The sequence below is a fragment of the Urbifossiella limnaea genome, from assembly GCF_007747215.1.
Classification (GTDB): domain Bacteria; phylum Planctomycetota; class Planctomycetia; order Gemmatales; family Gemmataceae; genus Urbifossiella; species Urbifossiella limnaea.
In genome coordinates this window covers 1-460,170 of the sequence record NZ_CP036273.1, presented here as the reverse complement: position 1 = coordinate 460,170, position 460,170 = coordinate 1, and the positions used below count along the sequence as shown (strand labels likewise).

The window sequence follows — 460,170 nt, the reverse complement described above, 5'->3', positions numbered from 1 at the left end:
CGGGGTGGGGTCACTTCAAGTTCATGCACACGAGCTTGGTCCCGTCGCGGGCGAACAGCCGGCCGTCGCTGAGGGCGGGGGCGGCCCGCGTCGGCGTGCCCAGCACGGCCGCCCGGCCGCGCTCGACGTACCCCGCCGGGCTGGCGTCGAACCGCACCAGCTCGCCGCCGGCCGTCAGCGCGAACAGGCCGCCGTCGGCGGCGATCAGGCTGGCCGGGCCGAACCGCGGCCGCGCCCACTTCACGGCGCCGGTCTTCCACTCGACGCACCGCAACTCCGGCGGCGCGCCGTCGGCCCGGCCGTGGGCGCCGTACAGGAACTCGCCGACGCGCACGGGCGTGTTGTACTGGCACGACAGCGACCGGTCGTTGGCCCACACCTCCTCCACGGCCGCGCCCGTCGGCCGCAGTAGCGCCGCGCCGAGGCCGTACGACACGGTGAGGAACACGTCGCCGTTCCACACCAGCGGCGTGGCGGCGTTCACGCTCTCGCGGATGCGCGGCTTGTACGGGTGCGTGAACCGCACGGCGCCGGTGGCCGGGTCGAGGCCGACGAGGCCGTCGCGCGTCAGCACCACGGCCGTGGCCTTGCCGTCGAGCGTGGCCAGCACCGGCGACGAGTACCCGGCCGCGTCGTCAGTCGCCTTCCACACCTCCTTGCCGGTGGCGGCGTCGAACGCGACCACGCCGGCGCCCTTCGCCCCGACGTTCACGATCACCCGGCCGTCGGCGACGAGCGGCGACCCGGCGACGCCGAAGAAGCCCTTGTCGGCGCCGTAGTCGGCGAGGAGCGCGCGGTGCCAGCGGGCCTTGCCGGTGGCGAGGTCCACGGCGTGCAGGTCGCCGTTGGCGCCGAGCGTGACGACGGCGCCGCCGGCGACGGTGGGCGTGGCGCGCGGCCCCTCGTCCATCCCGAAGTCGTCGCGGTAGCGGGTGCGGTAGGCGAACGCCCACAGCCCCTTGCCGGTAGCGGGCTCGAGCGCTTCGAGCTTCTCCTCGTCGCCGACGCGGTGGAAGACGAGGAGCTTGCCGCCGGCGACGACCGGCCCGGCCCAGCCCTGGCCGACGGCCTTCGTCCACAGCACGGGCGGGCCGGCGGCGGGCCACTCCTTGGCGAGGCCGGTCTCGGCGGAGTGGTTGTCGCGGCCGGGGCCGTGGAACTGCGGCCAGTCGGCGGCGCCGAGCGGGACGGCGAGCGCGAGCGTGAGGAGGAACGTGAGGCGCATCGGCGCTCCTGATCGATCACGAAAGCAATTTAGACAGGATAACAGGATGAACGGGATGCCGAACCGGGCTGATTGCCTTGGTTCGGCATCCCGTTCATCCTGTTATCCTGTCCATTATTCCGGTCCTCGAATCACCTCGTCCGCGGCGCGGGCGCCGTGGTGCAGCGCCTCCTCGAAGATCGGCACGCCGCCGAGGTCGGCGCCCGCGAAGTGGACGCGCCCCAGCGGCTCCGCCGCCCGCCGCCGGTCCGGCCCCCACACGAACCCCGGAACCGGCCGCACCATCGCGTGGCCCCAGCGCATCACGTCGAGCCGCGTCACCAGCCGCCGCAGGTCCGGGTGCGCCATCGCCAGGTCGGCCAGCACCGCCTCGGCCCAGCCGTCGCGGCCGGTGCCCAGCAGCCGCAGCCGCGCGTCGCGCGGGTCGGCGTCGGTGAACGGCCGGTAGTACGTCCACACCGTCGGGCCGTGGTCGGCGCCGCGCTGGTGCGTGTTCACGACGTAGCCGAGCGACGGGCTTTCGTAAAGCACGTTGTCCCACGCGAGCGGCACGCCGAGGCCCGTCGGCCGGTCGCGCAGGTGGAGGTTGGCGACGAGCCACGCCCCGTATGTGAACGCCGCCCGCCACGGCTGCTCGCGCAGCCCGCGCACCAGTTGCCGCGTCACGAACTGCGGCGTCGCCACGATCACGCGCCGCGCCCGCAGCCCGCGCACCCGGCCGTCGGCGGACACCGCCACCACCTCCACGCCATCGCCGGCGGGCCGCACGTCGGCGGCGGCCCAGCCGGGCTGCACCTGCTCCTTCGCGCTGTCGGCGAGGTGGCGAATGAGGCGGGCGTTCCCCTCGGGCCACGTCATCAGCGGCTGCGCCTCGGCCCCCGGCCCCTTCACCCGCGACGCGAAGTAAAAGAGGCCGGCCCACGCGCTCGCCTGCTCGGCGGTCAGGCCATAATCGTCGCGGCAGGCGTAGTCGGCGAGCCAGCGGAGGCGCGGCGACGTGAACCCGTTCGCGGTCAGCCAGTCGGCGAAGGGCTGTCGGTCGAGCGCGACCACGACCGCGTCGTCGGAGCCGGTGGCGACGGGGATGGCGAACGCCCGCCGCCCCGCGCCGTCGCGCCAGCCGGCCCAGCGGCCGACCTCGGCGGTGAAGCGCCGCAGCTGCTCCACGTCCCCCGGCTCTTCGCCGGCGTGGAGGAAGAGGCCGTCGTACCAGCGGCCGCGGAAGAACAGCCGCTCCTGCGGGTCGCGGCACAGCACGCCCTCGGCGACGACCGGCGAGCCGTCGGGGTTCATCGCCTCGACGGCGCCCATCTCGCGGAGCAGTTCGACGAGGAGCGGGTTGCCGGCGAGCGGCGCGGGGACGTAGTGCGCCCCCCACGGGTACGGCCCGGCCGCGGACGTGCCGCCGCGCGCGGTGCCGCCGAGTTCCGGTTCGAGTTCCAGCAGCGCGAAGTCGGAAACGCCCTTGCGGCGCAGCCGCCACGCCGCCGCGAGCCCCGCGGCGCCGCCGCCGACGATCACGACGCGGTGCGCGGTCCAGGCGTCGGGTTCGGGGCGCCAGCCGTCGCGGAGGCGGTGGCCGAGCGAATCGGACGGGCCGACGAGGTCGCCGGGCGGGAGCGGCGCGGGGTCGGAGTGACACCCGGCTGTCACGGCGAGCGGGGCGGCGGCGAGGAGGTCGCGGCGGGTCGGCTTCACGGGGGACGTTATACCACGGCGTTGGCCCGAAGCCCCGAAGGGGCGGCAGCCAACAGCCCAGGGCGCAAGCCCTGGGAGCGTGGGCGATGACCCGGGGGCGTGACGGACTCGCGCCAACGGCGCGGCCCCTCCGAACGTAACACCAGCGTTGCACCGCCGGCCGCGGCCGGATACGCTATTCTAACGATCACTCGCCGACCGCCCCCGGCCCCGGAGGACGCCATGGCCACCGCCGACACCATCGCCATCAAGTGCCCGGGGTGCCAGGCCGGATTCGACGTTCCCACCAGCCTCGCCGGCAAGACCATCCGCTGCACGTCGTGCAAGACGCAGCTGCCCGTCCCCGCCGGCCGCGCCAAGTCGGCCGGCGACGCCCTCCCCACCGCGAAGACGGCGCCGTCCCGTGGCTCGAACGGCCCGCCCGCCAAGTCCGCCGCGGACATGCTCCCGAAGGGGAAGCCGAGCCGCCGGCGCGACGACGACGAGGACGACGACGAGGATGACGACGACGACCGCCCGCGGCGGAAGGGGAAGAAGAAGGCGGCGAGCGGCGGCGGGTCGGCGATGCCGCTGATCCTGGCGGTGGTCGGCGTCGTGGTGCTGGCGGGCGGCGGCATCGGGGCGTACTTCGCGTTCAAGACGGACACGCCGGTCGCGTCGTCGGGCGGCACGACGACGCCGGCGGAGGGCGGCTCGAAGGGCGGCCCGCCGCGCGGCATGACCCCGCCGGGCGGCGGCGAGGCGGCCTGGCAGCCCTTCATGGGCGACGGGTTCACCGTCGAGATGCCCGGCACGCCGAACAAGAACGAGACCCAGAGCGACGGCGGCACGACGACGAAGATGAACGGGCTCCTGTCCGCGGACGAGACCAGCGCGTTCGTCGTGGTGGCCGCGACGCTGCCGCCCGAGGCCCGGACGGTCCCGCCGCGGATGATGCTCGACCTGATGCTGACCGGGCTGGAGAAGAGTTCCCAGAAGCAGACCCGCGGCAGCCCGTTCCGGTTCGGCCGGCAGAAGACCGAGCGGAAGCTGAAGGTCGCCGGTAAGCGGGAGACGACCGTGGACGGGAACCCCGCCTACGACGTGGACTTCGCCTTCGACCCACCCGGCGGGGTGGCCGTCGGGAAGCTGGTGGCGGCCGGCGGGAAGCTCATCGTCCTCATCGCCGGTCACGAGACGGACGCGTCGTTCGCGCCGCAGGGCAAGCGGTTCATCGACTCCCTGAAGTTCACCGCCGGCAGCGGCGGCGAGAACGTCGCCGCGAACACGCCGAACGGCCCCGAGGCCGGCGGGACCGGCAAGCCGACCCCCCGCGGCGGTGGCGTCGACGGGCAGGTGACCTCCGGCGGCCCGCCCCCCGGCATGACGTTGCCCGGCGGCGGCCCGCCCGCGGGCATGGGCATCCCCGGCCCCGGCGGCCCGCCCCCGGGTATGACGTTCCCTGGCGCCGGCGGCCCGCCGCCCGGCATGGGCATCCCCGGCGCCGGCGGCCCGCCCCCCGGCATGGGCATCCCCGGCCGTGGCGGCCCGCCTCCGGGTATGGGCATCCCCGGCCGTGGCGGCCCGCCTCCGGGTATGGGCATCCCCGGCGGCCCGCCGCCCGGTATGGGCATTCAGGGTCCGGGCGCGGTGCCCCCGCCGCCCGGCGCGCCGCCCGGCATGGGCTTCCCGATGCAAGGGCCCGGCACCCCCGGGTTCGGCGGCGGCACCCCCGGGTTCGGCGGCAGCTCCGGCGCCGGCTACATCACCCCCGCCCTCGCCGTGCAGATCGACCCGTTCTTCGCCATCGCCTTCGACGTGGACAAGTCGGAGGTGTTCACGGTGACCATGCAGGCCGTCTCGGCCTCCAAGGCGACGTACAAGCTGAACCGCTATTCCTACCCCGACTTCGCGCCCAAGGGCGACTGGAAGATCAGCCAGCTCGGCGTCCGCGCCGCCCTCGACACCGCCGGCGGCAAGCTGTACCTGGCCACCGCCCCGCTCAGCCCCGCCACGCTGGCCCAGAAGGGCGACCGCGTCACCGGCGCCGGCGACATCCTCGTGTACGACCTGGCCGGCATCCGGGAGAAGAAGGTGGCCGAGCGGACCGAGCTGAAGTCGGTCGCCACCATCGCCACCGGCGCCCCGGTCCGCGGGCTCGACGTGTCGCCCGACGGCAAGGTGCTGACGGTGCTCACGTCGCGCGCCCCGGTCGGCGGCAAGGGGAAGGCGATGCTCCGCCAGTACGACACCGCCGACCGCAAGGTGATCAAGGACAAGGAGCTGCCCAACGCAGCGTGGAACCTGTCCCGCACGGCCGACGGCAAGGGCCTGCTGGTGACCGAGGACCCGCGGGTCGCCAGCCAGGCGCTGCTGGTGTGCGACCCCGTGACGCTGGAGCCGCGGCCGCTGTCGCTGCCGCGCGGCACCACCGACGTGGCCGTGGGGCCGGACGGCAAGATGGTGGCCGCCGCCGGCGCGTCCGGCGGGCAGGCCGGCGACCTGGTCCTCATCGACGCCGCCGCCGCCCCGAAGAAGCTGCTGGCGACGGCCGCCCGGAAGAACCAGAACGGCTACGCCCGGTTCACCCCGGACGGCAAGAAGCTGCTGGTGGCGTCGCACGGGATGGAGCAGCAGAACTTCGCCCCCGGCATGGACGTGTACGAGGTGACGGACCCGGCCGACCCGACGAGCTACAAGAAGGCCGGCACCATCCGCAGCGCCGGGATGCAGTACGTGGGCGGCTACTTCCACGTGTCGCCGGACGGCGAGCGGGTGGTGATCCAGCTGACCGGCGCCGTCCTGGAAACGGCAAAGCTGACGGAGCACGTCGGCGGCCCCGAGCCCGCGGGTCTGGACGGCAACGGGGGTCAGCCCGGCCCGGGTCAGCCCGGCGTGGCCGGCCCGGGTCAACCCGGCCCCGGTCGCGGCGGGTTTGCCCCCCCCGGTCAGCCCGGCCCGGGTCAGCCGGGTCCGCCGCCCGCCCCCGGCCAGCTCGGGCCGGGCCAGCCCGGCCCGGGGCGAGCCCCGGCGCCCGGCGAACTCGGGCCGGGTCAGCCCGGCCCGGGGCGGCCGGCCCCTGGCCAGCTCGGGCCGGGTCAGCCCGGCCCCGGCCAGCCGAACCCGGGTGTGCCGGCGGCGCCGGGCGCGCCGGGCCTGGACGGCCCCGGCGGCCGGCGCGGCCCCGCCCCGCCCGCACCCTGACCCGCGCGATCGGCAGGATTCCCGCCCCCGGCTGAAGCGGGGGTTTGCGTCGTGCCGATAATCCCCGTGGTGTCGGTCGTCGGGGCGCCTTGGGGGGGTCGGATGTTACTGCCCGGACGGGCCGCCGTGTGCTGGGTCGCGGCCGCCGGGCTGCTCGCCGTTCCCGCGTGCGCCAGCTTCCGCCCCCCCGATACCGTCTCCGCCCCGCCGACCGCCGCCCCGGAGGCGGGCGCCGGCGCGCTGCCGATCACCCTTCCCGCCGCGCTCGCCCTCACCGGCGCCAACGCCCTCGACATCCAGATCGCCGACGAGCGCACCCGTGCCGCCGCGGCCCGGCTCGACCGGGCGAACGCCCTGTGGCTGCCGAACGTCAACGTCGGCGTCGACTACTTCCGCCACGACGGGCAGATCCAGGACATCGTCGGCACCGTGTTCACGACGAGCCGGTCGTCGCTTCTGCTGGGCGTGGGGCCGCAGGCGGTGGTGTCCACGGCCGACGCCGTGTTCGGCCCCCTCGCCGCGCGGCAACTGGTGCGTGCCGCCGAGGCCGACGCCCGCGCCGCCCGCAACGACACCACGCTGGCCGTGGCCGTGGCCTACTTCAACGTGCAGCAGGCGCGCGGCGAGGTGGCCGGCGCCGCCGACGCGCTGCGGCGGGCCGAAGACCTTGTGGCCCGGACCGAGAAGCTCGCCCCCGACCTGGCGCCGGACCTGGAGGTGAACCGCGCCAGGGCCGAGGCGGCGCACCGCCGGCAGGCCGTGGAGGCGGCGTACGAGCGGTGGCAGCTTTCCAGCTCCGAGCTGACGCGCCTCCTGCGGCTGCGGCCGGGCACGCTCGTCGAGCCGGCCGAGGAGCCGTCGTTGACGGTGGCGCTGGTCGAGCCCGGGCAGCCCGTCGAGGAGCTGATCGCCGTCGGGCTGACGCACCGGCCGGAACTGGCGGCGTACCAGGCGGTGGTGCAGGCGGCGCTGACGCGGGCGCGGCAGGAGGGTAAGCGGCCGCTGTACCCCACGGTCGCGGTGCGCGGCGTCGGCTCGAACACGCCGGGCCTGGCCGGCGGCTACTTCGGCGGCGGCATCAACGACGACGTGCAGGACTTCGGCCCGCGCTTCAGCGTGGACATCCAGGCCGTGTGGGAGCTGCAAGGGCTCGGGTTCGGCAACCGCGCCGCGACCCGGGAGCGCGCCGCCGACAGCCGGCGGGCGGTGCTCGAGCTGCTGCGCACGCAGGACGCCGTGGCCGCCGAGGTGACGCAGGCGCACGCGCAGCTGGAGCGCTCGGCGCGGCGGCTGGCCGCGGCCGGCGACGGGGTGCGGAACGCGGTGGCGACGGCGGAGAAGAACCTGCAGGGGCTGGGCCAGACGCGGCGGGCCGGCGAGCAACTGGTGCTGGTGTTCCGGCCGCAGGAGGCGGTGGCCGCGGTGGCGGCGCTGGACCAGGCGTACCGCGACTTCTACCAGGCCGTCGGCGACCACAACCGGGCGCAGTTCCGGCTGTACCGGGCGCTCGGCCACCCGGCCGAGGCGCTCGCGGCGCTGGCGGGGCCGCGGTGATCGGGGCGTGCGGGGCGGCGGCGCGGTACAATCCCGGTGGCCCGTTCGCCCCACCTCTCCCGGAGCCGGCCATGCCCGCACCCGACCGCCGCGCGTTCCTGTCCGCGTCGGCCCTCGCGTTCCTCGACGGCCTCCCCGCCGTGCGCGCCGACGAGGCCCGCGTCGTCCGCCTCGACGCCGACGCCGAACCCCTCGTGAGGCTCATCGAAGACACGCCGCGGCCGCGGCTGCTCGAAGAAGTCGGCGCCCGGGTGAAGGCCGGGCTGCCGTACCGCGACGTGCTGGCGGCGCTGTTCCTGGCCGGCGTGCGGAACGTGCGGCCGCGGCCGAGCGTCGGGTTCAAGTTCCACGCCGTGCTGGTCGTGAACTCCGCGCACCTCGCCAGCCTCGCCGGCCCCGACCGGGAGCGGTGGCTGCCGCTGTTCTGGGCGCTCGACTCGTTCAAGGGGGCGCAGGCCGACAACCAGCGCGAGTCCGGCTGGCGCATGGGGCCGGTGGACGAGGCGAAGGTGCCGCCGCCGCACCGCGCCGCCGAGGCACTCGCCGCGGCCCTCGACGCCTGGGACGTGGACGCCGCCGACGCCGCCGCGGCCGGCGTGGCGCGCGGGGTCGGCGCGGCCGAGGCGTTCGAGCTGTTCGCCCGCTTCGGCTGCCGCGACTTCCGCGACATCGGCCACAAGGCCATCTTCGTCGCCAACGCCTTCCGCACGCTGCAAACGATCGGCTGGCCGCACGCCGAGCCGGTGCTGCGGTCGCTGGCGTTCGCGCTCCTGGCCCACGAGGGCACCAACCCGGCCAAGCGCGACGGCGACCCGGACCGCCCCGGCCGCCGCAACCGCGAGCAGGTGGCGAAGATTCGCCCCGAGTGGCTCGGCGGCCGCGCCGACCCCGCGGCCGGGGCCGACGTGCTCGCCGCGGTGCGCGCGGCGACGGCCGACGAGCTGAGCGACAAGGTGGTGTCGCTGCTGAACGGCGGCGTCGGCCCGGCGGCGGTGTGGGACGGGCTGTTCGCCGGCGCCGGCGAGCTGCTGATGCGCCAGCCCGGCATCGTGGGGCTGCACACGCTCACGACGCTGAACGCCCTCCGCTACGCCTACCAGGCCAGCGGCGTGGACGCCACGCGGCGGCTGCTGCTCCTCCAGGCGGCGGCGTTCCTGCCGCTGTTCCGCACCGCGATGGTGAGCCGCGGCAAGGTGGGCGTCGCCCGCATCGACGCGCTCGAGCCGGTGGCCGGCGGCGACGTGGCGGCGGTGTTCGAGACGCTGTCGAAGGACCGGGCGGCGGCGGCGGGGCTGGCGCTCGGGCTGCTCCGCGCCGACCCGGCGAACGCCCGCCGGCTGACCGACGCCGGCCGCCGGCTGGTGTTCCTGAAGGGGACCGACTCGCACGACTACAAGTTCAGCTCGGCGGTGCTGGAGGACCACGCCGCCCTCGGGCCGGCGTGGCGCGACCGGTTCCTGGCGGCGAGCCTGTTCTGGCTGAAGGGCTCGGCCGGGCCCGACGCGCCGGTGGTGGCCCGGGCGCGGGCGGCGCTGGCGTAGCGCCGCCCGCGGCGGCGCGCCGCCGGGGCCTCACTGCTTCGGCGGCGTCACGCCCGACTGGTTGATGATCTGGCGGATGCCCTCGGCGTTCTCGGCCTCGCTCGGCGGGCCGCGGAGGATCAGGTTCGGGTTCGCCGCCGCCTTCAGCTGCGCGAACAGCGCCGCCACCTCCTGCCCCTGCTTCCGCGCCAGCACCTCCTTCTCCAGCGCCGGCCGCACGGCGGCGAAGTCCACGGCCTGCGCCGGCGGGATCACGCCGGTACACTTCACGCACACGATGCCGGCGGGCGTCTGGAACAGCTGGCTCAGCTCGCCCTCCTTCAGCTCGAACACCACCTTCTCGATGAGCGGGTTCGGGGCGTCGCCGTGCCGGCCGATCGGCCGCACCTGCCCGGCCGCGGCCGCCAGGTTCGGGTCGTTCTGCCCCCGGGCCACGGAGTCGAACTGCGCGTCGCCCTGGCGGGCCAGGTCCCAGTCCTTCTGGGCCTGGCGGAACTGGCCGGCCGGCCACATGATGATCTTCGCCGTCCGCTTCTCGCCGTAGTGGCGCTCGAACGCCTTCTTCAGCTCCTCCTCCGTCGCCTGCACCTTCCCCTTGCACATCTTCTCGAGCAGCACCCGCGGGCGGACCTCGTCCTCCAGGTACTCGGGGAGCGTCTTCTTCGCCTTCGGCAGCAGCTTCGACACGAAGTCGGCCTTCTCCACGCCGACGGCCTTGAGGTCGTCCGCGAGCGCCGCCTCGACCTCCTCGGGGCTGGCGGTGACGCCGCGCTTCGCGGCCTCGGTGGTCACGATCTTCACGTTGATGAGCGGCTCCAGCCGCTCGAACCCGCCGCGGGCGATGAGGAACTCGCCGAGGTCGCCGCGGGTGACGGGGACGGTGCCGAACACGACCGCCAGCACCTTCGGGTCCGGGTGTTGCGCCCGCGGGGCCGGCTTGGCGTTCGGCTCGGCCGGCCGCTCGGGCACGTGCTGCGTCAGCTGCGGGTTCGCGGCGGTGCGGATCTTCAGGAACACCTCCGGCATCAGCCGGCTGAGCTTGCGGTCGAACACGTCCTTCTCGATCGCGGCCTTCGCCTGCTCGAACGTCACGGCGTCCGGCGGCACGACGCGGATGAGGCGGAGGCACGTGCTCGTCGTCTCGGTCTCGACCCACACCGCGTCGCCGGGGTTCTTCAGCTCGAACAGCGCCTTCTCGACGCGCGGGTCTTCGCCGTCGATGTGCCGGCCGATGGGGGCGATGCGGCCGCCGTTCTCCTTCAGGTCGTTCGGCTGCTGCGTGGCCAGCTTCTCGAACTGCTGCTGGTCGCTGACGGCGAGCTTCTTCACGTCGTCGGGGAGCGGCGTCGGCTGCCTCGGCCACTTGATGACGAACGCCTCGCGCCGCTCGCCGTGCTTGGCCTCGAACGCCTTGCGCACCTCGTCCTCGGTCACCTTCACCTGGTCGCGGGTCATCTTGCCGAGCAGCAGCCGCTGGCGGACCACGTCGTTTTCCCACTCGTACAGGCTCTTGCCGTACCGCGGCAGGACGGCCCGCACGAAGTCGTCGCGGCTGAGGCCGGACGCCTGCAAGTCCTCGTTGAACCCGGCGGCGACCTCGAGCGCGGTGACGCTGACGCCGCGGCGGGCGGCCTCGATCTCCACGATCTTGCGGTTCACCAGCAGGTCGATCTTGTCCATGCCGCCGCGGGCGATGAGGTACTCGCCGAGCTCCTCGCGGGTGACCGCCGTGGTGCCGTGGATGAACGCGGCGACGCGCTTCCCCACGTCCGGGGCCTGCGCCGGCGGCTGGGCGGCCGCGGCCGTCGCCACCAGTACCGCCGGGATGACCCCGCCCCACCGCCAGACCGCCGCGCGGGTGCCCATACGTGCTCCTCCGAGGTTCGCCGCGGGATACCCACCCCCCGGCCGCGGGGCAAGAGAACTTGAGCCGAATTCCGGGCCGCCCCGCCGACTGGGTGCGTTTGCGGATTCCGGCCCGCCGTTAGGCCGGGGCGCAAGCCCCGTTGTGGTCCCGACACCCGCCGGGGCTTGCGCCCCGGCCTAACGGCTGTCGCCCCGGTCCACAGGCACGCCGCGCGGACTGCGCTTGGCAAGGGCGGGGGTTCTGGGTAATTCACTCCCGGCCCTGCCGCGGGAGGAACCGGACCCCATGCGCCACGCCCTCGCCCTGATCTTCCTGACGGCCTCGCCCGCACTGGCTGTCGAGCCCGCGGACGTCGTCGTGGTGGCGAACAAGACCGTCCCCGAGTCCGTGCGCGTGGCCGAGCACTACCTCGCGAAGCGGAAGGTGCCCGCGGCGAACCTCGTGCTGCTCGACCTGCCGGCGGCCGAGGACATCAGCCGCGCCGACTACGACTCCCGCCTCGCCGGCCCGCTGCGGAAGGCGCTCGCGGAGCGGAAGGACGCCGTGAAGGTGATCCTGACCGTGTACGGCGTGCCGCTGCGCGTCGGCCGGCAGGACCCCGGCGCCGACGAGAAGGCCGCGCTGGCGAAGCTGGCCCCCGAGCTCGACGCCGCCCGCAAGGCCGTCGAGGCGCTGGAGAAGGACAAGGCCGACCCGAAGGACGTGGCCGCCGCGCGGGAGAAGCGCGACGCGCTCGACCGCAAGCGCCGCAACCTGTCGCACGACGAGAGCCACGCCGCCGTGGACAGCGAGCTGATGCTGCTGTGGTGGGACCGCTACCCGCTCGACCGGTGGGTGCCGAACCCGCTGTACTTCCAGGGGAGCGAGCGCTACCGGAAGGCGTCGCCGCCGGCGGTGATGACGTGCCGCCTCGACGGGCCGACGCCGCAGACGGCGACGCGGCTCGTGGACGACGCGCTGGCCGTCGAGGAGAAGGGGCTGACCGGCCGCGTGGTGATCGACGCCCGCGGCATCCGCTTCGACCCGAAGGGGAAGGACACGGGCCACGGCTACGCCGGGTACGACGAGTCGATGCGCGAGACGGCGACGCTGTTCGGCAAGACGCCGCTGCCGGTGACACTCGACGACAAGGAGCCGGTGCTGCCGGCGGGCGCGGCGAAGGGCGTGGCGCTGTACTGCGGGTGGTACTCGCACGCCAACTTCGTGGACTGCTGCGGGTACGAGCGCGGCGCGATCGCGTGGCACCTGGCGAGCTCGGAGGCGACGACGCTGCGGCGGCCGGACAGCAAGGTGTGGTGCCCGAACCTGCTGAAGAAGGGCGTGGCCGCGACGCTGGGGCCGGTGGCGGAGCCGTACACGGTGGGCTTCCCGAAGCCCGCCGAGTTCTTCGGCTTCCTGGCGGCCGGCGACACCCTGATCGAGGCGTACGCGCGGTCGGCACTGTTCTGCAGCTGGATGACGGTGCTGGTCGGCGACCCGCTGTACCGGCCGTTCGGGCAGGCGCCGCTGCTGGCGCCGGCGGACGTGCGACCGAGCCCGGCCGGCGGGCAGAACCGGAGCCCGTAGCGCGGCTCCGGTGGCGGAGAGTTTTGCCCCGAGATGGTGACTTCTGCCGCGCCGCCGGGTTCAATGCCCGTGCCGCCCCGCGCCGCCGGAACCCGCGATGAACATTGTCACGTCCGCCCTGTCGCGCCCGGTCACCGTGCTCGTGCTCGCCGCCGGCGTCGCGCTGGCCGGCGCCCTCGCCCTCGGCCGCATGAAGGCCGACATCTTCCCCGCCCTCAACCTGCCGGTCATCTACGTGTGCCAGCCGTACGGCGGCATGGACCCGCAGCAGATGGAGGGGCTGATCGCCAACTACTACGAGTACCACTTCCTGTACGTGAACGGCATCCACCACGTCGAGTCGAAGAACGTCCAGGGCATGTCCCTGATGAAGCTGTACTTCCACCCCGGCACCGACATGGCGCAGGCCATGGGCGAGACGGTCGGCTACGTCAACCGCAGCCGGGCGTTCATGCCGCCGGGCACCGTCAACCCGTTCATCATGCGGTTCGACACCGGCAGCGTGCCCGTGGGCTACCTCGTGCTGTCCAGCGAGACGCGCTCGGTCGGCGAGATCCAGGACAAGGCGCTGTTCCGCGTCCGCCCGATGTTCGCCGCCATCGAGGGCGTCAGCGCCCCGCCGCCGTTCGGCGGGTCGCAGCGCACCGTCGTCGTCCGCGCCGACCCCGAGCGCCTCCAGGCCTACGGCCTCTCCGCCGACGACGTGGTGAAGAAGCTGACGGAAGGCAACACCATCGCCCCGTCCGGCCAGATCCGCGACGAGACGCGGATGCCGCTCGTGCCCAGCAACGCGATGGTGGTGCGGCCCGACGAGCTCGGCACGATCGAGGTGAAGCCCGGCGTCTTCCTGCAGGACGTGGTCCGCCGCGACCCCGTGACCGGCCGCCCGCTCATCGACGACGCCAGCGACGTCCCCACCGGCTACGCCCTCGTCAACGGCAAGCGCGCCGTCTACATCCTGGTGACGAAGCGGGCCAGCGCCAGCACGCTCGACGTGGTGCGGAACGTGCGCGCGAACCTGCCGCAGATGCAGGCCGAGCTGCCCGACGACATCCGCGTCAGCTTCGAGCTGGACCAGTCGCCGGTCGTCACCGCGTCGATGAAGGCCGTCGCCTACGAGGGGCTGCTCGCGGCCGGCCTCGTGGGGCTGATGGTGCTCCTGTTCCTGCGCGACTGGCGGAGCGTGGTCGTCGTCGTGCTGAACATCCCGTTCGCGCTCGTCGCCGCGGTCGTGGCCCTGTGGCTGACCGGCCAGACGCTCAACCTGATGACCCTCGGCGGCCTGGCGCTCGCCGTCGGCGTGCTCGTGGACGAGTCCACGGTGGCCGTCGAGAACGTCCACGTGCAGATGACGCGCACGCCGTCGGTGGCGCTGGCCGCGTGGCGCGGCGTCACGGAGACGGCGGTGCCGCGGCTCCTGGCGATGCTGTGCGTCCTGGCCGTGTTCATCCCGGCGTTCGTGATGGAGGGCGCGGCCCGCGGCCTGTTCCTGCCGCTGGCGCTGGCCGTCGGCTTCGCCATGATCGCCAGCTACGTCCTGTCCGGCACGCTCGTGCCGGTGCTGTGCGTGTGGCTGCTGAAGAGCAAGCACACCGCGGCGGCGGAGCGGCCGCCGGGGTGGTACGGCCGCGCCGTCGGCGGGCTGGTCGCGGGGCGGTGGGTACTCGTGCCGGCGTACCTCGTACTCGCCGGGGGCGCGCTCGCGCTGCTGGTGCCGCAGGTGGGAACGGACATCTTCCCGCGCGTGGACGCCGGCGCGTTTCAGCTCCGCCTCCGCGCCCCCACCGGCACCCGCATCGAGCAGACCGAAGCGATCACGCAGGAGGCGCTGCGCTACATCGGCGAGGAGGCGAAGGCCGCGGGCGGCGAGGTGGACATCACCCTCGGCTACGTCGGCGTGGTGGCGTCGAGCTACCCCATCAACGCGGTGTACCTGTGGATGGGCGGCCCGCACGAGTCGGCGGTTCGCGTCGCGCTCAAGCCCGGCTCCGTTCGCGTGGACGACCTGACGGCGCGGCTGCGCGAGAAGCTGCCGGCGCACCTCGAGGCGTGGACGGCGGCGCGGTGGAAGGCGCAGGGCGTGCCCGCCGACGTGGCGGAGCGGCGGGCGAAGGAGATTCGGCTGTCGTTCGAGCCGGCCGACATCGTGAACGAGGTGATGAGCTTCGGCTCGCCGACGCCGGTCGAGGTGCAGGTGGCGGGGGCCAACATGGCCGCGAGCCGGGCGTACGCCGAGAAGCTGGCCGCCGAGCTGGGCAAGGTGCCGGCGCTGAAGGACGTGCAGTTCGCGCAGCCGCTCGACTACCCGACGGTGGAAGTGACCGTGGACCGGCGCAAGCTGGCGGCGAGCGGCAGCACGGCGGCCGACGTGGCGCGGGCGGTGACGCCGTACACGTCGTCGAGCCGGTTCACCGTGCCGAACTTCTGGCGCGACCCGGCCAGCGGCATCGGCTACCAGGTGCAGGTGGAGGTGCCGTTCGCGCTGGTGAAGTCCGGGAAGGACCTGGAGGTGGTGCCCGTATCCGGCGCCGTGCTGCTGCGCGACGTCGGCAGCGTGAAGGACGGCGTGATGCCGGGCGAGATCGACCGGTACAACATGAAGCGCGTCGTCAGCCTGACGGCGAACGTGCAGGGCGCCGACCTGGGCACAGTGGCGAAGGACGTGGACGCGGCCGTGAAGGCGGCCGGCGACGCGCCGAAGGGCGTGGCCGTGGACGTGCGCGGGCAGATCACGCCGTTCCGCGAGCTGTTCCGCGGCCTCGGCTTCGGGCTCGCCGTGGCGGTCGTCGCCGTCGGGCTGATGCTCGTGGCGTACTACCAGTCGCTGCGGCTGGCGCTGGTGGCGGTGGCGCCGGTGCCGGCGGTGCTGGCCGGCGTCGCGGCGGCGCTGCTGCTGACGGGTTCGACGCTGAACCTGCAATCGTTCACCGGCGCGATCATGGCCGTGGGCGTGGCGACGGCGAACGCCATCCTGCTGGTGACGTTCGCCGAGCGCCGCCGCGCCGGGGGGTTGCCCGGCCCCGAGGCCGGCGCCGCGGCGGCGCGGGAGCGGGCGCGGCCGATCCTGATGACGGCCGCGGCGATGACCGCCGGTATGATCCCGATGGCGCTCGGCGGCGACCAGACGGCGCCGCTCGGGCGCGCCGTCGTCGGCGGGCTGGTGGCGGGTACGCTGACGACGCTGTTCGTGCTGCCGGCGGCGTTCGGGCTGGCGATGGGCCGGCGGCCGGCGCGGTCGGCGTCGCGGAACCCGTTCGACCCGGCGAGCCCCGTATACGTTCCCGGTGTGCAGGAGCCTGGCCATGCGACTTGACCGTGCCGTCGCCCTCGTCGCGCTCCTCGCGGCCGGCTGCTCGCGGCCCCCGGCCGGCCCCGGCGCCGCCGCGCCCGCGGCCGCGCCGCCGGTCACCGTCGTGAAGGTCGAGAAGCGCCCCGTCAAGCGCGTCGTGGAGCAGCCGGGCGCCGTCCACCCGTTCGAGGAGACGGTGCTGCACGCCCGCGTCGGCGGCTACGTCCAGAAGCTCGACGCCGACATCGGCACCCGCGTCACCCGCGACCAGGTGCTCGCCGAGCTCGCGGTGCCGGAGTTGGAGGAGGAGTTCAAGCAGAAGGAAGCCCTCGTTCGGCAGGCCGACGCCGAGGTAACGCAGGCCAAGAAGGCGCTCGCGGCGTCGGCCGCGGGGGTGGCCGCGGCCAAGGCGCACGTCGTCGAGGCCGAGGCCGGGCTCGGCCGCGCCCAGGCGGTGTACGTCCGCTGGCAGTCGGAGGCGGAGCGGATCGGGCGGCTCGTCGCCGGCGGCGTCATCGACACGCAGACCCGCGACGAGACGCTCAACCAGCTGAAGTCGGCCGAGGCCGGGAGGGCGGAGGCGACGGCAAAAGTGACGTCGGCCGGGGCCGCGGTGGCGAAGGCCGACGCCGACCGCGACAAGGCCGCCGCCGACGTGGCCGCCGCCGACGCCCGGCTCGACGTGGCCCGCGCCGGCGTCCGCCGCACGGACGCGCTGCGCGCCTACACCCGCATCAAGGCGCCGTTCGACGGCGTCGTCACCCGCCGCACCGCGAACACCGGCGACTTCGTCGCCGCCGACGGCCGGCACGGCCTGTTCGCCGTGGCGCGGCTCGACCCGGTCCGCGTCGTGGTAAACGTTCCGGAGGCGGATGCCGGGCTGGTCGACGCCGGCACCGCCGTGTCGGTCGCCCTGCCGACCGCGGGCGCGCCGGTGAGCGGGAAGGTGGTCCGCACGTCGTGGGCGCTCGACCCCGGCTCGCGCACGCTGCGGACGGAGATCGACCTGCCGAACCCGGGCGGGAAGGTGCGGCCCGGGATGTACGTGGTGGCGAAGTTGACGGCCGAGCTGCCGGCCGAGTGGGCGGTGCCGGCGGCCGCGGTCGGCAAGGCGAACGACGAGCCGGTCGTGTTCCTGGCCGAGGGCGGCAAGGCGGTGCGCGTGGCGGTGCAGTTCCACCGCGGCGACGCGCAGCACACGCAGGTCCGCCGCTACCGCCGCCCCGGCACCGCCGACTGGACCGACTTCACCGGCGCCGAGTCGGTCGCCGCCCCGGCCGCCGCCGTGACGGACGGCCAAGCGCTGCCGTAGCGGCCGTATCATGCCTGGTATGGGAGAACCCCCGATCGCGCGCCGGGTGCTCGCCCTCGCCCTGCCGGCGCTCGCGCAACAGTACCTGCACCTCGTCGTCAGCCTGTCCGACCAGTACCTCGCCGACCGGTTCGACCTGCCCGACCCGGCCGCCCGGAAGGCGTACCTCGCGGCCCTCACCACCGCCGGCTACCTCTACTGGGTCGTGTCCAGCTACACCGTGCTCGTCAGCGTCGGCAGCACGGCGCTGGTGGCGCGGTTCGTCGGGGCCGGCGACTGGGGCGGGGCGAGGCGGGCCACCGCACAGGCGGTGCTGCTGGCGCTCGCGTTCGGCGTCGCGGGAACGGTCGCGGCCCTGCTCGGGCTGCCGGCGCTCGTCGCCGCGCTCGGCCTCACCGGCGACGCGGCCGCGTACTGCCTTTCGTTCCTGTTCCCGCTGGCGCTGCTGCTGCCGTTCCAGATCACCGAGTCGGCGTGCGTCGCGTGCCTGGCCGGCGCCGGCGACACCCGCACCGGCCTGAAGGTGCTCGGCGGCGTCGCCGTGCTGAACGTGCCGCTCGCGTGGGGGCTGTGCTTCGGCGTCGGGCCGCTGGAGGGCCTCGGCTTCCGCGGCATCGCGCTCGGCACCGGCCTGAGCCACCTCACCGGCTGTGTCATCGTGCTGTCACTGCTGGCCCGCGGCCGCTCCGGCTTGAAGATCACGCTGCCCGCCCTGAAGCCGGACGGCGCGCTGCTGTACCGCGTGCTCCGCGTCAGCGTGCCGGCGGGCGTGGACAGCCTGAGCGTGGCGGCGTGCCAGCTGTGGTTCCTCGGCATCGTCAACGGCCTCGGCGACGTGGCCGCGGCGGCGCACGGCATCACGCTGAAGTGGGAGGCGCTCGGGTTCCTGGCCGGCGGCGCGTTCGGCACCGCGGCGATGTCGCTCGTGAGCCAGAGCCTCGGCGCCAACGACCCCGGCCGCGCCGCGAAGGCGGGCTGGACGGCGTTCGGCGTCGCGTGCGGCGTGATGACCGCGATGGGCGTGCTGTTCGCGGTGCTGGCCCGGCCGATGTTCCTCGTCTTCTGCCACGCCGCCGACGAGGAGCCGATCGTCGAGGCCGGCGTGCCGACGCTCCGGCTGATCGCGCTGGCGATGCCGGCGCTGGCGAGCCAGATCGTGTTCACGGCGGCGCTCCGCGGGGCCGGCGACGCGCGGGTGCCGGTGCTGTTCAGCTGGCTCGGCTTCCTCGGCGTGCGCATCCCGCTGGCGTACCTGCTGACCGGCCCGGCCGGCCTCGGGCTGTACGGCGCGTGGGTGGCGATGGTCGCCGACATCTGGGTCCGCGGGGCGTTCTTCGCGCTGCGGTTCGCCGGCGGCCGGTGGAAGCGGGCCGTGGTGTAACCGCCGCGCCCGATTCCGGTACAATCACCCCGACGCACCCACCCCCGAGGGCACCCCGTGACGCCGCTCCAATCGCTCGTCGCCGCCGGCACCAAGCTGTACCTCGACTCCGTCGACCCCGTCGAGATCGCCACCAATCGGGCGAACGGGGCGACCGGGGCCACGTCCAACCCGATCATCATCTCGGACCTCATCAAGACCGGGAAGTTCGACGGCGACATGAAGGCGTTCTTCGCCCAGGGGCTCGACGACGAGGCCGTGGCGTGGGCCATGACCGACAAGCTGGTGAAGGACGCGCAGGCGGTGTTCCTCCCGGTGTGGGAGGAGACGAAGGGCGACGAGGGGTGGGTGAGCTTCGAGCTCGACCCGCTCCTCGAAGACACCGCCAACACGATGCCGGCGGCGGAGCGGTCGAAGAAGTACATCGAGCTCGGCAAGAAGTGGTCGGCCGGGCACACGAACCGGATGATCAAGGTGCCGGCGACCCCGGGCGGGCTCGGCGCGCTCGAGGAGCTCATGGCCGCCGGGGTGGCGCTGAACGTCACCCTCATCTTCAGCGAGCGGCAGTACAAGGCGGCCCGCGACGCCTGCTGGCGCGGCGCCCAGCGGCGGAGCGACAAGGCGAATGTGAAGTCGGTGTACAGCATCTTCGTGAGCCGGGTGGACGTGTACACCGAGAAGGCCGTTCCGAGCCTGTCGCCCGCCGCCCAGGGCCAGGTCGGCATCGTGAACGCCAAGCGGATCTGGAAGATGAACAAGGACTACTGGGCCGACAAGGGGCTGGCCCGGTCGCAGGAGATGATCTTCGCCAGCACCGGCACGAAGAAGATGATGGACGGCACCACGCCGCCGGCCTGGATGTACGTCGAGGCGTTCGCCGGCAGCGACATCGAGACGAACCCGCCGGCCACGAACAAGGCCGTGCAGGAGTGTGGGCGGACGTTCACCTCCCACATCAACGAGCTGCCGCCGGCCGACGTGCTCGCCGAGATCGACGCGAAGGTGGACATGCAGAAGCTGGAAGAGACGCTGATGCGGGAGGGCTTGGAGAAGTTCGCCGACCCGCAGAAGGCGCTCCTCGCGCTGATCACCAAGAAGCGCGCCGAGCTCAAGTAGGGGGCGTGGGTAGTACCGTGCAACAAAGCCGGGGGATCTTCACCCGGCTTTCTTTCGATCCACGTCCCACGGCCCCCGGCTCGTAGAGACGCCGGCGGGAGTCGAACCCACGCGGGCCGGGTTGCAGCCGGCCGGCCGACCCGTCGGTCGGCGTCAGTATCCCCGCCTGGAGTCGAACCAGGCCTACGACTTTCGTAGAGTCGCGTGCCTCCGCCACACCCCGGGGACGCGAGAAGGGACACGGTTGGTCGGGGCAGGTTCGCGCGAGAGGCGAGCCGGGAGCGTGAGCGACCGGAGTGGCACGCGCATGTGTGGCGTGCCACTCCGGTCGCTCACGCACCCGGCTCGCCGAATGGTTACTTCGCCGGCTCGGCCTTCGTGGCGAACCGCGTCAGGTCGCCGCCCTTGAGCGCCGCCTCGACCAGTTCCGGCAGCCGGGCCGGCGTGCACGCGAAGCACGGAATCCCCAGCGCCGCCAGCTTCCGCGCCAGCCGCTCGTCGTAGCACGGGGCGCCGCCGTCCGCCAGCGCCAGCAGGCAGATCGCCTTCACCCCCGCCGCCTTCATCTCGCCCATCCGCCGCACCAGCTGCGCCTCGTTGCCGCCCTCGTACAGGTCCGTCAGCAGGATGAACAGCGTCTTCTTCGGATCGGTGATGAACTGCTCGCAGTACGCCACACTCTTGTTGATGTCGGTGCCGCCGCCGAGCTGCACGCCGAAGATCATGCCGACCGGGTCGTTGCCGCACTTCTCCGTCAGGTCCACGACCTCGGTGTCGAACGCCACGACGCGCGTGTTCAGCGCCGGGATGCTGGCGAAGATCGACCCGCACACGGCGCCGTACACGACCGAGTCGGCCATGCTGCCGGACTGGTCCATGTCCACGATCACGGTGTAGGCGTTCGACCGCTGCGCCCGGCTGAAGAAGGACACCCGCTCCGGCACGATGGTGCCGAGGTCGGGCTGGTAGTTCTTCAGGTTCCGGCCGATCGTCCGCTTGAAGTCGATGGACGTGGCGCTGGGGATGGGCGAGTGTTCGCGCCGGTTCAGCGCCCCGGTCACGGCCTGGCGAATCTGCTGCTCCAGCTTCTTCTTGATCTCGTCCACGACGGCCGCAACGACCATGCGGGCGGTGTCCTTGGTGCGCTCCGGGATGCGGCCGGAGAGCGACATCAGGGTGCCGACGAGCTGCACGTTCGGCTGCACCGACTTGAGCGTCTCCGGCTCGAACAGCAGCTGCTTGAGCCCCTTCCGCTCGATGGCGTCGGTCTGGATGACGGAGACGACGTCTTCCTTGAAGTACGTGCGCACGTCGCCGAGCCACTTGGCGAGCCGCGGGGCGGAGGCGCCGAGCCCGGCCGAGCGCTTCTTGGGGGTGTCCTCGTCCTCGGGGATGTCGTCGTAGATGGCGCCGAGGGCGGCGTCGATTTCGGACTCGGCGGCGCTAAGGGCGCAGCCGCCCATGCCGCCGAGGGCCGGTTGCGCGTCCTGGCCGAGGATGAGGCGCCAGCGGCGGAGTTGCGTGGCGTCGGGGGTAGCAGTGGGCATGGGACGCTCCGAACTGAATGGCCGCAAAAAGGCACAAAACGCACAAAATGAAAGTCAGAAAGCGAGTCACCACACGTCATGTTTTGTGCTTTTTGTGCCTTTTTGCGGCCATTCTCTCACTTAAATGTCGTCGAAGTTGAACTCGCTCAGCTCCGCAACCTTCTTCTGCTCCGTCTCCGTCAGCTCGGCGCTCAGCACCTCCGACGCCTGCTCGGCGCTCACGCCCCAGTGCTCGGCCAGGTTCTCGCAGATCTGTCGCTTCTGGTGTGGGGTGAAGCCGCCGAACGCCCGCCGCAGGAACACGATCGCCCGGCGGAACTGGTCGTCGTCCAGCGCCGCGACGTAGTCCGCCAGCTCCGCCCACAGCGGCTGCCGCGCCAGCAACGCGCCGCGGTTCCGCCGCGACAGCCCCTCGAACCATCCGGCGCCGAGGTCGGCCGGGATGCCCGGCGACAGCCGCCGCGACACCTCCCGCGCCAGCGCGTCCGTTTCCATCACGCCGCGCTCCAGCAGCACGGCGCAGGCGTAGCCCGACAGCAGCGGGTTGCGGTCGTCGGCGTCGGACAGCTTCCGCAGCTCGCGCAGCCACATCTCGATGTCCACCCGCTCGTGGTGCTCGTCGCTCACGCGGTTCAGCTGGTCGATCGCCTCGACGTAGGTCGCGGCCGCCTGGTTGTCGCAGTTGGCGGCACCGAACAGGGCAAGCGAGCCCTGCACGAACAGCTCGTCGATCAGCGGCAGGAGCGGCACCGGGTCGAACTTGCGCACGTCGCCGTAGCGCACGACCTGGCTCAGCCGCGCCGCCGCGTGGGCGACCGCCGCCAGGTCGGAACTGACCGCGGCGAGTTCCTGGAGCCGCTTCCGGGCCGCGTCCGTGGAGCGACCCAGGCCGCACAGGCACGAGTCCATCACCACGTCGGCCGCGTCCGCGATGGTCACCGCAGCTTCGAGCCGCTGCTTGAACTTGTACCCGGCCGCGAGCTCGACCGTCTCGCCGAGCAGCACCGCCTCGACGAGCGCGATCTCGTGCTCCGGCGTCCACTGCAGCTTCCAGCGCTCGTACCACGTCCCCTGGTCGGTGCCGCCCTTCAGCGGCTTGGCGAAGCCGATGTCCAGCACGCGCAGGCGGTGGAAGAACGACGACCGCCGCAGGTCCGTGAACGCCGACTCAGCCGTCTTGGCGCGGCGGTCCTCGCGCACGTCCAGCTCCAGCTCCACGGCCACGGTCGTCTTGTACTTCTCCAGCCGCAGCCGGCTCATCTGCCGGTCGAAGTCCTCCTGGATGGACGTGCGCGCCACGCCCTGCGGCAGCGCGCCGATGGCGGTGCCCACGTCCACGCTCGCCAGCGCCTCGGCGATCGTGCTCACGTCGCCGTGGCCCATCAGCGTCACGGCCGCGTCGTGCAGGTCGGCGAGGGTGGGGGCGGTGCCGTCGTGCAGCGCCGCGAGCGTGCACGCCAGGCGGACGCCCTCGATGACCTCGGCGGTGCTGCGGTGCGTGCCGGCGGCGCGCTGGTGGCGGACGACCTCGCTCAGGTAGCGGTGCGGCAGCTCGGCGAGGCCGCCGGCCTGGATCATCTCCCAGCACAGGTGGAAGTACGCCGGCGCCCGGTTCCCCGCCCCGTACCCCGACTGGCTCGACAGCTTGAAGTACGAGTACGGCATCAGCGTCAGCTTGCCGGGCCGGCGCCGCAGCGACGCGAGTTCGGCGTCGGTCATCGCCGGCAGCTCGGGGCCGAGCACCGGCGCGTGGAAGGCGCCGACGACCGCGACGACCTGTTCGGGCTTCACGCCGTCGTCGAGCACCTCGCGGATGCGGCGGCGCATGTACGCCTCGCGGACGAGGTTCTCGGCGCGCCACACGGGCTCGTCGGCCTCGGCGCGCAACTCGCGCCCGAGCTCGAACGCCGCGCGCTGGTACGAAGCGTCGTTCAGGTTGTGCTCGAAGCGGCGCTCCCAGTAGCTGTCGTAGTCCGGCTCGCCCTCGCGGTCGGCGATGCGCTCGTAGATCGACTCCCCGCGCTCGGGCCGCCACGCGGCGTCCTTCTCGGCCTCGCCGTCGTCCGCGTCCTTGGCGGCGCCGCGCGTCAGCCGCTCGATCTCCACGTCCTGCAACCCGAGGAACACGTCCGACGGCAGGTCGATGAACTCGACGCGGGCGCCGTGCTCCTTCGCCCACACGACGGCCTGGAACTCCGGGCTGTACGCCGCGAGCGGGTACACGAGCGTGCGCACCGGCATGCTGTCCGTGTACGCCAGGATGGCGACCGGCGGCTTCGTCCCCTTCTTTTGCAGGTGGTGCACCATCGGCCCGGCGTCGGCCAACCCCTCGACGCAGATCACCTTCGGCTTCACGCGGTCGAGCAGGGCGCGGAGGTGCCACGCGCCGCCGGGCGACAGGTGGCGCACGCCGAAGACGTGGACCGTACCGGGGGCGGTCACGAGTTCGCCTCCGCGCACGCGGTGAACAGCGGCCGCCAGTCGGCGCCGCGCTTCTTCAGCACGTTCGCCAGGTACTCGCCCCACACCACCTTGTCCTTCTCCTCGTCCTTCACGACGGCGCCCTGTAACCCCGCCGCCAGGTCGATCGGGCTGACCTCGCCCGTGCCGAAGTGACCGGCCAGCGCCATGCCGTTCGTCAGCACCGAGATCGCCTCGGCGGTCGAGAGCACGCCGGTCGGCGTCTTGATCTTGGCCTTGCCGTCGAGCGTCTGGCCGCCGCGCAGTTCGCGGAAGATGGTAACGACCTGCGTCGCGGCGTCCTCCGACGGCGGCGCCGCCTTCAGCTCCAGGTGCGCCCCCAGCTCGGCGACGCGCTTGCGGACGATATCCACCTCCGTTTCGAGCGTCGCCGGGCTCGGCAGCACGACGGTGTTGAAGCGCCGCTTCAGCGCCGCGGACATGTCGTTGACGCCGCGGTCGCGGGTGTTCGCGGTGGCGATGATGGAGAAGCCCTTCGCCGCGGGAATCTCGGTCGCCAGTTCCGGCACCGCGAGCCGCTTCTCGGACAGGAGCGAGATGAGCGCGTCCTGCACCTCGGCGGCGCAGCGGGTGATTTCCTCGAAGCGGGCGAGGGTGCCGGATTCCATGGCGCGGAACACCGGCGACTTGATGAGCGCCTCCGGGCTCGGCCCGCGGGCGATCAGCATGGCGTAGTTCCACGTGTAGCGGATCTGCTCCTCCGTGGTGCCGGCGGTGCCCTGCACCACCTTCGTGCTGTCGCCGTTGATCGCCGCCGCGAGGTGTTCGCTGAGCCACGACTTCGCCGTGCCGGGCTCACCGATCAGCAGCAGCGCGCGGTCGGTGACGAGCGTCGAGATGGCGATCTCGACGAGGCGGCGGTGGCCGATGTATTTGGGCGTGACGGCGAGGGTGCCGGCCTTGCCGCCGCAGATGTACGTGGCGACGGCCCGCGGCGACATCCGCCAGCCGGGCGGCTTCGGGTGCGTGTCGGTCTTGATGAGCTGTTCCAGCTCGGCGGCGAACATCTCTTCGGCGGGGGCGCGGAGGACGGTGGACGCGGTGCCGTTCGCGGCGGCGGGGGCGTCGTCGGGTTTCTTCTTGGCCATGACCGGGGCTCGGGGGTGAGGTGTATTGGGTTTGCCGCTTGCGGCGTAGCGGCGTTGACGCCGCTACGCCGCAAGCGGAGGGAATCAGGGCGCCGCGCCCTTCGCCTTCAGCTTGTCGATCGCCTTCTGCCAGTCCTCGCCGACGTGCTCGGCGACGTCCTTCGGGAAGCCGGCCAGCGCCTCCTCCAGCCGCGGCACCGCCGACAGCGGCAGCCGCGGGATCATGTTCGCGTACCAGTAGAACTGGTAGAAGTGCACCTTCTTCGGCCGCCGCGCCAGCCCCGCGAAGAAGGCGTCGGCCGCGTCCGGGTGCGCGACCCGGAGCAGGGTGGTCATCTCGTTCTGCACGTCGGACGGGTGCTTGGCCTTCTTCAGGGCCGCGTCGAACTCGCTCTTGGCGAACGCCAGCGCCCCCGCGTGACCCGGCCGGGCGAGGGCCTGAATCGCCCCGGTGTGCTTCGCCGCCACCGCCAGGTCGAGCCACCGCGGGTCGTACGGCTGCGGCTCCGGCCGCTCGCGCTCCGGCTCGTCCAGCTCCGAATCGTCGTCGTCATCGTCGTCGGGGTTGAGCCACTGGTACGGGTAGAAGTCGCTGTCGATCGCGTCCAGGACCGCCTCCCGCCGTTCCCACTCGGGGTCCTTCCCCCGCTTCTTCCCCCGGCCGGCCGTGGCCGCGATGTAGGGGGCGAAGCTGTCGTACAGCTCGGCCGGCGTGAGGTACGGCCGGCCGGCCTCGAACGCCTGCTGGAGTTGGTCGGGCTCCAGCTCGGCGTGCGCCGCCACCAGCGCCCGCCGCACCGCCTCGGAGCCGTCGGCCATCTGCGAGACGACCGACTCCACCACGTCGGTGCCGGAGTAGGTCGAACCTTTCACCTTCGCCAGCTCGGCCCGGCGGGCGAACAGGTCGAGCAGCAGTGCGTCGAGCTCGGCGGACTTGGCGTCGGGCAGGGCGTTGAGCAGGTCGGTGATGCGGTCGGCGGCCTCGGACGCCTTCTTCTTGTCCTTCAGCTTCAGGAACGCGTCCACCGACGTGCGGATCTCCGCGGCCAGCACCGCAGCCAGCTTCGGGTTCTTGCTGTCGACGATGGCGTGGGCGGCGAGGTGCAGGTCCTTCCCCTGGACGGCCTTCGCCAGCACGGCGACCGCGGCCGGGTGGTCGAGCTTGGCGAGCGCCTGGTACGCCGCTCCGCGCACGTCCTGCGTCTTGGACGCGGCCTGGTCGATGAGGTAGTCGCGGTCCTCGGGCTCGGCCCCGAGGCACGAGATCGCCGCGACCTTCACCTCCTTCGAGCCCTTGTCCAGCGCCTCCTTCACCAGCTCGCGGGCGCCGGCGGCGTCGATCTGGTGCATCAGCTTGAGGCGGCGCGGGTGCCCCTTCGTCCCCTTCGGGTCGTACTTCGCCCGCAGTTCCTCCAGCACCGCGGTCCCGTACTGCGGTAGCACCTTGTCGGCGATCAGGTCGGCCACGTCGGCGTAGCCGTCGTCGATGGCGGCGAGGGCGGGGCGGATCAGGCGCAGGTCGCGGAAGTGGCCCTTGTCCACCGCCTCCTTGATGGGGGCGAAGCGGCCGCCGCCCTTGCCCGTGAGCGCTTCGAGGAGCGGCTTCAACTCGCGGGCGGGGATTTGCAGCGTGCTCCCGCCGAGGCTGCTGCTCTCGACCGGTTCGAGCGGGCCGGCGATGCCGGTCTCGCCCTGGGTGTAGAGGACGGCGCTGGCGAGCGCCGCGAGTTCGAGCAGCGCCTCGGCGGAGTTCGCCTCGGGGCCGTCGACGACGGCGCGGGCGGCTTCCGCGACCTTGGCGAACACGGGAGCCTGCGCCCCGGCCTGCTCCAGCGGCGGCAGGAGCTTGCGGAGGCGGAAGTCGCCCTTGGCGACCACGCTGCCCGCGACCGCGAGCCGGCGGGCCTCGGCGTACACCTGGGAGAGGACGGCGATGCTCATTTTTGGGACTGGGGGACAGGGTTTCGGATTTCAGCCCGAAGGGCTGAGAGCCCTCAGCCCAGGGCAAAGGCCGAAGGCCCGCCGCCCTGGGTACGCACATCCAACCAACGTCCAGGCTGAAGGCCTGGGAGCCGGCTCGCAGGCCTTCAGCCTGCACGACCCTTCCCACCCCGTACCCAGGGCGGCGGTGCTGCGCACCTTGCCCTGGGCTGAGGGCTGTCAGGCCTTCGGCCTGAAATCGACCCGACCCAACACTTACAGCGTCAGCCGAATTACCTCGTGCTCCGTCACCAGGCTCAGCGGCTTCACGCGCAACTGCCGCGTGTCCAGGTCGTGCCGGAAGCGGGCGATCATCGTCTGCCCGGCGAACACCGCCCGCGGCAGCAGCGGCAGCATCCCCAGGCTCGGCGGCTCCTCCGACATGCCCACGTCGGTCAGCACCAGCCGGTTCCCCGCGGCGTCCTCGATCACGTACTCGCCGCCCACCTTGCCGAGCGTCTTGTAGTTCAGCGCCAGGATCGGCGTGCGGTCGGCCAGCGGCGCCTTCAGCGCCGTCTTCACGTCCTTCACCGCCGCGGCGAAGTCGGAGCGGCCGTGGCCGCGGACCTTCAGCAGGTCGGCGGCCTCCAGCGGCCGCGTCGTCGCGGCGTCCCAGCGGACGCGCGGGTTCACGCTGCCGGGGTACACGCACAGTTCCTTCACCCGCACGACGCCGTACACGCTGTCCTCGGCCTTGATGAACTTCAGCGCCTTGTACGGCCGCAGCGTGTTCGTCACGCGGACGGCCCCGTTGCCGAGCGTCATCCACACGCCGGTATCGACCAGCTCCTGCCGCGCCGGGTCGTCGTGCGAGTTAAACGCCAGTTGCACCAGTTCGGCGTCCGCCTCGACGAGGCCGCGGGCCTTCAGCTCGGCGAGCTGCCAGGCGTGGCCGAGCCAGGCGGCGATGGCGCTGTCGGTCGGCACCGCGAGGTCGGGGTCGTCGAGGCGCTTCGTCAGGTACGCCCGCCCCTGCTTGATGACGGCGTGGAGCCGGGCCAGCTGGTCGAGTGCCTCGGTGTGCGTCCGCTCGGTCGCCGCGGCGCTCGGCTTCTTGGACGAGAACTTGCCCCCGTCGTCGGCGAACAGGTTCGTGTAGCCGTGGAGCGCCATCCGGGCGCCGGGCAGGTACGCGTCGCCGAGCTTCTTCGCCTGCTCCTCCATCTGCTTGGCGAGTTTCGCGGTCATGTTGCCGACGCCGAGGCGGACCGCGTCGTGGACCAGCTTCTCCAGCACGCCGATGCCGTCGAGCTGGGCCTTCACCTTCTTGGCGAGCGCGGCCGTGTCCACCTTCTTCGGCTTCGCCGGGGTCGCGGCCACCTCGGCCTGCTTCTCCTTGCGGGCGGTCAGCTTCTCGCGCTTGGCTTGCAGGTCGGCGGGGACCACCGCCGTCGTGAACGGCTTCTTCTGGGCGTAGGCGTAGAGCAGGCCGAGGCAGTGCTTGCACGGCGTCTGCCGGCTTGGGCACGAGCAGCGGAACGTCGGCTGCTCGGGCCGCACGAAGTCGACCGAGCACTGGTACGGGTCTTTGCCGCTCCCCTGGCACTCGCCGAAGAGCAGGTCGTCGTCGGCCGTGTGGAGCTTGTTGAACTTCTTCTTGGCGACGAGCGCCTTGCCGTTCTTGGCGGCGTCGGTGTTGGTGGCGAGGGAGTCGACGGCGGCTTCGTCGAGGGTGATCATCGTGTCGCCCGGGGAGGGTGTGGGTGGGAATATAACGGCGCGTGCGGCCGCACGCAAACGGCGTAGTTCGGAAATGAAGAAAGCTCACGCAGAGGCGCAGAGACGCAGAGAAAACAAGAACAGAGTTCGGTTTGAATCTCGCCGGTCTTCTCTGCGCCTCTGCGTGAGAATCGTCTTTTCGTCGTGACGCGCCACACGCCCACCGGGCACTACCACGGCGGAGGGGGCGACGATGTCCGCGACCCGGCCGGGGGCGATCCTCCGGCAGCTGCACCCGGCCGACCCGGACGACGCGCCGCTGCTGGCCCAGTTCGCCGGCCGCCGCGACCCGGCCGCGTTCGCCGCCCTCGTCCGCCGGCACGGGCGATGGTCCTCGCCGTGTGCCGCCCGCGGCGCCGCGAGCGGCGGTAAGATGCCCCCATGACCCCCTGGCACGACCCCGCGCTGCTCGCCCGCCTGGCCCGCGTCCGCGCCCCGTGGGACGCCCTCACCGCCCGCGTCGTCCGCGCCGCCGTGGCGCGCTTCGTTCCCCCGGGGCTGCTCGTCGAAGTCGGCGCCGGCGGCGGCCAGCTGCGCGCGTGGCTGCCGCCCGACCGCGCCGCCGACACCACCCACACCGACACGTCCGCCCCGTTCCTCGACGTGCTGCGGGCCGACTACCCCGACGCCGCCGTGGCGCTCGCCCCCGTCACGGCGCTGCCGTTTGCCGACGGCGCGCTCGCCGGCGTGCTCGGGCTGTGCGTCCTCGACGCGCTGCCGGACGCGGCCGCGGCGCGCGACGAGTTCCGCCGCGTGCTGCGGCCCGGCGGCGTCGTGCTCCACGTCCTCGACCTGGCGACGAGCCCCGGCGGCGCGTTCGCCGAGCTGATCGCCCGCGGCGAGTTCCCGCTGCCGAACTTCGCCCGCGACCCCGGCGTGCTCGAAGCCCTCACCGACGCGCAACGCGCGCTGCTGCCGGCGGCCGACGACTTCGACGAGGTGCTGGCGGTGCCGTGGGCGGCGTACTCGCGGTTCGCGGGGATGTGGGCGGCGGCGCGGCACCCGCTCGCGGCCGACGTGCTGGCGTACGCCGACCCGGCCGACGCCGCGGCCCTCGACCCGGACGCGCTGGCGCAGCGGTTCATGCACTTCCGCAACAACCCGGACCGCCTCCGCGTGCTGTACCGCGCCCTGCTCGGGCTGACGCTGACGGCCCGCCAGCTCGGCCGCGACTGGCCGCTGCGCGGGCTGTCGCTGCGGGCGCACCTCCGCGACCGGCTGACGCGCACGTTCGCCGGCGGCTTCGAGGTGGTGTTCGCCGGCCCGGTGCTGGCGCGGGAGCCGGCCGCCGGCGAGAACGTGCTGCGGCACGCGGGGAAGACGGTGCCCGGCGCCGCGGCGCTGCCGGCGGCGACGGCGGTGGACGAATGGGACGGACCGGCCGCGCCGCCGACCGGGGCGTGGCGCGCGACGACGGTGGAGGTGTTCGCGGCGCGGCGGGCGTGAGGGCGGGTCGCCGGCCGTTCGGGCCGCGGCTCGACTGGCGGCTCGCACCCGATTCGGCTATACCGGGCGCCCACGCACTGCGGACGCGCCCATGACCCCAACCGACCTCTCCGGCGTCACCTTCGTCACCGCCCCCGGCCGCTTCCCGCGCCGGCCGTTCGCCCTCGTCCGGGACGCCGGCTTCGTCCCCGAGTCGCTCGGCTTCATCCGCCCGTTCGCCCCCGACGTCCCCTACCACGGCACCGTCCCGGCCGACGCGCCGCTCCAGACCGTCCCCGCCGCCGCGGACCTGGTCGTGTCGTCGGACCACTGGTACGACGCCGTCACCGACCTGCTCGCCCGCGGCGTGCCGCCCGGCCGCATCACGGTGCTGCTGAACCCGTTCAACGACGAGGTCGGTTACCTCGAAATCGCCCGCACCTGCCCCGACCACGTCGCCGAGCTGGTGGACCCGGCCGTGCCCGTGGCGCGGAAGATCGCCCTCCTGCGGCCGCACCTGCTCCGCTTCGGCGCGGCCAGGCGGTTCGACGGCGACGCCGTCGTGTGGGACCCCGAGCACTACTTCTTGCCGTACCAGCAGCTCGTGCGCGACAACGCGGCCGCCGTCCACGACGTCACCGCCGCGCTGGCCGACCCCGCCAGCCGCGAGGCGTACCAGACGGTGCTGTACGGCCGGCCCGAGGAGCTGCTCACGCACTTCCTCGGCCGCGTGTTCCACGAGCAGCAGTACGTCGAGGTGCCGAGCCTGAAGCCCGGCGACGTGATCGTCAACGCCGGCATCGCCACCGGGTGGGACGTGCCGTACCTGGTGGCCGGCACCCGCGGCGTCGGCCGGCACATCCTCCTCGACCCGCTCCCGGCGCTGACCGCCGAGGACGGCCCGTGCGGGCGGCTCGTGAAGCGGCTCGGCCTCGAATACGTCGGCTGCGGGTTGTGGGACCAGACCGACGAGCTGACCTTCCAGGCCGACGAGTACGGCATGCTGCACACCGGGACCAACACGCTCCCCGCCGGCGCGCCGGTCCACCGGGCCCAGCTGCGGCGGCTCGACGACCTGGCCGGCGAGTGGAAGCTGGACCGGCTCGACCTGCTGAAGATGGACATCGAGGGCGCCGACCTGCGTGCCCTGTCGGGGATGCGCGCCACGCTGACGCGGCTCCGCCCCCAGATCGCCGTGTGCATCTACCACTCGCCGGACCACATGTGGCTCATGCCCCGGCTGCTGATGGACCTGCTGCCGAACTACCGGTTCTACGTGCGGCACTACAGCTACACGCGGTTCGAGTGCCTGCTGTACGGCATCCCCGAGGAGCGGCTGCCGGCCGCGCCGCCGGACCGCTCCGGGGGGTTCGACGAGGCGCTACGCGCGGCCACGTGCGAGAAGTTGATGCCGGGCGAGCCGCGCGCCGCGGAGGCGGCGCTGGACGCGGCGTTCGCGCGGAGCGACATCGGCCAGCCGACGCCGACGGTGGAGATCGAGGTCGGGCGCGAGCGCTTCCTGGGGACGGGCTGGGGCGTGGCGTGTCAGAGCCGCACGCAGACGTGGCGGTGGGTGGGGCCGGACGGCGAGGCGGGCGTGTACCTGACGCTCGACCCGACGAAGGACCACCTGTGCCGCTTCTACTTCCACCACGTCGAGACGCAGGCCGGGTTCGACGCGGCCCGGCTGGAGGTAAACGGGATGCGGGCGGCGGGCCGCGAGATCGGCAAGAGCGGCGACTACCACTACGCCCAGTGGCGGATTCCCGCGGCGGCGGCGGTGCGGACGGGCGGCCGGTGCCGGCTGCGGTTCACGACGGCGCCGGGGCCGCGGCAGGTGGCGGTGTCGGCGGTCCACTGCTGGCAGGCGGGGTGAGCGAGTGTTTCCGTAGATCGGGTCGAGTCTTCGAGACCTGACGGCGAGTCTATCGGCGTGCCGGAACCCCGGCGGAAGCGCCGGGCCTACGCCGCCGCCCGCGGGCGGTCGGCCGGCCGCGCGGCGGCCGCCTTCTCCTCCCGCACCTTCATCCGTAGCAGCAGGTCGTTCTGCGCCAGCAGTTGCCGCTGCACGTCGATCAGGTCCGCCAGGTGGTGCTCGATCCGCTCCAGCCGGGCGTGGTGCAGCGGCCGCGAGAAGCGGTCCAGGGTGCGCATGACCTTCGCCGCCGCCCGCCGCGCCCGCGACTTCCAGAACGGCAGCGCCGGCGTCGCCTTGCGGATCGCCACCCGCGCCTTGGCCGCGGCCGCGCGGACCACGGGCTCGGGGTCGTGTCGCTTCACGCCGCCGAGCTGGTCGTAGTGGCGGAAGGCGTCGCCGGCGTACCGCGCCAGCATCGCCGCGAGGCCGGCCCGCACGTCGGCCTCGGGCTCGCGCAGCACGTTGGAGGCGTGCGCCAGCGTCGTCACGCGGAGCGGCGGCAGCAGCTCGTCGGGCAGGTCCGGGTAGGTCGCCGCGGCGCGGACCAGCTCGGGGCCGAACTGGCGGAAGATGCCGCTGGCGGTGAAGCCCCACAGCACGTCGCGGTACTCGGCCGACGCGACGCGGGCCAGCAGCGTGTGCAGCACCTCGCGCTGGGTCTTCTTCCGCTTCGAGTTCTGCGAGTACGACTCGGGCACCTCGCGGACCACCGAGCAGCGCTCGGGGATGAACCCGACGCCGTAGCGGAAGGCGATGACCTGCAGCGGGAACCAGTCGCCGTGCCAGCGGAGGTCGGCGTGGTAGCCGCCGGCCTCGAGGAACGCGGCCTTGCGCCACACCACCGGGCCGGGCACGCCGCACGCGGTCATCCGCGGGGCGACCTCCTGCGGCGTCATGACGCACGTCTCGTCGGCCCAGACGCCGGGGGAGATGACGCGGAGGCGGTCGTCGTCGTCGAGGCACTCGGCGAGGCCGACGACGACGCCGGCGTCGGGCTTCGCCGCGAACAGGCCCATCGCCTTCTCGAAGTAGCCCGGCAGCACGTAGTCGTCGGACGCGGCGCCGAACACGTAGTCGGCGCGGCTCAGGTCGAGCGCGCGGTTGAGGGTGGCGATGACGCCGCGGTTCTCGGGGTTCTGGTAGAAGCGGACGCGGGGGTCGCGGCGGGCGTAGTCGGCGAGGATGTCGCGGCTGTTGTCGGTGGAGGCGTCGTCGATCACGACGAGCTCCAGGTCGCGGAACGACTGGCCGAGGATGGCCTCGACGCACCGCGGCAGGTAGGCCGCGTGGTTGTAGTTCGGCAGGATGACCGACAGCTTCGGCGCCGGCATGTCGTACCCGGTAGAGGTGCGGCCGGGGGACCGGCGGCCGGGGGGTGATACCACACCCCGCCGGGGCGGGACAACCCCAACGGGGAAAGCTGGGCGGGCTGCGCGTCACGCCGCGGCGCGGCGCAGCTCGGACAGCCGCCGGGCGCCCTCGTCGGCCCGGTACGTGATCGTCACCTCGATGCTCACCCGGCACGTCGTCCCCACGTTCAGCGCCCCGCCGTGCAGCAGCGCGTCGTGGAACATCACCAGCTCGCCGGGGGCCAGCGGCAGCAGCTCCATGCCGATCTCCTCCGGCGACTCGTCCAGCACCGGCTTCATCTTCCCGTGCTTGAACTCGAAGTGGTGCTTCCACCGGTCCGACGTGTGCGAGTGGCCCTTCACCGTCAGCCCGTTCTTGCCCGGCTCGGTGAACACCGCGATCCACACCTTCAGCCGCTCCTGGTCGGCGGCGATGCTGCCGTTGCCGGCGTCCCAGAACCACTTGTCGGCGTGAACCGGCCCGACGTCCGACGCCGCGTTCGGCCGCACGACGCGCCACATCAGGTCGTCGGCGTACACGGCCGCGGACGGCAGCACGGCCCGGATGCGGCGGAAGAAGCCGAGCCGCTCGAACACCGGCACGGCGCTGGCGGGCGGCACGCGCTTCTCCTTCGCCCAGAACGAGCCGTGGTCGAACGGGATCGGCAGCGTGTGGTAGTTCTGGATGCCGACGGCGGCGGCCTGCTCGGCCAGCTCCGGGGCGGCGCCGCGGATGTGGCCGAGGTACTGGTCGGTGATGACGCCGCGGACCTCGGCCAGCTCGGCCGGGGTGAGGGCGTCCAGGGCGTACCCGCGGCCGTCGTTGACCTCGGTCCAGAAGCTCATCGCCGCGTCCTCGGGGGGGTGGGGGGACGGCGCCGTTTACCCCCGCGGGCGCGGCCGTGTCAACCCCGGCCGAGTGGGGTTGACGGCGCGGCGGCGGCGGCCGATAAGCACGGCCCCCGGCGCCTTGAGGTGTGGTGCATGGTCCCGACGACGCGGCCGCGGCTGGAAGCGCTCACCGGCCTGCGGTACATCGCCGCCGTGTGCGTGCTGCTGGCCCACATGAGCCACAACCTCCCGGCCGGGTTCGGGAAGTCGTGGCTCGGCGCGCTGTCCAGCATCGGCATGCCGCTGTTCTTCTGCCTCAGCGGCTTCCTGATGGCGTACAACTACTCGCTCCCGTTCCGCCAGAAGTTCGGCCGCACGCTCTGGACGTACTACGTCGCCCGGTTCGCCCGCATCTACCCGGTGTACGTCGCCTGCCTGCTCCTCAGCTTCTCGTTCATGGGCAACTTCTTCCACGACCTGCGGGACCACCGGGAGGACACGCTCAAGACCCTGGCCTACCAGGGGACGCTCACCCACAGCTGGGTCCACGTGCCGGTGTTCCAGGACGACCACAAGCCGCGGACCGTCTGCCAGGGCTACCTCGGCGTCGCGTGGAGCGTCAGCACGGAGGCGTTCTTCTACCTCGTGTTCCCGCTGTTCGCGCTGCCGCTGGCGAAGTTCGTGAGCGGCCGCGGGCGGATGCTCGCCGGCACCGCGGTCGTCTACGCCGTCTACCTCCTCGCCGTGTACCTCGTGTACCGCCGTGTTGCGCCCGAGGCGTTCGGCGCCGGCAACTTCAACATGAGCCGGGCGTGGTGGAAGCTGTACCTGAGCCCGTACATGCGGTTCGGCGAGTTCCTCATCGGCGCGCTCGCCGGGCAGTACTTCCTCCTCCGCGCCGGGGAGCGGCCGGCGACCGGCTCGCGGTGGTGGGCCGGCGCCGGCCTGCTGGCCGGGGCGGCGGCGCTGCTGCTGGTGCTGAACTTCGTCGTCCACCGGCCCGACAAGTTCGGGTGGACGACGCGGCCGCGGCTGCTGGAGCTGATGGCGTACAGCGTGCTGTTCGCGCCCCTGTGTACGGTCATCATCTACCAGTTGGCGGCGCTGCCGTCGCTGGCCCAGCGGGCGCTCGGGTGCCGGCCGATGGTGGTGCTCGGCGAGATGAGCTACTGCCTGTACCTGCTCCACCCGCTCGGGCAGAGCCTGTTCTACCCGCGCGCCGCCGGCGAGGGGCCGATGACCGACAAGTACGTGGTGCTTTACAACAACCTGGCGATGGTGGTGGGCCTCCACCTGATGTGCCTCGGCATGTACCGCTACTGGGAGGTGCCGGCGCGGGAGTGGCTGCGGGCCAAGCTCGACCCGAAGCCGAAGGCGCCGGCGCTGACCGTGGTGCCGGCCGAGCGGCGCGCCGCGTAACCGGAGGTGCGTCGCATGGTCCCGTCGTCCCGCCCGCGGCTGGAGGCGCTCACCGGGCTCCGGTACGTCGCGGCGCTGACCGTGCTGTTGGCCCACATGGGGCACAACCTGCCGGCCGCGCTGGGGGGGCCGCAGCTGAGCGTCCTGTCCGCCGTCGGCATGCCGCTGTTCTTCACGCTCAGCGGCTTCCTGATGGCGTACAACTACTCGGCCCCGTTCCGGGAGCGGTTCGGCCGCACGCTGTGGGGCTACGCCGTCGCCCGGTTCGCCCGCATCTACCCGGTCTACATCGTCTGCCTCCTCGTCAGCTTCTCGTTCTGCGGCACGTTCTTCAACGAGCTGCTGCTCTTCCCGGCGGACACGCTCACCACCCTGGCCTACCAGGGGACGCTGACGCACAGCTGGGTCCACGTCCCCGTCTTCCCGACCGGCAACCCGCGGACGGTGTGCCAGGGGTACCTCGGGGTGTCGTGGAGCGTCAGCACGGAGGCGTTCTTCTACCTCGTGTTCCCGCTATTCGCGCTGCCCCTGGCGAAGTTCGTCACCGGCCGGGGGCGGATGCTGGCCGGCGTCGCGGCGGTGTACGCGGCGTACCTCGTCGCCGGGTACCTCGTCTACCGCCGCGTCCCGCCCGAGGCGTTCGGGTACGCCGACTTCAACATGAGCCGGGCGTGGTGGAAGCTGTACCTGTGCCCGTACATGCGGTTCGGCGAGTTCCTCATCGGCGCCCTGGCCGGGCAATACTTCCTCCTCCGCGCCGGCCGGCCGCCGGCGACCGGGGCGCGGTGGTGGGCCGGGGCCGCGCTGCTGACGGCCGCGGCCGTGGCGCTCGTCGGCGGGAACTTCCGCCTGCTCCTGCCGCAGGAGTTCGGCGCCGGCCCGACCCCGAAGTGGCTGTTCTTCCCGTCGCAGAACGTGCTGTACGCGCCGCTGTGCGCCGTCATCATCTACCAGCTGGCGGCGCTGCCGTCGCTGGCCCAGCGGGCGCTCGGGTGCCGGCCGATGGTCGTGCTCGGCGAGATGAGCTACTGCCTGTACCTGCTCCACCCGCTGGCGCAGAGCCTGTACCACCCGCGGACCTTCGGCGAGGGGCCGCTCCAGGCGCTGCACGTGGTGGCGTACAACAACCTCGGCATGGTGGTGGTGCTCCACTTCCTGTGCCTGGGGGTGTACCGCTACTGGGAGGTGCCGGCGCGGGAGTGGCTGCGGGCCAAGCTCGACCCGAAGCCGAAGGCGCCGGCGCTGAGCGTGGTGCCGGCCGAGCGGCGCGCGGCGTAGGTCAGAACACGCCCGGCACCAGCCGCCGCCGGACGCGGCGGGCGTAGTCGGCGTAGCCCGGCAGCTCCGCGACCAGCATCCGGTCTTCGAGCACCGCCCGCCGCACGAACAGCGCCACGAACCCCAGCGCCGGTAGCAGCGCCACCCACGACCCGAGCGCCAGCCCGCCGGCGAGCGCGGCGAGGATGGTCGCCGTGTACCCGGGGTGGCGCACCACCCGGTACGGGCCGGCGTCGGCGACCTGCTGCCCGCGGTCGGCCTGCACCCGCACCGCCGACGAGTAGAACCGGTTGACGCGCACCGCCCACAGGTTCACGCACAGGGCCGCCGCGTACCCCGCGAGCCCGGCGGCCCGCAGTTCCCACGGGACGGGGCTCCACCCGAGCCGGGCGTCGAGGCCGGCCAGCAGCCAGTGCGAGCCGAGGAACACCGCCGCCAGCGGCCGCGTGAGGCGGTCGCGGTTCGGCCCGCCGGGGGCCACCCGCTCGCGCACCAGGCCGGGGTCGGCGGTCCACACCAGGATCACGTAGAAGCCGACGAGGGTGGCGAGGAGCCCCCACACGAACGGCAGGTCGAGCCGCCCCGCGGCGGCGAACACGACCCCGCCGACGACCGCGGCGAACGCGACGGCGCGGGCGACGGCGGCCATCGGCTACCCCCCACGAATCGTTGGTCGGCACCGGTGCATCGGAAGTGTAGGGGCGAACCAGGGGGCGGGCGATGAGCGGCAAGCGGGCGGGCGTGCTGGAGCGGATGTCGGGCTGGGCCACCAAGTGGACCGGGAGTTCCTACGCCTTCGCGCTGGCCGTCGGCATCATCGTGGTGTGGGGGCTCACCGGCCCCCTGTTCGGCTTCACCGACACCTGGCAGCTGGTCATCAACACCGGCACCACGATCGTCACGTTCCTGATGGTGTTCCTGATCCAGCGCGGGCAGAACAAGGACAACCAGGCCATCCAGCTGAAGCTGAACGAGCTGGTGGCCGCGGTGAAGGGGGCGAGCAACCGCCTCATCAACGTCGAGGACCTGACGGAGGAGGAGGTGCGGGTGCTGCACGAGCACTACGGCAAGCTGGTGGAGCTGGCCAAGCGGGACACGAAGCTGACGGTGTCGCACTCGATCGAGGACGCCGAGCAGGACCACGCCGAGAAGCTCGCCGGCCGCCGCAAGGGCGGCGGGGTGAAGCCGGCGTGACCCGGCGGCCCGGCCGTCACCCCGCCCACAGCTTGCGGTCGAGGGTGCGGTAGCCGATCGCCTCGGCCAGGTGGTCCGGCGTCACCGCGGCGCTGCCGGCCAGGTCGGCGACCGTCCGCGCCACCCGCAGGATGCGGTCGTGGGCGCGGGCCGACAGCCCCAGGTCGTCCATCGCCGCCTTCAGCATCGCCTCGCCGTCCGCGTCCAGCGCGCAGTGCTTGCGGATCAGCCGGCCCGTCATGCGGCCGTTCACCGCCGAGCCGTCGCCGCCGAACCGCGCCCGCTGCCGGTCGCGCGCCGCCAGCACCTGCTCGCGCATCCCGGCGCTGGGCGTGCCGTCCGCCTTCGCCGTCAGCTCCGCGAACGGCACCGCGGGCACCTCGACGTGCAGGTCGATGCGGTCCAGGACGTGGACCAGTCTGCACATTGCCCATCCCCTTCACCGTCCATGTCGTCCCCCAGCTCAACAAGCACATCTGCCCCGAAGTGCGGGCGAGAGTCATCGCCTTGCACCAACAGGGGTTGCTGCCACGCCAGATAGGCCACCAGACCGGCCTCAACCGCAAGCAGGTCGCCCGCGTGCTCGCAGCCGAGGGCATTCACAGACTGCCATACGCTTCAGCCACATCGGTACTGTCTCAGATTCTCGAACTCCGTGAGCAGGGACTGCCCATCGGCGAAATCAGTGCGAGGGTGGGCTTCTCTAAAGGCGCAGTCGGCCGTGCGCTACGTCGCAGGAGGTCGAAGTAGTTGAGGTTTCCGCCGGTCAGGCTCGTGGTCCCGAGGGCCTTGGCCTGGGTGAGCAGGGAGGCAGGCGGGCGCTCATCGACGTGCTCGCGCAGCGAGACGCCGGCCTGCCGAAGAGCAGTCGCCAGAGCGAGCACCGCCCACCGAGGAACCGGCCGCGGCGACCCCTCCGACACGGCCGCGACGACCGCGGCCAGCGACCCGGCGGCGTTCCAGAGGATGTTGAAGTCGGCATCGTCTACCACGGTCATGCCGGCCGCTCGACGAGGCGCCGCAGGAGCTCGGCTTGCGCCCGCCGCTCCTTCTCCCACCGCGGCCCGTCGGTGTCCCCCGCCGCAGCAATCGCCGCCGACCGGGCCGTCAGCTGCGCCGCCTCGACCGGGTCGTGGAACCACGCCACCGTCGCCGCGAGGTACGCCCCCCGCGGCCCGGGTTCCGCACCCTGGACCCGGTGGTAGCCGGCCTGGAGGGCCTCCAGCGCCGCGTCCGCCTCCGGTGCGGCGGCGGGGTCCTCGGCGGCGCACTCGACGGCCTCCACGGCCCGGCGGCAGTCGTCCTCGGGCATCAGGCCCCAGACGCGGCGGCAGCAGGCCGCAGCGAACAAGCGGAGGGGCCGCTCGGGCGTGTCGGCTGGGAGGGCGGCAATCAGCGCCGCCGGGTCCTCACAGGTGCGCCACTCGTCGTCCGACACGCCCGTCCTCTGTCTGGTGTATGTCGGCTGCATCCGGTTGTGGGCCTGGGGCCCCTGTCAACGGTCCGACGGCTCCCTTCCCACCTTCCGCCGCATTGACGCCACCGAGGCGTAGCTCCTACCCGTCCGTTTCGCCACCTCGGCGTCTGGCAGTTCACCCAGCAGCGCGAGCTCCCACTCGGCCCACTCCTTGCGTGGCGCCCGCGGCTTCCCCTTCTTGGCCTCCGACAGCTTCCGCCGCGTCTCGTCCGACGCCGTTGCGCCGAGTCGCGCCTGCCGCATCGCGTCGATGACGTGGTCAGGACGCGGCTTCCCGAGCTTCGCCTCCCGAATCTTGCGGACCCGCTCGGGGTCACGGGCCTTCGCCCACCCCCGCTCCCGCGCGGCCGCCATCGCCTCCGACTCGCGCAGCGCCTCGGACTTCAGCAGGGCGGTGCCCTGGGTCATCTGGCCGACGCCGAGCGCCTTCCGCCACTTCGACACCGTCTGAGCGGTGACGCCCCAGTAGAAACAGACGGCCGCGGACGACTCCCGCCGGACGGCCGCGGCCAGCCCGGCGTACACCACCAGCGCCCGCCCCTGGCTCGCCGGCCGCTTCCCCACCGGCCAGGGGATGCGGGCGCACGTGAGGCCCGTGATGAGCACTTCCCCTCGTACCTCGCACATGACGGCGTCGCCGTACTTGAAGGCCGGGGTAGAGTAGGTGCCGAGGAGGCGTGGCGGGTCGTCTGGCATGGGGGTCACGCGGCAGGGGCTATGCACGCAGGGGAGTCGTTCTGGACCTTGTTCACGGCGGGGCCGACACGGACGACTTCCAACAGCCCAGCAGGGAGTGGCCGTAGTTCGGCCAGGAGTTCCTGCTGGGTCGTCTCGAAGCCCTCCGCTGGAGGGCTGCTCCGGTGGGATGACGGCGGGCAACCGAAATCCCCGACAAAATTTGGGCGGGGAGCCCGGTGACGGCCAGGGCGCGAGCCGGTAGAGCGCTCTGCCGATGTCGGATGCCACACCTTACGGGCGACCGGCATCGCGAACCACATCCAGAACGGCGGGACGCAGTAGAAGGCCCAGCAGCTCGCGAACCTCGAGTCGGCCCGCACTACATGGACTTACGACCGTCGAGACGATAAGCTCTCGCTCAATGAGGTCGAGAAGATTTCCATCTGGCCCAGCTCGCGGGTGCCGCCGTGCCGACCCGTCCGCCCTTTCTCGCCGTGGTGGCGGAACGAGTCGCCGAGGTTGAGCGGCACGTGTGGGGCTGCCTTGAACAGCGGCTTCGGCCGCTGTGGGCGTTCGATGGCCCCCCCAGCGACTCCGGCTACACGCCGCTATTCCACTACGTCAAGCGAATGACCCCAGCCGTCTTCGCAGGGCTCGGGGACTGCCGTCCGTTCTTCGAGGAGATGTTCGGCCTCCCCTCTGGCTCACTCGTACCCCACCACAAGGAGCCGAATGAAGAAGCCGGGGGTCTCGCGGAACGGCTTCTCGATTTCACGATGCGGAGCTGGGAACCAGCCATCGAACGACTCGATTTCGAGCCGCTGGCGGTACCAAAACCCTACGGCATCGCTCTCGCCGCCGAATCAGAATGGGGGAAGTACAACAGCCCCGAGACCACCTTCCGAATGGTACTCGATGACTTCCTGAAACTCCTTGATGTCCAGGCCCCGGTGAAAGTCGTCGTTTACGGCTGCTTTCTGGATAGCGAGCGGGGGAATGCCGAGAGCGTCCGAGCTCGCTTCGAGTACGTGCTCAGGACGCTCAGCGGGTACACCCCCGGCGAGGTGTGGCTTTTCGCGGGATTCCCGTGGTGGGGTAACGATACATGGGCCGTTCGGGTGCACGTCGCCCGTGCCGGCTCAGACGGCCTACGGGTGACGGTGCCCGAATGGTGGCCCGGCCCTGATGAGGGCTAGGGGGACAGTCAAGCACTTCAGCCGCCCAGACGATATGCTCTCGCTCGGCGAGGTCGAGCGGATTACCATCTGACCAAGGAACGCCCTGCCGGACTGAGGGCGGTAGATTCAGGATGACCGAATCGCACGACTGTGCAAGCAACCCGTCGAGTGACGCGATGGCCGCCCAAACGCTCACAGCCGATTCGTTCATCTCCCGGTGGGAGAAATCGGGTGCGGCCGAGCGAGCGAACTACGCCCTGTTCTTGAGCGAGTTGTGCGACCTCCTCGAAGTAACCCGCCCCGAACCTGCCCAAGCGGACAGTACCCAGAACAGTTACGTGTTCGAGCATCCCGTTCTCTTCGACGACGGGCTGGGCAACACGACCACAAAGTTCATCGACCTGTACAAGCGAGACTGCTTCGTTCTCGAAGCGAAACAGGGAAGTGACAAGGCCGAGGCAGCGAAGGCTGACGCCACCAGCCCCCCAAAAAAGGGGCGGAAGGGAACTGCCGTGCGGGGAACGCACGGCTGGGATGATGCCATGCTCGCAGCCAAGGGGCAGGCAGAGTTGTACGCCAAGGCGCTCCCGGCCTCGGACGGATGGCCTCCCTTTCTTGTCGTCGTCGACGTCGGACACAGCATTGAGCTCTACGCAGACTTCGCCCGCACGGGCAAGACTTACGTGGCGTTCCCGGACTCGCGTTCCCACCGGATTCCGCTCCGTAACCTGACCAAGTCCGAAATCAAGGAGAGGCTCAAGAAGCTTTGGACCGACCCGCTGTCACTCGACCCAAGCCGGTACAGCGCGAAAGTAACCCGAGAAGTAGCGGTCCAGCTCGCAGAGCTTGCAAAATCGCTCGAACGTTCCAAGCATCCGCCGGAGCTCGTTGCCAGCTTCCTGATGCGATGTCTCTTCACGATGTTCGCGGAAGATGTGGGCTTGCTCCCGAAGGAGAGCTTCAAAACCTTCCTGAAGAGTCGGCGGGGAAAGGTCGACTCGTTCCCGGCCATGACCCGCTCGCTGTGGGAGGCGATGGACCGGGGTGACTTTTCGCCGATTCTGGAGAAAAAGCTCCTCCGGTTCAACGGCCAGCTCTTCCACAACGCCGAGGCGCTCCCCCTCACCGACGCACAGCTCGAACTGCTCATCACCGCGGCAAGCTCGGATTGGCGCGAAGTCGAGCCGGCCATCTTCGGCACGTTGCTTGAGCGAGCGCTTGACCCGGGCGAGCGACACAAGCTGGGAGCGCACTATACGCCACGTGAATACGTCGAGCGCCTCGTCATCCCGACAATCGTCGAGCCGCTGCGAGAGGAGTGGGAGGCGGCGAAGGCGGCGGCCGTCACGCGCGCCAAGGCCGGTAAACTCGATGACGCTCGGGGCGAGGTCCAGGAATTCATTAACCGCCTTCAGAAGGTGACCGTTCTGGACCCCGCATGCGGAAGCGGGAACTTCCTGTACGTGACCCTTGAGCACCTGAAACGCATCGAGGGCGAAGCCCGGGACATGCTTTCGAGCCTCGGCGGAGTTCTCTCGTTCGAGGCCGTCGGCTTCACCGTCGACCCGCACCAGTTGCTCGGAATCGAGGTCAATCCCCGGGCGGCCGCTATCGCGGAACTAGTCCTCTGGATTGGATACCTGCAATGGCACTTCCGGACGTTCGGTAATACCCAACCCGCCGAGCCGGTCATCAAGGCATTCCGGAACATCGAGTGCCGCGACGGGGTCCTGAGCTTCGAGCGGAAGGACGTCCTGCGCGACGACAGCGGCAACCCCGTCACTCGATGGGACGGGAAGACGATGAAGACCCACCCCGTCACCGGGGAGCAAGTGCCGGACGACACCGCGCGCGAGCCATGCTCTCGGTACGAGGACCCGAAAGAGGCCGTTTGGCCGGCGGCCGACTTCGTTATCGGAAATCCGCCGTTCATCGGGGTCCGTGACGTTCGGCTCGCCCTCGGGGACGGCTACGTCGACGCGCTCTGGAAGGCATACCCCGACATGCCGAGAACGGCCGACTACGTGATGTACTGGTGGCACAAAGCGGCGAAGCTGGTTCGTGAGGGTAAGGCCCGCCGCTTCGGGCTCATCACCACGAACAGCATCACCCAGACCTTCAACGGCCAGGTCGTGCAGACCCACCTTGCCGACGAGGAGAACTTCTCTCTTGCGTTTGCCATCGCCGACCACCCGTGGACCGACGCCAGCGACGGCGCTGCCGTCCGCATCGGAATGACCGTCGGTTTGCGCGGGGCACTGCCCGGGGTTCTCGGCGTGGTCGAAAACGAATCGGACACCGTTACCCTCGGCTACTGCAAGGGGCGAATCAATTCGGACCTGACGGTCGGGGTGGACGTCCGCGCCGCAAAGCCGTTGCGGAGTAACGAGAATCTGGGCCTCCAGGGCTGCAAGCTCGTGGGCGACCGCAAACTCGACGGCGGGGGGTTCTTCGTCCAGCCGAGCGAACGGCAGGGACTTCTGGTCGGTCGGGCTGAACTCTCGCGGTTCCTCCCCCGCTACGTCGTCGGGAATCACATCGTCAAGCAACCCCGGGAGGTGTACGCCATCGACTTCTTCGGCCTCAGCCAGGAGCAGGCCCGCGAACAGTTTCCGGAAGCTCTTCAACTCCTCTACGACCGGGTCAAGCCGGCTCGCGACCAGAACCGCCGCGAATCGCGGAAGCGGAACTGGTGGCTGTTCGGAGAGAACGCCCCGAAGCTCCGCCGCGCGTGTCAGGGGCTGACTCGCTTCATCGCCACGACCGAGGTTGCCAAACACCGCGTCTTCGTTTTTGTTCCCCTCCCTGGCACGCTGGCCGACGGCTCCATCGTCGCGATAGCTCACGAGGATGCCTTCGTGTTGGGTGTTCTATCCAGTCGGATTCACGTAACGTGGGCCCTGGCTGCTGGTGGTCGGATGGGGTTCGGCAATGACCCGCGGTACCAAAACGGGCCCTGCTTCTCACGATTTCCGTTCCCTGTCTGCTCGGACGAGCAGAAGGCGAAGATTCGTAACGTGGCCGAACGGCTCGACGCTCACCGCAAGCGGCAGCAGGCGATGCACGCGAGTCTCACGCTCACGGATGCCTACAACGTGTTTGCAAAGCTGCGAGCCGGAGAGGCACTGAGCACGGACGAGAAAGGCACGCACGACAAGGGCCTAGTTTCCCTCCTGAAGGACTTGCACGACGAGCTCGACCGGGCCGTTTTTGAGGCCTACGACTGGCCGACATCGCTCGGCGAGCAGCAGATTCTTGAACGGGTAGTCGCACTTAACGCCGTTCGTGTCTCCGAAGAAAACCGGGATGAAGTCCGATGGCTCCGGCCCGATTTCCAGAAGCCCGCAGGGGACGCGGGTACTCAATCGCCGCTCCCCCTAACGGAAGAGGAAGAGACGGTCTCCACTGCGAAGACGGTCGCGGCCCGCACCCCGTGGCCGAAAGCACTAGCGGCTCAGGCTCAGGCGGTCCGCGTCGCGCTCACGGCCCAATCCGGTCCCATAACGGCGGAGCGGCTTGCGAAGACCTTCCTGAGGGCTCGCGTCGACAAGGTGGCCGAGTTGCTTGAGACGCTTGCCTCCCTCGGGCAGGCCATCGAGATTTCGGAGGGCAGATACGTGAGCGCAGCTCAGCGGGGGGGAAGGCAGCGCCAACCGATGGCGAGTACTTCTGCCCCGTAGCTCTTCTGCTCCTCGCCCTACGGCCGCTGACCGACACGTAAGGTGGGCGGAGCGGCTGACCCCGGCGGGGACGGCGCCACCGTCGAACCAGAGGAAGTAGGTCACGGGGCCACCGCCGCGACCGCCGCCGTCGGCTCGGCGCGCCACCGCCGCTTTTGCGCGATGTCATGGATGGCCGAGAGGCTCACCCCGAGCTCCTGCGCGATGGCCTTACGCGCCACGCCCATCTGAAGCGCGAACCGCACCCCGACAACATTTTCAGCGGTCAGTTTCGCGTTCGGATGATTCTCGCCGTAGCGGGCGGTTCCGTGGCGCCGGGCGTCGGCGGCGTTCGCCTGGTGAGTCCCGTACTCCAATGAAGAAGGCCGGTTGACGAGCTTGTCGCCGTCAACGTGCCGGACGACCTGGCCAGGCGGGCGCGGGCCCAGAAATGCCTCGGCCACGAGGACGTGGACGTTCCGAATCGAGTCCTTCACGCAGACTCGTACGGACACCGCCAGGTAACCGTTCTTTAGGACCCGCTCCTTCAACAGCTGGACGACGCCGTCTCGCTCGGCCCAGATGTGGCCTTCGTCGTCGGCGTAGTGCGCGGGCTCGGGCAGAGAGGGGATGCGGCGGAGTTCGGTGGGCATGGGTCGGTAGGGGTGCGGGTGGGCTTCCGGTCTATCAGGATTTACACCGGCAAGCCCACCGACCCGTTCCAGATTCTTGGACATCGCGCAGGACAGCGGCAGTGGAGAGTCCGCCATCGGCGGTCGCTATGTACCTCAACAAGCAGGCGACTTTTTGCTCGGTCGGTCGCGTCGCACCTGATACGCTTCTGACACACCCTCTGCTTCACGCCGCGGCGGCTCGCCCATGACCTACTGGCTCGACCTGTTCACCGGCACGACCTGGGAGGAGTTCCGGAAGGCGGGGGCGAAGGTGACCGGGTTCCGGGAGCACCAGTGGGCCCGCGCCCAGGCCATCGAGCCGGGCGACGTCTTCCTGTGCTACCTGGTCGGGGTGAAGCGGTGGGTCGGGGCCCTCAAGGCGACCAGCAAGCGGTACAAGAGCGACGAGAAGATTTGGAAGGAAGAGTCGTTCCCGGTCCGGTTCGACGTCGAACCGCTCGTCATGCTGCCGCCCGAGCACGGGGTGCCGATGGAGCAGTTCGAGGGGAAGCTCTCGTTCTTCCCGGCCGGGGGGACAGCCAAGCAGTGGTCGGGGTTCCTCCGCAGCTCGCCCACCCGGTACAAGCCCGCGGACGGCGACGGCATCCTCCAGGTCCTCCAGGACACGAAGGCCAAGCCGGTGTCCCGGCCGGTCGACAAAAAGAAGCTGTTGCGGTCCGCGAATCTGTACAAGACCAAGCTCCGCCAGGGCGGCGAGGAAATCGACGCGGTCGTCGGCGTCCCGGTCGCCGAGGTCGATGCCGAGCCGGACGCGCCGCTCCAGACCGGCGGCCCGACCCACACCGAGATTCAGTACCGGCTTCTCGACCTTGGGTCCCAGATGGGCTTGAAGGTCTGGGCGCCGAAGTCCGACCGTGGAAAAACATGGAACGGGGCGGCGGTCGGGTCGGTACCTCGATTGCTGGGGTCGCTCCCGACGAACTTCGACGACGTGACCAACAGCATCGTCGAGAACATCGACGTCATCTGGTTCAGCGAGGAGAACGCCATCGTGGCGGCGTTCGAGGTGGAGCACACGACGGCCGTCTACTCGGGGCTGCTGCGGATGTCGGACCTCATCACGATGCAGCCGAACATCAACATTCGGCTGTACCTGGTCGGGCCGGACGAGCGATACACGAAGTTCAAGAAGGAGATTCCGCGGCCGACGTTCGCGTACCGGAAGACCCCGCTCCACCGCATCTGCGGGTTCCTGCCGTACTCGAAGCTGTGCGCCCGGCTCGACCTGCTCAAGGACATGGTCAAGCACGTAAAGCCGGAGTTCTTGGAAGACGTCGCCGAGTTCTACGACCCGGCCGACGAGCTGGAAGCGTAGTAACCTGGCGACACGGCGTGCAGACCCTGTCGCGTTGGCCCCGAGGGCTTCTCGGATGCCGTTGATGTTCAACACCCTCCTCAAGCAGGAGGGCCTGTCCCTGGCCGAGGTCCGACTGCTCCGGCACAAGGACCGCAGCGCGGCCAAGGGGCGTTCGCCCTACGAGCTGTGGCGGGACCACCCCGAAAAGTTCCACAGCTACCAGTCGAGCCAGTCACTCGACAACGAACCGCGGCTGACCGGGGCGTACTGGGCGGCGTTCGTCGTCTCCCCGACCGACGAGACCCTGTTCGCCGGCCTCTACAGTGTTGCTGGGAAGAAGGTGCTGGACCAGGACCTGCCGATGCCCCACAAGGACGGTGTGGACCAGGCCGGGTCGTGCCACTGGTACGACCTCACTCTGACCGACCACCTGAAGGACCTCGCAGGCCGGCTTGTCGTAGCCTGGGGAGGCGGCTACCTGAGCTGGATTCAGCGGGCGGACACCCAGGACAAGGTGGTCCTCGAACTCCGGGCGGCGTTCACCGAGCCCGCGTTCCCCGGTTACCTGAACTTCATCCGGCCCCTATCCGGGCTGGACAGCCTCCACACCGGGTGGGTGGCGGCCCTCCGTGCGGTGAAGGGGGTCTACGTGCTGACGTGCCCCAAGACGCAGGAGCAGTACGTCGGGTCGGCGTCCGGCGCAGACGGGTTCTGGGGCCGGTGGCAGGACTACGTCCAAAATGGTCACGGCGGCAACGTGGGCCTGAAAAGCCGTGACCCGAGCGACTACCAGGTGGCCATCCTTGAGGTGGCAGGGACGGCCGCGACGCCAGACGATGTGCTGAAGATGGAGGCCCTCTGGAAAGCGAAGTTGCGGACCAAGGAGATGGGGCTCTGCAAGAACTGATTGCCCCCCCTGCGATAGATGCGGCGCCCGCAACCCGGCCACGCCGACCCATAGCCCCGCAGCGCCTCCACTTCGGCGGGGTGGGCGAGTGCTTTGTGCAAGAGGGCGAGTGTGGTACGATTCAATTTGGAGAGCAATCGTCGGAACACCCACATGAAGGGGCACCTGATGGGCGGAACGGCAGTCAAGGTTAAGCCATTCAAGCGGGGCTGCCCCCCGGCCAAGATGCCCGAACCTGTCGTCTGTGGGGAGCGCCGGGCGTGCGGCCCTGACGACGCCGAGCCCGTCCAGCCGTTTCCGACCGAAGGCGTGTTGTTCGACAACATGGACCTCCGCATGCCCGAGTTGCAAAGCCGCATCGGGGGGCGGCCGGGGAAGGTCCGGTCCTACAAGATGATTTCGGTCTACGTGGACGACCAGGGGCGTCTTGAGCACTACGGGTCGGGACCCAATTTCCAGGGCGGCTGCCTGACGCTCTGCACCTGCGCCCACCAAATCCGCACGGAGAAGCACGCCGCCGACTGGGAGGGCTGCTGGCTGGCCGGTTTCACCAGCCCCCGGCTGTGCGACCGGACCTGGTTGTTCTACCTGGCTCAGGTCGGCGCAGGCTACCCAACGGCGGCCGGCATGTGGACTGCCCTTCCCGCTCTCCAGGGGGCGAAGTCCACTCGACAGCATCGGCTAGGGGATATGTTTGAGCCGAGGCTCACTTCGTCCTTCTCGAACCCGTGCAAGTCCACGTCCTACTACCCGCCGATGGTCGGACACAGCCACCGCAGGACGGCCGCGACCGACGACTGGAAGAAGGACATCGAGTTCAGCAACGCGCAGTTCGGCCGACACGCTGCGTACCTCGTCGCCGACCCGGCGTTCACCTTCCTGTGGCAGACGCCGGCGCTGTTCCTGGAGCACCACGCGAGGAACCAGGGCTGGGAGAGCGTGGACGTGTTGTTACAGCGGCTGATTGCAGTCCATTGAGACCGAGGTCCAAGCATGAAGTACTGGTGCGCCAACTTCGGGCAAGAAGATTGCCTCCGGCATGGTATAGCCGGGATGTTCTGGCTCATGCACTACCAGTACGCGGAAGGGGATACTGGCAATAGGCGAAACCGGATTGCTGTGAACTATTCGCGGCTCCGGGAGGTCCGAGAAGGGCACATGCTGGTGGCCTATCTTCCGACGAACACGTTCTTCGCGTACGGCGAGGTAATCGCCCCCAGGCTTCGGGCAACCACTCCTGGCGTCCTTGACAAAATCAAGGATTACGTCACTCAGTACCAAGCCTACGAGAGCGGAGTTGTGTACTTCGACGACGCCATCGCCTACGAGAATCACACGAGTCCGTGGCGAGCGCCGGAGGGGACGAGTTACCCGGTGCGGATTGACGTGGACGCATGGCAGAACTACGAGCCGGATGGTGTCGTGGTAAACGTGGTGAACGAAGTGCCCATCAACGAGCGTATCTTCGCTCTCTTTGAGCTAACTCAGGAGCAGTTTGAGCGCATCGTGGCACGGTTGCGGTCGTGCTGAACACGACGCAGGCGAGGTCCCCGCCGAACCGCCGCCGCGACGAGTCCAGCGGCGACGCGGCGAGGGTGATGCCGGGCTTGTCCTCGGGTTGTGAGGATGGTTACCATCCGGGCCGTCACCGAGGCGAGGAGTGCGAGATGCGGACCTGCGTGCTTGCCGCCGTGGCCGTCGTGGTGGTTGCCGGCGCCGCCAGGGCCGACGACGGGAAGGACGTTCGCGACCTGGCCGCGCTCTACGCCAAGGCCGCCAAGGACAAAGACCGGGCCGGGCTGGAACGCCTGCTCCGCCCGGATTACCACGGGGCCCGGGTGCCGGTCGGGGAAGTCGAGGGCAAGCGCGAGCTGACGCGCGCCGAGGCCGTCGCCCTGTGGACCGGCCTGGGGCAGAAGCACGCGGGCCTGTCGTTCACGACCGCGAGGGTCAGGCTGTACGGGGCGACCGCGGTCGAGACCGGTTCGTTGACGGTCACCATAGGGCAGCGGGGCGGCCCGTCCGCCCACATCTTCAACGACGTGGGCTACACCCGAGTCTGGGTGAAGGGCGACGCCGGCTGGCAGCTCGCGCACGAGTCGTACTGACGAAGCGCCTTCCGCAGGACAGGCAATCACCTGCACGACCAGCCGTGCGAGTCTCGGCGGCGGCGACGCGGCCGAGACGGCTCGGGGCGGCCTGCCGTTTAAAGCCTGCCCGTCACCGCGACACGGTGCGTGACGAGCATGAAGCGGAACAGCCCCTCGGTCCGGTTCTTCATGTCCCGCAGTTGCTCATCCGAGAACTGCGGATTGACGCCGTGCGTGCCCTTCTGAAACACCCCGATGAACTCTAAGACCGCGTCGACATCGGCGTTCAAGAACCCGCCGAACGAGTCCTTGAGGTCGCGGGTGAGGAACTGCACTCGCGCCCGCCGCGTCGGCTTGTTCCTGTCGTAGTGCTTCGGGTCCTTCGTCCATTTTTTCAACTCGTCGTCCGGCGCAAGCGCGTGAAGAAGATGGGTGAACAGCTCGCGGTAGGAAGTCACGAAGTGGCGAATGTAGTCGGTGTGGCGGGACGCGAACGCTTCCCGCGCGCCCTTCAGGAGTTGCACGAGTTCGGGGTCTAGTTCGGCCACCAGACCGGTGAGCAAGTCGGTGGTCTCCGCCGCCAGTTCGTCCGCCACCGCCCGTTCGACCAGGACAGCCTCAGCATCCTCCTCCGTCTCGGAGGTCGAGACCACCAGGGCGGCCTGGTTCACGAGCTCGGCGGCGGGGAGCTCGGTGAGCTGGGCGGGAAGCTCCAGAACCCCGAGGTCAGAAGCGGCAACCTCATCGAAGTAGGAGCGAAAGCCCGCCTGTAACTCGCCCTGAGACTCTGTGAGCCCCGCACGGTCGTGTTCGGCAAGGCCCAGCCTGGAGCCGAGCGAGCCCTCCTTCACCCGTGAGAAGGCCCCGTCCGCGAGAGCAGAGCGCTCGAACAGCACCGACAAGTGCGCCTGGAGCGGCAGGGCGAAGCCAGCCTCCACCGCGGAGATGCCTCTGAAAATGGCCTTCCAATCAGCGAGGGCGCTGAGCCTCGCGGCGTCGAACGCGGAGCTCATCCTCTGGGTTTCGTCGCTAAGTAATGCTCGAACCGTAGCGTTAACTCGCACAGAATCAAGCATCGAGGCGATGGTGCTGGTCGCGCTGAGCGACACGCCCGGGAGCGGGACCAGCAGCGTCTTCAAGTCAGGGAAGATGGCCTTCTGAAGGGCGAGCTGGGACCCAACCATCGCCATGAGGCTCGGTTGGGCGCGTAGCTGGGCGAGGATGCCGCCCTCCAAGGCGAGCGCGGGGTTGAACATCTTCTTATGCAGCCCCTCCAGCTCCATCGCCCGGCGCAGTGGGTCGTTCAGGTCCACCATCGGGCCCTCAAGTAGTACTGCGCGGACTTCGTGCAGGGACGCCCCAGTCCCGCACCCAGGTTGATGGATACTACTGTACAGGCAGGGGTTCGCTCACTCCAAGCCTCGCGCCTCGCTTCGCGTGCTGCGGCGAGCCAGGAGGCAGTGTCACGCAGGCGAGGCTAGGGCGGCCGTAGCAGAAGCGCCCTCCCCAGCCGTCATTAGGTCCGCGAGCCACGCCGCGACGTCCGCGGCCGGCATCCTCGTCACTCCCCAAACCCCCTTGACGAGTTGGCCGGCCCGCTCGGTCTCAACCGGCCGTGCCGGTGGAACTAGGACGACCGGTCGTGTCGGTCGGGACGGCGCGGCCGGCGAGTGACCCCTTCACGGCACAACCGCAGGGTACAGTCGTCCACCACCCCCGGCCGATGGAGGACGGCCGCACGGCGGCGCGTTCCACCACGAGGACAGCGGGCATGGGGTTCTTCACCGGCCGGGTCTCGTTCCTCCGGTTCGCCGTCCAGGGCGACGCCCCGCGGGCGTTCGGCGACGAGCACCTGGATAAGCTCCGGGAGCACGCCGCCGGCAAGCAGGCGGTGGCCGCGGCGGACGGGGTAGAGGCCGGGTGGGCGGCCGGGAAGTCCGTCCTCGACGTCGCCTTCGACCTCGAAAAGAACGTCGTCAACGACTGCCTGACGTTCGACCTCCGGGTGGACTCGGAGAAGCTCCCCGGCGACCTGCTCAAGGCGTACTACGAGGCAGACCTGGCCGCCCTCGCCCGCGAGAACCCGAGCGGGCTCGCCTCGGCCAAGCAGAAGAAGGAGGCGAAGGAGAGTGCCCGCGAGCGGCTGGAGCACGAGGCCCGGGATGGGCGGTACAAGAAGCGGAAGTGCTCCCAGGTGCTCTGGGACCGGTTCTCGAATGAGGTGTTGTTCGGGGCCACCTCGTCGTCCCTGGCGGACCGCCTGAGCCACCTGTTCGGCTCGACGTTCGGGGCCGGGCTGGAATTGGTCACCGCCGGCCGCCGGGCCGAGCTGCTCGCGGCCCAGCTAGGGCTCACGGGGTCGGCCGACGCCCCGTCCGGGTTCGTGGCCGGGGCCGGGGACGAGGTCGCCTGGGTGCCCGGGGGCGGGCCGCCCGACTTCCTCGGCAACGAGTTCCTCCTGTGGCTGTGGTTCCTCACGGACCGGGACGCGGACTCGGTCCAATTGGCCGACGGGAGCGAGGTGACGCTGATGCCGGCCCGGACGCTCACCCTCCAGTGCCCGCGGGGGGTGACCGGGACCGGGACCCTTGCCAGCGACGGCCCGACCCGTCTGCCCGAGGCCCGGCGGGCGGCCCAGGCCGGGAAGCTGCCCCGGAAGATGGGGCTGACCCTGGTCCGCCACGACCAGCAGTACGAACTGACCCTGCACGCCGAGACCCTGGCGGTGGGGTCGTGCAAGATGCCGGACCTGCCGGAGGACGTGACCAACGCCCGGGCGAAGCTGGACGAGCGCGCGTCCCAGTTGCGGGAGCTGGTGGAGACGCTCGACCTGATGTACGGCCGGTTCCTGGCGGTCCGGCTGTCGGCCGACTGGGCCGGCGAGCTGGAGCGGGTGCGGCGGTGGCTCACCCACACCGACAGGCAGGCGGCCTAGACGGCAAAGGCGTCTCGAACGCCGTGCAAGGCGAGGTCAGGCAAGAGAGGGCGTGCAGTGGCGCCCTCCCCACCTCGTCCGCCCCTCCGCTCCAGCCGCCGCCCCGAGCCTCGGGGCTTCGGCGGGCCGGGCGAGGCGGCGTCACGCGGCCAGGGCCTTCGGGTCGGCCTGCGGACGCACCCCCCAGACCGCGTCGAACTCGTCCAGAAGCGCGCGGCGGACGGGCTCGACGTACCGCTCGGTCGTCACCAAACAGTCGTGGATGGTCAGCAGCGGGGCGTCGGGCAGCTCCTCCGCGAGCCGCCCACACGTCCGCCAGATGACCAGCCAGGACTCGACCGTCTGCATGTAGCACGGCAGCGGGGCGTGGTTGCCGCGCTTCAGGGCGTCCAGCACCACCCACAGCCCGGGGAATTCCTGACGGAACGCCGTGACCACGTCCGACTCCACGCCCCCGGCGCCGGGCGGCCGGTCGTAGAGGGTGGCCAGGAACCGCTTCTTCACCTGGTCCCGACTCAGCCCGGTCCGGGAGACGAATCGGGAGTACAGGTCACCCTTCAGGCAGACGTCGACGAAGCATCGGGTGTCGCTAAGACATTCGGATGAACAGTCTGCAAGATACGGTATACGGTCTGCGACCGCCATTCCTCCCTCTCCGCCCACCCTCTCCGCCCATTCCCTCTCCATCTGCCTGGAGTAGTCCCTCAAGTCCTCATTCCTCAAGACCTTCACCCAGTTCAGCACGGCGAGCCCGAGGAGGAGTGGCTGGGAGGTCTTGACGTCGACCCCGACGAGGGGCTCGCCCACGCTGTCCAGCGTCAGGTGGTAGCGGTACTCCCGGCGGAGGTTGGTGAGGTTGGAGTGAACCCGCCCGTAGCGGCACGGCCAGAACCGCCGGTGGCCTTCCGCCCACGCCCGTAGCGGGAGCACGTCGGCCGGGTAGCTCGGGGCGACACTCAACCGGTCGAACCACCTCGCCAGGTGGCGGTGGACGGGGGCGGACAGGTGGGCATGGGTAGTCCCGCCCGCCGGGGGGGACGCGAGCCGCTTGACGAACTCGTGGTGGGTGAAGGGGACTACCCGGAACTGGGCCTGGCGGTACGCCGGGGCGAGCCGGTACGACCTGCTGTACCCGCACTGACCCTTCCAGCCGGTGGAGTACGACGAGTCCTCCTCGATGACGCCGTGTTCGAGCAGGGGGTCGATGACCTCCCGGCGGTAGTCGGAGCCGAGTTGAGCCTTGAGCAGGGGCGAGTACATCGCCTGGAACTCGTCCGGGTCCCTGCCGGCGACGTGCTGGCCGAGGTACAGCCGGCCGACGAAGTAGGCCGCCGCGTCGCGTCGGCCGGCCGCGATGAACGAGAGGTCGAGGTTCTCGGGCAGGTAGGTGTGTACGGGGCAGTCGTGGCCGACTCTTGCGCCATCGGAGCGGGGTATCATCCTGTGTGGCGACTCCATAAATGGGAAATCGGGGCGGCAACCCCGAGTCTCGAACGGCTACCCGGCGGGGCGGCCCTCTCGCTTGGCGGCGGGGGAACCGTCCCGTCGGCGTTTAGCCCAGCGCCCGGCGGACGACCGCCGCCAGGTCGTCGAGGCGGAACCGGACCACGCCGCCGATGGCCGCCCCCTTGAGCAGGCCGCGCTTCCGCCACCGGTCTATCGTGCGGACCGTCACCTTGAACTTGTCAGCAGCTTGTTTCCGGGTCACGAGCTGGTCGTCTGCGTTCGTCATCTGCGTACCTCCCTCTTCCGGGATTTACACCGGGCGTCGTCGGGGAGGCACTTTCTTGAGGCGTGAGGGCATCCAGCAGGGACGGGGATGGCCTGCTTCCTGCCGGGTGATGCTCAGCGCGGACACGTTTCCCCGCGAAGACCGGATGGACGCCGCCCGCGCAGGCGCGTCCGAATAGCCCTTCACACAGCCCCTGTTGCACCTTCAGCCGGCGCGGCGCCGGTCACGGTGTGCCGAATCGGCCTCCGTTGTCAGCACAAGTGTCTGGGCGGGTTGCACCCGACCTCGGGGGGCGCGAGAACACACGCGGATGTCGCCGCGGAACCCGCTCACCCGCAGGACGGGGTAAATCCTGGGGGAGGAAATCGCGATGGACGACCTGGTGTCGAGCGGGCTGAAGCTCCCCGCCGCCGAATTGACCGAACTGCGGCAACTGGCCCTGCTGAGGTCCATCCGAAGCGGGGAACGGGTGACCGTCCCGGACCTCGTCCGCCCGCTCATCACCACCTTCCTGCTGGCCAACGTCGGGGAGGTCCGAGAAGCGATGGAAATGTTAGGCGGCTGAGCCTTGCGTGGGCGCGGACTGACCCACCAAGAGAGTAGACGAGCGAGAGGGCTCGTTCTAACTGGTCTGCGCGGACCCCCTCCAGCTCAAATAATCTCATCAAGAGACTGGGAGGCAGCCCAGCAGGGGGGCCTCACTGCGATTCCCTGCTGGGGATGCCTGGCCGGTCGAACCAGGTCGGCCCCTCACCTCTGCACGTCGACCCTCCTCACCACACGTTTCCCAACGAGGCTCCTTGACGGCTACCCGCCCGGCGCGGCCAGCCGAGAGGTTCGGGTGTGCAACCCCTCGACTTCGAGCCCCCCGTTGCGCGTGAACGCCGTCGCCCGCCGCCGCGTGTTTTGGGCTCACCCCGGCTGAACAGAAAACCCCCCGGGGGGGCGGGCGGTTCACCCACGGGGTGGGGGCGGGCGGAGTTTTTGTGTTCTTGGGTGAACCCGACGGTTGTCGGGGGCCACATCCGCTCACCGGGCCGGGCGCTTCCCAAGGGTTGCGCCTCCGGGGGGCTTGTCCGACCCGCGGGCCGGGGGCACTTCGCCCCCCGTCGGGCGTGGCGGACGAACGGGGGGCAATCCCCCCACGATGAGGACACGCGCATGGCGACCGCTACCCGCAACGGCGACACGTCCGCCCGCATCACCGACCCCGCGCCCGCCCCGGTTCGCGCCACCGTCCCGAACCGCGCGCTCGCCTTCGCCCGCAAGCTGCGGGCCGGGTGGAGCATCCCGAAGACGGTCGACGGGTTCCCCATCCTCACCCGCATCCCGCTGGCGCCGTCCGAGCTGACGGTCGGGGGCATCCGCTCCGCCATCGCGGAAAAGGGGGAAGCGACGTTCACCGTCTCGGCCCCGAAGGACGGCGCCGCCCCGGACGGCTTCGACGCGGGCGGCAAGAGCACCCCCGTCAAGGCCACGGGCGCGGACGCGCTCGCCCGGTTCGACGAACTCGTGAGCTTGTAACCCGCCCCCGCAGAGGGGACGGCTAGCGGTCGCCGGTAGGCGGCCGCCGGCCGTCTAATGCCCGGGCGCGTCCCAAGGCGCGCCGGGCGGGTCGTCCTTTCGGAGTACCCGTCATGCCGCTTGCATTTCGCGGGGGCGCCCCGCGGGCGGAAGCCCGGGCGCCGGCCGTCGCACCCCGGGGGAACCCGGTCGCCCGGCCGGCCAACCTGAGAATCGGCTCGTTCGACAACCTGGTTGTCCGGGCGCCGGTGTGGGTCGTGTACGTCCTACCCAACCGGAAGGCGCACGACCGTTTCGCCTACGAATGCCGCAAGGCGGGCGCGCCCGCCGAACCCGTTCGGGACGAATCCGGCGCCGTCGTTCTCGCGCAGCCGGATGGCTCGTTCCATCGGGGGACGGGGGCGCCGCTGCGCGCCGACGGCTACCCGGTGGCGTACGAGGTGAGCGCAACCGGCGACGCGCTCGCCCGCATCCGAGGGTTGTCGGTCGTGACCCGCACCCACCCGCTCATCAAGCTCTCCCGGTTGGGGAACGGGTCGGGGGCGGGTGAGTTGACCGACCGGACGCGGCGCATCCTGCGCGCGGAACGTCACGAGCGCGGTTACCGGGCGGGCGAAATCGTCCGCGGGGGCATCCGCGAGAATGCGGCCGCACCGGCCGCGCCCGCGGGCGCCGCCTTCCGCATCCCGGACGCATCCGAGCTCGTTCCCGCTTCCGCCGTCGCGGACGGGTGGCGGGTCGTCGGCGCCAAGCAGGACGGGGCCGAGTTGGCCGTTACGCTTCGCCTCTCGGATACGGCGCAGCGTATCACCGTGAGGGTTCCGCTTGAACCCGTGACCGACGGGACGGCGCAAGCCGCTGCCGAGCGGCGCCGGGCGGACGAACTGGCCCGCCTCTCGCCCCCCGCGACGGAAGCGGAAACGCTCCGGGCGTTCGGGATGGCACGGGCGCCCCGCGATTAGCCGAACACCAACCCGACACACCAACCCGGCGGGGGCAACCCCGTCCGGGTTCGGCATCGTTGCGCGCCGCGCACGCATGACGTGCGTTCCCGTTCGCGCGCACCTGTGCCGCCCCATTCGGTACGGGACGAAGCCCCTTGGACCGCGAGCGCCGGGGCCATTGGGATTCGATTCCTCCCCCGGGTGCACGGGGGTTCCGCAACAGTGCCTTTTGTGAGTTCGCCTTCGAGCGGGCGCCCGCCCGCCGGGTGTCCCTACGCACTTCGTGCGTGACCAGCAGGGGAGGCAGTCTTCATGTTCGTCGTCACCGCCCGGAACGTCGCCCTGGGGCTCTACCCGGACATGGCGGCCGCCGTCGCGAGCATCACCGCCCTCACCGACCCGGGGGCGCGGGCCCTGGGTGGCGGAGCGTGTCACGCTGTGTATTGGTCCCCGCGGCACCACACCACGTTCACGGTCGTCGAGGTGAATCCGTCGACCGGACCGTCGCCGCTGCTCCGGGAGTGAAGGGGCGGCGGGGGCGAGACCAGCAGGGGAGTCCTGATGACGCCCGTCGTCCCGATTCGAGCGGGTCCGCTCGCCCGTGCGCGCACCCAGCCCCTTTGTCCTCACACCCACTAGAAGAGCAGGTCCGAGGGCATTGCGATTACAGTCCGTCCGCCGTCGTTCGTCGTACCGGCCCGTCAGCTCACGAGCAGCGCTCGCCTGGGCTGAACTCCGGTGTGGGTTGTCGACGCTCGGCCCGTGGTGTGGGCGTGAGGTCGGGATGACGGGGTTTGGTCAGAGCCCGAATTTTCTGGCCTCGCGTCGACCGCTCGCGCCCGCCCCCTGGGGAGGGCGGTTTCCTCGACGGGGTAGGTCCCCGATGCGCTCCCGGCCAGCCGGTAGGGGCTGGCTCGCGGTCACCCCGGCGGAAAGCCGACTTCGGCAAACCGTGGGGCCCACTTGCCCCTTGATATTTATGGTCGGCGTTTTTCGGGTGACCGAACGACGGCTCACCAAGTACTACCCCGCCGGCCGCCGAAACCCGGCGTCGGCGCCGCGGGGTCGGCCGTTTTCCTCCAGACCTACCCCCGGCCGGTACTGACCCGGTCAGGGGGTGAGCGTGCTCCTCTCGCTCCGACCGCCCGGCGTGTTGGCCGAGCGCTTCCGCCCGCCCGCACCGCTTCATCCCGTTCGCGTCGCCCGGTCGCCGACCGGCGCGCCCGCTTCCGCCCAGCAGGAAGGTGAGGGGTGCCGGTCCGGCGGAGAGAGCTTCACGCCGGCGGCCCGACGGGGCCCGCTGATTGTGCCCATCCCTGCTGGTCGCCCGCCCCGCCCCCGGCCACCCCGGGGGCTTTTTCGTGCCCTCATCCCATTCAGGAGGAATGACCGTGGCCCGCCACCCGCTCAAGTTCGGCCAGGGGAACGGCAAGCTCCCCCCGACGGTGACCACGTTCAGCCTCGCGGCCGGCTGGAGCTGCCCGTTCGCGTCCGCCTGCCTGAGCCGCGCGAACCGGCGCACCGGCCGAATCCGCGACGGCCGGCACACGCAGTTCCGGTGCTACGCCGCGTCGATGGAGGCCCGCCGCCCGAGCGTACGACGCGCCCGGTGGCACAACCTCCAGGCTCTTCGAGCCTGTCGGACGGCCGAGCAGATGACCAGCCTCCTGCTGGACTCCCTCTCGCCCTTCGCGCGGCTGGTTCGCGTCCACGACAGCGGAGATTTCTTCTCCCAGGACTATTTCGACGCTTGGCTGGCCGTCGCCCGGGCGCGTCCGCAATCGACCCTGTACGCCTATACCAAAGCGGCTCCCCTGTGGGTCGCCCGACTCGACCAGGTCGGGAACGGGCACACGCCCGGCCCCGTCCCGAACCTCGTGCTGACCGCCTCGCGTGGCGGCACCCACGACGACCTCATCGACGAGTACGGACTGCGGTCGGCGCGGGTCGTGTTCTCCGAGCAGGAAGCCGACGACCTCGGCCTCGACGTCGACCACGACGATTCTCACGCGATGGCCCACGGGCCGGACTTCGCCCTCCTGCTGCATGGCACCCAGCCGCCCGGAACGCCGGCCGCCCGGGCCGTCGCCGCACTCCGCCGCAGCGGGTTCTACGGGTACGGCCCCTCAACCCGCCTGCCCCTCCGACTGGTCGCCGGCTGACCGCCGGCTCCCTTTCGCCCGTCCTACTGTGGGGCGGGCTCCTTCCCCTGTTCCTGCTGGAGTTCATCATGGCCGCAGAGCTGGAGTACCGCGCCGACGGCACCGCCAACCTGTTTTTCGCCGCCTCCGGCGGCACCCCGTGGCACCGCGAGGGCATCCCCCTCACCGCCGCCCAGCAGTTCGACTTCGACGGGGCCCTCGACCGGCTCGACTACCCGTTGGAGAAACGCCACTACTTCGTCCCGGAGGACCCCGACGCCGAGCCCGACCGCCGCGTCTACGTCCAGGGCCAGGGCGCCTACTACGTCTGGCGGCCGGACACGAAGAGGGTGCTCGGGCCCGTCGGCTCCGCATACGAGATTGTCACCAACCGGCAGGCGTTCGAGGTGCTCAAGCCGCTGGTGGAGGAGCGGGTGGCGGCGCTGGAGACGGGCGGCGTCCTGCGGGACGGGGCCGACGCGTGGCTGCTGGTGCGGTGGAACCTGGAGCGGTTCGGGCCGCACGCGCGGGACGTCTTCGCCCGGGATGGCGGGCTCCTCCCGTACGCGACGGTGATGGCCAACCACTCGGGGCGGCGCGGGGTGATGCTCGGCCACACCGCCATCCGCGTCGTCTGCGCGAACACGCTCGGTGCCGCCGAGACGGAAGCCGCTGGCGCCGGGTCGGCCCAGTGGGTGACGGTCTCGCACAAGGCCGACGCAAGGTCGAAGCTGGTGGAGGCGGCCGAGACGATGTTCGCCGGGGTAGTCGAGAGGTTCGAGGTCATCGCCCGCCAGTACCGGCTGCTGATGGGCGCCCGCCTGACCGACGAGGCGTTCGACCGGCTGGTGCTCGACGTGGTCGCACCCGACCCCCGGTTCGACCCGCGGTTCAACCCCGAGGCGAAGTTGGCCGAGGTCGTGGTCGAGCGGGCCATGCGCAAGAGGGCCGAAGTCCGGCGGCTCTGGCTGGAGGGCAAGGGGCATGATGGCGAGCCGACCGCCTGGTACGCCTACAACGGAGCCGCGGAGGCCCTGGACCACAACCGGAGCCTGTGGCCCACGAGGGCGGGGTCGTGGAGGACGGCGTCCTTGCTCGACGGCGAGCTCGGGCGCATGAAGAACCGGGTCCTGGACAATCTCGTCGGGTACGCCGTCGCGCTCGCGGTCTGAACGTGATGGCCAACGCGGTCGGCATTACACGTCTGCCGGCCGCTTCCTCTGCTTCACCTTCACCACGCCCGCTGGTCCGGCCCGCCCACCCCTCTTGCAAGGGAGGCGGGCTCCTCGCGGACGCACCTACCGGAGTACACGATGTCCTCCTTCACCGACCTCCCGCCCACCTGCCCCTTCTGCGACTCCCTCAGCCGCCCCGTCGGCACTCGGCACCGCCGCGACCACTGGCTCTGCGCGGCATGCGGCTGCGCTTCGAGACGCCCTGGAACCGCGACCCGACGGAGTGGAGCGACGGATTCGAGTTGTGAGGGCGTCGAGGGGGTTGGGGGTGCTTGCGGACCACTACTTTGTCGACTTTTTCGCCGCCAAGTGGCCTTGTTGCAACTTCCGCTGGCGTTCGACCGGATGAGTTTACGTGCTACAGTGTTGAGGGTGGCAGGTGACCTGCAACTCAAAGAAGCACGGACAATACCCCCGAAACGCCTTGAAAACCGGGGGTGTCCAGGAGTTTTGTCCGGGCCTGTAAGGGCAGAGCGGCCACCGACCGGACTATCTGTAGCCCACCCCGCTATTCTGCATCTGCTCCATGACGGCTCTCCACGCCTTGTCAAAGTTCTCTCTCTTGGATGAGAAAAGGCCGCCCAGGAAGCCTCCCCAGTGCTTCCCCTGCTGCTCGACCTCAGCCAAGAGGTCGTTGACCGCGTTTTTCGGCATGCCCTGGTTGTGCTGATACCAAAACCGGCTAGGCGAAAAAATCTTGCTCCCCTCCGACTCCACCAAGGTCCGCAGTAACTCATACCGGTCGAACAGTTGGTCGTAAGCGCCGTCAGTCGCCATATAGGGTCTCACGGCGGGTTTGAGCACGCGATGCAGCCACTCGTTAACAGGCGTGTGCTTTCGTTCCGGCATCCAGTAGGCATCGCCCACATCCTTGTGGACCACCTTGTACGGGTCGAGGGCCAGGGTAACGGGTAGCACCTCCCGGCCGGCTAGGTCCAGCCTGACATCGTAAAGCAGTGCGCGAAGCACCGTGTACTTCTTCGCTGCGAGAGCCCCGAGGCCGCACGCGTACCAGCCGAGTAAGGCTGGGAGAAGTCTCAGACCTTCCCACGATGGGTACGAGAAGCCCGGCGTCGGCACCACGGCCCCGGAGAGCCGTTCGATGGCATCGACCCACAACCCCACCTGCTCGGGGGCACCCCAATAGCCACCCGCTGCCAGAAGGTGCACGACGGTCTCCGACCGTGAGCCGACAACCTCCGCCCGAGCCGCTGCCGCAGGGAACGTCAGACGGTCCTGCGGAGGGACATGCGTCTCTCGCATGTATTGTGTGACGCTGTTTGCCTCCGTGGCTACCAACTCGGCAAGACGGATGCGGTGGACAGGCTCTGGGATGTACCGCTTGAGAGCGGACACGGCCGCTGCTGTGCTGAGGGGGTGCGGACGCGAATAGTCCTCAAGCGCCTTCACCTTCTCGGCCAGCCGGGTGAAGAACGTGTCGGCGTCGAGGTTCGGGACGACCTGCGCGGCACGCAGCCTGACGAGTTCCGCTCCCCTCCCAGTCGGCTCCCGGAAGGCATTCCAGTAGGTCGCGTACCGCCGGTTCGGGCACCGCTCGATGGCCGCACGCAGGGCCGTGTCCCACTCCCCCGACCACCCGCTCACTACCATGCCGTACTCGTCCAGCACACGGTCGAGTAGGCGGTTCGTGTGGGTGTCGTACGTCTCCAACTCCTCGATGGTGTTCTTGATGCGGGCGTCCAGGTAATCGCCGTGCAGCTTGATGACGGTCACCGGACCATGCGGCAGCGGGGTCATGCCGGCGACAGCGTCCGGCGAGGCGATGACCTGCGGTGTGACGCCGGCCCCCTCAAGGGCCGACTCCATCAGCCGGTCAAAGTTGGTGGTCAGGATGACCTTGACGTGCCCGCCGGCGGCCAACTCGGCGATGCCGCGGTGGGCCCGCGTCGGCGCCTTCCGGCCGGCCTCTCGGTCCTCCTCGGTCGGCTCAATGTACCCCTTCAGGACCGCCTGGCGTTCGGCGCCGGTCTTCCCGAGTTTGTCGAGAAGGACGCTGTAGCTCGGCGCCTCCCCGAAGGTCGTCACGAACCACTTCTCGGGGTCGGGCTCAGGGTCGGCCCCTTGGAGCTTGGCCAGCTTGCGGACCAGGTCGAGGATGATGTCCCAGCCCGTCGGGATACTGGCCGACCGAGACACCCCGGACCCCAGTAGCAGGGCGTAGACTCCCTTGGACGTGCTCATCGAGAACGCGAGGGCGTCGAGCGGGTCAACCATGCGGCGACTCCAGGGAGACGTACCCAATCCGTTACAGGCTATTCGCCTGGCGGGCTAGAAGATTCATACCAACCCGACTGGCCGGGTTGGGGCACCCGACGGCCGACTACACCTTGCCCAAGACTGCGTCGATGACGTGACAGCCCTTCACGTGGTCCCCCGGCTCTCGGCAGTGCTTCAACAGCTCGGCCGAGTCGCACTCGCTGTCCTCCAGCGCGTCCGCCAGGACGCTCATCCGGTCCCAGGCCCCCTCCTCGTAGATGCCCCGCGTCAGCGACACCACCGCCTTGGTGCGCTACTCGGGCAAGCAGGTGATGGGTGCGAAGGGGTCGCCGAAGATGTCACGCAGGAGGGCGGCCACTGCGGCGAAGCCGGCGGCTACCTCGTCCTCGGCCCCCGACCGGGGATAGGCCGTCCACCCGGCGACGGCCCCGAAGGCGTTGGCGAGGTGGTCCTCGGCCGGGGGGTTCTGGGACAGGGCGGCGCACAGGAAGGACACGGCCCGGGCCGCCAGCCACCGGTCGAGTCGCACCGCCGAGGGGACCGAGTGGTCGTTCATCAGGTGGACCTCCGCCAGGATGGCGCCCTCCCGGGCGGCCCAGAGGTCGTCCCTGCCCGCATCCCCGTCGGCGACCCGCTCCACGACCACGACGGCCTGCCGGCTGCGGGGGTCCACTAGCCGGTCCCAGGCCCGGCGGCAGCAGGCGGCGGACAGGAGGGTGAGCTTCCGCTCGCTCAACGGCCCCCGCTCCCGCAGGAACGACAGCATCTCCTGCGGGTCGGTCGAGGCGGCCCAGTCTGCCGACGTCATACCCACCTCCTGCCCGACCGGCGCATCCGGCACGAACCGCCCCGGCCCCCGAGAATCCGGAAGCTGTACCACCTGGACGGATTGTCGCGGCACGGGGATGGGTGGACAATGGTCTTACGGATACGCCGCTCGGCACCTACGCCCCGCCACCTCCTCGCCCCGGAGTCTACACGCACATGGCCACCGCGCCAGCCCCCACCGTCTGGACCGTCGTCCGCGAAATCCTGTCCGCCAACATGAATCTCACCACCGACGATGTCCTCGCCAAGGCCAAGGCCAAGGGGGTGAAGGCCCCGGACGAGGTAATTCGCCGGACGGCCTACGACGTCCGCAAGGAGCTTAAGAAGAAGGCCGCCCGGCTGGCGGCGACCGCCCCGGCCGCGAAGCCCGCACCTACGCCGACCCCCGCCCAGAAGGTGGCGCAACCCCCGAAGGCGACGGTGGCGCAAAAGCTGAAGTTGAGCCCGCAACCGGCCCCGGTCGCGCCCCGAAAGACGGCCGTCCCGACCACCTCGTCCGTCGTGCGGTCCATCCTGTCGGGCGACCTGAAGCTGTCGGCAGACCAGGTCGTCGCCAAGGCGAGGGCCCGGGGCCTGAAGGCCGCCGAGTCGTCCATCCGGGCACTCGTCTACAACATCCGGGGCGAGCTGAAGCGGGCCACGGCGAAGGTCCCCCGGGTCGTCGCGTCCGCCGCGCAGAAGACGGCCGCACCGGCGCCGGCTCCTGCCCCGGTGGCGCCGACGCCGGTTGCCGCAGCCCCAGCCGGCCTGACCCAGGTCCTGTCGAACGTGGCGCAGGTGAACGCCGCCGTGGCCGCCGCCGGCGGTGTTGAGGCTGCCCGGCAAGTGGCGGAAGCGGTCCGTGCCTGTGGCGGGCCAGAAGCCTTCGCTCAGTACCTCGACCTGGTGGCCGGCATCCGGACTGACGCGCCGGCCGCGAAGTGACTCCGAAGGGGGTGCGGTCAGCCGTCCCCGAACGGCGCCCACCCCTTCCTGCTCGACCTCCACGTCCACCTGGAACCGGCGGCTCGTCGCCTCGCGGGACGCTCGCACCGTCAGGCCCTCGTCCTGGGCGGCCACCTGGGCGGCGCTTGACCCAGTCGTGGCGAACTTCTGGGCTACTGCATCCGCCGACGCATCGTGCTAGAGACGTCGAGCGTTAAGGCAGGTCAGCAGGCGGGGAGGAACACTAGCAGGGAAGTAAACATCCCAGGCCGCCGACCCTTGTCTCTCCCCCTCCACCTGGGTTCTTCAGGGGATGATGGTTCTACCCGTGGCACACCCCTGTAGCTCCAGTAGGTGCTCTGTCCCCTCCCTGCTGGAACAGGAGGTGCCAGCTCGAAGGGCTAGAAGCTAAGTCTCGTGCTACTCGCTTACTGGAAGGTCGCAGCCCCTCGTCGGTGGATTCGGGCCGACGGATAGCTCCATCATTCAATTGGGAACGGAGCTAATAGAGTTGACCACAGCCGAGATATTACTCGCTGTAAATCAGTTTGTGTGAGAAAAGTGGATTGTGTAAATGTCGACGAAGAGAGACTGCCCACCGGTAACGGAACCCTAAGGCACCATTTGGCCCGGATGAGCCATAGGCGGCGGGCCGAGCGCACTCGCATCGGCTGATTCCGACGCCCGCCCCCCGCCAGTCCGGGGGGAAGACAAGAGGTTCACCACCGCTGCGGTGCCTCATGAATATCGGGGCCGCACCTTCCGGTGCTTGCCAATTCCGAATTCATAGTCCCCAACACATTTTCGTGCCGGTCGATTCATAGACTATGCAGTCGTCGGCAGCCTGTCAAGTGATTCCAGAGATTTTCACTGGAGGGCCAAACGCCTCCCTCGTACGAGCTGCGCAACAAGCACAGGCCACACCTCGGCTCAGTGCCCCCCTGGGGGGGCTATGGCTGTACCCGACACTCCCGCTTGTGGGGTGTGAGGTCCGGCCCGTGCATCGCCTCTCTGCTGGACCAAGCGATTCTTTTCGCAGGCACCCCATTGACAGTTTTCCTCCCGGCATGGTAAAATCGGGTTAATGGGATTGAATCCCACTCCCACGTTTTCGGTCCTCTATCCCTCCGGTTCCTCACTAACTACTGGCGTGACAATTACTTAACGCTGCCTCCAAGTCGGTAATCCCTCTTACCGCGGCGCACCCATCACCTCATGCGCCTCCCTCCCGACCATACAGCATCGTTCGCGGACTGAGGCGTCGCCCTCGGTACATGTTCACAACTCTTTACTGGAGAGCACTTTAGTGATTGCTGATTTCGTGCCGGCTGATGGCACGGGCACTGGCGGCGGGACGATAGCTGCCGCCGCGAGATGCTACCACTTGACTGCCGAGCACGGCACCCTGTTCGTAGAGCTGGCTGAACTCCGTGCAAGCGAGCCCCATGCACCGCGGTAGGGGTGAGTTGGTCGTTTCCACCGAGGGTCGTCTGACCGACGCAGCCATTACCGCCTTGGCCCGCCTCCTGCTGATGACCGAGTTGCCCAGCCAGGCCGCACACCCCAGTTACTTGGCCCCCTACTTCGCCCCCGTCGGAGACCTCGCGTGCCACGAGCCGCCGTCTACATCCGCATGAGCACCGACGACCAGACCGGGTCGCCGGAACGCCAGCGCTCACAGGTTCTGCCTTACTGTCAGCGGAAGGGGTACGAGGTCGTCGAGGTCTACCAAGACCTGGGGATGCGGGGCTCGGACTCGTCCCGCCCTCAGTTCCAGCGGCTATTGCAGGATGCCCAGAAGGGGAAGTTCGACCTCATCGTCGTGGACGAACAATCTCGGCTCTCCCGGGACGACACGGTCGAGTACATGGCGACCGTCGTCCACCCCCTCCGGAAGGTCGGGGTGTTCGTCGAGGTAGTGGACACCGGGCGGCGTCTGACCTGGGACCGTGATGACCTCGGGGGCCAGCTCCTTGCGTTCCTCGGCCAGTACAAGGCGGCGGACGAGTCCCACACCTTGGGGCGGCGGACGGCCACCGGCATGGCACGAAAGGCGTGCGAGGGCAAACTGTTCGTCGGCCGCGCCGCCTACGGGTACAGGTACAAGCTCGATGCTGGTGGAAATCGGGTCGGCCTTGAGCCCGACGCGGACGCACCTGGGAAGGTTGAGGTCGTCCGTCGCATCTTCGACGGCTACGCTAACCGCGACCTCAGCCTCATGGCGGTCGTCGCCGAGCTGAACGCGTTCGGCGTGCCATCCCCGCACGGTCGCCAGCAGTGGGGTAAGAACACCGTCCACAACATCCTGACCAACCACGTCTACGCGGGCTCCTACGTTTGGGGGAAGGTGAAGCAGGGGAAGTTCTTCAGGTCGGACGGCGGGGAGATTCGGCCGACACAAAAGAAGGCCAACAAGTCAGAGCGCACCTCGTCCGAGTCCTGGCTTGTCATCCCCGGCCAGCATGAGCCTCTGGTCCTACCCGAGCTCTTCGACCTGGTGCAGCAGAAGCTCGCCTCCAACCGCTCCCGCACGTCCCCGAGCCGGAAGAAGGCCAGCTACCCGCTCTCCCAGCTGCTCCGCTGCGCACACTGTGGCGTGCCCATGTACGGCACCAAGCAGATGAGCGGGGGAGTCAAGCAGGCCATCTACCGCTGCGGCAGCTACTTCACCCAGGGGAGGTGCGGCCCGCGGACCGTCAACGAGCGGGTCGTCATCGAGCAAATTGCGCAAGTGCTCCAGTCGCGCTTGCTCGTCCCGGCCGAACGTGAGCGCCTTGAGGCGGAAGTTCGGCGGCAGGCCGAGCAGCGCTCTGGGCCAGACGAGCAAACGGTGAAGGGGCTGCGGATGAAGCAGGCCAAGCTGGACGCGAACATCGCCAAGGCGACGGACAACCTCCTGCTAATGGACGCCGACCTCATCCCCACCATGCAGGCGAAGATTCGGCAGTGGAAGCAGGAGCGGGCAACTGCCCAGGAGGAACTCGACCGAGCCACTCGCCAGTCACCGGCGGGGTCGGTCGCTCACGTCGTCGGCAAGGTCGAGCAGCTGGTGGAGGTGATGAAGGCCGGCGACCCGGCACTCGTCCGCACTGTGGTGCGCGAGGCCATCGAGCGGATTGACCTGCGTTTCGAGGCAGTGAAGAAGGCAAAGCTGACGCGCTATCCGCTGTCGGGCGGGGTGGTCCATCTCAGGGCATCGGCATCTGAAGACTCGTCCCGTTCCGGTCGAGCAGCGGCCCGCTGATGCGGCCGAGGTACTTTTCCACGACCATCGGGTTGCACTTGCACGGGCGTCGGGGGTCGCCGAGGTAGCCGCACGGGCACGGGTTCATCGCCGCCACCAGGATGAACCGCGCGGGAAAGGTGGTGCTGCCGGTCGCCCGCGCGATCGTGACGCAGCCTTCTTCGAGGGGCTGCCGCAGCACTTCGAGGCTCTTGCGGTTGAACTCCGGCAGCTCGTCCAGGAACAGGACGCCGTGGTGCGCCATGCTGATCTCGCCCGGCTGCGGCACGTGCCCGCCGCCGACCATGCCGGCGTCCGAGATGGTGTGGTGCGGGTTGCGGTACGGCCGCGTCGCCAGCAGCGCCTCGCCGGGCGGCAGCTGGCCGACGGCCGAATAGATGCGCGTGGTGTCGAGGCTCTCGGTGGCGGTGAGCGGCGGCAGGATGGTCGGCAGCCGCTTGGCGAGCATCGACTTGCCCGACCCCGGGGCGCCGAGCATGAGGATGTTGTGCCCGCCGGCCGCGGCCACCACCATCGCCCGCTTGGCCGACTCCTGCCCGCGCACCTCGGCGAAGTCGATGTCGTAGCGGTTCAGGTGCCCGGCCACCTCCTCGGGCCGGTACGCTACCGGGTCCACGTCCACCTGCCCAGTCACCAGCCCGACGGCCTCGGCCAGCGACGTGACGGCGAAGACCTGGAGTTCTTCCACGACGGCGGCTTCGCGGGCGTTCTCGGCGGGGACCAGCAACCGCTTCAGCCCCTGGTCGCGCGCCGCCATCGCCACCGACAGCGCGCCCTTCACCGGCCGCACGGCGCCGTCGAGCGCCAGCTCGCCGACGGCGGCCAGGTCGGCGATCTGGTCGGGCTTCACCTGCCCGGTGGCGACGAGGACGCCGAGCGCGATCGGCAGGTCGAACGCGCCGGCGTCCTTGCGCAGGTCGGCGGGGGCCAGGTTGATGATGGTGCGGCCGGTGGGGCGGAAGTACCCCAGGTTGGCGAGCGCCCGTTCGATGCGGTGGACGCTCTCGCGGACGGCGAGCTCGGGGAGGCCGACGAGGACGGTCTTGGGGGTGCCGGCCGCGGCGTCCACCTCGACCTCGACCGGGACCGCGTCGATCCCGGCGAGGGCGAACGTCCGCAGCTTGGCGAGCATGGGGCGCCGGGGGACAGGGGGCAGGAAACAGGAGACAGGATACAGGAGCCGGCGGCCGGACAGAAGAAGCTTGTCTCCCGTCTCCTGCCTCCTGTCTCCTGCCCCCCGTCCCCTACTTCTTCACCCGCTCCTCCGGCTTGTAGTTCTTCACCAGCCGGCGGAACGCGAACACGCCCAGCGGCAGGATGAGCATCAGCGAGAAGGCGATCACGATCGCCACGAACGCCCCCGGCTTCACCCACATCTTCTTGTTCCCGAGGATGTCCTTCTCGTCCTGCTCCAGGAAGCTCCCCTGCAGCCAGTCGCTCATGTTGATCCAGCAGACCACGTCCAGCACGACCAGCCCGATGCAGATCAGCAGCGCGATGATGCCCGGGGCCAGGTGCGCGGCCCAGTCGCCGGCGGTGGCCTCGATCACCTTCTTCGTCTCGGCCTTGATGCGGGTGACGTTGTTGAACCCGCACCGGTAGCACACCACCGCGTCCGGCGGGTCCAGGTCCACGGTGCAGTGCGGGCACCGCGGCACGTCCGACTCCTTCACCACGCCCATCGCCTTCACCCGGCCCTGCTCGTCCAGCTCGTCGTCGTCGTCGAGGAACGGGCTCTTCGGCTTCTCGGGCTCGGGGGCCGCCGCCTGGTGCGCGGCGGGCTTGGCGGCCGCCTTCGGCGCCGGCTTCGCGGCCTTCGGGGCGGCGACCGCGAACGCGGTGTCGCACCCCTTGCACTTCACCTTCTTGCCCGCGAGCGCGGCCGGCACCTTCAGCGCCTTGCCGCACGTCGGGCACTTGATGTCCAGGGTGTCTGCCATGAGTGAGCCTCGCCGCAGTCGAAAATGCCGGCCCCGCGGGCATAACGCGGACAGGACGGGATCGGTACAGTAGAAAATACCGGATTCCCCGCCCCGCGTACAAGAAGGTGCCGGACGTGCCCGCCGAGACCGCCTCCCCGGCCGCCGAACCCCGCCTGCTGGTGTCGCTCGCCACCTACAACGAAGCCGGCAACGTCGCCGCCCTCATCGCCGACATCCACAAGGTCGTCCCGCAGGCCCACATCCTCGTGATCGACGACAACTCCCCCGACGGCACCGGCCGCATCGTGGACGAGCTGGCGACGACCGACCCCCGCATCCACGCCCTCCACCGCCCCGGCAAGCTCGGCCTCGGCACCGCCACGCTCGCCGCCATGCGCTACGCGATGGAGCACGACTACGACCTGCTGCAGAACATGGACGCCGACTTCAGCCACCCGCCGCGCTACCTGCCGGGCATTCTGGCGGGGATGAGCAAGTACGACGTGATGATCGGCTCGCGGTACGTGGCCGGCGGCGCGACGGAGAACTGGCCGGTGGCGCGGAAGGTGATGTCGCGGAGCGTGAACACGCTGGTGCGGTTCCTGTTCCGGATGCCGGTGAAGGACGCGAGCGGGGCGTACCGGTGCTACCGGGTGTCGAAGCTGCGCGAGGTGGACCTGGGGGCGGTGCGGTCGCGCGGGTACTCGTTCCAGCAGGAGGTCTTGTTCCGCTGTTACAAGGCGGGGTGCAAGATCGGCGAGTACCCGATCCTGTTCGAGAACCGGCGGGCCGGGTCGAGCAAGGTGAACCGCCAGGAGGCGATGCGGTCGATCGGCATGATCCTGCTGCTGGGCCTGCGGAACTTCTTCGGCCTGGAGCGCCGCCGGTAGTGGCCGGGGGCGGCGTCGTGGTCCACTTCGTGCTGGTGTTCTGCGTGTTCGTGGTGGCGGCGACGGTGGTGTCGTTGGTGTGGAACTTCCTGGTGCGGCCGGTGCTGTACACGACCGGGTGGGTGCGGACGACGGCGCACGACCTGGAGGTGGCGGGCTGGCAGGCGGAGTGCGACGCCGACATCCCGACGGCGCTGCGGAAGTACGCCGAGTCACTGAACCTGGAGCCGCGGAACGCGGCGCTGCTGGCGAAGGTGGAGGCGCTACTGGAGGCGCACCCGTGGGTGCGGTTCGAGTGGCCCGACGCGCCGGGCGGCGGGCGTTGACGGCTACATGGCTCGGTCGGCGGCCCAGGGGAAGCGGCGGCCGGCGAGGAACTCCTTGTACTCGGCGGCGGTCGGCTCGTGGACGGTGGCGGGGTCGAAGGCGGCGTTGACCAGGCGCAACAGCGGCACCACGTCGGCGTCGGGGTAACCGAGGCCGCGGACCTCGAAGGCGTCCTTGTTCACGTCGATGACCTGGAGCCGGTCGGCCCACGCGCGGACCATCCACAGCTCGCGCAGCTCCCAGCGCGTGCGGCGGAGGAAGTGGTCGGCGGCCTCCAGGCCGCCGGGGGTGTAGTCGTGGGTGGCGAGTGGGGTCATGCGCGAAGCCGCAAGCGGCGGATCAGGGGTAGCGGCCCGCCGCGCGGAGCCGCTTGACGTAGGGCGAGTTGGGGCTGTGCCCCGCGTGCAGCGGCCAGTCGTCGTAGGGGACGACGAACGGCCAGCGCTGCACGGGGAGACGGAGCGACAACGGGTTTCGTTCGATGTAGCCGATGGTGCGGCGCACGTCCTCGGGGTGCTCCAGAAACCCGCGCCAGCCGACACCCGCCGTCCACGTCGGATGTGCCGGGTCGCGGCAGCCGGCTTCGACGAGGCCCGCCCGGCTCGCCGCGGCCAGGGTCGTCACCATCTCCTCGGCGGTGTGGCGGTGCTTGCGGACCAGCAGGTGGACGTGGTCGGGCATGACGGCGCAGGCGTAGCAGGTGTACCGCTCGGCCGCAACGACTTCGCCAAGCGCCGCCCCGACGATCGCCCTCGCGGCTTTGTCGAGGTCGAGGACCGGGTGCTTCAACAGGTCGGCGGCGTGGTCGTAGAACTCGCGCACCTCGCGGCGCGGCGGCTGGACCCGCTTGCGGCCGAGGTGGATGTCGCCGAGGTCGGCGAGCGGGTCGAAGCGGACCGTTCGCGACCCGCTGCCGCGTGGGTCGTTCGGGAGCCACGACCCGTACACGGTCCAGACGAGGTGGTACGCGATGACGAGCGGGTGGCTCATGGGATGTGCTTTTGACTTTGTTCTGCCGCTTGCGGCGTAGCGGACCCTGGGCCCGCTACGCCGCAAGCGGCAAGACGGAAAACACCCGCGCGCTACCGGAGCCCCGCCAAATCTTGTAGCACGTGCCAGTTCTCGAGCCGGTCCTGCTTCGCGGCCAGCAGCGTCGGCGAGGGGTTGCCGTCCTTGTCGAAGTGCTTCACGAACCGCCCCTCGCTCCGGGCGAAGTCCACGAACGTCACCTCCTGGTTCGTCTTCGGGTGGACGTACCAGTCGCCCTTCATGTTCGGGTTCCCCGCCAGCGACATGCGGCTCTTGATCGTGTCGCCGGCGCGGGGGTCGTAGATGATGAGCGGGAACGCCCGCGTGTCCACCGCCAGCCGGGCCTGCTCGCCGGCCATGTTGTCGGCCACGCCGTGCTCCGGCTGGCACGTCGTGTAGCAGCACACGATCGCCGGGCCGTCGAACTCCAGGGCGCCCAGCACCGCCTTGTAGAAGTGGTTGACGTGGGCGCACGTCGTCTGCGCCACGTAGGTGCGCGGGTGCATCATGGCGATCTGCGCCATCTCCTTCCGCCGCTCCTGCTTGCCGCCGAACACGCTGCCGTGGACGCTCATCTTCGTGTTCTGGCCGGTGAACGTGGCCGTGCTCGCCTGCCCGCCGGTGTTCGAGTACACCTGCGTGTCGAGCACGAACACCTTCACGTTCATGCCGCTGGCGAACATGCGCGACAGCGCCTGGAAGCCGATGTCGTACATGGCCCCGTCGCCGCCGATCACCCACAGCGGCTTCTTGCCCCAGCCCATCTGGTCCCACTTCATCCTCACGCCGATGGCGTAGGTCGGGGCGTTCTCGAACAGCGAGTTCGTCCACGGCACCAGGTACGGGTTGTACGGGTACGTGGACGTGTACACCGTGTTGCACCCCGTGGCCGCGACGATGCCCCAGTCCTCGCCGTACTTGCTGCCGGTGGCGGCGCACATCATGCGGAGCGCGGTCCCCTCGCCGCACCCGGCGCACGAGCCGGCCCCGCCGGTGTAGATGTGCGTCTGCTCCTTCAGCATCATGTCGATGAGGAGGTTGCCGCTGATGAACTTCTCGTTGCTCGGGCCGATGTTCTTGAAGTAGCGGTGGCTCTTGCGCGCCTTCACCATCACCTCGTCGGTCTTCGCCATCATCTTCAGCGCGTCGTCGTCGCACACCGTCACGCACTCGGCGCACCCCTTGCACTTGGAGGGGTCGATGATGATGTTGAACATCCCGCCGACGCCCTGCTTCTTCTTGCCGCCGTCGTAGTACTTCTTGGTGCGCGACCACTGGGCTTTGAACATCTCGCGGTCGCCCTCGGGGATGGTCAGGAGCTTCTGCTCCCACTCGTCCTCGCCGAGCACCTTGCCGAGGATCGCCGTGTCCGGGCACTCGGTCACGCAGTCCATGCAGCCGGTGCAGTTCGACGGGATGTACTCGGGAATCTCCGGCGCGATGTAGCTGAAGTCGCGCAGCGACGCCGTCCCCGCGGGGATGAGCGAGCGCGCCAGCGTGAGGTCGGCGGGCAGTTCCTTCTCGCCGTACCCCTCCTCGTAGCCGCGGATGATGCGGTCGTTGAAGTCGGCCACGTCGAGCACGGTGAGGTTCAGCGCCGAGCGGAGGTTCACCGGCTTGTAGTCGCGGTCGGTGAGGGTGCCGTAGCAGTTGTTGTTGAACGGGTCCTTGTCGCTCGCCGCGTTCATCGACGGCGCGGGGACGGTGCTTGCGGACATGACTCGGGTTCCTGGTTAAGAATGACGAATGACGAATGACCCACCAATGACGAAGGGAAGCCCCGAGCCGGGGCACCGCTGTCCGTCTTCTTTCGTCATTGGTGGGTCATTCGTCATTCGTCATTCGGGGTGTGTAGGGCGTGGACGTTACTGAGCGAACATGACCTCCGCGGGAATCTCGCGCGTCTCGTCGCGGCCGCGGTTGATGCACTTCATGTTGTCGCGGATCACCTGCTCGCCGCGCTTCCCGAAGTACTTGCGCAGCGCCTTCTCCACCCCCGCCTCCACCTGCGCGTCCGTCATCTCGCCCTCGCGGGCGTACGGCGTCAGCTTCAGGAACGCCCCCAGCAGCACGATCCCCTGCATCCGCATCTGCAGGTCGGCCTCGTTCGCCTCCTCGCGGGCGATCCGCACCATGTCGCAGTAGTACACCCGAATCTTCTTCTCGCGGATGGTGTGCTTGTTCGCCGGCGGGATGCGCGCCCACACGTCCGCCGGGTCGGCGTACGGCGACTGCATGAACACGGCCCCGCCCGGCACCAGCCCCTTCAGCGTCAGCGGGCTCAGCATCGCCGTGGGGTCGTTCACGCACAACAACTCCACCTTCTCCAGCTCGCTGTGCGTGTAGATGTGGGAGTCGGCGACGGTGAGGTAGTACGTCGTCGGCAGCCCCTTCTTCTCGGAGCCGTACTTCGGGTACGCCTGCACGTCCTTGCCGAACACGTTGCCGGCGATGGTGGCGATGATCTTGTTCGTCGTCACGCTGCCGAACCCGCCGACCGAGTGCCCGCGCATCGAGAACCCGCCGCGCGGCCGCAGGTCCGGGTCCTCCTTGCGGACCAGGGCGCTCTTGTGGTCGATCCCCACGGAGAAGAAGTGCGGGCCGTCCATCATCATGTTGTGGAACGCGGCGATGACGTCGCCCGGCCGCACGTCGCGGCTGCCGAGCCCCGCCGCCCCGTGGTACACCTTCGGCGCCGGGTCGGTCAGCCGCTCGTGGCCGTTCTGGCCGACGACCGCGTCGTAGTACGCCGCCTTGATCTCGCGGGTGAGGTGGTTCCCGGTCGTGGACAGCGGGTCGTCCATCCGCTCGAACACCGTCACCGCCTGGCACCCCTTCAGGGCGTTCACGACCTCCACGGCGGGGAACGGGCGGAAGGCGAACACGCTCAGGCACCCGGCCTTGATGTTCTTCACGTCGCGCAGGTAGTCGATCGTGACCTTCGCCGTCTCCATGTAGCTGCCCATGCCCACCAACACGTACTCGGCGTCCTCGCACCGGTGCGCCTCGACCATGCCGTAGCGGCGGCCCGTCTTCTGCGCGAACTCGTCGAACGCCTCCTGCAGCTTGTCCGGCACCTGGTCGTAGTACCAGCGCTGGGCGATCTTCCCCTTCATGTACGAGTCCTGGTTCTGCACCACCCCCGACATCATCGGGTTGGCGGTGTCCATCATGTTCGTCAGGCGCTCCTTCGGGTCGCCGACGAACTCCTTCATGAACTCCGGCTCGATGAGCCGCACCGTCTCGACGGTGTGGGTGGTGAGAAACCCGTCCTGCACGTTGAAGAACGGCGTCTGCGTGGCCTCGGCCACCTTGCGGGCGATGAGGCAGAAGTCGCCGGCCTCCTGCGCGTTGCGGGCGAACAGCATCCCCCAGCCCACGTCGGCCACGCTCATCACGTCGTCGTGCCCGGCGTGGACGTTGAGCCCCTGGCTCGTGAGGGCGCGGGCGCCGATGTTCATCACCACCGGGAGCCGCTTGCCGCTGATCGTGTACAGCACCTCCTTCATCAGCACGAGCCCCTGCCCGCTGGTGAAGTTGGTGACGCGCCCGCCGGCGACGGCGAAGCCCTCGCACACGGCGGCGGCGCTGTGCTCGCTCTCCGGCTCGAAGAACACGAGGGTGTCGCCCCACAGGTTCGTGCCGCCGTTCATGACGCTGGCGTTGAACCCGCCGCCCATCGTGGTGGAGCTGGTGATCGGGTACGCCCCCGCGGCCTGGCTGATGCGAATCTCGACGTGGACGACGGCCTCGGCCCCGTCGCACGTGGTGGGGATGCCGGGGTACTCGTAGGCGGTGTCCACGGGTTCCCGGAGCGTGTCCGGGGCGCGGGCGGGGCGGTCGGCGACGGCAGCGGTCATGGAGGAATCCCTTTCATGGGGCGGAACGTGGACCCGAAAGATGACCGACGTTACTTGCGCCGGGCGGCGCGGCGGAACACGAGCGACAGGTAGCGGGAGTCGTCGACGTCGGGGAACCGCGACGGCCGCTTCCCGGAGCGCGGCCGGCCGGGGCACCACCGCAGCACGCCGCCGTCGAGCTGGTACAGGCACGGCGACGTGCCGCGGTGGTCGGCCGGGCCTTCCTCGACGTGCATGTCGAGCTGCCCGGCGGGGCCGAGGTCGAAGGTGCCGATGTAGATGTCGCCGCCGCTGAACTCGAAGCAGAACTTGCGGCCGGCGACGAGGAGCCGGGCCTGGCGGGTGCCGGCGACGGACTCCCACGCCCCCTGCAGGGCGTCGAGGTCGGAGCGGACGCTCGGAGCGGCGGGCGCGGGCGCGCGGGCGGCCATGACACGTCTCCTGAACGGACACGCGGGGAGAGGCGACAACCGCACCGGGACGTGCGACCTGAACGGGGAGAACGTCCGCGGCCGGGTGAAGCGATTACGCGGAATATACACCCGCGCCCGGCCGGCACGCAACGAAATCCCGCGGGTCGGCTTCAAGACGTGTCGGGCCTCACACCCCCGCGGTGACCGGCACCCCCGGACGGGCGCGACACTCGCCCCGCACTTCGAGCCGCCGGCGGAAGCGGAGGTGCCGCCACCGCGACGCCTCCAGCAGCGGCCGCCACGCCCAGTGCGTCAGCCGGCGGCGGATGAGCAGCGGCCACAGCCAGTTCGACCGCTTGTACAGGTACGCCATCAGCAGGTACGCCGGCACCGCCCGCCAGTCGCCAGGCCGCCGCCGCCAGATGCAGCGGTGCGAGAACGTCCGCCGGTAGCAGTACTCGTACCCCGCCGCCAGCTCCTCCACGCTCAGGTGCCGCGGCCGGAACACCACGTGCGCCGTGTCGTAGAGCGTCCAGTCGCGGTGCAGCAGCCGGCCCTCGGATTCCATCTGCCGGAACAGCGGCGTGCCCGGGTATGGCGTCAGGATGTGGTACGTCGCCGACTCCATCCGCACCCCCTCGATCCAGTCCACGAGTTCTTCGAAGCAGCCGCTGCGGTCCTGGTCGAAGCCGAGGACGAAGCTGCCGTTCACCTGGATGCCGTGGTCGTGGAAGACGCCGACGCGGCGGGCGTACTCCGCGGCCCGCGGCGTCTTCTTCTTCGCGGCCGCCAGGTTCTCGTCCGTCAGCGACTCGAACCCCACGAACACGCCGGTACACCCGGCCAGCGCCATCTCGCGCACGAGGGAGGCGTCGTCGGTCACGTCGAGGGTGACGGCGGCGCTCCAGATGATGCCGAGCGGCCGCAACGCCAGGCACAGGTCCCGCAGGTAGTCCGGCCGCGAGCCGAGGTTGTTGTCGGTGAACACGCAGTACGGCTGGCCGTCGGCGGCGATCTCGGCGGCGACCTGCTCGGGGTCGCGGCACTGGTACGGCACCTTCAGACCGTCGGTGCTGAGGTAGCAGAAGCCGCAGCGGTTGTGGCACCCGCGCGTGGCGTTGACGCTGGTCGTGGTCAGGAACGCGCGGCGGTCCAGCAGGTCGCGCCGCGGCGGCGGGTCGGCGGTGTACGGCCGCTGGTACGACCCGTCGTAGCGGGGCCGCAGCTGCCCCGCTTCGATGTCGCGGAGGATGACGGGCCACAGCTGCGCCCCCTCGCCGAAGGCCAGCGCGTCGGCGTGCGGGGCGCACTCGTCGGGGCACGAGAGGACGTGCAGCCCGCCGAGGACCACCGTCGCGCCGCGGTCGCGGTACCAGCGCGCCAGCTCGAACGCCCGCCGCGCGAACGTCAGGTGGACGGTGATGCCGACGACCCGCGGGAACGGGTCGCTCGGCGGGTGGCCCTGGAGGAGGTTCTCGTCCCAGTAGCGGACGCTCCACCCGGCCGGCGTGGCGCCGGCGATCGCGGTGAGGGCGAGGGTGGGCGTGAGGACATGCTTGCCGAAGCTGGCGTGCGGGTCCTTGGGGTAGAACGGGTTGACGAGCAGCGCCGTGCGCGGGCTCGGCGGCGCGGTGCGGCGGCGGGCGTCGAGCGGCGGCGGCTCGCGGAGGGCGCGGGGGACGGTCGGCACGGCGGGGCGCTCCTGAATTTGCAAATAACTTGGGATTGCAAAGTTAAAGACCTGAAAGAAGGGCGGGGTGGTCCCCGCCCGTTCGCGGCTCCTGGTCTTGCCGCTCGCGGCGTAGCGGCGCACACGCCGCTACGCCGCGAGCGGCGGACGCTACGCCCCCGCCAGGCCCGGCCGCGCCGCCGGGTCCGCCGCCGCGGCCGCGTCGCGCACCACCTGCTCCAGCTCGGCGATGTACGCCCGGAACCGCTTCCGCCCGGCCGCGGTCAGCACGCACGTCGTCAGCGGGCGGCGGCCGGCGAACGCCTTCGTCACCTTCACCAGCCCGTCGGCCGCGAGCACGTCCAGGTGGCGGCTCAGGTTCCCGTCGGTGAGCGCGCACAGCCGGGCGAGGTCGCCGAACGACAGGCCGCCGGGCCGCGGCACCAGCGCCGTCAGGATGCCGAGCCGGGCCTTCTCGTGCAGCACCCGGTCGAGCCCGTCGTAGGCGTACCGGCCGTCGTCTTCACTCATGGCATTCCTCCCGCCGACCGCGCAGCGCCACTGCCGTCGCCAGATGCCCCACCCCGAACACGCCGCCGACAGCCCACCCGGACGGCTCCGCGTCGGCCGTGGCCATCAGCGCCGCCCCGACCGCGACGTAGCCGGCGCCGACGAACCACACCGCCGCCGGCAGGTGCGGCCGGGCCGCGACGACCCCGAGGCCGAACAACAGCGCCCACAGCCCCGGCAGCAGCTGCACCGCGTCGGCCCGGGCGACGCCGACGGTGACGGCACCGCCGGCCAGCAGGCACGGCAGGAACTGCGCCATGACGCGGCGGGTGCGGCGGCGTTCGAGGTCGTCTTCTTCGTGGGCGTACGAGCGGGCCGCCGCCGCGAAGCCGATCACGCCTCCGACGCCGGCGACGCCGAGCCAGTAGGCGACGAACCCGACGGGCGCGAGCGGCTGCGCGGCCGCGGCGAGGAGGCCGAGGGCGCCGACGAGCGCGACCGCGGGCGGCCGGAAGCCGGGGTACACCTCGGCGCGGGCGAGCTGGTCGTGGATCAGGCCGAGCCGGTCGATGGCGTCCTGCGCCCGCATCGGGGCTTCCTCCGTGGTGCGGAGGCAGTGTACTTTGCAAGGCCAAGTTGTGTCAAGGAGGAAAGTGCGCCGAGTGCGATGCGGGGGGCGGCCGGTGGGCCGTTAGGCCGGGGCGCAAGCCCCGTCGGGATTGAGAAGCCAACGGGGCTTGCGCCCCGGCCTAACAGGGCTCTACGCCAGCACGCGCGTCAGCACCTCGCCGGCCACGTCGGTCAGGCGGTACGAGCGGCCGTTGTGGAAGTACGTCAGCCGCTTGTGGTCCACGCCCAAAAGGTGCAGCATCGTCGCGTGCAGGTCGTGAACGGTCGTGCGGTCGGTCACGGCCCGGTGGCCGAACTCGTCCGTCTCGCCGTGGCTGGCGCCGCCCTTGATGCCGGCGCCGGCCATCCAGCACAGGAACCCGTGCGGGTTGTGGTCGCGGCCGCCGTTCCCCTGCGACACCGGCATCCGCCCGAACTCGCCGCCCCAGATCACCAGCGTCGAATCGAGCAGCCCGCGCCGCTTCAGGTCCGTCAGCAGGCCGTCGATCGGCACGTCGGTCGCGGCGCAGTGGTTCGTGTGGTTGCCGCGCAGGTCCGAGTGCGCGTCCCACTCGCCGTCCGAGTACACCTGCACGAACCGCACGCCGCGCTCGATCAGGCGCCGGGCGTGCAAACACTTCGTGCCGAACGACCGGCTGCGCTGGTCGTCGAGGCCGTACATCGTGCGCGTCGCCGCGGGCTCCTTCGACAGGTCGAGCAGGTCGGCGGCCTCGGCCTGCATCCGGTACGCCAGCTCGAACGACTCGATCCGCGCCGTCAGGTCCGGCTCGCCGGGCCGGGCGCGGAGGTGGTCGGCGTTCAGCCGGGCCATCAGGTCGAGCTGCGCCCGCTGGTCCGCGGCGGTCACGCCGGCCGTGCGCCGCAGGTTCAGCACGGGGTTCCCCTCGGGGCGGAACAGCGTCCCCTGGTGCGCCGACGGCAGGAACCCCGCGGACCAGTTGATCGGCCCGCCCTTCACGCCCGCGCTGTTGCCGAGCACCACGAACCCGGGGAGGTTCTGGTTCTCGCTGCCGAGGCCGTACGTGACCCACGACCCGGCCGACGGGAAGCCCGGCCGACCGATGCCGGTGTTGATCTGGTACAGCGCGGGGACGTGATCGTTCGACTCGGAGTACAGCGACTTCACGAACGCGAACTCGTCCACGTGCTTGGCGACGTTCGGGTAGCGGTCGCACACCCACGCCCCGCTCTGGCCGTACCGGCGGAAGGTGAACGGCGACTTCATCAGCGGGCCGGGGCTGCCGTTGAACACGTCGATGGGGATGCGCTTGCCGTCGTTGCGGTCGAGGGCGGGCTTGGGGTCGAACAGGTCGACGCCGCTCGGGGCGCCCTCCATGAACAGCCAGATGACGGCCTTCGCCTTCGCGGGGAAGTGCGCCGGCCGCGGCGCCAGCGGGCCGGCGGGCGGCGCCTGCGCGCGGAGCAGGTCGGCGAGGGCGACGAGGCCGAACCCGGCCCCGGCGGCGCGGAGGAGTTGGCGGCGGTCGATGGGGGTCACGGCGGCCTCGGGTCAGTCGACGTAGATGAACTCGTTCAGCCCGAACAGCACCTGGCAGTAGTCCGCCAGCGCGTCGCGCTTCGGGTCGCCGCGGCCGGCGCGGTCGCGCTCCCGCCGCGCCAGGAACGCCACCCCCGCCTCGCGTTCGGCGGTGGTCGGCGGCCGCGCGAACGCCAGCCGGTACGCCCGCCCCACGGGGTCGGCGTCGCGCATCAAGCGGTCGGCGAAGTCGGCGGCGCGGGCGCGGACGAACGGGTCGTTCAGCACCGCCAGCGCCTGCGGCACCACCGTGGTGATGTTCCGCTTCCCGCTGCACTGCTGCGCGTCCGGGGCGTCGAACGCCTGGAACAGCGGGTACGGGATGACGCGCTTGTGGAACAGGTACACGCTCCGCCGCCACACCGCGGGGCCGTCGGCGACGTTCTTCGGGTACGGGTTCTTCAGGTTCCGCGCCACCATCGCGTCGGCCGGGATCGGCGGCTTGAACGCCGGGCCGTACATCTCCGGGTTCAGCTTGCCGCTCACCGCCAGCATCGCGTCCCGCAGCGCCTCGGCCTCCAGCCGCTTCGGCCGGACGCGCCACAGCAGCCGGTTGTCGGGATCGACCTTCGCCTTGTCGGCGTCGAACGCCGTGCCCTGGCGGTAGGTGTCGCTCAACACGATGGTGCGGTGCAGGCGCTTCAGCTTCCAGCCGTTGCCGACGAGGTCTGCGGCCAGCCACTCGAACAGCTCCGGGTGCGAAGGCCGGTCGCCGCGGGCGCCGAAGTCGTTCGGCGTGCGCACCAGCCCCTCGCCGAAGTGGCCCTGCCACACGCGGTTGACCATCACCCGCGCCAGCAGCGGGCCGGCGCCGCGGTCGGCGTCGGTGATCCAGTCGGCGAGCGCCCGCCGCTGGTAGGTAGTGTCTGTGCGATCGCCGGCGGCTCGGGCCGCCTTCCAGTAGTCGGCGGGGTCCTTGCCGCGGCTCAGCACGGTGACGAAGCCGAGCTCGACCGGCGAGCTCCTGTCGTGGAAGTCGCCGCGGCCGAACAGCCAGCTCGGCGCCGCCTTGCCGCCGGAATCGCGGTACGCCAGCGCCGCCGGCAGCGCCTTCGGCTCGCGGCGCTTCACGGCCGCGACCTCGGCCGCGAGCGCGTCCCATCGCGCCCGCCCCGCGTCGTCCAGCGCCGCGCGGAGGTCGGCGTCGCCCTTCCCGAGCGCCTTCTTCCGGCCGTCGAGCCACTGCTTCAACTCCGCCTCCGCCGCCTTCTTCTGCCCGTCCCACGCGGCCCGCACCCGGCGGTTCGCCTCGACCTCGGCGCGGGTGCCGAGTGGCACCTCGGCGCGGTCGCCGGAGTGGAGCGCCGCCGTCAGCCGGTAGTAGTCGCGCGTGGGGATGGGGTCGAACTTGTGGTCGTGGCAGCGGGCGCAGCCGAGCGACAGCCCGAGCAGCGCCGAGCCGGTGGTCGAAACCATGTCGTCGAGGTCGATGTAGCGCTGGCGGGTGCGCTCCTCTTCGAGCAGCCGCACGGGCAGCTCCGGGCTCGGGCCGACGGCCAGGAAGCCGGTGGCGGCCACGGCGCGGGGGTCGTCGGGGGCGTACTCGTCGCCGGCGAGCTGGCGGCGGACGAACTCGTCGAACGGCAGGTCGTCGTTGAGCGCCCGGATGACGAAGTCGCGGTAGTGGAACGCCGTCGGCCGGTCGACGTCGCCCTCGTAGCCCCCGCTGTCGGCGTACCGCGCTACGTCGAGCCAGTGCCGGCCCCAGCGCTCGCCGTACTGCGGCGACGCCAGCAGCCGATCGACCAGCGCGGCATAAGCGGCGTCGCGGTCCGCGGCTGCGGCGAACGCTTCCACGTCGGCGGGCGGCGGCGGCAGGCCGGTGAGGTCGAACGTGACGCGGCGGATCAGCGCCCGCGGGTCGGCCGCCGGCGACGGCGTCAGCCCCTTCGCGGCAAGTGCGGCACGGACGAAGCGGTCCACCGGGTTGCCGGCGCCGGCGGGCGGGGTGATCTGCGCCAGCGGCCGGTACGCCCAGTGCTTGCGGTCCTCGTCGGTGACCACGAGCTCCGCCTTCGCGGTCGCGGCCGGGGCGACGGTGCCGGGCCACTTCGCGCCGCCGTCGATCCAGCGGCGCAGCGCCGCCACCTGTGCCGGTGTCAGCGGGGTGTCACCGGGCGGCATCCGCAGCGCGGCGTCCTTTTCCGTCACGCGGCGGATCAACTCGCTGTCGGCGGCCTTGCCCGGCACGACGGCGGGCGAGCCGGAGTCGGCCTTGGCGGTGGCGGCGGCGAGGGAGTCGAGGCGGAGGCCGCCCTTCTGCCGCGTCGGGCCGTGGCACTTCACGCAGGTGGCGGTGAGGACGGCGCGCGCCTCGGCGTCCGCGTCCGGCGCCGCGGCGGGCTGCGCCGGGCCGTGGGGGCCGGTGGCGAGCGCGGCCGCGCAGACGACGGCGACCGCGAGGAGGCGGGGGAGAGACGGCATGACAACAAGGATACCCCGGCGCCCGGGGCGGATCAACGACGGGCGGGGGGCCGGCCTCAGCCGCGGGCCGCGATGAGGGCGTTGACCTCCGCGTCCGCCGGCCGCACCTCGAACGGGCCGAACGCCACGCCGGGGTGCTTCGACATCAGCTCGACGGCGTGGGCCAGGTCGCGCGCCTCCAGCAGCAGGATGCCGCCGAGCTGCTCCTTCGTCTCGGCGTAGGGGCCTTCCGTGACGACCACCTTGCCGCCGCTCGGCCGCACGGTCCTGGCCTCCTCCGGCGGCCGCAGCGCCTCGCCGCCGAGGAAGTGACCGCCGCGGCGGAGCTCGTCGTCGTAGGCCATGCACTCCTCCATCTTCGCGGCCATCTCCGCCGGGCTGAACTGCTGGAACAGCTTCATGTCGGCGTACCCGAGGCAGACGAACTTCATGGCGCACTCCCGGAAGCGGACACGGTTTGCAATGTTGTCGAACGGCGGGGGCGGGAATCGACAAGTCTGCGGCGGAATTCGCGCCCGCGGCTGCCAGCCCGGGAACCGACCTTGCGGCCCGCCCGGCCGCGGTCTACCCTCCACACCTTCGTTCACCCAACCGTGCGTCCTTCTTCCGGGTGCCAGTCATGTTGCGAGCCGTCGCCGCCGTCGTGGTCGGGTACGTGGTCATGTTCGCCACCATCTTCCTCACCTTCAGCGCGCTCTACCTGCTGCTCGGGCAGGAGCGCTCGTTCCAGCCCGGGAGCTACGAGCCGTCGCTACTGTGGAACGCCGTCAGCTTCGCACTCGGCATCGGCGCGGCGGTCCTCGGCGGGGTGGTGTGCGCGTCGATCGCACGGGCGGCGAAGCCGCCGAAGGTGCTGGCCGGCTTCGTGTTGATCCTCGGGCTGCTGTCCGCGGTGCCGGTACTCATGGCGGCGGCGACGCCGGCGGAGGAGCGGACGGGCGACGCCGGGAACCTGGACGCGATGATGAAGGCGAAGCAGCCCGCGTGGGTGGCGCTGGCCAACCCGTTCGTCGGGTTCGTGGGCGTGCTGCTCGGCGCCCGCCTACGGCGAACCGGGGCGTGAGCCGGTCACGGCCCGGCGCCACCGCTCGATCACCTCGAACCCGGCCAGCGGCAGCAGCCAGCTGGCCCACGCCGCCCCAACATACGCCGCCTCCGGGCTCGCCACGCCAATCAGCCCCGCCGCCCCGGACATCAGCCGCAGCGCCACCGCCGAGCACAGCAGCACGTAGCAGCGCGTCATCCAGGCGCGGTGCCGGTCGAACCGGCCGCCGCGGGCGTGGACGACGCCGACCACCGCACACGCTCCGGTCACCACCGACAGCAGGAGGAAGCTCACTCCCGCCGCGGCGCCGCCGAAGGCGTGCCGGGCCATCACCGCGCCGCTCGGCAGCACCACCCCCAGCAGCACGCCGACGTGGACGCGGCCCAGCACCCGGTGCAGCCGGCGCCGCCGTAGTACGGCCCGGCTCATCAGCAGCAGGCCGGTCACGAGCACGACCGGGGCGGTGACGACGTGGGCGTAGAAGGCGATGCGGTAGGCGCCGGCGAACGTCGCCTCGCGGCCCTGGAGGAACAGCGCGTCGAAGTCGGGCGGGAAGTAGTCGGGGTAGTTCGCCAGCGTCGCGGCCAGCACGCGCAGCACGAGCAGCGCCGCGAGCCACCGGAGCGCCGCCGGCAGGAGGCGGTGCCTCACTCCAGGTCCACCCGTTCGCGGCCGCCGACCGTCACCGCGGCCGCGAAGGCACGCGGGTCCACCGTGTCGCGGACGAACCGCACCGAGCCGTCGAGCATCGCCACGTTGAAGCCGCGCTCGTGGACGCCGAACGGCCGGCCGGGGCCGCTCACCGGCGCGTCGGCGGGGTCGAACCCGCGAAGCGTCGCGGTGCCCCCCCGTGCCCACGGGCCGACGCCGGACGCCGTTTCCGCCAGGCCGATGGTGTTCGAGGCGCCGTCCGCGATTTCCGCCAGCGTGATCGTGCGGTCGTAGCCCATCGCGCCGATCCCGACGGCGCCCGCCGGCCGTGCCGCGGCGTCGAGCCCGACCCCGGCCAGGGCCACGTAGTTCGTCGTCGCCGCGTTCCCGGGCAGCGCCGACGGGCAGACGAACCGGTTCACTTCGACTGCGGCCGGCCCGGCGTTTCCGGCGTAGCCTGTGCCGGCGTCGAAGCGGTTGAACAGGTTCCCCTGCTCGATGTACGGCAGCACCGGCACTGTCCAGCCGAGCCGCTCCTCGGGCGTTGCCCCGGGGCCGTAGCAGCCCGGCGGCAGGCCGCGCGGCGTATCGGGGGAATCGGGTATGCCGACATCCTGGTACAGGTGCAGGCCGAGCATCAGCTGCTTGAGGTTGTTCTGGCACTTCGCCCGCGCTGCCGGCTCGCGGACGCGCCGGGTGGCCGGCAGGAGCAGGCCGATCAGGATGGCGATGACCGCGATCACGGTCAGGACTTCGGCCAGCGTCATGCCGCGGCGGGTGGTCCGAGTCACGGCCGGTCCTCCGAGACGGGGGCTGCCCGATCGACGTTCCCCGCCGGCGGCGATTTCACGGCCGGGTTGCCGCGGCGGATACACTGCCCCCGCCCGCCCGGAGGTTCGCCATGCGACTGTGCGGAATCGCGCTCGTGCTGCTGTGCGGGGTCGCCGCCCCCGGAGTCGCTCAGAACAGGCCGACCGGGCTCCTCGTGCCGGCGTACTTCTACCCGGCAGGCGGGGCGAAGGACGCTCGCTGGCAGCAGCTCGCCGACGCGGCCAAGAATGGCGTGCCGCTGACGGTCATCGTCAACCCGGCGAGCGGGCCGGGGAAGGTGACCGACCCGAACTACACGGCCGTGATCGACGGCGTGCAGAAGGCCGGCGTCACGACCGTCGGCTACGTCTCGACCAGCTACGCCAGGCGGCCCGCGGCGGACGTGCTGGCCGACGTGAAGACGTGGCTGAAGCTGTACCCGACGACGCAAGGAATCTTCCTCGACGAGCAGCCGTCGGGCGCGGCCGAGGTGGCGGCGTACCTGGAGCTGTGCGAGTCGATCCGCAGGCTGAACCCGAAGCTGACGATCCTCTCCAACCCCGGCACGGTGTGCGACGCCGGCTACTTCGGGACGGGCGGCCCGGACGTGGTCTGCGTCCACGAGAACGAGGGGTCGTTCCGGAAGTACGCCCGGCCGGCGAAGGCGTACCCCCCGGGCCGCACCGCGGGGCTGGTCCACACGACGCCTCAAGGCGCCAACCCGGCCGCCGAGGTGGCGCTCGCCCGGGGGCACGGCTTCGGGATGGTGTTCGTGACGGACGCCCGGATGCCGAACCCGTGGGACCGGCTGCCGACGTACTGGGACGACCTGCTGACGGCCGTGGCGCCGCCGACGGCGGGGGGCAAGAAGAACTGAGGTCGCCGGCCGGGCGGCGCGGTCACCCCAGCCGCGCCGCCACCGCCACCCACACGTCGCCGATCACCTTCTCGGCCGTCGCCTGGAGCAGCCCCTTCGGCACCATCTTCAGCAGGCCCGTCACCTCGGCCAGCTCGCCCGTCCACGCCACCCGGGTGCCGCCGTCGGCGTCGTGGAACGCCAGCCGGATAGTCACCGTGCTCGTCGCGCCGACGGCCTTCGTGACCACCCGGAAGCCGACCACCTCGCCGTGCCGGTGCTCGGTGCGGTGCATCGTCGTGTCGAGGTGGCCGGCCATGAAGGCGAGCTTCGGCTTCATCCGCCACGCGGCGTGGTCCGGGGCCGCGGTCGTCACCTGCACGTCGGGGAGCGTGGCGACCAGCCAGGCCACGTCCGCCAGCGCCTCGGCGACGGCCGAAACCGGCTGCGGGAACTGGCGGTCGCCGGCAAACGCGATCACGGGTGCATCCTTTCGGGTGCGGGTCCTATCATTGTAGGTAGCCCGCCGGCGGAGCCCGGTCGGCCGGGGCGGGCGGATTTCGGCGAGAAATCCGCCCCCGGTGTCCTATTTTAACCGTACCCCACCGATGGCCGTCAGGAGTCGCACCATTTCGACCGCCTCACTCCCCCGGGTTTCGATGCCGTCGGTGCCCAGCGTCTCCGAGTCCACCCGCAAGGCGGTGTGGCGGCGACTCCGCGGCCTGCCGTTCATCCTGATCCACGTCGCCGCGCTGGTCGGCGCGTGCCTGGTGACGCCGACGTGGGAGGCCGCGGCCCTCGGCGTGGCCCTCTACGTGGTCCGCATGTTCGGCATCACCGGGGTGTACCACCGGTACTTCGCCCACCGGGCGTACAAGACGAGCCGGTGGTTCCAGTTCGTGCTGGCCTGGGTCGGCTGCACCGCGATGCAGAAGGGGCCGCTGTGGTGGGCCGTCCACCACCGCCACCACCACAAGTATTCCGACCAGGACGAGGACCCGCACTCGCCGATCAAGCGGAGCGTGTGGTGGTCGCACGCCGGGTGGGTGATGTCGGGCCTGTTCCGCTTCCCGAACTACGACGAGATCAAGGACTTCGCCAAGTACCCCGAACTGCGGGTGATGAACAAGCTGTACTGGACGCCGGGCATCCTGCTGGCCGCCGGGTGCTACCTGTGGATGGGCCTGCCGGGGTTCGTGTGGGGCTTCCTGGTGTCCACCGTGTGCCTGTACCACGGCACGTTCCTCATCAACTCGGCGTGCCACCTGTGGGGCTACCGCCGGTACGAGACGACGGACCAGAGCAAGAACCTGTGGTGGGCGGCGATCCTGACGCTCGGCGAGGGGTGGCACAACAACCACCACCACTACCAGAGCTGCGCCCGGCAGGGCTTCGTGTGGTGGGAGATCGACATCAGCTACTACGTGCTGCGGGGGCTGGCCGCGGTCGGGCTGATCTGGGACGTCCGCGAGCCGACGCCGAAGGCGCTGGCGGCGAAGCTCATCGCGAAGCCGCAGCCGGTGGCGTGAGCCGGGAGACGTGAGGCGGGAGACGTGAGCGCGACAAAGCCCACCCGACGTATCGGGTGGGCTTTTCTATTTGATCCTACCCCAGCACCTTCACGAGCCGCGCCACCTGGTCGGCGCCGATGCGCGTCACCAGAGCGCGGACGGCTTCCAGGTCGTCGATCCGCACCGTCTCGCCGGTCGCGGCGGCCTTCGGCGGGCGGCCCGGGCCGCGGCGGCCGGGGAGCAGCCCCTTCTTCTTCATCGTGGACTTGTAGTTGGAGATGATCCCCTTCGTGACCTCGCGGCCGAACTTCTCCTTGATGAAGTCGTAGATGGCCTTCGGCTTGGCCTTCGGCCCCAGCTCGGCGAGCGCCGCCCGCACCATGTCCGCCTGCGTCGGGCCGCCCGCCGCCTCGCCGTCCGCCTTCGGCCGTGCCATCGTGTGCCCCGGGTGTGAGTCTGGGTGTGAGGGGACGCGCCCCCCTGTATGAGGTGATGTATCACACCCCGCGCCGGGTGTGAAGATGGGAACGTGAGATAAGCGTGGGAATTTTTACCGGTCGGGTGTGAGATTCGGACCACACCGGTCGCGCCGGCTACCGCCCCGCCACGGCCGGCACCGGGGCCGCGGTCCGGGCCGCCTTCACCAGCGGCTCGGGCCAGACGCCGAACACCAGCGTGGCCGCAGCCAGCGCGGCCGCCGCCACGAACGTGGGCACCGCCCGCAGCTTCGGGGCCGGCCGCAGCGACGTCCGCAGGTACATCACGCCCAGCACCCGCAGGTAGTACACCGCCGCGACCGCCGAGTTCACCGCGGCGATCACCGCCAGCAGCACGTACAGGTTCCGCATCGTCGGCGTGTCGGCCGGGGCGGTGAACGCGCCGACGAACAGCATCAACTTCCCGGCGAAGCCCGCCGTCAGCGGCAGGCCGATGAGGCTGAGCAGGAACACCGCCATCGCCGCCGCCGACAGCGGGTGCGACTGGCCGGCCCCCGCGAGGTCGTCGATCGCGTCGATCGGCCGGTCGGGCGTGCTCAGGTACAGCACCACGGCGAACGCCCCAACTGTCATCATGCCGTAGGCCGCGAGGTACACCAGCAGCGCCTCGATGCCGCCGACCGCCGGCGTGCCCGTCGCCTCCGGCAGCGAGCTGGCCACCACGAGGCCGATGAGCATGTAGCCGCCGTGGGCCACGCCGGAGTACGCGAGCATCCGCCGCACGTTGTCCTGCAGCAGGGCCATCACGTTGCCGACGGTCATCGTCACCACGGCGATGATCCACAGGAGCAGCGGCAGCTGCGTGGCCGCGTCGAACGGCAGGTGCCGCGGGTCGGCGCCGACCAGGCCCAGGACGCGGGCCAGCGCCACGAACCCGGCGACCTTCGGCAGGAACGCCAGCTGCGCGACGACGCCGGCGGGGGCGCCCTCGTACACGTCCGGGGCGTAGAAGTGGAACGGCACCGCCGTCACGCGGAAGCCGATCGCCGCGATCACCATCACCGCCGCGACGAGCGCCAGCGGCGAGTGCGCGGCCCCGCCCTGGTGCGCCTTCGTGAGGGCGTCCACGATCGCGGTGATGTTGGTGGTGCCGGTCAGGCCGTACAGGTAGCTGAAGCCGAACAGCAGCACCGCGGACGACATCACGCTCAGCAGGAAGTATTTGACCGCCGCCTCCTGCCCCGTGCGCCCCTGGGCGGGCAGGTAGAGCAGGATGTAGGTGGGGATCGAGATCAGTTCGAGCGCCAGGAACAGCGTGACGAGGTCGTTGGCGCGCCCCGTCAGCGACACGCCCGCGGCGGCGACGAGGAGGCAGCCGTAGTACTCGGCGGCGTTGGTGCCGGTCACCTCGGGCCACGACACGAGTACGAACACGACCGCGGCGACGAGCGCGACCCAGCGGACGAACTCGGCGGGGCCGTCCGGCAGGATCGCGGCCGCGGCGGGGACCTCGGGCACGGCCACCTTCACGACGCCGGCGACGACCATGGCGGCGGTGAGGCCCAGGAGCGACGCGACGAACCACAGGCAGCGGCGGTTGGCGAACGGGCCGGCGAGGAACGCCAGGCAGGCGGTGCCGACGAGGACGATCTCGGGGAGGACGGCCGGGAACACGCCGGTGAAGGCGGCCGGCACGCCGGGGTCGGTCAGCACGGTCACGGGGGAACGTCCTCGGTCGTCGGTGATTCGTGTCGCGGCCTCGGGGCGGTGCCGCTTGCGGCTTAGCGCTTGGCAGCGCTAAGCCGCAAGCGGCGGAACCCGCACCTACTCTTCGCCCTTCATCGGCGGGCCGCCCTTGCCCCCGCCCTTCTTGCCGCCACCGCCCTTGCCGCCGCCGCCCTTCTTCTCGCCGCCGGCGGCCTTGTTCATCTCCTTCGGCGCGCCGACCGGGGCCGGCGGCGGGGGCGGCAGCTCCTCGAACGTCGGCTTCGTGCCCGCCACCCGGCCGCGGGCGAACTCGCCGATCGTCGTCAGCACGCGGACGTCGGCCTTCATCGGGTCGAGCAGGAACTGCGGGAACAGGCCCAGCGCCAGGCACAGCGCCGCCAGCCCGCCCAGCGCGAACACCTCGCGCCGGTTCAGGTCGCCCGCCGGCTCCACGCCCGTCGCCGGCGGCTCGCGCAGCGGCTCGAAGAACACCCGCCGCAGCATCGTCAGCGTGTACCACGCGCTCAGGAACACGCCCGCCGCCGCGACCGCCGCGAACCCGTACCCGGTCACGCCCGGCGTCTTCAGGTTGAACAACCCCGACAGCATCAGCATCTCGCTGCAGAAGTTGTTCAGCCCCGGCAGGCCGACGCTCGCCAGGGCCAGCACGAACGTCACGAAGGCGAACTTCGGGAACCGGCCTGTCAGGCCGCCGAACTGGCTCATGCTCGTGGTGCGGTAGCGGTCCACGAGGAACGCCAGCGCCGCGAACAGCGCCCCGGTGCTGACGCCGTGGTTCACCATGTGCAGGACCGCGCCGGACAGCCCCTCGGCGTTCAGGGCGAACAGCCCGAGCACGAGGAAGCCGAGGTGCGACACGGAGCTGTACGCCACCAGCAGCTTGATCTCGCGCTGGCCGTACGCGCACAGCGCCCCGTACACGATGCCGAACGCCGCTAGGGTGCCGACCACCGGCAGGCCGTACTGCACGGCCGCGTCGGGCGTCAGCGGGATGACGAACCGCAGGATGCCGAACGTGCCGAGCTTCGCCAGCAGGGCGGAGAGCAACACGGTGACGCCGACGGGCGCCTCGTTGTACGCCGCCGGCAGCCAGGTGTGGAACGGCACGATCGGCGTCTTGACCGCGAACCCGGCCATGAGCGCCAGGAACAGCCAGAACTGCACCGCCTGCTTCGCCGCCAGCGCCTCGGGCTTCCCGTCGAGGGCGTCCTGGGCCGGCTGCACCAGGTTCTGCTGCACGCTCGCCATCAGCTCGGGGAGGGCGAACGTGTACGTGGTGAAGTTGCCGGCCGGGGTGACGTGCGTGATCGGGTTCGTCAGCACGACGCCGATCACGCCGACGAGCGTGAGCAGGCTCCCCGCCAGGGTGTAGAGGAAGAACTTGCGGGCCGCGTCGCGGCGGCCGGAGCCGTTGCCCCACCGGCCGATCAGGAAGAACGCCGGCACCAGCGTCAGCTCGAAGAAGGCGTAGAAGAGGATCACGTCGAACGACAGGAACGCCCCGACCGCGCCCGCTTGCAACACGAACAGCCAGGCGTAGTACCCGCCAACCTTCTCGCGGATGCCGCTCCAGCTCACCAGGATGGCCGGCAGCATCATGACGCTGCACAGGGCGACGAGCCAGACGTTGAGGCCGTCGGTGCCGAGGTACAGCTGCACGCGCGGCCCGGCGAGTTCCTCCGGGATGTCGGCGAGGCTGAGGAGGGTGAGCCGGGTGGTGCCGGAGCTGACCTCGTCACTGCCGCGGAGGCCGGGGTCGCCGGGGACGAACTCGGGGTGGAACCGCTGGTGGCTGTAGTCGACGCCGGCGGTGATCGCCTCGTTGCGGACCTCGACGGCCATGAGAGTGCCGGCGACGACGGCGGCGGTGAGGCCGACGTGGATCAGCGCCAGCCACAGCGCCACCCGCCGGGCGGCCCGCTGCGGCAGGGCGCACACGACCAGCGCCGACAGCAGCGGGAACGCGACCAGCAGCAGAACGATGATCCGGAAGGCGGGGTACATTTTCACCCTGACGGGGAATCCGGTGGTTCGGTTGCCGCTTGCGGCTTCGCGCTGGGCGACGCGAAGCCGCAAGCGGCGGGGCTTAACGGCCGGCCCGGAACACCACGAAACTCAGGAACACGGCTAACCCTAACGCCATCGACAGGGCGTAGAACTGCACGAGCCCGTTCTGGATCGGCCGCACCGCCACGCCGACCAGCCGCGGCACGGCGGCGATCACGCGGGACACGGAGTCCAGGAGCAGGTCGAACACCCGCGCCATCACGGCCAGCCACTCGGCGGGCTTCACGAACGCGCCCTCGTACACCTCGTCCACGTACAGCTTGTTCCGCGACAGCGCGAACACCCCCGCCAGCGGCACCGGCACCCGCTCCGGGCCGCCGGCGCCGTAGGCCATGTACGCCAGCGCCACGCCGCCCACCGCCAGCAGCGTGCTCACGCCGGCGATGCCCCAGTTGAAGTGGTGCGCCACCTCGGCCGCGCCCGCCAGCTTCGCCGCCAGCCCGATCGACGGCGTGCGGCCGACGAAGCCGCTGAACCAGTGCGTGAACGGCTCCGCCACGATCCCCACGAACAGCGCCCCGGCGGCGAGCACGATCAGCGGCACCGTCATCACCGACGGCGACTCGTGGGCGTGGTGCCCGGCTTCCTCCGGGACCACCGTCGGCCCCCAGAAGGTGAGGAAGTACGCGCGGAAGGTGTAGAACGCCGTCAGCCCCGCGGTCAGCATCGCCACCAGCATCAGCAGGTAGAACGAGCCCGCGTGCGGGTGGCCGCTGTGCGCCCCGAACTGGAGCGACTCCAGCACCAGGTCCTTGCTCCAGAAGCCCGACAGCAGCGGCAGCCCCGCCAGCGCCGCGGCCCCGCACAGGAACGTGAGGTGCGTCGTCGGCATGACCGTCCGCAGGCCGCCGAACCGGCGCATGTCGATGACGTTCCCCATCGCGTGCATCACCGAGCCGGACGCGAGGAACAGCAGCGCCTTGAAGAAGGCGTGCGTGAACAGGTGGAACATCGCCGCGACCACGGCGAACACCGGGCTCACCGCGCCGAGCGTGCCGAGCGCCAGGAACATGAACCCGAGCTGGCTCACCGTGCTGTACGCCAGCACGCGCTTCAGGTCCGTCTGCGCCAGCGCGATGAACGCCGCCAGGAGCGCCGTGATGCCGCCGGCCCACGCCACCACCGCCTGCGCGTCCGGCGCCAGCGCGAACAGCGGCGCACAGCGGGCGACGAGGTACACGCCGGCCGTCACCATCGTCGCCGCGTGGATGAGGGCCGACACCGGGGTCGGGCCTTCCATCGCGTCGGGGAGCCACACGTACAGCGGGAACTGGGCGCTCTTGCCGACGGCGCCGCAGAACAGCAGCAGGCACGCGGCCGTGATCTGCTCCGTCGGCGGCGGGTTCTTGGCGATGTGGTCGAACAGCGCCGTCAGGTCGGTGTGCCAGCCGCCGAGCTTCCACAGCAGCATGATGCCGAGGAGGAAGCCGGTGTCGCCGAGCCGCGTGACGAGGAACGCCTTGCGGGCCGCGGCGGCGGCCGACGGCTTGTCGTAGTAGTACCCGACCAGCAGGTACGAGCAGAGGCCGACGCCCTCCCAGAAGCCGACGAGCAGCAGGAAGTTGTTCGCCAGCACGAGGCCGCACATGCAGAACACGAACAGGCTCATCACCGCGAAGTAGCGCACGTACCCGGCGTCGGGCTCGCCGTGCTCGCCGCGCATGTAGCCGCTGCTGAAGACGGCGATGAACGTGGCGATGAACGTGATCATCGCCAGCATCATGGCCGACAGCGGGTCCACGGCGATGGTGAAGTTCGCGGCGAACTTCCCGGCCGCGAACCACGTGACCGGCGCCGAGACGAACTGCGGCGTGTCCGCGCCGGCGACCTTCGACACGAGGAAGATCGCCAGCAGCGCGGAGAGGCCGCACGCGATGACGAGCGGGACGTGGGCGACCGACGTCAGCGCCTTCGCGCCGCTGAACAGGGCCGTCAGCACCGCCGCCCCGAGGAGCAGCGCCAGCACCGTGAGGGCGAACGTGACCGGGTCAGACACGGGCGGGCTCCTCGGCAACCGGAACGGGCCGGGCGCCGGCCGGGGTCAGCGTCGGGTCCGGCTCGGCGTGGACGACCGGCAGCGACTCCAGATCGACCGCCGCCGGCACGCCGAGCTCGCGCAGGTCGTGCCACCGCGACACGTCCAGCGACCGGCCGCGGCGGTACAGCATCAGGATCAGGGCCAGCGCCACGCCCGCCTCGCACGCCGCCACCGCCAGCAGGAACAGCACGAACACCTGCCCGTGCAGGTTGCCGTGGAACCGGGCGAAGGCGACGAAGTTGATCGCCACGCCCTGCAGCATCAGTTCCGCGGACAGGAACATGGTGATGAGGTTGCGCCGGGTCAGGAACCCGACCAGCCCCAGGCCGAACAGCGCGGCCGCGACCGCGAGGTAGTGCCAGAGGGTAATCACGCGGCGGTCCCCCGGCGGTGGGCGATGGCGACGGTGCCGATGGTGGCCACCAGCAGCAGCGTGCCGGCCAGCTCGACCGCGAGCAGGTGGTCGGCGTACAGCAGCACGCCCAGGTTGGCGACGTTCCGCGCCGGCAGCTCGCCGACGCCGGCCAGCAGCAGCAGCTGTTCGCGGAGCTTCGTCGCCTCGGCCTTCGCCTCCGCCGGCCGGCCGCGGGCGGGGTCGAGGACGGCGGTCTCGGCGTAGCGGAAGGCGAGCGCCGCCTGGTCCCGCGCCGCGGCGACGCGGGCCCGCACGCCCTGCGCGTGCAGGTCGGAGCGGACCGCCAGCCGGGCCGCGACCGGGCCGTCGCGGAGGGTGCCGTCCTCCTTGCGGAACGACACGCCGACCACGTCCTCGATGGCCGCCTCGGTGCGGCTCAGCTTGTCGGCCCGCTCCTTGCGCGGCGTCGGGCCGGTGTAGAAGTCGTCGTCCTCCAGCGCCTTCAGCTGGTCGGCCGCGGCCCGCAAGCTGGCTTGTTCCGCCGGCGTGATCGCCTGGGCGGGAAGGGCGGATTCCGCGGCGTGACCCTGGCCGAGGGCGAACAGGATGAGCCCGACGAAGGCGAAGCCGGCGAGGCTGCCGAGGAGCGGCTCGCGGGTGCGGTCGTTCTCGTCCGAGGGGCCGTCGTTCTGCGACAGCATCAGCACGAACAGGAACGTCACGATGATGGCGCCGGCGTAGATGATGACCGTCGCGGCCATCAGGAACGGGGCCGCCAGCAGCAGGAACAGCCCGCACACGCTGAGGATGACGAACGCGAACGCGATCGCCCCGCGGGCCGGGTTCGCGTTCGTGACGAGCACCGCGCCGAAGCCGACGGCCCCCGCCGCGAACAGGGCGAACAGCACCGTCTCGACGTAGTTGGTAACCGGCCCGCCGAACGTGGTCAGCACCCACGCCACGGCGACGGCCAGGCCGGCGACGAGCCCCGCGACGCCGCCGGCGACGGAGCGCAGGCCGGGCTTCGGCAGCAGCAGGAACGCGCCGCCCGCGGCGAGGACGGCGGCCAGCGCGAGCTGCCCGGCGGCCGACGGGGGTTGCACGGCGAGGAGGGTCATGCGGGGCTCGTGCAGTTTTTCACAAGCGGTCGGGGTTCTTATACGGAGGGCACGGGTCGCGTCACCCCAGTGCAACGCCGCAAGCGGCGGAACCAGTTATTGGGGCGGCGGTTCCGACGCCGCGCCGAGCTTCCCGGCGCGGCTGCGCACGGGGTCGGTGCCGGCCTTCGTCGTCTGGTCGAAGACGCTCAGCAGCTTCTCCTTGTCGAACACCATCTGCTCGCGGCTCGCCCCCGTCAGGTCGTACAGGGTGGTCAGCTCGATGGCGTCCACCGGGCACGCCTCCTCGCACATGCCGCAGTAGATGCACCGCAGCTCGTCGATGACGAACGTCTCGGGGTACTTCTCGCGGTCCTTCCACTCGGTCGGGGCGGGAGCGGCGACGATGTCGATGCAGTGGGCGGGGCAGGCGGTGGCGCACATGTAGCACGCCACGCACTTCACCCGCCCGGCCTCGTCGCGGTTGAGCCGGTGGACGCCGCGGTAGTTCGGCGGCAGCGTCGGCTCCTGCTCCGGGTACTGCTCGGTGATCTTCTTCGAGAACATGTGGCCGAGCGTCGTCTTGAGCCCGTCGACCATCGCGGGGAGGTACAGCTGGTCCCAGAAGCCCAACTTGGGAGCTTCGACCCAGCGCACGTCGGTTTCCGTCAACGGCATAGCACGGGCCTCGTCAAATCCGAGTTTTGACAGGATAACAGGATGAAGCAGGATGCCGAATCAAGGCCGGGTTTTGAATCCTGCTTCATCCTGTTATCCTGTCTAATATTCTTGCTCCGCTCATCGACCCGCGTACGTAACACCCACCGGCATCCCCGGCGGCAGCTTCCGCACCGCGCGCTTGGGGTTCGTGATCGACCCGGCCGCCCGCACCGCGATGCACCCGGCGACGAGGAACAGCCCCGCCGACGCGGCCGTCAGCACCCACAGCGGGGCGCCGAACTGGAGGGCGACCACCACGCACACCACGTTCGCCAGCCCGAGCGGGATCATCACCTTCCACGCCAGGTTCATCAGCTGGTCGAACCGGAACCGCGGGATCGTCCAGCGCACGATCAGCGCGAACACGCAGTACAGGAACATCTTCGTGAGCAGGATGCCCGCCTTCAGCACCGCGGTCACCGTCGGGTCGGCGGAGACGTTCTCCAGCCCGAACAGCGACCACCCGCCGAGAAACAGGATCGACATCATGAACCCGGCCGTGATGAGGTGGATGAACTCCGTCATCAGCAGCAGGCCGAGCTTCATGCTCGAGTACTCGGTGTGGAACCCGCCCACGAGTTCCTGTTCGGCTTCGGGCAGGTCGAACGGCAGGCGGCTCCCCTCGGCGTAGGCCGAGATCATGAACAAGAGCGCCGCCAGCGGCTGGAAGAACACCAGCCACCACGTGTGCGTTTCCTGCCACGCCGCGATCCGCTCCAGGTTCAGCGACCCCACGATGAGGAACACGCCGAGCACCGCCATGCCGAGCGGAATCTCGTAGCTGATGATTTGCGCCGAGCTCCGCATCGCGCCGAGCAGCGAATACTTGTTGTTGGCGCTCCACCCGGCGAGGATCACGCCGTACACGGCGAGCGACCCGAGGGCGAACACGTACAGCACGCCCACGTCGATGCCGGGGGCGATGACGAGGTTCAGCTTCGAGCGGTAGTCGGCCTGCGCCTGGTCGAACGCGGCGACGGTGGGGGCCGGGTCGGGCGGCGGGGTGGCGCCGCCGACGGGCACCACTGCCAGCGCCAGCAGCGCCGTAATCACGCCCACGGCCGGCGCGAGGACGTAGAAGATGCGGTCGACGTGGGCGGGGATCACTTCCTCCTTGAGGAAGAATTTGCCGCCGTCCGCGAGCGGTTGCAGCAGCCCGAAGGGGCCGACGCGGTTGGGGCCGACGCGGTCCTGAATCCAGGCGCTCACCTTCCGCTCGCCGAGCGTCAGGTACGCGACGAGGCCCAGCCCGCCGCCCATGACGGCGACGATGAGGATCAGCGCGGTTACCAGGTCGAACTGCGGCATCGGTCCCTCTCTGGTCCGCCGCTCGCGGCGTAGCGGCGTAGACGCCGCTACGCCGCGAGCGGCGAAATCAATCACCCAACTTCACACCGTTCGCCGGCACCTCGCCGCCCAGCGGCGCGAGCCACGATACGGCCCCGGCAACTTCCGCGCGAACAACCGCCGCCTGCGCCAGCCCGCGGCGGCCGAGCAGGTCGTAGCCCAGCTGCAACTCCGTCCGCGCCTCGACCGGCGGCCGCGCGGCGCGCCCGAACGACTGCGCCAGCCCGGCGTGGTTCACGAACGTCCCCTCCTTCTCGAAGGAGGACGTGCCCGGCAGCACGTACTTCGCCGCGGCCGTCACCAGCGACGGGAACAGGTCCTGCGCCACCAGCAGCGCCGGCGCCTTCCAGTCGCTCGGGATGCCGGCTTCCGCGTAGCCGGGCTCGGGGTAGCCGCCGGCGAACCACAGCGCGTCCAGCGCCTCCCGCGCCACGTCCGCGAACGGGATCACCGCCCCCTGTAAGTGGGTCAGCACCGCCTCGACGCCGCGGCGGTTCGGGCACTTCTCGGCGCGGATGACGAACTTCGTCGGCTCGACGGCGTTGCCGCGCACGTCCTTCGGGTAGCGGTCGTCCTCGCCGACCACCGGCACCGGCCCGAGCGTCAATCGCACGTCCGCGGACAGCCCCTTGAAGTAGCTGCCGAGCAGGAATGCTTCCTCGACGGTGAGATAAGGCGACAGCACGGCCACGACGCCGCGGGCGTTCGCCTGCACCGCGGCCGAAAGCTCCTGCTTCAGCTGCGGCGTGACCTGCGCCCACGGGGCCGGCTGGAAGCGGCCGTCGCGCTTCACCTGCGGCCGCACGAACCGCTCGGCGCTGTTGGCGAAGTGGTAGCCGTAGCGGCCCTCGTCGCACATGAAGTGGCCCTGCGCCAGCGGGTTCTCCCGCGCCCGCAGGCGGTACACGATGTCCTTGTTGCTGTCGACGTGCGTGCTGCACCCGGTGCTGCAGCGCGAACAGACCTGATCGACGGTCTTGAGGTACCACACGCGCTGCTTGTACAGGAAGTCCTTGCTGCCGAGGGCACCCACGGGGCACAGATCGACCACGTTCCCGGCCAGCTTGTTCTCCAGCGGCCGGCCGGGGAAGGTGTCGATCTCCTCGTGGTGGCCGCGGCCGTTCACCATCAGCTCGGCGGTGCCGCTGATCTCGCGGGTGAACCGCACGCACCGCGTACACATGATGCAGCGGTCGGTGAACAGCGTGATCTTGCTCGACAGCCCCGGCTTGTTCGGCGGCTGGTTCTTCTCGTCGACCATGCGACTTTCGGAGCGGCCGTAGTCGTAGCTGTAGTCTTGCAGCTTGCACTCGCCGGCCTTGTCGCAGACGGGGCAGTCGAGCGGGTGGTTCAGCAGCAGCCCTTCGAGCGTGTCGGCCTGCGCCCGCTTGGCCCGGTCGCCGGGCTGGCCGCCCTTCACGTAGTCGGCGGGGTAGGCCAGCGCCGCCTGCGTCTGGTCGCGCTTGGCGTAGTCGCCGGTGACGACGACGGTGCCGTCCTTCACGGGCGTCTGGCAGCCGGGGAGCACCTTCGGCTGCATGACGACGGTGCCGTCCGGCTTGCGCTCGCCGACCTCGACGAGGCACATCCGGCACGACGCCACGACCGAGAGCGCCTCGTGGTAGCAGTAGTGCGGGACGAACGTGTCCGCGAGCCCGGCGGCCTGCACGCAGTTCAGGCGGGCGGTGCCGATCTCGACCGGCTTGTCGTTCACGTACACGGTCGGCATGTCTGACGTACCCGGTGGGTCGGTCCTGTCACAGAGGTCCGCGGGCGGTTGCCGCGGAACACGGTTTTCAGGCCGAAGGCCTGACAGCCCTCAGCCCAGGGCAAGGGTGCGCAGCACCCGTCGCCCTGGGTTCGCACATCCAACCACCCCGCAGGCTGAAGGCCTGCGAGCCGGCTCGCAGGCCTTCAGCCTGCAAATCCACACGACGCCGTACCCAGGGCGGCGGGCCTTCGGCCCTTGCCCTGGGCTGAGGGCTGTCAGGCCTTCGGCCTGAAAACCGAAGCCCGAGGCCGCTGACCTCTGGCCTCACCGCCCCAGCCGGCGGGCGAACTCGGCGGGGGTCACGGTCTCGGTCCCGTTCGCGCCGGCGATGAGGCCGCCGCTGTTCGCGGCCGCCGTCTCGTAGGCCCACACGCCCTCGCGGGTGGTGGCGCCGGTCAGCGTGATGGCCCCGCGCTGCACCAGCCCGAACGCCGGCGTGCCGCTCATCTGCAACGCCGCCCGCGTCTCCGCTTGCGTCGGCATGCGGCCGCCCGCCCCGGAGAAGTTGTCGATGAAGATTCGCACGTCCTCCATGTCCTTCTGCCCGACCGGGATTCGCTGCCCGGCCGGCTGCGGCGGCATCGGGCGGTTGTCGATCTTTCCCATCGGCTGCGGCGCCGGCTGCCGGGGCGGCTGCTGCGGCTGCTGCGGCTGAAGCACCGACGGCGGGAGCGCCAGGAGGTACGGCCGCAACTCCTCCGGCGTGGAGCGGGTGGCGCGGCCGCCGATGACGGCGATGCCCGGCTGCTTGTCCGCGTCCACCTCGAAGGCGTACAGCCCGCCCGCTTCCGTCGTTCCGGTCAGCACGTACGCGCCTTCGGAGACCCCGGTCAACAGTTGCGGCGTCCGCTTCAGCTCCTCCAGGATCTGCGGCACCGTCGGCATGCGGCCGGTCTCGATCTGCATGGCGAAGATGATCTCGCCGATGTTCTTCAGCTCGTTGAGCGCCTGCGTACGGCGGGCGGCCTTGCGGACGGCCATCGCCGCCCCGCCGCCGCCCCCGCCGCCGAGCGCCTGCACCGGGTTCACGACGCCGATGCCCCCGCCCGCGGCGATGATGCCGCCGCCGCCCCCACCGCCACCGCCCGACGGCGCCGGCCCTTCTTGCGGCAGGCCGTCTTTCTTCAGGCCCGGCGCCGGCTCGGGCTCGGCCGGGGCCGGCTTCGGCTTCTTCTTGCACCCGGCCAGCGCCAGGACGCATACCGCGAGCAGAGCGAACCGCCGCATGACACCACCCTCCCGGGCCAGTGATCCATCGTCAGCGGAACCCGCCCGGGGCCGCGCCCCGGGCCGAACCATCACAACCCCTTGAGCCACCAAACTTTCAGCCTGTTCACGCCGTCCGAATCGCTCCAACATTCATTTGTGGCATCGACTCAATTCGTGCCTCGACCCCCCGGGGGGGAGCCGTACACACAATGAACCCGGCCCGAACGACCGGCCGGCGTCAGTGGGCCATCGCCAGCGCCTTCGCGTACTTGCTCTTCTCGCCGCTCTTGATCGCCGCCTCGAACTCGGCGCGGAACTTCCGCACGGCCGTCTTCACCGGCCACCCGGCGCCGTCGGCCAGGCCGCAGATCGTCGTGCCGGGCATGATGCCGATGCGGTCCGCGACTTCGACCAGGATGTCGAGGTCTTCCTTGCGACCGAGCCCGCGGCGGAGGCGGTCGGTGATTTTGAGCATCCAGCCGGTCCCCTCGCGGCACGGGGTACACTGGCCGCAGCTCTCGTGGGCGAAGAACTGGCAGGTGTTGTGGAGCACGTCGACCATGCTGGTCTGGTCGTCGACCACGGTCACGGCCGCGGTGCCGAGGCCGAGGCAGCCGACCCTGCCGGGGCCGTTGAAGTCCAGCGGGATGTCGTACTCCGTCTTGCCGTCGCCGCCCTTGAGCGGGGCGTTCACGTCGACGTAGCCCATGCTGAGGCCGCCGGGGTTGACGGCCTTCGCCTTGCGCCCCTTCCAGACGCCGCCGCCGTGAACTTCCACGAGTTCGCGGAGCGTCACGCCCATCGGCAGCTCGACGCACACCGGCTTGTTGACGTGCCCGGCGAGGGTGTACAGCTTGGGGCCGTAGCTGCCGGCGTCGCGGGGGTTGTTGGGGTCGGGCGGGACGCCGAGGCTCTTGAACCAGTCGATGCCGCGCTTCATCACCTGCGTGACGCACGCCAGCGTCTCGACGTTGTTGACGATGGTGGGCTTGCGGAAGGCGCCTTCGATGGCCGGGAACGGCGGCTTGATCCGCGGCCACGCCCGCTTCCCTTCGAGGCTCTCGATGAGGCCGGTTTCCTCGCCGCAGATGTACGCCCCGGCGCCGCGGTGAACCACGATGTCGAGGTCGAACCCGGCGCCGAAGATGTTGGTGCCGAGGAGCCCGGCGGCGTACAGCTCGTCAACGGCCCCTTGGACGGCGCGGAAGGCGTCGCCGTACTCGTAGCGGACGTAGAAGAACGCCTTCTTCGACTTGATGGCGAAGCAGGCGAGCATGATCCCTTCGAGCACCTGGTGGGGGTCCTTCTCCATCAGGATGCGGTTGTTGTACGTGCACGGCTCCGACTCGTCGGCGTTGACGCACAGGTAGATGGGGCCGGGGTGGTCCTTGGGGAGGAAGGTCCACTTGAGGCCGCAGGGGAAGCCGGCGCCGCCGCGGCCGCGGAGGCCCGAGTCCTTGACCTGCGCGACGACCTGCTCGGGCTTCAGCTCCTTGACGGCGCGCTCGGCCGTGGCGTAGCCGCCGTCGGCGCGGTAGCCCTCGAGCGCGGCGCTGCCGGGCTTGCCGACGCGGGCCAGGAGGATGGGTTCGTACGGCATCCGAATCTACCCGTGCGGTGAATCTGTCGTCGGGCTCGCGTCGCCTCGTCCTACTCCGTCGTCCGGTCTCGCAGGCGACCGGATGACACGCTCTTCGCCACCCGGCCCGGTGAACATCCCAATCACGTCCCGGTCCCAGGGTAGGGCTTGCTTGATGGCGTCCAGCAAGCCCTCGAACGTCGCCCGGCTGTACTCCGCTCCGGTCATCACGAGCAGCGGGTCTGTGTACCGCTGGCCCACCTTCTCGTCACGACCTTCAGCCACGATCACGACGGCCCGGTCGAACGGCCCGGTACCGGTTTTCGGGTCGCATTCCACGACCGGCGGAAGGAAGTCCGAGTACGGATCCCCCTCCGGGTAGCAACTCGGGTGGCCGATGTGCGCGGGCACGGCCTGCGCGTACACCTCGATCCACTCCGTGTCGAAGGCGTGGGCCTTGGGGAGCTTCATCGCCCAGAGCGTCGCGTAGATGCTCACGGCCCGGCCCCCACTCCTACGCCCGCCGCAACTCCTCGATCAGCGCGTCGGCCTTCTCGGGCGTCACGTCCATGACGTGAACGTCCTCCCGCAGGCACGCCGGGGCGCCGTCGCAGGCGCCGATGCACTCGGCGAATTCCAGCGTGATGCGGCCGTCGCCCGTCGTCTCGCCGCAGTGGACGCCGAGCTTGTGCTCGCAGTGCTCGATCAGCTCGTAGGCGCCGCGGAGCATGCACGCCAGCCCGCGGCACACCCACAGCCGCGTCGCGCCGTTCTTCTGCCCCTCGCCCTTGAAGAAGGCGTAGAAGGTCATCGTGTCCTGCACCTCGCTCGGGTGCAGGTCGAGAATCTCCGCGATCTCGACGATGGCGTCGTTCGAGACGGTGCGGTTCTCGTCGTGGACGAGGTGCAGCGCCGGGAGCGTGGCGGCCTGCTTGCGCGGGTACTTCTCGACGTACCCGCGGATGCGGCGCTTCTGGTCTTCGGTGAGAACGCCCATGCTAGCCCGCCCCCTCCGCGGAACCCCACGACCACACGCCCCACCCCGCGACCGCCAACTGCAACAGCCCCGCCCCCGCCAGCAGCACGGCGAACGGCCACCACTCGCCGACGCCCTCCAGCCAGTCGTCGGGCGGGTCGGCGTCGCCCGCGACGACCCACGGCAGCGCGACCGCGAACCACAGGCACAGGCAGCCGCCGGCGGCGACGCACGCCACGCACAGCAGCCGGACCCCCGGGCCGTGGACCACGCGGCCGCGGCGTCTCACCGGTCCAGCTCCGCGGCGATGATGTTCAAACTCCCCAGCACCGCCGGCACGTCCGAAATCTGGTGCCCTTCCATCATCGACGGGAACGCCGCGAAGTGGATGAACGACGGCGGCCGGGTGCGGGCCCGCCACGCCCGCGGGCCGCCGTCCGACACCAGGTAGAAGCCGAGCTCGCCGTTCGCGGTTTCGGTCGCGCCGTACACCTCGTTCACCGGCGGCGCCCACTGCCGGTTCCACATGAACAGCTCGAAGTGTTGAATCAGCCCCTCGATGCTGCGGTACGTCGCCGTCTTGTCCGGGATCGTCACCTTGTCGTTGAGCGCGACGTTCACCGGCCCGCTCGGGATGTTCTCCACCGCCGCCTTGATGATGTTCACCGACTCCACGATCTCTTCCATCCGCACGTGGTAGCGGGCGTAACAATCGCCGCCGGTCGAGCACACCACCTTGAACGCCGATTGCAGCTCGGGGTACGCCAGGTACGGCTCGTCCTTCCGCAGGTCGCGCACGACGCCGGACGCCCGCGCCACCGGCCCCGAGCAGCTGAAGCTGATCGCGTCGGCCTTCGACAGCACGCCGATGCCCTTGGTGCGGTCCACGAAGATGCGGTTGCGGTTCAGCAGCCGGACCACGTCGGCGTGCGCCTTCGGGAACGTGGCGAGGAAGTCGCGGATGAGCCTGGCCACGTCGTCGGTGATGTCGTTCATCAGCCCGCCGACGCGGCTGAACCCGGGGTGGAAGCGCTGCCCCGACGCGGCCTCGAAGATGTTGTAAATCTTCTCGCGCTCGTTGAAGGCGTAGAGGAACGCCGTGAGCGCCCCCAGGTCGAGCGCCGCCGCACCCACACATAACAGGTGGTCGTTGATGCGGGCCAGTTCGGCGAGAATCACACGCAGGTACTTGCAGCGCGGCGTGACCTCGATGCCGAGGAGCTTCTCGACGGTGTGGTGCCAGCTCACCTCGTTGGCGAACGGGCTGATGTAGTTCATCCGGTCGACGACGGTGACGTACTGGTTGAAGTCGAGGTCTTCGCCGAGCTTCTCGAACCCGCTGTGGAGGTAGCCGATGTCGGGGACGGCCTTGACGATGGTCTCGCCGTCGAGGGTGAGGACGAGGCGCAGCGTGGTGTGCGTGGCCGGGTGCTGCGGGCCGAAATTGAGGGTGTACAGGAACTCCTGGTCCGCACCCGCTTCGTCGGCGATCGGCAGCACGTCAACCGGCATCTCAGCACCCGATTATTTGACAGGACAACAGGATGAAACAGGATAAGAATCAGATCAAAATCAGTCTTGGCCTTTCATCCTGCTTCATCCTGTTATCCTGTCAAAACTCTGCTTCGGTTCCTAACTTTCGGCCCGCGTGATGGTCGGGAAGTTGTGCCGCTCGCCGAGGCCGCGCAGCGGATAATCCTTCCGCAGCGGGTAGCTCGTGAACTCGCTCGGCATCAGGATGCGGCGCAGGTCCGGGTGGCCGCGGAAGACGACGCCGAACATGTCGTACACCTCCCGCTCCATCCACTCGGCCCCCTTCCACAGCGGCACCGCCGACGGCAGCTCCGGGTCGGGGTCGTTGGCGAACGCCTTCACGAACACCCGCTGCGCCGTGGCCGTGTTCGCCAGTGCGTACACCACGGCGTAGCGGTCCGCGGCCCCGGGGTAGTTCAAATAATCGATGCCGGCCACGTCCGCGAGGAAGTCGAACCCGCACTCGTCCTTCAGGCACTTCAGCAGGTCGAACAACACGGCCGGTGCCGTCTCGGCGGCGAGCTCGACCCGGGCGTTGTCCTTGAACGCCGAGACGGTGAACGCCCCGGGGAACTTCGTCGTCAGCGTGTCGATGGTGGCGGGCATGGCGTCGCCTCAGTTCAACGGCGTGCGGAGGCGCGTCGCGGTGCGGTAGTCGCCGGGGGCCACGATGGCCTCCTCCGCCCCCAGCTCGCGGGCCAGCGCCGTCGGCCCCTCGTAGGCCGACCGCGCGGCGAACTCGCGGGCGTCGATCGTGCCGGTCCGCTGCACCTTCTCCTGGATGTCGAGCACGGCGCGGATCAACTGCTCCGGCCGCGGCGGGCAGCCGGGCACGTACACGTCCACCGGCAGGAAGCGGTCGATGCCCTGCACCGTGGCGTAAGCGTCGAACACACCGCCCGAGCTGGCGCACGCGCCCATGCTGATGCACCACTTCGGCTCCGGCATCTGCAGCCAGATGCGCTGCATCACCGGCACCATCTTCATCACCACGCGGCCGGCGACGATCATCAGGTCGCACTGCCGCGGGCTGAACCGCATGGCCTCGCTGCCGAACCGGGCGATGTCGTACCGGCTGCTCGCCGTCGCCATCAGCTCGATGCCGCAGCAGGCGGTGGCGAACGGCATCGGCCACAGCGAGTGCTTCCGCACCATGCTGGCGACGTAGTCGAGCTTCGTGACCAAGAAGTCGGGCAGGTAGCCGGTCATCGCCACTGGAACACCCCCTTCCGCCAGGCGTACACGTAGGCGATGGCGAGCGTCGCCAGGAACACCAGGATTTCGACGAACACGACGGTGCCGAACGCCTCGCGCCACGCCGGGCTGCCACCGTCGCCGTAGGCGAGCACGGCCCACGGGTAGAGGAACAGCAGTTCCACGTCGAAGACGAGGAACAGGATGGCGATGAGGTAGAACTTGATGTCGAACTGCATCCGCGCCGAGCCGACCGGGTCCATGCCGGACTCGTAGGGCATCTGCTTGACGCGGGTGGGCTTACGGGGCTTGAACGGGAACACGTGCGTGGCGAGCAACGAGCCGAGGGCGAACGCAGCGGCGGCGCCGGCGAACAGAAGGATCGGGTAGTAGGCCGACAGGTCGAACGCGGGTTCGACCCCCGCCGCAGTCGGCACCGGCACCGGCGTCACCACGCACCGCCCTCCGTGCGAGCCCAGGCCCATTGTAGCGGGGCTTGTGAAGTTTTTCACAAGCCGGGCCAAAAAACATCCCGGACCGCGGGGCGGGCCGGGCTGCGTGTGCGGGATCAGTCTAGAGAGGGGGGTAGGGGCGGCAAGCGGTTCCCCTTGACGGCCCCCCACGCCGGCGCGGCACAATGCCGCGCCCGCCCCCCGGCATGGAGGCCGACCCCGTGGCCCGTCCGTTCTGGCTCACCCGGCTGCTCGTTCGCACCGGCGTCGCCCGCTTCCTGCCGTCCGCCCGCCGCCTCACCGACGGCCACCCTCACGCCGTCCGCTACTTCTCCGACAAGGTGCTCGCCGCCCCCGCCGACGAACTCCTCGACCCCGCCTACCTCCCCGGCCCGCTGCCGCCCGACGTGCTCGACCTGAACCTCCCCGCGCCGCGCACCGACTCGCCCGTCGGCCCCGGCCGGCCCACGCCCGACCGCCGCGGCACCCCGCCGCCGTGGGGCACGCCCGACCTGAAGAACGCACTCGCCGACCACTACGTCCGCCGCGACGGCCGGGACGTGGACCCCGAGCACGAACTGTTCGTCACCCACGGCGCCACCGCCGCCTACGCCGCGGCGCTGGATGCGTTCGTGAACCCCGGCGACCGTGTCGTCCTGTTCGACCCGTGCTCGCCGCTGTTCGACCTCGGGGCGAAGTCGCGCCGCGCCCGCGTCCGCCGCGTGCCCACCTGGAACGACGACGGCCGCTGCCGGTTCCTGGAGCGCGACTTCGAGCGCGCCGTCCGCGGGGCGAAGCTGCTGGTGCTGGCCGACCCCGCCAACCCGACCGGGGCGTGCTTCGCGCCGGAAGACCTGGAATACCTGCTGTGGATCGCCGCCGGCTCGGACGCGCTGGTGTACGCCGACGAGTCGTTCGGCCGGTTCCGCTACGACGGCCGCGGCAAGTCGCTGGGGGCGCTGCCGGGCGCCGAGAAGCGCGTCCTCACGGCCGGCTCCGTGACGCCGGGGTGGGGGCTCGGTTCGGTGCGCGTCGGCTGGCTGGCGGGGCCGCGGCCGCTGGTCCGGGCGTGCGCCCTGACGGCGAGCCTGAGCGCCCCCTACGTGCCGACGGTGTGCCAGCAGGCGGCGGCGCAGGCCGTCGCGGAAGCCGACACCGACTTCGCCCCGACGCTGGCCCGTTTCCGCGACCGCCGGCGGTACGTGATCGACCGGCTCCGCGGCCTGGGCCTGGAACCGGAGTGGCCGGCGGGCGGGTACTTCGTGTGGCTGCCCGTGAGCAGCCTGGGTCTGGACGGTCGGGTGTTCGCGGAGCGGCTGCTGCGCGAGCGGCGGGTGCTGGTGGGGCCGGGCTGCGCCTTCGGGCCGTCGGGGGCGGGGCACGTGCGGCTGAGCTTCGCGGCGGACGACGGCCGGCTGCGCGAGGGGCTGTCGCGGCTGGCGGCGTTCGTGGCGGAGTTGCGGAACCCCGGGGCGCCGCCGCCGCCCGCGGAGCCGGCCGAGCCGACGGAGTTGGCCCAACCGGCGTTCAGCCGGGTGTAGCCGCGGCGGAATGATTCTTCCGGCCGGGGGGGGTCGATCCCCGGAATCATGTCACCGACTCATAAAAAAGTTGGTTCGATCCAGCTGCGGCTCCGGCGATCGGAGCAGGTCGTTGACCCGCAATAGTTTGCGGCGCGCGATCCGAGAAGCCGGGGCCGACGCCCCAACTCGCCGCCCGCCACCGCCCCGTGGTACACTGCCACGGGAGGTGCGGATGACGCCGCGGCGCTGGCTCCTGCTCGTCCCCGCCGTGCCGGTCGCACTCCTCGTCGCGGTCGTGCTCGCCGGCGACTGGGCGCTCGGCGTCCGGGTCGTCCGCCCCGAACCGACCACCGAACCGCCGCCGCCGGCCGCCGCCCCCGACGCCGCGCCCGACCCCGCCGTCGTGCGGGCGCTGGACGCGCTCACCACCACCGCCCGTACCGACCCCGCCGCCGCGGTCGCGCTGCTGGACGCCGAGCGGTTCCACGCCGCCGTCGCCCGCTCCGACACGTTCCGCGCCGCCGGCGTCGCCGCCGACCCCGTCGGCGGCCCGGTCCGGGCCCGCTTCGCGCTCGCCGCCGCCGTCCGCGCCGGCGGCCTCGCCTTCGCCCCCGCGTCGGTCGAGGTGCGGCGCGTCGGGCCGGGCGTCGAGGCCGACGAGCTGGTGGTGGCGGCGCGGCACCGCGGTGGCGGCCGGGCCGCGACGTACCGGTGGTGGCTCGTCCGGTCCGCCGCCGGGTGGAAGGCGTTCGACCTGGAGGACGTGCGGACCGGCGTCCGCCTGAGCCGGCAGGCCGCGGGCCAGCTCGGCCGCGACGGACTCTCGGCGGAGGTGAAGGCCGGGTTGGCGGCGCTCGGGCCGGCGGCGGAGAAGCTCGGCGGCGGCGACGCCGCGGGGGCGGCCGCGGCGCTGGCCCCGGCGCGGGCGGCGGCGCTGCCGCGCGACGGGTACGCGGTGCGCTGCCTGATCGAGGGCGGGGTGGCGGCGATGACGGGGAACGCGGCGGAGGCGCGGGCGTGGGCCGACCGCGCGGCGGCGGCGGTGCCGGGGATGCCGGCCGCGGACTACCTGCGGGCGGCGGCGGCGGCCGCGGCCGGCGACTGGGCCGCGGTGGTGGAGCCGGCCCGGGCGTACCTCGACGCGGTCGGCCCGGACGCGCCGGCGGCCCGGCTGCTGGGGACGGCGCTGCGCGAACTCGGCCGCCCGGCGGAGGCGGCGGAGGCGTTCGAGTCGGGCCTGCGCGACGACCCGGGGCGGGCCGACCTGCGCGCCGCCCGCGACCAGGCACGGGCGCTCGCGGCGGGGCGGTAGCGTTGGTGCCGGCGACGCCCCTTCCGACTGACCCGCGGGTTGCCGGGGGTGCGTTGCCGCCGTCGTGTTTCCCCGCAGGTGGTTAACCCCCTCACCCCGCACGATGAAGCCCACCACCCGCCTCACGCAACCCGGACAACCGACGGGTCAGTACCCGCACACCGGGGCGCGGTCGGCGGCGCGCAGGCGGACCAGCCACGCCCGCACCGCCGCGGCGCGCTCGCGGGCGGCGGCCTCGGCCTCCTCCCACGTCACCAGTCGGAAGCGGACGCGGTCGCCGGGCCGCAGCTGCGCCAGGCGGTCGAGGTCGGCGCGGATCACGTGCGCCACCTTCGGGTAGCCGCCGATCGTCTGGCCGTCCACGCCGAGCACGATCGGCAGGCCGTCGTTGGCGACCTGCACCGCCCCCGGGCCGACCGCTTCGGACACCAGCTCGCCGGGCCGGCGGGTCAGCGGCTCGCCGGCGAGGCGGACGCCCATGCGGTTGCTGGCCGGCGTCACCGTGTACTCACGGCCGAAGAAGGCGTCGGCGGCGAACCAGTCGCGCTGCGGGCCGGGGAGGGCGCGGAGGGTGTACGGCTCCGCGTCCGGCAGCGCCGCGAACCCCAGCCCCCGCGGTTCGCCGCGGCTCGGCCGGCACGGCAGGACGGCGTCGGCCGTCAGCGGGTCGAGCGCCGAGCGGCTGCCGAGTACGAGCGGCCCGTCGAACCCGCCGGCGACGCACAGGTAGCCGCGGGCGCCGGCCGGCGTGGCGCCGATCGTCAGCGTGTCGCCCGGTTCGAGCTGGAACGTCGTGCCCGGGGTGATAATCGTGCCACGTGCCAACACCGCGAACGGCGCCCCGAACACGACCGCGGCCGTCGGGTGCTCGGCCACCAGCGTCGGGCCGGCGAGCGTGAGTTCCAGCGCGGCCGCGTCCGGCGCGTTCCCCACGAGCGCGTTCCCGATCGCCAGCGCGGCGCGGTCGGCGGCCCCGCCGACGGGCACGCCGAGGGCGCGGCTGCGCGGCCGACCCGCATCAACCAGCAGCGACAGCATGCCGGGGCGCTTGACGCACAGACTCATGCGGCGAACGCCCTCAGCTCGAACCCGCGGGCCAGGAGCCCGGCGCGGACGGCCGTCGTGAACGCCACCGCCTCCGGGTTGTCGCCGTGGACGCAGACGGTGCGGACGCCGCGCTCCCGCACCAGCCGTTCGATCTGCGCCACCGCCTCGGCCGGGTCGTGGACGAAGGCGTCCGCCTCGGTCCGCGGCACGAGCGACCCGTCGGGCCGGTAGTGGCGGTCGGCGAAGCCCTCGGCCACGAACGGCACGTTCAGCAGGGCGCACATCCTCTCGACTTCCGACCCCGGCAGGCCGACGACGGGCAAGTCCCACCCGGCGACCGCGGAGCAGAGGACGTTGGCGAACGCGGCGTCGGCGGCGGCCTGGTTGTACAGCGCCCCGTGCGGCTTGACGTACCGCACCGCCACGCCGGCCCGCGCGGCCGCGGCGACGAACCCGGCGAGCTGGTGGACGAGCTGCGCGTACAGGGTGTTCGACGGCGTCGGCAGGTTGCGGCGGCCGAAGTGCTCGCGGTCGGGGTAGCCGGGGTGGGCGCCGACGGCGACGCCGTGGGCGCGGGCCAGCGCGAGGGTGGCGGCGGTCTCGTCCGGGCCGCCGGCGTGCGCCCCGCAGCAGACGTTCGCGGACGTGACCAGCGGCATCAGCGCGGCGTCGAACCCGGCGGCTTCCCCGAGGTCGGCGTTCAGGTCGAGGAGCATGAGGGAAGGATAGCAGCCGGGCGGCCGACGGCCGTTGCCTTGAGGCCCGAAGGGGTGGCAGCCAATAGCCCGGGGTGTAAATCCTGGGTAGGCGGCGGCGAAGTCCGAACCGCGTGACCCCTCGTGACACCGCCGACGCTGCCCAGGGCTTGCGCCCCGGGCTATTGGCTGCCGCCCCTTCGGGGCTCCGAACCGGGAACTCGTATCACATCCGCACCACGTCCGTTACCCGAGGCCGCCCATGCCGCGCCGCCTTCTCTGCCTCGTCGCACTCGCGGTCGCCGCCGTCGCCCCCGCGGCCCCGCCCACCGACGCCGACATGACCGGCGCGTTCCCCCACCCCAAGGGCTACGTCGCCCCGCGGCTCGCCGAGCCCGTCGTCATCGACGGCGACCTCGCCGACAAGGCCTGGGCCACGGTGCCGTGGTCGGACGCGTTCGCGGACATCGAGGGCGACCGCCGGCCGGCGCCGCGGCACCGCACCCGCGTCAAGATGGCGTGGGACGACGAGGCGCTGTACGTCGCCGCGGAGCTCGTCGAGCCGCACGTGTGGGGCACGCTCACCGAGCACGACTCCGTCATCTTCCGCGACAACGACTTCGAGCTGTTCCTCGACCCCGACGGCGACAACCACGCCTACGGCGAGCTGGAGCTGAACACCCTCAACACGACGTGGGATTTACTGCTCACGAAGCCGTACAAGGACGGCGGCAAGGCCGTGAACGCCTGGGAAATCACGGGTCTGAAGACGGCCGTGAAGGTGCAGGGCACGCTGAACGACCCGCGCGACACCGACACCGGCTGGACGCTCGAAGTGCGCTGGCCGTGGGCCGGGCTGAAGGAGCTGGCCGCGGCGCCGCCGAAGGCCGGCGACCGGTGGCGGATCAACTTCTCGCGCGTCGAGTGGGACGTGGTCGTGGAGGGCGGCAAGTACAAGAAGGTGCCGGGGCGCGACGAGCACAACTGGGTGTGGTCGCCGCAGGGCGTCATCGACATGCACCGGCCGGAGCGCTGGGGCTACGTCCAGTTCGCGGCGGCGCCCGGCGAGGCGTTCCGCCCGGACCCGGAGTGGGAGGCGCGCGACTGGCTGCACCGCGTCTGCTACGCCGAGCGTATCCACCGCAAGAAGGCCGGCCGCTACACCGCCGAGCCGCGCGACCTGGGGCTGATGCTGCCGGCGGGCCGCGTGGCGCTCGGGGCGACGCGCACCGGCTTCGAGGCGTCGTGGCTCGCGGACGGCAAGCCGACGCTGACCATCCGCGACGACGGGCGGGTCGTTCGGGAATGACGAATGACGAACGACCCACCAATGACGAAGGAAAGCAGCGTGTGTCTTCCTTCGTCATTGGTGGGTCATTCGTCATTCGTCATTCCGGGCTACCGCAGCGCCGCGACGAACTTCGCCAGGTCCGGCGGCAGCGGCATGTCCCAGTGCAGTGCCGCGCCGCTGGCCGGGTGCGCGAAGCCCAGCTCCGTGGCGTGCAGCGCCAGCCGCGGGGCGCCGCTCGCGTCCGCCACCACCTCGCCGTTCGGCTTCTTGCAGTACACCTTGTCCCCGCACACGGGGTGGCCCGCCTCCGACAGGTGAATCCGAATCTGGTGCGTCCGCCCGGTCTCCAGCCGGCACGACAGCAGCGTGTAGCCGCGCAGCCGCTCCTGCACGGTGAAGTGCGTCACGGCCCGCTTCCCCACGGCCGGGAAGGGCGTGCTGCCGCGCCGGCCGTCGCCGCGGTCCGGCACCAGGTTCGACGTGACCGTGCGGTCGAGGAAGATGCCGGGCACCACGGTGAGGTAGCGGCGCGTGACGGTGTGCTTGCGGAACTGCATGCCGAGCTCGCGCTCGGCGAGCACGGACCGGGCGAACACCAGCAGCCCGCTGGTTTCCTTGTCGAGCCGGTGGACGATCCGCAGCCGGTTCAGGTCGGACGCCGGCCGCTTCAGCCGGTGGGCGACGGCCCACTGCGCCAGGTCTTCGAGCGTCGGGTCGAGCTCGCGCTTCTCCTCGGACCACTCCAGCTCGGCCGGGTGGCGCACGGTGTTCACCCCGGCCGGCTTCTCGACCACGACGACGTGCTCGTCGAGGTGGCGGATGACGAGCCGCTCGGGGTGCGCCGTCCGCGGCAGCGGCTTCGGGTGTTCGAGGAGGACGACGACCTCGTTCTCCTTGAGGCGGCGGGCGTCGTCGGTGCTGACCGTGTCGCCGACCTTGACCCGGCGGGCGGCGATGAGCTTGCGGACCTCGCCCCACGACGGCCCGCCGAGGCGGCTGCGGAGCACCTTGGCCAGGGTGTGCCCGGCCTCGGCGGCGACGACGGTGAAGCTGGTCGGTTCGGCGGGCATGTCAGCCTTCGGCCTTCGGGTCGGCGGGCGGGGCGGCGTCGTCCTCGGACCCGAAGTCCACGTCGGACCAGTCGTCGTCGGGGTCGGGGACGTCCATGTACCGGCCGCAGCTGGGGCACTCCTGCGTGCTCCCCATGTCGGCCGCCGCCCACTCGGACGCCGTCCCGCACTCCTCGCACGTCGCCGACACGGTGCCGGTGCGGGCCGCGCGGCGCTCGGCCAGCTCCCGGGCGGCGAAGGCGTCGGCGAGCAGGTCTTTCGCCTTCTGGGCCTGGTCCACGTCGAGGACGCGCACCTCGACGCCCGGCGGGGCGTGCGCCGTCAGGCCGATGCCGTCCGGCGCCTCCGCCGGGTGCTCCGGCACCACCACCTCGCACAGGTAGCCCTTCTCCCCGAACCACGCCGCCACGGTGCTGGCGATGCGCAGGTCGGGCGCCACGTGAACCACCCGCGGGTCGCGCTCCTCGGACATGCTCGCCTCCCAGGGTTTGCCGGTCGCTCCGGAGGAATCATACCCCGCCGGCGGGCCGGCGTCGCGCCGTTCGCCCGGGTCACTTGGGCCGCACGAACAGCTCGGCCTTCACCTCGCCGTTCGCCTCCAGCGCCTCGACGCGCCGCGCCGGGGCGGTGATCTCCTTGCCGTCGAACGACTCGGTCCGCTTGTGCGGCAGCACGACGCCGTTCACGGCCCGGAAGTCGGCGAACACGACCGCGTTGTCGCCGACCGTGCCGCGGCGCGCCCGGAACTCGGCCCGCACCACCCGGCCGGTCTTCTCGTCGAGGGTCCAGGTGGAGGTGGCGCCGGCGAGGGCCACCTCGACGGTGTTCGGGCCGCGGGCCACGGCCACGAACCCCGGCGCGGCGCGGTTCCGCAGCAGCACCAGCGGCTCGCGCAGCGCCCGCCGCCAGGCGTCGGCGCGCATCGCCGGCTCGAGCGCCCAGTCCTTCTGCCCCAGGAACTCGAACCCGCCGTCCCGCGTCACCACGTGGCCGTAGGGCGTGCCGAAGCTCTCCTCGGTCCGCACCGCGTCGGGGAACGCCCAGACGCTCCGGGCGGTGCCGGCCGTCTCCGTGCCGCCCTGGGTGTAGACGACCTTCTCGACGCGGGAGAGGGTGCGGAGGGCGTCCACGGCCTTCGCCCCGCCGAAGCCGTCGAGCGCCCGCTCGACCAGCCGGGCGCCGCGGGCCTTCTCGTCGGCGGTCCCCTGCGGGGCCGGGTTCGGCTGCTCGACGTGCTTGTCCGGGTCGCGCTTGAACGAGTCGCGGCAGGCCTCCGAGGCGAAGAGGTAGATGCGGCCGTCGTGGACGTGGAATCGGGCCGGGTTGCCGGTGCCGCTGAACGGCCCCATCCGGCCGCAGGCGCCGCCGAACTGGACGGCGCGCTCGCCCGGCCGGGCCAGGAACGCGGCCTTGTTCGCCTCGCTGGCGAACCGGTACGTGAACCGCCCGTAGGTGGCCTCGATGCCCTCCTTGCCCGGCGTCTCGGTGCCGGCCGCCAGGGCGACGGGGTCGAGGCCGGTCAGCGCCAGCACGGGCGGCGGCGTGTCCGGGCGGGCCGGCAGGGCGCCGGCGGCGAGCGCGGCGAGGACGAGGGCGGGGCGGGTCATGTGAGGCCTCCGGCGGGTGTGTCTCGTTCTCGACACCCGTGTGACGTCCGGTCGAATGATACCACGCCGGCGGTGCCGCGGTCGCCGGCCGGTGCGGCGGGGCGTGAATAAGCTACCCGCGCACGCCCGGGTGCCGTCCGAGCACCCGCTACCCCTCCCGGAGCCGGTATGTCCCGCCTCGCCGCACTGCTCCTCCTCGCCGCCGCCGGCCTCGCCGTCGCGCAGCCGCCGACCCGCAGCCCCGACGACAAGGGCGCCCCGCCGTTCAAGACGCTCGGCAAGGGCGAACTCCCGCCGCTCGACGCCTACGACAACTTCGTCATCGGGCCGGACTACGTCACCGCCCCGGAGCGCAAGAAGGCCGACGGCGTGCCCGAGGGGAAGGTGCAGCAGTTCGTCATCGACTCGAAGGAGACGAAGCTGTTCAACCCCGGCATCGCCCGCAAGGTGTTCGGCAAGGTGGACCCGACCAACCCCAAGACGCTGGTCGTCGAGACGCACCCGATCGACTACAAGCGGGCGGTCGGCGTGTACGTCCCGGCGCAGTACCAGCCGGGCACGGCGGCGCCGTTCATGGTCGTGCACGACGGCCCCGGCCACGCCAACGGGTACAAGACCATCCTCGACAACCTCATCCACCAGAAGCGGATCCCGCCGATCATCCTCATCTCCATCGCCAACGGCGGCGGCGACGCGCAGGGGCACGAGCGCGGCAAGGAGTACGACAACATGAACGGCGACTACGCCACGTACATCGAGGACGAGGTGCTGCCGCGCGTCGAGAAGACCTGCGGCGTGAAGCTGACCAAGGACCCCGACGGCCGGGCGGCGATGGGGTGCAGCTCCGGCGGGTCGTGCGCGCTCATCATGGCGTGGTTCCGCACCGACCTGTACCGCCGGGCGCTCACCACCTCGGGCACGTTCGTCAACCAGGCGTGGCCGTTCGACCCGAAGTACCCGGACGGGGCGTGGGGCTTCCACGAGACGCTCATCCCGAAGGAGCCGAAGAAGCCGATCCGGCTGTTCATCCAGGTCGGCGACCGCGACCTGCTGAACCCGAACGTGATGCGCGACAACATGCACGACTGGGTGGCGGCGAACCACCGCATGGCGACGGCGCTGAAGGCGAAGGGGTACGAGTACCAGTACCTGTTCTGCCGCGGGTCGGGCCACTGCGACGGCAAGGCCCAGGGGCGGTTCCTGCCGCACGCGATCGAGTGGACGTGGCGCGGGTACGCGGCGAAGGGCGCGCAGTAGCGGGCCTACCGGGCGGCGTGCGACGCGGTGTACGGGTACATGTTCCGCCGCCGCGGGTCGCACAGGCCGCACGAGTTGTACGGCTCCAGCGCGCGGCGGGCGGCGGCGAGGAACGCGTCCGCGTCCGCCGTCGTCCGCGCCGCCGCGAACAACTTCGCCGCGGCGGCGCGGTACTCCGGGTGGTCGGCGAGCAGGAACCCCTCGTCCGGCCCGGCCTCGCCGCGGCGCTCGCGCTCCTCACAGTAAATCGCCGCGGTGAAGTACACCATCACCGCCGTCGCCAGCACCGGGAAGCGGTCGAGGCACTCGAAGCACGTCCCGGTGATCTCGTCCACCCACGCCAGCTCGCGCAGCACCGCGTCGCCGTAGCCCGCCAGCCGGCGCGCGCGCGCGGCCGGCTCGTCGGCCAGGACGTTGGCGAGCCGGTTCACCGCGTACAGCGTCTGCGCGATGCCGGGGCTGAGCCAGGCGTCGAGGAAGCCCGCGGCGTGCGGCAGCAGCGCCCAGTCGGGGCCGGCCGCGCGGGTGAGGCGGCGCTGCAACCGGCCCGTGCGCACCAGCGGCCGCGTCGGCACCGCGTCGGCGAACTGCCGCGCCAGCGACGGGTACGTGTCGAGCAGCCGCCGCCACTCCGCGTCCGGCGACTCGCCCGGCCGGACCGGGTGGCGGTCGGGGTCGAGCGAGAAGCCGGCGCTGGTGATGCCGTTCTCGAACCGCAGCACCCACATCCAGCCGCCGTCGATGATCTGGTGCAGGGCCGCGGCGTCGCACGGGAACGGGTGGTCGGCGGTGGCCGCCGGGCCGAGCACGTCGTGCCAGTGGGCCACGCCGCGGAAGTGCGAGTAGAGGGCGCGCGACCGCGTCCGCAGCTGCGCGGGATCGACCGCCTCCAGCTTCAGCGCTTCGGCGAGCGCCTGCCCGGTGCCGGTGGCGTCGATCAGCAGGCCGGCGCGGACGCTCACCGCGCCATCGGGCCGCGCCCCTTCGATTTCCCAACCGGGCTTGGTGTGCCGAAGTGTGTGAACCTCGCAGCGGTCGAGGTAGTGCGCGCCTGCGGCAACGGCGCGCTCGACGAGGTGGGCGTCGAAGTCGGGGCGGTACCAGTGCGTGTCGGCGGTGGCGTCCGTCGGGCTGGCGGCGACGATGAGGGCGTTCGCGTTCCCCTCGGCGGGCGCGAACGACTCGCCGGCCCGGTGGCGGAAGAAGCTGAACCCGCGCTTCAGCCCGCAGCTGAGGTGCGGGTACGTCGCCTTCCACGGGCCGTACTTCGCCAGCGGCCGCAACCAGTCGAGGCCGAACCGGTCGGCGATGCGGGCGAGCTTGAAGTCGGCCAGCGGCGTCGATGATTCGCCGATGGCGAACCGCGGGTGCGTGCCGCGCTCGACCACCGCCACCGACAGGCCCAGCGATCGCGCCACGATCGCCAGCAGCGTGCCGCCGAAGCCGGAGCCGAGTACGACGAGATCGCAGTCGAGCCGCGTCACGGGGCTTCCACCTTCTGCGACAGGTTCATGCGGCCGAGCCGGGCCACGCGCGCCGCGTCGGCGCCCGGCGTGCCGATGTCCCACAGGTCCACGAACACGCGGCCGGCCCGCAGCCCCAGGCCGTACTCGAAGGCTGCTTCCACCGCGTCGAGCGACGGCGGCGCGAAGTGGCCCTGCGCCGCGAGTTCTTCCATCGCGCCGTTGCCGGCGCGCGTGGGGATCAGGCTACAGCACTCGGCCCCGGCGGCGAACGCGAAGTCGAGCGACCGCTTGGCCCACTCCAGCCCCTCGGCGTCGGTCAGGAACGGCGGCCGCACCAGGATGAACGCCCGCACCGCGGCGCCGGCCGCGCGGAGGTCGGCGGCCGCGCGGGTGAAGTCGGCGAGAGTCATCCCCTTGTTCAGCCGCGGCAGCACGTCGGGGTGGACGGTTTCGAGCCCCATCGCCACCTCGAACTGGCCCGCGAGCAGCGCCTGAAACTCGAAGCAGCGCCGGCCGACGAGCCGCGGGTGACACTCGACCACGACGCGCTCGAACGGCGCCGCGAGGCGTGCGATGGCGGCGTAGTCGGCGGGCGGGACGGCGCGCGGGTCGAAGAAGCTGCCGGCGTTGTACAGCTTCAGGTGGTGTGCCGCCGGCAGCTGCGCGAGCGCCCAGCGAATCTGCTCGGGTATCTGGCCGGGGGCGACGGACTCGGCGAGCGTGTTCTTCCACAGGTCGCACATGACGCAGCGGAACGGGCACTCGCGGTTGCTGAGGAACAGCGTGGCGACGTCGACGAGCCGGCCGTCGGCGGCGGGCTCGGGCTCGACCAGGAACGCATACGGCCGGTCGGCGGCGACGGCGTTGCGCGGCGGCCGGCGGGCGAGCACCCAGTCGTCGGTCGGCAGCGGGTGGGTCATGCCGGTCACGCCCCCGCCGCCTCGTACACCCGCTGGTACGCCCGCCGGTAGGCCGCCGCGCCGGCCGGGAACAGCTCCGCCGGCCGGTCCGCCGCCCCGTGCTGGAAGCGGCGCTTCGGGAACACCGGCAGCTCCAGCCCCGTCACCGCCTTCACCCCCGCGGCCACCACCGCCCCCTTCAGGTCGTACAGCCGGTCGTGGTCCCAGCCGGTGAGTTCGATGAACGGGATGCCCTCGGCCACGGCGATGACCGCCGGGCACACGAACGGGCTGAGCCCGACGAACCCCGTCACCGCCAGCGGCGCGTAGGTGCGGGCGTAGCCCCGGCTCTGGCCGCCGGAGTACGTCAGCGAGTGCTTGATGGCCCCGACGCCCCAGCCCTCCTGGTACAGCATCAGGTTGTTCAGCACGCTGCGGATCGTCAGCTCGGGGTTGTCCTCGATCGGGTAGTCCTTCAGGTTCTCGTCGCCGCCGTCGCCGTCGAGCAGGTAGCGCCACTCGGGGTAGCGGGCGCGCACGCCGCGGCACAGCGCCAGCGCCATCGCGCCGGATTGCACGTCCAGCGGCTTGTAGTCCTCGATCACCCGGACGGCGTCCTCGATGGCGATGTCGGCGCCGCGGACGGGGATCGGTTCGAGGAACAACTCCAGCCCGAGGCGGCCGAGGAAGTCGCGGGCCTGCGCCAGGTCGGGGCCGCCGCCGTCCACCGCGAGGGTGAACGCCTTCAGCCGGGCCGGGCTGTCGCCGCGGGTCAGCAGCGCGTGGTACGTCAGCAGGAACACGGCCCCGCTGTCGACGCCGCCGGAGAAGCACACGCCGATCGGCTCGTGCGCCGGGACGCGGTCGAGCCAGCGGGTGATTTCGGCGAACGCGGCGCCGACGTAGCGCTCGCCGATCGCCGCCGGGTCGGCCGGCTGGCTGTTCCGTTCGGGGGCGAAGAAGCGGGTGTACGTCGGGTTCGGGTCGGGGCAGCCGACGAGCTCGATCCGCACGACGTGGTGCGCCGGCACCATGCGGGTGTATGACGGGTGGAACTGGTCGCCGAGGCCGTGGGCGTCGAGCTCGGCGCGGATGGCGTCGATGCGGTCGGCGACGATGAGGATAGGGCCGTCGCGGAACTTGGCGATGAAGTAGCGGAGCAGCCGGCCGATGGTGCGGGCCATCAGCACGCTCTTGCCCTGCTGGCCGACCAGGGCGAACTCGCCGTCGATGCGGCGGACCGCGTCGGCGTCGCCGGCGGCGACGAGGGCGCGGGCCTCGTCCACGGTCATGTTGTAGACGCGGTTGCCGGCGGGGTCGGTGAGGTCGATGACGCGCGAGAGCGGGACGGTGCGGGGCATCGCGGGGCTCGGCGGGAGGGCGGCCGGTGGCGACTTCGCGCCGGATGGCGGTTGCCTCGGCGGGCCGTTGCGGTCATGATAGGCGTATTCCTGGTGACCACATCACCCGCGCCGCGCGGGTGACAACCCCGTGGGCGAGAGTCGTGTCGGAACGGGCGAGGCGGAACAGCCGACGGGCGCCGCGGTGGGGGGCCTTCCTCGCCGTCGTGGCGGTCGCGCTCCTCGCTCCGGACGCCCGCGCCGGCTGCGGCGACTACGTCGTGATCGTCTCCCCCACGGGGGCGACCGCGGCCGACTCGCCGACACCCGCCCACCCCCCGGAGCCGTGCCACGGGCCGTCCTGCTCCCGGCACCGCGACCCGATCCCGCTCGCCCCGGCGGCCCCGGCGACGCCGCCGGTCGAGCAGGCCGTGCGTGCCCCGCACGAGCCCGTGCCCCCGGCGGCCGGGGTCGGCCCTGCCTTCACCTCGCCACTCGCCTTCGACCCCGCCACCCGTCCCTTCCGGCCCGAGCGACCGCCGCGGTCCTGAGCCGGCCCGTTCGACGGTCGCCCCCGCGGCGCGGGGCGAGTTCGACCCGTTGACGCACGAACCCTTACACTACGCCGGAGGGACCGGCCCGCACGGGGCGGGTCGGCCCCCGGCCGATCGTACCTCTCTCCGGAGTGACGCCCGTGGCCAAGGAAGACGACATCCTGGCGAACCAGAAGACGATCATCGCCAACCAGGAGACGATCATCGCCAACCAGAAGACGATCGAGGGCAACCAGGCCAAGCTGGAGAAGCTGCTGGCGAACCAGGACAAGATCCAGGCGAACCAGAAGAGCATCCTGGCCAACCAGGAGAAGCTCGACAGAGTGCTGAAGAACCAGGAGACGATCCTGGAGAACCAGAAGGCCATCCTGAAGAAGTGAGTTCGCCGTCCACCCCCGCGGAGACGCCGTCATGACCCGCCGCCCGTTGCTCGCCGTCGCATGCCTGCTGGCGGCCGGTCTCGCCCTCGTCCCGGCCGGGTGCGGCGGGCGCGGGTCGGTCGCGCCCGGCGAGCCGGGCGCCGGCAAGCTCAAGGTCGCGTACCTCGGCCTCACCTGCGAGGCGCCCATCTTCGTCGCCCAGGAGCGCGGGCTGTTCGCCGAGCAGGGGGTCGAGACGGAGATCGTCCGCACCGACTGGGACGGGCTGCGGGAGGGCCTCGCCAACGGCACGTTCCACGCCAACCACACGCTCGTGATGTACGCCCTCAAGGGGATCGAGAAGGGGAGCGACATCAAGATCACCGGCGGCGTCCACACCGGCTGCCTGCGGGTGCAGGTGCCGCCCACGTCGGCGATCAAGACGGCCGCGGACCTGAAGGGGAGGCGGATCGGCGTGCCGACGCACATCGGCAGCCCGCCGTACATGTTCGCCTGCCGGGTGCTCGCCGCCGCCGGCATCGACCCGTCGCTGGAGGCGAGGCAGGTGACGTGGGTGGCGATGGACCCCGGCCTGCTCGGCAAGCGGCTCCAGGACGGCGAGCTCGACGCGATCGCCACCGCCGACCCGATCGGCACCATCCTGGAGGGGCAGGGGGTCGTCCGCACCCTCGCCGACCAGGCGACCGACGCCCCCTACGCGGACGAGTACTGTTGTGCCGTCCTCGTCAACGGCGAGTTCGCGCGGCAGCACCCGGCCGCGGCGGCGAAGGTGACGAAGGCGATTCTGAAGGCGGCGAAGTGGGTGCAGGAGAACCCGAAGGCGGCGGCCGAGCTGGGCGTGGAGAAGAAGTACGTGGCCGCGTCCGCCGAGGTGAACACGCAGGCGCTGATGCACCTGAAGTACACGCCGGCCGTGGCGCGCGGGAAGAGCAGCGTCGAGCAGGCCGCCGCCGACATGCAGAAGGCGAAGCTCTTGGGCGCCTCGACGGACGCGGCGGCGCTGGCGCGGCGGGCGTGGCTCGACCTGCCGGGCGTGACCGACGAGTGGGTGACGGCGCAAGTGGTGGAGCGCGTGCCGGGCGGCCGGCCGCGGCTGCTGCCGGCGGCGCAGTTCGCCGCGCTGTTCGGCCCGAAGGGCTCGGGGGCGTGCCCGTGCTGCGCCGCCTGCTGCGTGGGCGAGAGCCTGGCGCAGTGACCACGCACGCCCCCGGACCACCTGCCCGCGGAGTTCGCCGGATGGCGTCCGACCTCGCCGACCCGCAGCCCGCCCGCTGGGGTGCCGCCCTGTCGCCGACCGCCGCCGCCGTCGCCGCGCTCGCCGCCCACCTCGCCCTCGCCGACGCGCAACCGCCGCCGCTCACCTGGCTCGCGTCCGCCCCCGCCTGGCAGCACCCGTACCCCGTCGTCGTCGCCGCCGTCGGCGCCCTCGGCCTCCTCGCCGCGGCGCTCCAGGCCGCGCTCCCGGCGCTGCGCCCCGCGGTCCGCCACTTCGCGCCGCTGACCGCCGCCGCCGTCGCGCTGCTGGCCCTGTGGGAGTTCGTCACCGTCAAAATGAACTGGCTGAAGCAGCCGTTCTTCCCCGGCCCCGACGAGGTGTTCGCGGCCGTGTTCGACGACCGCGCGATCCTGCTCGAAAGCGCCTGGCACTCGCTGCAACTGCTCCTCGCCGGGTACGCCGCCGGCGTCGCCGCGGGGCTCGTCACCGGCGTGCTCGTCGGCTGGTTCCCGGCGGTGCGCTACTGGGCGATGCCGGCGCTGAAGCTGGTCGGCCCCGTGCCGGCGACGGCGCTCATCCCGCTGGTGATGACGCTGTGGAAGGACTCGTTCCCGTGCGCCGTCGCGCTCATCGGCTTCGCCGTGTGGTTCCCGATGACCATCCTCACGTCGTCGGGCATCGCCAACGTCCGGCTGTCGTACCTGGACGTGGCCCGCACCCTCGGCGCCGGCCGGCTGTACCTCATCTTCCGCGTCGCGCTGCCGGCCGCGCTGCCGAACATTTTCGTCGGCCTGTTCATGGGGTTGGGCGCGTCGTTCCTCACGCTCATCGTCGCCGAGACGGTCGGCGTGCAGGCCGGCCTCGGGTGGTACCTGCGGTGGCAGCAGGGGTACATGGAGTACGCCAAGGTGTACGGCACGCTCCTCATCAGCGCCGCGTTCTTCTCCACGCTCATGACGCTGCTGTTCAAGGTCCGCGACCGCGTGCTCCGGTGGCAACAGGGGGTGATCAAGTGGTGACGCCCGCGGACGGCGCCGCCCTGCGGGTGCGCGACGTGAGCAAGACGTTCCGCGCCGCCGACGGCGCCACCGTCGTCGCGCTCGCCGGCGTCTCGCTCGACGTGGCCGGCGGCGAGCTGGTGGCGCTGGTCGGCCCGAGCGGGTGCGGCAAGTCCACGCTGCTGCGGATGGTGGCCGGCCTCGACGCCCCGACCCGCGGCGCGCTGCACGTCGGATCGAACCCGGTGACCGGGCCGGGCGCCGACCGCGGGCTGATGTTCCAGGACCCGAGCCTGTTCCCGTGGCTGACGGTGCGGCGGAACGTCGAGGCCGGGCTGGTGGCGCAGGGCGTGCTGCGGCAGCGGCGGCACGAGGTGGACGAGCTCCTGGCGCTGACCGGGCTGACGGCGTTCGCCGGGGCGTACCCGCACCAGCTCTCCGGCGGCATGGCCCAGCGGGCGGCGCTGGCGCGGGCGCTGGTGACGCACCCGCGGGTGCTGTTGCTGGACGAGCCGCTGGGGGCGCTGGACCAGTTCACCCGGATGCGGATGCAGGACGAGTTGCTGCGGCTGTGGGCGGCCCGCGGCACGACGATGCTGCTGGTGACGCACGACGTGGACGAGGCGATTTACCTGAGCGACCGGATCGTGGTGCTGTCGCCGCGGCCGGGGCGGGTGGACCGGGTGATCGACGTGGGCCTGCCGCGGCCGCGCCGCCGCACCGACGCCGCCTTCCTGGCGCTGCGGTCGGCGCTGCTCGAGGCGCTGCACCTGACCGGCGCCGGGTGACGCGGCCGGCGGCGCCCGGGCGGGCGGCGAAAGAGCATGTGGGTGTTGCGGCGCACCCGGACGGCCGAATATACTCATACCACCCGCCGGCGCGTTCCCCGTGCCCCCGCTCCCGGAGCTGCGATGCTCACCATCCCCGGCCACGCCCACCGGTACTGCGACGGCGTCACCCGCCGCGGCTTCCTCACCGCCGGCGCCGCCGCCGGCCTCACCCTGCCGAACCTGATGCGCGCCGAAGCGGCCAGCGGCCGCCGCACGCACAAGTCCGTCATCATGGTCTACCTGACCGGCGGCATGGCCCACCAGGACACGTTCGACCTCAAGCCGAACGCCCCGGCGGAAGTGCGCGGCACGTTCAACCCCATCCGCACGAACCTGACAGGCGTGACCGTCTGCGAGCACCTGCCGATGCTCGCCCGCTGCATGGACAAGGTCGCCGTCGTGCGGTCGCTCGTCGGCCAGCGCGACGAGCACAGCAGCTGGCAGAGCTACACCGCCACCACGATGGACGCCGCCAAGCGCGAGAACAAGCCGCACTTCGGCAGCGTCGTCGCCCGCCTCCAGGGCCAGACGGACCCCATCGTGCCGGCGTTCGTGGACCTGTCGCCGACGATGCAGCACCGGCCGTACAACTCGCCCGGCGCCGCCCTCCTCGGCCGCGCCGCGGCCCCGGTGAAGGTGGACGGCGACGAGATCGGCGTGATGCGGAACGTCGTCGTGCCGCCGGGCCAACTCGCCGACCGCCGCACGCTCCTCGGCGGGCTGGACGCGATGCGCCGCGCCGACGGCGGCTCGACGGACACGTTCCACGACCGCGCCTTCGACGTGCTCGCCAGCAACAAGGTGGTGGACGCGCTGGACGTGACGAAGGAGCCCGAGCGCGTCCGCGAGCGCTACGGCCGCGGCTCCCCGCGCCACCAGGGCGACGGCGCCCCGCAGTGGAACGACCAGCTGCTGATGGCCCGCCGGCTGGTGGAGGCCGGCGCCCGCGTCGTGACCGTGGCCTACGGCTTCTGGGACACGCACGGCAACAACTTCAAGAGCCTCGAACGCCAGCTGCCGCTGTTCGACCGCGGCGTGTCGGCGCTGGTGGAAGACATCCACGCCCGCGGCATGGACAAGGACTGCCTGGTGGTGGTGTGGGGCGAGTTCGGGCGGACGCCGAAGATTAACAAGGACGCCGGCCGCGACCACTGGGCGCGGGTGAACTTCGCGCTGATGAGCGGCGGCGGGCTGCGGACGGGCCAGGTGATCGGCACGACCGACGCCCAGGCCGGCGAGGCGAAGACCGACGCGATCCCGTACCCGAACGTGCTGGCGACGACGTACCACGCCCTCGGCATCGACCCGCACGCGATGGTGTACGACGTGTCGAATCGCCCCAACCCCGTGCTCCCGGGCTCGGCGCAGGTCATCGACAAGCTGGTGTAACCCGCCCCGCCGCTTGCGGCGTAGCGCTCCGCCGCAAGCGGCAACTCAAGTATGCACATCGCCCTCGCCAGCCCGCGCGTGGCGGCGACCGTCGCCGACGGGCTCGCCGCCACCGACCGCCTCCTCGCCGCGGCCGCCGCACAGGGCGCGCGAATCGTTTGCTTCCCCGAAGCGTACCTCCCCGGCCTCCGCGGCCTCGACTTCCCCGTACCGCCGTTCGGCCGCGCCGAGCAGGAGCGCGTCGTCGGCGCCGCGACCGAGATGACGCGCCGCCACGGCATCACCGCGGTCCTCGGCATGGAGTGGCACACCGACCTCGGCCGCCACATCGCCGCGGTCGTGATCGACGCGCAGGGCCATCTCGTCGGCGTGCAGACGAAGAACCAGCTCGACCCGTCGGAGGAGCCGCTGTACGTCCCCGGCCGCACCCGCCGGCTGTTCACCGTCGAGGGGCTGACGTTCGGCGTGGCGATCTGCCACGAGGGCTTCCGCTACCCCGAGACGGTGCGCTGGGCGGCGGCGCGCGGGGCGAAGGTGGTGTTCCACCCGCACTGCACCGGCAGCGACCTCACCGGCACCGTGCCGCGGGCGTGGGGTGACCCCGCGGGGCCGTACTACGAGAAGGCGGTGATGTGCCGGGCGCTGGAGAACACGGTGTACGTGGCGAGCGCGAACTACGCGTTCCGTTACCCCGAGTCGGCGACGACGCTGATCGGCCCGCAGGGCGGGCTGGTGGCGCACCTCCCCTACGGCGAGGAGGGCGTGCTGGTGTGCGACGTGGACCTGGACGCCGCGACGGGGCTGCTGGCGAAGCGCTACGCCCCCGAGCGGTACGGGGACGGCGCGTGATCTTCCGCCGCTTGCGGCGTAGCGCCGCGGCGCTACGCCGCAAGCGGGGATCGTTCTACCCCCGCGCCAGCGCCCGCCGAATCGCGTCGGTCATGCGCGCCTCGCTGCCGCGGGCCACCCAGCACCAGTCGCTCAGGTTGCCGTCGTTCTCCGCCCACGCCCGCTCGACCGGGATGTACCCCGGGCCGCACTCGCCGTACCCCGCCACCACCACGAAGTCGTCCGGCCGCGCCCGCTGCGCCGCCAGCTGGAACTCGACGTAACTCTCGGCCGGCAGCACCGTCAGCGCCGCGCCGCCGAAGTCGAGCACCGGCACGTCCACCGGTACGCCGGCGCGCACGCGGTTCGCCCAGCTCAGGCCCAGCGCCGCCAGACAGCGGCCGAACGGCCGCGCGTCGCTCGTCAGGCGCCGCGTCAGCGCCTCGACCGTGAATTCGTGCCCGCCGCGCGCTTCGAGCGTCAGCGGCACGCTGCGGAACGTCGGCGCCGTCACCGGCGTCTTGCGGGTGTCGCGCCACGCGGCGGCCATCGCCCGGTACACGCGGTCGGCCAGCACCGGGCGGTTGCCGGGGTCGCCGTCGTTGAACTTGCCCGCCGTCACGTTGCCGCTGCACCCCGAGGCGTACAGTTGCAGCGCCGCCGGCGTGTCGGCCTGGAGCCGGCGGCGGGCGAGCCCCACGAAGTCGGCGCTGACGCCGCCGCGGCCGTAGAAGCTCATCGGGTGCACCGCGTACGCCGACAGCCCGGCGAGCGGCGCGTCGCCGTCCCAGAACGACAGCAGCTTCAGCTCAGGGTCGATCATCCCCTCGCCGGCGGCGCGGACCTTCGGGTCGCGGGTCGCGGACATGCGGTTGTAGCGCACCGCGCCGGCGTCATCCAGGTAGCGGCGGTTCGACGCCACCTGGTCGACGCGCGCCCGACCCGTGCCCAGGTGCGTGACGCGCCGCGCCGTCTTCAGGCACGCCGCCGCGGCGTCGGCGACGGCGCTCGTGAGCCGCTCGAACACCGCGACGCTGCCGACCGACGCTCCGGCCTTGTGCTTCTCCAGCAGCTCCTCGGCGGCGGTGTCGAAGATGGGGGCGTCGTGCTGGTGCAGCGCGCACAGCATCACGCGCACCGGGTCGGTGCCGACCGCGGCGGCGACCTTGGCGCGGAACCGGTCGTAGGCGGCGTTGCGGATTTCGCACCAGTCCACGGCGAGGAACACGACCGGCCGCCCGGCCCCGCGGAGGACGAACCCGCGCGCCTCCAGCGGGTCGAGCACTTCCTTCACCGGCGCGACGCCGCCACCCATGCACGGGTGGCCGGCGGGGATCGTGACCTCGGCGCTGAACGTCGAGAGCGTCAGCGCCGGCGGCTCCTGCGCCGCGGCGAGCGGCGCGGCGGCGAGGGCGGCGAGGGCGGCGCGGCGGGTCGGCACGAGGAGCCTCCGGGGTCAGGGTTGAACCGGCAGCTTCAGGTCGAGCGGCCGGCCGGCGCGGACCACGCGCACCGCCACCGCGTCGCCGGGCCGCTTCCCCAGCAGCACGTGCGCGAACACGTCCGACTCGCGCGTCAGGTCCGTGCGGCCGTCGAACGACACGATCACGTCGTCCTTGCGGAACCCGGCGTTCTTCGCCGCCGCGTGCGGGCCGTACTCGCCGACGTGCTTCGCCAGCAGCGCCATCCCCGTCGCCGGCACGCCGGCCGGCCGCCCGCCGGGCAGCGGCTCCAGCTTGATGCCGCCCGTGGCCATGCGGCGCAAGCCCCACGAACTCGCCCGCCACGACAGGTCGTCGGCGCGCCGCCAGCTCGCCGGCAGCTTCCACGTCAGGTTCGTCGTCGCGCCGCCGCGCCGCACCTCGGCCGCGATCGTCCCGCCGGCCGGAGGCGTGCGCTGCAGCACCCACTGCACGTCGGCGATGGAGAGCAGCCGCTGCCCGTTCATGGCGCGAATCGAATCCCCCGCCTTGAACCCCGCGGCCTCGGCGGGCGAGCCCGGCACCACGTCCTTCACCGTCGCCGTCTCGCGCGGGTCGAGGATCAGGCCGAGCGCCTTCGGGTGCGGGTACGGGAACAGCACGTCCTCGGGCAGCGGCCCGGCCTTCCACAGGTGCTCGCGCTGGGCGTCGCCGACCTGGTGGCAGTGGATGCAGCTCTGCACCACCTTCCCCTGGTAGTCCAGGCCCGCGCCGTACTTCGTCAGCGCCGGGAAGCGCTCCGGCACGGGGAACAGCGGCGCCGGGCCGCGCTTCGCCGCCAGCCCCGGCGGCACGGGGGCGCCCGCCGGCCGCGCCGCGTACTCGCGGTGCAGCTCCAGCCCGCCCGCCAGCGCCTTCGCCAGCCCCAGCAGCGACACGTCGCCGATCCAGTTCGTGCGGTCCGAGCGGGTGCCGAACCGGCCGTAAATGGTACCGTCGGCGTTGAGCATGAACACGGCGAACGACTGGTCGGTGTCGTACTGGAACAGCGACAGGTCGAGCCCGTTCGCCGACACGATGCGCACGCGGACGTACTGCGCCAGCAGCGGCTTCAGCGCCTCGTCGGTGTCCACCAGCTCGTCGTCCAGCTTCACGCACTCCTCGCAGGGGATGCAGCGGAACACGGCCACGATCGGCTTGCCGGCGGCCTTCGCCTCGGCGCGGGCCTTCGGCAGGTCGTTGTAGATCCAGTACCCGGCGGCCTCGACCTTCGCCTTGTCGTCGCGGACCTTCTTCTCGCGCGGGTTGACCTGGGCCGCGGCGGGGCCGGCGAGCGCCAGCAGCAGCGCGGACGTGAGGAGCAGGCGGGGCATGACGTGGGCTCCGGCGGGGAGGGAGGGACGGGCCGCGCTCGTTGCGTCTGCGGCTCACCCCCGGGGGGTCAGTAGACGCAATGAGTCGGCGGGACGCAAGTCTTTTGGGGTGGTGCCGCGCCGCCCGCCGGCCCCCAACACCCTTGTAATCGCGGCCGGAATGGGGGAGGATGGACCGATCGTTCCCCCCCAGCTCCGGAGTGCCCGGCCGGTGGCCCAACTCCCGTCCCCCGAGGAGCCCTTCGGGGAGGTCAACGTCTACCCCCAGCCGGACGGCTCGGTCCGCGTCGTCGCCACCATCCTGATGGAGCCCGACATCGAAGGCGCCCGCGCCGGGCTCGCCCTCGACGGGTCGGCGTCGATGCAGAAGATGTACGGGGCCAAGGGGCCGGTCAGCCCGCTGTTCCGGGCCGCCGCCGGCGGCGTCAACTTCGTCGAGCCGGTCGCCCGCAAGATGGCCGAGTACCTGGCCCGGTTCGCGTCCGACGGGCAGGTCCACCTCGCGTACTGGGCGTGCAGCCCGGACGGGTCGAAGGTCGAGCCGATCGGCCCCGTCACCGAGGCCGCCGCCGCCACGCTCAAGGTCGGCGGGCCGAAGCAGTGGGGCCGGCAGACGCAACTGCTGCCGCCGGTCCGCCACTTCGTCGAGGGCGTGTTCGCCGGCGCCCGCTGGGCCGTCGCCGTGTTCGTCACCGACGGCGTGATCGAGGACCTGGAGGCGGTGAAGGACTACTGCCGGGCGTTCGCCCGCCGGGTCGCGCGCGGCGAGCAGGGGTTCGTGAAGCTGGTGCTGCTGGGCGTCGGCGAGGAGGTGGACGAGGGGCAGATGGAGGAGCTGGACGACATGTTCGAGGAGTCGGAGCTGCGCGACCCGGCCGGCAACCCGATCGACCTGTGGGACCACAAGCTGGCCAGCGAGATGAAGTCGCTGCACGAGATCTTCGCCGAGGTGGTGTCGGACAACGTGGTGGTCGCCGACTGGGGCACGGTCCTCGTCGGCGGCCGGGCGGTCCACACCTACGCCGACGGCCTGCCGGCCCGGCTGCGGTTCACGCTCCCGGCGGGGAGCACGGCGTTCACGCTCGACTTCCCCGGCGGCCGTGTGACCCAGGACTTGCGCGACGGGCTGACGCGGTGAGGGGGCGTGACGCTGTCGGGGAACGAGCCGAAACGAAATCGGCACACCCCGCGGGCCGTTGCTGAAAAGCAACGGCCCGCGGGGTGTGCCGGTTATTGAGGGCCGGAACGGGCCGCTCACCACCGGCGCGGCGTCATCTTCGCCAGGCCGGCGCGGGCGGCGTCGCGCTCCTCGCCGGCGGCGCCCTCCGCGAGCCGGTTCAGGTGGCTCATGAAGTCCGGGTGGTAGTACCCGAGCCGCACCAGGTGGTCGACGCACGCCGCCCGCACCGTCGCGGCCGGGTCGCGCTGCGCCGCGGCGAACAGCATCGCCTTCACCTGGTCCGTCGAGCCGTGGCGGCCGTCGGCCAGCCCCTTCGCCGCGAGGAGCCGGTCGCGCACCGCCGAGCCGCCGTCGCGGAGCGTGCCCGCGAACGGCCGCACGTCGTCGGCCATCGCCACCTCCGGCGGCACGTACCCGACCGGCAGCACGACGTGGACCGGCTCGCCCGGCCGGGCCGACTGCGGGACGCCGGGGATCGTCGGCAGCGGCACCACCGGCGGCAGCGGCTGCGGCACCGGCACGGCCACCGGCGCGGGCCGCGTCGCCGGGAGCGGCATCGGCACCGGGATCGACGGCGTCGGCACCGGCGCCGCGGCCTTCACCGGCGGCGCGGCCGCGGGCGCGGGGCGGACCGGCGCCGCCACCTTCGGCTCGACCGCGGTCGGGGCGGCCTTCGCCGCGGGGGCGGCGGCCGTCGGCGTGGTGACGGCCGGGCCGGGCATCGCCGCCGGCACCGGGGCCGACTTCTTGCCGAAGATGCGGTTCAGCAGCCCGGGCTTGGCCTTCGGCTCGCCGGCCTCCGCGATCTGCGGGGCGGTCGTGCCGGCGGCGGCCGCGGGGGTGGGCGCGGGCGTGTCGCGGCCGAAGAACTTGCCGTTGAACAGCCGCCGCTCGCGCTCCGCCGCCGTCTCCGGCATCGGCGCCGTCGGCGCGCCCATCGGGTCTTCGGCGCGGGCCTTGGCCTTCGGCAGCGCCGGCGGCGTGACGGGCGCCGCGGGGGCCGTCGCCTTGCCCGGCGTCGCGGCCTTGGCGGCGGCGGCGGCCGGGCCTTCGACCCAACTCGTCACCTCGCCCGAGGCGTCCTTGCCGGTCACCTCGACCGAGCCGTCGGCCTTCTTGTTGACTTTGGTGACGGTGACCTTGCGGTCCTTGTTACCTTCCTTGAAGGTGACCACGTCGCCGGGCTCGGTGGCGAACGCCCCGCCGGCGACGGCGCCCGCCGCCACCACGCCCCACAACCCGCGCTTGCCGATCCACCGCGTCATGGCTGGCCTCCGTGACGGCCGAATGCGGGGGTCGTCCTTGACCCCGACCGACGTCCGTGTCTGATGGGGGTATCGGACGGATGGGGCACGCCGGTTGAGCCGGCGCCGCGGGGGATCGGCGCCGGGCGCGGAAACTGGGGGGGTTGCGCGGGTGGCTGACGCTCGGGCCGGGATTCTTGTTTCCGGCCGGTGGGGGTCGATTCACGGAACCATGTCACCGACTCATAAAAAAGTTCGTCCCGGCGATCCGCGGGGCGAACGAAACGCGGAAGGGGTTACGTGGGAACAGGTTCGGCCGGCCCCACGAAATCACACCTTCCGCAGCGCGATGGTCAGGGTTTGGCCGTCCACCTTGCGCGGCTCCGCGGGGGTGAACGCGCCGGCCGGCGGCGCGTCGGCCCATGTCGTCGCCTGCACCTCGCCGGCGATCGTGTCGCGGTGCGCGGCGATGGCGGCCCGCAGCGGCTCGGCGTCGGTGCCGAGGTGCAGCTCGATCTTGTCGGCCACGTCGAGGCCGGCGTCCTTGCGGGCGTCCTGCACGAGCCGCACCACGTCGCGGGCCAGCCCCTCGGCCTTCAGCTCGGGCGTCAGCCGCGCGTCGATCATCACCTGCGTGCCGCGATCGACCACGCCGAACCAGCCGTCCGGGGCGAGGTAGCCGATGGTGATGTCGGCCCGCTCCAGCGCCACGCCGGCGAGCGCGAACGTGCCCGCCGCCAGCGCCGCGTCCACGGCGGCGCCGTCGAGCGCGTCGAGGGCGGCTTCTGCTTCCTTCAGCTTCGGGCCGAGCTTGGCCGCGGCCGTCTTCTTGTTCAGCTTCGCGGACGCCTTCAGCATCGGCTCCGTCGCCGCGTGCAGGGTCACGCGCTTCACGTTCAGCTCGTCGGTGATGAGGCCGGGAAAGCGATCGACGGCGCGGCGGTCGGCGTCGGAGCCGGGCGACACGCGCAGCTCGGCGAGCGGCTGACGGACCTTCTGCTTCGCGGCGTTCCGCGCCGCGCCGCCGAGCGACACGATCCGCAGCACCGCGTCCATGTCCTGCGACAGCGTGGTGTCCATCAGCGCGTCGTCGGCGACCGGGTAGTCCGTCAGGTGGACGCTCGCCGGGGTGCCCGCCAGGTTCTTCCACATCACCTCGGTGACGAACGGCACCACCGGCGCGCACAGCCGGCACACGTCCTTCAGCACCGTGTGCAGCGTCTGGTACGCCGCGAGCTTGTCGCGCCGGCCGGTGTCGTCCAGCGTCGCGTCGTTGCTCCAGAAGCGGTCGCGGGTGCGGCGGATGTACCAGTTGCTCAGCTTGGCGTCGATGAACTCCTCGGCGGCGAGGCAGAACGCCATCACGTCGAACCGCTCGAACGCGGCGCGGGCCGTCCGCGTCAGCAGTTGCAGGTCGCTCAGGATCCAGCGATCGATGTCGGGCCGCTCGGCCACCGGCACCGCGGGCACGGCGGGGTCGAAGCCGTCGAGGGCGGCGTAGTTGGCGAAGAAACCGTAGCAGTTCCACAGCTTCAGCACGAACTTCGCCCGCACCTCGTCCGCCGGGCCGGGGCCGAAGTTCAGGTTCGCCGCCGGGTTCGACCGGCAGTACAGCCACCGCATCACGTCCGCGCCGATCGCCTTGAACGGCAGCGGCTGACCCTTCGCGTCCACCGTCACGCCGCCGGCGTCGGCCGCGGCCACGAACTCGATCGAGTTGCCCGTGCTCTTGTGCATCTCGTGGCCGAACTGGTCGCGCACCAACCCGTGCCCGAGCAGCGTCTTGAACGGCAGTTCCTTCCCCTCGCCCATCATCGTGGACATCGCCAGCAGGGCGTAGAACCAGTTGCGGAACTGGCCGGGGAAGCTCTCGGTGATGAAGTCGGCCGGGCGCCAGTCGGCCGGCAGCGTGCTGTACGCCACGATGCCGGCGTCGAGCCACGGGTTCCCCACGTCCGGGATGCGCGACATCAGCCGCCCGGTGCGCGGGTTCTTGATCTTCACGCGGTCGACCCACGGCCGGTGCGGCGTGTGGCCGGCGAAGTCGTCCCAGCCCTCGACGGCGCGGGCCTGCAACTCCTCGCGGCTGCCGATGACCTCGAAGTCGGTGGGGTCTTGCTCGTCCACCCAGATCGGCAGCGCGAGCCCCCAGTAGCGCTTCTTCGAGATCATCCAGTCGCCCATGTTCCGCAGCCAGTCGCGCTCGCGGGCCCGGCCGTTGATGCTCTCCGGCAGGAACGTCACCTGATCCGCCACCTTCATGATGTCGCCGCGGAACCCCTCGTCGGTCTGCTTCGGCCCCATGCCGATGAACCACTCGTCCACGAGGCGGTACAGCAGCTCCGTCTTGCAGCGCCAGCAGTGCGGGTAGCGGTGGACGTAGCGCTCCGTGGCGAACAGGCGGTCCTTCCCCTTCAGCTGCTCGAACACCGCGTCGGCGGTGGCGGGGTCGGCGGCGTTCTTCCCCGTGAGGGTGCCGAAGCCCTCGACGAACACGCCGTCGTCGCCGATCGGGGCGACCGGCGGCAGGCCGTTGTCCTTGCCCCACTGGAAGTCGATCTGCCCGCAGCCGGGGGCGGTGTGGACGATGCCGGTGCCCTCCGTGTCGGTCACGTCGCCGCCGCCGCTGACAACGCGGTGACACTCCATCGCCGGCTTCGGCGGGCACCAGCCGCGCTGCTCGACCACCTTCGCCACCTCGGCCGGGAAGCCGAACGGGTGCTGCTGCGCCGGCAGGTCGTCGAACGGGCCGTCGTATTCGAGCCCCACCAGCTCGGCGCCCTTCACTTCTCCCACGACCTCGTAGCCGTCCTTGCCGGCCTTCGCCTTGAAGTGCTGCTCGATGCTGTTGAGGTGCGGCACGCCGTCGAGCCAGGGGCGCTTCCCCTTCTTGCCCGTCTCTTCACCTTCCTCCTCCGCGCCGCCGGCCATGCGGTCGAGCTTGAACGCGCCCTTCGAGACGTAGTACACCTCGCCCTTGAGCTGCACCTTCAGGTACACCAGCTCCGGGTTCACCGCGGCGCCGACGTTGCTGGTCAGCGTCCACGGCGTCGTCGTCCACACCAGCAGATTCTCGCCGGGCCGCCCCTTGATGGGCAGCTTCACGAACGCGCTCTTGTGCTCGGTGAGCTTGTAGCCCTCCTTCATCTCCTGCTCGGAAATGCCGACGCCGCAGCGGCCGCACCACGGCATCACGTCGTAGCCGCGGTAGACGAGCCCCTTGCCGTGGCACTTCTTGAGGAACGACCAGATCGTGTAGTTGTTCCGCTCCGCCATCGTGAAGTACGACTTCCGCTCGTCCGGGCTCTTCGCCCAGTCGGCGTCGGTGCGGTCCCAGTCCATCCAGTAGCCGAGGCGGATGCTCTGCTCGGTCTGCACGCGCGCGAACTTGTTGACGCGGTCCTTGCAGGCCTGCACGAACGTGTCGATGCTGGCGTCGGTGTCGCCGGGGACGAGGCTCTCGATGTCGCGCTTGCTGCGCAGCTTCAGTTCCTTCTCGACCTCGACTTCCACCCACAGCCCCTGGCAGTCGAAGCCGTTCTGGTAGCGGAGGTCGTGGCCGGTCATGGCGAAGTAGCGGTTGTAGGCGTCCTTGTACGTGCGCCCCCAGGCGTGGTGCACGCCCATCGGGTTGTTCGCGGTGATGGGGCCGTCGAGGAAGCTCCACTTCTTCTGGCCGGCGTTCCTGGCGCGGCGCTGCTCGAAGATGCGGTTGTCGTCCCAGAACTTCAGGATGGCGCGCTCGAGGGCGGGGAAGTCGACGTTCTGGGTCTCGACGCGGGCAAACGGACTCGCGGGCACGGACGGCTCCTCGGCGCGGGCGGGTGAGGTAGTTTACGGACCGCACCGCCGCCGGCGGGGTCGCGGGCCGATCCGCGAACTCGGGGCGTGACACCCGCGCGGCCGGCGGGTACGCTGACGGCGCCGCACCCCGGAGGCGCCCCATGCAACTCGGGTTCGTGTCCGCCGTCCTCCACGACCTGCCGCTCGAAGAAGTCCTCGCGTTCGCCGCCGACGAGGGCTTCCCGGTCGTCGAACTCATGTGCTGGCCGCCCGGCAAGGCCGACCGCCGGTACGCCGGCGTCACCCACCTCGACGTGTCCGACTTCACCCCCGCCCGCGCCGCCGAGGTCCGCGAGCTGCTCCGCATCCACGGCGTGAAGGTGTCGGGCCTCGGCTACTACCCGAACCCGCTCGACCCCGACCCCGAGCACCGCGGCCGCGTCGCCGACCACCTCCGCAAGCTCATCCGCGCCGCGCCCATGATCGGCGTGACCGTGGTGAACACGTTCATCGGCCGCGACCCCGCCAAGTCGATGAGCAAGAGCCTCGCGGAAGTCGCCGACGTGTGGGCGCCGCTGGTGAAGGAAGCGAAGGCGGCGGGGGTGCGGCTCGGCATCGAGCACTGCCCGATGCTGTTCACGGAGGACGAGTGGCCGGGCGGCAAGAACCTCGCCACCACCCCGGCCGTGTGGCGCGAGCTGTTCCGCACGTTCGACGCGATTTCGCCCGGCACGGTGGGGCTGAACTTCGACCCGTCGCACCTGGTGTGGCAGTTCGTGGACTGCGGCCGGGCCGTGCGCGAGTTCGGCCGGCACCTCGTCCACGTCCACGCCAAGGACGAGCGGATCGACCGCGAGCGGCTGTACGAGGTGGGGGCGCTCGGCCTCGGCTGGCACGTGCCGAAGCTGCCGGGCCTCGGCGACGTGAACTGGGGCGAGTTCTTCGCCGCGCTGACGGACGCGGGGTACAGCGGCCCGGTGTGCGTCGAGGTCGAGGACCGCGCCTACGAGGGCTCGCTCGCCGACCGCCAGCGGGCGCTGCGGCAGAGTCGGAACTTCCTCGGGCGGTACTTCGGGTGAGGCCGCTGGTTTTCACCCCGAAGGGGTGACAGCCCTCAGCCCAGGGCAAGGCCCGGAGGGCCGCCGCCCTGGGTACGGGGTTGGTGTTCATTGCAGGCTGAAGGCCTGCGAGCCGGCTCGCAGGCCTTCAGCCTGCGGGGTGCTTCGTGCCGCCTTCCCAGGGCGTTGCCCTGGGCTGAGGGCTGTCAGGCCTTCGGCCTGAAATCACTCACGGCCTCACGGCCGGTGCCGCGGCAGCTCGCCCTTGAAGTCGCCCAGGCTGTTCCACCGCAGCCGGCGTCCCAGGTCCACCTCGGCGACGGCCACCGTGCCCCACGCGCGGGCCTGTGCCAGCGGCCGGCCGTCGTGGTCGTACACCGCCGAAATCATCCAGTTCCGCGACACGTCCTCGTACGTACTGCTCACCACGTACACGTGGTTCTCGCACGCCCGCGCCGCGGCCAGGTCGGGGTTGCAGCCCCACACCGGCCACGCGATCACCTCCGCCCCGCGGTTGCTCAGCTCCCGCGCCACCTCGGGGAAGAAGCCGTCGTAACACACCATCAGCCCCACCTTGCCGAACCGCGTGTCGAACACCGGGTACTCGCTCCCCGGCGCGATCCCCGCCTCGACCTCGCCGCGCGGCAGGCACACCTTCCGGTACTTGCCGACCACCGCGCCGTCCGGGCCGATCAGCACGCACACGTTGTAGACGAGGTGCCGGTCGCGCTCGACGAGGCCCACGGCGATGTACAGGCCGTGCGCCTTCGCCAGCTCGCCGAACCGCTTCGTGCTCGGCCCCGGGACCGGCTCCGCCAGGTCGGCGAACGACTTGCCGACGCCGACGTACGTGATCGTCTCGCCGAGCACCACGAGGTCGGCCTTCTTCTTCGCGGCCTCGGCGATGAACGGCGCGTACTCCTCGCAGTTCTGGCGGGCGGACTTGCCCGTCGGCTTGTAGTGAACCGTCGCCAGCCGCACCGTCCGCGGCGCGGGGGCCGGCACCGCCGCGAACGACACGTCGGCCCACTCCACCTTGCCGCCCGGCGCCCACTGCAGGCCGAGCTCCACGACGGCGCGGGCGGCCTTCGCCGGCGCCTGGTAGGTGTCGGACACCTCGGTCCAGCCGTCGGGGCGGGTCGGCTTGTCGGTCGGGTGCTCGGCCTCGGCGCGGCCGGTGAAGCCGACGAGGTAGCCCTTCGGGGCGGGCTCGCTCATCGGCACGCCGCGGCCGGCGGCGTCCTGCCACAGGACGCGGGCCACGACGCTCCGCCGCGGCACCTCGACGCCGGTCGCCTTCCGCACCGCGTGGAACCGGTAGTGCTTGCCGCCGTCCACGGGGACCGCCTTCTGCACCCAGCCGTGCAGGCCGTCGCGGCGGTCGTGGGTGATGACGAAGCTGCCGTCCTTCTTCGGCCCGCCGGCGGGGTCGTAGGAGAAGGCCGGGCGGATCTCGTCGCGCGGGGCGTGGGTGGTCCACCCGGCGGGGAAGACGGCCGGCCCGGCGGGCGCGGCGGCGGCGAGCAGCGCGAGGAGGAGGGCGGCGCGGGACATGGGAGCCTCCGGGGGGCGTGCGGTGAGGATACCCCGGGGAATGACGAATGACGAATGACGAATGACGACCCGCGGTGTTCGTCATTCGTCATTCGTCATTCGTCATTCCCTCTCGTGCGGCGGGCGTGTAGGCTAGAAAATACTCGCCTCCAGTCGTCGTGCCGGGTGCCGCATGCCGCTCCTCGAAGTCGCCTGCCCGGGGTGTCAGGCCGTCCTCAAGACGCCCCACACCGCGGCCGGCAAGAAGGCCCGCTGCAAGCGCTGCAACACCTCGTTCCGCATCCCCGGCGCGCCCGCCGTCGACAGCGTCGGCGACAGCCAGCAGCTCAGCGCCGTCGCCCCCGCGCCCGCCCTGAAGCCGCCCCCGCCGCCCGAAGAGGACATCCCCTCCGCCACCGCCGTGGACGACGACGAACCGCTCCCCGCGTCGGTCGCCGACGACGAGCCGCTCCCCGCCGCGGTGGCCGACGACCCGCCCGCCGACCCGTTCGCGTTCTCGGCGGCGCCGGCGAAGGCCGCCGACGCCGGCGACCCGTTCTCGTTCACCCCCGCCGCCGCGCCGAAGGCCGCCCGCAAGCCGCGCGACGCGGACGACGAGGACGCCGCCCCCGCGCCGCGGAAGAAGCCCAAGGCGAGCGGCGGGAGCGGGCTGATCAAGATCGCCGTCGCGGCGGCGGTGTTCGCGCTGGTCGCCGGCGGCGTCGTGGCCGGCGTGCTCGTCTACCTCGCCAACACCAAGCCCGGCGAGGTGGCGAAGGGCGACGGCAAGAACGAGAAGAAGCTCGACCCGCCGCCGAACGAGCCGACGCCCCCGCCGCCGGAGAAGGAGGAGCCGCCGGCCAAGGGCAAGGAGACGAAGGGCTCGAAGGGGACCACGCCGCCGGGGGTCGGGAAGGGGACGAAGGGCTCGAAGGGCGGCAGCGGGGCGATGCTGGCGCTGCCGGCGGGGAAGCCGCTGACGTTCCCGCCGCGGCCGGCGGCGCCGAAGGACCCGGCCGCGCCGGCGTCCAACCCGGTGCCGCTGGCGGTGCCGTTCGCCGAGGTGCGCCGCTTCTTCCCGCCCGGCGTGCGCGACGCCGAGATCGGCGTGGCGTGGCGGTCGGCGGCCGGGTTCCAGGGGGCCGGCGAGAAGATCACGCTGACGCTATTCAGCGCCGACAGCGGCCGCGAGACGGCGAAGGTGGAGGCCGACGGCGACGGCGCCGCCGACCCGGCCTGCGACCTGTCCGCCGACGCCGGCACGTTCGCCATCGGCAACCGTACCACCGGCCGCGTCACCGTGTGGGACGTGAAGAAGAAGGCCAAGAAGCTCGACGCCTTCGACCCGTTCGCGGCCAAGCCGGAGCACAAGGCGGCGAAGCTGGCGGCGGTGTACCTCACGCAGCCGCCGGACAAGGTCGTCACGGTCACGACGGCGGGCGTGGTGAACGTGTGGGACGTGGCGACGAAGGCGGAGGTCGGCGAGTTCGTGCCGCCGCGGGCCGCGCCCGGGAAGGTGGTCGCCGGCCGCGGCACGGCGGTGACGACGAACCGGCAGGGCGTGGTGGTGGCGGTCGGCGGCGCGGTGTACGCGGTGAGCGCGGTCGGCGCCGTCGGCGGCAGCGCGGTCGCGGAGCTGGGCGGCGACGTGGGCCGGTCGCTGGCCCTGTCGGTGTCGCCGGCCGGGCGGGTGGTGTACGCCTTCGAGACGGACGCCGACGGCAAGAAGGAGAGGGCCGTGGCCCACATGTCGGAGGGGAAGACGGGGCCGATCCTGCGCTGGCCGTCGGACGCGCCGGAGCCGACGGCGGCGTGGTGGGCGGGCGACCGGGTGGCGGCGGTGTCGGCGGGACCGGGCACGGCGGTGGTGATCGACGCCGACGAGGGCTTCCGGGTGCAGGGCGTCGTTCGCGCCGCGGAGGACAAGATGGCGTCGGCGCTGACGGAGAGCCTGTGGGGGCTGATCCCGGCGGCCGGCGACGCGAAGCGGTGCGTGGCGGTGGAGATGGGCCTGCCGCTGCCCGGCGGCGGCGACCTGATCGGCCCGGCCTCGGCCCGGCCGATCGGCTCGCTGGTGCTCGACCTGCGCGGGCTGTCGCAGTAGCCGCGGCGGCGTCACGGCCGGCGCTGCCACGTCTCGATCGTCCCCTTCGGGCTGACCAGCCGGAACGTGCTCCCGTCGGCGTCGAGGTCGCCCTTCACCTTCAGCGTCGGCGCCCCCTTCCCAGGGTGGGCGCCGGCGAACCCGAACGACTTGCCGCTCTGCCACCATTTGCCGCGGAACCCTTCGCTGCCGGTCACCTTGCCGTCGTCGGTGAACACCAGCAGCGCCTTCACCCCACCCGTCCGGGTGTGGTCCCACGTCCCGACCACCTTCAGCACCTCCGGCGCGGGCGGCTCGCCGGCGGCCGACGGGTCCGGCGCGGGCGCACCGGCCTTCGCCGGCGGCGCCGCGTCGGGCTCCTTCACCGGATCGCGGCCGCGGCCGAACACCAGCACCAGCACTACCGCCACGAGCGCGACCGCCGCGACGCCGGCGATCACGAACCGCCGCGACCCGCGCGACTCGTCGCGCCACGCCACCGTTTCGGCGTCGCCCGACGGCAGCTTCTCCGTCGTGTCGAGCCGGGCCGCGACCCGCCGCATCTCGGCGAGCGCGGCCGCGGCCGACGCCGGGCGGCCGGCGGGGTCCTTCGCCAGCAGCGACTCGATCAGTGCCTCCAGCGCCGGCGGCACGTCGGGGTTCACGGCCCGCGGCGGCACCGGCTCCTCGGACGCCACCGCCACGATCACCGCGTAGGCCGAGTCGCCCTGGAACGGCACGCGGCCGGTGGCCATGCGGTACAACACGCAGCCGAGGCTGAACAGGTCGCAGCGGTGGTCCAGCGGCTGGCCGCGGGCCTGCTCGGGGGCCATGTACGCCGGCGTGCCGAGAATGTCGCCGGTGCCGGTGAGGCCGGGGTCGCCGCCGCCGGCCCCGCGGGCCAGGCCGAAGTCCAGCAGCTTCACGCGCCCCTTCGGCGCCTCCAGCCAGATGTTCGCCGGCTTGATGTCGCGGTGGACGAGCCCCGCGGCGTGCGCCGCCGCCAGACCCTCGGCGATCTGCCGGCCGATGGTCAGCACCTGGGCCGGGGTGGCGCGGCGGTCGGGCCGCAGCCACTCGTCGAGCGTCTTGCCGGCGAGGAGTTCCATCGTCAGGAACGGGACGCCGTTCTCCTCGCCGGCCTGGTACACGGTGACGACGTGGTCGTGCTTCAGCGCCGCCACCGCCCGCGCCTCGCGGAGGAACCGCGCCCGCGCCGCGTCCCCGGCGACGTGCGGCAGCATCACCTTCAGCGCCACGCGGCGCTTCAGCGTGGTGTCCTCGGCGAGGAACACGGCCCCCATGCCGCCGCGGCCGAGTTCCTTGAGAACGCGGTACGGCCCGAGCCGGCCGACCTCGTCGGCCGCCTGCGGCGGCGACAGGAACGTGGCGGTGGCGTCCTGGGGCGGGTGCGGTTGCCCGCTCGGCTGGGTTTCCATCGGCGGCCCGTCGGGTGCGGCGGTCGCGGTGATTGTACCGGGCCGTGCCGCCGGCTACGATGCCCCAACCTTCCGGGGAACCGCCGTGCTGCTCGCCACCGTCCTCGCCGCGTCGCTGACGCCCGCCCAGGCACCGCGCCCGAACGTCGTCGTCGTGCTCGCCGACGACATGGGCTTCTCCGACCTCGGCTGCTACGGCGGCGAGATCGCCACGCCGAACCTCGACGCCCTCGCGGCGAACGGCCTGCGGTTCACGCAGTTCTACAACACCGCCCGCTGCTGCCCGACCCGCGCGTCGCTGCTCACCGGCCTGTACCCGCACCAGGCCGGCGTGGGCCACATGATGGCCGACTGGAACCGCCCCGGCTACCGCGGCGACCTCAGCCCCACCAGCCGCACCCTCGCCGAGGTGCTGCGCACCGCCGGCTACCGCACCTACATGGCCGGCAAGTGGCACGTCACGCGCCACCTGGCGGCGACCGGCCCGAAGCACAACTGGCCGCTCCAGCGCGGGTTCGACCGCTTCTACGGCATGATCTCCGGCGGCGGCAGCTTCTACGACCCGTACACCCTCTGCCGCGACAACACGCTCGTCTCCCCGTTCGCCGACCCGGACTACAAGCCGGAGAGTTATTACTTCACCGACGCCATCACCGACCACGCCACCCGCTACCTCGCCGACCACGCCCGCGAGCACGCCGACAAGCCGTTCTTCCTGTACGTGGCGTACACCGCCGCGCACTGGCCGATGCACGCGCCGCCGGACGCCGTCGCCAAGTACCGCGGGAAGTACGACGCCGGCTACGAGCCCGTCCGCGCCGCGCGGTTCGAGAAGGCGGCGAAGCTGGGGCTGATCGACCCGGCGCAGAAGATGAGCCCGGCGCCGCACCGCTGGGCCGACGTGAAGAACCAGCCGCGGGAGGCGGCGTGCATGGAGGTGTACGCGGCGATGGTGGAGCGGATGGACCGCGGCGTCGGGGCCGTCGTGGCCGAGTTGCGCCGCACCGGCCGGCTCGACAACACGCTGATCGTCTACCTCCAGGACAACGGCGGCTGCGCCGAAGCGATGGGACGTAACACGACGAAGGGGCGCGTGAACGGCCCGCGGGCGGCGGCGCCGTCGCTGCCGCCGATCGCGCCGGGGGTGCTGCCGGCGGCGCTGGTGCCGCCGCAGACGCGCGACGGCTTCCCGGTGCGCCAGGGGCCGGACGTGATGCCCGGCCCGGCGGACACGTACGTGGCGTACGGCGAGGGGTGGGCGAACGTGTCGAACACGCCGTTCCGCGAGTACAAGCACTGGGTCCACGAGGGCGGCATCAGCACGCCGTTCGTGGTCCACTGGCCGGCCGGGGTCGCGGCCCGCGGCACGCTCTGCCGCACCCCCGGCCACCTCATCGACGTCGCCGCGACGCTGTACGACGTGGCGGGGGCGACGGTCCCGGCGGGGGCGCCGCCGCTGGAGGGGCGGAGCCTGCGGCCGGCGTTCGCGGGCGGCCCGGTGGCGCGGGAGGCGCTGTTCTGGGAGCACGAGGGGAACCGGGCCGTGCGCGTGGGGCCGTGGAAGCTGGTGGCGAAGCACGGCGGCGCGTGGGAGCTGTACGACGTCGCCGCCGACCGGGTGGAGGCGAACGACCTCGCGGCGGCGCAGCCGGACCGGGTGCGCGAGATGGCGGCGCGCTACGCCGCGTGGGCGGCGCGGGCGCAGGTGGAGCCGTGGCCGGTGGCGGAGGGGAAGAAGAAGAAGTGACGCCGCCTCCGGGTGATCGGCCGCCGGCGCCAGGCCCGGCGCGGCGGTGAGGCAACAGCCGGCGCGCCGTGGCACTCCTGCAAGAAGTGAACCCGCTTGCGGCGTCGCGCGGGGCGACGCGATGCCGCAAGCGGCGTCGGAACTTACCGCGCCACCAGGGGGATGCTCTCCGAGTGGCTGTTGAACTCCGGCGCGTACAGGCACTGGATCGCCGCGAAGCCGGTGGTGTACGCCCCGCGGTGCTGCACCCGCAGCGGGTACTCGAACACGTAGTTCCCCTTCGGCAGGTAGTCCACGAAGAAGTGCGTCGCCGTGTCCTTCGTGCTCTCGTAGTACGCCAGCCCGTCCTGGAACCGGTACCGCGACAGCACGTTCACCGGCTCCGTGCCGCTGCCGCGGTGGTCCTTCAGGTGGACGTACTCCATGTCGCGGTCCGTCCGCAGCACCATCCGCACCAGCAGCTCGTCGCCCACGCCCAGCGGCGCCTTGGCGAACGGGTCGAGCTTCGGCCCCTGCTTCGTGTACTGCTTCAGGAACAGCCGCTTCTCCAGCTTCAGCGGCCCCTCGTTGGACACGGTCACCTTGTCCAGGTCCTCCAGGTACGTCCAGTGGGCGCTGCCCCAGCTCACGCCCGCGTCCGTCTTCTTCAGCGTGATCGCCGACATCGACGGCTGCACCTCGGTCCGCAGGAACTTCTCCTCGTAGAAGCCGGTGCCGGCCTCCACGTTCCGCGGCTCGATCTTGCGGTTGCCGACGGTCACCTCGACCAGCGCGTCCGACTTCAACAGGTTCTCGCCGCGGAGGAGCAGGGCGTAGACGGCGTCGGCGGTGGCCTTGGTGGTCTTCCAGTCCTGCGTCTGCTTCTGCTTGACGAGCCACACCTTGCAGTCCTCGACGGCCTGCTGGTCGTTCATCACCTCGTCGAACGCCTCGATCATCATCGCCTGCGTCTCGATCGGGGCGCGGAACCAGAACTGCTGCAGCTCCAGGTCGCGCCAGAACATCCCCATCTCCTCGTTGGAGACGGACCGCTCCTTGATCGACGCCATGATGCCGCGCGCCGCCGGCACGTCGTTGACGCGCTTCAGCGCCACCGCGATGTGCGCCTGGCTCTGGCGGTGGCCGAGTTGCAGCCAGTACTGCTTCGCCTGGCCCACCCAGTAGTCCCACGCCGCGCGGTGCTCGTTGGCGATGGGCCGGTCGGCGAGGAAGAAGCTGCGGCCGTACAGGTACAGTGCCACCGTCGTGCTCAGGTGGTTCTTCTCCGGGTGGCCGTGGCGCAGGATTTCGCGGTAGTTGCGGTCCATCCACGCGTCCAGCGCCGTGACGGCCTTCACCGCCGGGGCCACGTCCTGCTTCACGCCGAGGTGCCGCATCCGGCCGTAGCCCGTGGTGATGTACAGCGTCATGTACTCGTTCGGCCGGCCGCCCGGGAACCACGGCCACATCCCGTCGGGGTACTGCATCTCGGCCATGCGGCGGGTCAGCCGCGTCGTCTCGGCGTCGAGCCGGTTGGCGTCGAACAGGATGCCGACGTTCTGCCGCGCCTGGCCCTCCTTCACCGCCTGCCGCACCCACGGCGTCTCTTCGAGCAGCACGCTCTTGAGGTCGGCGTTCTTCTCCAGCGGGCTCTGCAGCGCCGGCGTCCCCTTCCACAGGTCGAACACGCGGCGGATCTTCGGGTCGCTGTTGGCGATGTGCCGCGCCAGGCCGTTGGCGTAGAGGCGGTTGAACGTCTGCTCGCTGCACTCGTGCGGGTACTCCATCAGGTACGGCAGCGCCATCACCGCGTACCAGGCCGGCTGGCTCACCATCTGGATGGTGAACGACTGGTGGCGGATGCTGTTCGAGCCCGCCGAGTTCCGCAGCCGGGCGAAGTCGAAGTCCTTCTGCCCGGCGCCGCGCATCGGCAGCGGCAGCGACTCCTGCACCAGCACCTTGCGGGACAGCACGGGCACCACGCCCTCCTCGCCGTCCGAGTGCCGGTCGCTGGCGGCGACGGCCTTGAAGGTGAGCGGGCCGACGCCCTCGGGAACGGTGAGCTTCCAGCTGAACGTCTTCGACTCGCCGGCCGGCAGGTCGAACGCCTGCTCGGCGTTGGCCAGGCCCAGCTCGGCGTCCTGGCCGCGGTCGGTGCGCGCGTCGCGGACGGCCAGCCGCACCTTCCCCTGCTGGCGGGTGGCCGACGTGTTCGACACCTTGACCGGGTACTCGAGCACGTCGCCCTCGCGGAGGAAGCGCGGCGGGTTCGGCTGCACCATCAGGTCCTTCGCGGTCACGACCTCGCCGTCGAGGAAGCCGCTGCGCAGGTCGCGGTCGTGGGCGATGCCCATGAACCGCCAGGTGGTGAGCGCCTCGGGCATGGTGAACTCCATGCGGACGACGCCCTCGGCGTCCGAGACGAGGTGCGGGAAGAAGAACGCCGTCTCGTTCAGGTTCGTCCGCGCGGCGACCTTCGACAGGTCGGGCTCGGGCGCGCCGCCGGCTTCGTCGCCGGCGCGCTTGTCGGCGAGGGCGTTCTGGCGGTCGGCGGGGACGCCGGCAGCGAGCGCCTCCGACGGCATCGCGCCGGCGGGGCCGGGAGGCGCGGCCGGGGCCATCGTCGGGAGCGGCACCCCGTCGGCCATGCCGCCGCGGGCCATGGCGAACTCGCGGTACTGGTTCGCCGCCCAGGCGGTGCCGAGCCCCTGCGAGAAGTAGTCGTAGCCCTGGTAGTTGGTGGTCAGCTCCGGCGGCAGGCCGCGGTACGTCATCGTGAACCCGACGGTCCGGCTCGGCCAGTGGCCGGCCAGGTGGTGCAGCTGCCGCGGCACGTTCTCGAACTGCTGCTGCACCCGCGAGTGGTCCTGGCGGAACTGGCCGATGGCCTGCTGCCAGTGGTGCGGGCGGTAGGCGTCCAGCGACTTGTCGTACAGCGTGGCCGCCATCTCCGCCGCGGCCCGCTTCGCGTCCGGCCCGGTGATCACCGCCGTGAACGTCTCGCGCTTGCCGGGCTCCAGCTTGTTGCGGAACGTCTCCCACTTCACCGTGAACCGCTTGTTCGTCCACGGCACGTCCACGTGCCGCGTCTCCAGGTAGCCGCGGTTCTCGCGGACGTAGGTGGTGCGCACGGTGAACCCGCCGCGCATGTCCTCGGTCACGGGCACGGTCAGCGTCGTCTGCGTCTTGCCGGCGTCGGTCCAGAAGGCGTGCAGCGTGCGGCCGCGGTGCTCGACTTCCACGAACGCCCGGCCGCTCTCGTAGCCGGTGCCCCAGTACAGGGTGAAGATGCCGCCCGGCTCGACGGACCACTTCGGCGACGACACCACGTTCGTCAGCGGCACGTTCAGCTTGTCCGCGGCGGGGGCCAGCACCAGCAGCTGCGCCTTGCCGGTCACGGCTTTGCCGAAGGCGTCCTTCGTCTCCACGATCACGCGGTAGATGCCGGCGGGGAGCTTGGCCTCGGCCTCGGCCTTCCCCTTGCCGTCGGTCTTGAACTCGGCGATGTGCGCGACCTCGCCGAGCTCCCAGCTCACGGGCTTGGTCGGGTCGGGCTTCGGCGCCGCGCCCGCGGGCAGCGGCCGGAACCACTGCTGCAGGTCGGCCCGCGCCGGCCGCTCGGGCGTCTTCAGCCGGTACACCTTCACGGTGCCCGCGGCCTCCCGGCCGGCGCCGTCCAGGCTCGCGGTGCCGACCGTCAGCTTGACCGGCGCGTCGGCCGTCTGCCACTCGGGGGCGCTGACGGTGGCGCGGAGCGCGACGTAGCCCACTTCCACGCTCTGCGTGCCGACGCGCGTCTCGCCGGTGGTATCCGTCACCTCGGCGGTCACGGTGTAGCGGAAGGTGGGCTCGTCGCTCTCGGGCACGCTCCGGTCGGGGGCGGCGGTGAACGGTACGTCGAAGCTGCCGTCGGGCGCGGTGGTGAGGGTGCCGTGGGCGATCTCCTGCGCCGGCCGCCACGGCACCGGCCGCCACCAGCAGTACTCGAAGAACCACGCCGGGTAGCGTACCTCGCGCACGACGCGGTACTTCACCTTCGCCCCGCCGACGGCGGCGCCGGTGTACGCCGCCGCCTTGCCGGGCACCTTCACCTCCGCGCCGAGCTTCGCCGGCTCGCGCGGCGACTCGGTGGTCACCAGGAACTTGGGCCGCTTGTACTCCTCGACGGCTACGCGCGTGGCGCCGGGCGGGCCGCCGGGCGTGTGAATCGTCATCTGGCCGGTGAGCCGGTCGCGCGGCGCCGTGAAGCTGCCGGAGAACGAGCCGTGCTCGTTCGTGCGCACCTGCAGCTTCGCCACCTCCTGGCCGTTCACGTCGCTGAACACGACGGTCACGTCGCGGTTCGGGATCGCCTTGTACTCGTCGGTCGAGTAGTGGGTGCGGAAGCAGACGCCGCGGAACTGGATCGTCTGGCCCGGCCGGTACAGCGAGCGGTCGGTGAAGAACACCGTCTGCTCGTGCGCCCGCTCGACGTTGGCCTGCTGGTACAGGTAAGCGTCGTGGGCGCCGGCGAGCTGCTGCTTCTCGTGCGTGGCGACGACGAGGTAGCCGTGCTGCTGGCGGCCGGTGAGGGCGTACATGCCGTTGCGGTCGGTCGTGTTCGTCTCGCCGGCCTCCCACCCGCCCTGCGGCCGGCGGTGCCAGATTTGAACCTTCGCGCCCTCGACCGGCGTCCCGGGGTTCCCCTTCAGCACGAACCCGCCGACGCGCAGGCTGCCGTGCTCCGTCCGGCTGACGACGGCCAGGTCCGACACCCACACGTCGCAGACGCTGACGACGTTGTCGGCCTCGCCGAAGCTCGCGTCGGGGCTGGCGAGGAGGAAGTAGAACCCGGGGGCGACGCCCTTCGGCGCCGCGAACGCCTCGGTGCGGTCCTGGTAGTCCGGCGTCGGCGGCAGGTCGCGGGTGAACGTCAGCTCCGGCTTCTGGGCCAGCAGTTCCTTCCGATCGATGTCGTTGACCATCTGCTCGGGCCGCCACTGGTTGCGCCGCAGCCGGGCCTCGAAGTCGCCCTTCACGAGCCGGAAGTGGACGCGGCTGAGGTTGCGGTAAGTCACGCGCACGTCCGGCTGCGGGTCGGCCCAGGCGCGCTCGGTGCTCACCTGGATGCTCCGGGCCTCGATCTCGACGACGACGTTGTGGCAGAGCTTGCCGCCGGGGCTGTCGGGGAACGCGGCCTTGCCGGCGAGCGCGACCTGCCGGGCCTTCACGCGGTCGCCGCGGCCCATCTCGGCGCGCGCCCACAGCGACCGGGCCATCGCGGAGAGTTCGTGCTTGTCGTTCTCCGTGGCGAAGCGCTCGAGCGCCGCGATGTACTTCGCGTCCTTGTCCGGCCCGACGGCGCGGCTGTGCCCGAAGCGGAGCCGGTGCAGGTCGGCGTCGAGGCGGGCGCTGGGGTTCTCGTCGCCGGCGTGGAACGTCAGCAGCGTCTGGTACAGCTTGATGGACTTGAGCAACCGCGAGCCGGCGTCGTCGGTCTTCGGCTGCCACTTGAGGAAGTCGGCGGCCGGCGCGAAGACGGGGCTGTCGGCGGCGATCTCGAAGCTGTCCTCGCCCTTCGTCAGCCCGTGCTCGCCGGCGGAGAGGAAGCCGAGCGCGTCGAACGCCAGCACGTCGTACATCGTCGGCCGGAACTGGTCGGGGATCGTGCCTTTTTGCAGCAGGATGTCGTACTGCGCGACGGGCGTCGCCTTCAGCCGCGCGTCGGCGGCGAGGGCGCGGTCGAACTGCCGCTCCACCTCGGTGAGGATGCGCGGCAGGTCCCACGTCGTCACGTCGTCGCCGGTGGTGTCGCCGGCGGCGGTGCGGCCGATGATGCGGTAGCGGTTCTGCTGGAAGTAGTGCCAGTACCAGTGGGCGAGTACGGCGTTCATCACCGGGTGCATCTCGGCCGGGCTGGTGGCGATGGCGGCCTTCAGCCGCACCACCTTCTCCTCCGGCTTGTTCCCCTGGATGTTCCCTTCGAGGTTGATCTTCGTGCAGACGGCCTTCACCGCCTCGGGGTACGCCTTGTCCTTGATCGCCGCCGCGATGATCGGCTCCAGCTCCTGGATGGCGGTCTTCGGCAGCCCCTTGTTGACGGCCTCCTGCACCTTCTTCCACTGCTCGGGCCGCGGCTGGGCGGCGGTGTCGGAGGTGGCGACGAGCCCGGCGGCGACGGCGGCGGCGCACAGCGCGGCGCCGACGGCGAGGAAGCGCTTCGACCGGGGCATGACGGAATCCTCGACCGGGGGAGGCGACGGCTGGTGTCTTATAGACGAAGTTCGGACGGCGGGGGAAGGGCGCGCGTCCCGCGGTGTTACAGGGCGGTTACGCGCCGCCGGTTGCGGCGTTGCGCGGGGAAGCGCGAAGCCGCAAGCGGCAACTCGGGTGGTGACGCTGCCGCTTGCGGCTTCGCGTCTCGCGGGGGCGAAGCCGCGAACGGTTCCCATCTGTAAGCTACCCGTTCTTCCGTCACACCCCGGGTTCCGCCATGACCGCCCCGACCTACGACAAGCTCACCGCCCCCACGTCCGGCACCCGCGTCACGTACGACGGCGGCAAGTGGACCATCCCCAACGACCCGATCGTCGTCCTCCTCAAGGGCGACGGCATCGGCGCCGACGTGGGGAACGTCCCCGGCATCACCACCGCCGCGGTGAAGGTGCTCGACGCCGCGGTGAAGAAGGCGTACGGCGGCACCAAGAAGGTGGTGTGGTTCGAGGCCGAGGCCGGCGACGAGGCCCGCAAGCGGTACTGCCCCGACCTCACCGACGACGCCCTGAAGGCGCTCCCCGAGGACGGCCAGCGCGCCGCCTACCTGCCGGACGACACCCTCAAGGCGTTCGACTACTACAAGGTCGGCCTGAAGGGGCCGCTGACGACGCCGATCGGCGGCGGGTTCCGCAGCATCAACGTCTACCTGCGGTTCAAGTTCGACCTGTACGGGTGCGTCCGCCCGGTGCGGTACTACCAGGGCGTGGACGCCCCGAACCGCAACGCCAACAAGGTGGACATGTGCATCTTCCGCGAGAACACGGAGGACGTGTACTGCGGCATCGAGTTCAAGAGCGGCACCGACAAGCAGAAGAAGCTCGTCGCCTTCCTGCGCGAGATGGGCTACGGCCCGGACGTGCTGCTCGACAGCGCCGGCATCGGCATCAAGCCGATCAGCCCGGAGCGGACGCGGCGGCTGGTGCGGATGGCGATCCAGTACGCCGTGGACAAGAAGCTGCCGAGCGTGACGCTGTGCCACAAGGGGAACATCATGAAGTTCACCGAGGGCGCGTTCAAGGACTGGGGCTACGAGCTGGCGAAGGCCGAGTTCCGCGACCACATCGTGACCGAGGACGAGGTGTACAAGGACCACGGCGGCAAGGCGCCGGCCGGCAAGATCGTGGTGAAGGACCGCATCGCCGACAGCATGTTCCAGCAGATCCAGCTGCGGCCGGACGAGTACAGCGTGATCGCCACGCCGAACCTGAACGGCGACTACCTGAGCGACGCGGTGGCGGCGCTGACCGGCGGCATCGGGCTGGCGGCCGGCGCGAACATCGGCGACGGCGCGGCGATGTTCGAGGCGACGCACGGCACGGCCCCGAAGTACACCGGCAAGAACCGCGCGAACCCCGGCGCCGTGCTGCTGAGCGGGGCGCTGCTGCTGGAGTTCCTGCAGTGGTTCGAGGCGGCGAACCTGGTGAACAAGGCGGTCGAGGCGACGTTCGCCGAGGCCGACGCGACGGCGAAGGCCGGCCCGGGCGGGAAGCTGTACGTGACGTACGACATCGCCCGCCAGTTCCCCGGCTACGGCGAAGGGGCGGGGGCGAGCAGCACCGAGTTCGCCGACCGCATCATCCACCACATCGGGAAGATGTAACGGCCGCCCCGCGGGTATGCCTGTGGAGTTTGGCCAGCCGTTAGGCCGGGGCGCAAGCCCCGTCGGGTGTCTCAATCCCGACGGGGCTTGCGCCCCGGCCTAACGCGTTTGCCGGAGTCTGTCGGCGCGCCGCGCCCGTTGACGGTCGCGCGGCGGGCGGCGAAAATCAACCCGCCGCCCGCCCACAGGGGCCGCCCGGAGCCGCCCCGTGGACCCCATCATCGGCATCGACCTCGGCACCACCAACTCCGCCGTCGCCCACCTCGGCCCCGACGGCCCCACCATCATCCCCAACGCCCTCGGCGGCCGCCTCACCCCGTCCGTCGTCGGCGTCGACGAGGACGGCAAGGTGCTCGTCGGCGCCGCGGCGAAGGAACTGCAAGTCCTCCGCCCCGACCGCTGCGCCGCGCTGTTCAAGCGGCACATGGGCACCGACCACACCCACACCGTCGGCGGCAAGTCGTTCACGCCCGAGGAGCTGTCCGGCCTCGTGCTCCGCTCGCTGAAGGCCGACGCCGAGGCGCACTTCGGCTGCCCGGTCACCCGCGCCGTCGTCACCTGCCCGGCCTACTTCAACGACCGCCAGCGGAAGGCCACCCTCGCCGCCGGCCGCATCGCCGGCCTCACCGTCGAGCGCATCCTGAACGAGCCGACGGCCGCGGCCGTGGCCTACGGGTTCCACGAGGGCCGCACCGACCGCACGCTCCTCATCTTCGACCTCGGCGGCGGCACGTTCGACGTGTCCGTGGTCGAGATCTTCGACGGCACGCTGGAGGTGCGCGCCTCGGCCGGCGAAACGTCGCTCGGCGGCGAGGACTTCACCCGCACGATGGCGGCGCGCGTGCTGGAGGGGCTCGGCCAGTCGTTCGAGCGCGCCGAGGCGGTGACGCCGCTGCTGGTGTCGCGGCTCATCCAGCAGTGCGAGCTGGCCAAGCGGCGGCTGTCGAAGGAGGACGGCGCCGCGGTCCGCGTGCCGGACGCGGCCGGCGAGTACGGCGCGGCGGCGCGGGAAGTCACGATCACCCGCGAGCAGCTGGAGAAGTGGGTGGGGCCGACGCTGGCCCGGTGCGAGCTGCCGATCCGCCGGGCGCTCGCCGACACGAAGCTGACCCGCGACAAGATCGACGAGGTCATCCTGGTCGGCGGGGCGACGCGGATGCCGGTGGTGGTGAAGCTCGTGGCCGACTACTTCGGCAAGCCGCCGCAGGGCCGCCTCAACCCCGACGAGGTGGTGGCCCTCGGGGCCGCCGTGCAGGCCGGGCTGGTGGCGAAGGCCGGCGCCGTGGACGACCTGGTGGTGACCGACGTGTCGCCGTTCACCCTCGGGGTGGAGGTGGCGAAGACGTTCGGCCAGGACATCCAGGCCGGCTACTTCGACCCGGTGATCGACCGCAACACCACCATCCCCATCAGCCGGGTGAAGCGGTACTTCACCATGTCGCCGAACCAGCCGATGATCACGCTGAAGGTGTACCAGGGCGAGAGCCGGCGCGTCGGCGAGAACCTGCTGCTCGGCGAGTTCGACGTGAAGGGCTTCCCGCCCGGCCCCGCGGGTCAGGGCGTGGACATCCGCTTCACCTACGACCTGAACGGCGTCCTCGAAGTGCAGGCGACGGTGGTGGCGACGAAGAAGACGGTGACGCACGTCATCACCCGGCACGCCAAGGGGCTGACCGAAGCGCAGGTGCGGGCGGCGGTGGAAGCGATGGCGAAGCTGAAGGCGCACCCGCGCGAGGAGGCGGAGAACCGCTTCCTGCTGGCGCGGGCCGAGCGGGTGTTCAAGGAGCTGTCCACCGAGCCGCGGCGCATCCTGAGCGAGCTGCTGGACGGGTTCGAGGCGGCGCTGGAGTCGCAGGAGCCGGCGGCGGTGGCGTCCGCGCGGGAGATGCTGCGGCACTTCCTGTCGGCGCACGACCCGACCGGCGACGACGCGGGGGACGCCGAGTGACGCCCCGCGCCGCGTTCCTCCGCGCGCTCCCGGGCCACGGGTTCACACCGCCCGACGGCGCCGTGCCCACGGGCGACGCGGTGACGCAGTTCGCGGCGGACGTGCGGGCGTTCACGGCCGAGTTCTGGGCCATGCCGCCGGCCGAGCGGCGCACCCGGTGGGAAGCACTCAGCACGCGCGCCACCGGCCCGGCCGCGGCGTGGCTCGCCGAGTTGGGCGACGGCCTCGACGTGACGCCGGCGACGCAGCCCGAGTCGGACGCGGCGGCGGTGGCGGCGGTGGCGCGCGAGCTGGTCACGGTGCCGCCGCGGGCGCGGGCGGCGCGGCGAACCGCGTGGCTCGTCGGGTGCGCCGCGAGCTTCCCCCGCTGGCGCGCCGCCGGCCGTGCCGCGTGCCTCGCCGACCCGGCGCTGGCGGAACTCGACGCGCGACTGATCGCCGCCCTCGCCGCGCGGCACCCGCCGGCCCGGGTCGCGCTCGACCCGTGGGTCGAATACCAGAACCGCGCCCGCGCCCGACGGCAGTGGGCCGACCGGGTCGCGTCGGTCGTGGGGTACGCCGCCGGCCTCCTGTTCGCGGTTTCCCTCGTCGTCTTCTTCGTCGCCGTTCGCTCGGCCCCGATCGAACGCCCGGCCCCGGCGCCGGCCCTGCGGCCGCCGCCACCCCGCGCCCGGGTCGCTCCCACGAACCCGTTCACCGCGGCGGAGGCGGAAGCGCTGGCCGCCTACGAGCGGAACGGGTGGGACAGACCGGTGCCGCGGCGGTACGACGAGTGGGTGAGAGCCGGCCGCCCCGCGGGGGTGAACTGATGAGCCCGCCCGACCGCACCGCCGTCCTCCGCGCGCTGCCGCGGCTCGGGTTCGCCCCGCCGCCGCCCGCCGCCGTGCCGACCGACCCCCACGTCGCCTTCGACGCCGACGTGCAGGCGCTCGCGGCCGCGTTCTGGGGCTTGAACCCGGCCGACCGGCGCGAGCGCTGGCAGGCACTCGCCGACGACCCGGTCGGCCCCGCGGCGGCGCGGCTGGTGGCGCTCGAACCCGGCCTCGGCGTCGAGCCCGTGGCGCAGGCCGACCCGCGGGCCGCGGAGGTCGCGCAGCTGGTGAAGGAGCTGTTCGTGATGCCGCCGGCGGCCCGCGCCGCGCGCCGCCTCGCGTGGCTGACCGCGGCCGACCGCACCGGCACGGCGTGGGCGACCGCGGCGCGGGCGGTGCTCCGCTCCGACCTGCCGCTGGCCCGGCTCGACGCGCGGCTGTTCGACTGGTTCACCCGCGGCGAGCGGCCGGCGGCGGTGGCGGCGGTGGCGGAGTCGAAGGCGTGGGTGCGGCGCCGCCCGCAGCCGGTCGCCGTCGCACCCGCCGCGGCCGGCGGCCTGGGCTGCCTGTCCGGGCCGGGGGCGATCCTGGTTGTCGTCGTCGTCGTGCTGCGGCTCATCTTCGCCGCCGGCGGGCCGTCGCGGTCGTCGTCCCAACCACCGCCGTACCGGCCGCCGGTGGTCACGCCGCCGGTGATGCCGCCGATCGACACGCGGCCGCCGGGCGTCGGGCCGAACTTCCCGGACTTCAACCCGCCGAACTTCCCGCAGATCCACCCGCCGAACTTCCCGGACGTGGGGCCGCCGGCCGTCGGCCCGCCGCTCCCGAAGGCGGGACGGTCGCCGACGGGCGAGCGGTTCACGGCGCATGAGGTGCAGGACTTCAGGGTCTACGACATCATGAAGCAGTCGAAGGCAATGCGGCCGGGCGAGCGGCCGCCGCCGCGGTACGACCGGTGGGTGGAACTCGGCCGGCCGAAGGCGGGGTTCGCGCCGTGACCGACCCCGCCGCCCGCGCGGCGCTGCTGGCGCGGCTGCCGGCGCTGGGGTTCGTGCCACCCCCGGACGTGGCCCCGTGGGCGCGGCCGCGGCCGGTCGGGAAGCCGCCGCGGTCGTGGGCGGGCGTGGAGCGGGTGCCGCCGTGGGAGCCGACGGCCGACCCGGCGGCGGTGTCGGCGGCGGTCGCGGCGTTCCGCACGGCGCTGGCGGCGAACGAGGCGGCGGCGGTGCGCGAGCGGCGCGGCCGCTGGCTGGAACGGGTGGCGGGCCGGCTGTTCGTGTTGCCGATGACGGCGCTGATCGTCCTCGGCGGGGTGGCGGTCGTGTTCATCATGGTGTGCGGGTGCCTCGGCGGACTTGTGCGGTGAACCACCACCACGGAAAGGAGCCGATGCCGCCGGCCCGCGCGGACCTGTTGGCGCGCCTTCCGGCCGTCGGCTTCCTGCCGCCGGAGGACGCCGCGCCGTGGTCGGTCGCCACCCGCGCGGCCGAGTTCCGCGCCGCGGTCGAGGGGTTCGCGGCGGCGTACTGGTCGCTGCCGCCGGCGAAACGGGGCGCGCGGTACGACCGACTCTCGGCGGCCGCCTACGGACCCGCCGCGGCCCGACTTGGGCTTCTCGAATCCGGCCTCGACGTGACCCGCGAAGCGGGCGACGACCCGACGCCGACGACTCTCGACCAGCTCGTCCGCGAGCTCGCCGCGATCCGCCGGCGGGCCCGGGTCGAGAAGCGCGAGGCGAGGCGGACGACGGCCGTCGTGTTCGTCGAGTTCCTGTACGACACGCTGGACGGTCTGGGCGTGGTCCTGGACCGACGCTCGCGCCGCCGGGGGCACAAGTGGAGTCTGAAGGGCTTCCTGGCCGACCGGGTCAACCAGAGCCTCCTGTTCTGCTCCGGGGTGGCGGGCGTGGCGGTGATCGCACTGGTGCTGGTGGGCCAACTGTCCCCCGGGCGGGCCGGGGCGGGGCCCCCGACACGGACGACGTTCACGCCGGCCGAAGTGCAGTCGTACCAGGCGTACCACGTCGCCCCGCGCTTCCGGAGGCTGCTCGGGCCGCCGGCCGGGTACGCCGACTGGGTCGCCGCCGGGAAGCCGGCCGGTAAGACACCGTGATGCCCGAACCGCACGGGCCTGCCGCCGGCTCGGGACTTGGTCGTAGTCCGACTACCGCTCGACGTCGGGCTTCGGCCACACGGGCACCGGCGAGCCGTTAGGCCGGGGCGCAAGCCCCGTCGGGCTCAGATACCGGACGGGGCTTGCGCCCCGGCCTAACAAGCACCCGACACCGGCCCGGCCGCCCGAAGGTTGCCTGATGCCCGACCTGCCCGACGACCCCGCCGAGTGGCCGACCGACCCGTTCGCGGTCCTCGGCGTCGAGCGCGGCGCCGCCGAGATCGACATCAAGCGGGCCTACACCCGCCTCATCAAGCGGTTCAAGCCCGAGCACGCGCCCGAGCAGTTCCGCCGCGTCCGCGAGGCCTACGAGGCCTGCCTCGAAGGCTTCCGCTGGCTCGCCCCGCCGCCCGAGTTCCACTGGGACGCCGCGCCGCCGCGGCGCGACCCGGGGCCGGACGCCGCGCCGCGCCCGGAGCCGGAACCGCCACGCCGGGCCGAGCCCGAACCCGCGCGCGGCGACGACGTGGACCGGCTGTGGGAGCTCGCCGTCGCCGGCGACGAGACCGCGGCCTACGCCGGGCTGGTCCGCCTCAGCGACGACGGCGATACGCGCGGCGACCTGCCGCTGCGGCTGTACTGGCTCCTCGGCCTCAACCCCGCCCTCGACGCCACCCGCACCCGGCACGACTGGCTCGCCGCCGCACTGAAGGCCGGCGGGCTGAGCGGCGCTGCCGCGGAACTGTACCGCCGCGAGCTCGACGCCGACCCGACCGCGGCGCTGCACGGCCCCTACGCCGGGCTGCTGGAGGCGGCCGCCGCCGGCCGCGACCGGCTGACCGTCGGCCGGTGGCGCGTCGCCGCCGCGGGGCGGTCCGAGGCGTGGGTGCCGGCCGCGTCCGACCTGCGCACCCTGGCCCGAACGCTGCCGTACGAGAACGAGCCGGCGTGGCTCGACCTGCTGGTGGCGGCGCACGGGTGGGCGGCGTGGCTGCGGCCGCCGCGCGTCTACGACCTGTGCCGGGCCGAGCTCGACAAGCTCCGCCACCTCGAACTCCGGTACAGCTCGCACTTCGACCGGATCGACGAGGCCGAGTACCTGGCGCGGGCGTGGCGCGGGTACACCGAGACGCTCGGGTCGTTCGGCCTGCTGGGGCTGGTGCCGCACGCCTGGTGCGGCGACCTCCACCCGGTGCCGCTCGGCCGCGTGATCGGCGAGGTGGCGGCCCGGCCGCTGGCGGCGCTCGGCGCGCTGGACCGGTGCCCGCACGAGGCGCAGCGGGCGTTCGTGTTCCTGATCACGCGGGCGCTGGAAGACTACCGCGCGGCGCACCCGCCGGCCGAGCCGGGGCCGGACGCCGACCTGATCCGCGGGCTGGCGGCCGGCTTCCCCGCCGGGTGGCGGCGCGACTACGACGGGCTGCGCGGCGAGCTGCTGTCGTTCCTGCTGGCCGAGGCCGTGGACCCGCTGGCGTTCGCCGACGCCTGCCGCCTCCACCCCACGGCGGCGGTCCGCGAGGCGGTGCACTTGCTCCGCGGCGACGGCGCCCTGCGGGTGGTGTGGCTCGCCTGCCGGCTGGGGGACTAGCGCGCGGCCCACAGGTCGCGGGCGTTGGTGAGCACCCCGGCCACCCGCTCCGCCTCGGCCGGCGTCGCGCCCGTCGGCACGTACACCGTCGCCCCCTCGCGGCGGACCAGCACGTCGGCCACCGCCACCGCCCGCAGCAGCCACACCGCCGCGTCCTCGTCCGCGCACTCCAGCCCCACCCAGCCCGCGTACCGCTTCGACTCCGTCGGCCAGCCGGCGGCGGCGATCGGGGCGACGAGCGCGGCGCGGTCCGCGACCGGGGCCGCGGGCGGGCCGATCGGCTCGGGCGGGTCCGGCCGCGCCACCCACTCGTCGGGCATGTGGCCGCTCCAGTAGTGGCACGTCTTCGCCAGCGCCACCACCACGTTCTTCACCTCCTTGCCGAGCACGAACCGCGGCCCCGCGGGGAGGTCGAGGCAGTCGCCGCGGCGGCGGGCGGTCACGTTCTCCGCCGTCACCGCCGCGAGCAGCCACGCCGCCATGTCCGCCGACTCGCAGCGCACGCCCACCCAGCCCGGCTCGTCGGTCAGCACGGGGAGCCCGGTGACGAGCGCGAAGGCGCGGGCGATCTCGTCGGCGATGGTGCGGTAGCGGGCCGGCTCGGCGGCGACGCTCTTGGGATCGACGGGTTCGAGCAGGGTGCCGCGGTGCGGCGGGCCGCCGGCGAGGGCCAGGTCGCAGAACGTCGTCCAGATGCGGTCCCACGCGACGAGCCCGTCGGGGCCGAACGTGAGCGGGGCGGAGCCCATCGAGCCGGTGCGCACGGAGCCGTAGCAGTGCTGGTAGCGCGGCGGGAGGAGGGCGTTGATTTTGGCGTCGAGCGCCGCCAGCTCGGCGGCGCGGTCGGGGGTGGCGCGCATACGGAGAAGTTTACGCCGCCCGCGGCGTCGCGGCGTCGGTGTCGCGACGCCGCGGGCGGCGTATGCTGTGGTGCACTGACCGTGGGGGCGCCGTGTTTCCGCCCAGCTGGTACGCCGCCGGCCTCGTGAGCGCCGAGTCCGCGGCCGACTTCACCCGCTACGCCGCGGCCGCGCCGGACGTGTCGGCGCGGGCGTGGCGGTGGGCCGCCGCCCGCGACTGGGCCGAGGAGCGCGCCCACCTCACGGCGGACGAGTGCCGCACCCTGTTCGCGCTCGGCGCCGCCGACCCCGACGCGAACCTCGGCACGGCGCTGATGTGCGCGGCGCTGTACCAGCGCGGCTGCCCCGCCGACGTGCGCGCCGCAGCGGCCGCTCACCCGCGCCTGGCGGTGCGGCGGACGGCACGCCTCGTGGCCGGCGAGCGGCCCGCGTGAGCGGGCTGGTCCGAAGCGCCTCTCGGCCGCACCGGAACAGCCCGCTCACGCGGGCCGCTCGGCTTCTGCTATCCTGTCATCGTCACCCGAGGTTCCCCCGTGCGCCGCCGCGGGTTCACGCTCATCGAGCTGCTCGTCGTCATCGCCATTATCGCGGTGCTGGTCGGGCTGTTGCTGCCGGCCGTGCAGAAGGTCCGCGCCGCGGCCAACCGCACCCGCGACGCCAACTCGCTCAAGCAGCTCGGCGCCGCCGTCCACAACTACGCCGGCACCCACGGCAGCCTGCCGCCGGCCCGCACCTGGGAGAACGGCAACGTCCGCTGGTGGTTCGCCCTGTGCGACACCGGCGGCAAGCAGATCGACTACACCCGCGGCCACCTGATGCCGTTCGTGGAGAACAACCAGGGCTTCCTCCGCAACCCGGCCCGGGCGCCCGGCAAGGTGTTCGTCACGTTCGACGCGGGCACCGGCGGGTACGGCTACAACTACCGCTACCTCGCCCCGCTCACCCCCACCCCGCCCGCCGACGGCACGCTGCCGACGAGCCCCGAGGCGTGGCAGCCGGTGAGGATCGAGCACGTGGCGAGCACGTCGCAGACGGTGTGCTTCGCCAACGCCGCCGGCACCACGCCGGACCCGCGGCCGACGGGGCAGCCGAGCTCGATCGAGGTGGCGGTGATGGAGCCGCCGAGCCGCCGCTACCCGACGGTGCACTTCCGGCTGGACCCGAAGGTGGCCAACGTGCTGTTCCTGGACGGGCACGTCGAGGCCCGTACCGACCGGACGCGGAACGCCCCGCTGCCCACCGACCCGGCGGCGGTCGTGGCCCTGCGCGACGACCAGGACATCTTCGACCTGGGAATCGACGACACGATCTGGGACCGCGACTGATTCCGGGCACCCCGCCCCGGCGTCACGCCTTGCCGCGCGTTGCCGCCCGCGCCCACCCGGCGGCGCCGATGAACCCCGCGTCCGAGCCCAGCGACGCGAACGCCACCTTCAGCGACTTCGTCGGGAACGGCAGGCCGAACCGCCTCACCTGCGCATCGATCTTCGCCCGGAACCACTCGCCGGCCGCGACCATGCCGCCGCCGAACACCACCATCTCCGGGTCCACCACCGCCGTCAGCGCCGTCGCCCCCAGCGCCAGGTAGAACGCCGTGTCGTCCACCACCTGCGTCGCCAGCTCGTCGCCGGCGTGCGCCAGGTCGAACACCACCTTCGCCGTCAGCACGTCGTCGTTGGCGGTGTAGTAGTCGCGCAGCTTCGTCGCCCCGCGGTACGCCGCCATGTCCTCGCGGGCCCGGCGGACCACGTTCGTGGCGCTGGCGTAGGCTTCCAGGCAGCCGCGGGCGCCGCACCCGCAGAGGCGGCCGCGGTCCGGCATCTCGATCCGCATGTGCCCCAGCTCGCCGCCGTGGCTGTGCTCGCCGGACAGGATCACGTCGTCGATGATGATCCCGCCGCCGACGCCGGTGCCGAGGGTGAACAGCACCATGCTGCGGGCCTCCTGCCCCGAGCCGACCCAGAACTCGCCGTAGGCCGCGGCGTTCGCGTCGTTCTGATAAATGGTCGGGATCCGGAACACGCCCTGGATGTGGTCGCGGACCGGGACGTTCTTCCACGGCTTGAGGTTCGGCGGGTCGAGGATCAGGCCGGCCTTGATGTCCATGAGGCCGGGCGTGGCCACGCCGATGGCGGTGACGTCCGGGAGGGTGAGCCCGGCGGCGGCGACGGCCCGGCGGATCGCCTCGCACATCGTCTCCAGGCCGGCGTCCTGGCCGCGCTCCGGGTTCGTGTCCATGACGACCGGCTTGGAGCGCGGGGAGCCGTCGTCGCCCACGACGGCCGCCTTCATCGTGGTCCCGCCGACGTCGAGCCCGACGTACTGCTGGCCTCCGGCCATGATCACCCCCGGGTGTGGTTCGGGAGGTGTTGTACCGACGCCCCCATTCTCCGGCCGGGGGGCCGGGAAATGAGGCGGGAGCCGAATCCCACGCGTCCGGTTCTGCGGGCGGGGCAAAATCCGCGGCCGCGGCCCGACAGCCGCCGGCGCGGTGAGCTAAGGTTTCACACCCGCCGACGCCACGACGGCTCGCCCTCCGCACCACGACCGGCCGCCATGGAACCGCTCACGCCGCAGGTCATGCACAAGCTCGTGTTCACCATCCTGGTGCACGGGCTCCCCGACGCGCAGACCGGCATCGCGCTCGACGTGCTGACCGACGCCCAGAAGAACCCCAACGGCCAAGTCCGCGAGCTGGCCGTGGTGGCGCTCGCCGAGCTGGCCGTGTCGCCGTCGAAGCGGGTGGCGGCGCTGACGACGGCGCTGAAGGACCCGTACGCCCGGGTGCGGCGGCGGGCGGCGCGGGCGCTCGGCGACTTCGGCACGCACGCGCTGGCCGCGCTGCCGGCGCTGGTGAACTGCCTCCGCGACCCGGACCCGAGCGTCCGCCGCGACGCCGCCGGCACGTCCGGCCGCCTCGGCCCCGCGGCGCAGGCCGCGGCCCCCGGCCTGGTGACGATGCTCGGCGAGCCCGAGACGCGCACCCGCGTCGTAGCCGCGGCGTCGCTGCGGAAGGTGGGCCGGCCGGCGCTTGGCGCCGTGGTGCAGGGGCTCGGCCACATCGACCCCGAGCTGCGCGGCCGCTGTGCGACCCTGTTGGGTCAGATGGCCCCGGACGACCCGCAGGTGGCGGCGGCGCTGCGGCTGGTGGTCGAGGACGACGACGCCGAGGTCCGCCGCCGGGCTGGCGAGGCGCTGACGCACACCCCGAGCCCGATGGACACCACGGCGCCGGTCGGCGCCGGCGTGATGGTGGCGATGGCGTGAGACGTCCGTTGTAATTGGTCCGTTGTAATTTGGCTGACGAGCGGGGCAGGCCCAGGACCGACTTCTCGGGGCTGAGCCGCTCGTCAGCCAAATTTCAACGGACCAATTCCAAATTACGCCTCAGGCATTCTCTTCTGCTGCATCCACCGCACCGCCCGCACCACGGCCCCGCGCGGCAGCAGCCGCTCCGCCGCGATCAGCAGCTTGTTCCCCATCCCCGGCACCACCACCGGCGTGCCGCGCGTCATCGCCGACACGCCGATCTCGGCCACGTCCCGCGCCGTCAGCCGCTGCGCCACGCTGAACGACTTCCCCTCCCGCCGCCCCGCCGCCGCCGCGAACTCCGTCCGCGTCGGCCCCGGGCACAGGCACGTCACCGTCACGCCGGTCCCGGCCAGCTCGTTCGACAGCGCCTGCGACAGCGAGTTCACGTACGCCTTCGTCGCGTAGTACACGGCCATCAGCGGCCCCGGCTGGAAGCCCGCCACCGAGCCGACGTTCAGCACCCGGCCGGTCTTCCGCTCGACCATGCCCGGCAGGAAGCGGTGGGTGAGCTCCGTGAGCGCGGTGCAGTTCACCTGCACCATCCGGAGCAGCTTCGGCAGGTCGGCCGTGGCGAAGTACCCGAAGTCGCCGAAGCCGGCGTTGTTGACCAGCACGTCGAGCGGCCGGCCGCCGGCGGCGACGGCGTCGAAGAGGAGCTGCGGCGCGGCGGGGTCGGCGAGGTCGGCGGGGACGACGGTGCAGCTGGTGCCGCCGAGCTCGGCGGCGAGGGCGGCGAGCTCGTCGGCCCGGCGGGCGGACAGGACGAGGTCGTGGTCGGCGGCGAGGACGCGGGCGATCTCCTTGCCGATCCCGGCGCTCGCGCCGGTCACCAGGGCCAGGGGGCGGGTCATGGGGTCTCGCGTGGTGCTGGCGAGCCGGGAGCGTGAGCGACCGGAGTCCGACGCGGCGCGAGTGGCGTCGGACTCCGGTCGCTCACGCTCCCGGCTCGCCGGGGCTGCTAGCTTACGCCCCTACCGGGTGAACAGCACCGCCCCCGGCCCGAGCAGCATCTCCAGCTCCTCGGCCCGCAGCGTGCCCGGGTTGATCGCCAGCTCGGCGCTCACCTTCAGCTGCACCTGCCGGCCGTTCCCGTCGCGCACGCTCAGGTACACCGGCGTCTGCCCGCGGTTCCGCTTCAGCACCAAACTCACCGCGTCCAGCTTCCGCAGCACTTCCTGGTCGTCGGTGTACGGCATCTTCAGCAGCAGGCTCTTCGTCATCTCGCGGCGGGCCTCGTCCACGGTCAGCACCTTCTTGACGATCAGGTCGCCGCTGCTGCCGCCCTCGCGCCACTCCACCACGCCCTCGAACAGGAACACCGCGTCGTTCACCACCACGTCCTTCAGCCGCGCGTACTCGTCGCTCCACAGGATGCACTTGCACTGGCCGGTGAAGTCTTCGAGGTAGAACATGCCCCACCGCTTGCCGCTCTTCTGGGCGGTGCGCATCTGGAACTGCGTCACCATCCCGGCGACGAGCACCGACGTGCCGGTCGGCAGCTTCAGCACCTGCGCCGCGTCGTGGGTGCGGAACCGCTTCAGCTGGTCGTCGTGCTGCGCCAGCGGGTGGCTGCTGACGTAGAAGTCGAGCGCCTCCTTCTCGAACTTCAGCTTCTCGGCGTCCGGCCACTCGGGCACGTCGAGCAGGCCGTGGGCGGTGCCGGCCTTGGCCGGCCCCGCGCCGTCGTCGCCGTCGCCGAACATGTCGAAGAAGTTCTTCTGCCCGCGCTTCCGCTCGCTGGCCTTCTCGTCGGCCGACTGGTACGCCTTCGGGATGGCCTGGAACAGCGCCGCCCGCTTGCCGAAGGCGTCGAACGCGCCGGCCTGCACCATCTTCTCGACGGCGGCCTTCTGGACGGTGCGGCGGTCCACGCGCTCGGCGAAGTCGAAGATGTCCTTGAACTTGCCGTCCTGCTCGCGGGCGCGGACGATCTCCTGGGCGGCGCCGCGGCCGAGCCCCTTGATGGCGGTGAGGCCGAAGACGATGCGGTTGTTGTGAACCGTAAAGTCGGCGAGGCCGCGGTTCACGTCCGGCGGCAGCACGTCGACGCCGAGCCGGCGGGCGTCGGCGATGTGGTCGACCATCACGTCGCGCTTGTTGCCGTCGTCGATCTCGGACGACAGCAGCGCCGCCATGTACTCGGCGGTGAAGTGCGTCTTCAGGTACGCCGTCTGGTACCCGATCTGCGCGTACGCGGCCGTGTGTGACTTGTTGAACCCGTACCCCCCGAACTTCACGATCAGGTCGAAGATCTCCGCGCCCTTCTCCTCCGTCAGCCCGTTGGCCACGCACCCCTTCACGAAGTCGGCCTTGCGGGCGTCGATGATGTCGTACTTCTTCTTCGAGATGGCCTTGATGCACGCGTACGCCTGCGCCAGCTCGATGCCGCCGAGCTTGTTCAGGATGCGCATCACCTGCTCCTGGTACACCATGACCCCGTGGGTCTCGACCAGGATCGGCTCGGTGATCGGGTGCGGGTACGCGGGCTTGCGGCGGCCGTGCTTGCACTCGATGTACTCGTCCACCATCCCGCCCTCCAGCGGGCCGGGGCGGTACAGCGCCAGCACCGCGATCAGGTCGCGGATGTTGTCCGGCTTCATCCGCTTCAGCAGCTCGCGGATGCCCTCGCTTTCGAGCTGGAACACCCCCTTCGCGTCGCCGCGCTGGAGCAGGTCGTACGTCGCCTTGTCGTCCAGCGGGAACGCCATCGGGTCGACGTCGAGGCCGCGCGTCCGCTTGATCAGCTTCACGCAGTTGTCCAGCACCGTCAGGTTGCGGAGGCCCAGGAAGTCCATCTTGAGCATCCCGACCTTCTCGAGGATGCCCATCTCCCACTGCGTCGTCATCGTCACGTCGGACGCTTCCGACCCGTCGGCGCCCTTCTTCGGCGGCCGCTGCACCGGCACGTAGTCGGTGATCGGCCCGTTGGCGATCACCACGCCGGCGGCGTGCGTCCCCACGTTGCGGTTCGTGCCCTCCAACTTCAGCGCGATGTCGACGAGCGTCTTCACCTGCGGGTCCTGGTCGTACTCGCGGCGGAAGTCCGGCGACGCCATCGCCTCGTCCAGGTCGGCGGCGATGGCCCCCTTCATCGGCACCAGCTTGCACAGCGCGTTCACCCGGTCGAGCGGCACGTCGAGCACGCGGCCCACGTCCTTCAGCGCCGCCTTCGCGGCGAGCGTGCCGAACGTGCCGATCTGCGCCACGCTCTCGGCGCCGTACTTCCGCTTCACGTACTCGATCACCAGCCCGCGGCGGTCCTGGCAGAAGTCGATGTCGATGTCGGGCGCCTCGCTCCGGTTCGGGTCGAGGAACCGCTCGAACAGCAGGTCGTACTCCAGCGGGCAGACGTGGCTGAGGTACAGCACGTACGACACGATCGCCCCGCACCCGGAGCCGCGGGCCGTGCTCGGGATGCCCTCGGCGCGCGCGTAGCGGACGAAGTCCCACACGATGAGGAAGTAGCTGGCGAACCCCATCTTGTTGATGGTGTTCAGCTCGTGTTCCAGCCGGGCCGTCACCGCGTCGGAGGGGTTGTCGCCGTACCGCTCCCTCACGCCCTCGACGCACAGCTGGCGCAGGTAGTCCTCGGGCGTCATCCCCGTCGGCGGCTGGAACACCGGGAAGTGGCGCTTCTTGAAGTCGAGGCGGATGTCCACCCCGTCGGCGATTTCCTGGCTGCGGGCGACGGCGTCCTCGAACCCGGGGAACAGCTTGTACATGTCGTCCGGCGAGCGGACGTAGTACGGGTTCGGCATCCGCTCTTCGGGGTACTTGCGCTTGCGCGGGTCGCGCTTCTGGCCGGTGTTGATGCAGAACAGCACGTCGTGCGCCTCGGCGTCGGTCGCGCACAGGTAGTGCGCGTCGGCCGTGGCCACGAGCGGCACGCCCAGCTTGTTGGCGATCTCGACCGCGACCGGCGTGCACTGGTCCTGCAGGCCGATGCCGTTGTTCTGGATCTCGACGTAAAAATCCTTGCCGAACAGCCTGGCGAACCACGCCGCGAGCGCCTTCGCCTCCTTCGGCTTGTCGGCGAGGATGTACTGGTTGAACTCGCCGGCGAGGCAGCCGCTGAGGCAGATGAGGCCGTCCTTGTGCGCCTCCAGCACCTCGCGGTCGATGCGCGGGTGGTAGTAGAACCCTTCGAGGAAGGCGATGCTGGACAGCTTGATGAGGTTGCGGAAGCCCTGCTCGTTCTTGGCGAGGAGCGTGAGGTGGCTGTAGGCGTCGCCCTGCCGCGCCGCCTTCTTCTCGGTGCGGGCGCCGGGGGCGAGGTACGCCTCGTAGCCGATGACGGGGTTGATCCCCTTCTCGCGGCACTTGGTGTAGAACTCGATCGCGCCGTACAGGTTGCCGTGGTCGGTGACGGCCAGAGCGGTCATGCCGAGCTTGGCGGTCTGTTCGACGAGGGCGGGGATGCGGTTGAACCCGTCGAGGAGGCTGTAGTGGGTGTGGAGGTGGAGGTGCGCGAACTTGCGGTCGGCCATCGGCGGAACACTCGGCGGTGAACGGACGTGCGCGAAAGGGCATGATAGCCGCTCGTGGCGCGGCGCGGAAGGCGAAGTGGGGGCGGGGGCCGGCGGGGCGGTTACGCGGGTTGCAGCACCCGGGCGAGCGCGGCGTGCCAGCCGGCAACCCGGTCGACGATCTGGTCGAGCGCCGCGCGGTCGAGCGGTTGGAAGTCCGGCACCTCGGGGAACCGGAGGACCGGCCGCCCGCGCTCGACCGCCGGGGCCGCGACCCATGCGTAGAAGTGCCGGTTGTCGCGGACGTCGATCACGAACACGCACGTCGGCCCGAAGATGGCTGCCGGGTCGCCCGGGATCAGGTGGTCTACGGCCCGGCGGCACTCGTCCGGGTCAGACGTCGTCGTCCCGCGCACCTGGATGACGAACATCCGGGTGTCGAGCCCGGCCGCGCCGCCGAGCCCGACCACGAAGTCCACCCCGTCCTCCCGCTCCCGCCGGTGGAGGAGCCGCAGATCAGGCCGCTCGGTCACGAGCAGCGTGGTCAGGATTTCGCTCCGCTCGGTCACGAACCACGGGAGCTTTTCGGTCGCCATGCCGCACCCCTATTCACGAAACCGGGAGTTACGGAGCCGGGTGTGTTGGGTCGTCCAGAAGGCGACCACTTCGTCCTGAAGGTCGAGCAGCAGGGTGCTGTCGATCGGGAACTTCGTCGTCAGGCTCGCCACCCGCCTCCGGGGCTCGTTTACCGAGAGGAGATACCCGACACCCCGGGCCGCCGCGTCCACCCCCACGAGATAAGTCGGGGCCGGGCACGCGACCAGTTGATCGACCTCCGCCTGCTCCAACGACACCCGCAGCCGCCGGGGGTTTTTGGTGTAGCCCAGCCGGGTGGCCTTCACTTGGACGAAAAAGTAGAACTCCGGCCGGTCTAGCAGAATGACCAGGAAGTCGAGGGCCGGGTGCTTGTCCCCGAGGAACTGAGGCCGGAACAACGGGTCGCGCCGCCCGCAGAGTTCCGACAGCAGAATGTGGCACTCCGCCTCGCCCCGGCTGCCGGTGTCTTCGGTGCCCACGTCGTCACCTGCCGGGCGGCTCGCGGGTGAATACCCGATTCTACCACGCCGGCCGAGCCGCCGTCAGCCCCCGTAGCGCTTGCGGATGGTCGGGATCAGGTAGTCGCCGAACGCCGCCGCGAAGTCGTACCGCGGGGCGTGGCCCCAGTCGCGGCGCGCGGCGCCGTCGTCCACGTCCGCCGGCCAGCTGTCCACAATCCCCTGCCGCTTCTCGTCCACGTCCGTCGTCATCGACGCGCCCGGAAACGCCTCGTGCACCACCGCCGCCACCTCCCCGGCCGTGGGGGCGAACGCGCCGATGTTGTACACCGTCCGCGTCAGCGCCTCGCGCGGGGCCGTCACCAGCCGGAAGATGGCGTCCACCGCGTCCGGCATCGCCATGAACGGGATGCGCGTGTCCGGCCGCACGAAGCAGGCGTAGGGTTTGCCTTCCGCCGCGGCGTGGATCATCTCCGGGGCGTAGTCGCTGGTGCCGCCGCTCGGCACCGTCACCGCCGATATGAGCCCGGGGAAGCGGATGCACCGGAAGTCCACCTTCGCCGCCGACGGCCCGGCCGACAGCTGCTTGTAGTGGCGGGCGTAATACCGGCCGAGGTGTTCGCAGTACAGCTTGTTCGCCCCGTACATCGTCGTCGGCACGTTGAACAAGTCCTCCGCGACGCGGCCGGCCTGCGCCTTGGTGGGCAGGTCGGGCAGGCCGTAGGCGGCGATGCTGGACGGGTAGAAGAACACGACCGGCCGGCCGTGGCTCTCGCCCTCCTTCTGCGCGAACTCCAGCAGGTTGAGGGTGCCCTCGACGTTCACCTTGTGGGCCAGCGCCGGGCTGAACTCGCTGCGGGTGCTGAGGAGCGCGGCGAGGTGGAAGACGCGATCGACCTCGTACTCGGCGTTGACACGGTCGAGCACCTCGCGGTCGAGGATGGAGCCGACGATCTGGGCGCGAACCTTGGGCGCGACCTCGGGCGGCAGCGGGTTCACGTCGAGGGTGACGACCGGCCGGTCGGGCTCGGCGGCGGCGAGGCGCTCGATGAGGCCGTGCCCCATCTCGCCCGACGCGCCCGTGATGAGGACCGACGGCTTGCGCGACATGGGCACGTTCCTGGGCTCGGGGGCGCGGCCTTGTGGGCGGCCGCGCCGCGCGGGTACAACACGGCAGTGGGCGGCGGACAGGTGTTTTCGCGGTTCACCTCCCGCCCGGCCACCGCGAGCGAGCCGAAGGAGCGGGAATGGCACGGACGAAGCCGACCGACCGGCGGGCCGCCCTCACCCTGCTCGAACTCCTCGTCGCCGTCGCGATTCTGGCCGTGCTGATCGGCCTCCTTCTTCCTGCCGTTCAGAAGGTCCGGGAGGCGGCCGTCCGCGCGCAGAGTGCCAACAAGCTGCGGCAGATCGGGCTGGGGCTACACCAGTGGGTCGAGTGCCGGGGCGGTCGCGTGCCGAGTTACAACTTGATCGGAGACCTGGACCACCGGAGCGGATCACCCCTCAACGAGGTCACACCTTTCGTCGCGCCGGAGAAGCAGTACGGCCCGCACGTCGCGTTCTTCCTCAGCCCAGCTGACCCGACGCGGTTCGTGATCACCTACCCGATCCCGGACGAACAATCCGGTTGGGGTAATACGAGCAGGCCATTCACGGTGACGCATCCCGGTCGTAAGCCGTCCGCTGGCAGGGACTTGGCCAAGCCAGGGAGAGGGCGCGCCCATGCTGTTCGGTGGGGTCTTCGAGCGGTTCCTAGAGGAGAGCCCGCTCAGCGTGATGTCCCGGGCGACCATCGAGCACGCCCTCTCGGCCTCGGCCCTCGACGCGCTGTTCGACCGGACCGCCGAGCGCGGGTACACCCGGGAGTTGCTGTTCTCCACGACGGTCGATCTGATGACCCTGGTGGTCGGCGGCAAGGCCCTCCACGTCCAGGCCGCCTACCGGCACCTGCGGGACCGCGTCCCGGTCACCCTCAAGTGCGTCTACGACAAGCTCCGGAACATCGAGACGGGCGTGTCCGCGGGGCTGGTCGCGCACGTGTCGGGCCGGTGCGAGGGGCTGATCACCGCGCTGGGCGGGGGGTGCAAGAGCCTGCTGCCGGGCTACCGGGTGCGGGTCCTCGACGGCAACCACCTGGCCGCCACCCAGCGGCGGCTGGGCGTCACCCGGGGGCACACCGCCGGCCCCTTGCCCGGGCAGAGTTTGGTCGTGCTCGACCCGGCCCTGATGCTGGTCACCGACATCGTCCCGTGCGAGGACGCCCACACCCAGGAGCGGGCGCTGATCGACCAGATTGTGCCGCTGGTGCGGGAGCGGGACGTGTGGGTCGCGGACCGCAACTTCTGCACGGCGGAGTTCCTGTGTGAGGTGGCCGCCCGGCGGGCCTACGTCGTCATCCGACGCCACGGGAACCTGAGCGTCGAGGCCGAAGCCGGGTACGGGGCCGAGGTCGCGACGGACCGGGGCTGGGTGGGCGAGCGGCGGGTCTGGGTCTGCTGGGGTGGGGCGCGGTTGGTGCGCCTGCGGCAGGTGCGGGTGCGGCTGCGGGCGCCGACCGCGGACGGGGACGCGGAGGTGGAGATCCTGACCAACCTGCCGGCGAAGGTGCCGGCCAAGAAGGTGGCCGAGATCTACCTCAAGCGGTGGAAGATCGAGGGGGCCTTCCACGAGTTGACAGTCGCCTTGAACTGTGAGGTGAACACCCTGGGGTACCCCAGGGCCGCGCTGTTCGGGTTCTGCGTGGCGGTGGCCGCGTACAACGTGCTGGCCGTACTGAAGGCGGCCCTGCGGGCGGTGCATGGTGAGAAGAAGGTGCAGGAGGAGGTGTCGGGGTATTACCTGGCGCTGGAGTGGGCGATGGTGTACGCGGGGATGATGATCGCCCTGCCCGCGTCGGAATGGGAGGCGTTCGGTCCGATGCCCAGCCCGGAGTTGGCCGGCCACCTCCGCGAGTGGGCGGGCAAGGTCGACCTTGGGAGGATCAAGAAAGCGCCGCCCCGGAAGCCGACGAGGACGGCGACCCGACGGATCAAGGACAAGAGCCCACATGTTTCCACGGCCCGGTTGCTCGACGAGGGGAAGAAGACCCGTCAGGCGAAAGTCAGCCGGAATCCGTGAGTCTCACACCGTGAATGGCCTGGGTAATACGAGCTACGCCGCGAACCTCGTCGCCTTCTACGCCGCCTACCGCCTCCCGGAGGGCTACCCCGACGGGACGTCCGCGACCATCGCGTTCGGAGAACATTACGCAAGGTGCGGCCCCGGAATCCGTTACAACTTCTCCCATAGTCTCATCGGGTCCTCGGTCATGGGTGCACCGCCCGATCAATATTACGACCAACTGAATCGACACCGCCGCGGCTCGTTCGCCGACGCCTACTACGGCGACGTGGTGCCGGTGACCGCCAACGGCGTCACGCAGCCGTCCCGCGCCGGGGCGACGTTCCAGGTGGCCCCGCAGGTCGAGGACTGCGACCCGAACCTCCCCCAGACGCCGCACCCGGGCGGCATGCTCGTCCTGCTGTTCGACGGCTCCGTGCGGACCGTCCGCGGCGGCATCGACCCGTCCGCCTTCTGGGCCGCCGTCACCCGCGACGGCGGCGAGACCACCCCCCTCGACTGACCCGACGCGGCCGCGTCGCTCCGACACTCTTTTGTGGCATCCACTCATTGCGTGCCCTGACCCCCCGGGGGGAGCCGTGCACACAATACACTCGGGCCGAGCTTTGGGCGTTCCCCGGGCGGTCGGGCTGGTGCGGCCGCTGGGCCGGCGGTATACAATCGACCGTACCAGGGGGCGAATGATGACCGTGGACGCCATTCTCCAGCACGTCGGCGACCTCACCCCTGCCGAGCGGGCCGATTTGCTCGCGCGGCTCCGCCTCCGCTACGACGACGACGGCAACGAGGCCGCCGAGCACCCCACGAAGACCGGCATCTACAGCGTCGATCAGCTCATCGCCCGCGCCCGCCGGTCCGGCTGACCCACCTCCCCCGAGCCCCCGCCGGTTCAGGCCGGAACAGAACTTCGCCGTCGCGGGCAAATTCCGACCGTCGCACGAATTGTGTCCTACGCTTGGGTCAACCGACCCCCTGACGACCGGCCCGCCCATGCCCCGTGACCCCGACGGCGGCGATGCCGCCCTCGCCGCCACCGCCCACAGTCCGGGCGACGAGCCGCTCCCGGGCTACACCCTGACCCGCCCCCTCGGCCGCGGCGGGTTCGGCGAAGTTTGGGCCTGCGTCGCCCCCGGCGGCCTGAAGAAGGCCGTCAAGTTCGTCTCCGCCGGCCTCGACGGCGAGGCCGCCCAGTTCCGCCAGGAGCTCGACGCCTTCGAGCGGATCAAGGAGATCCGCCACCCGTTCCTCCTCAGCCTCGAGCGGGTCGAAGTCCTCGGCGGCGAGCTCGTCATGGTGATGGAGCTGGCCGACCAGCAGCTGCAGGACCGGTTCGCCGACTGCCGCGCCGCCGGCCTGCGGGGCATCCCGCGGGCCGAGCTCGTCGGCTACCTCATCGAGGCGGCCGAGGCGCTGGACGTGATCTCCGACCAGTACGGGCTGCAGCACCTCGACGTGAAGCCGGCCAACCTGTTCGTCACCGCCGGGCACGTGAAGGTCGGCGACTACGGGCTGGTGGCGCAGCTCGGCGGCGGCGGCGAGAGCCGCGGGCTGACGCCGAAGTTCGTCGCCCCCGAGACGCTCCGCGGGTCCATCCACACGCGGTCCGACCAGTACAGCCTGGCGCTCGTGTACTGCGAGCTGCTGACCGGCGAGTTCCCGTACCCGGCCCGGACGCCGCAGCAGATGATGCTGGCGCACGTGTCCAGCGAGCCGGACGTGTCGGCGCTGCCGGCGTGCGACCGCGGCCCGGTGTGGACGGCGCTGCAGAAGAAGCCGGAGGACCGCTTCCCGTCGTGCCTCGCCTTCGCCCGCGCGCTGCGCGAGGCCGACTACCAGCCCGAGGACGACCCGCCGGCCGGGCGGAACGCCGCGGTCCCGCGCTCGGCGCGCGTCATCGACACCACGCCGCCGACCGGCGATCTGACCGGCCGCCACCCGCAGCCGCCGCTGTCCGGGGAAGCGGCGCGGACCGGGGAGATGAGCAAGAACGCCACCTGGCAGACGGTGCCGCGGCTGGTGACGCCGGGGATGTCGCCCCCCGGCACGCGGTTCGGCACGCCCGGGGCGTCGAACCCCGGCGTCCGAACGGGGCCGCCGGGCAGCCGGCCGGGGGTGCCGCTGCCGCCCGGCGGGAGCCGGCCCGGGGTGCCGCTGCCGCCGCTGCCGCCGACACCCGCCCGCGCGCCGGTCGCGGCGACCCCGGAAGACCTGCCGGTGGCCGAGCCGGAGCCGGCGGAGCGGGTCCGCGTGAACCCGATCAAGTCGGTCATCCCGGCCGGCCTGCTGCGCGGCGAAGCGCTGCCGCGGGCGGCGGTGTCGGGCACCGACTTCGCCCACGCGGTGGTCCGGGCGGCGGCCGGCGAGGGCCGGGTGCCGCAGCTGCCCGGCGACCTCGGCCACACCGCCGACGGGGCGTGGGTGTGCCGGTTCCCGTCCACCGTCCCCCCGCAGGTGGTGCCGCTGAAGCTCAGCGTCCTCCAGAAAACCTGGGCGGTGACGGTCGAGCAGCCGGAGCCGGGGCTGGTGGTCCTCCGCCGCACGGCCGCGGGCGGCGGCTGGTTCTCGAAGAAGAAGACGGGGTTCGCGGTCGAGGTGCAGCTGCCGAAGCCCGGGAAGTCGGTCGGCGAGGCGTGCGTTACCGGCTACCTGACCGGCGAGCCGGACCGCCAGTTCGTTCAGGTCGCCAGCGACGTGATCCCCCGGCTGGTGGCCGACATCCGCCGGGAGCTCGGGAACGTCGAGGACCGCCGCAAACACCCGCGGGTGGCGACGACGCTGCCGGTGACGGTCCACCCGCTCCACTCGGACGGCACGGCCGACGCGGCGGTCCGCGCCGCGTGCGTGGACGTGTCCGTCGGCGGGCTGGCGTTCTCGGCAAGCGAGCCGATCGCCACGAAGTACGCGTACCTGGAGTTCGACGCCGTCCCGGAGGCGGCCGGGCTGGCGGTGCTGGTGCGGGTGGTGCGGTCGGTGTCGCCGCTCGGCGCCCGCGACGCCGTGTACGGCGTGCAGTACCGCACCGACCTCTGAAAAATGACGAATGACGAATGACCCACCACTGACGAAGAAAGACACGGTGCCGTCTTCCTTCGTCAGTGGTGGGTCATTCGTCATTCGTCATTCCCGCCCGTCGGGCGGCTGGCCCCGTCGCCGACGGGCGCGCAGCACCTCGGGAACGCCCGCACCTACCTCGCCGCGTGGCTGTGCGCCCGCGCCGCCGGCGGGCGCGTGCTGCTCCGCATCGAGGACATCGACTCGCCGCGCGTGAAGGCCGGGGCCGCCGAGCAGGCGCAGGACGACCTCCGCTGGCTCGGCCTCGACTGGGACGGCGAGCCCGTCGTGCAGACGCGCCGGCTGCCGCTCTACGAGGCGGCGCTCGACCGGCTGAAGCAACTCGACCTCGTCTACCCCTGCACCTGCACCCGCTCCGACGTGGCCGCCGCGGCCAGCGCCCCGCACGCCGAGCACGAGCCGCCCACCTACCCGGGGACGTGCGCCGGCCGCACCCCCGCCGCCGCCGCGGGGTTGGCGGTGCCGTTCGCGTGGCGGTTCCGCGTCGCCGACTCGCCGCCGTTCGACGACCTGTACCGCGGCCACACGCGGGTCGATCTGCGCGCCGCCGGCGGCGACTTCGTGGTGTGGAAGGCGGCGGGCACGCCGGCGTACCAGCTCGCGGTCGTGACCGACGACGCCGACGCCGGCGTGACCGAGGTGGTGCGTGGGGACGATCTGGTGCCCTCGACGCCGCGGCAGCTACTGCTGTACCGGGCGCTGGGATGGGCCGCGCCGGCGTTCGCGCACCTGCCGCTGGTGGTCGGCCCCGACGGCCGCCGGCTGGCGAAGCGGCACGGCGACACGCGCCTGTCGGCGCTGCGCGCCGCGGGCGTGGCGCCCGAGGCGGTGGTGGGGCTGCTGGCGTGGTCGTGCGGGTGGCTGGACGAGCCGCGGCCGGCGACGCCGCGGGAGCTGCTGCCGCGCTTCCGGCTGGGGGCGATCCCGGCGGCGCCGTTCGTGCTGACGGCGGAGCTGCTGCGCGGGATCGGGTACGGGTGATACTTACCCCCCCAGCTGCCCCGCGTCGAACGCCGCCGGCAGCAACTCGCGCACGGTGAACTTCAGCACGTCGCCCTTGAGGTTCGCCAGCAGCACGACCGCGTCCGGGGCGAACTCCCACAGCAACTGCCGGCACGCCCCGCACGGCGGCGTCGGGGCGTCGGTGTCGGTCACGACCGCGACCTTCACGAACCGCCGCAGCCCCTCCGACACGCCCTTGAAGATCGCGGTCCGCTCGGCGCACATCGTGAGGCCGTAGCTGGCGCTCTCGACGTTGCAGCCCATGACGATGGCGCCGTCGGCGGTTTCGAGCGCGGCGCCGACCTGGAACTTCGAGTACGGCGCGAACGCCCGGCTGCGGGCGATGGCGGCGGCGGCGACGAGTGGATCAGCTGTCACGGCGGCCTCGCGGGGTGGGAGTTCAAAAAGATTTAACCACAGAGTCACAGAGGGCACAGAGGGAAGACAAAAAGGCGGAGTGGAGACAGGAGTTGATTTCAAACTCTGTTCCGTCTCGGTCTTCTGTCTTTCCTCTGTGCCCTCTGTGACTCTGTGGTTAATCTTCTTTACCAGCCCTCCAAGCAACAGCCGGCGCCGGGGCCGCCGCCGAGCAGCGGCAGGATGCGCCGCTCGAACGGCAGCGCCAGGTACTCCGCCCGGCTGTACGCCACCCGGCCGCCGACCACCGTGTGCGTCACGTGCGTGGCGTGCTCGAACGGGTCGCCGTCGTACAGCACCAGGTCCGCCGCCTTGCCGACCTCGATCGTCCCGAACCGGTCCGCGATCCCCAGCAGCTTTGCCGGCTCGACCGTGATGGCCTTCAACGCGCGGTCGTGCCCCAAACCGTTCGCCGCCGCCATCGCCGCCTCGAAGCGCAGCACCCGCACCTTCGGAACGTACCCCTCGAAGCCGGTACACAAGCTGACCGGGATGCCCGCGTCGGCGAGCACCGCCGCGTTCCCGACGTAGCCGTGCATCGTCTCCAGGCTCGACGCCGCCCGCTGCATCGTCGGGTGAACGACGACCGGGATGCCCGCCTTCTTCAGCTCGGGGACGAGCCGGTACGCCTCGGTGCCGAGCGCCAGCACGGGCTTCAGCTTGAACTCGTCCGCGAGGCGCAGCGCGGTGGCGATGTCGTCGGCGCGGTGCGCCGCAAAGAAGACCGGCACCTTGCCGGCGAGCGCCGGCAGCAGCCCCTCGTGCTTCGCGTTCTGCGGCGTCTTGGCGTCGGCGGCGCGCTTCGCGCCGTACGCCTTCGCGTCGGCGAAGGCCCGGCGCACGAGCGCGGCTGTCGCCATGCGCGTGCCCGGCGCCTTCCCCTTCGCCGCCTTCGGCTCCTCGCCCAGGTTTACGATCACGGCGCCGACCGGTACCAGCGCCGCGCCCTCGGCCGTCATGCCGTCGCTGCGGAACACGCCGCCGCGGCCGGCGATCGGGTTCACCCGGCCGGGCGTCGAGTGCACGATCGTGGTCCCCTGCGCCCGCAGGAAGTCGAGGAGGGGTTCCTTCGCGTTGAACCCGTCGAGCGCCCGCAGGTCGGACTGGTTCGGGTCCGACGGCTCGTCCTGGTCCTGGTCTTGCGGCAGGTTCCACGCGCCACTGAGGCCGGCCGTGGTGAACGGGTCGATGAGGCCGGGCGTCACCTCCTTGGCGGTGAGGACCGTGGCGTCGGCGGGAATCTGCGGGTCACCACGGAGAACGGCGGCGATCTTCCCGTTCACGATCAGGAGCGACCCGCCGTCAATCGGCGGCCCGGCGGCGGTGTGGATGCGGCCGGCTAGCACGACCAGCTTCTTCGAGTTGTTCGGCTCCCGCCCCTCAAGCACATTCACCTTCGGACCCGCCTTCGGGGCCGCGGTCGGGGCGAACGGTGCCGGCAGTTCCTTCGCCGCGTCCGGCAGCGCGAACCCGCCGGCCTGGTACACCCAGTCGGCCTTCTTGCTGCGGTCGAAGCGCTTGCGGCCGTCGATGTGCGTTTCGAGCACCTGCGTGTACGTCGAGAACGGCGGGCCGGACAGCACCACGAAGTCGGCGTCCTTCCCCTTCTCCAGCGAGCCGAGGCGGTGGTCGAGGTGCAATAGCTTCGCCGCGTTCGACGTGAGCGCCCGCAGCGCGTCCATCTCGGGGAGCCCGCCGCGGAGCGCGATCGCCCCGGTGCGCAGGTAGAACCGCGACTCGGTGATGCTGTCGTCGGTGTTGATCGTCACCGTCACGCCGGCCTTCGCCAGCACCGCGGCGTTCTCCTCCAGGAGGCCGATCGTCTCGGGCTTGCCGCCGGGGCTGTCGATGAGCGTCAGCGACACCGGGATGCGCTTCTTCGCCAGGATGTCGGCGACGCGGTAGCCTTCGGTGGCGTGTTGCAGCACGAGCTCGAAGCCGAACTCCTCGCTGATGCGCACCGCGGTCATCAGGTCGTCGGCGCGGTGGCAGTGGAAGTGGACGGTGCGCTTCTTCTCCAGCACCTCCACGAGCGGCTCCAGGTCGAGGTTCGGCTCGACCTTCTCGCCGGCGTCGCGCTTCGCCTTGTACTCGCGGGCCTTCACGAACTGCTCGCGCTGCAGCGCCGCCACCTTCATCCGCGTGAACGGCGCCTGGCTGCGGTTGCGGCCGTACCCCTTCGGGTTCTCGCCGTTCGCCATCTTGAGGCCGCCGAGGATGATCGAGCCGTCGGGCAGCCGGCCGAGAATCACCATCTGCTCGACGGTGCGGCCGCGGAGCTTGACGTAGAGCGTCTGGCCGCCGATGACGTTGCCGGAGCCGGGCATGATGTTGGCGGTGGTGACGCCGCCGGCGACGGCCATGCGGATGCCGGGGTCGTCGGGGTTGATCGAGTCGAGGGCGCGGACGCCGGGCTGCACCGGGCCGCTCATCTCGTTGCCGTCGGCGTTGGCGCCGACGCCCGGCCGGCCGAACAGGCCGATGTGCGAGTGCGTGTCCACGAGACCGGGGATGACCACGGCGCCGGCCAGGTCGCGCACCTCGGGGTCGGCGGGCTGCGCGGGCGCGGCGGCGGCGGGGCCGGCATACAGCACCTTGCCGTCCTTCACGATCAGCACGGCGTTCGGGATCGGCGCGTCGGCGCCGGCCGCGGCGGTGTACAGGGTGAGGTTGCGGTACACGACGGTCGCCGTCGGCGGCGGCTCGGCGGGCGGCGCCTCGCGCGGGGGCGGCTGCACGGCGCGGCCCGGGGCGGGGACGAACGCCAGCACGAGGGCGACGGCGGCGAGGCCCGTGGAGGGTAGAAGGCGAAGTATCATCGTGCCGCTTTCTTGTGCCGCGTGAAGGGGCGAAGGGGTGAAGGGGTGAAGGGGTGAAGGGGTGACGAACAGGTGGTTTTCGTCACCCCTTCACCCCTTCACCCCTTCGCCCCTTCACGCGGCGCCGGCCGCGTCCCCCTGATTCCGAAAACGTACCCGTTTCCAACCCCCGCCGCCAGGGGTATCATCCCGTGATGGGGCCGCGTCCGGTCCCCCCGAGGAGTGCCTCCGATGAGCTTTAAGATGCAGCGGGTCCACATCTTCCACGGGGAAGTGGACGACAAGCCGGGCGGGATCTCGGGCAAGCTCAAGACCCTGGCCGAGAGCGGCGCGCACCTCGAATACGTGTACAGCCAGCGGTCGGCGACCAAGGCGGGGATGGGCGACCTGTACGTTGCCCCGATCCAGGGGCAGGGACAGCTCGCCGCGGCGAAGAAGGCCGGGCTCCACGAGGTGCCGGAGCCGATCGTCATGCGGGTGGAGGGCGACGACAAGGCCGGCCTGAGCGGCCGGCTGACGCTGGCCTGGGAGCTGGCCGGCATCAACCTGCACGGGCTGGTGCTGTCGGTCATCAGCGGCAAGTTCATCGGCTACGCCACCTTCGACACCGTCGCCGACGCCAACAAGGCCGCCACCATCCTGGCCGAGTTGGGGACGGCGTAAGGGGCGAAGCCCACCAGCCGCGGCGGGTGGACCTTCATCCCTACCGACACTGCACGCCCCCGCGGCCGGCGGGTATGCTTCCCCCACACCACGCGGGGGCGAACCATGCTCGGCGGCATCGCCGGCGACGTGATCGGCTCGGTCCACGAGAAGGCCGGCACCAAGACCACGCACTTCGACCTGTTCCCGCCGAAGGCCCGGTTCACCGACGACACCGTGCTCTCGGTCGCCGTCGCCGACGTGCTCCTGCACGGCGGCGACTACACCAGCGCGTTCCAGGATTACTACCACCGCTACCCCGCGGCCGGGTACGGCGGCACGTTCGTGAAGTGGGCGCAGGAGCGCCAGCGCGCGCCCTACGGCAGCTGGGCCAACGGCTCGGCCATGCGCGTCGCCCCCGTCGGCTGGGCGTTCGACACCCTCTCCGACGTGCTGAACGAGGCCGAGCGCTCGGCGGCGGTGACGCACAACCACCCGGACGGCGTCCGCGGCGCGCAGGCGGTCGCGGCCGCGGTGTTCCTGGCGCGCACCGGCAAGTCGAAGGACCGCATCCGCGCCGACGTGCAGAGCCTGTTCGGCTACGACCTGTCCGGCACCGTCGCGGGGCTGCGGCCGGCGTACAAGTTCGACGTGTCGTGCGCCGGCTCCGTGCCGCAGTCGTTGATCGCGTTCCTGGACTCGACCGGCTTCGAGGACGCGGTGCGGCTGGCGGTGTCGTTCGGCGGCGACGCGGACACGATGGCGGCGGTCGCCGGCGCGGTGGCGGAGGCGTTCTACGGCGGCGTCCCGGCGGCCATCGCGCAACCGACGCTGGCGCGACTCGACGACCCGCTGCGGGAGGTCGTCACCGCGTTCCGGGTGCGATTCTGTCAGGAATGACCAAGGACCAAGGACCAAGGGAAAGACCCGAGCCGCGAACCCCCGGCCGTCTTCCTTGGTCATTGGTGGGTCATTGGTCCTTGGTCATTTCCCCCGAAGGGGCGCGTCATGGCGTCGGACAAGCAGAAGCGGAAGGCGGCGAAGAAGGGTCCCGTGCCCGGCAAGCCGTTCGTCCACCCGGACGGCGACCGGCGGCGCCGCGGCGGGCCGAGCGCCGACCAGGCGATCCGCGACAAGCACGCCAGGCAGGCGTTCGCCGGCGGGATGCCGGAAGACCTGCCGCCGCCGAAGCCGCCGGGCGAGGACGAAGACACGGAATGATGGCCACAAAAAGGCACGAAAAGACACAAAAGGAAGGCCGACCAAACCCTGAACTCAGGCTTGGTTTAGCCTTCCTTTTTGTGTCTTTTCGTGCCTTTTTGTGGCCATCCTCGTTGCGCCGCCTCAGCGTTGCAGCTCGCGCTCGACGCGGTCCACCAACTCCTTCGCCGGCCAGTCGCGGTCGCCGATCGCCACCCGGGCGTCGGCCGCCAGCCACGCCCGCACCTTCTTCTCGGCCGCCACCGCCGTGCTGTGCGTCTTCGCCCCGAAGTGCTTGCTGATCTCGCCGTACGTCGCCGCGGTGTGCTTGCGGCACAGGAACACCGCCACCATCCGCGGGTGCGTCACCGCCCACGTCCGCGCCTTGGATTGCAGCGTGCCCGTCGCCAGCCGCAGCGTCGTGCACACGGCCGCGTCCACGTCGGGCACCGTCACCACCCGGACCGCGTGCCGCAGCAGATCGCCGAGCGCCTCGCGGGCCAGCGACGTGTCGGCCGGTCGGCCCGTCACCTTCGCGTAGTGGCGGACGCTGTTCACCGCGCCCTCCAGCTCGCGGACGTTCCCCCGCAGGTGGCTCGACAGGTACTTGAGCACCGCGTCCGGCACCGGCGGCCCGGCCGTGCTCGACTTCTTCCGCAGGATGCCGAGCCGCGTCTCGGGGTCGGGCGGGAGCAGCCCCCACACGGCGCCGCCGAGCAGCCGGTCGGCCAGCTCCGGCAGCAGGTCGTCCGCCAGCCGCGGGTGACAGTCGGTTGTCACCACGACCTGCCGGCCGTCGGCCACGAGCGCGTCGAACGTGTTGAGGAACTCCTCCTGCGTGGCCCGCTTGGTGGCGAGGAAGTTCAGGTTGTCCAGCAGCAGCGCCGAGCACTCGCGGAACTGCCGGCGGAACGAGCCCATCTTGCCGAGCCGCGACGCCTGCACGAACCGCGTGGTGAACTCCTCCGCGGTGACGTAGCACGGCCGCTCGCCGGCGCGCCGCAGGCCGAGGAAGATGCCCTCGAGCAGGTGCGTCTTGCCGACGCCGGTGGGGCCGTGCAGCACCAGCGGGTTCGCGCCCTGGGCGGGGTCTTCGACGACGCTCGCGGCGGAGGCGTGTGCCACCCGGTTGCACGGGCCGACGACGAAGTCGTCGAGCTTCTTCCACCGCCGCCCGGCGCGCGGGGCCAGGTCGAACCCGACGGCCTCGGGGTCGGCCCGCTTCGGCTTCGCCCGCCGCGGCTCGACCGGGTCGCCGAACAGGTCCGTCTGCGGGCGTGCGGGCCGGCTCCCGGAATCGGTGCGCGTCCGCGGCGCGTCGGGCTTGGCGCCCGGGGGGTCGGGTTTCGGGTCTCGCGCTTCGGATTTCGTTCCGACCGGCTCCGCGAAGGCCTCCGCGTCCACGACCCACCGCACGGGCAGCGGCGCGCCGGCGGCCTCGGCCGCGGCGGCGCGGACGGCCTGGCCGAACGTGTGCTCAATCCAGTCGCGGCAGGAGTCGTTGCGGGCGACGACGACCAGTTCGGAGCCGAGGCCGACGAACCGGACGTGGGCGGCGAACCACAGCGCGAAGCGCTCGGCGCCGATCCGCGCGGCGACGGCGTCGGCCACCGCCTTGTCGAGGGCGGGGGGCGGGGCCGGTGCGGCCGCGGGGGGTCGGGGGGATTGCGACGAACGGGCCGACACGACGAACCCCCAGCAGCACGGCGGACGTCCTTGCCCCGCCGGCGAGCGGGCGTGACCCCCGACGATGCTCCGGGGACACACTCCACTATGCAGCCCCGAACCGGGGCGCCAACGCCTCGTGCGCGAGCTCACCCGGCGGCGCGCCGGGCGCGCGTGGCGCCCGCGGCACGGGCGGCACCACCGGACCCGCACCGCAGGCGGGAACACCCGCGTACCCGGGTGAGAACACCGCCCCGGGCGCGAGCTCAGGCGATTCCGGGAAGTTTGACTGAAGTCGCGTCGCCGTCGCGCCACAGGAACACCTCGCGGCGGTCGGCCTCGCGGAACCCGTGCCGCTCGTACAACCGGCGCGCGGGGCCGTTCCGCGCGTCCACGCTCAGCGTCAGCGCGCGGGCGTCGCCGGCGGCCCGCAGCGCGAACCGCAGCAGCCCCTCGCCCCACCCCCGCCCGCGCGCCGCCGGCACCAGCCCCAAATAGCTCAGCTCCACGGCGCCGATCTCGGTGCCCGGTTCGAGCAGCACGACGCCGACCGCCTCGCCGCCGTGCCGCGCCAGCGCCCACCAGTCGGGCCGCTTCGGCGGCGGGGCGTGGAAGCCGGCCAGCAGGTCGGCTTCGGTGCGTGTGCCGGTGAGCTCGGGGCAGTCGAGGCTGCCGTCGTGGCTTCTCAGCAGCGCCGCGGTGAACGCCGCCCGGTTCGCGTCGTCCACTGGCTCGAACGTCAGCGCGCCGGCCGGCTCGGGGTCGTCGCGCCGCTCGCGCCGCAGGTGGACGACGGCCGTGACGTGGCGGAAGCCGGCGCGGGCGAGCGTCGGCTCGTCGGCCCGGTCGCCGCGGGGGGCGAACGACTGGCACACCTTCACGCCGCGGCCGCGGAGCCAGTCCAGCGCGGCGGCCAACAGCGGCTCGGCGTCGGCGGGGCGGTGGGGCGTGGTGCGCGGCGGGAAGAGGATGCCGAGGGCGCCGGGAAGGGTTTGCGCCAGCACGGCGCCGCGGACGGTGCCGCCGGCCCCGCGGGTGACGAACAGCCCGGCGGGGTCGAACTCGCCGGAGCGGAGGAGGTCGAGGAAGCGGCGGGCGGCGTCGTCGCGGGCGAGGGCGGGGCGGGTGGAGGCGAGGGCGCGGCAGGCGGCGGCGAGGTCGTCCGGCCCGGCGGCGGTGGCGGTGCCCATGCGGGAAGTGTACGCCGCGACCCGGCCCGTCACTTCGCCTGCGAGTTGTAGACGGGGTTCAGCCCCACCTCCCACCGCCGCGCCGCCGGGTCGTGGCCGATCGCCCGGAAGTGCGCGAACAGCTGTGCCTCCAGCGCCGCCGCCCGCGCCGGCTCCGCCGCCGCCAAATCCTTTTGCTCACCCGGGTCCGTCGGCAGGTGGTACAGTTCGCGCGTCCCCCGCTCCAGCGTCGCGATCAGCTTCCACCCGTCCGGCGTCAACAGCGACCGCTTGAACGTGTACTCGCGGTAGTCCGTCTCCGAGTACACGTCGTGCGCCACCGGTTCCCCGCGCAGCGCCGGCACCAGGCTCGTCCCCCGCAGCTGAGCGCGCACCGCCGGCGGCACGGGCACGTCCAGCAGGTCCAGCAGAGTCGGCATCAGGTCGATGCTGCCGACGCGGTCGGCCACCCGGCGCGCAGCCAGGCCCGGGGCGCGGATCACCAGCGGCACGTGGACGAGTTCGTCGTACAGCGTGAAGCCGTGGTCGAAGCGGCGGTGCTCGTACACCTCCGTGCCGTGGTCGGAGGTCAGAACGAACACCGTCTTCCCCTCCAGACCGAGCCGGCGGACGGCGTCCAGAAAGTGGCGGAAGCGGTCGTCGGCGCGGGCGATCTTCTCGTCGTACACGGCCCGCCAGAAGCGCACGTCGGCGTCGCGGAGCGTCACCTTGCCGCTCGCCAGCCCCTCCTCGCGCAGCGCCTCCTGCTCCAGCACCGACCCGGCGAACCGGCCGTCGTAGCCGGGCTCGACGTAGCGGTAGTCGAGGCCGCCGGCGGGTTCGCACTGGCCGTGGGCGTCGTACCCGTGCAGGAACAGGAATACCCGGCGGTCGCGGTTCGCCTCCAGCCACTCGACCGCCTTCGGCACGCTCTTGTCGAACGAGCCGAAGCGGTTCGGCTCGGCGAAGTAGGTGTCGAAGCCCTGCTCGTAGCCGAACCCGGGGCTGACGCCGGCGTTGCCGGTGAACCCGCCGGTAGCGTAGCCGGCGCCGCGCAGCACCTCGGCGAGCGTGGTCAGCGCGGGGGCCAACTCGCGGAGGGTGGCGGGCGTCTTCTCGCGGGCGGTGTAGCGGGCGAACTTGTTCACCATGCGGTGCTCGGACGGGTACACGCCGGTGAACCACGTCATCGTCGCCGGCACCGTCCACGACGCGGCCGAGTAGTAGTTCGTGAAGGTGGCGCCGTCGCGGGCCAGGGCGTCGATGGTGGGGGTCACGTCGCGCGGGTAGCCGAGGTGGCCGACGTGCGCCGCTTGGAGCGCGTCGAAGCTGACGAGCACGAGGTTGTGGTCGCGGAAGCGAACCGGCGGCGCGGCGGGCGCGGGCGGCGGCGGCGCGGGGCGCGAGCAGCCGGCGGCGAGGAGCGCGACGAGGAGGAGCCGGCGAGTCATGGCGTGCGGGCGACGCGAATGCCGCCGTGGGAGGTGGCGTTGGCGGGGCCGGCGCCGAACCGCGCCGCCGACCGCGCCGCGGTTTCGCCGACGAGCCACGACCCGCCGCGCTGCACCCGCTGGCGGCCGACGTCGGGGCCGGGCGGGTCGGCTTCCGGCGAGCGGTCGTAGTAGCCGCGGTCGTACCAGTCGTGGCACCACTCGGCGACGTTGCCGTGCGTGTCGAACAGCCCCCACCGGTTCGGCCGGTAGCTGCCGACGCGGGCGGTGCGCCCCACCTCGCGCCACCGCGGCGACGTGCCGTAGCCGCTGGCGACCATGCTCGCCTTCACGTTCGCCTCGGCGCCGGTGTTCAGGGGGCCGAAGTGGAACGGCGTCTTGCTACCCGCCCGGCAGGCGTACTCCCACTCCGCCTCGGTCGGCAGCCGGTAGCCCGTGCCGCCGAGCACCGTCACCTTCGCCGACGCGATCGCGCCCTCGTCGCGGGACACGACCTCGAGGGCGTAGTACGGCGGCAGCCCGTCCGCCTTGCCGAGCTTGTTGCAGAAGTCGACGGCGTCGAACCACGACACGCGCTCGACCGGCAGGCGGCCGGTGTCGGGCATTTCGGCGACGCGGTCGGCGCCGGGGCCGGTGGCCGCGAACCAGCTCGGGTTCGTCCCCATGACCTTCTGGTACTGCTCCTGCGTGACCTCGTGGACGCCCAGGTAGAACGGCCGCGTCAGCTTGACCTCGTGCTCCTCCTCCTCGGCCTGCCGGCCCTTCTCGTGCTCCCACGAGCCCATGCGGAAGGAGCCGGCCGCGATGAGCGCCAGGTCGAACTCGCCGGTCTTGCTCCGCTCCGTCGGCGGCAGGTCGGCCGGCGGCGGCGGGCGCGTGGCCTTGGTGGCGGGCGTAGTCGGGCGCGTCGGCGACGGGCGCGTCGGCCCCACGGCCGGCGGCGGCGGACCGACCGGCGGGTCGGCGGCGCTGACGGACGCGAGCGGCTCCGGGGCGACGAGGACGACGGGCGCAGTCGCGCGGCCGCCCCACCACCCGAGGGCGCCGGCCAGCAGCGCGACCGCGATCAGGGGAACGACTTGCCGCGAACGCCCGTCCGCCGGCGGGGTCGGTTCCGGCTCCGGCGCGGGAGGCGGGGGTGGCGGCGGCGCGGGGGGCTCGGTGAACGCGCAGACGGGGCACGCGGCGGTCGGGTCGCCGGCGCGCGGCAGCCCGCACCCGGGGCAGGGGAGCGAGTCCGGCGCGGGTGGGTCGGGCGGCATGCGGCCATTCTCGCCGACCGGCCCGCGAGACGCAACCGCCTGCCGCGCCCACAATAGCCGGGAACAGGAGGCCCACCCATGACCCGCTTCGTCCCCGCGTTCGTCGCCGCCGCGCTCGCCGTCGCCGCCGGCCCCACCACGCCCGCCCACGCCGGCAAGTTCAACAAGGTACTGGACGTCGGCAGCGCTGCCCCCGCGTGGGAGAAGCTCGCCGGCACCGACGGCAAAACGCACTCCCTCGCCGACTTGAAGGACAAGTCCGCCGTCGTGGTCGTGTTCACGTGCAACAGCTGCCCCGTCGCCGTGGCCTACGAGGGCCGCCTCGCGGCGCTCGCCAAGAAGCACGCCGACACGCTCGCGGTGGTGGCGATCAACGTGAACACCGGCAAGGACGACGCCCTGCCGGCGATGACGGAGCGGGCCGCGAAGAAGGGCTTCCCGTTCGCGTACCTCTACGACCCGACGCAGGAGGTCGCCCGGAAGTACGGCGCGAAGAACACGCCCGAGGTGTTCCTGCTGGACAAGGCCCGCAAGGTGGTCTACATGGGCGCGTTCGACGACAAGGCGACCGGCGAGGTGAAGGCGCGCTACCTGGAGGACGCCGTGGCGGCGCTGGCGGCCGGGAAGGCGGCGCCGGTGGCCGAGACGAGCCCGGCCGCGGGGTGCTCGATCCGGTTCAACCCGAAGCGGGACGACTGAGGCCTGCCCTCACGCCGCGCGGCTGACCTCCGGCGATTCACTCAGCCGCACCTCTTGCGCCCGGGTGCCGGTCGAGTCGTAGAAGAGCACCCGCCCGTCGTCGGCCGACCACACGGCGCTCGTGCGCAGCAGCCGCGGCCCCTCGACGTGGAAGATGAGCCCGCAGACGCGCCCGCCGCGCTTCAGCGGCGTGCGGTACAGCGGCGTCTGGGCCGGGTCGAGGGCGTCCTGCTCGCACAGGGTTTTGTGCACGAACGCGACCAGTTCCTCGACCGCGGCGAACGCCAACACCGGTCCCGCCATCCCGCCCCCTGGTGCCGAACACGTGGTGTCGTCTGCGGGAGTCTTCGGCCGGCCGACGCGGCCGGCGGCAGGTGAACGCGCCGGCCCCGACCCGGCGGCACGTCGGTCGTGCGGGTTCTACCAGTCGTGAACCTGCCGCAGCGCCTCGTACAGGACGATGCCGACGGTCGTGGCGAGGTTGAGGCTGCGCACCGCGCCCGTCGGCATCGGCACCCCCACGAGGCGGCCCGCGTACCGCTCCCGCACCCCGGCCGGCAGCCCCTTCGACTCGCTGCCGAACAGCAGGCAATCCCCGTCGGCGAAGGCGGCCCGGGTGTACGCCACGTCCGCCGGCGTCTCCACGACCCAGACGCGCTGCCCCGCGACGGCGGCCTCGAAGTCTCCCATCGTGGCGTGCCGCACCCAATCGACGGCGGGCCAGTAGTCGAGGCCGGCACGCTTCAGGCTCTTGTCGTCGAGGCGGAAGCCGAGGCGGCCGACGAGGTGGAGGCGGGCGCCGGTGGCGGCGCAGAGGCGGGCCACGTTCCCCGTGTTCGGCGGGATTTCCGGCTCCCAGAGGGCGACGTGCAGCACGCGGGCGACTCCGGTCGGGCGGGCCACGCCGATTGTACCGGCGGCGCCGCGCCGGCGTTGTAAAAGTTGCCGCCCGGCGGCGCGACCGACGGTTCAGCCGCGCGTCCGAGGGAGGAAGATAGAGCCGCACCGCCCGCGCCCCGAGCCGCCCGCATGGCCGACGACACCACCCCCGATTCCCCCCCGACCCCGCGCTGGCGGCTCGACGCCGTCGTGCTCACGCTCGCCGCCGTTGGCGCGGCGCTGGCCGTGGCCGTCGGCAGCGGCGAGGCGCTCGCCGGCGGCCCGAACGTGTTCGGAGCGGTCGGCGATTCGCTCGCGGCGCTCGTGGTCGAGCCGCTCGGCTGGGCGGCGCCCGTGTTCCTGGCCGGCTGGTTCGCCGTCGCCGCGCAGCTGGTGCTGACGCGCAACCCCCTGCGGGTCGTGACGCGGGTGACCGGCTGGCTGATCCTCGCCGTCGCGGCCGCGGCGTGGGCCGACGGGGCGCGCCTGCCGCCGGCGGCGGTGGCCGGCGCGGGCGGCTCGGTGGGCGCGTTCGTGCGGCTCGAACTGGACGACGCCACGGTCGCGCCGTGGGAACTGGTGGTGCTCGCCGGCGCGGCGCTGGTCGGGCTCGTGCTCGCGGCGCACCGGCTGGTGTTCGCCGCGGCGCGGGGCGTGTGGGCCGGCCTGCGGCTGGCGTGGCGGGCCGCCGGCTGGGTGAACGAAAAGGTCGGCGACGCCTCGGCCGCGCTGCTCGGCGCCGGCTGGCGCGCCGCGCGTGCCGTCGGCCGCCGCGTCGGCGCGGCGCTGACGCGCGACCCGAAGCCCCCGGTCGCAGCGACGCCCGCGGCCGTGCCGATCACGCGGCCGACGGTCTACGTCCCCGAGCCCGAGCCCGAGTCCGACACGCCGCGGGACACGCACGTCGAGGACATCCCGATCCACTCGCACGCCGACCCGCACGACCCGGCGGCGCTCGCGGCGCTGCTCCGCGCCGTCGCCCCCGAGGACGACACCACGCCCTACGAACTGCCGCCGCTCAGCCTGCTCGCCGACCCGGAGCCGTTCCCGGTCGAGGACCACGCGCAGAAGCTGCGCGAGATGGCGGTGCTGCTCGAAAAGACGTTCACCGACTTCGGCCTGACGGTGAAGGTGGTCGGCATCCACACCGGCCCCGTCATCACGCAGTACGAGATCGCGCTCGAAACCGGCCTGCGGCTGAACAAGGTGACGAACCTGGCCGACGACCTGGCGCTGAACCTGCGGGTGCCGTCGGTGCGGGTGGTGGCGCCGCTGCCGGGCCGCAACACGGTCGGCATCGAGGTGCCGAACGAGATCCGCCAGACGGTGTGCCTCAAGGAGGTGGTCGGCGCGCTGGCCGCGACGCCGAAGGTGGCGAAGTACAAGCTCCCGATGTTCGTCGGCAAGGACGTGGAGGGCCGGGCCCTGGCCTACGACCTGGCCGCGATGCCGCACCTCCTCATCGCCGGCCGCACCGGCACCGGCAAGTCGGTGTGCCTGAACACGATCATCGTCAGCCTCCTCCTCTCGAAGCGGCCCGACGAGTGCCGCATGATCCTCATCGACCCCAAGAAGGTCGAGCTGAGCGACTACGCCAAGATCCCTCACCTGATGACGCCGGTGGTGAAGGACCCGAAGAAGGCGGAGGCGATCCTGGCGTGGGCGGTGGACAAGATGGAGGAGCGGTACGAGTGGCTGCACCGCGCCCGCGTCCGAAACATCGCCAGCTACAACGAGCTCCCCTTCGAGGAGGTGGTGCGCCGCATCAACCCCGACAGCGAGGAGGAGCGCCGCGCCATCCCCCGCAGCATGCCCTACATCATGATCCTCATCGACGAGGTCGGCGACCTCATGATGCAGATGAAGAAGGAGATCGAGGGGAGCATCATCCTGCTGGCGCAGAAGTCCCGCGCCGCCGGGATCCACCTCATCCTCGCCACCCAGAAGCCGACCGTGGATGTGATTACGGGGTTAATCAAATCCAACCTGCCGGCGCGCATCTGCTTCCAGGTGACGAACCGCTCCGACAGCGCCGTGGTGCTGGACGAGAAGGGGGCCGACAAGCTCCTGGGCAGGGGCGACATGCTGCTGTTGCAGAACGGGTCGCTGCTGCGGGCGCAGGGCGCCTACGTCGGCGACCGGGAGATCGAGGCGGTAGTGGACGCGGTGGCGACGGACACGCCGAACTACGACAGCGAGCTGCTGAACCTGAAGACGCGCGACCAGGCCGACGGCGGCGAGGTGACGGGCGAGAAGCTGCGCGAGCGCGACCCGCAGTACGAGCAGGCGGTGGAGATCGTGATCCGCGAGCAGCGCGGCAGCACGTCGCTGCTGCAGCGGGCGCTGGGCATCGGCTACGGCAAGGCGTCGCGGCTGATCGACTACATGGCCGAGGACGGCATCGTGGGCGGGTTCAACGGCAGCAACGCCCGCCAGGTGCTGGTGACGCCCGACGAGTGGGCAGCCCGCAAGACCGCGGGGTGACGGCCGGTACAATGCCCGCAAGGAGGCCGACCATGCCGAAGAAACCGCGTTCGGAGCGGGTATTCGACACCGAGTACGAGGTGGAGTGCGCGGCCGACACGTCGCCGGTGCCGACCCTGGAAGAAGTCCGCGAGATCATGTCGAAGATTCCCGGCAGCCTGTCGGCGGACATCATCGCCGAGCGCGAAGAGCGGGGGTAGTACATTACGGCCCGCAGGTAGTCGGCGCGGAGTGCGTGGTTGCTGGTCCCCATCAATCGCGGTTAACCCCCTCACCCCGCGTGCTTCGCCGCGACCCTCTCCCCCGGGGGGCTGGCGGCCGCACCCGGACTCCAGTACGGGCGGGCAACCACTCGCCGACGCCAGAGAAACACGCCACTGCGTCCGCGGGTCGATGCCCGCCCGTGACGGGCGCGGGGCCGTCCCACCCTCTCCCCTCGGGGGAGAGGGTCGCGGCGAAGCACGCGGGGTGAGGGGGTTAACCACGCACGACGAGAACCGGGTGCCACACCGCAACCTGGACAACCTGCGGGTTAGGAGCCGAGCGACGATGGTATTCGAGCCGCCACCTCTCGCAGCTCGGACAGCCCGAACTGATCGGCCAGCGTTTCGGCGGCCACGCGGTCCACTTCATTCACGAGCCCGTCGTACCCGGATACACCACCGCCCACGAATACACGCGGGGCGTCCTCCAGCGTAAAGATGCACACGTCGCACCGACCGACTCGCCCGCTGAACATCAGGCGGGCCGTGCCCGGAACGGGGCGCAAGGTGGTGCGGTCGATCATGTCACTTTTTCCCCGCGGCGGCGAGGAAGTCGGCGAGCGCCTTCGTCGCCGGGTCGTCGGGCTTGCCGAGGTCGGCGTTGATGCGGCCGTGCGTCGTGTCGCGCCCGCCGAACACGGTCACCGGCACCTCCGCGGCCGTCAGCGCCGCGGCCAGCCGGCGCGCCTGCGCGGTCGTGTCCGGGTGCTCGGCCACGTGCAGGACCAGGAACGGCGGGATGCCCTTCGCCTTCGCCGCGTGCGTCACGGCCGAGAAGTCCTTGTGCTTCGCCGGGTCGTTCCCGAACTTTTCGCGGTGCCCGAGCTTCGACGCCGGCAGGCCGTGGACGCGCCACCGCGTCTCGGCCACCTCGATGATCGCCGGGATGTCGAACGTGTCGCCGTCCACCGGCACGCAGCCCTTGATGGCGGTCAGCGGCACCCCCTCGGCCCGGAGGTAGCGCTCGTCGGTGCAGAGCAGCGCGGCCAGCTGCGCGCCGGCGGAGTGGCCCATCACGTACAGCCGGTCCGGGTCGCCGCCGTGCTCGGCGATGTGCTCGCGCACCCACCGCGCCGCCTTCGCCACGTCGCGGACGATCGTCCCCATGTCCACCGCCGGCAGCAGCCGGTAGTTGGTCGAGACGAAGACGTAGCCCTTCTCCATGAACCACGTCGGCTTCAGCTGCACGTCCGACTTGTCGCCGGCCTGCCAGCCGCCGCCGTGAATCCAGAACACGACCGGCAGCCCCTTCGCGCCCTTCGGCGCGTACACGTCGAGCACCTGGCGCTCGTGCGCGGGGGCGGCGTAGGGAAAGGTCTTCTTCGCCTCCTGGGCGTCGGCGCGGCCGGCGAACGCGAGGACGACGAGGAGCGGAACGGCGTGCTTCATGGCGGGCGCCCGTGGGGAAAGGGGCGGGCATTCTATGCGGCGCCGGTCGTGCCGGTTCTCCCGCCGCGGTCCCATCCACGTTCGCCACTTCCTCGCTTGTGTCCATCCGTACAGTAATGTAGAGTCCGGGCGTCCCCTCACACGATTCGGAGGTCTGCCCGTGGCCGTGAAGCCGATTCCCGACGGTTACCACTCCGTCACCCCGTACATGACAATCCGCGGGGCCGCCAAGGCCATCGACTTCTACAAGGCGGCGTTCGGCGCCGTCGAGGTGCTGCGGATGCCGATGCCCGACGGGTCGGTGGCGCACGCCGAGATCAAGATCGGCGACTCGGTCATCATGATGGGCGAGGAGAAACCGGAGTGGGGGAACAAGAGCCCGGAGACGCTCGGCGGCACCGCGTCCGGGCTGATGATTTATGTGCCCGACTGCGACGCCGTGTTCGCCGCGGCCCTCGCCCACGGGGCGACGGTGATGAAGCCGCTGGCGGACCAGTTCTACGGCGACCGCTCCGGCAGCGTGATCGACCCGTTCGGCCACACGTGGACGGTCGCCACACACGTCGAGGACGTGGAGCCGGCGGAGATGCAGAAGCGCATGGACGCGATGATGGCGCAGATGAGCCAGGGCGGGGCGGCGTAGATCAAGGAATTTTTTGACAGGATGAACAGGACGAAGCAGGATGAAAACCAAAGACAAGATTTAAATTGATTTTGTCTTTGGATTTCATCCTGCTTCGTCCTGTTCATCCTGTCAAAAAATGCTCGCGTTCCCCCCTCCGGCGCGGTCTGATGGCCGCACTCCCCGGAGGGTTCCCATGTCCCGCCTCGCCGCGCTCCTCGTCCTCGGCGCGCTCGCGCCCGCCGCCCGCGCCGCCGACCCGCCCCCGCCCGTCAGCGATGTCGAAGGCCAGCCGCTCGCCGCCAACGCCGAGCGGCTCGGCAAGGCGCTCCAGTTCCTCGGCGCGCCGCTCGCGCCGGCCGTCGCCAAGCAGCTCGACGCCGCCGTCACGGCGCGCGACGCCGTGGCCGTACAGAAGGCGCTCGACCCGCACGTCCTGTTCGTCGTGAACCTCAACCCCGAGGCGCGGGTGAAGGTCGCCCGCGGGCCGGCCGACGCCACGATTCAACAGGCGGGCTGGACGCCGGTGCTCGTGAAGGTCGTGAACGACAGCACGGTGAAGAAGAAGCTGGCGCCCACGAGCCCGCAGGCCGGGCCGGTGTACAGCGGCCAGGGCCGGCAGGAGCGCGACCCGAAGGCCGACCCCACCATCGTGAAGCGGTTCCTCGAACTGGAACTGTTCACGGCGCCGCCGATGACCACGAACCTCAGCGGGCTGCGCGTCGAGTACGCGATCCTGCTCGTCTACAGTACCGAGGCCGGCAAGCGCGAGGCGACCGTCGGCTTCGACATCGGGCAGGGGACTCAAGACCTCGGCTTCCGCGGCGAAGCGCCCGTGCTGTTCGACGTGAAGCCGGCGGTGCGCGTCCGGCTCGGCGTCAAGGACTTCGACGGCACGCCGACCGTCGGCCGGTTCACGTTCACCGACGCCGGCGGCCGCGTCTACCCGCCGCAGCCGAAGCGGCTCGCGCCAGACCTGTTCTTCCAGCGCCAGGTGTACCGCGCCGACGGCGGGTTCGTGCTGCTGCCGCCGGGCGAGTTCGCCGTCGAGTACGGCCGCGGCCCCGAGTACGCACTCAAGACCGCGCGCATCAAGGTCGAAGCCGGCCGCGACAACACGTTCGAGGTGAAGCTGGAGCGCTGGATCAACCCGGCGACGCAGGGGTGGTACAGCGGCGACCACCACATCCACGCCGCGGGGTGCGCCCACTACACGAACCCGGCCGAGGGGGTGCTGCCGGAAGACATGTTCATGCACGTCAAGGGCGAGGGGCTGAACGTCGGCTGCTGCCTGACGTGGGGGCCGTGCTACGACTACCAGCGGCAGTTCTTCGAGGTCGGCCCGCACCGGCTCAGCGAGCCGTTCACCGTCATCAAGTACGACGTGGAGGTGAGCGGCTTCGGGTCGCAGGCGCTCGGCCACGTCAACCTGCTGAACCTGAAGGACCAGACGTACCCGGGTTCCGGCGGCAGCAAGCTGCGCGGCTGGCCGACGTGGACGACGCCGCTGATGCGCTGGGCGAAGGAGCAGGGCGCCGTCACCGGCTACGCCCACTCCGCGAACGGGTTGGGCATCGACGCCCCGGCCGCGACGCGGCGGCTGTTCGTGGAACTGGACAAGGGGACACGCGGCTTCATCACCAAGGAACAGGCCGCGGCGGGGCGGTGGCCGCTGCCCGAAGCGTTCGCCAAGGTCGACGCCGACGGCGACGGCAAGGTGACGGAGGTGGAGCTGGCACAGAGCACGCAGCGGACGAAGGGGAACCTGCCGAACCTGGTCATCCCCGAGATGAACGGCATCGGCGCGCAGGAGATTTGCGTGACGAGCGCGCTGGGGCTGTGCGACTTCATCAGCGCGATGGACACGGCCCGGGTGCCGGAGTGGAACTGCTGGTACCACGTCATGAACTGCGGCTTCCCGCTGAAGGTGAGCGGCGAGACGGACTTCCCGTGCATCACCGGCAGCCGCGTCGGCCAGGGGCGTGTGTACGTGCAGCTCGGGAAGGTGGATCACGTCGACTACGGCCAGTGGTGCCGCGGCATCCGCGACGGCAAGAGCTACGTCTCGGACGGCTACGCCCACGCGCTGGCGTTCAGTGTCAACGGGGTGTCACCGGGGCCGACGCCGGTGAAGCTGGCGGCGCCGGGCAAGACGGCGGTGAAGGCGACGGTGGCGTTCGCGGGCGACACGCCCCTCGGCACCGCGGTCGGCGGCGCGGCCCCGGCCGGCCCGACGCGGACGGTCGAGCTGGTGATGAACGGCAAGGTGGTGGCGACGAAGGAGGTGCCGGCCGACGGCAAGCCGCACGACGTGGCGTTCGACGTGGACGTGGCCGCGAGCAGTTGGGTGGCGCTGCGGCAGTTCCCGCAGCTGCACACGAACCCGGTGACGGTGCTGGTGGGCGACAGGCCCATCCGCGTCAGCCGGGCGAGCGCGAAGTGGTGTATCGGCACGATCGAGCGGCTGTGGGCGGTGCGCGGCCCGGGGATCGCGGCCGCGGAGCGCGAGGAGGCCGAGCGCACCTTCCGGCAGGCGGTGCAGACGTACCTGCGAATCGCCGAAGAGGCGCCAGAGGGGAGTTGAAGACATTTTTGACGGGATGAACAGGAAGAACCAGGATGGGAAGCAAAGACAGAAATCAATTTAAATTTTGTCTTTGTCTCCCATCCTGGTTCTTCCTGTTCATCCCGTCAAAAATAGATCGGATCATTCGTCATTCTCGAATACCACCCGTCCCCCGTAGTGCTTCGCCAGCGTCGCCCGGGCCGGGCCGCGCAGGTGGCGGCCGCTCACCAGCAGCGCCGTCAGGTCTGGCGCGGGCGGCGCCGCCATCAGGTAGCCGGCGCCGCGGTCGGTGATCGGGTTGCCGCGCAGGTCGAGTTCCGTCAGGTTCGGCCAGAACGTGCCGCGGACCAGGCGGCGCACGGCCTGGTCGCCGAACCCGCAGTCGCGCAGGTCCAGCATCCGCAGCCCCGCCAGGTGCGGCGACGCGGCCAGCACCTGCACCCCCGTCGGGCCGAACACGTTCCGGCTCAGGTCCAGCCGCCGTACCGACGCCATTCCCGGCGCCGCCGCCAGCGCCCGCACCCCCGGGACGGCGATGCCGCAGCGCGACAGGCCGAGCGTGTGCCCGGTCCACCCGCCGGCCAGCGCGTCGGCCAGGGCGCGGGCGCCGTCCTGGCTGAACACGTAGTTGTCGCTCAGGTCCAGGCCGTGCAGGCCGTGCAGCCCGGCGGAGGCCCAGCGGCCGACCTGCGCGCCGGTCAGGTACATCTTCCGCAGCGCCAGCTTCTCGAACCGCCCGGCGTGCGCCGCGAGTACGTCCAGGAGGTCGTCGAGCGACGCCGGCGAACTGAGGCGGAACGACAGGCCGCGCAGGTTCGCCACAAGCGGCCCGGCGAGCACGTCGGCGACGAGGAAGTCGATGCCGGGGATGTCGGCGTGGTGGACGTGGAGCGAGTCGAGGCCGGTGAGCGTGCCCGCGGCGGCGAGCGCCCGCACCGGCTCGACCGGGCTTCTTCCCGCTTCGAGATGCACCTCGCGGATTCGCGCGAGCCACGGGCCGGCGGCGAACGCGCGCCAGTCGTCGAGCGTGGTGTCGGCGCGGAGGTGGAGCGCGCCGACCGGTGCGGCGCGGAACAGCTCGGGGGCGACTCCCGCCCAGCCGTGGAGGTTGCCGACGCGGACGCGCCAGCCGAACCCGCGGCGGAACGGCGGCTCGGCCCACTCGACGCCGCACCCGTCCGGGAACGCCGGCAGCACGGCGCGGAACGGCTTCCCGAAGTCGGACCACTCCGTGCGCCGGTGCCGGCACTCGACGGCGAATGGCTCCCACTCGGGGGTGCGGGCGAGCTCCACCTGCGCGCGGACGAACGCGGCACGGTCGGGGTCGCCGTGGTCGTCGAGGTAGTCGGCGAGGACGAGCCGCGGGGTGTCGTCGTCGGGCCGGTCGACGACGGCGGCGAGCAGCGCGGCGTGGTCGTCCATGCGGAAAGGATACTCAACCCGCGCAGAACCGGGGCGGCCGCGGCAACTACACTGCGAACGCCGCCCCGGAGGCCGCCGTGACCCGCCCGTTCGCCGCCTTCGCCCGCCGCGTCGCCCCCGACCCGCGCGGCGACGCCGCGCTGCTCGCCGCCCGCGACGACCCCGCCGCGTTCGCCGAGCTCGTCGCGCGCCACGGCCCGCTCGTGTGGGCCGTCTGCCGGCAACTGCTCCACGAGGCCGACGCCGAGGACGCCTTCCAGGCCACGTTTCTGGCGCTGCACCGCGCCACCGTCCGCGACCCGGCGGCCCTGCCGGCGTGGCTCCACGGCGCGGCGCTACGCGTCGGGCTCTTGGCGCGGCGGCAGGCGGCGCGGCGGCGCGCCCGGGAGCGCGCAGCCGCGGTGCCCGAAGCCTCACCCGCGCCCGACCACTGGGCCGACACGATGGCCGTCGTTCACCGCGAGGTCGCGGCGCTGCCCGCGACCGACCGGGCGGCGTTCGTCCTGTGCGTCCTCGACGGACTGACCCAAGCCGACGCCGCCGCCCGGCTCGGCCGCACGCCGGGCGCCGTGGCCGGGCAGGTGGCGCGGGCGAAGGCGCGGCTCGTGACGCGCCTCGCCGGCCGCGGCGTCGCCCCGGCGCTGGCCGCGCTCGGCACTGCGGCCGCAGCCCACGCCGTTCCTCCCGCCCTACTGCACCGGGTCGCGGACCCGGCGGGCGTGTCGCCGGTCGTCCGCCGGCTCGCCAAAGGAGCGACGAGTATGACGCCGACGTACACCGCGGGCGGGCTGGTCGCTGCGGCCGCTGCCCTGCTGGTGGCCGGCGCCGTCGGGACGAGCGACGGGCAACCGCCCGCGCCGCAGCCCGCCGCGCAGCCGGCGCCGCCTGCCGCGCCGAAGCTGGTTCGTACGTTGAAAGGCCACGCCAACCGCGTGACCGGCGTCTCCTACTCGCCGGACGGCACGCAGCTGGCGTCGGCGTCGTGGGACGGCACCGTGCGCGTGTGGGACGCCAGGACCGGCCGCGAACTGTACCGGCTCGGCGCCGACGAGCTCCCCGACCGCCGCCCGCTCGTCGGCGAGCCGCGCGAGTGGACGTTCCACCACGTCGAGTACGCGCCCGACGCCAACTCCCTCGCCGCCGTCCGGCGGGAGCCGCAGGACAAGTTCGCGGTGCTGCAGTGGGACCGGGCCGGGACGAAGATCCGGTCGTACCCCGCGGACGGCGGGTGCTTCGCCTTCTCCCCCGACTCCAAGCGGATCGCGTGCGGCGGCTACCAGACGGTGAAGCTGTACGACCTGACCGACGAGGGGAAGCTCCTCCGCGCCACGCCGCCCGACGACCAGCACCTGACCGTCAGCCGCGTACGGTTCAGCCCGGACGGCAAGACGCTGGTGACGGTCAGCCACCCGCCGACGCCGCAGCCCGACCCGACCGTCCGCCGGTTGACGATCAAGCCGGACGTGCTCCGCTTCTGGGACGCGGCGACCGGCAAGGAACAGGCGCACAAGCTGACGGGGACGGTAGTCGGCCACCACGGCGTCGGCCCGGTCGCGTTCGCCCCCGACGGCAAGACGCTGGCCACGACCCAGCGGAAGGACGTGATCCTGCGCGACGTGGCCACCGGCGCCGAGCGGGCGAAGCTGTCCGGCCACACCGACGACCTGTTCGCGCTGGTGTACTCGCCGGACGGCCGGACGCTGGCGTCCGGCGGGATCGACGGCACCATCCGCCTGTGGGACGCGGCGACGGGCCGGTCGCTGGCGCGGATCGGGGAGCCGGTGCCACAGTTCGGCGGTCGCGGCTGGGTGCTGTCGGTGTCGTTCGCCCCCGACGGCCGCACGCTCGCGGCCGGCACCCTCGACAACGTGGTGCAGGTGTGGGACGTGGCCGGCGTGACGGGCCGGTAGCGAGGGCAGTTTTTGACAGGACGAACTGGATGAAGCAGGATGGAAAACAAAGACACGATTTAAATTGATTTCTGTCTTTGTTTTCCATCCTGCTTCATCCAGTTCATCCTGTCAAAAAATCGGGTTTCGCCGCTAGAATACCCGTTCACCGCCAGGGCGAACGGGGGCGAGAATGGCCGAGCCGTACAAGATCGTGGTCGGGCTGGAAGTCCACGTCCAGCTGCTCACCAAGACCAAGCTGTTCTGCGGGTGCCTCAACAAGTTCGGGCTGCCGCCGAACACCGCTACCTGCCCCGTCTGCCTCGGCCTCCCCGGGTCGCTGCCGGTCATGAACGCCGAGGCGTTCCGCCTCGCGCTCAAGGCCGCGCTCGCGCTCAACTGCAGCATCGCCAGCCACCCCGGGCAGGCAGCCGGGTTCACCAAGTGGGACCGCAAGAACTACTACTACCCCGACCTGCCGAAGAACTACCAGATCAGCCAGTACGACCTGCCGTTCAGCCACGACGGCTGGCTCGACATCAACGTCCACCCCGACCCCAAGAAGGGCTACACCGCCAAGCGCGTCGGCATCATCCGCGCGCACCTCGAAGAGGACGCCGGCAAGAACCAGCACGACGAGTCGGGCCGCGGCGGCGACACCAAGGTGGACCTCAACCGCACCGGCACGCCGCTGCTGGAGATCGTGTCGCAGCCGGACATGAACACGCCCGAGGAGGCGATGGCCTACCTCGACGAGGTCCGCCTGATGATGCGCGAGCTCGGCGTGTCCGACTGCGAGATGCAGGAGGGTTCGCTCCGCTGCGACGCGAACGTGAACGTCCACATCCCCGACCCGTCGCGGCCGGAGGGGTATTCGGCCACGTCCCTGGTCGAGATCAAGAACCTGAACAGCTTCCGCGGCGTCGGCCGGGCGATCACCTACGAGGCGAAGCGGCAGTACGAGGCGTTCCTGAAGGACGCGGAGAACAACCGCTTCGGCAAGGTGCTGAAGACCACGGCCGGGTGGGACGACGCGAAGGGCCGCACCGAGGTGCAGCGGCACAAGGAGGAGGCCGCCGACTACCGCTACTTCCCCGACCCGGACCTCGTGCCGGTGGTCGTGACCGCGGAGCAGCTGGCGGCGGTGAAGGCCGACCTGGGCGAGCTGCCGCAGGCGCAGCGGCTGCGGCTCCAGACGCAGTACGGCCTCCCCGCCGAGGCCGCCGACGTGCTCACCACGAAGGGGCGGCGCACGGTCGCGTACTTCGAGGCGGTGGCCGCCGCGATCGGCGACGGCAAGGCGGCCGCGAACCGCATGAGCGACCTCGTCTACCCCGCGCTGACGGAGCGGCACGAGGAGATCGACGAGTTCCCGGTCGCCGCCGCCGACTTCGCGGCGTTCCTGAAGAAGACGGCGAGCGTGGGCCAGGACCCGCGGCGGAAGACGTTCGCGCGGATGCTGGCGGACGGCGTGCCGGTCGAGAAGGCGATGGAGTTGGAGGGCGTGAAGGACGCCAGTTCCTTCGACGAGGCGACGCTGCGGGCGGCGGTCGCGGCGGCGATCGCGGCGAACCCGCGGGCAGTGGCCGACTTCAAGGGCGGCAAGGACGCGGCGAAGATGTCGATCGTGGGCGCCGTGATGAAGGCGAACAAGGGCGCCCCGAACGACGTGGTGCGCCGGCTGGTGGACGAGGAGCTGGCGAAGGTGTAATTCTTCCGCCGCATGAGGCGTTGCAGCGCTGCAACGTCGCATGCGGCGACTCGTTCCCTTCGTAACCTGGGACAGCTGCACCGGATGCGCCGGCGGGGCACCCCGCGCCCGCCGCCGGCATTGCTCCCCCCGCCTTGCCAGCTTGCCCGACCGGATCGTACCATGCCCGAACGCCCCCCGCGGGGCCGCTCCGTGATCGACTCCTCATTTTTCCTCCAATCCCCGCCCGACCCGGGATCGTCGGATAGGCAGGAGTGTGATGGCCCAGCCCGGCCCGACTCCGAGCGACCGGCCGGCCCCGCACCCCCCCTCACCCGGCGGGGCCGTACCCGCCCGCTTGGACGACGACGCCCTGGTCGCACTGTTCAACCAGATTCGGGACGAACTGGTGAGCACCCTCCTGTACGTCATCGGCAACGCCGACGACGCCCAGGACGCCGCCCAGGAGGCGTTCCTGAAGTGCTGGCGCAGCCGGCACACGATGGACGACGTGGTGAACGTCCGCGCCTGGATCTTTCGCATCGGCCTGAACGCCGCGAAGGACCACCAACGGAGCGCCTGGAAGCGGAAGTCGCGGCCCCTGCCGGACGACGACCTGATGACGCCCAACCGGGACGGCCCGCCCGGCGACTCGCTCGAAGACCGCGAGACGGTGTCCCAACTGCGGGACGCGCTCACCCGGCTGCGGCCGGAAGAGCGCGAGGTGTTCCTGCTGCGGCAGAACGGCGAGCTCACCTACGAGCAGATCGCCGAGCAGCGCGGCGCCCCGGTGGGCACCGTGAAGACGCAGATGCGGGCGGCCTTGCAGAAGCTCCGCAAGGTGCTAAACCCGGAAGCCGGTCCGGACGCCGAGCCGCCGGGATGAACGTGATCGACACGCGGGCGGACCCGCCGCGACCCCCCGACTCGCAAGCCCGGGGCCGCGGCCGAACCCCGCCCGGAAAGGACCACCCCTGACGCCCAGGGGGAAGGACGGTAGCCGATGCGGTGCAATGACTGCCAACCCCTGTTGCTCGACCACCTGTACGGGCTCCTCGAACCCGCCCAGGCCGCGGCCGTCGACGCGCACCTGACCACGTGCGCCGCCTGCGCCGCCGCCCGCGCCGCCGAGGCCCGCGCCGCCGGCCTCTTCGCGCGAGCCGCCCGCCACTCGTTCCCGCAGGTCCGGTTCGTTCCGCCCGCCGACGCCGTGCCGTCGTCGCTCGCCAACGCTTCCCCCGCCGGCGCCCGCGAGCGGGTGTGGGGGCGGTGGGCCGTCGCCGCCGCCGTGTGGGCGCTCGTCCCGGCCACGCTGATCCCCATGAGCCGGGTGAACGAGCAGGCGGCCGCCCGCCGCGGCCCGGCCGACGCCGCCTTCGCCGAGGCGAGGCGTTCCGCAAACATCGTCACGGCCGTCGCGATGCAGCAGCGGGCGGCCGAGGCCAGGTACGCCGCCGCCCGGGGGGCGACCGCCGACGCGCTGGCGGCGTGGGCCGCCGCCGAGCGCGCCGCCGACACCGCCGCGAAGGCCAGGCCGGCCGAGGTGACCGTCACCCGTCCGGCGTCCGTCCAGCCCGGGGCGCCGAACGACTTCGTCGTCGCCCTGCGGCCGAACGGGGAAGCCCTCGCCGGCCGGTCCGTCGCCGCCGAGGTCCGCACCGCCGCCGGGGCCGTCGTCTACACCCAGGCGCTGAACCCGAAGGACACGAACCAGGAGCACAAGGTCCGCGTCCCGGCCGACGTGTGGAAGGGCGTCGCGCCCGGCGCCGAACTCGTGTTCGCCGTCAGCACGACCGGTCCGGGTGGCGCCCGGGCCGACCTGCTCGAGCCGGTCCGCCTGTTCGGCCCGGTGTACGCCACGATGCTGGTGACCGACCGCGCCGCGTACCGGCCGGGCGAGACGGTCCGGTTCCGGTCGCTGACGCTCGACCGCGCCACGTTCCTCCCGCCGCCGCACGAGCAGGCGCTCGCCGCGTCACTCCGCAAGCGCGACGGCACCGAGATCCCCGGCACGACCGTGTACGGCACCACCGGCGTGGTCCGCACCGCGGGCGGCGCCACGACCCCCGTGCTGGGGCCGGACGGCCGGACGGTCCGCGGCGTCGGCGTCGGCGAGGTGGTGCTGCCGGCCGGGCTGCCGGAGGGCGAGTACCTGCTGACGCTGGCAGAAGTGCCCGGCCGCGGCGGCCGCAGCCCCGCGATGACGGCCCCGGTGACGCGCACCGTCCGCGTCGAGACCGGCGCCACGGGTCGGTTCCAGAAGACGATCGCGTTCGACGCCGCCGTGGGGCCGAAGACCACGGCCACGGTGCAGGTGAAGAGCGGCGGCACCCCGGTCGCCGGCGCGACGGTGGACGCCGTCGCCACCGCCGACGGCTCCGCGAGCGTGATCGTGAAGGTGCTCGACAAGAAGACCGACGCGGCCGGCAAGGCCCGGATCGAGTTGGTGCTCCCCGGCCCGGCCGAGATGCCGCGCGGCGACGCCCGGCTGCGCGTGACCGTCTCCCAAGGGGGCGTCGCCGAGTCGGTCGCAGCGCGGATCCCGGTCGCCGGCAAGGACGTGGTCGTCGAATTCTTCCCCGAGGGCGGCACGCTCGTCGCCGGGGTGCCGAACCGCGTCTACGTCCGCGCCACGTCCGTGACGGGCGTGCCGGTCGGCGTCCGCGGCACCGTAACCGGCCCGGCCGGGCCGGTGGCGAAGGTCGAGGAGCCGGCCCGCGAGGCGCTCACGGCCCGCGGCCTCGGCGTCATCACGTTCACCCCGGCGGCCGGCGCCCGCTACGCGCTGGCGCTCGACGAGCGGGGCGGCAAGTCGTTCGAGCTGCCCGCCGCGGCCGCCGACGGCGTGGCGATGACCGTTCTCGATCCTGTTACCAGGCCGGGTCAGGCCGTGCGGGTGAGGCTGGTGTCGGCGGGCGGCCCGCGCAACCTCGTGGTCGGCGCCTACACCCGCGGCCGGCTGTCCGACACGAAGGCCGTAGCCGCGAAGGCGAACGAGCCGGTCGAGCTGACGCTGCTGGCCGGGGCCGACGCCCGCGGCGGCGTCGTGCGGCTGACCGTGTTTGAGGACGGCGCCGGCCTCCGCCCCGTGGCCGAGCGCCTCGCCTTCCGCCGCCCCGCCGAGGTGCTCAAGCTCGACCTCAAGCCGATGGAGGCGGGTTCGCCCGGCGAGACGACGCTGCGCGTGACGGCGACCGACGAGAAGGGGAACCCCGCGGCCGCGGTCGTGTGGGCGGCGGCGGTGGCGAGCGCGTCGGCCCCCGGGGCGAAGGACCGGTCGCTGCCGACGCACTTCCTCCTGGCGGGCGAGGTAGAGGCGCCCGACGACCTGGAACACGCCGACTTCCTGCTGACCGACCACCCGCAGGCCGCCGCCGGGCTCGACCTGGTGCTGGCGACGCAGGGCTGGCGGCGCTTCGCGGAGCAGGGCACCGGCCCGGTCGCGCTGCGGGCGAAGGTCGATCGGCTGCTGGCGATGACGGGCTCGGCGCCGGTGGGGCCGGAGCCGGCGCGGGTGTACGAGGCGCACTGGCCGCAGTACGAGGCGGCGGTGGACGGGCTCCAGGCGGCGCAGGCCGAGCGGACGGCCGCGTCGGCGAACGTGGCCGGGCTGGTGGCGGCCTACGAGGCGCGGCGGCGCGAGACGGCTGCGCTGGCGGCCGCGGCGGAAGAGGCGACCGCCGGGCTGGTCGCGGCGCGCGGCTGGGTGAGCGTCGGGGCGGTGCTGCTGGCGGTGCTCGCGGCCGGGGCGGCGGTGGTCGGGTACGTGCGGCCGAAGGGCGTCCGCGGGCTGGTGCCGCTGTGCGCCAGCGCCGCCGGCGCCGGGCTGCTGGCGCTGACGCTCAGCGAGATGGCCAACGGCTCGAACGCGCCCGACTACGCCCTCGCCGAAACGGTGACGCCACCCGCGGCCTCGACGGGCGCGCCGCCGAGCATGCCGGTGGCGCCGCCGCCGCAGGTGGCGAAGGTGAACGCCAAGGGCCAGGTCGAGCCGCCGGAGTCGCCGTTCTTCTCGAGCGTCGGCGCGCAGAAGCTCGGGCCGAAGACGATCCCGGACAAGACGCCGCCGGCCCCGCCGGTGACCATCCCCGACAGCGAGATCGCGCCGCCACGGCCGGTCGCGGAGATGCGGATGTCGCCGCCGGCCCCGGCCGTGCGGGTGAATTCGGCCGCCGCACCTACTGCAGCTTCGGCCGACGACCCGCACCTGGGTCTGGGTCAGGCGGGCCGGCTGGCGACACCGATCGCGGTGATGCTCGCCGACGTGAAGCAGCCCGACGCCGCGCTGGAGCGGATGCGGGCGGCGGTGCCGTGGGTGCCGCCGCTCGCCGTCCGCGAGTTCGCCGCCCCGCGGCCCGCCGCCGGTGACGCCCACCCGGATACGGTGCTGTGGCGGCCGCTGATCGTGCTGCCGACCGACGGCACGACGACGCTGTCGTTCTTCCCCGGCCCGGCCGCGGGTGGCTATGAAGTGGTGGTGGCCGGGCACACGCTGGATGGGCGGATCGGGACGGTCCGCCGGGTGGTGCCGGGAACGCGGGACTGACCGCCGACGCGGTCAACACAATCGGCCCGCCGGGTGGAGCGATCCGCCCGGCGGGCCGACCCATTTAGGGGGAACGACCAATAACCAACGACCCACCCATGACCAAGCTCAGAGCCCGGACCGCGGCCGTCTTCCTGGGTCAATGGTGGGTCATTGGTGGGGCGCTGGTCAGTCCCGGCGAAGCGACGGCGGGGCCACACAAGCCCGACTACGCGACGCCGCCCGCCGACTGGCAGTACCACAACCTGCCGCCGGGGCCGTACCTCACGACGAGCTACCCGTTCGCCGGCTGGCCCGGCTATCGCGGCTCGCTCGGCGGCCTCTGGACGCACGGCCCCGGCCCGCACCGGCCGCCGGTCCCCGTGTACGGGCCGATTCCCGCGATGATCTCTAACCCCGACCCGGTTCATCTGCCGAAGCGGTCGGTGCTCGGGCTCGGCGTAGGCACGTACGGCTGGGTCGGCCCGTACCGCGCGTCGCCGCGGCACCTGCCGACCTCGGTCAGCGTGTACCCCCCGGCCGGCGGGCCGGGCGTCGTCGCGGCCGCGCCGGCCGGCAGCTGCCTGACAGTGCGGGTGAGCGTGCCCGCGGGCGCCGAGTTGTACGTCGACGGCGTGAAGACGGCGCAGGCCGGGGCCGACCGCGTGTTCGAGTCGCCGCCGACGGACGCCGGCCGCGACGTGCGCTACGAGCTGACGGCCCGGTGGGTCGAGAACGGCACCCCGGTCGAGCGCACGCAGTCGGTCGTCGGCAAGGCGGGGGAGACGGTGCGGGTCGAGTTCAGCGCACCGCCAGCTGAGCCAGCACGAGCAGCAGCAGCCCCACGCTGATGACGCCGTTGACGTGGAAGAACGCCCGGTTCACCCGCGAGAGGTCGTCCGGGCGCACCAGCGCGTGCTGGTACACCAGCAGCGCGCCCACCGCCGCCAGCCCCGCGAAGTACACCGCCCCCAGGTGCGGCGACGCGAACCCCAGCGCCACCAGGAGCGCGAACATTCCCGCGTGACACGCCGCCGCCACCCGCAGGCTCCGCGCCACGCCGAGCCGCGCCGGGATGCTGTGCAGCCCTTCCGCCGTGTCGAACGCCGCGTCCTGGCAGGCGTACAGGATGTCGAACCCGGTCACCCAGCCCATCACCGCGGCGCCCAGGATCAGCGGCACCGTCAGGTCCGTCAGCCCCTTCACGGCGATCCACGCGGCCACCGGGGCCAGCATCAGCGCCGCCCCGAGCCACACGTGCGCCAGGCTCGTGAACCGCTTCGCCAGCGAGTAGCCGCACACGAACAGCAGCACCGGCCCGCTGAGGTACAACGGCCACGGGTTCGCCGGCTCGCGCCACAGGAATAGCAGCGTCGAGGCGACGAACCCGGCGCCGCAGGCCACGGTGAACGCCCACACGGTGCCGACGCCCAGCAGCCCTGCGGGCAGATGGCGGCCGGCGGTGCGGGGGTTCCGGGCGTCGATGTGGCGGTCGGCGAGGCGGTTGAACGCCATCGCGGCGGAGCGCGCGAACACCATGCCGAGCAGGATGCCGACGAGGTCCGCGGCGCGGAACGGCTCGTCCTTCCACGCCAGCGCCGCGGCCAGGAGCGCGAACGGCAGCGCGAACACGGTGTGGCTGAAGCGGACGAGTTCGAGGAGCTGCCGGGCGCGGGTGAACATGCGGCCTCCGGGGACGGTGACGGGTTACGCCCGCCGCCCGCGGAGTCAACCGCCGCCGGGCCGGGCCCGCAACGCGCGGAAATTCGTGTCCCATTTTCGGCCGGGGTCGCGTATAAGCGGGTGACTCGCACTCTCCCCCCGCGGAGGATTGCCCGTGACGCAATCCCGGCGGCCCGTGCCCGTACTGCTCGTGCTCACCGGCGTCCTCGCGCTGCTCGCGGCCCGCCCGCCGGCGCCGCCCGCGCCCGACGACCTCGACGCCCGCCGCCGCGCCCTCCACGCGGCGACCGCGGCCGTGAACCGCCTCACCGACGAGCTCGCCACCGGCCGCATCGGCCTCGGCGACACCGCCGACTGCTTCCTCGACGCCCACGCCGAAAACGCAGCACTCCTCGCCGGCGTTCATACCGTGATGCGCGGCGAGACGCTGCGCGAGAGCGTGGCCCGCAGCCTGGTCTACCGCGTGGAAGCGGCCGCCGAGCGACCCGCGCTCCGCGCCGAGTACGCCGCCCTGTTCGGCCGCCCCTACACCCCGCCGATCCTGTGACGCCGACCGTCCGCACCGGCCTCGACGCCCTCCGCGACGCCGACTTCGCCCCCCTCCGCGGCCGCCGCGTCGGGCTCGTCTGCCACCCCGCCTCCGTCGACTCGCAGCTGCGCCACGCCGCCGACCTGCTCGCCGGCGCGACGCGCCTCGTCGCCCTGTTCGGCCCCGAACACGGGTTCCACGGCACCGCCCAGGACCTGATCGGCGTCGCCGACACCGTCGCGGTTCACTCCCTTTACGGCGCCACTGCCGAGAGCCTGCGGCCGACCGCGGCCCAGCTCGCCGGGCTCGACGCGCTCGTGATCGACCTGCAGGACGTGGGGAGCCGCTACTACACGTTCCAGGCCACGATGCTGTTCTGCCTCGAAGCCGCGGCGCCGCTCGGGCTGCCGGTCGTCGTGCTCGACCGGCCGAACCCGCTCGGCGGCGCCGTCGAAGGGCCGGGTATTAATCCCGGCTTCGAGAGCTTCGTCGGCCCGCACTCGGTCCCGACGCGGCACGGTCTCACGATGGGCGAACTCGCCCGGCTGTACGCCGCCGAGCGCCGCCTCGGCGTGGACCTGACGGTGATCCCCTGCGACGGCTGGCGGCGCGGCATGTACTTCGAGGAAACCGGCCTGCCGTGGGTGCTGCCGTCGCCGAACATGCCGACGGTCGAGACGGCGGTGGTGTACCCCGGCGGGTGCCTGATCGAGGGGACGAACCAGTCCGAGGGGCGCGGCACGACGCGGCCGTTCGAGCTCTGCGGCGGGCCGACGATCGACCCCGTGGCGCTGGCGCGGCAGCTGGACGGGTTGCCGGGGGTGCGGTTCCGGCCGGCGTGGTTCCGGCCGACGTTCCAGAAGTGGGCGGGCGAGGAGTGCGGCGGGGTGCAGCTGCACGTCACCGACCGGCGCGCGTTCCGGCCGGTGCGGACGGGGCTCGCGGTGCTGGCTGCTCTGGGGGCGGCGGCAGGGTTCGCGTGGCGGACGGAGGAGTACGAGTTCGTGCGCGACCGGCCGGCGATCGACCTGCTGTTCGGCAGCGACCGCGAGCGGCGCGGGCTCGACGCCGGGGTGCCGTGGCCGGAGCTGGCGGCGGCGTGGGAGGCGGGCGAGGCGGCGTTCGCGGAGCGGCGGGCGGCACACCTGCTGTACGCGGAGTAGGCCGGCGGGCCGCGGCCGCGCCCTACCTCGCCACCGGCACACCGCCGGAGCTCTTCCGCGCCGCCTGCGGGTGCGCCGACAGCGGCACGTGCGCTTCCAGCCCCATCACCACCAGCCGCTTGCCGACGGCCTCGAACGCGCCCGCCAGCTCGTGCAGCTTCTCCATCACGCTGTGGTCCACCAGCCGCGTGTGCGACAGGTCCAGCACCACCTCGTCGCGCCCCTCCGCCTCCTTCAGGATCGCCGCCCGCACCCCCAGCCAGTTCGAGAACACCGCCGCCTTCCGCACCACCAGCACCACCAGCTTGTCCCCCTCCGGCACCACGTCCACCGTGGACTTGAACATCGCCGACAGCGGCGCCCCGTGCCGCAGGTGGAACAGGAACTTCAGCGCGATCCCCGTGCCGATGCCGACCAGCAGGTCGGTCGCCAGCGTGGTGACGATGGTGGCCACGAACACGAGGAACTGCTCGCTGCCGACGCGGTACGTCCGCACGAACTCCCGCGGCGACGCCAGCCGGAACCCGGTGTACACGAGCATCGCCCCGAGCGCGGCCAGCGGGATGCGGTGGATCAGGTCGGCGAACAGGAGCGCGAACGCCAGCAGGAACAGCGCGTGCCAGAAGTTCGCCGCCCGCGTCCGGGCGCCGTTGTCGATGTTCGCCTTGCTCCGCACGATCTCCGAGATCATCGGCAGCGCGCCGATGGTGGAGGCCGCGGTGTTGGCGATGCCGACGGCGAGCTGGTCGCGGTCGAAGTTGGTCTTGCGCCGCCACGGGTCCAGCAGCTCGATCGCCTTCGCACTCAGCAGCGACTCCAGGCTGCCGATCAGGGTGAACAGCACGACGTACTTCAGCCCGGTGCCGGACGCCACCCCGCGGAAGTCGGGGAGCGTGAACGCGGCGGCCGGGTTCGCCAGCACGTCCGGCATGTCCACCAGGAAGCGCGGGCCGACCTCGTACACGTCGGGGTGGTCGGCGTCCCAGAAGTGGTTCGGGAAGAGGTACGTGTGCCGGTGCTCCAGGTCGAACACCGCCCCGAGGGCCACGGCCGCGACCAGCACCACGAGCTGCGCCGGCACCCGCTTCAGGGCCTTCAGCGGGATCCACGGCAGGCCGAACAGGATGACCAGCCCGATCAGGCCGATGGCGGCGATCTCCGGGTTCAGGTCGCGGGCCGCGCCGGGCAGGTTCAGCAGCAGCTTCAGCGGCCCCGCCCCGCGCTCGGGCGTCGCGCCGAGCACCTGGTACGCCTCCTTCACCATGATGATGATGCCGATCGACGCCAGCATCCCGTGGACCGGCGTGAGCGGGAAGAAGTCGACGAGCCGGCCGGCGCGGATCAGGCCGAACAGGATCTGGATGACGCCGGCGACGAGCCCGACGCCGAGGGCCATCCGGTAGCCGACCATCGCCCGCTCGGCGTCGGGGAGGCCGGCGCCGAACTCGGCGCCGAACTCGTTGACCGCCCCGGCGACGATGACGATGAGGCCGGCGGCCGGCCCCTTGATGGTCAGCTCGGAGTTGCTGAGGAGCGAGCAGACGACGCCGCCGACGACGGCCGTCCAGATGCCGACGATCGGCGGGAAGCCGCTGGCCCGGGCGATGGCCAGGCACAACGGCATGGCGATGAGGAAGACGAGGAACCCGGCGACGGCGTCGTACCGGAGGTTCGCCAGGATGCCGGGCGCGAGCGGCGGCGGGGGCGGCGACGGGTGCTTGGCCACGGGGGGCGCCTCGGCGGACAGGGTGCGCCGGGGGAAAGCACGGGCCGTGCCGCGTCGGGACGGGATGAGGGATGAGGGATGAGGGATGAGGGATGAAGGAAAACCCGGGCTTCGGCCCCGGTTCCGGCTTCATCCCTCATCCCTCATCCCTCATCCCTCTGGTTCCTCAGCCCTCACCCTGGTCGTCGTCCGACCACACCTCGCGGTTGATGGTGATGCCCAGGGCGCGAATCTTGGTCCGCAGGCTGCCGCGGGTGATGCCGAGGATTTTCGCCGCCTGCAACTGGTTGCCGCCGGTGTGCCGCAGCACCCGCACCAGCACCTCGCGCTCCATCCGCTCGACGGCCTCGGCGTACAGCTCCTCCGACCCCGCCGCGATGCGGTCGGCCACGAACGCGTCCCAGTCGAACGCCGCGCCGGCCGGCGCCGCGGTCGGCGGCAGGCCGAGGACGTGCGGCGGCAGGTAGTCGGCGGCCAGCACCGACCCGCGCATCCGCAGCAGCGCCTGCTTCAGCACGCTCTGCAGCTCGCGGACGTTCCCCGGCCACTGGTACGCCCGCAGCGCCGCCAGCGCCTCCGGGGCCAGCTGCGCCACCGGCTTCCCCAGGTCGCGGCCGAACCGCCGCAGGTAGTGCTCGACCAACAGCACCACGTCGTCGCCGCGCTCGCCCAGCGGCGGCAGGCGGATGGTGAACACGTTCAGCCGGAAGTACAGGTCCTTGCGGAACTGCCCGGCCTCGACCAGTTTCTCCAGGTCGGAGTTGGTCGCGGCGACGAGGCGCACGTCGGTCTGCACGGTCTCGGTGCCGCCGACGCGCTCGAACCGCTGCTCCTGGATCAGCCGCAGCACCTTCGCCTGCGTCAGCGGCGACATGTCGCCGATCTCGTCGAGGAAGATGGTGCCGCCGGTGGCCTGCTCGAACTTGCCGATCCGCTTCCGGTCGGCCCCGGTGAACGCCCCCTTCTCGTGGCCGAACAGCTCGCTCTCCAGCAGCGTCTCGGGGATGGCCGCGCAGTTCACCGCCAGGAACGGCCGCTCGGCCCGGTTGCTGTGCTGGTAGATGGCGCGGGCCACCAGCTCCTTGCCGGTGCCGCTCTCGCCGAGGAGGAGCACCGTCACGTCCTGCCGGGCGACGCGGCCGATGGCCTTGTACACCTCCTGCATGGCCGGGCAGCGGCCCAGGAGCAGGTCGCCGGTGGCCGGCGCGGGTTCGACCTCGGGCATCGCCGCGGGCACGCGCATGAGCCGGCTGGAGCGCACGGCCCGCCCGATGAGGTCGCGCAGCTCGGCGAGTTCGAGCGGCTTCAGGAGGTACTCGAAGGCGCCTTCCTTCATGGCCTCGATGGCCAGGTCGGCGGTGCCGTGGCCGGTGACGAGGATGATCGGCACGCGGGCGTCGACCTTGCGGAGGCGGTGGAACGTGTCGAGCCCGGAGGCGTCGGGGAGGTTCACGTCGAGGACGACGGCGTCGGGCGGGTCGGCCTCCAGGGCGGCGACGGCCTCGGCGGCGGTGGTGGCGGTGCGCAGGGTGACGTCGGCGTCGCGGAAGGCGCGCTGGAAGGCGTGCTGGATGCTCGCCTCGTCGTCAACGACCAGGAGGGTCGGCATCGGGTCTCGCCGGGAGGGTGGTGGGGACGGTGACGAGGAACCCGGCCCCGCCGCCGGGGAGGTTGGACGCCAGGATCGTCCCGCCGTGATCTTCGGCGATCCGCCGCGAGATGACCAGCCCCAGCCCCAGGCCGGTGTCCTTCGAGCTGACGAACGGCTCGAACAGCCGCGGCAGAATCTCCCGCGGGATGCCCGGCCCGGTGTCGTCGACGGACACCTCGACGCGGCCCGGCCGCGGCCGCACCGCCACCGTCAGGCGGCCGCCGGTCGGCATGGCGTCGAGGGCGTTCAGGCACAGGTTCACCAGCACCTGCCGGAACTGCTCCACGTCGCCGGTCAGGGTCACCGCCGGCGGCGTGTCCACGGCCACGGCGACGCGCTGCTTCACGGCCCGGCCGCGGATCAGCTCGACGACGCCGCCGACCAGGGCGGTGAGGTCGAACCGCTCCCGCCGCGGCTTCGGCGGGCGGGCGAAGTCGAGGAACGTTTGCAGCGACCGCTCGGTGCGGCGGACCTCGCCCTCGATGACGCGCATGTCGGCGGCGGTGAGGCCGCCGCCGTCCTCGAGCCCGGCCTGGACGAGCATCTTGATCGACGTGAGCGGGTTGCGGATCTCGTGGGCCACGCCGGCGGCGAGCTGGCCGACGGCCGCCAGCTGCTCGGCCCGGAGCACCTCGCGGTCGCGCTGCTGGATGGTCTGCACCGCCTCCTCGATCCGCCCCGCGAGCTGGTCGAGTTGGGCGTGCAGGCCGTGGAAGTCGCCGTCGCCGGTGACGACGATCTCGGCCGGGTCGGGGCCGAGCTTGCCGGCGGCGTCGCGGATCTGCACCTCCAGCCGGCGGATCGACCGGCTCAGCCCGCGGGCGACGCCGAACCCGAGCACGACGCCGGCGAACCCGCCGAGGCCGGCGACGGTGGCCAGCCCCCAGACCATGTTGCGGAGCGTTTGTTCGTGCTCGCGCACGGCCTCCTCGACGCGGCTGTCGTTGTACTCCTCCAGCTCGCGGCACGGCAGCAGGACGTGGGCTTCGAGGAAGCGGGTGGCGTCGGCGACGCGGGCCTCGTGGTCGGCGGCGGCGGGCGGCGGCAGGGTCTGCCACAGATGGAGGTACTGGCCGAAGCCGTCGCCCATCCGGTCGGTCAGGCTCTGCTCGGACGGGGTGTCGGCGTGCCGGCGGGTCTGGGCGATCTGGGCCTGGGCGCGGGCGTGCAGGTCGGACACGGTCTCGACGTGGTTCGTCTCCAGGGCGATGAGCACGTTGAGGGTGCCGCGCAGGTCGGACGCGGCCTTGCGACTGGTGAACTCCTCGCGGAGGACCCGGGTGACGGCGGCCTGTTGGTAGAACAACGACACGGCGGTGATGCCGCAGAGCGAGACGAGGCACAGGGTGGTGAGGACGACCGGCCCGAGGTAGCGGAGGCGGAACCCGGGCATGACGACCTCCGCGCGGGGACGGGGGTGTTGTACCGGCGGCGAGCCGGGCGTCGCCAGGGTGGCCGCCGCGCGACCACGGTGACCGCCGCGGCACCACCCGCCGGGCGGCCGGGCGAGCGGTTTCGCCACGAAATCGGCCACGCCCGGCTGCGGCACCGGGAATGCGTTGTGGTTCGCTTTCGAACACCACGAGGGCGCGATGGGCGAGCGCAGTGATGCCCCGGACGACCGTCTCGCCCGCGCCGTCGACCACGCCGCCCACCTCCTGCCGGCGCAGGGGCCGATCACCGTCTTCATCCACCACAACACGCTGCACGCCTTCGAGCACCTCACGTTCGACGAGGCGGTGGCGCAGGCCGCCCGCGTGTTCGGCTGTCAGCCGTACCTGAGTGAGGAGCGCTACCGGGCCGAGCTCCGCCGCGGCCGCATCCGGTTCGACGGCCTCCGCGCCGTCCTCCGCGACGACCTCGGCGGCCGCGCCGACGAGTCGGTCGTCGGCCTCGCCTCGCGGCTCGAGCTGCGGCTGGCGATGCTGCGGTTCACCGTGTGGACCGGCCCCGCCGCCGAGCTCGACTGGTTCCTCGCCGAGACCGACGCCCTGCGCCGCTGCCGGCCCGACGTGTCCGCCGCCGACCGCGGCCGGCTCGTGTCCGAGACGCGGCGGTGGGTGATGCGCGACCTGCGCGGCCGGGCGGAAGGCGCCGGGCTGTTCGAGGGGTTCCGCGTCGGCGGGATCGAGACGTGGGACGAGGCCGCGTGGGAGGCGTTCGCGCTCACCGCCCTGTGGCGCGTCTGCGGCGCCGGCCTCCGTGGCGTCCCCGCCGCGCCGGTGCCGCCGGCCGGCCCGCGGCGCCACCGCGACCTGCTGCTGGGCGCCACCGGCGCCGACACCGACTCGCTCGTGCACGACGTGCTGACGCGGTTCTGCGCCGCGTTCCTGGATCAGGGCGTGTCGCACTGGCCGCTGCCGGACCGCGAGCGCGGCCTGTACCACGCCTTCCTCGCGCTGTACGGCCGGCCCGGCGGCCCGCCGGACCTCTGGCTGAAGGCCCTCGCCGCCGAGGCGGCCCGCGTGCGTGACGCGAACGTCGGCCCGCTCGAATCGGTGCGGCAGTCGCTGGCCGCGCTCGGCGTCGCCGAGGACGAGTGGGACGATTTTCTTTCCGCCACGCTGCTGGCGCTGCGCGGCTGGGGCGGCATGGTGCGCGAGGTCGAGATCCGCGCCGACCGCGTCGCCGTGCCCATCCCGAAGGGGAGCCTCGTCGAGTTCCTCGCGGTCCGGCTGCTGCTCGACCGGCTGGCGCTGGCCCACGTGGCGAAGGCCGAGCTGGGCTACGCCGGCGAGTTGGCCGCGCTGCGGGACGCGCTGAAGGCGCGGGTGCCCGCGGCGGCACCGCCGACGGCCGGGCAGCGGGCCATGCCGGTGTTCCAGCTCGCGCAGGTGCTCGGCTGGTCGCCGGACGAGCTGAACCGGCTGACGCCCGCCGCGTGGGCCGAACTCGCCGCCGAGGTGGAAGCCTTCGGCGAGATCGAGCGGCGGCGGGTGTTCCACCTGGCCTACGAGCGGCGCTTCACCATCCAGACGCTCGACGCCCTGGCCCTGCACCCGCGGCAGGCCCGGACCACCACCCCGCGGTTCCAGCTCATCACCTGCCTGGACGAGCGCGAGGAGTCGTTCCGCCGGCACGTCGAGGAGGTGGCGCCGGACGCGCAGACGTTCGGCGCCGCCGGCTTCTTCGCGCTGGCGATGTACTACCGCGGCGCGACCGAGGCGCACTTCGTGCCGCTGTGCCCGATCGTGCTGACGCCGGCGCACTGGGTGGAGGAGCAGGCCGAGGAGCAGCTCGAAGGGGCCCACCGCCGGCTGCGGCGGACGCAGCAGGTGCTCGGCGCCGCGGCGCACCAGGCCCACGTCGGCACCCGCAGCATGGCGCTCGGCGCGGTCCTGACCGGCAGCTTCGGCGTGCTCGCCGGCATCCCGCTGGTGGCGCGGACGCTGTTCCCGCGGCTGACGGCGCGGTTCCGCGACCGGGTGGCGGGGTACGTTCAACGTGCCCCCAAGACGCGGCTGCGGCTCGAGCGGAACCCGGCCGCCACGCCCGGCCCGGAGAACGGCAACCTGGGCTTTACCCTCGACGAGATGGTGGACATCGGCGAGCGGCTGCTCCGCGACGTGGGGCTGATTTCCGGCTTCGCCCGGCTGGTGTTCACGGTCGGGCACGGCTCGTCGAGCATGAACAACCCGCACCGGTCGGCCTACGACTGCGGGGCGTGCGGCGGCAGCCCCGGGGCGCCGAACGGCCGCGGCGTGGCCACCGTGCTCAACGACCCGCGCGTCCGCCGCGGCCTGGCCGCGCGGGGCATTCACGTCCCCGAAGAGACGTGGTTCGTCGGCGGGGTCCACAACACGTGCAACGACCGCGTCACGCTGTTCGACCTGGACCGCGTGCCGGACGGCCACCGCGGCGAGCTGAACCGCGTCCGGGACGAGATCGATCAGGCGTGCGACCGGAACGCCCACGAGCGGTGCCGGCGGTTCATGTCGGCCCGGCTGGACCTGACGTTCGAGGAGGCCCGCCGGCACGTCGAGGGGCGGAGCGAGGACCTGGCCCAGACGCGGCCGGAGTTGGGGCACGCGACGAACGCCATCGTGCACGTCGGCCGGCGGGAGCGGACGCGCGGCCTGTACTTCGACCGGCGCGCGTTCCTGACCTCCTACGACCCGACGCAGGACAACGCGACCGGCGACGTCCTGGCCCGCACGATGGGGGCCATCTTCCCGGTGTGCGGCGGGATCAACCTGGAGTACTACTTCTCGCACGTGGACCCGGCGGGCTACGGGTGCGGCACGAAGCTGCCGCACAACGTGACCGCGCTGCTGGGCGTGATGGACGGCGCGCAGAGCGACCTGCGGACCGGCCTGCCGTGGCAGATGACGGAGATCCACGAGCCGGTGCGGCTGCTGATCGTGTGCGAGACGACGCCGGCGGTGATGGACCACATCCTGGCGAACAACCCGCTCGGCCGGGCGCTGACGGCGAACGGCTGGGTGCGGGTGGCGGTGCAGGCGCCGGACACGAACGAGCTGCGGGTGTACAAGGCCGGGGCGTGGGTGCCGTACGAGCCGCAGGCGGACCACCTGCCGCGGGCGGCGACCTCGGCCGACTGGTACCGCGGCTGGCGCGACCACCTGGAGTTCGCGGAGATCGGGCCGGCGGTCGGTTGAGGGGTGAGGGGGCGAACCACGCACGACGGAACACGACACCACGCACGCACCACAGACGACGCACGGGTGGTGACGGACCACCTCGACCCCGACCTGCACCCCGGAGGACGCCCGCCCGATGCCGCTTTTCGACCCGGCCGCCCTACTCCAGGCGTCGCCGCTGACGCTCCTGGGCACGCTCGTCGTCGCCGCCCCGGCGGCGCTCGTGGCCGTACTCGGCATCCCCTCGCTGCTCGACCGGCCGCTGTCGGAGCGGGCCGCAGCGCGGGCCGTGGCCGTCACGACCGGCGTCGGCCTCGCGGCGGTCGTCGCCGTCTTCGTACTCATGTTGACCGGGGACACCCGGCACGTCGTCGTCGGCCTCGGCGACTGGGTCCACGTCGGCCACCACGACTCCGCCCCGCACTACCACTTCGCCGTGACGTTCGTCTTCGACCGGCTGTCGGTGCCGTTCGCGGCGCTGTCGCTGGTGCTGTGCGGGACGATCGGGGCGTTCGCCGTGCGGTACATGCACCGCGAGCCGGGGTACAACCGGTTCTTCGTCCTGTACGCCGTGTTCATGGCCGGCATGGTCATCACCTCGCTGGCCGGCACCATTGAGACGCTGTTCGCCGGGTGGGAGCTGGTCGGCCTGTCCAGCGCGCTGCTGGTGGCGTTCTTCCAGGAGCGGCCGGCGCCGAGCCGGAACGGGCTGCGCGTGTGGACCGTGTACCGCGTGTCCGACGCGGCCCTGCTGCTGGCGGCGGTCATCCTCCACCACCTGAGCGGCGAGGGGAACTTGGACCGCGTCCTCGGCCCCGGCCCGTGGCCGCACGGCGAGGTCCACCTGAGCGGCGCCCAGGTGCTGGCCGTCAGCGGGCTGCTGCTGGTGGCGGCGGCGGGGAAGTCGGCGCTGGTGCCGTTCTCCGGCTGGCTGCCGCGGGCGATGGAGGGGCCGACGCCGTCCAGCGCCGTGTTCTACGGGGCGCTGTCGGTCCACCTGGGGGCGTTCCTGCTGCTGCGCGTCAGCCCGCTGCTGGACACGTCGGCGGGGCTGTCGGCGGCGGTGCTGGCGCTCGGGCTCGCGACGGCGGCGTACGCCGCGCTGGCCGGGCGGGTGCAGACGGACATCAAGTCGGCGCTGTCGTTCGCGTCGCTGACGCAGGTGGGGCTGATCGTGGCGGAGGTCGGCGCCGGGTACTGGCTAGGCGAGTGGTTCCGGTACGTGCCGCTGGTCCACCTGCTGGGCCACGCCTGCCTGCGGACGCTGCAGTTCGTGCGCGCCCCGACGTTCCTTCAGGACCAGCGGGCGCTGGAGAACGCGATCGGGGCGCGGCTGCCGCCGCCCGGGGTGTTCGGCCGGCCGGGGCTGTACCGGTTCGCGCTGGAGCGCGGCTACCTCGACGCGGTGCTGACGGACTACGTGGCCCGCCCGTTCGCGGCGCTGTTCGGCTGGTTCGACGCGCTGGAACGCCGGGCCACCGCCGCGCTGGCGGGGACGCGCGCCCCCGGCGAGCCGGGTGACCGTTCCTTGTCGGAGTCCGCATGACCTGGCTGTCGCTCCCGTGGGCCGACCTGACCGTCGCCGTGCCGCTGCTCGGCGCGGCGGTCGTTGGCCGTGTCCGCGACATCCCCACGGCCGGGCGCTGGTGCCTCGGCTTCAGCCTCGCCACGCTGGGCTGCGCCGTACTCGCCGGGCTGGCGTTCGCCGCCGGGGCGACGGGCCCGGGGCTGTTTCGCGTCGACGAGCTCAGCGCCCCGCTCCTCCCGCTGGTGGCGCTGCTCCACGTCCTGACCGTGCTGGCGACCGCCCGGACGAAGATGAACCGCGTGTCGTTCACCGGCCACCTCGCCGGCGAGGCCGTGCGGCTGGCCACGTTCGCCACCATCGACCCGTGGCCGCTGATCGCCCTGCTGTCGGCGGCGACGGTGCTGCCGTTCATCGAGCTGGTGAAGCGCGGCAAGCCGACGCGGGTGTACGTCCTGCACATGGCGCTGTTCGTCGGCCTGCTGACGGCCGGGTGGGCGGGCGTGGAGGCCGGCGCCGAGTGGGGCGCGGTGGCGCTGATGGCGGCCATCCTGGTGCGGAGCGGCACCGTGCCCGTCCACCTGTGGGTAGCCGACCTGTTCGAGCACGGGTCGTTCGGCACGGCGCTGCTGTTCGTGGCCCCGATCGCCGGCGTGTACGCGGCGCTGCGGCTGGTGCTGCCGGTGGCCCCGGACTGGGTGCTCACCGGCATCGGCGCGTTCTCGCTGGTCACGGCCGTGTACGCCGCCGGCATGGCGGTGGTGCAGCGCGACGCCCGGCGGTTCTTCGCGTACCTGTTCCTCAGCCACGCCTCGCTCGTGCTCGTCGGGCTGGAGCTGCACACCGTCATCAGCCTGACCGGAGCGCTGTGCCTGTGGGTGTCGGTGGTGCTGTCGCTCGGCGGGCTGGGGCTGACGCTGCGGGCGGTGGAGGCCCGCTACGGCCGGCTGTCGCTGGCCGGGCACCAGGGGCTGTACGCCCGGTCGCCGGCGCTGGCCGTGTGCTTCCTGCTGACCGGCCTCGGCAGCGTCGGCTTCCCCGGCACGCTGGGGTTCGTGGCGGCCGAACTGTTGATGGACGGGGCGGTGGACGCGAACCTGTTCGTGGGCGTGGTGCTGGTGCTGGCGGCGGCGGTGAACGGCATCGCCGTGGTGCGGGCGTACCTGCTGCTGTTCACGGGGGCGAAGTCGGCGTCGCCAGTGGCGGTCGGGATCACCCCCAAGGAGCGGTTCGCCGTGCTGGTGCTGGCGGCGCTGTTGTTGGGCGGCGGGCTGGTGCCGCAGGCGCTGGTGGCGTCGCGGTTTCACGCGGCCGAGACGCTGCTCCGCGAACGGAACCCGCGCTGACGCGGGGGCGGCTGCCGGCTTGACACGTGGACAAATGTAACCTACATTTGGGCATCGGTCCAGAAAATCGGCACGCCCGGCGCACCCCGGACGACCCTCCAAAACGGGCCAGAATCTCCCTCTTGCTGAATTGACGCGCCTTTCCTGACCGACTATCATCCACCTTGCACAGAAGCGGGTCACGGCCCGCGGTGTGCCCGCCCTCCCCGCCGACCGGTCGGCCGCCCGACCCGTGCCTGACAGCCCCCGAGTGGGGTCGCCCACTAACCAGTAATCGAACGGAGTCCCCGATGAACCTGTCGCGCCTGTGTCCCGGGTCGCCGCTCAACCGTCGGAACTTCCTCCACGTCGGTTACCTCGGCGGCCTCGGCCTCACGCTCGACCAGTTCCTCCGCGCCGAGGCGCAGGCCCAGCAGCCCGCGGCCGCCCCGGCCCGGCAGGCGAAGGCGCAGGCGGTCATCCACATCTTCATGCCCGGCGGCATGGCCCACCAGGAGAGCTGGGACCCGAAGCCGTTCGCGCCGGTGGAATACCGCGGCGAGATGGGCACCACCCAGACTAAGCTCGAAGGCGTGGTGTTCAACGAGTGCCTGACGAAGACCGCCCAGGTGGCCGACCAGCTGACCATCGCCCGCGCCATGACGCACGGCGAGGCGGCGCACGAGCGCGGCACCCACAACATGTTCACCGGCTACCGGCCGAGCCCGGCCATCACCTTCCCGAGCATGGGGAGCGTGGTCAGCCACGAGCTCGGCGTGCGGAACAACCTGCCGCCGTACGTCGCCATCCCGAGCATGCCGACGAACTACGCCGGCAGCGGCTACCTCAGCAGCGCGTACGCCCCGTTCAGCCTCGGCAGCGACCCGGCCAACGCCGGCTTCCGCGTCCAGGACCTGGCGCTGCCCGGCGGCGTGTCGCAGGAGCGGTTCACCGTCCGCCGCAACATGATGGACACGGTGAACGAGCACTTCCGCAGCCGCGAGAAGTCGGACAACCTCGACGCGATGGACACCTTCTACCAGCGGGCCTACGGCCTCATCAGCAGCGAGCGGGCGCGGGCCGCGTTCGACATCAACGCCGAGGACCCGAAGGTCCGCGACGCCTACGGCCGCAACGCCGCCGGGCAGCGGCTGCTGATGGCCCGGCGCCTCGTGGAGAGCGGCGTGCGGTTCGTGACGCTGACCTACGGCGGCTGGGACCTGCACAACGGCATCGTCGGCGGCACGCGGAGCCAGCTGCCGGCGTTCGACCAGGCGTACGCGGCGCTGATCTCGGACCTGAAGTCGAAGGGGATGCTCGACAGCACGCTGGTGATGATTTCGAGCGAGTTCGGCCGCACGCCGAAGATCAACGGCACCGCCGGCCGCGACCACTGGCCGAAGGTGTTCAGCGTGGTGCTGGCCGGCGGCGGGGTGAAGAAGGGCTTCGTGTACGGCAAGTCGGACGCGACGGCGAGCGAGCCGGACGAGGACGGGCTGACGGTCGAGGACCTGGCGCACACGGTGTACACCTGCCTGGGCGTCGACGCCGACAAGCGGCTGATGAGCCCCGGCGACCGGCCGATCGACATCGTGCGCGAAGGGCACACGCGGCGCGAGCTGCTGGCGTAAGTCCCGGTTTTCAGGCCGAAGGCCTGACAGCCCTCAGCCCAGGGCAAGGGAGCGTCAGCGACCGCCGCCCTGGGTAGGCGATTCCCACCACCCCGCAGGCTGAAGGCCTGCGAGCCGGCTCCCAGCCCTTCAGGCTGGGGGCGGATTCGTGCCGCGGACCCAGGGCGTTGCCCTGGGCTGAGCGCTCCCAGCCCTTCGGGCTGAAAACCAAAGCCTGACGACGCACCAGGAGCCACCGACATGAAGGTCCGCGTTCTACTGCTGCTCCTGGCCGGGCTTCTCGGCTTCGCCTGCGCCACCGCCTTCGCCGCGTCCCCGAGCCTCGGCGGCATCCAGCCGCGCGGCGGCACCCGCGGCGCCACCGACGTGGTGCTCACGTTCAGCGGCGCCCGCCTCGCCGACGCCCAGGAAGTCCTCGTCTACTACCCCGGTATCACCGTCAAGAAGCTGGAGGTCGTCAACGACACCACGCTGAAGGTGACCGTGGACATCGCCCCGGACGCCCGCCTCGGCGACCACGCCTTCCGCGTTCGCACCGCCTCCGGCATCTCGGACCTGCGCACGTTCTGGGTCGGCGCGCTCCCCACCGTCCAGGAGGTCGAGCCGAACACCGAGTTCGACAAGGCCCAGCCGATCCCGCTGAACAGCACCGTGATCGGCGTCGTGGACAACGAGGACGTGGACTACTTCGCCGTGGACTGCAAGAAGGGCCAGCGGCTGTCCGTGGAAGTGGAGGGGATGCGGCTCGGCGTCACGTTCTTCGACCCGTACGTGGCCATCATCGACAGCAAGCGGTTCGAGATGGCGATCGGCGACGACTCGCCCTCGACCCGGCAGGACAGCGGCGGCTCGGTCGTGATCCCCGCCGACGGCAAGTACGTCGTCCAGATCCGCGAGAGCGCGTTCGGCGGCAACGGCTCCTGCCAGTACCGCCTCCACGTCGGCACGTTCCCGCGGCCGACCGGCGTCGTCCCCGCGGGCGGCAAGCCCGGCGAGGAAGTGGAACTGACGTTCCTCGGCGACCCGTCCGGCCCCATCAAGCAGAAGGTGAAGCTGCCGGCCGTCGCGGACCCGAACTTCCGCATCCACTGCCAGACGGCGGAGGGCGTGCACCCGTCCGGCCTCGGCTTCCGGGTCATCGACCTGCCGGGCGTCGTCGAGAGCGGCGCGAACAACACCCCCGCCACGGCCACGGCCGGCGTCGCGCCCGGCGCCTTCCACGGCGTCGTGGCGAAGGCCGGCGAGACGGACTACTTCAAGTTCCCCGCCAAGAAGGGGCAGGTCTTCGACGTGCGGGTGTTCGCCCGGCAGCTCGGCTCGCCGCTCGACCCGGTGCTGAACGTGAGCGTGGTCGGCGGCCCCGCCATCGGCGGCAACGACGACAGCGGCGGCCCCGACAGCTACCTCCGCATCACCGCCCCGGACGACAAGGAGATCGCCGTCGCCGTCGGCGACCACCTCCAGAAGGGCGGCCCGGACCACTTCTACCGCGTCGAGGTGACGCCGGTGCAGGCGAGCGTGGCGACGCTGATCCCCCGCGTGGACGGCAACAACCCGGCCAACCAGGAGCGGCAGACGATCAGCGTGCCGAAGGGGAACCGCACCGCGGTGCTGCTCCAGGCCAACCGCGCCGACTTCGGCGGCCCGCTGGTGATGGGGCTGGAGAAGTTGCCGCCGGGCGTCACCGCCGCGGCCGAGCCGATGGACGCGGGCCAGGGCGTGGTGCCGGTCGTGTTCGAGGCCAAGGCCGACGCCGCGCTCGGCGGCTTCCTGACGCCGATCACCGCGACCCACGCCGACGGCAAGACCGTGATCGCGCGCCGCACCACGTTCGACGCCGTGTTCAGCGTGGGGCAGAACAACACCCCGTACACGCGCCACTACTTCGACCGCACGGCCGTGGCCGTCACCGACGCGGCGCCGTTCAAGATCGACGTGGTGGAGCCGAAGGTGCCGGTGGTGCAGAACGGCTCCTACGCCCTGAAGGTGAAGGCGACCCGGGCCGAGGGCTTCAAGGGCGCCATCACCGTGTTCCCGCTGTTCACCCCGCCGGGGATGGGCATCCAGGGCTCGGCGACGATCCCGGCCGAGGCGACGGAGACGATCCTGGCGGTGAACTCAGCCCCGAACGCCGGCCCCCGCAAGTGGAAGACGGCGGTCACGGCCGTCTCCGACGCGGGCAAGGGGCCGGTGTGGGTGAGCAGCCAGCTGTTCACGCTGGAGGTCGCCCCGCCGCCGGTGACGCTGACGGCCGAGCGGCCGGCGGTGGAGCAGGGCGCGAGCACGCAGCTGTTCTGCAAGGTGGCCGTGGCGGCGCCGTTCGAGGGGAAGGCGAAGGTGAAGGTGCTCGGCCTCCCCGCGAAGGTGACCGTCGCCGACCTGGAGCTGACGAAGGACACGAAGGAGCTGGCGTTCCCGATCACCGCCGACAAGACGAGCCCGGCCGGGAAGCACGGCGGCGTGTTCTGCCAGATCGTGCTCGAACAGAACGGCGACCTCATCACGCTGGCGACCGGCGGCACCGAGCTGCGGATCGACGTGCCGATCGCGCCGAAGACCGCCGCGGTGCCGACGCCCACGCCGATGGCGCAGCCGATGCCGATGCCGATGGGCCAGCCGATGCGCCGGCTGACGCGGCTGGAGCAGCTGCGGCTGGAGCAGGAGGCCCGCGAGAAGGCCGGCACCCCCGCGACCCCGCCCCCCGCCGCGCCGCCGGCGAAGAAGCCGTGAGCGCACCCGCCCTGAAGCCGCGGCTGACGTGGTGGGGGATGAGCCTCCTGCTGGCGGTCGGCGTGGCGGCGTGCCTGCTGGCCGTGCTCGGCCCCGACGGGCTGCCGAAGGAGGGGAAGCAGACGGCGACGCCGTGGTACGGGTTCGTGGCGGTCGGGCTGATCGGGGCGCTGATGATCTTCATCGGCGGCCACGGCGCGGCGACGCGGCGGGCGGTGTCCCTGGCCGACGACGACCGCGAGTTCAGCGGCACGAAGGCGGTGGTCATCGGCGCGTTACAATGCGTCGGCGGCGCCGCGGCCCTGGGGCTGATGCTGTACGCCCTGGCCGCGTGCCCGGTGTGGTGAGGGAGGCCGCGATGAGCGTGAAGGACGCGGTGATCGAGATGATCCGCGCGCTGCCCGATACGGCGACGTGGGCCGACATCGCCGAGGCCGGCGACGCCCGGTTCGGCGACCCGAACGACGAGAACCTGACCCGCGAGGAGTGGGAGGCGGCCTGGGCCGAGGAGATCAACCGGAGGGTGGCCGACATCGACGCCGGCCGGACCAAGCTGATCCCGGCCGAGGAGGTCATGGCCCGGCTCAAGGCGAAGTACGGATGAAACCCGTCGCGTACACGGCCGACGCGGAAGCGGAGTTAGACAACGCCCTGGCGCACTCGCCCGACCCGGACCGGTTCCGGGGCATCCCGGGCACCGCCCTCCAGGACATCGCCAGCGGGCTGATGCAACACCCGCAGGCCGGCCGGACCGGTTGCCGCGAGTGCATCCTTCCCGGTGTCCCGATCAACGTCGTCTATCGGGAGACCGACGCCGCAATCGAGGTCGTCGCCGTCGCCCACCACAGCCGCCGACCCGGGTACTGGAAGAAGCGGCTCTAACCGAACAGCTCGGCCCCGCGGCCGACGACATACCGCAGAGGTTCCCGCCATGCGTCCGACGCTCCTGACCCTCGCCCTGCTCGCCGCGACCGCCCCCGCCGCCCGCGCGCAAGCGCCCGCCGCGCCGGCCGCGGCCGGGCCGAAGGTCGCCGTCTACCCGGCGGACATCAACCTCGAAACCAAGCGCGACAGCCAGGCGTTCGTCGTCCAGCTCACGCAGCCGGACGGCATCACCCGCGACGTGACGGACCAGGCGCAAATCGCCTTCGCCAACCCCTCGCTGGCCCGCGCCGACAAGGGCGTCGTGTTTCCCGTCGCCGACGGCGCCACCGAGATGACCGTGACCGTCGCCGGGCAGGCGCTCAAGGTGCCGGTCAAGGTGGCGCAAGCCACGGTCGATCCGCCGGTGTCCTTCAAGAAGGACGTGATGCCGATCTTCATGCGGGCCGGGTGCAACCAGGGCGGCTGCCACGGCGCCGCCCGCGGCAAGGACGGCTTCCGCCTGTCGCTGTTCGGCTTCGACCCCGACGGCGACCACTTCCGCCTCACCCGCGAGCTGAACGGCCGCCGCATCAACCTCGCCCTCCCGAACGAGTCGCTGCTGGTCGACAAGGCGTGCGGCCGCGTCCCGCACACCGGCGGCGGCAAGCTCAAGGACGGCGACCAGTACACGACCACGATCCTCCGCTGGCTGGAGGCGGATGCGCCCAACGACCCCGCGACCGTGGCCCTGCCGACGAGCCTGGAGGTGTACCCGCCCGGCGCCGTCCTCGACGGCAAGGGCGAGAAGCAGCGGATCGTGGCGCGGGCCAAGTACGCCGACGGCACCGACCGCGACGTGACCTCGCTCGCGCTGTTCATGTCGAGCAACGACACCGCCGCCAAGATCGCCGCCGACGGCGACGGGTCGGTCGTGGCCGGCGACCGCGGCGAGGCGTTCGTGATGGCGCGGTTCCACACGTTCACCATCGGCGTGCCGTTCATCACGCTGCCGAAGGGGCTGGCGTTCACCTGGAACAACGCCCCCGAAAACAACTACGTCGACACGCACGTCCACAACAAGCTGAAGAAGCTGCGGGTCGAGCCGTCGGGCACCTGCTCCGACGAGGTGTTCGTCCGCCGCGTGTTCCTCGACATCACCGGCCTGCTGCCGACGGCCGACGAGTTCGCCCGGTTCATGGTCAGCACGCTGCCGAACAAGCGCGAGCTGCTCATCGACGAGCTCCTGAGCCGCAAGGAGTTCTCCGAACTGTGGGTGCTGAAGTGGGCCGAGCTGCTGCAGATCCGCAGCAGCAACCAGGTCAGCTACAAGGCGATGCTGCTGTATTACACGTGGTTGCAGGACAAGATCGCCCGCAACGTGCCGACCGACGAGTGGGTGCGCGAACTCCTCGCGGCCAACGGCGGCACGTTCCGCAACCCGGCGACGAACTACTACCAGATCGAAACCGACATCGTGAAGGTGACGGAGAACGTCGCCCAGGTGTTCATGGGGATGCGGGTGCAGTGTGCGCAGTGCCACAACCACCCGTTCGACCGCTGGACGATGGACGACTACTACGGCTTCGCCAGCTTCTTCAGCCAGATCGGCCGCAAGCCCGGCGACGACCCGCGCGAGCTGGTGGTGTTCAACGGCGGCGGCGGCGAGATCAACCACCCGCTGCACCGCCGGCCGATGCCGCCCAAGTTCCTCGGCGGCGCGGTCGCGGACGTGGCCGGGAAGGACCGCCGCGTCGTGCTGGCGAACTGGCTGGCGAGCCCGGAGAACCCGTACTTCGCCCGCAACCTGTCGAACCTCGTGTGGACCCACTTCTTCGGCCGCGGCATCATCGACGAGCCGGACGACGTGCGCATCTCGAACCCGCCGTCGAACCCCGAGCTGCTCGACGAGCTGGCGAAGAAGTTCACCGAGTACCGCTACGACTTCAAGCGGCTCGTCAAGGACATCTGCATGTCCCGCGCCTACCAGCGCGACACCCGGCCGACGCCGACGAACGAGGGCGACACCCGCAACTTCGCCCGCGGCCCGATCCGCCGCATCCGCGCCGAGACGATGCTCGACATCCTCGGCCAGGTGACGGAGGTGAAGAACAAGTTCCCCGGCCTGCCGGTGGGTTCGCGGGCGGTGCAGATCGCCGACGGGCAGGTGTCGAACTACTTCCTGACGACGTTCGGCCGGCCGACGCGCGACACGGTGTGTTCGTGCGAGGTGCGGCTGGAGCCGACGCTGAGCCAGAGCCTCCACCTGCTGAACGGCGACACGGTGGCGTCGAACATCAGCCGCGGCGGCATCGTGACGAAGATGATCGCGGAGAAGCGGCCGCCGGCGTTCGTGATCGAGCAGATCTACATCCGCTGCGTGAGCCGCCCGCCGAGCCCGGCGGAGATGGCGAAGCTGACGGCCGCCGTGTCGGCGAGCCAGAACCCGCAGCAGGCGCTCGAGGACGTGTTCTGGGCGGTGCTGAACTCCCGCGAGTTCATGTTCAACCACTAACCCGCCTCCGCCGCTTGCGGCTTCGCGTCGCCCAACGCGAAGCCGCAAGCGGCAACGTAACCAGTCGCTACCACCCGAGACTCCCCGATATGTCCCGGTCGATTCTTGTCGTTGCCGCCGTCCTCGCCCTCGCCCCGCGTGCCAGCGCCGACCCGGCGCGGCCCACGTTCGACGACGACGTGGCCCCCGTGCTGCGCCAGCACTGCACCAACTGCCACGGCAACGACAAGCAGAAGGGCGACCTCAACCTCGCTACCTACGCCGCCATGCAGAAGGGCGGCGCCGGCGGCGCCGTCGTCGTTCCGGGCGACGCCGGCAAGTCGCGCCTCTACTCGCTGTCGGCGCACCTCGAAGAGCCCAAGATGCCGCCGAGCGGCAACAAGATGCCCGACCCGCAACTCGCCCTCCTCAAGCTGTGGGTCGAGCAGGGCGGCCGCGAGAACAGCGGCAGCATGGTCAAGCTCGCGCCGAAGGCCGTGGACATCGGCCTGAAGTCGGTCGTAAAGGGCCGCCCGCCCGGCCCGCCGCCGATGCCCGCGGCCGGCAAGCTGGCGCTCGACCCGTTCGTGAAGGCCCGCCGGCCGGGCGCCGTCACGGCGCTGGCCGCGAGCCCGTGGGCGCCGCTCGTCGCCGTCGGCGGGCAGAAGCAGGTGCTGCTGTACAACTCCGACAGCGGCCAGCTCGCCGGCGTCCTGCCGTTCCCGCACGGGCAGGTGAACAGCGTCAAGTTCTCGCGCAACGCGCAGTTCCTCCTCGCCGCCGGCGGCCGCGGCGGGCAGACCGGCAAGGCGGTTCTCTACCGCGTCGAGACCGGCGAGAAGGTGACGGAGGTGGGCATCGAGAACGACGCCATCCTGTCCGCGGACATTTCGGCCGACCAGACGCAGATCGCCGCCGGCAGCTCGAACAAGATGGTCCGCATCTACTCGACCGCGGACGGCTCCGTGCTCCGCGAGATCAAGAAGCACACCGACTGGGTAACGCAGGTGGAGTACAGCCCGGACGGCGTGCTGCTGGCCACCGGCGACCGCAACGGCGGCCTGTTCGTGTGGGAGGCGTTCACCGGCCGCGAGTACTTCAACCTGCGCGGGCACACGGCGATGATCACCGGCCTGTCGTGGCGCGACGACTCGAACGTGGTGGCGTCGGCGAGCGAGGACGGCACGGTGAAGCTGTGGGAGATGGAGAACGGCGGCAACATCAAGAACTGGGCGGCGCACGGCGGCGGGGCCGCGGCGGTGCGGTTCACCCACGACGGCAAGCTCGCCAGCACCGGCCGCGACCGCGTCACGAAACTGTGGGACCAGAACGGCGCCGTGCAGAAGCAGTTCGAGGCGCTGCCCGACCTGGGCTTGCAGGTGGTCGTGACGCACGAGAACGCCAAGGTCATCGGCGGCGACTGGTCCGGGGCCATCAAGGTGTGGAACGTCGCCGACACCAAAGTGCTGGCGCAGCTGGACGCGAACCCGCCGCCGGCCGCGGAGCGGGCGAAGCTCGCCGAGGCCGCGCTGACCGCCGCCGACGCCAAGGTGAAGGGCGCGCAGGCCGCGTTCGACGCCGCTACCGCGAAGAACAAGACGGCTGCGGACGCCCACGCCGCCGCTGTCGCCAACGCCGCGAAGCTGGCCGCCGACCTGGCTGCGGCGCAGAAGCAGGTGACCGACCTGACGCCGGCGGTGACCGCGCAGAAGACCGCCGCCGACGCCGCGAAGGCCGAGGCCGACAAGCTCGCGCCGCCCGCGACGACGGCGACGAACAAGGTGGGGGCTCTGGAGGCGATGCTCGCGGCGGACACGACCGCGGCGAAGATGCTGGCCGACGCCGCCGCGAAGGCGCCGACGAACCCCGAGCTGGCCGTGGCCGCGAAGAAGGGGGCCGAGGGCGTGACGGCGCGGCAGAAGGAGTTGGAGGGGGCGAAGGGCGCCGCCGTGACCGCCGCGGCGCTACTGAAGGCCGCGACGGACAAGCACGCCGCCGCGACGAAGACGTTCACCGACACCTCGACGGCGCTGGCGACGGCGCAGAAGACGGTGGCCGCGGTGACGCCGACGGTGAAGCCCGCGGCCGACGCCGTGCCGCCGCTGAAGGCCGCCGCCGACGCGGCCGCCGCCGCGGTGGCCCCGGCGAAGGCGGCGCTCGACACGGCGACTGCGGAGCTGACCGCCGCGCGGGCGTCGCTGGAGCAACTCCGCGCCGCCGCCGCGCCGCCGCCCGCGCCGCCGCCCCCGCCGCCGCCGAAGAAATGACGCGGTCCTGCGAGCCGTTGCCGCGTCCCCTGGAATCGTGGAGGACCGCCGATGAGGTCGCGGCTGTGGCTCCTCGCACCGGCCGCGGCACTCTACGCCGGCGATGTCGCCCTCACCCTCGCCGGGCAACCGGCGCAGTATTGGGGCGGCGAGTACGGTTCAGCCTTAGAAGCGAACCCCGTCGCCTACCCGCTCCTCGCACGCGGCCCCTGGCTGTTCGTCGCGAGCGCCGTCGGCTGGTTCGCGGTGCTGTCGGCCGTCGTCGTGACGTGGCGCCGCCCGTTCGCCGGGTGGGTGGCAGTTGTCGTCGCAGCAGCTCACGCGGTGGGTGGCGCGTGCTGGCTGGCGCGAATTGGTCCGTGGGGATTGGTGGCGGCAGTCGGCTATCTCGCCGCTGGTGCGCAGGCGTCAACGTGGTGCTGGTGTCGGCACGCCAAATCGTAAGTTGTTGCTGGGTCACACGGCCGATCGGCCGTAAAAACGAAAAATCCCGCCGGGTTTCGGTCGGTGTCGCCCATTCACCGACCGCCACACCGGCGGGACATTAGAACTGTACTCGACAGCCACCCCCGTTGTCAACCACCATCCCACGCTTTTCGTCGGTGCCACCGCCGTCGGTGAGTCGTTGCACCTGCTAAACCCTTTTTGCGGCAGCACCTGCGACCGCGCAGTTTTGTGCAGCACAGTCGCGGTCGGATTCGGGCGAACCTTCGTGCACCGGATCGGTTCTGGTCACAATCCCCCTCGCGCCGCAGAAAAACTCTCAGAAACAGAACTCCGACCCGCTCACTCCGTCGGTATTCGTGATAGATTTGATCCGACCCGCACTCCCTGGATCGGGTCGTCACGTCTGGTAGACTCGCCGGACGACGGAGGCGGATGTGAAGCGGACCACAATCCGGCTGCGTGGCATTAGCGGCGAAGTGAAGGGCCGGCTCTGGGAGTCCCCCACCATCCTCCGCGCCGGTCGGCTCGCCTCGCTCGAAATCGTCCTCGACGACAGCTCCGTCAGCCGCCGGCACGCCGAAGTCCGCCTCGTCGACGGCGCCTGGCACGTCCGCGACCTCGAAAGCACTAACGGTACCTACGTCAACGGCGTCCGCGTCGGCCCCGGGGAGCAGCCGCTGCGGCCGCGCGACATCGTCCAGTTCGGCAAGGTCGCCGTGATGGTCGAGCCGGACGAGGCCACCGCCGACGGGCCGCCGTCGAACCAGCACGTCGTCGCCGCCGTGCCGAGCGACTACGACGTCGGGCTGGACCGCATCGCCTTCACCCGCGACTCGCTGCCGCGCGCCGGCGACCAGTTGCGGGCGCTGCTCCGCGCCGGGCACCACGCCGCCCACACGCAGAACGAGGACCAGCTCCTCGACAACATCCTCAACGACGCCGTCAGCGTGCTGGACGCGCAGCGCGGGGCGATCGTGCTCGCCGAGGGCGAGGGGCCCGAGCCGGCGTTCAAGCTGCGGGCGCTGGCCGTCGGCCACGGCGAGCCGCACGGCCGGTTCCACTACTCGAAGAAGCTCACCGCCCGCGTGTTCTCCAAGGGCGAGTCGCTGCTGTACGGGGCGCTCAGCCAGGGCGACGACAGCCCGGTCACCGAGAGCATGTACGCCGGGGCCATGACCAGCGTGCTGTGCGTGCTGCTGCGAACGCCGCGCCGCCGGCTCGGCGTCCTCCACCTCGACCGCGGGTTGATGCAGAACCCGTTCACCGAGGACGACCTGTTCCTGGCCGACGCCCTGGCGGCGCACGTGAGCGCGGCCATCGAGAGTGCCCAGCTGTTCCGCAAGCAGCAGGAGTTCTTCCTCAAGACGATCACGATCCTGGCGCAGGCCGTCGAGCTGCGCGACGACTACACCGGCGGCCACACCCGCCGCGTCACCCGGTACGCCACGCTGCTGGCGCGGCAGCTGGAGTTGCCCGACGACCAACTGCAGCTGGTGAAGCTCGGCACGCCGCTGCACGACATCGGCAAGATCGGCATCGACGACGCCATCCTGCGCAAGCCCGGCCGGCTGACCGCGGTCGAGTTCGCCGCGATGCAGACGCACACCACGAAGGGCGCCGAGATCCTGTCGACGATCCCCGAGCTGAAGTCGATCCTGCCGATCGTGCGGAACCACCACGAGCGGTGGGACGGCACCGGCTACCCGGACCGCATGACCGGCGAGGAAATCCCGCTGCTCGCGCGGATCGTGGCGGTGGCCGACGCGTTCGACGCCATGACCTCGGACCGGCCGTACCACGAGGGGCGGAAGGGGAAGCCGGCGAAGGCGGCGTTCGCGGAGGTGGAGAAGCAGGCCGGCCGGCAGTTCGACCCGGCGTGCGCCGAGGCGTTCCTGGCGATCCGCGAGGCGGTCGTCCAGGTGATGAAGGAGGAGCTGCCGACGTCGGACGCGGGCTCCGAGTTCGTCCCCACGCTACGGGCCGGCGCGGCCGACGCCGCCAGCCAGACGCCGTTCCCGGTGCGGGCGAGCTCGTAGGATACCTCCGGCCCCCCGGAGACCGCCGCATGCCCCGCCCCGTCGCGCTCCTCGCGCTGCTCGCGCTCCTCCCGGCGGCCGCGGCCCAGGAGCCGGCCGCGGTCACCCTCCGCTGGTACGGGCAGTCCTTCTTCCAGCTCGAGACCAGCGGCAAGCAGCTGGTCGTGTTCGACCCGCACGCCATCCCCGCGTTCGGCACGCCGCGCGTCAACGCCGACGTCTGCCTCGTCAGCCACCCGCACAACGACCACGCCCAGCCCGAAGTCCTCGGCGAGAAGGGCCGCGTCTTCCTCGGCGTCACCACCAGCCCCGACGGCAAGAAGACCGACTGGGCGCGCGTGGACGAGAAGGTGAAGGGCACCCGCGTCCGCACCGTGGCCACGTACCACGACACGACGACGGGCATGACCCGCGGCAAGAACGCCGCGTGGGTCGTGGAGGCCGACGGGCTGGTGTTCTGCCACCTCGGCGACCTGGGGCACGAGCTGTCCCCCGACCAGGCGAAGGCGATCGGGCCGGTGGACGTGCTGATGGTCCCGGTCGGCGGCATCTACACGATCAACGGCGAGCAGGCGAAGAAGGTGGTGGACCAGCTCCGGCCGAAGCGGTTCGTGGTGCCGATGCACTACGGCGTGCCCGGGTTCGACGACCTGGCGGGGCCGGAGGAGTTCCTCGGCGAGTTCAAGACGGTCCGCCGCACGACGGACACGAACGAGCTGGTGATCCCGGTGGACGCGAAGGCGCCCGAGGCGCCGACGGTGGTGCTGCTCGGGTGGAAGAAGGCCGAGGCGGCGCCCAAGAAGAAGTGACGCCGCGAGCGGCGATGCAGCGCGGACGCCGCAACGCCGCCGCGGCGAAGAACACTCAGAATTGCAGCTTGTACTTGTCCCCCAGCTGGCGGCCGACGTCCGCCATCATCTGGTCGATCTGCGCCCACGTGGACAGCCGCGTCTTCTCGTCGTTCGCCACCACCCGCGCGATCTGGCCCTGCACCTGCGGGATGTTCGTGTTGTACGACGTCGACCGCCACCAGCCCCAGCCGTTCGTCGAGTACGTGTAGTAGGACGACGCGTCCAGCGCCTTGGTGTCGATCGGCACCCCGCGGAGGCTCAGGCTCAGCGCCTTCAGCCGCCGGCCGGCGTCGTCCGCCACCTTCAGCGCCAGCGGGTCCACGCCCGTGCGGTTGAGGTGGTACAGCTGCTCGGCCGCCTTGTCGTGCCACGTCGCCATCTTGTTGTAGTCCTTGCTGTTCTTCTGCCTCCGCAGGTCGCCCAGGATCGTGTTCGTCGCCGCGAAGTAGCGCTGCGTCGCGCCCGGCGACAGCTCGCCCGCCTTCAGCGTGTCGTCCTCGGACGCGGTGCCGGGGAACGCGAACAGCGACAGCACGCGGCTCAGGTCGGCCGGCGTGAGCGGCCCCGTGAACGTCACCGACCGCTGCTCGACCTTCACGTCCCAACTGCTGACGCCGGGGATGGCGACCCCGAACTGGTCGAGTAGCTCCACGAACAGCGGCTTCATCACCGACGGGTAGGACACGGCGACCGCGGCGAAGTCGATCCGCACGCTGCCGGTGATGGCGTCGCCGGCCGTGGCGGTGAACGTCAGCCCCTTCGCGGTGGCGAGGAACCGCGCGAGGCCGGCCACCTCGTCGGGGCTCAGCTTCGCGTTCACGACCGCCGGGCTCACCGCGAGGCCGAGCCGCAGCAGCGTCGGGTCCTGCGACTCGGTCAGATCGACCGCGACGGTGACGGCCTTGCCCGGGGCGGCGGCCGCGGCGGCGGTGAGGTACGGCGACAGGTTCGCGCCCTTCTGCGCGCCGGCGGCGTGGCGCGACCAGCGGGCCGCGGCCTGGCGGTCGGCCGGGTACAGTGCCACGGTGGCGGGCACCGACAGCGAGGTGGTGTACACGTCGCGCGGCGACAGGGCGAACGGCCGGCCGGCGATCTCGGTGGCGGTGCCGCCGTCGCGCTCGGCCAGCGTCTTGATCGGCAGCTGGGTCGGCACGCCGACGATGCCGACCTGGTGGTCGCGGGTCATGGTGGTGAGGTTGACCTGCGACCCGATGACGACCGCGGTCGAGTACGGGGCGACGAACCCGACGCCGGACTGGTACCGGCTCTTGTACTCGTCGGCCCACTTCTCCGTCTTGCCGATGGGGCTGTCGTAGGCGGCCTTCACGTCCACGAGGACGAGGACGTTGGCGTCGGGCGGGACGTACGGCAGGAAGCGGTCGAAGGGGCCGGCCGGCGGCTGGGCGGCCGCCGCCGCGGCGCCGACCAGCACGAGCGCGGCCGAGACGAGTCGGGTCATGAGGAGGAGCTCCGGGAGGTGGACCGGAGGGATTCTATCCACACGCGGGCCGTTCAGCCGCCTCGGCTGAACGCGGCGAACGCCGCCAGCCCGATGCCGACCACGGTGAGGAACAGGCACAGCATGACGACGCCGCGGAGGAGGCCGTACATGCCGCGGAGGCTCTCCAGGGCGTTCATCAGGTGCCAGATGTCCTCGTTCTTCGTCTCGGTGATGCGGCGGAACGAGTGGGCCGCGGAGCCGGTCCAGAAGCCGACCGTCAGCACGAACAGCGTCGCCGCCGCGAGCCCGGCCGCCGGCCCCCAGTTGGTCCCATCCACCTTGATGGCCTGGTAGGCGGCCAGGCCGGCGAACACGAGCAGCGCCACGCCGAGCAGTTGCACCAGCGTGGCGGCGGTGCGCATGCCGTCGGACAGGGCGCCGATGGTGCGGTTCTGCTCGTCGTTGAATTCGTACTGGTTCGAGCGGAACTCGGGCAGCGGGTTCGGGCTCACGGGTGGCTCCTCGGGGGTGTAGGGGGGTTCGCCGCCGTCGCGGGAAGATTCTACCCGCCGGCGGTCGCGGGTGGCAGAATATCGCCGCCCGGTCCGTCCCCGAGGTCCGCCATGCTCCGCGCCGCGCTCTGCGTCCCGCTCCTCGCCGCCGCGCTCGCCGCGCAGCCGGCCGCCGAGCCCGCCTGGGTCGCGCCGATGCGCGACGTGCATTCCAAGTTCACGGGCACCCCCGGCACGCTGGCGCTGTTCGGCGACTCCATCACCGCCACCGCCGCGTTCTGGTCGCCACTTCAGAACGCCAAACTGGCCGGCGACGACGGCACGGCACTGGCCACCGTCCGCGGTCACCTCCAGGCCGACTGCTGGCGGAAGTGGCGCGGCCCCGAGTACGGCAGCCAGAGCGGGCAGACTAGCCAGTGGGCCGACGAGAACGTCGCCGCGTGGCTGAAGAAGCTGAACCCCGAGGCCGCGGTGCTCATGTTCGGCACCAACGACCTCACCCGCCTCGACGCCAAGGCGTACGAGGCGAAGACGCGTGCCGTCGTGGAGCGGTGCCTGAAGAACGGCACGGTGGTGATCCTCACCACGATCCCGCCGCGGAGCGGCATGCTGGAGAAGTCGCGGGCGTTCGCCGACGTCCAGCGCCGCATCGCCGCCGTCCACGGGCTGCCGGTCATCGACTACCAGGCGGAGGTGCTGCGCCGCCGGCCGACGGACTGGGACGGCAGCCTGCCGCAGTTCAAGGCCGACGCCGCGGACGTGTACCAGGTGCCGACGCTGATCTGCGGCGACGGCGTCCACCCGAGCAACCCCGCGAAGCACGCCGACTACTCGGAGGCGGCGCTGGACCGCAACGGCTACCAGCTGCGGAACGTGCTGACGCTGCGCGTGTACGCCGACGTGGTGCGGCGGGTGCTGGCGCGGAAGTAATGGTTGTTGGGTTCCGCCGCTTGCGGCGTTGCAGCGCTGCAACGCCGCAAGCGGCGAAACCACTGAGATTCCCCGTTCCCGCGGCGGCGCGCGCCTGGTAAATCAAACCCGCCTCTCACGGCCTAGGAGGGTTCGCGTGTTCGACCTGGGTGCGGTTCAGACTGCCGTCCGCGACGCCGGCCTCGACGGCTGGCTGCTGTACGACTTCCGCGGGTCCAACGTGCTCGCCCAGCGCGTCTGCGACCTGGACGCCAAGAAGCTGTCGCGCCGCTGGTTCTACTACGTCCCCGCCGAGGGGGCGCCGCTCAAACTCGTCCACGCCATCGAGCCCGCCGCGCTCGACCACCTCCCCGGCACCACGAAAACCGTCTACCGCCGCTGGCAAGACCTGGAGACGGGCGTCGGCGAGCTCGTGATCGGCGCCAAGCGGGTGGCGATGGAGTACTCGCCGCGGAACGCCAACCCGTACATCGGCCGCGTGGACGCCGGCACGGTGGAGCTGGTGAAGTCGTACCGCGTCGAGGTGGTGCCGAGCGGCGACCTGATCCAGCAGTTCGAGGCGACGTGGGACGCCGACCAGGAGAAGAGCCACTTCGAGGCCGCCGGCCACTGCCGCGACGCCTACGACGTGGCGTTCGAGTTCATCGCGTCGGAAATCCGCGCGAAGGGGAGCGTGACCGAGGCGGCGGTGCAGGCGCGCATCATGGCGCACTTCGCGGAGCGCGGCATGGTGACGTACAGCCCGCCGATCGTCGGCGTCGGCCCGCACAGCGGCGACCCGCACTACGAGACGACGGCCGCGTCCAACGCCCCGGTCGTGCCCGGCAGCTGGGTGCTGATCGACCTGTGGGCGAAGATGAACCGCCCGCGCGCCGTCTACGCCGACTACACCCGCGTGGCCTACGTCGGGGCCGAGGTGCCGGAGAAGTACGTGAACATCTTCAACGTCGTGGCCGCGGGCCGCGACGCGGGGATCGCGAAGGTGAAGGCGGCGTTCGCGGCCGGCGAGCCGCTGCTCGGCTGGGAGATCGACGCGGCGACGCGCGGGGTGATCGAGAAGGCCGGGTACGGCGACCAGTTCACGCACCGGACCGGGCACAACATCGGCCAGGAGGTCCACGGCAACGGGGCGCACATCGACGGGCTGGAGACGCGCGAGGACCGGCGGATCATCCCGCGGACGTGCTTCAGCATCGAGCCGGGGATTTACCTGCCCGAGTTCGGCGCCCGCAGCGAAGTCGACGTGTACGTCGACGCCGCCGGGGCGGTCCACGTCACCGGCGGCGAGCCGCAGACGGAAGTGCATCGCATCATCGTGTGACCGGCGAGCGGCCGGCGTGAGCCGGCTGTTTCTTCGCGCGACTCACCACGGTCCCCAACAGCCCGCTCACGCGGGCCGCTCGCCGGCTCTCTCGAGCCTGCCACACCGCGTCCCCCACGAAGACCGCCACCGCCACCCACACGCACACGAACGCCGCCACCCGGTCCGGCGTCAGCGTCTCGCCCAGCACCGTCACCGCCAGCAGCATCTGCACTGTCGGCGACACGAACTGGATGAAGCTCACCGCCAGCAGCGGCAGCCGGCGGATCGACAGCGTGAACAGCAGCAGCGGCGTCACCGTCACCACGCCGCTGACCGCCAGCAGCGCGTTCGTCGTGCCGACGCCCGCGAAGTGGTTCTCGCCCGCCGCCGACAGGTAGACCAGGTAGCCGAGCGACAGCGGCAGCATCAGCAGCGACTCGACCGTCAGCCCGGTGACGCTCTCGACCGCCACGCGCTTGCGGATCAGGCCGTAGACGCCGAACGACACCGGCAGCAGCACGGCCAGCCAGGTGAACGTGCCCGCCGCGACGAACGGGATGGCCACGCCCAGCGCGACGAGCGCGAGCGCCGGGTAGTGCAGCGGCCGCAGCCGCTCGCCGAGCACGGTGGTGGCGAGGGCGGCGTTCACCAGCGGCATCATGTAGTAGCCGAGGCTCGCCTCCGTAACGCGGCCGGTGACGGTGGCATAGATGTAGAGCAGCCAGTTGACCGCGAGGAACAGCGACGACGCCAGCAGCGTGAGGACGAGCTTGCGGGAGCGGAAGACGCGGCCGAGGTCGGCGAAGCCGCCGGCGCAGGCGGTGAGCAGCATCAGGACGGGGAGCGACCAGGCGATGCGGTGGGCGAGGATTTCGAGGGCCGGGACGCCGGCGTGCTTCAGGGCCGAGAAGTAAAGTGGGACCAGCCCCCACAGCGTGTACGCCGCCAGGCCGTATCCTAGCCCGGCCCGGAATCTCGCCCCGTTCGCGTCGTCCACAGCAGCCCCTCGTTTCGCCGGCCGAAGTTAGTTGTACCGCGCCAGCGGGCGGACCTTTCTGGACGGCCCCGGGCCGGATCAGGTTCACACCAACGATGCACAATCACCCATGACGCATGCCGCCGCCGCGCTCATCGACTACGCCGCCGCCCTGTTCGCCGCCGCCGGGTGCGACGGCGACAAGCCCGCCGTCGTCGCCGCCGGCCTCGTCGAAGCCGACCTGCTCGGCCACACCACGCACGGCCTCCAGCTCGCCCCCGCGTACCTCGCCGAGCTGCGCGACGGCACCATGACCGCGACAGGCGAGCCGACTGTGATCGCCGACCGCGGCGCGTGCCTGACGTGGGGCGGCCGTCGCCTCCCCGGCGTGTGGCTCGCCGCGAAGGCGGTTGATGCCGCCTGCGACCGCGCGGCGGCGTTCGGCGTCGGCACCGTGATCGTGCGGGACAGCCACCACATCGGCTGCCTCGCGGCGTTCCTCCAGCGCGCCACCGACCGCGGCTTCCTGGTCCAGATCGCCAGTTCCGACCCGGCCGTGGCGTCGGTCGCGCCGTTCGGCGGCCGCACCCCGGTGTTCACGCCCGACCCGCTGGCCGTCGGCATCCCGACCGACGGCGACCCAATCCTCATCGACATCAGCGCGTCGATCACGACCAACGGCATGGCGAACCGGCTGGCGAAGGAGGGCGGCCGCTTCCCCGGCCGGTGGGCGCTCGACGCCGCGGGGAATGCGACCGACGACCCCGCGGTGCTGGCCGCGGGCGGCACGCTGCTGCCGGTCGGCGGGCTGGACCACGGTCACAAGGGCTACGGGCTGGCGCTGCTGGTCGAGGCGCTGACGCAGGGGCTCGGCGGCTTCGGCCGCGCGGAGAAGCCGGCGCGCTGGGGCGCGTCGGTGTTCGTGCAGGCGACCGACCCGGCGGCGTTCGGCGGCGCGGCCGAGTTCCGCCGCGAGACGGGTTGGCTGGCGGAAGCGTGTCGAGCCGCGGCGCCGGCGCCGGGCGTGGGCGCGGTGCGCCTCCCCGGCGAGCGTGGGCTGGCGCGGAAGCGCGCGGCGCTGGCAAATGGAGTGGAACTGTACGCGGGCATCCTGGAGGCGCTGGCCCCGCACGCAGAGCGGCTAGGGGTGACGGTGATCGGTTAGTTTGCAGCCGCTTGCGGCGTAGCGCCCGGGCGCTACGCCGCAAGCGGCGACTCCGGCGCGCCGGTTGCATCCCCTCTCCGGTCCGCCCGCCGCGTGACACGGAGTAAGTCATGGTCACGGCCTGCGTCTTCACCCGCCCCCGGCCCGAGACGGCCGACGAGCACCGCAACCGGTCGTGGGCCGGCGCCGCGGCCGTCGCCGCCGCCGTGCTCGGGGTGCAGGTCGTGTCCGGGGCCGTGACCGCCGCTTCGCTGCAGGGCGACTGGTACGCCAGCCTGCCGAAGCCGTCGTGGACGCCGCCCGACGCCGTGTTCGGCCCGGTGTGGTCGGTGCTGTACCTGATGTCCGCGGCCGCCGCGTCGCTGGTGTGGCTGAGCCGCGACCGCGAGGACGTGTGCTGCCCGCTCGCCGCGTTCGGCCTGCAACTGGCGGCGAACCTGGCGTGGTCCGTGTTCTTCTTCGGCCTGCACGCCCCGTTCGTGGCCTTCCTCGACCTGCTGGCCCTGTGGGTGCTGGCGGGCCTCACGATGCTGCAATTCTTCGAGGTGTCGCGCCCGGCCGGCTGGTTGATGGTGCCGTACTGGCTGTGGGTGTCGTTCGCGCTCACGCTCAACGGCGGCATCCTGTTCCTGGGCCGCGTGATGTAGGTGGGGCGTCTCGAAAACCCGTCCGCGGCACAACTTGAGGAAATCTTCAAATTCCATGTCCGGATTCCTGCCGGAATCTCGATTCCCCGCCCGATAGGGGCCGTCGCCTCGGCCCCGTTCGCTGCGGAGGGACACCCATGTCAGCCTTCAGGATTGCGTCCGTGGCCCACACGCTGGCCCAGCGGGCGGTCGGCTCCGCAGCCGCCGCCCGCGACACCGAACTGCACGGCTGCCTCACCGACCTACTCGTCCACCTCGGCTACCTGAAGGTGCAGTGCGCGGTGATCGCCGACCAGGTCCGTGCCTCCGCCGGCGACGACGACGTGGAACCGACGGCGATCATCGGCTAGGCGCCGCGGCCGACAGCGTGTGGTCACATCTTTGCCGGTCTGCCGCGTTCGCGCGGCCGGCCTGCTTATTCTGCGCTTGCCACCCGCGGACATTTCGCCGATCATGTTCACTACCCCCGAACGCCCGACCAACGCACCCCACCGGTGACCGTCGTGGGCGCCACCGACAGCGACTTCCGCCGGCTCGTGGAGCGGTCCCGGGCCGGCGACTCCGAGGCGATGCGCCGGCTGTACGACCGGTACGGCGGCCTCGTCCGCGCGGCGGTCCGCCGCCGCCTGCCCGACCGCCTGCGGAAGGAATACGACTCCGTCGACTTCGCCCAGGACGTGTGGGTGTCGTTCTGCAACCTCCCCGCCGACGCGGTCGGGTTCGACAGCCCCGAGGCGCTCGGGAACTTCCTCGCGGCGGTGGCCCGGAACAAGGTCGTCGAGGTGTGCCGCCGCCGCTACGGCACCGCCGCCTACGACGTGACCCGCGAGCAGGGGCTGTTCCGCACCGCCGACGGGGCCGACGTGTCGCTCCCCGGCCGCGAGGCCACCCCGAGCCAGTGCGCCATCGCCGGCGAGCGGCTGGCGGCGCTGGCCGCCGAGTTGCCGCCGGCCCACCGGCCGGTGCTCGACCTGCTCCGGGCCGGGCACACGCAGGAGGAGATCGCGCGGCGGATCGGCGTGACGGACCGGCACGTCCGGCGGATCGTCGACCGCGTCCGCGAGCTGTGCGAGGACGCCCAGTGAGCGACCCGACACTCGGCCCGGCGGCCGCCCGCAAGCTGGCCGCGCAGATCAAGCGCGGGTGGCGCAAGGGCGCGCCCGCCGACGCCGCCGCGGCCCTGGCCGCGCACCCCGAGTTGTCCCGCCAGCCGTCGGTCGTGCTGGACCTGGCCTACGAGGAGTACCTGCTCCGCGAGAAGGCCGGCGCCGCACCGCCGGCCGCGGCGTTTGCCGCGCGGTTCCCCGGGTTCGCGTCCGCCGTCCGCAGTGTGATCGCCGCTCACCACCACTTCCTCGACCACCCGGAGGCGGCCGGCGGCGGCGACTGGCCCGACGTCGGCGCGACGGTCGCGGGGGTGGAACTGGTGGCGCTGCTCGGGGCCGGCGGGTTCGGCCGGGCGTACCTGGCCCACGACCCCGAGCTCGACCGGCCGTGCGTGCTGAAGCTGACGGCCGGGGCGTCGGCCGAGGCGAAGGTGATCGCCCGGCTGAAGCACCCGCACGTGACGGAAGTTTTCTGGGCGCGGCCGGTGGACGGGCGGACGGCGGTGTGCATGCCGCTGGCCGGCGTCACCACGCTGGCGGAAGTCGTCGCCTCCGCGTTCCCCCCGGACGCGCCGCCGCCGAATTCGGCCGACGCCTTCCTGACCGACGCCGACCGCGCGGCCGAACCGGTGGTGCGAGCCGGCGAGCCGTACCTGGTGGGGGCCGCGGCGGTGGCCGGGTGCCTGGCCGACGCGGTGGCCTACCTCCACGACACCGGCGTGACGCACGGCGACATCAAGCCGGCGAACGTGGTCGTCGGCCGCGGCGGGTCGCCGTGCCTCATCGACTTCAACCTGTCCACCCGCGACGCCGGCCCGGCGGCGGTCCGCGGCACGCCCGGCTACATGGCCCCCGAACTGCTGGAGGCCGCCGGCGCGATGGCGACCGGCGCCGCGCTGGCGCGGGGCGACCTGTTCTCGCTCGGCGTGATGACGTTCGAGCTGCTGACCGGCCGGCGGCCGTTCCCGGCGGCCGACCCGAAGTCGTTCGCCGCCTGCGCCGCCGCGGCCCGCGCGCCGCTGCCGCCGCTCCCCGCGGGCCTGTCGCGGGCGGTCCGGCGCGAGCTGACGGCGTGCCTGAACCCCGACCCGGGGGCGCGGCCGGAGTCGGCCGCCGGCCTGGCCGCGGCCCTGAGCGGGTTCGTGACCGCGGCCCGCACCCCGCCCGCCCCGCCGCCCCGGCGGGCCGCCCGGCGCGTCACCGCGACGGCGCTGGTGCTCGTGGCCGTGCTGACGGCGGGGAGCGGCGCCACGATGGGGCCGCCGGACAAGTCGCCGAAGTGGGCGCTCCCCGCGCCGCCCCCGCCGCCGACGACCGCGGACGAGTTCTACACCCGCGGCCTGGCGAGGGTCCGGGCCGACGACTGGTCGGGCGGTGTGGACGACTTCACCAAGTCGAACGCGCTCCGCCAGGACCGGCGGACTGTGGCGATGATGGCGTACTGTTACACGGTGGGCGCGAAGCATCAGGAAGGGGCCGAGTTCGGCGGCTGGGTGGACACCCGGCGCGACGCCCCGCCGGACGTGCTGAGCAACCGGGCGCTGTCGCTGATGAAGACGGGGAAGTCGGCCGAGGCCGGCGACGCGCTGGACCGGGCGGTCGCCGGCGACCCGGCTCTGCCGGCGGCGCGGTACAACCGGGCCGTGTGCCTGTTCGGCCTCTGGCGGGCGACCGGGGCTCACGGCGGGCTCGACCCGCGGGCCGTCGCCGACCTGCGGGCGGTGTTCGCGCTCGGGTACGACACCGCCGAGCTGCGGTTCTACGCGGCCCGCGTGTTCGCCGCCGGGTCGGACGTGGACCCCGCCCTGCGGGCGGAGGCGCTGGCGCAGGTGCGGGCCGGCGTGGCGGCGGGCAAGCCGGCGGCGGCGTTCCGCAACGACCCGACGCTGCGGGAGCGGTTCCGGCGCGGGTTCGGCGCGGCGCTGGCGTTCGAGGCCGCGTGTGCCGCGCCGTCCGGCCCAGCCCCGGTGAATCAGATGAGGTTGCAACTCGCCGAGCCGCGGCCGTTCTGACGCCGCCGCTCAGCCGGCCCCGTTCGATCCCGCCGCCGCGGCCGGCGTCGGCAGCGGCTCGATCTTCTGGATGTGGTAGAGGGACACGATCGTAACCTGATCCCGGATGTGGGGCGGGCCGTTCTCCGATGGGACGGAGATGTGCGCGGCCCCCGTGCTGCCGACGCACTGGTCCGGGTGATAGATGTCGAACGTCTGGCCGTTCGAGAGAAACACCCGGAACGGCTCGAACGGCACCTTCCGGGTTCGTTGGCGAATGTCTTCGAGGCGCACGGCTCGGTCTCCTGTCGGGTGACACCCCCATCCTACCGCCGCGCCGCGGGCCGGTCACTCGGGCTTGAAATCGTCCACCACCCAGCCGCCGGCCGCGTCGCGGACCAGCTTCACCGCGAACGCCCGGGTCGCCCCGTCCTTCGTGATCTCCGCCCGGAACGCGTCCGCCCCGGTGCGGGTGCGGCTGACCGCGGTCGCGCCCTTGCCGAGGCCGTCGGCCACGACGCCGAGCTTGCCGCGGTTGTAGTCGTAGCCCTGCTCCTGGTCCGCCGGGAACGGCCCCGCCAACGCGCCCCGCGCCTTCGCCGACATCAGCGCGGCGGCCAGCGGCACCCGGTCGTCGGTCGGCAGCGCCGTGCTCGTCAGCGCGTCCAGCAGCCCCAGCACGGCGAAGTCCTGGAACGCCTCGTCGGACGTCTTCGGCTTGGCCATTTCGTTGGCCTTGGCGGTGCCGAGGCCGAAGTAGTCGGCCTTCCACGCCCCGTCGGCCTGGACCATACGGACGAGGTAGCGGCCGGTGCCGTTCGGGCCGGTGAAGACGGCACTGGTGGACGCGGTGAACCCGTCCGGCGGCCCGATCTGCGTCAGCGCCGCGCCGGCCCGGGCGAGCCAGGTGTGCGCCGCGGCCGGGCTGTACCCCTTCGCCTTGTCCTCGGGCGAGGTCGCCGGCAGGCCGACGGCCTTGAGGAACGACGTGGTCAGCTTGGTGGTGTCGGCGGTGCCGGTGAGCAGGTCGCCGACAACCTTTTGGGCCGCGACCGAGCTGGCGTCGGTGGGGGCGACGGGGCCGGACGGGATGTTCGCCGGCGGGGCGGGGCCGGGGCCGCCCTTGTCGTCCTTGGTGGTAGGCGCGGCCGGCCGGCCGCACCCGGCGAGGGCCAACGCGGCCGCCAGCGTGGCGGTCCGGCAGGTGGTCGTCATCGGCGTCGTCCTTGTCCGGGAGAGGGGGTCAGGGAGTTGGGTCTTCGGCTCGGGTCTTCGCCGCTCGCGGCCTGGCGCCGGGCCGCGCCAGGCCGCGAGCGGCGAGCCGGGTCACTTCGCCAGTTCCACCACCATCTTCGCGCCCTCGGTCAGCCCGGGGGCCACGCGGATCGCCGGCAGCTCGGTCGTCACGCCGTTCAGGATCTCGCGCGCCTTGTCCACCTCGTTCCCCTCCAGCCGCACCACCACCGGCACCTGGAAGCCGACCTCGCGGCCGGCCTTCACCAGCGCGTCGGCGATGCGGGCGCAGCTGGCGATGCCGCCGAACACGTTCACGAAGATCGCCTTCACCTTCGGGTCGCTCAGGATGATGCGGAACGCCTCCACCGCGTTCTCGGCCGTCACGCCGCCGCCCACGTCGAGGAAGTTCGCCGGCTTGCCGCCGTGGTGCTGCACGATGTCCATCGTCGCCATCGCCAGCCCGGCGCCGTTCACCAGGCACCCGATGTTCCCGTCCAGCTGGATGAAGTTCAGGCTCGCCTTGCCGGCCCGCACCTCGACCGGGTTCTCCTCGCCCAGGTCGCGCAGCGCCTCCACGTCCTTGTGCCGAAAGAGCGCGTTGTCGTCGAAGTCGATCTTGGCGTCGAGGACGACCACGTCGCCCTTCTTGGTGACGGCCAGCGGGTTCACCTCGGCCAGCGTGGCGTCCTTCTCCAGGTACACCTTCGACAGCGCCAGCATGATCTTCTCGGCCTTGCCGACCTGATCGCCGGTGAAGCCGAGTTCGTAGGCCATGCGGCGGGCCTGGAACGGCTGCAACCCCGTCTCGGGGCTGAACGGGACCTTCAGGATCAGCTCCGGCGTGTCGTGGGCGACCTTCTCGATGTCCATGCCGCCGGCCGCGGACGCCATCAGCACCGGCTGCCCGATCGCCCGGTCGAACACGATGGCGACGTAGTACTCCTTCGCCGGCTCGGCGTCGGCCTGGACGATGAGCGTGCGGATCGGCTGCCCCTCGGGGCCGGTCTGCAGCGTGACGAGCGAGTGCTTCAGCATCGTCTCGGCGAGCGCCCTGGCCTTCTCGCGGGTGGGGGCGAACTTGACGCCGCCGAGCTTCTCGGCGTAGCCCTTGAGCTGCCCGGCGCCGCGGCCGCCGGCGTGGATCTGCGCCTTCACCATGACGCCGCCGCCGTTGCTCAGCTTGTCGAACGCGGCGGCGGCCTCGTCGGGCGTCTTGCACACGACGTGTCCGGGCACGTTGGCGCCGGCGGCGGCGAGGAGTTCCTTGGCCTGGTACTCGTGGACCTTCATCGCGCACGGCTCCGGTGGGGTGGTGCCGCTGTTATAGCGGCCGGCCGGCGGCCGGACCCGGGGCGACATTCGGGCCGGGATTCTTTCTTCCGGCCGAGGGGGGTCGATCCCCGGAACCATGTCACCGACTCATAAAAAAGTTGGTTCGATCCAGCCCCGGCCCCGGCAATCGGGGCAGGTCGTGGCCCGGCAACGGGTTGCGGCCGCGGCGCGGGGGAGAGTTGTGCGGCGTCGCCGGACCCGCTACGCTGCCGGGTATGGCGAAGAACGGCAAGAAGCGTCCCGCGGCAGCCGCCGGCGAGAAGCCGAAGGCGTGCTACGTGCTGTCGCTGAGCGTGGAGAACGTCCGCTGCTTCGGCCCGAAGCAGACCCTCGACCTGTCCGACGGCCACGGCCGCCCGAAGCAGTGGACGATCATCCTCGGCGAGAACGGCACCGGGAAGACGACGCTGCTGCGACTACTTACAGGCCACGAACCGGGCCTGGGACTGGTTGACGCTCGGGAAGATTTTGACGACGTGCCGAGCCCAGAGAAGATGCTTGGCGTTGGAGGCTGGTCGCTGATCACAGATGAAACGATATCCTGGATTCGCAATAGTTCAGACCGGAACGACAAAGTAACTATCGAGACGGTATTTACTTCAATTCCGCTAGGGACAAATCGATCGATCCCATGCAGGGCAAGCGTCTCGATTCAGAACGACATCGCTGGATTGGAGTATCGCGTTGAAGGATACTTACCAGTTGTAATGGCGTATGGCGTCAACAGGCGCCTTGTATCTGCGGCTCTCTCAAACGCCACACAAGACGAGTACGAGACAACACTCGCCAATGAGAATGCAGTCTTGCGAAACGCAGAGGAATGGCTACTACAGTTGGACTACGCTAGCAGTAAGGCTCCTGGGAATAAGACATCCGTCCATAAGCGCCTCATCCAAGTTACCGGGCTACTCACATCAGGCATTCTCCCCGATGTTTCTGAGTTGCGATTTGCCACAACAGGTGGTGACGTGCGACCTAAACCTCGGGTTGAATTCCTGACTCCTTTCGGGTGGGTCCCGCTCCGCCAACTCGGGTACGGCTACCAGACGCTCATCGCCTGGATGCTCGACTTCGTCAGCCGCATGGTGGAGCGCTACCCGGACAGCCCCGACCCGCTCAAGGAGCCGGCCATCTGCGTCGTGGACGAGATCGACCTGCACCTGCACCCGGCGTGGCAGCGGAAGCTGATTGGGTTCCTGTCGGAGCGGTTCCCGAACACGCAGTTCATCGCCACGGCGCACAGCCCGCTCGTCGTACAGGCCGCGGAGAACGCCAACATCGCCGTCCTGAAGCGCGAGGGCGACCACGTCGTCATCCACAACGACGTGGACGACATCCGCAACTGGCGCGTCGATCAGATCCTCACGAGCGACCTGTTCGGCCTGGAGTCGGCCCGGTCGCCGGAGGTCGAGAAGAAGCTCAAGCGGCAGGAGCAACTGGCCGGCAAAGCTCGGTTGACGCTCGCCGAGAAGAAGGAGTTGAAAGAACTCCAGGATCAGATCGACCGCCTCCCGGTCGGCCGGAGCGCGGCCGAGAACGAGGAACTTGCCGCCATCCGCCAGGCTCTGGACGCACTCCGCGCGACATCGCCCAAATGATCCGCCTGACCAAGCCCGCGCCTCCCGCGGTTCTCACCACGCGTGGGGCGGCCGCTACCCGCGCGAACAAGGCGAAGTACAAGACGGACCGGGCGGCATACCGGGCCGGAACGAAGCGGTTCCAGTTCGACCGGGACATCTTCGCGCACCCGACCGTGCGGACCGCACTCCGGGCGGCCCAGCACGAGAAGTGCGCGTTCTGTGAGTGGCGGATCAGCCCCGGGAACACCTACAGCGACGTGGAGCACTACCGGCCAAAGTCGGGGTTCAAGCAGCGGCGCGGCGACCCGCTAACCCGGCCCGGCTACTACTGGCTCGCCTACGATTGGGACAACCTGTTCCTCTGCTGCCAGCTCTGCAACCGGGCGTTCAAGCGGAACCTGTTCCCGATCGACGCGAAGGGGGTCCGGGCGCGGTCACACTTTAAGTCGGTCGGCGCCGAACAGCCGCTGTTGCTCCACCCGTGCCAGGACGACCCGGCGAAGCACCTCACGTTCAACGGCGCGGTCGCCGTCGCCGTGAATCAGAGCGTGCGGGGGACTGTGACGATCGACGTGGTGGGGCTGAACCGACCTTTCATCAAGGAAGAGCGGATTCGCCGCCGCGTGTGGCTCGTCGATCTGTGCGAAGCACGGTCCGACATCCGGCGCCAACTCGCCCAACAATCCAGCCCGCACCTGCTCGCCGCCCTCGCCCGACTCGACCGTGTGATCGCCACGGCGGTAGCCGACGACGCGGAGTTTGCGGCGATGGCGCGGGTGACTGTGTTCTGAACCGTCACCCCGCCTTCGCCTCTTCCAGGTGCGGCGGGTCCTCGTGGCCGCCGAGGCCTTCCTCCTCGGCCTCGTGTACCACCGCCGGCAGCTCGCCCCGCATCCGCAGGAACACCACCAGCCCCACCAGGCCGCACGTGCACTCCGCCACCCGCAGCGTGACCCGGCCCAGCAGGCCCACCGCGCCGTCGCGGCCCAACAGGCCGTACAGCCACTTGAAGATGAACTCGGCGCCGCCCACCCCGCCCGGCGCCGGGAAGAACGCCTGCATGATGAACCCCACCGGCGCGATCACGAAGTGCTCGCCCAGCGTCCCCGGCTCCGACCCGTCCGCCGGGAACACCCGCACCGCCAGGTGGTACATCAGCACCATCGCCACGTGACACACCGCCGTCATCGCCACCGACAGGTACACGGCCCCCGGCCGCTGGCGGTACGTCCACACCGCGTACCACACCTCCGCCAGCGCCTTGCCGAGCCTCGGCACGGTCGCCAGCCGGCCCGCGAACCGGTCGGCCCGGTGCGCCGGCAGGACGCCCATCAGCCCCCAGCCGCACACGGCCAGCCCCACCAGCACGCCGCACACCGTAATCATCCGCCGGAGGTGGTCGTTGCCGGCGATGCGGTCGTCGCCGGCCGCCCACAGGGCGCCGCCGATCACGGCCGAGAACCACAGCAGGCCGAACAGCCCGATCAGCCGGTCGAGCACCACGGTGGCCACGGCCGCGGCCCGCCGGCCGGGCTGGCCGCGGGCGATGAAGTACGCCTTCACCAGGTCGCCGCCCACCGAGCCCGGCAGGAACAGGTTGTAGTACGTGCCGACCAGCCCGAGCCGGACCGCCCCGCCCACCGTGAACGGCAGGTCGAGCGCCCGCACCAGGATGAACCAGCGCAGGTACTGAATCGCCAGCACCGCCACGCACAGGGCCATCACCGTGGCCGCGACGGCGTAGTCCGGCGTCTTGCCGAGCAGGTCGCGGATGCCGGGGGCGCCGTTCTTGCCCTCCCAGTTCGTGGCCAGCATGTAGCCGAGGACGCCGAACCCGAGGCCGTACTTGGCGAAGCCGATCAGGAAGTGTCGGGTGCGGGTCGTCACGCCTGCTCCTTGCGGGGTCGCGGAAGGGAAGATTGTGCGGTGTCGCCGCCGGGGTGTCTACGGCAACCGGCGGGCGGCGCGGTCTACAATCCACTCGTCCCTACCTGATGCGCGGGGAGCCGGTGGTATTCCTCATCGACGGCTACAACCTGATGCACGCCGTCGGCATGCTCCGCGTCGGGCTGCCGAAGAAGCAGTTCGCCCCGGCCCGCGCCCGGTTCCTCGACTGGCTCGCCGACGCCGCCCGCGGCCGGCCGGACACCCTGCGCGTGGTGTTCGACGCCGTCCACGGCCCGGCCCCGAGCGCCGAGCACGGCCACCGCGGGCTGCGCGTCCGCTTCGCCTTCGCGCAAACCGCCGACGAGCAGATCGAGGAGCTGGTGCGCGCCGTGAACGTGCCGAAGGCGGCGGCCGTGGTGTCGAACGACGGGCAGGTGCAGGAGGCGGCGCGGCGGCGCGGGTGCGGCGTGTTCACGTGTCAGGCGTTCGTGGACTGGCTGATCGCCCCGCCCCGCGACCCCGGGGCGCCGCCGCCGCCCGACGACAAGCCGGTGCCGGAGCCCACGGCGGCGGAGCTGGCGGCGTGGGAAGCGGCTTTTCGGATGAAGGGGTGAAGGGGTGAAGGGGTGAAGGGGTGATTCGGATTAGGGGGTGACCGTGGCGAAGATCACGTCCCACACGGAACTCGAGGTGTACCAGAAGGCGCTTGACGCGGCCAAAAGGCTGTTCCGGTTGTCGAAGTCGTTTCCGAAAGAGGAAACCTATTCGCTGACCGATCAGGTCCGTCGCTCGTCTCGTTCCGTGTGCGCGAACCTGGCGGAGGCGTGGAGGAAGCGGCGGTACGAGGGGGCGTTCATTGCCAAGTTGTCGGATGCCGAGGGCGAAGCGGCCGAGACGCAGGTGTGGTTGGAGTTCGCGGTGGACGCGGGGTACCTCCACCGCGACGAGGCGAAGCCCTTATACCTGGCCTACGACGAGGTGATCCGCACGCTGGTCGGGATGATCAACCATGCCGACAAGTGGGTGCTACCCGGTAAGCCGACTTCCGATGCCACCTGAGTCACCCCTTCACCCCCTCACCCCTTCACCCCTTCACCCCCTCACCCCGTCAGTCGCCGATCTCGAAGTTCTGCGACTGGTACGGGAACTCGCACGCCTCGGCGGCGTCGCGCGCCGCGGCCGCGGCCGGCACCAGCGTGCCGGCCAGGATCGCGTACACGCCCATCGACGCGGCGAACAGCAGCACCAGGCCGAACTTCGAGTCGCGGCCGCCGGTCTCGATCATCGCCGCCAGGAACAGCGCCATCCCCGCCGCCAGCACCGCCGGCCCGAGCGCGCCGACGCCGCCGGCGCGCACGCACCGGTGCGCCAGCTCCTTGTCGCCGGCCCCCCGCGCCACGCCCGCCAGCGTCACCATCAGCAGGATCAGCCGCACCATCTCGGCCAGCCCACACAGCACGTCGAGCACCAGCCCGCGGCGGATGAACGGCTCGTCCGGGTAGACCGCCCACGTCAGGTACAGCGTCAGGCTGTCGAGCTTCGTCACGAGGTGGCCGAGGGTGTTCAGCAGGCCGGTCTCGCGCTCGCCCTCGATCACCACCGTCGGGTCGTTCTTCGCCAGCACGACCAGCACGAGGAGCGCGTGGACGACGATCGCCACGGCGGCGGCGATGCCGAAGCGGTACAGCCCCGGCGCCGGCCGGCCCGCGAGCACGAGCCCCAATCCGATCGGCACCAGCACGAGGTTCGCCAGCCCGCACACGCCGGCGAGGGCGATCAGGGCGGGGGAGCCAGCGTTGATGGTGTTCAGCGCGAACACCAGCACCACCAGCAGCAGGCCGACGCCCTGGAGGCCGTAGCCCGCGGCGATGAGCCGGCAGCCCCACATGCCGCGGACGAACTGGGTCTTGAGCGTCCGCCGCTCCTCGGGGGTGAACTTGCCGTCGTCGGGCCGCTTCCGCCTCGGCGCCGTCGCCGGGTCGCGCGGCGGGTCGGGGTTGAAGTCGCGGTTGGCGGGCGGCTCCGGCGCCTTCGGCGGCGCCGGCTTCGGGCGGGGCGGGGGCGGCGGGGGCGGGGCGGGCTCGGCGGCGGCGAGGCCGGCGGCGGCGGGGAAGACGAGCTTGCACGCCGGGCAGCGGACGTGGGCGGTGGTGCCGTCGGGCACCTGGAGTCCGCTCCCGCACGTCGGACAGGTCAGCAGCACCGGCACCCCCCGTTAGCGGCGCCGGCCCATGCCGCCCCACACGCCGAACGCCGCCACGCCCGGCAGCACCAGGGTGCCGATGTGGAGCGTGTACACGAGCAGCTCGCTGCCGTTGCGCCACAGCCGCAGCGTCCGCTCCAGCGTCTTGAAGCGGTCCTGCATCCGCTGGCCGTACTCCTGCTGCTGCCGGACCACGTCCTGGAAGTTGGTCCCGGGGCCGAGCGGCGGCGGCGGCTCGGGCCGCAGCACGCTCTTGGCCGTGCTCTCGGCCAGGATCGTCGCCAGCAGCACCACCAGCATGCACACGCCGACGGCCGACGGGGCGGCGATCCACCCGAACTTCGCCATCCCCTCGGCCCGGTGCTCCTTCGTGGCCCGCGCCAGCGACCCGAGCAGCAGCCCGAGCAGGACGAGGCGCGCCAGCTCGGCCAGCCCCGCGAGGAGCGGCAGCACCAGGGTGCCGAACCCGCGTGCGTTCATCCGGTCGCTGTACACCAGGGCGGTGAGGACGGCGTCGAGCGAGGGGAGGTCGGTGACCAGCGCCCCCCAGTTAATCGCCACGCCGCCGCCGAGCCGCTCGGGCCGCTCGTTGAACGCCACCACGCACGCCAGCACGAGGTGGACCAGGCTGACCGACCCGGCGGCGATGGCCAGGCCGCGCGACTTCGGCGGGCCGGCCGTCACCAGCCCGAACCCGACCAGCCCCACGACCCACCCGGCGAGCCCGACCACGCCGTTCAGCCCGTTCATCCCGCTGGGGATGTCGGCCCCCATCCAGCTCACGAGCACCAGCAGCGCGTGCAGGGCCAGGCTCCCCACGTACAGCCCGAGCGAGATCAGGAGGAGCAGCACGCCCGGCCGCGCCACCCCGAACTTCGACGCCTTCCGCGGGCGGTCGTCGTCGTAGTCGTCGTCGGCGTCGCGGCGGCGGTCGCGGCGGTCGTCGTCGTCGTCACGGCGGGAGCGGCCGCGCGGGCGGTCGTCCTCGTCGTCGCGGCGGGAACGGCCGCGCGGGCGGTCGTCGTCGTCGCGGGTGTCGCGGGTGTCGCGGCGCGGCGACTTGTCGGCGGAGCGGACGGCCTCGTCGAGCGAGAAAGCCTTCTTCGGCCCCGCGGGGGGCGGCGGGGGCGACGCGGGCCGCGGGGCCGCCTTCGGGGCCGGCTTCGAGTCGTCCACGACCTCGAACCCGGCGTCGGCAGTGGGTTTGGGCCGCGGCTGGAAGACGGTGGTGCACTTGGGGCAGCGGACGGCGGCGGCCGGCCCGTCGGGCACCTTCAGCCCGGCCGAGCACTTCGGACACGTAACGACTGGCACGACGAACTCCGGGGAGAAGCGGGCGCCTGCCCGGCGGGCCGCCCAGCTATTAAGCCCCGTTCCGGCCGCGGATGCAACGGCGGTTCGTCCGTGGGACGTGAACGAGGCGGCGAGTCGGCCGGGAGGGAATTCGCCGGGCGGCGGCGAATCTTGGCCGGATTCGGTCAGAAATCCACCTGCAGCGCCTTCCCGTCGGCGATCGTCGCGGTGAACGGGTACACGCTCATGCTCACGCTCTGCCGGACGGCGTGGACCGAGCCGTCGGCGAACAGCGCGTTCACCCCGTTGACGTGCGGCGACGAGAAGTCCTCGGCCACGCCCGCGGCGGCGCTCGGCGGGTGCTGGCGGCACGCGTGCCCCAGCACCAGCGCGGCCGGCAGGTTGCTCGGGATGCCGCCGTAGTTCGCGGTGTCGTTGGCGCTCCGCCACGTCGCCCCCGGCACGACCCCGGCCCAGCTCGCCATCGTGGCCTGCGCGTTCTTCTCGCCGACGGCGAACGTGTTGCTGAGGCCGTCGAGGATGTCGGCGATGCGCGTCCGGCTGTTGCGGTAGAACATGCCCCGGCCGAGGACGCCGTCGACGGTCAGGTGCGTGGTCAGCACCGCCGGCGACTCGCCGAGGTACGGCGTGTTCCCGTAGCAGGCCACGTAGTTGGAGCGCCCCAGCGGCGTGGTCAGCGACGCCGGGTTCTCGAACTCCGACAGCGGGATCGGGTCCTGCCGCGGGTCCGACGGGCAGCGCAGGAACGACACGGTCACCTGCCGTACGGCGTCGTGCCGCGCGGCCGTCATGGGCTGCGCGAAGTCGATGAGGCGGTAGACGTTCTCCTGCTCCAGGTCGGGGAGCAGGAACGCGGCCCAGCCCCACCCGGGGCCGGTCCCGTCGGCGGCCGCGGCGTTCGCGGTGTAGCCCGGCGGGAAGCTGCCGGTGCGGTCGTGGTAGTTGTGCAGGGCCAGGCCGATCTGCTTCAGGTTGTTCTTGCACTTCACCCGCGCCGCCGACTCGCGCACCTTCTGCACGGCCGGCAGGAGCATGCCGATGAGCACGCCGATGATGGCGATGACGACGAGCAACTCGATCAGCGTGAACCCGCGCCGCGGGCGTGTGGCGAACACGACGTAGCCTCCCCGAATGAGTTTGAAAGCCCGAACGAACCAGGTTGTTAGTCTAGACTAATCTTATGGCTTAGTCGAGAGATGAAATTCGCGCGTGCTAGGATTCGTCCTCCGCTTGCGGCGGAGCGGTATCCACGCCGCTCCGCCGCAAGCGGCGATCGGACGGCCCGCCCCATGCAGACCGACGCCGAGCCGTTCCTCCAGCGCATCCGGGCCTACCCGGACGACGACGGGCCGCGCCTCGTGTTCGCCGACTGGCTCGACGAGCAGGGCGGCGCGGCCCTGGCCCGCGCCGCGTTCATCCGCGTGCAGATCGCGCTGGCCACGCTGCCCGAAACCGACCCCGCGCGGGCCGACCTGCTCCGCGCCGAGCAGGTGCTGCGCGACGCCAACAAGGACGCCTGGGAGGCGCCGTTCCGCGGCCTGTGCTCGCTCATCGACTTCCGCCGCGGGTTCGTGGACGAGGTCCGCATCGGCGCGGTGCCGTTCCTCCGCCACGCCCACGAGCTGTTCGCCGCGGCGCCGGTGCGGCACCTCCACCTGATGGACGCCGGCCCGCACCTGGGGGCGCTCACGGCGTCGCCGTACCTCGGCCGGCTGGCGGGGCTGACGATCGAGGCGCAACACCTGCGCGACCCGCTGGCCCGCGCCGTGGCCCGGTGCGCGCACCTGTCCGGGCTGCGGCGCCTCGACCTGCGCAAGAACCGCCTCACCGACGCCGGCGCGAGCGCGCTCGCCGGGTCGCCGCACCTGGCGGGGCTGGAGGAGTTGATTCTGTCGGAGAACGAGCTGACCGAGAGCGGGGCGCGGGCGCTGGCGGCGTCGCCGCACCTGGCGGCGCTGCGCGGCCTCGACCTGCGGCACAACCCGGTCGGCCCCGCGGGCGCGGAGGCGGTCGCGGCGTCGGACCGGCTGCCGCGGCTGGAGTGGCTGAACCTGTCCGGCTGCGGGCTGGGGGCGCCGCGGGGCCACGCCGTGCCGCGGCCGGGGGCGCTCGTGCGGGTGGCGGTGCTCGACCTGTCGGGGAACGCGCTCGGCCCGGCGGCGCTGAAGCCGCTGCTGACCGCGGACGGGCCGGCGGCGCTGCGGGAGCTCGACCTGAGCCGCAACGACCTGGGCGAGGCGGGGGCGGCGGTGCTGGCCGCGGCGCCGGCGCTGGCGGGGCTGCGCGGGCTGAAGGTGTCCGGGTGCGGGCTGACGGACGCGGCGGTGACGGTGCTCGCGTCGTCGCCGCACCTGGCGGGGCTGCGGTCGCTGGATTTGGGGAACAACCCGGCGGCCGACGCGGCGTTCGAGCCGTTCCTGGACGGCGCCCGCCCGCCGCGGCTGCGGCGGCTGGTGGTGCCGGCGATCGGCCTGTCGCCGGCGCTGCGGCGGGCGCTCCACCAGAAATACGGGTCGGGATAGAATACCCGGGTCGGGAGGATCGCCCGTGCCGACCCGCGCAGACTTCCAGCAGCTGGCCGACGTGCGCGCCGCCGAGGCCGCCGCGCTGATCGCCGCGGGGTTGTGGGACGGGGCGTACTACTTGGCCGGGTACGCCGTCGAGTGCGCCCTGAAGGCGTGCATCGCCAAGATGACCGTCGCGGAAGAGTTCCCGGACAAGGAGCGGGCGTACAAGGCGTTCACGCACGACATCGAACAACTGGTGAAGCTTGCCCAGCTGAAAGATGTGCGTGACGACGACGCGAAGGCAGACCCCGAGTTCCGCGACAACTGGAACTTGGTGAAAGGGTGGGCAGAGGACAGCCGGTACGCCCGCTGGACCGACCTGCAAGCTCGTGCCATTCTCAGTGCGGTCACCGACCCCGCCCACGGAGTGCTCCCATGGATCAAGCGCCTGTGGTAAGCGATCGACAGGTAGACGGCGGCGAACGGCTGATCCGCGCGCTGGTTTCGCAGGGCTTCCCGTTGGTGGGCGGGTGCTGGGCGAAAACGCCTCGCTACTCGAAGCCCTACCTCTACCTCGTCACGGGGAAGGTCCAGGGCGTTGATGCCCGGCCGTCGTACCGAATGGTTCAGGCCGCATTCGATGAGCTCGAATCCCAGTGGGGTCACTGGCAGGAAAAGCTCGACCCCTTCGATGTCATGCTGGTGGCTCCGACGGACTCGATCGCAAAGGCACTCGAAGTCGAGTACTCGCATCGGCATTCGCCATCACCTGCGCTGCAAACAGACCTGCTTGGCGGGATCGTCCCCTTGGAGGGTGCCGCGCTGATCTATCCACAATCATGGTTCACGCAACCTGCACCCGCGGCCGCCGGCTGACCTCCGCGCCGCGGCCGCCGGCGGTATCATGGGCGCACGCCCGCCGCCGAGGCCCGCCGATGCTCCGCGAGGAACAGATCGACCTCCGCCGGCAGCGCGCCCGGGCCACCAAGTTCGCCATCGAGAACCTGGGGAAGAACCGCGTCTTCTCCGACTTCCGCGTCACCAACCCCGACTCCGGCGGCCGCTACGAAGTCACCGTGCGCGGGTTCGAGACCGGCGACAACACCTGCACCTGCCCCGACTACAAGGCCAACACCCTCGGCACCTGCAAGCACATCGAGGCGGTGCTCGACGACCTGCGCGACGAGTTGCCGCCCCACCTCCAGAAGAAGAAGGCCGCCGTGCAGCGGCCCGAAGTCTACCTCCACTACGGCGAGCAGCTGCGGCTCGGGCTGCACCTGCCGCCGCGGCACTCCGACAAGCTCGCCCGGCTGGCGCAGGCGTACTTCGACGACAAGTTCCTGTGGTCCGGCCGCGGCAAGTTCCCCGACCTGATCCGCGACATCGAGGCCGTGCCGGAAGAGGTGACGGTGCTGTCCGACGCGCTCGACTTCGTGGACCGCGAGGTCGAGCGCGCCGACCTGCTGGCGCGCGAGGCGGAGTGGCTGGCGCGGCTCGACGCCGGCACGCTGGACCTGAACCTGCTGCCGGTGCCGCTGTACGACTACCAGCTGCGCGGGGCGCTGTTCCTGGCCTGCCGCGGCCGCAGCATCCTCGGCGACGACATGGGCCTCGGCAAGACCGTGCAGACGCTCGCCGCCGTCGAACTGCTCGCCCAGGAGCGCGGCATCCGCCGCGTGCTCGTCGTCGCGCCGGCGTCGGTGAAGTACCAGTGGGAGACGGAAATCCGCCGCTTCACGAGGCGCCCCGTCCAGGTGATCGACGGGCTGCCCGACGTGCGGAAGGAGCAGTACGAGCAGCCCACGTTCTACCGGCTCGTGAACTACGAGCAGGTGGTGCGCGACCGCGAGGCGCTCAACGGCTGGAAGCCCGACGTGGTGGTGCTGGACGAGGCGCAGCGGATCAAGAACTGGGAGGCGAAGACGACGCGCGAGGTGAAGAAGCTGCACAGCCGGTACGCCTTCGTGCTGACCGGCACGCCGCTGGAGAACAAGCTGGAGGAGCTGTACAGCATCGTGCAGTTCGTGGACGAGAGGCGGTTCGGGCCGGCGTTCGCGTTCCTGCACGAGCACCGCGTGGTGGACGCCGACGGCAACCTGACCGGCTACCGCAACCTGGACGCGATCCGCGACAAGCTGGCGCCGATCTTCCTGCGCCGCACCCGCGCCGAGGTGCTGACGCAGCTCCCCGAGCGGACCGACAACACCGTCTTCGTCGAGCTGGCGGACGAGCAGCGCGGCCCCTACGAGGAGCAGCGCGCGGCGCTGGCCCGGCTGCTGGCGAAGAACTACCTCACCGACCTGGACCGCAAGCGCATCCTGGCGTGCGTGGTGAACCTCCGCACCATCTGCGACAGCACGTTCCTGCACGACCGCGCCACGCACATTTCGCCGAAGCTGGACGAGTTCGCGGAGCTGCTGCCGGAGCTGGTCGGCGGGGCGGACGCGCACAAGGTGGTGGTGTTCTCGCAGTGGGAGACGATGATCTTCGAGGCGGCGCGGGTGCTGGACCGGCTCGGCGTCGGCTACGCGGTGCTGCACGGCGGCCTGAGCGGCAAGGACCGCAAGGCGGCGCTCGAGAAGTTCCTGACGGACCCGGCGTGCGCCGCGTTCCTGAGCACCGACGCCGGCGGCACCGGGCTGAACCTCCAGGCCGCCGACACGGTGGTGAACCTGGAGTTGCCGTGGAACCCGGCGGTGCTGGAGCAGCGCATCGCGCGGGTCCACCGCATGGGGCAGGAGCGGCCGGTGCGGGTGGTGAACTTCGTGACGCGGGGCACCATCGAGGAGCGGGTGCTGCGGACGCTGGAGGCGAAGCAGAGCCTGTTCGACGGCCTGTTCGAGGGCGACGCCGACGAGCTGGCGTTCGCCGCGGGGCCGGGGTTCCTCGGCGCGCTGCGGAAGCTGACGGGGGAAGAGACGGGCGACGGGAGGCAGGAGACGGCCGAGCCGGAACCGGCCACACCGGCGCCGAGTCCGGCGTCTCCGGTCTCCCGTCCCCCGACACCTGATCTCTGGGTCGCGGCGGCGCAGCTGCTCGAAGCGCTGGCGGCGGCCGGGCCGGTGCCGGACGCGGTGCGCGAGCGGGTGCGGGCCGCGGCGGCGCTGGTCGCCGAGCGTGCCCGGGGGTAACCGGCACAACCGGCGCCCGCGGCGCGGCCGGGCGCCCGTATCCCCTGCCATCCGCGGCCGCGCGTCGAAGTGCCCCGCGCCGCCGGGGTAGCCTTCCGTGTGGGCCGGAGTCGCCGGCCCGCCAGGAGGGACTCACATGACGAGCATCGTGGTGGCGGTCGCGCTCGCGGCGGCCGCGGGGCCGGAACCGGACGCGGGCGTCGTGCCCGCCGGGTTCTTCCCCGGCGGCGGCGGGGCGTGGTCCGGCACGACCAGCTACTACGGCTTCGGCCGCGAGGCCGCGTACGGCACCGGCATCGGCCCCGAGTGGAACAACCGCCCGGACGGCTTCGGCCGCGACGGCCGTCGGTTCGGCGCCCCGTACAGCCCGAGCCCGTACGACCAGGCGCCGGCCCGCACCGGCCGCACCGGCGGGTGGGTCGGCGGCGGCGTCAGCGTGGGCGGGTACAGCGGCGCCGGCTTCGGCGGCGGCATCTTCCGCCGGCGGTGAACCGAAAGCCGCTTTTGACGGGATGAACAGGACAAGACAGGATGGAAGACAAAGACAGAATTTAAATTGATTTCTGTCTTTGTCTTCCATCCTGTCTTGTCCTGTTCATCCCGTCAAAAATTGCCTTCTGCTTCCTCCGCGACGCCCGGCTCGATGACGCGCATCGTCTTCCACTTCCCGGTGCGGAACCGCCACACGAAGCACACGGCCATGCAGCAGATGAACGCCGTGGCGAAGCCCCACGCCCAGTAGAGCGGGTCGCCGGCCCCCGGGAACGCCGCCGCGAACTCGGCCCGCCACGTCACCAGCGCCGCCGTCGGCAGCACCATCACCGGCCACGCCAGCGCGAACGTCAGCCACGTCACGAACCGGGTGTCGCCGGCGCCGCGGAGGGCGAACGCGAACGTCAGGTTCACCGCGTCGGCCAGCGAGTACACCGCCACGCACACCAGCAGGCTCGGCACGATGGCGGCGATGGCGGCGAACTTCGCCACGTCCTGCTCCGGCTCGAACGCCGACACCAGCAGTTGCGGCAGCGTCAGGTACACCGTGGCGACGATGCACATGTAGCCGAACGACCACGCGGTGCCGGTGTAGACCGTCTTCTCGGCGATGTCGGGCCGGTCGCCGCCGAGCCGCTGGCCGACCAGGATGCACACCGCCTGGCCGATCCCCATCATCGGCAGGAACGCCACCATGTTGAACCGGATCGTCAGCGTCGTGGCCCCGAGCGCCGCGTCGCCGAGCTGGCCGACGAACTGCGTGAACAGGTGGAACACCAGCACGTCGAGGAACACCTGCATCCCGGCCGGGCCGCCGTACTTCATCAGGCGGCGGAACAGGTCGCGGTCGAACCGCCAGCCGGCGGCGGTGGCGAAGCCGTCGCGGAACTTCGGCCGCAGGAACAGCGCCAGCGCCAGGAGCGCCGCGGCCCAGCTGCCGACGACGGTGGCGATGCCGGCGCCGGCGATGCCCATCTCCGGGAAGCCCCATCTGCCGAAGATCAGCAGCAGCGCCAGCGCCACGTTCACGGCCGTGCCGAACGCCTCGATCAGCAGCACCGTCCAGGTGTCGCCGCGGCCGGAGAAGAAGCCGTTGATCGCCTGCATCACCAGCATCGGCAGCGCGGCGAAGGCGAAGCAGCGGAGGTACACCGCTTCGAGTTCCTGGATGTGCGCCGGGTGCCCGGCCAGCGACGTGAGCCACCCGGCGAGCGGCACCACCGTGAGGAAGCCGAGGCCGGCGACGGCGGCGAAGTAAATCCCCTGCCACACCGCCGGCCCGACGCGGTGCGGCCGGCCGGCGCCGGTGTACTGGGCCACGAACGTGGACGTGTACCCGGCGGTGACGCTGAGGAAGCCGAACCCGAGCCAGTACCACATGACCGCCGGGAACGAGGCGGTCATCTCGTCGGTGTTGTGGCGGGCGAGCAGGTACGTGTCGGCGAGCACCTGCACCGTCATGAAGCTCTGGCTGATGACCAGCGGCAGCGCGAGCTTCAGGAGCTCGGCGCTGCCGCCGGCGTTCGCGGGCGGGGGCGGCGGGGCGGGCTCGTCGGGGGTGTCGGTCGGGGGGGCGGGTTCGATGGCATCCAGTCCGGTCGCGGTCTGCTCCGTCATTCCGCCCTCACGGTCGTGGTCGGGGCTGCCCCCGCCCGCTACTGCTTCAGCAGCCACACGTTCCGGTACTGCACCGGGTGGCCGTGGTCCTGCAGCAGGATCGGGCCGGGGGTGGCGGGGTCGCCGCCGGCGCCGGCCCGGGTGTTGTCCACCGGGATGCGCACGCCGTCGTGGACCTTCACCCCGTTATGATACACCGACATGCGGGCGGGTTCGGTCTTCTTGCCGCCCGCGAACACCGGCGCCGTGAACTCGATGTCGTAGCTCTGCCACACCGTCGGCGCCTTGCAGGCGTTGACGCTCGGCGCCGCCACCTCGTAGATCGCGGCGCAGTCGTTGTTCTTGCTCTTGAGGCCGTAGCTGTCGAGCACCTGCACCTCGTAGCGGCCCTGGACGTAGACGCCGCTGTTGCCGCGGCCCTGGCCGGCGCCGCCCGGCTCGTACGGCACGCGGAACTCGAGGTGCAGCTTGAACGAGCCGCCGAACTTCTCCTTGGTGACGATGTCGCCGTGGCCCTTCACACCTTCCATGGCGCCGTTCGGCCGCAGCACCCACTTCACCTCGCTGCCGTCGCGCTTCTGCCACTTCGAGGTGTCCTTGCCGTCGAACAGGACGACGGCGCCGCTCGGCGGCGGGGTGCCGGGGGCGTCCTTGAGGTCGTCGGCCTTGGCGGCCTTGAACTTGGCGTCGAGCGTCCACGGGTCGGCGGGCTGGGCGACGGCCGCGGCTGTGGCCGCGACGACGACGAGGCAGGAGAGGGCGCGCATGGGCGGCTCCGGTGGGGTAGGGCGGACGGGGCGATTGTACGGAGGTAGTTGACGACGGATGGTCAACGAGATCGGGGGCGGGTGTACGTGACGTCACCGATCGTAACGAGGCGCGACACGGGGTGAAGGGAGTACAGGACCGACAGTGGTGCGACGAGCGCCACCCGGACCACCACCCCGAGCCTCGGCAGCGCGAAGAGTTCCTCGCCGAACGTGTCGGCCGAGGACTCAAGACGCGCCGTGATCGTGCGGTAGGCGTCGAGGAAGTCGCGCCGCCGGCCGTCCGACACGGCCTGGTCGTAGAGCCGACGAACGAGGTCCGAAATCGCGCCTGAGATTGGGACATCGAACGGCGTGTCGGGTGTCATCCGGCCGCCCGGTTCGGGCCGCGTGCTTCGAGTTCGGCGAGCAGATCGCGGAGTTGCATCCCGCCGACCGGCGGGTTCTCGAACTCGGCCATCGCCTCCGGCGGGATGATGGCCGACTGGAAGCGCGCCACGTCCTCCGGCGTACCGTCCCGGGCGACGGCTTGATAAAGAGCTTTCGTAACCGCGGTCAAGTCGACCGAATCCGGCAGGCCGGCGATCGCCTTGAGAATCGCGTCTTTGTTGGACATGGGTGCCTCCTCGTCCCGATTCTACACCCGCGCCGCGGCCGCCGAAAGCGCCAGGCGTGGCGCCGGACACGGACGCGGTTGACGCGGAGCGTCCGCGCGTCGGGGCTTTGAGCCCGCGGCGCTCGCCGCGCCTCACTCCTTCGCCGGCGCCGGCAGCGGCACCACCGCGGCGCTGCCGTCCGTCAGCGGCACCAGCACCGCGTTCCCCACCGGCACCCCGGCGCCCGCCGGCACCGCGCCCGGCAGCCCCACCGACGCCTCGCCCGCCGGGCGGCCGGTGTCCGACGCCCGCGCCGTCACGCCGCCGGCGCGGTCGGTCACCAGCCAGCGGCCGTCCGGCAGCGCCACCGGGGCACCCACCGCCGGCTCCGCCACCTCCGCCACCCACGCCGGGTCGGCGCGTTCCGGGTCGAGGCTCACCACCCACCGTGCCGCACTCCGCTCGTCGGCTTTCCCCTCCACCGCGTAGCACACCCGGCCTGCCGACGACACGCCGAACGGACCCACCCTGCCGCCCGGCAGCGACACCGTGCGGCCCGGCAGCCAGCTTCGCAGCGCCGGGCCGCCGCGGTCGGCCGCGAACTGCCACACCCCGCCCGTCGCCTCCGCGATCAGCAGCCGCGACGGCCGGCCGTCCTTCGGCGCGAAGTACGCCGGCACCGACGCCACCCGGTCGCGCAGCTCCCACCGCAAATCCCCCGACGACCACATGCCGCTCCCCGGCCACGTCCAGCGGTTCAAGGCGCGGCCGCCGTCCGACGCCGCGAAGTGGTCGCCGTCCAGCGCCACCAGGTAACACACGGGGTCGCCGCCGCGGCGGTCGGTCAGCCACGTCGGGCCGCGGCCCAGCGGCTCGGAGCGGCCCGAGGCGTCGCCCGGCTTGTAGCGGTACAGCGAGCCGTCGCTCGCGGGGATCAGCAGGTTGCCGCTCAGCACCAGCGGCACGCCGGCCACGGCGCCGGGGGCGGGGAACGTGCTGCTCGTCGTCAGCGTGCCGTTCGTGAACACCCGCAGCGACCACTGCGGCCCCTTCTCGCCGGCCGTCGGCGTCAGCGTGAACACCTGGCCGTTCGGCCCCGTCGCCACCGCCGTCGGCCCGGCCGCGGCGCCGGGGCTGCTCGCCACCGTGCCGCCGAGGCCGGTCGCCACCACCGTCGCCGGGTTGGTCGCCTGCGTGGCCACCGCCGCGCCGGGGATGATCACCACGCCGCCGTCCTCGTCGGCCAGCAGCACGCCGTCACCGGCCGCCACCGGGGCGCCGCCGGGCACGAGCCCGAGCTGCCGCCGCCAGCGCGGCTCGCCGTCGCGCAGCCGCACCGCCACGGCCCGACAGCCGGACGAGTTCCCCGAGCGCACCACGAAGCACGCCGTGTCGCGCCGCGGGTTCAGCTGCACCGGCTGCGTCGGCGAGCCGACCGGCTCGGCCTTGCCGTCGGCGACCAGCTCCAGCCCGCGGACCGGGTGGAGCCGCAGGCGGTACTTCTGCAACGACCCGCCGGCGAGCACCCAGAACGCGCCGTCCTCCGCGGGCAGGGCGAGGCCGGGAACGGGGGCGCCGTCCGGCGGCGTCGGCAGCGTCGGCGACGGCAGCGCGAACAGCGCCGCGTCGCTGTTGCCCGGCAGGTTCACGCCGAACAGGCGGAACTGGCCCGCGTCGGTGACGGCGGCGAGGCGCTCGCCGTCGGACACGGGCGGGAACCACACCCAGCCGGGCACTTGCAGCTGCACCGCGGGCGCGACGGGGTCGGTGACCGGCGGCGCGTCGGCGGCGAGCGCCGGCGTGTCCGGCACGGGGAAGACGCGCAGCGCCATCGCCGCGGGGCCGTCGGCCTGGCAGAACATCAGGTAGCGCGGCCCCAGCATCACGGGCGTGGTCCGCAGCGAGCCGGCGGGGTGGTTCGTCGCCATCACGCGGACGCAGCGGGGGTTCGCGCCGGCGGTGCAGTCGAACACGAACACGCGGCGGGCGTCGGCGGCGACGAACAGCTCCTGCGTGCCCGTCCGCGCCACCACCTGCGCCACCGGCTGGCCCAGCACGATGCGCCCCTCGCGGGCGCCGGTCGTCAGGTTGATGACGACCACGGTGCCGACGCCGTCGCGCACCGGCACGAAGGCGCGGCCGCCGACCACCGCGGCGGGGCCGGCGGCGGGTGCGGGGAGCAGCTGGCGCCACTTCACCTCGCCGGTCTTCAGCACCCGGCCGCTCGCCTCCGCCTGCCCGGCCACGTTGCCAAGCACCAGCGCCAGACTCGTCGGGCCGTCGGCCGTCTCCAGCGTCACCACGGCCGGCGGGTCGAAGGTGTCGGCGCCGACGCGGGCCGCCCACAGCAGGTCGCCGCTGTCCTCGTCGAGGGCGTAGAGCACGCCGCGGGCGACGGCCAGGAACACCGTCGGCGGGTCGTCGAGCTGGCCGCGCGGCACGGCCTTGGCGGCGCCGACGGGGGCCACGAACAGGAACGAGCCGCGCCCCTCGGCGGCGGGCGGGGCCGGGCCGGCGGGGTCGGCGGTGTAGGCCACGCGGCGGAGGAACTCGGCCTCCGACTTCGTCATCAGGTCGCGCGCCTCGGGGTGGTCCGTCAGCCCGTGCGCGGCGAGGAACGCCTTCGTCTCCACCATCGCCTGCTCGGTCGGCTCGGCGAGCTGGGCCTTGGCCTGGTCGAGCCGCGCGAGCGTGAAGCGGGCCTTGCCGATGTCGGCCTCGGCGGCGGCGAGCTTGGCCAGCGAGTCGTCCAGCCCGGGCAGGTCTTTCGGGCGGAACGGCTCGACCAGCGGCGGCAGCTCGCGGCCGGCGGCGATCAGCTCCTCGGCCTTGGTCAGCTCGTCGAGCCTGCCGCGGTCGCCGCCGAACCCCTTCACGCGCTCCTGCACGTAGGTGGCGGCGTCCTCGGCGACCTTCTTGCCGGCGTCGAACACGTCGTACCCGAACTTGTCGGGCTTCGCCAGCGGCGCGTCCTTGCGGGCGGCAACGAAGTCCTTCAGCGCCTGGATCGCGGGGCGGGGGTTCTCGCGCGTGGTGAGCCCGCGGGTGACCTGCTGCATCTGCGCCAGGTCGGAGAAGAACTTGTAGTCGTCCACGTCGGCGCGGTCGGCGTACTCGGCGGCCAGCTCGTCGTAGGCCTTCTTGGCCTTGGTGTAGTCGCCCGCCTTGTAGAGCTCCTTGGCCTTCTCGACGGCCTGCTCGTGGACCTTCCCCTTGTACTGGAGGATGTACACGCCGGCGGCGCCGCCCACGAGCACGAGCAGCACCACGAGGCCGAGCAGGATCGCCGGCCCGAGGTTGCGGCCGCGCTTGCGGCGGCGGCGGACCGGCTCCTCGAAGGGCTCCTCGTAGTCGGCGACGGCGCGCGGCTTCGGCGGGGGCGGCGCGGCCGGGGGCGGGGCCGACGGCGGCAGGTCGGCACCAGGCGTCCACACCACCTCCTTCGGGCCGGCGGCGGGCCTGGCCTTCGCGGGGGAAACGACCTCGGCCTCCACCACCTTCGGCGGCCTCGCGGGCTTCGGCGGCTTCGGCTTGGCCTTCGGCGGCGCGGGTGCGAGCTGCGCCTCGACGACCTCGGGCTCGGGGCGGCGGAACGGGGGCGTGGAGTCGTCGCGCGGCATGGTCGGCAGCGGCGGCAGGGCCGCGGCGACCTCGAACACCTGCCGGCAGTCGGGGTTCGGGCAGCGCATCGTCCGGCCGGCGAGCTCCGGCTGGAGGTGGAAGCGCGTCTCGCAGTGCGGACACTCGGCGGCAATCGACACGGCGGTATCCGGGGCCGGCGGATGGGGGTGCCGGCATTTTACGACACGGCGGCGCGGAACGCCGCACCCCGCGGGTGTCGGGGGGCATCCAACTGCTAAACTACCCTCACCCGCCCCGGCCACGCCGGAACCCGACATGCCCCGCGACCCGTACGAAGTCCTCGGCGTCTCCAAGACCGCGACCGCGGACGAGATCCAGAAGGCGTACCGCAAGCTCTCGAAGAAGCACCACCCGGACCGCAACCCCGGCGACAAGCAGGCCGACGCCACCTACAAGGAGGTGCAGACCGCCTACGAGGTGCTCTCGGACCCCGCCAAGAAGGCCAACTACGACCAGTTCGGCCACGCCGGCCCCGGCTTCCCCGGCGGCGCGGGCGGCTTCCCGGGCGGCGGCTTCCCCGGCGGCGGCTTCCCCGGCGGCGGGACGAACGTGGACCCGCGCGCGGCCGACGAGCTGTTCCGCACCTTCTTCGGCGGCGGCGGCAGCCCGGACGTGAACGACCTGTTCGGCGGCCGCCGCGGCGGGCGGCCGAAGTCGCGCCCGCGGCCGGCCGAGGCGATCGAGTCCGAGGTCACCGTCCCGTTCGAGGTGGCCGCGGCCGGCGGCAGCGTGTCCATCGACGTCGGCGGCCGGCACATCGACGTGAAGGTGCCCGCCGGCATCGCCGACGGCAAGAAGCTGCGCGTGCCGGCGAGCGCCACCGGTTCCGCCGACGTGATCCTCCGGGTGAAGGTGGCGCCGCACCCGTACTTCCGCCGCGAGGGGGCGGACGTGTTCCTCGACGTGCCGCTGAGCCTGGCGGAGGCGGTGCTGGGGGCGAGCGTCGAGGTGCCGACGGCGGCCGGCGAGCGGCTGGTGGTGAAGGTGCCGCCGGGCACGTCGGGCGGGGCGAAGCTGCGGCTGCGCGGCAAGGGCGTGGCCGGCGGCGACCAGTACCTCGTGTTCAAGGTGACGGTGCCGGCCGGCCCGGTGGACGAGCGGAGCCGGGAGCTGATCACGGAGTTCGCGGGGCGGAACCCGCAGACCCCGCGGGCGGGGGTGGGCTGGGCGTTGTAGCCGAACCGCGCCCCGGCGTGCCGCGTCCCTGCGCCGGTCCGTCCCCAGGTGTCCCGTGCCGACGTTCCCGCAGACCCACCGCATGAAGGCGCCGGCGGCGTTCGACCGCGCCTACGCCCGCCGCAAGTCGGCGGCCGACGGCGTGCTCGTCGTGTACGCCGTCGAGAACGGCCTGCCGCACCCGCGGCTCGGCTGCTCGGTGTCGCGCAAGGCGGGCGGGGCGGTCGTGCGCAACCGGGTGAAGCGGCTGTACCGCGAGGCGTTCCGGCTGGAGCAGGGGCAGCTGCCGGCGGGCGTGGATTTGGTGCTGATCCCGCGGGCGGGCGGCCCGCCGACGCTGGCCGCGGTGCGGGCGTCGCTGGTCGCGCTGGCCCGGCAGGCGGCGCGGAAGCTCGGCCCCCCGAAGGGTGCTGTCTGATGAGCTGGCTCTGGCGCGGCCCGGCGTGGCTCCTCTCGGCGGTCCTCGTCGGCGGGGTGCGCGGCTACCAGTGGCTGATCCGGCCGCTGCTGCCGCCGGTGTGCCGGTTCCAGCCGGGGTGCAGCGAGTACTTCATCGGCGCCGTGCGGAAGTACGGCCCGGTGTGCGGCGCCGCCCGCGGGACGTGGCGCATCTGCCGGTGCAACCCGTGGTCGGCGGGGGGGTACGACCCGCCCTGAGTAGTCGTTGGGAGTCTGCGGGAGTCTGCGGGAGTGGGGGAGTAAGAACCCGGCTGGACTCCTCCACTCCCGCAGACTCCCAACGACTCCCAACGACTGCTCAAGGAAGACCCACCGCCCGCCGCCGCCGCTCGCGCTCCCGCGCCGCCGGCGCCGCCGCCTCCCACGCCGCCGCCGCCCGGCCCAGCGCCTCCGCCGGCGGCGCCCCGTCCGCCACCCGCCGCAGCTCCGCCGCCAGCGCCGCCGTCAGCGCCGCGTGGTCCGGCGTCCGCAGGCCGAACGCCGGGTTTCGCACCGTCGTGGCCACGAAGGCGTCGGCCGCGTCCTGAAGCGCCCGCGTCCGGTCGGCGTCGAACCCGTAGCCGAGCCACGCCACCAGCCGCTCGCGGTCGAGGTGCGCCGCCCGCGTCGGGCCGTAGCCGCCGGCCGCCACCACCTCCGCGCTCCGCGCCGGCCCGCCGAGTTCCGCCAGCAGCTCGAACCCCGCCGCCACGTTCGCCGACTTCGCCCGCACCGCCCCGAGCCAGCCGCCGGCGACCAGCGGCACGTAGTTCAGCGGCAGCGGCACCACGCCGCCGGGCGTGGCGTAGCCGCGGGTGCCCGGCAGCGGGGCCACGCCGAACCGCGCGTCCACGGCGCCGCCGGCCGGCCGCAGCCGGGCCACGTCCGCGAACGACAGCACCGCCAGCACCGCCTTGCCGTCCTTCAGCAGCGGCACCGGGTCGGCGGCGGCGGGCGGCGGCACCGCGCCGCGCGCCTTGAGCTCGCCGAGCCACTTCCCCGCGGCGACGAACCCGGGCTCGGTCAGCCGGGGCGCGCCGTTGTCGGTGCGGAACGCGAACGCCAGCGCGTCGCCCGTCGGCTGCTCGCCGGGTTTGCCGCCCTCGCGCTGCGCCGGGCGGTCGAACCCGGCGGCGACGCGGAAGAACAGGTCGGCCAGCTTGCCGGCGTCGGCGGGGAGCGGCGGCAGGCTCGGGGCCTTGTCGCGGGCCGCGAAGAACGCCGCCACGTCTGCCAGGTCTTCCCACGTCGCCGGCGGGCTCAGCGGCCGGCCGTGCTTCGCGCGGAAATCGTCACTCGCACCCTTGTCGGCGAACCGGTCGGCGCGATACACCACGGCAAATCCGTCGGCGGCGATCGGCAGCCCGTACAGCTGGGCGCCCCACCCGGCGTACGGCTCGCCCCGGTACACCGCGAGCACGCCGTTCCACTGGTACGGGTGGCCGGCGTCCTTGAAGGCCGACGGCACCGCGGCGAGCTCGCCGCGGTCGGCCCAGCCGCCGAGGTCCGCAGCGGGCAGCACGCCGACGTCCGCCGCGTCCGACATCGGGCCCTCGACGAGCTCGACCGTCGCGCCGGTGCGGGCGGCCCAGGAGCGGGCCATCGGGCGGAGGATGCCCGCGAGCCGGGCGTCCGGGCAGCTCACGCGGAGGGTCACGCCGCCGCGCGGCTTCCCGGCCGGGCCGGCGACCGGTTCCGGCGGGTTACACCCGGCTGCGACGAGGGTTGCGGCCAGGAGCAGAATGGCCGCCGGCCGGCCGCCGCGTCCGGATTTTTCGGAACTGCTGTGTTGCATCCGGTGCGGCCCCGTGCGTAGAATCGCGGGTTAGTGTCGGCGGACGACTCGCATGCGACCGACTGAGCCGGTAGAATACCGGGAACCGAGTGCGTCGCCCTCCCTGGCTCTGTACGCCGGGGGCGGTCGATTGGTGCCCAACTCCCGGTAAGTTTCACCCGTCTGACTGGTAGGATCACTCACCTGGGCCGACCGGCCCGCCCGCCCGGCCCCGTCACCCGGGCGCGAGGAACGACGATGGCGGAACTCCCCATGAAGGTCAGCCTGGTCGTGGCGTCGGGCGTTCACCAGGGCAAGGCCATCCCCATCGTGGGCGCGCAGTTCGTCATCGGCCGCGACCCCGCCTGCCAGCTCCGCCCGGCCAGCCAGGCCGTCAGCAAGCAGCACTGTGCGGTGCTGGTCCGCGACGGCAAGGTGTTCGTCCGCGACATGGGGAGCACCAACGGCACCCAGCTGAACGACGCCACGCTCAAGGGCGAGGAGCGCGAGGTCCGGCCGAACGACAACCTGAGGGTCGGCCCGCTCGACTTCACCGTGCGGATCGAGCCGACGGTGGCGAGGGAGGACGGCACCCCGCTGCCGGAGCGGAGCCCCGAGACGGCCGCGGCGATGGCCGCCGTGCAGGCCGCGACCGCCGCCGCCGCCGCCTCGCCAGGCCCGGCGGCGCGGAACGCCACGCCCAACCCCGCGAGGAAGGCCGGCACCGGCGCCGCCCCCGCCCTGACCGGCTCGAAGGAGCAGAAGGCGCTGTCGGCCGCGGCCGCCGAGCTGGACGAACACGACCGCCTGGCGGCGATGCTGCTGGGCATGGACGACGGCCCGGCGGAGGTGCCCGGCGGCAGCACGGTGGTGGACATGCCGGCGACGGCCCTGACCGGCGACCCGGCCGCCGCCAAGGCCGCCGAGAAGAAGCCCGACGTGGCCAAGGTGGACACCGCCGACGCCGCCAGCGACCTGCTGCGGCGCTACATGCGGCGGCCGAAGTAGAATTCGTCATTCGTCATTCGTCATTCGTGGAGCCCGAATGACGAATGACGCGGTCGCCTATCATTTTGGCATGGCCCCGCTCGCGCCGCTCCTCCTCCCCTGGTTCGACGCCCACCACCGCCCCCTCCCCTGGCGCACCAGCCGCGACCCGTACCGCGTGTGGGTCAGCGAGGTGATGCTGCAGCAGACCACCGTCGCCGCGGTGGTGCCGTACTTCTCGCGCTTCCTCGCCGCCTTCCCCACCGTCCACGCCCTCGCCGCCGCGGACGAGCAGCACGTCCTGAAGCTGTGGGAGGGGCTCGGCTACTACCGCCGCGCCCGCCACCTCCACGCCGCCGCAAAGGCGCTCGCCGCGAGCCACCCCGACGCACTGCCCGACGACCCGGCCGTGTGGGCGGACCTGCCCGGCGTCGGCCGCTACATCCTGGGGGCGGTACTCTCCCAGGCGTTCGGGCGGAAGCTGCCGATCGTGGAGGCGAACAGCCTGCGGGTGCTGGCCCGCGTGTTCGGCTACCGCGGCGACCCCCGCGAGGGCGCCGGCAAGGCGTGGGTGTGGCAGGCCGCGGAGGAGGTGCTGCCCGACGAGCGCGTCGGCGACTTCAACCAGGCGCTGATGGAGCTCGGGGCGCTGGTGTGCTCGCCGAGCAAGCCGCGCTGCGGCGAGTGCCCGCTGGCCGCGGTCTGCGTCGCCAACCGCGACGGGCTGCAGGATCAGATTCCCCCGCCGAAGAAGGCGAAGGAGGTGGTGGCGGTGCGCGAGGTGGGCGTGGTGGTGTGGGACGGCCCGACGCTGCTGTTGTGCCGCCGCCCCGCCGACGCCGATCGCTGGCAGAACCTGTGGGAAGTCCCCCACGCCGAGGCCGGGGAAGGGGAGTCGGACGAGGCTGCGGCGGTGCGGGTCGTGCGCGAGCTGACGGGGCTGCGGGTGAAGGTCGGGGAGGTGCTGACGGTCGTGAAGCACGGCGTGACGCGCTTCGCCATCACGCTGTCGGTGCTGGGCGCGACGCGGGCGGCGGGGCGGTTCCGGGCGGGCTTCTACGCCGAGGCGAAGTGGGTGACGCCGGCCGAGCTGGCGGGCTTCCCGGTGAGCTCGCCGCAGCGGAAGCTGCTGACGCGGCTGACCGAGCCGCGATTGTTCTGACGCGGCCCACGGTTTTCACCCCGAAGGGGTGACAGCCCTCAGCCCAGGGCAAGGCCCGAAGGGCCGCCGCCCTGGGTCGGGGGAGCGAGGGGCCGTGCAGGCTGAAGGCCTGCGAGCCGGCTCGCAGGCCTTCAGCCTGCAAACCCATTCCACGCCGTACCCAGGGCGGCGGTGCTGCGCACCTTGCCCTGGGCTGAGGGCTGTCACCCCTTCGGGGTGAAAACCGGTGTCACTTCCGCTTCCGCCGCACACCGCGCAGGAGTTGCCGCAGCCCGCCCCACCACTCGCCGCCGTAGGTCGCCCGCAGCAGCCCGTGCAGCACGTCCGCGGTCGCCTCCGGGTCGGGCGCCACCGCCTCGTCGGCGTGCGGGCGGAAGGTGCCGCGGCGGACCGTCACCACCTGCGGCACGGTCAGCGCGAGCAGCCCCTCCGGCCCCTGCGTGACGCCCCACCCGCTGGCCCCGCGGCCGCCGAACGGCGTCTCCGGGTGCGCCGTCGGGGCGATGACGTCGTTCACCGTCACGCTGCCGGCGGGGATGCGCGCGGCGAGTTCTTCCGCGGCGCGGGTGTCGGCGCTGAACACGCTCGCGCCGAGCCCGAACGGCGACGCCGCGGCCTGTGACACCGCGGTGTCAACGTCGTCGAACGGGAGGACGGCGCCCACCGGCGAGAACGCCGCCTCGCGGCACACGGCGGCGTCCGGCGCGGCGTTCAGCAGCAGCGTCGGGGACGCGCCGTCGCCGCCGAGCGCCGTGGCCCCGCGTTCCACGCCGTCCGCGACGAGCCGCGCGTGCAGCGCCGCCTGCCCGGGCGTGACCAGCGCCGCCGGCCCGGCCGCCCTCAGCAGCGGTTCCAGCACCGCGAGGAACTCCGCGAGCCGCGACCGGTGCACGAACACGCGCCGCACGGCGAGGCACGTCTGCCCGCGGTTGAGCGTCAGCCCGAACCACGCCGCCCGCGCCGCGAGTTTCACGTCGGCATCGGCCAGCACGAACATCGCGTCCACGCCGGACAGCTCCAGCGTGCTCGGAATCAGCCGCTCGCCGAGCCGCGCCGCCAGCTTCCGGCCGACGCCGTCGGAGCCGGTGAACAGCACGTAATCGACGTCCGCGTCGGCCAGCTGCGGCCCCGCCTCGCGCGTCGCGGGGAGCGTCGTGAGCAGCCCCGCGGGGAAGCCAGCGTCGGCGAACAGCCGCGCGGTCACGTCGGCGGTCCGCGGCGCGAGTTCGGACGGCTTCCACAGCACGCCGTTGCCGGCGACGAGCGCCTGCGCGATCGGGCCGACGTTGAGGTAGATCGGGTAGTTCCACGTGCCGATGACGCCGACGACGCCCCACGGCCGGCGGTGGACCGTGTCGCGGCAGCCGAACAGCCACAGCGGCCGGCGCCCGACGCGCCGCGGGGCGAGGGTGCGAACGGCCGACCGCTCCAGGAACTTCAGCGCCGCGCCGGTCGGCAGCAACTCGGTGCCGATGACATCAACGCGGGTGCGGCCGACATCTTCCTTCGCGGCGGCGACGAGGGCATCGACGCGGGCCACGACGAGCTTCCGCAGCGCGGCGACGGCGTGCAGGCGCTCGCGGACGGGGAGCGCGGCCCAGGCGACCTGCGCCGCCCGGCACGCGGCAGCCTCGGCGGCGAACGGGGGTGGGGGCATGTGATACCCGGGCGAGCGGCCCGCGTGAGCGGGCTGTTCCTGCGCGACTCGATACGCGAACGAACAGCCCGCTCACGCGGGCCGCTCGCCGGCTCGCTCACCGCTTGATGCCGTTCAGGTGCTCCAGCGCCAGCAGCAGCGCGTGAGTGCCCTTGCGGCCGTAGCCCTGCGCCCGCACCGCCTCGTACAGCTGCTTCGCCAGCGCCAGGCCCGGCAGGCTCAGGTTCATCTTCTCCGCCTCGGCCAGCGCGATCCCCATGTCCTTGATGAAGTGCTCGACGTAGAAGCCGGGCTCGAAGTTCCGCGCCAGCATCCGCGGCCCCAGCACCTCCAGCGCCTTGCTCCCGGCGGCGCCGACCGACACGCTCTTGAACACCGTCTCCAGGTCCAGGCCCGCCTTGTGGCCGTACAGCAGGCCCTCGCACACCGCGATCATGTTCGACGAGATGAGGATCTGGTTCACCATCTTCGTGTGCTGGCCGGCACCCGGCGCGCCCTGGTGAACGATCGTCTTCCCCATCGCCTCGAAGATCGGCTGCACCGCCGCCACCACGTCCGGCTCGCCGCCGATCATGATGGAGAGCGCCGCGTTCTTCGCCCCCACGTCGCCGCCGCTCACCGGGGCGTCCAGCGCGTGCACGCCCTTCGCCTTCGCCGCGGCGTGAATCTCCTGGGCGAGACTCGGGTCGCTCGTCGTCATGTCCACGAGCACGGTGCCGGGCTTGCTCCCGGCCAGCGCCCCGTCGGCGCCGAGGAACACCTCGCGCACGTCCTTCGGGAAGCCGACGATGGCGAACACCACGTCCGAGTTCTCGGCCACCTGCTTCGGCGTGGCGGCGGGCTTCGCCCCGAGGTCGACGAGCGGCTGCAGCTTGTCCTTCGAGCGGTTGTAGACTGTTGCGGAGAAGCCCTTGCTCATCGCGTGCTGGCACATCCACCGGCCCATGACGCCGGTGCCGATCCAACCGATCCGCGTGGTGCCGGGCTGCGCGACGGGAATGGCCATTGCGTCGGTTCCGTGAGGGACGTATGTTGGAAGGCTTCACACGCCGGCGCGGCCGGCCGGCTTCATGTTAGGAGTGCGGCGTGCAGAGTGCAGAGTGCGGGGTCGCGCTCCCCCGGCTGACCGCCCCGATCGTGCTCGTCCACGGGCTGTGCGGGTTCCGCGAACTGGCCGTCGGCCGGGCCGTCCTGTCCGAGTACTTCCGCGGCATCCCCGGGCAACTCGCCGCCACCGGGAACCGGGTGTACGCCGCCGAGGTGAGCCCGACCGGCGGCGTCGCCGAGCGCGCCGCCGACCTGCGCGAGTACCTGCTCCGCGAGCTGCCGAACGAGCCCGTCCACCTCGTCGGCCACAGCCTCGGCGGGCTCGACGCCCGCTACCTCGTGTCGCGCCTCGGCATGGAGTCGCGGGTGCTGTCGGTCACGACGGTCGCCACGCCGCACCGCGGCACCCCGTTCGCCGACTGGGGCTGGCGGAACCTCCGCCGCTGGGTCGTCCCCGCGCTCGACTGGGTCGGCCTCAGCCACCAGGCGTTCATCGACCTGCGGACGGACAGCTGCGCCCGCTTCAACGAGGAGACGCCGGACGTGCCCGGCGTGCGCTACTACTCGGTGGCCGGGGTGAGCGAGAAGCCGTGGCGCGGGCCGGAGTGGAGCCTGACGTGGGGCATCGTGAACCGCGCCGAGGGGCCGAACGACGGGGTCGTGTCGGTGAAGTCGGCGGCGTGGGGCGAGCACGAGGACGTGTGGCCGGGCGACCACCTGAACCTGATCAACTGGCCGAACCGCGTCGCCCGCCGCCGCGGCGAGTGGGCCCAGCGGGCGCCGGACTACGGCCGCATCGTCCGCCGGCTGGCCGCGGCCGGGTTCTAGGAATCCGGCTGCGAGATACTTGACAAACGTACACCATATCTTAGGGTTGTCACACCCCGGCGTCTGACCGGGCACGTCGGCCGGTTCACGTCCGCCGCGATTCCCCGAATTCACCCGGTTTTCAGGCCAACGGCCTGACAGCCCTCAGCCCAGGGCAAGGTGCGTAGCACCGCCGCCCTGGGTTCGCGGCGCAAACTCGCAGGCCTTCAGCCTGCACGGCCTTCGCACCCCTACCCAGGGCGGCGCGACTTCGTCGCTTGCCCTGGGCTGAGGGCTGTCAGGCCGTTGGCCTGAAAACCGGGTAAACGATTCCCTCTCATTCACACCCCCCACCCCGAGGTTCCCCATGCCCACCACGATCGACGCCACGCTGGCCCGCGCCGCACAGCTCCGCGCCGCCGGGTGTTCGTGGGAGTCCGTCGCCGCGCAGCTCGGCAAGGCCGTCGAGACGGTCTTGAAATGGCCCGAGAAGTACGCCGACCGCTGGCCGCCGCTTCTCGCCGACGCCGAGAAGCGCGTCGCCGTCGAGGCCGGGGCCGAGGCGGTGCTCATCCTCCGGCAGCTGCTCCGGGCCGAAGACGAGAAGGTCCGCCGCGACGCCGCCCGGTTCCTGCTGGAGCTGCGGTTCAAGCTCGTCGCCCCGCCCGACACGTCCGACCCCCTCCCGACCCCCCGATCGGCCGACGCCCGCCGGCTGGTCGCCTTTCTGGAGAGCCACTCCGATGACGACCTCGCGCGGCTCGCGGCCACGGTGCACACCGCCGCAACCCCTGCCCCACCTGTGGCAGAGCTTCAACGCCATCCGGATGGCGCGGATTGACGCCTCGGTTTTCGTCGCCGTCTGCTTCGCCGATTCGAGCGGCCGGCCGGTCGAACAAGGCGACGTTCACCGCGACCTGCACGCCTTCCTGAGCGCGAACCGGCGGGCGCTGGTGGAGCTGCCGCGCGACCACGGCAAGACGTTCCAGGTGTGCGCCCGCATCGTGTGGGAGCTCGGCCGCAACCCCGGCCTGCGGGTGAAGGTGGTGTGCGCCACGGAGGGCGTCGCCGCCGAGCGGAGCCGGTTCCTGCGCGACGCCATCGCGGGCAACCCCTGGGTGGAGAAGGTGTTCCCGGGGCTGAAGCCGGGCCAGCCGTGGGCCGCGGAGGCGTTCACGGTGGCGCGCCCGGCCGACGTGATCGGCCCGAGCGTGGCGGCGTTCGGCGTCGGGGCCGGCAGCACCGGCACCCGCGCCGACCTACTCGTGTGCGACGACGTGGTGGACGTGAAGGCGCTGACGAGCCGGGCGGAGCGCGACCGGGCGGCGGCGTTCTTCCACGACAACCTGCTCAACCTGCTGGAGCCCGACGGCCGATTCTGGGGGCTGTGTACGCCGTGGCACCCGGACGACCTGAACGCCCGGCTGAAGCGCAACCCGGCGTTCGCGCTGTTCCGCCGGGCCGTGGGCGAGGACTTGCAACCGGTGTGGCCGGCGAAGTGGCCGCGGGCGAAGCTGGCCGAGCGCCGCGCCGAGATCGGCACCGCCAGCTTCGCCCGCGGCTACCGCCTGCTGCCGGTGGCCGACGGCGAGACGGCCGTGCGGGCGGAGTGGGTTCGCACCTGGACCGACCCGGCGGATTATGACGCGACCGTGCTGTCGGTCGATCCCGCGGTATCGACCCGGGAGAAGGCGGACGCGTCGGCGCTGGTGGTGCTGGGGCGCACCGGCGAGGCGGCGGCCGGCTTCCTGGGCGCGAGTCGCACCGAGATCCACGTCCTGGAGGCGACCGCCCGCCGCGTCGCGGCCCCGGAGCTGGTGAACCTGATCGACGCCGCCGACCGCCGCTGGAACCCGGGGGTGATCCTGTTCGAGCAGAACGCGGCGTTCCAGGGGATCAAGGACTTGTTGGTGTGCCACGCCCGGTTCGGCCCGCGGGTGAAGGGGGTGACGCAGTCGGCGGACAAGGCGGCGCGGGTGGCGGGCTTCAGCGTGGCGGTGGAGAACGGCGCGTTCCGCCTGAAGGGCGACGGCCGCGGCGGCGTCGATGCGGGCCAGCAGGGGCTGTACGACGAGCTGGTGACGTTCCCGTTCGGGGCGCACGACGACCTGCTGGACGCCGCCGCGACGGGCGTGGCGCACCTGCTGGACCGCCGCCCGCCGCGGGTGTGGTGACGGCAGACTCGATTCACGTTCGGCGCCCTGCGGCTTGCCGCCCGCCCCGGCGGGCCGCTACTCGTTACCGTCGCTCCGCTGGTCGGCCTTCGAGGTGGGACGATGGATCAACGACGCCCGGTTCTCGGTTTAATCCTGATGGTGGTCGGGTTCGGCGCAGCAACCTTCGGCGTGTCTCTCGCCGGAAGGGGCATCGTGTTCATCGGCTGCGGCGGTGTGTGCGCCGGCGTGGCGCTCGGCACGTACGGCTTCTGGGTGGCGCTGTACAACCCCAACCCGCCCGGCCCGCCGGAGTGGGAGGAAGACTGGTAGCCCGGCGGCGGTCTCACGAATCGGCAGCTTGCGGCGCCGGTGTCCGTTGGCGACAATACTTCAGATTCGTCGGAGGAGGGCAAGTGGATGGACGAGCGGCGGGAGGCGATCGAGATCGACCTGTCCGCCGTGACCACACCGGGTGAGTTGCACACCGTGCTGGCGAGTGCGCTCGGGTTCCCGGACTTCTACGGTCGCAACTGGGCGGCGTTCTGGGATGCCATCACAGGATTGGTCGAGATGCCCCGGCGGCTCAGGCTGGTCGGGTGGGCTGGGTTCGCAGCCCAACTGCCGGACGAGGCCCGGCACCTTCGCGGGTGCCTGGCCGACGCACTGACGCAATTCCCGGAGTGGTCGGCGGCGGTCGAGGCCGTCGAACCAAGTACCGCGCCAGACGACGGGGGCTGGTAGGCTTTTCCCGACCACAGAGCAATACTGCCCCCTGCCGTAGGCGAGCTGGGTGCACCGGAGGAAACGCACATGACCCGCACCATCCCACTCGCCCTGCTGCTCGCCGTGCCGGCGCTCGCGGCCCCGCTGCCGGACGCCGAGCGCGACCGGCTCGCCGTCGCGCGGGTCTACGGCGCGTGGACCGACCCGCTCGGCGGGTGCTCGTTCCGCGCCGCCGGGCCGCGGCTGCACGTCCGCCTGCCCGAGTACCCGCGCGGCATCATCGAGTACATGCCCGGCCCGATCGACGCCCCGCGGTTCGTCCGGCGAATGAACGGCGACTTCAGCGCCAGCGTGCGGGCCGAGGTGCCGCGGCAGCCGGACGAGCGGCTCGGCAACGCCGGCGGGCAGTCGCGGTTCGTCGCCGCCGGGCTCACCGCCGAGGACGGCCGCGGCAGCCGGGCCGGCATCCGCAAGTTCGAGAAGATGGACGGCGGCCACCGCACGGCCTACGGCAGCGCCTTCCGCATGGCCAACGGCGGCGGCGGCGGGTCGGGCACCGGCGCCGGCAAGGATTCGGACACGCGGCTGTTCCTGCGGCTGGCGCGGAAGGGGACGCAGGTGCAATTCGCCACCAGCACCGACGGCAAGGCGTGGCGCGAGTACGGCAAGCAGGAGGTGGGCTGGGCCGGCGAGGTGACGCTCGGGCTGATCGCCGAGAACACGACCGGCGTGGCCGTCGAGGTGACGTTCGACCACTTCGCCGTGACCGAAGCGAAGGACTGACGCGGACGAGGCTTTCAGGCCGAAGGCCTGACAGCCCTCAGCCCAGGGCAAGCCGCAGAGCGGCGCCGCCCTGGGTCGGCGGCACGAATCACCCCGCAGGCTGAAGGCCTGCCAGCCGGCTCGCAGGCCTTCAGCCTGCACGGCCTTTCTCACCCCGTACCCAGGGCGTTGCCCTGGGCTGAGGGCTGTCAGGCCTTCGGCCTGAAAACCCACGGCGCTTCCAATTCCGCCGCGGCACCCCGTCGATCAGCTCGTAGTGGTCCCCGTTCGCCATCCGCAACAGCTCGTCCGGCGCGACCGGCCGGCCCGTCGTTCCCCAACTTCACCCCGCGAGGCGCGTCATGCTCCAGCCCATCACCGTCCGCTACGCCTTCCGCCCGGCCCGCCGGTCGCTCGCCACCGGCGCCGTCGCGGACCTGTTCGGCCTGCCGGAACACGAGCCGCCACACACCGTCGCCGACAACCTGACGCTCGACGTGCGGCCCGGCGACGTGGCGCTGTTCACCGGCCCCAGCGGCAGCGGCAAGTCGTCGCTGCTGCGCGAAGTCGGCAAGCAGCTCGGCGCCGCGGACGCGTTCGCCGCCGACCTCCCCAACGTGCCGTTGATCGACGCGCTGCCGGGCACCGTGGAAGAACGGCTGGCGACGCTCGCCGGCTGCGGCCTCGGCGAGGCGCGGCTCGTGCTCCGCACGCCGGCCGAGCTCAGCGACGGGCAGCGCTACCGGTTCCGCCTGGCGTTCGCCGTCGCCCGGCTCGCCGCGGGGCAGTTCCTCCTCGCCGACGAGTTCACCGCCGCGCTCGACCGGCCGCTGGCGAAGGTGGTGGCGTTCAACCTGCGGAAGCTCGCCACCCGCACCGGCGTCGGCGTGCTCGCCGCGACCACGCACGACGACATCGCCGCCGACCTGGCCCCGGACCTGTGGGTGAAGTGCCACGGGGAGGGCCGCGTCGAGGCCGGGCGCCGGGGGCGGAAAAGACGCCGCGTGTCGTTCGCCGACGACCTGTGGCTGTCCGCCGGCACCCGATCCGACTGGGCGTACTTCGCTCGGTGGCATTACCGCGGCCACGGCCTCGGGTTCGTCACGCGGGTGACGGTGCTGTGGCACGGGCGCGAGCCGGTGGGCGTGTGCGTGTTCGGCACCCCGGCGGCGTCGCTGACCCTGCGGACGCGGCACTTCGGGCTGCGCAACCCGCGCGGCGGCGTGGCCCTGGCGGCGCTGAACGAGCAGCTGTGGGTGCTGCAACGGGTCGTGCTTCATCCCACCTACCGCGGGGCCGGCATCGCCGCGGACTTCGTGCGGCGGGCGTGCGAGCTGTGCCCGGTGCCGTGGGTCGAGTCGCTGGCCGCGATGGGGCACGCGAACCCGTTCTTCGAGCGCGCCGGGTTCGTGCGCGTCGGCGTGGTCCGCAAGCGCGGCGACGGCGACTACCGGCGGCGGTTCAGCGAGCCGGTGTACTACGTGTTCGACAACCGGAACCGGCTGTAGGCTAACGCACTCACCCCGGAGGCCGCCGTGAAGCTCCGCCCGTTCGGCACCACCCCCGTCTCCGAGGTCGGCCTCGGCTGCTGGCAGCTCGGCGGCGCCGACTGGGGCGACCTGCCCGACGCCGACGCGCTCGCCGTGCTCCGCGCCGCGGCCGATACCGGCGTCACGTTCCTCGACACCGCCGACGTGTACGGCCTCGGCCGCAGCGAAGAGCTCATCGGCAAGTTCCTGAAGGACGCCGGCCGCGACCGCTTCTTCGTCACCACGAAGTTCGGCCGCTTCCCGCAGCCCGGCTGGCCCGGCAACTTCACCCCCGCCGCCATCCGGGCGCACACCGAGGCGTCGCTGAAGCGGCTCGGCGTGGACGCGATCGACCTGACGCAATTGCACTGCGTGCCGATGAGCGTGCTGACCAACGACGACACCTGGGAGACGCTCCGGGCGCTGGCGAAGGAGGGGAAGATCCGGCGGTTCGGGGCGAGCGTCGAGTCGGTGGCCGAGGCGAAGGAGTGTATCCGCCAGGCCGACTGCGCCTCGCTCCAGCTCATCGTGAACGTGTTCCGCCAGTCGCCGGTGTTCGAGCTGTTCGACCGGTGCGAGCGGGAGGGCGTGGCGGTGATCGTGCGGCTGCCGCTGGCGTCCGGGCTGCTGGCGGGGAAGTACACGGCCGGCACGACGTTCCCGCCGGGCGACCACCGCACGTACAACCGCGACGGGGCGGCGTTCAACGTCGGCGAGACGTTCGCGGGGCTGCCGTTCGAGACGGGCGTGGGGCTGGTGGAGAAGCTACGGCCGCGGGTGCCGGCGGGGTGGACGATGGCCGAGTTCGCGCTGCGCTGGTGCCTCGACCACCCGGCGGTGACGACGGTGATCCCCGGGGCGCGGACCGTGGAACAGGCGCGGGCGAACGCCGCCGCAGCCGACCGACCGCCACTGCCGGCCGCGCTGCACGCGGAACTGGCGGCGTTCTACCGGGCCGAGGTGCGGCCGCACGTCCGCGGGCCGGACTGACGCCGTCACGAGAGCGTAATAAGCCCACTCCGTGTGCCGTTGCGATCCCCACGGCACACGGAGTGGGCCGGCGACTTTCAAGACGCACTTTTACGGGGCGGGCCGACCGGGGTGGTGCCCGGCGTGCCCGGTCCGCGTCGCGCTCAGGGGGCGCGGCTCGACCGGTCGCCTGCCGGTCCGGCTGCGGCCCCGGGTCGGGAGAGCGACAGGACGTAGTTGCCCAGGTCCAGGATCTCCTCCTGGGGCAGGAGGTTGCTGGCCGGCATCGGGGAGCCGGGCAGGCCGAGCATGATCCGGGCGTACACCTGCGCCGGGTCGGCGCCGCCCTTGAACCGGCCAACCGTCAGGTCGCGGGGCCGGGCCCGGGAGCCGTCCGTGTTGACCAACTGGGCGACCTGCGGCCCGTCCCCCCGCCCGGATGGCCCGTGGCAGGACGCGCAGACCTTCGCGAACACCTCCCGGCCGCGGGCGAGCGAGGCGGCGGTCGGGGGAGGGAACTGCTTCGGGACGGCCAGCACGGGGCCGGGGGCGCAGCGGGTGGCGGCGATCCGGTACGCCTCGGCCGGTTCCATGTCGCCGTCGTCGGCCTGCCGCAGCAACCGTTCGAGGACGCCCGCGTACGTCAAGGCCCGGACGCGCTCGATCAAGGCCCGCAATTCCGGCTCGCCGAGGTGGCCGAACGCGGGCATCGACGACCCCGGGATGCCGTTGCGGAGGACGGCCAGGAGGTCGTCGTCGGTCGGGATCCCGTTCTGGGTCGTCACCAGCCGGAACCGCCCCTCCCCGAAGTTCCGGGGCAGCGGCCACAGGCTGGCCGCGGTCAGACCGGCCCCGTCGCCCTTGTCCCCGTGGCACTGGGCGCAGTGCCGCTCGTACAGCGCGATGCCGCTGGGCGGCTGGTGCGGGGCGTCGACGGGTGCCGGCTCCGCCTTCGCGCGGAGCATGTACGCGGCCGGCGCGACCCACACGACGAGAACAAGGACGAACGGCAGGGCACCGAGCACCACCCACTGCCACCGCGGGCCGTGGATCCCGGCCGGGTCGGCTGCCGGGACGCCGATCGGCCCGGTCGGGCTCACGGGTGACGGGGCTTCGGTTTGGGGCTGGCCCGTCGTCGTCGTCATGTCATCTCCGAGTTCGCTACCGGCGATTGCAAGACCGGGCCCGCGTGGGGGCGAGCCGAATTCGCCTTCCTGGTGAGTAGGAATAATACCGGCTGCCCTCCCTCGTGTCGGTTCCCCCACGCCGTCGTGGAGTCCGGTCTCGCCCGGCTGGCAGCGCCCGGCACGGGTGATCCCGAATCCGGTTGATCGGTCACGGTACCGGCCGGGCCGCGACGCCGCAAGCGGCGGAGGGTTCGCCGCTTGCGGCGTCGCGGTTTGGTGAGGGGATGATCGCGAATCCACGCGATCATGCGATTCGGCACGAGTCGGGTGGGACTCGAACCCACGACCGGAAAACGCTCCAAACCGTTACGTTTTTCAGCATTTTATACCGTACCCGCCCACCGCTCGTGGGTCAACCATGCGTTGCGTGGAAGTGACTGGGAATTGTGGAACATTCACACTCATGGTGGAACGGATTTTCTGTCCGGGGGTGGGAATCCGCGTGAGCCGGCGCGACGGGCGGGTTGCCGATGACCCGCCCCGCGGATGAAATGGACGTACCAATCCGATTTCGTCCGGCCCCGGAGTTGCCGCCGTGAGTTCGGTCGATCTCGCCGTCCTCGCTACCGTCGTCGGGTCGGTCGTCCTGTTCGGCGGGGCGGTCGTGCTGGCGATGGGGTGGGCGTTCCGGGCCGGTCAGTTCGAGAACTTCGACCGCGGGTCGCGGTCGATCTTCGGCGCGGACGAGCCGGTCGGCGAATCGACCGACGCCTTCCCCGGTGAATCCGCCTGAACGGAGCCCGCCGCGACATGGCCGTGACGCCGCCCGCCCCGACCGCCGCCGACCGCGCCCAGGCCGCCCGCGAGCGCGCCGAGATCGACACGTCGTGCCGCGGGCCGGTGCTGTACTACGCGGCTAGCGCCGTGTTCTGGCTCCTCGTCGGCACGGTCCTCGCCGTCATCGCGTCGATCAAACTGCACAGCCCGTACTTCCTCACCGACTCGCCGTACCTGACGTTCGGCCGGGTGCGGATGGCGCACCTTCAAGCCGTCGGGGTCGGCTGGAGCGGGATGTCGGCGATGGCCGGCGGGTGCTGGCTGATGTGCCGCCTGAGCCGTGCCACGCTGCCGTACCCGAGGCTCCTCCTCGTCGCGGCGACGCTGTGGAATGTCGGCATGGTGGCGAACGTCGTCGGCATCCTGCTCGGGCACGGACAGTCGGTCGAGTGGCTCGACGCCCCGCGGTACACGGCGCCGTTCCTCATCACGTCCGTCGCCATCTTCTCGGCGTGGACCGCGGCCACGTTCGTGCGCCGCCGCGAGCCGCACGTTTACGTCACGCAGTGGTACATCTTCGCGGCCGTGTTCTGGTTCCCGGTGCTGTACCTCATCACGGTGGCGATGATTTTTTGGGTGCCGTCCACGGGCGTGGTGCAGATGGTGGTGAACTGGTGGTTCGGGCACAACTACCTGGGCCTGTGGCTGACGCCGTTCGGCGTGGGGTCGGCGTACTACCTGATCCCCAAGATCATCGGCCGGCCGGTCCACAGCTACTACCTGAGCATCGTGGGGTTCTGGTCGCTGGCGCTGTTCTACTCGTGGGCCGGAATGCACCACCTGATCGGCGGCCCGATCCCGGCCTGGCTGGCGACCGCGAGCACCGTCGGCAGCATGATGATGTTCATCCCCGTCATCGCCGTGGCGATCAACCACCACATGACGATGCTCGGCAGCTTCCACATGCTGCGCTACAGCCCGGCGCTGCGGTTCACGGTGTTCGGCGCGATGACGTACACGGCGGTGAGTTTCCAGGGGAGTATCGAATCGCTGAAGGGCTTCAGCGAGGTGGCGCACTTCACGCACTACACGGTGGCGCACGCCCACCTCGGCGCCTACGGGTTTTTCACGATGGTGATGTTCGGGCAGCTCTACTACATGATCCCGCGCCTGACCGGCCGCGAGTGGTGCAGCGCCCGGCTGATCAGCCTGCACTTCTGGTGCGACGCGATCGGCATCAGCATCTACTTCGTGGCGCTGACGTTCCCCGGCTGGACGCAGGGGCGGATGATGAACGACCCCAACGTGCCGTGGGGGAACATCGTGGAGTACATGAAGCCGTACCTGTTCACGCGGTCGGTGTCGGGCGTGCTGATGGGGGTGGGGCACGTGGCCTTCGCCGTGCTGCTGGTGATGAACCTGGCCGGCTGGGGCCGCCGCCGCGGCACCGGGCCGACGTGGTTCGCCGAGCCGCCCCCGGCCGACCAGAAGCAGCTGGCCGGCGCGGCGGCGGACTGAAGTTCTCGGCCTTTGATTGCCCTGCATGAGCCCATGAGAAAGAACACTGTCTTACTGACGTTGTGTTTGCTGATTTCAGGAATTGCGGGGAGCGTTGTCTCTGCCTCACTCCAACTCCATGCTGGAATTGGCAACACGCTTTCCATGCTTATTGGTATGCCAATTACGATTATCGTTTTCGTGCTGATCGTGTTCGTGTTATCGAAGTTCGGCTACTGAGCTGTCAACTGTTCCGGGAGTGCTATCCGCATCGCCAGTTCCCGTAGGTCGGGTCGAGGCTCTGCGAGACCTGACGGTGGCGCAGGTCGCGTTCGGGGCCATCCCTACGGCCGGGCAAAGCGCTGTCAGGTCTCGCAAAGCCTCGACCCGACCTACGGGAATCACCCCGCCCGGCGTTCGAGGTAGTCCACCAGCCGCGCGAACGGGTCGATGCCCACCACGTTCGGCGCGTCGGCCACGAAGTTCGACAGCGCGTTCACGTCGTAGTAGACGATGCCGCCGTCGCGGTCGTCGGTCATGTACTCGATGCCGCCCACGTCGATGCCCGCGGCCTGCATGATCTTCTCGCACGCCGCGATCACCTCGGCCGGCGGCGTGTAGCCCTCCACCTTCATCCCCGTCCGCGGCGCGTCCACGGGGCAGGCGCCGCGGACCAGCTCCACGCCGTCGGCGCGCTGGCAGATGTCGGCCGGGCACAGGTTGAACGACTCGCCCGTCGTGTACACCTTGATCGCGTACAGGAACTTGCCGCCGAGCGTCTCCACCCGCGTGATGTGGCCGCCGCGGGCCGGCACGAACTCCTGCACCAGCGCCGTGTGATCCACCCCGAAGTCGAGCCGCCCGTCGGCCGCGGCCGCGGCCAGTGACAGCGGGGTGTCGTAGCGCACGATGCCGGCCCCGCTGCCGCCGACGTTCGCCTTCACCACCACCGGGAAGCGCAAGCCCTCCGCGGCTTCTACGGCGCGGCTGGCGTGGTTGATGACCCGCGCCTTCGGGTACGGCAGGCCGAGCCCCGTCAGCAGCGTCAGCTGCCGGGCCTTCGACGTTTCGACGGTGAACGCCTGCAACCCGTTCACGACCGGCAGGCCGACGCGCTCCAGGTGGGCGAGGTAGCCGAGGGTGAAGAACATCCCCTGCACGCCGCCGCGGAGGTACGCCGACGGGCTCATGCGGTTGAACAGCAGCGAGTACGGCGGCCGGCCGTCGGCGGGGTCGTACAGGTGCGCCCGCGGGTCGAGGCGGGCGTACGCGATGCCGCGGCGGTCGAGCTCGGCGAACAGCGGGCGGAACCAGTCCGGGTGCTCGTGGTAGATGGCGAACGGTCGCACGGCGGCCTCCGGGGGTGGGGTGTCAGAGTAGCCCCGGGCCGCGGCGCCGGCACCCGAGTTGCTTCCCCGTCGACCGGAGGAACTGCCATGCCCGCCGACACGCCCGCCCCCGCCGACCCGACCCGCCCGCGCGTCGCCGCCCTGGCGCTGCTCACGCTCGCCGGCGTCGCCGTGTGCGTCCTCATCGCCGTCCCGTTCCTGCCGGCGCTGGCGTGGGCCGTGGCGCTCGCCGTCATGGCGTACCCGCTGCACCGCCGGCTCGAAGCCGTCATCCCGTACCCGGGCGTCGCGGCGGGCGTCACCACCACGCTCGTCGTGGCCGCGGTCCTGGTGCCGGTCGCGCTCGTCGGCGGGCAGCTGGCGAGGGAGACGGCGTCGGCGGTGACGCGGGCCGAGGTGGCGGTCAACTCCGGGCGGCTCGACGAGATGGCGGAAACGGTGCCGAGCGGGCCGTGGGCGCTGGACTGGGTGCGGAACCATGTGGACGTCAACGACGAGGCGCGGAAGCTCGTGGGCCGGCTCGCCGGGGACGCGGCGCTGTTCGCGCAGGGCACGCTCGGGGCGGCCCTGCAAGGGCTGGTGTGCGTCTTCGTGCTGTACTACGCCCTCCGCGACCACCGCCGGCTCCTCGCCGCCGTCCGCGACACCCTGCCGATGACCCGCACCGAGAGTGACTACCTGTTCACCCGGGTGGACGACACGATCCACGCGACCGTGTACGCCACCGTGGTGGCGGCGCTGGCGCAGGCCGTGACCGGCGGGCTCGTGTTCTGGTGGGCCGGGCTGCCGAACGTCGTCGTGTGGGCGACGGTGATGTTCGTCCTCGGCGTGCTGCCGGTGGTGGGCGCGGTGCTGGTGTGGCTGCCGGCCGGCGTGCTGCTGCTGATGACCGACCGCGTCGGCCCCGCGGCGGCGGTGCTGGGCTGGGGGGTGCTGTGGTCGGGGCCGGTGGGGAATTGGCTGTACGCGTACCTGGCCGGCGGCCGGATGCGGCTCCACGCGGTGCCGGTGCTCGTGGCCTACGTCGGCGGGCTGGCCGTGTTCGGCGTCAGCGGCATGGTGCTGGGGCCGGTCGCCGTCGCGGTGACGCTCGGGCTCATCGACGTGTGGCACCGCCGGCTCCACCCGGAGGAGCGGGGGGAGCTGAGCCCCGCTGCGGCGCCCGTGCCGACGGCGCGGCTGGCGACCGCTTAATCGCGTTGCCGCTTGCGGCTTCGCGCTGGGCGACGCGAAGCCGCGAGCGGCGAAACCCAGCCGCCCTACTTCTTCTCCGCGACCGCGTCCTTGTAGTCGGGCGGGATCGTCTTCAGCTCGGCCAGCGTGTACGGGCCGCGCGTCTTCTCCTTCGCCCGCGCCGCCGCCACCGCCGCTACCGGGATCGTCGGGTTCGCGTCGTCGGCGTCGGCCTTGTGGCCGAACGAGTTCCGCACGAACGTCAGCACCGCGGCCACCTCGTAATCCTTCGCCGCCGGCGTCGCCCCCGGCGCGTGCCCGTACAGCGCCAGCCGCGCCAGCCGGGCCGGGCTCGCCTCCGCGCCGACCACCCACGCCGACCCCTTCAGCGGCGGCGCCTTCAACGCCGGGTCGCCCTCGCCCTCGGCCTTGTGGCACGCGGCGCACGTCAGCGCGTAGCGCGCCCGGCCGATCGCCACCAGCTCGGCCACCGTCTTCGGCTGCGGGTCGGCCGGCGGGTTGCCGGGGTCGCCCGGCAGGCCGGAGAACTTCCGCTCGTCGGTGTCGTACACGTCGCGGCGGAAGTCGGCCGACTCGCTGCCGGCGTAGTACCCGCCCCACATCAGCAGCGCGGCGAACACGACCATGACCCAGAACGGCACCGGCTCGAACCCGTCGCGCGGCTCGGCGTGCTCGCGCATCAGAATACCGTGCATCGACTGCACGCTGTCCTGGCCGCCGGCCCCGGGCTGGTCGTCCACCGGGTCGGCCCCGGGCGACAGCATCACCGGGTCGTTCATCGCCTGCATCACCGGCGCGTGCAGCGCCTGCACGGAGTCGACCGGCACCTCGGGCGTCGGCTCGGCTGGGGGTGTGGGGTTCATTCCTTGGCCTCCGGCAGCGGCGTCTCGGCCTTCCGCAGCTCCAGCAGGTACGCCACCAGGTTCTCGGCGTCGGCCGTCGGCACGACCTGGTGGCCCTCCTCCTCGCTGGTCAGCCACAGGCCCAACAGCCGCGACTTCCCCTCGGGCGTAGTCGTCTCGAAGCCGACGGACAGGTTCGGCTGCGCGGCGAGGATGGTGTCCCACTCGGCGTCGGTCGGCCGCCAGCGGTAGCCGGGGTTGACCGTCCACTCGCGGCCGAGCCGCAGCGCGTTCGGGGCGCGGGTGCCCTCGACCTTCTCCTTGCGGTAGAGGAAGGCGAACGACGGCATCGTGCTCCACGAGTTGAACGACCGGGCGTTGAACAGGTGCTGGTGCTGCCACGCCGCGGAGTAGCGGCTGCCGACGTTCGCCACGTCGGGGCCGGTGCGCATGGTGCCGAGGAACGGCGGCCGGTCGTTCAGGTAGTCGCGGGACACGTTGCGGCGCGAGCCCCACCCGCGGCGGATGTCGGCGCCGGTCTTCTCCTCGCCGTTCTCCCACCAGTTGCCGAACTTCTCGCTCCGCACCTGCTGGCTGTGGCAGTAAATGCACCCGTTGGCGGCGTACACGCCGGCCCCGGCGGCGGCCTTGTCGCTGTACGGCCGCGGGTAGGCGTCCTCGCCGGGCGCCGTGAACGGCTGCTGGCCGTTGAGCTGCTGGTACGGCAGGTACACGAGCCCGACCCAGCTCGACGCGAACGTGAGCATGGCGCCGACGAAGATCACCGTCCCGCGGTCCATGTCGCCTCCGGAACCGACCGGAGTTGATGATACGAGCCGCCCCCGGCCGCGACGTTCCCCCGCGCCCCGGCTACGATGGGCCTTGCACTCTTGGAGCCCCTCATGCGCTTCGGGTACTGGATGCCGGTGTTCGGCGGGTGGCTGCGGAACGTCGACGACGAGCGGATGGACGCCTCGTGGGCGTACAGCAAGCGGCTCGCGCAGCGGTCCGAGCAGATCGGCTTCGACCTGTCGCTGGTCGCCGAGCTGAACCTCAACGACATCAAGGGCGAGGCCGCCCCGTCGCTCGACGCCTGGAGCACCGCCGCGGCGCTCACCGCCGTCACCGACCGGCTCGAATACATGGTCGCGGTGCGGCCCACGTTCCACAACCCGGCGCTGCTCGCCAAGCAGGCCGCGAACATCGACCACATCGGCGGCGGCGGCCGGCTGTCGCTCAACGTCGTCAGCAGCTGGTGGAAGGACGAGGCGATCCAGTACGGCGTCGGCTTCGAGCAGCACGACGACCGCTACGCCCGCACCGCCGAGTGGCTCACCGTCGTGGACAACCTGTGGAAGCACGACGGCTACAGCTTCGAGGGCAAATATTACCGCGTGAAGGACACCATCCTTCAGCCGAAGCCGGCGAGCAAGCCGCGGCCGGTGATTTATGCCGGCGGCGAGAGCGAGACGGCGAAGGAGCTCATCGCCCGCACCTGCGACGCCTACGTGATGCACGGCGACCCGCCGGAGCGCGTGAAGGCGAAGATCGACGACATGGCCGCCCGCCGCGACCGGCTCGGGCTGCCGCCGATGCAGTACGGCGTCGCCGGGTACAGCATCGTGCGGGAGACGGAAGCCGAGGCGCAGACGGAACTGGCCCGCATCACCGACGTGAAGCAGAGCGCCGCCGGGTACCACAACTACCAGCAGTGGCTGGCCGGCACGCAGCTCGAACAGCGGGTGTCGCTGGAGGATTATTCGGTGAGCAACCGCGGCCTCCGCGCCGGGCTGGTCGGCACGCCGTCCCAGGTGGCCGACCGAGTGGCGGCGTTCGAGGCGGCGGGCGTGAACCTGCTGCTGTTGCAGTGCAGCCCGCAGCTCGAAGAGATGGAGCGCTTCGCGGACCGGGTGATCCGCGCGGTCCGCTGACGGCGGCCGGGCTCAACGCCGACGCGACAGGAGCCGGTACGGCCGGTCGAAGAAGCCGATCCGCGGTGGCTCGGCCTCCACCGGGGCGATCGGCCGCGGGTCGGGCGGCTCGTACGCGGTCGCGACCGGGGCCGGCACCTCCGGCCCGCTCAGCGGGGCCGGGGTGTACACGTACGCCCCGCCGGGGCCGGGCCACGCGGCCGGCGGCTTCGGCCGGCTGCTGCCGCGGCGGGCCGTCCCGGGGATCGGCGTCCACAGCCGGGGGGCACCCCACCCCCGGCCGGCCAGCGGCGGGTGCCGGTCGATGTAGGGGTTCCGCGACCGGTCGTAGAACAGGTCCTGGGCGTGAGTCGCCGCCGGCCGGGCGGTCGCCCCGTCCACCAGCCCGGCGTGCACCAGCGCCTCCACCACGATCTGCACGCACGTGTATTCCTTGCCCGGGCCGACCGGCTTGCCGGCGAACCGGGTGACCAGCGGCGCCCGCGACCGGACGAGCGAAATCTGGGCGGCGAACCGCTTCAGGTTGTACGCCCCGCCGTCGGCCTGGACGGCGAAATCGGTCAGCCGCCGGTCCTGCTCCTCGGTCAGCGGCGTCTGGCGCGGCCGGGCCCACACCCACCCGGCGTACAGGTTGATCGTGTACTCCAGCGGGGTGATTCGGGTGAACGGGGTGAAGCTGAACCCGGCCTCCAGCAGCCCCAGCCGGCCGTCCGGCATCCGGACCACCACGCCCGTGTGCCCGGGCTTCCCCGTCCGGGACAGCACGTAGAGCACGTCGAACAGCGGGTCGGGGTCGCTCAGGAGGAGCACGTCGCCGGGCTGGGGGCAGTACTTCTCGGCCGGGAGGCGCGGCACCATGTGCAGGTCGACCGCGGGCTGGTAGACGTATCCGTACGGGGCTTCGGCCGGGACGTAGATCGGGGGGTACGCCGCCGGCCCGGTCGGGTCGCGCCGGGCCCCGCCGAACACGTCCACCCCCGGGGCCAGGCCGAGTGTCAGGACCAGCGTCGGGAGCATCGACCCACCTTTTCGATTCGTCGGCCGGGGCCGGCGGCCCGGTCCCGCGGGCGGTTGGGGCGCGCACGCGGTCCAAGTATGCCATCCGGTCCGGTCCCGGTCCGGCCGTGTTCCGCAACCGGCAGACTCGCCGCGGGGCCCGCGTCCGACCCAGCCCGCACGACCGGCGCCACCGCCCCGACGGGACGACCCGTGCCGGCGCGCGGGCAGCGCGTCCCGGGTCGCTCGCGGTGGTTCAACGCCCCCGTCGCTTGCCCGCGCCGGCACGCCCGCGGACAATGGCAGTCCCCACGCCAGGGGCTTCCGATGGACGAGACCGGTGACTTCCCCCACGAGACGCCCGCGCCGGAACTGCGCGCGGCCGCCGTCGGGTGGTCCGGGGCCGACCTCGCCGACGTACTCCCCCGGGATCAGGCCCGGCGGTGGCGAGCGGGCGAGCGCGTTCCGGTGGAGGAATACCTCGCCGTGGTGCCGGCGCTCGCCGGGCAAGCGGACGTCATCCTCGACCTGATCGTGAATGAGGTTCTGCTCCGCGGGGAGGTCGGCGACCGCCCCGGGGTCGAGGAGTACCAGCGCCGCTTCCCGCTGCACTGGCTCGCCCTCCGGCCGCTGATCGCTCTCGACCCCGCCCCGGTCGCAAACGACCGCGCCGCCTCGGCCCCGGCCGAGCCGCCTCCGCCCGCCCGGATCGGCCGGTACCCGGTCGTCGCCGTCATCAGCCGGGGCGGGTTCGGGGTCGTCTACCGGGGGCGGGATGAGGCCCTCGCCCGCGAGGTGGCGATCAAGGTTCCCCACCCCCACCGCGGGACGTCCGCGGAGGACGCCCGCGCGTTCCTCGCCGAGGCCCAGGTCCTCGCCCAGCTCCACCACCCCGGGATCGTCCCGGTGTTCGACTTCGGCCAGACCGACGACGGCCGGTGTTACCTCGTGTCGAAGCTCGTCCCCGGCGGGTCGCTGGCCGACCGGCTCGCGGCGGGCCGCCCCGCGCCAGTCGAGGCGGCCGGGCTGGTGGCGGCCGCCGCCGAGGCCCTCCACCACGCCCACCGGACCGGCCTGGTCCACCGCGACGTCAAGCCCGGCAACATCCTCCTGGAGGCCGACGGCCGCCCGGTCGTCGCCGACTTCGGGCTGGCGCTGCGGGAGGAGGACTACGGCCGGGGGCCGAAGACCGCCGGGACGCCGGCGTACATGAGCCCCGAGCAGGCCCGCGGCGAGGGGCACCTGGTGGACGCCCGGACCGACGTGTACGGCCTCGGCGTCGTGCTGTACGAGTTGCTCACCGGCCGCCGGCCGTTTCGCGCCGCCGGCCTGTCGGAGATGCTCGAACTCGTCGCCCGGGGCGACCCGCGGCCGCCGCGGCAGGTGGACGACGCCGTCCCCCGGGAGCTGGACCGGGTCTGCGTGAAGGCGATGGCCCGGCGGGCGTCGGACCGGTACAGCACGGCCCTCGACCTGGCCGAGGACCTGCGCCAGTGGCTGGCCGCCGACCGGCCCGCCGCCGCGGCCCCGCCGCCCACGGTCTCGACCGCCGACGGGGCGGCCCGGCCCGCGGAGCCGGCGAGCTCCCGGCTGGCCGACCCGGTCGTCCCCCGCGGCCTGCGGTCGTTCGAGCCGGAGGACGCCGACTTCTTCCTCGACCTCCTCCCCGGGCCGCGGGGCCGCGGCGGGGTCCCCGAGAGCGTCCGGTTCTGGAAGGCGCAGCTGGAGGACACCGACGAGGGCCGGGCCTGCCGCGTCAGCCTGGTCTATGGCCCGAGCGGGTGCGGCAAGTCGTCGCTGGTGAAGGCCGGCCTCCTCCCGCGGCTGGCCGGGCACGTCGCCGCGGTGTACGTCGAGGCGACGGCCGACGACACCGAGGCCCGGCTGCTGACCGGCCTCCGCCGCCGCTGCCCGGGGCTGCCGGCGGGGATCACCCCGGCCGACGCGCTGGCCCGCCTCCGCCGCGGCCGCGACCTCCCGCCGGGAGGGAAGGTGGTCCTCGTGTTCGACCAATTCGAGCAGTGGCTCCACGCCCACCCGGGGGAGGCCGGCGCGGCCCTGACGGAGGCCCTGCGGCAGTGCGACGGGGTGCACGTCCAGGCGCTTCTGCTGGTGCGGGACGACTTCTGGATGGGGATCAGCCGGTTCATGCGCGAGCTGGAGGTCCCGCTGGTCGAGGGCCGCAACTGCGCCCCGGTGGACCTGTTCGACCCCCGGCACGCGCGGAAGGTGCTGGCCGCCCTCGGCCGGGCCTACGGGGCGCTCCCCCTCGGCGACCTCCCGGCCGCCCAGGCGCGGTTCCTCGAGCTGGCGGTCGAGGGGCTGGCGGAGGGGGGCAAGGTGGTGCCGGTGCGGCTGGCCCTGTTCGCCGAAATGGTGAAGGGGAAGGAGTGGACGCCGGCGACGTGGAAGGCGGTCGGCGGGGCCGGGGGCGTGGGCGTGGCGTTCCTGGAGGAGGCGTTCGGGGCGACCGCGCCGCCGCACCACCGGGCCCACCAGCGGGCGGCGCGGGCCGTCCTGGCCGAGCTGCTCCCGGCCGGCGGGTCCGACATCAAGGGGCCGATGCGGTCCCGCGCCGAGCTCCTGGCGGCGTCGGGGTACGCCGGCCGGCCGGCCGAGTTCGACGAACTCCTCCGCATCCTCGACGGCGGGCTGCGGCTGGTGACGGCGACCGACCACGACCCGGGCGCGGCGGCCCCCGCCGGGGCGGAGCCGGGGGAGCGGCGGTACTACCAGCTGACCCACGACTACCTCGTCCCGGCGCTGCGGGAGTGGCTGACCCGCAAGCGGCGGGAGACGCGGCGGGGGCGGGCCGAGCTCCGGCTGGAGGAGATGGCCGCGGCCTACGCCGCCCGCCCCGAGCGGCGGAACCTGCCGGGGTGGTGGGAGTGGGCGTACCTGCGGGTGGTCACCCGCAAGCGGCAGTGGGGGAAGCCGCAGCGGGTGATGATGCGGCGGGCGGCCCGCGCCCACGCCGTCCGGGCCGCCGTGGTCCTCGCCGCGTCCGCCCTACTGGGGCTGGCCGGCTGGGAGTATCACGTCCGGTCGCGGGCCGCCGACCTCCGCGACCGCCTCCTGACCGCCGTGACGGCGGACGTGCCGGCCGTCGTCGCCGAGATGGCCCCGTACCGCCGCCGCCTCGACCCGCTGTTACGGCAGGCCGAGGTCGAGGCGCGGGAGGCGGGCGAATCCCGCAAGGAGCTGCACGCGGCGCTCGCCCTTCTGCCGTCGGAGCCGGACCGGGCGGACGACCTCTTCGCCAAGCTGCTCCGCGCCCGGCCCGACGAGTTCGCCGCCATCCGGCAGTCGCTCGCGCCCCACGCGGACCAGTTGACGGCCCGGCTCTGGGCCGAGTTGGCGTCCGACCGCGACCCGGAGCGGCGGTTCCGCGCCGCCGCGGCGCTGGCCGCGTACGCGCCGGACGACCCGCGGTGGGTGGCCGCGGCCCCGTTCGTCGCCGCACGGCTGACGGGCGAGTCGGGGCTCGCGGTGACCGACTGGGCGGCGGCGGTGCGCCCCGCCGGCCGCCACCTCCTCGCGCCGCTGGCCGCCGCGCTCCAGGACGAGAAGGCCGGCCCCGCCCGCCGGCGGACCGCGATCGAGTTGTTCCGCGCGTTCGGCACCACCGCCGACATCGCCAGCCTGGAAGCCGGGCTGGGCGACGGTCCGCCGGCGGACGCGGACGCGGCCCGTCGGCGGGCGAACCTCGCGGGGGCGCTGGTGGTTCTCGGCCGCCCCGACCGGGTGTGGCCGCTCCTCAGCCGGGCCGACGACAACACCCTCCGCGGCTACCTGATCGAGCGCCTCGCCCCCGGCGGGGCCGCCGCCGGGGTGATCGAGTCGCGGCTGCGGGAGGAGCAGGACGTGTACGTCCGCCGGGCGCTGATCCAGGCGCTGGGCGGGTTCGAGGCGGGGTCGCAGTCGGCGGAGCGGCTGCTGCTCGACCTGTACGCGACCGACCCCGACCCGGGCGTCCACTCGTCGGCCGAGTGGGCTCTGCGGCAGTGGAAGCGGCCCCCGCCCGCGCCGGCCGCGCCGCGGGGCCGGTGGCTGCTCACCCCGGAGGGCCAGACGCTGGCGGTGATCGAGCCGGGCCGGTTGCGACTACAGGTTCAAGTGGGCAAGAAGGAGGAGCGGCAGGAACTTGTGGTCGATCACGCCTTCGCGATTGGAACGAAGGAGGTCACGGTCGCCGAGTTCCAGGCGTTTCAGGCCGCCAACCCGGGGTACGTGTTCAACGGACCGGCAGGACCGGACACGAAGCGCCCGGTAGGCGGGGTGTCGTGGTATACCGCCGCCGCGTACTGCAACTGGCTCAGCAAAGGGGAGAACATCCCCCCGTCCGACTGGTGTTATCAGCCGAACGCGGACGGGGAGTACGGCCCCGGCATGGCGGTGGCCCGCGACTACCTCCGGCGGCGGGGTTACCGGCTGCCGACGGTGGCCGAATGGCGTTTCGCCGCGGCCGCCGGGGCGGCGACGCCCTGGCCGTGCGGCGACCAGGGCCTCGTCCCCGGGTACGCTTGGTTCCTCCCCACCTCGGAGCCCAACGGCGTCGCCCGGGCCTGGCCCGTCGGATCGCTCAAGCCAAACGACGCGGGGCTGTTCGACACTCTTGGAAACGTGGCCGAGTGGTGCCAGGACGAAACTGTGCCGGCGAAGGGCCCGGAGCCGGTTGGCGAGTTCGTACCGGTACGCCGGGCGCTCTCCCGCGCGGTGATTGGGGGCTACTACAACCAGAGGCCAACGTCCCCGGCCGCAACCGGCTTCTTACCGGACCGAGCCGACCCTTTTTTCGGCTTTCGCCCCATCCGGACCGTCCCCTGACCGTGGCGACGAGACCGGTTGTGCGGGTTGTACCGATTGGGCGAGCACGCCCATTTGTGGAATGAACGCGGACGGGAACATCGGGGGAGGCGCAAGCACACGAGAGTGTATGTTGGACTGTCAAGGTGGCGGGTTTATTCCGATTCTCGTAGCCCGGAGCGATCCATGTGCCCGACGCGGATTCGCATCGCCCTCCTCGCATTCGGTCTGGCCGCCCTCAGTGTGGCTGGCCTCCCCGCCCTCGCCGGCGCGCAGGCGAGCGATTCCCCCGAAGGGGGTGCTCCTGACGCGGTCCAGAAGGGCGTGCCGAAAAAGGACCCCAAATACTACCTCTGGAAGTACCAAGGCCCCACCGACAAGTGGAAAAAAGTTAAGGATAAGCAGGGCAAGGAGGTGGAAGACAAATCCCACAAGGCGCTACACTATACCGGCAAGTCGAACCAAGGCTGGCGGCTCGTCCATCCCCAGTATTGGAACGAGGCTGCGACGCTCCGGACAGCCACCGACCTCGTTATATACACGATCACGCTCGACGGCGGGTCTCCTCCCAACCCGAACTCGACCGACCCGGGGCAACTCAATTTCTGCCTCTACCACTGCGAGGACAAATGGGTCTACAAGGATACGAACCCTAGCTTCCAGTGCCTCTACGACTCCCCGCTGAATGCGAACTGTATCGAATTCCGCGACTGTAAAGAGGCGTGTGGGCTCCGCACCCGAAAGGACGCGATGTACTTCACCGTTTGCAAGGACGGCGAAGACTTGTACAACGGTCGGAAGTGCTGTGAGCCGGAACCTGTCATGGACCGGGTTTCACTCCCAGTCTGCTACCCTGTCCCCGTCGAGAAGCACCACTGCTCGCTGTTCGACCGGATCCGCTCGCGGCGCATCTGCCGGTAGCCCCCCGCGCGGGGGTCAGCCGGTCGGGTAGTTGTCGCCGAGACGCTCCGCCAGGAGCTCGACCGCCCGGCAGTACCGCCGCCGGACGGTCCGCTCGTCGCGGTCGAGGAGCTCCGCGATCTGGGCCTGGGTCCAGCCGTGGTAGTACATCAGCCCCACCACCTCCCGCTCCTCCGCCGGGAGGTCCTCCACCGCCTCGTGGAACGCGGCCATCCGCTCCAGCTCCGCCGGGTCGTCGGCCGGGGCCGCCGGCTCGGGCGTGTCCTGGCCCGGGTCGCTCGCGTGGTTCGCCCCGATCCCGCGCGGCCCCAGGAAGTGCCGGGCCAGGTCGATCAGCTCGTTCCGGATGATCCGGGCGGCCAGGCCGAAGAACGCCCGCGTGTCGGCGACCGGCACCTTCTCCAGCGCCTTGAGCAGCTTGAGCGCGGCGGCCACGAACACGTCCCCCGTTTCCGCCCACCGGCGCACCGCCGGGTACTTGCGGAGCATCTTGCGGGCGAGCGCCTCCAGCCGCTTCTGGCAGGCGCGGATGATCTCGTCCCGGGCGGCCGGGTCCCCGGCCCGGAGGCGGACCAGCAGGCCTTCCAGCGCGAGCGTGTTGAACTCGTCGGGCATCGGCGGCCGGCTCCGGTGCGGCGGGCGTGTGCTGTAACATACCAGCCCGTCCGCGGCCCCCTGGCGTAATTCCCCCTCGACCGACTCCCCGCCCCGGCCCACGGTCGGCGGCGGAGAATCGAGCGCGACGTGTCCAGTCGGCCGCGCCACTTCCGCTTGACTGGGCGGAACCAAGCCCGGGAACGGCGGCGGGCGGGGGCCGCACAATCCGGATAATCCGTGTCCGATCAACCCCCCGGCGCTCGTTCTTTCGGGTAGGGGACCGGACCCGGACCGACCGACCGCCGCGTGCGATCCCGTCGGTCACCCGGAGCCCCACCCCCGCCGCGGAGCCGGCCATGTTCACGCTGCTACTCGTCGAGGACAACGAGCTCAACCGCGACATGCTTTCCCGCCGGCTCGAGCGGCAGGGGTTCCGGGTGGTCTGCGCCGTGGACGGGGAGGACGGCTACCGGGTTGCCCGGGCGGAGCGGCCGGACCTGATCCTGATGGACATGCACCTGCCGGTGATGGACGGGTGGGAGGTCACCCGCCGGCTCAAGGCCGAGCCCGACACCCGGCCCACGCCGGTCATCGCGCTCACGGCCGACGCCATGACCGGCGACCGGGAGAAGGCCCTCGCCGCCGGGTGCGACGACTACGACACCAAGCCCGTCGACCTCCCCCGCCTCCTCGACAAGATTCGCGCCCTGATCGGCCACGGGGGGAACGGATGACCGCCGCCACCTTACCGGCCGCAGCCGACCCGGACTGGCAGGCCCACGCCGCCGAGGCGCTGCTCACCCCGGCCGTCGCCGCCCGCGACCTGGCCGCCCGGATGCTCGCCGACGCCGAGCCGCGCGGGCCGGACGAGTTCGCCGCCGACCTGCGGAAGGTGGTCGCGGCCGCCGCCCGGCTGGTGGGCGGGCTGGAGGACGCGCTCGCCCCTACGGCCCCGGCGCCGCTCCCCCGCGAGGTCCGGCACGAGCTGCGGACGCCGCTCAACCACGTCCTCGGGTACGCCGAGCTGTGGCTGGAGGACGCGGCCGAGTACCTGCTGGAGGGGTTCGTCGGCGACCTGCGGGAGCTGCGGCGGCTGGCGGCGGGCGTCCTCGACCAGCTGAACCGGGCGACCGCGGACGCCCGGGCCGCGGACGCCGTGGCCCGCCCGCACACCTGCGACCTGCTCCGCCGAGGCCGCGTCCTGGTGGTGGACGACAACGAGGCCAACCGGGACATCCTGCGCCGCCGGCTGGAACTGGACGGGCACCAGGTCGCGGAGGCCGCGGACGGGGCGGCCGCCGTCGACCAGGCCCGGTCCTGGTTCCCGGACGTCGTCCTGCTCGACGTCGTGATGCCCGGGGTGAACGGGGTCGAGGCCCTGCGGCGGCTGAAGGCCGACGCCCGCCTGGCCCACATCCCGGTCATCATGGTGACCGCCCTGTCCGACGTGGGCGGCGCCGCCGGGTGCATCGAGATGGGCGCCGAGGACTACCTCCCCAAGCCGTGCGACCCCGTTCTGCTCCGCGCCCGGGTCGGGGCGTGCCTGGAGAAGAAGCGGCTGCGCGACCGCGAGGCGGTGTACGTCCGCGAACTCGACCGGGAGCGGCGGCGCGCCGACGAGCTGCTCCACGGCATCCTCCCGCCGGAGGTGGTCGGGGAGCTGAAGGAGACCGGCACGGTCCGCCCGCGCCGGTTCAACGGGGTGGCCGTGCTGTTCGCCGACGTCGTCAACTTCACCCCGTTCTGCGACCGCAACCCGCCGGAGCTGGTGGTCGAGCTCCTCCAGCGGCTGATCGAGGGGTGGGAGGAGGCGGCCCGCCGGCACCAGGCGGAGAAGGTGAAGACGGTCGGCGACTGCATGATGGTCGCGGCCGGGCTGCTCCGCCGCACCGACGACCACCCGGTGCGGCACGCCGTCCGGTGCGGGCGGGACATGATCGCCGCCACGCGGGCGCTGGGGGTGGGGTGGGACCTGCGGGTCGGGGTCCACTGGGGGCCGGTGGTGGCCGGGGTGATCGGCCGGCAGAAGTACCTGTTCGACCTGTGGGGCGACACGGTCAACACGGCCGCCCGGATGGAGAGCCACGGGCTCCCCGGCCACGTCACCCTCAGCGGCGACGCCTGGGAGCACGCCGCCGGGGCGTGTGAGGGGGAGCCGCACGGGACCGTCGAGGTGAAGGGGAAGGGGCCGATGCCGGTGTACCGGGTGGCCGCCGGCTGACGTGGAGGTCCTGGCATGAGCGAGGCTGACGAGGCCGGCCCGCGGGCGTGCGGGCCGGCACCGACCGGGTTCCCGGCGGTCGAACCGCCCGACCCCGTTCGCACCTGCCGCCGGGTGACCCGCGTGGGCGGCGCCGTCGGGGCGGCCGTCGGGCTCCTCTGCCTGGCCGGCTGGTGGTTCGCCCTCGGCCCGCTCGGCCAGCGCGACTCCTACTACACCCTGGCCCCGAGCGTCAGCCTGGGGTTCGTCCTGATTGCGGCGGCCGTCCTCGCCCGGGTCCAGCGCCCGACCTGCCCGCGGGCGCGGGCGGTCGCGGCCGGGGTCGCCGCCCTCGCGGTCGTCTGGGGGGTGGTCCGCATCGCCCAGGCGCTGGCCGGGCGGGCCGACCACGAGACGACCGAGTACCGCCTCCTGGAAGCCTTCTGGCGGGTCGGGGCGGCCGGGCCCGGCGACGCGGTGATGTCCCCGATCACCGCCGCCAACTTCGCCCTGGCCGGCGTGGCCCTGGCCCTCCTGTCGTGGGCTCACCCCCGAACCCGGGCCGCCGCCGCCGCGCTGGCCGCGCTGGTAGTCACGGTCAACGCTCTGCTGCTCGTGGACTACGCCCTCGGGGCCGAGCTGGTCTACCGCTCCACGGTGTTCATCTCCGTCCAGACCGGGCTGGCCTGGGTGTTCCTCGGGGCGGCGCTGATGGCGGCGGCCGGGCCGGACCGGTGGCCGCTGCGGCGGGTGGTGGGGGCCGCGTCCACGGAGGCCCGGCTGCTGCGGGCGTTCCTCCCGGTCACCCTGGCCGCCCTGCTGGTCGCCAGCGCCCTGCACAACCTCACCTACGGGACGACGAGCCAGGACCCGCTGGTCGCAAAGCACTACCAGCCGCTGGTCTGCGCCCTGTGGACGGTCGTCACCGCCGGGGTGGTCGCGGCGGTCGTGGTCCGGTTCGCCCGCGGCATCGCCCGGCAGCTGGACCGGGCCGAGGCCGAGCGGTGCCGCGTCCTCGACGAGCTCCGCGCCGCCCGCGACGCCGCCGACGCCTCCAACCGGGCCAAGAGTCAGTTCCTGGCGAACATGAGCCACGAGCTGCGGACCCCGCTCAACGCGGTGATCGGGTACAGCGAGCTGCTGGCCGACGCGGCCGGCGACGACGGCCGCTCCGAGTACCTGCCCGACCTGGGGAAGATCCACGCCGCCGGGAAGCACCTGCTCACCCTCATCAACGACATCCTCGACCTGTCCAAGATCGAGGCCGGGCGGGTCACCCTGGCCCCGGAGGCGGTGGACGTTCCGGCGCTGGTCGCCACCGCGGCCACCACCATCCGCCCGCTGGTCGAGAAGAACGGAAACACGTTCGTGGTGGACTGCCCGGCCGGCGCCGGCGAGCTCACGGCCGACCCGACGCGGGTCCGCCAGTGCCTGTACAACCTGCTCGGCAACGCCGGCAAGTTCACCGACCGCGGGGAGGTTCGGCTGGAGGTCGCACGGGAGGAGCGGGGCGGGGCCGGGTGGGTGGTGTTCCGCGTCCGCGACACCGGCATCGGCATGACGCCCGAGCAGCTCGGCCGGATCTTCCAGCCGTTCGTCCAGGCCGACCTCTCGACCACGCGGAAGTACGGCGGGACCGGGCTGGGGCTGACCATCACCCGCAAGCTCGCCCGGATGATGGGCGGGGAGGTGCGGGTGGCGAGCGAGGCCGGGCGGGGGACGGAGTTCACGCTGGAGCTCCCGGCCCGCCCGGCGGCCGCGCCGGCGCTCACGGCCGCGCCGGTCGCGGCCGCCGCCCTGCCCCGGCCGGGGGTCGGGAACACGGTGGTGGCGGTGGACGACGACCCGGCGGTGCTCGACATCCTGACGCGGTACCTGACCGGCGAGGGGTACCGGGTGGTGGCGGTGCCGCGGGGGGCGGACGCCGTCCGGGTGTGCCGCGAGGTCCGGCCCGCGGCCGTCACCCTCGACGTGATGATGCCGGAGGTGGACGGGTGGTCGGTCCTGGCCGCGCTGAAGGCCGACCCGGAGCTGGCCGGGATCCCGGTGATCATGCTGACGATCGTGGAGGACCGGAGCCTGGGGCACGCCCTCGGCGCGGCCGACTACCTGTTCAAGCCGGTGGACCCGGGCCGGCTGCTGGCGACCGTCCGCCGGCACGCGCCGGCCCGGCGGGGGCTGGCGCTGATGGTCGAGGACGACGGCCCGACGCGGGAGATCGTGCGGCGGATGCTGGAGAGCGACGGGTGGGCGGTGGCCGAGGCGGGCAACGGGCGGGAGGCGCTGGCGTGCGTGGGGCGGGCGAAGCCGGGACTGATCGTCCTCGACCTGATGATGCCGGAGATGGATGGGTTCGAATTTCTGACGGAGTTGCAGCGGCACCCGGACTGGCGGTCGATCCCGGTGATGGTGGTGACGGCCAAGGACTTGACCCCGGAGGACCGGGGGTTCCTGAACGGGTCGCTGATGCTCAGCGGGGCGGGCCGGCGGGTGCTCCAGAAGGGGGCGTTCAGCCGCGAGGACCTGTTGCGCGAGGTCCGCGACCTGCTGGCCGTGCGGGTCTAACCCCGCCGGCCCCGAACGCGACGACGACCCGTCTTCCCCACGGTCCCACGGGCCTTACAATGCCGCGGACGGGTAGGGGGGTGTTTGCTCGGCTGGTGCCGGCCCCGGTCTTCAAAACCGGTGAGGGGTGTGAACAACGCCCCTGGTGGGTTCGATTCCCATCCACCCCCGCCCGCCGCGACCGCCGACCGCCCGGCCCTACACCAGCTCCCCGATCACGTCGCCGTGCGGCAGCATCGGCATCGGCCGGCCGCTCCCGTCGGGGAAGCTCGTCCGATTGTGGTCGATCCCCAGGTGCCGGAACACCGTCGCCCACAGGTCGTTCGGCGACAGCGGCCGGTCCTTCGGCACCTCCGCCCGCGCCGTCGTGCTCCCCACCACCTGCCCCGTCTTGCACGCGCCGCTCACCAGGATGCTCATCGCGTTCGGCCAGTGGTCGCGGCCCGGCTGCGTCACGCCCGTCTGCGAGCCCTTCGTGTACTCCACCTTCGGCGTCCGCCCGAACTCGCCCGTCACCACCAGCAGCACCCGGCGGTTCAGGCCGCGCAGGTACAGGTCGTCGATGAGCGCCGCGATCGCCTGGTCCAGGAAGCCGAGCTTGTACTGCGTGTCGTCGAAGATGTGGCAGTTGACGGCGTGCGAGTCCCAGTTGTAGGTGTGGTTCTTCTTCATCTCGCCGCCGAACGGCGTGGCGTTCTCCATCACCATCGTCACCCAGCTGGCCCCGTGCTCGACCAGCCGCCGGGCCAGCAGCGCCCGCTGGCCGTAGCGGTGCATGCCGTAGCGGTCGCGGGTGCGGGCGTCCTCGCGGCGCAGGTCGAAGGCGTTCCGCGCCGTGTCCGTCGTCACCAGCTCCAGCGCCCGGCCGCGGTGGGTGTCGACGGCCCCGGCGGCGCCGGTGATGTCGGAGCCGCGCAGCGGCCGGTCGAGGGCGCCAAGAACACCCACGCGCTCGGCCAGCCGCGCCGACTGCTCCGGCCGCGCGCTCAGCCCCTGGATGTCGAACTTCGGGTCGGACGGGTCGCCGTGGAAGGTGAACGGGTGGCTCTGCGGGCCGAGGTACGCCGACCCGAAGCTGAACGTGTCGATCTGCTGCCGGCCGCCGTCCACGCCGCAGACGTAGTTCGGCACCGCGGCGTGCTTGTGCTTGAGCACCTCGGCGGCCATCGAGCCGACCATCGGCGTGTCGTTGACGAAGCCCACGGGCTGCGCCGGGTCGCGGCCGGTGAGGAACCGCTTGTGGCCGCCGCCGTGGTCGGCGAAGCGGTGCGACACCGAGCGAATCAGGGCGTACTTGTCGGCCATCGTGGCGAGCCGCGGCAGGTGCTCGCAGACGTCGATGCCGGTCACGTTCGTGCGGACCGGCCGGTAGGCGCCGCGGTACTCCTCCGGCGCGTCCGGCTTCATGTCGAACGTGTCCTGGTGCGGCGGCCCGCCGGGGAGCCACACGAAGATGACGGCCGGGTCGTTGGTGGTGTGGTCGTCCGGGCTGCCGTGGGCGGTGAGGCCGTGGGCGGCGGACGCGAGGGCGACGGAGCCGAACTTGAGCGCGTCCCGGCGGCTCGGGCCGGGGCAGGGGCGGGCGGGCATCGCGACGGGCTCCGCGGGCGCGGACGGTGGGGCAGGCTGTGAATTAGCGTACCCGTGCGGCGGGGGGAAGTCAAACCGGCCGGGCGGCCGCCCGAATTCACCCGCACGACGGCGGAACGGCCTATGATCACACCTTGTGCACCGCCCGGACCGCGCGGGCCCTCACGAGGTTCCGGAGCACCGCCGGTGAGCGCGCTCGCGATCAGCACCGCCGTACTCGTCTGCATCTTCGCCAGCGCCGTCGCCGGGGTCCGCCTGCGGCCCCGGTTCCCCGACGCGCACGTGAATGCGGACACCAAGGACACCGTCACGCTGATCATGGGCGTCGTCGGCACCCTGACCGGAATCGTCCTCGGGCTGCTCGTCACGTCGGCCAAGAGTTCCTTCGACGCCCAGCGGGACGGGGTGGCCCGGCTGGCGGCGAACGTCGTCGTGACCGACCGGGCGCTGGCGCACTACGGCCCCGAGGCCCGGGAGGCCCGCGCCGCGCTCCGCGACTCCGCCTGCGACCTGGTCCGCCGGACGTGGCCGGCGGAACCCGCGCCGCCGGGCACGCCGGCGGAGCCCGTCGGGGCCGACGGGCGGTACGACGAGGTGTACGACCGCGTCCTGGCCCTCCAGCCGAAGACCGACGCCCAGCGGACGACGCAGGCCCAGGCGGTGACCGTCCTCCACGACACGGCGCAGCTCCGCGGGCAGTTGCGGTCGCACGGCGGCAGTTCGATCCCGCCCGTCTTCCTCGTGCTGATCGTGGCCTGGCTGGCGGTCATGTTCGCGGCGTACAGCCTGTTCGCCCCGCGCCACGCCACGACCTTCGTCGTGCTGTTCCTGGGCGCGTTCGTGGTGTCGAGCGCGGTGTTCCTGATCCTGGAACTGGACCAGGGCTTCGGCGGGGTGATCCGCATCCCCAGCCAGCCGCTCCGCGACGCCGTCCTCCAGCTCGGCAAGTGACCGACCCGGCTTGCGAAAGGCCCGTCCCATGCCCGTGCCCCCGACGAGCGGCCGCTCCCGCACCATGAAGCGGGCCGCCGCCGGCGCCCTCGCCCTGGTGCTGCTGTACCTCGCCGTGGCCTACCTGCTCGTGCCGGCGCTGTGGCGGGAGGACGCCCGCCGCCACCCGGCCTGGGCGGCCGCGCCCCGGATCACCCACACCGGCGACGGCATCCCGGGCGACCCGCTCAACGTCGCCCTGGTCGGCACCGAGGCGGAGGTGAAGAAGCTCCTCGTCGCCGCGGGGTGGTACCCGGCCGACCCGCTGACCCTCGAGAGCTGCCTGGAGATCGCCGAGGCCTCCGTCCTGAAGCGGCCCTACGCCGACGCCCCGGTCAGCAACCTGTTCCTGTTCGGCCGCAAGCAGGACCTGGCCTTCGAGCAGCCGGTGGGCGACAGCCCGCGGAAGCGGCACCACGTCCGCTTCTGGAAGGGCGACCAGCCCGGCCCGGCCGGCCGGCCGGTGTGGTTCGGGTCGGCCACCTTCGACGAGCACGTCGGCCTGAGCCACACCACCGGGCAGGTCACCCACCACATCGCCCCGGACCTCGACGCGGAGCGCGACCACCTCGTCGGCACACTCGACCGCACGGGCGGGGTGGCCGAGGCGTTCACCGTGCCCGGCTTCCACAAAACCCTGGAGGGGCGCAACGGCGGCGGCGACCCCTGGCGCACGGACGGCAGCCTGTCGGTCGTCGTGGTCCGGCCGGCGGGGCCGACCCCGCGCCCCTGACGCCGTGCCCGCGGGTCGGGGCCAGAAGCCCGTTAGGCCGGGGCGCGAGCCCCGTCGGGGCTCGGAATCCCGACGGGGCTCGCGCCCCGGCCTGACGGCGCCGCCGAATCCGGCAGGCACACGCGCCCCTGACGCCGACTCCCGGCGTCTCTAACCTGGGTGAGACGACGGGGCGGCTCCGGTCGTTGGGCCGACCCCCACCGCGCCGAGGCTCCCGTGCCGATCCAGATTCTCACCGTCGAGTCGCAGCCGTTCGCCGAGAACTCCTACGTCGTGTGGCGCGACGGCGGCACGGAGGCGTTCGTCATCGACCCCGGGTTCGAGCCCGACCTCATCCTGGAGGCGCTGTCCGAGCGGCAGCTCACGCTCGCGGCCATCGTCTGCACCCACGGCCACGTCGACCACATCGCCGGCAACGCCGCCCTGAAGCGCGACTTCCCCGCCGCCCCCATCCTGATCGGCCCGGGGGACGCGCCCATGCTGACGGACGCCGACCTGAACCTGAGCGGCCCGTACGGCGTGCCGGTGACGAGCCCCCCGGCCGACCGGCTGGTGACCGACGGCGAGCGTCTCACGGTCGCGGGGATCGAGCTGGAGGTGTTCGACGTGCCGGGCCACTCGCCGGGCCACGTCGTCTACGTGATCCGCGAGACGAGCCCGCCGACGGTGCTGGGCGGCGACGTGCTGTTCCGCGGCAGCATCGGCCGGGTCGATTTCCCCGGCGGCAGCTTCGCAACGCTGAAGCACCACATCGAGCGCGTGTTGTGGCCGCTGCCGGACGGCACGGTGGTGTACCCGGGTCACGGTCCGGTGACGACCGTGGGGCACGAGATGCGGACGAACCCGTTTGTCGGCAAGGGATTGTGACGAGACAGAAACGACGATCCGCACGGTTGGCCGACTGCCTCTCCCCTCAGTCGACCAACCGTGCGGTGTCAGGCTCTCGCCGCCTGAGGATAAAGCAGGGTGCGTGCCACGGCCGCGGCGTGGCGTCACGAGCGTGGCATAGCGACGCCTAAAGTGTCATCACGGCACGACTTCTGGCGGTCAGAAAAATTGACCGCGGGACGTGACAGGATACCGATCCAGAACGACTTGCCTGATATGCCAGCAAATTGCCCGCGAAATTGCACGGTCATCGCGCATTCGCCAGCAAGGCTCCAGCATTCTTTTGTGGCATCGACTCATTGCGTGCCCTGACCCCCCGGGGGGTGCGGAGACACACAATGTGGTTGGCTTGACCGTGGGCCGGGAATGCGGACAATCACCGCTGCCCCCCGGGAGCCCGACATGCCGGCGACGATCGACGACACGTATGCCGAGGCGTTCCGCAGCATCTACGCGTCGGTGCTGGTGACGGCCCGCGACCGCACCTGGCTCGACCACGCCATCACCGCCGCCACCGGCAACGCCAGCTCCGCCATCCTCTGCGACTGCGAAGCCGGCCTCGACCGCTACCTCGACGCGAGCGACACGCCCGACGGCCGGCCCGGCGCGGTCGTGCAGTTCCACGTGCCGCGCTTCTGGAAGGACCGCGAGGCGAGGCTGGAGCGGAGCGTGCTCGTGCGCGTGTGCCAGAACGTGCTGACGTGCCCGACCACGGCCGCGTTCAACGTGCTGCCGGCCGACGAGAAGTGGTTCCCGCTGGGGCGGAAGGTGTCGTACTTCGGCGACGGCCACCAGTTCGCGGCGGAGCGGTTCGGGCGGCGCTGCTGGGTGGTGCCGATCCTCAGCGGCGAGTTCGTGATCGAGCGCCGCTGCGGCTGGGCCGACGGCCTGATGGGCGGCAACCTGTGGTTCTTCGGCGCCACCGCCGACGGGGCGCTCGAAGCGGCGACCCGCGCCGCCGCGGCCGCGGCGCAGACGCCGGGCGTGATCCTGCCGTTCCCCGGCGGGGTGGCGAGCAGCGGGTCGAAGGCGGGGAGCAAGTACAAGTTCGCCGTCGCCAGCACCTACGCCGAGTACTGCCCGACGCTGCGGGACGCGCTCGGCGGCGCGAGCAAGCTGCCGGCCGGGGTGGCGAGCGTGCAGGAGATCATCATCAACGGCCGCGACCTGGCGACGATCGCCGCGGCGACGCAGGCCGCCATCGCCGCGGCGAAGGACACGCCGGACTTGCTGACGATCTCGGCGGGGAACTACGGGGGGAAGCTGGGGAAGAGCTTCGTGTACCTGCACCCCGAGAAGCAGCCGGCGTGAGGGGGGTAGAGAAGAGGATTAACCACAGAGTCACAGAGAGCACAGAGAGAAGACAGAAGACCGAGGAGAGCCAAGATTTGAATTCAAATTCTGCTCTTCACTCGGCTTTGTGTCTTCCCTCTGTGCTCTCTGTGACTCTGTGGTTAATCCTCTTCTCTACCCCCCGCTATACCCCGTGATGCCGTCCAGCAGCTTGCGCAGCTCCTCGACCTGGCGGGTGCAGTGGGCCACCGCCGCGGGGCCGTGCCGCACCGCCAGCGCCCGCACCGCCTCGACCAGCCCCAGCGCCGTGTCGGCGTCCACCACCGCGTTCGCGTCGGCGTCCAGCCCCTCGCGCAGCCTCGCCATCACCGCGTCCGGCGGCGGCCCCGGCAGCCCCGCCGACGACATCGCCGCTTCCACGCCCGAACTCGCTCGCAGCGCCGCCTCCACCGCGTCGAACAGGAGCCGGTGCGTCTGCCGCTCCGCCACCGCCTGCCGCAGCAGGTCCGCGCCGACTTCGGCAGCCGCGGCGACGAGGCGGCGGTCGTCGTCGGTGAAGCCGCCCGGCTTGTCGAACAGTTCCAGCGCCACGAGCGTGCTGCCGCCGACGGCCAGCGGCGCCGCCAGCACGGCGGCGCGGCCGTGCTCGAACGGGAACAGGTCGAGCACGCCGGCCGAGCCGCCGGAGAAGTCGTTCAGCACCGCGGGCTCCGTCCGGCTCACGACCGACGCCGCGAGCGACCGGTTGAACGGCACGTCGCCGGTCGAGAGGAACTGCCCGTCCGGCCCGTAGGCGACCGTCACGTCGGTGCCGTCCGGGGAGTGGTGGCGGATGACGAGCGCGCCGTCGGCGGCGCCGACCGCCCGGCCGGCGAACTTGAGCAGCGACTTCACCGCCATCGGCAGCGGCACCGGGTCGTTCAGCGCCGCCGCCGAGCGAACGATCGGCAGCACCTTCTCGACGGCCTCGCGGAACGCTGCGAGGGTGCGGTTCACCTCGCGCTGCCGCTTCGCCGGGCGGATGCGGTCGAGCTGCCGGCCCACGGCCGCCACGAACGCCTCGCGGGTCAGGTCGGTGCTCTTGTCGAGGTAGTCGCGGACGCCCATCCGCAGCGCGTCGAGCGGCGTCGCCTGGTGGGCGAAGCCGGTGACCATGACGGCGACGATTTCCGGCTGGAAGACGACGAGGTCTTCGAGGAGGCGGAGGCCGTCGGACCCGGAGCCGAGGTTCCAGTCGAGGACGGCGAGGTCGATGGGCGTCTGGTTGGCGATGGTCAGCGCGGCCTCGGCGTCGGCGGCGGCGAGGACGCGGACGCCGAGGCCGCTCCCCTTGAGCCACTCCTCGAAGGTGCGGCGGACGGGCTCCTCGTCGTCGACGATCAGGACGGCGTCGGTCATGTCACCCCTCCGCCAGTTCATGATACGCGGCCAGGGCGTCGGCGAACCGGCCGCTCATGAGCCGCGCCGCGGCACGGGTGCGGAGCGCGTCCGGCGTGCGGCGGATGGAGGCAGACTGCTGCGCGAGCGCGTCGGCGTCGGCGACGCGACCGGCGGCGAGGGCGGCTCGCGCCGCGGCGAGCAGGCGCGAGGCGTCGGCGTCGGCGGCGAACAGCAGCGCCAGGTCGGCCTTGCAGCGGCGGCAGGCGGGGCCGGCGTCGTTGTTCGCCTTACAGCACGGGCACGGGACGGGCATGGGGGCGTCCGCGGGGTCGGGGGCGTCGCCGGTAGCGTATCGGCGGCGGGGGTCAGGACGGCGACGGCGGTGCGTTTTCGCGAGGCCGGGGTCGGTGACTCACACGGTGCCGGCCGGGTCCGGCAGCCGGTTTGCGGGTTTGATCTCGCGGTGAAGCTCGCCCTGTAGCCGTGGGCGTAGCCCCGCGCCTCCGCCACCTCGGCACCGATGCGTGCTACGGTTGCCCGGTAGCCGCGGCCGGCGGCCCCACGATGCGCCCTCGCCCGGCGGCCCCGGCGCGATAAGACTACTACCCGCCCCCGGAGAGCCCGGCCGATGCGCGAAACGCTGATGTTCTACGGCGAGATCGTTCGCCGCTGGCGGGTCACCGGCGCCATCGGCCCGAGCGGCCCCGTCCTCGCCCGCGCCATGGCCGACGCCGTCGGCCCCGTCGCCGCCGGGCAGGTGATTCTCGAACTCGGGCCGGGCACCGGCGTGTTCACGCGGGAACTCGTGCGCCGCTTCCCCGCGGCGCGCGTCGTCGCCGTCGAGCTGAACGACCGGTTCGCCGGCCACCTCCGCACCGCGGTGCCGGGCGCCACCGTCGTGAACGGCTGCGCCTCCCGGCTGGACGCGCACCTGGCGGGCCTCGGCTGCACCGCCCACGACGTGGCCGCGGTGGTGAGCGGGCTGCCGCTGCTGGTGCTCCCGGGCGACCTGCCGCGGCGGGTGTTCGGGTCGGTCGCGGGGGCGCTGCGGCCGGGCCGCCGGTTCGTACAATTCACCTACTCCCAGAAGGCGTGGCGGCGGTTCGACGCGACCGGCTTCCGGCCCGACCCGCCGCGCCGGGTGTGGCGGAACTTCCCGCCCGCGGTCGTGCTGCCGTTCACGCGCACCGACTGACCGAACTCCCCGGAACCCGCATGTCGTCCGCCGCCCCGCTCCCGCCCGAGCCGATGGACCCCAAGCTCACCACGATCCAGCCCGGCGGCGGCGTGGTGATGCGGCTCGAACTCGCCTGGGGCGCCGTCCGCCGCGCCTACCTCCGCACCTTCCGCCCCGGCTACGTCCGCCGCATGGCCGCGCTCCGCAAGGGCGACACGAACCCCTGCCCGTTCCCCGTCCTCGACCCGCGCGACCTCAAGTTCTACCGCAACCAGCCGGGCTACCACTGGGAGCCGCAGGACGACCCGTTCCGCTGGCGCGACCGCATCCCGTTCGCCCGCGCCGGCCTCGCCGAGCTGCTCGTCTTCTCGGTCCTCACCGCCGGCTCCGCCAAGGCGGTCGCCGCGTGGCTGATCTGGGGCGGCGCGGACGGCGTGCTCGCCGGCGCCGGCTGGGTGCTCGTCGCGGCGCTGACCGTGGCGTGGCTCCTCGTCGTGTGGTTCTTCCGCGACCCCGAGCGCGCCGTGCCCGCCGCCCCGGGCCTCGTCATCTCCCCGGCCGACGGCAAGGTCGTGCTCGTCGAGGAGCTGGAGTACGACGAGTTCGTCGGCGGCCCGGCGGTGCAGATCGGCATCTTCCTGTCGATCTTCAACTGCCACCTGAACCGCGCCCCCGTGGCCGGCCGCGTCGTCGGGCTGCGCTACAAGATGGGGAAGTTCCTGAACGCCATCCGCCCCGAGTCGGCGCGGGAGAACGAGCAGCTCGCCGTGCGGATGCAGGAGGACGCGCCGCCGTACCGCCGCTACGTCGTCCGCCAGATCACCGGGGCCATCGCCCGCCGCATCGTGTGCTGGCTGAAGCCCGGCGACACGGTCGGCCGCGGCGAGCGGTTCGGCATGATCAAGTTCGGCTCGCGGACGGAGCTGGTGATGCCGCGCGAGGCGGGGCTGAAGGTCGTGACGAAGGTCGGCGACAAGGTGAAGGCGGGTCTCTCGGTGCTGGCCGAGTACGAGACGCCGGGGGCGACATGAAGCTGAAGCTGCGCGGGCGGCGGCCGCGGCCGAAGGCGTTCGCCGTGCTGCCGACGCTCCTCACGCTCGCCAACGCGGTGTGCGGGTTCGGGGCCATCGCGTTCGCGTCCGGGTGGGCCGGGTACGAGCCGGCCACGGCGCTGTTCGCGGCCGGGTGCCTCATCTTCCTGGGAATGCTGTTCGACGGCCTCGACGGCGCCGCCGCCCGCTGGGCCGGGCAGACGAGTAAGTTCGGCGCCGAGCTCGACTCGCTGTGCGACGCCATCACGTTCGGGGCGGCGCCGGCGTTCCTGATGCTGGAGCTGGCGAAGTTCGAGCAGGTGGGCATCCCGCCGCGGCTGCTGTTCGTGGCGGCGGCGCTGTACGTGGTGGGGGCGGTGCTGCGGCTGGCGCGGTTCAACGTGGAGCCGCCGCCCCCGCCGGAGCTCGCCGCCGAGGAGAAGGCGAAGGGCTTCACCGGGCTGCCGTCGCCGGCCGCGGCGTCGGTGGTGGCGTCGTTCCCAATCGCGCTGTTCGGGCCGCAGCTGGTGTCCGACGTGGAGCCGTCGGGGGCGGCGGCGCAGATGGACCTGTGGGCGGCCCGGCTGCTGCCGCTGGTCACGTTCGGCGTGGCGCTGCTGATGGTGTCGCGGGTGCGGTACGCCCACCTGTTCAAGCAACTGCTGCGGCGCGGGCGGAACCGGAAGCTGCTGCTGGTGGTGGTGTTCGCGCTGGCCGTGGTGATGGCCGTGCCGCGGGTGGCGGTGCCGATCCTGGTGTGCTGGTACGCCTTCGCCCCGCCGGCGGTGGCCGGGTGGAACCGCTACCTCCGCGGCCAGCCGCCGGCGCCGGCGACGTTCCCGCGCCCGGCGACGCCGCCGACCGGCACCGGAGACGGGCCGTGACCGACCCCACGAAGCCGCCCGGGATCATCCTCCTCATCTGCTGGCGGCAGTGGCGGGCCGAGCGCGCCCTGGCCCGCCGCGGCGTCCGCTACCGGTCCACCGACCAAGCCGTCGTCGCCGCCGCCTACGCGGCCATGACCGAGGACGAGTTCGAGACGTCGAACGCCCGGCAGACGTGGGCCAACTGGCGGACCATCCCGCGGGCGCTGAAGGGCCGCGTGCCCGCCCGCCCGTGGCGCGCGCTCGACCTCGGCTGCGGCACCGGCACGTCGACGCGCGTCCTGGCCGCGTGCGCCCCGGCGGGCTCGGAGGTGACCGGTTACGAGCTGGCGCCGCAGCTCGCGGAGGTCGCCGCCCGGCGGGCCTACGCCCCGGGTGTGACGGTGCGGTTCGTGTGTCAGGGGATCACCGAGCCGCTGCGCGACCCGGCGGGCGAGGTGGTGCGGGCGGCGTCCGTGGACGTGGTGAACAGCAGCGGCGTGGTCGGCCACCACCTCGACGCCGAAACCGTGAAGCCGCTGGTGGCGGAGGTGCGGCGGGTGCTGGCGCCCGGCGGGGTGGCGGTGCTCGACGACGGCCCGACGCTGCCGACCGCGGCGCTGACCGGGCGGATGCGGGAGGCCGGCTTCGAGCCGCTGGGCCGGTACAAGTGCTGGCCGCTGGCGACGAGCGCCCAGGTGGCGTTCCGGGCGCCCGGGTAGCCGCTTTACGTTAGGCCGGGGCGCAAGCCCCGGCGGGCGTCAGAATCCCGACGGGGCTTGCGCCCCGGCCTAACGGCAGCCCGAAATCCCCGGGCGCGCCCGCGTGTTTTCCCCTCTTGCCCCCGTTCCCGCCGCGCGGGTATAACCCGCGGCTATGCGGAATTTCCTGCGCACGCTGAAGTACGCCTGGCCGTACCGCGGCCGCCTCGCCGCGTCCTTCGGCTGCGCCCTCGTCGTCGCCGTCTTGTGGAGCGTCAACCTCTCGGCCATCTACCCGGTGCTGAAAATCCTCAGCACCGACAAGAACCTCCAGCAGTGGGTGGACGACGAGATCGACACCTGCGTGAAGGAGCGCAACCGCCCCGACCGGCAGGCCAAGCTGGACGGCCTCCGCGCCGAGCTCCGCGCCGCCGAGCAGCTGCCCGAGGGCGCCGACCGCGAGACGGCAATCCGCAAGGTCGGCCACGAGGTCGCCAAGGTCGAGGAAACGCTCCTCTACCACGCCACGTGGGAGTACCGCTACCGGCTGCTCCGCGACCGCGTCATCACGCTCCTGCCCGAGGACCGGTTCGCCACGTTCATGGTCATCATGGGCGGGGTCGTGTGCTGCGTCGGGGTGAAGGGCGTGTTCGAGTTCGCCCACGAGTCGCTGGTCGGCAGCGTGATGAACCGGACGCTGTTCGACATCCGCAACCGCTGCTTCCGCCGGCTCATCCACCAGGACATCCGCCAGATCACCGCGGCCGGCACGCCGGACCTGATGGCGCGGTTCACGAACGACACCGAGCAGCTCGGCCTGGGGCTGAAGATCCTGTTCGGCCGCATGGTCGCCGAGCCGCTCAAGGCCGTCGCCTGCCTCGCCGTCGCGTGCAGCATCTCGTGGCAGCTCACCGTCGTGTTCTGCGTCGTGGTGCCGCTGGTGATGATCACGCTCATGCGCGTGAGTCGGGCGATGCGCCGCGCCGCCCGCAAGGTGCTGGAGCGGATGAGCGTGCTGTACAAGCTGCTGCGGGAGGTGCTGGACGGCGCCCGCGCGGTGAAGGCGTTCACCCGCGAGCCGCACGAGCGCCGCCGGTTCCGCAAGGCCACCGAGGACTACAACCGCAAGGCCATGCGCGTCGTGTACATCGACGCCTTCGCCAACCCGCTCATCGAGCTGCTCGGCGTGCTGGCCGTGGGGCTGGCCCTCGCCGCGGGCACGTACCTGGTGGTGACGAAGCACACGCACATCTTCGGCATGCGGATGACGAGCCAGCCGCTGGAGTTCGCCACGCTGTTGCAGCTGTACGCCTTCCTGGCGGCGATCGCCGACCCGGTGCGGAAGCTGGCCAGCGTGTACACGAAGCTCCAGAGCGGCGAGGCGGCCGCGAACCGCGTGTTCGAGGTGTTCGACCGGGTGCCGAGCGTGGGCGCGAACCCGGCCGGGCCGCGCGTGGGCCGCGTGAAGAAGGGGATCGAGTTCCGGCACGTCTGCTTCAGCTACAACCCCGGCTCGGACACGCCGACGCTCGACCTGGTGGACCTGACGGTGAAGGCCGGCGAGACGGTGGCGCTGGTCGGCCCGAACGGGTGCGGCAAGACGACGCTGCTGGGGCTGCTGCCGCGGTTCTACGACCCCGACCACGGCGCGGTCTTCATCGACGGCGTGAACGTGCGGCAGGCGCACCTGCGGAGCCTGCGCCGCCGCATCGGCCTGGTGACGCAGGACACGCAGCTGTTCGACGACACGGTGTTCGCCAACATCGCCTACGGCAAGAAGGGGGCGACGGAAGCCGAGGTGGTCGCGGCGGCGAAGAAGGCGCACGCCCACGACTTCATCGAGAAGGAGCTGCCGGCCGGCTACAAGACGATGATCGGCGACCTGGCGGGGAAGATCAGCGGCGGGCAGCGGCAGCGGATCGCGCTGGCGCGGGCGATCCTGCGCGACCCGGACGTGCTGATCCTGGACGAGTTCACGAGCCAGATCGACCCGACGAGCGAGGCCGAGATTCACGCGGCGCTGAAGGACTTCGTGAAGGGGCGGACGGTGTTCATGATCACGCACCGGCTGCACGCCGCGGCGGAGCTGGCCGACCGCGTGGTGGTGATGGACGCCGGCAAGATCGTGGCCGTGGGGCCGCACGCCGAGCTGCTGGCGACGTGCCCGCTGTACCGCCGCCTGTGCGACCCCGGGCAGCGCGGCGAAGACGAGCCGCCGTCGCCCAAGCCGTCCGAGCCGCCGGCGAAGCGGGAGGCGGCGTGAGCGCCGCGGACACCTCAACGAGCCGCGACCGCCCGGGAGCGGCCGCGTCTGCGCCCATCCTCCGTACGCAGATCGTCGATCACAGCAGCCGCTCCCTTTCGGTCGCGGCTCGTCGAAGCGTGTGGTTTCACGTCACGGCCGTCGTGGGTGTCGCCGCGCTGTTCACCGCCGGGCTCGGCAGCCGCGAGCTGGTCAGCAGTCACGAGGCGCGCGCCGCCCAGAACGCGCAGCGGATGCTCGACACCGGTGAATGGGGGCTGCCGGTCCTGTTCGACGGGCAGGTCGATCTGCAGAAGCCGCCGGGCTACTACTGGCTCGTCGCCGCCGCGGGGTGGCTCAACGGCGGCACCGTGACCGAGGCCTGCGCCCGGCTGCCGGCGGCGCTAGCGGGGCTGCTCACTGTCGCGCTCGTGTACGGCTGGCTGCGCCGCGAAGGCCGGCCGGTCGCGGCGGTTGTCGCGGCGCTGACGCTGGCGACGGCCGGGCACTTCACCGCGATCTCGCGCACCGCACGCATCGACGTGCCGCTGACGTGCGCGGTGGCGGTGGCGCTGGTGGCCTTTTATCGTGGAACGAACGCCCCGGCGAGCGGCCCGCGTCAGCGGGCTGTTCCTCAGCGCCACAGTTGCGCTGAGGAACAGCCCGCTGACGCGGGCCGCTCGCCGTTCCGCCACCCGTACTTCCTCCTCGCCGCCGTCGCCGCCGCCGCCGGCGTGCTGCTCAAAGGCCCGGTCGCGCTCGCGCTGGTCGGCCCCGCCGCGGTCGCGTGGCTCGTGGTGAAACCGCGCGGCGGCGGCGGCCTCCCCGTCCCCGCCGCGCTCCTTGGCGTCACCGTCGTGCTGGGCCTCGCCGCGCCGTGGTTCCTGTGGGCGAACGCCGCCACCGACGGTGAGTTCGTCCGCGTCTTCTTCTGGCACCACAACGTCGAGCGGTTCGCAGGCACGTCGCCGACGCTGGCGTCGCACCCGGTGTGGTACTACCTGCCGCGCCTCGCCGCGGACTTCCTCCCGTGGACGCCCGCGCTGGCGCTGCTGACCGCGTGGGCCGTGCGCACCGGCGGCTGGCGGGCCGACCCGCTGTTCCGCTTCGGCGTGGTGTGGGTCGTGACGATGTTCGCGGTCCTGTCAGCGGCGAAGTTCAAGCGCGCCGACTACCTCCTGCCGCTGTACCCCGGCGCCGCCGTCGTGCTCGGCTGCGCCGCCGAGCGCTGGCTCGCCACGCGGTCGAACACGCGCACCGTCCGCCGCGCGACGTGGGCGTTCGCGCTGGTGCTGGCCGGCGTCGCGGTCGGCTGGGGCGTGATGACGCAGGTGGTGGAACCGGCGGAGGAGGCACGCGAGGGGAAGCGGGCGTTCGCCGCGTTCATCCGCTCGCAGGCGCCGGAGCCGGAACCGGTACTGATGTTCCGCGCCGAGTCGCACCTGCTGGCGTTCCACCTCCGCCGGCCGATCGACACGAAGGTGGAGTGGCACGACCTGGCGGCGTGGCTGCGCGAGCCGGGGCCGCGGTTCGTGGTGATGCCGCCGGAGTACGTCTACCCCGCCGGCGAGATCGTGAAGGTGCGGCGGCTGGTGGAGGTCGGCCGGCTGGAGCAGTTCACCGGGGCGAAGCCGCCGCGGCCGCTCGTGTTCCTCCGCACCGCGGACGAGTAAGGCATGAGCGGGATCTTACCTTCCCAGTCCTTTGGGTTGGATGGTGAGGCTCCACTTGGGTAGTGTGCGTGAGCGGGTCAGTCGTGCGGCGATGGGACGAAAGGCCGCCTTGGTCAGCCGCACGCCCCGCTCGTACACGGCCGTCGTCTCCCGGATGATCGGCCGGAGCCCCCGCCACGTCATCGTCCCCGCCCACCGCAGCACGTCGGCCACCGACGACAGCAACGCCCCATTCCAGTGCCGCTCCAGGATCCCCCAGCACCGCTCGATCGGGTTGTACTTGCTGTGACACGGCGGCAGGTACACCAACTCCACCGCCACCCGGTGCCGGTCCACGAACCCCACCATCCGGTTCAGGAACTGGGTCCGCGAACTGCCGATCTCGGGGCCGTTGTCCAACTCCACGTGCAGGCGTGTGACGCCGGGGTGGACCGCCTTCCGCTCCTGCCACCAGAGGTCGAGGCCGTCGGCCAGGAAGTCGCTCGTCTCTCGCGAGCGGCCGAACAGGAACCACGGCTGGTGGATCGGCACCGCCCCGCGGTTCAACTCCAGCACCCCGAACGGCACCAGCACCGCCTCGGGGGACATGTCGTGATTGAGCGCCCTCACCCCCTCCGCCGCCCGGCCCTCACCACCGCGGGAGAAGTCACCCACCTTCACCTGACCCTCCCCAAGTTTCGTGGAGTCGAAGTTAACGGTGTATGCTCCGAGGAGGAGTACACCGATGGCCCGACTGCGTGCGACGTACACCGCCGAGTTCAAGCTCCGCGCGGTAAAGATGATCACCGACCAGAAGCTCTCCGTCGCCGAGGCCGCACGCCGCCTCGGGGTCAACGAGAACGTCCTCCACGAGTGGCGGAAGGCCCACCGGGGTCGCGGCGACGCCGCCTTCCCGGGGCACGGCAACCCGTCCCCGGCCGACGAGGAGCTCCGCCAACTCCGCGCCGAGAACGCACGACTTCGTGCCGAGCGGGACTTGTTAAAAAAAGCCGCCGCGTACTTCGCCAACCCGCCGACCTGACGTTCCGGTTCGTCGCCGACCACGCCGCCGAGTGGCCGGTCGGGTGGATGTGCGACGCCCTGGAGGTGTCGGCCAGCGGGTACTACGCCTGGGCGTCACGGGCCGACAGCGCGGCCGAGCAGCGGCGGCGGGAGCTGGTCGCGGCGATCCGGGAGGTCCACGCCGAGGTGAGGGAGCGGTACGGCAGCCCGCGCATGACCGCCGAGTTGAACGCCCGGGGTCAGGCGTGCTCGGAGAACGCCGTGGCCAAGCTCATGACGGCCCACGAAATCCGGGCGAGAACGCCGCGTCGGTTCGTGCGGACGACGGACTCGGGGCACGCCCACCCGGTCGCCGACAACCGACTCGACCGGGACTTCACGCCGGCCCGCCCGAACGCCGCCTGGTCGGCCGACATCACCTACGTCCCGACCCGCGAGGGGTGGGTGTACCTGGCCGTCGTCGAGGACCTGTTCAGCCGGATGATCGTGGGGTGGAGCATGGCGGCGACGATGGAGAGCCGGCTGGTCGTGGACGCCCTGGAGTTGGCGTTGGCCCGCCGCCGTCCCGGGGTCGGGCTGCTCGCGCACTCGGACCGCGGGAGCCAGTACGCGAGCGAGCACTACCAACGCGTCCTCACCGGGGCCGGGATCGTGTGCAGCATGAGCGGGGTGGGGCAGTGTTGGGATAACGCCCCGGTCGAGAGCTTCTTCGGCCGGCTGAAGTGCGAGGTCGGGATCGCGCCGGGCACGATGTTCGCCACCCGGGAGGACGCCCAGGCCGTGATCCTCGAGTACCTGGAAGTGTTCTACAACCGCGTCCGCCGCCACTCCTCCCTGGGGTCCGTGTCCCCCGAGGAGTTCGAGCGGACGTACCACCAGACCCACCGTTAACTTCGACTCCATTTTTCTTCGGGAAGATCAGGGATGTTCGGCGACATGCCCTGGCACATGGCCCTCGACGGGCTGGTGCTGCTGGTCGTGTCGCTGATGAGCATGCCGGTGGAGCTCGTCAAATTAATCCGCAAGCGGTTCTGAGCGGCCGCCGGCGTCTCGTCCGAGGCATTTCAAGCGTCACCGCTTGTCCGCTGGCCTCTCTACCACTTCGTAACGAAGGGCTAGCGACACGAGCACGGAATTGACACGGAAGTGCGTGCGCGGGGTGCAAAACCGACTCTGACGACGCACCTCGATCGGGCCGCCGGCCTCGAAAACCCCTAGTTTTCATGCATCGTGCGCATGGTGTGCATCAGCGAGACCGCTTCTGCATCGGGAAGTTATACGGCACGGCGCCTGGCTGTCGGGGGCCACTCGCCCGACTCGGCTGCGGGTGTCGCGAAGGGGGCCACATGTACGCCCACGTCGTCCGCGGGGAGCGGTTCGTCTTCCCCGACCTGCGCGACCTGCTGGCGAAGGCCAACGAGGCGAAGTCCGGCGACGCCCTCGCCGGCCTCGCCGCGCGCTCCGAGCGCGAGCGCGTCGCCGCCAAGCTGGCCCTCGCCGACGTCCCCCTCGGCGACATCGCCGACACGCCGCTGATCGACGACGACGTGACCCGCCTCCTTGCCGCCGGCCACGACCGCGGGGCGTTCGCGCCGCTGCGCTCCCTCACCGTCGGCGGCTTCCGCGAGTTCCTCCTCGACCACCGCACCGACGGGGCCGCACTGGCCGGCCTGCACCGCGCGATCACGCCCGAGGTCGCGGCGGCGGTGGCGAAGCTGATGGGGAACAAGGAGCTCGTCTACGTCGCGGCGAAGATTCGCGTCGTGACGCGCTGCCGGAACACGCTCGGCGAACGCGGCGTGTTCGGCGTGCGGGTGCAGCCGAACCACCCGACCGACGACGTCGGCGGCATCCTCCTCGCCGCGATCGACGGCCTGTGCTACGGCTGCGGCGACGCGGTGATCGGCGTGAACCCGGCCACCGAGTCCGTGGACACCGTCGCGGCGGTCCTCCGCGCCCTCGACCGCCTCATCGACGTGACCGGGGCGCCGACGCAGCACTGCGTGCTGTCGCACGTCACGACGCAGCTGGCGGCGCTGGAGCGCGGGGCGCCGGTCGATCTGCTGTTCCAGTCGGTCGCGGGGACGGAGGCGGCGAACCGCAGCTTTGGCGTCACGCCGGCGATGCTAAAGGAAGGACTGGAGCGCGTGCGCGAGTCGCACCGCGGCCGCGCGGTGAGCTGGGTCGGCGACCAGGTGACGTACTTCGAGACGGGGCAGGGGAGCGCCCTGTCGGCGGACGCGCACGGCGGGATCGACCAGCTGACGCTGGAGGCACGGGCGCAGGGCGTGGCGCGGGCGTTCGACCCGTTCCTGGTGAACAGCGTGGTGGGGTTCATCGGCCCCGAGTACCTGGCAGACGAGCGCCAGATCGTGCGGGCCGGCCTGGAAGATCACTTCGTCGGCAAGCTGCTCGGGCTCCCGATCGGCGTGGACGTGTGCTACACGAACCACGCCGACGCCGACCAGAACTCGGCGGACAACCTGCTGCTGTTGCTGGCAGCGGCGGGGTGCAACTACGTGATGGGGGTGCCGTGTGCCGACGACGTGATGCTGAACTACCAGAGCACGAGCTACCACGACGCGGCGACGGTGCGGGAGCTGTTCGGGCTGCACCCGGCGCCGGAGTTCGCGGCGTGGCTGGAGGCGCGCGGGGTGTTCCGCGCCGGCCGGCTGGCGCCGGCCGCCGCGCGGCCGGCGCTGCTGGCGCACCTGTCGGCGTTGGGCGGCTGAGGGGCGTGCGGCGACCGTCAGGGAACGCCGGGGGCTCCGACCTCGACGAGCGGAACGCCCGCGGCGAGTTGCGCCATCGCCGCGGGAAACTCGGCGGTCAAGAGAGTCCGAAGCGCGGCGTTCGACGTGTTCCCGCACCGGAGCCAGACCACCTGGGGCGGTGTCCCGAGTCGGCCGACCATTTCCGCGAAGTCGGCGTCCTTCGTCATCACGACTGCCCCGGCCGCCCGCGCGGCGTCGAAGATCGGCGGGTCGAGCGCGTCGCGCAGGCCGAGGTCACGGACGGCCGTCGCCGTCACCCCGAACGTTGCGGCCAGCCACGGCGCCAGGGCCGGCGACAGGTGCGCATCCAGCCAGACCGTCACGCGGCGGCCTCCGGCCGGGCGGTGAGGGCGCTGGCGTACCGCAGGCAGGCGACCACGTCGGCCGGTTCGAGGTCGGGCAGTTCGGCGACCACGTCGGCGTGCGACAGGCCGGCGGCGAGGAGGTCGAGCACGTCGCTGACGCGGATGCGCATCCCGCGCACGCACGGCCGCCCGCCGCACTGGAGCGGATTGAACGTGATCCGATCGTCCGCCACCATTGAACGCCTCCGCGGATCGTACCGCATTCTACATCGACGACAGCATCGCGTTCACCGCCGCACCGTCAGCAGCACCGGCGCGCTGGCGTAGCCGGTCTTCACCACGAAGTTGATCGGCACGTACGCCTGCACGCACACCGGCACGTCCGCACACGCGGCCGCGTCCGGCGCCGCCCGCAGCACGATGTGACCCACGCTCCCCGTGCCCAGCAGCGTCTTGCTCTTCGCCCCCACCACCGTCACGCCCAGCGGCAGCGGGTTGCCGTGGACGCCGCCGAGGTGCTGCAACAGCACGTCCAGCGTCAGCGTCTTGTCGTAGCCGGGGGCGCGCACCACCTCCACGTCCAGCTTCACCTCCTCGCCCGGCTTCAGCTCCACCCGCGTCGTCTTCACCTTCACGTCCAAAATGTCCAGCGGGCGGCACACAGCCACCGCCGGCATCCCCACGTCGAACCGGCCGCGGCCGCCGCCGGGGAGGTAAATCTCCTCCACCGGCACCGCCGTCCGCACCAGCCCGTCGGCCTTGCCGACCACGCGCACGGCCGCGGCGTCGAGCTTCGCGTCGGCCGCGGCCGACAGCACCACGCACCCCTGCGTCATCGCCGGCGGGATCGTCAGCGCGCTCGCGGTCACGCCCTTCGGCAAGCCTTCCACGTCCACGGTCACGGGACCGGCGAAGCCGTTCGTGCGCGTCACCTGCACGTACCACGCGGTGCGCCCGCCCTGGCCGACCGACGCCTTCGACGGGTCGCACTTGATCGTGAAGTCGGGCGCCGCGGGGGCCAGCTCCAGGTAGTAGACGTGGGCGTCGGAGCCGCGGTTGTTCAGGTCGCGGACGCGGGCCACGTAGTCGCCGTCGGCCGGCGGCGCGAACACGAGCCCCGGGTCCTTGCCGTTCAGGTCGTCGTTCGACATCAGCACCTTGCCGTCCGGCGTCATCACGTCGAGCACGCCGTCGAGCCGGCTGCGCAGCACCGTGCCGAAGCGGCGGGCGAGCACTTCGAGCCGAACCGCCTTCCCCTTCTGCGCCGCGAACACGAAGTGGTCCAGGTCGCCGCGGGTGCCGACGCGGCCGTTGGCGCCGCCGGGCATCGCCACGCGGGTGGCCTGCTTCGGGTCGTCGTTCGGCTCGGCCTCGGTGACGAGTGGCAGCGGCGTCACCACGAGCGGGGCCGGGTTCGTCAGTCCGGTCGGGCCGGGGAGCGACACCAGGCGCAAGCCGGACTCCGACGGAACGGTCAGCGGCCAGAGCGGCTGAACGAGGCGGGCGGTGCCGACGGGTGCGAACGGCGTCAGCTTGCCGGGGTTCGCCGCGAGTGGGAACAGGTGCTGGACGTACGGCCTGTCCGTGACCGTGAGGGCGTAGGTCCAGCGGGCGTCGCCGTCGAACTTGGCGTCGCGGACGGCGACGCGGTACTCGCCGTCGGCGGGCGCCTTGAACTCCAGCACGGGGTCGGCGAAGTAGCCGTCGTCGTTGGCGGCGAGTTCCTTGCCGGTGGCGTCGAACACGGCGATCAGCGGGTCGGCGTGCTTCTGGAGGTCGTGAATCTTGTCCTGGATGCGGGCGCCGTGGACCTCGAACGTGAGCACGGCGCCGGCCTTCGCGGCGAAGCGGTAGTAGTCCACGTTCTCGGCGGCCTCGGTGCGGCCGCACACGACGCTCGGCACGGGGATCGGCTGCGCCTTGTCGGGCGTGTTGTTGCCGGGCGCCTCCTGCACAACCGGCGCGTCCACGACGACCAGCTGGCCGAGCGACGAGACGCCGTGCGGGCAGGCGACGCGGAACTCGCGCACCCCGGGGGCGGCGTCGGCCGCGACCGTCACCTTGAGCTTCAGGCTGGTCTTGGCGTCGGCGGCGGCGACGGGCTCGGCGCTGACGCCGGTGCCGTCGAAGAGCACCTTGTGGGCGCCGGCGAGGGTGCTGGCCTGCGCGACGACGGTGACCTCGGCGGTGGTGCCGCGCTGCACCGCGGTGGGGGTGACGTGCGTCACCATCGGGAAAGAAGTCTGCGCGCGAACGGCCGCAGGGAGCAGCACGAGCGCGGCGAGCGCGGCGAGGGGCTTCATGGCGGTTCCCGTGCTGGAGAGAAAGGTGAGCGACCGGCGGATTTGAGCCCGGAGGGCGTCGGCGAGTAGCCCCGGGTGGAACCCGGGGCGGGCGTCGGCGGTGATCCGGAGAGCGGAACCGCACGGACTCTGCCGCAGGCCGCCCCGGGTTCCACCCGGGGCTACTCGCCGACGCCCTCCGGGCTGAGAGCCCGCGCCGCTTACTTCTTCGCCTCGGCGTAGTCCTTCAGCTCCATCGTGGTGGTCGTGCCCTGGATCGTGTACTCGACCTTCACCACGCCCTTGCCGGGGGCGAACCACTGCTTGATGGCGATCTTCGTCGCGGCCACGTCGAAGTCGACGGCCTCCACGAGCACGGCCTCGACGTCGGCCCCGGCGACCTTCACCTTGGCCTTCTCGTCGGTCACCTTGAACTTCCCCTTGAGCCCCTCGGAGCCGACCTTCGAGTCGATGTCCCAGGCGGCGTCCTTCTTCGCCGGCAGGGCCAGGATGCGGACGGCCGGCTCCACCTTCTTGTCGCCCACCTTGGCCCGGTAGACGCCGTCGGCGGCGACGTAGTACACCTCGGTCTGCTTCACCTGGCCGCCGACCGCGGTGTCGAACTTGAACCCGTCCTTGTCGCCGACCTTCTCGGTGCCGGACACGGTGACGGTCACGTCCTGGTCGTTGATCTTGTACGTCCACTTGGCGCCGACCTTGGTCGGGAACAGGTCCGGGGCGGCCGGCCCCTGGCCGCCCGCCGACCCGACCAGCACGACAAGAACGGCCGTGGCCGCCGCCGTCCGCAACATCCGCTGCATCCGCGTGACTCCTGTTAAGGCGGGGCGACGCCCCGGGGAACCCGGACAGTATAGCGGGCGGGCGGCCTGTTAGGCCGGGGCGCAAGCCCCGTCGGGCATCCCAACCCTGACGGGGCTTGCGCCCCGGCCTAACGCGCCACCGCCGCGCCCGACCCGCCGTTATTTCGGGAACGCCGGCCCGTCCACCTTCCCGCCGCGCGCCGCCCGCGCCACCTCCGCCGGCGCCGCCAGCGGGGCCAGCCACTTCGCCTCCGTCAGCGGCCGCCCGCCGGCGCGCCAACTCGCCCGCGCCGCCAGCCCGTCGGCCGCCGAGACGTGCCCCTCCGGGGTGAACGCCACCCACCCGTCGGCGCCGCCCCAGAGCGTCGCCAGCAGCCGCCCCTCGGCCGCGTCCCACAGCCGCACCAGCCCGTCGGCGCTGCCCGCGGCCACGCGCTTCCCGCTGGGGTCGATCGCCACCGCAAACACCGGCGAGCCGCCGTTCAGCACCTTCAGCACGGCGGCGTCGGCGAACACGCGCACGGTGCCGTCGGCGCCCGCGGCGGCGACCAGTTTGCCGTCGGCGGCCAGCTCGTGCGTGCCGCCGGTGGGGCCGGCCCCCTGCTTCAGCTTCTCCGCGGTCTTGGCGTCCCACACCTTTACCGCCGACTCCAGGCCCGACGTGAACACCTGCGTCCCGTCCGCCTTCACGGCCACGGCCAGCACCTCGTCGGCGTTGCCGCTCAGGGTGAACAGACTCTTGCCGGTCGCCGCATCGACCAGCCGGCTGGTGCGGTCCTTGCTCGCGGTCGCGTACCACTCGCCGCCCGGCGCGAAGGCGACGGCGTACACGAAGTCCGAGTGCCCGGTGAACGTGTGCCGCACCTTCGGCGCCCTCACGTCGGCCACGTCCCACAGGCGGACCGTCTTGTCGAAGCTGGCCGAGACGAGCCGCTTGCCGTCCGCCGACCACGCCGCGGCGCTGACGGTGTCGAGGTGGCCGCCGAGCGCGGCGACGAGTGACCAGTCGGCGGTGGCGAACAGCCGCAGGTCGCCGCGGGCCGACGGCTGCCCGCCGCTCACGGCGAGGAGTTTGCCGTCCGGCGAGAAGCGGAGGTCGTTCACGGCGCCGAGCACGTTCGTGAGCACTTTGGCGGGCGCCGCCTTCGCCAGCTCCCACACGGTGACGCGGCCGTAGCTCCCCGTCGCCAGCAGCTTGCCGTCCGGCGAGAAGGCGACGGCCGCGACCGGCGGCAGCGGCCCGACGGGGAGCGTGAAGTCGATCGGCCCCGGCTGCTTCGCGTCCTTCGGGAGCACGGCCTTCGTGGCGAACGTGACCGGCAGCTTCCGCACCGCGACGGTCGGGATGCTGGCGACCGCTTCGGTGTCCTTCGGGCGGGTTCCTTCGGGCATGCCGAGTTCGACCCAGCGGCGGAGCGTGGCGACGTCCGCGGCGGCGAGCGGGTCGGCGTCGAGCGGCATGGCGCGCTTCTTGTCCTTCGTCGTGAGCAGGGTGACGAGCAGCGACTTGTCGGGCTGACCGGGCACGACGACGGGGACGGTCCCCTTCTTGCCGCCGGCGCGGATGAGGTCGGGCTTGTCGAGCGCGAGGCCGGCGGACACGTCGGGCTCGGCGAGCTTGCGCTCGGCGTGGCAGACGGTGCAGTGCTTGCGGAGGATCGGGCGGACGTCGGTCCAGTAGGTGGGGTCGGCGCGGCCCGCGGGGGCGAGCAGGGCGACGGCCGCGGCGGCGAGGAGGAGGCGGGGCATAGGTCTTCCGTAGTCTCCCGTAGGTCGGGTCGAGGCTTTGCGAGACCTGACGCGGGGCGCGATCGGCGAACGCGTTGGAGTCGGGGGCGAATGCGCCACGGGGTTTTGAGCCCGGAGCGAACTCCGCCGGAGGCCGCCCGGGGTTGCCCCGGGCTAGGCGCCGTCGCCCTCCGGGCTCAAAACCCCGCGCCGCGAGACTCGCGGGGCTTCGCCGTGAGGTACTCGCGCCCCGCGTCGAGTCTCGAAGACTCGACCCGTCCTACGGAGGCCGCCGAGCCGTCACCGGCTGAACAGGAACTCCCGGCTGTTCACCAGCACCCATAGCACGTCCTGCAAGCCCTCGCGCGGCGTCGGCGCCGCCGCGACCCAGCCCTCGGCGCGCGTCCGCTCCGCAGCCGACGGCGGCCGCGACCACGTCGCCAGGAACAGCTCGTCGATTGCCTTCGGCACCGGCGTCTTCGCCGCCATCAGCTTCTCGACGCGGCCGGCCTTGTCGGCGATCTTCTTGTTCAGGAAGTCGCCGTTGAGCAGGTGCATCGCCTGCGCGATGTTCGGCCGCGTCGTCCGCTCGCACTCGCACAGCACCTGCCGCGCCGGCCGGCCGAACGTGTCCATCAAGTAGCTCTTCACCTCGCTGTCCGGCAGCTGGATCGCCCGCGTCCCCAAGGGCAGGCCCGGGTACTTCTCCCGCGTGCCGGTGGCGAAGTCGATGGCGTCGGCCAGCTGCTCGGCCGTGAGGCGGCGCACCGTGTAGCGCGCGAAGTGGACGTTCGCCGCGTCCGCCCGGTTGCCGTCCGTCGGGGTCGAATCGAGCTGGTAGGCGCGGCTGTTGAAGATCGTCCGCAGCAGGTGCTTCATGTCGAACTTGGCCCGCACGAAGTCGGCGGCCAGCGCGTCGAGCAGTTCGGGGTTGCTGGCGGGGTTCGTGGCGCGGATGTCGTCCAGCGGCTCGACCAGGCCGCGGCCCATCGTGTAGCCCCAGAAGCGGTTCACCAGGTTGCGGCTGAACATGCCGTTGTCCGGCGCCGTCAGCCACGCGGCGAGCTGCTTGCGGCGGTCGAACGGGTCGTCCCAGCTGCGGCCCTTGTCGGCGTCCAGCGGCGTCGGGCGCATCACGGCGCGGGTGCGCGGGTGGTTCGACTCGCCGGTCGGCCGCAGGAAGATCACCGTCTCGCGGCCGAAGATGCCGTACTCCTGGCTGTTCTTCGTGCCGAGGCGGGCGAAGAACGCGGCGAGGCCGTAGTAGTCGTCCTGGCCCCAGCGCTCGAACGGGTGGTGGTGGCAGCGGGCGCAGCCGACGCGGATGCCGAGAAAGACTTGCGCCACCGACTCGGCCCAGTCCTCGGGCGTGCGGCCGATCTGGTAGAAGTTCGCCGGGCCGTCGAGGAACGTGCTCCCCTCCGCGGTCACGATCTCGCGGGCGAACACGTCCAGCGGGGTGCCGTCGCGCATCATCGCGCGCACCCAGTTGTGGAAGCTCCACATCCCCTTGTCTTGCAGCGCCGTGCGGTTGATGCGCAGCAGGTCGCCCCACTTCAGCGCCCACCAGTCGATGAACTCGGCGCGCTCCAGCACGCGGTCGATCGCCTTCTGGCGCTTCAGCGGGTCGGCGTCGGCGAGGAAGGCGCGAACTTCGTCCGGCGTCGGCAGGGTGCCGATGGCGTCGAGGTAGAGGCGGCGGAGGAACTCGTCGTCGGAGCAGAGCGGCGACGGCGTGAGGCCCAGCTCGCGCCACTTCGCCACGAGCTTCTCGTCGATGAAGTTGTTGGTCGGCACCTTCGGGTAGGCGGCGAGGGTGGCGAACGGCAGCGTCAGCTGCGCCACGCCGACCTGACCCGCGAACCGCACCATGACGTGCGTCTCGCCGGCGCCCTTCGCGGTGACCAGCCCGGCCGGCGTGACCGCGGCGACGCTCTCGTTCAGGTGGTCGAACTGCGCCGACGCCGTCACGTCCTCGCGGCGGCCGTCGGACCACACGGCGGTGACGGCCAGTTGCTGCTGCTCGACGGGGACCAGCACGCGCGCCGCCGGGAACACTTCGAGCTGCGAAACGGTGGCTTCCTTCGCGGCGGGGCCGGGGGCGCCGTCGGCGAGCCACTGGCGGACGCGGGCGTAGTCGCGGCCGCCGAGCTTCAGCTTCTCGCCGCCGCCGTGCTCCATCACCAGCGCCGGCTTGGCCAGCAGGATGCTGCGCTCCGGGTCGTGCGGCACGACGCGGCGGCCCTCGTTGCTCTGTACGATCTGCGCGAAGTCGAACGCCGGGTCGAACCCCGCGAGCGACAGGCGGAAGCCGCCGCGGCCGTGCTGGGCGCCGTGACAGCCGCCGCCGTTGCAGTTGGCGCGCGTCAGGATCGGCACGATCTCGCGCGTGAAGTTCACGGGCTCGTCCGCGGTCGCCTTCTCGACCGTCACGGGCACGGCGGCGCTGGCGCCGGCGGCGGTGACGGCGATGGTGGTAGCCCCGTCGGCGACGGGGCGCGCCACGCCGGCGACGACGCTCACCACCTTCGGGTCGGCGGCGAAGGCGGCGGCGCGGGTGAGGTCGTAACGTCGGCCGTCGGGCCAGACGCCGGTGACCACGAGCTGCTGCTGCTCGCGCGGGCCGGCGAACGCGACCCGCGCCGGGTGGACGAGCAGCCGTTGCGGCGCGCCGGGGGGCGGCCCGGCGTGGGCGGTCGCGGCGGCGAGCAGGAGGGCAACGAGGGCGCGAGCGGGCATGGCGAGAACCCCCGGGAACGGGGCGGCGGGATAGCCACATCGTCGGCGACCGGGGCCGGCGCGTCAACCCACGAACACGCCGCCGCTGAACCCGACGAAGGCGTCGAACCCCAGCGCCTCCGGTGGTGTGCCGGCCGGGGTCAGGTTCTTCCCCAGGTACGCCGTCACCCGGCTCCCCGCGCCCGTCCCCGCGCCGACCACCAGGTCCGCGGTCGTGTCGGCGTCCAGGTGGCGCGTCGCCACGCGGATGCCGCCGCGGCTGGCCGTGTCGCCGGCGAAGAAGTTCGCCAGCACCGCCGACCCGTCCGCCTTCGCCGCCGTCAGGTCGGCGCCGCTGAGGATCAACACCCGCGGCCCGCCGCCGGGGCCGCCGCCGCCGATCAGGTCGCCCTTGCCGTCGCCGTTCACGTCGCCGACCGCCACGAACGCGCCGTTGCGGAGCGCCTGCTCGAACAGGAAGAAGTCGGCGAACAGCTTCGGCGCGTTGTTGGCGAACGCCGCCGACCCCTTGAACGCCGCCACCCGCGGCCCGCCGCCGAACCCGGCGCACACCACCAACTCGCCGAACCCGTCGCCGTCGATGTCGCCGACGGTCGCCCGGGCGCCGCCGCGGAAGTTGGCGTCGTCGATGCCGAAGAAGTCGGCGAGGAGGCCGAAGGTGGCGCCGGAAATCACCTTCACCCGCGGCCCGCCGCCCTCGTCCGGGGTGATGACCAGCTCCGGCACGCCGTCGCCGTTCACGTCCCCGGCCGCGACGTACACGCCGCCGGTGAACGCCGGCTCGAACGGAGCCACGTCGAACAACACAGCCTTCGTCACGCCGTCGAACACGATCACGCGAGTCGGCCCGCCGGGGCCGGTGCCGGCCACCACGTCGGCGACGCCGTCGCCGGTGAAGTCGGCGCTGGCCACGCGCACCCCGCCGGCGAAGCCCGCCCCGAACGGGGTGAGCGTGAACCGCTCGGTGCCGTCGGGGTTGAAGAACCGCCCCCCGCCGCCGCCGGTATCCGCCCCGGCGGCGAACTCGCGGTCGGCGAACACCGGCTGCGGGATGTCGAGCGTCTCGATGCCCTGGTAGGCCACCCGGCCGGGCGCGACGCCCAGCGACCCGCTCGGCTTCGTCAGCGCGGCGACGAGCACGGGCGTGGGGATGCGGAGCGTGTCGCCGGGGGCGGCCGTCGGGGCGTTCCCGTTCACCGCCACCGGGACGGCGCCGGGCGTGACGACGAACGTGTCGGCCGCCGCCCCGCCGGTCAGGGTCGCAGCGTTGGCGGGGGCGAACGCGGCGTCCATCGCGTTCATCGCGATCGTGTCGCCGCCGTCGCCGAGGAACACGGTCAGCCTGCCGGTGGGGTTGGCGAACGCGACGGGGATGAGGGTGCTGCCGCTGACGAGCGAGACCCCGGCGTTCGGGGTGCCGTCCGGGTCGGCCGCGGTCCCGTCGTCGCCGAGGACGACCGCCGGGTTCCCGCCCGCCTTCAGGCGAACCTCCAACTCCGCCGGGGTGCCGGCGACGACGACCGACTCGATCGTCTCGAAGTTCACCGGCCCCGCGCCGGCCGCGGGAGTGAACGACCCGACTTCGACCCCGTCGAAGGTGACGCCCGGCCGGATGGGTGTGACGACCGCCGTCGCCCCGGCCGGGGCGGTCACCCGCAACACATCCGCCCCAGCCTGGCCGAGGACGCTGACGACGAACGACGGCACCCCCGCCCCGGTGACGATGAACGTGTCGGCGTCGTCCTGGCCGACCAGTCGCACCGTCGTGTTCGCCCCGCCCGCGTCCGCCGCCACCGTGAACGTGTCCTTCCCGCCACGGCCCAGGACGGCGATCGTCACGTCCGTGTCGTCGGTCGAGACGGCGAACGAGTCGTCCCCGCCGCCGCCGATGACCGTGAGGAGGTTCACGTCGGCCTCGTCGTAGGCCACGCTGCCGGCCGACAGCCCGGCGACCGTGGTCTGCGGCCCGCTCGACGAGATCGTGACCGTGTCCGCGGTCGGGTCGTTCCGGTCGTCGATCCGAAGGTCCGTCGGCAGGCTGCCGTTGTTGTTGACCGTGACCCGGGAGACGACGGTCTCCATGCTCCCACCGCTGCCCACGGTCACGGTGTCGGACCCGCCCCCGCTGTTCACGATCGTGAGGTTGTTCTTCGCGCTGCTCACGTTGAACGAGTCCGGGCTCGGGCCGCAGAGGTACGTCTCGCCGTTCTCGAACGTGGCGGCGTTGTCGATCGCCGGCCCGGCCCCGGTCACGCCCGTGCTCGAGTACGCGTACGTTTTCGAGCCCGGGGACTGGGAGTTGTCGACGATGAGCCGGTCGTTCCCGGCCCCCCCGTCGCTGATCGTGATCGGGGCGAGCAGGGCGCTGAACGGCGACCCGCCGCTGCCGAGCATGAGGGTGTCGTCCCCGCCGCCGAGCGTGACGATGGTGACCCGCGACGCGCTGCTCGCGGCCAGCCGCTGCTCGCCGGCGGTGCCGCTGACCCAGTCGAAGTCGGAGACGAAGCCGGGGTCGCCGGCGGACTGGCGGTTGTGGTGCAGGAAGCCGAGGCTCTCGGTGATGACGAGCGTGTCCGCGCCGCTGTCGCCGGCGACGCTGGCGGTCGCCCCGCTCAGGTTGCTGACGAACCCAGGGTTGTCGCGGCGCTCCAGCAGCTCCAGGGAGAAACGAGCGAGCATTGCGGTTCCGGGTTTGCGCGAGCGATGAGTTGAGTGTACCCGCGCGGCGGGGTCGGTGGGCCGCAAATCGCCGCCCGCAAGCGGCGCCGCCTCTCACCCCGTCCTCACGGGATTCCCGGTCCCCGAATCGTGAAGATGCCGTTTAGGTGGTGTGAACGCACTCCCGGGGGACACACGATGACGCGGTGGCCGGCACTCCCAGCAGCACTCCTCGGCGTGGCGCTCGTCGCCGGCGGGCCGGCGGCGTTCTCGCAGCCCCCGTTCGGCGGCGGCGACAAGAAGGGCGGCTTCGGCTTCGGCCCCCCCGGCGGGCAGGAGCGGAAGGTTCTGGCGAAGTACGACGCGGACGGCGACGGCATCCTGAACAAGGCCGAGCGCCAGACCGCCCGCGAGGGGATGAAGAACGACGGCGGCGGCAAGGGCTTCGGCGGCAAGGGCGGGTTCGGCGGCAAGGGCGGCATGGGCTTCGGCCGCGAGCCGGCGAAGCCCGGCCGCAAGGTCAGCCCCGCCGACGTGCAGAGCTTCCCCGACCGGCCGCTGTACGACGGCTCCGTCCTCCGCACGCTGTTCCTGGAGTTCGAGAACCCCGACTGGGAGACCGAGCTCGAAACGTTCCACAACACCGACGTGGAAGTCCCCTGCACCCTCGTGGTGGACGGCAAGCGCTACCCGAACGTCGGCGTCCACTTCCGCGGCATGTCGTCCTACATGGGCGTCCCGGCCGGGTACAAGCGGTCGCTCAACCTCACCATGGACCTGCTGGACAAGAAGCAGAAGCTGTACGGCTACGACACGCTGAACCTGCTCAACAGCCACGACGACGCGTCGCTGATGAGCACCGTCCTGTACTCGCAGATCGCCCGCCGGTACACGCCGACGCCGCAGGCGAACCACGTCCGCGTCGTCATCAACGGCGAGAGCTGGGGCGTGTACGCCAACGTGCAGCAGTTCGACAAGGTGTTCCTGAAGGAGACCTTCGGCGAGAGCAAGGGCACCCGGTGGAAGGTGCGCGGCAGCCCCGGCGGCGGCGGCGGGCTCGACTACCTCGGCGACAACATCGAGGCGTACAAGGGGCGCTACCAGATCAAGGGCGGCGACGACGAGAAGGCGTGGCGGGCGCTGGTGAACCTGTGCAAGGTGATGGCCCAGACGCCGCCCGCCGAGCTGGAGGCGAAGCTGCGGCCGGTCTGCGACGTGGACAGCCTGCTGTGGTTCCTGGCCCTCGACGTGGCGCTCATCAACAACGACGGCTACTGGGTCCGCGCCAGCGACTTCACCATCTTCCTGGACGCGAAGGGGAAGTTCCACTTCATGCCGCACGACATGAACGAGGCGTTCCACGGCGCGATGGGCGGCCCCGGCGGCGGGCCGGGCGGGGGGTTCGTGATGCGGCTCGGCCGGCCCGGCGAGGTGCTGCCCCCGCCGCTGACCGGCATGCTCGGCCTCACCGAGGCGCAACAGAAGGAGCTGGCCGCGCTCCAGAAGGACGTGGACGCCAAGATCGAAAAGCTGCTGACACCGGAGCAGCGGAAGCAGTTCAAGGAAATGCGCGACGCCGGCCCCGGCTTCCCCGGCGGGTTCGGCCCGCCGGGCGGCCCCGGTGGCTTCCCCCCGGGCGGCCCCGGCGGCTTCCCGATGCAGCCGGGCGGGTTCGGGCAGCCCCCGGGCGGGCCGGGTGGGTTCGGGCAGCCCCCGGGCGGTCCCGGCGGGTTCCCGGGCGGGCCGGGCGGGTTCGGCCCGCCGGGCGGCATGATGGGCAAGGGCGGCGGCGGCGTCGAACTCGACCCGTTGGTGGCGCTCGACGACCCGCGCAAGCCGCTGCGGAGCAAGGTGCTGGCGGTGCCGGCGCTGAAGGCCAGGTACCTCGGCTGTGTGAAGGCCATCGCCGCGGACGCGCTCGACTGGAGCAAGCTCGGCCCGGTGGTGAGCGCCCGGCGGGCGCTGATCGCCGACGAGGTGAAGCAGGAGACGCGCAGCCTGGACGGCTACGCGGCGTTCGACCGGGCCACGAGCGACGCCCCGGGTGCCGGCGGCGGTGGCCGGGGGATGACACTGCGGGGCTTCGCCGACGCCCGCCGGGCGTACCTGCTGAGCCACGCCCAGGTGAAGGACGCGGTCCCCCCGCCGCCGACGCCGGGGGTGCCGGCGAAGAAGTAACTCTCCCGCCGCTTGCGGCGTAGCGGTGCAAGCCCCGCTACGCCGCGAGCGGCGAAAGTTGCATGTAGCTTTTTCCACCCACCCCCGCCGCGGTTGTAATTCCTACACGCCCGCCGCCGGCGCCCCGCGTTTTTGCCGGGGTTTTCGCTCTTTTCGCGTCTGGCACGAGGCTTGCTTTCCCCTCCACCATCTCGGTCGGACCCATCGACCACGTGGGGCCGGGGAGAAGAGGCACGGCGGGGACCGGAACACCCTGCCGAACCAACGCCGGGCGGCGGACGCGGATACGACTCCGGGGAGGACATTCCCGGCGGTTCGACCCCGCGACCGCCGCCCGGTCGCGTTTTGGTGGGGCCGGCGTCCCACGAGTGCATTTCGCTTGCGGCCACCGCCCGAACGGCGCATCATAGCCTTACCCGCCCCCCGACCCGTCGGTCGTCCCCATGCTGCGCGTCCTCGGCAACCCCAAGCGCCTCTGCGACGGCACCTCGCGCCGCGACTTCCTCGTCGCCGGCGGCCTCGCCCCGCTCGGGCTCACCCTCCCGGACTTCCTCCGCGCGCAGGCTTCCACCCCGAGCCCGGTCGGCCGCGAGCCCGGGTTCGGCAAGGCGAAGGCGTGCATCCTCCTGTTCCTGTACGGCTCCCCGAGCCAGATCGAACTCGCCGACCAGAAGCCCGACGCGCCGGCCGAAGTGCGCGGCGAGTTGGGGTCGATCCGCTCGTCGCTGCCGGGGTGCGACGTGTGCGAGTTGCTGCCGCACACGTCGCGGGTGATGCACCACGTCACCGTGCTGCGGTCGCTGACGCACAAGCACCCGATCCACGGCGTCGCCTACGCCACCACCGCCGTGCCCGACATCGACGTGGCGATGGAGCTGAGCCCGCACGACGCCCGCCACTGGCCGTTCATCGGCTCGGTGGTGTCGTACCTCGAACGCCAGAAGCACGGCCTCGCGGCGCTGCGGAAGCCGGTGCCCGACAACGTGGCGCTGCCGTGGCAGTTCAGCAGCCGGCGCACGGGCGAGGTGCATCGCGCCGGCCCGTACGCGGCGTTCCTCGGCAACGCCTACAACCCGCACTACGCCACCTTCCAGGGCACGGCGAACAAGAAGATCACCAAGACGCTGACCACGAGCACGATCGAGTTCGACGAGCCGTACGTCGGCATCGCCCCGGACGCGCACTTCACGCTCGGCGACCCCGGCGTCGCCGACCTGACTCTCGACCGGGTGAACGGCCGGCGCTCCTTGCTGGAGCAGTTCGAGGACGCCCGCCGCGCCGCCGACCGCACGCCGCCGAGCGACCCGTACCGCGAGATGGCGTACTCGCTGATCGGCTCCGAGACGCTGCGCCAGGCCCTCGACGTGCGCCGCGAACCGGCGAAGACCCGCGACAGCTACGGCCACACCGTGTTCGGCCAGGGCTGCCTCGCGGCGCGCCGATTAGTGGAAGCTGGCAGCCGCTTCGTGACGGTGTTCTGGGACGAGTTCGGCCTCGCGGGTTCGGGCTGGGACACGCACTGGGAGCACTACCCGCGGATGCGGAACGAGCTGATGCCCGGCTTCGACCGCGGCTACAGCGGCCTGATCGCCGACCTCCACCAGCGCGGCATGCTCGACGACACGCTGGTGCTGGTGCTGAGCGAGCACGGCCGGACGCCGAAGCTGAACAACGCGAAGGGCGCCGGCCGCGACCACTGGTCGCAGGCGTATTCGGCGCTGCTCGCCGGCGGCGGCGTCGCCCGCGGCAAGGTGGTGGGCAAGACCGACAGCATCGGCGGCACGGTGGCGGACCGCCCGGTGTCGCCGAAGGACGTGCTGGCGACGACGTTCCACCTGTTGGGCCACGACCTGGAGACGATGCTGACCGACCGCGCGAACCGCCCGGTGCCGCTGGTGCCGACTGGCCAGGTGGTCCGCGACGTGCTGGCGTAGGATGACCCGATTTTTGACGGGATGAACAGGATGAAACAGGATTGAAATCGAAGACAGAAATCAATCTTGGTTTTGTCTCTGTCTTCCGTCCTGTTTCATCCTGTCAAAAATGCCTTCTGGACCCCCATCATGTCCGACTTGCCCGACCGCCGCGCGTTCACGGCTCTGACCGCCGGGTTCGTGCTCGGCGCCGCGTCCGACCTCACCGCCGCGCCGGACGTGGCCCCGATGCCCCGCGCCGCGCCGACCGAGGCGCCGCTCGACCTCGACTACCCGCCGCCGAACTTCCAGCCCAGCTGGCGGCGGCCGCAGATCAACCGCCGCCTCGTCGCCGACTTCGTCGTCTACGCCCACACCGACCCCGCCATGACAAGCCGGCTGCTCGACAAGGAGCCGGCGCTGGTGAACGCCTACATGGACTGGGGCGGCGGCGACTGGGAGAGCGGCCTCGGCGGCGCCAGCCACATGGGGCGGCGCGACATCGTGAGCGTGCTGCTGGAGCGCGGCGCCCGGCCGGACCTGTTCTGCGCCGCCATGCTCGGGATGACCGACACGGTGCGCGCCTTCCTGACGCTGCAGCCGAAGCTGATCGACGCCCGCGGGCCGCACGGGTTCACGCTCCACTTCCACGCGCAGGTCGGCGGCCGCGACGCGGAGGCGACGCTCGAGTACCTGCAAACGGTGAAGAAGATCGAGCTGCGGCCGGTGCCGTTCTTGAAGAAGTGAAGCCGCCTGCGGCGTGGCGTCGTGGCGCCACGCCGCAAGCGGCGGATCGGTCAGCGGAAGTCCACCTTCAGGTCGTTGCTGCCGCTCTGCACGGTCACCGTGGTGCCGCTGGTGGTCGGCGCCTGGTACTTCGCCGGCACCTCGAACTTCTTCGGCGCCGCGGCCTTCGTCCCCGGCGGCAGCGGCTCGGGCACCGGCGGCGTCACGTAGGCCGTGTAGTCGCCGGCGGGCAGTTCGCCGTCCACCTTGAACGCGCCGCCGTCGCCGATCTTCGCCAGCGCGGCGGCGCCGCTGGTCGAGATCAGGTTCAGGCTGCCCGAATGGACCGGGCCGCCGTTGTAGCTCACCGTGCCGGCCACGGTGCCGGTCGGCTTGCCGCCGCCGCACCCGACCAGCGCCACCACCAGGAGCACCGGCCACCGGCCGGCGTCGAACCGTCGCATGTCGTCGCCTCCGCTGGGGGTGGGGGTTACTCCGAGGTCACGACCCCGTCGCTGCGGGAGCACATGGCCTGGTACACGACGAAGTTCACGGACTCGGACACGAACGTCGTGGACCCGTCGGCCCGGAGCATGTTCACGCCGCTGGTGTGGTTCGAGTTGATGATGGTGTTGCCGCCGTAGGTGATGTTCGCGCCGGCGGCGGCGGTCTTGCTGTTCGGCGCGTAGGCCACGCACGTCAGGCCCATGCCCCAGGTGTCCTGCCCGGCCGCCCAGCTCGCCAGGGGGCCGCTGCGGGTGAAGCTGCCCCACGGGCTGTAGTACCGGCTGCGGTAGTCGTTCAGGCCCACCGCCGCCGACTGCTCGGCCACGATGTACGTGTTGCTCGACCCGTCGGTGGCGCCGAGCACGTTGACCGTCTCGTTGGTGATCAGCATGCCCGCGTTCGACCACCAGCCGCCGTAGTTGGAGGCGTAGATGGTGCCGGTGGTGCGGCCGGCCGGGTCCGGGTAGGCGCCCATGACGCCGATGTACGACGGCACCTGCTGCTGCACCGTGGCGCTGTACCAGCTCGGCACCGGGGCCGGGGTCGGCGACAGCGTCATCGACGGGCACACGAACGTCGAGATGGCCAGGTTCTGGAGCACGGCCGAGTTGAACGTGTCGGCGAGGTTCACCTGCTTGAACACGGGGTCTTGCTCCATGTACGGCAGGAGCGTGATGCGCCAGCCGGCGGTGCCGACGCCGGCGCCCTGGCCCATGGGGAACTTTTCCATCGCGCTGTGGTAGGCGTGCAGGGCGATGCCGACCTGCTTGAGGTTGTTCTGGCACTTGGCGCGGGCGGCCGCCTCGCGGACCTTCTGCACCGCGGGGAGCAGCAGGCCGATGAGGATGGCGATGATGGCGATGACGACGAGCAGTTCGATCAGCGTGAAGCCGCGGCGGTGCGGCGGCCGCGCGGCGGCGCCGCGGGTGGGACGGACGGCGGACATGGGAAGAAACTCCGACGAATGAGGACCGGGCGTGGCGCCCGCAAGCCGGGAGGGTAGAGGGAGGGTTGGAGAGAAGGGAGTGTGTGAATGCTACGCGAGCCGCGCCGCGGGTGCAAGCGAAAAGCGCGGGCTCTCATCGTTTCCATCGATTCCGGCGCTTCGTCCGGCGGGGCCGGCGCCCCGCCGCCGTCACCGCGCCCGCGGGGCTTCCACCTCCGCCCCCAGGCGCGCCAGCGCCCGCCGCGCGGCGGCGACCGTCGGCGGGTCGTTCGGGAACTCGCGCAGCGCGTCCCGCAGCCGCGGCACCGCCGGCGCCGCCGCGGGCAGCCCCACCGCCGCCGCCGCGTCCGCCGCCGCCACCCGCACCTCCGACTCGGCGTCGGTAATCAGCGGCACCAGCTTCGGGATCGCGTCCCTCGCCGCCGGCCCGAGCCGCGCCAGCGCCGCCGCCGCGCCCGCCTTCCCCGCCGGCGACGGGTCGCGCAGGACGCGCGTCAGCGCCGGCACGTCCGCCGCCGTCGGGCCGACCAGCGGCAGCGCCGCGGCCGCCGCCGCGCGGGCGTTCGTGTTGCGGCTCGACAGGTTCTCGCGGATCGTCGGCGCCGCCTTCGTCACGTCGCCGTCGATCGCTGCGAGCGCCACCTTCGCCCACACGTCGGCGCCGGGCATCCCCTTCTCGGCGACGGACTGCACGTCCGCGCGCACGGCCTTCGCCCGCGGCCCGGCGGCCACCAGCCCGCGCAGCGCCGCGATTCGCCCCGCCACCTCCTGGTCCGTCCGCGCCATCTTCGCCAGCGTCGCCGCCGCGTCCGGCGGGAGTGGGTCGAGGGTGCCGAGCGCCCGCGCCGCCGCACAGCGGACCCCCACGTCCGGCGAGGCGGCAGCATGCTTCACGGCGCCGGCCACCTCGGCGGATGCGGGGTCGAGCGCCGCCGCGGTGGCGATCAGCTTCTCGCGGAAGGCGGTGCCGGCGGCGCGGTCGGCGATCAGCGGCAGCAGCGCCCCCACCGCCGCCTTCGCCCCCGGCCCCATCGCCGCCAGCGCGTTCACCAGCTGCTCCTGCACGCCGGGCTCCTCCTCCTTGGAGAGGGCGTCGCGGGCCGCGCCGGCGGCGGGGACGGCGGCCGGCCCCAGGTCTTCGAGAATCCCCGCCGCCCGGCCGCGGACCAGCGGCTCCATGTCGCCCAGCGCCTTGCCGATCGCCGGCAGCTGCTTCACGCGCTCGGCCGGCGGCAGCGTCCGGACGAACCCCAGCGCCGCGAACCGGGCGTCGGGCAGCGGCGAATCCAGCTTGCCGAGCACGGCCGCGTGGTGCGTCGCGCCGGCCGGCCCCATCCGGCCGACGGCGCCGATCGCCTCCGCGGCCACGCCCGGGTTCAGCGACGCCAGCGCGGCACGGACGAGGGCGTCCACTTCGTCCGCCTTCTCGCCGATGCGGACGAGGGCGCCGCCGGCCTCCAGCGCGACGTTGGCGAAGTCGTCGGCCAGCGCCTTCCGCAGCGGCTCGGCGGCCTCCTTCGCGTCGGGGCCGAGGTCGCCGAGCACCCGCGCCGCGAGCTGGCGGACGAGCGGGTTGCCGTGGCCGAGCAGGTCGGCGGCCGGCTTCGCCGCGTGCTTGCCGCAGCTCCGCAGCGCCGGCCACAGCGCGAACTCTGGCGCGTCCAGCCGCACCACCTCCGACTCGGCCTTCGTCGGGAAGCTGGCGCGGATGGCGGCGCCGACCGCCTCGCCGGTCTTGGCCGTGACGCCCTTGCCGTTCGCGGCGGTGATGCCGGACGCGGCCGCGGCGCGGACCAGCGGGTCGGCGTCGGCCAGGGCGCGGGCGAGCGTCGGCACGGCGTCGCCGGGCACCTCGGGGAGCACCCCCACGATCTCGGCGGCGCGGCGCTTCGTGGCCTCGTTCTCGCTCGTCAGCAGCGGCACGAACGCCGTGATGTCCGCGACGCCGACGCTGGCCACGGCGTCGAACGCGACGGCGGCGACCTTGGCGTCGGGGTCGGAGCAGAGGCGCTGCAGCGACGACGCGACCGGCTTGGCGGCGCTGCCGAGGAGGCCGAGCGTGTACGCGGTGTGCTCGCGGACGGCGGCGTCCTTGTCGGCCAGCCCTTCGCCGAGGGCGCGGAGGCCGCGGTCCTTCAGCGCCGCCTCGCCCTTCGGCCCGCAGCGCACGAGGAGCATCGCCGCCGCCTCGCGGGTGCTGCCGACGCGCTGCGGGTGGGTGGTGCCGGGGCCGTTGGTGGTGCGGTCGCGCAGCAGTTCGACGACCGCGTCGATGACGGCCGGGTCGGACTCGGCGAGCGCGGCCAGGTCGTCGCCGGCCTTGCGCTGCGGGTCGCCGCGCTTCGTCTTGAACTGCGAGAGGAGCCGGTCGCGCTCGGGCACCTCGGGCGCGGCCGCGGCGTCCGGCGCGCCGGCGTCGGCGGGCGGCGGCTCGGGCTTCTTCCCGCACCCGACGGCGGCGGCGAACGCGGCGGCGACAAGGAGGCGGCGCATGGCGGGCTCTTTCGGGGGCTCTAGAATGTGTCGATGGTAGCCGATCCCCCGCCCGGCGCGAAGCCGCCCGCCACCGGCCTGCGGCGCGGGCTGTTCCTGGCGGCGGGTGTCGGCTGCGTCGGCCTGGCGTACCTGGGGGCGCTGCTGCCGGGCCTGCCGACGACGCCGTGGGTGCTGCTGGCGAGCTGGTGCTTCGCCCGGTCGAGCCCGCGGTTGCAGGCGTGGCTGCGGCGGTCGCCGGTGTTCGGGGCGCTGCTCCGCGACTGGGACGAGCACCGGGGCATCCGGCGGCGCGGAAAGCGGGTGGCGGCGGTGCTGATCGTGTGCGTGGTGTCGGCGAGCATCCTGTCGGGGCGGCTGCCGGTGTGGGCGCGGTGGCTGGTGGGCGGCTCGGCGGCGTGCGGGCTGTGCGTCGTGCTGTTCGTGGTGCCGACGGTGCGGGAGAAGCCGGGCGAGCGGCCCGCGTGAGCGGGCTGTTCCTGAGCGCGCCTGATGCGCTCAGGAACAGCCCGCTCGCGCGGGCCGCTCGCCGAGTTCTACCCGAACACCCAAATCACCGCGGCGACCAGCGCCAGCACCATCACCACCGCCACCCACCCGCGCGGCCGGCTCGGCGCCGCGTCCTCGGCCGACAGGTACTTCCCGCAGCGCGGGCACTGCTCGGCGTCCTCGTACACGTCGGCGCCGCAGTGCGGGCACGGCACCGTCTCCGCGTCGTCGTCGCCGTCGTCGTCGTCGCCGCCGTCGTCGCCGTCGTCGCCGTACTCGTCGTCGTCGTCCTCGTCGGCCTCTTCGTCGTAGCGGGGCATGGCGGCGTCTCTCGGGCGGCCCGGCCGATTGTAGCGACGCGACCCGCGATTTGCGTTTGTGTTGGTTCCGCAACCGTCGGTAGTCTGATGGTACGGGCCACGCCGCCCCGGGAGTCGAACCCATGACGCGAACCCTCCTCACCCTCGCCGCCGTGGCCGGCCTCACCGCCGCGCCGGCGCTGGCCCCGTGGCCGGCCGCCGCGCAGCCGCCCGCCGCCAACCCCGACCCGCGGGCCAAGGACGCCGAGCCGCTGCCGCCGTACCCGAAGGCCGACCCCGGCTCGAAGGTGATCGAAGACCCCAAGCTGAAGGGGCTCGTCATCGAGCTGCTGCCGAACGGCACCCGCCGCGTCGGGTTCGTCGCCGAGGTGTGCCTCCGCGAGGGGCCGCTCGAGGTGTTCCTGTGCAAGCAGGGGACGAAGGAGCACGAGGCCGTGCTCCGGGCCGACTTCGACGCCGGCAAGATTCACGAGCTGCTGCTGCTGGCCGGCGCCACCCCCGGCACCCCGGCGCAGTTCGTGGACCCCAAGACGAACGAGCCGAAGTTCAAGGCGGCCACGGGCACGGCGGTGAAAATTCTGCTGACGTACCAGAAGGACAAGAAAGTGCACACGCACCCGGCGCAGGAGTGGGTGTGGAACTCGGCGAAGAAGCGGACCCTGGAGACGGCCCACTGGGTGTTCGCCGGCAGCCAGCTGCTGAAGAACCCGGACCGGCCCGAGGCGCCGCCGTTCTACGCGGCCAACAGCGGCGAGGTGATCGCGCTGTCGAACTTCGCGTACTCGATGCTCGAGGTGCCGATGGAGATCAGCAAGGACGACGCCCAGCTGAACTACGAGGCGAAGACCGACCGCATCCCGCCGCTGTTCTCCCGCGTGTGGGTGGTGCTGGAGCCGGCGGCGGCGCCGAAGAAGTAGCCCGAGGCCGGGAGCGACATGGACCTGGGTTTGAGCGGCCAGGTGGCGGTGGTCGTCGGCGCGGCCAGCGGGTTGGGCCGCGCCATCGCCGACGCGTTCGCCGCCGAAGGGGCGATCGTGGCGCGCTGGGACATCGCCCCCGGTGCCGAGACGGTCGTGGACGCCACCGACTTCGAAGCCGTGAGCCGAGCTGCGGAGCGCCTCGGGCGCGTCGATCACGTCGTGTACGCGGCCGCGGTCGGCTCCGGCAAGTTCGGCTTCCCCTTCTGGAAACTCACGCCCGCCGACTGGCCGCGCGTCATCGACGTGAACCTGATGGGCGCCGTGAACGTGGCCCACGCCTTCGCCCCGCGGCTCGCCGAACAGCGGTCGGGCACGCTGCTGTTCCTGGCGTCGGTGGCGGGGCAGAACGGCAGCCCGACCGACCCGCCGTACTCGGCCGCGAAGGCGGCGGTGCTCAACTTCACGAAGTGCGCCGCTAAGGATTTGGCGCCGTTCGGCGTGCGCGTGAACGCGCTCTGCCCCGGCATGGTGCAGACGCCGCTGAACCGCAGCGTGTGGCAGAGCTGGGCCGACCGTCAGCCGCCCGAGGCGCGGCTGGATTACGAGGCGTGGGCGGCGGAGAAGATTCGCCAGCTGGTGCCGCTGAACCGCTGGCAGACGCCCGAGGACATCGCGGCGATGGCGGTGTTCCTGGCGTCGGCGCGGGCGGCGAACGTGACGGGGCAGGCGGTCAACGTCGACGGCGGGTACGTGATGCACTGAGCCGCCAAAGACGGATTGGCCGCAAAAAGGCACAAAAGACACATAAAGAAGACCCGAGCCAAGACTGAATTCAGGATTTGTTCGGTCTTCCTTTTTGTGTCTTTTGTGCCTTTTTGCGGCCATCCCGCCTTTGCTGCCGGCTGCTACACTTCCCCCATGAGCACCACCGTCACGCAGGCCCAACTCATCCGGCGCATGGCCGCCGTCGTCGGCGCCGACCACGTCCTCACGTCCGCCGCCGACCTCGCCGTGTACGAGTGCGACGGCTTCACCATCGAGAAGAACAAGCCCGAAGTCGTCGTCTTCCCCACCACCACCGAGCAGATCGTCGGCATCGTCCGCGCGTGCAACGAGCTCGGCCTGCCGTTCCTCGCCCGCGGCGCCGGCACCAGCCTCGCCGGCGGCTGCGTCCCCGTCGGCGGCGGCGTCATGATTGGGCTGGCGCGGATGAAGCGCATCCTGGAGATCAACGTCCGCGACGGGTACGCCGTGGTCGAGCCGGGCGTCGTGAACGTGTGGCTCACCAACGCCCTCAAGCCGTTCGGCTACCACTACGCCCCGGACCCGTCGAGCCAGGGCGCCTGCACCCTCGGCGGCAACGTCGCCACCAACAGCGGCGGCCCGCACACGCTCAAGTACGGCGTCACCGTCAACCACGTCCTCGGCGTCGAACTGGTGCTGCCCGACGGCCGCATCGTCGTCACCGGCGGCCCGTGCGAGGACGGCCCCGGCTACGACCTCACCGGCACCATCGTCGGCTCGGAAGGGACGTTCGGCATCGTGTCGAAGGTGTGGGTGCGGGTGACGAAGAACCCCGAGGCGTACCGCACGCTGCTGGGCGTGTTCGACACCGTGGACCAGGCGACGAACACGATCAGCGACATCATCGGCGCCGGGATGGTGCCGGCGGCGCTGGAGATGCTCGACAACATGTTCATCGGCTCGATCGAGGCGGCGTACCGGCTCGGCTTCCCGCTGGACGCCGGCGCCCTGCTCATCATGGAGGCCGACGGCCTGGAGGCGGGCCTGCAGGCCGAGGCCGACAGCATGGAGGCGCTGGCGCTGAAGAACGGCGCCCGCGAGGTACGGAAGGCGAACACCGAAGCCGAGCGGCTGGCGCTGTGGAAGGCCCGTAAAGGCGCGTTCGGCACGGTGGGCCGGCTCGGCTACCCCAGCTACTGCACGCAGGACGGCGTGGTGCCGCGGACGAAGCTGCCCGAAATCATGCGGCACATTCAGGCGGTGTCGGCGAAGTACGGCGTCGGCATCGCCAACGTGTTCCACGCCGGCGACGGCAACATCCACCCGGTGCTGCTGTTCGACGAGCGCGACCCGGTGCAGACGCAGAAGGTGCTGGACGCGAGCCACGAGATTCTGGACGAGTGCATCCGCCTGGGCGGCAGCGTGACGGGCGAGCACGGCATCGGCGTGGAGAAGCTGGACTTCATGCCCAAACTGTTCGGGCCGGACGACCTGGCGTTCATGCTGCGGCTGCGGGTGGCGTTCAACCCCGACAACCGGTGCAGCCCCGGGAAGCTGTTCCCGACCGCCGGCGGCTGCGCCGAGCCGAGCGCGACGCTGGTGAAGCCGGGCCGAAGGGCGGCGGTGTGAGGGGACACAATGGCGGTTCGTAAGAACGGCTCCCGCCGCATCGTCGTCGATGGAGTCGAGTACCTTTGGCGTTTCCCCCGTCGGCCGACCCGCATGGCGTGGGACGGTAACACCGGCTTCGTCATCACCGTGCAGCAGGCCGAGTGTGCCGGCTCGGTGCTGGCTCTTTGCTGCGCACGCCGACACCCGGCCGTGGCTCGCGTGTTCGGCTCGCCCGTTGTCTCGGTGCGACCGTCCCAGGTGGCGGCGGCGATCAAGCAGGCGATCGAGATGGGGTGGGAGCCGACACGGCGTGGGCGTGACTTCGGCCTGATGCTTCCGTCGTAGGTCGGATGGAGTCTGCGAGGCCCAACGGGCGGAATCGACCGGCGCCGACACCGTGGTGCCCCCGTTTTCAGGCCAACGGCCTGACAGCCCTCAGCCCAGGGCAAGGGTGCGCAGCACCCGCCGCCCTGGGTCCGCGGCACGAATCACCCCGCAGGCTGAAGGCCTGCCAGCCGGCTCGCAGGCCTTCAGCCTGCACGGCCGTTCGCACCCCGTACCCAGGGCGTTGCCCTGGGCTGAGGGCTCCCAGGCCTTCGGCCTGAAAACCGCGAACCGCTTCCCGTCGCCTCTGGAGGCTCGCCGTGCCGCAATCCCTGTCGCGGGTGCTGGTCCACCTCGTCTTCAGCACCAAGAACCGCGAGCCGCGCATCACCCCCGCCCACCGCGGCCGCGTGTTCGACTACCTCGGCGGCGCCCTCGCCGCGCTCGACTGCCCGCCGGTCCGCGTCGGCGGGATGCCGGACCACGTCCACCTCCTGTTCGTACTCGCCAAGACGGTCAGCGTCAGCAAGGTGGTCGAGGAGGTGAAGAAGGAGTCGTCGAAGTGGGCCAAGCAGCACGTCGGCCCGGACTTCTACTGGCAGAGCGGGTACGGGGCGTTCTCGGTCAGCCCGTCAACCGTCGAGGCGGTCCGGGTGTACATCGAGAATCAGGAGGAGCACCACCAAGGGCGGTCGTTTCAGGACGAGTTCCGCGGGCTGCTCCGACGGCACGACGTGGAATGGGACGAGCAGTACGTGTGGGACTGATGCCAAATCGGGTCGATCCGTCGCCGTCGGCCGCAAGTCCCGTCCGGGCAACGACTCGCGTCAGACACGGCCGCGCGGCGTCGCCCTCACGAACTTTCTTCCAGACATGTCATTGCTTCCAGCGACGGGGTGTCTCCGTCCCAAGAACCAATGAGAGACGCCCTCACACCACCCCTGCCATCCGCAGCGCGACCACCGCCGCGGTCCCGGCCAGCAGCGGCAGCGCCACCCGCTTCGCCAGCACGAACGGGCTCGTGAACGTCAGCGTCGCGCACATCAGCGTCACCGCCGACACCGGGCTCATCGTCCGGCCCGCCGCCGAGCCCACGCCCACCAGCGCGCCCACCGCCGTCGGGTCGTGGCCGTGGTCGAGGGCCGGCTGGTAGAAGAAGCCGTACAGGCTCTGCGTGCTCGCCATCCCCGAGCCGCTCACCGCCCCGAACGCCAGCGGCACGAACGCCGCCAGCGGCTCCAGCAGCCCCGGCGCCGCGGCGATCAGCTTCCCCAACAGCGCCGCCAGGCCCGCGCCCTCGATCGCCTTGCCGAAGCACGTCGCCGTCACGATCAGGCTCACGATGTTGGCAAACCCGTAGCCGGCGCCGTCGAAGAACTGCTTCACGCAGTCGCGCGCCCGGCCCGGCGTCACCGCCATCGCCACCAGCACGCCCACGAGCATTGCCAGGCCGATCAGCCGGGTGCTGTACAGGCCGTCGTCGCGCTTGCCGGCCTTCAGCGGCGCCACCCAGGCGTCGGGCACGTCGAGCGCGTGCAGCGGCGGACCGGCCAGGAACAGCAGCACCAGCGGCACCAGCGGGACGGCAGCCTTGAGGAAATTGACACGCTCGCCCGGCGAGCGGCCGGCGTCAGCCGGCTGTTCCGGTGCGCCACTGGCGTGCTCGGGAACAGCCCGCTCACGCGGGCCGCTCGCCTTCTCCCACCACGCGCTCAGCACCCAGATCACCGCCAGCGCCACCGCCAGCTGCACGAACACCGGCCCCGGCAGGTAGCGGCTCACCTGCTCCGGCGTCGTCACATTCGTGAAGCTGGCCACCGTCAGCAGCTCCGGGGCGCCCGGGTTCAGCAGCTCGCCGCCGACGGACGCCCCGAGCAGCAGGCACGCGCCGATCGTGGCGAACGAGTAGCCGGCGGCGCGCATCAGCGGCACGATCACCGGGCCGAGGCACACCGCCGTGCTCGTCTGACTGATGACCGGGATGTTCACCAGGAACCCCACCAGCACCACGCCCGGGACCAGCAGCCAGCGCACGCGCCGCAGCGGCGCCGTCAGCAGCAGTACCAGGTGGCGCTCGCAGCCGGTGTGGCGCAGCACGTAGGCGAAGCCCATTGCCGTGCAGATGGGCACCACGAACTTCTCGTTCGAGAACGTGGCCAGGAAGTTCAACACGACGGTCGGAAGCGCCGCGAGTCGCCCGCCGACGGCGTCGCTGGCGGTCGCCGTGAGCAGCGCCGCGGCCAGCAGCACGAGCCGCACGTCCCACCCGCGCACGACCAGGACGACGGCGCCGACCACAGCGAGGACGGCGGCCAGTTCGGACAGTCCCATCGGGCGCGCCTTTCGAGTCTGCGGGAGAAGCGGGTGGTGGCGGATGCTCGGGCCGACGCGGCGGGTTGGGCCAGTTTCCGCGCGGATCGAGTGAAGTCAAGCGACCCGCGGCCGGCGGCGCGGGAATACTGGCACAACGGTCCCTCCCGTGGGCACACCCATGACGAACGACGCCAAGCTCGGCCTGCTGGCCGGGGTCGCCGGGGTCATCACCGCCGCCGTGTTCCACCGCCCCGCCGCCGACGTGCCCGCGGCGCCGGTACAGGCCGCGGTGACGGCACAGCCGCCCCGCGTCACCGGCGCCGTGCCGGCGCCCCGGCCGGTGGCGGCGGCGGCGCGGCCTCGCCCCGAGGTCGAGGCGCGCGCCGTGTCGCGGCCGGCGGACGACGACGACTGACGCCGCTCGCGGCGGAGCCCCCGCCTTCACCCAACCTTCACGTCCCGTCCGTATCACATCCCGCGGACCCGTCTCCCGGAGCCGCCATGTTCCGCCGCATTCTCCCCGTTGCCGTTCTGATCGCCGCCGGCTGCGGCAAGACCGCCCCGCCCGAGGAGCCGCGCGCGGCCGCCGGCGGCGAGTTCGCCAAGCTGGCCAAGGCCGACGTGAACGCCGAGGGGGCCACGTTCGTCGAGCCGATCATGAAGGTGTGGACCAACGAGTTCCAGGCGCTCACCGGCGACAACGTGAAGGTCAACTACCAGGGGAAGGGCTCCGGCGCCGGCATCAGCCAGATGACGAAGCGGCTCGCGGCGTTCGGCTGCTCCGACGCCCCGATGAACGCCAAGCAGCTGGAGGAGGCCCGGAAGACCGGCGGCGACGTGATCCACGTCCCGCTCGTCATCGGCGCCGTGGTGCCGATGTACAACCTCCCCGGCGTGGCGCAGCCGGTGACGTTCACCGGCCCGCTGCTGGTCGAGATCTTCACCGGCAAGGTGAAGCGGTGGGACGACCCGAAAGTGAAGGCGGTCAACCCCGGCGTCGCGCTGCCGGCGCTGGACATCCAGCCGGTGTACCGCAGCGACCCGAGCGGCACGTCGTTCATCTTCTCCGACTACCTCTCGAAGGTGGACGCGACCTTCAAGAACACCGTCGGCGCCAGCACGGCCCCGAACTGGCCGAAGGAGATCGGCATCCGCCAGGGGAAGAGCGACGGCGTGGCCGGGCACGTGGAGCGCACCGCGGGGGCCATCGGGTACATCGAGCTGACCTACGCGCTGGACCAGAAGGCGACGTTCGGGTCGGTCCGCAACGCGGCCGGGAAGGACGTGCGGGCCGACCTGGCGAGCATCACCGCGGCCGCGGCGGCGAGCCTGGACGTGAAGCAGACCGAGCCGCCGTACTCGCTCCACGAGCTGACCTACAACCTGACGAACGCCCCCGGCGAGGCGTCGTACCCGATCGCGGGGATGAGCTTCGCGGTGGTGTACCAGAAGCCGGAGCTCGGCGACGCCGCCGCGCAGGCGCGGGCGAAGGCGGTGGTGGCGTTCCTGAAGTGGGCGGTCGGCGACGACGGGCAGAAGCTGGCCGGCCAGCGGAACTACGCGCCGCTGCCGCCGGCGCTGCGGGCGCGGGCGGCGGAACGGCTATCGTCCGTCGTGTGCGAGTAGCCGAGTTGTTGGGAATCGTTGGGAGTCTGCGGGAGTAAACCCGGGTTCTACTCCCCCACTCCCGAAGACTCCCAACGACTCCCGCGGACTGTTTCAGGCCAGCCGTGCCCGCCCGCGGCGCATGTTGGGCGGGGCCAGCGGCAGGAACAGCGTGCCGCCGAGCCACCCGCCCACCACGCCGGCCACGACCAGCCCGAACCCCACCGCCCCCAGCACCAGCGGGTTGTTGCCGTCGGCCGCGTCCAGGTTCATGTGCTCGGCCAGGTAGCCGGCCGGCGCCGGCAGCGCCCCCTGGGCCAGCGTCAGCCCCGCCACCCCGGCCGCGCCGAACACGCCCGCCAGGATGCCGTGCCGCACGCCGGCGCCGGTGCCGGCCGCGGCCAGCGCGGCGCCGCCGAGCACCGCCAGCGTCGCCAGCTGCGCGCTCAGGAACCGGGCCTGCCCCATGCTCGCGGTCCGCAGTGCCCCCTTCGAGTTCCGCTCCACCAGCCGCCGGGCCGGGTCCGCGAAGCCGACGCCGACCACCACCACCGCGCCGCCGGCCAGCACCTTCCACCACACCGTCGGCCGGCCCTGCGGCTTCGCCACCACCTCGCCGAGGTTGATCGAGCTGGAGCGGCGCACCGCCGGCGTCGGCATGTCGAGTTCGGGCACGCCGGCCCACACCCGCCCGCCGAGCGCCCCCGCCACGCCGCCGAGCACGGCCAGCACCGCCGGCTGAACCAGCAGCACCAGGTACCCCGGGGGCGCCCCGCCGGCGACTTCCGCGGCCAGGAACAGGCCGCCCGTGGTGCCGCCGACCACGCAGCCGAGCCACAGCCCGCCGGAGCGCCCGGCCCCGGCCAACAGGGAGCCGAACACCGCCGACACGGCCTGGAGCACGAGTACGGCGACGAGGGCGTCGTCGGTGGCCCACCACCCGTCGGCGTCGGCGGCGGTGGCGGCGGCCCACCCGGTCAGGAACTTCCGCAGCGCCAGGTACGCCCCGAGGGCCGCGACGGTGCCGACGACGAGCCGGCCGGCGGCGGTCGGGCGGTCCGGCCGCGGCGCGGCCGCGTCCGGGTCGGCGGCGAGGAAGGCGGCTTCCTCCGGCATCAGGAGCAGGCCGGCGCAGCGCGGGCACCGCGACACGCCGGTGAACGCCGACTGACAGGCCGGGCAGTACAGTTGCATGGCGCCCCCCCGCCGCAACCGTAGAACGCAAACTGCCGCCGTGCGGCGCGGGTGTTGCTGTTCGTAAACTGGTGTTACTGCGGCAGCCGAATCCGGCGCCAGATTCAGCGGACTACTATGCCCCATGTTGTTGTCGTCGGCGGCGGCCTCACCGGCCTGGCAACCGCGTACCGCCTCCGGGCCGACGGCGTCGCCGTCACCCTGCTCGAATCGCGCGCCAACCCGGGCGGCAACATCGGCACGGTGGACGACGGCGGTTTCCGCATCGAGCTGGGTCCGAACGGGTTCCTCGACCGCACCCCGCACCTGCCGCGCCTGTGCCGCGACGTCGGCCTCGCCGACCGCCTTATCCCCGCGTCCGAGGCCGCCCGCAAGAACCGCTACCTGTTCCTGAACGACCGCCTGCGGAAGCTCCCCGGCGGGCCGCTCGGCCTGCTCGCGTCGCCGCTCCTGAGCCCCCGCGGCAAGTGGCAGCTCTTCACCGAGCCGTTCCGCAAGGCCGCCCCGCCGCCGGGGGACGAGTCGATCGCCGCGTTCGTGACGCGCCGGGCCGGGAAGGAGGCCGCCGACCTGTTCGCCGACGCGCTCGTCACCGGCATCCAGGCCGGCGACCCGGAGCGGCTCAGCGCCGCGGCCGCGTTCCCGCGCCTGCCGGCGATGGAGCGCCAGCACGGCAGCATCGTGAAGGGGTTTCTCCGCGCCGGGAAGGCGCGGAAGGTCGCGACCCTGGCCCGCGGCGAGCCGGCGCCCGGCCCGATGCGGATGTGGTCGTTCCGCGAGGGGCTGCAGGTGCTCACCGACACCCTCGCCGACGCCCTCGGCCCGGCCGTGTACTGCGGCGTGACGGTGCGCTCGGTGTACCCATCGGTCGGCGGCTGGACCGTGTACAGCGAGGCGGGCGACACCTGGGCCGCGGACGCCGTCGTGCTCGCCGCCCCGGCGTACGAGCAGGCCGCGATTCTGGCCGAGCTGGACGACGCGCTGGCGGCGGAGCTGGACGCGATCCCGTACAACCGGGTGGCGGTGGTGGCGGTCGGCTACCGCGAGACGGACTGCCCGGCGGCGCCGGCCGGGTTCGGCTACATCGCCCCGCAGCGGACGCGCCGCGACGTGCTCGGCGTGCAGTGGTGTTCGAGCATCTTCCCCGACCGCGCCCGCGCCGGGTGCGTGCTGTGGCGGGCGCTGTGCGGCGGCGTGAACCGCGACGACCTGTTCGACCTGTCGGACAACGAGCTGGTGCGGCGCGTCCACGCCGAGTTGAAGCTGGCGATGGGGGTGACGGGCGAGCCGGTGTTCGTGAAGGTGGTGCGCTGGCCGCGGGCGATCCCGCAGTACGTACTCGGCCACCTCGACCGCGTGGCCCGCATCGACGCGGCCGCGGCCCGGCACCCGGGGCTGTTCCTGACGGGGAACGCCCTGCGCGGCATCGCCATGGGCGACTGCGCCGAGCAGGGCGAGGTGGTGTCCGCGGCGGTGGGGCGGTTCCTGGCGAGCAGCGGGGTGTGACGGTCACCCCGTGCGGAACACCACGTCCACGCTGCCGAGGCTCAGCCGCGGCTCGGCGCCGACCGGGAACAGCGTGGCGACCAGCCCGGCCAGCCCGTCCGGCAGTAGGCGGTAGTAGTTGAACTTGCCGTCGCGGCGGTACTCCACCAGCCCCGCCTTCTTGAGTTGGTTCAGGTGGTGGCTCACCGCCGGCTGCGACTGCCCGACCTCCTCACCGATGCGGCTGACGTTCAGCTCGCCGTGCCGGGCCAGGAGGCAGAGGATGTGCAGCCGCGACCGGTCGCCCAGGCCGCGGAACAGCTCGCTCAGGTCGCGGACGGCGCGGTCCGGGATGTTGCCGGCGCCGGCGTCCGGGAACGGCACCGGGCGATTCGCCCGCGACAGTTCGACTTCGGGAGACATGCCGGTGAACCCTGCGTCGGCCCCGCCCGGGGTGGGCCGGGGGCGTTGCCCGATTCATAGGCGCGCGCCGATGCGAAAAGCCACTGCGCGGAGGAAGTGTGGTCACCCTCGCCAGACGTGATCCCGGTGCGCCGGCCAGGCGGTGCGGAGTTCGTCCAACAGCCATCCACCGACGGTCACGGAACTCTCGTGGGAGGCGTACACGATCCAGTCGAGGTTGCCGGACGACCAGTACCCCTCGACGAATGCGTAGTACGGCTCGAACTGCTCGACTGCAATCTCGAACTCCGGCCCGAACTCATGCAGTGCCCACACCCGGCCAATCCCACGGGCGACCAAGTGTCTCCGGAGCCGGTCCGGCGGAAACGCCAGGTCGAACGCGGCCGCGTCGAACGCCTCGACGCCAGGAGGCGGGTCGCCGTCGAGCGGGTACCAGTAGCACGCGCCGATGCACCACCGGTCGCGAAGCCGCACCCACAACGATTGCGACTCGGCCTCGGTCAGCACCCGCCGGTACAGGAGCGGCTCGACCGCGGTCAGGTCCGCCGCCGTCAGTCCGGCAACGTGAGCGCGGAAAGCGGCGCGCTCCTCGGCCATCGCACGCCGCTCGATCGCGCCCTTCGGCGGGCGGGTGAATAGGTCGTCCGCTACCTCCCCCGCGAGGAGGATCAACTCCCGCGCCGCGTCGAGGTTGCCGAGGTCGGCCGGGACCAGTCGTTCGATCTCGACCAGGACGGCGTTTAGCACGTGATAGCGCGGAAACGTGTCGAGCGCTTCGGGTGAGTAGTCGTAGCCGTTCGGCGCGCGATCTCCCCGCCGCACAATCTCGCTGTACCGGTCGCCCCAGAAGGCGTGCCGATCCATGCAGTAGCGGCGGGCTGCCGTGTGAAGCGCGGCGGCGGGTGTCACGTCACCCCCCCGGCTTGCCGCCGACGACCTGCGGGGTGTGGCCCATCTTCTTGAGCTCGTCGAGGACGGCGTCGAGGCGGTTGGGGCGGACCAGCAGCACGCGCTCGGAGAGACGCCCGGCCACCTCCGCGGCGAGCTTCTTGCGCGACAGCAGCTCCTCGGCGAGGACCGCGTCCTCGGTGAGGACGAGACACACCCGGCGGTGCAGCTTCGCGGACAATCGAGCTACGGGTTGGTTCATGGTGGGTCGGGGGTTGTCGGTCGCGGCAGGATCACCCGGAATGACCAATACGCAATGACCCACCAATGACCAAGGACAGAACCCGCTGGTCTTCCTTGGTCATTGGTGGGTCATTGCGTATTGGTCATTTCCAACTCACGCCGCCGGCTCTTCCGGAGCCAGGTCGCGGCGGTTGGCCCGGCTGAGCACCTCGTGCTCGTCGCGGATCTCGTAGGCGTAGCCCTGCTCGGTCAGGAACATCTGCCGGTGGTGGGCGAAGTCCAGCTCGCGGGTGTCGCGCGTCACCAGCGTGTAGAAGTGCGCGTCGCCGCCGCCGCCGCCCTTCGGCCGCAGGATGCGCCCGAGCCGCTGCGCCTCCTCCTGCCGGCTGCCGAACGTGCCGCTCACCTGGATCAGCACGTTCGCGTCCGGCAGGTCGATGGCGAAGTTGCCGACCTTGCTCAGCACCAGGTGCCGCACCTCGCCCGTGCGGAAGCGGCCGTACAGGTCTTCGCGCTCGGCGTTCCCGGTGCTCCCGGTGATGAGCGGCAGGTCGAACCGCTGGCTGATCTGCTTCAGCTGCGCCAGGTACTGCCCGATGACGATGACGCGCTGGTCGTGGTACTGCTCCAGCAGCTCGGCCACCACGTCGTCCTTGGCCGGGTTCTCGCTGGCGATGCGGTACTTCGCCCGGTGGTCGGCCACGGCGTACGCCATGCGGGTGGCGTCGTCCGGCAGCGCCACGCGGATCTCGGTGCAGCTCGCCGACGCAATCCAGCCCTTGGTTTCGAGCTCGCGCCACGGCACGTCGTACTTCTTCGGCCCGATCAGCGAGAACACCTCGCCCTCCTTGCCGTCCTCGCGGATGAGCGTGGCCGTGAGGCCGAGGCGGCGGCGGGCCTGGATCGTGGCCGTGACGCGGAACACCGGCGCCGGCAGGAGGTGAACCTCGTCGTAGATGATGAGGCCCCAGTCCTTCTGCTCGAACAGGCCGAAGTGCGGGAAGTCCTCGGTCTTGTCGGGGCGGTAGGTGAGAATCTGGTACGTCGCCACCGTCACCGCGCCGATCTCCTTCGTCTCGCCGGTGTACTCCTTGACCTCGTCCTCGGTCAGCGTCGTCTTGTCGAGGATCTCGCGCCGCCACTGCTTCACCGCGGTGATGCTCGTGGTGAGCACCAGGGTGTTCTTTTGCAGCAGGGCCATGGCGCAGATGCCGACGATCGTCTTGCCGGCGCCGCACGGCAGGACGATGACGCCGCTGCCGCCGCGGGCGTCGCCGCCGGCGTGGAACACGTCGGCCGACTCGCGCTGGTAGTCGCGGACGTGGAACGGCAGCCCGGTCGTGGCGACGTCGCGCAGCGTCATCGGCAGCGCCGACCCTTCGGCGTACCCGGCCAGGTCTTCCGCCGGGTAGCCGACGGCGATCAGCGCCAGCTTAAGCACCCCGCGGTGGGCCGGTTCGACGGCGAAGCTCACGTCGTCGAGCTTGTCGCCGAGGTACTCCTTCACCTTCTTCTGGCGGCTGAGTTCGACCAGCAGCGGCTTGTCGGCGCAGACCAGGCGCAGCCCCTCCCCGTGGCGTTCCAGGCGGACGCGGCCGTAGCGCGACACCGTCTCGGCGATGTCGGCGGGGAGGTTGGCGGGGATCGGGAACTTGGTGTACCGGGCGAGCACCTCGACCATCTGGTCGGCGGTGAACCCGGCGGCGGCGGCGTTCCACAGCGACAGGTTGCTGATGCGGTAGGTGTGGATGTGTTCGGGGCTCTTCTCGAGCTCGGCGAACGGCGCGAGGGCGTCGCGGGCCTCGGCGTACCGGGGGTTGTCCACCTCCACCAGGACGGACCGGTCGCCCTGGACGATGAACGGGTTGGTGGGGTCGAACGTCGGGGCGGCGTGGAACGCGGCGGGCTTCGGCTTCGGCTGCATGGTCACCGGCGTGGTCGTGGTCGGGACCGAACCGAATAATGCTACCGGTGCGCGGCGGCACGCGGCAAGGGGAAAGGAATCGGCGGGCGTTGGACCGGGGCGCAAGCCCCGGCGGCGTCAGAAGATAGCCGGAGTTTGCGGCCCGGGCGATCGCCCGTTGGCCAGCGCCGCGATGAGGATGCGGGCGCACGCCTCGGCGTCGGAGCCGGCGTCGTGGTGCGTCAGGCCGATGCCGAGCCGGCGGCACACGCTCGGCAGGTCGTTCGGCCGCAGCTTCCACGTCCGCCGGGCCACGTGGACGGTACACACGAACGGCGCCGCCGGGGCCGGCAGCCCCGCCGCGGCGCAGCACGCCAGCAGGACCCGCCGGTCGAACGACGCGTTGTGCGCCACCAGCGCCGCGGCGCCGTCCAGGACCGGCGCCAGCGTCGGCCACACGTCGGCGAACGGCGGGGCGTCCTTGAGTGCCTCCCACGTCAGGCCGTGGATGTGGGTGAAGCGCACGTAGCTCCGCGGCGGGCGGATGAGCGCCACCTCACGGCGGACGACCTCCAACCCCTCGACGCGGACCAGCCCCACGGCGCAGGCGCTGTCGGGGCCGTGGTCGGCGGTCTCGAAGTCGATGGCGACGAACGGCGCCGTCGGGTCGGGGAGCGCGGGCATGATTCACCACCTCACAGCGGCGCGGGCAAATCCCGCCGCGTGAACACCCACAGCGCCAGCGCGTACCCCAGCGCCCCGGCCGCGAGCAGCACCGGCACCACCGGCACCCCCGCGACGCCGAACGGGTCGGCCGTCCAGTCGCCCCCGCGCAGCATGATCTTTTGCGGCTGGTAGTAGAAGTACGCGGAGAACGGCCGCACCCACCCGGCGGCGTCCCACAGCTGGCCGAGCACGTTCGCCGCGAACATCAGCACGCCGGCCAGCACGCCGTACCCCACCACCTTCCACCGGCTGCGGCCCGCGGCCGAGAGCGCCATCGTCAGGCCGCTGAGCGCGAACATCAGCGCCGCCGTGTTCACCAGCGCGAGCGGCTGACGCGACACGTCCGGGGTGATGGTCCGGTCGTCGGTCGGGATGAGCGCGACCATTCCCGGCGAGCCGTTCTTCTCCAGGAACTCGCGCACCGCGGTGTAGTCGGGCTTGAAGTCCCCCACCAGCCACAGGCCGGCGCGCGTGCCGGCGTGGAGGCTCAGGCACAAGAGCGGGATCGCAACGGCGTCCACCATCAGGTGCGCGAGGATCAGCCGGCTCCGCGGCACCGGCTGCGACATCAGCAACTCCATCGTCCCCTTGTCCACCTCGCCGGCGACGGCCCCCGCGGCCCGGCCGACGGCCCACACCGAGCACAGGATGATGACGATGGGGTGCATGAGGCCGACGGCCAGGAAGTCGTCCGGCTCCTGGAACTGCACGTCGCCGCCGCCCAGGACGGCCTGCGACACCTTGCCGGGGCCGCGGAACAGCACGTCGCGGAAGGCGTTCTCGGGGAGCCGGGCGACGCGGGAGATGATGTTAAAGAACGGGGTGATCTCGCCCGTGACGCGCTGCGTAATCTTCACCCACATGGCGGAGAAGAGGAACAGCAGCACGCACACCACGATGAGGGCCGTGCGGCTGTCGCGGAGGAGTTTTTGGAACAGGATCAGCGTCATGGGTACTCGCGAGGCGGGTTCGGATCGCATGAAGGGGTGAAGGGGTGAAGGGGTGAAGGCGTGACGAAGACACCCGGTTATCACCCCTTCACCCCTTCACCCCTCCACCCCTTCATCCGTGATACCGGCGGTAGATCGGCCCGAGCCCCTGCGGCTCGACGCGCAGGTCGGTCAGCGGCTGGCGCGCCAGCCAGTCCAGCAGCGCCGGCAGCGGGCCGCGGTACGTCAGGCTCAGCCGGCCGTCGGCGACCGCGTCCGTCGGCAGCGCCGCGCCGTCGGGGCCGGCGGCCGGAGCGGGGCCGGTGAGCGTCGCGGACACGGCCCGCCCGCCGCGCAGGTCGGCCATGCACTGGAGGTGAACGAGCTTGCCGCGGCGCAGCACGGCGACGCGGTCGCACACCGCCTCCACCTCCTGCAGCACGTGCGACGAGAACAGCACCGCCTGCCCGCGGGCCTTCGCCGCCGCCAGCTGGTCGAGGAGCTCGTCGCGCATCGTCGGGTCGAGGGTGTTCGTCGGCTCGTCGAGGATGATGAGCGGCACCTTCGGCACCAGCACCGTCAGCAGCGCCACCTTCCGCTTCATGCCGCTGCTCATGTGCGTGAGCGGGCGGTCGACGTCGATGTCGAGCTTCTTGGCGAGCGCGTCCACCTCGGGGCCGGGCGTGTCGCCGCGCAGCCCGGCGAGGAACCGCACCAGCCGCCGGCCGGTCATCGTCTCGTACAGCCGCAGTTCGCCCGGCAGGTACGCGACGTTCCGGCGCGCCTGGACGCCCTGGTTCCAGCAGTCGAACCCGGCGAGGGTGGCGCGGCCGGCGGTGGGGCGGAGGAACCCGAGCATGATGCGCAGGGCCGTGCTCTTGCCCGAGCCGTTGGGGCCGAGGAGGCCGACGACCTCGCCGGGGGCGACCGTCAGGTTCAGGTCGTCGAGCGCGCGGAAGGAGCCGTAGTCCTTGGTGAGGCCGGCGGCGGTGAGGACGGGGTCCGGCATGAACGCGGGTCGCGGGGATGATGGCGGGCTCGTTTAGTGTAGGGGCGGCGCGGCCGCGCCGGCGACCCGTTCGTTCATCGCCTTCTCACCACCCGCCGCGTTTGTTACCGCCAGCCCCCAGGAGGCCCGCCATGCCCGCGCGTCGGATCGCACTCGCACTCACACTCGCACTCACACTCCCCGCCGTCGCCGCCGACTGGCCGCAGTTCCGCGGCCCCGCCGGCGACGGCGTCGCCGCCGGCTTCACCGCCCCGGCCGCGTGGCCGAAGGAGCTCAAGAAGGGCTGGACCGTGCCCGTCGGCCAGGGCGTCGCTACCCCGGCGCTGGCCGGCGGCAAGCTGTACGCCTTCGGCTGGGAAGACGGCCAGGAGGTGCTCCGCTGCCTCGACGCCGCCACCGGCAAGGTGCTGTGGAAGGAGGGCTACAAGACCACCCCCGCGGGCGGCCCGGCGAGCGGGTACCCGGCGGCGCGGTCGTCGCCGGCCGTGGCCGACGGCAAGGTCGTCACGTTCGGCGTGCAGGGCGTCCTGGTGTGCCGCGACGCCTCCACCGGGAAGGAATTGTGGAAGAAGGAGAACACCGGCCGCGTACCCGGGTTCAGCGCGTCGTGCTCGCCGCTGGTCGCCGGCGGGCTGTGCGTCGTGCAGGTCGGCGGCGACGGCGGCGGGGCGGTGGTCGCGTTCGACCTGGCCACCGGCGCCGAGCGCTGGCGGTGGGCGTCCGACGGCACCAAGTACGCCTCGCCCACGGTGGTGGACGTCGGCGGCCTGAAGGCGGTCGTGGCCGAGACGACGGGCACCGTGTCGGCGGTGGGCCTGACCGACGGCAAGATGCTGTGGCAGGCGGCGTTCAGCAGCAAGTATAACGCCTCGACGCCGGTGACGGCCGGGCCGGTGGTGATGTACGGCGGCAGCGGCAAGGCCAACACCGCGATGAAGCTCGAACGCAAGGGCGACGCGCTGGAGGCGACGAAGCTGTGGGCCAACGACGAGAACCCGGTGCAGTACGGCAGCCCGGCGGTGGCGAGCGGCCGGCTGTTCAACATCGCCCAGGACGGCACCGTCTTCGCCATCGACACCGCGACCGGCAAGACGGCGTGGACGGGCCGGCCGGCGGCCGCGGGCGGCACGGCGGCGCCGCAGCCGGGCAAGGGCGGGAAGGGCGGCTTCGGCGGCAAGGGCGGCGGCGGCGGCTACGGGTCGGTGGTGGTGGCGGGCTCGGCGCTGTTCACGCTGACGCCGGCGGGCCAGCTGGTGGTGCTGGACGCGGCCGGGGCCGAGTACAAGGAGCTGGCCAGGTACCGCGTCGCCGACGGCGGCACGTACGCGTACCCGGTGGTGGACGGCAAGCACGTCTTCGTCCGCGACCGCGACAGTGTGACGCTGTGGACGATCGAGTAGTTCGGTCGCCGCTCGCGGCGCTGCACCGCCGCGGGCGGCGATCCTCAGCGCCCGCGCGGCGCCGGCGTGGCGACCACGTCCGACACCGGCTTCTTGTAGAAGAGGATGACCGTGTCCAGCCCCGTGTCGGGGCTGCGGAACACGTTCGCGGACACGAGCTCCCAGCCGTACTCGCCCATCAGGCTCATCTCGGCGTGCCGCCGCTCCACCACCACGTCCACCGACAACCCCTCAGTCGAGAACTGCTGGGTCATGTACTTCCACTTGGTGAGCATGGTTCGGCTCGGTCTGTGGATTGGGGCGAACGGCCGGCGTTACTCGGCCGGGTACAGCAGCCGGCCGCAGGCGGAGTTCGGGCACGGCACGTACCCGCCGGACTGCAGCTCGTAGATCTTCTGGTCCGTCACCGACCCGCGGCAGCCCTGGCACACCTTCCCCTTCAGCGCCGCCATCGCGTCCGGGCCGCGGCCCCTGACCTGCGCGTCGTAGATCGCCTTCACGTTCGCCGGCAGCTGCGCCTCGGCCGCGGCCAGCGCCGCCTGCGACTCCTTCTGGTCGGCCTGCATCCGCGCCAGCCGGTCGGCCGCGTCCGCCTGCGACTCCTTGAACTCCGCCTGCGCGTCGGCCCACTGCTTCTCGACCGCCGGGATCGCGGCCGTGCGCGCGTCGAGGTCGGTCATCGTGGCGAGGATCGTCTCTTCGAGCTGGTTCTTGAGGTCGGTCGCCTGGCGGATCTCGGACTGCTTGGCCTCGTACTCCTTGGTGACGGAGATGCCGAGGAGCTGCTGCCCGAGCTTGACGAGGCGGGCGTCGGTCTGCTTGAGGGTGCCCTCGTCGTCGCGCTGCTTGAGCTTCAGCTTCTTGATCGTCTCGTGGTGGTCCTTGTGGGCCTGCTCCTCGGCGGCGAGGCGCGCCTGTTGGGCCTTGAGGACGCGGGGGCCGCGGTCGATCTCTTCCTGGAGCGCTTTGAGGTGCTTGCGGAGGCGGTGGCACTCGCGGAGGGTGCTGGTGACGGACATAGGCGGCCGGCTCCTTTGCGGGCATTCTACGGCGCGACGACCGCTCGCGCAGGCGAGCGGCCCGCGTGAGCGGGCTGTTCCTGATCGCATCTAGTGTGCTCAGGAACAGCCCGCTCACGCGGGCCGCTCGCCTCACCCACAACTCAGCCCCGCTGGCGGGCCGCGTCGAGGAAGCCTTCCAACTGCCGGCTGCGCACCGGGTGCTGGAGCTTCCGCACCGCCTTCGCCTCGATCTGGCGCACCCGCTCCCGCGTCACCTTGAAGATGCGGCCGACCTCTTCGAGGGTGTACGTGTAGCCGTCGCCCAGACCGTAGCGGAGCTTGATGATCTCGCGCTCGCGGTACGTCAGCGTCTTCAGCACGCCCTCGATCTTGTCCTTCAGCATCTCGTTCGCCGCGGCGCTCACCGGGCTCTCCACCGAGTCGTCCTCGATGAAGTCGCCGAAGTACGAGTCCTCGCTCTCCCCCACCGGCCGGTCCAGGCTGATCGGCTGCCGGCTGATCTTCAGGACCCGCTTGCACTCCTCGTACGTGATGTTCGCCGCCTTCGCCGTCTCCTCGATCGTCGGCTCGCGGCCGAGCTGCTGCAGCAGCGCCTTCGACACGTTCCGCAGCCGCGACATCGTCTCGATCATGTGGACGGGAATGCGGATCGTCCGCGCCTGGTCGGCGATCGCCCGCGTGATCGCCTGCCGGATCCACCACGTGGCGTACGTGCTGAACTTGAAGCCGCGGCGGTGCTCGTACTTGTCCACCGCCCGCATCAGGCCCGTGTTGCCTTCCTGGATCAGGTCGAGGAACGACAGCCCGCGGTTGCGGTACTTCTTGGCGATGCTCACGACCAGCCGCAGGTTGCCGCCCGACAGTTCACGCTTCGCCTGCTCGTACTCCAGGAACCGCTGCTTCATCACGGCCACGCGCTTCCGCAGGCTCGCCGGCTCCTCCAGGGTGATGAGCTGCAAGTCTTGCAGCTCCTTCTCCAGGTTGGCCTTCTCCTCGCGGGCGGCGCGGTTGCCGCGCAGCGCCGTCACGCCCTCCTCCAGCTCCGTCATCCGCCCGCCGATCTGCTCCATTTTCTTCATCAGCGGCTGGACCTTCTGCGTCCGGATCGACAGCTCCTCGACGAGCGTGACGGTCTTCCGCCGCCGCAGCCGCAGCCGCTCGCGCAGCCCCTCGCGCTCCGCACTCTCGGTGCGGTCGTCGGTCATCCGCTGGAAGTCCTCGACGTTGTGCTCCATCAGCGGCTCCAGCGTCCGCAGGTTGTGCGGCATCCGCTGGAGGATCTTGTCCTTCTCCAGGTTCTCGGTCTGGCTCACCTTGATGGTGCGGTCGAACGGCAGGTCGCCGGACATGACGCGCTTGAGCGTCTCGACCACCTGCCGCATGGCGTAGTCGCACTCCAGCACCTTGCGGCGGAAGCGGCGGCGGGTCACCTCGATCTTGCGGGCGAGGGCGATTTCCTTGTCGCGGGTCAGCAGGGGAATCTCACCCATCTGGGTGAGGTACATGCGGACGGGGTCGTCGATGTGGCGGCCGTCGCCGTCGGAGTCCTCGAAGGCGGGGGCGAGCTCGGCCTCGGCCAGCAGCTCGGCGGTGACGGCGGCCGGGTTCTCGTCGGCCTCCTCGGTGTCGGCCTCGTCGATGAGGCTGATGCCGTACTGCTCGAGGAGCTCCTGGACCTCGGCGAGCCGCTCGGGCTCCGAGAGTTCCGGCAGCGCCTGGTTCACCTCGTCGAAGGTGAGCGAGCCGGACTCCTTGCCGCGCTTGATGAGCGCCAGGAGCGTCTCGTCCGCTTTCCAGTCCATCCGAACCCCTCCCACAGTGCCGTCGGCGGCGGGCCGGCGGCGGGTGGATCGTGTGACGGTGGCGCCCATCCGTGGTGCTCCCTTGGGAAGTTCGGCGTGCGGCGTGCGGCGTGCGGCGTGAAGAACTGCTGTCTTCGACTCCGCACTCCGCACTCCGCACTCCGCACTCGTCAGTCCGGCAACCGCCCCCGCCCCTGGAGGAGGCGGAGCAGCTCGGTGGCGTCGTCGGCCCCGGCGGCGAGCGCGTCCCGCACCCGCCGCCGGTCGGCCTCGGCCTTCAAATCACTGAACCGCGTCAGCACACGGTTCAGCCACTCGGCCCGCTCCTCCGGCTCGCGGCCCATCGAGGTGCCGACGAAGTGGAGCTTCTGGGCCGCGTCGTACAGGTCCGGGCGGTCGGCCAGCCGCTCGCGGAGGGCGTCCAGGTCGGGGACGGCGCCGGCGGCCTGGATGGCGTACATCTCGCCGAGCAGCCGCCGCAGCCCGCTGTGGGAGATCACGTCCGGCGTCACGGCGAGCGCGGCCGTGGGCACCAGCCCGGGGTCGGCCAGCAGCAGCTCCACGAGCTGCTTCTCGCACGCCTCCGCGGGGCCGGCCCGCTTCGCCGCCGGCGGCGCCGCCGTGGTCCGGGCCGCGGACGCCTGCACCAGCGGCGCCGGCGCCGCCCGGCGGGCCTGCTCGGCTTCGTGGCGGCGGTAGTCGAGCTTCAACTCGCCGAGCCGGGCCCACACGGTCTCCAGCTTCAGCCCCAGGCGGGACGACAGCCGGGTCATGATGAGTTCCTGCTTCACCCGCAGCTCGGTCGGGTACGCGCCCTTCGCGTTCCAGCTGGCCGACTTCACCATCACGCCGAGGATGCGGTCCAGCACGCTCCGGCTCACCTCGACGGACGGCGCCCCGGCGTCGCCGAGGAGGCGGCGGAAGGCGAAGTCGAGGGCGTCCTCGGCGCCGGTCAGGACCTTGTTGAACGTACCCACTCCTTCGGGTCGGACAAGCAAATCGCAGGGGTCGAGCCCGTCGGGCAGGGTAGCGACGGCGAGTTCCACGCTCTCGGACACGAACAGTTCCAGCGCCCGGTCCACGCCCGTCATGCCGCCGGCGTCCGCGTCGTAGACGAGGACCACCTTGGGGGCGTACCGCCGCAGCTGGGCGACGTGCCGGGCGTTGAGGGCGGTGCCCATCGTGGCCACGACCTGCGGCACCCCGCACTGGTGGGCCATCATCACGTCGGTGTAGCCCTCGACCACGGCGAGGTACCCGGCGGCGTGGCCGGCGTGGCGGGCGAGGTCCAGCCCGTAGAGCACGTCCGACTTCGAGAACAGCGGCGTTTCGGTGGAGTTGTAATACTTCGGGGCGCGGGGGAGGAGGGGACTTTCGGGCATGATCCGCCCGCCGAAGCCGATGGCCCGTCCCTGGACGTCGCGGATCGGGAACATCACCCGGTCGCGGAAGCGGTCGTAGAAGCCGCGGCCCTCCATGCGGCTGCCGAGGAGGCCGACTTCGACCAGGAGTTCGGGCGGCACACGGTCGATATGGGCGCGCTGGACGAGCCAGTCGCCGCCGAGCGGGGCGTAGCCGAGGCCGAAGTCGCGGGTCGTCTTGCCGCTCAGTTTGCGCTCGCCGACGTAGGTGCGGGCGGCGGCCGCGTCCGGGGAGTTGAGCAGGTTCGTCTGGTACAGCTCGGCGGCCCAGCGCATGACGCCGAGGAGCCGGCTGCGGGCCTGGTCCTGGGGCGACGGCTGCTCGTCGAGCTTGATTCCGGCCTTCTTGGCGAGTATTTCGCGGGCCTCGCGGAACCCGACCTTCTCCATGTGCTCGACGAAGCTGAACACGTCGCCGTGCGCCCCGCAGCTCCAGCACTTGTACCGCTGGCGGCGGCTGTCGACGTCCAGGGAGGGGCGGCTGTCGGTGTGGAACGGGCAGATGGCTTTGAAGACCGGGCCGGCCGGCACGAGCGTGAGGTACCCGCCGACGACATCGGCGATGTCGCACGAGGCCTTGATCTGGCGGGTGAGCTCCACCGGGTCGGACGGCACGTGTCACCTGCGGTTGCCGGCGGGCGGCGTCCCGCCGCGGCCGGAAGGTCGGCCGGGCGAATCGGGGCGGGACGGGGGCGTCGGCGGTCGGTACGGGTCCGCGGGTCGATCGGCCTTCGGCGTGGTGTCGTGGTCCCGTGATCCCCGGGCTTCGGTGGAGCCGGCAGTCCCCGGTCGGGTCGGTCGCGCCGGGCGGTGCCTGGCGGCCGGTGGGGGAGAATTGCCGTGGGGTGGGGGGCGGGCCTCGACGGGTGCCGCGGCTCTCTCCTGAGCCTCAGGGTCGGTGCGCCAATCCGTTGACGCACTGCGAATTATACGGCCGCCGGAAAAACCGTCAAGTTGGGTCCGTTCCGAGCCGCACGTCCCCTTCAGCTTACCTCATTCCCGCGGCCGGTCGCGGGCTCCGGGCCGGTTTCGCCGGCGGAACCGCCGACAGTCGACCCGCCGACCGGCGCCACCGCGCCGGGGCGCGGAAGGCGCGCGACCGGGCGCGAGCCGCCGGGAACTTCGCGGAAGTGCCGCAACCAACCTGGAGTCGGGGGCCGACAAGGGTGATCGGGGAGGGCGCGGGTGTGGCGAAGGAGTACGACACGACGCTGAAGTCGCTGGTGCTGGACCACGTCCCGGACTGGGCGGCGTTCCTCGCCGCACGGGCCGGGCTGCCGACCGGGCCGGCGGAGTTGATCGACACCGACCTCTCGACGACACTGCAAGCCGACCGGCTGTTCCGGGTGAACGCCGCGCCGCCGTTCGCCGTCCACGTCGAGTTCGAGAGTTCGGGCCGCCTCGGCATCCCCGCCGAGCTGCTGCGGTACAACGTCGCCGCGTTCGGCGCGACAGGGCTGCCGACCTACTCGGTGCTGGTGTTGCTGCGGCCGAAGGCGAACGCCACCGACCTGACCGGCACGCTGGCACTGGCGATCGGCCCGACCCCGCACCTGACGTTTGGGTACACGGTGGTGCGCGTCTGGGCGGAGTCGGTGGCGTCGTTCCTGAGCGCCGGCCCCGGGCTGGCCCCGCTGGCCGTGCTGACGAACGCGGCCGCCGGGAATCTGGACGGGGCGGTCGAGCGATTCCGCGACCGCTTGACCGAGCCGGACGTGCCGCCGCACCTGGCGAAGGTGCTGTTCGGAGCCAGTTCATCCTGTGCGGCTTGCGGTATGATGAGGAGAAAGTCCGGGCCATCTACGAGGGACTGAGCATGACCCTGGAAGACTCGACGACGTACCAACTGATCCTCCGGCGGGGTAAGGTTGTGGGCCAAGCCGAAGGGAAAGTGGAAGGACAGGTCGAAGAGGCCCGGCGGTTCGTGACACGGTTCGGTACGCGTCAGTTCGGCCCGCCGCCGGCCGCCGTCGACGCCTCCCTGGCCGCTATCGCCGACCGCGACCGGCTCGAACGGATGTTCGACGCTATCCCGACCGCAGCCGGCTGGGATGATCTCCTGACCACACCGTAAGCGGGGCGGGCTTTCCCGCCGGGGCAGTTTGGGCTACCCTTGACGACGCCACGCCCGCACCCGAGGCGCCCGGATGTCGTCGTCGCTGCTCTCCCTGTTCGCGCAAGCCGGCGGCAAGCCGCCCGGCACGCCCTGGGAAAAGCCCGAACTCCTCTACGCCTCCCTGGCCATCGCCGCCGCACTGCTCGCCGGCGGCGTCGTCATCTACTTCGTCGACCGCTGGCGGAAGAGCGGGCTCGCCCCCGGCACCGCCGACGGCGCCGCCGAGCTGACCGGCTTCCGCGGCATGTTGGAGCGCGGCGAGATCACCGAGGAGGAGTACGCCCGCCTCCGCCAGAAGGCCGCCGCCAGGCTGAAAGGCCCGGCTTCGGCTGTCGAAACCAAGAGTCCGGCGGCACTGGACACGGCCCCGGCGCCGCCCGCGCCCCCGAACCCGACGCTGCCGGGGCCGCTCCCCGACGACTACTTCGACGACCCACAACCCCCGCCCCGGCCGACGTAACCGGCGATTCTGCCGCATCCGGCCCGCGGGGCAGAACCCGCAGGGTCGGGCCGTCGCCCGAAACCGATTAGGACAGTTATTCAGAACCCGTGTCGCGCCCGAATCCGGTCGCGGTATGATTAGCCTGAAGTCGGGGTACTTCCCCGACGCCGAGCCCCGGCCCGCTGACCGGCGCCGCCGCCCCAATCACTCCCCCCGAACCCTGCCCTGGGGACCCCGCATGGCTGGTGACCGCACCCCCACCGACACCGGCGCCCGCAAGCCGCCCGGTACGGCCGGCCGGAACCGCAACGCCTACTGCTCGTTCTGCCGCCGCTCGCACCGCGACGTCGGCCCGCTCGTCGAAGGCCCCGGCGACGTCTACATCTGCGGCGAGTGCATCGAGCTCTGCCAGTCGATCATCGACCAGGAGAAGAAGCGCCGCGGCGGCCCCAAGCAGAGCAGCTCCAACACGCCGTCGCCGCGCTCCATCAAGGAGCGGCTCGACCAGTACGTCATCGGCCAGCAGCGCGCCAAGAAGGCGCTCTCCGTCGCCGTCCACAACCACTACAAGCGCCTCTCCCTCGGCGAGAGCGGCGTCAAGGACGTCGAGGTCGAGAAGAGCAACATCCTCCTCATCGGCCCGACCGGCAGCGGCAAGACGCTCCTGGCCCGCACGCTCGCCAAGGTGCTCGACGTGCCGTTCGCCATCGGCGACGCCACCACGCTCACCGAGGCCGGGTACGTCGGCGAGGACGTGGAGAACCTGATCCTGAAGCTCCTCCACGCGGCCGACTTCGACATCGAGGCGGCGCAGCGCGGCATCATCTACATCGACGAGATCGACAAGATCGCCAAGACGTCGCAGAACGTGTCGATCACCCGCGACGTGAGCGGCGAGGGCGTGCAGCAGGCACTCCTGAAGATGCTCGAAGGCACCGTGAGCAACGTGCCGCCGCAGGGCGGGCGGAAGCACCCGGAGCAGCAGTACATCCAGGTGGACACGTCGAACATCCTGTTCATCTGCGGCGGGACGTTCGTGGGGCTGGACGACACGATCAGCCGGCGGCTGGGGCGGAAGTCGATCGGGTTCGGGGCGGTGAACGAGGGGCAGAAGGAGCGGAGCGTCGGCGAGCTGCTGAGCCAGGTGACGGCGGACGACCTGATCGAGTTCGGGATGATCCCCGAGTTCATCGGCCGGCTGCCGGTGCTGGCGCCGCTGGACCCGCTGGACGAGGACGCGATGATTCGCATCCTGACGGAGCCGAAGAACGCCCTGGTGCGTCAGTACCAGAAGCTGTTCGAGATGGAGGGGGCGGAGGTCGAGTTCGACCCGAAGTCGCTGACGGAGATCGCGCGGCTGGCGAAGGCGCGGGAGACGGGGGCGCGCGGGCTGCGGTCGATCGTGGAGGAGGTGATGATGGACGTGATGTACGAGCTGCCGGACATGGAGCACAAGGGGAAGTACCTGATCACGCCGGACGTGGTGCGCGGCGAGCGGAAGCTGTTCGAGAAGAAGCCGGGGAAGAAGAGCGCGTGAGCGCCGGCCAAGCACCTCGACATGCGAAGCCCGGGGACGGCCGTCCCCGGGCTTTTCGCGTTCTCACCCGCTACCGCTTCACCTCGCGCGGCGGCGGGGCCGGCGGCGGAGGAGGCGGTGACGCCGCCAGCTCGGCCCAGAAGCGGACCCACCCCTCGCGCTCGTCGGCGGGCAACGCGGCCAGCGCCACCGGGTCGCGGGTCGGGGCCAGGGTTCGCGTGGTGCGGGCCACCGGGCCGATGAGAGTCGCGATCGGGCCGCCCTTCGTCCGCGCCGTTCGGAGCACGTCCAGCGCCTGCCGCCGCAGCCGAGCCCGCTCCTCGACCGACAGCCCCGGCCCGTCGGCCCCGAGCCCGAACCCCGCCTGCACCGCCCAACCGGCCGCCTGCACCACGTCCACCGTCGGCCGCTCGGCCCCGGCCTCGGTCGCGAACCGGACCGCGAGGGCGTAGCGGTGCTCGAAAGTGGCGCAGTACCGGGCCAGCTGGAACCACTCCGCCGGGGTCGCCGGCCGGAGCTCGCCGCGGAGGACGGCCGGTAGCTTCGCCTCCCACCCGGCAAGCTGCTCGAGCTGTACGTGCTGGAACTGGGAGAGGGACCGGCCCGCGTAGCCGGATTTCGGTCGCGCCGCCGACGCCCGCAGGTCGGCGAGCGCCCCGCGGTTGTCGCCGGCGGCCACCCGCACCTTCGCCCGGAAGTCGTACCCGCCGGGGTGATCGGGCCGGGCGGCGATCAGTTCGTCGCACGCCCGGGCCAGCTCGACCGGGGTCAGCGCCTTCACTCCGCGGCTGCCGGCGACCATTTCGCTGTACAGTACGGTGATCATGAAGAACGCCAGGTCGGCGTCGAGCTGGACGGCCCGGCGCAGGGCCGCGACGGTTTCGTCGTAGTCCGCGGCGAAGGCGCCCGACGTGCCGATGAGGATGTGTGGCCACGGCGACGCGGGGTCGAGCTCGACTGCCGAGCGGACGAGGCGGCCGCCGTCCGGGCTGTCCGGCCGGGCCTCCTTGAGCGCCATCCCCAGCGCCAGCCGGGCGGCCACGCTGCGGGGGCGGGCGGCGACGGCGGCGGTGAAGTGGCGGATGATCTCCGGGTCATCGGGTTCGGAACTGCGGAACCCCAGCCGCATGTGCGCCCAGAACTCGCCCGGGGCACGCTCGTAGGCGACCCGGGCGAGCTCGGCCTGAACGGCCAGGATCGTGCCACCAGACCCGTCCGCCAACCCCTCGGCCAACACCCCCAGCTCCCGGGCCGACATCCGCGCCACCTCCGGGCGCGTCAGTAGCGCCCGCAGCTTCGGTTCGTCCGGCCGCTCGGCCGCCGCCCACCACTCGCGGGTGAACGGGTCGTCCGTCGCCAACAGGAGGACGGCACGGAGTCGGTCGCGCAGGCGCGGCGGGGCCGCGCCCCCGGCGGGCGGCGGCGAGCCGGGCTCCACCAGTGGGGCGGCGCTGCGCCACGCCCGCACCGCGGCGGTCAGCCGGTCGCGGAACCGGTGCCCCTTCAGCCACGCCGCCACGCCGCCCGGCTCGGCCGCGCCGGGGTCGATCCCCGCGGCCCGGAACGCGGCCGCGTACCGCACCGACACGCGGTCGGTGATCGTGACCGGCATGATGAACCGGATGTCGTTCTCGTCGGCGATCCGGTCGAGCTCGGCGAGGAGGGCGCGGTCGCGGTCGTCGGCGTCGAGCCCGGCGGCGGCGGCGGCGACCGCCGCGGTCAGCTCGTCGGTCGGGTCGCCGGCCGCCAGCAGCGCCGCGGCGCGCTTGTGGGCGGACCGGGCGGCGGTGAGGGTGAGCGCCCAGCGCGCGGGGTCGTCGGCCTGCCGCGCCCCTTCGGCGCGGAGCGCCTCGGCCTCGTTGAGCGCGGCGAGTACGTCGCGCTCGGTGGTCAGCCGACGGGCTTGAAGCTCGGCGGCGCGGGCGGTCTCCGCGCGCTCCGCGCGCCACGCCACGGCCGCGAGCCCGGCGACGATCGCCAGCCCGGCGGCCACCAGCAGCCGCCGCGCCCGCCGCCGCTTCCGCTCCTCGGCGGCGCGCACCTCGGCCCGGGTGCGCTCGAGTTCCGCCCGGCGGGCGCGGTCGTCGGCCGCCTGCCGCAGCCCGGCCACGGCGCGCGCCACCTCGCCGCCGTCGGCCGGCCGCCCCGCCGGGTCGGGGCTGAGGCAGCGCCGGCACAGCCCGATCAGTTCCGGCTCGGCGCCGCACCGGTCGAGTCGGGCAAAGCAGTCGGCCACTTCGCCGCGGGTGGCCGCCGCCCACGTGGTCTCGGCGGTGGGGCCGGCGAACGGCGGCTGGCCGGTGAGCACGACGGCCAGGACGGCGCCGAGCCCGAACACGTCGCTGCGGGCGTCGATGCGGTCGGTGTCGCCGCGCGCCTGCTCCGGCGGCATGAACGCCGGCGTGCCCATGACGGCACCGGCCTGGGTCAACGACGAATGACGAACGACGAACGACGACTCGCGCGTCGGGGCTTCGTCATTCGTCATTCGGCCTTCGTCAGTCCCGTCGCGGGCGAGCCCCCAGTCCATGACCTGGACCTCGCCGAACGCCCCGACCATCACGTTCGCCGGCTTCAGATCGCGGTGGATGACGCCCTGGCTGTGGGCGTAGCCGACGGCCTGGCACACCTGCTCGAACGCGGCGACGAACCGGCCGCGCTCGGCGGCGGGGTCGGGGCGGCGGGCGAGCAGCTCGGCGAGGGTGTCGCCCTTGATGAGCTTCATGGCCAGGAACGGCCGGCCGTCGGGGAGGGTGCCGAAGGCGTGGACGGGCGGGATGCCGGGGTGGCTGAGCCGGCCGGTGATGCGGGCCTCGTCGGCGAACCGGCGGGCGGTGCCGGACGCGGCACCGAACCGGTCCTGGAGCACCTTGACGGCGACCTCGCGGCCGAGGCCGGTGTCGGCGGCGCGGTAGACGACGCCGATGCCGCCGCGGGCGATCTCGTCGCCGAGGACGTACCCGCCGGCGGGGGCGGGGGTGCCGGTGGCGGCGGCGTCGGGGGTGTGGGTGGCGAGGGGGTCGTCGGGCGCGGCGGTAGCGCCGGGGTCGGGGTCGCGGGTGGCGAGGGGGTCGGGCGCGGCCATCGCCCGATGGTATCACACGACACCCGACAAGTCACTTCGGCGGTCAGTTCCCCTTCGGCGGCGCCACGATCGGGTCGTCCGACGACGGCGCCGACACCGCCGCGGCGCCCACCGGGCCGGTCGCCGCCGACCGCGCCAGCACCCGCTTCGCCTCCGCCGCCGACAGCGGCGTCAGCTTCGCCAGCGACTGGCCCGGCGCCCACCGGTACAGCACCGGACCCGTCACCTTCGGCCGCACCACCGACGCGAACCCCACCGCGCCCGCCAGCCCGTCCGCCGGGGCCGGCGGCGCCTTCACCAGCGGCGGCGCCTTCACCAGCAGCGGCGGGCCGCCCTTCACCGGGCCGCCCTTCGCCGCCTTCGGGTCCGCCGCCTTCGGCGCCTCGTTCGCCTTCAGGTCCTCCACCACCAGCCCGCCGTCGTCCACCGACACCACCTTGAAGTTCCGCTTCGTCCCGGTGTTGCCGTCGTCGTCGATGTCGAACCCGTTCTCCGCGTCCGGGCGGTACGCCTTGTTCTGCTTCTTCCGCTGGCCGAGGTGCTCGTACTGGATCACCTTCACCCGCCGGGCCGACGCCTCCAGCTCGTACGTCAGCGGGTTGTACTTGTCCCGCACGAACGCCGTCGCCGTCCCGTCCGACCGGATCGACACGCCGATCAGCACGATGTCGGCGGCGATGTCCTCCTTCGCCGCCACCGGCGTCGGCTCCTTCTCCGCCGGCGGCTCGTCGACCCGCACCTTGAACGACCGCTCGGCCTTCTGCCCGTTCGCCGCCTTCGCGTACACGGTGACCGTGCCCGTGCCCGTCTCGCCGGCCTTCGGCTCCAGCTTCAGCGTCTTGCGGGCGTCGTCGATCTTCACCTCGGTGCCCTTGAACGGGCCGCCCTCCACCGTCGCCGTCAGGCTCACCTTGCCGACGTAGTCGGCGTCGGCGACCACCGGCACGCGGATCGGGTCGAGCTTCTCGCCCACCTTGACGGCCACGTCGGCGATGCGGCCGAGCGACATCGGCGGCGGCGGCGGCAGCGGGCCGTGGAACGGGTCCTTCAGCACCAGCAGGCTGTAGTCGCGGGTCTTCGTCGCCAGCACCGGCGCCAGCTGCATCGGGGTGATGCCGCGGCCGGCCTCGGGGCTGAGGGCGACGCCGTTGTACCCGAGCCACCCGCCGACGGCGGCGAACGCCGTGGGCACCGGCAGGAGCGTGCGGCGGTTCTCGGCGTTGTCGAGGATGATGGCCTCGGTGCCGAGCTTGACGATCAGGTCGTGCCGGTCGCCGGCCACCTTCGCCTTGCCGGCGGGGGTGGGCGTGGGGTCCACCTTGATGTCGAGGTGGGTGATCTGCTGCAACACGTTGAGCCGGTAGTAGCCCTCGAGCACGTCCTTGACGTTCCACATGTCGGCCCGCTCGAACGACACCTCGTAGCTGACCTTCTGGTACGCCAGCTTCTTCCCCGCGCCCGGCAGCAGCGGCGTGCCGGCGGGGTCGGGCGACTTCTCGGTGATGCGGTAGCCGGGGGCGACGCCGGCCTTCTGGAGCACGCGGGCCAGCATCTCGGCGTACTCGCGCTTGGCCAGCGAGGCGTCGGCGGGGAGGCTCCGCTTGCGGGCCTCGGTGAGGCGCGGCGCCTCCTTCCGGGCGGCCTTCAGCTCCGCGGCCAGCTTCTCGACGTCGACGGTGAGCTTGTCAGCGGCCTGCGTCTTCTGCGCGTACGGCACGAGGACGAACAGCCACGCGGCGGCCCCGCCGACGGCGAGGACGATCATCCCGATCAGGGCGGCGGCGAGGGTGCGTTCTCTGGCGTTCATCGGCGCGGCGGGCTCGGTGGTGTGCGGGAAGGACCCATGACGAATGACGAACGACGCGGGTCGTCATTCGTCATTCGTCATTCCGGTCACGGCAACTCGTCTTCGGTCGGCGGGGCCGCGGCGGTCGGCGGGGCCGCGGTGCCGTACGCGCCGCGGCGCGGCGGCGGGGTGAACGCCGGCAGCCGCGTGTAGTCCTTCGGGTCGCGGTGGTTCACCTTCGTCTCCAGCGTGAACGACTGCTTGTACGCCGTCTCGCCGGTCGTCAGGGCGCCGCCGAGCTTCTTCGACCCGAGGTAGAACTTGTTCCCCGCCCGGTTGTCCGCCTCGAACGCCGACAGCAGCGCCGACGCCGCCTCCGGCGCCTTCACGCCGACGGTCAGCTTCAGCGTCGCCTGCGCGTCCTGCTTGCCGCCCTTCTCGATCCGCTGGGCCACGGCCTCCACCTTCGTCACCCGCAGCTTGTCGTCGGCCGCCATCCGGTCCGACAGGTCGTACAGCTCGTCGAGGTAGTTCACCTCGCGGGTCCGCCACTGGTCGGCGGCCTTCAGCCGCTCCCGGTCCGGCTTGAGGTCCTCCAGCTGCTTCTCCAGGTCGGCCTTCTCCTCGTTCAGCAGCGCCAGCCGGGAGTCGGCCGAGTCCACGATCAGGTACCCGACCGCGGTGCCGACCACGAGCAGCAGCCCCGCGGCGACGCCGGCGATCAGCATCAGCTTCTTCTTCGGGTCGGCCACGGCCCGCGGCTGGCGCGGGGCGGCGAAGTTGATCGGCACCGCGCCGGCGGCCTTCGCGGCGAGCAGGCCGGCGGCGGCGGCGAACCGGCCGCGGAGCTCGTCGGGCACCGTCGCCGGGGCGTTCACGAGCGGGTCGAACGACTTGACGACGCCGGTGTACCCGGCGCGCCGCAGGCGGGCGCCCCACCCGCCGACGCGGCCCTCCGGCTCGGCCACGTACAGCACGCCGACCGGCGTCGGCCCCGGGTTCACGGCCACGTTCCGCTTCAACTCGGCGACCAGCAGCGCGTCGTTGACCACCACCTGCGCCGCGACCGTGCGGGTGAACGCCACGGCCGAGCCGCGCACCACGGTGAACTCGCCGCCGCCCGGCCCGAGCGTGGCGACCGCGGCGTCGGTCCCGTCCGGCGGCCGGTCGGCCTCGCCGTTGGCAACCGCAGCGGCGAGCCCGGCGGCGACGGCGAACGGCCGCGGGGTGACGGCGGCGAGCCGCAGCCCGGCGGCGGCGCACATCGCCTGCACGGCGACGAAAATGTCCTTGCGGATGACGACGACGGTGGCGCGGCGCTGGCCGTCGGCCGTGTCCGGCAGCGGGGCGTAGTCGAGGACCAGGTCCTCGGGGTTGTCCGGCAGCTCCTTCAGCACCTGGAAGCGGACGACGGCCGGTTCCTCACTGAGCGGCACGGGCGGGAACGTCACCTCGCGGAAGATGACGCGGTCGCGGCCGACGCTCACCAGCGCCGGGGCGGGGGCGATGCCGGCGGCCCGGAGCCGCTCGCGGAGCCCCTCGCCGAGCGCCTTGGCGGTGTCCGCGGAGAGCGGCGGCGGGCCGTGGTCGGCGCCGGGCACCCACGCGAGCGCCTGCTCGGGGCGCGTCGCGGCCCCCTTCACGGTGGCGGCGGCGACGAACACGCCCTGGGCGTCGAGGTCGATGGCCAGGAATCGGGACAAGGAACACCTACGGTTCAGTGTGGTCTATCGTCGTGTGGTTCGGTTGCCGCTTGCGGCTTCGCGCTTCCCAGCGCGAAGCCGCAAGCGGCAACCGAACTGGAGTGCGACTACCGCGGCGGCTCGAACCCGCGCGGCGTGTCCAGGTCGGTCAGGTCGCGGAAGTACAGCGTCCGCGGGGCGCCCTGGTTGATGTCGATGACGGCCTCCGCCCGCGCCACCGGGCCGCCGCTGCCGAAGTACCCCACGGCTTGAATGCGGTACACCATCGTGCGGCCGGTCACGTACTTGCCGATCCGCCGGTACGTCGCCTGGCTCACCGCCCCGCTCGTCACCACCCACGCGCCCGTCACCGTGCCCGGGTCCGTCGGGTTGAGCGCGTCGCGCTGGGCGATGATCGCGTCGGCCTCCTCCTCGGTCATGTTGGGGACGGCCATCAGCACCTCGCGCGGGGCCGTGTTCAGGTTGATCCGCGGCGTCAGCTCCACGTTCGTCGTCGTCGTCGCCTTGTCCATCAGCTCGCCGAACATGGCCGCGAACTTGTCCGGGTCGGCCAGCGGCGACGACACGATCATCTGCGGCGTGTCGGCCGGCGCCCCGGGCACCCGCGGCAGCGTCACCCGGGCCGTCACCAGGTCGAGGAAGTTGGTGATCCGCCGCTTGTTCACCGGCAGCGTCTCCAGCGTCAGCGTGACCGCCGCGTTCACCTCGGCCGGGCCGCCGGCGACGGTCGCCGCCGTGGTGCCGCCGCGGCTGTTGGTGCCGGCCAGGCCGAACATCTTGTACGCCATGATGAAGTCGGCCAGCTCCTGCGGCAGCCGGGCGGTCAGCTTCTGGTACAGCCCCGGCAGGTCGTCGGCCTCGTTCACGTTCGTGCGCAGCTGGCCCTGCGAGTCGGTGTTGATCTCGCGGCCGTACACCGTCAGGAAGTCGGCGAGGCCGCGGTCGAACGTGCCGCCGCTGCCGTCGTCGTCGGCCACCCCGTTGCGGTTGCGGTCCGAGCCGTACAGCACCTGCGGCGTCACCCCGCGGACGAACAGCAGCTCCTCGACGCTGTTCAGCGGGCCGTTCTTGCACCGGTACGGCTGCCCCAGCCCGAGGTAGTAGTCGGACTCGGCCCCGCCCTCGCGGGGGTCGTCGTCGGGGTCCACCCAGTCCACGACGGCGGCGGCCACGTCCTCGGTCATGTTCGGCAGCTTCATCAGCGCGTCGTAGAGCAGCTGCCCCGAGTCGTCGAGCTGGATGAGGGTGTTGATGTTCAGCCGGCTCGCCTCGTCGATGACACACCCGTACCGCTGCTCGTACCCGCCGTTGCCGTCCGGCAGCACGGCGACGAGGACGAAGCGGGCCACCTGGCGGGCCACGCCGCCGTCGCGGACGAGCTGCGGGTAGAAGGCGCCGTCGGCGTACGGGTTGCCGCCGAGCTCGCCGTTGAGGATGCTCGGGTCGGACAGCATCGCGGCGGCGTAGTGGACGCCGGAGCGGGCGGCGGCGCGGGCCTGGGCCGAGTCCTGCGAGCGGGCGGCGGCGCGGTACTCGGCGGTCATCAGGTCGGTGAACCGGTACGCGGCCAGCGACAGGACGACGACGACGATGAGGACGGCGACGATGACGAACCCGCGGCGCGGGGCACGGCGGCCGGTGTCGGCGGCGGGCCGGCGGAGCCTCATCGGTGCGGTCCTCGCGGGGTGAATCGTGGGGGCGGCGGGCGGCTGTCGTGTCTGCGTCTTAACCCCGGAGGGGTGTCGGCGTGTAGCCCGGGGTGGAACCCCGGGCGGCGTGGGCGTGGAACCGGGGGGCGTGACCCCACGGACTCCGCCGCAGGCCGCCCGGGGTTCCACCCCGGGCTACACGCCGACACCCTCCGGGGTTAAGAACCGAGCCGACCGCCGGCCAGGTGTTTCGTTAGCGTCCGCCGCGCGCCCCGCCTGCGGCACCACCCGCGCCTCCCCGCGCGCCACCGGCGCCACCCGGAGCCGCACCGCCCGCGCCACCGCGAGCACCGCCGGCGCCACCCGGAGCCGCACCGCGAGCGCCGCCGGCGCCGCCCGGACCAGCACCGCCCGCGCCGCCACCGCCGGGTCCGCCGCCCTGACCACCTCGGGCGCCACCCGCGCCACCCGGTCCGCCCATCGCACCGCCAGCCTGACCGCCGCGTCCGCCCGCGCCACCACCCGGGCCCATGCCGCCACCGCCAGCAGGGCCACCGCCCTGACCGCCGCGGCCGCCACCCGGACCCATACCGCCAGCGCCGCCAGGACCGCCACCCTGGCCGCCGCGCCCGCCCATGCCGCCCGGACCCATACCGCCAGCGCCGCCCGCACCACCGGCACCGGCTGCACCACCGGCCGCCGGCGTGGCGCCCTGCGCGGCCGGGTCCGTCGAGCTGCCGGTGTCCGGCGTCACGGCGCCGCTGTCGGTACTCGGCTCGACCATCTCCGGCGTCACCGGGCCGGGCGCCGCCGGCACGCGGATCACCTGCACCGCCGTCTTCGACTGCGGCGGCTGGCCCGGCCGGTTCGACGGCACCTCGAACGTCAGCGTCACCCGGATGGCGCGCGGCGGGCCGGTCGGCGAAACGCCGTCGGCGGCCGGCGTGCTGCCGTCCCAGCTGGTCACCCAGCCGGCGCCGTCGAAGTACTCGAACGTCACGTCGGTGACCTCGTCCACGAGGGTATCACCGTCCTCGTCGGAAAGGTCGGGGTCGGACGAGTTCCGCACCCCGTCGGCGGTGACCCACGCCCGTTCCTGTCGGCACAACCCGCCCCCCGAGCGGAGCCAGTACGTGATCCGCCGCAGGTCGCTCGACGTTTGCGCCGCCGTCGGCGCCGCCAGCTCGCCGGTGAAGGCCAGCGAGCTCGGCAGGCCGCTGGCGTAAATGGTCAGCGTCTTGTCCGTGCCGACGACGCCGGCCTGGAACGAGATGTCGGCCGCCTTCGGGGCCGCGACCGTGGCTTCGGCGGCGCCGTCGTCGGCGGGGGCGGGGGTGCTGCCGTCGGCCGCGGGGAGCGCCGCGGCCGGGTCCGCCATCGGGGCCGCGGCCGCGGCGGGGTCGCCGGTTGTCATGCCGGACATGTCGGCGGACATGCCGCCGTCGGAGGCCGGGGGCGGGGTGCCGGCGGCGCTGTTCCCGCCGGACTTCGGCGGCAGCGGCCCCAGCGCCGAGGCCAGGTCGAGGTTGATGCGGTTGAACGCGGCGCGGGAGAGGTTGTCGGCGTCGAGCGCCTCGCGGCTCATGGTGGTGCGGCGGAGCGTGATGTCCATGGCGAAGTACAGGGCCGCCAGGAGGAAGATGGCGATCAGGCTCGCCAGCATCACCTCCAGGATGGTGAACCCGCCGCGCCGCGTCCGGTTCAGCCTCATGGCATGGTCCCCGTGGCGGGCGTCCCGGTCCCGCCGTTCACTTCCGCCGCGTCCACGTCCGCCTGCGACGGCTTCTGCGCCTGCGCCGCCGAGCCGGTCATGGCCGGGTCGTAGATCAGCTGCGCCAGCACCACCTCGAACGGCTTGCCGCGGTCGTCCCGGCTCACCGTCACCGTCACCCGGTACAGGTTCGTTGCCGTCTCCGGCTGCGAGTCGACACTCCACGACCACTCGGGCTCGTGCTCGAACGTGCCGCCGCCGCCGGCCGTGACGTCGATGACGCCGGCCTCGCACTCGGCGAGCTTGTCCTGGGCGAGGCGGGTGCCGCGGACGTGGAATTGGGCGACGGTGCCGTGGTTACTGCCCACGTCCACCAGCTGCCCGATGGCGGCCAGCGACATGAGCAGGATGGCCAGCGCGAGGAGGACTTCGATGAGCGTGAGGCCGGGGCGGGCGCGGCCGGTCGGCCGGGGCATCACCCACCCCCGTACTTGCTGTCGTTCGGCAGCACCCGCGCCGAGCCGGACACGCCGCGGAGCTGGATGCGGATCGGCGGGTAGCCGCCCTCGCTCACGGCGATCACCGAGCCGACCTCGCGGCAGGTGCCGTCCGGCAGGAACGTGCCGACCGTGACCCACGAGCCGTCGCCGGCGGGGGCGTCGGCCGACTCGTCGGCGATCAGCCCGGCGGTGGCCTTGTCGAGCCGGGACTCCAGGCACGTCACGGCGGCGCCGGGCTCGTCGGCCGCGGGGAGGCTGCCGAAGTCGGCGGTGTCCGGGGCCAGGCGGATGCGGGTGCCGTCGGCGCTGATGGCCAGGCGGTACGGCTCGCCGCGCTCCATCGCCAGCCCGCGGGCGTCGGCGATGCGGCCGCGGACCATGTCGGCCGCGGCGCGCTGGTCGGCGTTCCCCTTCAGGCCGTTGATCGTCGGGAACGTGACCGCGGCGATGATGAGGATGATGGCCAGGACGGCCATCGTCTCCATCAGGGTGAAGCCGGCGCGGCGGGGGCGAAGGCGGGTCACTGCGTCACCGGTGGGGTAGGGGATCCGTTCCTGAGTCCTGAAACGCCGCGCCGACAACTCCGCGACCGGCCGCTACTGCATCTTGGACAGCGGCCCCGCGCCGTACTGGCTGATGGGGGTGCCGTCCTTCGCGTTCGTGTACACCAGCGGCACCTGGTTGCCGTCCTGCCCCTGGATGAACTGCACCTGGTACTGCTGGCCCCACGGGTCCACCAGGTCGTCCTGGCCGTTCTTGAGCATCGAGCCGCCGCCGAACGGCGGGGTGAGCAGGTCCTGCAGGCTCGTCGGGTACTGGTTCCCGCTCTGCGGGTTCACGTAGTACGCCTCGATGGTCTGCGCCAGGCTCTTGCACTGCAGCTGCGCCCGGCTCTTGCGGGCCGTCTCCAGGTACGTCATGGTCGAGATGACCGCGACCGTGGAGAGGATGACCAGGATGGCGACCACGACCAGCACTTCGAGGAGCGTGAAGCCGGCCCGGCGGTTGGCCCGGCGGAGGGCGGTGGAGGCGGGGGTGAGGATCATGGTCGCGGTCTCCTTCGGTCCGTCGGCAGAAGCGGGGCCGTACTGGCGGGGGGGACAATGTTAACTATAGCCGCAGGGGGGCTTAACCGGTGATGAGAGAACGGCCGATCGAGCGACTCATTTCGGTCTCAGGATTACCCCCAGGGGGCCGCTCCCGGTTTCGCCGCTTGCGGCTTAGCGGCGTTCACGCCGCTAAGCCGCAAGCGGCAACACCTTACGACTACCCTCCGACGGTCTGACCCATCTTGAAGACCGGCAGCAGCAGCCCGGCGACGACCAGCAGCGTGACGCCAGCCATGACGAGCAACATGATCGGCTCCAACAGCTTGACCATGAGTTCGAGCTGCCGGGCCGTGCGCTTCTCCAGGCTGTCCGAAATGTCGATCAACACCCGTTCGAGCGTGTTCGCTTCTTCCCCAATCGCAATCATCTCAACGACATCGGGCGGGAAGTAGCCCGACTTGCGGAGCGGGTCGGCGAGCTTCTCGCCGGCGGTGACGTTCTCGGCGCTCTTCTCGATGGCGGCGGTGAGGACGCGGTTGCCGGTGGAGTCCTTGGCGATGGTCAGCGCCCGCAGGATGGGGATGCCGTTGTGCAGCATCGTCCCCAGGATGCGGGTGAACCGCGACAGCGCCAGCGCGAGGAATACCTTGCCGAACAGCGGCAGCCGGATGCGGACGCGGTCGGCCCACACGCGGCCGTTGCCGCGCGTCCAGCGGACGAATGCGACGAATCCGACGACGGCGAGGACGCCCACGACGAACCCCTGCCAGGAGCGGAGGAAGTCGCTGAACGCCATGAGGGCCATGGTGAGGCCGGGCAGGTCGTCCTTCTCCTTGAGCTTCTCGAACACCGGCGCGAACTTCGGCACGAAGAAGATGACCAGGATGTTCAGCACGAGGAACCCGGCCAGCGCCAGGAAGGCCGGGTAGGCGAGGGCGCCGACGACCTTGGCCTTGATGTCCTCCTGGTGCTCGACGAAGACGCTGATGCGCTTGAGCACGTCTTCGAGGAAGCCGCCCTCCTGCCCGGCCTTGACCATGCTGACGGCGAGCTCGTCGAACACGCTGGGGTGCTGGGCCATGGCCTGGGCCAGCCCGGTGCCGTCGGCGACCTTGCCGCGCACCTCGCGGACGACGGCCTGGAGCTTGGGGTTGGTGCTCTGGCGTTCCAGCAGCTCCAGCGACCGCAGCAGCGGCACGCCGGTCTGGAGCAGGTCGGCGAGCTGGGAGTAGAAGGTGGCGAGGTTGCGGGCGGAGACGCGGCTGAAGAACCCGCCGGTGGCGGCCTGGGTGCGGGCGAGGGCGATGCGGGTGGGGAACAGCCCCTTGGCGTCGAGGGCCATGGCGGCCTCGCGCTCGGTGTTGGCGGCGATGGTGCCCGTGGTCTTCGACCCGGTGCGGTTCAGGGCGTCGTAGGTAAAGTCTGGCATAGTTGGTAGTTGGCAGTTGGCAGTTGGTAGTCGCCAGCCGTGCCGGATCGCGTCCGACTACCAACTGCCAACTGCCAACTACCAACTTAGCTAATGTCCCCAGCCGTCACCCGCCCCACCTCGTCCACGGTGGTGGTGCCGTTGAGCACCTTGCGCCAGCCGTCCTGCCGCAGCGTCACCATGCCGGACCGCAGCGCCTCCAGGCGGATCACGCCCGAGTTCACCCGCTGCACGATCAGGTCCTTGATCACCTCGTTGTTCACCATCAGCTCGTGGATGCCCGTCCGGCCGCGGAACCCGCCCTGCCGGCACGCCCGGCAGCCCACGCCCTTCCACAGCTTGCCGCCGTTCTGGGCGTCGCCCATCATCTCCACCATCCCCTGCTGGATGGCGATCTCCGGGCTCGGCTTCACGCCGCCCTTGCGGAGCGGGAAGTCCAGCGGCAGGTCGTCCAGGTCCGGCTCGAACGCCGTCTTGCAGTCCGGGCAGATCGTCCGCACCAGCCGCTGCGCCATCACCCCTTCCACCGTGCTCGACACCAGGAACGGCTCGACGCCCATGTCGATCATGCGGGTGAAGGCGCTCGGCGCGTCGTTCGTGTGCAGCGTGCTGAACACCATGTGACCCGTCAGCGACGCCTGGATGGCCATCTCGGCCGTCTCCAGGTCGCGGATTTCGCCGACGAGAATCACGTCCGGGTCGTGGCGCAGGATGCTGCGGAGCGCGGCGCCGAACGTCAGCCCGATCTTCGTGTGCGTCTGGATCTGGCTGATGCCTTCCTGCTGGTACTCGACCGGGTCCTCGACGGTGATGATCTTGGTCGATTCGTCCTTGATCTCGTTCAGCGCCGAGTACAGCGTCGTGGACTTACCCGAGCCGGTGGGGCCGGTGACGAGCACGATGCCGTGCGGGCGGTCGATCAGCTGCTTGAAGGTGTCGTAAATGTCCGGCAGCATGCCGCACGTCTTCAGGTTGAAGGCCATGCGGCCCTTGTCGAGCAGACGCATGACGACGCCCTCGCCGTGCACCATCGGGATGATGGACACGCGGACGTCGATCTCGCGGCCGGCGACCTTCATCTTGATGCGGCCGTCCTGCGGCAGCCGCTTCTCGGCGATGTTCAGCCGGGCCATGATCTTCAGGCGGCTCAGGATCGCCAGCTGGAACCGGTTGATCTCCGGCGGCACGTTCTGCTGCTGCAACAGGCCGTCGATGCGGTAGCGGATGCGGAGGCCCTTCTCCTCCGGCTCGACGTGGATGTCCGACGCCCGCTCGTTGGCGGCCTCGACGAGAATCTGGTTCACCAGCTTCACGACCGAGGCGTCCTGCGCCTGCTTGGCGAGCTCGCTGTCGTCGGCCTCGATGTTCTCCAGCAGCTCGACCTCTTCCTCCTCGCGCTCGGCGAGGAGGGCCGTGATCGTGTCGCCGCCGACGCCGAAGTGCGCCTTGATGAGGCGGGCGATTTCGCGGCCCGGGGCCAGCACCGGCAGCACGTGCAGGCCGGTGAGCGTGGCGAGCTCGTCCAGGGCGTAGGCGTCGAACGGGTCGCCGGTGGCGACGACGAGGGTGCCGTTGTGGCGCGACAGCGGGAACAGGTTCTTGCGGTGGACGAGCCGCGGCGGCATGGCCGCGAGCACCTCGGGGGTGACGGTGGCGTGCGACAGGTCGACCAGTTCGAGGCCGAACTCCTCGGCGAGGACGGGGAGGAGGGTTTCTTCCTTGAGGAAGCCCCTGTCGACGAGCACCTGGTGGGGCGGGAAGTTGGGGCTGGCGGCGATGGCATCGGCGGCGCGGCCGCGGTCCGCGGCGGGGAGCAGGCCGCGGTCGACGAGCGTCTGGAGCAGCTGCATGGCAGGCCCGGTGCGTAGCGGTGCGTAGGGGGATTGTACCCGACGCCGATGAGAAGGGGCTGAATCTGGGTAAGCCGGGCGGCCGGGGAGGGTCCGGTTGGGACGGTCGGGGCTGAAAACCCCGCCCGCTGCAACGGGCGGGCTTCGGCCGAGCCGCGCACTTCGGCCTTGACCGAATCCGACGCCGCGGTATGGTCCGCGACGAATCGCCGTATCCGCAGTCGGGTCGGGCGGCCGGGATCGGGTTCGGGGGAACTCGCCGGCTGCCGGAGGGGAACCGTATGCTCCGGGCGAGCGTCCTGTGGGGCGGGCTGGCGGCCGTCGCCGTGCTCCCGACCGGGTGCCTGAACACGCCGGCCGAGAAGGTACAGGGCCGGTCGCAGATCGGCTCCGACGAGCCGATCGACCCCGACGCCTACGCCACCGTCGGCAGCAAGACCATCCCCGACAACATGGGGCCGGTCCACGTCAGCGGCGTCGCCCTGGTCTACCGCCTCCCGCCCGGCGCCGGCAGCCACGCCCCCGCCGGCGGGTGGCGGACCATGCTCGAGACCAGCCTGAAGAAGCAGGGCTGGACCAACATCCGCGACATCCTCGAAGACCCGACCAAGACCACCTCGCTGGTCCTCGTGTCGGCCGTCATCCCGCCGGGGGCGCGGAAGGGCGAGACGCTCGACCTGACCGTCACCGTCCCCGAGGACAGCAAGACGGTGAGCCTCCGCGGCGGCCTGCTGTACCCGTGCGAGCTGACCGAGTACGACACCACCTCGAACATCTCGGCGCTGGCCAAGGGCACCGCCCCGAGCGGCCCGCCCGGCCGGCTGCTGCTCGGCAAGACGTGGGCGCGCACGGTCGACAAGGCCGCCGTCGTCGCCGGCACCTACGAGAGCGCCGAGCGGGCCAACCCGACGGTGGACGGCGAGGAGCCGACCCGCCGCGTCGGCAAGGTGTGGGCCGGGGCGAAGGTCGCCGACAACCGCCCGTACTTCTACGTCCTGAAGGCCGGCGACGACAACATCCGCATGGCCGCCGAGGTGGCCGAGCGGCTGAACGCCACCTTCCACGCCAACGGCGACCCCGGCCGCAAGGTGGCCGAGGCGCAGCCGAAGGCCATCGTCGTCAACGTCCCCCACGCCTACCGCCACAACCACCACCGCTTCCTCCTCGTGTCCCGCCAGGTGCCGATGATCCCGGTCGCCCCGGGGAGCATCTACCGCGAGAAGCTCGCCGCCGAGTTGCTCGACCCGGCCACCTGCCTCGTCGCCGCGGTGAAGCTCGAAGCCCTCGGCGGCGACAGCCGGCGGCCGCTGCGGGTGGGGCTCGAGAGCCCGTCGCCGTGGGTCCGGTTCGCGGCCGCGGAGGCGCTGACGTACCTCGGCCACACCGACGGCGCCGAGGTGCTCGCCAAGACGGTGGAAGAACACCCCGCCCTGCGGGCGCACGCCCTGAAGGCGCTGGCCGTGATGGACGACGCCGCCTGCACCGACCGCCTCACCGACCTGCTCGGCAACCCCGACCCGCAGGTGCGGTACGGCGCGTTCATCGCCCTGCGGCTGGCCGACGAGCAGCACCCGGCGATCCGCGGCACCCTGCTCAACGACAGCTTCCACGTCCACCGCGTGGCCGCGGGCTCGCCCGGCATGGTCCACGTCGCGTCGGACCGCCGCTCGGAGATCGTGGTGTTCGGCGACTCGGTGAAGCTGCGCGGCCCGTTCACGCTGCCGCTCGGGACCGAGTTCACCGTCAGCGTGCCGGCCAACGGCCCGGAGGCGAAGGTGAGCCGGATCGTCCGGGTGAAGGGCCAGCCGGACGTGAAGGAAGTGACCTGCCCGACCGACCTGACCGCGGTGCTGGCGACGGTGGCGCGGCTCGGCGGCGGGTACGGCGAGGCGGTCGAGCTGGTCCGCCGGGCCGACAACGCCCAGGTGATGACCGCGGCGCTGGCCCAGGACGCGATCCCGCGGCAGCTCTCCGTGCAGCAGCTGGCGAACTTCGCCCGGCTGGACCCGACGCTGGTCAAGGCCGACGTGGAGGTGGCCCGGGTGGGCGCGTCGAGCCTCGAACTCGAAGCCGCGGGCGTGGACCTGCCGGCGGACCCGAGCGAGGCGCGGCCGGCCGACGCCCCGGTGCGGGCGCCGCTGAGCCGCGAGCCGGGTCGGCTGTTCGGCCCGCGCCAGCCGGCGGCCCCGGCCCAGGCCGAAGGCCTGAGCCCGGTGGTGCCGACGACCGCGACCGAGCCGGCGCCGGCGGCCGCCGCCCCGCGCGGCACGAACCCGGGGACGGTGTTCGGGCGGTAGCGGGCCGTGGACAGTGGGCCGTGGACAGTGAAGACCGAGCCCGGGGGTTCACCGCCCTCGGGCTTCGTCGTCCCGCTCCCGGCTCCTGTCCTTAACGGCCCACTGTCCACGGCCCACTGCCCACTCCAAAGCCATGCTCAGCCGCCTCGAACTCGTCGGGTTCAAGTCGTTCGCCGACAAGACCCGGCTCGACTTCTCCCCCGGCGTCACCGCCGTGGTCGGCCCCAACGGGTCCGGCAAGAGCAACGTCGTCGACGCCGTCCGCTGGATTCTCGGCGAGCAGTCCGCCAAGAGCCTCCGCGGCGGCGAGATGGCCGACGTCATCTTCAACGGCTCCTCCTCCCGCAAGAGCCTCGGCATGGCCGAGGTGACGGTCACCTTCGACAACGCCCGCCGGCTGTTGGGGGTCGATGCCGACGAGGTGCAGGTGACGCGCCGCGTCTACCGCGACGGCACCGGCGAGTACCTCATCAACGGCATGATGTCGCGGCTGAAGGACATCAAGGACATCTTCCTCGGCACCGGCGCGGGGTCCGGCGGCTACACGATCATCGCCCAGGGCCGCGTGGACGAGCTGTTGCAGGCGTCCACGAAGGACCGCCGCGAAATCTTCGACGAGGCCGCCGGCATCAGCCGGTTCAAGGCGAAGAAGAACGAGGCGCTGCGGAAGCTGGTCGCCGTCGAGAGCAACCTCACGCGATCGCGCGACCGCCTGGACGGCCTCGACGCGCAGCTGCGCACGCTGCGGATGCAGGCGTCGAAGGCCCAGAAGTACAAGGAGTATTCGGACCGCCTGAAGGAGCTGCGCGTCGGCCTGGGGGCGAAGGAGTACCGCGACCTGTCGGCGGCGCTGGCCGCGGAGGAAGCGGCGCTCGCCGAGCTGACCGCCGCGGCCGGAGGGTCGGCGGCGCGCGCCGAGGAGCTGGACCGCACCGCCCGCGCGCTCGACGCCGCGGTGACGGCGACGGAGGCCGAGCTGCGCCGCGAGGAGGCGGCGCTCGCCGACGCGCGCCAGCGCATCGCCGGGTTCGAGGCCGGGGCGAAGCACGACCGCGCCGCCGCCGCCGAGCACGAGGCGGAGGTGGCCCGCGTGGCGAAGGCCCGCGCCGACATCGCCGCCCGCCTGCGCGGCATCGAGGCCGAGCTGGCGACGGCGGCGAGCGCCGCGCAGGCCGCGGACGCGGCGTTCGTGGCCGAGACGCACACCGCGGAAGCCGCGACCGCCGCGCTGGCCGCCGCGACGAGTCACGCCGCCGACGTGACGGCGCGCATCACCGCGGGGCAGGAGCGACAGTTCGACCTGGTGCGCCGGGCGACCGCGGCGCGCGGCCGGACGACGGCGAGCCTGGAGCAGGTCGAGCGGCTGCAGGCCGGCTACACCCGCAAGCGCGGCGAGCTCGGCCACCTCGGCGCGCGCCGCGGCGGCCTCGAAACCGCGCTCGACGGCCTCTCCCGCGCCGACGCCGACGTGCAGGCGCGTCTCGCCGACGCCCGCGACTCCCTGGACCGGCTCCATTCCGAGCGCGACGCCCTCGACCACGCACAGGAAACGGTGCAGGGCCGGCTCGAAGCGCTGCGCGTGCGGCAGGGCGACCTGCGCGGCCGCGTCGAGGTGCTGGAAGGACTGGAGCGGGCGCAGGAGGGGCTCGGCGCCGGCGTGCGCGCGGTGCTGGACCTGCTGCGAACCGGCACCCGCACCCTGCCGACGCCCCTGCCGCTCGTCGCGGACCTGCTCACGGTGCCGCGCGAGGTCGCGGGGCTCGTCGAACTGGCGCTCGGGGACGCGGCGCAGCGGTTCGTGGTGCGCGACCCGGGCGCGGTGGACGCCGTCGTCGCCGCGGTCACCGGCGTGCCGGGGCGCGTGGGGTTCATCCCGCTCGCGCCGCCAAATCCGCCGGCCGACGCCGACGGCTCGCCGCTCACGCTCGCGTCGTTCGTCCGCTGCGAGCACCCCGACTTCGCCGCGCTGCCCGACCAGCTCCTCGGCGCCGTCGTCCTCGCCGACACGCTCGCCGACGCGCGCCGGCACCCGGGCCGCCGCGTCATCACCCGCGCCGGCGACCTCCTCGAACCGGACGGCACCCTGACCGTCGGCCCCGTCGTCGGCGGCGCCGGGCTGGTGTCGCGCAAGAGCGAGCTGCGCGACCTCCGCGACCAGTCGCGCGCCCTCGCCGCCGACGTGACCGCCGCCGAAGCCGAGCTCGCCGACCTGCGCCGCGACGCCGACGCCGTCGCCGGCCGCGCCGAGGCCGCGGAGGCGGAAATCGACCTCCTTTCCGGCGAGGCCGGCGACCTTCAGCAGCGCATCGCGGTGCAGCGCCAGCAGCTCGACGAGCTCGACGACCGCATCGAACTGCTGCGCGCCGAGGCCCGGACCGACGAGGAGGAGGTGCGCCGGGCCGAGGCCGCGTGGGTGGGCGCGAAGCTCGAAGCGGAGGCCGCCGAGGCCGAGGCCGCGGGGCTGGAGACGGAGCTGGAGCGGCTGAAATCCGAGGCGAAGGCCGCGGCCGAGGCGCAGGCCGCGGCGCAGGAGGCGCACACCGCGGCCCAGGTGAGTGCCGGCCGCGCCGCCGCCGACCGCGACCGCACCCGCGACCGGCTCGCCGGCCTGGAAGCCGACCTGCGGAAGCGGAAGATCGAGGCGATCGATCAGTCGGCCGCGTTCCGGACCGCTCAGGGGCGCCTCGCCGAGACGGTTCTCTCAATCCTCCGGGCGACCGCGTCGGCCGCGGCCGCGTTCGCCGAGAAGGAGGCGCGCGAGCGGCAGGCCGCGGGGCTGTCCGGCCGCGCCGCCGCCGACCGCGCCGCCCGCGACGCCGCCCGCCGCGAGCTCGACGGCATCCGCACCGGCTGGCAGGAGCAGCAGGCCGCGGCGCACGCGCGGGACCTGGCCGTCCACGACCTGCGGGCGCGCCGCGAGGCCGTCGCCGCCCGCCTCCGCGAGGACTACGGCATCGACCTGACGCAGGAGCCCGCGGACGGCGCCGACCCCGGCCCGGCGCTGAGCGCCGCGCAGGAGATCGACGACCTGCGGAAGAAGCTGGCCCGCCTCGGCAGCGTGAACCTGGAGGCGCTGGACGAGCTGGCGCGGGTGGAAGCCGAGCACGACGGGCTGAAGGCCCAGCACGACGACCTGGCCGCCGCGCGGAAGTCGCTGACGGACGTGATCGACGCGATCAACGGCGAGAGCCGGGCGCTGTTCACGAACACCCTCACCGCGGTCCGCGGCTACTTCCAGGAGCTGTTTCGCAAGCTGTTCGGCGGCGGCCAGGCGGACGTGGTGCTGGAGGACGGCGTGGACGTGCTGGAGAGCGGCATCGAGATCACGGCGCGGCCGCCGGGGAAGGAGTTGCGGGCACTGTCGCTGCTGAGCGGCGGCGAGCGGACGCTGACGGCGATCGCGCTGCTGCTGGCGATCTTCCGCAACAAGCCGAGCCCGTTCTGCCTGCTGGACGAGGTGGACGCGGCTTTGGACGAGGCGAACACGGCGCGGCTGGCGGGTGTGTTGCGGGAGTTCCTGGACCGGAGCCAGTTCATCGTGATCACGCACAAGAAGCGGACGATGGCCGCGGCGGACCGCCTGTGGGGCGTGACGATGCAGGAGAGCGGCATCAGCCGCGTGCTGCCGATGCGCTTCGAGGACTGGCCCGACGAGGAGCCCGCGCAACAGGCGGCGTGAGCGTTCGGACGAACCCTTTGACACCCGCCCGACCGGGCGGTAGCCTGTCGGCACCTCTTTCCCGCCGAGGCTCCCGATGAGCGAACCGACCCCCGGCCGCGCGCCGGCTTCCGTGGGCACCTGGCGGCAGGCCGCGGTGGTCGCCGACGGCAAGGACATTCCGGTCGGCCGGTCCACGCACCTCACCGTCACCCCGGACGGGTACACGGTGACGGTACTCGGCCGGGTCTACCAGACCGGCACGTCCGTGGCCGACCACTCGACCGACCCGCCCCGGTCCGACGTGACCATCAACACCGGTGCGGCCGCCGGGCACACGCTGCGGCAAATCTTCCGCGTGGACGGCGACGTGCTGGTGGCGTGCGCCGCCGGCCCCGACGGCGATCGGCCGACGGCATTCGCGAGCCCGCCGGGGAGCGGCCACACCCTGAGCGTGTGGGTGCGGGTGCCGGACCAGCCGCCGCCGAGCATCACGCCGGCCGTGTGGTGGGTCGTGCTCATCGTGTCGCTGATGGTCGGCGGCGGGTTCGGCGAGGCGGCGGAGAAGGGCGTGGTCGGCGAGCTGGGGGTGTGGGGCGCGCTGGCGGTGCGGTGTACCGTCAGCGGGGTGCTGGTGGGGCTGCTGGCTTACGGGCTGTCGCGGCTCACCCGGGCGGACCGGTTCACGCGGGCGGGCCTGGCCGGGTTCGGCGTGCTGTTCGGCGTCGCCCTGCCGCTGACGCTCGGGGTGTACGAGAACCTGCGGAAGCTGCTGGAGCCGGAGCACGGCTGGCTCGGCTGGGGGCTGGCGCTGCTGGCCGGGTCCGCGGCCGGGCTGGCGGCGTCGGCGGTGCTCGTGGCGGTGCTGAAGCGCGCCGGGCTGACCACGCCGGAGGCGTGACGATGCAGGAGAGCGGCATCAGCCGCGTGCTGCCGATGCGGTTCGAGGACTGGCCCGACGAGGAGCCCGAGGCGCGGCAGGCGGCGTGAGCCACCTGCGTCAGAAGAGAGTGTCATGGGCAAGGCGAAGCGGACGAAGCCCGAGGAGCGGAAGAACCTTCCGGTCAACCTCGTTACCAAGGTCCTGACGGAATCCGGGTATCGCTGCGCCGTCCCGACGTGCCGCAATATCCTCGCCCTCGACATGCACCACATCTGGGAGGTGAACGTCGGGGGACCGGACGAGCCCTGGAACCTCATCGCCCTCTGCCCGACGTGTCACGCCCTGTACCACCGGGGGACGATCAAGGAGGCGTCGATCTTCGCCTGGAAGTCCATGCTCATGACCCTCGGCCGGGCGTTCGACCTGGACACGATCGACAAGCTGCTGTTCCTCCACACCATCCCCGAGCAGCTGCTCGTCATGTCAGGGGATGGGGTGCTCCAGTTCTCCCGCCTCGTCGGGGCCGGGCTCGTCGTGTTCTCCCTCAAGGCGAACAACAACTGGACCCTCGTGACCTACCAAGTGCAACTCACCGAGAAGGGCCGCTTGCTCGTGACCGCCTGGAAGAGCGGGGACAGCAAGGAGCTCGGGCAGGTGTTGAGTCCACCTGAACCAATCGCACCGTACACGAGAGAGTTCACCGAGGAGGACTGGATCGAGCACGAGGGGGTGTTCATCTTCGGCGTTCCCGTCAGCGTACACCGTCGCGGGTTCGCCCCGTCGTTCAAGGTGTACACGAAGACCGACGAGGGGCTCAAGGAGGGGTTGAGCGCGACCGTCACTATTCCCGCGAACTCCGTCACGATCCAGACCGAGAAGCCCTTCGCAGGCACGATCGAGATTCACTAGACGGCCTCTATTTACCTCGTTTCCCCGCTCCGCGGGGGAACGCGTCTTCGGCCGCTCCTCGGCCTTCGGTTTTCAGGCCGAAGGCCTGACAGCCCTCAGCCCAGGGCCAGGTGCGCAGCACCGCCGCCCTGGGTACGCGGCACGAATCACCCCCCAGCCTGAAGGGCTGGGAGCCGGCTCGCAGGCCTTCAGCCTGCACGGCCACTCGCACCCCGGACCCAGGGCGGCGGCCCTTCGGGCCTTGCCCTGGGCTGAGGGCTGTCAGGCCTTCGGCCTGAAAACCGGCTGCCTGTACAACCCCGTTCTTGGATCGAATGGATTCGGCCTCAGCGGTCGCGCAACTCGCGGACGGCGGGGACGCCGATGTCGAGGACGCCGTACTTGCGGACAAGTTCCTCGCGCACCCGGGCCGCCGCCTGGTGAATCCGGGCGCGGACCTCCGGGTCCAGCGGCCGGCCCGTGGTGAGCTTGTCGAGAACAGCCTGGGTGTCCGCCTCCAGCTCCGGCGGGATCGCGTCAGCGAACGGGACGGCGGCGGGTGCGGTGCTCATACCCGTATTGTCCCCGACCCCTGGCGCGGATCAAGGCTGACCAGGAAACACGCGGCGCCGCTACGGGGCCGGGGGGAACAGGTCGTCGAGCTGGCCGAGGTTCGCCAGGTCCACCACGGCGCGCCACTGCGCGTCCAGCGCGCTCAGGTACGCCTGCTGCGCCTGGCCCAGGTTCTGCTGCGCCAGCACCACGTCGTCGAACGCCACCTTGTCGGGCTCCGTCCGGTGGCGGCGGACCAGCGCCGCGTACGCCCGGCCCAGGCTCGGCAGGATGTGCTCGCGGTGCCGCGTTGCGATCGTCCGGCTCGACTCGTACCGCGCGAACGCCTCCGCCACCTTCCCGGCCAGGTCGGCCTGCGTGGCCTGGAGGTGGGCCGCCGCCCGGGTGATCCGCGCCGCCGCGCTGCGGACGTTCCCCTGGTTGCGGTCCGTCAGCGGCAACTCGATGCCGACCTGCAGGCCGAACTGGTACGTCTGCGCCAGGTTGTCGTACTCGTGGTACTGGTTGGTCGTCACGTCCGGGATGGCCGAGCGGCGCTGGAGCACCAGGTTCGCCTGCGCCTGCGCCTGCGTGTTGCGGGCGGTCAGCACGTCGGTGTGCTGCTCCAGCACCCACGCGCGCAGGCGGTCGGCGTCGAAGTCCGGGGGCGGCTGGTCGGCGGAGCCGGCCAGCGGCGCGGGCGGCAGGTCGGGCCGGCCCACGGCCGCGGCCAGCTGGCGCCACGCCCCGCGGTAGTTGGCCTCGGCCTGCGTGAGGGCGTTGCGGGCCTGCTCGGCCATCGCGTGAACCTGCAGCGGCTCGTAGCCGGCGGTCTGCCCGGCGGCGGTCTCGGCGAGCTGCCGGCGGTACGCCTCGTCGGCCAGCGCCACCAGCGCGCGGTTGACCTCGACGCCCTCGCGGGCCACGAGCACGGCGAAGTACTGCGCGCGCACCGCCGCCGCCACGTCGGCCTCGGCGCGGCGCACGGCCACCAGCGCGTTCACGTAGTCGAACCCGGCCACCTGCTGCGCCAGCTTCAGCTTCCCGGCCGTCTTGATGAGCTGGTTGACGTACCCGCCCTGCTGCCCGGCGCCGCTCCCCTTCACGCCCTCCGGGATGCGCAGCGCCGGCTGCACCTGGTCGACCTGGTAGCCGACGGTCGGGTTGGGGTAGAGCCCGGCCTGGATCACCTGCCCGTAGGCGGCGTCGGCCTCGGCGGCGGCGCGGCGCAGGACGGGGCTCTGCGCCGCGGCCATCGCGCGCAGGTCGGCCAGCGACAGCGGCTCGCCGGCGGGCGCGTCGAGGTGGCCGACGGGGGTGAGCGCGGGGTACCGCTTGCGGACGGCGGCCTCGCGCTCGGCCTGCGGCGTGTCCTTGCCGAACGTCGGCGGGGCGATCGGCGGCCCGGCCCCGGGGAGCCCCGGCGGCAGGTCGAACGGGCCGGCCTTCGGGTCGGCCGGCGGCGTGGGGCGCGGTGCGTACGTGAGGACGCCGGCGGCGTGGGCGTCGGGCGGCCCCTGGGGGAGGGGGTAGTGCGCCGTCGGCAGCCGCGGCCCGGCGCAGCCGGCCAGCCCGGCGAGGCACGTCAGCGCGAGGCGGGTGGGGGCGTTCACGCGGGTTGTATCGGCCGCCGGGGGTAGCGCGGTTGAGCCAAGGTGGGGGCTCCGGGGTTACGCCGCCCGGGTGCGCCGTTCGATTTCGGTGACCCGGCTCGGGACTTGTGCCCGGAGGGCGTCGGCATTTCGCCACGGGGTGCGAACCGGGCCGGCGTCGGCGGCGTTCAATCGAGACACGCGCCCGAATCCACGTCGACGCCTTACGGCCGTAAAACCCCACGAACAAACTGTTTGTGACAACCCACACGCGCCCACCGCGCCGCGTCGGGCCTCGCAAAGCCTCGACCCGACCTACGAAACACCAGAGCCATCCCCGAGCCGAATTGATGAAGTTTACTTCATCGATCATCTTCGTGGTGAATTACCCTTGATCGCCGCCCGTGGGGCGCGATAATGTCCTCATCACAGCGGGGATCGTTCTTCGGAGCGAGTTCCACCCCGCTGTCCGCGGCCGGCTCGTCGGCCCCACGAACCCGCCGAGGGGAGAAGCGGCGGGCCGTGCGGGACGGGTAAGAGGCGGCCGCGAACCGGGCCGCTCGGGTGACTCGCCGGAGGTGAGAGGCTGGCGACCACCCGGGCGGTTTCGCATCGCCCGCTACGAGGAGCGGACCGTGTACCACGTGTTCGAGCACCCGACGGCCGCCGACCGGCTCGCCGTCCTGTCCGACGACGACTGGCGGAACTTATCCGCCGAGCAGCGGACGGGTTACACCCTCCGCCGCGGCGGCTTCCGCACCGCGCTCGACGCCGTCCTGGCCATGCTCGACCTCGCCGCCCGGCTGTCGGCCCGCTGTCGTCGCCCTCACACTCTTTTGTGTCATTGACTCAATGCGTGCCTCGACCCCCCGGGGGGGAGCCGTACACACAATGCCCCCGGCTTGAGCGTCGGTTCCCGTTTTCGCTCGCCGCGGGCTACCCGCGGCGGGTAGACTGGTGGCTCCCGCCTCGGAGCCACCTCATGCTGCTGTTCGACTCGCACCTCGACCTCGGCCTCAACGGCGTGGACTGGAACCGCGACCTCCGCATGGCCGTGGCCGAGATCCGCGTCCAGGAAATCACCCACAACATGACCGACCCCGGCCGGCGGACCAACACGGTCAGCCTGCCGGAGCTGAAGAAGGCGCAAATCGGCGTCGGCGTGGCCACGGTGCTGGCGCGGCAGGAGCGGCAGATCAACCACCCGTTCGGGTACACCACGCCCGAGGCCTGCTACGCGGTGGCGATGAGCCACCTGTACTACTACAAGGCGATGGAGCGCGCCGGCTGGATGCGCAGCATCAAGACGAAGCGCGAGCTGCAGCAGCACGTCGCCGACTGGCGCGCCGACCCGGCGGGCACGCCGTTCGGGTACATCCTGAGCATGGAGTGCGGCGACCCGGTACTCGACCCGGACAACATCCGCGAGTGGTACGAGATGGGGCTGCGGGCCATCGGCATCACCCACTACGGCCCCAACCGCTACGGCGGCGGCACGCAGTGCGAGGTGGGCCTGGCCGTGGACGCGCTGCCGCTGTTGCGGAACATCGAGGAGCTGGGCATCGCGCTGGACATGACGCACCTGTCGGACAAGGCGTTCTGGCAGGTGGCCGACCGGTTCGGCGGCAAGGTGCTGGCGAGCCACCAGAACGCCCGCAAGTTCGCCGACTGGCAGCGGCAGTTCTCGGACGAGCAGATCAAGCACGTCATCAGCCGCGGCGGCGTGCTCGGCGTGGCGTTCGACGCGGTGATGCTGCAACCCGGCTGGGTGCGCGGCCAGAGCCAGCGCGAGGTGACGATCGACCGCGCCGTCGAGAACATCGACCACATCTGCCAGCTCGCCGGCAACTGCAAGCACGCCGGCGTGGGGAGCGACCTGGACGGCGGCTACGGCACGGAGCAGGTGCCGGCCGACCTGGACACGATCGCCGACCTGCAGCGCATCCCGGAGTTGCTGGCGAAGCGCGGCTACAAGACGGCCGACATCGAAGCCGTGATGCACGGCAACTGGCTGCGGTTCTTCGCGGACGTGCTGCCGAACTGAAACCGAAAGCAGGACTAACCACGGAGTCACAGGGGGCACAGAGACAAGACAGAAGACCGAGACGAAGCAGAGTTTGAAATCAACCTTCTGTCTTCTCTCGGCCTTGTGTCTTCCCTCGGTGCCCTCTGTGACTCTGTGGTTAGTCCCCGATTTGATTCCCCCCTGCGAAACCCGCCCATGCCCAACCGCCACGTCGTCGTGTGGATCACCGCGGTCGCGGCGATGTGGATGTACATCGACCGCGTCTGCGTCTCCATCCTCGCCGACCCCATCCAGACCGACCTCGGCCTGACCGACCGCGAGCGCGCCCGGGCGCTCGGGGCGTTCTTCTTCACCTACGCCCTGATGCAAATCCCCGGCGGCGCCCTCGCCGACCGGTTCGGCCCGCGGCTCGTCCTCACCCTGTGCATCGCGGCGTGGTCGATCGTCACCGCGGCGACGGGGCTGGTGTGGTCGTTCGCGGCGCTGGTGGTGGTGCGGCTGTTGCTCGGCATCAGCGAGGCGGGGGCGTACCCGGCGGCCGCGGGGCTGGTGAAGCGGTGGGCGCGGCCGGACGAGCGCGGCCGGTTCAGCGCCACCGTCGCGGCCGGCGGCCGGCTCGGCGGGGCCGTGGCGCCGGCCATGACCGCGGTGCTTGCCGCCGCGCTGGTCGCCGTCGGCATGGTGACGTGGGGCGAGAACCCGTCCGGCGTCCACTGGCGCGGCGTGTTCGTGGTCTACGGCCTGTTCGGCATCGTGGTCGCCGTCGGGTTCTGGGCGTTCGTCCGCGACAAGCCGCCGGAGGGGATCGCGGAGGCGGCGCCGGCGTACGCGCCGGAGCCGGACCCGGCCGCCGAGTGGCACGCGCGGCCGCCGGCCGCGCCGCGGCGGGAGCTGTCGTTCCTGGGGCGGCTGGGGCTGCTGGCGCGGACGCCGAACATGTGGCTGTTCGGCATCATCCAGTTCTGCGTCAACCTGTCGTGGGCGTTCCTCATCACCCTGCTGCCGACGTTCCTCAAGGACGCCGACGTGGACCTGGGCGTGCGCGGCTGGGTGCAGTCGGGCGTGCTGTTCGCCGGGTGCGTGGGGACGTTCCTGGGCGGGTACGTGGCCGACGGCTGCCGCCGGCGGTTCGGCCCGCGGTGGGGGCGGTCGGGGCCGATGATGGCGATGATGGGGACGTGCTGCGTGACGTGCGCGGTGGCCGCGGCCGGCCCGCCGCTGTGGGTGGTGGTGGCGATGCTGGTGATGATGTCGCTGTGCCAGGACGTTGGCGTGCCGTCGATCTGGGCGTTCGCGCAGGACGTGGGCGGGCGGAACGTGGGGGCGGCGCTCGGCTGGGGGAACATGCTCGGGAACTTCGGCGCGGCGCTGTCGCCGATCCTGCTGACCGAGGTGCAGATCGCCGGCGGGTGGGGCGCGGCGTTCGGCGTGGGGGCGGTCGCCTACGCGGTGGCCGTCGGCTGCGGGCTGTTCCTGGACGCGACGAAGCCGGTGGAGGAGGAAGGATAGGCTTTTGTTCTTGCCGCTTGCGGCGTAGCGGCGTCGACGCCGCTACGCCGCAAGCGGCAACCCAACCTACCGCGCCACCGCCTTTAACACCAGCGACGCGCCCAGCGCCACCGCCCCCGCCACCGACAGCACCACCGCCAGCAGCGTCACCGCCGACACCCCACCGCGCCGCCGCGGCGGCCGCACTTCGTCGGTCAGCGCCGCCCACGGCGACGCGTCCGACAGCGTCTCCCCGACCGGGGCGTGCCGGCCCGTCGTCGGCGCCGGCGGCGGGTTCATCCCCGTCAGGTAGCCCGGCTGGTACGAACTGGACGCCTGCCCCGCCGGCACGTCGAACGCCACGTAGCCGCCGTCCTCGTCCCCGGCACCGCCGGCGAGCGCGTCCAGCCGGGCCGCCAGCGCCGCCGCCGACGGGTACCGCGCGTTCGGATCCTTCGCCAGCAGCCGCCGTACCACCTCGGCCACGCCCGGCGGCACGTCCGGCCGCTGCGCCTCGACCGGCGCCGGGAACTCGCCCCGGTGCCGACTCGCCTTCGACTCGGCGCTGCCGCCGGGGAACGGCGGCCGGCCGGTCAGCAGGAAGTAGAAGACGCAGCCGAGCGAGTACAGGTCGGAGCGGTGGTCGCCGGCCGCCTCGGGGGCCGCGTAGTCGGCGGCGCCCGCGGCCGGCAGCTGCGTGTCGGTGTCCACCGCCGCGTCGGCCGGGGCCAGGCGGGAGATGCCGAAGTCGGCCACCTTCACCACGCACCCGGGCAGCGTCTTCGACGCCCGCGCCACGAGGAGGTTCGTGGGCTTGATGCCGCTGTGGGTCATGCCCTGTTCGCGGGCGTACTCCAGCGCCACGGCCGCCTGCCGGACGATCTCGCACGCCTCGGCCGCCGGCAGCGGGCCGCGCGCCTTTACCAGCCGGGCCAGGTCCGGGCCGTCGACGTACTCGGTGGCCACGTAGGCCCGCTCGCCGCGCTCGCTGGCGTCGAACGCGGTGATGATGTTGGGGTGGTTCAGCCCGGCGGCGGCCCGCGCCTCGCGGCGGAAGGCCTCCTTCGCGTCCGGGGTGCGGGTGCGGCCGGCGGCCAGCACCTTGATGGCCACCGTGCGGTGCATCGACCCGTGCAGCGCCTTGAACACCCGCCCGCCGGGGCCGCGACCGACTTCCTCCTGGATCACGTAGGGGTCGATGACGAACCCGTCGGTGCGGCCGGCGAGGAGCCGGCCGGCCTGGAAGCGCGTCAGGAAGCCGGCGGCGACGAGCGCGGCGGCGGCGGCGGCGGCGGTGGCGTCGTCGGGGACGGCGGCGGTCGCCTTGGCGAGCCGCGCCGGAGCGAGGATGCCGGAGCGGCAGAGGGCGGCGAGGAAGGCCTGGCGGTCGGTGACGGCGGGGGGTGGGGCGGGGGCGGTGGGCATGGGGGCGGTCCGCGGCGGGGTGGGAGGCGTCCCGGCCTCCGGCCCGAAGTTTAGATGACGAATCCGGCCGGCGGCGGGTTTCGCCGGCCCGCCGCAGAGAAGACGAGCGGCGGTTGCGGCCGGGGCGTAACGTTCCGTAACGACCCGTAATCGCGCGGGGTCTATACTGAGGTCACGCCGGAAAGCGCCGGCGGCACCGACCCTTGCGCGGGAGCCCGACCATGGCCGACTGGAAGAAGCTGGCGAAGGACCTGCTGCTGATGGACGGGTACATCGAGCGGAAGGAGACGGAGATCGTCCGCAAGGCGATCCTGGCCGACGGCGTGGTGAGCAAGGCCGAGGCGGAGTTCCTGATCGAGCTGCGGAAGGAGGCGCCGAAGGCGGTGGCCGAGTTCCACCAGTTCGTGCTGGACGTGGTGAAGAAGGCGGTGCTGGCCGACGGCGAGGTGAGCACCGCCGAGACGGCGTGGCTGGAGAAGTTCATCACCGCCGACGGTAAGGTGGACGACCTGGAGAAGCAGCTGCTGCGCGACCTCAAGAGCAGTGCGACGAAGTGCTGCGCCGAGTTCGAGGCGCTAGTGACGAAGTACTGCTGAGAATGACCAATTTCCAATGACCCACCAATGACCACGGAACACCAGCGGTGTCTTCCGTGGTCATTGGTGGGTCATTGGAAATTGGTCATTCTTCGTGTCGCCTCAGCGCCTCCAAATCACGCCAGAAATCGGGGTACGTCTTCGCCACGCACCCCGGGTTGCGGATCACGACGCCCGGCACCTTCAGCCCCACGAGCGCCAGGCTCATCGCCATGCGGTGGTCGTTGTACGTGTCCACCGCGGCGCCCCGCAGCGGCCCCGGCGTGATCGTCAGCCCGTCGTCGCGCTCCGCGACGGCGGCGCCGAACTTCCGCAACTCGGTGGCGAGCGCCGCGATGCGGTCGGTTTCCTTGTGGCGGATGTGGGCGACGTTGCGGATGGTGGTCGGTCCGTCGGCGAAGAGGGCGACGGCGCCGAGCGTCATGACGGTGTCGCTGATGTCGTTCATGTCCACGTCGACGCCGCGGAGCCGGCCGCCGTGGACGGTGATGCCGCTGTCGCACTCCTCGACGCGGCAGCCCATCTGCGCGAGCACGTCCACGAACCGCACGTCGCCCTGGAGCGACTGCCGTGTCAGCCCGGCCACGGTGACGCGCCCGCCGGCCACGGCCGCCGCGGCCCAGAAGTATGACGCCGCCGAGGCGTCGGGCTCGATGGCGTAGTTCGCTAGGTTGTGGAGTGAAGCGGCCGGGACGCGGTACACGTTTCCGACCGCTTCGACCTCGTAGCCCCACTGTCGCATCATCGCCAGCGTCATGGCGATGTACGGCTCGGACACTGTCGGGCCGACCACTTCAATCTCAACGGGTTCGGCGTCACCCGCGTAGTGCGGGGCGGCCATCAGCAGACCGCTAAGGAATTGAGAACTCACCCCGGCCCGGACGGTGACCCGCTGCCCGGTGCAGACCCCGTCCGACTCGATGACCACCGGCGGGCAGCCGTTCCCGGCTTCGCTCGTGGCCCGGACGCCGCGGAGTTGGTTGAGCGCGTCGAGCAGGTCTCGAATCGGCCGCTCCCGCATCCGGGGGATGCCGTCGAGCCGATAGCGGCCGCGCCCGGCGGCGACGAGTGCGGTGAGGAACCGGACGGTGGTGCCCGAGTTGGCGACGAACAAGTCGGCCTCGGTCGCCGGGACGGTCGCTCGCTCCTGGTACGGGAACCAGACGTACGGCTCGGCGGCGTCCCAGTGCGGTTCGACGGCGTAGCCGAGTGCTTGAAGGGCCGCGACCATCACCTCGGTGTCCTCACTGAGGAGGGCACCGGTGAGCCGTAGCGGCACGTCCATCGGTGTGAGCGCCGCGAGTACGAGGGCGCGGTTGGTGATGCTCTTGCTGCCGGGGACGGTGACCGTCGCGCTCGGCGCGGCGGTCAGCGGGACGATGGCGAACTCGGCGGGGTAGTCGTGCATAAGTCCGTCAAGGCGAGCCGGGAGCGTGAGCGACCGGAGTGCGTGCACCGCTCCGCCGCGGTCGCGTGAGTTCGGGGCGCGCTCCGGTCGCTCACGCTCCCGGCTCGCCGGGGTATGTGACCCGCAGCAGGAACAGCCCCTCGGGCGGCGCCGTCGGGCCGGCCAGGCGGCGGTCCATCGCCCGCAGCACCTCGCCCACCTGCGCCTCCGGCCAGTAGCCGCGGCCGACCTGCACCAGCGTCCCGGCGATCGCCCGGACCATGTTGTACAGGAACCCGTCCGCCTCCACCTCCAGCCGGATCGTCTCCTCGACGCGCTCCACCGTCAGCGCCGTGACCGTGCGCACGCTGGTGAGGCGGTTCGGCCACTCCGTCTCGAAGCAGCGGAAGTCGTGCCGGCCGACCAGGCACGCGCCGGCCCGGCGCATCGCGTCGGCGTCGAGGTTCGTCTTCACGAACCAGGCGTACTTCCGCGTGAAGGGGTCGGGCACGCGGCCGTCGCGGATCACGTAGCGGTAGCGCTTCGCCACCGCGTCCTTGTTCGCGCAGAAGCTCTGCGCCGCCTCGGCCACGTCCGTCACCGCCACGTCCGCCGGCAGCTTGGCGTTGATCGCCTTCCGCAGCGCGTCGCAGCTCAGCCGCGTGGCGCTGTACACGTTCGCCACCTGACCCAGCGCGTGAACCCCGGCGTCGGTGCGGCCGCTGGCGTTCGCCCGCACCCGCGGCTCCTGCGTGATCGCCGCGATGGCGTCCTGGAGCGTCTCCTGCACGGTGCGCCGGCCGGGCTGCGTCTGCCAGCCGGAGAAGTCGGTGCCGTCGTAGCGGAGCGTGAGGCGGAGGTTCCGCATGGCGGGCAGCAAAAGCAGGTTGGCCGCAAAAAGGCACAAAAGACACAAAAAGGAAGACCGAACAGAACAGAATACAAATCCGATCTTGGTTCTGTTCTCGCTCCTGGCTTCGGTCTTGGCTTATTTTTGTGTCTTTTGTGCCTTTTTGCGGCCAACCGTCTTCGGCTTTACTTCACGATGCCGCGCTTCACCAGTTCCTCGGCGCACTGCACGGCGTTGCTGGCGGCGCCCTTGCGGAGGTTGTCGGCCACCACCCACAGGCTCAGGGAGTTCGCGCAGCTCGGGTCCTGCCGCACCCGGCCGACGTAGGTGTGGTCGGTGCCGGTGGCGTGGAGCGGCTGCGGGAACTCCCCCTTCGTCTCGTCCATCAGCACCACCCCGGGCGCGACGGCCAGCGCCGCCTTCGCCGCGGCCACGCTCACCGGCCGGTGGAACTCCACCGTCACCGCCTCGCTGTGCGACACCCGCACCGGCACCCGCACGCACGTCGGGTTCACGCCGATCGTGGCGTCGCCCAGGATCTTCTTCGTCTCGTTGATGACCTTGTTTTCTTCCTCGGTGTACCCGTTCGGGTCGAGGGTCCAGTCGAGGGTGATGACGTTCCCGGCCAGCTGCGCCCGGTGCGCCGTCGGGGCCGGGACCGGGCCGCCGGCGGCGAACGCGGCCAGCTGCGACTCGAAGTCGGCCAGCCCCTTCGCCCCCTTGCCCGACGACGACTGGTAGGTGCAGACGACGACCCGCTTCACCCCGCCCAGGTCGTGCAGCGGCTTCAGCGCCACGCACAGCGGGATGGCCACGCAGTTCGGGTTGGCGACGATCCCCTTCTTGATGTGGTGCAGCTGGTCGGCGTTCACTTCCGGCACCACGAGCGGGCAGTCCGGGTCCATCCGCCACGCCGACGAGTTGTCCACGACGATGGCGCCGGCCTTCGCCGCGATCGGCGAGAACTCCTTGCTCACGGAGCTGGGCGTGCTGCTGAGGACGATCTGCACGCCGGCGAACGCCTCGGCGCGGATCGGCTCGACGGGGTAGGTTTTGCCGGCGAACGTGACGGTTTTCCCGGCGCTCTTCTCGGACGCGAGGAATTTGATCGTCCGGACCGGGAACTGGCGCTCGGCGAGCACCGTCCGGATCAGGTCACCCACGGCCCCCGTCGCCCCGACCACCGCCACGTTCACGGCCACTGTTGCACCACCGGTGAGAGGAACGCGGCCGCGCGGCCGCACGGGAAAAGATACGGAATCTGATTGACACCGGCCGACCGGTCGGGTTCGGTGGAAGGCTTCTCCCCAGGAGTGACGGATATGCGGATCGCGGTCGGCGGGTTCATGCACGAGTCGAATACCTTCTCCCGGTCGGCGGCCGACCTCGACCGCTTCCGCGAGGGGAGCCTGACCTACGGCGCCGCGCTGGTGCCGGTGTGGCGCGAGGCGCACCACGAGGTCGGCGGCTTCCTCGAAGGCGCCGAGACGTACGGCTTCGACGTGGTGCCGCTGGCGATGGCGTGGGCTACGCCGTCCGGGCCGGTCGCCGACGCGCTGTTCGAGCACGTTTCGGACGCGCTCGTCACCGGCGTGCGGATGGCGCAGCCCGACGGCGTACTGGTCGCGCTGCACGGCGCGATGGTCACGCCGACGTACCCCGACGCCGACGCCGAGATTCTGCGCCGCCTCCGCGCCGCGGTCGGGCCGAACGTGCCGATCGCGGCGTCGCTCGACTTCCACGGCAACGTCTCGCCGCAGATGGCGGAGACGGCGAACGTCCTCGTCGGCTACCAGACGTACCCGCACGTCGACCAGCGCGCCCGCGGCCGGCTGGCGGCGCAGCTGCTGGCGCGGGCCGTGAAGGGGGAGGTCAAGCCGGTCGTCCACGTCGCCAAGCCGCCGCTGATTCTCAACCTGCTCGGCCAGGACACGGCCCGCGAGCCGATGGCGCTGCTGATGCGGATGGCGCGCGAGGCAGAGCGGGCGCCGCAGGTACTGTCAGTGAGCGTGATGGCCGGCTTCCCCTACGCCGACGTGCCCGAGATGGGGCCGAGCGTGATCGTCGTCGCCGACGGCGACCGGGCCAAGGCGAAGGCGGTCGCCGACGAGCTGGCCGCGGCGATGTGGAACGTCCGCGAGCAGCTGAACGTGCCGTGCCCGACGCCGGCCGAGGCGGTTGCCCGTGCCGTGGCGTCGCAGCAGCATCCGGTGCTGCTCGTCGATCTCGGTGACAACATCGGCGGCGGCTCGGCCGGCGACGGCACGGTGCTGCTGGCGGAGCTGATGAAGCAGCGGGCGAAGGGCTTCATCGTGGCGCTGTACGCCCCGGAGGCGGTGCGGGTGGCGAAGGCGGTCGGCGTCGGCGGGGTGCTGGACGGCCCGCTCGGCGGCACCGACGGCATGCACGGCCCGCCGGTGACGGTGCGCGGCGTGGTGCGGTCGCTGCACGAGGGGAAGTGGGTCGAAACCGAGGCGCGGCACGGCGGCCGCCGCCAGAACGACCAGGGCCACGCCGCCGTGCTCGACCTCGGCGACGGCAGCCTGGTGGTGCTGACGTCGCTGCGGACGCCGCCGTTCAGCCTGGGTCAGCTGACGAGTTTGGGCATCGACCCGCGCGGGGCGAGCGCCATCGTGGTGAAGGCGGCGGTGGCGTACAAGGCGGCGTACGCGCCGATCGCCGGCGAGGTGATCGAGGTGGACACGCCGGGCCTGACGGCGATCAACCCGGCGCGGTTCACGTACACGCGCATCCGCCGGCCGATGTACCCTTTGGATGTCAGTTGAAATTGGTCCGTTGGCAGTTGGCTTCGAGGCGTCGAGGCGTCGGGTCGCCGGCGGAGGGTCACGGGATGGCGAAGGCGAGGTTTTTGGAGTTGCGGGTGTACCAGTTGGCTGAGGAACTCGCCGACGCGGTTCATGAAGTCGTCGTGCCGTGGGACCGGCTCGACCGGAACACGGTCGGGGAGCAACTGGTCCGGGCGATCGACAGCGTCGGGGCCAACATCGCCGAGGGGTACGGCCGGGGGAGCTTCGCCGACAACCGGCGCTTCGTGCGAATCGCCCGGGGGTCGCTGTACGAGACCCAGCACTGGCTCCGCCGGGCGTTCAAGCGAAAGCTCCTGACGGACGAGCAGACCGCGCGGCTCAAGCCGCTTCTCGACGAACTCGCCCCAAAGCTGAACGCCTACCTGAAGTCGATCGGCCGCGGCGCCAAGCCCGCCACCCCGACACCGCCCCCCGTGCAGTAATTTGAAATTGGTCAGTGGCAATTTGGCTGACGAGCGGAGCGGCCCCAAGACTGATTTCTTGGGGCCGCTCCGCTCGTCAGCCAAATTGCCAATTTCAAATTACAACTGACCACTCACAGAATCCCGAACTTGGCGAACGCCTCCGTCGTCGTCATGCCGCCCGCGAGCGCCTTGCGCACCAGGTTCTCGCCGCTCACCTTCTCCTCCGCGAGCCGGAGCGTCTCCTCGGCCGCGCCCAGCGGCACCGCCACCACGCCGTCGTGGTCGGCCAGCACCAGGTCGCCCGGGTGGATCAGCACGCCGCCGCACACGATCGGAAGGTTGTGGCCCACCACGTCCAGCCGGCCCAGGCTGTCCGCCGGGTGGAAGCCGTGGTGGAACACCGGAAAGCCCATGTCGCGGATCGCCAGCGAATCCCGCGTCGGGCCGTCGAGCACCACGCCGCGGCAGCCGCGGTACTTCGCCGCCGTGCTCAGCAGCTCGCCCCAGAAGCTGCACCCGGACTCGCTCACGACCAGCACGTCGCCGGCGGCGAGCGCGTCCACCGCGGCCAGTTCGCCGGCGTAGGGGTGGGCGGGGGCGATGTCGCGGGCCGGGCACGTCTGCACGGTCAGCGCGTAGCCGGCGGCCTTCGCCTCCGGCCACAGCGGGCGGACGCGCGGGTGGAGGCTCTGGTTGCGGAAGCCGAGCTTGTCCAGCACGTCGGCGACGACGGGGGTGTAGAGCCGGCCGAGGCGGTCGGCCCAGGCGAGGGGGCGGGGGTGGGGCATGGCGGGTCTCGCGGCGCGGGGCGGTTACACTACGCCCCGCCGGGCGAGCCGCTAGCTCTTCTTCGGCAGCGGGAACGGCGGCAGGCCGGCGCCGCTCGGCACGACCAGCGGCGGCGCGGCGGGCACACTCGGCGGCGGCGCCGGGACGACCGGCGGCGCCGCTACCACGCCCAACCGCTTGACCCGCTCGTCCTGCCGGTCCAGCAGCTTGCGGATGTCCTTCATCAGCTCCTGCTCCTGCTTCTCCAGGTCCGCCTTGCGGGCGCGCAGCCCCTCCAGCTGGTCCAGCATCCGCTCCAGCGACTTCTCCTCGGCCGCGCCCACCAGCAGCGGCTGCGGCACGCTCGGCGCCAGGGCCGGCGCGCTCGGCGGAACGGGGGGTAGCGAAACGACGGCCGGCGGCGACGAGGGGGGCTGCGTGTGGGCCGCGCCGGCCGCGGCGGCGAACAGGAGCGGCACGATCAGCAGGCGGGCGCGCACGGGGCACCTCCGGGTCGGGGACGCGGCAACCGTACCCCGACGGCCGTGCGGGCGTCAACGCCACCCGCGGCAGTCACTTGCGGCGGTAGAACCGGTTCGCCACCAGCCCCTCGGCCGCCAGCAGCAGCAGCAGCAGGATCAGCAGCCACGGGAACAGCTCGACCGGCGCCCGCAGCGTGTCCGTGCCCTCGAACACCTTCTTCAGGTCCACGTCGCGGCCGACCTGCACCACGCTCCCGGCGCCGGTCACGTCCTCGATCCCCTCCACCGGCACCTTGTCCAGCGTGCTCTCGTCGGCCGGCACGTTCAGCGAAAAGCCCTCGCGCCAGTCGGGGTTCGGGCCGGTCAGCGAGAAGTTCCCCGGCAGGTTCGTCCGCGGCGGGGCGATCGTCACGTCTACCTGCTTCTCCGTCAGCTTCACCGCCGCCTCGCTCACCGCGACGCCGGGGCCGTCCAGCACCAGATTCCCCGGCCGGCCGGCCACCAGCTTCCCCACTGGGAGCCGCACCGACGCGCCCGTGTCGAAGTTGAACCGCTCGTCGTCGCGGCTGCCGGCCGCGGAGCGGAGCAGCAGCGCGGGGAACACCACCGTCCACGAGTTCTGGTAGTCCCAGTAGTCGTTGAACAGCGTGCCCGTGTCCATCGGGCTGGTCAGCTGGATCACCTTGCCCTTGCTGCCGCCGCGGCCGCGCTCCAGCACCGCCGGGCGGCGCGCCTTCGGGTCGTCGGCGTCGTCGTACCGCACCACCACCACGCCCTCCGGCAGCGGCTCGACCTCCCAGTACCCGCTCGTACGGCGCGGGGCGCGGAAGATGTCCACGTTCCCCGTCTGCCGCCACTGCCGCAGCGGCGCCAGCAGCGGGTGCGAGAAGGCGCGGTCGTCGGCGCCGGCGAAGATGTCCCACGTCACGCCCCTGCGGCGGTTCTTGGACTTCGCGTCCTTCGGCTCCTCGAACTCCTCGGCGGTGTCGATGAAGCGCTTGAACGCGCCCGGCAGCAGCTTGTTCGCCGCCTCGACCTTCGTGGGGTCGTAGCCGGCGCGGTCGCCCATCCGCTCGGGACCGCCGGGGATGATCAGCAGCTTGCCGCCGCCCTCGACGTAGCGGAGCAGCTTCGGCCACAGCGGGTCGTCGGCCGGCTCGGCGGGGTTGGCGACGCCGAACAGCGTGACCGCCTCGAACGCCGCCAGCTCCTTCCCGCCGAGCTGTTGCGGCGTGAGCGTCTCGTTGGCGAACTCCTTCCCCTCGTTCACGGCGAGGTTCCAGAACGCGGCGTCCTCGGGGTCGGTGGCGATGGTCAGCACGCGCCGCGGCTCGGCGGCGCGGAACGTGACGTACCGCACGTTGTCGGCGGCGAGCGCGTCCTTCGTCGGCAGCTCGAACTTGACTTGGTGCAGGCCGGGTTTCAGGTCGCGGAATTCGAACGCCACGGTCCGCGTCTGCCCGCGCGGCACGGCCACCTCCTTGCGCACCGGCTTGGCGTCGCCGAGGACGGCGTTCACCGGCACGGTCAGGTCGTCGGGGCCGACGACGCCGACGGTGACGGTCAGGCTCACCGGCGGCCCGGCGGGCACGACCTGCGCCTTGCCCTCGGTCATGCCCGCGGCCAGCAGCGCCACGTTCGTCGGCGTTTCGACGCCCACGTCCACGACGGCGTGCGCCGGCTTCGGCTCGGGGAAGGCGTCGCGGGTCTTCTTCAGGTCGTCGGCGCGGGCGGCGTCCCACGACGCGGCGGCGCGGTCGGTGAACACGGCGACGAGCTTCTGGTACGGGCCGCTCCCTTCGCTCTCCGCGTCGACGGTGCCGAGCAGCTGGTACGCCGTGCCGACGCCGCCGGTGACGGGCCGGCTGGGGCCGGCGGGGGCGCCGGTGGCGGCGGCCTTCTTGCCGCGCTCGGCGAGCTCGCGCAACCGGGTGCGGGCGTCGGCGGTGCTTTGAAGCCAGTTGCCGGTGGCGTCGCCGGACTCGACGACCGCGACGCGCGAGTTGTCGGGCAGCGAACTCAGCAGCTCGCCGGCGCGGCGGGCGGCTTCTTCGAGGCGCGTCTTTCCCTCGCCGTCGGCGTAGCCCATGCTCGGGCTGGTGTCGACGACCAGCACCGCGGCGACGGGCTGGTCGCCGGACAGGTTGACGAACCCGGTGCTGAGGACGGTGGGCTGGTAGAGGGTGACGGCGAACAGGGCGATGAGGAGCATCCGCAGCGCGAGCAGCAGGAAGTGGCGGAGGCGGAGCTTGCGCTGGTTGGTCTTGAGCTTCTGCTGGAGGAACCGGAACGCGGGGAAGGGGAGCCGCTTGGGCTCCTGCTTCATGATGAGGTGCAGCAGCACGGGGAGGCCGACGAGGGCGGCCCCCACGATCAGGATCGGGTGCATGAGGGGATTGTACCGGCTCGGGGCTTCGCCGCTTGCGGCGTAGCGCCGGGGGCGCTACGCCGCAAGCGGCGAAGCCCCGAGCCCCGCGCGGTCACGGCCCGATGGCGGTGGTGCCGCGCTCGCCGGTGCGGATGCGGACGGCGTCGTCCATCGGGAACACGAAGATCTTGCCGTCGCCGACGGTGCCGGTGTCGCCGGTCCGGGCGGCGCCGACGATCGCCTCGATCGCCGCCTCCACGAACGGCTCGTTCACGGCGATCTCCAGCTTCAGCTTCGGGATCAGCCGCACGGTGACCTCGGCCCCGCGGTACACCTCGGTGTACCCGCGCTGCCGGCCGCACCCGCGGACGTCGCTGACGGTCATCAGGTACACGTCCCGCTCGGCCAGCGCCCGCTGGACGTCCTCCAGCTTCTCCGGGCGGATGATCGCGACAATCAGTTTCATGGGCTCGCTGTGTGTGTGAGTGTTGGGGGAAAGCCGAGAGGCCCACCCGCCGCGGCGGGTGGGCCTCGGTCATCACATCAGCTCTCGACCGTGGTCTTGACCGGCGCCTTCAGCGCGGCGCTCAGGAGCTTCTGCAGCTCGTTCCGCAGGGCCACCGGGTCGCCGCCGCGGAAGCGGAACTTGTTCCCGGTCATCGTCGTGAAGTAGGGGTACACGGCCTTGAACGACGGGCTCGGCGGCGTCTCGCCGGGCTGACACATGGCCGTCCACGCCTTCACCAGCGTCGCCGGGTCGGCCCCCTCCACGGTCACCGTGAACCGCTTCGACAGCGGCCCGTTCGGCGGGGTGAGCGCGGCCTTCGGCTCGGGCAGCATGGCCCCGGTGGACTCCTCCAGGCCGCCGCCGCCGTAGTCGAACCCGACCTCGCCGTGCTGCGACAGGTCCAGGCCGATCGTCTCGTCCTTCGCGGTCACCGTGAACCCGATCGTCTTGTCGATCACCAGCACGATCACGCCGGTGGCCACGAAGGCGTACACGGCCGAGATCAGCGACGCCTTGATCTGCCACGCCAGCTGCGACGACATGTTGTAGGTCACCGTCGTCCCCTCGACGTCCGTCTTGCCGGGGAACGCGCCCTCGGGCATCTCGGCGCCGTAGGCCCACAGCGGGAGGCTCACGAAGATGCCGGTGAGGATCGCCCCGATGAGCCCGCCGACGCCGTGGACGCCGAACGCGTCGAGCGAGTCGTCGTAGCCGAGGACGCCCTTGAGCAGCACGGCCCCGTAGCACGCGGCCCCGGCCACCAGGCCGATGACCAGCGCCCCGCCCGGCGCCACGAACCCGCTGGCCGGCGTGATCGCCACCAGCCCGGCCACCATGCCCGACGCCAGCCCGAGGGCCGTCGGCTTCCCCTTCAGCAGCCACTCGGTCAGCGTCCACGACAGGCCGGCCGCGGCCGCCGCGACCTGCGTCACGGTGAACGCCGAGATGGCCTGGCCGTTCGAGTACAGGGCGGAACCGCCGTTGAAGCCGAACCACCCGAACCACAGCATGCCGGCCCCGAGGAGCGTGAGCACCATGCTGTTCGGGTGGAACGTCTGCTTGCCGTAGCCGACGCGGCGGCGGAGCAGGAGCACCGCGGCGAGGCCCGAGAACCCGGCGGCGATGTGAACCACGGTGCCGCCGGCGAAGTCGATGGCGCCGTTGACGCCGAGGAGCCCCGCGGCCGGGAAGATCATCGCCTCGCCGGCCGGCTTGCCGGTGCCGGCGATGTCCACCTTCGCGGCCGGCGACCACTCGAACGACCACACCATGTGGGCGAGCGGGTCGTACACGACCGTGGTCCACACGAGGGCGAACACGAGGTAGGCGCCGAACTTGACGCGCTCGGCGAACGCCCCCGACACGAGCGCCACCGTGATGATGGCGAACATGCCCTGGAACATGGCGTGCAGGTACAGCGGCAGGTTGGTGTTCGGGAAGGCGTTGAACTTGTTCCGCTCGGCGGTCGCCTTCGTCAGGTCTTCACCGGTCAGGCCCGGGTTTTCCTTGGCGACCTGCTCCTCGGTGACCGGGACCGCGCTGGTCCACGGGAGGAACATCAGCTCCTTGCTGAAGCCGACGACGCTCCCCTCGATCGGCTTGCCGTCGGCGTCGCTGCTGATGCTCATCTTCTTGAGCGGGGCGCCGAACGCGAGGGCGTAGCCGATGACGACCCACTGCACGCCGACGAGGGCCAGCGCCACCATCGTGTGCATCATCGTGCCGAGGACGTTCTTGCGGCGGGCCATGCCGCCGTAGAAGAGCGCCAGGCCGGGCATCATGAGCATGACCAACGCACAGGAGACGAGCATCCAGCTGATGTCGGAATACTTGTGGGCGGCGGTGGTGGCGGAGGCGCCGGCGTCGACGCCCGCCTTCTCGGCGGCCTTCACGTCGGCCATCATCGCCGGCGTCTTGGTCGGGTCGGGCTCGGCCTTTTTGCCGGGCTCCTGGGCCAGACCGGCCGGCGCGAGCGCCAAACCGAGGACGACCGCCGTGAGGGCGGAGAGAGCGAGGCGCAACACAGGCGTCTCCTGCGCGGGTAGGAATTCGACGGCCCACTCTCAAGGCAACGTCGATGCCGGCAGGCTGGGGAAAATGCTACGGGTTCAGCAACTGCTAGCAAAACAGGCACTTCGGCAGCGATTTCGAGTACGGACCGGGCGTTTAAGCGCAATCGGGTGATGAGATTCGTGGCAGACATGCCCCGGTGCGTGCTCGAAAAGCGGGCAATGGTGTGAGACGCAGCGCGGCGCCCGAAAACGATCCAATCCGGTGCCCAAATCGCGGGCAGCGGCAACCGAACTTCCCGCGCCATTTTCCCGCAACTTTCCGTCCCGCGCGACCGATGTCCGGTTGTAACGCCCGACCGGACCTCCGACCGCGGCTCCGGCCCCCGGGCGCGGCATCGCAGATGCCCTGGCTTTGCGGCGGGCACCCGGCTATGGGTTCCCGCCCTGAGTGGCAACCCCCCGTGCCCGGAATTCTTCCGGGCCGTGGGGCGCCGCCGGACCGCCGAGGCACGGGCCGACCACAGTTCTCCCCTCCGTCGGCCGCCCGCGACTCCCCGATCCGTCGTTCCGATTTTTCACGCCGGCATTGCCCCCGTTCCCGCGGGGACAGCCGGCCCGGAGCGCCGACATGACCGCCTACGACCTGATCGTCGCTGCTGCGCTGTTGTCCGCCCCCGCCGGCACCCCCGAGGTGCCGCCGCCGCCCGAGCAGTGGCCGGCGATGCAGCAGGCACTCCACACCACCGCCCTGCGGCTGGAAATCCTCGACGAGCGCGAGACGCGCTACGTGCTGACCCGGCTCGAAGACTTCGAGACCGACCTGGACCTCCTGCGCCGCCGCCACGCCGACCTGCGCGACGCCCCGCCCCTGGCCGACGCCGACCGCCTGCCACTGCGCGAGTCGGTGAACCAGCTGATCCAGTTCAACCGCACGTACCGCCAGCACCTGGAGGCGCGGCAGGCGTGGGAGGCCGACCGCGCCGACGTGATCGGCGTGGCGCTGGCCGAGACGGACCGGCTGTACAAGGTGTGGGACGCGGTCCGCGACGCGCGCTGCGAGTTCTACTACGTGACGGTCCGCCGGCAGGCGCTGAAGCGGCTCCGTGACGCGCTCGGCGACCCGGCCTACGTGGCGACCGACCTGCCGCCGCACGTGCCGGCGTGGCGGTTCCAGGCAGCGCGGTGAGAAATGACGAATGACGAATGACGAATGACGAATGACGACCAGCAGTTCCGTCATTCGTCATTCGTCATTCGTCATTTCCGAGAGGGGTAATCCTTACCCGGTAGCTTTTGCAATCGCGTGACACCTTTTTGCAAGCCCGCCCCAGATTAGACCCGTGCCGCCCGCCGTTTGCTTTTTTCTTCCTCTGTTCCCGTCAGCACTTACGCCCGCGCTGCCGACCGGCGCCGCCCGCGCGGCACGGGCACTGCTTTAGTTTTCCTCCGTCAAACCGGTCTCCCCCAGAACGGTTGACGGGTCGAGCGGGTTCCCAGCCGCGAGACCAACCCGGACCGATAACCCCCCGACGCCCTCCCCCAACACACGGGCGTCCCCTTCGGGCCGGTAGACTTCCTTCCCCCTGCGAGCCGACCGGCCCCCCAGCCGGTCGGCTCGCCGCATTTCCGGGCCGATTCCACCGGTCGCGCGCGGCGTGCGGGTCGTATAATTCGCGGTGCCCTGCAGCGCCCGCACCGCCCGAGCCGCCATGAACGCCAACGCGCCGCTGTACGTCACGCCCGCCGGCCCGGTGCAGATCCCCGAGTCGCCGTTCCCGGGGGCCGAGATCGCCGACCTGCTGCGGCAGTCGATCGACCTGCAGCGCGAGCAGGTCGCGCTCCTGAAGCAGCAGCAGGCCGCCGGCGACAACGTGAGCCGCTGCCGGGCCTTCCTGGCGAAGTGGGCCGACGAGTTCCCGCACGTCGGCCCGGCGTGCAAGCAGTCGCTGCCGGCGCTGGAGCGGGCCTACCTGGCGCTGCTCTCGGACCTGACGGACAAGGTGAAGGATCTGGGCGACGACCTGGCCGACGACTTCGTGCTGTCCGACTTCCTGGACCGCTACGGCGTGAAGGTGAACCAGCTCGGCGGGATCATCAACCAGATCAGTCCCATTGCGGACGCGGCACCCGCGGAAACGCAGTAGAGGAGTCGTCGGGGGTGGAGGAGTAAAACCCTTCCGGACTCCGAACTCCGCCACTCCCGAAGACTCCCAACGACTCCCGAAGACTTCCCCTGATGGACCCAACCCCCACCCAACTGGCCCACCTCCGCGAGCTGTACGCCGCCGGGAAGTACCGGCAGGCGCACGACGTGGCGGCCGCGGTCGGGCCGGTGCGCGGGTGGCAGGGCACCTCCGCCCGCCTCATCGGCGGCCGCCTCGCCATCCAGCTCGGCGCCCCCGAGCTCGGCCGCAAGCTCCACCTCGCCGCCTACCGCGCCACGCCGGGCTACCCCGAGGCGGTGTATTATCACGCCCGCTACCGGCTCGACGCGTTCGGGCCGCTCGCCGCGTGGCGGTTCATGCGCGAGCACATGGACTGGTCCGACGCCCCGCCCGAGCTGCACGCCGACTGGCTGGCACTCGCCGGCTTCACCGCGGCGCGCCTCAAGGACTTCGACCGCGCCGAGCGCTGGTTCAACCGCGCCGAGCTCGTCACGCCCGACCGCCCGTGGCCGGCCGTGGAGCGCGCCGGCGCCTACGACCTCGCCGACCGCCCGGCGGACGCGCTGGCCGCGGCCCGGCGGTCGCTGGAGCTGTCGCCGTGGTTCCGGCCCGGCGTGCAGGCGGTGGCGCACGTCCTCATCAAGCAGGGCCGCGACGCCGAGGCGCTGGACTTCCTGACGGAAGCGGTGACGCACCTCGAAAGCGGTCTGGTGGTGGCGCAACTGGCGGCGCTGCAGACCGACCTGGGCCGCCACGCCGACGCGGCGCGGTCGCTGGAGCGGTACGCCGAGCTGTCGCCGCTGATCGAGCCGGACGTGGCGAAGTGGCTGGCGGCGCGGCGGGCGGAGGCGTTCTACCTCCTGGGAGACATCCCGATGGCCGCGACGCACGCGCGGGCCGTCGGCGAGAAGGTGTTCACCGGCTTTGCCGAACGGCTCGAAACGGCCGAGCGCCCCATCGTCCAGCGCACCGTGCTCCCGTTGAACCTGAAGTACGACACCACCCCGCCCACGCCCTACGACCTGCTCGCCGCCCACTGGAACCACCCGCTCCCGAACGCGCCCGCCGACGCGCCGCCGACCCCGGACGGCCTGCCCGACGCCGCCGAGCGCGCCCGCGCCGCCGGCTGGGCCACCCGCGAGTTCACCCTCAGCGCCGACGCCGCCGTCGCCCTGATTCAGCGCGGCGTGCCGTTCGTGCTCACGCTCGTCGAGGCCGGCTTCTCGCAGGCCCGGCTCGTCGTCGGCGCCGACGCGCTGAAGCACACCGTCTTCCTCGCCGAGCCCGGCGACCGCCGGCCGACCGAGGCGCCCGTCGGCCCGCTGCTGGAGCGCTTCGCGTCCGCCGGTCCGCGGTGCCTGGCGCTGGTGCCGCAGGCGGAGGCGGCCCGCCTCGACGGCCTGGACCTGCCCGACGCCGCCGCCTACGACGCGCTGTACGCCGTGCAGCGGCCGCTGCTGACGCACGACCGCCCGGCCGCGGTCGAGGCGTTCGTGCTGATGTGCGCCACGTTCCCCGGCCACCGCCTCACCGTGCTCGCCGAGCTGGCCCTGGCCCGGTACGACGCCAACCCGGTGAAGCTGCTCGCCGCCTACGACCAGCTGCTGACGCGCTTCCCGCACGACGCCACGTTCGTGATCGGGAAGGCGAACACACTCCGCGAGCTGTACCGCCACGCCGACCGGCTGGCGCTGCTGGAGGCGGAGGGCACCCGCGGCGACGCCGAGGCGCTGGTGATGCAGTCGCTGGCGCAGGTGCTGCTGCCGCTGCCGCACCGCCAGGCCGACGCCGACCGGCTGTTGCGCCGCAGCGTGCGGGTGCGGCCGGCGGCGGCGTCGGGGTACTTCCTGCTGGCGACGCAGTGGTGGGAGCAGCGGCGGTTCGACGAGGCGGCGGAGGTGTACCGGTTCGCGGTGACGCTGGAGGAGCGCGAGGAGCCGTTCGCCGAAGCCTACGTGAAGGCCGCCCGCGCCACCGAGCAGGTGCCCGAAGCCATGCGGCTGTTCCAGCAGCGCGCCGGCCGCGCCGCGGTGCCGTCGCCGGCGGCGACGCGGGCGCTGTACCACGCGCTGCTCGACCGCGACGAGCCCGAGCAGGCGCAGGCGGCGCTCGACGGGGCGATCAAGAAGCTGGAGGGGCAAGCGGCGGCGCCGGCGGCCCGCGCCCGCGCCGAGCTGCTGCTGTTCCGCGCCGAGTGCCACGCCGCCGCCGACCGCGTCCCCGAGGCCGACGCCGACCTCGCCGCCGCCCGCCCGCTCACGCCGCCGGCCACCTGGCACCGCGCCGCCGGCCGCGTCGCCCGCACCAAGCCCGACCTCGCCGCCGCCGGCGCCCACGCGCTGGAGGTGCTGAAGTACGAGCCGCTGTCGATCGAAGCCCACCGCGCCGCCACCGCGGTTCTCGCCGAGGCCGACGGCCGCGCCGCGGCGCGCACGCACCTGGCGCAGGCGACGCAGCGCTTCCCGCACTTCCACCCGCTGCTCAAGCTCCGCGCCGAGTTCCTGTCCGGCGACCCGGACGCCGACGCCGACGCCATCCTGACGGACATGCTCGCCGACGCCCCCGCCGACGGCTGGGCGCTGCGCCAGCGGGCGCTCATCCTCTCCGACCGCAAGCGGCACGACGAAGCGCTCGCCGTGGCCGAGAAGTCGGCCGAGTTCGAGCCGGGGCACCCGTGGTTCTACGGCGTGATCGCGCAGGTCCACCGCCGCGCCGACCGGCCCGACGAGGCGGCCGACGCCCTCCGCGCGGGGCTCCGCCAGAACGTCGACCAGGAGGCGCTGATCGGCGAGCTCGTCGGCGGCGCCCGCGGCCGCGACGCCCGCCGCGACGCGCTCGACTTCGTGCTCGCCGAGCTGCGCCGCCAGCCGCACACCGGCGAGGGGCTGGTCGCGTACGTGTCGCAGGCCCACCAGGCGTTCGGCGACCCCGAGGAGCATTCGGAGCTGCTCGAAACGCTGGAAGACCTGCTGGACGCGCGGCCGGACCTGTGGCAGGCGTGGTCGGTGGTCATTCAGCAGATGGCGGCGCTGAACCGGCTCGAAGAGGCGAACGAGCTGGCCCGCGAGGCCACGGCCCGGTTCCCCCTCCTCGGCAAGCTGTGGTTCGACCGCGCCCAGGTGTGCCACGCCAAGGGCGACGCCGACGGCCGCCTCGACGCGCTGCGCCAGGCCGTCGCCGCCGTGCCCGGCTGGTCGCCGGCAGCGCGCGAGCTGGCGGAAGCACTCGACGACGCGGACGACAACGCCGAGGCGATCCGCGTGCTGCGGCGGAACGTGCTGCGGTCGCCGACCGACCCGCTGGCCCACGGCTTCCTCGCGGAATGGCTGTGGGAGGCCGGCGAGAGCCGCGAGGCGCTCGACCGCGCCATGCTCGCCGTGCGCCACGAGCCCGGCTACGACTGGGCGTGGCACGCGATTCAGCTGTGGGCCGACCGGCTCGAAGTGCCCGACGAGGCCGCCGAGACCGGCCGCGAGCTGGCGAAGGAGCGCCCCGGCGACCCGCGCGTCTGGCTGCGGCTCGTACGCGTCCTGAACCACCCGCGGCACAACGAGGAAGTGCTCGCGGCGCTCGACAAGGTGACGGCGCTCGACCCGCGCAACGTCGAGGCCCACGACCTGCGCGCCGAGCGCCTCGCCGAGATGGGCCGCTACGACGACGCCCTCGCCGCCGCCCAGCCGCCGGCGCTCGTGGCAGACCTGCCGTTCGTGCTGCAAGGGCGTGCCGCGTGGGTGGAGGCGAAGCGCGGCAACTACGCCGCCGCCATCCCGCCCATGCAGGCGCTCGTGGCCGTGGACCCCAAGTACGTGTGGGGCTGGCACCAGCTCGCCGACTGGTACAACGAGACCGGCCGCGCCGACAGCTACCTCGAAGCCGCCTCCGAGCTGGTGAAGCTGCAGCCGGGCCACCCCGTGTCGATGACCCTGCGCGGCGAGGCGAAGCTGCAGACCGGCGACCGCGACGGCGGCAAGGACGACCTGCGCGAGGCGCTGGCGACCGCCGCCGCGTACTCGCCCGCCGCCGCCATCCTGTTCGACGCCCACCTGGCCGACGAGGAGTACCGGGAGGCGCGGCAGGTGCTGGCCGTGCTGCAGGAGCACCTCGCCGGGCCGGAAGTGGCGGTGAAGCAGATCCAGCTCGCGGCGAAGACGAACGACCCCGAGGCGGCGGGGCGGGCGTTCGCCGAGGTGTGCGAGGGGCCGGGGCAGTCGCCGTTCCCGATCCAGGCCGGGCTGAGCGAGATGCGGTCGGCCGGGTGGGAGGAGCGGGCGCACCGGGTGCTGCGCGAGTCGTGGCAGAACGGCGGCCCGTTCCACCCGTGGGCGCCGATCTTCTGGATCGACTCGCCCGACGGCCAGACCGCCGACCCCGGCGACCGCATCCGCGCCGCCGACGCCGTCATCAAGGCGTACCCGCGGTTCATACCCGGCCACGACAGCAAGGCCGAGCAGCTGGTCGCCGCCGAGCGCTACGACGAGGCGCTGGCCGTGTGTACGAACCCCGAGCTCGGCGACCCGCCGCCGCGCGAGATGCGCGCCCGCGCGGCCTGGGTCGAGGGGAAGCGCGGCGACCGCGGCCGGGCGATTTCGCAGATGCGGGCGCTCGTGGCCGAAGACCCGTCGTTCGTGCTCGGCTGGCGGCAGCTCGCCGGCTGGTTCGACGCCGCCGGCCGCTACCGCGAGTGCCTCGAAGCGAGCGACCAGTACGTGAAGCTGGAGCCGCACAACCCGGTGGCGCACGTCTACCGCGGCGAGGCGAAGCGGAACCTCGGCGACCGCCGCGGCGCCGCCGCCGACTTCGCCCGCGCCTTCGAGCTCGACCCGAGCTTCGAGGTGGCCGGGCTCAACCTCATCACCGAACAGCTGGCCACCGGCGACACCGGCGGCGCGGCCCGCACGCTGGCCGGGCTGCGCGAGCACGCCGACGGCCCCGTCGTGAAGCTGCGGGCGGTGCAGGTCGCCGGCCGGCAGGGCGACGCGGACGCGGCGGTCGGCCAGTTCCACGCGCTGGCCGCCGACCCCGACGCCGGCCGCGGAGTGATCCGCGAGGCGATCCAGACGTTCGACGCGGAAGGGTGGGGCGCCCGCCTCACGAGCGAGCTGAAGGAGCTGGCGTTCGTCGAGGACGCGAACCCGGCGCTGGCCGGGCTGTGGGCCGAGCGCGCCGCCGCCGCGGGCTCGCTGGAAGAAGTCGCGGACCGCGTGGCCGAGTTGCTGGCGCGGAACCCGGACGCCGGCCGCGAGCTGGTGCTGGCCTACGTGTGGGCGCTGGCCGAGGCGGGGAAGCCGGTCCAGGCGGTGGTGCAGCGCTACAGCGACGTGCTGCGGCCGGACGACTCCGCGTGGGCGCGGGCCGGCGCGGCGCTGGCCGCGGCCGGGCACACGGCGCTGGCGGCGGCGTGGCTCGCCGACTACCGCGAGCGCGACGCCCTGGAGCCGTGGATGCTGCGGCCGCTGGCGGCGGCGTACCGGGCTCTCGACCAGGACGACAAGGCGCTGGACGTGTGCCGTGCCGCGGTCCGCCTCGGCGGCCCCGAGGAACTGCTGGCCGAGTTCCGCGTCTGGCTCGCCGTCGACCTGGCGCTCAGCGGCCAGGCCGAGGACGCGGAGGGCCAGATCGCGCGGGTCGATCTGCCGACGCTCGGTGACGGCCCGCGGCTCGTGCTGACGCTGGCGGAGGCGGTGCTGATGCTGTTGCGCGCCGGCCCGGGCGGGAAGGCGGCGGCGTTCGCGGAGGCGAAGGACCACCTGAAGACGGCGGCGGCGGCGTGTGCGGCGAAGGACGTGCCGGCGGGTGCGGGTCGGGCCTACCGGCGGACGGTGGCGCGGCTGGCGGCGGAGGTCGGCACGGTAGGGGCGAGGCTGTGGGCGACGTGGCAGCGCGTCGCGCCGGCGGTGCGGTGACAACGCCGGAGCCGGCCCCTCACGGGGCCGGCTCCGATCACTTACCGCAAGACTACTTCGCCGCCTTCTGCTTGGCGGCCGGCACGCCGGGGCCGCCCCGGAGCCGCTCCTGTTCCCGCTTGATCGCGTCCGGGTCGGTCGTCGTCGGGAGCTCCTTGTCGCCCCCGCCGCACCCGCACACCGCGGCCAGCACGAACGCCACGATCAACCGCTTCATTGCTCGGTGCTCCGGGTTACGGGAGGGTGAGGGTCTCGCCGCCGTTGCGGGTGCCGGCGGCGGTCCAGGTGTCGGCGTCGATGGCGTCGTTGACGAACCGGACGGCCCCGTCGGCCATCACCACGTTCGCGCCGCCGGTGTGGCGGCTCTGCACCGGGGCCACCATCCGGCCGTAGGCGCCGGGCCGCCAGCACGGGCTGTTCGGCGGCAGCAGGTGGTTGTACAGCCCCCGCCACATCGAGCCCTCGGCCCACGGGTAGCCGCGGCCGCGCCAGCCGCCGCCGGCCAGCGACGCCGTCTGCCAGTTCAGCGCCAGGAACGCCGCCCGGGCCGCCGGCAGCGTCGTCGCCGTCACGCTCCCCGCCTCGAAGCAGTCGCCGAGCTTGTTGTTCGGGCCGCCGGCCTGGGGGTAGTTCCCGGTCTCGGCCGCGGCCGCGGTGTTCGACGACCCATCAATGAGGTCGCCGACGCGGATCTCGGTGGCGGCGACGGACGGCGAGCCCTCGCTCACCAGCCGCATCCCGAACACGCCGTCCCAGCCGTTGATCTGATTCCAGCTGCCGGAGTTGAACTTGTAGCTGGAGTACCCGAACACCGCCGACTCGCCCCGCTCCGTCTCGGACGGGCACACGAACACCGTCGGCTTGTTCGCGTTGTACGCGCCGAACGGGTCGGCCGTGAGCAGGCTCGGGATCAGCGCCGCGATCGCGTCCTGCTCGACGTACGACAGCAGGTACACGTTCGGGCCGGCGAACGTGCCGGGGTTCGTGCCGGCGGGGAACTTCTGGTGGGCCGAGTGGTAGTTGTGGAGGGCCAGGCCGATCTGCTTCAGGTTGTTCTGGCACCGCGCCCGGGCGGCCGCCTCTCGCACCTTCTGCACCGCGGGTAGCAACAGTCCGATCAGGATGGCGATGATCGCGATGACGACCAACAACTCGATCAGGGTAAAGCCACGTCGTCTCATCAATTCAGCCTCGAACGCAAGCGGGATGTGAAACTGGGCGGGGGAGGGCGGCGGCCGGTAACGCAACACGGGTGCCGGACGAGGCCGGCACTCATCGCCGCGTCACTTTTCGCAACATCAATCAGGCCGGTCGCTTAAACTTGAAATTGTTCGTAGTTGAAACGGAATTCTCGCGGTCGGCCGTGGGGCCTGCCCAATTCGTAGCCAGGCTGTGCAGTTGATGGCGTCACGGGAGCGGTTGTAAGACAGGGGGGTGGACGCCCGCGCCCGGCCCGAGGCTGTGATGCTCCCCGCCGACCTGTTCCGCTTCTGCCCGCGCTGCGGCGCCCCGCGCCCCGCCGACAACGCCGGCGCCGTTCCGCTCCGCTGCGACGCTTGCGGCCTCGTCCTGTTCTTCAACCCCACCGTCGCCGCCGCCGCGTGGGTGTTCGACGCCGCCGGCCGCACCCTCCTCATCCGCCGCGACCGCGAACCGGCGAAGGGGAAGCTCGCCATCCCCGGCGGGTTCGTCGACCCCGGCGAGACCGCCGACGCCGCCCTCCGCCGCGAGATTCGGGAGGAGGTGGGGCTGGAGGTCGAGGGCGTCGCGTACCTCACGTCGTTCCCGAACCGCTACCACTACCGCGACGTGACGTACCCGGTGCTCGACCTGGTGTTCACCGCCCGTGCCGTCGCCCCGGAGGCGGCGCAGGCGCTCGACGGCGTCGCCGGCATCGAGTGGCGCCGCCCGGCCGACGTGACCGCCGACGAGGTGGCGTTCCCGTCCATCGCCGAGTCGCTGCGACTGCTGTAGGGCTCCGCGGCGGGCCGGGGCCGGACCGGTTTTACCGGTCGCACGGGGTGGGCGGGTTGGCCGGGCCGCGAGCGCGGGTTTTGATTTGACTTACCCCCCCCGCAACCTACGGTTGTTGAGGTTACAACTGAAGGACCGTTCCGCCCCGGCCCGCGCCCCGGCCGGCTTCCGGAGTCCCGTGCTCATGGCCGACCCGAACACCCCCGCGGAACCGTCGCTGTCCGCGGCCGAGCTGCGCCGCCGGCTGCTCGCGTCCACCCCGCCGCCGGTCGCCGGGGCCGCGTCCCCCGACTTCAACATCGCCGACATACCCGCCGCCACCGCGTCCGGGTCGTGGTCCACCAGCAGCGGCGCCGACCTGCTCGCCCGGCTCCGGATGCCCGGCGGCAAGTCGGGCTCCATCCCCGTCCCCGCGGCGCGGCCGGCGCCGGCCGCGCCGATGCCCACGCCGGTCAACCGCCGCACGCCGGTCCCCGGCCGCGCCGCCGTCGACCCGGCCAGCGCCATCGCCGGCGCCCTCAGCCACCTCGCCGGCCTCGCCGAGCCGCCGTCCGGCAGCGGCATGGCCGCCGCGCGCGGCGGCGGCGTCCCGGTCGACGACTCGCCGCTCGCCGAGATCCACCGCCTCCGCTCCGAGAACAAGGAACTGCGGTCGCTGCTGGAGGAAATGAAGCAGCTCCTCCAGGAGGCCAGCGGGGCCGAGCAGGACTTCACCACGAAGCAAAAAGAGTACGAGGCGGCGCTGGCCGAGAAGGACGCCCAGGTCGAGGAGCTGGCGATCCAGCTGGCCGACGTGGAGGACAAAATCTCCCGCGGCGAGCTGGCCCCGCCGCCGCCGGTGCCCAAGACGCGGTCCGAGCTGGAGGAGTGGGGCGACGAGCTGGAGAAGGAGAACGCCAAGCTGACGCAGGACCGCCGCCGGATCGACGACGAGCGGCGGCAGCTGCGCGAGGACGAGGAGGCGCTCGAGACGCAGATGCGCGAGATGGAGATCGGCATGGCCCGCGAGCGGGCCATCCTGGCGCGGCAGGAGACGGAGCTGAAGCGGCTGAGCGCCGAGATCCAGCACGAGCTCGACCTGCTGCAGCGCGGCGACGCCAGCCTGCGGGAGCAGATGTCGAAGTTCCAGCGGCGGGCGCAGGACGTGATGGTCCGCCAGAGCGGCCCGCAGCCGCGGCGGTAGCGGAACGGGACAGGAGGCGGACGACAGGACGCGTGGTCAGGCCCGAGGGCACACCCTCGGGCCTGTTGCGTTCCCGGTCGCCATGCTCCCCGTCCCCTGACTCCTGTCGCCCGACTCCTACACTGCCCCCGCCGGTGTCGCCGGGCGCGGCGCCGGGCCGTTTCCTTTCCCGTCGCCCGTCCGCCCGCCAGGAGCCGCCGATGCTTCCGCGCCTCACCACCGCCGACCGCCGCCGGTTCCTCGCGTCCGCGGCCACGCTGCCGTTCTGGACCGTCCCCGGGGCGTTCGCCCAGGAAGTGGCCCGCACCCCCACCCCGCCGCAGACCGAAGGCCCGTTCTACCCCAACCGCCTGCCGCTCGACACCGACAACGACCTGCTCGTCCTCAACGACAACATGACGCCCGCGGTCGGCGAGATCACCCACCTGACCGGCCGCGTCCTGGACCCGAAGGGGAACCCGGTCCGCAACGCGCTGGTGGAAATCTGGCAGTGCGACGCCCGCGGCGTGTACCTCCACACCGGCGACAGCGGCAGCAAGCAGGACCAGCAGGACAAGAACTTTCAGGGCTTCGGCCGGTTCCTGACGGGCAGCACCGGCGACTACTACTTCCGCACCATCAAGCCGGTGCCGTACCCGGGGCGGACGCCGCACATCCACGTGAAGGTGAAGCAGGGCCGCCGCGAGCTGCTGGTGACGCAGCTGTACATCAAGAACCACGCCGGCAACGACCGCGACGGCATCTTCCGCTCGGTGAGCCGCACGCCGGCGACCAAGGCGGCGGTCGAGGTGGACTTCGTGCCCGTGCCCAACTCGCGGACCGGCGAGCTGAACGCCAACTTCGTCATCGTGCTGGGGCAGACGCCCGCCGGGTGAGCCGGGTGGACTTTTCCGGACTTTCCGATCCGATTATCGAAATTCCCCATTTCCTCGCGCCGCGGCCCGGGTTACTCTCGGCGGCCGCGGCGCACCCGCGCCGCGATTCCAGACCTCGTGCCCGGAGGCCCGTCGATGGCTCGGTGGTTCGGTGCGGCTGCGGCCGCGCTGGCGGCGCTGGTGATGACCCTGTCCGGCTCGATGGCCGACGAGAAGGGGCCGGCCGCCAAGGACGTGATGAAGGCGGTGGCCGGTAAGACCGGGTTCTGCGCCAAGTGCGCGGGGGCGGTCAAGGCCGCGAACTGGGCCGAGGCCCAGGACTACGCCAAGAAGATGGCCGACTGCGGGGTGGCCCTGACGAAGGCGCCGTGCCCGAAGGGGGACGCCAAGTCGTGGGAGACGCTGACCAAGCGCTTCTGCGAGCAGACCGCGGCGGTGAACAAGGCGGCCCAGGCCAAGGACGGCGAGGCGTTCGGGGCCGCGCTGAAGACGTTCACCGGGTCGTGCAAGACCTGCCACGACGCCCACAAGAAGTGACCGGCGGGTGGCCGCGGCGCCGGGTTCGAACCCGGCGCCGCGGCCACCCGGATGCGGCCACAGGGGCGGGGGGGTGTCGTCAACACACTCCCACCCCGGGGGCCGCCCGGCGTGCGCCGGTTGCTCCTCGCCGCGGTCGCCCGGCGCGCCGCGTACACCGCCGGCGGCGACCTACCGCCCGCCGCCCCGAAAGCACTCCGCATTCAGAAGTCGTCCCGCAGCGTGCGGCGCGGGCCGCGCCGCCCTGGTACAATCGGCGCATGACCGCCGACACGCTCCGCTGCCCCGGCTGCCGCCGGCGCGTCCGGGTGCCGGCCGGCACCGACCCCGGCCGGTCGCGCTGCTCGAAGTGCCGCACCCGCCTCCGCGCGGCCGCCGCCGACGACGCCTACCGCGTCTTCGCCGCCACCGTCGCCGACGACCCGCCGGCCGACGAGCCCATCTCTCTTGACGAGTGCGAGCCGATCTCGACGGCCGGCCCGGCCACGGTCGAGTTGCCGCCGCCGGTCAAGGTGCCGGCCGCGGTCGGCGGCGCGCACCCGCTCCGCGGCCGCGTCACCGCCGTGTTCACGCCGTTCGGCCTGTTCGTCGAGCGCGAGGCGAACCGGCCGCTGGTGTTCGCCCCCGTCGGCACCGTCGCCGTCGCCGCCGGCCGCGCGCTCCGCCTCAGCCTCCCCGGCGGGCCGCTCGCCCTCCTCCTCCCGACGCCACAGCTGACCGCCGACACGGCCGCGTTCCTGGCCGGCACCCGCCCCGTCCCCGATGTCCCTGTCCGCCGCCGGCCCGTCTGGCTCCGCCCGGCCGCGGCGCTGCTCGTGCTCGTACTCGTCGGTGCGGCGTTCGTCGGCGGCGTGGCGCTTTACCTGACCCAGCGACCGCCGCCGCCGGTCGAACCCCCGCTGGCGCCGCCACCCGTGGAGCTGCCGCCGGTCGAGCCGCCGCCCGCGCCGCCGACGCCGACCGAGCCGCCGAGCTACTTCGACCTGATGACGCGCGACGGCACCACGCGGCTGCCCGACGGCCCCGCCGCGGTCACCGCGCTGGCCGTGACGCCGGACGGCAGCGAAACAATGGTCGGCTACGCCGACGGCACCACGTGGGCGTGGCGGCTCGACCAGCCGACGTTCGAGCCGCCGCGCGTCGGCCCGCGTGGCCTCGGCCCGGTCCGCCGCATCACGTTCGGCGGCGACCACGTGTTCCTCGCCGGTGACAGCGGGCTGTCAGTGGCCGCCGCCCGCGCGCCGCGGCTGACGCTGCTCGTCCCCGGCGCGCCGGCGGCGGCGCTGCCGGAGCCGAACCGGGAGCGGTTCGCCGCGGTGCGCGGCGACAAGCTGACGGTCCGCTACGCGCCGCTGGCGCTGCTGACGGACCCGCCGGCGGCGCGGGTCAAGCAGGGCGTCGTCACCAGCACGCCGAAGGACGAGACGATCCCCGCCGGCCCGTGGCAGGACGTGCCCGCGCCGGGGGTCACATTCCTGGCCTGGCACCCGGCCGGGAAGCTGCTGTACGGCACGCCGGACGGCACGGTCGTCACCCGCCCGCCGCCGCCGAAGGGGGGTGCTCCGACGCCGCGGCTGCACCGGGCGCCGGTGCGGGCGTGGGCCGTGGGGCCGACGTGGCCCGACTTCGCCACGGGCGACGACGCCGGCGTGGTGGGCGTGTGGCCGGCCGGGGGGGCGGCGCCGTTCCCGCTGAAGGTGGGGTCAGCGGCGGTGAGGCAGCTGGCGTTCAGCCCGTGCGGCGGCGAGCTGGCCGTGGCCGACGCGGCGGGGGCGGTCGCGGTGTGGAACCTGCCGACGCGGGCGAAGGTGTTCGAGTCGTTCCGCCTCGGCGAGCGGGTGATCGCCTACGGGCCGCGGGCCGACGTGCTGATGGTGTCCGACGGGAAGGGCGTGGAGCTGTGGTGGCTAGAGGGGCGATGAGGACGGCGAGCGGCCCGCGTCAGCGGGCTGTTCCTTCGCACTTCGACGCGCTAGCAACAGCCCGCTGACGCGGGCCGCTCGCCACACCTCACCACACCCGCGAGACGATGCACTTCAGGTAGCCCGACTCGCGGCACGTCACCGCCACCGGGTGGTCCGGGCTCGGGCCGCGGCGCTCCAGGATTTGCGCGTCGCGGCCCGCCGACACCGCCACCTGCGCCACCAGCTCCTCCAGGTCCGTCATCGTGATGAGGCCGGTGCAGCAGCACGACACGAGGATGCCGTCGCGGTCCAGCAGCTTCATCGCCAGGCTGTGCAGCCGGCGGTAGCCCTTGATCGCGTCCGGCAGCGCGGCGCGGTTGCGGGCGAACTTCGGCGGGTCGAGCACCACCACGTCGAACTTGCGGCCGGCCTGCGCCAGGTCGTCGAGGGTGCCGAACACGTCGCCCTTCTGGAAAGTCGCCTGCGGCAGGCCGTTCGTGATCGCGTTGCGGCGGGCCAGCTCCAGCGCCGGCGCCGACGAGTCGAGGCCGAGCACTTCCGAGGCGCCGGCCTTCGCCGCGTACAGGCCGAACCCGCCGCTGTAGCAGAAGGCGTCCAGCACCCGCCTGCCGACGCACAGCCGGGCCACCGCGGCGCGGTTGTCGCGCTGGTCGAGGTAGTAGCCGGTCTTCTGCCCCTCCGCGAGATTCACCAGGAATTTCAGGCCGTTCTCCTCGATGGTCAGGTCCGCCGGCGGCGCCTCGCCCCACAGGAGCTCGTCGTGCAGCTCCACGCCTTCGAGCCGGCCGATGCCCTTCTCGGTGCGGAGGTAAATGCCGCGCGGCTGGAGCACGTCGCGCAGCACGTCGGCGATCATGTGGCGGCGCTGGCCCAACCCCAGCGACGTGAACTGCACGGCGAGCCAGTCGGCGTAGCGGTCCACGACCATGCCCGAGAGGTAGTCCGCCTCGCTGAACACGACGCGGTAGCCGGCGTTGGGTACGCCGAGCTTCAGCACGTCGTGGCGCAGGCTGACGGCGCGCTCGATGCGGCCGCGGAAGAAGTCGGCGTTGAGCTCGACGCCGGGCTCCCAGCTGTAGAGGCGGACGTGGATTTTGCTCTGGCTGTTGAACAGCCCGCGGGCGACGAAGTTGTTCGCCGCCGAGAAGACTTCCACCTCGGCGCCGTCGGCGGGGTCGCCCTCGACCTTGTCGATGGCGCCGGCGTAGACCCAGGGGTGGCGGCCGAAGAAGGGTTCCGCCCTGCGTGCCTTCAGTGTGACTCGTCCGACGTTCATAGTGTCGCAATGAAGGGGTGAGGGGGTGAGGGGGTGAAGGGGTGAGAAGAACCACCCGCTCCGTCACCCCTTCACCCCCTCACCCCTTCACCCCTTCATGTTTCCGAACGGGGTTTAAACGCCCAGCTGCACCCGCCCCATGTACGCCAGGGCGCGGTCGGTGTCGGTGCTCTGCTTGCGGGCGTCGAGCAGGGCGCGGACGCGGATCAGCAGCTCGGTCTTGTTGATCGGCTTCGTGATGAAGTCGTCGGTGCCGACGGCCACGGCGCGCTCGATGTCGGCCGGCTGGTCCAGGGCCGTTACCATCAGCACGCCGACGGACCGCGTGGCGGCGTCGGCGCGGAGCCGCTCGCACACCTCGAACCCGCTCAGCCGCGGCATCATCACGTCGAGCAGGATCACGTCCGGCTGCCAGTCGCGCGCCGCCGCGAGGGCCGACTCGCCGTCGGGGGCGATGCGGGTGTCCAGGCCGGAGCCGTCGAGGTGCGCCTCCAGCAGCTCGGCGTTCGGCTGGCTGTCGTCAACAATCAGGACGCGCGGCATGACCACCTCGGGCGGGACGAATCGGTATTATAGGCCCGCGGCGGGGAACGGGGGTGCGGCGTGGGCGTGCGCGTGATCTGCAACCCGAACTACGCCGCCCACGTGCCACCGCACGAGGTGGACAACGGCGCCGTCGTGCCGCCGTGGGAGGTGCCCGGCCGCTTCGACGCCGTCCGCGCCGCGCTCGCGGCGCACGGCGGCTTCGCCTTCGAGGACGCGCCGGCGCTGTCAGTTGACGTGCTGACCGGCCTGCACGACGCGGGCTACGTCGCCCACCTGCGCGACACGTCGGCGGCGCTCGCGGGCGGCGGCGGGTGGGTGATGCCGTCGGTCTTCCCGTTCGCGCCGGGCGAGCCGCGCGGCGAGGCGGCGCGCCGGGGTGCGTACTGCTTCGACACCTTTACCGCGATCACGGCCGGCACCTGGGCCGCGGCGCTCGGCGGGGCGGCGGCCACCTACCGCGCTGCCGAGCTGGTCGCCGCGGGTGAAACGCGGGTGGCCTACGCCTTGACGCGGCCGCCGGGCCACCACGCCGAGCGCGGCCGCTGCGGCGGGTACAGCTTCCTCAACAACGCCGCCCTCGCCGCCGACCTGCTCCTCGACCTCGGCCCCGTCGCGGTACTGGACATCGACGTCCACCACGGCAACGGCACGCAGCACCTCTTCTACGACTCGCCGGACGTGCTGACGGTGTCCGTCCACGGCGACCCGGCGGGGCTGTTCCCGTACTTCAGTGGCTTCGCCGACGAGACCGGCACCGGCCGCGGGCTGGGCTTCAACCTGAACCTGCCGCTGCCGCCGGGGACGGGGGTGGACGGGTATCGGCCGGCGGTGGCGGCGGCGCTGGAGCGGGTGGGGCGGCACCGGCCAGCGGCGGTAGTGGTGGCGTTCGGGGCGGACGCGCACGAGGCCGACCCGATCGGCGGGATGCGCCTGCCGACGGCGTACTTCGCGGAGTTGGGGGCGGCGGTGCGGGCGCTGGGCGTGCCGGCGGTGGTGACGCAGGAGGGCGGCTACGACCTGGCGACGGTGGGCGCCTGCGCCGCGGCGTTCCTGGCGGCGCTGGGCGACGAAGTGAGCCGAGGCGCGGCAGTCCCCCCTTGACGCCCGCCCACCCGGAGTGTACTTTGTGTCACAAAGAACTTGACACAAAAGCGGCAGGAGAGGGTCATGCGGAACCCGGGCCGACGCATCCGCGGGGCGATCGGGACGGGCCTCGCGTGGGGGACGTGGCTCGGCGCGGGCGTCCTGGTGGCGCGCGTGCCCGGGGTCGATTCCGACCTCCCGTTCGTCTACCAGTTCGCCCCGTTCGGCATTCTCTCCGGCGTCATTTTTTCCGAGGCTCTCGTGGCGATCGAGCGCCGCCGTAGGTTGGACCGTGTGTCGCTCTCGCTCGCCGCGGGGTGGGGCGCCGTGAGTGGCCTGTTGTCGGCCGTCGTCGTCGCGGCGCTTCGAGGAGACGTGTCGGAGGTTCTGGTGTTCGGCCCCGTGCTCGCCCTGGCGGGCGCGGCCTGCGCCGCGGGCACGCTGGCCCTGGCCCGGCGCCCGGAGCGGGCACCCCTGGCCGGCCCCGGCGGCTCGACCGCAGCCTGACTGGCCGCGGTCGGATTGGCGGGCCCGGCTGCCTAGCACTTCACGGTCTTGCGCTTCTTGACGCCGCGGGCCACGGCCTTCGCGATGGACTCGGGGGCGTAGGGCACCTTGCACGCCGTGTCGCCCATGTCCACCTCCACGCGGCCGATCCGCTTCGCCGTCGCCACGGCCGCGTCGTGCAGCGGCGCCACGTAGCTGCCGACGGCGATCACGAAGCCGTTCATCGCGTAGCGCACCCGGTCGGGCTGCTCGTGGATCGTCTTCTCGACGCGCGCCAACAGCCGCGTCAGCTCCGCCAGGTCGAGGGCCGCGTCCGCGACGACCGCCACCAGGCAGCCGAGCGTCGCCCAGCCGGCGACGGCGGTGCGTTCCTTCTTCGCGTCGATCCACTCCAGCGCCAGCTCGCGGCCGTGCTTGCTGCCGGTCGCCACCCAGGCGACGGTGTACTGACACAGGGCGTCGCAGCCGGCGCCGGCGACCCAGCGGCGCAGGTCCGCCTTCGTCATCCGCGCGTCGTCGGCGACGAGGCCGGCGAGGTACTGGGCGTCGTAGATGCCCGTCGCGTACAGGTCGAGCGCCAGCCGGTAGTCCGTCTTGACCCGCTTCTGGACCTTCTTGAGGTCCTCGATCTTGACGCCGAAACAGGCGTCGGTCACGCCGTGGGTGCGCAGCACCTTGCGATACTGCTCGGTGCCGAGCGTCTCGATTTCGGTCAGGACGTCGGTCGCGGTCATGTCGCCCCCCGAACCCCGGCCGGTGAATGGTCGGAGCCATCCTACCGGCCGGCTCGTGGGGGCGCAACCGCCGACCACCGTCAGCCGCGGGGCAGGTCGGCCTCCGGCGCCAGGTACGCGTCCAGCGGCGTGCCGCGGCGGCGGCGCTGCTCCTCCTGCGCCTCCAGGAACTGCGCCAGGCGCGCCGCCCACTCGCCCGTCGCCGCCGGCGCGAACGCCGCCGGGGCCGCCGCCGCCGCCCCCGTCGTCAGCGTCAGCGTCCACGTGTCCAGGTAGCCGCCGTCCCCCGCCGACAGGTCTTCGACCTGCAGCCGCCACGTCCCGTTCGGCGACCTGCCGTTCAACGCCGCCAGCGCCGCCCCCGGCCGGAACGTCCCCGTAAACGGCGCCGCCGCCCCGCTCACCGCCGTCGCCGCCTGGTCGTCGAACGTCGTGCCGAGGAGGTTGTTGCCGCTGCCTCCGTACCGGTTGAACAGCCGGACCGCCGTGCCGTCCGGGGCGATCAGCGTGATCCGCAGGTCTCGCGTGTACGTGTGGAACAGGTTCAGCGACACGTTCACGTCCTGGATCGGCCCCGTCAGCCCGGACACCACCACGGTCGAACTCACCGTCACCCTCCGTGAAGCGGTGATGGCCACGTCGGTGCCGTTCGTGAACGACTGCGTCGCCGGGGGCGCTGCGACCGAGATCGCCGCCGTCGCCGAGGCCACGCCGCCGCGGCCGTCGCTGATCGAGTACACGAACGAGCCCGTGCCGCTGAAGCCCGCCGTCGGCGTAAACACCACCCGCCCGTTCGAGATGACCGCGGTGCCGCCCACGACGTTCGTCACGCCCGTGACGGTGAGCGCGTCGCCGTCGGGGTCGGAGTCGTTGGCGAGCACGTCCACCGTCACCGGCGTGCCGGCGGTGGTGCTCGCGCTGTCGTTCACCGCCACGGGGGCGCGGTTTACGGGCGCCGTCACCGTGACCGCCGCCGTTGCCGAGGCCACCCCGCCGCGGCCGTCGCTGATCGTGTACACGAACGACGCAGCGCCGCTGAACCCGGCGGTGGGGGTGAACACGACGCGGCCGTTCGAGACGACCGCGGTTCCGCCGACCAAGTTCGTCAGGCCGGTGATCGTGAGCGCGTCGCCGTCGGGGTCGGAGTCGTTGGCGAGTACGTCCACCGTCACCGGCGTGCCGGCCGCGGTCGTGGCGCTGTCGTTCGCGGCGACCGGCGCCTGGTTCGGCGCCGCGCTGTACGGCGGCACGGTCCCGGTGACGCGGTAGTTGCCGAGGCTGCCGTAGTTCGAGAAGCCGGTGCCGCCCACCGAGCCCTTCCCGGTCCCGCTCACCCGCAGGAAGTACAGCCCCGCCTCCGGCAGCGTGTAGCTCACCGCGGCGTTGATGGCCGCGGACGGGTTCACCGTCATCAGCACCGTGCCGGTCGCGTCCATCAACTCGGCCTGCACGGCGAGGTTCGGCCCCAGCGCCAGCGGGTCCACGGTGATTGCGGCCAAGCCGGCGCCGGCGTAGAAGGAGAACACGTCGGCGTCGGTGTTCCGCTCCACCACGCCGAACGTCGTGGACACCGCCGCGGACCCGGGCGCCAGCAGCGGCGTGGCCGTGGCCAGCGTGTTGCCGAAGTCGTCCACGCGGTACGTGAAGCCGTTGTTGCCGGTGATGACGGCCAGGTCGTCCTGGGTGTTGTTGGCGCCGGTGTACTCGCCCTTGCTCCACTGCGTGAGGTTCGGGCTGTACGACGCCCCCATGATCGGGCCCCACGACGTGACGCCGGTGCCGTGGCCGCTGTAGTAGCCGGCCGTCGCGGTGCCGTCGTGGCCGAGCCCGAGGGCGTGCCCGGCCTCGTGCGACGCCGCCTCCGCGACCGACTTCTCGCCGGTGTTGAAGACGTAGACCGGGGTGTAGTTCGAGTAGTTGAACGACCCCACGTAGGCGACGCCGCCCGACCCCGGGGCCGGCGCGTCGTTCGGCGTCACCACGACGCGGATGCCCCAGCGGGTGTCGCCGGTGCCGAACTTCCGCAGGTCTTCGAGGTTGGCCGGCTGCTCGGTGGTCACGTTGATGTTGAAGGGGGCGAAGTCTTCCGACACGCGCGCCCAGATCTTCTGCATGGTCTGCTTCTCGGCGTCGCTGAAGGCGGCGCCGTTGTTGGCGGGGTCGTACGCGGGGCTGGTGAGGTTGTCCCAGTTGGTGCCCGTCACGTCGCCGGTGGTGTGGCCGTCGAAGTCGAGGAAGACGGTGTGGTTGGCGGTGGGGTTGCTGTGGAGGTTGAACGTCTGGGCGAGGTCGTAGGTGCCGCCGGCGACGGCCCACACCTGGGCGGCGTCGGGCACCTCGCGGGATTCGAGGCCTTCGAGGGCGAGGCGGGGCCGGGTGAACACGGACATGCGCGCTCCTGCGTCGGAGAATGGACGTGGTGCCCGCGGCGCGGAAGGGGAAACCTGCGCGGCGGGGGGATCGGGCGACGGGAACGAATGACGGGCTTGTAACGAGTGTAGGACACGAACCGGGGGCGTGCGCGGGGATTCGGGCGATTTCTCGACCCGGGCCGGGATTTATCCATTCAGCGGAGGTGGGGGTGGGTGCCGTGGACGCAATACCCGCCGGCCGGGTCGCGTCACAGCCCCCGGGGGTGACGGACCGGGACGACCCGGAAGACGCGCTTCGTGTGGCAGTCCAGGCGGTCGTACTCCAGGGCGTCCGTCGCCGCCTCGCGGAGGGGGTCGTAAATCCGGTCGCGGTGCAGCACCACCAGGTGCGACCCGCACACCCACCCGTCCGGCTGCGGGTCGGCGAGGATCGCGGCCGGGTCGAACGGGGTGTAGATGCCGACGACGAACAGGTCGTCGAGCTTGACGAGTTCGCGGATGTAGTAGCGGAGCTTGCGGACGTCGGTGGGGAGGTACGCCAGCTTCATCCCGAACCGGCCGAGGGTGGCGGACCACGACACCGGGTCCTGGGTGTTCACCGACCCGGCGATGTCGCACGCGTCGGTCCCGGCCGCGATCGCCAGGCCGGTCGCGACGCATGTGAGCCCGACCTGGCGGACGTGTCGGAGGTCGCGCTTGCGGAAGAACGCGTCGGTGGTGTTCGGCCACAGCGGCGCCGTTGCGTCGGCCATGCCTTCCTTCCCTCGCGGAACAATTAGCTCAGCAGCGGCCCCCGCCTGTGCGAGCTGTGGCCACGAGAAACCTACAGGCGGGGGCCGTCTGCTGCAGCGCCAGGTTCGGCGGGCCATCGCTCCCAGGCCACGCCCTCGTCAAGCTGGCCCGTCTCCGCGAAGTGCCGGCACACGCGGAGGACGACGGCCAAGTCGTTGCAGAGGTACGCCTCCTCGAACGACGCCCCTTGGTCGGTGATCCAGATGTCGATCAAGTCCTGACCGCACGGCCGAGTGGGATCACGAAACCGCCACCGCTCTCGCCACCGGCCGTCGTTGCCCGACAGCCCGTACTCGCCTTGGCCGCCAATCACGTTCAGCACCCACAGGTCGGCTTCCCGCTCGGCCCGGGGTAGGACGATGTTTAGGAACGGGTACTCGGCACGGTCGAGCCTCCTGACGGCCGCCTCGATCTGCGGCCACGTCGGCGCTGCGGTAACCTCGCGGTGCCAGCCGGTGCCCGCGCCGGGGTAGACGATCACCTCCAGTTCAACAGCGAGCATCCGTCGAGCGCCCTCCGCCGCCGAACGAAAGAACTGATGCAAGCCGCGGTGTACCGTGGGGGTAGTCGCCCCCTTCACCCCGAGGAGCGCATCATGACCGGCACCACGATTCTCGCCATCGACCTGGGGAAGTACAAGTGCGTGTCGTGCACCTACGACAAGGTGACCGCCGCCGCCGAGTTCCGCACGACCACCACCTCCCGGGCCGAGGTCGAGCGGCTCATCCGGGGCACGAGCCCGTCGGTCGTCGTGATCGAGGCGTGTACCCTCGCCGGGTGGGTGGCCGACCTGTGCGGCGAGCTCGGCGTCCCGGTCAAGGTCGCCAACACCGCGGCCGAGGCGTGGAAGTACAAGCACACGAAGCGCAAGACGGACCGGGACGACGCGCTGCGGCTGGCCCAGCTGGAGGCGCTCGGCCAGCTCCCGACGGTGGTCGTCCCGCAGAAGCGGGTGCGGGAGTGGCGGGCCTTGATCGCCCACCGCCAGGCGCTCGTGACCCAGCGCGTCGCCGCCCAGAACCGCATCCGGGCGGTCCTCGTCGGCCAGGGGCTGCCGGCCCCGCGCGGCGCCCGCGCGTGGACCGCGGCCGGGCTCGCGGGGATCGCCGAGCACGCCCGGCCGCTCGCCGAGTGCGGGGCGGACGACCTGTGGCGGGGGATGCTCGACCTGGCCCTGACGGCCTACCGCCAGGCCGACGAACTGGTCGCGGTCGCCGAGGCCAAGCTCGACGCGATCGGGCAGGCGGACGCCCGGGTCCGGCTGCTCGACACCGTCCCCGGTCTCGGCCCGCGGACGGCCGAGGCGGTGGTCGCCCACCTCGACGACCCGACGCGGTTCCGGAACGGCCGGCAGGTCGGGGCGTACGGCGGGCTCGTCCCGCGGCAGTTCCAGTCGGGCGAGGACGACCGCCGCGGCCGGATCACCAAGCGAGGGCCGGCGGTGCTGCGGAAGCTGCTGGTGCAGTGCGCGTGGTGCATGCTCCGGTACAACCGGTGGGCGCGGGCGGTGTTCGACCGGCTGAGTCGCGGCAAGGCGCGGCGGAAGCAGGCGGTCGTCGCCCTCGCGCGGCGGGTGCTGGTGCGGTGCTGGGCCATGCTCCGGGACAACCAGCCGTGGCGGGCCGACCCCGACCCGGCACCGGCCGCGACGGCCGCCTGACGGCGGCGGCGTGAGCCCTCGGACGTGACGTGAGACCTCGCCCGTGATGGTGGGGGGAGAGCCAACGGGACCCAGTCGTGCCAGCCCGCAGCTTTGTGTACCCGAGGCGGGGTGACCCGCCGGAGTGGTGGCCGAACGAATGGGCGGCGCGGCGGATACCAGTTGGTGGGCCGGTCCCTCGGCGCCCCGGCGCGACCCGGACCGCAGCCCGAATAGTCGAGTGCGACCCGACGGCGACCCCCGACCGACTGACGTGGAGAGCCCCCGCGGCCGGCGGGGACGGGGTAGTGTTTGCCTCGCTCGACCCTCAACCGCGGGTCAGCGACCGGAAAGGCAAAAACACCCTGGAAAAACCGGCCCGCTTGAGTTGACAGGACCGCGGCTTCATAGTCATAAAGCTCAGCAGCGGCCCCCGCCCGTGCCAGCTGTGGTCACGAAAAACCTATAGTCGGGGGCCGTCTGCTGCAGCGCCGGGTTCGGCCCTCCACCACTCCGGGGGGTCGGGCTGCTCGCCCGCCATGTGCCGCTCCATGACATCCAGGTATGGCTGCCCCGGCCCCTCGCCCTGCATCAACCACCCGAACGCGGTGAACCCCTGCGCGTAGGCGAGAGCGTACAGCTCGGCCGCATGGGCCTTGCGGTCTTCCCACGGCCCCCCGCCGTACCCGTCAACGTACAGCCCGGCGAGGTTGAATGAGGCCGGTCCGAAGCCGGCCGCCGATGCGGCCTCCAGGTATCGCGCCCCGGCGGCTTGGTCCGCGAGCGCCGTTGCCTCATCGGCTGCCGGGCCGTCGGTGGCACTGAGTTGGTCGAGGCGTTCGACCCGGTGCAGACCGTATGCGAGTAGCGAGCCGACGGCCCCTTGGGCTTGCGGGTCACCGGCCTCGGCCAGCGGCAGCCAGAGCCGGTACTCCTCGGCGAGCCTCCCGGCTTCACTGGCTGCCAGCGCCGCGGCCCGTCGGGTTTCCAGGGCGTCATCCATCCCCGCCCTCCGAGGCCGAACCACTGATTAGATTGCTAAAATTCAATCTATCACATGCCGCCCCCGGGAAAGGCCCGCGGGACTTATCCCAATTCCGCTTCAATGGTTATGGGCGACGGTCAGATCGACGCCACCGCAACCTATCCCACTAACGCACACCGACGGTCCTCACTCCGCATCGAGCGGGCTCGTCACCCCGTGGCCGCCCTTGTTCAGCACGTGCGTGTAGATCATTGTCGTCGCCACGTCCGCGTGGCCGAGTAATTCCTGCACCGTCCGGATGTCGTAACCCGCTTCCAAAAGGTGCGTCGCGAAACTGTGCCGGAAGCTGTGGCTGGTCGCCCGCTTCGCGAGCCCCGCTGCTCGCACCGCCTCCGTCACCGCCCGCGAAATCGCCGACTCGTGCGCGTGGTGCCGGCGTTCGGCACCAGACCGGGGGTCAATCGACAGCTTAGCCGAGGGAAAAACGTACTGCCACTTGAATTCCCGGTCGGCGTCGGGAAGTTTACGGGCCAGCGCGTCGGGCAGGTACACCCGGCCGCAGCCCGCGGCCAGATCGGCCTCGTGAACCCGCCGCGCCTCCGCCAGCTGGGCCACCACCCGCGGCCGCACGGCGGCCGGGAGCATCGTCACCCGGTCCTTGTTCCCCTTACCCTCTCGTACCACAACCTCCGACCGGTCCAGGTCCACGTCCTTCACCCGCAGCCGCAGCACCTCCAGCAGCCGGAGCCCGCTCCCGTACATCAGTTCGGCCATGAGGCGGTACGGGTCGGCCATCACGCCCAGCACCCGAGCCACCTCGGGCCGCGTCAGCACCACGGGCAGCCGCTTCGGCCGGTTCGCCCGCACCACGCCGGAAATCACGCCCGGGTCCGCCCCCAGCACCGCCTGGTAGAGGAACAGCAGCGCGCTGAAGGCCTGGTTCTGCGTGCTCGCGCTCACGCCGCCGTCCACGGCCAGGTGCGTGAGGAACGCCGTCACCTCGGCCGCCCCCATCTCGCGCGGGTGCCGCTTGCCGTGGAAGAGGACGAACCGCTTCGCCCAGTCGTGGTACGCGTCCTCCGTGCGGATCGAGTAGTGCCGCAGCCGGCAGGCGTGGCGGACCTGGTCGAGGAGGCGCGGCGGCGGCGGGGCAGGGGGGTGCGACACGGGCGGCTCCCAGGGCGGGAACGGGCGTTCAGTCCGTCAGCATCGCCGGCCACGAGCTCCGAGTCAAGTCGGCGGACGAACGCGGGTTGTGGCCCGCACGTCGGTCCAACGATCTTTTGTGGCATGGACTCAATTCGTGCCTCGACCCCCCGGGGGGGGGTCGAGGCACACAATGCCCGCGGGGCGAACGTCGGCTCAGCGGTGGAACGCCACCACCTCCTCGCCCAGCCGCCAGCTCCTGCGGGTTCCCCTCCAGCCCACGGGCCAGCTCCTCCACCTTCGCCGGCACCCCCGCCAGCAGCCGACCCAGCGCGTGCTTGTCGCCGTTCGCCTTCAGCACGGCCACCACTACACCCCGGCGGACGGGCCGCGGCGGCCGAAGATCATCGACACCACGGCCAGGATCAGGAACACGACCAGCAGAATCTTGCCGATCCACGCCGCCTCGCCGGCGATGCCGCCGAACCCGAACACTGCGGCCACGAGCGCAATGACAAAGAAAATGATGGCGTAACGAAGCATGGCACGTCCCCGGTGAGTGTGAGCCGCACCACACAGAGCGGTGGGCGGATTCCAACCAACGCAACTCCCGGGCCGAATGCCAGCCCGGCCGCGAATGCCGCGGAACGGGTCAACCCACGCCGGCTGGGTGGTCGATACAAACCGCACGTAGGGGCGTAGGGGCCGAACCACCTTGCCCGGCTTGCCGCCGTCGGCTATCGTGCCGCCGTCCGCACGGAGGCACGGCATGGTCCGCGGGTCGATCCTCGTTCTGCTCGCTGCCCTCGCCGTCGGCTGCGCCAGCTACCGCTCCCGCGGACAAGGCCCGTTCGCCGACCGGCCGCGGAAGGGCACCACGCCGCCCGCCGCGCTGCCGCCGGTCAACCCGCCGCAACCCGCGGCGCCGGTCGCCAACCCGACGCCCCCGCCGCCCCCGGCCGACCGCGCCGAAGCGGCGCCGGTGCCGCCGCGGCCCCCGGAACCGATGACGACCACAATCGCGCCCCCGGCCACGCCCCGGCCGCCGGCCGTCGAACCGGCGCCACGATCCGCCAGCCCGTCACCGGTCAGCGTCGCACAGCAGCCGCCGGCCGTCGAGCCGGCGCCGCAGCCCGCGTCGCCACAGGCGAACCCGGGAGCGTTGACGAAGCTCGCCGACACCGCCACGAAGCGCTGGGCGGGCATCGACTCGTTCGAGGCGAAGCTGACGCGCCGCGAGGTGGTCCGCGGCGAGGCGGCACAGACGGAGGAAGTGCTGCTCCAGCTGCGGAGCCAGCCGTACGCGGTGTACATGCGGAACACCGGCGAGGTCGGCCGCGGCCGCGAGGTGCTGTACAACCCGAGCCGCCACGAGGACAAGGTTCACGCCATCGTCGGCGAGGGCGACTCGCGGCTGTACAAGGCGGGGCTCAAGGCGCCGTCGCTGTCGCCGGACAGCCCGCTGGTGAAGAACAAGAGCCGCCGCAGCATCCGCGACGCCGGCCCCGGCACCGCCGTGGCCCTGTTCGCGCGGCTGGTGCAGGCGAGCCCCGCCGACCTGAAGTACGTCGGCCCCGTCCGCCGGCCCGAGTTCGGCGACCTGCCGCTGGAACTGGTCGAGCAGACGGTGCGGCCGCGTGCCGAGCCGGACGCGGAGCGCGGCGGCGTCCGCAGCTGGTACTTCGACGCGAAGCCCGATTCCCCGTCGTTCGGGCTGCCGGTGCTGATGACGCTGGTGGAGTCGGGCTCGATCCCGCCGAAGGAGCTGGAGTTCTACTGCTACACGCAGGTGAAGGCGCCCGCCGGCCTCACGGACGCCGACTTCAACGTCGAACGCCTCAACCGCCCGCGGCGCTGATTATCCCGAGGACTGGAGCAGCCCGCGGACGATCAGGCTAGCAGGGCGGCCACGTTCCGCCCCGCGGTCGGCGGCGGGAGTGGCCGGCCATCGCGGCGGATCAGGGCGAGCCAGTCCTCGACGATCTGGCAAAGCTCTCGGTACACCTCAGCCTCGTCCGGGCCGTGACAGCACGGTCCGATCACGCCAGGGCACTGGCCGACGAACACCCCGTCGGCGTCCGACCACTCGACGATCTTCACGTACCGCGCCACATCTGTCATGACTCCTCCCCTTCGCCGCCCTCACTCTCGGTGATCGCCGCGTCTACCTCACGCTCTTGGTACGGTTTGGCGTCGTCGCCTTCCTGACCAGACAGCGTCACCCGCGGACCGACCGGGTGCTCGAAGTTCCGGTGACTCCCCCGCCCGCCGCGGTTCACGACCCCAGCCCGCTCCAACCACCGGGTCAATCGGTGACCGGCTTTCCGCCCGACCCCCTGCCACGCTGACAGCCCCACCTCCTGCTCCCGGCGCCGCTGGCAGGCTTTGGCTACCCCTTGGCGGCGGTGGCGGGGTAAAATGGGGTTGATCGGCGGAGCGCATCCGTCGCACAATCGGCGTCTTACAACCGAACCGCTGCCCGGCGCAGGGGTTCGGCACCGCGGTTGCTTGTCGAGCCGGCCGAGCAGACCTTCCGCGAGGGGGTTCGGACACCGGCCGGCGGAACCCGAGGCGGTGCGACCGCCCCGGTAGGTGAACAGTTATGGTCACCGAAACCCGAGCGAACCCGACTCCCGCCGCCCCGTTCACCGTGGTCGTCGCCGACGACGACCGCGGCACGCGCGAGGCGCTCGCCGACGTGCTCCGGGCGCAGGGCTTCAACCCCGTGCTGGCGGCCGACGGCGGCGAGGCGGTCGAGATCGTCCAGGTGCAGCTGGTTCACCTGGTGCTGTTCGACATGCACATGCCCCGCCTGACCGGGCTGGAGGCGCTGACCCTGTTGCGGCAGACGCTCGACCGCGTGCTGCCGGCCGTGCTGATGACCGCCGACGCCACGACCGAGTTGATGCGGCAGGCGTTCTCGGCGCAGGTGTACAGCGTGATCCCGAAGCCGGTGAAGGCGAACGTGGTGGTCCACACGCTGGCGCGGGCCATCGCCCAGGTGTACGGGCCGCACCCGACAACGACCCCAACCGCGGGCGGGCCGACGGCCCCCACCGCTCCCCCGAAGGCCGGTTGATCCAGGAGAAGTCGCCGATGAAGATCGTCCCGCTGAACGACAAGATTGTGGTCGAGCGCCTCGAGGCCGAGGACAAGACGGCCGGCGGCATCATCCTGCCGGACACGGCCAAGGAGAAGCCGAAGCAGGGGAAGGTGATCTCCCTCGGCGACGGCAAGCTGCTCGACGACGGCAAGCGCGGCGCGTTCCAGGTGAAGACCGGCGACCGCGTGCTGTTCTCCAGCTACGCCGGCAACGAGGTCACCGTCGACGGCAAGGAGTACCTCGTCATGACCGAGGACGACGTGCTGGCGGTCGTGGACTGAGCCGGCCCCCTGCTCGCGGCGGACCACAATCGTGGTCCGCGCGAGCGGCGCCTCAAATACCCCAAATCCCCTTCAATTCCTGCCCCCCGCGGGGCGGCAAACTTTTTCCCTGGAATCCGGGAAAACTCTTGCAGTGGGGTTGACACCACTTATAGTGCAAGCACCGTACCCACGTCAGCGTGGGGCGGGGCGGCGTGCCCGGTACTTGCAGGCGGTTCCTGTTTCGGTCGTCGAACGGGGCCTGGGGTCATCTCGGCACACGGCACTGGTCATGTGGTTGGCCCCTCGCATGGCGACGAACATTTACGTGGGCAACCTGCCCTGGTCGACGACGACTGACGAACTGTTCGCAATGTTCCAGCAGTACGGCGCGGTCAACCGGGCCCAGGTCGTGACCGACCGGGAGACGGGTCGCAGCCGCGGCTTCGGTTTCGTCGAGATGCCCAGCGAGGCGGAGGCCAACGCCGCCATCGAGGCGCTCAATAACCAGCAGATGAACGGCCGGCCCCTGACGGTCAACATCGCCAAGCCCCGTGAGGGCGGCGGCGGCGGCGGTGGGTACGGCGGCGGCGGCGGCGGTGGCGGTGGCCGCCCCCCGCGCGGCGGTGGTGGGGGCCGCGGCGGCTACGGCGGCGGTGGTGGGGGCTACGGCGGTGGGGGCGGCGGCGGAGCCGGCGGTGGCGGCGGCTACTCCGGCGGCTACGGCGGCGACCGGTACTGAAACGACCACCCTGAAGCCCACCCGGTGCACCGGGTGGGCTTTCTTCGTTTTTCTCGCCGCGCATCGTCCTTTCCTGGTGGGAACTTGAGTCAAAGTGCGCCGCCGCGGCCGGTTTTTTCTTGACGAACCGGCCGCGGGAGGAGAAGCTAGGCGTGTCGCCCAGGGACGCGGGCGGGTTCCCATCTTCACGACCAGGGAGGGTCGCACCAGTGCTTATTCAGACCGAGTCGAAGGCGCAGGGCTGGCGCGCGGTGGCCGTGTTCGAAGACGGCTCCGAGGCGCTGCTGTTCGTCGGCCGCTCCAGCACGCAGATCCGCCAGGAGTACGTCGAGGCGTACCTGTCGGCGGTGACCGAGGAGGAGTGGGAAGAGGCGACCAGCATCCGCATGGAGCAGTGGAGCGGCGCCCCGGACGCCGGCCGCTGGGTCTCCAAGTCGACCCTCAAGGTCCCCTCCACGTCGCCGGTGAAGCTCCGCCTCGCGGCTTGATGGGAGAGGTTGGGATCCGCTGACCAAGTGACGTAGTGACGAGAAGTGTGGAACGCCCGGGGCCGACCCCCGGGCGTTCTCTTTTCGCGGCTCGGCCCCACAGTCACTTCGTCCCACCGTCCCCCAGTCCTGCCACCGGCCTTGCAACTCGGCCCCCCGGCGCGAACAATAACTCATTCCCCGCGCGAGGGTCCGACGCGATGAACTCCTACGCTTCGCTCTGCGACGACTTCGGCGTGTCGTCGTACGTGCACGGCAAGCTCGACATGCCGACCGCCCGGGAGCCGGTGCTCCACTTCTTCGAGGCGGTCCAGCGCGCGGTGCCGAAGATGACGGAGTTCGAGAAGCGGGCCGACGGCGAGTACATGCTCGAGGAGGAGCGCGACGCCGGCAGCTACCGCTGGTGCTCGCTGGACGCCCGCCGCCTGAGCACGGGGTTCGTGAACCCGCCGGCCCTTGAGGACGCCGACGCGCACAACGAGCGCGTGCTGGAGATGGCGCCGTACCACCTCGACCTGCACGCGCTGCAGACCGAGAGCATGGACGTGCTCTACTACTTCGACCTCCTTTACCAGGGGAACCACGACGAGGTGGTGGCCGAGGCGCTGACCGCCGGCACGCCGCTGGAGAACCTCGTCGGCCTACCCGGCGCCCGGGTGCTGCACCACCAGCCGTCGCTCATGATGGCGCTCGACGAGCACTGCCAGCTGCAGGCGCGGCTCAGCATCGAGACGCGGACGAGCGCGTACCAGGTGCGGACCGGCAACTTCCCCGAGTCGCCGATCACGGTGTACTTCACGATCCGGCAGTTCTGGGGGAAGCAGGCGTTCAAGACGTTCCACGAGTCGTACCGGAACCAGCGCCGGCTGCTGGACGAGTTGGTCGCGAGCCACGTCCTCCCGGGCGTCATCACGCCGCTGCAGCGGGCCATCGCGGCGAAGCAGTAACGGAGGAGGCCGCAGCTCGAGTGGCTGGCGAAGTCCCGCCGTGCGGGGAACTCTCGTCCGCACCGGCCGGGATAGACACCCCGTTGGCACCACCAACGGCCGGGCCGCGGGGTCGGTCGGCGTGGCGATGCCGGGCGGGATGCCGGTCGGCGGCCACGCCGGCGGCGCGCACGATTCGGCGGTCGTGGGGCGGCAGGCGAACTCGTCGAGCCATCACGTGCTGGTCGTGGACGTGACCGCCCGCGGCGCCGGACGCTTGCAGGGCGGAGCCGCCGTGGACCTCACCGTGATCGCTGAGATGGTGTACCTGAGCAACTGACGACACGTCCGGCAACGGCCGCGGGGTGCGGCCGCCCACCAGCCGCCCCCGACTTCGACCGGGGGCGGTCTTCACTCGACTTGCCCCGCCGCGCGGAAGGCTCGCGCGACATCGCTCGAATCCGTGTGGGGTCTCATTCTTGAATTCGGGACGTGTGCCGGTGCGGCACCGGGCGTGCTCGGATTCTCGTCATCCTCGGTCTCGGCTCAAGGAGGACTACCGATGACCCCCAAGAAAGTCCGCTTCCTCGGCCCCCTCGTCTGCCTCACCCTCGCCGCCCTGGCCGGCCAGGCCCGTGCCGCCGACCCGCCGGTCGGTACGGCCCAGGTTCTGCCGGTCCTGACCGTCTCGATGGCCGTCAGCAGCACCGGGCGGGACAGCAAGTGGGCCGTCTACGCCCCGCCGCCGGGGTGGTACGTCCGGAGTCACTACGTGTGTGTGTCGAAACGATCCGGGTATGTGACGTACACGGTCAGTACCGTCCCGACCGGCTGGCAGTGGATGAGCGACGAGCAGGCGGCGGCGATGGGGCGGGCCTCCGGCTCCCTCGGCGTCGTCGTCCCGAGCGTCCTGCAGGCGGGCGGCCAGGCGGCGGGGGCGCGCGACGCCGCCGCCCTGGACCGGCACACGAACCGGTCGAGTCACCACGTGCTACTGGTCGAGGTGACGGCCCGCGGAGCCTGGTACATCCTGCGTGGGAGCAGCATCGAGATGACCGTGTACGCCGACATGGTCTACCTCGGGCAGTGATGCCCCCCGCGCCGCGTTTCGCCGCACGCCCCTGTCCGACCGGGGGCGTTTTTCGTTTCCCGACAGGATGATCACCCCTCTCCTCTCCGCGTTCGCCCGCGGCCTCACCACCGAAATCGCGTTCGACGTGCTCGCCCTCGCCAAGCGGCTGAAGGCCGCCGGCAAGGACGTGATCGAGCTCCAGATCGGCGACAGCCCGTACCCCACGTCGTCGTCGGCGCTCGCCGCGGGGAAGGCCGCGCTCGACGCCGGGCACACGCGCTACGCCCCGTCGATGGGCCTGCCCGACTTCCGCGCCGGGCTGGCGAAGCTCGTCCGCGACGAGTTCGGCATCGCCGCCGGGCCGGAGAACGTGGTCGTCGCGCCCGGGGCGAAGCCGTTCGAGCAGTTCTTCTGCGAGCTGTTCCTCGAACCCGGCGACGCCGTCCTCGTGTTCGAGCCGGCGTTCCCGACGTACCTGCCGAACGTCCTCCGCCGCGGCGCCCGCATGGTGACCGCGCCGCTCACCCCCGAGAACGAGTTCCGCCCCGACCTCGCCGCCGTCGAGCGCTTCGTGCGGGACGAGCCGCGGGCGAAGGCGGTGTTCCTGAACTCGCCGCACAACCCGACCGGCGGCGTCGCCACGAAGGCCGACCTGGAGGGGCTGGCGGCGATCCTCCGCGGCACCGGCGTGGCGCTGTTCAGCGACGAGCCGTACTGCCACATGGTGTGGCGCGGCCGGCACCACTCGCCGCTCGCCGAGCCCGGCATGATGGAGCGGACGGTGGCGGCGTACACGTTCTCGAAGAGCTACAGCATGAGCGGCTGGCGGTGCGGGTTCGCGGTGACGGCCGCGCCGCTGGCCGAGCTGATCGGCAAGATGGTGAACTCGACGCTGTCGTGCGCCCCCCCGTTCGTGCAGCTCGCCGGCCTGGCCGCGATCGAGAAGGACGCCGCCGAGCGCGACCGCACGATGGCGGCGTTCCGCGCCAAGGTAGCGCTGCTCGTCGCGGAGTTGCGGCGGGTGCCGGACGTGAGTGTGGCGGAGCCGGCGGGCACGTTCTACGTGTTCCCGGACGTGCGGCCGCTGTGCCGCCGGCTGGGGATCACGTCGCACGGGCTGGCCATGTACCTGCTGGAAGGCGCGGACGAAAAGCGCGGCGTGGCGTGCCTCGGCGGCGAGTGCTTCGGCCCGGCGGGGCAGGGGTTCTTGCGCTTCAGCACGGCCGAGCCCGACGACCGGCTGCGCGAAGCGGTGGCGTTCCTGGCCGACGCCGTGACGCGAACCGAGCGCGTGGCGGCGTTCCTGGCATCGAACCCGCAGTACCGGGCGGGTGGCCGTTAGGCCGTGGCGCCCCGGCCCAGCCGTTCCACGTGGAACAGCTCACGCCCGCTTCCGCCGCGCGAGCTCCGCCTGCACCTCGGCCAGCGACCGCGTGTTGAACACGTCCTTGGCCTCCAGCCAGCCGCGCCGGGCCACGTCCACGCCGAACCGCGTCAGCGCCAGCTGATCGGGGCTGTGCGCGTCGGGGTTGATGACCAGCAGCACGCCCAGCGCCTTGGCCCGCTTCACGTGAACCCAGTCGAGGTCGAGCCGGTACGGGTTCGCGTTGATCTCCACCATCTTCCCGAAGCGGGCGGCCGTCTTCAGGACCTCCTCCAGGTCGATCTTGTACCCCTCGCGCCGCAGCAGCAGCCGGCCGGTGGCGTGGCCCAGCATCGTCAGCGCCGGGTGAGCCAGCGCGCGGCACACCCGCTCCGTCTGCTCCGCCTCCGTCAGCGTGAAGTGCGTGTGGACGCTGCCGACGACGTAGTCGAACCCGGCGAGCATCTCGTCGTCGTAGTCGAGGGAGCCGTCTTGCAGGATGTCGCTCTCGATTCCCTTGAGGATGCGCACGCCCGACAACTTCGCGTTCACGGCGTCGATCTCGGCCCACTGCTTCCGCACCACGCTCGGCGGCATCCCGCGCGCCACCGCCAGCGACTGCGAGTGGTCGCCGACGCCGAAGTACTCCCAGCCCAGCGCCTTCGCCGCCAGCGCCATCTCCTCCAGCGACGCGCTGCCGTCGCTGTACGTCGTGTGGTTGTGGAACACGCCGCGGATGTCGCCCGGCTCCAGCAGCCGCGGCAGTGCCTTCGCCTCGGCCGCCTCAATCTCGCCGGTGTCCTCGCGCAGCTCCGGCGCGACGTACTCCAGGTCGAGCGCCGCGAAGATGTCCGCCTCGGTCTTGCAGGCGATGGGCGCGTCGGCGGTGCCGAGCCCGTACTCGCTCAGCTGCCAGCCGCGGTCGAGGGCGCGCTGCCGCATCCGGATGTTGTGCGCCTTGCTGCCGGTGAAGTAGTGGAGGCCGAACGGGAACAGGTCGTCCGTCACCACCCGCAGGTCGGCTTGAAGCGTCACCTTCTCGCCGTCCACGCGGGACGTGGCCAGCACGCTCGCCTTCGTCGGCCCCTGGCCGAGCACCCGCACCACCTCGGGGAACGCGGCGAAGGCGTCGATCACCGGCTGCGCGTCGGCGGACGAGGCGAGGATGTCGAGGTCGCCGCACGTCTCGCGGCGGCGGCGGACGCTGCCGCACGCCTCGGCGCGGACCACGCCCGGCAGCGCCCGCACCCGCTCGACCAGCGCCGCGACGAGCCCCGTCGCCTGGTCGATGCGGACGCGCTTCCCGGCCTCCTCGCGGAAGCGGAGGGCTTCGAGGATGTTGGCCTGCGTCTTGGCGCCGAAGCCCTTGAGCTTCGCCACCTCGCCGGCCTCGCACGCGGCCTTCAACTTGTCGAGGGTGTCGACGCCGAGCGCGTCGTGCAGCGCCTTCACCTTCTTGGAGCCGATCCCTTGCAGCTGCCGCATCTCGATCAGGCCGGCGGGCACCTGGCCGCGCAGCTCGGCGAGGTACGGCAGGTCGCCGGTGGTGACGAGGGTGGTGATCTTCTCCGCGAGCGCGGCGCCGAGGCCGCGGACCTGGCCCAGCGTCTTGTCGGCGACAAGCTGCTTCAGGTCGGCCGAGAGGGAGCGGACGGTGCGGGCGCCGTTGAAGTAGGCGTTGCAGCGGAAGGCGTTCTCGCCCTGGAGCTCGAGCAGAACGCCGATCTCGTCCAGGGCATCTGCGACGTCGTCTTTGGACATGGGAGGGGGCTCCGGGCGCGTGGTAGGGGTAGTCTACCAGCGCGCCCGGGCGTCCGCCTGCGGCGTGGCGGCGGCCACACCGCTACGCCGCAGGCGGCGGATCATCAGGCCGCGATCCGCAGCGCCGGCAGCGGCTGCGCGGCGCGCTTGCGGGCCGGGGCGTGCAGCAGAATCTCCATCCCGTTCACCACCCGGTCGGGGCCGCGGCCGTCGTACTGGTTGCGGGCGCAGCGGGTCATCGTCTTCCGCTCCATCGCGTCGTCCAGCAGCAGGTCCACCGCCTCCTTCAGCTGCTCGAACGACACGTCCGCGGCGTCGCCGAGGAACGTCGCCACGCCGTCCTCGTCCATCCGCTTGGCGTTCATCCCGTGCCGCTTCGTCTGGCTCATCACCAGCTGCGGCAGCCCCACCACGCACAGCTCGCCGCTCCACCCGTCGCCGCAGGTCAGCGCGAAGTGGCTCCGCACCAGCCGCGTCATAAGCTCCTTCGCCTCCGTCACCACCTCGACCCGGTCGTCGGCCTCCGCCAGGTCCTTCAGGTCGGCGTAGCGCGGGTGGTGGCTGCGGCACGCCACCGACACCTTGGCCACCTTGCCCATCTCCAGCAGCTGCTGCGTGCGGGTGAACGCCTCGCCGGCCGGGTCGTCGTCGCCCATCGCCACCAGCGCGCGGAACGGGCCGACCGGCTCGGTGGCGCGGATCGTGCGCTGCCGGCGGAACACGCCGCGGCAGAGCGCGTACTTGTGGCCGAGCAGCAGCTGCGTCCCCGGCCCGGGGCGGTACGCCTTGCGGCCGGGCGCCGAGAACGGGTTCACCACGACGTCGGCGTCGAACCGCATCCCGGCGGTGCTGTCGAACACGACCACCAGCGTGCCGGTGGCGCGCAGGTCGGCGAGGTAGTCCTCGTCGTAGCCGTCGCCGGCGAGGATGACGGCGGCGGCGTTCAGCCGGCGGACCTGCGCGATGGTGGCGCCGAGGTCGCCGGCGCTGCCGAGCGTCTGGTTCGCGGGAATCCAGTCGTTGTTGCCGCGGTTCACGGCGATGGCGAGGGACGCCGGGTCGAGGTAGCTGAGGAAGTGCGTGCCGCGGCGGCGCCGCTGGAACGCGGCGGCCAGCGACAGGCACTGGTAGAACGGCTCCCAGCCGCCGTCGGGCGTGCCGTCGCAACGAAACAGGATCGGGCCTCGGGTCGCATCCATGCGCGGGGGCTCCTGCACCACGGGGGTGGGGACGGAGCGCGGCCGGGCCGGGGCGCACCGGGGGCGCGGCCGGGCGTGCGGGGGCACGCGGCGGGACGCGGACGCGGTGCGTCGGGCAAGGTCGCGCGGGTCGGGGGTGGTGCGACAGGACCGCCGAAGTGCGCCCCGATGAGGGGCACCGCGGGAAGCGCGGCGGCGGGCCTCGACACCTCTTCTCACGGGGCCGGGCTGGCCCCACCGCGTTGCCTTCGGGTTCCGGTCCGTTGGCAGGCGGGTCGGGCGACGGGTTCCGGTCCGTCGCCTGACGGGGCGGATGCTAAGGGAGAATTCGCGCCGCGGACAAGGTCACTTTCACAGCGCGACCGTATCCGGCTCTCCGAGCCGGCCCCGTCAGGGGTCGGAGCATTCCGTGCGCAGGACGCTCCGACCCCTGACGGGGCCGGCTCGGGAAGCGCGGCCGGCGCGGCAGCGTAGATTCCCCCTTCCGCCGCGCCGGCGCCCACGCTATGAGCTCGCCATTGTCCCCGCGGGAGGCGGGGCACCCGGAGGAATCGCATGGACGCCACCGCCACCAAACCCCGCCTCGGCCGCGGGCTCTCCGCCCTCCTCGGCGACGCCGGAACCGCCGACGCGCCCGCCAACCGGCTCCCCGTCGGCGACGTGAAGCAGAACCCCTACCAGCCCCGCAAGCGGTTCGACGACGACGAACTCGCGTCGCTCACCGACAGCGTCAAGTCGCACGGCGTGCTGCAACCCATCGTCGTCCGCCAGACCGGCGACGGCTTCCAGCTCATCGCCGGCGAGCGGCGGCTGCGTGCCGCGCAGGCCGCCGGCCTCGCCGACGTGCCCGTCCACGTCGTCGCGTTCGACGACCAGCAGGTGTTCGAGGCGGCGCTCGTCGAGAACATCCAGCGGAGCGACCTGAACCCGATCGAGAAGGCGCAGGGCTTCCGCGACTACCTCGACAAGTTCGGCGTGTCGCAGGAAGTGCTCGGGGCCAAGCTCGGCCTCGACCGCACCACCGTGAGCAACCTCCTCGGCCTCCTCAACCTGCCGCCGGAGGTGCAGGACGCGGTGCGGCTGGGGCAGATCAGCCTCGGCCACGCCAAGGTGCTGAAGGGCGTGCCCGACGCCGACCGGCAGCTCGCCCTGTGCCGCGAGACGATCCTCAAGAACTACTCCGTCCGCGCGCTGGAGGTGCTCGTCAAGCAGCAGCTGGTGGAGGCCGGGGCCGCGGCGCCGGCCGCGGAGGAGGAGGCCGAGGAGCGGCGGCCGGTGGAGAAGACGGCCCACGTGAAGGGGATCGAGGACGACCTGCGGCAGCGGCTGGCGGTGAAGATCGACATCAAGGTGAAGGCGAAGGACAAGGGGCAAATCGTCATCGGGTTCGACAGCAACGACGACTTCGAGCGGATCGTGGCGGCGCTGACCAAGTAAGCCGCGTCGCAGGCGAGCGGCCCGCGTCGCAGGCGAGCGGCCCGCGTCAGCGGGCTGTTCCCGATCGCAGCACTTCTGCGATCAGGAACAGCCCGCTGACGCGGGCCGCTCGCCTTCTCACTTCGCCTTCTCACTTCGCCTTTCGCTTGCCCCACCCCCCGCGATCCGCTACCCTGCCCGCGTCGCTCCCGGGCCAGGAGACCACCCCATGCCGACACGGATGTTCGTCCTCTCCGCGGCGCTGCTCGCCGTCGCCGCCCAACAGCCGGCGCTCGAGTTCCAGGCGTTCGCGTCCGCCGCCGGGCGCTACAAGGTCATCTTCCCCGGCGCCGTGAAGACGGAGACGACCGAGGTGAAGACGCCGAGCGGCCCGCGCACCCTCACCTTCGACTCCGTCACCCTCGACAACGACGTGCGGTTCATGGTGACGTACATCGACCCGCCCGACGACGTGGCCAAGCTCCCCGCCGGGCCGCGGCTCGACAAGGTCCGCGACGCCGCGAAGGGGACCGACGGCAAGGTCGTGCTCGACAAGGAAATCGTGGTCGGCGGCGAGAAGCACCCCGGCCGCGACGTGCTCATCGAGAAGCCGCTGTACGCGGTGCGGAACCGCGTGGTGATCGCCGGCCCGCGGCTGTACCAGGTGCTCGTGCAGGGGCCGAAGGCGTTCGTCACCGGCCGCGACGCCGACCGCTTCCTCGACGCCTTCGAGGTGACGAAGTGAGTACCCGAGCCGTTCGCGGGGCCGCGCTCGCGCTGCTGCTCTCGGCCGGCGCCGGGGTCGCGCAGCCGGACGCCGGCGTGGACGTGAGCCCGTCCGGCGGGCGGTTCAAGGTGCGCTTCCCCGGCAAGCCCGAGGAGCGGTCGCTGAAGGCCAAGACGCAACTCGGCGAGCTCACCGTCTACTCCGCCACGTTCGCCACGCCCGACGGCAGCATCTACGTCGTGAGCCACGTCGACTACCCGGCGGCCGCCGCCGGCCCGGCCGAGCACCCGCGGCTGCTCGACGGCGCCCGCGACGGCCTGAAGGGGAAGGACGGCAAGCTGGTGTCGGAGGCGCCGGTCGCGCACGGCCCGGACAAGGTCGGCGGCCGCGAGGTGGTCGTGGACAAGGGGAAAGTCCAGCTCCGCTACCGCCTCTTCATGCGCGACACGCGGCTGTACCAGGTCGGCGCCGTCGGCGCCGGCGGGTTCGTCACCGGCAAGGCGGCCTCCGACTTCCTGGACTCGTTCGAACTGGTCAAGTAACCCCGGAGGCTCCGATGCGGTTCGTACTCGCGGCGGCGGTCGCGGCAGTCGGCGTGGTCGCCGGCGCGCAGGACGACGCGGGCGGCCGCTACGTTTCGAAGGACGGCGGCTACTCGATCAAGTTCCCGAAGGGGGCCACGCCCAAGACCAAGACGCAGGACGCCCCCGGCGGCCTCACGATGGTGATGACCATCACCGAGCAGGACAAGAAGTCGCACGTGGCGATGTTCATGGAGCTGCCGGCGGGGACGCTGAAGGCCATCCCGGCCAAGTCGATCCTGGACGGCGCGTCCGGCGGGGCGCTGCAGAAGAGCGGCGGCAAGGCGGTCAGCCAGACGGACTTCGCCTTCGGCAAGGGCAAGCTCCCCGCCCGCGAGCTGGTGGTGGACAAGGACGGGATGGTCGTGAAGACGCACATCATCGTCGCCGACCCGAAGGTGTTCGTGCTGGTGGTCGGCGGCCCCGACAAGTACGGCACCAGCAAGGCGGCGACGGAGTTCCTCAACTCGTTCGAGATTCTCCCGCCGGCGAAGGCGAAGGCGGACTGACCCGGGGAGGCACGCGCATGCGGTACCGGTTCGCGGCGGCTGCGGCCGCCCTGTCGTGCGTGCTGGTCGGGCCCGCTCAGGTCGGACCCGCTCAGGTCGGACCTGCCAAGCGATACGTGTCGAAGGAGGGCGGGTTCGCCGTCGTGTTCCCTGGCGGCGGGCCGGTAAAGTCGAAGACCACCGACACCCCCGGCGGTCCGCGGTCGAGCACAGTCGGTACCGAGTCGCACGGTAAGGCCTACAAGGTTACGTACGCGGAGCTTTCGCCCCAGGTGTTCAACGGCAGGACGCCAGACCTGATTTACCTCGATCTGCTGTCGGGGGCCGGTTTTGAGTTGAACCAGCAGAAGGTGATCCCGGGCAAGAACGAGAACACCGGCCGCGAGGTGGTGATCGAGAAGGACGGGAAATTCACCCGTACCCAAATGTTCCTATCCGGTTCCAAGCTCTACATCCTATTCGCCGGGGGTGACAAGACGGCTGTGCTCGGCAAGGACGGTCAGGGGTTTTTCAAGTCGTTCGAGATCACTCCGCCGGCGAAGCCGAAGGCCGGGAATGACGCACCACCGGGGGGCGAGGGATGAAGTACCGCAGCGCGTTGATGACCGTCATAATGTCGTGCGGCGCGGTCCTGACGGCGGCCGACGTGCCGACTGAGCGGTACGTCTCCGCCGAGGGCGGCTACGTGGCGTTCTTCCCCGAAGGCGCCGACATCAAGACGAAGACCGTGGACATCCCCGGCGGCCTGAAGGCCGTGATCACCACGGCGACGCTCAAGGCCGCCCAGCAGACCTACATCGTGACCTACACGCCGCACCAGAAGGGCGTGCTCAAGGCGCCGGCGAAGGCGACGCTGGAGCTGGGCGAGAAGGCGACGATCGCCCAGCCGAAGACGACCCGCCTCGGCGCGAAGGACTTCCTGTACGGGAAGGCGAAGTACCCCGCGCGCGAAATCCTGACCGAGCGCGACGGCCACCAGACGCGGACGCGGTTCGTCGCCGCCGACCCGGTGCTGTACACGATCGTGGTGGGCGGCCCGAAGGAGTTCGCGTCGGGCGAGGCGGCCTCGGCGTTCCTGGACTCGATCGAGCTCACCCCCGGCAAGGTGAAGGCGAAGAAGTAACGCGCGGCGAGCCCACCGCCTGACCGCGGACGGCTCGCCATCCTTGGCCCGAAATAATTGTCTAGACGACTATTGTCCCGCCGGGTAAAATGCGACTATGAGTAGCGGCAGGGGCGTGCACCGGTTCGACAGCCCGGAGCAGGAGGCGTTCCTGAATCTGTGGCGGACCTACGACCGGCTGCGGGCGCTCGAGGACGAGCTGTTCGCCGGCTTCGAGCTGACGCCGCAGCTGTACAACCTGCTGCGGCTGCTCAAGGCCGCCCGCCCGGCCGCGGTGCCGACGCTCGCCCTCGCCGACCGCCTCGTCAGCCGGGCACCGGACGTGACGCGGATGCTCGACAAGCTGGAGGCGCGCGGCCTCGTGTCGCGCGTCCGCAGCGTCGAGGACCGCCGCTCGGTGCTGGTCGAAGTCACGGACGCCGGGCTGGCGCTGCTGGCCCGGATCGCGGCGCCGCTGCGGGCCTGCCACGCCCGCCAGCTCGGCCACCTTTCGCCGGACGACCTGGAGCGGCTAACGGAGCTGCTGAAGGCCGCCCGCGCCCCGCACGAAACCTCGGAGACCTGGCAATGACTCCTTCCGAAGTCGATGTCGTCGTGATCGGCGGCGGCCCGTCCGGCGCCACCTGCTCGACGCTCCTGGCGAAGCAGGGCTTCCGCGTCGAGCTGTTCGAGCGCGAGCACTTCCCGCGCTTCCACATCGGCGAGTCCATGATCCCCGACACGTACCACGGGCTGAAGCGCACCGGGCTGCTGGACAAGATGAAGGGGAGCCACTTCGTCAAGAAGTACTCGGTGCAGTTCGTCAACCAGCGCGGCAAGCTGTCGGAGCCCTTCTACTTCAACGAGCACAAGCCGCACGAGTCGAGCCAGACGTGGCAGGTGCGGCGGAGCGAGTTCGACAAGCTCAACCTCGACAACGCCCGCGACAACGGTGTGAAGGTCCACGAGGGCGCCCGCATCCTGGAGGTGCTGTTCGAGGGCACCCGCGCCGTCGGCGTCCGCGTGAAGCCGGAGGACGGCCCGGAGCGCGAGGTGCGTTCGAAGGTGGTCGTGGACGCGAGCGGGCAGAGCACGCTCATCATCGACCGCTTCGGCCTCCGCGAGTGGGACCCGGCGCTGAAGAAGGCGGCGCTGTGGACGTACTGGAAGGGCGCCTTCCGCGACCCGGGCAAGGACGAGGGCGCCACCATCGTCATCCAGACGGAAGGCAAGAAGGGCTGGTTCTGGTACATCCCGCTCCACGACGACATCGTGAGCGTCGGGGTGGTGGCCGACCACGACTACCTGTTCAAGAACCGCGACACGAAGGACCTGGAGGCGCTGTACTTCGAGGAGGTTGCGAAGGCGCCGGGCGTGCAGCCGCGCATCGCCAACGCCCAGCGCTGCGACATCTTCCGCGTGCAGAAGGAGTACAGCTACCGCGCCACGCAGGCCGCCGGCGACGGCTGGTGCCTCGTCGGCGACGCCTTCGGCTTCCTCGACCCGCTGTACTCGTCGGGCCTGCTCCTGGCACTCACCAGCGGCACGATGGCGGCCGACTGCATCACCGAGGCGCTCCGTACGGGCGATACGAGCGCGGCGCAGCTGCGGAAGTGGGAGCCGGCTTACCTTCAAGGGATGAACCGCATCCGGCGGCTGGTGTGCGAGTTCTACGACGGCCTGAGCTTCGGGCGGTTCGTGAAGAAGCACCCGCACCTGAAGGGGCTCGTGACCGACGTGCTGATCGGCGACGTGTTCAAGGACGACGTGGACCAGCTGTGGCCGCCGATGGACGAGCTGCGTGCCGAGCAGAACCTCCCGGCGTACGCCGCCGTATGAACTCGACCCTGGAAATGCCCGTCGTCCGCGCCGCCCGACCCGCCTGGGTCGGGCCGCTCGTCTACGTGCTGATGCTCGCGGCCGGCGTCGGCGTGTTTCTGCTCGTGCGGCAGGTCGGCGCTTCACTCGCCGCCCCCGCCGCGCCCGCAAATGCGATCTCCGTTTCGGCGCCGAAGGCGGGCCAGGTGGACGTGGTGGCGCACGTCCTCGCCACGCTCGCGGCGATCGTCGGCCTCGGGTTCGCGCTCGGCCGGCTGTTCCGCTACCTCGGCCAGCCCCCCGTCATCGGCGAGGTCATCGCCGGCATCCTGCTCGGGCCGTCGCTCCTCGGCGCGATCTCACCCGACGCCATGCACCTGCTGATCCCCGCGCCCGCCGACGACCCCAAAGGGCAGGTCACGGCCGCGCTGCGGGCCGTCGCGCAGCTCGGCGTGGTGCTGTACATGTTCCTCGTCGGCCTGGAGCTGAACGGGGCAAAGCTGAAGGGGCACGCGCACGCCGCTGTGGCCATCTCGCACGCCAGCATCGTCGCGCCGTTCGCCCTCGGCCTGCTGCTGGCGCTGCCGCTGTACCCGCGGGTGTCGCACGCCGGGGTGCCGTTCGTCAGCTTCGCGCTGTTCATGGGGGTGGCGCTGTCCGTCACGGCGTTCCCGGTGCTGGCGCGCATCCTCGCCGACCGCGGCCTCGACCGCACCCCCGCCGGCGTGATAGCCCTCGGCTGCGCCGCCGCCGACGACGTGACCGCGTGGTGCCTCCTGGCGCTGGTGGTCGGCGTGGCGCGCGCCGAAGTGGGGTCGGCCCTCGGCGTCATCGCCGGCGCGGCGGCGTTGATTGCGGTGATGTTCGTCGTGGTCGGCCCGTTGGCCCGCTGGGCGTGCCGCGAGCTCGACGGGATGGTGAAACTGCCTCCAGCCGTCATCCCGATCTTGTTCGTGCTGGTGCTGCTGAGTGCGCTGGCGACGGAACTGATCGGCATCCACGCGGTGTTCGGCGCGTTCCTGCTCGGGGCGGTGATCCCGCACGACAGCCGGGTGGCGCGCGAGATCACGCGGGCGTTGAAGGACGTGGTGACCGTGCTGCTGCTGCCGGCCTTCTTCGCCCTGGCCGGCCTCCGCACCGAGCTGGGCCTCCTCGACAGCTGGGCGAGCTGGGGGATGTGCGCCGGCATCATCCTCGTGGCGACGCTGGGGAAGTTCGGCGGCACATACCTGGCAGCGACGTTCACCGGCTACGACCGTCGGACCGCGGCGGCGCTCGGCGCGATGATGAACACCCGCGGCCTGATGGGGCTGATCGTGCTGGACATCGGTCTGAGCCTGGGGGTGATCTCCCCGACGCTGTTCGCCATGATGGTGCTGATGGCCCTGGCGACGACGCTGGCCACCGCGCCGGCCCTGGCGCGGCTGTTGCCTTCGGACCGTGAAGCCGGCTCGAACCTCCCGTAGGTCTTGCCTCGCCGATCACGGCCCCTTGCGTCCGTCGCCCGCGTCTGCGACCGTAACGGCGTAACCCGCCCGACGAGCCGGACGACTTCGAGATCGAGCACGTCGGCGACGCGACCGTCTTCCGCTTCCGCCGCCGGTCCGTCTTCGACGAGCAATCGGTCAACTGGTTCGGAGAGAACGCGTTCCGGGTCGCCGACACGGGCGCCCCGCCCCAGATCGTATTCGACTTCCGGAACGTGACGCTCGTCTCCAGCGCCTGCCTCGGCAAGCTCTTAACCCTCCACCGGAAGGTGCAAGCCGGCGGGGGGTGGTTGAAGGTCATCAACCTCCGCCCGGAGGTCGCGGAGGTCTTCCGGATCACCCGCCTCGACCGACTCTTCGGCAGCGACGACGACGAGGGCGGGTCGGGCGTTCCGGCGCGGGTCCGCCCGCCGACGCCGTCCGACCGTGGGGCGGTCGCGCTCCCGCCGCCCCCGCCCGAACCCGAGTGAGCCCGCCCGGCGTACAATACCGCAGACACCGCCGACACCCGTGGGTTGGCCCTCCGCCACGTACAAAAACAAGGAGCCGCGATGCCGGCCGTTCTCGACGACGTGTCCGCCGAAATCCTCGACCTCAAGAAGCAACTCGGCGCCACCATCCTGGCCCACTACTACCAGGACGGCGACATTCAGGCACTCGCCGACATCACCGGCGACAGCCTGAAGCTGGCCCGCGAGGCCACCAAGGTCGATTCGCCCGTCATCGTGTTCTGCGGCGTCCTGTTCATGGCCGAGACGGCCAAGATGCTCAACCCCACGAAGACGGTGCTCCTCCCGGACCTGCAAGCCGGGTGCAGCCTCGTGGACGCCTGCCCCGCGGACAAGCTCGCCCACTACCAGGACTTCCTCCGCGCGAACGACCGGAAGTTCCAGACCGTCTGCTACATCAACAGCTCGGCGAAGGTGAAAGCGCTGTCCGACTGGGTGGTGACGAGCGGCAACGCGGTGGAGGTGGTGCGCGACAAGGTGCCGGCGGGCTACGAGGTGCTGTTCGTGCCCGACAAGCACCTCGGCCGGTACGTCGGCGAGGTGACCGGCCGCGACATGATTCTGTGGGACGGCTCGTGCATGGTCCACGAGATCTTCAGCCTGACGGACCTGCTGAAGCAGCAGAAGGAGCACCCCGGCGCGGTGACGATCGCGCACCCGGAGTGCCCGAAGAACATCCTCGACCACGCGGACTTCGTCGGCGGCACGGAGGTGATGATCCGCCACGTCGGCACGTTCCAGGAGCCGACGACGTTCCTGGTGGCGACCGAGCCGAACATGATGTGGCAGCTGGAGCAGCGCTACCCGCGGCACACGTACCTGGGGGTGCCGGGCATCACGTGTTCGTGCAACGCCTGCCCGCACATGGCGCGGAACACGCTGGAGAAGATCCGCGACTGCATGCGGAACCGGGCGCCGGAGATCACGTGGCAGCCGGAGTTCGACAAGGCCCGCGAGGTGCTGACGCGGAGCCTGCTGAACCCGCCGGCGCCCGCGCCGCACCCCGTGGGGGACTGACCATGAGTACGACAACCGAACCGACCACGAACGGCGTTGCGGCGCCCCCGCTGTCGCCGCTAGACGTGTTGACCCTGCCTCAAGCGGCGGCTTACCTTCAGCTTCCACCTGACATGCTCCAGGCGGAAGCGACCAACAGGCAGCTTCGCGGACGGCGCCTGGGTGACGAGTGGCGTTTCGTCCGCGAAGACCTTGTCCGGTGGGTGCGGACCGACCCGGTGCCACCCGCCATCCCGGACGAAACCGAGGAGGAGTATCAGGAATTTCTGGCGACGCTCGCCCGACACCGGGACGAGATCGACCGCTACCACGGCTGCGGGAAGTACGCACCGGAATGACATACCTCCTCGACACAGACTCTTTGAGCCTTGCCTACATCGGCCACGACATCCGGGTACGGATGGCGCGCGTAGCGCCACCGGACCGCATTGCCGTTCCCGTAATCACGCGGTTCGAAGTTCTTAAAGGCCGTATCGAGGCGATCCTGAAAGCCGCCGACGGCCCAGGCGCGCTCCGCATGGCCGAGCGGCTTCGAGCGTCGGAAGACTACATGGCCAAATTCCAGGTTCTTCCGTTCGACTCGAACGCGGGGACCGAGTTCGACCGCATGCTGGCCAACAAAGCGCTCCGGAAGGTCGGTCGCGCGGATCTGCTCATCGCCAGTATCACCCTCGCCCACAAGGCGACGCTCGTCACGCGCAACCTCAAGGACTTCACGCTCGTCCCCGGCCTCGCCGTCGAGAACTGGGCCGACTGACCCCCGCGAAGGACTCCCCCCGTGCCGCCGATTGTCCCCGCCCGGTTCCTCGTCCGCGTCGCCCACCCGTGCCCGTACGTCAAGGACGTGCCCACCACCGGGGACGACGCCGACCACCTCGTCGACCTGCCGGACGCCGCCCGCCTCGACACCTTCGCCGCGCTCGACGGCCGAGCCGACTTCGCCGACGTGCGCCTCGCGTGGAACGAACTCGGCGTCGCCGTGCAGGCCACGGTCACCGGCAAGCAGCAGGCGCCGAGCGGCGACGTGAGCAAGCCGTGGGCGTCGGACGGGCTCACCCTGTGGCTCGACACCCGCGGCGACCGCACCAGCCACCGGGCGAGCCGCACCTGCCACCAGTTCCACCTCCTGCCGGCCGGCGGCGGCCCCGACCAGGAGGAGCCCGCCGTCGCGCAGTCGAAGATCAACCGCGCGCTGCAGGATGCGCCGCTGTGCAACCCGGCCGACGTGCCGTTCCGCAGTGCGAAGGTGAAGGGCGGTTACCGCCTGGAGGCGTTCCTACCGGCGACCGTGCTGAGCGGCTACGACCCCGAGCAGCACCCGCGGCTCGGCGTGTACTACGTCGTGCGCGACCACGAGAAGGGCGACCAGTTCCTCGCCGTGAACGCCGACTTCCCCGTCGCCGACGACCCCTCGCTGTGGGCGGTGCTGGAGCTGGTGAAGTGACGAGCCGCTCGCGGCTTCGCGCCCCGGGGTGCGAAGCCGCGAGCGGCGGCGGACGTGTCACGCCCCGTAGTCGATGTCCTCGGGGTTGTTGATCTTGTGGTCCATGATGAACGCCTTGCGGCCCTCCACCTCCTCGCCCATCAGCGTCCGGAACAGCTCCTCCGCTCGCTGGGCGTCGTTCACCGTCACCTGCAGCAGCGTGCGGTGCTTCGGGTCGAGCGTCGTCTCCCACAGCTCCTCGGGGTCCATCTCGCCCAGCCCCTTGAACCGCGTCACCACCATCCCCTTCTCGCCGAGCCGCCGCACCTCCGCTACGAGCTCGCGCAGGTGGCTCAGCTCCTTGCGGCCGCCGTCGCGCTCCAGCACGTACCGCACCGCCGGGTCGCGGCCGGCCAGCCGCGGCAGCGGCACCAGGTCCGCCGGCACGAACCCGTAGTCCTTCTCCAGCCGGGCCGCCGCCCGGTTCAGCGCCCGCACCTCGTGCCACTCGTCCAGCGTGTAGCGCGCGGCCTCGTCCACCGGCGCGGCCTCCGCGCCGTCGGCGGGGGCGATCAGGTCGTCGGCCAGCACCAGTTCCCGCCCGAGCTTCGCCGCCTGTGCCGTGCGGTACGCCGCGACCTCCTCGGCCGTGTAGAACAGGTGCTCCTCGCGGCCGTGGCGGACGTGGTAGCCGGGGAACCGGCCGTCCTTGAAGCGGCCGACGAACGACTCGAACGTGTGCCCGCGGCGCTCCAGGCTCTGCACTGCCGCCTCGGCCTCGGTCAGTACCGGCAGCAGCTTCGCCAGGTCGTCGCTCGCCACCGTCCGCGGCGTCGTGGCGCCGGGCCGGCCGTCGCCGGTGACCACGAGCCCGGTGTCCTTCGTGCCGCGGTACAGCAGCTCCTTCGCCATCTCCTCGCGGGTCTGGACGAACCGCGTCTCCTTCTTCTGCACCACCTTGTACAGCGGCGGCCGCGACACGTACACGTGCCCGTCCTCGACCAGCTTCCGCATCTGGCGGAAGAAGAACGTCAGCAGCAGGGTGCGGATGTGCTGGCCGTCCACGTCGGCGTCGGTGAGGATGATGATCTTCCCGTACCGCACCTTGCTGATGTCCTCGACGTTGAGGATGTCCACGCCCACGGCCGAGATCAGCGCCGCGATCTCGTTGTTCTTCAGCAGCTTCTCCAGCCGCGCCTTCTCGACGTTCAGCACCTTGCCCCGCAGCGGCAGCACGGCCTGGAACATGCGGTCGCGGCCGCCCTCGGCGCTGCCGCCGGCCGAGTCGCCCTCGACGAGGAACAGCTCGCTCTTCTCGCGGTCGCGGGTGGTGCAGTCGAACAGCTTGCCGGGGAGGCCGCCGCCCGAGAGGAGGTTCTTGCGGTCCTTGATCGCCTCGCGGGCCTTGCGGGCGGCGATGCGGGCCTCGGCGGCGAGCACGATCTTCTTGCAGATCAGCGTCGCCTCCTTCGGGTGCGTCTCCAGGTAGTCGGTGAGCGCCTCGTAGATCACCCCGGACACGATCCCCTCGGCCTCCGGGTTGTTCAGCTTCACCTTCGTCTGCGACTCGAACAGCGGGTCGGGGTGGGCGAGGCTGACGACCGAGGTGAGCCCCTCGCGAAAGTCTTCGCCCTTGATCTCGATGCCGTCCTTGAACTGGTTGGTCTTCTTGCCGTAGGCGTTCACCGCGCGGGTGACGCCGGCGCGGAAGCCCGACAGGTGCGTGCCGCCCATCGGGTTGTACGCCCCGTTGGTGAAGCACCGCTCGATCTTCTCTTCGCCCTGCGTGTACTGGAACGCCACCTCGACGCCGACCGACAGCGTCTTGCCGTCGTTGCTCTGGTAGGTCACGTCGCGCTGGATGTACACCGGCGCGTGCACCGGCACCTCGCCGACGTTCAGGGCGGTGACGTACTCGGCGATGCCGCCCTCGAACTGGAAGTGCTCGCTCTTGCCCGTGCGCTCGTCGCCGAGCGCGATGGCGAGCCCCTTGTTGAGGTACGCCATCTCGCGCAGCCGCTCCGCGAGCGTGTCGTACTCGAAGGTGAGCGTGCCGAAGAACTCGGGGTCGGGGTCGGGCTTGAAGGTGATGGTGGTGCCGGTCTTCCCGTCGGGGATCGGCCCCAGGTCTTGCAGCTTGCTGGTGGCGTACCCCTTCTCGAACTCCATCTTCCAGACGCGCCCCTCGCGGCGGACCTCGACCTCGGTCCACTCCGACAGCGCGTTGACGGCCTTCGCCCCCATGCCGTGCAGGCCCACGGACACGCGGTAGGCGTCGTTGTCGAACTTGCCGCTGGTGCCGGCGACGGTGAGGGCTTCCTCGAGCGCCGAGCGGCCGGTGTCGGCCTTGGTGCCGATCGGGATGCCGCGGCCGTCGTCGGCGACGGAGATGGAGCCGTCCTTGTGGAGGACGACCTTGATGCTCTTGCAGTAGCCGACGAGCGCCTCGTCGACGGAGTTGGCGACGACCTCGTAGACGAGGTGGTGGAGCCCCGCGGACTGGGTGTTGCCGACGTACATCCCCGGGTTCTGGCGGATGTGGGCGGCGTCCTTCAGGGTCTTGATGTTCTTGTCGTCGTAGGTCGGGGCGGCGGCGTCGGTGCTCATCGCGGGGGAATCCTTCGGCTAGAGGAATTCGACGTGGTTCCGCATGTCGTCGGCGGTCAACACCCCATTGACCAAGAGTAGGGCGTTGATGAGACCACGGACATTATTCTGGTATTTCAACTGGTGGCAGTAGGCGACACCGGCAAACTCCTCGCCAGCTGCGAGAAAGTCTGCTGCGTGCGAGAGAAAGTCATCATCGTGAGTTACGACAACACGGCCGTCCTCGGTGGCAAACCGAAGTTGATCAGGGTCAGGCATGCTTGCCCGCCCGGCTTCGGCAATAGTGAGCACGTCTGCCCCATCTGCGCGGAGAGCGTCAGCAGCATCGTTGGCGATATGCTCATCGAAGAAGTAGCGAAGATCACTAGCCACCGCGCTTCTCCGGAGTCTCTACCCCAGTCTGCAATGTGGCGTAAAGACTTGAGGTCCACCGCGATTTGATCCGGTCTTGACGATTAAGCTCATCCCGCTCGGCATCGAGCTCTACGCGGTGTTGACGGTAAAAGGCCAGTACCGCCTGCATACTCTCCGCTACGAGAATCGGATACTTCTCAGCGATCTGAGCGGGAGTAAGTCCCTCTTGCTCCCCCACGAGGAACGGATACTTCTCAGCGATCTGAGCAGGTGTAAGTCCCTCTTGCACCGCACGAGCGACTATTTCCAGAATGTCGATCTCTATCACCTGAACAGCTTGCTGCGACTCGCTCGGTTTCGGGTAGGAAGAATTCTTGGCCAATTTGGCCTGAACCTTCGACGGCCAGAACTGGCGGTACTTCTCCTCCACCTCGTGTCCCCGACGAATATCCGCCTCGATCTCCTCGCGGTGGTCGAGGTAGTATGCGATCGCGGCGTGGACGTCGGCAACGCTAATGGTCGGGTATTGTTCGACGATCTGGGCCGGCGTCATCCCGGACATCTCGTGCCAGATCATCACGTCCATGACGCGAATCCGGTGGCCGGCGATGCACGCTTTCCCGCCGCACACGCCCGGCGTCTTCGAGATGTGTTCGGTACTCACGGTCAGCATGGTGTCCCTCATGGTGTGAACGTCACGCCCCCGCGCGGAACTTCAGGTCCGTCAGCGTCACGGCGGGGAGCGCCGGGCGGAGCTTGCCGAGCAGCGCCCGCTTGTGGTACTGCGCCAGCTCCTGCAACAGCGGGCCGGCCCGCACCTCGATCTCCAGCACACCGCGGCGGATCCCGAGCACCTTCGTCTGCGCCGCCACGTCCGCGCCGGCGGCGGCGGCCCACGCGGCTTCGAGGTTCAGCCGGTCGTTCTTCCGGCCCCACCCGCGCGACGTGAACAGCCGGCCGAGGATGTCGGCGATGTTCTCCGGACCCTTGTCCGGTGTCCGTTGTCCGTTGTAATTTGGGGGGGTCATTGGTCGGTTCCACGGGAACGAAACTCGGGTCACGAAACCGCGCGGATCAGCTCCCCAAATTCCAACGGACGACGAACAAATTACCCCGCCAGCGGCATGACGAGGTACTGGTACCCGTCGCCGCAGCGGAACAGCGCCGGCTTACTCCCGTCGCTCATCTCCAGGTTCACGACCGGCTCGCCCTCCAGCGCCTTCAGGAACTCCACCAGGTACTGCGGGTCGAACGCGATCCGCACCTCCGGGCCGTCGTACTCCGGCAGCGGCAGCTCGACTTCGCTGCTCCCCGTGTCCGCGCCGCGGGCCTGCATCGACACCTTCCCCGGCTCGAACGTCATGTCCACCCGCTTGCTCTCGTCGTCGGTCATGATCGCCGCCTGCCGCACCCGCGACATGAACGCCGGCACCGGCAGCACCACCCGCACGTGCGCCCCCTTCTTCGTCTGCCCGATGATGTCGCGGTACGGCGGGTAGCGCCCCTCCACGAGCCGGGTGTAGATCATGGCCCGCTCCGTCTGGAACAGCGCCTCGTTCGCCCGCAGCCCCACCCGCACCAGCTCGCCGTCGTCGGTCAGGTTCCGCTCCAGCAGCTGCATCGTCTTCGCGGGAACGAGGTGCGACGCCTTCGTGGCCTCGGCCGGGCCGTACAGCGTCGCCGGCCCCTCGCACACTGCCAGCCGCTTGCTGTCGGTGGCGACCAGCCGGGCGGTCTTGCCTTCGGCCTCCCACAGAACGCCGCTCAGGGCGAAGCGGGTGCTGTCCTTCTTGTCCGCGGCGAAGGCGGTGCGGCGGATCATCGTCCGCAGCACGCCGGCGGTCACCTCGTGGTAGCGGCCGCCGTCGTCGAACGTGGGCAGGTCGGGGAACTCCTCGACGGGGTAGCCGTGCATCTCGAAGCGGCTGGTGCCCGTCTTCACCTTCGTCCGGTTGTCGTCGGCGTCGAGGCTGATGTCGTCGTCGCTACTCTCGCGGAGGATTTGCGTGAGCTGGGCGATGGGGAGGATGGCCGAGCCGGGCCGGCCGACGAGGATGCCGCGGAGCTCGTAGCGGATGCCCACCTCGGTGTCGGTGGCGACGAGCGTGAGACCGTCGCCCTGGGCGGTAGCCTTGACGTTGGACAGGATCGGCTTGGTGGTGCGGGCGGCGACCGCAGCCCCGACGAGGGCGCACGCGGTCTGCAAGCTGTCCCGCTGGCACGTGACTTTCATCGCGGTCTCCTGCCGTCCGTGGGCTCGGGTTCGCCTCGCTCGGCGAGGGGTGGGGTATTTACCCTCAATCCTTGAGTATATCCATCCAGTAGACACAGTAAGGCGGCCGCACGTCCTGGCGCGCCGACGGTGTACGTTGCCGCAAGCCCCGTGGCAGCAAGCGGATCGGCGAACCGATCGCCTGTGGAAAACCTGGCGCGCCGCTGGCGCGCCGCTGATTTCCTGAGCCGCGCACTCCTGGGGTCGTGTTCGCGGTCGCTTCCGGGGGGTGGTGCGCGCCGCTCGCGGACGGCGGCGCGCCACTGGCGCGCCAGGTTTTCCACAGGGGGCGCGCCAGTCGGTGACACCGACCGGCCGACACTCGGGCGTCACCCACCATTACGAACTCGGGAGCGGGAAATCGCCTTCGTCGAAGTCGTAGGCCTGCACGCCCCTAACCGCGGTAACGATGTCGCGGCTCCCGATCAACTCGGTCGTACCCCCCACCGCCAGCACGCGGTCCTTGTGCATCACCACGCCGAGGCCGTGGTCGCGGTCCCAGCCGGTCTGGAACTCGAACGAGCTGAACCCGCACTCGTCCAGCCCGCTGTCGGCCAGGCCGACGCCGACGAGTTTGAACAGGTGGTCCACCGCGGCGGGCTCCTCAAGCGGCACCCGCTTTTCGATCTGCGTCCAGTACTTCTGCAACGACTTGACGTGCGGCAAGTCTTCGTCCCGGTGTTGGGCCATCTGCTTGCGGTGCCACGCGAACAGCTTGCGGCGCAGGGCGACTTCGATCGCGGCGGCGTGGGCGAGAACGTACTCCCACGCCCGCTCGTGTGCCGCGCCGAACCCGTTGCCGCCGGCGTTGTACAGGATGACCTCCACCTCGGATCCCGCGTCGCGGGCCGACGGGCAACCCGGGTCCGGGCTCGGGCCGTGGCGCTTGCTGACTTTCAGCTTCGGGTATTCGGGGTACGGCGGGGCGACCGCCACGACCGCGCCCGAAAGGAGCGGCTTGGCGGTCCGCCAGAACTGCCGGAACCCGATCAACTCCGGGTCGGGAGTGAAGTTGTCCAGGAACACGCGCGTCGCACCTTGTGTGGTTTGCCGCCGACCGACCCCCCGGATCGCCGGTCCGCTCGCCAGGTCCGCCCCGCTCTCGACCAGCACGCGGAGCGACTCGACGTTGTTGACCCGTGCCGCAATCATCAGGGCCGTTGGCTACCGATGCCTCGCCTGCCGGACCTCGCGCAATCTGCCGACGGCACCGACGAGGCCCATGACCCAACCGACCGGGTAGGGCAGAAGGACCAGCCCCCACCAGATCGACCGCCCGCTCTCGCCCCCGATACCTCCCAGCGCACTCAGCCCCCACAGGATGCCAACGCCCGCCGCCACAAGGCCGAAGGACCAGCCGAGAAACCGACGGTACCGACTGCCGCCGAGCCACGCGCCGAGCGCTACCATGCCGGTTCCCGGGAGGATGAGGAGTGAACCCTCCAGCGGGTCGACGGCCCCGACACACATGGCAATGAGGCCGACGACAACGAAAAGGCCTGACCATCGGTCACGGCCGATCATCGGAACATCCTCTGACTAATGACCCACTCTGAGCAGTGGCTGGCCTCATCGCCTCACTCCGCCACCTCCGCCCGCAGCCGCCGCACCACCCCCGCCAGCCGCTCGTCGCCGGCCAACTCCGCGCGGATCTTCCGCACCGCGTGCAGCACCGTCGTGTGGTCCCGCCCGAACGCCGCCGCCAGGCGCGGGAACGACAGGCCGCACACCTCGCGGGCCAGGAACATCGCCACCTGCCGCGGCACCAGCACCCGCCGCAGCCGGCTCGCCCCCAGCAGCTCCTTCGGGCTCACGCCGAACGCCGCCGCCACCTTCTCAATGATCCCCGCGACGGTTGGCCCGGTCGAGGTCGGATGACCGCCCGCCGCCAGAATCGCCTCGCACGCGGCCCGGTCGAGCGGACCCACCGTCGCCCCCAGCGCCGCCAGCCGGCCCAGCGCCGAACGCATCCCGCCCGCCGCGGCCAACCAGTCGAGGGCGTCGGCGGTCAGCCGCCCGGCCGCGGCGTCGGCCAGCACGAGCCGCCGCGCCTCGACCCCGGGCGCCTCCAGCGGCACCACCAGCCCGGCGGTCAGCCGCGAGGTCAGCGCCTGGGGCAACTCCAGCTGCGACGGCGCGACGGTCGTGGTGACCATCACCGGCCGCCCGCGGCTGGTGCGGCGGTCGAGCAGGTCGGCGACCGCCCCCGCTTCCCGCGGCGGCAGCACCTGCACGTCCTCGAGCACGAGCAGGTCGGCGGCCCGCAGGTCGGCGTCGGCGAAGCCGTCGGCGGCGGGGTCGGCGGCGGCGCGGGCCACGTCGCCGGCGGCCACGACCCGCGCCGTGGCGGTGCCGGTGGACACCTCGGCGAGCAGCGCCCCGACCAGCGCCGACTTGCCGCAGCCGGTCGGCCCGTGGAGCACGAGCGGCGACACGGCCGGCCGCCTGCCGAGCACGACGACGCGGGCCAGGCTCCGGGCCGCCCGCACCGCGAAGCGGTTCTCGGGGACGACTCGAAGACCGTGCCAGCGTCCGGAGTCCGTCCCGGCGGCGGTGTTCAT

Annotated in this window: 390 protein-coding genes, 1 tRNA gene and 4 pseudogenes; 206 read left to right on the top strand and 189 right to left on the bottom strand. The window is 72.0% G+C overall.

All coding sequences use genetic code 11. The features are described from left to right. Positions 1-10: 10 nt before the first annotated feature. Positions 11-1,225, bottom strand: coding sequence for a PQQ-binding-like beta-propeller repeat protein (locus tag ETAA1_RS01975; protein WP_145233850.1), 1,215 nt, complete (start codon positions 1,223-1,225; stop codon positions 11-13). Positions 1,226-1,339: 114 nt separating this feature from the next. Further along, entirely contained in the window at positions 1,340-2,923 is a 1,584-nt protein-coding gene (locus ETAA1_RS01970) for an FAD-dependent oxidoreductase (protein WP_145233848.1), read from the bottom strand. A 222-nt stretch (positions 2,924-3,145) separates the two neighbouring features. Here ETAA1_RS01970 and ETAA1_RS33670 point away from each other — a divergent pair, with 222 nt between their 5' ends. The 3 genes from ETAA1_RS33670 to ETAA1_RS01955 all read left to right on the top strand — a co-directional run bounded on the left by ETAA1_RS33670 (position 3,146) and on the right by ETAA1_RS01955 (position 9,201). Beyond that, a complete protein-coding gene (locus ETAA1_RS33670) occupies positions 3,146-6,106 on the top strand; it encodes a YncE family protein (protein WP_202920593.1) in 2,961 nt (986 codons plus the stop codon). 126 nt (positions 6,107-6,232) lie between these two features. Next, positions 6,233-7,660 (top strand): TolC family protein, encoded by a 1,428-nt coding sequence (locus ETAA1_RS01960; RefSeq protein ID WP_202920592.1) that lies wholly within the window; start codon positions 6,233-6,235, stop codon positions 7,658-7,660. Positions 7,661-7,731: 71 nt separating this feature from the next. Further along, positions 7,732-9,201, top strand: coding sequence for a hypothetical protein (locus ETAA1_RS01955; RefSeq protein ID WP_145233844.1), 1,470 nt, complete (start codon positions 7,732-7,734; stop codon positions 9,199-9,201). A gap of 30 nt (positions 9,202-9,231) precedes the next feature. Here ETAA1_RS01955 and ETAA1_RS01950 read toward each other — a convergent pair whose 3' ends face one another. After that, a complete protein-coding gene (locus ETAA1_RS01950) occupies positions 9,232-11,067 on the bottom strand; it encodes a peptidylprolyl isomerase (RefSeq protein WP_145233842.1) in 1,836 nt (611 codons plus the stop codon). A 286-nt stretch (positions 11,068-11,353) separates the two neighbouring features. Here ETAA1_RS01950 and ETAA1_RS01945 point away from each other — a divergent pair, with 286 nt between their 5' ends. The 5 genes from ETAA1_RS01945 (at position 11,354) to ETAA1_RS01925 (ending at position 19,732) form a co-directional block, all read left to right on the top strand. Then, complete coding sequence (locus ETAA1_RS01945) at positions 11,354-12,634, top strand: TIGR03790 family protein (protein WP_145233840.1); 1,281 nt, start codon at positions 11,354-11,356, stop codon at positions 12,632-12,634. A 97-nt stretch (positions 12,635-12,731) separates the two neighbouring features. After that, complete coding sequence (locus ETAA1_RS01940; protein WP_145233838.1) at positions 12,732-15,947, top strand: efflux RND transporter permease subunit; 3,216 nt, start codon at positions 12,732-12,734, stop codon at positions 15,945-15,947. After that, positions 15,937-17,235 carry an efflux RND transporter periplasmic adaptor subunit gene (locus tag ETAA1_RS01935; RefSeq protein WP_145233836.1) on the top strand — a complete coding sequence of 433 codons (1,299 nt, stop codon included), beginning with the start codon at positions 15,937-15,939 and terminating at the stop codon, positions 17,233-17,235. The genes ETAA1_RS01940 and ETAA1_RS01935 overlap by 11 nt, the downstream gene beginning before the upstream one ends. Positions 17,236-17,281: 46 nt before the next feature. Then, positions 17,282-18,616 carry an MATE family efflux transporter gene (locus ETAA1_RS01930; RefSeq protein WP_238389348.1) on the top strand — a complete coding sequence of 445 codons (1,335 nt, stop codon included), beginning with the start codon at positions 17,282-17,284 and terminating at the stop codon, positions 18,614-18,616. A 57-nt stretch (positions 18,617-18,673) separates the two neighbouring features. Continuing rightward, positions 18,674-19,732 (top strand): transaldolase family protein, encoded by a 1,059-nt coding sequence (locus ETAA1_RS01925; protein WP_145233832.1) that lies wholly within the window; start codon positions 18,674-18,676, stop codon positions 19,730-19,732. Positions 19,733-20,088: 356 nt separating this feature from the next. On the opposite strand, the gene ETAA1_RS01920 is transcribed toward ETAA1_RS01925, so the two are convergent. The 5 genes from ETAA1_RS01920 to ETAA1_RS01900 all read right to left on the bottom strand — a co-directional run bounded on the left by ETAA1_RS01920 (position 20,089) and on the right by ETAA1_RS01900 (position 28,508). After that, on the bottom strand, positions 20,089-21,279 hold the full coding sequence (locus tag ETAA1_RS01920) for a VWA domain-containing protein (protein ID WP_145233831.1): 1,191 nt from the start codon (positions 21,277-21,279) through the stop codon (positions 20,089-20,091). Positions 21,280-21,399: 120 nt separating this feature from the next. Then, positions 21,400-23,721 carry a DUF5682 family protein gene (locus ETAA1_RS01915; protein ID WP_145233829.1) on the bottom strand — a complete coding sequence of 774 codons (2,322 nt, stop codon included), beginning with the start codon at positions 23,719-23,721 and terminating at the stop codon, positions 21,400-21,402. Next, complete coding sequence (locus tag ETAA1_RS01910) at positions 23,718-24,848, bottom strand: ATP-binding protein (RefSeq protein WP_145233827.1); 1,131 nt, start codon at positions 24,846-24,848, stop codon at positions 23,718-23,720. Before ETAA1_RS01910 ends, ETAA1_RS01915 begins: the two co-directional genes overlap by 4 nt. Before the next feature lie 84 nt (positions 24,849-24,932). Next, the gene (locus tag ETAA1_RS01905; RefSeq protein WP_145233825.1) at positions 24,933-26,789 is read right to left on the bottom strand and encodes a HEAT repeat domain-containing protein; all 1,857 of its coding nucleotides are present in this window, start codon (positions 26,787-26,789) and stop codon (positions 24,933-24,935) included. A gap of 255 nt (positions 26,790-27,044) precedes the next feature. Then, on the bottom strand, positions 27,045-28,508 hold the full coding sequence (locus ETAA1_RS01900; RefSeq protein WP_145233824.1) for an SWIM zinc finger family protein: 1,464 nt from the start codon (positions 28,506-28,508) through the stop codon (positions 27,045-27,047). 232 nt (positions 28,509-28,740) lie between these two features. On the opposite strand from ETAA1_RS01900, the gene ETAA1_RS01895 reads away from it, so the two are divergent. From ETAA1_RS01895 to ETAA1_RS01885, 3 genes are all read left to right on the top strand, one after another. Beyond that, the gene (locus ETAA1_RS01895) at positions 28,741-28,932 is read left to right on the top strand and encodes a hypothetical protein (RefSeq protein ID WP_145233822.1); all 192 of its coding nucleotides are present in this window, start codon (positions 28,741-28,743) and stop codon (positions 28,930-28,932) included. Then, positions 28,929-29,993, top strand: coding sequence for a methyltransferase domain-containing protein (locus ETAA1_RS01890; RefSeq protein WP_145233820.1), 1,065 nt, complete (start codon positions 28,929-28,931; stop codon positions 29,991-29,993). The genes ETAA1_RS01895 and ETAA1_RS01890 overlap by 4 nt, the downstream gene beginning before the upstream one ends. Before the next feature lie 91 nt (positions 29,994-30,084). After that, complete coding sequence (locus ETAA1_RS01885; protein WP_145233818.1) at positions 30,085-31,848, top strand: FkbM family methyltransferase; 1,764 nt, start codon at positions 30,085-30,087, stop codon at positions 31,846-31,848. An 86-nt stretch (positions 31,849-31,934) separates the two neighbouring features. Here ETAA1_RS01885 and ETAA1_RS01880 read toward each other — a convergent pair whose 3' ends face one another. Then, positions 31,935-33,221: a glycosyltransferase family 2 protein gene (locus ETAA1_RS01880; protein ID WP_145233816.1), complete on the bottom strand. Its 1,287-nt coding sequence runs from the start codon at positions 33,219-33,221 to the stop codon at positions 31,935-31,937. Between the two features lie 105 nt (positions 33,222-33,326). After that, complete coding sequence (locus ETAA1_RS01875; RefSeq protein WP_145233814.1) at positions 33,327-34,085, bottom strand: phytanoyl-CoA dioxygenase family protein; 759 nt, start codon at positions 34,083-34,085, stop codon at positions 33,327-33,329. 138 nt (positions 34,086-34,223) lie between these two features. Here ETAA1_RS01875 and ETAA1_RS01870 point away from each other — a divergent pair, with 138 nt between their 5' ends. Continuing rightward, positions 34,224-35,489 carry an acyltransferase family protein gene (locus ETAA1_RS01870; protein ID WP_145233812.1) on the top strand — a complete coding sequence of 422 codons (1,266 nt, stop codon included), beginning with the start codon at positions 34,224-34,226 and terminating at the stop codon, positions 35,487-35,489. Between the two features lie 15 nt (positions 35,490-35,504). After that, positions 35,505-36,767, top strand: coding sequence for an acyltransferase family protein (locus ETAA1_RS01865; RefSeq protein WP_145233810.1), 1,263 nt, complete (start codon positions 35,505-35,507; stop codon positions 36,765-36,767). Between the two features lies 1 nt (position 36,768). Here the strand turns inward: ETAA1_RS01865 and ETAA1_RS01860 are convergent, their stop codons facing one another. Further along, positions 36,769-37,416: a methyltransferase family protein gene (locus ETAA1_RS01860; protein ID WP_145233808.1), complete on the bottom strand. Its 648-nt coding sequence runs from the start codon at positions 37,414-37,416 to the stop codon at positions 36,769-36,771. 71 nt (positions 37,417-37,487) lie between these two features. Between ETAA1_RS01860 and ETAA1_RS01855 the strand changes: the two genes are divergently transcribed. After that, positions 37,488-37,961: a low affinity iron permease family protein gene (locus tag ETAA1_RS01855; protein WP_145233806.1), complete on the top strand. Its 474-nt coding sequence runs from the start codon at positions 37,488-37,490 to the stop codon at positions 37,959-37,961. A 16-nt stretch (positions 37,962-37,977) separates the two neighbouring features. Here ETAA1_RS01855 and ETAA1_RS01850 read toward each other — a convergent pair whose 3' ends face one another. The 4 genes from ETAA1_RS01850 to ETAA1_RS01840 form a co-directional block, all read right to left on the bottom strand. Further along, positions 37,978-38,388, bottom strand: coding sequence for a magnesium chelatase subunit ChlI family protein (locus ETAA1_RS01850; protein ID WP_145233804.1), 411 nt, complete (start codon positions 38,386-38,388; stop codon positions 37,978-37,980). Positions 38,389-38,599: 211 nt separating this feature from the next. Then, complete coding sequence (locus ETAA1_RS31365; protein ID WP_202920591.1) at positions 38,600-38,959, bottom strand: hypothetical protein; 360 nt, start codon at positions 38,957-38,959, stop codon at positions 38,600-38,602. Beyond that, a complete protein-coding gene (locus tag ETAA1_RS31360) occupies positions 38,956-39,399 on the bottom strand; it encodes a hypothetical protein (RefSeq protein ID WP_202920590.1) in 444 nt (147 codons plus the stop codon). Before ETAA1_RS31360 ends, ETAA1_RS31365 begins: the two co-directional genes overlap by 4 nt. 57 nt (positions 39,400-39,456) lie before the next feature. Beyond that, positions 39,457-40,134 carry a hypothetical protein gene (locus ETAA1_RS01840; protein ID WP_145233800.1) on the bottom strand — a complete coding sequence of 226 codons (678 nt, stop codon included), beginning with the start codon at positions 40,132-40,134 and terminating at the stop codon, positions 39,457-39,459. 449 nt (positions 40,135-40,583) lie between these two features. Between ETAA1_RS01840 and ETAA1_RS01830 the strand changes: the two genes are divergently transcribed. Together ETAA1_RS01830 and ETAA1_RS01825 are read left to right on the top strand one after the other, a co-directional pair. Beyond that, on the top strand, positions 40,584-41,312 hold the full coding sequence (locus tag ETAA1_RS01830; protein ID WP_145233798.1) for a hypothetical protein: 729 nt from the start codon (positions 40,584-40,586) through the stop codon (positions 41,310-41,312). 113 nt (positions 41,313-41,425) lie between these two features. Beyond that, positions 41,426-44,974 carry a class I SAM-dependent DNA methyltransferase gene (locus ETAA1_RS01825; RefSeq protein ID WP_202920589.1) on the top strand — a complete coding sequence of 1,183 codons (3,549 nt, stop codon included), beginning with the start codon at positions 41,426-41,428 and terminating at the stop codon, positions 44,972-44,974. Between the two features lie 101 nt (positions 44,975-45,075). On the opposite strand, the gene ETAA1_RS01820 is transcribed toward ETAA1_RS01825, so the two are convergent. Beyond that, complete coding sequence (locus tag ETAA1_RS01820) at positions 45,076-45,606, bottom strand: HNH endonuclease signature motif containing protein (RefSeq protein ID WP_202920588.1); 531 nt, start codon at positions 45,604-45,606, stop codon at positions 45,076-45,078. A gap of 226 nt (positions 45,607-45,832) precedes the next feature. Here ETAA1_RS01820 and ETAA1_RS01815 point away from each other — a divergent pair, with 226 nt between their 5' ends. From ETAA1_RS01815 to ETAA1_RS01795, 5 genes are all read left to right on the top strand, one after another. Then, positions 45,833-46,963 carry an EVE domain-containing protein gene (locus ETAA1_RS01815; RefSeq protein ID WP_145233794.1) on the top strand — a complete coding sequence of 377 codons (1,131 nt, stop codon included), beginning with the start codon at positions 45,833-45,835 and terminating at the stop codon, positions 46,961-46,963. A 64-nt stretch (positions 46,964-47,027) separates the two neighbouring features. Next, positions 47,028-47,852 (top strand): hypothetical protein, encoded by an 825-nt coding sequence (locus ETAA1_RS01810; protein ID WP_202920587.1) that lies wholly within the window; start codon positions 47,028-47,030, stop codon positions 47,850-47,852. Between the two features lie 309 nt (positions 47,853-48,161). After that, on the top strand, positions 48,162-48,830 hold the full coding sequence (locus tag ETAA1_RS01805; RefSeq protein ID WP_145233790.1) for a hypothetical protein: 669 nt from the start codon (positions 48,162-48,164) through the stop codon (positions 48,828-48,830). A gap of 15 nt (positions 48,831-48,845) precedes the next feature. Next, positions 48,846-49,382: a hypothetical protein gene (locus ETAA1_RS01800; RefSeq protein WP_145233788.1), complete on the top strand. Its 537-nt coding sequence runs from the start codon at positions 48,846-48,848 to the stop codon at positions 49,380-49,382. Between the two features lie 137 nt (positions 49,383-49,519). Further along, the gene (locus tag ETAA1_RS01795; protein ID WP_202920586.1) at positions 49,520-49,960 is read left to right on the top strand and encodes a nuclear transport factor 2 family protein; all 441 of its coding nucleotides are present in this window, start codon (positions 49,520-49,522) and stop codon (positions 49,958-49,960) included. 98 nt (positions 49,961-50,058) lie between these two features. Here the strand turns inward: ETAA1_RS01795 and ETAA1_RS31355 are convergent, their stop codons facing one another. After that, positions 50,059-51,258, bottom strand: coding sequence for a pPIWI-associating nuclease domain-containing protein (locus tag ETAA1_RS31355; protein WP_202920585.1), 1,200 nt, complete (start codon positions 51,256-51,258; stop codon positions 50,059-50,061). A gap of 455 nt (positions 51,259-51,713) precedes the next feature. Between ETAA1_RS31355 and ETAA1_RS01785 the strand changes: the two genes are divergently transcribed. Continuing rightward, a complete protein-coding gene (locus tag ETAA1_RS01785) occupies positions 51,714-52,877 on the top strand; it encodes a hypothetical protein (RefSeq protein WP_145233785.1) in 1,164 nt (387 codons plus the stop codon). Between the two features lie 141 nt (positions 52,878-53,018). On the opposite strand, the gene ETAA1_RS01780 is transcribed toward ETAA1_RS01785, so the two are convergent. Then, positions 53,019-54,317, bottom strand: coding sequence for a hypothetical protein (locus ETAA1_RS01780; RefSeq protein WP_145233783.1), 1,299 nt, complete (start codon positions 54,315-54,317; stop codon positions 53,019-53,021). A 112-nt stretch (positions 54,318-54,429) separates the two neighbouring features. Next, positions 54,430-54,609 carry a helix-turn-helix domain-containing protein gene (locus tag ETAA1_RS01775; RefSeq protein ID WP_145233781.1) on the bottom strand — a complete coding sequence of 60 codons (180 nt, stop codon included), beginning with the start codon at positions 54,607-54,609 and terminating at the stop codon, positions 54,430-54,432. A gap of 370 nt (positions 54,610-54,979) precedes the next feature. Here ETAA1_RS01775 and ETAA1_RS01770 point away from each other — a divergent pair, with 370 nt between their 5' ends. The 6 genes from ETAA1_RS01770 (at position 54,980) to ETAA1_RS01745 (ending at position 60,390) form a co-directional block, all read left to right on the top strand. After that, positions 54,980-55,174 (top strand): hypothetical protein, encoded by a 195-nt coding sequence (locus tag ETAA1_RS01770; protein WP_145233779.1) that lies wholly within the window; start codon positions 54,980-54,982, stop codon positions 55,172-55,174. 596 nt (positions 55,175-55,770) lie between these two features. Beyond that, positions 55,771-56,133: a hypothetical protein gene (locus tag ETAA1_RS01765; protein ID WP_145233778.1), complete on the top strand. Its 363-nt coding sequence runs from the start codon at positions 55,771-55,773 to the stop codon at positions 56,131-56,133. 248 nt (positions 56,134-56,381) lie between these two features. Continuing rightward, the gene (locus ETAA1_RS01760; RefSeq protein WP_145233776.1) at positions 56,382-57,095 is read left to right on the top strand and encodes a hypothetical protein; all 714 of its coding nucleotides are present in this window, start codon (positions 56,382-56,384) and stop codon (positions 57,093-57,095) included. Positions 57,096-57,389: 294 nt separating this feature from the next. Beyond that, positions 57,390-57,602, top strand: a complete 213-nt coding sequence (locus ETAA1_RS01755; RefSeq protein WP_145233774.1) for a hypothetical protein — start codon at positions 57,390-57,392, stop codon at positions 57,600-57,602. A gap of 866 nt (positions 57,603-58,468) precedes the next feature. Then, a complete protein-coding gene (locus ETAA1_RS01750) occupies positions 58,469-59,239 on the top strand; it encodes a GP88 family protein (RefSeq protein ID WP_145233772.1) in 771 nt (256 codons plus the stop codon). 68 nt (positions 59,240-59,307) lie between these two features. Next, positions 59,308-60,390: a DUF932 domain-containing protein gene (locus tag ETAA1_RS01745; protein WP_145233770.1), complete on the top strand. Its 1,083-nt coding sequence runs from the start codon at positions 59,308-59,310 to the stop codon at positions 60,388-60,390. Between the two features lie 552 nt (positions 60,391-60,942). On the opposite strand, the gene ETAA1_RS01740 is transcribed toward ETAA1_RS01745, so the two are convergent. The 3 genes from ETAA1_RS01740 to ETAA1_RS31350 form a co-directional block, all read right to left on the bottom strand. After that, on the bottom strand, positions 60,943-62,688 hold the full coding sequence (locus ETAA1_RS01740; protein WP_145233768.1) for an SIR2 family protein: 1,746 nt from the start codon (positions 62,686-62,688) through the stop codon (positions 60,943-60,945). A 106-nt stretch (positions 62,689-62,794) separates the two neighbouring features. Further along, complete coding sequence (locus ETAA1_RS01735; RefSeq protein ID WP_202920992.1) at positions 62,795-62,968, bottom strand: hypothetical protein; 174 nt, start codon at positions 62,966-62,968, stop codon at positions 62,795-62,797. Between the two features lie 15 nt (positions 62,969-62,983). Beyond that, the gene (locus ETAA1_RS31350; protein WP_202920584.1) at positions 62,984-63,499 is read right to left on the bottom strand and encodes a hypothetical protein; all 516 of its coding nucleotides are present in this window, start codon (positions 63,497-63,499) and stop codon (positions 62,984-62,986) included. Between the two features lie 176 nt (positions 63,500-63,675). Here ETAA1_RS31350 and ETAA1_RS01730 point away from each other — a divergent pair, with 176 nt between their 5' ends. Further along, on the top strand, positions 63,676-64,443 hold the full coding sequence (locus ETAA1_RS01730; RefSeq protein WP_145233767.1) for a hypothetical protein: 768 nt from the start codon (positions 63,676-63,678) through the stop codon (positions 64,441-64,443). 1,606 nt (positions 64,444-66,049) lie between these two features. Further along, the gene (locus ETAA1_RS01725) at positions 66,050-67,687 is read left to right on the top strand and encodes a recombinase family protein (protein WP_145233765.1); all 1,638 of its coding nucleotides are present in this window, start codon (positions 66,050-66,052) and stop codon (positions 67,685-67,687) included. Here ETAA1_RS01725 and ETAA1_RS01720 read toward each other — a convergent pair. After that, positions 67,641-68,819, bottom strand: a pseudogene (locus ETAA1_RS01720) (YifB family Mg chelatase-like AAA ATPase); the annotation flags it as partial. The gene ETAA1_RS01725 and the pseudogene ETAA1_RS01720 overlap by 47 nt on opposite strands. 112 nt (positions 68,820-68,931) lie before the next feature. After that, a complete protein-coding gene (locus ETAA1_RS01715; RefSeq protein WP_145233761.1) occupies positions 68,932-69,627 on the bottom strand; it encodes a hypothetical protein in 696 nt (231 codons plus the stop codon). 116 nt (positions 69,628-69,743) lie between these two features. Here ETAA1_RS01715 and ETAA1_RS01710 point away from each other — a divergent pair, with 116 nt between their 5' ends. Together ETAA1_RS01710 and ETAA1_RS01705 are read left to right on the top strand one after the other, a co-directional pair. Then, a complete protein-coding gene (locus ETAA1_RS01710; RefSeq protein WP_145233760.1) occupies positions 69,744-70,499 on the top strand; it encodes a polyprenol monophosphomannose synthase in 756 nt (251 codons plus the stop codon). A gap of 17 nt (positions 70,500-70,516) precedes the next feature. Continuing rightward, a complete protein-coding gene (locus tag ETAA1_RS01705; protein WP_145233758.1) occupies positions 70,517-70,825 on the top strand; it encodes a hypothetical protein in 309 nt (102 codons plus the stop codon). 3 nt (positions 70,826-70,828) lie between these two features. On the opposite strand, the gene ETAA1_RS01700 is transcribed toward ETAA1_RS01705, so the two are convergent. The 11 genes from ETAA1_RS01700 to ETAA1_RS01650 form a co-directional block, all read right to left on the bottom strand. Beyond that, the gene (locus tag ETAA1_RS01700; protein WP_145233757.1) at positions 70,829-71,143 is read right to left on the bottom strand and encodes a hypothetical protein; all 315 of its coding nucleotides are present in this window, start codon (positions 71,141-71,143) and stop codon (positions 70,829-70,831) included. Positions 71,144-71,165: 22 nt separating this feature from the next. Beyond that, positions 71,166-71,816 carry a hypothetical protein gene (locus ETAA1_RS01695; RefSeq protein ID WP_145233755.1) on the bottom strand — a complete coding sequence of 217 codons (651 nt, stop codon included), beginning with the start codon at positions 71,814-71,816 and terminating at the stop codon, positions 71,166-71,168. Between the two features lie 92 nt (positions 71,817-71,908). After that, positions 71,909-73,573, bottom strand: coding sequence for a thiamine pyrophosphate-dependent enzyme (locus ETAA1_RS01690; RefSeq protein WP_145233754.1), 1,665 nt, complete (start codon positions 73,571-73,573; stop codon positions 71,909-71,911). A 147-nt stretch (positions 73,574-73,720) separates the two neighbouring features. After that, the gene (locus ETAA1_RS01685; protein WP_145233752.1) at positions 73,721-75,715 is read right to left on the bottom strand and encodes a 2-oxoacid:acceptor oxidoreductase family protein; all 1,995 of its coding nucleotides are present in this window, start codon (positions 75,713-75,715) and stop codon (positions 73,721-73,723) included. A 50-nt stretch (positions 75,716-75,765) separates the two neighbouring features. After that, positions 75,766-76,146 (bottom strand): hypothetical protein, encoded by a 381-nt coding sequence (locus ETAA1_RS01680; RefSeq protein ID WP_145233750.1) that lies wholly within the window; start codon positions 76,144-76,146, stop codon positions 75,766-75,768. A 169-nt stretch (positions 76,147-76,315) separates the two neighbouring features. Continuing rightward, positions 76,316-77,818, bottom strand: a complete 1,503-nt coding sequence (locus ETAA1_RS01675) for a B12-binding domain-containing radical SAM protein (protein ID WP_202920583.1) — start codon at positions 77,816-77,818, stop codon at positions 76,316-76,318. 150 nt (positions 77,819-77,968) lie between these two features. Continuing rightward, positions 77,969-78,328, bottom strand: coding sequence for a transcriptional regulator (locus ETAA1_RS01670; RefSeq protein WP_145233746.1), 360 nt, complete (start codon positions 78,326-78,328; stop codon positions 77,969-77,971). Continuing rightward, the gene (locus ETAA1_RS01665; protein WP_145233744.1) at positions 78,321-78,896 is read right to left on the bottom strand and encodes a hypothetical protein; all 576 of its coding nucleotides are present in this window, start codon (positions 78,894-78,896) and stop codon (positions 78,321-78,323) included. The genes ETAA1_RS01670 and ETAA1_RS01665 overlap by 8 nt, the downstream gene beginning before the upstream one ends. A 171-nt stretch (positions 78,897-79,067) precedes the next feature. After that, positions 79,068-80,435: a DUF1501 domain-containing protein gene (locus ETAA1_RS01660; protein ID WP_145233742.1), complete on the bottom strand. Its 1,368-nt coding sequence runs from the start codon at positions 80,433-80,435 to the stop codon at positions 79,068-79,070. 12 nt (positions 80,436-80,447) lie between these two features. Then, complete coding sequence (locus ETAA1_RS01655; protein ID WP_145233740.1) at positions 80,448-82,898, bottom strand: PSD1 and planctomycete cytochrome C domain-containing protein; 2,451 nt, start codon at positions 82,896-82,898, stop codon at positions 80,448-80,450. A 56-nt stretch (positions 82,899-82,954) separates the two neighbouring features. Further along, the gene (locus ETAA1_RS01650; protein WP_145233738.1) at positions 82,955-83,329 is read right to left on the bottom strand and encodes a YciI family protein; all 375 of its coding nucleotides are present in this window, start codon (positions 83,327-83,329) and stop codon (positions 82,955-82,957) included. A 188-nt stretch (positions 83,330-83,517) separates the two neighbouring features. Between ETAA1_RS01650 and ETAA1_RS01645 the strand changes: the two genes are divergently transcribed. Further along, positions 83,518-83,961 (top strand): hypothetical protein, encoded by a 444-nt coding sequence (locus tag ETAA1_RS01645; RefSeq protein ID WP_145233736.1) that lies wholly within the window; start codon positions 83,518-83,520, stop codon positions 83,959-83,961. On the opposite strand, the gene ETAA1_RS01640 is transcribed toward ETAA1_RS01645, so the two are convergent. Next, entirely contained in the window at positions 83,941-84,594 is a 654-nt protein-coding gene (locus ETAA1_RS01640) for a DUF2306 domain-containing protein (protein ID WP_145233735.1), read from the bottom strand. The two genes, ETAA1_RS01645 and ETAA1_RS01640, sit on opposite strands and share 21 nt — an antisense overlap. Then, a complete protein-coding gene (locus ETAA1_RS01635; protein WP_145233733.1) occupies positions 84,591-85,385 on the bottom strand; it encodes a DUF1559 family PulG-like putative transporter in 795 nt (264 codons plus the stop codon). The genes ETAA1_RS01640 and ETAA1_RS01635 overlap by 4 nt, the downstream gene beginning before the upstream one ends. 110 nt (positions 85,386-85,495) lie before the next feature. On the opposite strand from ETAA1_RS01635, the gene ETAA1_RS01630 reads away from it, so the two are divergent. Next, the gene (locus tag ETAA1_RS01630) at positions 85,496-86,281 is read left to right on the top strand and encodes a spherulation-specific family 4 protein (protein WP_145233731.1); all 786 of its coding nucleotides are present in this window, start codon (positions 85,496-85,498) and stop codon (positions 86,279-86,281) included. Positions 86,282-86,303: 22 nt separating this feature from the next. Here the strand turns inward: ETAA1_RS01630 and ETAA1_RS01625 are convergent, their stop codons facing one another. After that, positions 86,304-86,741, bottom strand: coding sequence for an SRPBCC domain-containing protein (locus tag ETAA1_RS01625; protein WP_202920582.1), 438 nt, complete (start codon positions 86,739-86,741; stop codon positions 86,304-86,306). 187 nt (positions 86,742-86,928) lie between these two features. Here ETAA1_RS01625 and ETAA1_RS01620 point away from each other — a divergent pair, with 187 nt between their 5' ends. Next, positions 86,929-87,789 (top strand): acyl-CoA desaturase, encoded by an 861-nt coding sequence (locus ETAA1_RS01620; RefSeq protein WP_238389347.1) that lies wholly within the window; start codon positions 86,929-86,931, stop codon positions 87,787-87,789. A 76-nt stretch (positions 87,790-87,865) separates the two neighbouring features. Here the strand turns inward: ETAA1_RS01620 and ETAA1_RS01615 are convergent, their stop codons facing one another. The 18 genes from ETAA1_RS01615 to ETAA1_RS01525 all read right to left on the bottom strand — a co-directional run bounded on the left by ETAA1_RS01615 (position 87,866) and on the right by ETAA1_RS01525 (position 106,277). Further along, positions 87,866-88,207 carry a hypothetical protein gene (locus ETAA1_RS01615; protein WP_145233726.1) on the bottom strand — a complete coding sequence of 114 codons (342 nt, stop codon included), beginning with the start codon at positions 88,205-88,207 and terminating at the stop codon, positions 87,866-87,868. 157 nt (positions 88,208-88,364) lie between these two features. Next, entirely contained in the window at positions 88,365-89,927 is a 1,563-nt protein-coding gene (locus tag ETAA1_RS01610) for an NADH-quinone oxidoreductase subunit N (protein WP_145233725.1), read from the bottom strand. Between the two features lie 105 nt (positions 89,928-90,032). Beyond that, a complete protein-coding gene (locus ETAA1_RS01605; RefSeq protein ID WP_145233723.1) occupies positions 90,033-91,940 on the bottom strand; it encodes a complex I subunit 4 family protein in 1,908 nt (635 codons plus the stop codon). An 82-nt stretch (positions 91,941-92,022) separates the two neighbouring features. Continuing rightward, the gene (nuoL, locus tag ETAA1_RS01600; RefSeq protein WP_145233721.1) at positions 92,023-93,999 is read right to left on the bottom strand and encodes an NADH-quinone oxidoreductase subunit L; all 1,977 of its coding nucleotides are present in this window, start codon (positions 93,997-93,999) and stop codon (positions 92,023-92,025) included. Continuing rightward, positions 93,992-94,414, bottom strand: coding sequence for an NADH-quinone oxidoreductase subunit NuoK (gene nuoK, locus ETAA1_RS01595; protein WP_145233719.1), 423 nt, complete (start codon positions 94,412-94,414; stop codon positions 93,992-93,994). Before nuoK ends, nuoL begins: the two co-directional genes overlap by 8 nt. After that, a complete protein-coding gene (locus ETAA1_RS01590; protein ID WP_145233717.1) occupies positions 94,411-95,514 on the bottom strand; it encodes an NADH-quinone oxidoreductase subunit J family protein in 1,104 nt (367 codons plus the stop codon). The genes nuoK and ETAA1_RS01590 overlap by 4 nt, the downstream gene beginning before the upstream one ends. A 96-nt stretch (positions 95,515-95,610) precedes the next feature. Next, positions 95,611-96,171 (bottom strand): NuoI/complex I 23 kDa subunit family protein, encoded by a 561-nt coding sequence (locus ETAA1_RS01585; RefSeq protein ID WP_145233715.1) that lies wholly within the window; start codon positions 96,169-96,171, stop codon positions 95,611-95,613. A gap of 120 nt (positions 96,172-96,291) precedes the next feature. Next, positions 96,292-97,521, bottom strand: coding sequence for an NADH-quinone oxidoreductase subunit NuoH (gene nuoH / locus ETAA1_RS01580; protein ID WP_145233713.1), 1,230 nt, complete (start codon positions 97,519-97,521; stop codon positions 96,292-96,294). A gap of 67 nt (positions 97,522-97,588) precedes the next feature. Further along, positions 97,589-99,289: a molybdopterin-dependent oxidoreductase gene (locus ETAA1_RS01575; RefSeq protein ID WP_145233712.1), complete on the bottom strand. Its 1,701-nt coding sequence runs from the start codon at positions 99,287-99,289 to the stop codon at positions 97,589-97,591. A gap of 306 nt (positions 99,290-99,595) precedes the next feature. Beyond that, the gene (locus ETAA1_RS01570) at positions 99,596-100,558 is read right to left on the bottom strand and encodes a hypothetical protein (RefSeq protein ID WP_202920581.1); all 963 of its coding nucleotides are present in this window, start codon (positions 100,556-100,558) and stop codon (positions 99,596-99,598) included. 220 nt (positions 100,559-100,778) lie between these two features. Next, positions 100,779-102,140 carry an NADH-quinone oxidoreductase subunit NuoF gene (gene nuoF / locus ETAA1_RS01560; protein ID WP_145233707.1) on the bottom strand — a complete coding sequence of 454 codons (1,362 nt, stop codon included), beginning with the start codon at positions 102,138-102,140 and terminating at the stop codon, positions 100,779-100,781. A 6-nt stretch (positions 102,141-102,146) separates the two neighbouring features. Further along, a complete protein-coding gene (locus ETAA1_RS01555) occupies positions 102,147-102,617 on the bottom strand; it encodes a hypothetical protein (RefSeq protein ID WP_145233705.1) in 471 nt (156 codons plus the stop codon). A 16-nt stretch (positions 102,618-102,633) separates the two neighbouring features. Further along, positions 102,634-103,116, bottom strand: a complete 483-nt coding sequence (locus ETAA1_RS01550; RefSeq protein ID WP_145233703.1) for an NADH-quinone oxidoreductase subunit NuoE family protein — start codon at positions 103,114-103,116, stop codon at positions 102,634-102,636. Between the two features lies 1 nt (position 103,117). Continuing rightward, positions 103,118-103,384: a hypothetical protein gene (locus ETAA1_RS01545; RefSeq protein ID WP_145233701.1), complete on the bottom strand. Its 267-nt coding sequence runs from the start codon at positions 103,382-103,384 to the stop codon at positions 103,118-103,120. Then, positions 103,381-104,607 carry an NADH-quinone oxidoreductase subunit D gene (locus ETAA1_RS01540; protein WP_145233699.1) on the bottom strand — a complete coding sequence of 409 codons (1,227 nt, stop codon included), beginning with the start codon at positions 104,605-104,607 and terminating at the stop codon, positions 103,381-103,383. The genes ETAA1_RS01545 and ETAA1_RS01540 overlap by 4 nt, the downstream gene beginning before the upstream one ends. A gap of 120 nt (positions 104,608-104,727) precedes the next feature. Further along, a complete protein-coding gene (locus ETAA1_RS01535) occupies positions 104,728-105,234 on the bottom strand; it encodes an NADH-quinone oxidoreductase subunit C (RefSeq protein WP_145233697.1) in 507 nt (168 codons plus the stop codon). A 9-nt stretch (positions 105,235-105,243) separates the two neighbouring features. After that, the gene (locus tag ETAA1_RS01530) at positions 105,244-105,843 is read right to left on the bottom strand and encodes an NADH-quinone oxidoreductase subunit B (RefSeq protein ID WP_202920580.1); all 600 of its coding nucleotides are present in this window, start codon (positions 105,841-105,843) and stop codon (positions 105,244-105,246) included. Then, a complete protein-coding gene (locus ETAA1_RS01525) occupies positions 105,834-106,277 on the bottom strand; it encodes an NADH-quinone oxidoreductase subunit A (RefSeq protein WP_238389346.1) in 444 nt (147 codons plus the stop codon). Before ETAA1_RS01525 ends, ETAA1_RS01530 begins: the two co-directional genes overlap by 10 nt. A 182-nt stretch (positions 106,278-106,459) precedes the next feature. On the opposite strand from ETAA1_RS01525, the gene ETAA1_RS01520 reads away from it, so the two are divergent. Together ETAA1_RS01520 and ETAA1_RS01515 are read left to right on the top strand one after the other, a co-directional pair. Next, positions 106,460-107,815: a pyridoxal phosphate-dependent aminotransferase gene (locus ETAA1_RS01520; RefSeq protein WP_145233692.1), complete on the top strand. Its 1,356-nt coding sequence runs from the start codon at positions 106,460-106,462 to the stop codon at positions 107,813-107,815. Positions 107,816-108,029: 214 nt separating this feature from the next. Next, positions 108,030-109,109, top strand: a complete 1,080-nt coding sequence (locus tag ETAA1_RS01515) for a hypothetical protein (protein ID WP_145233691.1) — start codon at positions 108,030-108,032, stop codon at positions 109,107-109,109. 147 nt (positions 109,110-109,256) lie between these two features. Here ETAA1_RS01515 and ETAA1_RS01510 read toward each other — a convergent pair whose 3' ends face one another. Next, complete coding sequence (locus ETAA1_RS01510) at positions 109,257-110,174, bottom strand: 5-oxoprolinase subunit C family protein (protein ID WP_145233689.1); 918 nt, start codon at positions 110,172-110,174, stop codon at positions 109,257-109,259. Continuing rightward, positions 110,171-110,872: a 5-oxoprolinase subunit PxpA gene (locus ETAA1_RS01505; protein ID WP_145233687.1), complete on the bottom strand. Its 702-nt coding sequence runs from the start codon at positions 110,870-110,872 to the stop codon at positions 110,171-110,173. The genes ETAA1_RS01510 and ETAA1_RS01505 overlap by 4 nt, the downstream gene beginning before the upstream one ends. A gap of 241 nt (positions 110,873-111,113) precedes the next feature. Between ETAA1_RS01505 and ETAA1_RS01500 the strand changes: the two genes are divergently transcribed. Continuing rightward, entirely contained in the window at positions 111,114-112,160 is a 1,047-nt protein-coding gene (locus ETAA1_RS01500) for a carbohydrate-binding family 9-like protein (protein ID WP_145233686.1), read from the top strand. A gap of 89 nt (positions 112,161-112,249) precedes the next feature. On the opposite strand, the gene ETAA1_RS01495 is transcribed toward ETAA1_RS01500, so the two are convergent. The 3 genes from ETAA1_RS01495 to ETAA1_RS01485 form a co-directional block, all read right to left on the bottom strand. Then, positions 112,250-113,212: an RluA family pseudouridine synthase gene (locus tag ETAA1_RS01495; RefSeq protein ID WP_145233685.1), complete on the bottom strand. Its 963-nt coding sequence runs from the start codon at positions 113,210-113,212 to the stop codon at positions 112,250-112,252. Between the two features lies 1 nt (position 113,213). Then, positions 113,214-113,684: a hypothetical protein gene (locus ETAA1_RS01490; protein WP_145233683.1), complete on the bottom strand. Its 471-nt coding sequence runs from the start codon at positions 113,682-113,684 to the stop codon at positions 113,214-113,216. A 79-nt stretch (positions 113,685-113,763) separates the two neighbouring features. Further along, positions 113,764-114,819, bottom strand: coding sequence for a ferritin family protein (locus ETAA1_RS01485; RefSeq protein WP_145233681.1), 1,056 nt, complete (start codon positions 114,817-114,819; stop codon positions 113,764-113,766). 168 nt (positions 114,820-114,987) lie between these two features. Here ETAA1_RS01485 and ETAA1_RS01480 point away from each other — a divergent pair, with 168 nt between their 5' ends. Continuing rightward, positions 114,988-116,076, top strand: a complete 1,089-nt coding sequence (locus ETAA1_RS01480) for an alpha/beta hydrolase (protein ID WP_145233679.1) — start codon at positions 114,988-114,990, stop codon at positions 116,074-116,076. Between the two features lie 5 nt (positions 116,077-116,081). On the opposite strand, the gene ETAA1_RS01475 is transcribed toward ETAA1_RS01480, so the two are convergent. Genes ETAA1_RS01475 through ETAA1_RS01465 form a run of 3 tightly spaced genes read right to left on the bottom strand, consistent with a single transcriptional unit; the run spans position 116,082 to position 119,802 of the window. Continuing rightward, positions 116,082-117,560: an NAD(P)/FAD-dependent oxidoreductase gene (locus tag ETAA1_RS01475; protein WP_145233677.1), complete on the bottom strand. Its 1,479-nt coding sequence runs from the start codon at positions 117,558-117,560 to the stop codon at positions 116,082-116,084. Then, positions 117,557-118,462: a radical SAM protein gene (locus ETAA1_RS01470; protein WP_145233675.1), complete on the bottom strand. Its 906-nt coding sequence runs from the start codon at positions 118,460-118,462 to the stop codon at positions 117,557-117,559. Before ETAA1_RS01470 ends, ETAA1_RS01475 begins: the two co-directional genes overlap by 4 nt. Before the next feature lie 5 nt (positions 118,463-118,467). After that, positions 118,468-119,802 carry an asparagine synthase-related protein gene (locus tag ETAA1_RS01465; protein WP_145233673.1) on the bottom strand — a complete coding sequence of 445 codons (1,335 nt, stop codon included), beginning with the start codon at positions 119,800-119,802 and terminating at the stop codon, positions 118,468-118,470. A gap of 143 nt (positions 119,803-119,945) precedes the next feature. Between ETAA1_RS01465 and ETAA1_RS01460 the strand changes: the two genes are divergently transcribed. From ETAA1_RS01460 to ETAA1_RS01430, 7 genes are all read left to right on the top strand, one after another. Beyond that, a complete protein-coding gene (locus tag ETAA1_RS01460; RefSeq protein ID WP_145233671.1) occupies positions 119,946-120,332 on the top strand; it encodes a hypothetical protein in 387 nt (128 codons plus the stop codon). Positions 120,333-120,475: 143 nt separating this feature from the next. Next, positions 120,476-120,715: a hypothetical protein gene (locus ETAA1_RS01455; RefSeq protein WP_145233669.1), complete on the top strand. Its 240-nt coding sequence runs from the start codon at positions 120,476-120,478 to the stop codon at positions 120,713-120,715. 31 nt (positions 120,716-120,746) lie between these two features. After that, entirely contained in the window at positions 120,747-121,910 is a 1,164-nt protein-coding gene (locus ETAA1_RS01450) for an ABC transporter substrate-binding protein (RefSeq protein WP_145233668.1), read from the top strand. A 41-nt stretch (positions 121,911-121,951) separates the two neighbouring features. Next, positions 121,952-122,950 carry an ABC transporter permease gene (locus ETAA1_RS01445; protein ID WP_145233666.1) on the top strand — a complete coding sequence of 333 codons (999 nt, stop codon included), beginning with the start codon at positions 121,952-121,954 and terminating at the stop codon, positions 122,948-122,950. Further along, positions 122,944-123,717: an ABC transporter ATP-binding protein gene (locus ETAA1_RS01440; protein ID WP_145233664.1), complete on the top strand. Its 774-nt coding sequence runs from the start codon at positions 122,944-122,946 to the stop codon at positions 123,715-123,717. The genes ETAA1_RS01445 and ETAA1_RS01440 overlap by 7 nt, the downstream gene beginning before the upstream one ends. Positions 123,718-123,840: 123 nt before the next feature. Beyond that, positions 123,841-125,148 (top strand): DUF1501 domain-containing protein, encoded by a 1,308-nt coding sequence (locus tag ETAA1_RS01435; protein WP_145233662.1) that lies wholly within the window; start codon positions 123,841-123,843, stop codon positions 125,146-125,148. A gap of 51 nt (positions 125,149-125,199) precedes the next feature. After that, positions 125,200-125,997 carry a carbon-nitrogen hydrolase family protein gene (locus ETAA1_RS01430; protein ID WP_145233660.1) on the top strand — a complete coding sequence of 266 codons (798 nt, stop codon included), beginning with the start codon at positions 125,200-125,202 and terminating at the stop codon, positions 125,995-125,997. A gap of 55 nt (positions 125,998-126,052) precedes the next feature. Here the strand turns inward: ETAA1_RS01430 and ETAA1_RS01425 are convergent, their stop codons facing one another. Both ETAA1_RS01425 and ETAA1_RS01420 read right to left on the bottom strand, forming a co-directional pair. After that, a complete protein-coding gene (locus tag ETAA1_RS01425) occupies positions 126,053-127,417 on the bottom strand; it encodes a hypothetical protein (protein WP_238389345.1) in 1,365 nt (454 codons plus the stop codon). Positions 127,418-127,432: 15 nt separating this feature from the next. After that, a complete protein-coding gene (locus ETAA1_RS01420; RefSeq protein WP_145233658.1) occupies positions 127,433-128,770 on the bottom strand; it encodes a Trx7/PDZ domain-containing (seleno)protein in 1,338 nt (445 codons plus the stop codon). Between the two features lie 211 nt (positions 128,771-128,981). On the opposite strand from ETAA1_RS01420, the gene ETAA1_RS01415 reads away from it, so the two are divergent. Then, the gene (locus ETAA1_RS01415; protein WP_202920579.1) at positions 128,982-129,908 is read left to right on the top strand and encodes a vWA domain-containing protein; all 927 of its coding nucleotides are present in this window, start codon (positions 128,982-128,984) and stop codon (positions 129,906-129,908) included. A gap of 116 nt (positions 129,909-130,024) precedes the next feature. Here ETAA1_RS01415 and ETAA1_RS01410 read toward each other — a convergent pair whose 3' ends face one another. Both ETAA1_RS01410 and ETAA1_RS01405 read right to left on the bottom strand, forming a co-directional pair. Next, a complete protein-coding gene (locus ETAA1_RS01410; RefSeq protein WP_145233654.1) occupies positions 130,025-131,215 on the bottom strand; it encodes a hypothetical protein in 1,191 nt (396 codons plus the stop codon). Positions 131,216-131,524: 309 nt separating this feature from the next. Then, on the bottom strand, positions 131,525-134,995 hold the full coding sequence (locus tag ETAA1_RS01405; RefSeq protein WP_145233652.1) for an isoleucine--tRNA ligase: 3,471 nt from the start codon (positions 134,993-134,995) through the stop codon (positions 131,525-131,527). Between the two features lie 143 nt (positions 134,996-135,138). Here ETAA1_RS01405 and ETAA1_RS01400 point away from each other — a divergent pair, with 143 nt between their 5' ends. Then, complete coding sequence (locus ETAA1_RS01400) at positions 135,139-136,056, top strand: sugar phosphate isomerase/epimerase family protein (RefSeq protein WP_145233650.1); 918 nt, start codon at positions 135,139-135,141, stop codon at positions 136,054-136,056. A 216-nt stretch (positions 136,057-136,272) separates the two neighbouring features. On the opposite strand, the gene ETAA1_RS01395 is transcribed toward ETAA1_RS01400, so the two are convergent. After that, entirely contained in the window at positions 136,273-137,589 is a 1,317-nt protein-coding gene (locus tag ETAA1_RS01395; protein WP_145233648.1) for a carbon-nitrogen hydrolase family protein, read from the bottom strand. Positions 137,590-137,761: 172 nt separating this feature from the next. Between ETAA1_RS01395 and ETAA1_RS01390 the strand changes: the two genes are divergently transcribed. After that, entirely contained in the window at positions 137,762-139,672 is a 1,911-nt protein-coding gene (locus tag ETAA1_RS01390; RefSeq protein ID WP_145233646.1) for a zinc ribbon domain-containing protein, read from the top strand. An 11-nt stretch (positions 139,673-139,683) separates the two neighbouring features. Here ETAA1_RS01390 and ETAA1_RS32640 read toward each other — a convergent pair whose 3' ends face one another. Then, positions 139,684-141,090, bottom strand: coding sequence for a serine/threonine-protein kinase (locus ETAA1_RS32640; protein ID WP_145233644.1), 1,407 nt, complete (start codon positions 141,088-141,090; stop codon positions 139,684-139,686). A gap of 85 nt (positions 141,091-141,175) precedes the next feature. Between ETAA1_RS32640 and ETAA1_RS01380 the strand changes: the two genes are divergently transcribed. Beyond that, a complete protein-coding gene (locus ETAA1_RS01380) occupies positions 141,176-142,837 on the top strand; it encodes an arylsulfatase (RefSeq protein WP_238389344.1) in 1,662 nt (553 codons plus the stop codon). Positions 142,838-142,980: 143 nt separating this feature from the next. Here the strand turns inward: ETAA1_RS01380 and ETAA1_RS01375 are convergent, their stop codons facing one another. Next, on the bottom strand, positions 142,981-149,028 hold the full coding sequence (locus tag ETAA1_RS01375) for an alpha-2-macroglobulin family protein (protein ID WP_145233640.1): 6,048 nt from the start codon (positions 149,026-149,028) through the stop codon (positions 142,981-142,983). A 260-nt stretch (positions 149,029-149,288) separates the two neighbouring features. On the opposite strand from ETAA1_RS01375, the gene icd reads away from it, so the two are divergent. From icd to ETAA1_RS01340, 7 genes are all read left to right on the top strand, one after another. After that, positions 149,289-150,671 carry an NADP-dependent isocitrate dehydrogenase gene (icd, locus tag ETAA1_RS01370; RefSeq protein WP_145233639.1) on the top strand — a complete coding sequence of 461 codons (1,383 nt, stop codon included), beginning with the start codon at positions 149,289-149,291 and terminating at the stop codon, positions 150,669-150,671. A 208-nt stretch (positions 150,672-150,879) separates the two neighbouring features. Then, the gene (locus tag ETAA1_RS01365) at positions 150,880-152,619 is read left to right on the top strand and encodes an Hsp70 family protein (RefSeq protein WP_145233637.1); all 1,740 of its coding nucleotides are present in this window, start codon (positions 150,880-150,882) and stop codon (positions 152,617-152,619) included. Next, positions 152,616-153,428, top strand: a complete 813-nt coding sequence (locus tag ETAA1_RS01360) for a hypothetical protein (RefSeq protein WP_145233635.1) — start codon at positions 152,616-152,618, stop codon at positions 153,426-153,428. The genes ETAA1_RS01365 and ETAA1_RS01360 overlap by 4 nt, the downstream gene beginning before the upstream one ends. Then, the gene (locus ETAA1_RS01355) at positions 153,428-154,429 is read left to right on the top strand and encodes a hypothetical protein (RefSeq protein WP_145233633.1); all 1,002 of its coding nucleotides are present in this window, start codon (positions 153,428-153,430) and stop codon (positions 154,427-154,429) included. Before ETAA1_RS01360 ends, ETAA1_RS01355 begins: the two co-directional genes overlap by 1 nt. Further along, complete coding sequence (locus tag ETAA1_RS01350) at positions 154,426-154,797, top strand: hypothetical protein (protein ID WP_145233631.1); 372 nt, start codon at positions 154,426-154,428, stop codon at positions 154,795-154,797. Before ETAA1_RS01355 ends, ETAA1_RS01350 begins: the two co-directional genes overlap by 4 nt. Before the next feature lie 23 nt (positions 154,798-154,820). Next, positions 154,821-155,543, top strand: a complete 723-nt coding sequence (locus ETAA1_RS01345) for a hypothetical protein (protein ID WP_145233629.1) — start codon at positions 154,821-154,823, stop codon at positions 155,541-155,543. A gap of 199 nt (positions 155,544-155,742) precedes the next feature. Next, positions 155,743-157,131: a J domain-containing protein gene (locus ETAA1_RS01340; protein ID WP_145233627.1), complete on the top strand. Its 1,389-nt coding sequence runs from the start codon at positions 155,743-155,745 to the stop codon at positions 157,129-157,131. Here the strand turns inward: ETAA1_RS01340 and ETAA1_RS01335 are convergent. Then, positions 157,128-157,991 carry a hypothetical protein gene (locus tag ETAA1_RS01335; protein ID WP_145233625.1) on the bottom strand — a complete coding sequence of 288 codons (864 nt, stop codon included), beginning with the start codon at positions 157,989-157,991 and terminating at the stop codon, positions 157,128-157,130. The genes ETAA1_RS01340 and ETAA1_RS01335 overlap by 4 nt on opposite strands. A gap of 92 nt (positions 157,992-158,083) precedes the next feature. Here ETAA1_RS01335 and ETAA1_RS01330 point away from each other — a divergent pair, with 92 nt between their 5' ends. Next, entirely contained in the window at positions 158,084-158,425 is a 342-nt protein-coding gene (locus ETAA1_RS01330; protein WP_145233624.1) for a hypothetical protein, read from the top strand. Between the two features lie 99 nt (positions 158,426-158,524). After that, complete coding sequence (locus tag ETAA1_RS32635; RefSeq protein WP_145233623.1) at positions 158,525-159,316, top strand: type II secretion system protein; 792 nt, start codon at positions 158,525-158,527, stop codon at positions 159,314-159,316. Positions 159,317-159,338: 22 nt separating this feature from the next. Here ETAA1_RS32635 and ETAA1_RS01320 read toward each other — a convergent pair whose 3' ends face one another. Continuing rightward, complete coding sequence (locus ETAA1_RS01320) at positions 159,339-160,331, bottom strand: ROK family protein (RefSeq protein ID WP_145233622.1); 993 nt, start codon at positions 160,329-160,331, stop codon at positions 159,339-159,341. 216 nt (positions 160,332-160,547) lie between these two features. Here ETAA1_RS01320 and ETAA1_RS01315 point away from each other — a divergent pair, with 216 nt between their 5' ends. After that, positions 160,548-161,258 (top strand): HEAT repeat domain-containing protein, encoded by a 711-nt coding sequence (locus tag ETAA1_RS01315; protein ID WP_202920578.1) that lies wholly within the window; start codon positions 160,548-160,550, stop codon positions 161,256-161,258. Positions 161,259-161,371: 113 nt separating this feature from the next. Here ETAA1_RS01315 and ETAA1_RS01310 read toward each other — a convergent pair whose 3' ends face one another. The 5 genes from ETAA1_RS01310 to ETAA1_RS01290 all read right to left on the bottom strand — a co-directional run bounded on the left by ETAA1_RS01310 (position 161,372) and on the right by ETAA1_RS01290 (position 167,934). Then, entirely contained in the window at positions 161,372-162,154 is a 783-nt protein-coding gene (locus tag ETAA1_RS01310; protein WP_145233618.1) for an SDR family NAD(P)-dependent oxidoreductase, read from the bottom strand. A gap of 120 nt (positions 162,155-162,274) precedes the next feature. Next, positions 162,275-165,790 carry a DNA polymerase III subunit alpha gene (gene dnaE / locus ETAA1_RS01305; protein ID WP_145233616.1) on the bottom strand — a complete coding sequence of 1,172 codons (3,516 nt, stop codon included), beginning with the start codon at positions 165,788-165,790 and terminating at the stop codon, positions 162,275-162,277. 101 nt (positions 165,791-165,891) lie between these two features. Next, entirely contained in the window at positions 165,892-166,365 is a 474-nt protein-coding gene (locus ETAA1_RS01300) for a hypothetical protein (protein ID WP_145233615.1), read from the bottom strand. Positions 166,366-166,374: 9 nt separating this feature from the next. Next, positions 166,375-166,845, bottom strand: coding sequence for a DUF4365 domain-containing protein (locus ETAA1_RS01295; protein WP_145233613.1), 471 nt, complete (start codon positions 166,843-166,845; stop codon positions 166,375-166,377). Between the two features lie 63 nt (positions 166,846-166,908). Beyond that, positions 166,909-167,934: an NAD-dependent epimerase/dehydratase family protein gene (locus tag ETAA1_RS01290; protein WP_145233612.1), complete on the bottom strand. Its 1,026-nt coding sequence runs from the start codon at positions 167,932-167,934 to the stop codon at positions 166,909-166,911. Between the two features lie 137 nt (positions 167,935-168,071). Between ETAA1_RS01290 and ETAA1_RS33720 the strand changes: the two are divergent. From ETAA1_RS33720 to gluQRS, 6 genes and pseudogenes are all read left to right on the top strand, one after another. Then, positions 168,072-168,137 (top strand): annotated as a pseudogene (locus tag ETAA1_RS33720) (hypothetical protein); the annotation flags it as partial. 412 nt (positions 168,138-168,549) lie between these two features. Beyond that, complete coding sequence (locus ETAA1_RS01280) at positions 168,550-169,944, top strand: transposase (RefSeq protein ID WP_145233609.1); 1,395 nt, start codon at positions 168,550-168,552, stop codon at positions 169,942-169,944. A 190-nt stretch (positions 169,945-170,134) separates the two neighbouring features. Next, positions 170,135-170,449 (top strand): H-X9-DG-CTERM domain-containing protein, encoded by a 315-nt coding sequence (locus ETAA1_RS01275; protein WP_145233605.1) that lies wholly within the window; start codon positions 170,135-170,137, stop codon positions 170,447-170,449. 181 nt (positions 170,450-170,630) lie between these two features. Continuing rightward, positions 170,631-170,810: a hypothetical protein gene (locus ETAA1_RS01270; RefSeq protein WP_145233603.1), complete on the top strand. Its 180-nt coding sequence runs from the start codon at positions 170,631-170,633 to the stop codon at positions 170,808-170,810. Between the two features lie 127 nt (positions 170,811-170,937). Further along, positions 170,938-172,977, top strand: coding sequence for a serine/threonine-protein kinase (locus tag ETAA1_RS01265; RefSeq protein WP_145233602.1), 2,040 nt, complete (start codon positions 170,938-170,940; stop codon positions 172,975-172,977). 75 nt (positions 172,978-173,052) lie between these two features. Next, a complete protein-coding gene (gene gluQRS, locus ETAA1_RS01260) occupies positions 173,053-174,000 on the top strand; it encodes a tRNA glutamyl-Q(34) synthetase GluQRS (protein ID WP_145233601.1) in 948 nt (315 codons plus the stop codon). A gap of 3 nt (positions 174,001-174,003) precedes the next feature. Here the strand turns inward: gluQRS and ETAA1_RS01255 are convergent, their stop codons facing one another. Next, entirely contained in the window at positions 174,004-174,399 is a 396-nt protein-coding gene (locus tag ETAA1_RS01255) for a cytidine deaminase (protein ID WP_145233599.1), read from the bottom strand. Positions 174,400-174,566: 167 nt separating this feature from the next. Further along, positions 174,567-177,257 (bottom strand): amidohydrolase family protein, encoded by a 2,691-nt coding sequence (locus ETAA1_RS01250; RefSeq protein WP_202920577.1) that lies wholly within the window; start codon positions 177,255-177,257, stop codon positions 174,567-174,569. A gap of 231 nt (positions 177,258-177,488) precedes the next feature. On the opposite strand from ETAA1_RS01250, the gene ETAA1_RS01245 reads away from it, so the two are divergent. From ETAA1_RS01245 to ETAA1_RS01235, 3 genes are all read left to right on the top strand, one after another. Beyond that, on the top strand, positions 177,489-177,920 hold the full coding sequence (locus ETAA1_RS01245) for an ACT domain-containing protein (protein ID WP_145233597.1): 432 nt from the start codon (positions 177,489-177,491) through the stop codon (positions 177,918-177,920). Positions 177,921-178,025: 105 nt separating this feature from the next. Beyond that, positions 178,026-178,799, top strand: a complete 774-nt coding sequence (locus ETAA1_RS01240) for an ADP-ribosylglycohydrolase family protein (RefSeq protein ID WP_145233579.1) — start codon at positions 178,026-178,028, stop codon at positions 178,797-178,799. A gap of 108 nt (positions 178,800-178,907) precedes the next feature. Beyond that, entirely contained in the window at positions 178,908-179,120 is a 213-nt protein-coding gene (locus ETAA1_RS01235; protein WP_145233577.1) for a hypothetical protein, read from the top strand. Positions 179,121-179,243: 123 nt separating this feature from the next. Here the strand turns inward: ETAA1_RS01235 and ETAA1_RS01230 are convergent, their stop codons facing one another. From ETAA1_RS01230 to ETAA1_RS01215, 4 genes are all read right to left on the bottom strand, one after another. Further along, positions 179,244-180,710, bottom strand: coding sequence for a DnaA/Hda family protein (locus tag ETAA1_RS01230; protein WP_238389343.1), 1,467 nt, complete (start codon positions 180,708-180,710; stop codon positions 179,244-179,246). Between the two features lie 320 nt (positions 180,711-181,030). Continuing rightward, the gene (locus tag ETAA1_RS01225; protein WP_145233573.1) at positions 181,031-181,954 is read right to left on the bottom strand and encodes a GNAT family N-acetyltransferase; all 924 of its coding nucleotides are present in this window, start codon (positions 181,952-181,954) and stop codon (positions 181,031-181,033) included. A 29-nt stretch (positions 181,955-181,983) separates the two neighbouring features. Continuing rightward, on the bottom strand, positions 181,984-183,384 hold the full coding sequence (locus ETAA1_RS01220) for a sulfatase (RefSeq protein WP_145233572.1): 1,401 nt from the start codon (positions 183,382-183,384) through the stop codon (positions 181,984-181,986). Then, entirely contained in the window at positions 183,381-184,646 is a 1,266-nt protein-coding gene (locus tag ETAA1_RS01215; RefSeq protein ID WP_145233570.1) for a formylglycine-generating enzyme family protein, read from the bottom strand. The genes ETAA1_RS01220 and ETAA1_RS01215 overlap by 4 nt, the downstream gene beginning before the upstream one ends. 78 nt (positions 184,647-184,724) lie before the next feature. On the opposite strand from ETAA1_RS01215, the gene ETAA1_RS01210 reads away from it, so the two are divergent. Next, positions 184,725-185,345: a thioredoxin family protein gene (locus ETAA1_RS01210; RefSeq protein WP_145233568.1), complete on the top strand. Its 621-nt coding sequence runs from the start codon at positions 184,725-184,727 to the stop codon at positions 185,343-185,345. Between the two features lie 9 nt (positions 185,346-185,354). Here the strand turns inward: ETAA1_RS01210 and ETAA1_RS01205 are convergent, their stop codons facing one another. Together ETAA1_RS01205 and ETAA1_RS01200 are read right to left on the bottom strand one after the other, a co-directional pair. Further along, a complete protein-coding gene (locus ETAA1_RS01205) occupies positions 185,355-185,648 on the bottom strand; it encodes a hypothetical protein (RefSeq protein ID WP_145233566.1) in 294 nt (97 codons plus the stop codon). Between the two features lie 117 nt (positions 185,649-185,765). Then, positions 185,766-186,221, bottom strand: a complete 456-nt coding sequence (locus ETAA1_RS01200) for a tRNA (cytidine(34)-2'-O)-methyltransferase (RefSeq protein ID WP_145233565.1) — start codon at positions 186,219-186,221, stop codon at positions 185,766-185,768. A gap of 153 nt (positions 186,222-186,374) precedes the next feature. Here ETAA1_RS01200 and ETAA1_RS31340 point away from each other — a divergent pair, with 153 nt between their 5' ends. Together ETAA1_RS31340 and ETAA1_RS31335 are read left to right on the top strand one after the other, a co-directional pair. Continuing rightward, on the top strand, positions 186,375-188,708 hold the full coding sequence (locus ETAA1_RS31340; RefSeq protein WP_202920576.1) for a DNA translocase FtsK: 2,334 nt from the start codon (positions 186,375-186,377) through the stop codon (positions 188,706-188,708). Between the two features lie 32 nt (positions 188,709-188,740). After that, on the top strand, positions 188,741-188,908 hold the full coding sequence (locus ETAA1_RS31335) for a hypothetical protein (protein ID WP_202920575.1): 168 nt from the start codon (positions 188,741-188,743) through the stop codon (positions 188,906-188,908). Positions 188,909-189,240: 332 nt separating this feature from the next. On the opposite strand, the gene ETAA1_RS01190 is transcribed toward ETAA1_RS31335, so the two are convergent. Both ETAA1_RS01190 and ETAA1_RS01185 read right to left on the bottom strand, forming a co-directional pair. Beyond that, positions 189,241-189,495, bottom strand: coding sequence for a hypothetical protein (locus ETAA1_RS01190; protein WP_145233563.1), 255 nt, complete (start codon positions 189,493-189,495; stop codon positions 189,241-189,243). Between the two features lies 1 nt (position 189,496). Further along, on the bottom strand, positions 189,497-190,360 hold the full coding sequence (locus tag ETAA1_RS01185) for an alpha/beta hydrolase (protein WP_145233561.1): 864 nt from the start codon (positions 190,358-190,360) through the stop codon (positions 189,497-189,499). Between the two features lie 160 nt (positions 190,361-190,520). On the opposite strand from ETAA1_RS01185, the gene ETAA1_RS01180 reads away from it, so the two are divergent. Beyond that, positions 190,521-191,003 (top strand): VOC family protein, encoded by a 483-nt coding sequence (locus ETAA1_RS01180; RefSeq protein WP_145233560.1) that lies wholly within the window; start codon positions 190,521-190,523, stop codon positions 191,001-191,003. A 175-nt stretch (positions 191,004-191,178) separates the two neighbouring features. Further along, the gene (locus ETAA1_RS01175) at positions 191,179-193,566 is read left to right on the top strand and encodes a CehA/McbA family metallohydrolase (RefSeq protein WP_145233558.1); all 2,388 of its coding nucleotides are present in this window, start codon (positions 191,179-191,181) and stop codon (positions 193,564-193,566) included. A 123-nt stretch (positions 193,567-193,689) separates the two neighbouring features. Here the strand turns inward: ETAA1_RS01175 and ETAA1_RS01170 are convergent, their stop codons facing one another. Beyond that, positions 193,690-194,970 (bottom strand): TIGR02996 domain-containing protein, encoded by a 1,281-nt coding sequence (locus tag ETAA1_RS01170; protein WP_145233556.1) that lies wholly within the window; start codon positions 194,968-194,970, stop codon positions 193,690-193,692. Between the two features lie 77 nt (positions 194,971-195,047). Between ETAA1_RS01170 and ETAA1_RS01165 the strand changes: the two genes are divergently transcribed. From ETAA1_RS01165 to ETAA1_RS01145, 5 genes are all read left to right on the top strand, one after another. Next, complete coding sequence (locus tag ETAA1_RS01165) at positions 195,048-196,880, top strand: sigma-70 family RNA polymerase sigma factor (RefSeq protein ID WP_145233554.1); 1,833 nt, start codon at positions 195,048-195,050, stop codon at positions 196,878-196,880. Positions 196,881-197,052: 172 nt separating this feature from the next. Continuing rightward, positions 197,053-198,570: an Asp-tRNA(Asn)/Glu-tRNA(Gln) amidotransferase subunit GatB gene (gatB, locus tag ETAA1_RS01160; protein ID WP_145233552.1), complete on the top strand. Its 1,518-nt coding sequence runs from the start codon at positions 197,053-197,055 to the stop codon at positions 198,568-198,570. A gap of 337 nt (positions 198,571-198,907) precedes the next feature. After that, entirely contained in the window at positions 198,908-199,435 is a 528-nt protein-coding gene (locus tag ETAA1_RS01155; protein ID WP_238389342.1) for an RNA polymerase sigma factor, read from the top strand. Between the two features lie 117 nt (positions 199,436-199,552). Next, positions 199,553-203,095, top strand: a complete 3,543-nt coding sequence (locus tag ETAA1_RS01150; protein ID WP_145233549.1) for a zf-HC2 domain-containing protein — start codon at positions 199,553-199,555, stop codon at positions 203,093-203,095. Between the two features lie 98 nt (positions 203,096-203,193). After that, positions 203,194-203,925: a TIGR03000 domain-containing protein gene (locus ETAA1_RS01145; RefSeq protein ID WP_145233547.1), complete on the top strand. Its 732-nt coding sequence runs from the start codon at positions 203,194-203,196 to the stop codon at positions 203,923-203,925. Here the strand turns inward: ETAA1_RS01145 and ETAA1_RS01140 are convergent. Then, entirely contained in the window at positions 203,876-204,757 is an 882-nt protein-coding gene (locus ETAA1_RS01140) for a UbiA-like polyprenyltransferase (protein WP_145233545.1), read from the bottom strand. The genes ETAA1_RS01145 and ETAA1_RS01140 overlap by 50 nt on opposite strands. Positions 204,758-204,911: 154 nt before the next feature. On the opposite strand from ETAA1_RS01140, the gene ETAA1_RS01135 reads away from it, so the two are divergent. Both ETAA1_RS01135 and ETAA1_RS01130 read left to right on the top strand, forming a co-directional pair. Further along, positions 204,912-205,304 (top strand): hypothetical protein, encoded by a 393-nt coding sequence (locus ETAA1_RS01135; RefSeq protein WP_145233543.1) that lies wholly within the window; start codon positions 204,912-204,914, stop codon positions 205,302-205,304. After that, complete coding sequence (locus ETAA1_RS01130) at positions 205,301-206,449, top strand: exo-beta-N-acetylmuramidase NamZ family protein (RefSeq protein ID WP_145233541.1); 1,149 nt, start codon at positions 205,301-205,303, stop codon at positions 206,447-206,449. Before ETAA1_RS01135 ends, ETAA1_RS01130 begins: the two co-directional genes overlap by 4 nt. Positions 206,450-206,471: 22 nt before the next feature. Here ETAA1_RS01130 and ETAA1_RS01125 read toward each other — a convergent pair whose 3' ends face one another. From ETAA1_RS01125 to ETAA1_RS01115, 3 genes are all read right to left on the bottom strand, one after another. Then, on the bottom strand, positions 206,472-208,175 hold the full coding sequence (locus tag ETAA1_RS01125) for a SulP family inorganic anion transporter (protein ID WP_145233540.1): 1,704 nt from the start codon (positions 208,173-208,175) through the stop codon (positions 206,472-206,474). A 166-nt stretch (positions 208,176-208,341) separates the two neighbouring features. Next, positions 208,342-209,784, bottom strand: a complete 1,443-nt coding sequence (locus ETAA1_RS01120) for a sigma-54-dependent transcriptional regulator (protein ID WP_145233538.1) — start codon at positions 209,782-209,784, stop codon at positions 208,342-208,344. Next, positions 209,762-211,219, bottom strand: coding sequence for a sensor histidine kinase (locus ETAA1_RS01115; RefSeq protein WP_202920574.1), 1,458 nt, complete (start codon positions 211,217-211,219; stop codon positions 209,762-209,764). The genes ETAA1_RS01120 and ETAA1_RS01115 overlap by 23 nt, the downstream gene beginning before the upstream one ends. Before the next feature lie 199 nt (positions 211,220-211,418). On the opposite strand from ETAA1_RS01115, the gene ETAA1_RS01110 reads away from it, so the two are divergent. The 13 genes from ETAA1_RS01110 (at position 211,419) to ETAA1_RS01050 (ending at position 230,552) form a co-directional block, all read left to right on the top strand. Continuing rightward, the gene (locus ETAA1_RS01110) at positions 211,419-214,445 is read left to right on the top strand and encodes a DUF2309 domain-containing protein (protein ID WP_145233535.1); all 3,027 of its coding nucleotides are present in this window, start codon (positions 211,419-211,421) and stop codon (positions 214,443-214,445) included. A 118-nt stretch (positions 214,446-214,563) separates the two neighbouring features. Then, entirely contained in the window at positions 214,564-215,973 is a 1,410-nt protein-coding gene (locus ETAA1_RS01105; RefSeq protein ID WP_145233534.1) for a proton-conducting transporter transmembrane domain-containing protein, read from the top strand. Further along, complete coding sequence (locus ETAA1_RS01100) at positions 215,970-217,298, top strand: proton-conducting transporter transmembrane domain-containing protein (protein ID WP_145233533.1); 1,329 nt, start codon at positions 215,970-215,972, stop codon at positions 217,296-217,298. The genes ETAA1_RS01105 and ETAA1_RS01100 overlap by 4 nt, the downstream gene beginning before the upstream one ends. 290 nt (positions 217,299-217,588) lie before the next feature. Beyond that, a complete protein-coding gene (locus ETAA1_RS01095; protein ID WP_145233532.1) occupies positions 217,589-218,908 on the top strand; it encodes a DUF1501 domain-containing protein in 1,320 nt (439 codons plus the stop codon). A gap of 240 nt (positions 218,909-219,148) precedes the next feature. Further along, the gene (locus ETAA1_RS01090) at positions 219,149-221,638 is read left to right on the top strand and encodes a peptidase (protein WP_145233531.1); all 2,490 of its coding nucleotides are present in this window, start codon (positions 219,149-219,151) and stop codon (positions 221,636-221,638) included. Beyond that, positions 221,635-221,985, top strand: coding sequence for a hypothetical protein (locus tag ETAA1_RS01085; protein ID WP_145233530.1), 351 nt, complete (start codon positions 221,635-221,637; stop codon positions 221,983-221,985). The genes ETAA1_RS01090 and ETAA1_RS01085 overlap by 4 nt, the downstream gene beginning before the upstream one ends. A gap of 11 nt (positions 221,986-221,996) precedes the next feature. After that, positions 221,997-222,242, top strand: a complete 246-nt coding sequence (locus tag ETAA1_RS01080; protein ID WP_202920573.1) for an addiction module protein — start codon at positions 221,997-221,999, stop codon at positions 222,240-222,242. After that, positions 222,239-222,520 (top strand): type II toxin-antitoxin system RelE/ParE family toxin, encoded by a 282-nt coding sequence (locus ETAA1_RS01075; RefSeq protein WP_145233528.1) that lies wholly within the window; start codon positions 222,239-222,241, stop codon positions 222,518-222,520. The genes ETAA1_RS01080 and ETAA1_RS01075 overlap by 4 nt, the downstream gene beginning before the upstream one ends. A 49-nt stretch (positions 222,521-222,569) precedes the next feature. Beyond that, positions 222,570-225,014, top strand: a complete 2,445-nt coding sequence (locus tag ETAA1_RS01070) for a DUF1549 and DUF1553 domain-containing protein (protein WP_145233527.1) — start codon at positions 222,570-222,572, stop codon at positions 225,012-225,014. 89 nt (positions 225,015-225,103) lie between these two features. Continuing rightward, a complete protein-coding gene (locus ETAA1_RS01065) occupies positions 225,104-227,260 on the top strand; it encodes a c-type cytochrome domain-containing protein (RefSeq protein ID WP_145233526.1) in 2,157 nt (718 codons plus the stop codon). 51 nt (positions 227,261-227,311) lie between these two features. Next, positions 227,312-227,704, top strand: a complete 393-nt coding sequence (locus ETAA1_RS01060; protein ID WP_145233525.1) for a hypothetical protein — start codon at positions 227,312-227,314, stop codon at positions 227,702-227,704. 437 nt (positions 227,705-228,141) lie between these two features. Further along, positions 228,142-229,743: an HD domain-containing phosphohydrolase gene (locus tag ETAA1_RS01055; protein ID WP_238389341.1), complete on the top strand. Its 1,602-nt coding sequence runs from the start codon at positions 228,142-228,144 to the stop codon at positions 229,741-229,743. A gap of 29 nt (positions 229,744-229,772) precedes the next feature. After that, on the top strand, positions 229,773-230,552 hold the full coding sequence (locus tag ETAA1_RS01050) for an MBL fold metallo-hydrolase (protein ID WP_145233524.1): 780 nt from the start codon (positions 229,773-229,775) through the stop codon (positions 230,550-230,552). Positions 230,553-230,607: 55 nt separating this feature from the next. Here ETAA1_RS01050 and ETAA1_RS01045 read toward each other — a convergent pair whose 3' ends face one another. Beyond that, entirely contained in the window at positions 230,608-232,053 is a 1,446-nt protein-coding gene (locus tag ETAA1_RS01045) for a hypothetical protein (RefSeq protein ID WP_145233522.1), read from the bottom strand. A gap of 53 nt (positions 232,054-232,106) precedes the next feature. Further along, positions 232,107-232,547, bottom strand: coding sequence for a hypothetical protein (locus ETAA1_RS01040; RefSeq protein ID WP_145233520.1), 441 nt, complete (start codon positions 232,545-232,547; stop codon positions 232,107-232,109). Between the two features lie 111 nt (positions 232,548-232,658). Between ETAA1_RS01040 and ETAA1_RS01035 the strand changes: the two genes are divergently transcribed. Together ETAA1_RS01035 and ETAA1_RS01030 are read left to right on the top strand one after the other, a co-directional pair. Beyond that, entirely contained in the window at positions 232,659-233,477 is an 819-nt protein-coding gene (locus ETAA1_RS01035) for an SGNH/GDSL hydrolase family protein (RefSeq protein ID WP_145233518.1), read from the top strand. Positions 233,478-233,613: 136 nt separating this feature from the next. Beyond that, on the top strand, positions 233,614-234,798 hold the full coding sequence (locus tag ETAA1_RS01030; protein WP_145233517.1) for a M24 family metallopeptidase: 1,185 nt from the start codon (positions 233,614-233,616) through the stop codon (positions 234,796-234,798). Here ETAA1_RS01030 and rarD read toward each other — a convergent pair. After that, entirely contained in the window at positions 234,788-235,777 is a 990-nt protein-coding gene (gene rarD, locus ETAA1_RS01025) for an EamA family transporter RarD (protein WP_145233515.1), read from the bottom strand. The two genes, ETAA1_RS01030 and rarD, sit on opposite strands and share 11 nt — an antisense overlap. 109 nt (positions 235,778-235,886) lie before the next feature. Here rarD and ETAA1_RS01020 point away from each other — a divergent pair, with 109 nt between their 5' ends. From ETAA1_RS01020 to ETAA1_RS01000, 5 genes are all read left to right on the top strand, one after another. Further along, positions 235,887-236,921, top strand: a complete 1,035-nt coding sequence (locus tag ETAA1_RS01020) for an Ldh family oxidoreductase (RefSeq protein ID WP_145233513.1) — start codon at positions 235,887-235,889, stop codon at positions 236,919-236,921. Positions 236,922-237,031: 110 nt separating this feature from the next. Next, the gene (locus tag ETAA1_RS01015) at positions 237,032-237,568 is read left to right on the top strand and encodes a TspO/MBR family protein (RefSeq protein WP_145233512.1); all 537 of its coding nucleotides are present in this window, start codon (positions 237,032-237,034) and stop codon (positions 237,566-237,568) included. A gap of 137 nt (positions 237,569-237,705) precedes the next feature. Beyond that, complete coding sequence (locus tag ETAA1_RS01010; RefSeq protein ID WP_145233510.1) at positions 237,706-237,918, top strand: hypothetical protein; 213 nt, start codon at positions 237,706-237,708, stop codon at positions 237,916-237,918. 153 nt (positions 237,919-238,071) lie between these two features. Then, positions 238,072-238,653 (top strand): RNA polymerase sigma factor, encoded by a 582-nt coding sequence (locus tag ETAA1_RS01005; RefSeq protein ID WP_202920572.1) that lies wholly within the window; start codon positions 238,072-238,074, stop codon positions 238,651-238,653. After that, on the top strand, positions 238,650-240,686 hold the full coding sequence (locus tag ETAA1_RS01000) for a protein kinase domain-containing protein (RefSeq protein WP_202920571.1): 2,037 nt from the start codon (positions 238,650-238,652) through the stop codon (positions 240,684-240,686). The genes ETAA1_RS01005 and ETAA1_RS01000 overlap by 4 nt, the downstream gene beginning before the upstream one ends. Before the next feature lie 9 nt (positions 240,687-240,695). Here the strand turns inward: ETAA1_RS01000 and ETAA1_RS00995 are convergent, their stop codons facing one another. From ETAA1_RS00995 to sucC, 3 genes are all read right to left on the bottom strand, one after another. Further along, positions 240,696-240,959: a hypothetical protein gene (locus tag ETAA1_RS00995; protein ID WP_145233505.1), complete on the bottom strand. Its 264-nt coding sequence runs from the start codon at positions 240,957-240,959 to the stop codon at positions 240,696-240,698. A gap of 54 nt (positions 240,960-241,013) precedes the next feature. Further along, positions 241,014-241,880, bottom strand: a complete 867-nt coding sequence (locus ETAA1_RS00990) for a hypothetical protein (protein WP_145233503.1) — start codon at positions 241,878-241,880, stop codon at positions 241,014-241,016. Positions 241,881-241,991: 111 nt separating this feature from the next. Next, entirely contained in the window at positions 241,992-243,191 is a 1,200-nt protein-coding gene (gene sucC, locus ETAA1_RS00985; protein WP_145233502.1) for an ADP-forming succinate--CoA ligase subunit beta, read from the bottom strand. Positions 243,192-243,448: 257 nt separating this feature from the next. Here sucC and ETAA1_RS33715 point away from each other — a divergent pair. From ETAA1_RS33715 to ETAA1_RS00975, 3 genes and pseudogenes are all read left to right on the top strand, one after another. Then, positions 243,449-243,667: pseudogene (locus ETAA1_RS33715) on the top strand (AAA family ATPase); the annotation flags it as partial. A gap of 534 nt (positions 243,668-244,201) precedes the next feature. Then, complete coding sequence (locus ETAA1_RS32630) at positions 244,202-244,831, top strand: AAA family ATPase (RefSeq protein ID WP_238389340.1); 630 nt, start codon at positions 244,202-244,204, stop codon at positions 244,829-244,831. Beyond that, positions 244,828-245,604, top strand: a complete 777-nt coding sequence (locus tag ETAA1_RS00975; RefSeq protein ID WP_145233498.1) for an HNH endonuclease family protein — start codon at positions 244,828-244,830, stop codon at positions 245,602-245,604. Before ETAA1_RS32630 ends, ETAA1_RS00975 begins: the two co-directional genes overlap by 4 nt. 4 nt (positions 245,605-245,608) lie before the next feature. On the opposite strand, the gene ETAA1_RS00970 is transcribed toward ETAA1_RS00975, so the two are convergent. Beyond that, the gene (locus tag ETAA1_RS00970; RefSeq protein WP_145233496.1) at positions 245,609-246,700 is read right to left on the bottom strand and encodes a lysylphosphatidylglycerol synthase transmembrane domain-containing protein; all 1,092 of its coding nucleotides are present in this window, start codon (positions 246,698-246,700) and stop codon (positions 245,609-245,611) included. A gap of 122 nt (positions 246,701-246,822) precedes the next feature. Here ETAA1_RS00970 and ETAA1_RS00965 point away from each other — a divergent pair, with 122 nt between their 5' ends. Together ETAA1_RS00965 and ETAA1_RS00960 are read left to right on the top strand one after the other, a co-directional pair. Further along, entirely contained in the window at positions 246,823-247,314 is a 492-nt protein-coding gene (locus tag ETAA1_RS00965; protein ID WP_202920570.1) for an NYN domain-containing protein, read from the top strand. 37 nt (positions 247,315-247,351) lie between these two features. Then, complete coding sequence (locus ETAA1_RS00960; RefSeq protein ID WP_145233493.1) at positions 247,352-247,759, top strand: four helix bundle protein; 408 nt, start codon at positions 247,352-247,354, stop codon at positions 247,757-247,759. 49 nt (positions 247,760-247,808) lie between these two features. Here the strand turns inward: ETAA1_RS00960 and ETAA1_RS00955 are convergent, their stop codons facing one another. From ETAA1_RS00955 to ETAA1_RS00945, 3 genes are all read right to left on the bottom strand, one after another. After that, positions 247,809-248,903 (bottom strand): zinc ribbon domain-containing protein, encoded by a 1,095-nt coding sequence (locus ETAA1_RS00955; RefSeq protein ID WP_202920569.1) that lies wholly within the window; start codon positions 248,901-248,903, stop codon positions 247,809-247,811. 12 nt (positions 248,904-248,915) lie between these two features. Further along, positions 248,916-250,217 carry a zinc ribbon domain-containing protein gene (locus ETAA1_RS00950; RefSeq protein ID WP_145233489.1) on the bottom strand — a complete coding sequence of 434 codons (1,302 nt, stop codon included), beginning with the start codon at positions 250,215-250,217 and terminating at the stop codon, positions 248,916-248,918. Between the two features lie 164 nt (positions 250,218-250,381). Continuing rightward, complete coding sequence (locus tag ETAA1_RS00945) at positions 250,382-251,332, bottom strand: DUF1559 domain-containing protein (protein WP_145233487.1); 951 nt, start codon at positions 251,330-251,332, stop codon at positions 250,382-250,384. A 174-nt stretch (positions 251,333-251,506) separates the two neighbouring features. Between ETAA1_RS00945 and ETAA1_RS00940 the strand changes: the two genes are divergently transcribed. The 5 genes from ETAA1_RS00940 (at position 251,507) to ETAA1_RS00920 (ending at position 256,345) form a co-directional block, all read left to right on the top strand. Further along, on the top strand, positions 251,507-252,739 hold the full coding sequence (locus ETAA1_RS00940) for a TIGR02996 domain-containing protein (RefSeq protein ID WP_202920568.1): 1,233 nt from the start codon (positions 251,507-251,509) through the stop codon (positions 252,737-252,739). A 25-nt stretch (positions 252,740-252,764) separates the two neighbouring features. Continuing rightward, on the top strand, positions 252,765-253,181 hold the full coding sequence (locus ETAA1_RS00935) for a HEPN domain-containing protein (protein ID WP_145233484.1): 417 nt from the start codon (positions 252,765-252,767) through the stop codon (positions 253,179-253,181). Next, positions 253,160-253,600: a hypothetical protein gene (locus ETAA1_RS00930; RefSeq protein ID WP_145233482.1), complete on the top strand. Its 441-nt coding sequence runs from the start codon at positions 253,160-253,162 to the stop codon at positions 253,598-253,600. The genes ETAA1_RS00935 and ETAA1_RS00930 overlap by 22 nt, the downstream gene beginning before the upstream one ends. Before the next feature lie 59 nt (positions 253,601-253,659). Further along, entirely contained in the window at positions 253,660-255,855 is a 2,196-nt protein-coding gene (locus tag ETAA1_RS00925; RefSeq protein WP_145233480.1) for a DEAD/DEAH box helicase, read from the top strand. Positions 255,856-255,991: 136 nt separating this feature from the next. Beyond that, the gene (locus tag ETAA1_RS00920; protein ID WP_145233478.1) at positions 255,992-256,345 is read left to right on the top strand and encodes a hypothetical protein; all 354 of its coding nucleotides are present in this window, start codon (positions 255,992-255,994) and stop codon (positions 256,343-256,345) included. 113 nt (positions 256,346-256,458) lie between these two features. On the opposite strand, the gene ETAA1_RS00915 is transcribed toward ETAA1_RS00920, so the two are convergent. The 5 genes from ETAA1_RS00915 to ETAA1_RS00895 all read right to left on the bottom strand — a co-directional run bounded on the left by ETAA1_RS00915 (position 256,459) and on the right by ETAA1_RS00895 (position 263,088). Further along, complete coding sequence (locus ETAA1_RS00915; RefSeq protein WP_145233476.1) at positions 256,459-257,964, bottom strand: MATE family efflux transporter; 1,506 nt, start codon at positions 257,962-257,964, stop codon at positions 256,459-256,461. Between the two features lie 38 nt (positions 257,965-258,002). Continuing rightward, a complete protein-coding gene (locus ETAA1_RS00910) occupies positions 258,003-258,731 on the bottom strand; it encodes a 3-keto-disaccharide hydrolase (RefSeq protein WP_145233474.1) in 729 nt (242 codons plus the stop codon). Positions 258,732-258,793: 62 nt separating this feature from the next. Continuing rightward, positions 258,794-259,099 carry a hypothetical protein gene (locus tag ETAA1_RS00905; protein ID WP_145233473.1) on the bottom strand — a complete coding sequence of 102 codons (306 nt, stop codon included), beginning with the start codon at positions 259,097-259,099 and terminating at the stop codon, positions 258,794-258,796. Beyond that, complete coding sequence (locus tag ETAA1_RS00900) at positions 259,096-259,347, bottom strand: hypothetical protein (protein WP_145233471.1); 252 nt, start codon at positions 259,345-259,347, stop codon at positions 259,096-259,098. Before ETAA1_RS00900 ends, ETAA1_RS00905 begins: the two co-directional genes overlap by 4 nt. A gap of 132 nt (positions 259,348-259,479) precedes the next feature. Beyond that, a complete protein-coding gene (locus tag ETAA1_RS00895) occupies positions 259,480-263,088 on the bottom strand; it encodes an outer membrane protein assembly factor BamB family protein (RefSeq protein ID WP_202920567.1) in 3,609 nt (1,202 codons plus the stop codon). Positions 263,089-263,224: 136 nt separating this feature from the next. Here ETAA1_RS00895 and ETAA1_RS00890 point away from each other — a divergent pair, with 136 nt between their 5' ends. From ETAA1_RS00890 to yidD, 3 genes are read left to right on the top strand one after another with little or no spacing between them, the layout of a single operon-like run. After that, positions 263,225-264,145, top strand: coding sequence for a DnaJ C-terminal domain-containing protein (locus ETAA1_RS00890; RefSeq protein WP_145233467.1), 921 nt, complete (start codon positions 263,225-263,227; stop codon positions 264,143-264,145). A gap of 55 nt (positions 264,146-264,200) precedes the next feature. Continuing rightward, complete coding sequence (gene rnpA, locus ETAA1_RS00885; RefSeq protein ID WP_202920566.1) at positions 264,201-264,563, top strand: ribonuclease P protein component; 363 nt, start codon at positions 264,201-264,203, stop codon at positions 264,561-264,563. Continuing rightward, a complete protein-coding gene (gene yidD / locus ETAA1_RS00880) occupies positions 264,563-264,802 on the top strand; it encodes a membrane protein insertion efficiency factor YidD (RefSeq protein ID WP_145233465.1) in 240 nt (79 codons plus the stop codon). Before rnpA ends, yidD begins: the two co-directional genes overlap by 1 nt. A 100-nt stretch (positions 264,803-264,902) precedes the next feature. Here yidD and ETAA1_RS33290 read toward each other — a convergent pair whose 3' ends face one another. Continuing rightward, positions 264,903-266,378 (bottom strand): extracellular solute-binding protein, encoded by a 1,476-nt coding sequence (locus ETAA1_RS33290; RefSeq protein WP_145233463.1) that lies wholly within the window; start codon positions 266,376-266,378, stop codon positions 264,903-264,905. A 237-nt stretch (positions 266,379-266,615) separates the two neighbouring features. On the opposite strand from ETAA1_RS33290, the gene ETAA1_RS00870 reads away from it, so the two are divergent. Both ETAA1_RS00870 and mutY read left to right on the top strand, forming a co-directional pair. Continuing rightward, complete coding sequence (locus ETAA1_RS00870; protein ID WP_145233461.1) at positions 266,616-267,365, top strand: FHA domain-containing protein; 750 nt, start codon at positions 266,616-266,618, stop codon at positions 267,363-267,365. Positions 267,366-267,402: 37 nt separating this feature from the next. Further along, positions 267,403-268,506, top strand: a complete 1,104-nt coding sequence (gene mutY / locus ETAA1_RS00865; protein ID WP_145233459.1) for an A/G-specific adenine glycosylase — start codon at positions 267,403-267,405, stop codon at positions 268,504-268,506. A gap of 229 nt (positions 268,507-268,735) precedes the next feature. Here mutY and ETAA1_RS00860 read toward each other — a convergent pair whose 3' ends face one another. Beyond that, positions 268,736-270,163: an aldehyde dehydrogenase family protein gene (locus ETAA1_RS00860; RefSeq protein ID WP_145233457.1), complete on the bottom strand. Its 1,428-nt coding sequence runs from the start codon at positions 270,161-270,163 to the stop codon at positions 268,736-268,738. A 97-nt stretch (positions 270,164-270,260) separates the two neighbouring features. Further along, positions 270,261-271,169, bottom strand: coding sequence for an NAD(P)-dependent oxidoreductase (locus ETAA1_RS00855; RefSeq protein ID WP_145233456.1), 909 nt, complete (start codon positions 271,167-271,169; stop codon positions 270,261-270,263). Between the two features lie 80 nt (positions 271,170-271,249). Here ETAA1_RS00855 and ETAA1_RS00850 point away from each other — a divergent pair, with 80 nt between their 5' ends. From ETAA1_RS00850 to ETAA1_RS00820, 7 genes are all read left to right on the top strand, one after another. After that, positions 271,250-272,038: an esterase/lipase family protein gene (locus tag ETAA1_RS00850; RefSeq protein WP_145233454.1), complete on the top strand. Its 789-nt coding sequence runs from the start codon at positions 271,250-271,252 to the stop codon at positions 272,036-272,038. A gap of 346 nt (positions 272,039-272,384) precedes the next feature. Next, positions 272,385-272,858, top strand: a complete 474-nt coding sequence (locus tag ETAA1_RS00845; protein WP_145233453.1) for a hypothetical protein — start codon at positions 272,385-272,387, stop codon at positions 272,856-272,858. Next, positions 272,845-274,191 carry a hypothetical protein gene (locus ETAA1_RS00840; RefSeq protein ID WP_145233451.1) on the top strand — a complete coding sequence of 449 codons (1,347 nt, stop codon included), beginning with the start codon at positions 272,845-272,847 and terminating at the stop codon, positions 274,189-274,191. The genes ETAA1_RS00845 and ETAA1_RS00840 overlap by 14 nt, the downstream gene beginning before the upstream one ends. Before the next feature lie 399 nt (positions 274,192-274,590). After that, positions 274,591-274,914 carry a barstar family protein gene (locus ETAA1_RS00835; RefSeq protein ID WP_145233449.1) on the top strand — a complete coding sequence of 108 codons (324 nt, stop codon included), beginning with the start codon at positions 274,591-274,593 and terminating at the stop codon, positions 274,912-274,914. A 69-nt stretch (positions 274,915-274,983) separates the two neighbouring features. Beyond that, complete coding sequence (locus ETAA1_RS00830) at positions 274,984-275,679, top strand: DUF1349 domain-containing protein (RefSeq protein ID WP_145233447.1); 696 nt, start codon at positions 274,984-274,986, stop codon at positions 275,677-275,679. A 341-nt stretch (positions 275,680-276,020) separates the two neighbouring features. Beyond that, positions 276,021-277,166, top strand: a complete 1,146-nt coding sequence (locus tag ETAA1_RS00825; protein ID WP_145233445.1) for a hypothetical protein — start codon at positions 276,021-276,023, stop codon at positions 277,164-277,166. Positions 277,167-277,193: 27 nt separating this feature from the next. After that, positions 277,194-278,177, top strand: coding sequence for an aldo/keto reductase (locus tag ETAA1_RS00820; protein WP_145233443.1), 984 nt, complete (start codon positions 277,194-277,196; stop codon positions 278,175-278,177). A gap of 143 nt (positions 278,178-278,320) precedes the next feature. Here ETAA1_RS00820 and ETAA1_RS00815 read toward each other — a convergent pair whose 3' ends face one another. Next, positions 278,321-279,301 carry a cytochrome c gene (locus tag ETAA1_RS00815; RefSeq protein ID WP_145233441.1) on the bottom strand — a complete coding sequence of 327 codons (981 nt, stop codon included), beginning with the start codon at positions 279,299-279,301 and terminating at the stop codon, positions 278,321-278,323. A gap of 577 nt (positions 279,302-279,878) precedes the next feature. On the opposite strand from ETAA1_RS00815, the gene ETAA1_RS00810 reads away from it, so the two are divergent. Beyond that, positions 279,879-280,076: a cbb3-type cytochrome oxidase assembly protein CcoS gene (locus ETAA1_RS00810; protein ID WP_145233439.1), complete on the top strand. Its 198-nt coding sequence runs from the start codon at positions 279,879-279,881 to the stop codon at positions 280,074-280,076. 17 nt (positions 280,077-280,093) lie between these two features. Then, positions 280,094-281,578, top strand: coding sequence for a cbb3-type cytochrome c oxidase subunit I (locus ETAA1_RS00805; protein WP_145233437.1), 1,485 nt, complete (start codon positions 280,094-280,096; stop codon positions 281,576-281,578). 380 nt (positions 281,579-281,958) lie between these two features. On the opposite strand, the gene ETAA1_RS00800 is transcribed toward ETAA1_RS00805, so the two are convergent. Next, on the bottom strand, positions 281,959-282,906 hold the full coding sequence (locus ETAA1_RS00800; protein ID WP_145233435.1) for an ATP-grasp domain-containing protein: 948 nt from the start codon (positions 282,904-282,906) through the stop codon (positions 281,959-281,961). Positions 282,907-282,993: 87 nt separating this feature from the next. Between ETAA1_RS00800 and ETAA1_RS00795 the strand changes: the two genes are divergently transcribed. Then, positions 282,994-284,100 carry an AI-2E family transporter gene (locus ETAA1_RS00795; protein WP_145233433.1) on the top strand — a complete coding sequence of 369 codons (1,107 nt, stop codon included), beginning with the start codon at positions 282,994-282,996 and terminating at the stop codon, positions 284,098-284,100. A 65-nt stretch (positions 284,101-284,165) separates the two neighbouring features. On the opposite strand, the gene ETAA1_RS00790 is transcribed toward ETAA1_RS00795, so the two are convergent. Continuing rightward, positions 284,166-284,963, bottom strand: coding sequence for a c-type cytochrome (locus ETAA1_RS00790; RefSeq protein ID WP_145233431.1), 798 nt, complete (start codon positions 284,961-284,963; stop codon positions 284,166-284,168). Beyond that, positions 284,960-285,742: a cbb3-type cytochrome c oxidase subunit II gene (locus tag ETAA1_RS00785; RefSeq protein ID WP_145233429.1), complete on the bottom strand. Its 783-nt coding sequence runs from the start codon at positions 285,740-285,742 to the stop codon at positions 284,960-284,962. Before ETAA1_RS00785 ends, ETAA1_RS00790 begins: the two co-directional genes overlap by 4 nt. Positions 285,743-285,844: 102 nt before the next feature. On the opposite strand from ETAA1_RS00785, the gene ETAA1_RS00780 reads away from it, so the two are divergent. Next, positions 285,845-286,873 carry an LLM class flavin-dependent oxidoreductase gene (locus ETAA1_RS00780; RefSeq protein ID WP_145233427.1) on the top strand — a complete coding sequence of 343 codons (1,029 nt, stop codon included), beginning with the start codon at positions 285,845-285,847 and terminating at the stop codon, positions 286,871-286,873. A gap of 12 nt (positions 286,874-286,885) precedes the next feature. Here ETAA1_RS00780 and ETAA1_RS00775 read toward each other — a convergent pair whose 3' ends face one another. Then, complete coding sequence (locus ETAA1_RS00775; RefSeq protein WP_145233425.1) at positions 286,886-287,890, bottom strand: hypothetical protein; 1,005 nt, start codon at positions 287,888-287,890, stop codon at positions 286,886-286,888. A 306-nt stretch (positions 287,891-288,196) separates the two neighbouring features. Here ETAA1_RS00775 and ETAA1_RS00770 point away from each other — a divergent pair, with 306 nt between their 5' ends. Continuing rightward, a complete protein-coding gene (locus ETAA1_RS00770; RefSeq protein ID WP_145233424.1) occupies positions 288,197-292,696 on the top strand; it encodes a bifunctional serine/threonine-protein kinase/formylglycine-generating enzyme family protein in 4,500 nt (1,499 codons plus the stop codon). Between the two features lie 165 nt (positions 292,697-292,861). Next, entirely contained in the window at positions 292,862-293,596 is a 735-nt protein-coding gene (locus tag ETAA1_RS00765; RefSeq protein ID WP_145233422.1) for a hypothetical protein, read from the top strand. A gap of 15 nt (positions 293,597-293,611) precedes the next feature. On the opposite strand, the gene ETAA1_RS00760 is transcribed toward ETAA1_RS00765, so the two are convergent. Beyond that, a complete protein-coding gene (locus ETAA1_RS00760) occupies positions 293,612-294,211 on the bottom strand; it encodes an RNA polymerase sigma factor (RefSeq protein WP_145233421.1) in 600 nt (199 codons plus the stop codon). 338 nt (positions 294,212-294,549) lie between these two features. Here ETAA1_RS00760 and ETAA1_RS00755 point away from each other — a divergent pair, with 338 nt between their 5' ends. The 4 genes from ETAA1_RS00755 to ETAA1_RS00740 all read left to right on the top strand — a co-directional run bounded on the left by ETAA1_RS00755 (position 294,550) and on the right by ETAA1_RS00740 (position 299,129). Then, positions 294,550-294,927 carry a response regulator gene (locus tag ETAA1_RS00755; RefSeq protein ID WP_145233420.1) on the top strand — a complete coding sequence of 126 codons (378 nt, stop codon included), beginning with the start codon at positions 294,550-294,552 and terminating at the stop codon, positions 294,925-294,927. Further along, positions 294,924-296,414: an adenylate/guanylate cyclase domain-containing protein gene (locus ETAA1_RS00750; protein ID WP_202920565.1), complete on the top strand. Its 1,491-nt coding sequence runs from the start codon at positions 294,924-294,926 to the stop codon at positions 296,412-296,414. The genes ETAA1_RS00755 and ETAA1_RS00750 overlap by 4 nt, the downstream gene beginning before the upstream one ends. A gap of 15 nt (positions 296,415-296,429) precedes the next feature. Next, positions 296,430-298,958 carry a hybrid sensor histidine kinase/response regulator gene (locus tag ETAA1_RS00745; RefSeq protein WP_145233418.1) on the top strand — a complete coding sequence of 843 codons (2,529 nt, stop codon included), beginning with the start codon at positions 296,430-296,432 and terminating at the stop codon, positions 298,956-298,958. A 76-nt stretch (positions 298,959-299,034) separates the two neighbouring features. Beyond that, positions 299,035-299,129: transfer RNA gene (locus ETAA1_RS00740), tRNA-Sec, on the top strand. A 27-nt stretch (positions 299,130-299,156) separates the two neighbouring features. On the opposite strand, the gene ETAA1_RS00735 is transcribed toward ETAA1_RS00740, so the two are convergent. Continuing rightward, positions 299,157-300,548, bottom strand: a complete 1,392-nt coding sequence (locus ETAA1_RS00735) for a DUF1501 domain-containing protein (RefSeq protein WP_145233416.1) — start codon at positions 300,546-300,548, stop codon at positions 299,157-299,159. A gap of 186 nt (positions 300,549-300,734) precedes the next feature. On the opposite strand from ETAA1_RS00735, the gene ETAA1_RS00730 reads away from it, so the two are divergent. From ETAA1_RS00730 to fhcD, 4 genes are all read left to right on the top strand, one after another. Further along, the gene (locus tag ETAA1_RS00730) at positions 300,735-301,499 is read left to right on the top strand and encodes a bestrophin-like domain (RefSeq protein WP_202920564.1); all 765 of its coding nucleotides are present in this window, start codon (positions 300,735-300,737) and stop codon (positions 301,497-301,499) included. Between the two features lie 28 nt (positions 301,500-301,527). Next, entirely contained in the window at positions 301,528-302,271 is a 744-nt protein-coding gene (locus ETAA1_RS00725) for an LssY C-terminal domain-containing protein (RefSeq protein ID WP_145233412.1), read from the top strand. Between the two features lie 216 nt (positions 302,272-302,487). Then, entirely contained in the window at positions 302,488-303,138 is a 651-nt protein-coding gene (locus ETAA1_RS00720) for an MBL fold metallo-hydrolase (RefSeq protein ID WP_145233411.1), read from the top strand. A gap of 423 nt (positions 303,139-303,561) precedes the next feature. Next, positions 303,562-304,470, top strand: a complete 909-nt coding sequence (gene fhcD, locus ETAA1_RS00715; RefSeq protein WP_145233409.1) for a formylmethanofuran--tetrahydromethanopterin N-formyltransferase — start codon at positions 303,562-303,564, stop codon at positions 304,468-304,470. Between the two features lie 156 nt (positions 304,471-304,626). On the opposite strand, the gene ETAA1_RS00710 is transcribed toward fhcD, so the two are convergent. Both ETAA1_RS00710 and ETAA1_RS00705 read right to left on the bottom strand, forming a co-directional pair. Further along, positions 304,627-305,850, bottom strand: a complete 1,224-nt coding sequence (locus ETAA1_RS00710; protein ID WP_145233407.1) for a response regulator — start codon at positions 305,848-305,850, stop codon at positions 304,627-304,629. A 1-nt stretch (position 305,851) separates the two neighbouring features. Next, complete coding sequence (locus tag ETAA1_RS00705; protein WP_145233405.1) at positions 305,852-306,145, bottom strand: hypothetical protein; 294 nt, start codon at positions 306,143-306,145, stop codon at positions 305,852-305,854. Between the two features lie 315 nt (positions 306,146-306,460). On the opposite strand from ETAA1_RS00705, the gene ETAA1_RS00700 reads away from it, so the two are divergent. The 6 genes from ETAA1_RS00700 (at position 306,461) to ETAA1_RS00675 (ending at position 313,519) form a co-directional block, all read left to right on the top strand. Next, the gene (locus ETAA1_RS00700; protein WP_145233403.1) at positions 306,461-307,027 is read left to right on the top strand and encodes a class I SAM-dependent methyltransferase; all 567 of its coding nucleotides are present in this window, start codon (positions 306,461-306,463) and stop codon (positions 307,025-307,027) included. A gap of 20 nt (positions 307,028-307,047) precedes the next feature. Further along, entirely contained in the window at positions 307,048-308,040 is a 993-nt protein-coding gene (locus ETAA1_RS00695; RefSeq protein ID WP_238389339.1) for a phosphatidylserine decarboxylase family protein, read from the top strand. Next, positions 308,037-308,924, top strand: a complete 888-nt coding sequence (locus ETAA1_RS00690; RefSeq protein ID WP_145233401.1) for a CDP-alcohol phosphatidyltransferase family protein — start codon at positions 308,037-308,039, stop codon at positions 308,922-308,924. Before ETAA1_RS00695 ends, ETAA1_RS00690 begins: the two co-directional genes overlap by 4 nt. Next, complete coding sequence (locus tag ETAA1_RS00685; protein WP_145233400.1) at positions 308,921-309,625, top strand: class I SAM-dependent methyltransferase; 705 nt, start codon at positions 308,921-308,923, stop codon at positions 309,623-309,625. Before ETAA1_RS00690 ends, ETAA1_RS00685 begins: the two co-directional genes overlap by 4 nt. A gap of 154 nt (positions 309,626-309,779) precedes the next feature. Then, entirely contained in the window at positions 309,780-311,867 is a 2,088-nt protein-coding gene (locus tag ETAA1_RS00680; RefSeq protein ID WP_145233398.1) for an ABC transporter ATP-binding protein, read from the top strand. Between the two features lie 119 nt (positions 311,868-311,986). Next, entirely contained in the window at positions 311,987-313,519 is a 1,533-nt protein-coding gene (locus tag ETAA1_RS00675) for an ArnT family glycosyltransferase (RefSeq protein WP_145233396.1), read from the top strand. Positions 313,520-313,534: 15 nt separating this feature from the next. Here the strand turns inward: ETAA1_RS00675 and ETAA1_RS00670 are convergent, their stop codons facing one another. Further along, on the bottom strand, positions 313,535-314,173 hold the full coding sequence (locus tag ETAA1_RS00670; RefSeq protein WP_261342034.1) for an ISAzo13-like element transposase-related protein: 639 nt from the start codon (positions 314,171-314,173) through the stop codon (positions 313,535-313,537). 70 nt (positions 314,174-314,243) lie between these two features. On the opposite strand from ETAA1_RS00670, the pseudogene ETAA1_RS00660 reads away from it, so the two are divergent. Together ETAA1_RS00660 and eutB are read left to right on the top strand one after the other, a co-directional pair. Then, positions 314,244-315,412, top strand: a pseudogene (locus ETAA1_RS00660) (IS3 family transposase). A 455-nt stretch (positions 315,413-315,867) separates the two neighbouring features. Then, positions 315,868-317,253 (top strand): ethanolamine ammonia-lyase subunit EutB, encoded by a 1,386-nt coding sequence (gene eutB, locus ETAA1_RS00655; protein ID WP_145233389.1) that lies wholly within the window; start codon positions 315,868-315,870, stop codon positions 317,251-317,253. Positions 317,254-317,270: 17 nt separating this feature from the next. On the opposite strand, the gene ETAA1_RS00650 is transcribed toward eutB, so the two are convergent. From ETAA1_RS00650 to ETAA1_RS00620, 7 genes are all read right to left on the bottom strand, one after another. Next, complete coding sequence (locus ETAA1_RS00650; RefSeq protein ID WP_145233388.1) at positions 317,271-317,618, bottom strand: DUF5615 family PIN-like protein; 348 nt, start codon at positions 317,616-317,618, stop codon at positions 317,271-317,273. Then, on the bottom strand, positions 317,615-317,836 hold the full coding sequence (locus ETAA1_RS00645; RefSeq protein WP_145233387.1) for a DUF433 domain-containing protein: 222 nt from the start codon (positions 317,834-317,836) through the stop codon (positions 317,615-317,617). Before ETAA1_RS00645 ends, ETAA1_RS00650 begins: the two co-directional genes overlap by 4 nt. Positions 317,837-317,887: 51 nt before the next feature. Beyond that, positions 317,888-319,903 (bottom strand): PPC domain-containing protein, encoded by a 2,016-nt coding sequence (locus ETAA1_RS32615; RefSeq protein WP_145233385.1) that lies wholly within the window; start codon positions 319,901-319,903, stop codon positions 317,888-317,890. Between the two features lie 200 nt (positions 319,904-320,103). Then, positions 320,104-320,703: a hypothetical protein gene (locus tag ETAA1_RS00635; RefSeq protein ID WP_145233383.1), complete on the bottom strand. Its 600-nt coding sequence runs from the start codon at positions 320,701-320,703 to the stop codon at positions 320,104-320,106. Between the two features lie 159 nt (positions 320,704-320,862). Continuing rightward, positions 320,863-322,452 carry a c-type cytochrome domain-containing protein gene (locus ETAA1_RS00630; protein WP_145233382.1) on the bottom strand — a complete coding sequence of 530 codons (1,590 nt, stop codon included), beginning with the start codon at positions 322,450-322,452 and terminating at the stop codon, positions 320,863-320,865. Between the two features lie 279 nt (positions 322,453-322,731). Next, a complete protein-coding gene (locus tag ETAA1_RS00625; protein ID WP_145233380.1) occupies positions 322,732-325,170 on the bottom strand; it encodes a DUF1549 and DUF1553 domain-containing protein in 2,439 nt (812 codons plus the stop codon). Positions 325,171-325,233: 63 nt separating this feature from the next. After that, entirely contained in the window at positions 325,234-327,849 is a 2,616-nt protein-coding gene (locus tag ETAA1_RS00620) for an FG-GAP repeat domain-containing protein (protein WP_145233379.1), read from the bottom strand. Positions 327,850-328,026: 177 nt separating this feature from the next. Between ETAA1_RS00620 and ETAA1_RS00615 the strand changes: the two genes are divergently transcribed. The 3 genes from ETAA1_RS00615 (at position 328,027) to ETAA1_RS00605 (ending at position 332,666) form a co-directional block, all read left to right on the top strand. After that, complete coding sequence (locus ETAA1_RS00615) at positions 328,027-330,006, top strand: CotH kinase family protein (protein WP_202920562.1); 1,980 nt, start codon at positions 328,027-328,029, stop codon at positions 330,004-330,006. 443 nt (positions 330,007-330,449) lie between these two features. Continuing rightward, a complete protein-coding gene (locus ETAA1_RS00610) occupies positions 330,450-331,940 on the top strand; it encodes a DUF1501 domain-containing protein (protein WP_145233377.1) in 1,491 nt (496 codons plus the stop codon). A gap of 129 nt (positions 331,941-332,069) precedes the next feature. Further along, complete coding sequence (locus ETAA1_RS00605; protein WP_202920561.1) at positions 332,070-332,666, top strand: ankyrin repeat domain-containing protein; 597 nt, start codon at positions 332,070-332,072, stop codon at positions 332,664-332,666. Between the two features lie 50 nt (positions 332,667-332,716). Here ETAA1_RS00605 and ETAA1_RS00600 read toward each other — a convergent pair whose 3' ends face one another. The 3 genes from ETAA1_RS00600 to ETAA1_RS00590 form a co-directional block, all read right to left on the bottom strand. Beyond that, a complete protein-coding gene (locus tag ETAA1_RS00600; RefSeq protein WP_145233376.1) occupies positions 332,717-333,109 on the bottom strand; it encodes a hypothetical protein in 393 nt (130 codons plus the stop codon). 26 nt (positions 333,110-333,135) lie between these two features. Further along, a complete protein-coding gene (locus ETAA1_RS00595; protein WP_145244525.1) occupies positions 333,136-334,098 on the bottom strand; it encodes a DUF1559 domain-containing protein in 963 nt (320 codons plus the stop codon). Between the two features lie 189 nt (positions 334,099-334,287). Beyond that, positions 334,288-336,591 (bottom strand): HEAT repeat domain-containing protein, encoded by a 2,304-nt coding sequence (locus tag ETAA1_RS00590; RefSeq protein WP_145233374.1) that lies wholly within the window; start codon positions 336,589-336,591, stop codon positions 334,288-334,290. 33 nt (positions 336,592-336,624) lie between these two features. Here ETAA1_RS00590 and ETAA1_RS00585 point away from each other — a divergent pair, with 33 nt between their 5' ends. Continuing rightward, complete coding sequence (locus tag ETAA1_RS00585) at positions 336,625-337,059, top strand: YbaN family protein (RefSeq protein ID WP_145233373.1); 435 nt, start codon at positions 336,625-336,627, stop codon at positions 337,057-337,059. A 68-nt stretch (positions 337,060-337,127) separates the two neighbouring features. On the opposite strand, the gene ETAA1_RS00580 is transcribed toward ETAA1_RS00585, so the two are convergent. Next, positions 337,128-337,400 carry a zinc-ribbon domain-containing protein gene (locus ETAA1_RS00580; protein WP_202920560.1) on the bottom strand — a complete coding sequence of 91 codons (273 nt, stop codon included), beginning with the start codon at positions 337,398-337,400 and terminating at the stop codon, positions 337,128-337,130. A gap of 122 nt (positions 337,401-337,522) precedes the next feature. Here ETAA1_RS00580 and ETAA1_RS00575 point away from each other — a divergent pair, with 122 nt between their 5' ends. The 5 genes from ETAA1_RS00575 (at position 337,523) to tnpA (ending at position 341,766) form a co-directional block, all read left to right on the top strand. After that, entirely contained in the window at positions 337,523-338,317 is a 795-nt protein-coding gene (locus ETAA1_RS00575) for a YdjY domain-containing protein (RefSeq protein WP_145233369.1), read from the top strand. Between the two features lie 18 nt (positions 338,318-338,335). Beyond that, positions 338,336-339,082, top strand: coding sequence for an SDR family NAD(P)-dependent oxidoreductase (locus ETAA1_RS00570; RefSeq protein WP_145233367.1), 747 nt, complete (start codon positions 338,336-338,338; stop codon positions 339,080-339,082). A 156-nt stretch (positions 339,083-339,238) separates the two neighbouring features. Further along, positions 339,239-340,693 carry an FAD-binding oxidoreductase gene (locus ETAA1_RS00565; protein ID WP_145233365.1) on the top strand — a complete coding sequence of 485 codons (1,455 nt, stop codon included), beginning with the start codon at positions 339,239-339,241 and terminating at the stop codon, positions 340,691-340,693. Positions 340,694-340,702: 9 nt separating this feature from the next. Further along, positions 340,703-341,020: a hypothetical protein gene (locus ETAA1_RS00560; RefSeq protein ID WP_145233362.1), complete on the top strand. Its 318-nt coding sequence runs from the start codon at positions 340,703-340,705 to the stop codon at positions 341,018-341,020. 299 nt (positions 341,021-341,319) lie between these two features. Next, the gene (tnpA, locus tag ETAA1_RS00555) at positions 341,320-341,766 is read left to right on the top strand and encodes an IS200/IS605 family transposase (protein WP_145233360.1); all 447 of its coding nucleotides are present in this window, start codon (positions 341,320-341,322) and stop codon (positions 341,764-341,766) included. A gap of 163 nt (positions 341,767-341,929) precedes the next feature. On the opposite strand, the gene dcuC is transcribed toward tnpA, so the two are convergent. Continuing rightward, complete coding sequence (gene dcuC / locus ETAA1_RS00550; RefSeq protein ID WP_145233358.1) at positions 341,930-343,330, bottom strand: C4-dicarboxylate transporter DcuC; 1,401 nt, start codon at positions 343,328-343,330, stop codon at positions 341,930-341,932. 160 nt (positions 343,331-343,490) lie between these two features. On the opposite strand from dcuC, the gene ETAA1_RS00545 reads away from it, so the two are divergent. Then, entirely contained in the window at positions 343,491-343,727 is a 237-nt protein-coding gene (locus ETAA1_RS00545; protein WP_145233356.1) for a hypothetical protein, read from the top strand. 86 nt (positions 343,728-343,813) lie between these two features. Next, positions 343,814-344,938, top strand: a complete 1,125-nt coding sequence (pstS, locus tag ETAA1_RS00540) for a phosphate ABC transporter substrate-binding protein PstS (RefSeq protein ID WP_145233354.1) — start codon at positions 343,814-343,816, stop codon at positions 344,936-344,938. Positions 344,939-345,031: 93 nt separating this feature from the next. Here pstS and ETAA1_RS31325 read toward each other — a convergent pair whose 3' ends face one another. Then, complete coding sequence (locus ETAA1_RS31325; protein WP_202920559.1) at positions 345,032-346,111, bottom strand: hypothetical protein; 1,080 nt, start codon at positions 346,109-346,111, stop codon at positions 345,032-345,034. A gap of 117 nt (positions 346,112-346,228) precedes the next feature. On the opposite strand from ETAA1_RS31325, the gene hemG reads away from it, so the two are divergent. Then, entirely contained in the window at positions 346,229-347,617 is a 1,389-nt protein-coding gene (gene hemG, locus ETAA1_RS00530) for a protoporphyrinogen oxidase (protein ID WP_145233352.1), read from the top strand. 3 nt (positions 347,618-347,620) lie between these two features. On the opposite strand, the gene ETAA1_RS00525 is transcribed toward hemG, so the two are convergent. The 7 genes from ETAA1_RS00525 to ETAA1_RS00495 form a co-directional block, all read right to left on the bottom strand. Then, the gene (locus tag ETAA1_RS00525; RefSeq protein ID WP_145233351.1) at positions 347,621-348,019 is read right to left on the bottom strand and encodes an ArsR/SmtB family transcription factor; all 399 of its coding nucleotides are present in this window, start codon (positions 348,017-348,019) and stop codon (positions 347,621-347,623) included. Between the two features lie 102 nt (positions 348,020-348,121). Further along, a complete protein-coding gene (locus ETAA1_RS00520) occupies positions 348,122-348,928 on the bottom strand; it encodes a hypothetical protein (protein ID WP_145233349.1) in 807 nt (268 codons plus the stop codon). Position 348,929: 1 nt separating this feature from the next. Next, positions 348,930-349,169, bottom strand: a complete 240-nt coding sequence (locus ETAA1_RS00515; protein WP_145233347.1) for a hypothetical protein — start codon at positions 349,167-349,169, stop codon at positions 348,930-348,932. Between the two features lie 135 nt (positions 349,170-349,304). Beyond that, on the bottom strand, positions 349,305-351,074 hold the full coding sequence (locus tag ETAA1_RS00510) for a DNA repair helicase XPB (RefSeq protein WP_145244524.1): 1,770 nt from the start codon (positions 351,072-351,074) through the stop codon (positions 349,305-349,307). Positions 351,075-351,191: 117 nt separating this feature from the next. Then, positions 351,192-351,737: a 3'-5' exonuclease gene (locus ETAA1_RS00505; protein WP_145233345.1), complete on the bottom strand. Its 546-nt coding sequence runs from the start codon at positions 351,735-351,737 to the stop codon at positions 351,192-351,194. Positions 351,738-351,748: 11 nt separating this feature from the next. Further along, positions 351,749-352,729: an ABC transporter permease subunit gene (locus ETAA1_RS00500; RefSeq protein ID WP_202920558.1), complete on the bottom strand. Its 981-nt coding sequence runs from the start codon at positions 352,727-352,729 to the stop codon at positions 351,749-351,751. A 112-nt stretch (positions 352,730-352,841) separates the two neighbouring features. Beyond that, positions 352,842-353,717 carry an ABC transporter ATP-binding protein gene (locus ETAA1_RS00495; protein WP_145233342.1) on the bottom strand — a complete coding sequence of 292 codons (876 nt, stop codon included), beginning with the start codon at positions 353,715-353,717 and terminating at the stop codon, positions 352,842-352,844. A 131-nt stretch (positions 353,718-353,848) separates the two neighbouring features. Between ETAA1_RS00495 and ETAA1_RS00490 the strand changes: the two genes are divergently transcribed. Next, positions 353,849-355,117, top strand: coding sequence for an outer membrane protein assembly factor BamB family protein (locus tag ETAA1_RS00490; RefSeq protein ID WP_202920557.1), 1,269 nt, complete (start codon positions 353,849-353,851; stop codon positions 355,115-355,117). A gap of 44 nt (positions 355,118-355,161) precedes the next feature. Here ETAA1_RS00490 and ETAA1_RS00485 read toward each other — a convergent pair whose 3' ends face one another. The 4 genes from ETAA1_RS00485 to dnaG all read right to left on the bottom strand — a co-directional run bounded on the left by ETAA1_RS00485 (position 355,162) and on the right by dnaG (position 359,977). Then, positions 355,162-355,392: a hypothetical protein gene (locus ETAA1_RS00485; RefSeq protein WP_145233338.1), complete on the bottom strand. Its 231-nt coding sequence runs from the start codon at positions 355,390-355,392 to the stop codon at positions 355,162-355,164. Positions 355,393-355,431: 39 nt separating this feature from the next. After that, positions 355,432-356,136, bottom strand: coding sequence for a zinc ribbon domain-containing protein (locus ETAA1_RS00480; RefSeq protein WP_145233336.1), 705 nt, complete (start codon positions 356,134-356,136; stop codon positions 355,432-355,434). Between the two features lie 143 nt (positions 356,137-356,279). Beyond that, complete coding sequence (gene rpoD, locus ETAA1_RS00475; RefSeq protein WP_145233334.1) at positions 356,280-357,941, bottom strand: RNA polymerase sigma factor RpoD; 1,662 nt, start codon at positions 357,939-357,941, stop codon at positions 356,280-356,282. 170 nt (positions 357,942-358,111) lie between these two features. Beyond that, positions 358,112-359,977, bottom strand: coding sequence for a DNA primase (gene dnaG, locus ETAA1_RS00470; RefSeq protein WP_145233332.1), 1,866 nt, complete (start codon positions 359,975-359,977; stop codon positions 358,112-358,114). Positions 359,978-360,549: 572 nt separating this feature from the next. On the opposite strand from dnaG, the gene ETAA1_RS00465 reads away from it, so the two are divergent. The 4 genes from ETAA1_RS00465 (at position 360,550) to clpX (ending at position 363,457) form a co-directional block, all read left to right on the top strand. After that, complete coding sequence (locus ETAA1_RS00465; protein ID WP_145233330.1) at positions 360,550-361,176, top strand: RpnC/YadD family protein; 627 nt, start codon at positions 360,550-360,552, stop codon at positions 361,174-361,176. A gap of 2 nt (positions 361,177-361,178) precedes the next feature. Then, entirely contained in the window at positions 361,179-361,436 is a 258-nt protein-coding gene (locus ETAA1_RS00460) for a hypothetical protein (protein ID WP_145233329.1), read from the top strand. 73 nt (positions 361,437-361,509) lie between these two features. After that, positions 361,510-361,938, top strand: coding sequence for an SHOCT domain-containing protein (locus ETAA1_RS00455; protein WP_145233327.1), 429 nt, complete (start codon positions 361,510-361,512; stop codon positions 361,936-361,938). Between the two features lie 220 nt (positions 361,939-362,158). Then, positions 362,159-363,457 carry an ATP-dependent Clp protease ATP-binding subunit ClpX gene (gene clpX / locus ETAA1_RS00450; RefSeq protein ID WP_145233325.1) on the top strand — a complete coding sequence of 433 codons (1,299 nt, stop codon included), beginning with the start codon at positions 362,159-362,161 and terminating at the stop codon, positions 363,455-363,457. 70 nt (positions 363,458-363,527) lie between these two features. Here clpX and ETAA1_RS00445 read toward each other — a convergent pair whose 3' ends face one another. The 10 genes from ETAA1_RS00445 to ETAA1_RS00395 form a co-directional block, all read right to left on the bottom strand. Beyond that, positions 363,528-366,542: a serine/threonine-protein kinase gene (locus ETAA1_RS00445; protein ID WP_145233323.1), complete on the bottom strand. Its 3,015-nt coding sequence runs from the start codon at positions 366,540-366,542 to the stop codon at positions 363,528-363,530. Positions 366,543-366,585: 43 nt separating this feature from the next. Beyond that, the gene (locus tag ETAA1_RS00440) at positions 366,586-368,349 is read right to left on the bottom strand and encodes a hypothetical protein (RefSeq protein ID WP_145233322.1); all 1,764 of its coding nucleotides are present in this window, start codon (positions 368,347-368,349) and stop codon (positions 366,586-366,588) included. A gap of 86 nt (positions 368,350-368,435) precedes the next feature. After that, a complete protein-coding gene (locus tag ETAA1_RS31320; RefSeq protein WP_202920556.1) occupies positions 368,436-370,031 on the bottom strand; it encodes an ETRAMP family protein in 1,596 nt (531 codons plus the stop codon). Between the two features lie 107 nt (positions 370,032-370,138). Further along, on the bottom strand, positions 370,139-371,698 hold the full coding sequence (locus tag ETAA1_RS00430) for a type II secretion system protein GspK (protein ID WP_145233320.1): 1,560 nt from the start codon (positions 371,696-371,698) through the stop codon (positions 370,139-370,141). Positions 371,699-371,933: 235 nt separating this feature from the next. Beyond that, positions 371,934-373,391 carry a type II secretion system protein GspJ gene (locus tag ETAA1_RS33285; protein ID WP_202920555.1) on the bottom strand — a complete coding sequence of 486 codons (1,458 nt, stop codon included), beginning with the start codon at positions 373,389-373,391 and terminating at the stop codon, positions 371,934-371,936. Next, positions 373,388-373,867 carry a type IV pilus modification PilV family protein gene (locus ETAA1_RS00415; protein ID WP_145233318.1) on the bottom strand — a complete coding sequence of 160 codons (480 nt, stop codon included), beginning with the start codon at positions 373,865-373,867 and terminating at the stop codon, positions 373,388-373,390. Before ETAA1_RS00415 ends, ETAA1_RS33285 begins: the two co-directional genes overlap by 4 nt. Next, positions 373,867-374,415 (bottom strand): pilus assembly FimT family protein, encoded by a 549-nt coding sequence (locus ETAA1_RS00410; RefSeq protein ID WP_202920554.1) that lies wholly within the window; start codon positions 374,413-374,415, stop codon positions 373,867-373,869. Before ETAA1_RS00410 ends, ETAA1_RS00415 begins: the two co-directional genes overlap by 1 nt. A 72-nt stretch (positions 374,416-374,487) precedes the next feature. Next, on the bottom strand, positions 374,488-374,937 hold the full coding sequence (locus ETAA1_RS00405) for a prepilin-type N-terminal cleavage/methylation domain-containing protein (RefSeq protein ID WP_145244522.1): 450 nt from the start codon (positions 374,935-374,937) through the stop codon (positions 374,488-374,490). Positions 374,938-375,157: 220 nt separating this feature from the next. Beyond that, a complete protein-coding gene (locus ETAA1_RS00400; RefSeq protein ID WP_145233316.1) occupies positions 375,158-376,369 on the bottom strand; it encodes a type II secretion system F family protein in 1,212 nt (403 codons plus the stop codon). Positions 376,370-376,455: 86 nt separating this feature from the next. Continuing rightward, a complete protein-coding gene (locus tag ETAA1_RS00395) occupies positions 376,456-378,219 on the bottom strand; it encodes a GspE/PulE family protein (protein ID WP_145233314.1) in 1,764 nt (587 codons plus the stop codon). Between the two features lie 281 nt (positions 378,220-378,500). Between ETAA1_RS00395 and ETAA1_RS00390 the strand changes: the two genes are divergently transcribed. The 4 genes from ETAA1_RS00390 (at position 378,501) to ETAA1_RS00375 (ending at position 385,966) form a co-directional block, all read left to right on the top strand. Beyond that, the gene (locus ETAA1_RS00390; RefSeq protein ID WP_202920553.1) at positions 378,501-380,516 is read left to right on the top strand and encodes a HEAT repeat domain-containing protein; all 2,016 of its coding nucleotides are present in this window, start codon (positions 378,501-378,503) and stop codon (positions 380,514-380,516) included. Positions 380,517-380,649: 133 nt separating this feature from the next. After that, on the top strand, positions 380,650-384,195 hold the full coding sequence (gene smc, locus ETAA1_RS00385) for a chromosome segregation protein SMC (RefSeq protein ID WP_145233311.1): 3,546 nt from the start codon (positions 380,650-380,652) through the stop codon (positions 384,193-384,195). A 76-nt stretch (positions 384,196-384,271) separates the two neighbouring features. Then, entirely contained in the window at positions 384,272-385,075 is an 804-nt protein-coding gene (locus ETAA1_RS00380; protein ID WP_145233309.1) for a TIGR03067 domain-containing protein, read from the top strand. Between the two features lie 114 nt (positions 385,076-385,189). After that, positions 385,190-385,966 (top strand): HNH endonuclease signature motif containing protein, encoded by a 777-nt coding sequence (locus ETAA1_RS00375; RefSeq protein WP_145233307.1) that lies wholly within the window; start codon positions 385,190-385,192, stop codon positions 385,964-385,966. A gap of 326 nt (positions 385,967-386,292) precedes the next feature. Here the strand turns inward: ETAA1_RS00375 and ETAA1_RS00370 are convergent, their stop codons facing one another. Together ETAA1_RS00370 and ETAA1_RS00365 are read right to left on the bottom strand one after the other, a co-directional pair. Further along, a complete protein-coding gene (locus tag ETAA1_RS00370; RefSeq protein ID WP_145233305.1) occupies positions 386,293-386,517 on the bottom strand; it encodes a hypothetical protein in 225 nt (74 codons plus the stop codon). A 60-nt stretch (positions 386,518-386,577) separates the two neighbouring features. Further along, positions 386,578-388,110: a TolC family protein gene (locus tag ETAA1_RS00365; protein ID WP_145233303.1), complete on the bottom strand. Its 1,533-nt coding sequence runs from the start codon at positions 388,108-388,110 to the stop codon at positions 386,578-386,580. 614 nt (positions 388,111-388,724) lie between these two features. Between ETAA1_RS00365 and ETAA1_RS00360 the strand changes: the two genes are divergently transcribed. From ETAA1_RS00360 to ETAA1_RS00350, 3 genes are all read left to right on the top strand, one after another. Then, positions 388,725-388,937 carry a hypothetical protein gene (locus tag ETAA1_RS00360; RefSeq protein ID WP_145233301.1) on the top strand — a complete coding sequence of 71 codons (213 nt, stop codon included), beginning with the start codon at positions 388,725-388,727 and terminating at the stop codon, positions 388,935-388,937. 134 nt (positions 388,938-389,071) lie between these two features. Next, positions 389,072-390,133, top strand: a complete 1,062-nt coding sequence (locus ETAA1_RS00355; protein ID WP_145233299.1) for a dipeptidase — start codon at positions 389,072-389,074, stop codon at positions 390,131-390,133. Positions 390,134-390,310: 177 nt separating this feature from the next. Continuing rightward, positions 390,311-391,624 (top strand): MFS transporter, encoded by a 1,314-nt coding sequence (locus ETAA1_RS00350; RefSeq protein WP_145233298.1) that lies wholly within the window; start codon positions 390,311-390,313, stop codon positions 391,622-391,624. A gap of 66 nt (positions 391,625-391,690) precedes the next feature. On the opposite strand, the gene ETAA1_RS00345 is transcribed toward ETAA1_RS00350, so the two are convergent. Next, on the bottom strand, positions 391,691-393,028 hold the full coding sequence (locus tag ETAA1_RS00345) for a serine/threonine-protein kinase (protein ID WP_145233296.1): 1,338 nt from the start codon (positions 393,026-393,028) through the stop codon (positions 391,691-391,693). A gap of 221 nt (positions 393,029-393,249) precedes the next feature. Here ETAA1_RS00345 and ETAA1_RS00340 point away from each other — a divergent pair, with 221 nt between their 5' ends. After that, complete coding sequence (locus ETAA1_RS00340) at positions 393,250-393,624, top strand: hypothetical protein (RefSeq protein ID WP_145233294.1); 375 nt, start codon at positions 393,250-393,252, stop codon at positions 393,622-393,624. Positions 393,625-393,709: 85 nt separating this feature from the next. Here the strand turns inward: ETAA1_RS00340 and aroA are convergent, their stop codons facing one another. From aroA to ETAA1_RS00325, 3 genes are all read right to left on the bottom strand, one after another. Then, positions 393,710-395,032 (bottom strand): 3-phosphoshikimate 1-carboxyvinyltransferase, encoded by a 1,323-nt coding sequence (gene aroA / locus ETAA1_RS00335; protein WP_145233292.1) that lies wholly within the window; start codon positions 395,030-395,032, stop codon positions 393,710-393,712. Positions 395,033-395,123: 91 nt separating this feature from the next. Then, entirely contained in the window at positions 395,124-395,879 is a 756-nt protein-coding gene (gene truA / locus ETAA1_RS00330) for a tRNA pseudouridine(38-40) synthase TruA (protein ID WP_145233290.1), read from the bottom strand. 167 nt (positions 395,880-396,046) lie between these two features. Then, positions 396,047-397,057: an aspartate-semialdehyde dehydrogenase gene (locus ETAA1_RS00325; RefSeq protein WP_145244521.1), complete on the bottom strand. Its 1,011-nt coding sequence runs from the start codon at positions 397,055-397,057 to the stop codon at positions 396,047-396,049. 126 nt (positions 397,058-397,183) lie between these two features. Between ETAA1_RS00325 and ETAA1_RS00320 the strand changes: the two genes are divergently transcribed. Then, positions 397,184-398,647 carry a M81 family metallopeptidase gene (locus tag ETAA1_RS00320; RefSeq protein WP_145233288.1) on the top strand — a complete coding sequence of 488 codons (1,464 nt, stop codon included), beginning with the start codon at positions 397,184-397,186 and terminating at the stop codon, positions 398,645-398,647. 65 nt (positions 398,648-398,712) lie between these two features. Beyond that, a complete protein-coding gene (locus ETAA1_RS00315; protein WP_145233287.1) occupies positions 398,713-399,111 on the top strand; it encodes a four helix bundle protein in 399 nt (132 codons plus the stop codon). Positions 399,112-399,224: 113 nt separating this feature from the next. Here ETAA1_RS00315 and ETAA1_RS00310 read toward each other — a convergent pair whose 3' ends face one another. The 5 genes from ETAA1_RS00310 to ETAA1_RS00290 all read right to left on the bottom strand — a co-directional run bounded on the left by ETAA1_RS00310 (position 399,225) and on the right by ETAA1_RS00290 (position 405,240). Further along, positions 399,225-399,881: an RraA family protein gene (locus ETAA1_RS00310; RefSeq protein WP_145233285.1), complete on the bottom strand. Its 657-nt coding sequence runs from the start codon at positions 399,879-399,881 to the stop codon at positions 399,225-399,227. Positions 399,882-399,932: 51 nt separating this feature from the next. After that, on the bottom strand, positions 399,933-400,361 hold the full coding sequence (locus ETAA1_RS00305; RefSeq protein ID WP_145233283.1) for a hypothetical protein: 429 nt from the start codon (positions 400,359-400,361) through the stop codon (positions 399,933-399,935). Between the two features lie 73 nt (positions 400,362-400,434). Then, positions 400,435-402,732 (bottom strand): BatA domain-containing protein, encoded by a 2,298-nt coding sequence (locus ETAA1_RS00300; protein WP_145233282.1) that lies wholly within the window; start codon positions 402,730-402,732, stop codon positions 400,435-400,437. Positions 402,733-402,823: 91 nt separating this feature from the next. Beyond that, positions 402,824-403,177, bottom strand: coding sequence for a P-II family nitrogen regulator (locus tag ETAA1_RS00295; RefSeq protein ID WP_145233280.1), 354 nt, complete (start codon positions 403,175-403,177; stop codon positions 402,824-402,826). Positions 403,178-403,254: 77 nt separating this feature from the next. Next, entirely contained in the window at positions 403,255-405,240 is a 1,986-nt protein-coding gene (locus ETAA1_RS00290; RefSeq protein WP_202920552.1) for an ammonium transporter, read from the bottom strand. 619 nt (positions 405,241-405,859) lie between these two features. Between ETAA1_RS00290 and ETAA1_RS00285 the strand changes: the two genes are divergently transcribed. From ETAA1_RS00285 to ETAA1_RS31310, 3 genes are all read left to right on the top strand, one after another. Further along, positions 405,860-406,417, top strand: coding sequence for a hypothetical protein (locus tag ETAA1_RS00285; RefSeq protein ID WP_145233278.1), 558 nt, complete (start codon positions 405,860-405,862; stop codon positions 406,415-406,417). 523 nt (positions 406,418-406,940) lie between these two features. Further along, positions 406,941-407,375 carry a hypothetical protein gene (locus ETAA1_RS00280; RefSeq protein ID WP_145233267.1) on the top strand — a complete coding sequence of 145 codons (435 nt, stop codon included), beginning with the start codon at positions 406,941-406,943 and terminating at the stop codon, positions 407,373-407,375. 92 nt (positions 407,376-407,467) lie between these two features. Beyond that, positions 407,468-413,299, top strand: a complete 5,832-nt coding sequence (locus tag ETAA1_RS31310; RefSeq protein ID WP_202920551.1) for a hypothetical protein — start codon at positions 407,468-407,470, stop codon at positions 413,297-413,299. Between the two features lie 52 nt (positions 413,300-413,351). Here ETAA1_RS31310 and ETAA1_RS31305 read toward each other — a convergent pair whose 3' ends face one another. Beyond that, positions 413,352-413,516 (bottom strand): hypothetical protein, encoded by a 165-nt coding sequence (locus ETAA1_RS31305; RefSeq protein ID WP_202920550.1) that lies wholly within the window; start codon positions 413,514-413,516, stop codon positions 413,352-413,354. Positions 413,517-413,532: 16 nt separating this feature from the next. Beyond that, the gene (locus tag ETAA1_RS00265) at positions 413,533-414,480 is read right to left on the bottom strand and encodes a DUF1559 domain-containing protein (protein ID WP_145244519.1); all 948 of its coding nucleotides are present in this window, start codon (positions 414,478-414,480) and stop codon (positions 413,533-413,535) included. 283 nt (positions 414,481-414,763) lie between these two features. On the opposite strand from ETAA1_RS00265, the gene ETAA1_RS00260 reads away from it, so the two are divergent. From ETAA1_RS00260 to ETAA1_RS00240, 5 genes are all read left to right on the top strand, one after another. Beyond that, complete coding sequence (locus tag ETAA1_RS00260) at positions 414,764-415,273, top strand: NUDIX hydrolase (RefSeq protein WP_145233262.1); 510 nt, start codon at positions 414,764-414,766, stop codon at positions 415,271-415,273. Positions 415,274-415,457: 184 nt separating this feature from the next. Beyond that, positions 415,458-416,456 carry a hypothetical protein gene (locus ETAA1_RS00255; RefSeq protein ID WP_145233260.1) on the top strand — a complete coding sequence of 333 codons (999 nt, stop codon included), beginning with the start codon at positions 415,458-415,460 and terminating at the stop codon, positions 416,454-416,456. A 200-nt stretch (positions 416,457-416,656) separates the two neighbouring features. Continuing rightward, complete coding sequence (locus ETAA1_RS00250; protein WP_145233258.1) at positions 416,657-417,331, top strand: dioxygenase family protein; 675 nt, start codon at positions 416,657-416,659, stop codon at positions 417,329-417,331. Positions 417,332-417,466: 135 nt separating this feature from the next. Further along, a complete protein-coding gene (locus ETAA1_RS00245) occupies positions 417,467-417,868 on the top strand; it encodes a cytochrome c (protein WP_145233256.1) in 402 nt (133 codons plus the stop codon). Positions 417,869-418,128: 260 nt separating this feature from the next. After that, the gene (locus ETAA1_RS00240; RefSeq protein WP_145233254.1) at positions 418,129-419,790 is read left to right on the top strand and encodes a WD40 repeat domain-containing protein; all 1,662 of its coding nucleotides are present in this window, start codon (positions 418,129-418,131) and stop codon (positions 419,788-419,790) included. Positions 419,791-419,878: 88 nt separating this feature from the next. Here the strand turns inward: ETAA1_RS00240 and ETAA1_RS00235 are convergent, their stop codons facing one another. Both ETAA1_RS00235 and ETAA1_RS00230 read right to left on the bottom strand, forming a co-directional pair. Further along, positions 419,879-421,069, bottom strand: a complete 1,191-nt coding sequence (locus ETAA1_RS00235) for a class I SAM-dependent rRNA methyltransferase (RefSeq protein ID WP_145233252.1) — start codon at positions 421,067-421,069, stop codon at positions 419,879-419,881. 114 nt (positions 421,070-421,183) lie between these two features. Next, positions 421,184-421,612: a response regulator gene (locus ETAA1_RS00230; protein WP_145233250.1), complete on the bottom strand. Its 429-nt coding sequence runs from the start codon at positions 421,610-421,612 to the stop codon at positions 421,184-421,186. 60 nt (positions 421,613-421,672) lie between these two features. On the opposite strand from ETAA1_RS00230, the gene ETAA1_RS00225 reads away from it, so the two are divergent. Together ETAA1_RS00225 and ETAA1_RS00220 are read left to right on the top strand one after the other, a co-directional pair. Next, a complete protein-coding gene (locus ETAA1_RS00225; protein ID WP_202920549.1) occupies positions 421,673-422,716 on the top strand; it encodes a histone deacetylase family protein in 1,044 nt (347 codons plus the stop codon). Between the two features lie 66 nt (positions 422,717-422,782). Then, positions 422,783-423,205 (top strand): hypothetical protein, encoded by a 423-nt coding sequence (locus tag ETAA1_RS00220; protein WP_145233248.1) that lies wholly within the window; start codon positions 422,783-422,785, stop codon positions 423,203-423,205. 32 nt (positions 423,206-423,237) lie between these two features. On the opposite strand, the gene ETAA1_RS00215 is transcribed toward ETAA1_RS00220, so the two are convergent. The 4 genes from ETAA1_RS00215 to ETAA1_RS00200 all read right to left on the bottom strand — a co-directional run bounded on the left by ETAA1_RS00215 (position 423,238) and on the right by ETAA1_RS00200 (position 427,605). Continuing rightward, positions 423,238-423,939 carry a DNA alkylation repair protein gene (locus ETAA1_RS00215; protein WP_145233246.1) on the bottom strand — a complete coding sequence of 234 codons (702 nt, stop codon included), beginning with the start codon at positions 423,937-423,939 and terminating at the stop codon, positions 423,238-423,240. An 80-nt stretch (positions 423,940-424,019) separates the two neighbouring features. Beyond that, positions 424,020-426,329: an Ig-like domain-containing protein gene (locus tag ETAA1_RS00210; protein ID WP_145233244.1), complete on the bottom strand. Its 2,310-nt coding sequence runs from the start codon at positions 426,327-426,329 to the stop codon at positions 424,020-424,022. A gap of 230 nt (positions 426,330-426,559) precedes the next feature. Further along, the gene (locus tag ETAA1_RS00205; RefSeq protein WP_145233242.1) at positions 426,560-427,063 is read right to left on the bottom strand and encodes a hypothetical protein; all 504 of its coding nucleotides are present in this window, start codon (positions 427,061-427,063) and stop codon (positions 426,560-426,562) included. A gap of 71 nt (positions 427,064-427,134) precedes the next feature. Then, positions 427,135-427,605, bottom strand: coding sequence for a hypothetical protein (locus ETAA1_RS00200; protein ID WP_145233240.1), 471 nt, complete (start codon positions 427,603-427,605; stop codon positions 427,135-427,137). 93 nt (positions 427,606-427,698) lie between these two features. Between ETAA1_RS00200 and ETAA1_RS00195 the strand changes: the two genes are divergently transcribed. Continuing rightward, positions 427,699-428,763 (top strand): IS110 family RNA-guided transposase, encoded by a 1,065-nt coding sequence (locus ETAA1_RS00195; RefSeq protein ID WP_145233235.1) that lies wholly within the window; start codon positions 427,699-427,701, stop codon positions 428,761-428,763. 442 nt (positions 428,764-429,205) lie between these two features. Here ETAA1_RS00195 and ETAA1_RS00190 read toward each other — a convergent pair whose 3' ends face one another. From ETAA1_RS00190 to ETAA1_RS00180, 3 genes are all read right to left on the bottom strand, one after another. Then, on the bottom strand, positions 429,206-429,745 hold the full coding sequence (locus ETAA1_RS00190; RefSeq protein ID WP_145233233.1) for a hypothetical protein: 540 nt from the start codon (positions 429,743-429,745) through the stop codon (positions 429,206-429,208). Between the two features lie 168 nt (positions 429,746-429,913). Further along, positions 429,914-430,894: an integron integrase gene (locus ETAA1_RS00185; protein WP_145233231.1), complete on the bottom strand. Its 981-nt coding sequence runs from the start codon at positions 430,892-430,894 to the stop codon at positions 429,914-429,916. 348 nt (positions 430,895-431,242) lie between these two features. Further along, a complete protein-coding gene (locus tag ETAA1_RS00180; protein ID WP_145233229.1) occupies positions 431,243-431,416 on the bottom strand; it encodes a DUF1328 domain-containing protein in 174 nt (57 codons plus the stop codon). Positions 431,417-431,642: 226 nt separating this feature from the next. Here ETAA1_RS00180 and ETAA1_RS00175 point away from each other — a divergent pair, with 226 nt between their 5' ends. Continuing rightward, complete coding sequence (locus tag ETAA1_RS00175; RefSeq protein ID WP_145233227.1) at positions 431,643-432,731, top strand: DUF1571 domain-containing protein; 1,089 nt, start codon at positions 431,643-431,645, stop codon at positions 432,729-432,731. A 32-nt stretch (positions 432,732-432,763) separates the two neighbouring features. Here the strand turns inward: ETAA1_RS00175 and ETAA1_RS00170 are convergent, their stop codons facing one another. Together ETAA1_RS00170 and ETAA1_RS33710 are read right to left on the bottom strand one after the other, a co-directional pair. Continuing rightward, entirely contained in the window at positions 432,764-432,994 is a 231-nt protein-coding gene (locus ETAA1_RS00170) for a hypothetical protein (protein ID WP_145233225.1), read from the bottom strand. Next, positions 432,991-433,230 carry a type II toxin-antitoxin system HicA family toxin gene (locus ETAA1_RS33710; protein ID WP_390621230.1) on the bottom strand — a complete coding sequence of 80 codons (240 nt, stop codon included), beginning with the start codon at positions 433,228-433,230 and terminating at the stop codon, positions 432,991-432,993. The genes ETAA1_RS00170 and ETAA1_RS33710 overlap by 4 nt, the downstream gene beginning before the upstream one ends. Before the next feature lie 245 nt (positions 433,231-433,475). Here ETAA1_RS33710 and ETAA1_RS00160 point away from each other — a divergent pair, with 245 nt between their 5' ends. The 8 genes from ETAA1_RS00160 (at position 433,476) to ETAA1_RS00125 (ending at position 438,806) form a co-directional block, all read left to right on the top strand. Continuing rightward, positions 433,476-433,952 (top strand): response regulator, encoded by a 477-nt coding sequence (locus tag ETAA1_RS00160; protein WP_145233223.1) that lies wholly within the window; start codon positions 433,476-433,478, stop codon positions 433,950-433,952. A gap of 17 nt (positions 433,953-433,969) precedes the next feature. After that, on the top strand, positions 433,970-434,257 hold the full coding sequence (gene groES, locus ETAA1_RS00155) for a co-chaperone GroES (RefSeq protein WP_145233222.1): 288 nt from the start codon (positions 433,970-433,972) through the stop codon (positions 434,255-434,257). A gap of 289 nt (positions 434,258-434,546) precedes the next feature. After that, on the top strand, positions 434,547-434,978 hold the full coding sequence (locus ETAA1_RS00150; RefSeq protein ID WP_145244516.1) for an RNA recognition motif domain-containing protein: 432 nt from the start codon (positions 434,547-434,549) through the stop codon (positions 434,976-434,978). 209 nt (positions 434,979-435,187) lie between these two features. Further along, complete coding sequence (locus ETAA1_RS00145) at positions 435,188-435,466, top strand: hypothetical protein (RefSeq protein WP_145233220.1); 279 nt, start codon at positions 435,188-435,190, stop codon at positions 435,464-435,466. 200 nt (positions 435,467-435,666) lie between these two features. After that, positions 435,667-436,413, top strand: coding sequence for a hypothetical protein (locus ETAA1_RS00140; protein WP_145233218.1), 747 nt, complete (start codon positions 435,667-435,669; stop codon positions 436,411-436,413). A gap of 40 nt (positions 436,414-436,453) precedes the next feature. Then, positions 436,454-436,732, top strand: coding sequence for a hypothetical protein (locus tag ETAA1_RS00135; protein ID WP_145233216.1), 279 nt, complete (start codon positions 436,454-436,456; stop codon positions 436,730-436,732). 222 nt (positions 436,733-436,954) lie between these two features. After that, entirely contained in the window at positions 436,955-437,482 is a 528-nt protein-coding gene (locus ETAA1_RS00130) for a hypothetical protein (RefSeq protein ID WP_145233214.1), read from the top strand. 67 nt (positions 437,483-437,549) lie between these two features. Next, positions 437,550-438,806 (top strand): pyridoxal phosphate-dependent aminotransferase, encoded by a 1,257-nt coding sequence (locus tag ETAA1_RS00125; protein WP_145233212.1) that lies wholly within the window; start codon positions 437,550-437,552, stop codon positions 438,804-438,806. 39 nt (positions 438,807-438,845) lie between these two features. Here ETAA1_RS00125 and polX read toward each other — a convergent pair whose 3' ends face one another. Next, on the bottom strand, positions 438,846-440,588 hold the full coding sequence (gene polX / locus ETAA1_RS00120) for a DNA polymerase/3'-5' exonuclease PolX (RefSeq protein ID WP_145233210.1): 1,743 nt from the start codon (positions 440,586-440,588) through the stop codon (positions 438,846-438,848). A gap of 104 nt (positions 440,589-440,692) precedes the next feature. Continuing rightward, positions 440,693-441,787 carry a PseG/SpsG family protein gene (locus ETAA1_RS00115; protein WP_145233208.1) on the bottom strand — a complete coding sequence of 365 codons (1,095 nt, stop codon included), beginning with the start codon at positions 441,785-441,787 and terminating at the stop codon, positions 440,693-440,695. Positions 441,788-442,342: 555 nt separating this feature from the next. On the opposite strand from ETAA1_RS00115, the gene ETAA1_RS00110 reads away from it, so the two are divergent. The 14 genes from ETAA1_RS00110 to ETAA1_RS00045 all read left to right on the top strand — a co-directional run bounded on the left by ETAA1_RS00110 (position 442,343) and on the right by ETAA1_RS00045 (position 452,397). Continuing rightward, positions 442,343-443,224 carry a ParB/RepB/Spo0J family partition protein gene (locus ETAA1_RS00110; protein WP_145233206.1) on the top strand — a complete coding sequence of 294 codons (882 nt, stop codon included), beginning with the start codon at positions 442,343-442,345 and terminating at the stop codon, positions 443,222-443,224. Between the two features lie 208 nt (positions 443,225-443,432). Further along, the gene (locus ETAA1_RS00105; protein ID WP_145233205.1) at positions 443,433-443,948 is read left to right on the top strand and encodes a hypothetical protein; all 516 of its coding nucleotides are present in this window, start codon (positions 443,433-443,435) and stop codon (positions 443,946-443,948) included. Further along, a complete protein-coding gene (locus tag ETAA1_RS00100; RefSeq protein WP_145233203.1) occupies positions 443,945-444,472 on the top strand; it encodes a hypothetical protein in 528 nt (175 codons plus the stop codon). Before ETAA1_RS00105 ends, ETAA1_RS00100 begins: the two co-directional genes overlap by 4 nt. A 14-nt stretch (positions 444,473-444,486) precedes the next feature. Then, on the top strand, positions 444,487-445,020 hold the full coding sequence (locus ETAA1_RS00095) for a hypothetical protein (protein ID WP_145233201.1): 534 nt from the start codon (positions 444,487-444,489) through the stop codon (positions 445,018-445,020). Between the two features lie 17 nt (positions 445,021-445,037). After that, positions 445,038-445,604 (top strand): hypothetical protein, encoded by a 567-nt coding sequence (locus ETAA1_RS00090; protein ID WP_145233199.1) that lies wholly within the window; start codon positions 445,038-445,040, stop codon positions 445,602-445,604. Continuing rightward, the gene (locus ETAA1_RS00085; protein WP_145233197.1) at positions 445,601-446,143 is read left to right on the top strand and encodes a hypothetical protein; all 543 of its coding nucleotides are present in this window, start codon (positions 445,601-445,603) and stop codon (positions 446,141-446,143) included. The genes ETAA1_RS00090 and ETAA1_RS00085 overlap by 4 nt, the downstream gene beginning before the upstream one ends. Positions 446,144-446,258: 115 nt before the next feature. Then, positions 446,259-446,714 carry a MarR family winged helix-turn-helix transcriptional regulator gene (locus tag ETAA1_RS00080; protein WP_238389336.1) on the top strand — a complete coding sequence of 152 codons (456 nt, stop codon included), beginning with the start codon at positions 446,259-446,261 and terminating at the stop codon, positions 446,712-446,714. Beyond that, on the top strand, positions 446,711-447,961 hold the full coding sequence (locus ETAA1_RS00075; protein ID WP_145233193.1) for an NAD(P)/FAD-dependent oxidoreductase: 1,251 nt from the start codon (positions 446,711-446,713) through the stop codon (positions 447,959-447,961). Before ETAA1_RS00080 ends, ETAA1_RS00075 begins: the two co-directional genes overlap by 4 nt. After that, positions 447,958-449,406: a cation:proton antiporter gene (locus tag ETAA1_RS00070; protein WP_238389335.1), complete on the top strand. Its 1,449-nt coding sequence runs from the start codon at positions 447,958-447,960 to the stop codon at positions 449,404-449,406. Before ETAA1_RS00075 ends, ETAA1_RS00070 begins: the two co-directional genes overlap by 4 nt. Before the next feature lie 92 nt (positions 449,407-449,498). Further along, a complete protein-coding gene (locus ETAA1_RS00065; protein WP_145233191.1) occupies positions 449,499-449,897 on the top strand; it encodes an STAS domain-containing protein in 399 nt (132 codons plus the stop codon). An 81-nt stretch (positions 449,898-449,978) separates the two neighbouring features. Next, a complete protein-coding gene (gene nadA / locus ETAA1_RS00060) occupies positions 449,979-450,953 on the top strand; it encodes a quinolinate synthase NadA (RefSeq protein WP_145233190.1) in 975 nt (324 codons plus the stop codon). Between the two features lie 2 nt (positions 450,954-450,955). Then, the gene (locus tag ETAA1_RS00055; protein ID WP_145233188.1) at positions 450,956-451,291 is read left to right on the top strand and encodes a helix-turn-helix domain-containing protein; all 336 of its coding nucleotides are present in this window, start codon (positions 450,956-450,958) and stop codon (positions 451,289-451,291) included. Continuing rightward, the gene (locus ETAA1_RS00050) at positions 451,288-451,710 is read left to right on the top strand and encodes a type II toxin-antitoxin system VapC family toxin (protein ID WP_145233186.1); all 423 of its coding nucleotides are present in this window, start codon (positions 451,288-451,290) and stop codon (positions 451,708-451,710) included. Before ETAA1_RS00055 ends, ETAA1_RS00050 begins: the two co-directional genes overlap by 4 nt. 21 nt (positions 451,711-451,731) lie before the next feature. After that, on the top strand, positions 451,732-452,397 hold the full coding sequence (locus ETAA1_RS00045; RefSeq protein ID WP_145233184.1) for a DOMON domain-containing protein: 666 nt from the start codon (positions 451,732-451,734) through the stop codon (positions 452,395-452,397). A 57-nt stretch (positions 452,398-452,454) separates the two neighbouring features. Here the strand turns inward: ETAA1_RS00045 and ETAA1_RS00040 are convergent, their stop codons facing one another. From ETAA1_RS00040 to ETAA1_RS00005, 8 genes are all read right to left on the bottom strand, one after another. Next, positions 452,455-454,983 carry a DNA gyrase subunit B gene (locus tag ETAA1_RS00040; RefSeq protein ID WP_145233182.1) on the bottom strand — a complete coding sequence of 843 codons (2,529 nt, stop codon included), beginning with the start codon at positions 454,981-454,983 and terminating at the stop codon, positions 452,455-452,457. Positions 454,984-455,001: 18 nt separating this feature from the next. Next, entirely contained in the window at positions 455,002-455,355 is a 354-nt protein-coding gene (locus ETAA1_RS00035; RefSeq protein WP_145233181.1) for a DUF5615 family PIN-like protein, read from the bottom strand. Then, entirely contained in the window at positions 455,348-456,010 is a 663-nt protein-coding gene (locus ETAA1_RS00030; protein WP_145233179.1) for a DUF433 domain-containing protein, read from the bottom strand. Before ETAA1_RS00030 ends, ETAA1_RS00035 begins: the two co-directional genes overlap by 8 nt. Before the next feature lie 22 nt (positions 456,011-456,032). Further along, positions 456,033-456,365, bottom strand: coding sequence for a DciA family protein (locus tag ETAA1_RS00025; protein ID WP_145233177.1), 333 nt, complete (start codon positions 456,363-456,365; stop codon positions 456,033-456,035). Positions 456,366-456,445: 80 nt separating this feature from the next. Continuing rightward, positions 456,446-457,570: a DNA polymerase III subunit beta gene (gene dnaN, locus ETAA1_RS00020; protein WP_145233175.1), complete on the bottom strand. Its 1,125-nt coding sequence runs from the start codon at positions 457,568-457,570 to the stop codon at positions 456,446-456,448. A 378-nt stretch (positions 457,571-457,948) separates the two neighbouring features. Further along, entirely contained in the window at positions 457,949-458,761 is an 813-nt protein-coding gene (locus ETAA1_RS00015) for a DUF6985 domain-containing protein (protein WP_145233173.1), read from the bottom strand. A gap of 12 nt (positions 458,762-458,773) precedes the next feature. Beyond that, positions 458,774-459,133, bottom strand: a complete 360-nt coding sequence (locus ETAA1_RS00010) for a hypothetical protein (protein WP_145233171.1) — start codon at positions 459,131-459,133, stop codon at positions 458,774-458,776. A gap of 53 nt (positions 459,134-459,186) precedes the next feature. Beyond that, positions 459,187-460,170, bottom strand: coding sequence for a DnaA/Hda family protein (locus tag ETAA1_RS00005; RefSeq protein ID WP_145244514.1), 984 nt, complete (start codon positions 460,168-460,170; stop codon positions 459,187-459,189).

Coding starts and splice junctions, on each gene's coding strand:
- ETAA1_RS01975 (WP_145233850.1), bottom strand. CDS start 1,225: ATGCGCCTCACGTTCCTCCTCACGCTCGCGCTCGCCGTCCCGCTCGGC.
- ETAA1_RS33670 (WP_202920593.1), top strand. CDS start 3,146: ATGGCCACCGCCGACACCATCGCCATCAAGTGCCCGGGGTGCCAGGCC.
- ETAA1_RS01955 (WP_145233844.1), top strand. CDS start 7,732: ATGCCCGCACCCGACCGCCGCGCGTTCCTGTCCGCGTCGGCCCTCGCG.
- ETAA1_RS01950 (WP_145233842.1), bottom strand. CDS start 11,067: ATGGGCACCCGCGCGGCGGTCTGGCGGTGGGGCGGGGTCATCCCGGCG.
- ETAA1_RS01945 (WP_145233840.1), top strand. CDS start 11,354: ATGCGCCACGCCCTCGCCCTGATCTTCCTGACGGCCTCGCCCGCACTG.
- ETAA1_RS01940 (WP_145233838.1), top strand. CDS start 12,732: ATGAACATTGTCACGTCCGCCCTGTCGCGCCCGGTCACCGTGCTCGTG.
- ETAA1_RS01935 (WP_145233836.1), top strand. CDS start 15,937: ATGCGACTTGACCGTGCCGTCGCCCTCGTCGCGCTCCTCGCGGCCGGC.
- ETAA1_RS01920 (WP_145233831.1), bottom strand. CDS start 21,279: ATGCCCACTGCTACCCCCGACGCCACGCAACTCCGCCGCTGGCGCCTC.
- ETAA1_RS01910 (WP_145233827.1), bottom strand. CDS start 24,848: ATGGCCAAGAAGAAACCCGACGACGCCCCCGCCGCCGCGAACGGCACC.
- ETAA1_RS01905 (WP_145233825.1), bottom strand. CDS start 26,789: ATGAGCATCGCCGTCCTCTCCCAGGTGTACGCCGAGGCCCGCCGGCTC.
- ETAA1_RS01900 (WP_145233824.1), bottom strand. CDS start 28,508: ATGATCACCCTCGACGAAGCCGCCGTCGACTCCCTCGCCACCAACACC.
- ETAA1_RS01895 (WP_145233822.1), top strand. CDS start 28,741: ATGTCCGCGACCCGGCCGGGGGCGATCCTCCGGCAGCTGCACCCGGCC.
- ETAA1_RS01890 (WP_145233820.1), top strand. CDS start 28,929: ATGACCCCCTGGCACGACCCCGCGCTGCTCGCCCGCCTGGCCCGCGTC.
- ETAA1_RS01885 (WP_145233818.1), top strand. CDS start 30,085: ATGACCCCAACCGACCTCTCCGGCGTCACCTTCGTCACCGCCCCCGGC.
- ETAA1_RS01880 (WP_145233816.1), bottom strand. CDS start 33,221: ATGCCGGCGCCGAAGCTGTCGGTCATCCTGCCGAACTACAACCACGCG.
- ETAA1_RS01875 (WP_145233814.1), bottom strand. CDS start 34,085: ATGAGCTTCTGGACCGAGGTCAACGACGGCCGCGGGTACGCCCTGGAC.
- ETAA1_RS01870 (WP_145233812.1), top strand. CDS start 34,224: ATGGTCCCGACGACGCGGCCGCGGCTGGAAGCGCTCACCGGCCTGCGG.
- ETAA1_RS01865 (WP_145233810.1), top strand. CDS start 35,505: ATGGTCCCGTCGTCCCGCCCGCGGCTGGAGGCGCTCACCGGGCTCCGG.
- ETAA1_RS01860 (WP_145233808.1), bottom strand. CDS start 37,416: ATGGCCGCCGTCGCCCGCGCCGTCGCGTTCGCCGCGGTCGTCGGCGGG.
- ETAA1_RS01855 (WP_145233806.1), top strand. CDS start 37,488: ATGAGCGGCAAGCGGGCGGGCGTGCTGGAGCGGATGTCGGGCTGGGCC.
- ETAA1_RS01850 (WP_145233804.1), bottom strand. CDS start 38,388: ATGTGCAGACTGGTCCACGTCCTGGACCGCATCGACCTGCACGTCGAG.
- ETAA1_RS31365 (WP_202920591.1), bottom strand. CDS start 38,959: ATGACCGTGGTAGACGATGCCGACTTCAACATCCTCTGGAACGCCGCC.
- ETAA1_RS01840 (WP_145233800.1), bottom strand. CDS start 40,134: ATGCCAGACGACCCGCCACGCCTCCTCGGCACCTACTCTACCCCGGCC.
- ETAA1_RS01825 (WP_202920589.1), top strand. CDS start 41,426: ATGACCGAATCGCACGACTGTGCAAGCAACCCGTCGAGTGACGCGATG.
- ETAA1_RS01820 (WP_202920588.1), bottom strand. CDS start 45,606: ATGCCCACCGAACTCCGCCGCATCCCCTCTCTGCCCGAGCCCGCGCAC.
- ETAA1_RS01815 (WP_145233794.1), top strand. CDS start 45,833: ATGACCTACTGGCTCGACCTGTTCACCGGCACGACCTGGGAGGAGTTC.
- ETAA1_RS01810 (WP_202920587.1), top strand. CDS start 47,028: ATGTTCAACACCCTCCTCAAGCAGGAGGGCCTGTCCCTGGCCGAGGTC.
- ETAA1_RS01800 (WP_145233788.1), top strand. CDS start 48,846: ATGAAGTACTGGTGCGCCAACTTCGGGCAAGAAGATTGCCTCCGGCAT.
- ETAA1_RS01795 (WP_202920586.1), top strand. CDS start 49,520: ATGCGGACCTGCGTGCTTGCCGCCGTGGCCGTCGTGGTGGTTGCCGGC.
- ETAA1_RS31355 (WP_202920585.1), bottom strand. CDS start 51,258: ATGGTGGACCTGAACGACCCACTGCGCCGGGCGATGGAGCTGGAGGGG.
- ETAA1_RS01785 (WP_145233785.1), top strand. CDS start 51,714: ATGGGGTTCTTCACCGGCCGGGTCTCGTTCCTCCGGTTCGCCGTCCAG.
- ETAA1_RS01780 (WP_145233783.1), bottom strand. CDS start 54,317: ATGATACCCCGCTCCGATGGCGCAAGAGTCGGCCACGACTGCCCCGTA.
- ETAA1_RS01775 (WP_145233781.1), bottom strand. CDS start 54,609: ATGACGAACGCAGACGACCAGCTCGTGACCCGGAAACAAGCTGCTGAC.
- ETAA1_RS01770 (WP_145233779.1), top strand. CDS start 54,980: ATGGACGACCTGGTGTCGAGCGGGCTGAAGCTCCCCGCCGCCGAATTG.
- ETAA1_RS01765 (WP_145233778.1), top strand. CDS start 55,771: ATGGCGACCGCTACCCGCAACGGCGACACGTCCGCCCGCATCACCGAC.
- ETAA1_RS01755 (WP_145233774.1), top strand. CDS start 57,390: ATGTTCGTCGTCACCGCCCGGAACGTCGCCCTGGGGCTCTACCCGGAC.
- ETAA1_RS01745 (WP_145233770.1), top strand. CDS start 59,308: ATGGCCGCAGAGCTGGAGTACCGCGCCGACGGCACCGCCAACCTGTTT.
- ETAA1_RS01740 (WP_145233768.1), bottom strand. CDS start 62,688: ATGGTTGACCCGCTCGACGCCCTCGCGTTCTCGATGAGCACGTCCAAG.
- ETAA1_RS31350 (WP_202920584.1), bottom strand. CDS start 63,499: ATGACGTCGGCAGACTGGGCCGCCTCGACCGACCCGCAGGAGATGCTG.
- ETAA1_RS01730 (WP_145233767.1), top strand. CDS start 63,676: ATGGCCACCGCGCCAGCCCCCACCGTCTGGACCGTCGTCCGCGAAATC.
- ETAA1_RS01715 (WP_145233761.1), bottom strand. CDS start 69,627: ATGGCAGACACCCTGGACATCAAGTGCCCGACGTGCGGCAAGGCGCTG.
- ETAA1_RS01700 (WP_145233757.1), bottom strand. CDS start 71,143: ATGACCCCACTCGCCACCCACGACTACACCCCCGGCGGCCTGGAGGCC.
- ETAA1_RS01695 (WP_145233755.1), bottom strand. CDS start 71,816: ATGAGCCACCCGCTCGTCATCGCGTACCACCTCGTCTGGACCGTGTAC.
- ETAA1_RS01690 (WP_145233754.1), bottom strand. CDS start 73,573: ATGTCCGCAAGCACCGTCCCCGCGCCGTCGATGAACGCGGCGAGCGAC.
- ETAA1_RS01685 (WP_145233752.1), bottom strand. CDS start 75,715: ATGACCGCTGCCGTCGCCGACCGCCCCGCCCGCGCCCCGGACACGCTC.
- ETAA1_RS01680 (WP_145233750.1), bottom strand. CDS start 76,146: ATGGCCGCCCGCGCGCCCGCGCCCGCCGCTCCGAGCGTCCGCTCCGAC.
- ETAA1_RS01670 (WP_145233746.1), bottom strand. CDS start 78,328: ATGAGTGAAGACGACGGCCGGTACGCCTACGACGGGCTCGACCGGGTG.
- ETAA1_RS01665 (WP_145233744.1), bottom strand. CDS start 78,896: ATGCGGGCGCAGGACGCCATCGACCGGCTCGGCCTGATCCACGACCAG.
- ETAA1_RS01655 (WP_145233740.1), bottom strand. CDS start 82,898: ATGCCGTCTCTCCCCCGCCTCCTCGCGGTCGCCGTCGTCTGCGCGGCC.
- ETAA1_RS01650 (WP_145233738.1), bottom strand. CDS start 83,329: ATGAAGTTCGTCTGCCTCGGGTACGCCGACATGAAGCTGTTCCAGCAG.
- ETAA1_RS01645 (WP_145233736.1), top strand. CDS start 83,518: ATGTTGCGAGCCGTCGCCGCCGTCGTGGTCGGGTACGTGGTCATGTTC.
- ETAA1_RS01630 (WP_145233731.1), top strand. CDS start 85,496: ATGCGACTGTGCGGAATCGCGCTCGTGCTGCTGTGCGGGGTCGCCGCC.
- ETAA1_RS01615 (WP_145233726.1), bottom strand. CDS start 88,207: ATGGCACGGCCGAAGGCGGACGGCGAGGCGGCGGGCGGCCCGACGCAG.
- ETAA1_RS01605 (WP_145233723.1), bottom strand. CDS start 91,940: ATGTACCCCGCCTTCCGGATCATCGTTCTGCTGCTGGTCGCGTTCCCG.
- ETAA1_RS01590 (WP_145233717.1), bottom strand. CDS start 95,514: ATGACCCTCCTCGCCGTGCAACCCCCGTCGGCCGCCGGGCAGCTCGCG.
- ETAA1_RS01585 (WP_145233715.1), bottom strand. CDS start 96,171: ATGCCGTTGACGGAAACCGACGTGCGCTGGGTCGAAGCTCCCAAGTTG.
- nuoH (WP_145233713.1), bottom strand. CDS start 97,521: ATGCCGCAGTTCGACCTGGTAACCGCGCTGATCCTCATCGTCGCCGTC.
- ETAA1_RS01575 (WP_145233712.1), bottom strand. CDS start 99,289: ATGCCGACCGTGTACGTGAACGACAAGCCGGTCGAGATCGGCACCGCC.
- ETAA1_RS01570 (WP_202920581.1), bottom strand. CDS start 100,558: ATGCGGCGGTTCGCTCTGCTCGCGGTATGCGTCCTGGCGCTGGCCGGG.
- nuoF (WP_145233707.1), bottom strand. CDS start 102,140: ATGCCGTACGAACCCATCCTCCTGGCCCGCGTCGGCAAGCCCGGCAGC.
- ETAA1_RS01550 (WP_145233703.1), bottom strand. CDS start 103,116: ATGGGCGTTCTCACCGAAGACCAGAAGCGCCGCATCCGCGGGTACGTC.
- ETAA1_RS01540 (WP_145233699.1), bottom strand. CDS start 104,607: ATGCCGGTTGACGTGCTGCCGATCGCCGACGAAGCGGGTGCGGACCAG.
- ETAA1_RS01535 (WP_145233697.1), bottom strand. CDS start 105,234: ATGCCCGCCACCATCGACACGCTGACGACGAAGTTCCCCGGGGCGTTC.
- ETAA1_RS01520 (WP_145233692.1), top strand. CDS start 106,460: ATGCCGCGCCCGCCCCCCGGCATGGAGGCCGACCCCGTGGCCCGTCCG.
- ETAA1_RS01515 (WP_145233691.1), top strand. CDS start 108,030: ATGACGCCGCGGCGCTGGCTCCTGCTCGTCCCCGCCGTGCCGGTCGCA.
- ETAA1_RS01510 (WP_145233689.1), bottom strand. CDS start 110,174: ATGAGTCTGTGCGTCAAGCGCCCCGGCATGCTGTCGCTGCTGGTTGAT.
- ETAA1_RS01505 (WP_145233687.1), bottom strand. CDS start 110,872: ATGCTCCTCGACCTGAACGCCGACCTCGGGGAAGCCGCCGGGTTCGAC.
- ETAA1_RS01500 (WP_145233686.1), top strand. CDS start 111,114: ATGCCGCGCCGCCTTCTCTGCCTCGTCGCACTCGCGGTCGCCGCCGTC.
- ETAA1_RS01495 (WP_145233685.1), bottom strand. CDS start 113,212: ATGCCCGCCGAACCGACCAGCTTCACCGTCGTCGCCGCCGAGGCCGGG.
- ETAA1_RS01490 (WP_145233683.1), bottom strand. CDS start 113,684: ATGTCCGAGGAGCGCGACCCGCGGGTGGTTCACGTGGCGCCCGACCTG.
- ETAA1_RS01485 (WP_145233681.1), bottom strand. CDS start 114,819: ATGACCCGCCCCGCCCTCGTCCTCGCCGCGCTCGCCGCCGGCGCCCTG.
- ETAA1_RS01480 (WP_145233679.1), top strand. CDS start 114,988: ATGTCCCGCCTCGCCGCACTGCTCCTCCTCGCCGCCGCCGGCCTCGCC.
- ETAA1_RS01470 (WP_145233675.1), bottom strand. CDS start 118,462: ATGACCCACCCGCTGCCGACCGACGACTGGGTGCTCGCCCGCCGGCCG.
- ETAA1_RS01465 (WP_145233673.1), bottom strand. CDS start 119,802: ATGCCCCGCACCGTCCCGCTCTCGCGCGTCATCGACCTCACCGACCCC.
- ETAA1_RS01450 (WP_145233668.1), top strand. CDS start 120,747: ATGACCCGCCGCCCGTTGCTCGCCGTCGCATGCCTGCTGGCGGCCGGT.
- ETAA1_RS01445 (WP_145233666.1), top strand. CDS start 121,952: ATGGCGTCCGACCTCGCCGACCCGCAGCCCGCCCGCTGGGGTGCCGCC.
- ETAA1_RS01435 (WP_145233662.1), top strand. CDS start 123,841: ATGCTCACCATCCCCGGCCACGCCCACCGGTACTGCGACGGCGTCACC.
- ETAA1_RS01430 (WP_145233660.1), top strand. CDS start 125,200: ATGCACATCGCCCTCGCCAGCCCGCGCGTGGCGGCGACCGTCGCCGAC.
- ETAA1_RS01420 (WP_145233658.1), bottom strand. CDS start 128,770: ATGCCCCGCCTGCTCCTCACGTCCGCGCTGCTGCTGGCGCTCGCCGGC.
- ETAA1_RS01410 (WP_145233654.1), bottom strand. CDS start 131,215: ATGACGCGGTGGATCGGCAAGCGCGGGTTGTGGGGCGTGGTGGCGGCG.
- ETAA1_RS01400 (WP_145233650.1), top strand. CDS start 135,139: ATGCAACTCGGGTTCGTGTCCGCCGTCCTCCACGACCTGCCGCTCGAA.
- ETAA1_RS01395 (WP_145233648.1), bottom strand. CDS start 137,589: ATGTCCCGCGCCGCCCTCCTCCTCGCGCTGCTCGCCGCCGCCGCGCCC.
- ETAA1_RS01390 (WP_145233646.1), top strand. CDS start 137,762: ATGCCGCTCCTCGAAGTCGCCTGCCCGGGGTGTCAGGCCGTCCTCAAG.
- ETAA1_RS32640 (WP_145233644.1), bottom strand. CDS start 141,090: ATGGAAACCCAGCCGAGCGGGCAACCGCACCCGCCCCAGGACGCCACC.
- ETAA1_RS01375 (WP_145233640.1), bottom strand. CDS start 149,028: ATGCCCCGGTCGAAGCGCTTCCTCGCCGTCGGCGCCGCGCTGTGCGCC.
- icd (WP_145233639.1), top strand. CDS start 149,289: ATGACCGCCCCGACCTACGACAAGCTCACCGCCCCCACGTCCGGCACC.
- ETAA1_RS01355 (WP_145233633.1), top strand. CDS start 153,428: ATGAGCCCGCCCGACCGCACCGCCGTCCTCCGCGCGCTGCCGCGGCTC.
- ETAA1_RS01345 (WP_145233629.1), top strand. CDS start 154,821: ATGCCGCCGGCCCGCGCGGACCTGTTGGCGCGCCTTCCGGCCGTCGGC.
- ETAA1_RS01340 (WP_145233627.1), top strand. CDS start 155,743: ATGCCCGACCTGCCCGACGACCCCGCCGAGTGGCCGACCGACCCGTTC.
- ETAA1_RS01335 (WP_145233625.1), bottom strand. CDS start 157,991: ATGCGCGCCACCCCCGACCGCGCCGCCGAGCTGGCGGCGCTCGACGCC.
- ETAA1_RS01320 (WP_145233622.1), bottom strand. CDS start 160,331: ATGGCCGGAGGCCAGCAGTACGTCGGGCTCGACGTCGGCGGGACCACG.
- ETAA1_RS01315 (WP_202920578.1), top strand. CDS start 160,548: ATGGAACCGCTCACGCCGCAGGTCATGCACAAGCTCGTGTTCACCATC.
- ETAA1_RS01310 (WP_145233618.1), bottom strand. CDS start 162,154: ATGACCCGCCCCCTGGCCCTGGTGACCGGCGCGAGCGCCGGGATCGGC.
- dnaE (WP_145233616.1), bottom strand. CDS start 165,790: ATGGCCGACCGCAAGTTCGCGCACCTCCACCTCCACACCCACTACAGC.
- ETAA1_RS01300 (WP_145233615.1), bottom strand. CDS start 166,365: ATGGCGACCGAAAAGCTCCCGTGGTTCGTGACCGAGCGGAGCGAAATC.
- ETAA1_RS01290 (WP_145233612.1), bottom strand. CDS start 167,934: ATGTCGCGCAAGCCGTCGGTCCTCATCACGGGCGCGTCGGGCGAGATG.
- ETAA1_RS01280 (WP_145233609.1), top strand. CDS start 168,550: ATGCTGTTCGGTGGGGTCTTCGAGCGGTTCCTAGAGGAGAGCCCGCTC.
- ETAA1_RS01275 (WP_145233605.1), top strand. CDS start 170,135: ATGGGTGCACCGCCCGATCAATATTACGACCAACTGAATCGACACCGC.
- ETAA1_RS01270 (WP_145233603.1), top strand. CDS start 170,631: ATGACCGTGGACGCCATTCTCCAGCACGTCGGCGACCTCACCCCTGCC.
- ETAA1_RS01265 (WP_145233602.1), top strand. CDS start 170,938: ATGCCCCGTGACCCCGACGGCGGCGATGCCGCCCTCGCCGCCACCGCC.
- ETAA1_RS01250 (WP_202920577.1), bottom strand. CDS start 177,257: ATGATACTTCGCCTTCTACCCTCCACGGGCCTCGCCGCCGTCGCCCTC.
- ETAA1_RS01245 (WP_145233597.1), top strand. CDS start 177,489: ATGAGCTTTAAGATGCAGCGGGTCCACATCTTCCACGGGGAAGTGGAC.
- ETAA1_RS01240 (WP_145233579.1), top strand. CDS start 178,026: ATGCTCGGCGGCATCGCCGGCGACGTGATCGGCTCGGTCCACGAGAAG.
- ETAA1_RS01235 (WP_145233577.1), top strand. CDS start 178,908: ATGGCGTCGGACAAGCAGAAGCGGAAGGCGGCGAAGAAGGGTCCCGTG.
- ETAA1_RS01225 (WP_145233573.1), bottom strand. CDS start 181,954: ATGGGCACCGCCACCGCCGCCGGGCCGGACGACCTCGCCGCCGCCTGC.
- ETAA1_RS01220 (WP_145233572.1), bottom strand. CDS start 183,384: ATGACTCGCCGGCTCCTCCTCGTCGCGCTCCTCGCCGCCGGCTGCTCG.
- ETAA1_RS01215 (WP_145233570.1), bottom strand. CDS start 184,646: ATGCCGCCCGACCCACCCGCGCCGGACTCGCTCCCCTGCCCCGGGTGC.
- ETAA1_RS01210 (WP_145233568.1), top strand. CDS start 184,725: ATGACCCGCTTCGTCCCCGCGTTCGTCGCCGCCGCGCTCGCCGTCGCC.
- ETAA1_RS01205 (WP_145233566.1), bottom strand. CDS start 185,648: ATGGCGGGACCGGTGTTGGCGTTCGCCGCGGTCGAGGAACTGGTCGCG.
- ETAA1_RS31340 (WP_202920576.1), top strand. CDS start 186,375: ATGGCCGACGACACCACCCCCGATTCCCCCCCGACCCCGCGCTGGCGG.
- ETAA1_RS31335 (WP_202920575.1), top strand. CDS start 188,741: ATGCCGAAGAAACCGCGTTCGGAGCGGGTATTCGACACCGAGTACGAG.
- ETAA1_RS01190 (WP_145233563.1), bottom strand. CDS start 189,495: ATGATCGACCGCACCACCTTGCGCCCCGTTCCGGGCACGGCCCGCCTG.
- ETAA1_RS01185 (WP_145233561.1), bottom strand. CDS start 190,360: ATGAAGCACGCCGTTCCGCTCCTCGTCGTCCTCGCGTTCGCCGGCCGC.
- ETAA1_RS01175 (WP_145233558.1), top strand. CDS start 191,179: ATGTCCCGCCTCGCCGCGCTCCTCGTCCTCGGCGCGCTCGCGCCCGCC.
- ETAA1_RS01170 (WP_145233556.1), bottom strand. CDS start 194,970: ATGGACGACCACGCCGCGCTGCTCGCCGCCGTCGTCGACCGGCCCGAC.
- gatB (WP_145233552.1), top strand. CDS start 197,053: ATGGCCGAGCCGTACAAGATCGTGGTCGGGCTGGAAGTCCACGTCCAG.
- ETAA1_RS01150 (WP_145233549.1), top strand. CDS start 199,553: ATGCGGTGCAATGACTGCCAACCCCTGTTGCTCGACCACCTGTACGGG.
- ETAA1_RS01145 (WP_145233547.1), top strand. CDS start 203,194: ATGACCAAGCTCAGAGCCCGGACCGCGGCCGTCTTCCTGGGTCAATGG.
- ETAA1_RS01140 (WP_145233545.1), bottom strand. CDS start 204,757: ATGTTCACCCGCGCCCGGCAGCTCCTCGAACTCGTCCGCTTCAGCCAC.
- ETAA1_RS01120 (WP_145233538.1), bottom strand. CDS start 209,784: ATGCCGACCCTCCTGGTCGTTGACGACGAGGCGAGCATCCAGCACGCC.
- ETAA1_RS01115 (WP_202920574.1), bottom strand. CDS start 211,219: ATGCCCGGGTTCCGCCTCCGCTACCTCGGGCCGGTCGTCCTCACCACC.
- ETAA1_RS01110 (WP_145233535.1), top strand. CDS start 211,419: ATGGGCGAGCGCAGTGATGCCCCGGACGACCGTCTCGCCCGCGCCGTC.
- ETAA1_RS01105 (WP_145233534.1), top strand. CDS start 214,564: ATGCCGCTTTTCGACCCGGCCGCCCTACTCCAGGCGTCGCCGCTGACG.
- ETAA1_RS01100 (WP_145233533.1), top strand. CDS start 215,970: ATGACCTGGCTGTCGCTCCCGTGGGCCGACCTGACCGTCGCCGTGCCG.
- ETAA1_RS01095 (WP_145233532.1), top strand. CDS start 217,589: ATGAACCTGTCGCGCCTGTGTCCCGGGTCGCCGCTCAACCGTCGGAAC.
- ETAA1_RS01090 (WP_145233531.1), top strand. CDS start 219,149: ATGAAGGTCCGCGTTCTACTGCTGCTCCTGGCCGGGCTTCTCGGCTTC.
- ETAA1_RS01080 (WP_202920573.1), top strand. CDS start 221,997: ATGAGCGTGAAGGACGCGGTGATCGAGATGATCCGCGCGCTGCCCGAT.
- ETAA1_RS01075 (WP_145233528.1), top strand. CDS start 222,239: ATGAAACCCGTCGCGTACACGGCCGACGCGGAAGCGGAGTTAGACAAC.
- ETAA1_RS01070 (WP_145233527.1), top strand. CDS start 222,570: ATGCGTCCGACGCTCCTGACCCTCGCCCTGCTCGCCGCGACCGCCCCC.
- ETAA1_RS01065 (WP_145233526.1), top strand. CDS start 225,104: ATGTCCCGGTCGATTCTTGTCGTTGCCGCCGTCCTCGCCCTCGCCCCG.
- ETAA1_RS01060 (WP_145233525.1), top strand. CDS start 227,312: ATGAGGTCGCGGCTGTGGCTCCTCGCACCGGCCGCGGCACTCTACGCC.
- ETAA1_RS01050 (WP_145233524.1), top strand. CDS start 229,773: ATGCCCCGCCCCGTCGCGCTCCTCGCGCTGCTCGCGCTCCTCCCGGCG.
- ETAA1_RS01045 (WP_145233522.1), bottom strand. CDS start 232,053: ATGACCCGACTCGTCTCGGCCGCGCTCGTGCTGGTCGGCGCCGCGGCG.
- ETAA1_RS01035 (WP_145233518.1), top strand. CDS start 232,659: ATGCTCCGCGCCGCGCTCTGCGTCCCGCTCCTCGCCGCCGCGCTCGCC.
- ETAA1_RS01020 (WP_145233513.1), top strand. CDS start 235,887: ATGACGCATGCCGCCGCCGCGCTCATCGACTACGCCGCCGCCCTGTTC.
- ETAA1_RS01015 (WP_145233512.1), top strand. CDS start 237,032: ATGGTCACGGCCTGCGTCTTCACCCGCCCCCGGCCCGAGACGGCCGAC.
- ETAA1_RS01010 (WP_145233510.1), top strand. CDS start 237,706: ATGTCAGCCTTCAGGATTGCGTCCGTGGCCCACACGCTGGCCCAGCGG.
- ETAA1_RS00990 (WP_145233503.1), bottom strand. CDS start 241,880: ATGACGACCACCTGCCGGACCGCCACGCTGGCGGCCGCGTTGGCCCTC.
- sucC (WP_145233502.1), bottom strand. CDS start 243,191: ATGAAGGTCCACGAGTACCAGGCCAAGGAACTCCTCGCCGCCGCCGGC.
- ETAA1_RS00975 (WP_145233498.1), top strand. CDS start 244,828: ATGATCCGCCTGACCAAGCCCGCGCCTCCCGCGGTTCTCACCACGCGT.
- ETAA1_RS00940 (WP_202920568.1), top strand. CDS start 251,507: ATGCAGACCGACGCCGAGCCGTTCCTCCAGCGCATCCGGGCCTACCCG.
- ETAA1_RS00930 (WP_145233482.1), top strand. CDS start 253,160: ATGGATCAAGCGCCTGTGGTAAGCGATCGACAGGTAGACGGCGGCGAA.
- ETAA1_RS00925 (WP_145233480.1), top strand. CDS start 253,660: ATGCTCCGCGAGGAACAGATCGACCTCCGCCGGCAGCGCGCCCGGGCC.
- ETAA1_RS00920 (WP_145233478.1), top strand. CDS start 255,992: ATGACGAGCATCGTGGTGGCGGTCGCGCTCGCGGCGGCCGCGGGGCCG.
- ETAA1_RS00915 (WP_145233476.1), bottom strand. CDS start 257,964: ATGACGGAGCAGACCGCGACCGGACTGGATGCCATCGAACCCGCCCCC.
- ETAA1_RS00910 (WP_145233474.1), bottom strand. CDS start 258,731: ATGCGCGCCCTCTCCTGCCTCGTCGTCGTCGCGGCCACAGCCGCGGCC.
- ETAA1_RS00905 (WP_145233473.1), bottom strand. CDS start 259,099: ATGACACCCGACACGCCGTTCGATGTCCCAATCTCAGGCGCGATTTCG.
- ETAA1_RS00900 (WP_145233471.1), bottom strand. CDS start 259,347: ATGTCCAACAAAGACGCGATTCTCAAGGCGATCGCCGGCCTGCCGGAT.
- ETAA1_RS00890 (WP_145233467.1), top strand. CDS start 263,225: ATGCCCCGCGACCCGTACGAAGTCCTCGGCGTCTCCAAGACCGCGACC.
- yidD (WP_145233465.1), top strand. CDS start 264,563: ATGAGCTGGCTCTGGCGCGGCCCGGCGTGGCTCCTCTCGGCGGTCCTC.
- ETAA1_RS33290 (WP_145233463.1), bottom strand. CDS start 266,378: ATGCAACACAGCAGTTCCGAAAAATCCGGACGCGGCGGCCGGCCGGCG.
- ETAA1_RS00870 (WP_145233461.1), top strand. CDS start 266,616: ATGGCGGAACTCCCCATGAAGGTCAGCCTGGTCGTGGCGTCGGGCGTT.
- mutY (WP_145233459.1), top strand. CDS start 267,403: ATGACGAATGACGCGGTCGCCTATCATTTTGGCATGGCCCCGCTCGCG.
- ETAA1_RS00860 (WP_145233457.1), bottom strand. CDS start 270,163: ATGCCCCCACCCCCGTTCGCCGCCGAGGCTGCCGCGTGCCGGGCGGCG.
- ETAA1_RS00855 (WP_145233456.1), bottom strand. CDS start 271,169: ATGGCCATTCCCGTCGCGCAGCCCGGCACCACGCGGATCGGTTGGATC.
- ETAA1_RS00845 (WP_145233453.1), top strand. CDS start 272,385: ATGCCCACCACGATCGACGCCACGCTGGCCCGCGCCGCACAGCTCCGC.
- ETAA1_RS00840 (WP_145233451.1), top strand. CDS start 272,845: ATGGCGCGGATTGACGCCTCGGTTTTCGTCGCCGTCTGCTTCGCCGAT.
- ETAA1_RS00835 (WP_145233449.1), top strand. CDS start 274,591: ATGGACGAGCGGCGGGAGGCGATCGAGATCGACCTGTCCGCCGTGACC.
- ETAA1_RS00830 (WP_145233447.1), top strand. CDS start 274,984: ATGACCCGCACCATCCCACTCGCCCTGCTGCTCGCCGTGCCGGCGCTC.
- ETAA1_RS00825 (WP_145233445.1), top strand. CDS start 276,021: ATGCTCCAGCCCATCACCGTCCGCTACGCCTTCCGCCCGGCCCGCCGG.
- ETAA1_RS00815 (WP_145233441.1), bottom strand. CDS start 279,301: ATGACGACGACGACGGGCCAGCCCCAAACCGAAGCCCCGTCACCCGTG.
- ETAA1_RS00805 (WP_145233437.1), top strand. CDS start 280,094: ATGGCCGTGACGCCGCCCGCCCCGACCGCCGCCGACCGCGCCCAGGCC.
- ETAA1_RS00795 (WP_145233433.1), top strand. CDS start 282,994: ATGCCCGCCGACACGCCCGCCCCCGCCGACCCGACCCGCCCGCGCGTC.
- ETAA1_RS00790 (WP_145233431.1), bottom strand. CDS start 284,963: ATGAACCCCACACCCCCAGCCGAGCCGACGCCCGAGGTGCCGGTCGAC.
- ETAA1_RS00785 (WP_145233429.1), bottom strand. CDS start 285,742: ATGGACCGCGGGACGGTGATCTTCGTCGGCGCCATGCTCACGTTCGCG.
- ETAA1_RS00780 (WP_145233427.1), top strand. CDS start 285,845: ATGCGCTTCGGGTACTGGATGCCGGTGTTCGGCGGGTGGCTGCGGAAC.
- ETAA1_RS00775 (WP_145233425.1), bottom strand. CDS start 287,890: ATGCTCCCGACGCTGGTCCTGACACTCGGCCTGGCCCCGGGGGTGGAC.
- ETAA1_RS00770 (WP_145233424.1), top strand. CDS start 288,197: ATGGACGAGACCGGTGACTTCCCCCACGAGACGCCCGCGCCGGAACTG.
- ETAA1_RS00765 (WP_145233422.1), top strand. CDS start 292,862: ATGTGCCCGACGCGGATTCGCATCGCCCTCCTCGCATTCGGTCTGGCC.
- ETAA1_RS00760 (WP_145233421.1), bottom strand. CDS start 294,211: ATGCCCGACGAGTTCAACACGCTCGCGCTGGAAGGCCTGCTGGTCCGC.
- ETAA1_RS00755 (WP_145233420.1), top strand. CDS start 294,550: ATGTTCACGCTGCTACTCGTCGAGGACAACGAGCTCAACCGCGACATG.
- ETAA1_RS00750 (WP_202920565.1), top strand. CDS start 294,924: ATGACCGCCGCCACCTTACCGGCCGCAGCCGACCCGGACTGGCAGGCC.
- ETAA1_RS00745 (WP_145233418.1), top strand. CDS start 296,430: ATGAGCGAGGCTGACGAGGCCGGCCCGCGGGCGTGCGGGCCGGCACCG.
- ETAA1_RS00735 (WP_145233416.1), bottom strand. CDS start 300,548: ATGCCCGCCCGCCCCTGCCCCGGCCCGAGCCGCCGGGACGCGCTCAAG.
- ETAA1_RS00725 (WP_145233412.1), top strand. CDS start 301,528: ATGCCCGTGCCCCCGACGAGCGGCCGCTCCCGCACCATGAAGCGGGCC.
- fhcD (WP_145233409.1), top strand. CDS start 303,562: ATGCCGGCGACGATCGACGACACGTATGCCGAGGCGTTCCGCAGCATC.
- ETAA1_RS00710 (WP_145233407.1), bottom strand. CDS start 305,850: ATGACCGACGCCGTCCTGATCGTCGACGACGAGGAGCCCGTCCGCCGC.
- ETAA1_RS00705 (WP_145233405.1), bottom strand. CDS start 306,145: ATGCCCGTCCCGTGCCCGTGCTGTAAGGCGAACAACGACGCCGGCCCC.
- ETAA1_RS00700 (WP_145233403.1), top strand. CDS start 306,461: ATGCGCGAAACGCTGATGTTCTACGGCGAGATCGTTCGCCGCTGGCGG.
- ETAA1_RS00695 (WP_238389339.1), top strand. CDS start 307,048: ATGTCGTCCGCCGCCCCGCTCCCGCCCGAGCCGATGGACCCCAAGCTC.
- ETAA1_RS00690 (WP_145233401.1), top strand. CDS start 308,037: ATGAAGCTGAAGCTGCGCGGGCGGCGGCCGCGGCCGAAGGCGTTCGCC.
- ETAA1_RS00680 (WP_145233398.1), top strand. CDS start 309,780: ATGCGGAATTTCCTGCGCACGCTGAAGTACGCCTGGCCGTACCGCGGC.
- eutB (WP_145233389.1), top strand. CDS start 315,868: ATGTACGCCCACGTCGTCCGCGGGGAGCGGTTCGTCTTCCCCGACCTG.
- ETAA1_RS00645 (WP_145233387.1), bottom strand. CDS start 317,836: ATGGTGGCGGACGATCGGATCACGTTCAATCCGCTCCAGTGCGGCGGG.
- ETAA1_RS32615 (WP_145233385.1), bottom strand. CDS start 319,903: ATGAAGCCCCTCGCCGCGCTCGCCGCGCTCGTGCTGCTCCCTGCGGCC.
- ETAA1_RS00635 (WP_145233383.1), bottom strand. CDS start 320,703: ATGCAGCGGATGTTGCGGACGGCGGCGGCCACGGCCGTTCTTGTCGTG.
- ETAA1_RS00630 (WP_145233382.1), bottom strand. CDS start 322,452: ATGCCCCGCCTCCTCCTCGCCGCCGCGGCCGTCGCCCTGCTCGCCCCC.
- ETAA1_RS00625 (WP_145233380.1), bottom strand. CDS start 325,170: ATGCCCGCTCGCGCCCTCGTTGCCCTCCTGCTCGCCGCCGCGACCGCC.
- ETAA1_RS00620 (WP_145233379.1), bottom strand. CDS start 327,849: ATGCTCGCTCGTTTCTCCCTGGAGCTGCTGGAGCGCCGCGACAACCCT.
- ETAA1_RS00615 (WP_202920562.1), top strand. CDS start 328,027: ATGACGCGGTGGCCGGCACTCCCAGCAGCACTCCTCGGCGTGGCGCTC.
- ETAA1_RS00610 (WP_145233377.1), top strand. CDS start 330,450: ATGCTGCGCGTCCTCGGCAACCCCAAGCGCCTCTGCGACGGCACCTCG.
- ETAA1_RS00605 (WP_202920561.1), top strand. CDS start 332,070: ATGTCCGACTTGCCCGACCGCCGCGCGTTCACGGCTCTGACCGCCGGG.
- ETAA1_RS00600 (WP_145233376.1), bottom strand. CDS start 333,109: ATGCGACGGTTCGACGCCGGCCGGTGGCCGGTGCTCCTGGTGGTGGCG.
- ETAA1_RS00595 (WP_145244525.1), bottom strand. CDS start 334,098: ATGTCCGCCGTCCGTCCCACCCGCGGCGCCGCCGCGCGGCCGCCGCAC.
- ETAA1_RS00590 (WP_145233374.1), bottom strand. CDS start 336,591: ATGCGCCGCCTCCTTGTCGCCGCCGCGTTCGCCGCCGCCGTCGGGTGC.
- ETAA1_RS00585 (WP_145233373.1), top strand. CDS start 336,625: ATGGTAGCCGATCCCCCGCCCGGCGCGAAGCCGCCCGCCACCGGCCTG.
- ETAA1_RS00580 (WP_202920560.1), bottom strand. CDS start 337,400: ATGCCCCGCTACGACGAAGAGGCCGACGAGGACGACGACGACGAGTAC.
- ETAA1_RS00575 (WP_145233369.1), top strand. CDS start 337,523: ATGACGCGAACCCTCCTCACCCTCGCCGCCGTGGCCGGCCTCACCGCC.
- ETAA1_RS00570 (WP_145233367.1), top strand. CDS start 338,336: ATGGACCTGGGTTTGAGCGGCCAGGTGGCGGTGGTCGTCGGCGCGGCC.
- ETAA1_RS00565 (WP_145233365.1), top strand. CDS start 339,239: ATGAGCACCACCGTCACGCAGGCCCAACTCATCCGGCGCATGGCCGCC.
- ETAA1_RS00560 (WP_145233362.1), top strand. CDS start 340,703: ATGGCGGTTCGTAAGAACGGCTCCCGCCGCATCGTCGTCGATGGAGTC.
- dcuC (WP_145233358.1), bottom strand. CDS start 343,330: ATGGGACTGTCCGAACTGGCCGCCGTCCTCGCTGTGGTCGGCGCCGTC.
- ETAA1_RS00545 (WP_145233356.1), top strand. CDS start 343,491: ATGACGAACGACGCCAAGCTCGGCCTGCTGGCCGGGGTCGCCGGGGTC.
- pstS (WP_145233354.1), top strand. CDS start 343,814: ATGTTCCGCCGCATTCTCCCCGTTGCCGTTCTGATCGCCGCCGGCTGC.
- ETAA1_RS31325 (WP_202920559.1), bottom strand. CDS start 346,111: ATGCAACTGTACTGCCCGGCCTGTCAGTCGGCGTTCACCGGCGTGTCG.
- hemG (WP_145233352.1), top strand. CDS start 346,229: ATGCCCCATGTTGTTGTCGTCGGCGGCGGCCTCACCGGCCTGGCAACC.
- ETAA1_RS00525 (WP_145233351.1), bottom strand. CDS start 348,019: ATGTCTCCCGAAGTCGAACTGTCGCGGGCGAATCGCCCGGTGCCGTTC.
- ETAA1_RS00515 (WP_145233347.1), bottom strand. CDS start 349,169: ATGAACCAACCCGTAGCTCGATTGTCCGCGAAGCTGCACCGCCGGGTG.
- ETAA1_RS00510 (WP_145244524.1), bottom strand. CDS start 351,074: ATGCAGCCGAAGCCGAAGCCCGCCGCGTTCCACGCCGCCCCGACGTTC.
- ETAA1_RS00505 (WP_145233345.1), bottom strand. CDS start 351,737: ATGCCCGCGCTCCCCGACCCGACGGCGCCGTTCGTCGCCATCGACTTC.
- ETAA1_RS00500 (WP_202920558.1), bottom strand. CDS start 352,729: ATGACGCTGATCCTGTTCCAAAAACTCCTCCGCGACAGCCGCACGGCC.
- ETAA1_RS00495 (WP_145233342.1), bottom strand. CDS start 353,717: ATGCCGGACCCCGTCCTCACCGCCGCCGGCCTCACCAAGGACTACGGC.
- ETAA1_RS00490 (WP_202920557.1), top strand. CDS start 353,849: ATGCCCGCGCGTCGGATCGCACTCGCACTCACACTCGCACTCACACTC.
- ETAA1_RS00485 (WP_145233338.1), bottom strand. CDS start 355,392: ATGCTCACCAAGTGGAAGTACATGACCCAGCAGTTCTCGACTGAGGGG.
- ETAA1_RS00480 (WP_145233336.1), bottom strand. CDS start 356,136: ATGTCCGTCACCAGCACCCTCCGCGAGTGCCACCGCCTCCGCAAGCAC.
- rpoD (WP_145233334.1), bottom strand. CDS start 357,941: ATGGACTGGAAAGCGGACGAGACGCTCCTGGCGCTCATCAAGCGCGGC.
- ETAA1_RS00460 (WP_145233329.1), top strand. CDS start 361,179: ATGACCCTGGAAGACTCGACGACGTACCAACTGATCCTCCGGCGGGGT.
- ETAA1_RS00455 (WP_145233327.1), top strand. CDS start 361,510: ATGTCGTCGTCGCTGCTCTCCCTGTTCGCGCAAGCCGGCGGCAAGCCG.
- clpX (WP_145233325.1), top strand. CDS start 362,159: ATGGCTGGTGACCGCACCCCCACCGACACCGGCGCCCGCAAGCCGCCC.
- ETAA1_RS00445 (WP_145233323.1), bottom strand. CDS start 366,542: ATGGCCGCGCCCGACCCCCTCGCCACCCGCGACCCCGACCCCGGCGCT.
- ETAA1_RS00440 (WP_145233322.1), bottom strand. CDS start 368,349: ATGAACGCCAGAGAACGCACCCTCGCCGCCGCCCTGATCGGGATGATC.
- ETAA1_RS00430 (WP_145233320.1), bottom strand. CDS start 371,698: ATGAGGCTCCGCCGGCCCGCCGCCGACACCGGCCGCCGTGCCCCGCGC.
- ETAA1_RS33285 (WP_202920555.1), bottom strand. CDS start 373,391: ATGAGGCTGAACCGGACGCGGCGCGGCGGGTTCACCATCCTGGAGGTG.
- ETAA1_RS00415 (WP_145233318.1), bottom strand. CDS start 373,867: ATGCCCCGGCCGACCGGCCGCGCCCGCCCCGGCCTCACGCTCATCGAA.
- ETAA1_RS00405 (WP_145244522.1), bottom strand. CDS start 374,937: ATGATCCTCACCCCCGCCTCCACCGCCCTCCGCCGGGCCAACCGCCGG.
- ETAA1_RS00400 (WP_145233316.1), bottom strand. CDS start 376,369: ATGCCAGACTTTACCTACGACGCCCTGAACCGCACCGGGTCGAAGACC.
- ETAA1_RS00395 (WP_145233314.1), bottom strand. CDS start 378,219: ATGCAGCTGCTCCAGACGCTCGTCGACCGCGGCCTGCTCCCCGCCGCG.
- ETAA1_RS00390 (WP_202920553.1), top strand. CDS start 378,501: ATGCTCCGGGCGAGCGTCCTGTGGGGCGGGCTGGCGGCCGTCGCCGTG.
- smc (WP_145233311.1), top strand. CDS start 380,650: ATGCTCAGCCGCCTCGAACTCGTCGGGTTCAAGTCGTTCGCCGACAAG.
- ETAA1_RS00380 (WP_145233309.1), top strand. CDS start 384,272: ATGAGCGAACCGACCCCCGGCCGCGCGCCGGCTTCCGTGGGCACCTGG.
- ETAA1_RS00375 (WP_145233307.1), top strand. CDS start 385,190: ATGGGCAAGGCGAAGCGGACGAAGCCCGAGGAGCGGAAGAACCTTCCG.
- ETAA1_RS00370 (WP_145233305.1), bottom strand. CDS start 386,517: ATGAGCACCGCACCCGCCGCCGTCCCGTTCGCTGACGCGATCCCGCCG.
- ETAA1_RS00355 (WP_145233299.1), top strand. CDS start 389,072: ATGCTGCTGTTCGACTCGCACCTCGACCTCGGCCTCAACGGCGTGGAC.
- ETAA1_RS00350 (WP_145233298.1), top strand. CDS start 390,311: ATGCCCAACCGCCACGTCGTCGTGTGGATCACCGCGGTCGCGGCGATG.
- ETAA1_RS00345 (WP_145233296.1), bottom strand. CDS start 393,028: ATGCCCACCGCCCCCGCCCCACCCCCCGCCGTCACCGACCGCCAGGCC.
- ETAA1_RS00340 (WP_145233294.1), top strand. CDS start 393,250: ATGGCCGACTGGAAGAAGCTGGCGAAGGACCTGCTGCTGATGGACGGG.
- aroA (WP_145233292.1), bottom strand. CDS start 395,032: ATGCACGACTACCCCGCCGAGTTCGCCATCGTCCCGCTGACCGCCGCG.
- truA (WP_145233290.1), bottom strand. CDS start 395,879: ATGCGGAACCTCCGCCTCACGCTCCGCTACGACGGCACCGACTTCTCC.
- ETAA1_RS00320 (WP_145233288.1), top strand. CDS start 397,184: ATGCGGATCGCGGTCGGCGGGTTCATGCACGAGTCGAATACCTTCTCC.
- ETAA1_RS00315 (WP_145233287.1), top strand. CDS start 398,713: ATGGCGAAGGCGAGGTTTTTGGAGTTGCGGGTGTACCAGTTGGCTGAG.
- ETAA1_RS00310 (WP_145233285.1), bottom strand. CDS start 399,881: ATGCCCCACCCCCGCCCCCTCGCCTGGGCCGACCGCCTCGGCCGGCTC.
- ETAA1_RS00300 (WP_145233282.1), bottom strand. CDS start 402,732: ATGCACCCGATCCTGATCGTGGGGGCCGCCCTCGTCGGCCTCCCCGTG.
- ETAA1_RS00295 (WP_145233280.1), bottom strand. CDS start 403,177: ATGAAACTGATTGTCGCGATCATCCGCCCGGAGAAGCTGGAGGACGTC.
- ETAA1_RS00285 (WP_145233278.1), top strand. CDS start 405,860: ATGACCGCCTACGACCTGATCGTCGCTGCTGCGCTGTTGTCCGCCCCC.
- ETAA1_RS00280 (WP_145233267.1), top strand. CDS start 406,941: ATGAACGCCAACGCGCCGCTGTACGTCACGCCCGCCGGCCCGGTGCAG.
- ETAA1_RS31310 (WP_202920551.1), top strand. CDS start 407,468: ATGGACCCAACCCCCACCCAACTGGCCCACCTCCGCGAGCTGTACGCC.
- ETAA1_RS31305 (WP_202920550.1), bottom strand. CDS start 413,516: ATGAAGCGGTTGATCGTGGCGTTCGTGCTGGCCGCGGTGTGCGGGTGC.
- ETAA1_RS00265 (WP_145244519.1), bottom strand. CDS start 414,480: ATGAGACGACGTGGCTTTACCCTGATCGAGTTGTTGGTCGTCATCGCG.
- ETAA1_RS00260 (WP_145233262.1), top strand. CDS start 414,764: ATGCTCCCCGCCGACCTGTTCCGCTTCTGCCCGCGCTGCGGCGCCCCG.
- ETAA1_RS00255 (WP_145233260.1), top strand. CDS start 415,458: ATGGCCGACCCGAACACCCCCGCGGAACCGTCGCTGTCCGCGGCCGAG.
- ETAA1_RS00250 (WP_145233258.1), top strand. CDS start 416,657: ATGCTTCCGCGCCTCACCACCGCCGACCGCCGCCGGTTCCTCGCGTCC.
- ETAA1_RS00245 (WP_145233256.1), top strand. CDS start 417,467: ATGGCTCGGTGGTTCGGTGCGGCTGCGGCCGCGCTGGCGGCGCTGGTG.
- ETAA1_RS00240 (WP_145233254.1), top strand. CDS start 418,129: ATGACCGCCGACACGCTCCGCTGCCCCGGCTGCCGCCGGCGCGTCCGG.
- ETAA1_RS00235 (WP_145233252.1), bottom strand. CDS start 421,069: ATGAACGTCGGACGAGTCACACTGAAGGCACGCAGGGCGGAACCCTTC.
- ETAA1_RS00230 (WP_145233250.1), bottom strand. CDS start 421,612: ATGCCGCGCGTCCTGATTGTTGACGACAGCCAGCCGAACGCCGAGCTG.
- ETAA1_RS00220 (WP_145233248.1), top strand. CDS start 422,783: ATGCGGAACCCGGGCCGACGCATCCGCGGGGCGATCGGGACGGGCCTC.
- ETAA1_RS00215 (WP_145233246.1), bottom strand. CDS start 423,939: ATGACCGCGACCGACGTCCTGACCGAAATCGAGACGCTCGGCACCGAG.
- ETAA1_RS00210 (WP_145233244.1), bottom strand. CDS start 426,329: ATGTCCGTGTTCACCCGGCCCCGCCTCGCCCTCGAAGGCCTCGAATCC.
- ETAA1_RS00205 (WP_145233242.1), bottom strand. CDS start 427,063: ATGGCCGACGCAACGGCGCCGCTGTGGCCGAACACCACCGACGCGTTC.
- ETAA1_RS00200 (WP_145233240.1), bottom strand. CDS start 427,605: ATGCTCGCTGTTGAACTGGAGGTGATCGTCTACCCCGGCGCGGGCACC.
- ETAA1_RS00195 (WP_145233235.1), top strand. CDS start 427,699: ATGACCGGCACCACGATTCTCGCCATCGACCTGGGGAAGTACAAGTGC.
- ETAA1_RS00190 (WP_145233233.1), bottom strand. CDS start 429,745: ATGGATGACGCCCTGGAAACCCGACGGGCCGCGGCGCTGGCAGCCAGT.
- ETAA1_RS00180 (WP_145233229.1), bottom strand. CDS start 431,416: ATGCTTCGTTACGCCATCATTTTCTTTGTCATTGCGCTCGTGGCCGCA.
- ETAA1_RS00175 (WP_145233227.1), top strand. CDS start 431,643: ATGGTCCGCGGGTCGATCCTCGTTCTGCTCGCTGCCCTCGCCGTCGGC.
- ETAA1_RS00170 (WP_145233225.1), bottom strand. CDS start 432,994: ATGACAGATGTGGCGCGGTACGTGAAGATCGTCGAGTGGTCGGACGCC.
- ETAA1_RS00160 (WP_145233223.1), top strand. CDS start 433,476: ATGGTCACCGAAACCCGAGCGAACCCGACTCCCGCCGCCCCGTTCACC.
- groES (WP_145233222.1), top strand. CDS start 433,970: ATGAAGATCGTCCCGCTGAACGACAAGATTGTGGTCGAGCGCCTCGAG.
- ETAA1_RS00150 (WP_145244516.1), top strand. CDS start 434,547: ATGGCGACGAACATTTACGTGGGCAACCTGCCCTGGTCGACGACGACT.
- ETAA1_RS00140 (WP_145233218.1), top strand. CDS start 435,667: ATGAACTCCTACGCTTCGCTCTGCGACGACTTCGGCGTGTCGTCGTAC.
- ETAA1_RS00130 (WP_145233214.1), top strand. CDS start 436,955: ATGACCCCCAAGAAAGTCCGCTTCCTCGGCCCCCTCGTCTGCCTCACC.
- ETAA1_RS00125 (WP_145233212.1), top strand. CDS start 437,550: ATGATCACCCCTCTCCTCTCCGCGTTCGCCCGCGGCCTCACCACCGAA.
- polX (WP_145233210.1), bottom strand. CDS start 440,588: ATGTCCAAAGACGACGTCGCAGATGCCCTGGACGAGATCGGCGTTCTG.
- ETAA1_RS00115 (WP_145233208.1), bottom strand. CDS start 441,787: ATGGATGCGACCCGAGGCCCGATCCTGTTTCGTTGCGACGGCACGCCC.
- ETAA1_RS00110 (WP_145233206.1), top strand. CDS start 442,343: ATGGACGCCACCGCCACCAAACCCCGCCTCGGCCGCGGGCTCTCCGCC.
- ETAA1_RS00105 (WP_145233205.1), top strand. CDS start 443,433: ATGCCGACACGGATGTTCGTCCTCTCCGCGGCGCTGCTCGCCGTCGCC.
- ETAA1_RS00095 (WP_145233201.1), top strand. CDS start 444,487: ATGCGGTTCGTACTCGCGGCGGCGGTCGCGGCAGTCGGCGTGGTCGCC.
- ETAA1_RS00090 (WP_145233199.1), top strand. CDS start 445,038: ATGCGGTACCGGTTCGCGGCGGCTGCGGCCGCCCTGTCGTGCGTGCTG.
- ETAA1_RS00085 (WP_145233197.1), top strand. CDS start 445,601: ATGAAGTACCGCAGCGCGTTGATGACCGTCATAATGTCGTGCGGCGCG.
- ETAA1_RS00075 (WP_145233193.1), top strand. CDS start 446,711: ATGACTCCTTCCGAAGTCGATGTCGTCGTGATCGGCGGCGGCCCGTCC.
- ETAA1_RS00070 (WP_238389335.1), top strand. CDS start 447,958: ATGAACTCGACCCTGGAAATGCCCGTCGTCCGCGCCGCCCGACCCGCC.
- nadA (WP_145233190.1), top strand. CDS start 449,979: ATGCCGGCCGTTCTCGACGACGTGTCCGCCGAAATCCTCGACCTCAAG.
- ETAA1_RS00055 (WP_145233188.1), top strand. CDS start 450,956: ATGAGTACGACAACCGAACCGACCACGAACGGCGTTGCGGCGCCCCCG.
- ETAA1_RS00050 (WP_145233186.1), top strand. CDS start 451,288: ATGACATACCTCCTCGACACAGACTCTTTGAGCCTTGCCTACATCGGC.
- ETAA1_RS00040 (WP_145233182.1), bottom strand. CDS start 454,983: ATGAGCACCGACGCCGCCGCCCCGACCTACGACGACAAGAACATCAAG.
- ETAA1_RS00030 (WP_145233179.1), bottom strand. CDS start 456,010: ATGCTGACCGTGAGTACCGAACACATCTCGAAGACGCCGGGCGTGTGC.
- ETAA1_RS00025 (WP_145233177.1), bottom strand. CDS start 456,365: ATGACCCCCCCAAATTACAACGGACAACGGACACCGGACAAGGGTCCG.
- dnaN (WP_145233175.1), bottom strand. CDS start 457,570: ATGAAAGTCACGTGCCAGCGGGACAGCTTGCAGACCGCGTGCGCCCTC.
- ETAA1_RS00015 (WP_145233173.1), bottom strand. CDS start 458,761: ATGATTGCGGCACGGGTCAACAACGTCGAGTCGCTCCGCGTGCTGGTC.
- ETAA1_RS00010 (WP_145233171.1), bottom strand. CDS start 459,133: ATGATCGGCCGTGACCGATGGTCAGGCCTTTTCGTTGTCGTCGGCCTC.
- ETAA1_RS00005 (WP_145244514.1), bottom strand. CDS start 460,170: ATGAACACCGCCGCCGGGACGGACTCCGGACGCTGGCACGGTCTTCGA.